We start from the raw sequence: 451,055 nt of genomic DNA, 5'->3' as shown, positions 1-451,055 counted from the left end.
ACGCCGACTGCCCCTACCGGGCCATCGGCAAGCAGAGCCAGTACTGCGCTCAGTGACGGGCGGCGCGCCGGTCCGGTGCGGCCCGCGACGGACCGGGCCGGCGCGTCAGCCGAAGCGCTCTCGGAGGGCGGGCAGGAGGTCCGCCTCCGCCCAGGTGCGGAAATCCTTCTGGTGCTCGGGCCCGGACTGGCAGAACGAGATGTGGGTGAAGCCCGCGTCGGCCCACTCCTGGACGGCCTCCACGTAGTCGTCCACGTCGTCGCCGCACGGGACGGACTCCACGACGTCCTCCGGGCGGACGGTCTTCGTGGCCGCCTCGAAGTTCGCCGGGCCCGGCAGCTCGGCCATCACCTTCCACGCCGGGGCGGAGAACTTCCACGTGCTGTGGGCGCGTTGCCTGCACTCCTCATAGTCGTGACCGAAGGCCACGGGAATCTGCCCGTAGACGGGCTTCCCGGCGCCGCCCTCGTCGCGGAAGAGCTCCACGACCTCGGGGACGGGCTGGTCGGAGATGAGAAGGTCCGCGTGCTCGGCGGCGAGGCGGCCGGCCCGCGGGCCGAAGGCCGCCATGCCGATCCGGACGGGCTCGTCGGGCAGGTCGTACAGCTTCGCGGAGTCGACGGTGAAGTGGCGGCCGCGGTAGTTCACGTAGCCGCCGCCGAACAGGCCTCGGATGATCTCCACGGCCTCGGCGAACATCTCGTGCCGGACGTCCACCGACGGCCATCCGCGCCCGACGACGTGCTCGTTGAGGTTCTCCCCCGCGCCGAGCCCGAGCGTGAACCGGCCGTCGGACAGCACGCCCATCGTGGCGGCCTTCTGCGCCACCACGGCCGGGTGGTAGCGCATGATCGGGCAGGTCACGAACGTCATCAGCGGGATGTGGTGGGTGGCCTGGGCGAGCGCGCCGAGCACCGACCAGGCGTAGGCGGAGTGGCCCTGGCTCTCCAGCCACGGGAAGTAGTGATCGGAGATCACCGAGTAGGCGAACCCCGCCTCCTCGGCCTCCACGAGGTCGGTGACGAGCTGCTTGGGCGGCGTCTGCTCGCAGAGCAGCGTGTATCCGAATTCCATGTCAGATCCCCAGGAGGTCCATGATGTCGTCGGCGTGTTCTTCCTCTTCGGCGAGGATGTGCTCCATCAGCCGCCGGGTCGTCACGTCGCCGTCGCCGAGCCAGCGGATGATCTCCTGGTAGGACTCGATGACGATCCGCTCGGCGACGAGGTTCTCCTCCAGCATGCTCTTGAGGTCGTTCTCGTCGAACGTCCTGTAGGTGGTGTGGGAACGCCCCGCCAGCGTCTTCGGATCGAAGTCCGGCCGCCCGCCGAGCTGGCTGATGCGCTCCGCGGCGCGCATCGCGTGGCCGCGCTCCTCGTCGGCGTGTTCGCTGAACTCCGCCGACACCTGCGCCCGGTCGATCCCCGTCGCGCTGATCGCGTGCTGCGCGTAGCGCATCCAGCACACGATCTCCGTCGCGAGGACGTCGTTCAGGACGCCGATGACCTCCTCGGCGCTCCTGCCGTAGCCCGCCGTCACCGGGCCGTCGGTCATTTTTTCGCGGGCGCGCTCCCGGATCGCCGCGACGTCGATGCTGAAGCTGCTCTCGGCCATGCACCCCTCCTGATCAGCACGGATGTGGTCCCCCTACCCACCAGGGGCCACTCATGCCTGGGCGCCGACGCGAGGAACCTGCCGCCCGGAGGGTTACTTGGCCACCGTACGTGACATCTGCTATACGTAGAGCTACCTCACTCCGACCTGGGGCGAGGGAAAGGGACATCCGGTATCCACCTTGAGATCCGGGCGTGACAAGGAAGAAAAGGAACCACATGAAGTCCTTCAGCTACACCGAGCTCGACAAGCTCGCCGGTGAGGTTCTGCCGGAGCGCGCCGTGCTGTCCACCCTTCTCGTCGGGGGCGGCGAGAACGAGAACGGCAACCTCAACCTCAACCACGGCGGTGGCGACGGCGGCACGACCGCGATCATGAACGCCTGCCAGAGCCAGCAGACCCGTCCCGACAGCGGCCTGCTGCAGCTCGTCGGCCTGCACGCGCAGACCGACGCCAGCTCGCAGTCCTGCGTGCCGGGCGCCGCGATCTCCGGCCACTGAGCCGAACGCGCGTAACCGCGGGCTTCTGCTCGCAACCGGAAGGGCTGGCGGCTTCCGCCAGCCCTTCCCCCTTCCTCCAGCGAAGCGAAAGCGATCCCATGAGCTCTTCCAACCCTCCGCGGCTCACCTACGCGGAACTCGACCGGTTGACCGCGGAGGTCCTGCCCCGGCGGCTCGCGCTGTCCGCCCGGACGGGCGGCGGCCACCACGGCGGCGACACCGAGGTGTTCTACGCGTGCCAGGCCACCCAGTCCGCCGGCACGTCCGGCCTGCTCGGCACCGGCCTGCTCGCCGAGGCCCCGACCTCGACGGTGTCCTGCATCCCCGCCGTCGTGGTGCACGACGACCGATGAGCGCACCCGCCGCCCTCGCCCTGCCCGCACTGGTGGACGGCGCCGAGCTCGTCGGTGAGTTCAAGAACTCCGGGTACCGGGAGCCGCCGCAGCTGGTCCGCCTGCCGAACCGGCAGCTCGTCCGGCTGCCTCCGCTGCTCTTCCTGGTCGCCAGGGCGCTGCACGAGCACCGCCATCTGGCGGGCGAGGGCGACGTGGCCGCCTCGCTCGCCACGGTGGCCGACTCGGTCAGCCGGGAGGCCGGCGCGCGGCTGTCCGCCGAGCAGATCGTCTACCTGGTGGACCGCAAGCTCGCCCCGCTCGGCGTCACCACCTTCAGCGACGGCACCGCGCCGCAGAGCGTGCGGTCCGACCCGTTCCTCGCGCTCAAGTTCAAGGTCGCGGTGTTCCCCGAGTCGGTCACCTGGTTCATCGGCGGCCTGTTCGCCTGGCTGTTCCGGCCCTGGGTGATGGCGCCCGTGCTCGGCGCGTTCATGGCCGGCGAGGTCTGGGTGCTCACGTCCCATTCGATCGCCGACGCCCTGTCGATGGCGATCCTCAAGCCGGTCAGCATCCTGCTGGTGATCGCGCTCGGGATCGCCTCGTGCGCGTTCCACGAGATCGGGCACGCCTCGGCCTGCCGGTACGGCGGCGTCCGCCCCGGCGTCATGGGCTGCGGTATCTACCTGGTGTGGCCCGCGTTCTACACCGACATCACCGAGTCGTACCGGCTCGGCCGCGGGGGACGGCTCCGCACCGACCTCGCCGGCGTCTACTTCAACGGCATCTTCGTCATCGGGCTGACCCTGCTGTACGCGCAGACGGGGTTCGCGCCGCTGCTGGTCGCCATCGTCTACGTCAATCTGGAGATCGTGCAGCAGCTGCTGCCCACGCTCCGGTTCGACGGGTACTACATCATGTCGGACCTCATCGGCATCCCCGACCTGTTCCGGTACATCGGGCCGATCCTGCGCCGGACGCTCCTGCGGCGCCCCGCCGACGCCCGGCTCGAAGACCTCAAGCGCTGGCCGCAGATCTTCGTCACGATCTGGGTGCTGACGGTGATCCCCATGCTGGCGTTCCAGATCGTGCTGATCATCACCCAGGTCCCCGGGCTGGTGGCCCAGGACTGGGGCATGATGCGCAGGCTCGCGTCCGCCGCCGCCGACGGCGCGGACCCCCTCACGCTGCTCACCTCCGGCCTCCAGATCGTCCTGCTGGTCCTGCCGCTGATCGGTGTGGCGTTCATCCTCTACAGCATGGCCCGCGGGGTGGTGCGGTGGGCCGTCCGGTATGTGAACGCGCCCGTCGCCGAGGCGGCCTCCGGTACCTGACAGACCCGTTCCGCCAACGCGCCGGGTGCCACCAGGGGGGCACCCGGCGCGTTCTTTACTGTCCAGAGAAATGCATTTTATAAGCTTTTCCGGGCGCGCTTCGGACCGCGAGGGCACGGGAATCCCCGGGAACGGGAAGAGAAACTCCACACAAAGGATCTCTTCCTCTCCCAAGGCCGGCGCGACTCACCGCCGGTGTTTCCGGAAGGCCCCGCGTTGCTCCGTCGCCCCACCCCCGCCGCATGGCTGGGGGCCTTCGCGCTCCTCCTGCCCCTCGTGCTCGCGGACCGGTCCGCGGCGGACGTCCCGGCCCGCGCCGAGGTGGTCGCCGAGACGGCCGTCGCGCCCCGCACCCTGGACCTGACCATCGCCTCCCCCGCCATGGAGGGCCGGCAGAAGGTACGGCTCCTGCTCCCGCCGGGCTGGTCCCGGGACGCGGAGCGCACCTGGCCCGCGCTGTGGCTGCTGCACGGCGGCGTCGACGACTACACGGCCTGGACCCGCGACACCGACGTCGCGGAACTCACCGCCCGCGCCGGCGTCATCGTCGTCATGCCGAACGGCGGCCGCTGCGGAAATTACTCCGACTGGTGGAATTACGGGAAGGGCGGCCCGCCGCGCTGGGAGACGTTCCACATGACCGAACTGCGCGGCATTCTCGAACGGGGCTACCGCGCGGGCACGCGACGCGTGGTCGCCGGCAATTCCATGGGGGGTCTCGGCGCCATGCTGTACGCGGCCCGGTTCCCCGGCGCGTTCGCGGCCGCCGCGGCGTTCAGCGGCTACCTCGACACCCTGTACGGCCACGAGCCGGGCGACGACTCGGCGGGCTGGGGGCCGTCCCTGGCCTGCCCCGGCACCGACTGGCGGCGGGTGTGGGGCGACCCCGACGGCCAGGCCGCGATCTGGCACGCCCACAACCCGGCCGATCTCGCGGGGCGGCTGCGCGGGGTCCGGCTCTGGGTGGCGAGCGGGAACGGCAGGGCCGGGTCGCTCGGCGGGCTGCCGTTCACCGACCCGGTGGAGGCCGGCGCGAACGACCACGCCCACGCGTTCGCCGACCGGCTACGGGCCCTCGGCGTCCCGGTGACCGCCCGCTACTTCGACGGGCAGCACGACTGGCCGTACTGGCAGCGCGATCTGCACGAGGCGTACCCGATGCTCATGGGCGCCCTGGGCCTCGGCCCGTGCCCCGGGCTCAGTCGTTCTTGAGCCGCTCCGTGGCGTCCTCCACGCCGAGCGGCCCGTGCCATTCGAGCAGCAGGACGGTGGCGTCGTCGTCCAGGCGACCCGCGTGGTGCTCCAGGATGCTGTGGACGAGGCGCCGCAGCGTCTCGGGGACCGACAGCCCGTCGGCCTCGCGCCGGATGATGAAGTCGACGAACCGGTCCAGCCCGAACTCCTGCTTGCTCGGGTCGCGCGCCTCCACGATCCCGTCGCTGTAGAACAGGATCCGATCGCCCGGCTCCAACTGCTCGCCGCACACCTCCGGGTGCACGCCGAGGCCGGTGCCGAGCGGGGCGCCGGGCGGGCACTCCAGCGTGGTGACCCACCGGGACCTGCGGATGACGACGGGCGGAGGGTGTCCGTGCGAGATCCACGACAGCCTTCCCGACGGCAGGTCGAGCTCGGCCAGCACACCCGTGACGAAGCGCCCGCTCGGGTCCTGTTCGAGCAGCGCCGCCTCGACCGCCTGCGCCGTCTCGATGAGACCGGAACCCTGGATCCGGGCGTTCCGGCACGCCGCGACGGCGAGGTTGGAGGTGAGCCCGGCGGCGGTGTCGTGGCCCATGGCGTCGAAGATCGTGAGATGGACGGTGTCGCCCGCGAGCGCGTAGTCGAAGGTGTCGCCGCCGAGCATGTAGGCCGGCTCCAGCGCGGCGCCGATGACCACCTGGTCGTTCGCGAAGGTCATCGGCGGCAGCAGCCGCCACTGCATCTCCGCCGAGACCGTCATGTCCCTGGTCCGCACGAGCCGGGAGAAGGAGTCGCTGTACGGGCCCTTGCTGACGATGATCAACGCGACCAGGCCGGCCAGGACCTCGGCATCCTCCAGGACCCGGGCGTCGTCGCGGCGGACGGTCACGCGCAGCACGCCGAGGCGCTCGGCCCCGTCGAGGATCGGCACCCAGTATTGGCACTTCCCGCCGTCGAGGACCTGCCCGAACGCGGGCTCCATCGTCTGGAAGGCCCGGCCCGCGACCGTCCCGTCGACCCTCAGTTCCGGGGTCTCGGCGCCGGGGTTCCGCCCGGCGTCCGGGCCCTCGCCCGTCAGCAGCCGCAGCACCGTCTGCTGGAGGTCCACGACGTAGATGACCGCGTCATGCAGGCCGTGGGCGGCGGCGCGCCGGGCCACCGCGCCCGGCAGCTGCTCCATCGACATCAGATGGCTGGCCGCCAGCAGCTCTCTCAGCATCGGTTCGCCGCCCTGCTCGCTCTGGATCTCGGGGCTCGTGCACTCCACCGTCCCGCGGGCGGACCACCTCTCACCAGGACCGCACTCCCCTTTCCTGGGGAATGCCTTACCCTACCTCGCCTCGTCCATGTGGCATCCGGTCCGAGGCGGGCCAGACGTAGGGCAGGTCGTCCGGCACGCCGGGGAACAGGGGGCGGTAGAAGCCGGGGTCCTTCCGGACGAGCGCCGAGCGGTGGCTGAGGTGGAAGGCGGGGTCGCCGAGCCAGGGCGGCAGTTCCCCCGCCGCGGCGAGCCGCTCCTGCCCGCGCGGGCGCCGGACGCCCCGCACCTCGGCGAGCTCGGCCGTCAGCGTCGCCGCGCAGGTGTCGCCGTGGCCGAGGGCGCACCAGTGCCCGCAGATCTCCAGGCCGTACCGGACGAGCGCCTCCTCGTACCCCGTCCACATGAGCGCCGCCGGGTGGCGCCGCCAGCCGTAGCCGGGCACGGTGAGCGCCCGCAGGACCTGGACGGCCTCGACGCGCTGCTTGCCGAGCCGCCGCCGGTCGAGGACGCCGGCCGTGGCCGCGAAGTCCGCGTACGGCAGAAAGGTCTGCACACCGCCCCCTCGGATACGCCCGCCCGGCATACCTACCCGGGAAGACGCCGGCAAGCGCGTCGCGCGCCCGGTCAGGACCGGGACGGGGACGGACCGGAGGGCAGCAGCGCGGCGATCCCGGGCTTCAGCAGGCCGCGGACGTTCGCGTAGGAGGTGCCGAAGTTCAGGTTGCCGCAGCCGTCGCTGCCCCCCGCCAGGAAGGAGATCTCGAATCCGGTGGGGGTGAGGAACGGGAACAGGGACGGCACCTGGGCGAGCGTCGCTCCCCGGTCCCTGCGCGGGGAGAAGTCGGCGAGGTCGAAGGGCCCGTCGGGGCTGCAGTCCTGCCACCGGCGCTCGTTCGGGGCCGGCTTCTGCGGGACGAGGGAGTTGAGCCGGCGCACGCCGTCCGCGGTGAGCGTGGCGGGCTGGAAGATCTCGGCGGCGGTGAGCCGGCGGCCGGTGCGCAGGTCGACGTTGACGACCTCGCCGCCCGGGGAGCCGTCCGCCTGCTGGCAGTTGTCCGACAGCATGTAGTAGCGGACGGACACCAGGCGGGGGCCGCGCAGCCCGAGCCTGGTCTCGGTGCCGAGCTTCACGGGCTTGCCCTTGCAGTCGATCTGGGAGGCGAGCCGTCTCGCGGAGGCGACGAGCCGGTCCACCGGCCCGCGGAGCTCGGCGTTGACGCGGCGCTCCAGCGCGGGGTCCTTCAGCCCGGTGACCTTGGGGTACCGCGCGTTCTGGATCTCGATCGCCGGCCCGGTGAGCTTGCGGTTGTCGGCGACGAGGGTGACGACGGGGGCGGGTGCGGCGGCGGCGGGCGTCTGGGGCTCGTGGTCCTGCACCGCGTAGACGACGCCGCCCGCCGTGCCCGCGACCACGGCGGCCCCCGCTGCCGCCATCGCGCCCTTGCCGGCCGCGGTGGCGAGGAAGCCCTTGCTCACTGCCGCCCCGGTGGTCCCCACACCACCGGCACCGCCCGCACCGCCCGCGCCGGCCGTGCCCGCCGCGCCGGCCGTGCCCGCGGTCGCTCCCGCAGCTCCGGCCGCTCCGGGCGCGACGGCGAGGGCGCCGAGCGGGAACAGCGCGACCAGCGCGACCGCGGCGGCGGCCAGGGCGCGCACGCCCCGCTGCTCCCAGTCGCTCCCGTACGCGGCGACGGCGACGGACTCCAGCCGCGTGACGAACTCCGCCGCGCCCGGCGGACGCTGCCCCGGGTCCTTCGCCATGCCCTCCAGGACGATCCGGCGCAGCGGCTGGGGCACCTCGCGCACGTCGACCTGCGCGGTGAGGTGCTGGTTCATCAGGGCGGCCCGCTCGGCGGTCGCGAAGGGGCGCCGCCCGGTGACGCACTCCACGAACACGCACGTCGCGGCGTACACGTCGGTCGCGGGGCTGGCGGGTTCGCCGCGCCACTGCTCGGGGGCCATGTAGACCGGCGTCCCGGACATCGAGCTGCCGCCCGCCAGGACGGCGATGCCGAAGTCCACGAGCTTGCTCAGACCGTCGCCCCGCACCACGACGTTCGCCGGCTTGTAGTCGCGGTGGACGACGCCGACCGCGTGGGCGGCCGCGAGACCGAGCAGGGAGCCCTTCAGCACGAGCAGCGCCGCCTCCGGGGCGAGGGCCCCGTGCTCGCGCAGCACCTCCTTCAGGGACGCGCCGTTCACCGCCTCCATGACGATCGCCGCGCCGTGCTCCCCTTCCACGAACTGGTAGAGGCGCGCGACGTACGGGCTGGTCAGGCGCCCCAGCATCCGCGCCTCGGACCGCAGCGCGTCGACCGCGCCGGGGTCCCCGCCGACCAGGTACTTGATCGCGACAGGGGTCCCGGACCCCGTGTGGCGGGCCAGGACGACCCGTCCCTGCGCGCCCCGTCCGAGCTCACGCTCCTCGGTGAACCCCGTCAGCCGCCAGTCCATCCCGCGCTCCCGCCACTCTTCAGATCATGCTTCACAGGACGGTGACGCCACCGCGTGAGGAAAGGTTCGCGGAAAGTCCGCACGAACGCCACATCCGGGAGCCGGCCGCGGGGCCCCGGGGCCGGCCGGTGAGATGGGACACACCTCCCGCGGCGCGCCCCCGGGCCCGGGAGCGCTCGAAGCCACAGGTCACGGGCCGCGCTTATCATTCCATGACAAAGCGCGGAGGAAAAGTGCGGCCGGGAATTCGCGGAAGGAATGTGCTACAACCCGTTGGGGTTCGCCGACCGCGAAAGGATCTTCATGGGCGCAGCGGAGGCTCTTGCCGGGGTCGTCGACACGGAGCGCTATCCGCTGGCCGCGCCGGGCGGCGCGGGCTGGGACGTTCTCGTTTCCCAGACCAGGGCTGAACTGGCGAAAACGGGCTGCTGCGTGCTGCCCGACTTCATTCGCCCGGCATTGCTGGACGCGCTGCGCGCGGAATGCGAGGCCATCGCGCCGCACGCTCATTACGACGTCGAAACGGTGAACGCCTACAACATCGATGTGAGCACGCCATTGCCGGAAGGCCATCCGGGGCTCATCACCGTCGAGCGGGGCAACGCGTTCGTCGCCCGCGACCGCATCCCCGCGGACTCGGTCGTCGACCGGCTCTACGCGAGCGGGCTCTTCCAGCGCTTCGTGGCGGCCTGCTTCGGGCTGCCCCGGGTGCACGAGCTGGCCGACCCGCTGTCGGGGCTCGTCCTCAACGTCGTCAACCCGGGAATGGAGCATCCCTGGCACTTCGACACCAACGAGTTCACGGTCAGCCTGCTGACGCGGGAACCCGAGGACGGGGGCGTCTTCGAGTACTGCCCGAACATCAGGTCGGCGGAGGCGGAGAACTTCGGCGACGTGCGCCGCGTGCTGACCGGGCGCGGCGGCGACCTCGTCCGCCGGCTCACACTCCGCCCGGGCGACCTGCAGTTGTTCAAGGGACGGTACTCGCTGCACCGGGTCGCCGCGGTCCGGGGGGACACGGCGCGGCACACGGCGATCCTCGCCTACAGCGAGCGCCCGGGGGTCATCGGCAGCGTCGCGCGCACGAGGCAGCTCTTCGGCCGCGTCCTGCCCGAGCACCTGGCGGCGGAGGGGCGCGCCGTCCGCGTCGACCGGCTGCTGGACTAGGAGGCACCGCCCGTGCACACGGACGCCACAGGGAAGATCTCGCTCGACCACATCTACACCAGCCCCGATCCCCGCGCCTACTTCGGTACGCTGCGCGAACTCGACTACGACATTCCGGAACTGGCCAAACCACACTTCCAGCGCCTCATCGCCGAATACCGGGAGGCGCGCGGCGTCCCGGTTCCCACCGTTCTCGATATCGGCTGTTCCTACGGCATCAACGCGGCTCTGCTGAATCACGGCGCGACGATGGCGGAGCTGTACGATCGCTACGGCGGTCCCGACGCCCTCGGATACACCCGCGCCAGGCTGCTGGCCCGAGACCGGGAGTTGGTCCGTTCCCGTGAAACGACGAGCCGGCTGCGTTTCCTCGGCTTGGACGCCTCCGACAGCGCCCTTTCCTACGCGCTCGAAGCCGGTTTCCTCGACGGCGCCGTCCACGCGGATCTGGAGAACGGCGAGCCGACGGCCGGGCAGCGCGCCCAGCTCGCCGCGACGGACCTGGTCATCTCGACGGGCTGCCTCGGATATGTCACCGAGCGCACCATCTCCCGCGTCGTCGAGGCGCACGGGGAACGCCGGCCGTGGATGGCGCACTTCGTGCTGCGCATGTTCCCGTTCGACCCGGTCGCCGAGGTGCTCGCGGCCGCCGGGTACACGACGGTCCGGCACGACGGCCTGTTCCGGCAGCGGCGGTTCGCGACACCGCAGGAGCAGGCGCTCGTCCTGGACCGGCTCGCCGAGGTCGGCGCCGACCCGAGCGGCCTGGAGACCGGCGGCTGGTTCTACGCGCAGCTCTACGTCTCCCGTCCACGCGACTGACCCCTTTCGGGGAACGAACAGAACAAGAGGATCGATGTGAACGCCGGCGAAGAACTGTCGTCCCGCACCTTCGGCAACGAGGAGCGCCTGCCGCGGGTGCCGCTGCCCACGCTCGACGAGACCTGCGAGCGGTTCCTCGAATGGTGCGGGCCGCTGCTGACCGCGGACGAGCGGGCCCGGACGGAGTCGGCGCTGGCGTCGTTCGCGCGCCCCGGCGGGCCGGGCCGCAGGCTGCACGCGGCGCTGGAGCGCTACGAGGCGGGCGAGGGCGTGGACAGCTGGCTGGACACGTTCTGGCCCTACCGGTACCTCGGCCGCCGCGACCGGATCGCGCTGAACGCCAACTTCTTCTTCCTGTTCAAGGAGTCGCCGGAAGGGCAGGTCGAGCGCGCGGCCGGCCTCGTCGCCGGAGCGCTGGACTACAAGCTGCGGCTCGACCGCGAGGAGATCCCGCCCGTCGTGCAGCGCGGCCGGCCGCTGTCGATGGCGCAGAACCGGTACCTGTTCTCCACCACCCGGATTCCCGGCGCCGAGCAGGACACCGTCCGCGCCCCCTACACCGCCGAGTGGCCCGGCCCCTCGGACGCCCGCCACATCGTGGTGCTCTTCCGCGGCAACATGATCCGGATGGACGTGCTGGGGCCCGACGGCCGCCCCCACACGCTGGGGGAGCTGCGGGCGGGCCTGGCCGCCGTCATGAAGGCGGAGGCCGCGCCGGAGCCGTCCGCCGGGCACCTCACCACGAAGGCCCGCGCCGAGTGGGCGGCCAGCCGCGAGGCGCTGCTCGCCCTCGGCAACACCAAGGCGCTCGACGACGTCGAGACCGCGCTGTTCTGCGTGTGCCTGGAGGACTTCGTCCCCCCGAACCCCCTCGACGCCTGCGACCACCTGCTCCACGGCGACAGCGCCAACCGCTGGTTCGACAAGGCCGTCTCCTTCGTCGTGTTCGGGGACGGCACCGCGGGCATCAACGTGGAGCACTGCGGGCTGGACGGCACCACGATCCTCAGCTTCGTCGACGCGCTGCTGAGCGAGTCCCCGGAGGAGCTGTCGCGGCGGTCGGGCGCCCGGTCGCAGGGCCTCCCGGTCGTGGAGGCGATCGAGTTCACCCTGGACGACGCCCTGCGGCGCGACATCGGCGACGCCGCGGCGGCGTTCGCCGCCTACGGGGCGGCCACGGCCACCGCGACCGTGTCGTTCGACGACTTCGGCACCGAGAGCGTCAAGCAGCTGAAGATGTCGCCGGACGCGTTCGTCCAGATGGCCTACCAGCTCGCCCACAAGCGCGCCAAGGGCCGCGTCGGCGCCACCTACGAGTCGATCGCCACCCGCCAGTACCGCAACGGGCGGACCGAGGCGATGCGGGTCGTCACCCCCGAGGCACTCCGCTTCGTCGAGGCCATGGACGACCCCGCGGCCGGGGCCGGGGCGCGCCGGGACGCCTTCCGCGCCGCCGCCGACGCCCACGTCCGCCGGGCCAGGGAGTGCCAGGCGGGGCAGGCGCCCGAGCAGCACCTCTGGGAGCTCCAGCTCATCCAGAAGCGGCGCGGCGCCGAGCTGGGCGTCACCGAGCCGCTCCCGCTGTTCCAGTCCCCCGGGTGGCTCGTCATGCGGGACGACTACCTGAGCACCAGCTCGGCGCCGTCGGTCAACATCCGGTACTTCGGGTTCGGCTCGACGAGCGAGCAGTGCATCGGCGTCGCCTACGTCCTGCTCCCCGACCGGTTCAACGTCTACCTGAGCACCCCGCGGCCGGTGGCGGACGCGATGCTGGAGTTCGCCGACCGGCTCCGCGAGGCCGTCCGGGAGCTGCGGGAGCTCCTGGCGTGATCACCGGCCGGGTCGCGCCGGCCGGTGCCTCCGCCCGATCGGGTAGAGCCAGCGCCGGAACACCCGGCTGAGCCCGGGCATCACGAACACGGTGAGCAGCGGGATCACGATGACGGGGAACGTCAGCGCCCGCACCGGCAGCGGCCACGCCTTCGTCAGCGGCGTGACGAACGCCTGGAGCAGCAGGCTGAGCGGGTACACCGCGCAGAAGGTCACCACGATCATCTTGAGCTTGGAGGGCGGCGGGACGGACTCGCCGGGCAGGTTGAACCACGTCTCCAGCCCGGTGGTGTCCTGCCGGTGCTCGTCGGCGATCCCGCTGACCCGCTCGATCCACTCCGCGCGCTCGCCGGAGTGCAGCCACCGGTCGAGACTCTTCTGGTCGGCGAAGTTCACGACCGTGTAGTACCGGTGCCGCGACCCCTCCGCGCGCAGCCAGGTGGCGCCCTGGTGGCCGGAGTACCGGGTCGCGACGTCGTGGAGCCCCTCCGCCCACTCCTCGAAGTCGCGCTCCCGGCCCGGTTTGACGTCCCAGGTGAACACGATCGTGACGGGCTCGGTCTCCGCGGAAGCCATGGCTGAGATCTCACCCGTCCCGCCCGGTCCATGCATGTATGTACCGATCAGGTGGTGGCGAGCGCCTCGGTGGGGCTGAGGCGGGACGCCCGGACCGCCGGGTACAGGCCGGCGACCGCGCCGATGAGCAGCGTCGCGGCGACGCCGCCGAGCACCGCCCACGCGGGGACGATGACCGGCCATCCCTGGGAGACGGCGTACACGGCGGTGACGAGCGCGCCGACGACCGCGCCGCCGAGGCCGCCGAGCGCCGACAGCAGCAGCGACTCGGCGAGGAACTGCGTGCGGATCTGGCCGCGGGTCGCGCCGAGGGAGCGGCGCAGCCCGATCTCCGACCGCCGCTCCAGCACCGAGATGACCATGGTGTTGGCGACCCCCACGCCGCCGACCAGCAGCGCGACCGCGCCGAGGCCGAGCAGCAGCCCGGTGAACGCCTCGCCCGCCGCCTTCTTGGCCGCCAGGGCGTCCGACGGCCGCGACACCTCCACCTCGTTCGGCGCCTCCGGGTTGGCGGTCGCGCCCAGCACGTCCCGGACGTCCTCGACGCTCGCCTCCGCCGACCGGGTGTAGATCGTCGTCGGATGGCCGTCGAAGCCGAGCCGGGACTGCGCCGCGGGCCAGCCGACCAGCGCGGCGCCGTCGAGCTCGGGGGCCAGTGCCGCCGGCTCCAGGATGCCGATCACGGTGAACCAGCGGCCGCCGACCAGCACCTGGACGTCCGGGGCCGCGTGCCCGATCCCGAGGCGCCGCGCGGCGGTCGAGCCGAGGACCGTCGCGGGGAAGCCGCCGGTCGCGGCGTTCAGCCACACACCGCTGCGCAGTCTCGCCCCCGTCGCGGCGCGCAGGTCGGTGCGGGCCGCGTACGCCGAGATCCCGTTGGTCTCCGTCTCGGGAATCCTGCCCGTCCGGTACACCTTCACCCCGTCCAGCAGGCCGGCCGCCGAGACCTCCCGAACCGGGGCTATCCGGGCCACCATGGCCTCCGACTCCAGGGGCAGCTGCGCCTTGTCGCCGGTCAGGGTGCTGCCGGGCGAGACGGTCAGCAGGTTGGTGCCGAGCGCCGACAGGGCCCGGTCGAGGTCGGCGCGGGAGGAGGAGGACACCCCGACGACCGCGACCATCGCGGCGATCCCGATCGCGATGCCGAGCGCGGACAGGAACGCCCGCATCGGCCGGGTCCGCAGGCCGACCGCGCCGACCCTGAGCACGTCGCCCGGCCACAGCCGGGCCGGCTGGAGCGTCGCGGCCGTCATCGCGCCGCCTCCGCCAGGCGCGAGCCGTCCCCCGTCGAGTCGTCACCCGCCGCCTCCCCCGACGAGTCTTCCACCACCAGGCCGTCGCGCATCCGGACGCGGCGGGGCAGGGCCGCCGCGATCTCCCGGTCGTGCGTGATGATCACAACGGTGGTGCCGGCGGCGTGCAGCTCGTGCAGCAGGGCCATCACGCCGTCGCCGGACACCGAGTCCAGCGCGCCGGTCGGCTCGTCCGCGAGCAGCAGCGCGGGGTCCCCGGCGACCGCCCGCGCGATCGCGACCCGCTGCCGCTCGCCGCCGGACAGCTCGTGCGGCTCGTGCTCCAGCCGGTGGCCGAGCCCGACCCGCTCCAGCGCCGCCGCGGCCCGCCGCCGCCGCGCCGCCGGGCGCAGCCCGGAGTACAGCAGGCCGTCCGCGACGTTGTCGATCGCCCGGGTCCCGGCCGCCAGATGGAAGTGCTGGAAGACGAACCCGATGCGGCCGGCGCGCAGCGCCGACAGCCGCGCGTCCGAGAGCCGCCCCACGTCGTGGCCGTCGATGCGGATCTCCCCAGAGGTGGGCCGGTCCAGGGTGCCGAGCATGTTGAGCATGGTCGTCTTGCCGGAGCCGGAGGGGCCGACGATCGCGACGAGCTCCCCCTCGTCGATGTGCAGCGACACCCCGGCGAGCGCGTGCACGCCGCCCGGGTAGGACTTCCGGACGTCCCGCAGCGTGATCATTTCGGCACCCCCACGAGCACGCCCTCGGCGATCCCCGGGCCGGAGACCTCGACCTTCCCGTCGGCGAACAACCCGGTCTCGACCGGGACGTAGGACGGCGCCCCGCCCTTGACGACCTCCACGCCGAAGCCGCCCTCCCGCAGCGCGACCAGCGCGGACACCGGCACCGTCAGAACGTTCTCGCGCCTGCCCGCGGTGAACCGGACGTCGGCGGAGGCGAGCGCGTACCGGGCCGCGGCCTTCCTGGCCGCGGCGGAGTCGAGCCAGATCGTGACCTCCACCTTCGTCTCCGGGTCCTCGCCCTGCCCGCCCGGCTCGATCACGGTGGTGACCTCGTCGATCTCGGCCGCGACCGGCCGGCCCTCCGGCAGGGTCACCTCGACCCGGGCGCCCTTCTTCGCCAACCGCTGGTCGTCGGTGTCCAGCTCGACCGTGACGGCCTGCGTGGTCCCGGTGTAACCGAGGATCTTCTTGCCCGGCGCGGCGGGCTCGCCCGGGCCGGCCGAGACGGCCTCGATCCGGACGGGCCCGTTCGCGAACGCGACCCGTCCGACCTCGACGGTCCCGGTCTCCGGCACGCCGATGTCGTCCTGCCATTCCAGGACGGCCTCGGCGGTGTCCGAGGTGTACTCGTCGTCCACGGTGAAGCCGCCGTAGCCGAGCGCGCCGAGGTTCTTCTCGAACCGCTTCACGTCGGAGCCCTCGGTGCCGATCCGCAGCGGCCGGTAGGACGGCTTGGAGCCGTACATCAGCACGACGGGGTCGCCGTCGACCTCGAACAGCCGGCGGCCGCGGGTGATCTCGTCCCCGCTCCCGGGCAGCCAGGTGATCGTTCCCCTGCCCTGACTCGTCGCCGTCAGGGTCGGGCCGTAGCCGAGCCGCCCGTCCTCGGTCTGGGTGTCGTTCAGCGTCTGCCTGGTCACCTTCGCTGTGCCGGGCGGCAGGTTCGCGCTCCTCCCCCCGCCCTTGTCCCCGTCGGCGTGCAGCGCCGCCACGGTGGCGGCACCGCCCGCCGCGACGACGGCGGCGGCGGCCAGGGCGATCTTCAGGCGCGGCCGGCGGCGGGGGCGCCGCGTCTCCCGCTCCGCCGGCGCGCGTTCCGCGGTGGTCTCCCCCATCACTTCCTGCCGCCCTGCAAGACCTTGTCGCACGCCTGCTGCGCGGTCTTCAGGTCCGGGTCGTCGCCGACGGTGTCCTTGTCGATCCGGATGCCGGGCTGGTTCGGGTCGGGGTCCGGGAACTTCTCCACGCCGTTCTTTCGCATGCACGCGGCGAACTCACGCGCCCGCTCCTGCATCTTCGGATCGGGCGCACCGGTGCGGTTGGCCATCGGGTTGTACTGCCTGCACGCCTCCATGGCCTTGTCCATGGCGCCCTTGTCGCCGTTGGCCTGGATCCGGATTCCCCCGCCGGGCTTCGGGTCCTCCATGTCCACGCCGTGCTCGCGCATGCACTGGGCGAACTTGACGCCGCGCTCGTCCGGGCCGAGCTGCTCGCCGCCGCCCTGCGTCGAGCCGCCCTGCCCGCCGTTGCCGGCCGAGGCCACACCGTCGCCCTTGTCGTCCGAGCCGCACCCGGTCAGGGTCAGCGCCAGCGCGAGCGGCAGCACGGCCAGGATCCGCAGTCCCATGTCTCCTCCTCGTCTCCGGCCCGGAGCGGTTCCGGCCGGCGAGGAGGATGCAACCCGGCGAAGCGTTTCTCCGGTGTTTCCGCCCTCGCGAATTCCCGGCACCGCGCGCCGGGAGACGATCACTAACGGAAACGAAACACCGCCTCGGGCACCATCGGCGTTCGGAGGAGGCTTCATGAGAGTGCTGGTGGCAGAGGACGAGCGGCTCCTGGCCGACGCGATCGCCGAATGGCTGCGCGACGACGCGCACGCCGTCGACCTGGCCCACGACGGCGCGGCCGCCCTGGAGCGGCTCACCGTCAACGACTACGACGTGGTCGTGCTGGACCGCGACCTGCCCCTCGTCCACGGCGACGAGGTGTGCCGCGAGATCGTCCGGGGCGGGGGCGCGGCCCGGGTCCTGATGCTCACCGCCGCCGCGGAGGTCACCGACCGCGTCGACGGGCTCGGCCTCGGCGCCGACGACTACCTGACCAAGCCGTTCGCGTTCCCCGAGCTCGCCGCCCGCGTCCACGCGCTCGGGCGCCGCTGCCGCCCGGCCGCGCCGCCGACGCTGCACCGCGCCGGCATCACCCTGGACCCGGCGCGCCGCGAGGTGTTCCGGGACGGGCGCTACGTGCCGCTCGCCCGCAAGGAGTTCGCCGTCCTGGCCGAGCTGCTGCGCGCCGAGGGCGCCGTCGTGTCCTCCGAGCAGCTTCTGGAGAAGGCGTGGGACGAGCACGCCGACCCTTTCACCGGCGCCGTCCGCCTGACCGTCCTCAAACTGCGCCGCAAGCTCGCCGACCCGCCCGTCGTCGAGACCGTCAAGGGAGCGGGGTACCGGATCCCATGAGGTTGTCGCTGCGCGCCCGGCTCACCCTCACCTACGGCGGCCTGTTCCTCGTCGCCGGGGTGGTCCTGCTCGGCGCGACCTACGCCCTGTTCGACCAGCAGCTGTCGCGGTCCGGCACGAAGGTGCTGGCGACCCGCCTGGACCCGGCGCCCGGCACCGCCCCGCCCGCCGGGAGCGCGCAGGAGGCGGCGCGGGAGGCGAGGGCGATGGCCGACGCCGACCGCTGGATGCGCGATCGGCGCGAAGAACTGCACGACGCCGCCGTCACCTCCCTGGTCACCCAGGGGTCGATCGCGCTGCTGGTGGTCGGGGGCGCCGCGGCGGGCTTCGGCTGGCTCATCGCGGGCCGGGCGCTGTCCCCGCTGCACCGCGTCACCGAGACCGCCCGCCGCATCGCCGGCTCCCCCGCCGCCGACCGCGGCCTGCACGAGCGCATCGCGCTGCGGGGCCCCCACGACGAGGTCAAGGAGCTCGCCGACACCTTCGACGCGATGGTCGACCGCCTCGACCGCTCCTTCGACGGCCAGCGCCGCTTCGTCGCGAGCGCCTCCCACGAGCTGCGCACCCCGCTCACCCTCGGCCGCGCGCTGGTCGAGGTGGCGATGCACCGCGAGTCGGCGTCCCCGGACGTCCGGCAGCTCGGCGAGACCCTCCTGCAGATCAACGCGCGGCACGAGCGCCTCATCACCGGCCTGCTGCTGCTGGCCCGCTCCGAGAACGAGATCACCACCCGGGCGCCGGTGGACCTCGCGGACGTCGTCGCCCACGTCGCCGCCCAGACGGCGCTGGAGGCGGGCGGCTCCGGCATCGCCGTCGAGACCGACGCCGCCGAGGCCATGACGGCGGGCGACGCCCTCCTGCTGGAACGCGTCGTACAGAACCTGCTGGAGAACGGCCTGCGCCACAACACCGACTCCGGGTGGGTCTCCGTCTCCTGCCGGACCGAGAACGGCCGCGCCGTCCTGGAGGTCGCCAACTCCGGCCCCGCCGTCCCGCCCTACGAGATCCCCGCGCTCTTCGAGCCCTTCCGCCGGCTCGACGGCGACCGCCTCGTCACCGCCAAGGGGGCCGGTCTCGGCCTCTCCATCGTCCAGTCCATCGTCCGCGCCCACAACGGCACCGTGACCGCCGTGCCCCGCCGGGAAGGCGGCCTCACCGTCACCGTCGCCCTCCCGTCCGCGGATCCGGAGCCGGAGCCGGAGAACCGCCCCGGACCGCTCGCCGCCCGCGCCTAGGCGCGCCGCCAGGGATAAAAGCCGAGTTCACCGGGGTCATTCCGGTTTGTTATGACCTGCTGGCATTACCGGGTTAAGGCCGCGAATGAGACTTTTATGACGTTCATTCGGCCTCTCGCGGCCTCCCCGCCCGGACACTCCCCCGGCGCCGGACGGGAATCGCTCGGCTCCCTCGCGAGAGGCGGTGCGGCCTCGCCGGGAGAAAAGGCGGAAGTGCATGAGAACGCGTACCCGACCCGCCCGGGCACGCCGGCGGCTCGCGGCCGGACTCGCGGGGGCGGCGGCCGCCGCCCTCACGGCGTCCACCGGCGTCGCCTCGGCGCAGGACCTGCCGATCACGCAGCAGGTGCAGCAGCAGGACCAGTGGTGCTGGGTCGCCAGCGGCCTGACGATCGCCAAGTTCTTCGGCAAGGGCAACGTCAGCCAGAACGACTTCTGCGCCCTCGGGCGCGGCTACCCCCGCGGCAGCGCCTGCCCGAACCAGGCCGGCTACCTGGAGTACGACCAGCGCGCGTTCCAGGCGCTCGGCGTGTCCCCCGGCCAGGTCAGCGGACCCCTGTCGTACCAGGCGGTCACCACCGAGATCAACGGGCAGCGGCCGATCCTCACCGGCATCTACTGGACGGCCGGCGGCGGCCACGCCCAGGTCATCTACGGCTACTCCGGCCAGACGGTCTCCTACGGAGACCCGTGGCCCTCCAGTCCCCGGTACGGGGAGATGGCGTACAGCAGCTACGTCAGCAACTACCAGTTCCGCTGGGGCCAGGCCCTGTCCAGGATCGGAGGCTGACATGCGCGCGACCGCGAGACTCGCGACCGGAGCCCTCATCGGCGGAACGGTCCTGATGGGCGGCACCGCGGCGCTGGCCGCCGGACCGCCCTCCGACGAGGCGGCCGCCGCGAAGGCCGCCGCGTCCCCCGCCGCGCTGCAGCGGCTCGGCGCGTTCTTCGTCCACCTCGACCAGCACCGGCGCGGGCAGCTGGTGGACCAGGCCGTGCCGAAGGCCGCCGCGCAGGCCAAGGCCCCGCGCCTCGAAGGGTCCGTCCAGCGCGTCCACTCGCTGAACCCCGCGTTCGTGAAGGGCGACGGCGGAGCTCCCGTCGCGACCTTCGCCTACATGGCGGTCGGCGCCGTGTCGGCGAGCGGGCAGCACGCGACGGTGTGGCTGACCAGGACGGGCGCGGGCTGGCAGGTCATGAACGTCATCTCCGGCTCGGAGGAGGCGGTCTACCCGGCGCGGGCGCAGGGCGGCACCGTGTTCACCGAGCCGCAGATCCACGCGTGGTACCGGCTGAAGGACGGCCGCGTCACCGCGCTCAACGGCACCGCCGCGTCGTCGGTCGGCAGGTCCGGCGTCACGGTGGCGGCGTACCGGAGGCTCGTCCGCTCCCGGTACGCCGACAAACTCCCGGGCACCGCCTACCAGCGGTCCGGGAAGCTCGGCGGGTACTCGCCCGCGACCGGCACCGGCGATCCGGCGCCGGACAGGGGCCCGGCGCCCGCTCTGCTGGCACTGGGCGCGGGCGGAGCGGTGACCGCCGCGGGTGTCGCCCTCGTGCGGCGCCGCCGCCAGGGCGGCTGCTAGCCGCCCTCCCGCGGGTTCCGGGAACCGCCCCTCTCCCCGGGACCCGCACCGGCGCCCGTCCCCGCGCCCGCCGCCGGGCCGGCGGGGACGGGCAGCGCCGGGTGCGCCTCGGGATGCCCGTCCCACCAGTCGCCGTAGGCGGGTTGGGCCCGGACGAGGTCCAGGTAGACCTCGTCGAAGACGCCGCGCAGCCGTTCCGCCGCCCGCTCGGCCCCGGGCCGCCACATCAGGACGACCCGCTGGCCGAGCGGGTCGCCGGTGATCCGGCGGAACGCGACCCCGGCGCGGGGGGCCGCGGTCGGCTGGTAGATGCCGACGGCGCGCCCCGACCGGATGAGCGAGGCCGAGATCTGCCAGTCCGTCGCCCAGTACCTGACCCGGGGCCGGAACCCCGCCTCGGCGCACACGCCGCGCAGGTAGGCGGGCCACGGGCCGTCGTCGAGCGGATCGTCGATCCAGTCGTGGTCGGCGAGGTCGGCCAGGTCGACGGTCGGGCCGGCGGCGAGGGGGCTGGAGGAGGACATCCCGACGAGCGCCGGCTCGCACTCGACCAGCACGAGCCGCTCCAGGCCGTCGCGCGGCCGCGGCGGATGGTCGACCGGCTCCTGGAACAGCCCGATGTCGAGGGTGCCGGAGCCGAGCAGCGCGGGGATGCGCCCGCCCCCGGGGTCGACGCGCAGGTGCAGCCGCGACTCCGGGGACAGCGAGCCGAGATGGTCGCCGAGCAGGGTGAGCGCCGGGCACGCCTGCACCCCGATCCGCAGCAGCGGTATGGCGGCGGGCTCGCTGATCCGGTGCGCGAGCGCGGCGTTCAGGTCGTCGATGCCCGCCAGCGCGGCCCGGGCGCGGGTGGCGACCTCGGCGCCGACCGGCGTCGGCGTGACGCCCTCCGGGGAGCGGACGAACAGCTGCACGCCGAGGTGGCCCTCGACCCGGCGCAGCATGGTGCTGACGGCGGGCTGGGTGAGGCCGAGCCGCGCGGCGGCCTTGCTGATGCTGCCGGTCGCGGCGATCGCCTCGATCATCCTGAGGTGGTGGGGGCCGAGGTCCACGGGCGCGCTCCTGACCGTCTCTACGCCCCGTCCGGTGATCTCCGCCGCATCGTAACCCGGGATCGGCCCGGGCGGACCGGAAATCCGTGCCGGTCAGCGAGCGGCGCCGTGCCGGCGCAGCTCGCGCGGGCTGACGCCGAAGCGCTGCCGGAACGCGTGGCTAAGCGCGCTGGCCGAGGAGAACCCGGTGGCGTGCGCGAGGTCGGTGATGGTGACGTTCCGGTCGAGGGGGTTGCGCAGCCGGTCGCGGACGAGCCGGAGCCGCTCCTCGCGGATCAACTCGCGGGGCGTGGTCCCGGCGCGCTGCAACGCGAGCTGCACCTGCCGCAGCGACCAGCCGAGGTCCTGCGCCATCGCGGCGCCGGTGAGCCCGGGGTCGGTGGCGTGCTCGCGGACGTAGCGGCGCACGACCGCCTCCACCTCGGCGAGGTGGCCGGGCGCGGGCGGGCGCTCGTCCCCGGCGAGCAGCAGGCACAGCAGCTCGGTGATCCTGTCGCAGGCGGCGTCGAACTGCGGGCCGGTGAGGCTGCGCCGCTCCTCCCCGACGGCCCGCACCATATCGGCGACGACGCGGCCGAGGCCGGCGGACAGGTCCAGGCCGGTCGCCGCGGGCACCGGGCCGCACAGCCGGCCGTCCATCTCGCGGGCCGGGATCGTCATGACGAGGACGCGGGCCGGGCGGGGCTGGAGGACACGGAACGGCGCCGCGGGCGCGATGAGGCCGCCGGTGCCCGGGCGCAGCCGCGCCTCGCGGCCGTCCTGCACCATGAGCATCTCGCCGTGCAGCGGGAGAAGGAACCGGTAGCCCCGGTCGCCCGTCTGCCCGGGGGCGCGGTCGTACTCCGCCCGGTCGGACGGGTACAGCCCGAGCCGGTACTCGGCGCCGGACGTCCCGGTCGGCCCGCCGAGCACATCGTCCACCCGAGGCCCCTCCGCCCGCCGTCCTAGATCACCTTCGGGCGAGCGTAGTACCGGCGCCACCAGCGAAACAGGCAAATCCATCGGAAAGTAACGTGATTCAGACGATGGGTGATCTTGCGATGCGCCCGGCGGCAAGTTCTCTGCGCGCGAGCACAAGCGCGCCCCCGCGCACCCGTCCTACGGTGCCGAAACTGCGGCGTATCCGCGCCGCCCCCACCAGCCATGAGGCGGTCCGCCGGGTGTCGCCGACACCGGACCGGGCCCACCTCGCCGAAGACCCCTGCACCGAGGATCTGATGGAGCTATTCCTCTTGGCTGCGGCGCTCGTCGTCGTGGCGGGCGCCGGCATCGCGGCCGCCGCCCTGCTGGCACGCCAGCGGCGGGAGACGGCCGACCTGCGCGCGCAGAACGCCGTCCTGGCCCGCGGGCTCGACCTGCGCGAGAAGGAGCTTCGGCACCTCGCGGACGTCCGGCTGCCCGAGCTCATGGAGTCCCTGCACAACCCCGGCGTGCGCGTCGCCGGCCCGCTGCACGACCTGGACCGCGAGGCGCCCGCCTACGGGCAGGCGCTGCGGACCGTCACCGAGCTGTTCGCCGGGTCCGCGGCGCGCGTCCGGGAGCGGGCCGACCTGTCGGCCAAGTCGACGCTTCGGGCGATGATGCGCGCCGTGCAGAGCCTCGCCAACGAGCAGCAGCTCGCCATCTCCGACATGCAGGAGCGCCACGACGACCCGGACGTGCTGGAGGGCCTGCTCCGCGTCGACCACATGAACGCCCAGCTCGGGCGGCGCGCCCAGGCCACCGCGGTGCTGTGCGGGTCGTGGCCGGGCCAGCAGCGCTCGGCGTCGTCGATGAGCGACGTGGTGCGCGGCGCGACCTCCCGCATCCGCGACTACCTGCGGGTCAACATCCAGGGGCCGGTGAACACCGCGGTGACCAGCCGGGCCGTGGAGCCGATCGTGCTGACGCTGGCCGAGCTGCTGGACAACGCGGCGCGGCACTCGCGCCCCGACACCACCGTCGAGGTCAACTTCCAGTCCACCCACAACGGCGTCGCCATCATGATCGACGATGCCGGGGTCGCGATGGACGCCGAGGAGCTCCAGCGCGCCGCCGACCTGCTGTCCGGCGACGCGTCGGTCGACATCCACCGGCTCGGCGACCCGCCCCGCGTCGGGTTCGCGGTGGCGGGCGTCCTCGCCGCGCGGTACGGCTTCCGGGTGTCGGTCGACACCCGCTCCCCCTACGGCGGCGTGCGGGCCGTCGTGTTCGTGCCGTCCGCGCTGCTCACCGACCTCCCGGGCGAGCGGGCGCCCGACCCGGCCGGGCGGGACGCCGCGGCCGGTCAGGGCCCCGCGCCCGCCGCCCGGACCGACGTCCCCGCCACCCCCGGCGGGCTGCCGAAACGCACCCGCGTCGCGGTCGCCGAGCGCCCCGCCGGGGAACAAGAGCCGCCCGCCGCGCCGGAACCGGGGGCGCCGCCCCCGCTCAGGCCGGCCCGGGAGACCGCCGCGGGCCTCGGCGCCTGGCAGCGCGGGACGCGGTCCGGCCGCGCTTCGACGCCGTCCGACGGCGGGGGCCCCGGCATCGAGAGCAAGGACCTGCGGCCATGAACGAGGGATGGAACGGCGCGATGGACGACGGTACGAACCGGCTCGGCTGGATGCTGGACGACGCGCTGCGGATGCCGGAGACCCGCTACGCGATCCTGCTGTCGGCCGACGGGCTGCTCATGGCGCACTCCGAGCGGATCAACCGGGACGAGGCGGAGCGGCAGGCCGCGGGAATGGCGGGCCTGCAGTCGCTCGCCCGCAGCACCGCCGAGTTCTGCGGGGACTCCGGCACGACCTGGCGGCAGACCGTCAACGAGTTCGACGACGGGTACGTCTTCCTCGTCGCCGCAGGTCCGGGCGCATACCTGGCGGTGTCGGCGACCCAGCACGTCGACATGGAGACCGTCTCGTTCCGGCTCCAGGAACTCGTGCAGCGGCTGGGCAAGGAGTTGACCACCCCGCCGCGGCCGGGCGCCGGCCGTCCCGCATGACCCCGCGCCGCAGCAGGCGGGCCCTGGTCCGCCCGCACGTCGTCACCGGCGGGCGGGCCCACCCCACCCGCAACGTGTTCGACCTCGTCACCCTCGTGACCGCGACCGGCGACCTGCCCCGCACCGGCCTGTCCCCGGAAAAGGCCCGCATCGTCGAGCTGTGCCGCGGCGGCGCGCTGTCGGTGGTCGAGATCTCCGGCCATCTGAGCCTGCCCGTCGGGCTCACCAAGGTGCTGCTGTCCGATCTCGTCGACAGCGGGCACCTCACCACCCGGGCCGCCCCTCCCACCGCCCAGCAGTCCAAGGCCCGGCTCCTTCAGGAGGTGCTCGATGGACTCCGCGCTCGCCTCTGAGACCCCCTACCTGCGCGAGAGCGTCCGGACCGCCGTCAAGATCCTCATCGTGGGGCACTTCGCGGTCGGCAAGACCACCTACGTCGGAACGCTCTCGGAGATCCGCCCCCTGCGCACCGAGGAGCGGATGACGCAGGCCGGGGCGGCCGTGGACGACCTCGCCGGCATCAAGGACAAGACGACCACGACCGTCGCGATGGACTTCGGCCGCCTCACCCTCAGCGACGACCTCGTGCTGTACCTGTTCGGCGCGCCGGGGCAGCAGCGCTTCACCCGGCTGTGGGACGACCTCGCGCGCGGCGCCCTCGGCGCGCTGATCCTGGTGGACACCGCCCGCCTCCAGGAGTCGTTCGCCGTCATGGACATCGTGGAGAAGCAGGGCCTGCCGTACGCGGTCGCCGTCAACCACTTCGAGGGCGCGCCGCGGTTCCCCGAGGCCGAGGTGCGCGAGGCCCTCGACCTCACGCCGGCGACGCCGCTCGTCAGCTGCGACGCCCGCGACCGCGTCTCGTCCACCGAGGCGCTCATCTCGCTCGTCGACCACCTCCTCACCCTGGACGGGGAGCAGCCATGACCATCCACCGCACCGCGACCGGGCGCGTCCCGCTGCACGGGCCGGAGTTCGCCAAGGACCCGAAAGGCGCCTACGCCCGGATGCGCGAGCACGGCGACCTCGCGCCCGTCGAGCTGGCACCGGACGTGCCGGCGACGCTCGTCCTCGGCTACGACGCCGCCCTGGAGATCCTGCGCGACCCGGCCACGTTCCCGCGCTGCAGCGAGGTGTGGGAGGAGGCGGTCGGCCCCGAGTGCCCGGTGCTGCCGATGATGATGTCGCGGCCCAACGCGCTGTTCACCAACGGCGCCGTGCACGCCCGCCTGCGGTCGGTGATCGTCGACAGCCTGGACCGGGTCGACCCGGTGTCGCTGCGCGAGAACGTCGAGCGCAGCGCCGACACCCTCATCGACCGTTTCAGCGGCGACGGCAAGGCCGACATCCTCGGCCAGTACGCCCGCACGCTGCCGCTGCTGGTGTTCAACGAGATCCTCGGCTGCACGCCCGAGATCGGCGACAAGCTCCTGCGCGGCATGACCGCCATTTTCGACACCGTCTCCGCCGAGGAGGGCAACGCGCTGCTCGGCGAGGCGGCCGGCGAGCTGGTCGCGTACAAGCGCGCCAACCCGGGCGCGGACGTGACGTCCTGGATGCTGAGCCACCCCGCCGGGCTCGACGACCTGGAGACGATCCACCAGGTCATCCTGCTGATGGGGGCCGGAACCCAGCCGGAGCAGAACATCATCGCCAACGGCATCCTGCTGCTGCTCTCCGACGACCGGTTCGGCGGCGACCTGTCCGGCGGCGCCCTGCCCGTCGAGGACGCGCTCGACGAGATCCTCTGGACCGACCCCCCGATCGCCAACTACGCGTCGATCTTCCCCCGCCAGGACGTCGACTTCCACGGGTACCGGCTGCCCGCCCACCAGCCGATCCTGATCAGCTACGCCGCCGCGAACACCGACCCGTCCCGGAGCATCGCCGACCGCCGCGGCAACCGCGCCCACCTGTCCTACGCGGGCGGCCCGCACAGCTGCCCGGCCAGGGGCCACTCCCGGCTCATCGCGTCCGTCGCGATCGAGAAGCTCCTCGACCGGCTGCCGGACGTGGAGCTGGCCGTCCCCGTGGAGCACCTGGAATGGCGGCCGGGCCCGTTCCACCGGGCCCTCACCGCCCTCCCGGTCACCTTCCCTCCGGACCAGGCCCTTCCGTAGCGGCGCGCAGCGCGCCGATGACGGCGGCGAGCTGCGTGACCAGGCCGGCGACGCCGGTCTGGTCGGCGCCGCCCACGGTGACGGCGCGCAGCTCGTCCGGCTTGGGCAGCCTGGCCATGATCTCCGGCAGCGAGGCGATGAGCCGCGCCTGGACGGCCGCGGGCGTCCGCTCGTTCTCCAGCGCGGCGCGGGCGGCGTCCCGCTCCAGGTCGAGCAGCGCCTGCTCGTGCCGCGACCGCGCCCGCAGGTCGGCGAGGGCCAGCTCGCCCTCGGTGCGCAGCCGGGCGAGCTCGTGGTCGCGCTCGATGCGCAGCCGCCCCGTCTCGGCCTCCTCCTCGTGCCGCTCGCGCTCCATCCGCAGCGCGTGCCGCGTGGTCTCGGTCTGGAGCTCGGCGAACTCGCGCGAGTCGTCGTGCTCGCGCCGGGTGCGGCGCAGCTTCTCGGCCGCCTCGGTGTCGAACAGCTGCGACTCGTTGCGGGCGCGCAGCTCGGCGAGCTCGCGCTCGTGCTCCAGCCGCTGCGTCTCCTTGATCCGCGCGGCGGCCATCTCCCGCTGCGCGACGGCCTCCTCCGCCTCCAGCTCCGCCAGCCGCGCGATCTGCCCCTGCTCGGCCCGGTAGGGCTTCTGCAGGTTCTCCCAGAGCCGCGACGAGCTGACCACGGCCTCCTTGATCTGCACCGTGACGATCCGCAGGCCGAGCCCCTGGTCGCTGTTGTCCTCGCCCTCGGCGACCGCGCGCAGCCGGGCCGTCAGCTCCTCGATGATCGGCTGCTTGTCGCTGAGGACGTCGCGCACCCCCATCGTGGCGACCTTGTCCTTGATCGCCGCCTCGGCCTGCTCGCGGAGCTGGAGGTTCACCAGCCGCATCGGGTCGTCGCCGCCGAAGTCGAGCTTGCGGTAGGCGGTGCCGAAGTCCTGGATGATCCACTGGACGTAGCCCTGGACGAGCACGCCCTGCAGCTCCCGGCAGATGCAGTACGCGTTGATCAGGATGGTCTGCGTCGCGCCCGGCACCACGAGGAAGGAGTCGGTGGACGGGTTGAACCGGAACGACACACCGAGGCCGATGTGCAGCGGCTCGGCCCGCCCGCGCCGGGTGTGCACCACGAACGCGTTCGGCGGGACGAGCACGTTCTTCCACCGCCAGAACCCGCTGATCCGCACGTCCACGGGCCCCGGCCCGGGACGGTCGGCGGGCGCCGCGCCGCCGAGCGCGCGGTCGCGCTTGGCCAGCGGCCCCGGCGCCGGGGCCGCGCCGACCGCGCCGGGAGGCGGCGGCGGAGAGCGCCTCGCCTTCAGGTCGTCCTCCAGCACCGCCTGCTGCGCGACGACTTTGTCCAGATAGCTGTTGCCCTGGTCTGAGGCGCTCATCTCGCTCCCCCGGAATTCGGTGTGGCCGATACATTAATGAACCTTTTGCTTGTATGCGTGCGTATTTGCGGCCGTGGTGACACACGAAGCGGCGGCGACGGGAAATGAGGAACGGCGGGAAGAGGCCAGGACGGACCTGGCGATGCTCGCGATCGGGGCGGCGGCGCTCGCGCTGGTCGTCCTCGCGCTCGTCGTGCGGTTCGGCGGCGCGTTCAGCGAGACCGCGGCGCCGGGGCTCTCCCACGCGGGGGCACTGGCCAAGACCGGACTGGTGACGGCGCGGCTCGGCGGCGACGTCGCCGCCGTCCTGACGGTCGGGTGGCTGCTGGCCGCGGCCGTGTTCGTGCCCGGCACGCCCGCCGCGCGAAGGTGCCTGCGCGCCGCCTCGCTCAGTGCGGCGGCCTGGGCGGCGTGCACGCTGGCGCTGATCGTGTGCACCGTCCTGGACCTGTTCGGGGTGGGCGTCACCAAGGTCACCGGCGACATGATGCGGACGTTCCTCGTCGAGCTGCCGCAGGGGCGGGCCCTGTTCCTCGTCCTCGCCGCCGCGGTCGCCGTGTCGGTCGCGGCGAGCCTCCCGCACGCCGCCCACGGGGCCGGATACCCGCTGGCGGGCGCGCTCGCGGGGATGCTGCCGCCGCTGTTCACCGGGCACGCCGCGAGCGGCGCGAACCACGCCCTCGCCGTCTACGGCCTCGTCGCCCACATCGCGGGCGTCGCGCTGTGGACCGGCGGCCTGGTCGCCCTCGTCACCCTCGCCCCCGCCGTCGGCGACCGGCTCCCCCGCGTCGCCGAGCGCTACAGCCGGCTGGCGCTGGTGTCGTTCGCCGTCGTCGGCGCCAGCGGCGCCGTCAACGCGTGGGTGCGGCTCGGCGGGCTCCACCTCGGGTCGCGGTACGGGGCGCTGGTCGTCGCGAAGGCCGCCGCGCTCGCCGTCCTCGGCGCGATCGGCTGGTGGCACCGCCGCGCCACCCTGCCCGCCCTCGGCGGCGGGAGGGGCGCGCGGCCCTTCCTGCGGCTCGGCGCGGTCGAGATCCTCGTGATGGCGGCCACGACGGCCCTCGCGGCAGGGCTGTCCCGCACGCCGCCGCCGGAGGTCGCACCGGGCACGCTGGACGTCGTCGCGCTGCGGCTCGGGTTCCCGCTGCCCGGTCCCGCCGGGGCCGGGCGGCTCCTGCTCGACTGGTGGATCGACCCGCTGTTCCTCGTGCTCGTGATCGGCGGTGCCGTCCTGTACGGGACGGGCGTCGCGCGGGTCCGCGGCTGGCCGGCCCGGCGGAGCCTGTCCTGGGCCGCCGGGCTTCTCGTCGTGCTGCTCGCCTCCTGCGGCGGGATCTCCCGGTACAGCATGGTCCTGTTCAGCGCCCATGCCGTCCAGCACGTTCTGATCGGCCTGGTGGCGCCGGTGCTGCTGCTGTACGGGGCGCCTCTCCGGCTGGCCCTGGAGGCGGTGCGCGGTGAGGGCGGGGCGCTGCTCGCCGCCGCTGCCGGGAGCCGGGGAGTCCGGGTGCTCACCGACCCGGCCGCCGCGTCGGCGCTGCTCATGCTCAGCCTCTACGCGTTCTACGGGTCGCCGCTGTTCGGGGCCTCCCTCGGCAACCACGCCCTGCACTCGCTGGCGCTGGCCGTCTTCCTGGCCGCCGGGCTCGCCTACTTCCACGGCACGACCGGGACGCCGATGCCGTTCGCCCTCCTGCCGCTCCACGCCATCGCCGGGACCGCCCTCACGCGGGACGGCACCCTCCTCGGCGGCTGGTACGAGCACCTCGGTCGCCGCTGGGGCGCGTCACCGCTGGAGGACCAGCACCTCGGCACCCTGCTGCTCTGGACGGCGGCCGCCGCCGTCACCCTCGCCGTGGCGGCGGCCCACGGGCTCTACTGCCGGGGCCCCCGGTCCACGACCCGGCTGAGCGCCTCCACCACCGTCGGGTCGTACTCGGAGGCCGAGTCGAGCCGCAGCCTCTCCAGCACGGCGGCGCCCCGGTCGCGGTCGGCGGAGTCGCCGACCAGGTCGTCGTAGGCGTTGGCGACCTTGATGATGCGGCCCGCGAGCGGCGGCGGCAGCGGCCGCTCCTCGGAGTCGCCGGACGGCTCGCGTCCCGTCCGGTAGGGGTGGGACGACAGCTGGACGATGTGCGCGACCCGGTCCAGGACCCCGGTCTGCTTGATCACCTCGGCGCCGAGCTCGGCGATGCGGCGCTGCTCGGCCGGGGACGCCAGCACCGTCGCGCCGCCCGGGATCGGGTCGCCGAGCGACAGCTGCCCGATGTCGTGCATGAGGGCGGCGTACTCCAGTTCGAGCAGCTCCTCCTCCGACATCCCGAGCTCGCGCCCCATCGCCACCGCGAGCTTGGACACCCGGTGCGAGTGCCCCGCCTCCACGTAGCCGCCGACCTCGGTGACGCGCGACAGCGCCCGGACGGTCTGCAGGTAGGTGGCGCGGATCCCGGCGTAGCGGCGGAACGCGAACTGCGTCACCAGGATCGGCACCGTGAAGATCAGCAGCGCGGCCTCGCCCATCGCCGTCGTGGAGACCGCGATGAGCATGGCGGTCGCGCTGGTCGCGGCGCACAGCGCCATCTTCGCGTCGATCTCGTCGCGCAGCGCGATGCCGAACCGCGCCCGCACCGCCTCCGCGCGGATCATCGCGGCGATCAGCATGTCGGTGAAGCAGGACAGCACCACCACGAGGCACATGACGGCCAGCAGCAGCTGCCACGGCAGGTGCAGGGACAGCAGCGGCCGGAAGCACAGCGCGACGACCGCGACCGTGAACAGCCGCCGCGCCATCGCGTCGGGCCGCGGCGACCGGCCCACCGCGATGTGCGGCAGCGAGCCGACCAGCATCCCGGCGGCGGTGACCGCGACGACCTGGAGCGCGGAGTGCCCGGCGGCCACGACGCCGAGCGGCGCGTCCGGCGGGGCGCCCTCGGGGCCGACGCCGACCAGCAGCGCGTACCCCATCGCGCCGGCGCTGGCGATCGGCGCGACCTCCCGGTTGCCCGGCATCACCATGCGGAACAGCTCGCCCAGCGCGATCAGCACGCCGAAGATGATCGCCACGTCGGGCTGGCGGAGCCCGACGGAGCCGACCTCGGCGATGGCGACGATCACGAACAGCCCGGCGGTGGCGATCAGCAGGAGCTGGCCGGAGTCGATGGTCTGCCACGCGGCCCGGTCGCGGGCGCGCGCCTCCCCGCTCACCGGCGCCCCGTCACTGCCGCACCCCGTCGCCGCCGGCGACGCGCAGCGGCGTGCTCGGGTCGTCGTGGTCCTGCTGGGTGGTCTCGACGACGTCGTCGTCGGGCAGCACGACCGGCCGCGGCGGCTCCCAGCCCTCCCGTTCGAGCGCCCGCAGGAACGCCTCCACGATCGCGGGGTCGAAGTGGCCGCCCATCCCGCGGCGCAGCTCCTCGACGGCCTCGTCCTTGGTGCGGGCGGCCCGGTAGGAGCGGGTCGAGGTCATCGAGTCGAACGCGTCGGCGACGGAGATGACCCGGGCGAACTCGGGGATCTCGTCGCCCGCGAGGCCCATCGGGTAGCCGCGCCCGTCCATCTTCTCGTGGTGGTGCATGATGCCGGCGAGCGCCTCGTCCAGGAAGCCGATCTCGCGGACGATCTCCAGCCCGCGCATCGGGTGCAGCTGGATCGCGGCGAACTCCTCCTCGGTGAGCGAGCCGGACTTCTGCAGCACCTTGGTCGGGACGCCGAGCTTGCCGACGTCGTGCAGCATCCCCGCGTACCGGATGGCCTCGACCCGGTCCGCGCGCATCCCGATCTCCTGGGCGATCATCACGGAGCCGCGGGAGACGCGCTCGGAGTGGCCGCGGGTGTAGAAGTCCTTGGTCTCGACCGCCTGGCACAGCGCGGCGAGCGTCGCGGCGTGCGCCTGCTGCTGCGCGTACGCCTGGTCCATGGCCCAGCGGGCGATGAACAGCGGGAGCAGGACGAGGATCGCCGCGAACGGCCCGACCCGCGGCCACAGCCCGGCGATCAGCAGGCCGACCATGCCGTAGCCGAGGCAGCCGACCGCGAGCTGGCCGCTCTCGCGCAGGAGCTCGCGCGGCGCGGCCTGCCGGCTGAGCAGCAGCACCCCGGCCATCAGCATCAGGTTCACCAGGACGAAGGCGACCAGCGCGCCGAGGAACGGCCCGATGACGTTCTCGACCCAGCGGGCCTTCTCGGGGTGGAACCGGTCGCCGTCCAGGAGGTTGAACACCGTCCCGGCCATGAAGCCGCTGAGCGCGAACTGCGCGCCGTTGAAGAGCCGCTTGACCGGGGCGAAGATCCGCTGCCCGGTGACCAGCGCGCAGAGGCCGAGCAGCGCGGCGCCGACCGGGCCGAGCAGCACCACCGACGCCAGGCTCGCGGCGAAGCTCAGCGACACCCGGGCCCGCGTGATGTTCAGCCGCGCGGGCGCCGAGTCGCAGACCAGGAACAGCAGCGCCAGGACGGCGAGTTTCGTCCAGTCGATATCCGTGAAGGACGACGTCGCGATGAGGCCCGCCGCCAGCGCGACCACACCGCAGACGTACGCCCAGGCAGCGAGAGGTAGTCCACGCATTGCCGCCCCTCGGGGAGTGACGAGTTGGCAGGCCGCCACCGGGCTCACATGTGCCTGCCGGCACCTAGACCCAGGACACGCCCTTGGTCATCATCAGCGACGACGACGACGGGACGCTCGGGCGCCGCCCGTGTCCATGCGGTCTCACGCGCTTGAGCATGGCTCCTTGCCTCCCCCCAGCCGAGCCGGGCCGGCCGGCCTCGCGGCCGGCCACCGGGACCTCAGCGGTCCAGGTCTCCCGGGCGAGCACGTACCCCGAATTCCTCGGAGTGCACGCGCTCCGTCACTTGTTTCGGCATAAGCCTAACGCGGACTGCCCAGGTCACACAGGCGTGCAGGAAAACGTGAGCAAAGCGTGAACCAATCGTCACCTTAGGTGATCAATTGTCCTGGTTGAAAATCCAATCATCGCCGCGCTATCCGGCCTGCACAAACCCGCTGCACAAACCCGCTGCACGACCTGAATGCACGTGCATCCGCAAATGCACCGAAGTAATTCACTAAAGGTCGGCGAACGAGGGCCCGAAGGTGAAAGAAGAGGGGACCAATCAGCCGCGCACGTGGTTCCGTTCCCGTGCCCAGGCGACCGTCTTCGCAAGCCCTTCGGGCAGTCCCACCGCGGGCTCCCAGCCGAGCGCCTCCCGCGTCCGGCCCGGGTCGACCGACATCGCGGGCAGGTCGCCCAGCCTGGACGGCGCGAACTCCGGGTCGTCCGGCGCCCCCGCCGCCTCGGCGACGAGCGAGTGCAGCTCGCGGTCGGTCGTCTGCAGGCCGGTGCCCACGTTGAGGCGCAGCCCTCCGCCCGCCTCTCCCCCGGCCCGGGCGTACGCGTCGACCACGTCCCCCACGTAGACGTAGTCGCGGGTCTGGGCGCCGTCACCGAAGACCCTGGTCGGACGGCCCGCCAGCAGCGCGTCCGTGAAGATCGAGACGACCCCGGCCTCGCCCTCCGGCGTCTGCCGCGGCCCGTAGACGTTCGCCAGCGTCAGCGTGGTGAAGTCGATGCCGTGCAGCTGCCGGTACATCCCGGCGTACACCTCGCCGGCGACCTTCGAGGCCGCGTACGGCGACGCGGGGCGCAGCTCGGCGTCCGGCGGGACGGGCAGCGCGTCAGGCACCCCGTACACGGCGCAGCTGGAGGTGAACACGACCTTGCGCGCGCCCGCCGCCCGCGCGGCCTCCAGGACGTTGGCGGTCCCGACGACGTTGGTGCGGGCGTCGCCCAGCGGGTCGCCCACGCTGACCCGCACGCTCACCTGCGCGGCGAGATGGAAGACCACCTCGGGGCGCCGGACGGCCGCCCGCTCGGCGAGCGCCGGGTCGGCGACGTCCATCTCCCACAGCTCGACCCCGGGCCGGGCGTTCGCGCCCGATGACATGTCGTCCACGCCCACGACCTCGTGGCCGTCCGCGAGGAGCCTGTCGACGAGATGGGACCCGATGAATCCGGCCGCGCCGGTGACGAGTGTCAGCACACCGGAAAGATACCGGTGGTCAGGCGCTCTCCGGCTTTCCGGCGCCGCCGGACGCCGGGACCTCGGCGGCCCCGGAGGCCTGGATCTCGCCGCAGATCTCCTCGATGCGGCCGAGCACCTTGGCGCGCAGGTCGGTCGGGGCCTGCTCGCACCCGCACGACTTGTTCACGAGCTTCTTGACGGCCTCTTCGAGGCCGTACTCGCGCAGGCACGGCCCGCACTCGTCGAGGTGCTGGCGCACCTCGCCGCAGCCGCCCTGGTCGAGCTCGCCGTCGAGGTAGGTGTACACGCGGGCGAGCACCTCGTCGCAGGGCGTGTCGTGGTGGTTGCCGCAGCTCATGTCGACCCCCTGCTCGCGCGGGTGAGCCCGCGCTCGTCGGCGTAGTCCTCAAGCATGCCGCGCAGCTGGCGCCGGCCCCGGTGCAACCGGGACATCACCGTGCCGATGGGCGTGCCCATGATCTCGGCGATCTCCTTGTAGGCGAACCCCTCGACGTCGGCGAGGTAGACGGCGATGCGGAACTCCTCCGGCAGCTCCTGGAGCGCCCGCTTGACGTCGGAGTCGGGCAGGTGCTCCAGCGCCTCGGCCTCGGCCGACTTCAGACCGCTCGACGTGTGCGACTCGGCACGCGCGATCTGCCAGTCCTCGATGTCGTCGGTCGCCGCCTGCTGCGGCTGGCGCTGCCGCTTGCGGTAGGAGTTGATGAACGTGTTGGTCAGGATGCGGTACAGCCAGGCCTTGAGGTTCGTCCCCTCCTTGAACTGGTGGAAGGACGCGAACGCCTTGGCGAACGTCTCCTGGACGAGGTCCTCGGCGTCGGCCGGGTTGCGCGTCATGCGCAGCGCGGCCGAATACAGCTGGTCCAAGAACGGGAGCACGTCGCGCTGGAAGCGCTCCTGGCGCTGCTCCACGGTCTCCGCGGTGCCCGGTACCTGACCCACCCCCTCGGCTCTGGCGCCCGTGGCCTTGACCGGCCGGGCGGCGCCGTACCCCTCAGACGATATCGACCCCACAGACGATATCGGTCCGCGCGGCCCGCCGACGCGGGCGGGGGCCCGCGCGTCGCCGCGGGGCGCCGCCGTACCCGCTGTCCGCTTCTGATCGGCGACGGCTGTGGTCATCCGGCTCGCACCTCCGCTTTCGCTGCTCTGTGAGAGGGTGCAACACCGGAACGCCCCCGCCGATTCCCGGGTGGGGGCGGGCGCGCCGCAGCCGGGTCGCCGGTTCCCGTCCCTCACTCAGGGTGATGACCGGCCCCGGACGGGGAAAGATGTGACATACACGGCTAGAACAGGAGCAATTGGTGCACTCGGTGCCTTCGGCGCGACCTTCCGAGCCCACCATCGCCAGTCTGCGGGACACCTCCGGTGACGGGTCAGGGGACTCCCTGGCGCGCTACTGGACCTTCTACGAGGCGGTGGCGGACGCCCAGCTCACCCGGTGGCTGCCGCGCAGGCCGTCCCGCGTGCTCGACATCTCGGGAGGCCAGGGACACAGCGCCGCCCGCGCCGCCGCGGCGGGCCACACGGTGCTGGAGGTCCGCGACCCCGAACGCCGGGGCCGTCCGGCGCAGGGGCGCCCCGGCGGCGCGGGGCGGACCGCCCCGACGGTCCCGCTGGTCGCCGACTCCGGCACCCTGTCCTACCTCGCCGACGGCTGCGTGGACGCCGTGGTCGCCGAGAACCGCGTGCTGTCGCGGCACCTCGCCACCGAGGCCACGATCACCGAGATCGCCCGCGTGCTGCGCCCCGGCGGCCGGGTCCTGCTGTGCGTCGACTCCCTCACCCTCGGCATGGCGCTGCTGGCCGAGCGCAACTACTGGGCGCACCTGTCGGACGTCCCGAGCGCCGAGGTCGTCCTCGTCCCGTGGCCGGACGGCACGATCACCCGCTCGTTCTCCTCCCACCAGCTCCGCGAACTGCTCGCCGACGCCGGCCTGGAGGTCGAGTGGATACGGCCGCGCACGGTGCTGTCCCCCTCGACCGTCGAGCACGTCCTCGGCGAGTCCCCGCGGGCGCTGCAGCGCCTCGTCCGCACGGAGATGGGCGCACGCCAGACCGACGAGTCGCTCGGCATCCACCTTCTGGCCAGCGCCCGGCTGCGCTAGCCGGCGCGTCACGCCGTCGTGCCGTCACACGGCCACGCGATGGCGCCGTCACTCAGGCCGCGGCTGAATTGCCGCGGCCGGGGCCGTCTCCGAGGGGAATGGCGCCGAACCGGCCGGATCGGCCCCCGTGTCAGAACAGCCCCTCGGAATGGTCGCCGGAACCATCCCCGGAATTTGCCGGTTCTATAAGCTCCGGGCCGTTGTTCCGCACGCTGTTGACGGCCTTCGACACGGGATAGGCGTCCATTGTCCCGGCCATCGCGGGAACGAGGAGGCCGCGCACCTGCTCGGTGTCGGTGAGCGAAGGGTCGAGCCAGGCGTCCCACCGGTCCGGTTCGACGACCATCGGCATCCTGTCGTGGATGCGGCCGAGGTCGTCCGGCGCGTTCGTGGTGATGACGGTGCAGGTCCACACCCACTCGTCCTCGGGCGACTTCCACAACTCGTACAGGCCCGCCATCGCCATGACCGCGCCGTCCTTCGGACGGATGAAGTACGGCTGTTTCCGCGCCTTCTTCTTCGCCTTCTTCTCACCCTCGGCCGGGTCGGCCCCGTCGCCCTGGTCCTGGAGCGTGTACCACTCGAAGTAGCCGTCGGCGGGCAGCAGGCACCGGCGCCTGGCGAACGCCCGGCGGTAGGACGGCTTCTCGTGCACCGTCTCGACCCGCGCGTTGATCATGCGCGATCCGATGGACAGGTCCTTGGCCCAGGACGGCACGAGCCCCCACCGCACCGTGCGCAACTGGCGCACCGCGGGCGCCTCGTCGGGCTCGTCCCTCGGCCGCCGGTCGAGCACGACCGGGACCTGCTTGGTGGGGGCGACGTTGTAGTCGGCCTGGATGTCCCCGTCTACCGCGTCGAGCTGCACCTGGAACTCGTCCAGCAGCTCCTGCCGCGCGCGGGAGGTGGCGTAGCGTCCGCACATGGGTCCCATCCTGCCGCGCTTGAGGCGCGGCGCGCTGGGCATGTAGCGGGCTATGCGACCCTTCACGACCCTGGCCCGCCCGTTCGTGGCGGCGCCGTACATCATGACCGGCCTGGAGGCACTCCGCGACCCGCGCGAACGCGCCGAGCGGGTGGGCCCGGCCGTCAAGCCGGTCGCCGACCGGATCGACTGGCTGCCGAAGGACCCCGAGACCCTCGTCCGCATGCAGGGCGCGCTCAGCCTCGGCACCGGCGCGCTGCTGCTGACCGGGAGGTTCCGGCGGCTCACGACGCTGGTGCTCGCCGCCCAGCTCGTCCCCGCGCTGGCGACCGAGCACCGCTACTGGACCGAGGAAGACCCCGAACGCCGCGCGAACGAGCGCTCCCACCTGCTGAAGAACGCCGGCATGTTCGGCGCGCTGCTCATGGTGGCGACCGAGCCGCGCCGCGCGCCGCGCACGGCCGAGCTGCGCCGCGCCGTGCGGGAGACGCAGATCAGGAGCGGCGCGGAGGCCAAGGCGATGCGCCGGGAGGCCGCCGCGACGCTGCGGGAGGCGCGCCGGGAGGCGTCCCGCCAGGTGCGCGTCGCGCGCGCCGAGGGCGGACGCAAGGCCGCCAAGGCGTCCGGGCGCGCCAAGCTCGCCAAGTCCGGCGGCATGTTCCGGCTGGGCAAGGCGAGCGGCAAGGCCGGCGGCACGGCCACGGCCGCGGGGGCGGCGGCCGGCGCGCTCAAGGCCGGTAAGGCGGGCGGCCGGGCGGGCGGCAAGGCGGCCCGCAAGGCCGGCGGCGCCCTCAGGAGCGCGGGCGCGGGCGGCGCCCTCGTGGCGGGCAAGGCGGCCGGGAAGGCCGGCAAGGCGGCCGGGAAGGCGGGCAAGGCCCGAGGCAGGAGGCGCGGCGGGGCGGGCGGCGCCCTCAAGGGCGCCTTGGCGGCGGGGAGCGCGTTCAAGCTCGGCCGCGCGTCCAAGCCGGGCAAGGCCGCGCGGGCGGGCCAGGCCGTCAAGGCCGGGACCGCGACGCAGGCGGCGAAGGCCGCCAAGGCCGGCCGGACGGTCAAGGCGGGCACCGCCGCGCAGACGGGCAAGGCCCTGCACGCCCTCAAACGCTGACTTCCCGAAGGGAACCTTAAAAGAGTCTCAAGGGCGTTGAACCATGGGCCGGGGCGGTCCCGTACTGCCAGATGACCGCCCATCCAGCATGACGGAGACGCCCCGGCCATGGCAGTTCCCGGATCGACCGGCCGCCCCGGCGGCGGCCTGCGGAGCCTGCTCCGCCGCCCCGGCGCGGCGCGGGCCGCGCAGGACGCCTCCGCCGAGGAGATGGCCGCCGAGCTGTACCGCGAGTACCATCGGCCCCTCCTCGCGTTCGTCCTGCGGCTGACGGGCGGCGACCGCCCGTGGGCCGAGGACGTGGTGCAGGAGACCATGATCCGGGCATGGCGCAGCGCGGACCGGCTCGACGACCGGACGACCTCGCTGATGCCGTGGCTGGCCACGGTCTCCCGGCGTATCGTGATCGACAACCGGCGGCAGCGCGAGGTCAGGCCGCCGGAGGTCGGCGACGGGCCCCTGGAGAACCTCCCGATGGCGGACGAGATGGACGCGCTGCTGCGCAAGGTCGTGGTGACCGAGGCGCTGGAGTCGCTCTCGCCCGCGCACCGGCAGGCGCTGACGGAGACGGTGCTGCGCGACCGGACGGTCAACCAGGCCGCCGAGTACCTCGGCATCCCGGTGGGGACGGTCAAGTCCCGCGTGTACTACGCGTTGCGCGCCTTGCGGGTCGCCTTGGAGGAGAGGGGGGTGACGCCATGAGTTCCCAGATCGAGCACACCGATGTCGGCGCTTACGCGCTGGGCCTTCTCGAGGAGGGCGACCGGCTGGCGTTCGAGGCGCACCTGCTGGGGTGCGGGTCGTGCCAGGCCGAGCTGAGGGAGCTGTCCGGGGCGGCCGGCGCCCTGGCCGGCCTGTCGCCCGCGGCGGGGCCGGTCACGCACGGGGCCGGGTGGGAGGGCGCCGGCGATCCGTCCGCGCCCCCGGCGCCGGTGATCGACATGATGCGGCGCAGGCGGCGGGCCGACCAGCGGTTCCGGCGCGGCGCCTACCTCGCGGGCACGGCCGCCGCGGCGGCGGCGCTGGCGGCGGGCATCGGCATCGGCGCGGCCGTGAACGACGAGGCCCCGGCTCCGAAGCCCCCCGCGACGCAGGCCCTCACCGGCGACAGGTTCCACGCGGCGAACGCGAGCACGGGCGCGTCCGGCACGGTGGCGCTGGTCGACAAGGGGTGGGGCACGCAGGTCGGGCTGGAGCTGCGCGGCATCCGCGGGCCGCTGAAGTGCCATCTGGAGGCGGTGTCGCGGACCGGTGAGCGCAGCGTCGTCGCCGGGTGGAGCGTCCCGGACAAGGGCTACGGCGTCCCGGGACAGCCCAAGCCCCTCGTCATGCAGGGCGGGACCGGGCTCAGCCGGCAGCAGATCGGCCACTTCGAGGTCCGCCTGGACGGCGGCGGAACGCTCCTGACGATTCCCCTCTGACCCTCTGACCCTCTTCTGCCCCCTCCGATCCCGTCCGACCGCCGAAGGCGTCCCGATCGTCCGGCGGCCGCCGGACGCGGCCCGATAACCTTGGGGCATGTCCTCTCCGCACTGGTCCGCCCCGGTCGCCCACGCCCCGGTGGACGCCACCGTGCCGCTGCCCGGATCGAAGTCGATGACCAACCGGGCGCTGATCCTGGCCGCGCTCGCGGAGGCGCCCACCCGCATCATCCGGCCCCTGCACAGCCGCGACACCGAGCTGATGGCCGGCGCCCTCCGCGCGCTCGGCGCGGGCGTCGGGGAGGACTCCGCCGACTGGCAGGTGCGGCCGGGGCGCCTGGAAGGCCCGGCGCGCGTCGACGTCGGGCTGGCGGGGACGGTCATGCGGTTCCTGCCGCCGGTCGCCGCCCTGGCGTCCGGCGAGGTGTTCGTCGACGGCGACCCGCGCGCCCGCGAGCGGCCGATGGGCCCCATCATCACGGCGCTGCGGGCCCTCGGCGCCGAGATCGACGACGGCGGGCGCGACGCGCTCCCGTTCACCGTCCGGGGCTCGGGCTCGGTGGCCGGAGGCGGGGTGACGATCGACGCGTCGGCGTCGTCCCAGCTGGTGTCGGGGCTGCTGCTGGCCGCGCCGCGGTTCGACAAGGGCGTGGAGGTCAGGCACGAGGGGCCGCCGGTTCCGTCGGCGCCGCACCTGGCGATGACCGTCCAGATGCTGCGCGCGGCGGGCGCCGAGGTCGAGGCGCGGCACAACGTCTGGCGCGTGGCGCCCGGTCCGCTGCGCGGCGGCGAGGTGGTGATCGAGCCGGACCTGTCGAACGCGGCGCAGTTCCTCGGCGCGGCGCTGGTCACCGGGGGCCGCGTCACCGTCCCGGACTGGCCGGCCGAGACCACCCAGCCCGGCGACGCGCTGCGCGGGCTGCTCGCCGCGATGGGCGCCGAGGTGACGCGCGGGCCCGGCGGGCTGACCGTGCGCGGCGGGGACGGGTTCGGCGGCCTGGACGCCGACCTGCACGAGGTCGGCGAGCTGACGCCGGTGCTCGCGGCCCTCGCGGCGCTGGCCGGTTCGCCGTCCCGGCTGACGGGCATCGCGCACCTGCGCGGCCACGAGACCGACCGGCTCGCCGCGCTGGTCGCCGAGATCAACGGGCTGGGCGGCGACGTCCGGGAGCTGCCCGACGGGCTGGAGATCCGCCCGCGCCCGCTGCGCGGCGGCGTCTTCCGCACCTACGACGACCACCGGATGGTGATGGCGGCGGCCCTGCTCGGATTGGCCGTTCCCGGCATCGAAGTGGAGAATCCGGGCACCGTCGGCAAGACTCTTCCGGACTTCACCCGGCAGTGGACGTCGATGCTGGCGTCCGCCTGACAGCAGGGAACGGACCACTGGCACGGAAACACGACTACGACGAGGACGACGTCCGGGTGCGGCCCGGGCGCCGCGGGTCGCGGCCGCGCACCCGCCGCCGTCCCGCGCACGAGGACGCCTCTCCCGGGCTCGTGACGGCCGTGGACCGCGGCCGTTACCGGTGCCTGGCCGACCCCGGCACGGGCGACGAGCGCGCCGTCACCGCCATGCGGGCCCGCGAGCTCGGCCGCAAGGGCGTCGTCGTGGGCGACCGCGTCGCGCTGGTCGGGGACGTCACCGGCGCGCAGGACACCCTGGCCCGGATCGTCCGGGTCGAGCCGCGCACCTCGGCGCTGCGCCGCACCGCCGACGACACCGACCCGTTCGAGCGGATCATCGTCGCGAACGCCGACAGCCTGGTCATCGTGACGGCGCTGGCCGACCCCGAGCCGCGCCCCCGCATGATCGACCGGCAGCTCGTCGCCGCCTACGACGCCGGCATGGACCCCCTGCTCTGCCTCACCAAGGCCGACCTCGCCTCCCCCGACGCCCTGGTCGCCGAGTACGCGCCGCTCGGCGTCCCCTACGTCGTGACCGAGCGCGGCGGCGACCTCGGCGAGCTGCGCGGCCGCCTCACCGGCCGCACCAGCGTGCTCGTCGGCCACTCCGGCGTCGGCAAGTCGACACTGGTGAACGCCCTCGTCCCGGACGCCGAACGCGCGGTGAGCCACGTCAACGCCGTCACCGGCCGGGGCCGCCACACCTCCTCCTCGGCGCTCGCGCTGGAGCTGCCCGGCGGCGACGGCTGGATCATCGACACCCCGGGCGTGCGCAGCTTCGGCCTCGCGCACGTCGAACCAGAGAACGTGCTCGGCGCGTTCGACGACCTCGCCGAGGGCGCCGCCGAGCGCTGCCCGCCCCGCTGCGACCACCTCCAGGACGACTGCGGCCTGGACGGCTGGGTCGAGGAGGGCCACGCCAGCCGGGCGCGCCTGGACTCCCTGCGCCGCCTCCTCGCCGCCCGCGAGGGCGAGCCCGAGTAGCCGCGCCGCCGCGGTTCCCGCCCGGCAAAGGATGATCAAGCGCGACAATGGCGGCATGGAGCGGCGAGCGATGCTCAAGGCGGCGGCCCTCGGCGGACTCGGCGGCCTCGGCGCCGCCGGGTGCTCGGCGGAGCGGACGCCGCCGCGGAGGGGTCGGCCCGCCCCGCCGAAGCCGACCGGGCCCGCCGACTGGAACGCCCTGGAACGCGGCCTGGACGGAAGGCTGGTCCGCCCGTCCGACGCGTCCTACAAGGAGGCGAGGCGCCTCTACATCCCGCGTTACGACCGTGTCCGCCCGGCGGGCGTCGCGTACTGCGAGACCCCGCAGGACGTCGCGGAATGCGTGGCGTTCGCCACGGTGAAGCGGATGCCCGTGGCGGTGCGGTGCGGCGGGCACAGCTACGCGGGCTGGTCGACGGGTCCCGGCCTCGTGATCGACGTCTCCCCCATGGACGCCGTGAAGCGCGACGGCGACCGCGCGGCCGTCGGGGCCGGCACCAGGCTGATCGACCTCTACGACGGGCTCGCCGGCGACGGTGTGAGCGTCCCGTCCGGAACCTGCCCCACGGTCGGCGTTGCGGGGCTGACGCTGGGCGGCGGGCTGGGCGTGGCGTCCCGCGCTTACGGGCTGTCGTGCGACACCCTGGATGCGGTCCAGATAGTCACGGCGGACGGGCGGGTCCTGACCTGCGACGCGCAGCGGAACCCGGATTTGTTCTGGGCGTGCCGGGGCGGAGGCGGCGGCAACTTCGGCGTGGCGGTGTCTTTCACGTTCCGGACGCACGAGGTCGGCGACGTGACGCCGTTCAGCATGCGCTGGCCCTGGCGGAAGGCGGCGAGCGTGGTGCGCGGCTGGCAGCGCTGGGCACCGGCGGCGCCCGGCGAGGTCTGGACGAGCCTGCACCTCGACACCGGCCCCGATCAGGGGTCTCCCGTCATCGAGGTGACGGGCCTGGCGCTCGCCGGCGCCGACGGCCACATGGAGCGCCTGACGGCCGCGGTCGGCGCGGATCCCTCCTCGACCGCCGCCCAGAGCCGGTCCTACATGGACGCGATGAAGTTCATGGGCGGCTGCGCCGGGCAGTCGATCGAGCGGTGCCACGGGCGGGGCTCCCTGCCGGGGCAGCGGCCCGGCGGCGCCTTCCCCCGCACCGAGTACTCGGGGAAGTCGCACATCGCCTACAGGCCGCTGCCCGACGACGCGATCAGCGCTCTGCTCGACCGGTTCGACAAGGGCAACGACGTCCGGAACCGGTCGGTCCTCATGGACGCGATGGGTGCCGCGATCGCGCGCGTCGGGCCGGGCGACACCGCCTTCCCGCACCGCGGCGGGCTGTTCTGCGTCCAGTACCTCGCGCCTGACGACCCCTGGCTGTCGGCGACGCACGCCGCGATGGAGCCCCACCTGGGAGGCGCCGCCTACGTGAACTACACCGACGCCGGCCTGAAGGACTGGGCCCACGCCTACTACGGCCCCAACCTGGACCGGCTCAGGAAGGTGAAGGCCGCGCACGACCCCGGACGGCTGTTCCGCTTCCCGCAGGCCGTCTAGCCCCGCGACTCCTCGAACAGGCTGCGCGCCTTGGCCTCGGCCTCGTTCAGCGCCTGCACGTGCCGGGGCGCGAGATCCTCCACGCACCGGGTCATCTCCTCGGTGACCTGGCTGAACGCGGCCTCCTCCGCGCCCCGCAGCGCCGCCCGGACGGTCGCGGACCGGGCGCCGAGCGCCGACCACTCCAGCTCCAGCCGCGCGACGGCCTCGTCGAACGCCCGGGACGTCTCGGCCCCGGCGTCCTTCAGCTCGGCCGGGACCGGGCCCCGGCCCGACTTGCGGGCGTGGCCGGACAGGGCCGAGATCCGGCTGGCGAGCGTCAGCCCCTCGCGGGCCAGCGGGAGCACGTCGTGGATCAGGTCGGTGACCGCCTTGGCCAGCTCCTCGACCCGGGTGAGCAGGAGCTGCGTCGCCTCCTCCAGGGCCTTGGAGGTGCGCTCGGCCACACGCTCGGCGACGTCCCGCTGCTGCCTGGACAGCGCCGGGACGACGTCGCGGTCGAGCCGGCGCCGCATCTCCCGCCCGCGGGCGCCGTCGCCGGCGGGGCCCGCGCGGTCGGTCCAGTCGGCGAAGACCCGCTCGATGCGCTCCTCCCCGGACGCGGCGATCTCCGCGGTGATCTCCTCCATGGCCTCGCCCACGCGGGCCTTGAGGCGCTCCACCCGCCCGTACAGCGCCTCGCGCTTGAACGGGTCGTTGAGCTCGTTGAGCTGCGCCTGCAATCGACGGGAGACGTCGATGGCGTGCTCGGCCAGGGGGACGAGGCGGTCGGCGAGCTCGTCGAGCGTCTCTGCCCGGCGTGGATCGGTCAGCTCGGCCACCCACTCGGGGAGATCGTGCGCCATGGCCCCCATGCTGCCACCACCCGCGCCCGGAAGCGGGACATCGCGCCCGGCGCGCCGGTACCCGGCCGCCCGAAACGCCGGAAACGCCGGAAACGCCGGAACGGCCCGGGTACGTGTGTCGGGACGGGCGGTGATCAGGGTAGCGTGGCTCGCCGTGGCGGGCTATTCCGATGACCTGCGTCTCGCGCATGTGCTGGCGGACGGGGCCGACGACATCACGACCAAGCGTTTCCGCGCCCTCGACCTCGACGTCGAGACCAAGCCGGACCTGACGCCGGTCAGCGACGCCGACCGCAGCGTGGAGGAGCAGATCCGCGGCACGCTGAAGCGGGCCCGTCCGCGCGACGCGGTGCTCGGCGAGGAGTACGGCAGGACCGGGTACGGCAACCGCTGCTGGATCATCGACCCGATCGACGCGACGAAGAACTTCGTACGCGGCGTCCCGGTGTGGGCCACCCTGATCGCCCTGATGGAGAACGACGAGATCGTCGTCGGGGTGGTGTCGGCGCCCGCGCTGAACCGCCGCTGGTGGGCGGCCCGGGGCGGCGGCGCCTGGACGGGCCGCAGCCTCACCCGCGCGTCCCGCATGAGCGTCTCGTCGGTGGGCGACCTGTCCGACGCGTCCCTTTCCTTCTCCAGCCTGAGCGGCTGGGAGGAGCAGGACCGGCTGCCCCGCTTCCTCGAACTGACCCGCTCGGTGTGGCGGACGCGGGCGTTCGGCGACTTCTGGTCGCACATGATGGTCGCCGAGGGCGCGGTCGACATCTCCACCGAACCCGAGGTGTCCCTGTGGGACCTCGCCGCCCTCCAGGTCATCGTGGAGGAGGCGGGAGGCATGTTCACCGACCTGTCCGGCGTGCCCGGCCCGGACGGCGGCAGCGTCGTGTGCACCAACGGCAAGCTGCACGCGGAGGTCCTCCGCACCCTCGGCGGCGGCCAGCTGTCCCTGCGCATCTGACCGGCACGTGCCTGACCGGGGCGCTTCCGCCATGGCGCTCGGGCCGACTCGCGACATATCGTGGAACAGCGGTCGCCCGACGGCCGTTCTACAAGTGGGCGGTCCGTCAACGGAGGTACGAGATGTCGACCCAGACCAAAGTAGCGATCGGCGGAGTCGTCGTCGGCTTCCTGACCCTGTTCGTCTTCCCGTGGTGGCTGAGCGCACTGATCATCCTCGGCGCCGTCGGCCTGCCGTTCGCCGCGTACATGATGCTCGACCCGTCCCAGCGCAAGCGGGTGCGGGCGCAGGGGCGCAAGCGCATCGGGAGCTGACGCCGCGCGAGCGGTGAGCCCCGCCCCCGCTAGGGTGCGGGTGTGGCGGAGACACGGGTCGGCGTCGTCGGCGCGGGCATCGTCGGGCTGGCGATCGCGCGCGGGCTGACGCTGGAACGTCCGGGGCTGAAGGTGACGGTCCTGGACAAGGAAGACCGTGTCGCGGCCCACCAGACGGGCCACAACAGCGGCGTCGCCCACGCGGGCCTCTACTACGCGCCGGGGTCCCTGAAGGCGACTCTGTGCAGGCGCGGCATCGGCCTGCTCAAGGAGTTCTGCACGGACCGGAACCTGCCGTACGAGGAGTGCGGCAAGCTCGTCGTCGCCCGCGACGCCGCGGAGACGGCCGCCCTGGAGGAGATCGAGCGCCGCGCCACGGCCAACGGCGTCCCCGGGCTGCGGCGGCTGACCCGCGGCGAGCTGACCGAGATCGAGCCGCACGCGGCGGGCGTCGCGGCCCTGCACTCCCCCACCACGGCGATCGTCGACTTCCCGGCGGTGGCCCGCGCGTTCGCGGCGGACGTCGCCGCGGGCGGCGGCGAGGTCAGGCTCGGCTTCGAGGTCGTGCGGATCGGCCGGGCGGGCGACCGCGTCACGGTCGCCTCCCCGCACGAGGAGCTGGCCTTCGACCGGCTGGTGGTCTGCGCCGGCCTCCAGTCCGACCGGGTGGCGCGGCTGGCGGGCGACTCCCCCGCCCCGGCGATCGTCCCGTTCCGCGGCGAGTACTACCGGCTCGTCCCGTCCCGGACGGATCTCGTGCGCGGCCTCATCTATCCCGTGCCCGACCCGCGCTACCCGTTCCTCGGCGTCCACTTCACCCGGCGCGTGGACGGCGGTGTGGACGTCGGCCCGAACGCCGTCCTCGCCCTCGCCAGGGAGGGCTACCGGCGGCGCGACGTCCGTCCCGCGGACCTCTGGGAGGCGGTCCGCTGGCCCGGCTTCCGCCGTCTGGCGCGGCGGCACTGGCGGACGGGCGCGCGCGAGCTGTACGGCTCGGGGCTCACGCGGGCGTTCGTCGCCGAGGCGCGCCGCTTCGTCCCCGAACTCACCACGGCCGACGTCGTCCCGGCGCCCGCCGGCGTCCGCGCCCAGGCGGTCGACCCGGACGGCACGCTCGTGGACGACTTCCGCATCGGCCGCCTGGGCCCGATCACCACCATCCGCAACGCCCCCTCCCCCGCCGCGACATCCTCCCTGGCAATCGCGGAACACGTAGTGGACGAACTCCTCTAGTCCCAGAGCCTGCGGTCGCGGGCGTGGGGGTCGTGGACGAGTGTGTCGGCGGGGCCGTCGAAGACCATCACGGCGCGGCTCGACGGGTCGAAGCGCTCCCAGCCGGGGTCGCCGGTGGCGGCGAAGCGGGTCCAGGCGCGGTGCATGCGGTCGGCGAGGCCCTGCGGCGGGTTCGGCCCGGTGAGGCCCTCCTCCTCGCCGGTGAGGTTGTCGAACACGAAGCCGAGCTCCAGGGCGTGGCAGGCGCCGAGGTCCTGGTTGGGCGACCGCCACGCGAACTCGTACATCCAGGTGCGCCCGCCCGAGCCGGCGTGCCCGGCGGCGGCGCGGTGGGCGGGGATGCGGAACAGGCTGTCGGTGATGATCGCCGCGAGCAGCTCGCCGGACGCCATGTCCGGATGGTGGGCGCGGTAGGCGGCGGGCAGGCCCGGCGGGACGCCCATGCCCGCGGCGACCGCGCCGACCAGCTCGTCGTTGAGGCCGGAGGCGACCCCGGTAGGCATCAGGAAGAGCCGGAACTCCTCGGTGGTGTACCCGATGAGCAGGTCCACGTCCCGCCCGGCGCCGGCGGCGATGGCGTCCTCGGGGCGCCGGGTGATCAGCTCGCCGTCCAGGACGGGCGTGAGCGCCATGCCGCCCGCGGCGGTGGTGGCGCCCCAGCGGGCGGGGTCGGGCAGCGCCGCGACCTCGGTGGCGACGGCGTTCTGCACGGGGATGACCGCGGCCGGGTCGAGCCGGGCGAACGCCTCGGCGGTGGGCTCGACACCGAGCCGGGACGCCATCTCCTTGGTGACGAGCAGGGCGTCGGCCGGGTCCTGGGCGATGCCGCCCGCGCCGCTCTGCGCGACGGCCCGGTGGAAGAGCCCGAGGTCGAGGGAGAGCAGGGTGGTGACGCTCATCGCTCCCGCCGACTCGCCGAACACCGTGACCCGGGCGGGGTCCCCGCCGAACGCGGCGATGTTGTCGCGGACCCACTCCAGGGCGGCGATCTGGTCGAGCAGCCCGCGGTTGGGCGGGGCGCCGGGCAGGAGCGCGAAGCCCTCGACGCCGAGCCGGTAGTTGATCGTCACGCAGACGACGCCGTCGCGGGCGAAGTTGCGCCCGTCGTAGACGGGCACCGCCCCCGATCCGTTCCGGAAGGCACCGCCGTGGATCCACACCATCACCGGGAGGCCCGCCTCGCCGTCCGGGAGCCGGGGGGTCCACACGTTCAGGTTGAGGCAGTCGTCGCCCGGGATGGCGGGATCGGGCAGGAGCGCGGCGAACACCCGGGGGTAGCCGGGCTTGGGCGCGGTCGGCCCGTACTCGACGGCGTCGCGGACACCGTCCCAAGGCTCGGGCGGGCGCGGCGCCTGGAACCGGTCGGCCCCGAACGGCGGCGCGGCGTAGGGAATCCCGAGGAAGGCGGTCACGCCGTCCCGTTCCGCGCCCCGGACCTTCCCGTAGGACGTCTGTACGACCGCCGCCATGGCGCGCCTCCGGTTCTAGAACCAAATTCGACAGCCAGAGCCTACGCCAACGACCTCAGCCAACACCGCGACCACGCAACAACCTGGATGGTCGCGATCGCGTCCGAAGGCAGTTTCGAGCGGAGCAAGAACCTGATCGCGCAGCGAGCCGCAAGGCGAGCCGGAGCGATGCCGGCGATCGCCGCAGTGCCCGACGACGGAGGGCCGCTAAGGCCCGAAGGAGGAGGGCACTGCAATAGACACAGCAGCGATGCCGGCGATCGCCGCAGTGCCCGACGACGGAGGGCCTCAAAGGCCCGAAGGAGGAGAGCACTGCAGTAGACACGTCAGGTAGTTGCGGGCGAAGGTCCGGGTGGCGTTCTCGTCGTCGAGGGTGAGGCCGCCGCCGGGGACGAGGAGCAGGGAGATCGCGACCCGCAGCAGCACCTCGGCCACGGTGTCGTGGTCCTCGGCGCCGCCGGGGCGGGCCCGGCGCAGGCGGTCGGCGAGGATGTCGCGGGCGGCGAGCATGACGGCGCCGCCGTTCATGCTGAGCTGCGGCAGGAACGCCTCGGGCTCGCTCTGCAGGACGCGCGTCATGAGCGGGTGGGTGCGGGCGTTGCGCAGGCCGACCACGAAGCCCTCGACGACGGCGTCCTCCGGGGTGGCGAGGTCTTCGGTGGCCTCGGCGATCGCGGTGAGGAAGCGGCGGCACTCCCGCAGGATCACGGCCTGGACCAGTTGCTCCTTGTTGGTGAACCGCCGGTAGATGGTGGTGCGCGCGACCGCGGCCCGCTTGGCGACGTCCTCGACGCTGACCCGGCGCAGCCCGTAGGTCTCGAACTCCGCGAGCGCGGCGTCCAGGATGCGGGTGTCGAGGTCGTCGGCGCCGGCGTCCGGCGCCGCCAGCCGGTCACGCAGCCCGTGCGTGGTGGTCGCGTCCGTGGTCATGACCGCACCCTAGCCGCCGGGCGTGCGGCATCCCGCCATCGGATGCGACACAGTTACAATTATCGTCGTTCTGTAGTTCTGTTCCGACCCCCGGCGGTGCACATGACGGACGAGGCCGACGCGCGGACCCCGGCCCCCCTCGGGCCCGGCTCGCTGACCTGGCGGTACTTCGGCGACACCCGGATGCTCCTCGTCGGCCCCCGGGCGGGCGTGCTGCAGAACATGCTCCCCGCGCTCGGCCAGGGCGTCCTGGACCACTCGGTGTTCTTCACCGAGACGTTCGCGCGGGTGAAGCGGTCCGCCGGCCCGATCCTGGACACGGTGTACGGCGGGGAGCGGTCCGCCGCCACGGGCCGCAGGGTCCGCGACTACCACGTCGAGATCAAGGGCACCATGCCGGACGGGTCCCGCTACCACGCGCTCGATCCCGAGACCTACTACTGGGCCCACGCGACCTTCCTCGACACCATGCTCTACGGCGTCGAGACCTTCATCCGGCCGCTCGGCGAGGACGAGAAGCGCCGGATCTACGAGGAGTCCAAGACCTGGTTCCGGATGTACGGGGTCAGCGACCGGGCCATGCCGGACGACTGGGAGGCGTTCCAGGCGTACTGGAGGCGGATGCTGGACGAGGAGATCGTCGCGCACAGGACCGCCCGCTACGGCGTCGGCTACGTGACCAAGGGGCTGCCCGCGCCGCCGAGGGTGCCGGCGCGGGTGTGGCGGGCGGTGTCGCCGCCGCTGAACGCGGTCGCCCGGTTCGTCACGGTCGGCGGGATGCACCCGCGCATGCGCGAGCTGCTCGACCTGCCGTGGAGCGCCGCCGACGAGCGCCGGCACCGGCGGTTCGCGGCGGCCGTCCGCGCGGCGGGGCGGGTGTGGCCGCTGCTGCCCGAGGCCGTCCGCTACCTGCCGCAGGCCCGCCGCGCCTTCCGCCGGGCCCGCCAGCCGCGTTGACTTGCGGCGTGTTGCCCTTATCGGCGCTCGCTTAAGGGCAACACGCCGCAAGTCGACGGGGGCGACGACGGGGTTAGGAGCGGATTCTCTCGTTGTAGGTCTTGCGGGCCTCCTCGTCGTAGTCCAGGAAGATCTTGTCCAGGCCCAGGCGGCGGGAGGTCGCCTGGCGGACCCGCTCGGGCAGCAGGGCGCCCAGGCGGACCTGCGTGCCCAGCTTCTTCGGCACGGCGACCTGCGGGCGCGGCCGGCCGACCAGCTCGACGACCGCGGCGGCGATGTCCTCGGGCTCGCAGTTCTTCTGCCCCTTCGGGCTGCGCGTCCCGGCGGTCAGCTCGGTGTTGGTGAAGGTGGGCAGGACGGCGCTGACGTGCACGCCGCGGTCCAGCACCTCCAGCCGGGTCGCCTCGGTGAACCCGACGACGGCGGCCTTGCTGGCGTTGTAGAGCGCGAGGCCGGGGGTGAACATCACGCCGGCGAGCGAGGCGATGTTGATGACGTGGCCCCGGCCGCGCGGCAGCATCCGGTCGAGCGCGAGCTTGGTGCCGAGCATCACGCCGTGCACGTTGATGTCGATGCAGCGGCGGGCGTCGGCGTCGCTCTCGTCGGTGACCGGCCCGATCGGCATGATCCCCGCGTTGTTGACGACGACGTCGAGGGGCCCGGCGGCCTCCTCGGCCTTGTCGAGGAAGGCGGCGAACGACTCGCGGGACGTGACGTCCAGGGCGAGGCCGGTGACGCCGAGCGACTCGGCGGCCTCCTTGACGGCGGTCTCGTCGATGTCGCCGATGACGACGGTGGCGCCCCTGGCCTTGAGGGCGCGGGCGGTGGCGAGGCCGATCCCCCGCGCGGCCCCGGTGATGGCGACGACCTTGCTCATGTTCACTGCTCCAGTCGGTCGAGGCGGACGGGAAGCCCGTCCTTCGGCGAGGGAAGGGACGTGGTGTCGAGGGGCCATTCGTACCGCGCGGGCACGCTCCAGCGGTACCGCAGGAGCATCTGGTGCAGGATCGTCTTGACCTGCATCCCGGCGAAGTGCAGCCCGATGCACTTGTGCGCGCCGCCGCCGAACGGCGCCCAGGCGTACTTGTGGACCTTGTCCTCGCGGCGCTCCGGGGAGAACCGCCCGGGGTCGAACTCGTCGGGATCGGTCCACCAGTCGGCCATGTGGTGGTTGCTGAGCATCGGCACCACGACTGTCGTCCCGGCGGGGACGTGGAAGCCGAGGATGGAGGTGTCCTTGACGACCTTGCGCGGCAGCGCCGGGACGGGCGTGACCATCCGCATCGACTCCTTCATCACCATGTCGATGCCGGTGAAGGCGTCCAGGTCGTCGAAGCCGGGGCGCTCCTTGCCGAGCCCGAGGGACCGCTCGCGGAGCCGCTCCTGCCACTCGGGGTACTTGGCCAGGTAGTAGGCCATCGTCGTGAGCGTGATGGTGGTGGTGTCGTGCGCCGCCATCAGCGCGAAGATCATGTGGTTGACGACGTCCTCGTCGGTGAACCGCTCGCCGTCGTCGGTCTCGGCCTGGCAGAGCGCCGAGAACAGGTCGCTCCCGTCGCCCTCGCGCTTGGCGGGCAGGTGCCGGCGGAAGAACTCCTCCAGCACCTTGCGGGCCTGGAGGCCCTTGTGCCAGCGCAGCCCGGGGACGGGGAAGCGGACGTAGGCCGTCCCCGCCCGGACGGCGTCGATGAACGCGCCGTTGACCCGCGCGCGCTCGGCGTCGTCGAGTTCGACGCCCATGAAGACGTCCACCGCGAGGTCGAGCGTGAGCTTCTTGATGTGGTCGTAGACCTTGAAGCCCTGCCCGGGCTCCCACGACTCCACGCCCCTGACGATGCCGGGGGCCATCGCGTCCATGTAGGAATGCAGCCGGGGGCGGGTGAACGCCTGCTGCATGATGCGGCGGTGGTGCAGGTGCTCCTCGAAGTCCAGGAGCATGATGCCGCGGTTGAAGAACGGGCCGATGAAGTAGCTCCACGCGGGCCCGTTCGCGAACGCCTTGTCCCGGTTGACCAGGACGACCTCGGCGGCCTCGGGGCCGTGGACGGTGACCATCCGCTGGCCGAGCAGCCACCCCCAGGCGACCGGGCCGTACTCGGCGTAGCGCTTGCGGGCCATCCCGATCGGGTCGCGCATCACCGCGAGCGTGCTGCCGATGTAGGGGACGCCGGGCACGCCGGGCACCGGTTTCAGGTCGCTGCCCCGCGGCGGCGGCGCGAGAACGCTCGTCATGACCCCTCCGGACGCATGCAACAAAAGGGCGAAATCTGTTGCTTTGTTCTAACGCAACGGCCGCCCGTAAGTCCAGACTTATTCGCGGTGACTTGGGCGTCAGCGGGCCTCGCGGGCGGGCGGCGCCTTGAGGAGCCGCCGCCGCGCCGCGTCCGTCAGCGGCCGGTACGCGCCCGCCTTGTCCCGGTAGAAGGCGCGCCCGTCGCCGACCGCCGGGACTCCCTCGTCCCGCAGCGGCGCCGTGCGCAGCCGCCGTCCCGCCGTGACGGGCACCTCGTCCACGATCCGCACGATCGCGGGCCGCAGCCCCGGTTCCACCCGCAGCAGCGCCTCCGACAGGTCCACCGGCTTGACGGCGCCCTCCGCGTGCGCCCCCGGGCCGGTCCGCAGGCTCACGGCGGCCGCGGCCAGTTCCGTGTCGCCCACCGGGATCCCGTAGACGGCGACGGCGTCGACGTAGGGCAGGTCGCCCAGCGCGTCCCGGATCGGGCCGGGCGGGACGATGCCGTCGGCCGTGCGGATCAGCTCGGTCTCCCGCCCGACGAGCCAGAAGTCGCCGTCGGCGTCCCGCCGGAACAGGTCACCGGTGATCGTCCAGGCGTCCTCGGGCCGGAACACGCCCCGCACGGGGCGGGCCGCCGACCCGATCGCCGACAGCCGCACCCGGGCGAGCAGCATGCCGATCTCGCCGGGCTCGCACGGGACGGCGAACCCGTCCGGCCCCTCGGCGAGCCGGCCGTTCTCCAGGTCGTAGCGGGCCAGCCGCACCCCGGCGCTGCCCGGCAGCGGCCGCCCGAGCGACCCGGGCTTCTTGCCGCTCAGGTTGACCAGCACCGACTCGCCCTCGGTGGAGGCGTAGAACTCCAGGACCCGCGCGGGCGCGAACCGCTCCTCCACCCGCCGCCACAGGTTGCGCGGCATGCCCGAGCCGATGAACAGCCGGACGGCGTGGTGCCGCTCGGCCGGGTCCGGCGGCGCGTTCACGAGTTCGCGCAGGAGCGTCCAGGTGTAGGAGGCCACGGTCACGCCGTAGCGCCGCGCCTCGTCCCAGAACGTCTCCGGGTCGTACGCGCTGGCGAGCGCCAGCCGCGCGCCGCCCGCGACGGCTCCTCCGAGGCTCATCAGCAGCCCGGACGGGTGCTGGAGCGGCGTGAGGCTGTAGACGGTGTCGGACGGGGACAGGGAGGCCGAGGACGCCGTCCCGAACGCCGACAGGGCCCACCGCCGGTTGGTGATGCGGCTGGCGCGCAGCTGGTCCCCGTCGCCGCGGAAGACCACGAACGCGAGGTCGCCGGCCCGGCCCGGGTTGGGCCGGTACCAGCCGGGCAGCTCGACCCGGTCGGGGTCGATGTCCTCCATGTCCATCAGCGGACCGCGCTCGCCGCGTCCGGCGCCGCCCAGCAGGAAGCCGGGCACGTCCGCCAGCTCCGCGGCGGCCGCGGCGTGCTCGGGGTCGGCGATGACCCGCGTGACCTGGCCGAGCCGGGCCTCTGCGGCCGGGTCGCCGTCGGGCCGCAGCAGCACCGCGACGGCGCCGAGCCGGTTGAGCGCGGCGACGAGCGCGAGCGCGGTCGGCCGGGTGCCCATCAGCACCCCGACCGCGTCGCCGCGCCGCACCCCGATGTGGATCAGGCCGCGGACCACGGCGTCGATGCGGCGCCTGGCCGCGTCATGGGTGTGCCCGCGCCCCCGGTAGAGGAAGAACACCTCGTCCGGCATGCGGCGGGCCTGCTCGTCCAGCAGCAGCCCCATAGACATGCGGGTGTCGGACTGGATGCGCTCCAGCCGCGCCAGGCGCGGCAGGTTCTGCGCGGCCTCCCCGCCGAGCTGGCGGGTCCCGTGCACGGCCCGCGAGGCCGTCCGGTACGCCGACCGGGCGGCGCTCGCCCCGATGCCCACGGCGAGCTGGAGCCCGTACCCGGCGGGGCCGCCCGGAAGCCCGGCGGACGCGGCCTCCTCGTCCCCGGCGACGGGCACGACGATCTCGGGCAGCTCCGCCGCGCCGTCCCGCCAGCGCGCCCACGCCGCGACGGCCGGCCACGTCCGCGCGATGGCGAGGCTTCCGACGACGAGCCCGAAGTGCCCGGCGCGCAGGGACGCCTCGTACACCTGGGCGCGCGGCGCGGCCCGCCGGATCCCGCGCACCATCGGCGGCGCCGCGATCTCGTCCACCTCCCCGACGAACGTCAGGACGGGGCAGGTGATGTCGGCGAGCGTGACGAGCCGGTCGCCGATGAGGAACCCGCCGGTCAGCATGCGGTTGTGCTGGATGAACTGGCGGATGAACTCCGCCAGCGCGGGCCCGGGCCACGACACCCAGCCCTCCCGCTCCAGGAACCGGCGCTGGCGCTCCCGGGGCGCGAGCCGCTCCCGGTCGTGCAGCTGGAGGATGAAGTCGACCCGCGAGCGCACCGACTTCACGGGGCTGAGGAGCTGGAACCCGAGCCGCGTGACCCAGCCCGGCACCGCGAACCCGCCGAGGAGGGCGTCGGGGATGCGCTCGACGCCCTCGGACGCGAGCCAGCTCGGCAGCCCGAACGGCAGCCCGACGCTGGTGTCGGCCGGGCTCCCGAACGTCACCACGGACTCGACGCCCTCGCTGCGCCGGTACGCGGCGGCCTGGTAGACGAACATGCCGCCCTGCGAGTACCCGGCGAGGTGGACGCCGCGCCCGGTGGCCTCCCGGATCCGGTCGACCGCGTCGCTGACGGCCAGCACGTGGTCGCTGACCGTCCGCTCCAGCCCGCCGGGCTCGCGCTCGGGCGCACCGAAGTCCACGACCCACGGGTCGACGCCGAGGTCGCGCAGCACCCGCACCGCGCTGACCCGCGAGGAGATGTCGTACACCTCCGCCGTGATCATCAGCGGCGGGACGAGCAGTACGACCGGCCCGCCGCCCGCGCCCGGGAAGTAGTGCCGCAGCCGGTACACGCGCTGCTCGGTCACCACGTCGAACGGCGAGGCGTCCTCGTCGGTGTCGAACCCCCCGAACCGGGCGACCTCCAGGGCGTTCTGGGCGGTGGAGCCCAGGCGGGAGCCCACCTTCAGGAGCGTCTTGGCAACAGCCGGCATCATGGCCCTCTCACAGCGTCAACGCCATGTTGTCCTGGAATCACCGGCTTTAGCAATCAGCTGATGATCCGCGCGCCCTCCATGTGGCCGCCCTGCAGCCTCTCCCACATGTACCTGCGGCGGGGCTTGCCGCTGGAGGTGCGCTGGATCAGCCCGGCGCCGACGACGATGGTCAGCTCCACATCGTCCCCGAGCCGCCGCCGCAGCATCTCGCGCACCCCGCCGATCCAGGCCTCGTCCTGCGTCTCGGCGAACAGCGCGAGCCCCTTGCGCCCGGCGCCGGGGACGCCGACCACGACGATGCGGCCCTTCCCGAGCCCGCTCACCTCGGCGATCTTGGATTCGAGGTCCTCGACGTAGACCGAGCGCCCGCGCACCTTGATGCTGTCGCCCATCCGCCCGAGGACGAACAGCTGCCCCTCGTGGAAGAACCCGGCGTCGCCGGTGTAGACCTTCCCGTCCATGAACCGGGTCGACTTGGCCTCGGCCCCCGCGAAGTAGCCGGGGCACGCCGACGGCCCGCCCACGACGATCTCGCCGAGGAGCCCGCTGTCCAGCTCGCGCCCCTCGTCGTCGACGATGGCGACGGGCACGTCGTCCTCGGGCGTCCCGCAGCCGACGACCCATCCGGCCTTGGCGCCGAGCGACTCCGGCCCGAGGGTGTGCTGGTCCAGGATCCGGACGGGCTGCCCGAACGCCAGCGCCTCCGGGTCGGGCCGGACCGCCAGGGGGTCGCGCGGGACGTCGTCCATGGTGACGAGCAGCGTCGTCTCGGCCATCCCGTAGGCGGGCTTGAACATCGTCCGGGAGAACCCGAACGGCTCCATGAGCTGCGCGAACACTTCGAGCGTGTGCGGGTCGATGGGCTCGGCGCCGATCAGCGCCATCTTCCACCCGGACACGTCGAGCCCCTCCAGCTGCTCGGGCTTGACCCGCCGCGCGCAGTAGGCGTAGGCGAACGGCGGCGCCGCCGTGTGGGCCGCCTCCCCGAAGCACCGCAGCCACCGTGCCGGGTCGCGGATGAAGTGGTCGGGCCGCATCAGCTTCAGCGTCCCCTGCCGCGCGATGGGCGTGAGGAAGCAGCCGATCAGCCCCATGTCGTGGTAGAGCGGCAGCCAGGAGGCCACCACGTCCCCGTCCTCGTAGCCGGCCTCCCGCGCGATCAGCTCGCTGTTGGCCTCCAGGTTCTCCCAGGTGACCATGACGCCCCGGGGCGACCCGCTGGACCCGGAGGTGAACTGGAGCAGGGCGAGCTCGCCGGCGGGCCGGACCTCGGCCTCCTCGTCGGCCTGCCGGGGCCGCCAGGGCTCCCCGTCCAGCCCGGCGCCGGCCATGGCCCGCCGCGCGTAGTCGGCCAGCCCGTCGGAGGCCACCACGAGCGCCGGCGACGCCTGCCGCAGGATCGCCGCCACGTGCGCGACGTAGTCGTCGCCGTCCTGGAACAGCGGCGGAGTGATCAGGCACACCGTGGCCCCCGCGGCCCAGACCGCGAAGTACGTCTCGACGCAGGTGAAGTCCGTGGGCAGGATCAGGCACACGACGTCGCCCGGCCGGACGCCCTCCTCGACCAGCGCTCCCGCGGTGCGCCGCGCGGCCGACGCCAGCTCACCGTAGTCGCGGAACTCCCAGCCGCCGTCGTCGGCCGCCAGGTGGACGCCGCGTCCGGTGTTCGGCTTGTCCAGCCAGTCGCGCAGCGCAGATGGCATCGTGTCCCCTTCAGGAAAGGCTCGCGCCCGTACATAACCCGCGGGTAACTTCACCAGGGCCGCGCGACCCCGTCAACTGGTTCGATCAGCCGAAGAGACCGCCCGGTCATTTGGGGGCGCTCCACGAGCCCCCTCTCAACCGGAGGCGGGCGCCTTCCGGGCCGCCGCCACCCGGGCCACGAGCCGCCATCCGAGCAGCGCGGCGCCGAGGAACACGGTCGCCACGACCACGAACGCGAGCGCGGTCCCCTGACCGGACACGACCCGCAGCACCATCCCCACGGCCACGGTCGAGACCCAGATCCCGACCCCGGCGGGGAAGACCTCCTCAGGCCGTCGCCAGGCCCGAAGAAGCCCCCATCCGACGCCGAGCCCCACGAGGAACGGCCAGGCGGTGGACAGGAACCCGCCCACGCTGGCCGCCTCCTCATGTGAAGCCCGCCCGATGCCGACGAACACGAGTACACAGAGAACGTCGACGACTCCGCCCAAGACCTTCCGCACCCCTCCAGGCTAGGTGCCCTGGACGTCAGGTCATGCCGACCGTCCGGCTGGAAGGCCGGCTGCCGGTGACGTGGCCGCGGCCTCGGGGACGTCCGCGGGCGGCCCACTGGCGGAGCGGCCGGGGAGGGCGAGGGCCGCGATGACGCCCACCAGGGTCAGGGCGGCCGAGACGGTGACGGCGGCGCGCAGGCCGTCGGCGGTGCCGACGCCGGATGCCGCGACGCCGACGAGCACGGCCAGGCCGACGCCCACCCCGATCTGCATGGCGGTGTTGGCCATGCCGCCGGCGATGCCCTGCTCCCGCGCGTCCACGCCGGTGGCGGCGGCGGCGAACTGGGTGGGGTAGATCGTGCCCATTCCCATGCCGTACACGGCGATCCCGGCGAGGACGGTGAGGTAGGAGCCGTCGGCCACCATCCCGGCGGCCAGGAGGGCGCTGCCCGCCGCCCCGAGCAGGAGCGCGGTGATGAGGGTGCCGCGGATTCCGATGCGCAGCATCAGCCGTCCGGCGGCGAAGTTCCCCAGGGCGATCACCGCGGACAGGCCGAGGAACGCCAGTCCCGCCCGCAGGGCCGTGTAGCCGAGCACGTCCTGGAAGTACAGGGTGAGGAAGTACACGACGTTCTGCATGGTCGCCCCGAACACGAAGATGATCACGAGGGCGGGGGCCAGGTCGCGGTCGCGCAGCAGGCGCAGCGGCATCAGGGGGCTGCGGCTGCGCGCCTCGACGGCGAGGAAGGCGGCCAGCAGGCCCAGCGCGAGCACGGCGCCGATGACGAACTTCGCCGAGGTCCAGCCCGTTTCGGGGACCTCGGCGATCGAGTACACCAGCAGGGTGGCGCCGGCCGTGCCGGTCACCACGCCGGGCAGGTCGTATCCGTGGCCGCGGTCGACCGGCCCGTCCGCCGGCAGCAGCCAGAACGCGGCGGCGGCCGCGGCGACCACCAGCGGCACGTTCACGAGGAACACCGCCTCCCAGCCGAACGCGTGGGTCAGCACGCCGCCGAGGAGCGCTCCGGCGCTGAGCCCTCCGGCGCCGGCCATGGCCCACACCCCGAGCGCCCTGAGCCGTTCGCGTCCCTCCGCGAACATGGTGTTGACCTGCGCCAGGGTGGCGGGGAACACGATCGCGGCGCCGACCCCCTGGATGGCGCGGGCGGCGATGAGGGTGCCCGGGGAGGTGGCGAGGCCGCCGAGCAGCGACGCGACGCCGAACGCGATCATGCCGAGGACGAACATGCGGCGGCGTCCGAGCAGGTCGCCCGAGCGGCCGCCGAGCAGCAGGAAGCCGCCGAAGAACACGGCGTAGGCGCTGATCACCCACTGGGCCGAGCCGTCGGAGAAGCCGACGTCGCGGACGAGGTCGGGCAGCGCCACGTACACGATGGTGAAGTCGAGCGAAGTGATGAGGCTGGAGAACGCCAGCAGGGCCAGGCTCAATCCCGGCCTGGGCGCGGAACGCATGATGGACCTTCTTCGGTAGGAGGCTCGTGTGCTGTCTCCCGACTGTGCGGCCGCGCGCTTACCGTCCGCTTTCCCTCCGCCTACCGCCCTCCGCGCGCCGCCGTAGGCGCCGGTCAGCGCGTTATCGTGGGGATCATGCGTTTCGGGGTGCTCGGACCGCTGGCGGTCTGGACGGCCGACGGCACCCAGGTCGCGGTCCGGGGGCTGAAGGTCCGGGCGCTGCTGGCCGACCTGCTCGTCCAGGACGGGCGTCCGGTGTCGGCGGATCGGCTGATCGACGATCTGTGGGGTCCGGCGCGTCCGGCGGACCCGGCGGGGGCCTTGCAGGTCAAGGTGTCCCAGCTGCGCCGGGCTTTGGAGGACGCCGAGCCGGGCGGCAGGGAACTGGTGGTGTACCAGGCGCCGGGGTATCTGCTGCGGGTCGGTCCCGAGAGGGTGGACGCGGGCCGGTTCGCCGCGCTCGCGGCTCGGGTGAGGGAGGCCGCCGACCCTCGGACCAGGGCGGCGCTGCTCACCGACGCGCTGGCGCTGTGGCGGGGTCCCGCCTACGCCCCCTTCGGTGACGAGCCGTTCGCGCGGGCCGCGGTCACTCGCCTCGAAGAGCAGCGGCTGACGGCCGTGGAGGATCTCGTCGAGGCCCGGCTCGCCCTCGGCGAGCACACCGCGCTGGTGGGTGAGCTGCGCGACCTGGTGGCCCGCCACCCCTTGAGGGAACGGCTGCACGCCGCCCTCATGCGCGCTCTGTACGGTGCCGGACGGCAGAACGAGGCCCTGGACAGCTTCGGTGAGCTGCGCGACCGGCTGCGCGAGGACCTGGGTCTGGATCCGAGCCCCGAGCTGGCGGATCTCCGGCAGGCGATCCTCACCCGGGACCCGGGTCTGGCGCCGGGACGTCCGCGGACCAACCTGCCCGCGCCGCCCGGCGAGCTGATCGGCCGCGAGGAGGCGGTCCGCGAAGTGCGGGCGCTGCTGGAGGCGTACCGTCTCGTCACGCTCACCGGGCCGGGAGGGGTCGGCAAGACCCGGCTGGCCCTGGAGATCGCCGCCCGGGTCCTCGACGGGTTCCCGGACGGCGTGTGGTCGGTCGAGCTCGGCGGTCACGACCGGCCTGACGCGCTGGCGGACGCGGTCGCCGCCACGCTCGGCGTCCGGGACGCCGGCGGCGGAGCCGTTCCGGCCGCCGACCGGGTCGCCCGCGCGCTGCGCGGCAGGCGGCTGCTGCTGGTGCTCGACAACTGCGAGCACCTGATCGGGCCGGCGGCCGAGCTGGCGCACCGGCTGCTGGCGGCGGCGCCGCGGGTGCGGATCCTGACGACCAGCCGGGAACCGCTGGGGGTGGGCGGGGAGGCGATCTGGACGGTGCCGCCGCTGGAGCCGCCGGACGCGGCGGGGGACGCGGGTCCGGCGGCCCTGCGCGAGTCGAGCGCCGTCCGGCTGTTCGAGGCGCGCGCCGCCGCCGCCTCTCCCGGCTTCGCCCTCACCGCCGACAACGCCGGCGCCGTCGCGGCGATCTGCCGCCGGCTCGACGGGATCCCGCTGGCGCTGGAACTGGCGGCCACCCGGGTCCGCGCGCTCGGCGCGGAGGAGCTGGCGGCCCGGTTGCACGACCGGTTCCGGCTGCTGTCGGCCGGGCGGCGGGACGTCCCGAGGCGGCAGCGGACGCTGCGCGCGGCGATCGACTGGAGCTGGGATCTGCTGACCGGGCCCGAGCGCGCCGTCCTGCGGCGGTTGTCGGTGCACGCCGGCGGCTGCTCGCTGGAGGCGGCCGAGGCGGTCTGCGCCGGGGGCGGGTTGGCGGTCGAGGACGTCGCGGAACTGCTGTCCCGCCTGGTCGACCGTTCGATGGTCGTGGTCGCCGGCGACGCGCTCGGTCACCGCTACCGGCTGCTGGAGTCCGTCGCCGCCTACTGCGCCGAGCGCCTGCGGGAGGCGGGCGAGTCCGAGCACGTCCGAGCCCTGCGCGACGGGTACTACACGGAGTTCGCCGAGCGGGCCGCCGAGAGACTCCGCGGCCCCGACCAGCGGCGTTGGCTGCAACGCCTGGATGTGGAGCACGCCAACCTGCGCGCCGCCATCGAGAGCACGGTGCGCCACGAGCGCCCGGATCTGGCGCTGCGCCTGGTCAACGCGATGGCCTGGTACTGGTTCCTGCGCGGACGGCTCAGCGAGGGGCGCCGCCTCCTGGACCTGGCGCTCACGCAAGACGGCACGGCGCCGTCCTCCGCGAGGGCCGCGGCCGGGGCCTGGCGGACGGGCATGGAGATGCTCGGCCGCCACGGCATCGACCGGACGCGGCAGGTTGAGGCGGCCCTGGAGCCCTACGACAGCCTGGACGACCCGGTCGGGCGGGCCCGAGCGGAATGGTTCCTGGCCGAGATCCTGCTGGGCGGCGCGGACTCGACCACCGGCGAGCGGTTGGCGCAGCAGGCCCTTGCCGCCTTCCGCGAGGCCGGGGACCGGTGGGGCATGGCCGCCACGCTGACCACGCTGGCCCACTACGCGCTGATCCGCGGGGACCTGGCCGCCTGCGCCCGCCACACCGAGCAGGGCGCGGCGATCTTCGACGCGCTGGGCGACCGCTGGGGCCGGTTGCGGGCCGCCGACCTGCTGGGCAGGCTCGCCGAGATCCGTGGCGACCAGCAGGGCGCCGCCCGGTTGCTCCGCGAGGGGCTGCGACTGGCCGAGGACCTGGGGATCTGGACGCAGGTCTCGTATCTCCTCTCCGGGCTGGGCAGGATCGCGATGATGGCCGGCGACCTAGCCGGAGCGGAGCGGTTCCACGAGAAGGCCATGCGGCTGGCGACCGAGCAGAGCAACCGCCCCGGAGAGGTGTTCGCCGAACTCGGCCTGGCGATGGGAGCGCGGCGCCAGGGACGGCTGGACGTGGCCGAGAAGCTCCTGCGCGACGCGCTCGACTGGCAGCGGAGCGTCGGATTCGACCCGGGGGTGGCGCTGACCCTGTCCGAACTGGGTTTCGTGGCCGAGCAGCGCGGCGACGCCGAAACCGCCCGCAGGGAGCACCTGGAGGCCCTGGCCACAGCGCGCCGCACCGGCGACCCACGGGCGACGGCACTGGCACTGGAAGGGCTCGCGGCAGCCCACACGTTGGCGGGTGAACACCACCTGGCCGCGCGCCTACTGGGCGCGGCCACCGCAGCGAGGGAAGCGACGGGCGCCCCCAGCACCGACGTGGACCGCACCATGAAGGCACTGCACGCCGCCCTGGGCGAGCAGACCCTGAACGCCGAACTCCAGGAGGGGCGCACCAGCGACCCTCGCGAGCTGGCTGAGCGTAAGAACCCCGAAGCACGCGGAGGAGGCTAGGTCCCCACGAGGGCTGAACCGGGGCGGGGTCGAAGGGCGAAGCCCGAGGGGGGTCTAGGGACGAAGCCCAAGCGAAATCGAAGGGCGAAGCCCGAGGGGGGTCTAGGGGCGAAGCCCCAGGGGCGGGCGGGTGGGGGAGGCGGAGGAACGGGGGGATCCGGGGGGTCGCCCCCCCGGGCGAAATGCGAAGGGTCCCCCTGGCGGAAGCCGCAAAGCGGCGACCAGGAGGACCCTAGGACCAGTAGCGGGGGCAGGATTTGAACCTGCGACCTCTGGGTTATGAGCCCAGCGAGCTACCGAACTGCTCCACCCCGCGGTGATGTCTTAACTGTATGGGGTGGGGGGTGGTTAGGCAAACGGGTTGGGGTGGGGGGCTTGGAGGGCGGCGGTGAGCATGGCGGTGAGGTCGGTGGTGAAGGTGTCATGTTCCGGGGCGGGTGGGGGTGTTTCGGGGTGGTGGGTGCGGGTGGCGCGGTCGGCTAGGGCGGCGGTGAGGAAGGCGATGAAGAGGGAGATGCGTTCGAGGGCGAGGGGTTCGGGGAGGGTGGCGCGGCAGGCGGTTTGGAGGAGGTGGAGTTGTTGTTGGAGGGCGGTGTCGTGGAGGAGGGGTGGGGGGTGGTGTTCGCGGATTCCGGCGCGTCCGGCGAGTTGGGCGGTGATGCGGAGGAAGTCGCGGCCGTGGGGGGTGCGGAGTTCTTCGGCGGTGGGTTGGACGATGGCGTGGACGATGAGGGGGATGTCGCCTGCGTGGAGGGTGGGGAGGGTGGCGGTGCGGGCGGGTTCCATGCGGGTGACGCCGGCGCGGAGGATGGCGTTGAGGAGGCCGTCGCGGGAGCCGAAGTGGTAGGTGACGGCGGAGTCGTTGGCTTGTCCGGCGAGGGCGACGATGTCGCGGGTGCGGGTGGCGTCGATGCCGTGGGCGGCGAAGAGGTGGGCGCCGGCGTGGATGAGGGCGTCGCGGGTGGCTCTTGCGTCCTTCGGCACGCCGGTGATACTAACAGTGGGCGTTAATAACGGCGCCTGTTAGTACCGGAGGCCGGCATGGCGGACGTCTACGATCCCTTCGATCCCGGTTTCCAGGCGGATCCGTATGCGGCCTACCGGCGGCTCCGGGACGAGGAGCCGGTGCACCGCCACGTGGAGCCGCCGTTCTGGGCGCTGTCGCGGTTCGAGGACGTGTGGGCGGCGACGCGGGACGCGGGGGCGTTCTCGTCGGCGCAGGGCCTGACGTTCCACCCGGACGAGATCGGGGCGCTGGGCCTGGCCCCGACGATCGTGATGCTGGATCCGCCGCGGCACACGGTGCTGCGGCGCCTGATCAGCCGCGGTTTCACGCCGCGCCGGACGGCGGCGCTCGAAGGCCTCCTGCGCGGGTTCGTCCGCTCCCGGATCGCGGTGATGGAGCGCAGGGCCGCCGACGGCGAGACGCCCGACCTGCACCGGGACTTCTCCTCGCCGCTGCCGACGTTCGCGCTGGCGCACCTGCTCGGCGTCCCGGAGGCCGACCGGGCGCGGTTCGATCCGTGGGTGTCCGCCCTGACGACCTTGCAGGACGAGGGGTTCGGCCTGCGCTCGGCCGGGGACGGGGCGGTGAACGCGGTGGCGGAGATGTTCGGCTACTTCAGCGATGTGATCGCCGCGCGCCGGGCCGACCCGTCCGACGACCTGGTCAGCGCGCTGGCGGCCGCGGAGGTGGACGGGGAGCGCCTCTCCGACTGGGACGTTCTCGGGTTCTGCTTCGTGATGGTCGCGGGCGGCAACGACACGACCGGGAACCTGATCTCGCACGGCGTGGCGCTGCTGGACGGCGACCACGGGCAGCGCGAGCTCCTGGCGGCCGATCCGTCGCTGATACCGAACGCGCTGATGGAGTTCCTGCGTCTGGAGAGCTCCGTCCAGGCACTGGCCCGGACGACCACGCGCCCGGTGACGCTGCACGGGACGCGGATCCCGGAGGGCGAGAAGGTGATGATGCTGTTCGGGTCGGCGAACCGGGACGAGCGGGAGTTCGGCTCGTCGGCCAACGAGCTTGACGTCACCCGCGAGATTCCGCGCCACCTGGGTTTCTCCAGTGGTGTGCACTTCTGCATCGGGTCGCACCTGGCGAAGCTACAGGCACGCGTCGCACTGGAGGAGCTTCTCCAGGCCCACCCCCACATCGGAGTGGACCTGGAGAACGCCGTGCGCATCCAGTCCCCTTTCACCCGCGGCTGGGTCTCACTTCCGGCGACGGGTGTCAGGGGGCGGCCGGGGAAGCGGCCGTAGAGCCCACGAGGTGGGACTTCTCCGGGCCGTTAGAGAGGGGCGAAGACCCCGTCCTCCTGGTGGGCCGAGACCGTCGCGGTGTCGACGTCGTAGTACCAGAGGTGCATGCGCAGGCGCCTGGCACGCAGGCTTCTCGTCACCGCCGGGTAGCGGCGCAGTTTGTCCGCCTGGGCGAGCAGGTGCTGGTGCCCGGGGTCCGCGTCGGGGGTGTGCAGGCGGCGCCAGTGGTGGGTCTGGAGCAGCCACAGCCACATCGTCGGCGCCGTCCGCGGGGCCTGTGAGCGGGTCCGCGCCTGGACGGCGCCGCACTGGGTGTGGCCGCACAGGATCAGGTCGGTGACGCGCAGCACGTTGACGGCGTACTCCACTGTCGCGGCCTCGGCGGTGAGCCGTCCGATCCGGTGCGGCGGGATGACGTTGCCGGCGGTGCGCAGCTCGAACAGTTCTCCCGGCCGGGCGCCGGTCAGTTCGGTCGGCACGAGCCGAGCGTCGGAGCAGGCGATGAACATCGCCCGCGGCGCGGGGGCCGTCGCGCCGCCGTGACGCTGCGGGGCGAGGCGGGCATGGTCGATCAGGGGTTGCATGGGGAGCTGATCCTTCGCTGTCGATGACGAAGCCGGGTGCGGGCACGCGGAGTGGGCACGCGTTCGGCCGCGCGCTCGTCCACGAGGGCGCCCGGTTCTAGCAGCGCAGGATCTGCGATCGGTTGCGGGGCGGCGCCGCCGGGCCTCCGGCCGCCGGGGGCCTGCCGGTGCCGGCCGCCGGGCGCCGGGCCACGGCGGTCGCGGCGGGCGCGGTGCCGCTGGGCGGGAAGTGCGCGGCGCCTCCGAAGTAGGAGCCGTGGTCGGACTCGCAGTGCGAGGCGGACGGCCGGGTGAGGGCGTCCGCGCCGCGGGCGGGCGAGGTCATGCAGGACGCCGCGGCGGCCGGCGGGTCGGCTTCGGCGATGTACGCCGCGCTGCCGTGGTGGCCGCTGGAGTGGCTCACCCCGTGCAGCAGCAGCACCAGGGGGATCGCGGCCAGCACCCATGCGCGGATCACTCGCGCACGCGGCCGGTCTGCCCTGGTCGCACGCTTTCCCACGACCCAGAGATTACCCATGGTGATGGTCGGACACTAGCTGTGACGAGTAAGGGGATCCTGTCCTCGTCACGCGGGCGGGCCCGCACCACCCGGGTGCGGGCCCGCCGGAGCCGGAGCGGCGGGGCGCCTACCCCATGTGCGGGTAGCGGTAGTCCGTCGGCGGGACGAACGTCTCCTTGATCGAGCGGGGGGACGTCCAGCGCAGCAGGTTGAGCACCGAGCCGGCCTTGTCGTTGGTGCCGGAGGCCCGGGCGCCGCCGAACGGCTGCTGCCCGACGACGGCGCCGGTGGGCTTGTCGTTGATGTAGAAGTTGCCGGCGGCGTACCGGAGCACCTCGGCGGTGTGCGCCGCCGCGGCCCGGTCGGTGGCGATGACGGCGCCGGTCAGGGCGTAGTCGGCGACCGACTCCATCTGGGCGAGCATCTCGTCGTACTCGTCGTCCTCGTACACGTGGACGCCGAGGACCGGCCCGAAGTACTCGGTCCGGAAGATCTCGTTCTCGGGGTCGCCGGACACGAGCACGGTGGGCCGCACGAAGTACCCGACGGAGTCGTCGCAGGTGCCGCCGGCCACGATCTCGACGTCCGGGTCGCTCTGGGCGCGCTCGATGGCGGCCTTGTTCTTGGCGAAGGCCCGCTCGTCGATCACGGCGCCCATGAAGTTGGACAGGTCGGCGACGTCGCCCATGGTGAGCCCGTCGACCTCGGCGGCCAGCTCCTCCTTGAACCCGTTCTCCCAGATGGAGCGCGGGACGTAGGCGCGGGACGCGGCGGAGCACTTCTGGCCCTGGTACTCGAAGGCGCCGCGGACGAGCGCCGTCTTCAGCACGGCGGGGTCGGCGGACGGGTGGGCGACGACGAAGTCCTTGCCGCCGGTCTCCCCCACGACCCGCGGGTAGCCGCGGTACTTCTCGATGTTGGCGCCGACCGTCTTCCACAGGTGCTGGAACGTCGCGGTGGAGCCGGTGAAGTGGATCCCGGCGAGGTCGGGGTGCTGGAGCGCCACGTCCGAGACCGCGAGCCCGTCGCCGGTCACGAGGTTGATCACGCCGGGCGGGAGCCCGGCCTCCTCCAGCAGCCTCATGAGGAGCACGGCGGAGTAGGTCTGCGTGGGCGAGGGCTTCCACACCACGACGTTGCCCATCAGGGCGGGCGCGGTCGGCAGGTTCGCGGCGATCGCGGTGAAGTTGAAGGGGGTGATCGCGTAGACGAACCCCTCCAGCGGCCGGTGGTCGGACCGGTTCCACACGCCGGGGCTGCTGATCGGCTGCTCGGCGAGGACGCGCCGGGCGAAGTGCACGTTGAAGCGCCAGAAGTCGACGAGCTCGCAGGGGCTGTCGATCTCCGCCTGCTGGACGGTCTTGGACTGCCCGAGCATCGTCGCGGCCAGCAGCGTCTCCCGCCACGGCCCGGCGAGCAGGTCGGCGGCCCGCAGGAAGATCGCGGCCCGGTCGTCGAAGGCCATCGACCGCCAGGCGGGCGCGGCCTCGAGCGCCGCGGCCACGGCGTCCCGCGCGTCCTGCTCGGTGGCGGTCCCGAAGGTGCCGAGCACCGACGCGTGCCGGTGCGGCTGGACGACGGCGACCTTGGCGCCCGCCCCGAGCCGCCGCTCGCCCCCGATCGTCATCGGCAGGTCGATCGGGGACTCGGCGGTCAGCTCGGCGAGCTTCGCCTCCAGCCGGGCCCGCTCGGCGCTGCCGGGCGCATAGCCGCGCACCGGCTCGTTCGCCGGTGTCGGAACGTTGGTGACGGCGTCCATGGAAACTCCTTAGCGGGATACGAACGAACGGAGGAAGAAGGCGAGGTTGGCGGGCCGTTCGGCGAGCCGCCGCATGAAGTAGCCGTACCAGTCGGCCCCGTAGGGGACGTAGACGCGCATCCGGTGTCCCTGGGCGAGCCGCTCCTGCTCGGCGGCCCGGATCCCGTAGAGCATCTGGAACTCGTAGGAGGACGGCGACCGCTCGGCGGCCAGGGTCAGCGCGATCTCGATGATGCGGGGGTCGTGGCTGGCGACCATCGGGTACCCGTCGCCCCGCATGAGGCGCCGCAGCGCCCGCACGTACGCCCGGTCCACCTCGTGCCGGCTCTGGTACGCCACCGACGCGGGCTCGGCGTAGGCGCCCTTGACGAGCCGCACGCGCGACCCCTCGCCCACGAGGTCCCGCAGGTCGCCGTCAGTGCGCCGCAGCATCGCCTGGACGGCGACCCCGACCCACGGGAAGTCGACGCGCAGCTTCCCGAGGACCTCCAGCGTGGAGTCCACGGTCGTGTGGTCCTCCATGTCGAGGGTGACGGTCATGCCGGCGCGCCCCGCCGCGGAGCAGATCTCCCGCGCGTGGTCGAGCGCGAGGTCGCCGGGCAGCGCCTGCCCGAGCGCGGACAGCTTCACCGAGGCGTCGGAGCCCCCGGCGAGCCCCTGCTCGCCGAACGCGTCGAACAGCCGCAGGTAGGCGTCCCGGGTGGCCCGCGCCTGGGCGGGTTCGCGGGTGTCCTCCCCCAGGTGGTCGAGGGTGACCTCCAGCCCGCCGCCCCGCAGTTCCCGCACGGCCTCAAGGGCGGCGTCGAGATCGTCCCCGGCGACGAACCGGTCGACGACTCCCCTGGTCAGCGGCACGGAGGTGATGACATCGCGCATCCGTCCGCTGCGCGCGGCGGCGAGAAGAAGCGGGCTGAGCATGGAAGCCTCCAACATCAAGGAACACCTCGCACGTTAGGAGCACCGGCGCGCACCCCCTATAGTCAAACGCCACTTTCAGGGTGGTCCGTCCTCATACAGATGTACGAAGGAAGCGCGATGGCTCTCGACCTCCAGGAGATCGTGGAACAGGCCGCCGACCTCCTGGGCGCGCCCGCGACCCTGGAGGACCGCGACTTCCATCTGGTCGCCTACGCCGCGCACGGCGACACGATCGACCCCGTCCGGATGGACTCGATCCTGCACCGCCGCGCCACCGGGGCCGTCCGCGCCCGGTTCGAGCGCCACGGCATCGCCCGCGCGACGGGTCCCGTCCGCATCCCGGCCGACGCCGCCCTGGGCCAGCTCGCCCGCCTGTGCCTGCCCGTCCGCTGGAACAACGTCACCTACGGCTACCTGTGGCTGCTGGACGACCGGCAGCGCATCACCGACCCTCAGGCGGCCAGGGCCATGCCCCTGTGCGAGCGCGCCGGCCTCCTCATGGCCCGCCAGGCCCGCGAGCGCGACGACCTGAGCTGGAAGGTCGCCGACCTGCTGTCCACGCACCCCGACGTCCGGACCCAGGCGGCCGACGACCTGACCGACGCCGGAGCGGTCGAAACGCCCCTCACGGTGGCCGTGCTGCGGACCCCGAGCCCCGAGCCCCTCAACCCGTGGCTGCTCCCCCACTCCGTCCTGGCGACGGTGTGGCAGCGCGACCACGTCCTGCTCCTCCCGGTGGGCAACGCCCCGGCCGCCCTGACCCGCGCGCGCCGCCTCCTGGAGGAACGCAACGCCCCCGTCCAGACGGGGGTGCACTCGCCCTGCCCCACCTTGGACGACGTCCACGAGGGCTGGCTCCGAGCCCGCGTGGCCGCCCGCACCGCAGCCCCTGGAGAGACCCGCGACTGGACGTCCCTGGGCGTCCTGCGCCTACTCCGCACCGCGGGCGACGAGGCCCTGGCCCAGACGACCCAGACCCCAGGAACCGAACGCCTCCTGCAACACGAGGACCTCGCCACCACAGCCCGCACCTACTTGGACCTGGCGGGGAACGTCCAGCGGACAGCGAAGACCCTGAACATCCACCGCCAGACCCTCTACCACCGCCTGCGCCGCATAGAGGAGTTGACGTCCCTGTCCCTCACCGAGGGACAAGACCGCCTGACCCTTCACCTGGCCCTGACGATCGCCCCACACCTGGCCTGAGATGGATCAGGCCTGCGCGAGCCCCGCGTGCCGCTCCCGCAGATCCCGCTTGAGAATCTTGCCGCTGGGGTTCTTGGGCAGCGCGTCGGCGAGCACCACGTACTTGGGGCGCTTGTAGGAGGCGAGACGCTCGCGAGCATGGGCATGCACGTCGTCCGCGGTCAGTGCGGCGCCGGGCTTCGGCACGACCACAGCGGTGACGGCTTCGATCCAGTGCGGGTGGCTGATGCCGAAGACGGCGACCTCGGCCACCCCGTCGAGCTCGTAGACGGCCTCCTCGACCTCCCGGCTGGCGACGTTCTCGCCCCCCGTCTTGATCATGTCCTTCTTGCGGTCGACCACCGACAGGTAGCCGTCCTCGGTCATGATCCCGAGGTCGCCGGAGTGGAACCATCCGCCCCGGAACGCCTCGGCGGTCTTCTCCTCGTCGCGGTAGTACCCGAGCGCGGCGTGGGGGCTGCGGTGGACGATCTCGCCGACCTCCCCGGCCGGCACCGGCGAGCCTTCGTCGTCGACGAGCATGGTCTCCACGTTGACGGCCGCTCGCCCCGCGCTCCCGGCCCGTTCGAGCTGCTCGTGGGGCTTGAGGATGGTGGCGAGCGGCGCCATCTCCGTCTGCCCGTAGAAGTTCCACAGCCGCACGTCCGGCAGCCGCCGCATCAGTTCCCGGAGCACTTCGACGGGCATGGGCGACGCCCCGTAGTAGCCCTTCCGCAGGCTCGACAGGTCGCGCCGCTCGAAGTCGGGGTGGCGCAGCAGCGAGATCCAGACGGTCGGCGGGCAGAAGAGCTTGGTGACCTTCTCCCGCTCGATCGTCTCCAGCAGCGCCGCGGGGTCCGGCCCCGGCAGGATGATGCTGGTGGCGCCCAGGTAGACGTCGACGGAGAAGAAGCAGTCGAGCTGCGCGCAGTGGTACATCGGCAGCGTGTGCGCCTCGACGTCGTCGGCGCTCATCTCACCGTCGATCACACAGCTCACGTACTGGCTGACGAGGGACCGGCTGGTCAGCACCACTCCCTTGGGCCGCGACTCGGTCCCCGAGGTGTACATGATCCGCAGCGGGTCGTCGTCCCCGACCAGGACGTCCGGCGCCGTGGACGGCCCCTCGCGCCACCAGGCGTCGACGTCCTCCCATCCTTCGCCCGGCGCGGCGCCCGACAGCGGGATCCACCCGCGCACCCCGTCCTGGACACCGGCCGCGGCGAGGGCCTTGTCCGCGGTGGCGGCGAGCGCGTCCTCCGCGATGATCCCGGACGCCCCCGAGTGCCCGAGTATGTAGGCGATCTCCTCGGCGTTCAGCATGAAGTTCACCGGGACGAGCACCACGCCGAGCTTGGCCGTGGCGAACACCGTCACGGCGTACTGCCAGCAGTTGTGGCTGAGCAGCGCCAGCCGGTCCCCCTTGCCGAGCCCCCGCGCCGCCAGCGCGTGCGCGGCCCGGTTCACCGCGACGTCGAACTCGGCGTAGGTGACCCGCAGCGACCCGCTGACGACGGCCACCTTCCCAGGATCCCGCCGCGCCGTCCGATGCAGCAGATCCCCCACCGAATGCTGCCGAGCCCGCTCCACGACCGACACAACCGCCACCTCCCCACAGAGCCCCCACCGTCGACACAAAGCAGCAGGTGAGAGCAAGAGACGCCGATCATAACCACACACCCCAGACCCGCCACCACCCCCGAAAGGGGTCAAGCAAGGGCCGCTCGGCAAAGCTCCGGCAGCGGAGTCGCCGAGCGGTGACCCCCCCCCCGGGGCGGGGAGGCGGAGGGGCCGAACTGAGGGGAGGTCGGGAGCCGCACCGGGCCGAGGTCGAAGGCCGAAGCCCGAGGGGAGGTCGAGGGGCCGCAGGGGGCCGGGCCGAGATCGAAGGGCGAAACCCGAGAAGAATCGAAGGGCGAAGCCCGAGGGGGGTCTAGGGGCGAAGCCCCAGGGGCGGGCGGGTGGGGGAGGCGGAGGAGCGGGGGGATCCGGGGGGTCGCCCCCCGGGCGAAATGCGAAGGGTCCCCCTGGCGGAAGCCGCAAAGCGGCGACCAGGGGGACCCTAGGACCAGTAGCGGGGGCAGGATTTGAACCTGCGACCTCTGGGTTATGAGCCCAGCGAGCTACCGAACTGCTCCACCCCGCGGTGATGTCTTAAGTCTATGGCATGGGTGGGGGTGGTTCGTACGGTGGCGTTATCGGGTGCAGGCGGGGATGGCGCCTTTGCCGGTCGTGAGGGCGTTGATGGCTTGGACGGCGTCGTGGAGGGTGTCGGCGCGGATGAGGCGGAGGCCGTCGGGGCGGGAGCCGGCGGCGTCGGCGCAGTTGTCCTTTGGGGTGAGGAAGACGGTGGCGCCGGCTCTGCGCGCGGCGATCATTTTCTGTTGGATGCCGCCGATGGGGCCGACTTCGCCGTCGGGGGTGATGGTGCCGGTGCCGGCGATGAACTTGCCTTGGGTGAGGGGGCCGGGGGTGAGTTTGTCGACGATGGCGAGGGAGAACATGAGGCCGGCGGAGGGGCCGCCGATGTCGCCGATGCTGATGTCGATCTTGAAGGGGAACTTGTACTGGTCGGACAGGACGATTCCGACGACGGCGCGTTTTCCGGTGGGGTCGGCGACGGTCTTGAGGGTGGCTTTGGCCTGTTTGCCGTCGCGCGTGTAGGTGAGGGTGATGGGGGCACCGATGGGGCGTTTGGCCATGGGGCCGGTGACCTGGGCGACGCTGGTGACGGCGGCGCCGTCGAGGGCGGTGATCTCGTCGCCGGGTTTGAGGACGCCGTCGGCGGGGCGCCCCTTCTGGATGCCGTCGACGACGACGCGGGTGGCGACGGGGACGCCGAGTTCGTGGAGGGCGGCGGCTTCGGCGTTCTGCTGGGAGTCCTGCATGGCGCGGGTGTTCTCCTGGTCGACCTGCTTGGGCGACTCGTCCTTGGGGAAGATCGTCTCTTCGGGGACGATGGCGGTGTCGCCGGCGAACCAGCCGCGCAGGGCGGTGATCAGGTCGATGCGGCCGCCGGGGCCGCCGCGGTAGGTGACCGTGGTGAAGTTGAGGTGGCCCTGGTCGGGGTAGGTCTGGCGGCCTTCGATCCGGATGAGGGGCTGGCCTTTGTCGTTCGTGCCGAGGGTGTTGCTCGTGGGGCCGGGCATCAGGGCGACGTAGGGGACGCGCATGATGGAGCCGACGAGGGCGAGCACGAGGACGAGCACGCTCGCGAGGCTGAGCGTGGCGGCACGACGAGACATGCCGGAAACTCTATGCGGTTCGGGCCCTCAGCAGGCCCCGACCCACTCGTCGTCGCCGTCGGCGAAGGTCTGGTGCTTCCAGATGGGGACCTGGGCCTTGAGGTCGTCGATGAGGCGGCGGCAGGCGGCGAAGGCTTCTTCGCGGTGGGGGCAGGACGCGGCGACGACGACGGCGATGTCGCCGATGCGGAGGTCGCCGACGCGGTGGAGGGCGGCGAGGCCGAGGACGGGGAAGTCGGCGGCCACTTTCTCCATGACGGCGCGGAGTTCGCGTTCGGCGGTGGGGTGGGCGCTGTAGGAGAGGGCGGTGACGGCGCGCGCGTGGTCGGTGTCGCGGACGGTGCCGGCGAAGACGGCGGTGCCGCCGGCGCCGGTGGCGCCGACGGCGGCGTACACCTCGTCGACGGACAGGGGCGTGTCGCGCACGCCGATCAGCCGGATGACGTCTCCGCCGGCAACGCTTTGGCTCACGTTCCGCAGGCTACCTCTCCGGGGCGGCCGTCCTTACCCGGGTGCGCCGGGCTCGTCGGGTTCGAGGGTGGCGGCGAGGGCTTCGGCGAGGGCGGGGATGAGGTCGGGTCCGGTGAGGACCTCGTCGTCGGTGTCGTGGCGGCGGAGCCGGAGGGCGGAGTGCCGGGCGCCGTCGCGCAGCACCCCGACGATCATGCGCACGTCCTCGCGCTTGGGGTGGGAGGCGGCGAACTCGGCGGCCTGGGCCTCGTCCTCGGGGATCTGCTCTTCGACCTCGGGCGGCAGGACGATGCGCTCCAGGACGAGGGCGCAGCCTTCGACGGTGTCGGGCCAGGCGATGGTGGCGAGGGCGTCCTCGACGCCGGCCTGGTCGGGCAGGGCGGGCTGTTCGAGGGCGGCGAGGGTGTCGGCCCCCTCCTGCAGGCCGAGTTGTTCGGCGAGCTCGGGCTCGGCGCGGCGCAGTTCGGAGCTGCGGACGAGGGCGTAGATGCGCGGCGCGCTGTCCCAGCCCTCCTGGGCCGAGTGACGTTCGAGGTCCAGCACGACTTCTTCCAGAAGACTCACGGGCCCATCTTTCCCCCATTCAGCACGGGGAAGTGCGGGAACCCCCGTCCCAGTCGGTAAGTTGCATCTACAGCACCGGCGGGCGGCCGGTGGGAGAGATCTCGATCGGAGGGGCCACTTGACCTTCCGGACTCCCGGTTTCGGGCGCCGGCTCGGTACCGGACGGACGCGGCCGCTGCTGCCGGTGCTGGTGGCGCTGGCGGCGCTGCTGGTGGCGTTCCTCACGTTCACGGCGGTGTACACGGACCTGCTGTGGTACCGGTCGATCGGCTTCTCGTCGGTCTACACGACGCAGCTGCGGGCGAAGCTGGTCCTGTTCTTCGGGGCGGGGCTGCTGATGGCGCTGGTGGTGGGCGCGAACGTGGCGGTGGCGTACCGGCTGCGCCCGGCGTACCGCCCGCTGTCGGTGGAGCAGCAGGGCCTGGAGCGCTACCGGGCGGTGATCGACCCGCGGCGGCGGTTGATCGCGTGGGGGCTGCTCGGGGTGCTGGGGATGCTGACGGGGTCGTCGGTCGCGGGCCAGTGGCCGGTGTGGCTGGCGTTCCTGAACCGGACGCCGTTCGGTGTGAAGGATCCGCAGTTCCACAAGGACGTCTCGTTCTACGTCTTCACGTATCCGTTCCTGCGCCTCGTCATCGGGGTGGTCTTCGCGACGGTGATCTTGTCGATCCTGGCCGCGGTGATGGTGCACTACCTGTACGGGGGGCTGCGGCTGCAGGGGCCGGGCGACAAGGCGAGCCCGCCCGCGCGGGCGCACCTGTCGGTGCTGTTCGGGTTGTTCATCCTGCTGAAGGCGGTCGCGTACTGGTTCGACCGGTACGGGCTGGTGCATTCGGAGCGCGGGGTGGCGACGGGCGCGTCCTACACGGACGTGAACGCGCTCCTGCCGGCGAAGACGATCCTGGCCGTGATCGCCCTGCTGTGCGCCGCGATGTTCTTCAGCAACCTGCTGCGGCGCGGCATGATGCTGCCGGGCGTGGGGTTCACGCTGCTGGTGCTGTCGGCGATCCTGCTGGGCGGGGTGTACCCGCTGCTGATCCAGCAGTTCCAGGTGAAGCCCGACGAGCTGGCCAGGGAGCGCCAGTTCATCCAGCGCAACATCGAGTTCACGCGCCGGGCCTACGGGGTGGACGGGGCGCGGGTCGTCCCGTACGGGACGCAACCGGTGACCGACAAGAAGGTCCTCCAGGACGAGGCCGCCAAGCTCGGGCAGAGCGGGGTGCGCGTCCTCGACCCGAACGTGGTGGGCGAGACCTTCCAGCAGTTGCAGCGGATCCGGCCGTTCTACCGGTTCCCCGACACGCTGGACGTGGACCGCTACCAGGTGGACGGCAAGGTCGTCGACACGGTGGTGGCGCTCCGCGAGCTCTCCGGGGCGCCGGTGGGGCAGCGCAGCTGGGTGAAGGACCACATGGTCTACACGCACGGCTACGGGTTCGTCTCCGCCTACGGCGACCGCTTCGACGCGACGGAGCCGGCCTTCATCACCCCGGACATGCCGGCGTCCCCCAACCAGGCGATCAAGGTGGCGCAGCCGGAGATCTACTTCGGGGAGCGCTCGCCGCGGTACTCGGTGGTCGGCGGACGCGGCCAGCAGGAGCTGAACTACCCGGACAACAGCCCCTCGGGGCAGCAGAGCAGCACCTACGACGGGCAGGGCGGCGTGCCCGTCGACTCGTTCGCGCACCGGCTGCTGTACTCGGCGAAGTTCCAGGACAAGAACCTGCTGCTGTCGGGTGCGATCGACAAGAACGCGAAGATCCTCTACGACCGGTCGCCGCGGCAGATGGTGCAGAAGGCGGCGCCGTGGCTGACGCTGGACGGCGACCCGTACCCGACGGTGGTGAACGGCCGCATCCTGTGGGTGGTGGACGGCTACACGACGTCCAGCAGCTACCCGTACTCGGAGGAGATGAGCCTCGGGGAGGCCACCCGCGACACGATCACCGACACGCGGTCGGCGGTGGCGCGGCAGGCCGACGACCACATCAACTACCTGCGCAACTCGGTGAAGGCGACGGTGGACGCCTACGACGGCACCGTCCACCTGTACCAGTGGGACGAGAACGACCCGGTCACCAAGACGTGGATGAAGGTGTTCGACGGCACGGTGCAGCCGCGGTCGTCGATCCCGCCGGAGCTGGCGTCGCACTTCCGCTACCCGCAGGACCAGTTCAAGGTCCAGCGGAAGATCCTCACGAAGTACCACGTGACGGACCCGTCGGCGTTCTACAACGGGGAGGGCTTCTGGGAGGTCCCCGAGGACCCGTCCGCCAAGGGCAGGCAGCAGCCCCCCTACTACCAGAGCGTGCGGATGCCGGGCCAGGACGCCCAGTCCTTCTCGCTGACGACGGTGTTCAATCCGCGTGACAACCCTCAGCTCGCCGCGTTCATGTCGGTGGGGTCGAATCCGGGGCGCGACTACGGCCAGATCCAGATCCTGCAGATGCCGCGGAACGCGCAGCCGGCGGGGCCGGGCCAGGTGCAGAACTCCTTCGAGACCGATCCGAAGGTGAAGGCCGATCTGTTCGCGTTGCGGCAGGGCGGGACGAAGACCGTCCCGGGCAACCTGCTGACGATCCCGTTCGGGGGCGGCCTGCTGTACGTGGAGCCGATGTACACGAAGGCGGCGGGCGGCTCCGAGCAGCAGCCCTACCCGATCCGCGGCAAGATCCTCGTGCGGTACGGGGAGAGCATCGCCGCGGCCGACACGCTCGACGAGGCGTTGAAGCAGGTGCTCGGCGGCACCGGGGCCTCGCCGCAGCCGGGGTCGCAGGCGCCGCCGGGCCAGGAGCTGAGCGCCCCGGCGCAGAAGGCGATCGAGGATCTGAAGGCCGCCGTGGCGGACTACGAGAACGCCCAGAAGAAGGGCGACTACCCGGGCATGGGCGAGGCCTGGAAGCGGATCAAGGACGCGCAGGCCGCGCTGTCGGCCGCGGGCAAGGAGCCGCCGAAGACCTCCCCGAGCCCGTCGCCCGGCCCGTCGTCGTCGCCGTCCGCCTCGCCCAGCGCCACGCCGTCGGCGAGCTGACGGCGCCGCCGGCCCGTCCGGTCCGGCCGGACGGGCGGGCGGGCGTCTCAGCGGCGGCGCTTGCGGGCGCGGCGGATGGCGGCGGCCGCGCCGATAGCGGCGACGGTGGCGCCCGCGGCGGTCGCCATGGTGGCCTCCTTGCCGCCGACGCGGCGGCCGACGACGGCGTGCCGTCCGGCGGTCTCCTCCATCACGGCGCGCAGGGCCGCGGCGTTGTCGTGGAGGGGCTTCCAGCCGGCGGCGCGCAGCCGCGCGCAGTCCACGACCCACGGGTAGGCGACGTAGTGCAGGTCGGTGGCGGGCGCGGGGGTCATGCCGAGCCGGTGCAGGCGCTGCGCCATCCCGAAGGTGAGGGCGGCGGGCAGCTCGAAGTGGCGCTTGCCGGTGATCTCGGCGACCTCCTCGGGGCCGAGCCAGCCTTCGGAGCCGACCGCGAGGGGGCCGGGCACGTTCTCGGTGACGACGACGTCCAGGGCGGACGCGAGGTCGTCGATGTGGCAGAACTGCCAGCCGGGCGTGCTGCCCTTGACCGACAGCAGCCGGGGCGCCTCGAAGTGGCGGGTGACGACGGTGTCCACGCCGGGCCCGGCGAGCGCGGCCGGGCGGACGACGGTGACCTCCACCCCGGGGTGGGTGAGGTGCGCCGTGGCGGCCAGCTCCTCGATCTCCAGGTAGTCGCCGGCGATGGAGGTGCTGGCCTCGGCGAGCAGCGGGGCGTCCTCGCTCAGCGGCACCTCGTTGCCGGGCCCCGCGCCGTACACCATCGCGGACGTGACGAGGACCACGCGCCGGACGCGGGCCGCCGCCGCGGCGGTGACCACGGTCTGGGCGCCGCGGACGTTGTGGGTGCGGCGCTCGCGCGGGTCCACGTCCGGGGACCGTTCGAGGTCCAGGTTGACGATCACGTCGACGTCGGAGAGCCGGCCGGGCAACAGCGGATCCCTGATGTCGACGACACGCCAGGTGACGCCGGGCACGTCGCCGCGGTGCCCGTCGATGGCGACGACCTTGCGGATCTCTTCCCTTTCGGCGAGCCGGGCGGCCAGCAGCCGTCCCGCGCCGGTGGCCGCGCCGGTGACGGCGACGACCGGGCCCTTGCTACGCCGAGGGCGAACCTTGCCCGTTGCCACGGGGGTGCCCCCTTCCTTGAGTACGCGACCTTGCCGGGACCGGCTAACGTTGCGGATATGAGCCCATCATGCATCCCAGGGGCAAACCGATGAGTGACACTCCGTTCGGCTTCAACCGTCCCGGGGACGGCGACGACGACGACCGGCCCCAGGATCCGTTCACGGGCATGGGCGGCGACATGGCCCAGTTCGCCGACATGCTGCACCGGTTCGCGGACATGATCGGCGCGCAGGGTGCGGGCGGCGAGGGCGGCGGCCCCCTGAACTGGGACCTGGCCAAGAACATCGCCCGGCACACCGTGGTGGAGCAGGGCGACCCGTCGGTGGTGGACACCGAGCGCCGCCAGGTCGAGGAGGCGCTGCGCCTCGCCGAGCTGTGGCTGGACGAGCGGACGACGCTGCCCGCCGGGATCCGCACGCCGCAGGCGTGGAGCCGGTCGGAGTGGATCGAGCAGACGCTCCCGGTGTGGGCGAAGGTGTGCGACCCGATCGCGTCCCGCATGGTCGAGTCGATGGGCGGGGCGCTCGGCGGCGGCGAGATGCCGGCCGAGATGCAGGCGATGGCCGGCCCGCTGATCGGGATGGTCAAGCAGATGGCCGGGGCGATGGTCGGAGGGCAGGCCGGGCAGGCGCTCGGCGGGCTGGCCCGCGAGGTGACCGGCTCCGCCGACGTGGGGCTGCCGCTGGCGCCGGGCGGCGTCGGCGCGCTGCTGCCCGCGGGCGTCGAGGCGTTCGGGGAGGGCCTGGAGGTCTCCTCCGACGAGGTCCGGCTCTACCTGGCGCTGCGCGAGGCCGCGCACCAGCGGCTGTTCACGCACGTGCCGTGGCTGCGCGCGCACATGCTGGGCGCGGTCGAGGAGTACGCGCGCGGCATCACCGTCGACCTGTCGGGCATCGAGCAGGCCGTGCAGGGGCTCGACATGAGCAACCCGGAGGCCATCCAGGAGGCGCTCGGCGGGGAGATCCAGCTCCAGCCCGAGGAGACGCCGCGGCAGAAGGCGGCGCTGGCCCGGCTGGAGACGACGCTGGCACTCGTCGAGGGCTGGGTCGACACGGTCGTGAACGAGGCCGCGCAGGGCCGGCTGCCCGGCTCGGTGAAGCTGGCGGAGGCGGTGCGGCGGCGCCGCGCGACGGGCGGCCCGGCGGAGCGGACGTTCGCGACGCTCGTCGGCCTGGAGCTGCGGCCGCGCCGGCTGCGGGAGGCGGCGGCGCTGTGGCGGTCGCTGACCGAGGCGCGCGGCACCGAGGGCCGGGACGCGGTCTGGGAGCACCCCGACCTGCTGCCGACGTCCGACGACCTGGACGACCCGGAGGGCTTCGTCCACGGCCGCGACGAGATCGGGGGCCTGTCCGACATCGACCTGTCCAAGCTCACCAGGGGGCTGGAGGAGGACGGCGAGCCCGACGTCAAGCCCGACGACAAGGAGTCCGGCGACAAGGAGTCCGGCGACGCGGGGGACGCCGGGCGGGAGCCGGACGGCGGTGAGCCCGGCGGCGAACGGGGGCCCGGCGACGAGGGGCCGCGCGCATGAGCCGGGCGCGCCCGTCGCGGGTGAACGGCTGCCGCTACGAGCCCGGCTCGTCCACCAACGCGATCCGCAGGCGGGTCGCGCGGGCGAGCCTGTGCTGGCAGCGCCCGCTCGACCAGGAGCGCCGCCGCCGCCATCCGGCCAACTCGCGCTACCCGCGCGTCGGCCGCGCATGAGCCGGCCGCGGGGCACGCGGTCGTGACGGCCGGGGTCCTCCACGGGGACGCCGTGCGCGTGCTGTCGTCCTGGCGGGCGCCCGATCGCGGGCAGGACGGGCTGCGGCTGGAGTTCCTGCGGCATCTGGAGGAGCATCCGGCGGACGGCCTGTGGCGCGAGTGCGCGGCCGGGCACATCACCGCCAGCACGGCCGTGCTCGACGCGTCCGGTACCCGGGTGCTGCTGACGCTGCATTCGAAGGTGAAGGCGTGGCTCCAGCTCGGCGGGCACTGCGAACCGGGCGATGTCGCGCTCGCGGGCGCGGCGCTCCGGGAGGCGACGGAGGAGTCGGGCATTCCGGGTCTGCGGCTCGTGCCCGGACCCGTGCAGCTCGACCGGCACGAGGTCCCGTGCCATCCGCAGGGGACCTGGCACCTGGACGTGCAGTACGTCGCGGTCGCTCCGGAGGGCGCCCGGCACGCGATCTCGGACGAGTCGGACGATCTCCGCTGGTTCCCGGTGGACGATCTGCCGGATTCGGCGGACGCGGCGGTCCGGCGGCTGGTGGCCAGGGCGGTCGCGGCGAGCGCGTGACGCCCGGTCAGCCCCTGAGCGGGTGGCCTTCCAGGAGGGCGCGGGTGTTCTCCCAGCCTTCCAGGCCGGGGTCCAGGAACCGCAGGTCGTCGGGGGCGCGGAGGCGGTGCCAGCCGGGCCCCTGCGGCACGAGCCCGGGGCGCGGCGCGGCGGCGCGGAGCCGGGCGAGGGCGTCGGGGGTGTCGAGGTCGACCTCGCGCAGGGCGCCGGACAGCCAGCCGGGCAGCGGGAGGCGGGCGGCGAGGGCGACCAGGCCGTTGCCGCGGGCGGCGGCGCCTTCGGCCTGGCAGGCGGCGGCCGGGGCGGTGCCGAGGGCGCGGAAGAGCTTGCCGAGCAGCAGCGGCGGCAGGTCGGGGGCGTCGGGGGCGATCAGCACGGCGGTCTCGGCGCCGAGGGCGTGCAGGGCGGCGAACGCGCCGGCGAGCGTGCCCTCCCGGACGATCGGGGTGCCGGGCCAGGTGACGGCCTCGGCGTCCGGCTGGTCCGGCGGATCCAGGACGAGCGCGGGCGTCACGAGTTCGAGTCCGGCGACGACCTCGTAGGTGTCTTCGAGCAGCGCGAGCCGGAAGTCGTCCGGGTCGAGGCCGGGCGGCACGGCGGAGCGCAGCGGCCACGCGAGCACGGCGGCGCAGCGCGACGGGCGTTCGGGCGTCGGCCCCGTGGCGACCTGGTCGGTCATCCGGCGGCCTCGTGCGGGTACGCCTCGCCGGGGTGCAGGCCGTCGCCGTGGTGGATGTCCGCGACGTCGCCCGGGGCGTCCGCCTCCAGCGGCAGGTGGGCGGCGGCGGCGACGCCCTCCAGGTAGCCGCGGGCGCGGTCGGCCTTCGGGTAGTTGCCGACCAGCTCCCAGAAGTCGGCGCCGTGCCCCGGGACGAGCAGGTGCGCCAGTTCGTGGACGAGGACGTAGTCCACGACCCACCCGGGCATGCCGCGCAGCCGCGTGGACAGCCGGATGGTGCCGTCGTCGGGGGTGCACGACCCCCAGCGGGCGCGCTGGTTGGCGACCCAGCGGACGCTGACCGGGTCGGCGCGGCCGGCCAGGTAGCGGCGGGACAGCTCCCGGGCGCGGGACTGGAGGTCGGCGTCGGTGGGCCGCCGCCGGCGCTCCCTTTCCGCGAGGCGTTCCAGGATGGTCGCGATCCACTGTTCCTCTTCGGCCTTGCTCAGCCTTGACGGAACCATCACCACCACCTTGTCGCCCTCACGGTAGGCGGACACGGTGCGCCTGCGCCTCGGGCTGCGGCGGACCTCAACGTTAGGGGGCACGGTCAGAACCGTACTCGAATTTTTGCCGAATCCACAGGGGGTGTTTGACGTTACCGCAGGTCAACCCCTACGTTTTGAACAGTTCTCCTGTGCTTCCACCAATCTCGGCGGACGGTTCCGGCGGTGCGCCCGCGCACTTTACTCACCGGAGAATTGCGGCCTGCGCTTCTCCCGCTGCGCCGCGAGGCCCTCGCGCATGTCCCGGGACGCCATCGTGACCGGCTGGGCGAGGGACTCCCAGCGCAGCGCCGACTCCATGTCGGCGTGGCCGCCGTTCGCCAGGGCGACCTTGGTGAGCCGGGTCGCGATCGGCGCCTGCGCGGCGATCCGCTCGGCGACGGCGAGCGACTCCGCCAGCACGTCCTCGCGCGGGAAGGCCTGGTTGACCAGGCCGTGGCCGGCGGCCTCGGCGCCGGTGAGGACCCGGCCGGCCAGCAGCATCTCGCGGGCCAGCGGCAGCCCGGCGACCTCGGGGAACAGCCAGGTCGCGGCCATGCCGGGGTGCAGGCCGAGCGCGGTGAACGGGGCGAGCAGCTTGGCGTCGCGCGCCACGTACCGCAGGTCGCAGGCCAGCGCGAGGCAGAGGCCGGCTCCGACGGCGTGCCCGTTGACGGCGGCGATCGTCGGCACCTCCAGGCCGCGGATCGCGAGCCACGTCCGGTAGAACTCCAGCATCCGGTCGCGCAGCGGCGGGACGGCGACGTCGCCGGTCCCGGCCAGCCAGGACAGCTCGCCGCCGGAGCTGAACGCGGTGCCGGCGCCGGTCACGACGACGCAGCGCAGCGCGGCGTCGGCGCGCAGGTCCTCGACGGCCCGCTTCCAGGCGGCGGTGAGGTCGTCGGCCATCGCGTTGCGGCGGCCGGGGTCGTTCAGGGTGAGGACGGCGATCCCGTCGGGACGGCGGTCGATCAATAGCACATCGGCAGGCTCCGCGGACATGTCCGGCACCGTACCGCGTCCGCCGCGGCGCCCGGGGCGCGGCCCCACACCCGCGTGAGAAAGCGCACACTTACCGCGTATAGCCAGGTCAGGCCGTTGGACTGGTTCCGGCTCCGGGGAGAGTTCGGGGTGGTTGTGGCGTGAACGACAGTGGATCATCGACAATGGTCGACGTGAGCGATCTTCCCCGCCGCGCGGTGACGCGGTCAGCAAAGCTGGCGTCCCTCCCCATCGGCTTCGCGGGACGCACCGCCCTCGGCATGGGAAAGCGGACCTTCGGCCGGCCGGCGGAGACGGTCGCGATGGAGATCCAGACCCGGACCGCCGAGCAGCTGTTCAAGGTGCTCGGCGAGCTCAAGGGCGGCGCGATGAAGCTCGGGCAGATGCTGTCGATCTTCGAGGCGGCGCTGCCGCCGGAGATCGCCGGCCCGTACCGGGCCACGCTGACCAAGCTGCAGGAGGCCGCTCCCCCGCTGCCGGCGTCGACCGTCCACAAGGTGCTGGAGGAGTTCCTCGGGGAGGACTGGCGGGACTACTTCGAGTCGTTCGACGACCGGCCCGCCGCCGCCGCGTCGATCGGCCAGGTGCACCGCGCCGTCTGGCACGACGGCCGGGCCGTCGCGGTGAAGGTGCAGTACCCCGGCGCGGGCAAGGCGCTGATCAGCGACTTCAACCAGCTCGCCCGGCTGGGGCGGCTGTTCGGGGTGCTGATGCCGGGCCTGGACGTCAAGTCGATGCTGGCCGAGCTCAAGGAGCGGGTGGTCGAGGAGCTCGACTACACGATCGAGGCCGAGTCGCAGGCCCGGTTCCGCGAGGCCTACCTGGACGACCCCGACTTCGCCATCCCCGAGGTCGTCGCGCAGTCCGGCAACATCCTGATCAGCGAGTGGATGGACGGCACCGCGCTCTCGAAGATCATCAGCGACGGGGACCAGGAGACCCGCGACCACGCGGCCCTGCTGTACTGCCGCTTCCTGCTGTCGGGGCCGAAGCGGTCGGGGATGCTGCACGGCGACCCGCACCCCGGCAACTTCCGGCTGCTGGAGGACGGCCGGCTCGGCGTCCTGGACTTCGGCGCCGTCGACCGGATCCCCGGCGGGTTCCAGCGGCGGCTCGGGCTGCTGCTGCGGATCGGCACGATGGCCGACATCGACGAGGTCGAGGAGGCCCTGCGCCGGGAGGACTTCATCCGCGAGGGCGTGGAGATCGACGCCGAGTCGCTGCAGGCGTTCCTCGCGCCGATCACCGAGCCGTTCGTCACCGAGACGTTCAAGTTCAACCGCGAGTGGCTGCGCGACATGGCCGCCCAGGTCACCGACCTGCGGCCGTCCAACGTCGTCCGGCAGCTGAACCTGCCGCCCGAGTACGTGATCATCCACCGGGTGCTGTCGGCGGGCACGGGCGTGCTGTGCCAGCTGGAGTGCGAGATCCCGGCCCGCGCCGAGTCGCTGAAGTGGGTGCCCGGCTTCGCCGACGACGCGGACGGCGAGCTGGTCGGCGGCTGACCCCCCCGTCCGGGAGACGCCGGAAAGGCTCGGGGGCCCCGCGCACTGATGAGGTGCGCGGGGCCCCGCTGTTCGCGCGTCCGGTGAGTGGGCCACCGGACGCGCTCCACGCGCCCGCCGGGAGGCGTGCCGTCCGCCAAACCATCCAAGAAAGGACGGACGGCGGCCTGCGACCAGCGGGCCTTACGGTCTCAGTCCTGCGTCGTCCGTAGGTCCTGCTTCATCTGTCGAGCCCGCGCGATGGACGACCGGGCCCGGGTCGTGGTCCGGGCCCGGGTCGTGGTCCGGGCCCGGGTCGTCCGTCAGTCGCGGTGCCGCGGGCGGTGCGGGTGCGGGTACGCCTCGCCGGCCGCGGTGGGCGCCAGCAGGACGCGCCGCACCCGCGACGCCCTCGTCCGCGCCTCCCGGCGGGCGCGCCTGAGCGCGACCACGCGGGCGGCGAGCTCGTCGGGCACGGGTGGTCGCTCCCGGGACAGGTCCTGGCTGAGCAACGTCATCTCGCTGAGCGGTGTCATCACGTTCTCCCCGGCCGCCCGCGGACGCGGTCCCCGTGCGGGGGCCGCGCCCGCGGGTTCGGTTCGGCCGATCACCGGCGTGCTGGGCATCGTCGCCTCACACGGCCACTTCGTCGGGCCGCGGGTGCTTGCGCGGGCGGCCGCGCGGCCGCTTGCGCGGCACGATCACACCGCGGACGAACAGTTCGCCGCCCCAGACGCCCCAGGGCTCCTTGCGCTCCAGCGCCCCGGCGAGGCACTCCTTGCGGAGCGGGCACTCCAGGCACAGGGCCTTGGCGAGCTCGACGTCGGCGGGAGCCTCGGCGAAGAACAGCTCCGGGTCGGTCCGGCACGGAAGCGTGAGGTCCTCCTCGCTTACTGCGAGAGCCCCCTGCATCACAGTCACCCTTGTTCCTCTCGTTGGATCTCAACGGGCGTGTCGGTGGGTCTGGACAAAGAAGAAGGCCGCGGATCCGGTGTCGGATCCGCGGCCTGGGGGCTTGCCGGTCTTGTTCTAGACCGGTCGTCGCCTCCAGGGGAACGGACCCGACACGCCACCCTCGAAGGTGACGCCCGTGTGGGCCGTGGCCGGAGCCGGAACGCTCATGTCCTCGAGAAGGTGTTCGAAGACACTGCGCCCCTGGTCGTCCTGGATTCGCTGCTCGAAGCGCGGCTCGCACAGATTCGTGCCGCGCAGCCCGTGCTCGCCGCGGCGCCACATGCCGTGCTCACGCTGTCGCGGAGCGGACGCCTCGAAGACGGACGCCTCGGCATACGCGGCGGACTCGCCGGGCTTCGAGACGCGGATCATCGGGGCGGGCACGGAGGTGCCGGGCATCGAGGCACCGGGGCAGGCCGCGGTCCAGGACGCGAATTTGATCAACGTGTTGCTCACCGGACTGCACACCACCTCTCGGGGCCTCGGGCCGGGTCCGGCGGATCCAAGATCCACACCGGTCGGCCGGTTGATTGCTCGCGTCGAGCGTACGGGGACTCCGCCGAATCAAGCAAGATATTTTTGACCTGCGGTTTCGTGGGTGACCTCACCCCTGTTCCGCAGAACCCGGGACGCCTCGCGAGCGTCGAAACTCCCGGGAGCCCCCTACGGAACGATCATTTCACGGACGGGCCGCCGGGCGCCCTGCGCTCGGTGTCGGAGACCCGGACGAGGCCCTCCTGCATGACCGACACGACCAGCTCCCCCGAGCGGGTGAACACCTGGCCGCGGGCGAGCCCGCGGGCGCCGCCGGCGAACGGCGTGTCCTGGTAGTACAGCAGCCAGTCGTCGGCGCGGAACGGCCGGTGGAACCACATCGCGTGGTCGAGGCTGGCGCCCATCGTCCGCTTGTCGCCCCAGGCCAGCCCGTGGTTGAGCAGGACGGTGTCGAGCAGCGTCATGTCCGAGGCGTAGGTCATGAGGCACACGTGCAGGAGCGGGTCGTGCGGCAGCTCGCCGTCCACCTTCAGCCACACCTTCGACTCGGGTGTGGCGAGGGCGGGGTCCTTGGCGGCCTCCCACGTCAGCGGCGTCGCGTGCCGGATGTCGAACGGGCGGCGCTCGACGAACTCGCGCGCGCCGACCTCGCCGAACAGCGGCGTGAGGCGCGTCAGGCCGTCGGGCAGCGTCTCGGGGGCGGGGGCGTCGGGCATCGGGGCCTGGTGGGACGGGCCGTCCTCGACGATCTGGAACGACGCCGACAGCGTGAAGATCGCCTTGCCGTGCTGGACGGCGGTGACGCGGCGGGTGGTGAAGGACCGCCCGTCCCTGACCCGGTCGACGGTGTAGACGAGCGGGACGAGCGGATCGCCGGGCCGGATGAAGTAGGCGTGCAGCGAGTGGACGGGCCGGTTCGCGGGGACGGTGCGCCCGGCGGCGACGAGCGCCTGCCCCGCCACCTGACCCCCGAACACGCGCTGCCGCCGCTCCTCGGGGCTGCGGCCGCGGAAGATGTCGTTCTCGATCTGCTCCAGGTCGAGCAGGTCCAGCAGTGCCTTCAGCGATTCCTTCACGGCGGCCAGTCTTCCCTATCGGTGCCAGTGAGCCAGGTCTCACCCCGCGAGACGGGGCCCGTCTCCGCGGCGCTAGTGCCCGCAGAGGCCGAGGACGGCGTCGCCGTAGCGGTCGAGCTTGACCTTGCCGACGCCGGGGATGCGGGCCAGGTCCTCCAGGGACTCGGGGGCGTGCTCGGCGATCGCCTGGAGCGTCGCGTCGGTGAACACCACGTACGCGGGGACCTTCTGCTCGGCCGACACCCCGGCGCGCCACTCCCTCAGCGCGAGGAGGAGCTCCTCGTTCAGCTCGGAGGGGCAGTCCTCGCAGCGGCCGAGCTTGCGCTCGACGGCCGCGATCAGCGGGCGCCCGCAGACGCGGCACGGCTGCGGCCCCTTGGCGGGGCGCCGCTTCGAGCGGTCGACGCGCGCGGGGGTGTGCGTGGTGGTCTTGCCGGTGAGGCCGTCGAGGAAGCGGGACGGGCGGCGCGCCTGGGTGCCGCCGGGCGAGCGCGCCAGCGCCCACGACAGGTTCAGGTGCACGCGGGCCCGCGTGACGCCGACGTACAGCAGGCGGCGCTCCTCCTCGATCTGCTCGGGCGTCTTGGCGTAGACGATCGGCAGGGTGCCCTCGGCCAGCCCGACGAGGAACACCGCGTCCCACTCCAGGCCCTTGGCGGCGTGCAGCGAGGCGAGCGTGACGCCCTCCAGCGGAGGGGCGTGCTGCGCGGCGGCGCGCTCCTCCAGCTCGGCGACGAACTCGGGGAGCCCGGCCCTCGGATTGTCGGCGGCCATGTCCTCGGCGAGCTGCGCCAGCGCCGCGAGGGACTCCCAGCGCGCGCGGGCCGCGCCCGCGCCCTCAGGGGGCCGGTCGGAGAACCCCGCCCCGCTCAGGACGTGCCGGACCGTCTGGATCAGCCCCATCCCGTCGGTCTCGGCGTCGGCGCCCGCCCGGGCCGCGCCGCGCAGGCGGACGACGGCCTCGCGCACCTCGGGCCGCTCGAAGAAGCGCTCCGCGCCGCGCAGCACGTACGGGACGCCCACGGCCGCGAGCGCCGACTCGTACGTCTCGGACTGCGCGTTGATGCGGTAGAGGATCGCGATCTCCCGGGCGGGGACGCCCTCCTCGATCAGCTTGCGGGCCCGCCGGGCGGCGTCGTCGGCCTCGGCGACCTCGTCGTCGTACTCGTTGAACACGGGCTCGGGCCCGTTCTCGCGCTGCGCGACGAGCTCCAGCTTGTGCCGCGCGCCCCGCGCCTGCCCGATCACCCCGTTCGCCAGCCGGACGACCTGCGGCGTCGAGCGGTAGTCGCGGACGAGCCTGACGACCCTGGCGTCCGGGTGCTCGCGGGTGAAGTCGAGCAGGTGGGAGGGGGACGCGCCGGTGAAGGAGTAGATCGTCTGGTTGGGGTCGCCGACGACGCACAGGTCGTCGCGGTCGCCGAGCCAGGCGTCGAGCAGCATCTTCTGCAACGGGTTGACGTCCTGGAACTCGTCCACGACGAAGTAGCGGTACTGCTCGCGGACCTGGTTGGCGACCTCGCGGTGCTCGGTGATGACGGCGGCGGTCAGCTCCAGCATGCCCTCGAAGTCGAGCAGGTTGCGCTCGCGCCTGAGCTGCTCGTACATCGCGTAGACGCGGGCCACGTCGACGATCTCGGCGGGCGGGCGGCGGCCCGCCTTCACGACGGCGGCCGGGTAGTCCTCGGGGCGGTTCTGGGTGACCTTCGCCCACTCGATCTCGCTCGCGACGTCGCGCAGCTCCGTGCGGCCGAGGGAGAGCCGGCACGCCCGCGCCGCGTCCGCGACCAGGCCGATCTTGGAGTCGACGATCTTCGGCTGCTCGCCGCCGACGACGCGCGGCCAGAAGTAGCCGAGCTGCCGCAGCGCCGCCGAGTGGAACGTGCGGGCCTGCACGCCGGGCGCGCCGAGCTGCCGCAGCCGGCTGCGCAGCTCCCCCGCCGCCCGCGTGGTGAACGTCACGGCGAGCACCCGCTGCGGCGTCACGACGCCGGTGAGGGTGGCGTAGGCGATCCGGTGGGTGATCGCCCTGGTCTTGCCCGTCCCGGCGCCCGCGAGCACGCACACCGGGCCCTTCACCGCCTCGGCGACCGCCCGCTGCTCGGGGTCGAGCCCCTCCAGCACCGACTCAGCTGACATTCCCCCATACTCGCAGCCCGCCCCACCTGCATCAGCCATCCCGCCGCCTGTGGACGACGCGGAATGCGAAACGGCTGTCTACTGTTCTTGCGGAGGTACACCCCCGAGCGCAAGGAGACGCGGAAGCGATGGCGACGCCGACGACCGACCGGGCCAAGGGCGCGGCCGGCCAGCTCACCATGTACACGACGTCCTGGTGCGGGTTCTGCCGGCGGCTGAAGAGCCAGCTGGCCCGCGACGGCATCCATATGGTGGAGATCGACATCGAGCGCGACCCCGAGGCCGCCGAGTTCGTGATGAGCGTGAACGGCGGGAACCAGACGGTCCCGACGCTGGTGTTCCCCGACGGCACGGCCGCGACCAACCCCAGCGCCAAGGAGGTCAAGCGCCGCCTCGCGCAGATCGCCGAGGCGGGCTGAGCCCCCGCGAGAAGGCCCGCCGACCGTCCGGTCGGCGGGCCTTCTCCGTGTGCGCGGGCCCCTAGAACGGCGGCATCTTGGGAAGCTCGCCGCCGTACCAGCGCATGATGAGCTGGGCGGCGATGGACAGCGGGCCCGGTGCGACGATCTCGCCCGCGTCGATGGCGGCGCGCAGCTCCTCGCGCGTGTACCAGGCGGCGTCCGTGATCTCCTCGGGGTCGGGGCGCAGCGGGAGGTCACCGTCCGTCCGCGCGGTGAACCCCAGCATGAGGCTCCGCGGCAGCGGCCACGGCTGGCTGCCGAGGTAGCGGACGTCCCGGACGGGCAGCCCGACCTCCTCCTGCACCTCCCGCGCGACGGCCTGTTCGAGGGACTCGCCCGGTTCGACGAACCCGGCGAGGATCGAGCGGCGGTCGGCGGGCCACTGCGGGCCGCGGGCCAGCAGCACGCGGTCGGCCTCGTCCGTCACCAGCATGATCACCGCGGGGTCGACCCGGGGGAAGTGCTGCGAGCCGTCCTCGGGGCAGACGCGCACGTGCCCGGCGGACGCCACGCGCGTCTCGGCGCCGCACCGCGGGCAGAACCGGTGGGTTCCGTGCCAGTGCTCCAGGGCGACGGCGTGGGTGAGCAGGCCGGAGTCCCGGTCGCCGAGAAGGGCGCCGACGCGGCGGAGCCCGGCGGGCTCCGCCCCCTCGATGACGGGCAGCGGGCCGCTCACCCCGAAGTGGGCGACGCCGTCGCCGTCGACGCCGAGGAGCCACCGGTCGCCGTCCGGCGCCTGGTCCGGCGGGACGAGGACGAGCGCCGGGGCGGGCTCGAAGGCGACCGGCGTACGCCCGTCCTCGATGACCAGGACGCGCGTCCCCGGGTCAGCCCACGCCTCGTCCAGCCAGGCCTCGTCGCGGCGGTACAGCGCGACTCGGTCGAGCGTCCCGCGCGCGAGCGCGAGCCACTCCAGCGGGGCGTGCGTACCGTCCATCGGGGCGTCGGTCATCGTGCTCCTCTCCGGCCTGTTCAGCGCAGCGCGGACGCGAGTTCTTCCCACAGGTACGCGGCGGTCTCGGCGCCCTTGAGCAGCAGGGGGACCTCGACCTTCTCGTTGGGGGCGTGGATGCGGTCGCCGTCCAGCCCGACCGCGACGAAGATCAGCGGCGCGCCGAGGATGTCGGCGAGGTCGGCCTCGGGGCCGCTGCCGCCCTCGCGGGTGAACAGCACCTCGGTGCCGAACGCCCGCTCCATGGCGCGCCGCGCGGCCTTCACGCCGGGCGAGTCGATCGGCGAGAAGCAGGGCCGCACGCCGCCGCCCGGGACGCGGACCTCGGCCTCGACGCCGGGCGGGGCCTGCTCGGCGACCCACGCCCGGAACTGCTCCTGGACCTTGCGGGGGTCCTGCCCGGCGGCGAGCCGGAACGAGATCTTGGCGTGCGCCTCGCGGGGGACGATCGTCTTGCCGCCGGGGCCGGTGTGCCCGCCCCACATGCCGTTGATCTCGGCGGTCGGGCGGGCCCAGACGCGTTCGAGGGTCGTGTAGCCCTTCTCGCCGTGGGCGGCGCGGCTGTTCCCGGCGGTGCGCAGCCACTCGGCCTCGTCGAACGGCAGCCGGGCGAACAGCTCCCGCTCCTCGTCGCTGAGCGGGACGACGTCGTCGTAGAAGCCGGGGACGGCGACGCGGCCGTCGTCGTCGTGCAGGGCGGCGAGCAGCGAGGCCATCGCGTGGAGGGGGTTCGGGACGGCGCCGCCGAACGAGCCGGAGTGCAGGTCGCCGTCCGGGCCCCGCAGGGTGACCTCGGCCTCGGCGAGGCCGCGCATGCCGGTGCACATGGACGGCACGTCCGCCGCCCACATCGTGGTGTCGCTGATGACGACGGCGTCGCAGGCGAGCCGGTCGCGGTGGGTGCGCAGCAGCTCGGCGAAGTGCACCGAGCCGGACTCCTCCTCGCCCTCGACCAGCAGCTTGACGGTGACGGGCGGGGCCTGCCGCCCGGACGCGGCGAGCGCCGCGCGGATGCCGAGGGTGTGGAAGAAGATCTGGCCCTTGTCGTCGGACGCGCCGCGCCCGACGAGCCGGTCGCCCTTCTCCACGGGCTTGAACGGCTCGGTCTCCCACTCCTCCAGCGGCTCGACCGGCTGGACGTCGTGGTGCCCGTAGACGACGACCGCGGGGGCCTGCGGGTCCTCGGCGGGCCATTCGGCGAACACCGCCGGCAGGCCGGGGGTCTCCCAGACCTCGACGGTGGGGAAGCCCTGCCCGCGCAGGTACTCGGCGAGCCATCCGGCGGAGGTGCGCACATCCTCGGCGTGCGCCGGGTCCCCGGAGATGGACGGGATCGCCAGCCACTCCTTGAGGTCGGCGACGAACCGGTCGCGGTCCGCCTGGATGTAGGCGACTACATCGTTCACCTGCATGCCCCTTCGCATGTCGTAATGTCGGGCCGAGTGACCTCTGTCCGGGGTCTCCGGACGTCCCGGCCCCTCGGGTTCCCCGAGACGGGAACTCACAGTAAGGGATCCCCTTGCCTGGATCGCGGGAGTGGCCTTGATCCTTATAGACCCGCCGCTGTGGCCCGCGCGGGGACGCGTGTGGTCGCACATGGTCAGTGACGTGTCCTACGACGAGCTGCACGTCTTCGCCGCGGAACTGGGCATGCCGCCGCGGGCGTTCGATCGCGACCACTACGACGTCCCGTCGGAGCTCTACGACGCCGCCCTGCTCCAGGGCGCCGAGGCGGTGGGGTGCCAGGAGCTGCTCCTGCGGCTGACCGAAGCGGGCCTGCGCCGCCGCAAGGCGTACCGGCACCGGCCGGTGCCGGACGGCCGGACGGCCGTCTAGGCGTTGAGGAGCAGGAGCTCGGTCCGCATGTTGCCGCGGGCGCGCTCCTCGAAGCGCTCGCGCGCGGCGGGCGTGTGGAAGAGCCGGGGAAGGGCCAGCAGGCCGTTGAGGACCTCGGCCCGTCCGGCGCGGAAGAACTCGTCGGGGACGAACGCGTACTCCTCGCGGACGGCGGCCGCGTAGGCGGCGTACCGCTCGGGCTCCGCGCCGAGGACGGCGAGGTCGGCGTCGCAGAGCACCTGCCCGTCGCGGTCGTCCTCCTCCGGCGCGTGCGTGGCGGTCAGCTCCACGAGCCGGACGACCCGCGCGACCACCGCGTCCGGGAGGTCGGTGTCGGCGAGCATGCGCGCCGCCAGGCGGGCGCTGCGCTCCTCGTTGTCGGCGCGCTCGGGGTCGTAGACGGCGTCGTGGAACCAGGCGGCGATCCTGACGGCGTCGGGGTCCTCGGCGTGCCCGGCCAGCTCGTCCACGAGATCGAGGACGGCGGTGAGGTGCGCGCGGGTGTGGTAGCGGCGGTGCGGCTCCCCGTAGCGCTGGTCGAGCTCGGTGCCGATGTGCCGGATGTGGGGCCCCGCCAGCGCCACCCACCGGTCGACGAGATCCATGGACCCATCCTGGCGGATCGCGGGACGGGCCGGGACACGCGGTGCCATCGTTCTTGCGTGCGGAGGGCGCCCCGGCCACTATGGTTGATCACTCCGAGTTAGGCAAGGCTTACCTCACTCACTGGAAGGGCCGGTCGTGGCCGCCTCTCTCTACCTGGTCGCCGGCAAGGCGACCGACTCGGTGACGCACGGGTTCCTGCCCGCCGCCGCGCGCCTGGGCCTCGACGTCACGCTCCTCACCGACCGTCCCGCCGCCCACGACGCCGGCGTGCCGGTGGTCGAGTGCGACGTCTCCGACTTCCGCGACATCATCGCGCGCGTCGGGGACACCGCCGCGCGCGGCGGGGGCGGGCCCGCCGCCGTCTTCTCCAACAGCGACTTCCTCCAGGCGCCCGCCGCCTTGGCCGCCGCGTACCACGGCCTGCCCGCCAAGGACTGGCGGGCCGCGACCCGCGCGAAGAACAAGGCCCTCATGCGGCGGCACCTGGCGTCCCTCGACCCGGTCTTCTCGGCGGACGCGGGACGGGTCCCGGCGGACGCGCCGTATCCGCTCGTCGTCAAGCCGCGCGAGGGTGTGGCGAGCGAGGACGTGTTCCTCGTCCACGACGCCGTGGAACTGGCGGCCCGGGTGGAGGAGATCCGTGCCCGCCGCGGCGATCCGCTCGTGGCCGAGGAGTACCTGCCGGGCCGCCTCCACACGCTGGAGACGCTGGGGGACGGGCGGGAACTGCGGGTGCTGGGCTCGTTCCGCACGACGCTCTCGCCTCCGCCGTTCTTCGTGGAGGAGCGCCTTGAGTGGGCGCCCCCACCCCCGGAGACGGCGCAGGTCCTTCGGCAGTTGGAGGCGCTGGGCGTCGGTTTCGGGGCGTGCCACACCGAGTTCGTCGTCCATGAGGGGCGCGCCCGCATCATCGAGGTCAACTACCGGCTCATCGGCGACCACTGCGACTTCCTGCTGGCCGATCTGCTGGGCGTGCCGCTCTTCGAGCAGATATTGCAGGTCCACCTTGGCGCGGGCCTGCCTGGGCAGCGGGTCCCCCGTCCGCGCCATGCCGTCGCCGAGCCGGTCATCGCCGATCGCCGCGGCACGCTCACCGCCGCCCCCGGCCCTCTGGAGTTGGAGGACGGCCCGGTGCGGCTGGCGTACCGCCCTCAGCGCGCGGTGGGCGACACGGTGTCCCTCACCCGGACCAACCGCGACTACCTGGGCACCGTGCGCGCCATCGGTCCCGGGCCGGACGAGGTGAACGCCGCCCTGGCGCGGTTCAGAGCAGCGCACGACTGGACGATCGCGTGACGGGCGACGACGTCGAAGGCCCACTCGCGGCCCGCGTTCTGGACGCGTTGCTGAGGGAGGACTACGCCGGCCTGAGGCGCTTCGTCCGGGGCCGCGCGTTGGAGCTTCCGGGTCGTTCCGTGCGCCTTCTGGAAGCCCAGCCCGCCTTTCTCTCGGAGCTCGTCGTGGATCCTGGGCAGGGCCTGAGGCTGAACGACGTCTTCCGTGCCGTCCGCCTGGTGTCCGACCCGCGTGACGACACGGCGTCCTTCGAGCGCGAGTGCCTTGAGGCCCTGGCGACCATCAGGCTGCACGACGACGCGCGTCCGGCCGTCCACCGGCGGCTCGGACGCCTCCCGGCCGAGCTGCGCACGGGTCCCGGCACGTTCTACGAGACGCTGGCGGCCTACAACGACCACCCCGTGCATCCGACCGGCCGGAGCCGCTCCGGGCTGTCCCTGGCCGACCTGAGCCGCTACGCGCCCGAGTTCGCGCCGTCGTTCCCGCTGCGCTGGGCGGCGGTGCCGAACGCGACGCTGGCAGGGACACTCCCCGCATGGTGGCCAGGGCCGTCCGACGTGGGCCTGGGCTCGGAGGACGCGGCCGGGGCGCTGTTCCCCGTCCACCCGCTGGCGGTGCGGCAGGTGCGCTCCCAGCGGGGCGTATCCCTCGCACCCGTCCCGTACTTGCAGGTCGCGCCCACGTTGTCGATGCGGACGGTCGCCGCGGCGCCGCTGGACCACGTGAAGATGCCGCTGCCGACGAGCACCCTCGGCCTCCGCAACCGGCGCACCATCATGCCCGGCACCCTGCCGGACGGCGCGCTCGTCGAACGGATCCTGCGCCAGGTTCTTCGACAGGAGCCGTCGCTTCCCGTCCTTCTCGCCGACGAGCAGACCTACGGCCACGCCGACGACCCGCTTCTCGGCTACCTCGTGCGCCGCTTCCCGTCTGAGACTGCTCGCGCGCACATCGTCCCTGTCGCGGCCCTACTCGCCGAGGCACCGGACCAGGGTCACGTCATCGAGCGCTGGGACGTCGAAGCGCTCTTCGGCGCCTACCTGTCGGCGCTGTTCTCCTGGAACGTCGCGCTGTTCCGGTACGGCATCGCACTGGAGGCGCATCAGCAGAACGTGGCGCTCGTCTTGGACGAGGGTCCGCTCCGCCTCCTCATCAAGGACAACGACGGCGCGCTGATCGACCCGTCCCGCCTCCGCGAGCGCGTCCCGCCCTCCCCCGGCACGGACCCCCGCGACCTCGTCGACCACCGGATGACGACGTCCGATCCCGATGCCCTCGCCCGCGTCTTCGTCACCATCACCCTGCATCTGTGCGCCGCGGCGCCCGCGCTGGGCCTGGCCGGGCGCGGCCTGCTCCCCTGGCGGACCGGCCTCCGGATGATCCGCGAACGGCTCGACGGGGCCCTCGGGCCGCAGGACGCGCTCCTGCGCGCCCGCACGCTCGACGCCGGCATGCTGCCGGGCAAGGCCATGGTCACCGCCGGGACCCTCGTCGACAAGGCGAGGACCGGCGCGGCCGACATCAACAAGCACTACGGCCCGCCGGGACCCAACTACCTACTGGACACGACGTGCTGCTGACAGAACCGGCCGTCACGGCCGACGACGCCACCGCGACCGCCCTGCTCAACTGCCTGATCCGGGAGGTGTGCGGGCCCGAGCAGCAGGTCTGGCCGGACGGCGCCCGCCTCGTGTTCCGGCTGCCCCGCGCGGGGGTCGTGCTGCGCGCGGGACTGGCCCGCCCCCCGGTCGGGGCGACCTGCCGCCTGGCGCCGCCCTACGAGGAACGCCGCGAGGACGAGTGGATACCGGCTGCCTGGGGCCGGCTGGCGAACCTGGTCGCGGGCGAACTAGAGTTGGCGACCGGCTCCCCGAACGCCGAGTTCCTCGTCCAGGTGGACGACAGCCACGCCGCGCTCACCGCCATCCTCGCCGCCAGGGGCGAGCCCGCCGAAGACCGCTCCATCGACTACATCGACTCAGAGCAGTCCCTCGTCGCAGGGCACCGTTTCCACCCGTCCCCCAAGGCCCGTCAGGGGTCGCCGGAAGAGTGGCTGGCGTACGCGCCTGAGACAAGGGCCCGGTTCCGTCCGCTGTGGCTGGCCGTTCCTGCGGAACTCGTCGCTGAGGAGGGGGACGCGGAGGCGTTCGCAGCACTGGAAGCGCATGGCCCCTCGGCGCCGCCGGGGCGTCGGCTCCTTCCCGTCCATCCGTGGCAGTTCTCCCTGCTGGCAGGCAATCCCGTCTTGCAGAAGGCTTTGGCGAACGGTTCTCTGGTCGATCTCGGCCCGTCCGACATGGAGGCGGTGCCTACCTCGTCCGTCCGGACCGCGTACCTGCCGGGCGCGGACGTGTTCTGCAAGTTCAGCCTGGATGTGCGCATCACCAACTGCGTCCGCAAGAACGCCTGGTACGAGCTGACCGGGGCGATGACGCTCGACGAACTGCTGCCGCCCATCCTGGAGAAGCTGAACGCCACGTTCCTCCGAGAACCCGCCTACCGCAGCGTGGCCCTCCCTGACCGCCGCCTGTACGAGGGCCTGGGAGTGATCCTGCGGCAGGGCGTCAGATCCCTTCCCGGCACGCCCCTCCTCGCGGGCGCCCTGGCCGACCCTTACAACGCGCTCCTCGCCGGCCTGCCCGCCCTCTCGTCTCTGGAGAGCGCCCAAGCCTGGTGGGACTCATACGTAGCCCATGTGGCGCCTCCTGTGCTGGGCGCCTATCTGGACCATGGTGTGGTCCTGGAGCCTCATCTGCAGAACGTCCTCGTCTGCGTCGACGCCGACGGGATGCCCGTCCACGCCGTGTTCCGCGACATGGAGGGCACCAAGCTCACCGCCGGCCACTGGGACCTGTCGCATCTTCCCGCCCGCGTGGCAGAGGGCCTCACCTACGCCCCCGACAAGGGCTGGAACCGTGTCGTCTACTGCCTCCTCGTCAACCACCTCACCGAGATAGCCGCCGCCGTAGCCGACCTCCACCCGTCCTTGGACGAGACCCTCTGGCGCACGGCGCGCAAGCACTTCGCCGCCTATGACCGCCACCCTCAGGTAAGGGCTCTTCTGGCCGGTGTGCCGCTGCCCGCCAAGGCCAATCTCCGCACCCGCTGGTCGCGGACGGCCGACCGCGGCGCGGCCTACGTCCCCGTCCCCAACCCGCTCGCCGCGCCCCGTCCGCTGTGAACGAATTCGCGCTGGGCCTCGGCCGGTACCCGGCCTACGTCTATGACCTGCCCGGCCTCGAAGCCCACGTCCGCGGCATACGCGCCGCGCTGCCCGGCACAGAGGTCTTCTACGCCGTCAAGGCCAATCCGGACACCGAGATCCTCCGGACTCTCGCGCCGCATGTCGACGGCATGGAGGTGTCGTCCGGCGGCGAACTCGCCCACGTCCGGGAGATCCTCCCTGGCAAGCCCGTGGCGTTCGGCGGCCCCGGGAAAACGGCCGGCGAACTGGCGTTGTCCCGCACGCTCAAGCCCGACCGGATCCACGTGGAAAGCCCCCGGGAGCTGGCCCGCCTGGCCGAGCTGGGGCCCGCCGACGTCCTGCTCCGCGCGAATCTGCAGGTGAATGTCCCGAACGCCGCCCTCACCATGAGCGGCCCTTTCGGCATGGACGAGGACACCCTCGCCCATTGCGCCCGCCTTCTGGCCCGGTATCCGAGCCTCACCCTCCGAGGCGTCCACGCCCATCTGGCATCCGGCCTGGACGCTCCGGCCATGCTCGACCTGGCCCACCGGATAGCGGAATGGGCGATCCCCTGGCTCCGCTCCCAAGGAGTGGACGATCCCGAATTGAACGTGGGCGGGGGGATGGCGGTGGACTACGCCGCCCCCGAGGCCCGCTTCGACTGGCACACCTACGGGACGGGCCTAAGCGAAATCCCAGCGAGAGTCCGCATAGAACCAGGACGGGCGATGACCGCGTACCACGGCTGGTACGTCACCGACGTCCTGGACGTGAAGACCACGCGCGGCGAGACTTTCGCCATTCTCAGAGGCGGCACCCACCATCTGCGGACTCCCGTGACGAAGGGCCACGACCAGCCTTTCAAGGTTCTGACCGCGAATGGACCGGAGCGTCCGGCGACACTGGTGGGCCAGCTCTGCACCCCGAAAGACGTCTTCGCACGCGACGTCCTCGTCCCGCCACTCGCGCCAGGCGACGTCATCGCCTTCACCATGGCCGGCGCCTACGCCTGGAACATCTCCCATCACGACTTTCTGATGCACCCCAAACCGGCCTTCCACTACCGGCGCTGACCGGACGCCGACGGTCAGCCGCGGGGGCTCCCGTACCAGCGCCAGGACGTGACGCGCGGATGCCCCGGCAGGTCACCGCGACCGGTGGCCCACAACAGCGTCGACCAGGGGTCGGTGTCGTCCGGCGCGTCAGGGAAGAGGCGTCCCAGCACACGCGCGCACAGGTCGGCGGGCGGCTCCCACGGCAACCCCGACCCCTCCGCCAGGTCGTGCATGTGGACGAGGGTCTCGACGATCCCCATGGCGGCGAACCCCTCGGCGTCGGAAGCGCCGAAGCCGTGGTGCGCGCGGACGTCCGGGGGCGTGCAGCGGACCACGGCGGACAGCATCCCGCCGCAGGCGTCCAGAACCTGCAACAGCCCCGCGGGCCCGGCGCTCCTGTCCGCGTGGACGGCGTTGGCCGGCCCGCCGGGGCGGCGGCTCTCCCAGACGAACGGCACCTCGCCGTCCATCGGCGGCGTCCTCGGCGCGATCTGGGCGGCGTAGGCGAACAGGTCGTCGCTGAGGTGCTCGACGGTCTCCCAGCAGTCCCATTCGAGGGACCCGGCCTTCGCGTCCCACGCCTCCGGGGGCGCCTCCCGCAGGGCGGCGACGGCCAGCCGGACGGCGAGGTCGAGATCGTCGGCGGTCACGGCGGTCACGGCGGTCGAATGCTGCATGGCCTGACGCTACTCGACGGTCGCGGCCGCCGGTCAGCCGCCCATCGGCGCGGCGGTCCCGCTCACGCCGATGCCCGCGTCCCCCGCGGGGACGTCCACGAGCAGCCGGCTCGGGCGGCCCATGTCCTCTCCCTGGCGGACGGTGATCCGGGCGGGAGGGTCGACGAGGCCCAGCGAGCGCAGGTAGCCGCCGAAGGCCGCTGCGGCGGCGCCGGTCGCCGGGTCCTCCACGACCCCGCCGGGCGGGAACGGGTCGCGCGCGTGGAACACGGTCCCGCTCTCCCGCCAGACGAGGTGGACGGTCGTCCAGGCACGGCGCGCCATGAGCTCGCCGAGGGCGTCCCAGTCGTAGTCGAGGTCGGCGAGCCGGGCGCGCGTGGACGCCGCCAGGACCAGGTGGTCGTTGCCCGCGTTGGCGATGCGAGGCGGCAGGCCCGGGTCGAGTTCCCCGGCCTCCCAGCGCAGCGCGGCCAGCGCCGCGGCGAGATCGGCCTCCTCGACGGCCCGGACGGCGGGCGGGACGCTCGTGAGGGTGGCGAGGACGCGGCCGTCCGCCTCCCTGGTCTCGACCCCGACCTCGCCGGCCGGGGTGCTCAGCCGCAGGCGCCCCGTCCCCCGCCGCTCGGCCAGCGCGACGGCGGTCGCGATCGTGGCGTGCCCGCAGAAGGCGACCTCGGCCAGCGGGCTGAAGTAGCGGATCGCGAACCGGTCGGGCGCGCCTCCCCCGTCCACGAGGAAGGCCGTCTCGGAGAACCCGATCCCGGCCGCGATCTCCTGCATCCGCGAGGCGTCCAGGCCCCCGGCGTCCAGGACGACCCCGGCCGGGTTGCCGCCCTCGCCGTCCACGTCGAAGGCGGTGTAGCGGAGTGCTCGTGCGTTGTCGCTCATGCGTGCAGTCTGCTCCCACGGCTAGCATCGCGTCCAACGATGGTTCTTGATCGATGGCATCGGGATGTTCGATGGACACGCGCCTCCTCACCACCTTCCTGACCGTGCTGCGCACCGGCGGGATGACCGCCGCCGCGGCGGAGCTCGGCTTCGTGCAGTCCACGGTCACCGCGCACGTCCAGGCGCTGGAGCGCCTCGCCGGGACGCCGCTGCTCGACCGCCGCCCCGGCGGGGTCTCCCCCACCCGCGCCGGTTCGCTGCTCGCCGAGCACGCCCGCGGCGTCCTCGACCTCCAGGAGCGGATGCTCGCCGAGGTCGCCGCCACCGCCACCGAGCCGTCCGGCCCGGTGCGGGTCCGGGCCCCGGAGTCCGTGTGCGCCTACTGGCTCGCGCCCCTCCTGCCCCGGCTGCGGGCACGGTTCCCGGACGTGACCCTGTCGCTGTTCCCCGCCGGCACGCGGACCGCGCTCGAAGCGCTCGCCCACCGCCGCGCCGACCTGGCCCTCGTCCTGGACCCCGCACCCGGCCCGTCCGGCGTGGACCTGGTCGATCTCGGCGCCCAGCCCCTGTCACTCGTCGCGGCGGCGGCCACGCCCCTCCCGGGCGACCGCCCTCCCACACCGGCGGAGCTGGCCGCGGCGGGCGTCCTCCTCCTGGAGGAAGGCTGCTCCTACAGCGACGAGCTCGCCGCCCTGGTCAAGGCCGCCGACCCCGCGGCGAACCCGCCCCGCTTCGGCGGCATCGAGACGGCGAAGCGCTGCGCGGCCGCGGGCCTCGGCGTCGCGCTGCTGCCCGCGGTCACCGTCGCGGACGAACTCGCCGCCGGCACGCTCGCCGAACTGCCCCCGCCCGCCGGCCTGTCCCGGCACCACCTCTGGCTCGCCGAGCCGGCCTCCCGCTGGCGCTCCCCCGCCGTCCGCGCCGTCCGCGCCGCCCTGGTCGACTCGTTCAGGCCGGGCGCGCCCGGTTCGCCACGGCGCTCCTAACGCCCGGTCTTCGCGCGCTCGTAGTGCCGGGCGGCTTTGGCCCGGTTCCCGCAGACCGCCATGGAGCACCAGCGCCGGGTGCCGTTCTTGCTCGTGTCGTGGAAGTGCAGCACGCAGTCGGGGTGCGCGCAGGGCTTGACCCGCTCGGGGCTGTCGGTCATGAGGCGCAGGTAGTCGGCGGCGGCCAGCCATGACGGCAGCCAAGCGGGGTCGCCGGTCCGCGGACGGCTCTCCGGACCGCCGGGCCCGAGCCGGTAGTGCAGCGCGCCGCGTTCCAGGACGAGGTTGAGCGCGTCCACCGCCTCCGGGGGCGACCCCTCGTCCACGAGTGCCAGAAGGATCTCGCGGGTCCGCACGGAGGCGTCGAGTGTCGCCTGATCGGCTGCGGCACGCCCGTCCAGCCCCGCCGACCGCAACCAGACGGCCAGGCCGTCGACGGAGTCGAGCAGGTCGCGACGGACGCCGTCCTCGACCCACCGGGTGTTGAGCAGGTCGAGGCAGAGCGGCTCCCCCACCAGCGGGCGGGGGTCCGCGGGGTCCCGCCGCGCGGGTTCGGTTTCCGGCTGCACACCGCGATTCTACCCGCCTATCCCTGCTTAGCCGGTTGACGCCGATCTCTTAACCGCTTATCTTCAGTTGACCAGTTAGGTCGGGGCAGCGGTGGATCGGCGGCGCCGACACCTTCGCCACCGCCGACCCCGGCGGCAACGCCGACGCCTCCCACCGCTTCAACCCGGCCGTGGCCTTGAATCTCCCCTGAGGGGAGATGCCAGGGTGGGCCCATGGACGGGGAGGCGACCTACTCCATCGGCGAACTCGCCCGCAGCGCCGGGGTCACGGTGAAGGCCGTGCGGTTCTACACCGAGCGCGGGATCGTCCCGGCGCGCCGGACCGCGGCGGGGCACCGGCGGTACGGGCCCGACGCCGTGGCCCGGCTGGGCCTGGTGCGGACGCTGCGCGAGCTGGGGATCGACCTGGCCACCGTCCAGAAGATCGTCGAACGCGAGGTGCCGGCCGCCGACGCGGCCGCCGCCCACGCCGAGGCCGTCGCCGTCCAGATGCGGACGCTGCGGCTGCGGCACGCGGTGCTGACCGTCGCCGCCCGGCGCGGCAGCGACCCCGAGGAGATGGAACTGATGCACCGGCTCGCCCGCCTGTCCGCCGCCGAACGCGACGACCTCGTCGCCGACTTCCTCGGCAGCTCCTTCGGCTCCCCCGACACGGGGCCGATGTCCCGCGTCCTGCACCGGTCCCTGGCCCCCGAACTTCCCGACGACCCCACGTCCGAGCAACTGGCGGCCTGGGTGGAGCTGGCCGAACTCTCGCGCGACCCCGGCTTCCGCTCCCTGATGCGGGGCCTGTTCGACGACCACGCCACCGAAGCCGCCCGCCGCACAGGCCCACCCCGCAAGCACGCCGTGGCCCGGGTCGCCGAGACCGTCCGGCCCCTCCTCGCCGCGGGAGTCGCCCCCGGCTCACCCCAGGGGTCGCGAGCCGTCGCCGAAGTCGTCGCCGCCTACGCCGAGTTCCAGGACCAGCCCGACACCCCCGCCCTGCGCGCCCGCCTGGCGGCCTACCTCGCGGCCGCCAACGACCCCCGCCGCGAGCGCTACCTGCACCTCCTGTCGATCGTCAACGACTGGTCCCCGCCCGGCCACCCCCGCCGCGAACTCGACTGGTTCCTCTCGGCCCTCACCGCCTCCTGACCGGCGCCGCCGCGCGGCACACTCGACCTTGGCCGTTGCGAGAGGGTGCCTTTGCTCGGCCGAGAGCCGGGTATGCCCGGTGGCGGAGTCGGTTCGGCGGAGGAGTGGCGTGCTGTTGCTCGGGCGGGTTCGTTGTGCTGCGGAGGCTGGAGTCAAGGCGGCTCGGGCGGTCAGGGACGCCGGGGTGGTGCGGCCCGTCCGGCCCGACCGGGCGGCGCGGCTGCTGTTCCCCTACGCGCGGTACGGGCCCGTTCCCGCGACGCTCGGCGCGATGGCCGCGCTGCGGTTCCCCGACCGGACGGCCCTGATCGACGAGCGCGGGGCGCTGACCTACGCGGAGCTCGAACGGCGGGCGGCGTCGCTGGCCACGGCGCTCGGCGGCCGCATGGGCGACGGGAAGGTCGGAGTCCTGTGCCGCAACCACCGGGGGTTCGTCGAGACGGTTCTGGCGGCGTCGCGGCTCGGCAACGACGTCGTGCTGCTGAACGCCGACTTCTCCGGCAGGCAGCTCGGGCAGGTCGTCGAGCGCGAGGAGATCGGGCTGCTCGTCCACGACGAGGAGTTCGGGCCGGCCGTCGAGGAGTCGGGGTTCGGCGGGGAACGGGTGGTCGCGTGGGCCGACGGCGGCGGGACGGTCGACGCGCTGATCGCGGAGACCCGCCCCGAGCCCGTCAGGCCCGGACGGGTGAGCCGGGTCGTCCTGATGACGTCCGGGACGACCGGCACGCCCAAGGGGGCGCGGCACGACCTGTCCGCCGCGTCGCTGCTGCCCGCGGCCCTGAGCCACCTGATGCGCGTTCCCGTCCGGTCGGGTGCGCCGATCGTCATCGGGCCGCCGCTCTTCCATCTGCTCGGCTTCGCCTACACGACGGTCGGGCTCGCCATGGGGATGCCGCTCGTCCTGTCCCGCCGCTTCGATCCCCGGCAGGTGCTGGAGACGATCGCGGACTGCCGGGCGGAGGCGCTCGTGGCGGTGCCGGTGATGCTCCAGCGGATCCTGGACGTGGAGGGCGCGCCGCCGACGCCGGCACTGCGGGCGGTCGTGTGCGGCGGGGCGGCCCTGCATCCGCACCTGTCGGAGGCGTTCATGGACGCGTTCGGCGACGTGCTCGTCAACGTGTACGGCGCGACGGAGACCGGGTGGGCCACGATCGCCACGCCCGAGGACCTGCGGGCCGCGCCCGGCACGGTCGGCAGGCCGTCCTTCCGGCTCACGATCAAGGTGCTCGGGGAGGACGGGCGGGAGCTGCCCGCGGGCGAGACCGGGGAGGTCCACACCGGCGGCGGCCTGCGGTTCGCCGGGTACACCGGGGGCGGCGGCAAGCGGGTGCGGAACGGCCTGACCGGCACCGGCGACCTCGGGCACTTCGACGCGGCGGGGCGGCTGTTCATCGACGGCCGCGCCGACGACATGATCGTCTCGGGTGGGGAGAACGTGTTCCCCGGCGAGGTGGAGAACCTGCTCGGCGGCCACCCGGACGTCGCGGAGGCGTCGGTGACGGGGGTGGACGACGAGAGGTTCGGGCAGCGGCTCGCCGCGCACGTCGTCAGGAACGAGGGCGCGGCGGTCACCGAGGACGAGCTCAAGGAGTACGTGCGCGCGCACCTGGCCCGGTACAAGGTCCCGCGGGAGATCCGGTTCGTCCGGGAACTGCCGCGCACCAGCACCGGAAAGGTCAGACGGCCGGCCGCCGACGACCGATGAGGGAAACGCCCGGGCCCAGGGCCGCGAGGTCCCGGGCGTGCCCCGTCCCGAGGGTCAGGCGGCGCCGGCGCTCCGCTTGGCGGCCATGCAGATGCGGGCGAGGTCGTTGAGGGCGTCGGCGCGGCGCTCGTCCAGCGTCCGGCGGTCACCCGGCCCGGCCTCGGCGAGGGTGTCGATGACCAGGGAGAACACCGGCCACTCGGCGGGCCCGATGGCGCCCTGGAAGTCGACGCCGTCCTCAAGGTCGTCCAGGTCGAGGTTGCGGGCGAAGGTGGCGAGGGCGGCCTCGGCCGCGACCACGCCGATGCGCATCGCCAGCGCGGCGGGCTCGCGGTCGAGAGGGCGCACGGTGCTAGAACCCATGTTCGACAACATAGACCACACGCGTCACACGCGTCGAACGTTTGCTCGAAAAACGTTCATCCGGCGATGGCCTGCTGGAACAGGTAGGAATGCGTGAAGTGCAGGACGCCGTCGACCATGCTCGGGCGCATGCCGGTGGCGGGTCCGCCCGCCAGCTCGTCCCGCAGCTCACTCCTGATCCGCTCCGCGGTGTCGGAGGGCGTGTGCGAGAACTCCAGCCACGGGTCCAGCGGACGGGTGTGGTCGAACCGGTCGGCGCGCTTGACCTCCGCGCCCGCCGCCGCGGTGAGCTCGGCGATCCGCGCCTCGGTGAGGGCCTCCCCGTGCGAGGGGTCGCGGAGGCGCTCGATGCGGTCGGGGTCCCCGTCCAGGCCCTCGGGCCGGACCAGGTCGGCGATGATCAGCGCGGCGCCGGGGCGGCTGACCCGGGCCATCTCCCGCACGACCGCCTCGGGGTCGGCGACCTGGTGCAGCGAGAAGCGGGTGACGACGAGGGTGAACGACCGGTCGAGGTAGGGCAGGGCGGTGGCGTCGCCGTGCGCGAAGGTGATGTTGGTGAGGCCGGCGTGGTCGGCGTCGCGCTTGCCCTCGGCGAGCATCGCGGGCGTGAGGTCGAGCGCCGTCACGTGCCGGACGCGGCGGGCGATCGCGCGCGCCACCATCCCGGTGCCCGCGGCGACCTCCAGCACGACGTCCTCCAGGTCGAGCTCGGGGTCCATGAACCGGACGAGCCGGTCCAGATGGCGGGTGAAGGCCGCGTTCAGCCTCGGGTCGGAGAACCCGGCCGCCTGCTTGGAGAACTCCCGTACCACCTTCTCGTCACGGGTCACCGACACGTCGCCTCCTCGGATGGTTGCCCGGATCATCCCCGAAACCACGCACGGTGAACAGGGGGCGGCGGCGAAACCCTCAGGCGGCCGGGACGCCGTCCAGCAGCGCCGCGAGCCCGGCGGCGTCGAGCAGGTCCGCCGGACGGACGGTGACCTCGGCGGAGACGTAGTGGAACGCGGCGCTGACCCGCTCGACCCCCACCCCGGCGAGCTCGGCCCACGCCAGCCGGTACGCGGCGAGCTGGACCGCGGCGAACCGGGCCTCGTCCCCGCGCGGCGGGGAGCCGGTCTTCCAGTCGACGACCTCGTACCCGCCGTCCCGGGACCGGAACACGGCGTCCATCCGGCCCCGGACCAGCCGGTCGCCGATGATCGTCTCGAACGGCACCTCGATGTCGAGCGGCTCGCGCGCCGCCCACTCCGACCGCTCGAAGCGCTCGCGCAGCGTCGCCAGGTGCGCGTCGTCGGCGGCGCCCTCGTCGGCGGCGCCGGGCAGCTCGTCGGGGTCGAGGAGGCGCTGCTGCCCCCAGCGGCCCTCCAGCCAGGCGTGGAACGCGGTGCCGCGCCGCGCGTAGGGGGCCGGCGGGCGCGGCATGGGGCGGCGGATCTGCCGCGCGAGCGCCGCCGGGTCGCGGGCCAGCGACACCAGCGACGACACCGACAGGTGCGCGGGCAGCTCGACGAGCAGGCCGTCGCCGCCCCGCCCCCGGTCGCGCTCGGCGAGCAGCAGCTCGACGTCGCGCGCCCACGCCGTCATGCGCCCCCGGTCGGCGTCGGACAGGCCGGCGTCGCCGGCCCAGTGGCGGGTGCGCCCGGCCATCTCGTCCTCGACCATGCGGGCCGCCTCCACGACCGCCTCGTAGCGCGCCCGCGCCGTCAGGTCGGACCTGCCGCGCTCGCCCGGCGCGGCGGGCCACTGCGCCTCGTCCGGGTCGGCGAGCAGCGGGTTGGGGGCGCCCTCCTCCGGCGGGTCGGCCCACACGGCGACGGACCCGGCCCCGGCGAGGCACACCGCCCGCACCTCCTCCAGGAACGGCGACGGGCCGAGCGGGCGGCCCGAGGACCCCCACCAGTAGCCGGTGGTGATCAGCAGGCCGGACGCGCGGGTGACCGCGACGTAGGCGAGCCGCCGCTCCTCCCGCAGGTCGCGTTCGAGGCACGCCTGGTCGAAGGCGGCGAGGTCGTCCTTCTCCAGCCCGGTGAGCGCGGGCAGGTCGGCCCGGTCGCCGCGCAGCATGAACGGCAGGACGCGGGGGTTCGCCGTCCAGCGGGTGGCGTTCTGCGGCGGCGAAGGGAAGATCGATCCCTTGGCGGGGGATCCGTTCTTCTGCGGCGTGTACGCCAGGCCGGGGACGACGACGACCGGCCATTCCAGGCCCTTGGAGGCGTGCACGGTGAGGAGCTTGACGCTGTCGGTCTCGCCGACCCGCCCGGCCTCCAGCCCGAACTCCTCGCTCTCGGCGGCCTTGAGGTAGGCGAGGAACGCGCCGAGCGTCGGATCCTCGGCGTCGCCCGCGAACGTGGCGGCGGCGTCGATGAACGCGTCGAGGTCGGCGCGGGCGGTGACGGGGTCGAGGCCGGACCGCGCCGCGACCTCGATGTCGAGGCCGAGCGCCCGCTCGACCTCGTTGACCAGGTCGGGCAAAGGCAGCCCGACCTGGCCGCGCAGGACGCGCAGCTCGTCGCGCAGACGGCGCAGGCGCCCGTACCCCTCGGGCGAGAACGCGTCGGGCGGGCCGAGGTCGTCGAGCGCGTCGACGAGGCTGCCGGCCTCCTGGTTCAGCTCGCTGACGAGCTGCCGCAGGGGGTCGTCACCGGTGTCCCCCTCGCCCCCCTCACCAGGCGCGATGACGGAGTCCGGCGGCGCGCCCGAAGAGGCGCCGGCCCCTTCGCCCGGCGCGGCGCCGGGCTCCTCCTCGGGTGCGGCGGCGGAGGCGGGTTCGGGGCGGGTGATGTCGCGGGCCGCCTCCTGGGCCAGGGCGCGGGCGCGGCGGCCGAGGGCCACGAGGTCGCGGGGGCCGAGGCGCCAGCGCGGCCCGGTGAGCAGCCGGGCGAGGGACGCGCCGGCGGTCGGGTCGTGCATGACGCGCAGCGTGGCGACGACGTCCTGCACCTCCGGGACGGTGAGCAGGCCGCCGAGCCCGACCACCTCGACGGGGATCCCGCGCGCCTCCAGGGCCCGCCTGATCAGCGGGAACTGGGACCGCTTCCGGGCGAGGACGGCGACGTCGGAGTAGCGGAGCGGCTCGGTCTGGGGGCCGCCGTCCGGGGCGGTGGCGGGGTCGGCGGCCATGAGCCCGGCGACGCGCGCGGCGATGCGGTCGGCCTCGTCCTCGACGGTGGGGAAGAGCGCGCATTCGACGCGGCCGCGCCCTTCGCGCCCGGCGCCCGGGACGAGGCGGGGCACGGCCTTCGTCTCGGCGCGCAGCTCCTCCTGCACCCTGGCCGCCGCCTCCAGGATCTGCTCGCCGTTGCGGAACGAGCGGCTGAGCTGGACGACCGGGGCCGCCACGGGACGCCCGCCGGGGGCCGCCGCCGGCTGCGAGGGGAAGTCGTAGGCGAACCGCAGCAGGTTCCCGGCGCTCGCGCCGCGCCACCCGTAGATGGACTGGCACGGGTCGCCGACGGCCGTCACGGGGTGCCCGCCCGCGAACAGCGACGTGAGCAGGACGAGCTGCGCCTGGCTGGTGTCCTGGTACTCGTCGAGCAGGACGACGGAGAACCGGGACCGCTCGATCATCCCGACCTCGGGGTGCTTGTAGGCGATGCGGGCCGCCAGGGCCATCTGGTCGCCGTGGTCGATGACCTCGCGGTCGGCCTTGGCGCGCCCGTACGCCTCGATGAGCGGCATGAGCTGCTCGCGGACGGCCTGCTTGGCGAGGATGTCGCGCTGCGCCTTGAGCGGCTTCCTCACCACGGCGAACCGCTCGTCGAGCCACGCGCCGACCTTGCGGACGTCCTCGGCCGTGCGCAGGTGCTCCGACAGGTCGCCGGACAGTTCCATGACGGCCTTGGTGACGGTGTCGGGCTGCCAGTCGATCTGGTCCATGGGGCCGTGGTAGGCGTCGACCACCCGGGAGCAGATCTGCCAGGCGACGGCCGGGGATATCAGCCGCATCGTGGGTTCGAGCGCCTCGCGCAAGGCGTGGTCGCCGAAGAGGCGCGCCGCGTACGAGTGGTACGTGGACACCATCGGCTCGCCGTCGAACAGGGCCTCGCCGCCCAGCCGCTCCAGCTCGTCGCCCGGCAGGACCTCGCGGAGCCTGTCGAGCCGCTTGCGCACGCGCACGCCGAGCTCGGCGGCGGCCTTGCGGGTGAAGGTGAGCCCGAGGACGCGCTCCGGCCGGACGAAGCCGTTCGCGACCAGCCACACCACCCGCGCGGCCATCGTCTCGCTCTTGCCCGACCCGGCGCCGGCGATCACCGCCATCGGCGCCATCGGCGCCTCGATCACCCGGGCCTGCTCCTCCGTCGGCGCCGGGATCTCCAGCAGCCGGGCCAGCTCTCCCGGCGTGATCACCTCGCTCCCCCCGAGCTAGTCAGTCACCCACCTGCCCGCCCTCGTCATGGACGGGGCAGCAGGAGCGTACGGGACAGGTGCGACACTTGTCGTTCGCCCTGGCCTGGAAGACGTCGCCGGCCATCCCCGTGGCGACGATCTCGACGAGCTTCTTCGGCCACTCGGGGTCGGCGTCCTCGGCGGGCGGGGGCTGCTCCTGCTCGCGCGCCTTCGCCGTGAACGCCGCCTTGCCGACCTGGATCAGCTTCGCGCCGCCCGGCTCGATCAGCCCGTGCCGCTCGAACGCGCCGAGCATCACCGCGTACTGGTACACGCCGAGCTGGGGGTGCCGGGCCAGGTCGTCCTTCGGGACGGCGGTGGTGGAGGTCTTGATGTCGATGATGACCGCGCGGCCCTGCTCGTCGCGCTCGGCGCGGTCGATGCGGCCCTTGATGACGACGCGGCCGAGGTCGACCTTGAACGACTCCTCCAGCGCGACGACCTCGTTGGGGTTGTCGCGGTGCCAGGCGAGGAACCTGTCGACCATCTTCGCGGCCTGCTCGCGCTGCTTCTCCGAGTACCACGAGCTGCGGAACTCCAGGTCCTTCCAGATCTCGTCGAGCCGCCGCGCGACGTGCACCTCGTCGACGCCGTCGTCCGCGCCCGCCATCTCGGCGACGGCGTGGACGACCTTGCCCATGGTGCTGTACTCGTTGGGCCCGCCCTCCTGGGCGCCGACCGCCGAGGCGAGCAGCCAGCGCAGCCCGCACGTGGTGAACGCCTCGACCTGGGACGGCGAGATCGTGATGGGCTCGTCCTCGGCGAACGCCGGCCCGCCGTCGGACAGCGCGGTGATCGCGTACCAGTTCTCCGGCCGCGCGCCGCGCACGCCCGCGCGCGCCAGGCGGGCCAGGTGCCCGGCCGCCGCGCGCCGCAGCGGTTCCGGGCGGGACGGGTCGCCGACGGCGGAGCGCAGGTCGGCCACCAGCGCCGACAGCGACAGCCAGCGGGTCTTCTCGTCCAGCTGGGACTGCTCGATCGCGCCGGGGAGCAGCTCGTTCAGGAAGCGGGACGGCCGCTCCTCGGTGTCGTCGCCGCCGACCGCCGTCACCACGAGCCGCCTGCGCGCCCGCGTGACCGCCACGTAGAACAGCCGCCGCTCCTCGTCGAGCATCTTGGCGGCCATCGAGGCGCCGGCGGCGGCGTCCCCGTCGGGCTCGGCCCCGGCCGCGTGCTCGATCAGCTCCTCGACGCCGAGCAGCGACCCGCGCAGCCGGACGTCGGGCCACACGCCCTCCTGGACGCCGGCGACGACGACCACGTCCCACTCCAGGCCCTTGGAGCGGTGCGCGGTGAGGATCCGGACCGCCTCGCCCTCGGGCGCCTGCTCGGCCAGCGTGTCCCCGGCGATCTCCTGGGACGCGATGTTGTCGACGAACAGCTCGGGCCCCGCCTGGGGCAGCCGGTCCACGAACCGCGCGGCATGGTCGAACAGCGCCACCACGGCGTCGAGGTCGCGGTCGGCCGCCGCGCCGCGCGTCCCGCCCTTGACGCTCTGCTCCAGCAGCGCGTCGGCCTGGCCGCTCTCCTGCCAGACGGCCCACAGCACGTCCTCGGCGGTGCCGCCGTCGTGCACGCTGCGCCGCGCCACCTCGATCAGGTTCGCGATCCGCTCCGCCGGCGCGCGGACCCTCTCGTGGACCAGCACCAGCTCGCGGGGGTCGTTCACCGCCGCGACGAGCAGGTCGCCCAGCGGGCGCTGCCCGCCCGACAGCTCCTCCAGGTCGCGCAGAGCGCGCTTGAGTCGGCGCATGGCGAGCGCGTCGGCGCCGCCGAGCGGCCCGGTCAGGAGGTCTTCGGCGACGACCTCGTCCAGGAAGCCCTTCTTCAACGCCGCCCGCAGCAGGACGAGGAACGGGCGGACGGCGGGCTCCCCCACCAGCGGCACCTCGTCACCCGCGACGACCACCGGCACACCGGCCTGGGCGAGCGCCCTCCGCAGCACCGGGACCTGCCGCACGGCGCTGCGCACCAGGACGGCCATCCGCGACCACGGCACGCCGTCGAGCAGGTGGGCGCGGCGCAGCTCGTCGGCCACCAGCGCGGACTCCTGGCTCTCGGAGTCGGCGATGACCGCGCGCACCTCCCCCTCGTCCAGCTCCTCGACCGGCCGCAGCGCGCGGTGCTCGGCCGCGCCCGCCGACCCGGCGGGCAACCGCCGCGCGATGCGGCGCGAGGCGGTGAGGATCTCGGGCCCCATCCGGCGGCACGTCCGCAGCGCCACCACGGGCGCCGGGTCGCCGCCGAGGGTGCGGAAGCGGTCCGGGAACTCCTGGATGCCGCGCACGTCGGCGCCCCGGAACCCGTAGATCGACTGGTCCGGGTCGCCGACCACGACCAGGTCGCGCCCCTCGCCCGCGAGGTGGTGCAGGAGGGCCTCCTGCGCGGGGTCGGTGTCCTGGTACTCGTCCACGAACACGGCGTCGTAGGCGTCGCGCTCCCGGATCCGCACCTCCTCGTCCGCGAGCATGCCCGCGGCCATGTGGATCAGCTCGCCGTAGTCGTAGGTGGGGACGGGGTCGAGCAGGAACCGGTCGACGTACCGCTCCATGAACCCGCCGATGGCGGCCCAGTCGTCGCGGCCCCTCACGCGCCCGAGGGCGGCGAGGTCCTCGGCCGCGTACTGCCGCTCGACCGCGCGCAGGGCGAAGTCGCGCAGCTCCTCGGCGAACCCGCGCGTCGCCAGCGCGGCCCTCAGCCGCTCCGGCCAGTCGCGGGCGCCGTCCGCGAGCTCGCCCTCCAGCAGCCGCCGCACCTCCAGCAGCTGCTCCGGCCCGGACAGCAGCCGGGGGGGCGGTTCCTCGTTCAGCACGGCGTCCCGCCGGATCAGGGCGTACGCGTAGCTGTGGAAGGTGAGCGCCAACGGCGTCCGCGTGGTCCGGTTCAGGCGGCCGGTGATGCGCTCCCGCAGCTCCCCCGCCGCCTTGCGGCTGAACGTCAGGACGAGGACGCGCTCGGGGTCGACGCCGCGGTTCTCGACGCGGTCGACGACCGCCTCGACGATCGTCGTCGTCTTCCCGGTGCCCGGCCCCGCCAGCACCAGCATCGGCCCGCCGGCATGCTCGACCACCCGCCGCTGCTGCTCGTCGAGCAGGGGCGGGCCGCTCCGCGCGGGACCCGCGCGTCGCACGAGACGGTAGGAAGCTGACGGCACAACAGTTCATTGGAACAGATCACAGGGACCGTTCTGACCACAACGCACGCATGTCGCGGGAGAGAAACGCGACAGGCGGTCCTACCCCACCCACCTGGCGCGGGCCATGTCCACGCGGCGGCCGTCCCGGTGCAGAGGGGTCCCCTCGGCGCGGTAGTTCTCGTGGGCCCGGATCTCGTGGCCGCTCGGCGGGCTCCCGTCCGCGCGGATCACCCGCCACCACGGGACGGCGCCGCCGTACAGCGACATCACGCGCCCGACCTGCCGCGGCCCGCCGCGCCCGACCAGCTCGGCGACGTCCCCGTAGGACAGGACGCGGCCCGGCGGGATGCGCTCCACCGCGTCCAGCACCGCCTCGGCGTACTCGTCAGGTTCGGACCACATCCGCTCATTCTCCCGGATCGCGGCCCCCGCGCAGCAGGACGGCGGAGCCCGCCAGGCCGAGCAGGGACAGCGCGCAGATCAGCAGGCAGGCGAGGACGAGCCCGCCGGAGCGGTGCACGACCTGGACCGGCCGGACCGGGCCGGTCGCGAACCGCTTCCCCGCGGGCAGGCCCGCGCCGCCCGTCCGGGCGCCCGCCAGGGTGTCGGACGCGGCGAGCGCGGCGGCGGCGTCCACCCGCCCGAACCCGACGCCCCGGTCGTAGCCGCGGGCCGGGCGGTTCCCGGTGCTCGCCACGATGGCCTGCGTGACCAGCGCGGGGGCGAGGCCGCGGTGGCGCGCCCGGATGAGCGCGGCGACGCCGGAGACGAACGCGGTCGCCGGGCTCGTGCCGTCCCCGATCCAGTACCGGCCGTCCGGGCCGGCGCCGATGATCTGCACGCCGGGCGCGGAGACGACGACGCCGGAGTTGCGGTTGGAGAACCCGGCGTGCCGCCCCCGCGCGTCCACCGCGGCCACGGAGATCACACCGGGGAACGACGCCGGGTAGAAGTACCGGGTGGGCGCGCCGTCCCCGGGCCGGCGGGCGCCGCGCGCGGGGGCGGGCCGGCTCCCCGCGCCGCGCGGATCGTCCTCGGCTCCGCTGTTGCCGGCGGCCGCGACCACGACCACGTTCCGGCTGATCGCGTAGGCGACGGCGTCGCGCTCGCGCGGCGTGGGGTAGGAGCGGCCGAGCGACAGGCTGACCACGTCGGCGCCGTGGTCGACGGCGTACCGGATGCCCCGGGCGATCGTCCCCGTGTAGCGCCCGCCGCCGGTGAACTCCGCGAAGCCCGGCTCGTCGCGTTCCAGGATCACCCGCACGGACAGCAGGCGCGCCTCGGGCGCCACGCCGACGACCCCCTCGGTTCCGCCGGGGCCGTGCCCGTGCCCGGCGATGATCGACGCCATGTTGGTGCCGTGCAGCCGCTTCGGCGCGACGCCGGGCGGGTTCGCACCGCGCGTGTAGTCGGGCCCGGCGGTGACGGAGCCGGCGAGGTCGGCCTGGTCCCCGTCCACGCCCGAGTCGAGGACGGCGACGGTGACGCCGCCGCCCTTGGACATCGTCCAGGCGCGCGGCACGCCCAGCGACTCGAGGACGGGGGTGACCGCGTCCCGCACCGGGTCGGCGGCGAGGTTCGGCGGCGCGGCGGCGAGGTTCGGCGGCGCGGCGGCGCGGGCCGGCGGCGCGGCGGGGGCCGCGGCCAGGGCCAGCGCTGCGGCCGCCGCGGCGGCCCGCCTCAGCACCGCCATTCCCGGGTGCCGCAGCTGACCGCCGCGGGTGCGGTCAGGGGCCGCAGGACGCCCTGGACGAGCTGCGGCGCCAGCTCGGCCGCGTCGGCCAGGGAACCGCGCATCGCGGGACGCCCGTCGGCGTAGCCGGCCGTCGCCGCGACCACGTACGGGCCGCGCTGCGCGGCGGTGGACGCCTGCCGGGCGGCGTCGCCGAACCGGGCGGCCACCGAACCGGCGAGCGGCAGCGCGCGCAGCCCCGGCCCCGGCCTTCCGGAGGGGAAGAAGGCGACGGCCTCGCGCGCGGTCCGCTCGTCCGGGAACACCACGACGCCGACCGTGACCGCGAGCCCCTGCGCCTGGTCGAGGTAGGTGGCGCGCAGCGCGGCGCGGCAGCCGCGGGCCGTCAGGGTCCGGGCGAACGCGTCGTCCACGGCCGTCTCGCAGCGGGTGTCGGGGCCGATCCCCACCCGGCGGGCCGTCTCGGCGGACGCCTGGCCGAGCCGGTAGGGCAGGCCCGCGGGGAAGATCCGCCCCGCGGGCCAGGTCCGGTAGCGGCCGGCCGGCTCCGCCGCCGCGGCCTGCGCGCGCTCGGCCGGGGTGGGGGCGCGGGTCAGCTCGGCGGTCAGCCGGACCCCGGCGACGACGAGGACGGTCGCGCACGCCGGCGCGGCCACCAGCGCGGCCGTCCTGCGGGAGACCCGCCGTCCGGCGCCCGGTTCCGGCTCGCCGTCCGGGGCGGAGATCTCGGCGCGCGACACCAGCGGAGCGTAGCCCAAGGCGGTTCAGGACGGGGTGGCGGGCGGCCGCCCGGGGTGGCGCCGCCGGAACGCGACCGCGAGCGCGAGCCCGCCGGCCGTCCCGCCCAGCCCGAGCAGCACGATCACGATGATCAGCGGGCGGACCCAGAAGGGCCGTTCGATGACTCCCACCGGGCCGGGGTCCGCCTTCCCGAACCGCTGCCCGGCGGGCTTGGCCTGCGCCGGGCCGGGCGACGCCGAGGCCAGCGAGTCCGCGGCCGACAGGGCGCGGGCCGCGTGCACCTCGCCGAACCCGACCTCCGGGTCGTAGCCGCCGGACGGGCCGTGCCGGGTGCTCTGGACGAGCGCCTGCGCGACCAGCGCGGGCGCCATCCGGGGATGCTTCGCGCGGATCAGCGCCGCGATCCCGGCGACGATCGCGCTGGCGTCGCTGGTGCCGTTGCTGCTGAAGTACCGGCCGCCCGGGACCCCGACGGGCAGGTTCGCTCCCGGCGCCGACAGCAGCACCGAGTAGTTGCGGTTGGAGAACGGCGCGCGGGTGTGGCCGGGCGCGGTCGCCGCGACCGCGATCACGCCGGGGTAGGACGCCGGATAGAAGTAGGGGGCGAAGCCGTCGCCGTCCAGCAGCCGTTCCTCGTCGCCGTCGTTGCCGACGGCCGAGACCACCACGACGCCCTTGCCGAGGGCGTAGCCGATGGCCTCGCGCTCGGCGGGATTCTCGTCCGGGCTGCCGAGCGAGAGGTTGATGACGTCGGCGCCGTGGTCGGCGGCGTAGCGGATGCCGCGCGCCACCGAGCCCTGCGCCCTGGACGACGTCCGGAAGCGGCGGTAGCTGGCGTCCTCCTCCTCGCCGATGGCCCGGACGGCGAGGATGCGCGCCCGCGGGGCCATGCCGAGGACGCCCGAGCGGCCGCCCGGGCCGTGCCCCCGCCCGGCGATCAGCGTCGACATCGCGGTGCCGTGCAGCCGCGCGGGCGCCGTCCCGGCGTCGATCCCGGCGAGCATGTTGGGGCCGACCGTGACCTTGCCGCGCAGGTCCGGCTGGGTGGGGTCGACGCCCGTGTCGACGACCCCGACCGTCACGCCGTCGCCCTTGGTCACCTTCCAGGCGGTCTCCATGCCGAGCAGGGCGAGGATGGGGCGCTGCCCGTCCCGCACCGCGTCCGCGCGGGCGTGGACGGGCATCAGCCAGCCTCCGGCCAGCACCGCCGCCGCCACCGCCGCCGGCAGACCGCGACGCCTCGCCCGCGCCCCCCTCAGCATCGCCACTCGGGCTGGTCGCAGTCGGGCAGGGCCTTGGCCGACAGCGCCCGCGCGATGGCGTGGGCGATCTGCGGGGACACCGCGAACGGTTCGCCCGGGCGCTGCTTCTTGATCGTGGAGGCGGGGCGTCCGTCGGCCTGACCGGAGGTGGTCAGCACGACGTACGGGCCCCCGCGGTCGATCGTCCGGTCCTGCCTGGCCTCGTCGGTGAAGCGGGCGGACGCGGTCCCCGGGAACGCGGCGGCGTGCAGGGCGGGGCGGACGGAGCCCGTCCCGTCCGGGCCCTGCGAGCCGGGCAGCTCCTTGTAGGCCCGGTCGGCCTTCCACGGATCGGGGAACGCCACCACTCCGACGGTGACGACGACGCCCTGCAACTGGTCGACGTAGGTGGCGCGCAGGACGGCCCGGCAGCCGTGCCTGGCGATCGTCGTCGCGATCTCCTCGTCCACGCCCTGGACGCAGCCGGCGTCGGGGACGATCCCGGTCCTGGTCGCGTACTCGGTGTGGTTGCCCGTCGGCCGGTAGCCGAGCCGCTCGGGGAAGACGCGCCGCGCGGGCCACGCCTCCCAGCGGCGCGCGACCTCCTTGTTGGCGGCGATCTGGAGTTCGGCGTTGGTGGGCTCGCGCTTGAGCGTCGTCCAGGTGCCGACGAACGAGATCCCCGTGGCGACGAGGTAGCAGCATCCGAGGACGAGCGCGGCGACCATCCACTGGCGGCCGGTCAGCCCCATCACCGTCGGCGGGCCGCCCGCGTCCACCGGTCGCGGCGGCGCGCGGAACGGACGCGCGAGCCCTGGAACGGGGTTCGCGTGCGGGCCGGGCGGGCCGGGCGGGCGGAAGCCGCCGGGCGTGCCGGGCCGGTGCGGGGACCGCGGCGGGGGCGGCTGCTGGGAGGGGGGCAGGAATGCCACAACAGTCAAGATTAACGGCGCTTCACGACATTCCGCTTGTCATCCCGCCAAGGCCCGCCGTCGCCGCACGGGGGAGGAAGGGATGAGGCCCCTCCTCGGAGGGGCCCCGCTCCACAAGGTCCAGCGGCCGGATATCGAGGCCGGAGTCCTACTCCACGGCCCGCTTCGCCTCCCTGGCGGCGTCCTTGGCCTTCTCGCCGACCTGCTTGGCGCCGCCGGTCGCGCGGTCGCTCTTGCCCTCGGCCTCCAGGTACGGGTCACCGGACTGGCGCCCGGCCTCCTCCTTGCCCCGGCCCTTGGCCTGCTGAGTCTTGTTCTTCAGCTTGTCGAGGAAACCCACTGTTCCTCCTCATGTACGGAGTGTCGTACAACCCGGCCTATGCCCCCGATAGCCTGGATTATGCGGACGTCCGGGTAGCGCGGCGCAGGCGCTCGGCCTCCTCGTGGATGAGGGCCTCGGTCTCCAGGAGCTTCGCCTCGGCCTGCTCGGTGCGCATCCGCGCCCGCTGCTCGCGCGGGCTCGGCTTGCGCCGCTTCCCCGCCGTCCGGCGGCCGGCCCGTTCGCCCGTGAGCCTCTTCATGAACCCCATGCCCGTCACCTCTCCTCACCCGCGGCCGGTCCGGTCGCCGGCCTCGCGCCCGTACGGTGCCCCTTTCATGGCGATCCATTCCGCTACCGGGTGAGACACGGGCAACCGTCCGGCGGGCGCCTGCCGGGAATGCCGCAGCACATGGCAAGGTTGTGCCGTGGGAGGACGATGACGTCCCGCCGTCCTTGAACGTCGAGCGCCAGCACAGGAGCATTCACCGTGTCGTTGCCACCTCTGGTCGAGCCCGCCCCGGAGCTCACCCGCGACGAGGTCAACCGCTACTCGCGGCACCTGATCATTCCCGATGTGGGGATGGCCGGGCAGAAGCGCCTCAAGAACGCCAAGGTCCTGGTCGTCGGCGCGGGCGGCCTCGGCTCCCCCGCCCTGCTCTACCTGGCCGCCGCCGGGGTGGGCACCCTCGGCGTCATCGACTTCGACGTCGTGGACGAGTCCAACCTCCAGCGGCAGATCATCCACCGGCAGTCCTCCCTCGGCAAGCCGAAGGTCGAGTCGGCCGCCGAGACCGTCCGTGACATCAACCCGCTGATCGACGTCGTGGTGCACGACACCGCGCTCGACCGCGACAACATCATGGACATCTTCTCCGGCTACGACCTCATCGTGGACGGCACCGACAACTTCGCCACCCGGTACATGGTGAACGACGCCGCCGTCCTTCTCGGCAAGCCGTACGTGTGGGGCTCGATCTACCGGTTCGACGGCCAGGCCTCGGTCTTCTGGGCCGAGCACGGCCCCTGCTACCGCTGCCTCTACCCCGAGCCGCCGCCGCCCGGCATGGTGCCCTCCTGCGCCGAGGGCGGGGTCCTCGGCGTGCTGTGCGCGTCCATCGGCTCCATCCAGGTGAACGAGGCCATCAAGCTGCTGACCGGCATCGGCGAGCCGCTCGTCGGCCGGCTGATGGTCTACGACGCCCTGGAGATGACCTACCGCTCGGTCAAGGTCCGCAAGGACCCCGAGTGCCCCCTGTGCGGCAAGAACCCGACGCAGACCGACCTGCTGGAGGACTACGAGGCGTTCTGCGGCGCGGTGTCCGACGAGGCCGCCGAGGCCGTCAGGGACTCCACGATCTCCGTGCACGACCTCAAGGCCATGCAGGACCGGGACGACGACATCTTCCTCGTGGACGTCCGCGAGCCCAACGAGTACGAGATCGTCGCGATCCCGGGCGCCACGCTCATCCCCAAGGGCGAGTTCCTGAACGGCTCCGCCCTGGAGCGCCTCCCGCAGGACAAGAAGATCGTCCTGCACTGCAAGTCGGGCGTCCGCTCCGCCGAGGCCCTCGCCGTCGTGAAGAACGCCGGCTTCGGCGACGCCGTCCACGTCGGCGGCGGCGTCCTGGCCTGGGTCAACCAGATCGACCCCAGCCTCCCGTCCTACTGACGCCCGCCGGAAGGCCCCCGGACCCGCCACGGGTCCGGGGGCCTTCCGCTGTCCGGGCCCGTACGGGCCTCGGCGCCGCGGGCCGTCATCTGGCACATCACCTGACGCCTCGGCGGCCGCGCGACCGCGGCGCCTCTCCGGCGGAAAGCCCCGCTCAGCCCCTGGGGGGCGCGTAGGTCAGGCCGAGCTCGTCCGTCACCTCGCGGAGCATCAGCTCGAACATGGGGGCGGCGTCGCTCAGGGCGAACTCGAGGTGGCCGAAGACCTCCAGGCTGACGCCGCCCTGGAGCCTGATCCAGCACTTGAGGAACTGCTGGATCACCCCGAGCGGCAGGGCGATGCCGAGCACGTCGTCGCGGTAGCGGCGCAGCTCCTCGCGCAGGCCGGGGTCGATCTCCTCCTCGGGCATCACCGGGAACGGCTGCTTCCTCCACAGCTCCAGGAACAGGGCCATGAACGTCCAGCCGAACTGGCGGGCGCACTCCTCGGCGAAGTCGACCTCCTCCCGGTGCGCGGCGCCGCGCACGGGCGCGCCGAAGAGCAGCGAGTACTCGCGGGGATGCCCCAGCGCCCAGAGGCGGAACTGGCGGGCCACCGTCATGAACTTGCCGCTCATGTCGCCCTTCGGCACGTCCTCCATGGCCGCGTGCAGGTCGCCGGTCAGCTCGGTGAACAGGTCGCCGACCAGGTGCCGCAGCAGCTCGCCGTGGCTGCCGAAGTAGCGGTAGAGCGCGGGGGCGGTCATGCCCATCTCGCGGGCGATGGCGCGCAGCGTCACCGCGTCCGGGCCCTCCTCCACGAGGATCCGCCGGGCGGTGTCGGTGATCTCCCTGACGGTCGCGGCCCGCAGACGATCACGACGCGATTCCACCTCCGCCCCCTCTCTGCCGGGTGCCCGGCCGCCCTCGCATGATTCCTCAAAAACACTCTTGACGACAGCTAACAGCGTATGCGAAGTTAACGCTGTTCTCAGTTTACGGCGTTTACTGAAATTACTCAAGGTAACGGGGCTGGAGGAGGAGCGTCATGTTCGAGCGATGGGGCAGGTGGGTCCACCGGCGCAGGCGGTGGGTCCTCGCCGCCGCGGGAGCGTTCCTGGTGTTCGCCGCGGTGTGGGGCACGGGCGTCTTCGGCGCGCTGACCTCCTCCGGCGGCTTCGACACGCCGGGCAGCCAGAGCGCGGCGGCGGAGCGGATCGCCGAGCGCGACCTCGGGCGGGGCGCCGCCGACGTCGTGGTCCTCTACCAGGGCCGGACGACGGTCGACGACCCGTCCTTCCAGGCGTCCGTGGAGCGCGCCCTGGCCGCGCTGCCCCCGGACAAGGTCGCCAAGGCCAGCACGTACTGGACGACCGACGCGCCGCAGTTCGTCAGCGACGACCGCAAGGCGACCTATGCCGTCCTGCAGCTCGCCGGCTCCGACGAGGCCGCCAGGGAGGACAGCTACAAGGCGGTCCGGGACGACCTCGCCGAGGTCGGCGGCGGGCTCACCGCGAAGGTCGGCGGCGCGGTCGGCACCGGGGTCGCGATCAACGAGCGCGTCTCGTCCGACATCGGCCGGGCCGAGGGCATGGCCATGCCGGTGCTCCTGGTGCTGCTGGTGCTGATCTTCGGCGGGCTGGTCTCGGCGAGCCTGCCGCTGCTGGTCGGCGGCATGGCCATCCTCGGCTCGTTCACCGCGCTGCACGCGCTGGCCTACGTCACCGACGTGTCGATCTTCGCCGTCAACATCACCACGTTCCTCGGGCTCGGCCTCGCGATCGACTACGGGCTGTTCATGGTCAGCCGGTTCCGCGAGGAGATCGGCCGGGACGGCGCCTCCGCGGAGGACGCGCTGGCCGCCACGATGGCCACGGCCGGGCGCACCGTCGCGGTCTCCGGCGTCACGGTGGCCGTCTCGCTGTCCGGGCTGCTGCTGTTCGACCAGAACTTCCTGGTCTCCATGGGCTACGGCGGCATCGCCACCGTGCTGGTGTGCATGGCCGGGGCCCTGACCGTGCTGCCCGCGCTGATGGCCGCCCTCGGCCCGAAGGTGAACGCGCTGCCGATCCGGCGGCGCCGGGCGGCGGCGGCCGGCGACCGGTCCGACGGCTGGTGGGGGCGGGTCGCGCGCAGCGTGATGCGCCGCCCGGTCGTCTACATGGTCGCGACCGTGGCGCTGCTCCTCGCGCTCGGCGCGCCGTTCCTGCGCATCAACTGGGGCGGCGTGGACGCGAAGGTGCTGCCGGACGGCACCGACGCGCGGGTCGTCTCCGAGACGCTGGAGACCCGCTTCCCCCGCAACGCCACCAGCCCGATCGAGGCCGTCGTGACGGGAACGTCCGACCGGGCCGCCGTCCAGGCGTACGGGGCCCGCCTGGACGCGCTGCCCGGCGTCACGGACGCGACGGTCACCGGCGCCGGCGGGACGACGACCCGGATCGCGCTGCGCTACGACGCCGACCCGAACTCCGGCGCCGCCCGCGACCTCGTCCAGCGGGTCCGGGACGTCCCGCCGCCGCCCGGCGCGCGCGCCCACGTCGGCGGTGAGACGGCCGACGTGGTCGACCAGCTCGACAGCATCGGCGCGACCCTGCCCTGGCTGGCCCTGCTGGTCGGCGGCGCCACGTTCCTCCTGCTGTTCCTCGCGTTCGGGTCGGTGCTGCTGCCGCTGAAGGCGATCGTCATGAACATGCTGTCGCTGTCGGCCACCTTCGGCGCGGTCGTGCTGGTCTTCCAGGACGGCCACCTGTCCGGCCCGCTCGGCTTCACCGCGACCGGCTCCATCTCCCCCGCGATGCCGATCCTCATGCTGGCGATGCTGTTCGGCATCTCGATGGACTACGAGGTGTTCCTGCTGTCGCGGGTCCGCGAGCAGTACGACCTGACCGGCTCCAACACCGCGGCCGTCGCCTCCGGCGTGCAGCGCACCGGCGCCATCATCACCAGCGCCGCGCTGCTGTTCATCGTGGTGATCGGAGCGTTCGCCACGTCCGGCATCACGTTCATCAAGATGACCGGCGTCGGGATGGCCGTGGCGATCCTGCTGGACGCGACCGTCGTCCGGGCGCTGCTCGTGCCCGCCACGATGCGGCTGCTCGGCCGCGCGAACTGGTGGGCGCCCGGCCCGCTCGCCCGGTTCTACGGCCGGTACGGGATCCGCGAGGGCGACGCCCCCGCCGCTCCCCCGTCGCGGCTGGAGCCCGTGGGCTGACGCCCGCCCCGGTGGCCGGCACACCGAAGTGCCGGCCACCAATCCCCCCGAACCGCTTGTGGACTCCTCCGCCCGGCGCAAGACTGAACGCCATTCCACCGGCTCCGCCCTCGCGTGAGGCATTCCGCGACGGCCCCCGCCCGGCGGATCCCCGAACCCCTCCCGTGCCGGGACGTTCCTTTGGAGGCACCATGTCCGCGCTGATGATCACCGAGGCCGAGACGGCGCTCGCGCACCTGGAGCGGCTCACCGGCGTCCTGCGCTCCGCCGGCTGGGCCGTCGAGGTCGCCGCGCCCGCCGACCGCCGTCCCACCGCGCACATCGCCGACCCCCGCCTGCCGCGGGTGAACGAGAGCGTCATCGCGGTGCGGGAACGTTCCGGCGACGGCTGGTCCTACTGCTACGGCTGGGGCGAGCGGATCGCGCCGTGCGCCGACCCGGCCGCCGCTGCCGCCGCCGTCGGCCGGGTGCTCGCCGCCCGCCGCGACAACTGAGCCGCTCGGCGCACGCGGCCGTCCTCCAGCCGATTCGAGGGGACGCCGCGACCCGCTCTGGGGGCATGCTCGTGAACCACCGAGCCCGGACGCCGCCACCCCCGCGGCGGAGTCACGCCGACTTGCGGCCGCGGCTCCTGGCCGGCTCCTTCTTCTCGCCGGACTTGGACGACGCCGTCTTGCGCGCGGCGGGCTTCTTCGCCGGCGCCCCCTTGCCCGACGCCGCCTTCCCCGTCTTCTCGCCGCGGCTCTTCTTCGCCGCCTCGACACTCGCGCGCAGCGCGCTGAGCAGGTCCGCGGCGGGTTCCTCCGCGCCCTCCTCGGCGGGCCGCGCCACCTCCCGCCCCTCGACCTTGGCGTCGATCACCGCCTGGAGCGCCTCCCGGTAGGCGTCCTTGTACTCGCCCGGGTCGAAGTCCCCCTCCATCGACTCGATCAGGGACGTCGCCATCGACAGCTCCTGCTTGCGGACCTCGATGTCCTCCTCCAGGAAGGGGAACTCGGGCGCGCGGACCTCGTCCGGCCAGAGCATCGTCTCCAGGACGAACACGCCCTCGCGGACCCGCAGCGTCGCGAGCGACTCGCGCTGCCGCAGCGCCACCTTGACGATCGCGACCTGGCCGGAGCTCTCCAGCGCGTCCCGCAGCAGCACGTACGGCTTGGCGCCCTGCGCGTCGGGCTCCAGGTAGTAGGACTTCGCGAAGTAGATCGGGTCGACCTCCTCGCGCTCCACGAACTGCAGGACGTCGATCCGGCGGCTGGACGACAGCGGCAGGTCGGCGAAGTCCTCGTCGGTGAGGATCACCATCTCGCCGCTCGGCAGCTCGTAGCCCTTGGCGATGTCGGAGTAGGAGACCTCCTCGCCGTCGACCGTGCACACCCGCTTGTACTTGATGCGCCCCCCGTCCTCGCGGTGCACCTGGTGGAAGGCGACGTCCCGCTGCTCGGTCGCCGAGTAGAGCTTCACCGGTATGGTCACCAGACCGAAGGAGATCGCGCCCTTCCAGATACTGCGCATGATCCGTCCTTACCCAGCCCGTTCCTGCCCCTAGCGTCGCAACGTCGTTCGATTTGCGCCAGAACGACGTCGTGATCCTTTCCCCGTGCGGCGGGACGGGGTAAGACGGCGGTATGACCATGCCGTGGCCCGTCGAGCCGATGATGGCCTCCACCGGGGACCTCCCCTCCGACGGCGGGAAGTGGGGCCTGGAGCTGAAATGGGACGGCGTGCGCGTCCTGTCGCACGTCTCCGCCGACGGCGTCCGCGCCGCCGGGCGGCGCGGCGGCGAGGTGGCGGGCCGCTACCCCGAGCTGTCCGCCCTCGCCGACCTGCTGCCCGACCACGACGTCGTGCTGGACGGCGAGGTCGTCGCCTTCCAGGAGGGACGCCCCAGCTTCGAACGCCTCCAGCGCCGGATGCACGTCCAGCGCCCCGACCCCCGCCTGATCCGCGAGGTGCCCGTCCGCTACGTCGTGTTCGACGTCCTCTTCCTGGACGGGCACCTGCTGTACGACCTCCCCTACGCCGACCGCCGCGCGGTGCTGGCGGAGCTGGACCTCGCCGGCACCGGCCCCGTGGAGGTGCCCCCGTACCTGCACGGAAGCGACCGGCTCCAGGTGGAGGAGCTGCTCGCCTTCACCCGCGAGCAGCGGATGGAGGGCCTGCTCGCCAAGCGCCTCGACTCGCCGTACCGCCCGGGGCGCCGCGTCGACTTCTGGCGCAAGGTGAAGAACTTCATGACGCGCGAGGTCGTCGTGTGCGGCTGGAAGCCCGGGAAGGGCCGGCGCGAAGGCGGCGTGGGCTCGCTGCTGCTCGGCGAGTACGACGGGAAGGGCCGGCTGGGTTTCGTCGGGCACGTGGGCACGGGCTTCAGCGACCGCGCCCTGGACGAGCTGTACGAGACGCTGTGGCCGCTGCGCCGTCCGACGAGCCCCTACGACGAGCCCGTTCCGCGGGAGTTCGCCCGCGACGCCCAATGGGTTGAGCCCCGGCTCGTCGGGGAGGTCGCCTACAGTGCCCGGACCAGGGACGGCCGCCTCCGATTCCCGTCCTGGCGGGGCCTGCGTGACGACAAGGACCCCCTGGAGGTCACGAGTGAGCAGTAAGAGGACCGCCGTCGACGTGGACGGCCGTCAGCTCTCCCTCTCCAACCTCGACAAGAACCTGTACCCGGAGTTCACCAAGGGCGAGGTCATCGACTACTACGCCCGCATCGCCCCGGTCATGCTCCCCCACCTGCGGGACCGCGCCGCGACCCGCATCCGCTGGCCGGACGGCGTCGACGGCGGCAAGTTCTTCGAGAAGAACGCCCCCTCCCACACCCCGGACTGGATCCGCACCGCGACGATCCCCACCCCCGGCAGCTCCAAGGGCCGCGACACGCTCGACTTCGTCGTCGTCGACGACCTGCCCACGCTCGTGTGGTGCGCGAACCTCGCCGCGCTGGAACTGCACGTCCCGCAGTGGAAGGTCGGCCCTCGCGGCAAGGTGCACACCCCCGACCTGGTGGTCTTCGACCTGGACCCGGGCCCGCCCGCCACGATCGTGGAGGCGTGCGAGGTCGCGGCCCTGCTGCGCGACGTGCTCGCCGAGGACGGTCTGGAGTCCTGTCCCAAGACGAGCGGCAAGAAGGGCCTGCACCTGTACGTCCCGATCGAGGAGCCGAAGGAGGCCGAGCGGACGTCGGAGTACGCCAAGGCCGCCGCGCAGCGCCTGGCGGACGAGAACCCGAAGCTGGTCGTCGCGAAGATGGAGCGGCGGCTGCGCGAGGGCAAGGTGTTCGTCGACTGGAGCCAGAACAACCCGGCCAAGACGACCGTCGCGCCCTACTCGCTGCGCGCCGGGAACCGCCCCTCGGTGTCGACGCCCATCACCTGGGACGAGCTGGAGTCGTGCGGGGACGCCGCCGACCTCGTCTTCGGCCCCGAGGACGTCCTCGCCCGGGTGGACGAGCACGGCGACCTCCTGGAACCGCTTCTGAAGGACCACCGGCCCCTGCCCTGAACGGCTCCGGTGATCTCGGGAGCCCTATGTGTTCGAATCGGCACTCTCCGGGACCGCGTTCCGTCACCATGGTGGGTGGGGACATCACGGGTGGAAGGAAGAAACCGTTGTCGCACAACCACCACTACGACGCCGTGGTGCTGGGCGGGGGGACCGCGGGAGAGCTGGTCGCGACCGGCCTCGCCCGCGCGGGAAGGGACGTCGCGCTCGTCGAGAGCCGCCTCGTCGGCGGGGAGTCTCCGTACTTCGCCTGCGTCCCGTCCAAGTCGCTGCTGCTGTCGGCGCGCCGCGGCGAGTCCTGGGAGATGGCCCTCGCCCGCCGGGACGCGCTGGCCGGGAACCGGGGCGACGACCCCGCCGTCGCCCGGATGGCCGAGGACGGCGTGACCGTCCTGCGCGGCCGGGGGCAGGTCCTCGACCACGGCCGGATCGAGGTGGACGGCGCCGTGCACGGCTTCGGCGACCTCGTCGTGTGCACCGGCAGCGAGCCGGTCATCCCGCCCGTCGAGGGGCTCGCCGACGTGCCGCTGTGGACGAGCTCCGAGGCGCTGTCGGTCCCCGACCTGCCGCGCCGGCTGGTGATCCTCGGCGGCGGCCCGGTCGGCTGCGAGCTCGCGCAGGTGTACGCGGCGTTCGGCTCGCAGGTCGCCGTCGTCGAGGCGTCCGGGCGGCTGCTGACCGCCGAGGCGCCGTTCGCCGGCGAGGTGCTCGCGGACGCCCTGCGCCGGATGGGCGTCGACCTGAGGCTCGGCACCGCCGTCGCCGACGCCGAGCGCAAGGACGTCGGGCTGCGGCTGTGGCTGACCGACGGCGGGACCCTCGACGCCGACCGCGTCCTCGCCGCCGCCGGGCGCCGCCCCCGCGTGGAGGGCCTCGGGCTGGAGAACCTCGGCATCGACATCACCCCGGGCCAGGGCATCCCCGTGGACGAGACGTGCCGGGTGCCGTGCGGCGCGGGCGGCGTGTGGGCGGCGGGCGACGTCACCGGCGTCGCCCGCACCACGCACGCCGCCCGCTACCAGGCGCAGGTCGCGCTGTCGAACCTGCTCGGCCACCGGCGCGAGGCCGACTACCGCGCCATCCCCCGCGTCGTCTACACGACGCCCACCGTCTACTCGGTGGGGATCTCGCCGAGGCAGGCGGAGGAACTCGGCATAGACCTCCTCACCGCCGGGTACGACCTCGCCGCGACGGCCCGGTCGGCGGTCGAGGCCGACGAGCGCGGCCGGGTGGAGCTGTACGCCGACCCCACCCGCGGCCTGCTGGTGGGCGCCGCCGCCGCCGGACTCCACGCCGAGGAGTGGATGAGCGAGATCGCCCTGGCCATCCGCGCGGAGACGCCGCTGAGCCTGCTCGCCGACGTCGTCCACGCGTTCCCGACCCACGGCGAGTCCGTCGAGGCGCCGCTGCGGGAGCTGGCCGGAAGGCTGTGAACCCGAGACGGCCGTGAGCCCTGAGACGGCCGTGAACCTGGAGGAGAGGACCCCTGATGAGCGAGACCGACGACCTTGAGCAGCCGGCGCCCGACGACGCCAACGAGGCCGACGCCGCCGAGCAGCGCGCCGGCCTCGGCGACGAGGAGCGCGTCGAGCGCGGCCCCGTCCCGGACGAGGCGAACGAGGCCGACGCGGCCGAGCAGCGGCGGGAGGTCCGGCTGGACGAGGACGACTACCGGTGACCCCGGTGGCCCGCGTTGGCGTCCCGCACAGGAAGGAAGGCGCACAGAAAGATCGGGGCGGCCCGCTCCCGGTTCCGGCGGGAATACACTGACCTGCGCGAAGGAACGCCGGCGGGCCGTGCCCGTGACCAACGGAGTTACCCGCGCGTAGGATAATGAGATTGTTCCCGGTGACGGACGACCCCCATCCGTCCCCACGATTCGGTGATCGGAGAGTGTGGTGACCGCGACCCCGGACGCCCGCCCCCGTGGCACGAGGCTGCCACGACTGGCGCGCCGCAAGCAGTTGCTCGGCGCGGCCCAGGAGGTGTTCGTCGCCCAGGGGTACCACGCCGCGGCGATGGACGAGATCGCCGAGCGCGCGGGTGTCAGCAAGCCCGTGCTCTACCAGCACTTCCCGGGCAAGCTGGAGCTGTACCTGGCGCTGCTGGACGAGCACGCCGAGGCCCTGGTGAAGATCGTCCGCGAGGCGCTGGAGTCCACCACGGACAACAAGCTGCGCGTGCAGGCGAGCATGCAGGCCTTCTACGACTTCGTGGCGGGCGACGGCGAGGCCTACCGGCTGGTGTTCGAGTCCGACCTGCGCAACGTCGCGCCCGTCCGCGCCCGCGTCGACCGCGCCAACCAGCAGTGCGCCGAGATGATCGCGCAGGTCATCGCCGAGGACACCAACGCCCCCGCCGAGGAGGCGCACCTGCTCGGCATGGGCCTGGTCGGCATGGCCGAGGTCAGCGCCCGCTTCTGGCTCTCCCAGCACCGGTCGATCCCCAAGGACACCGCGGAGAAGATCATCGCCCGGCTCGCCTGGCGCGGCATCTCCGGCTTCCCCCGCACCACCGACCAAGCCTGACGCCGGACGCCGGCCCCGGCCCGCGCCGGGGGCGTTCACCCTCGGCACAACGGCGCGGCGGCGCGTCCGGCGATCTCCGTGCGACCATCGGAGGCGGGTCCGCCGGCGGTCGGCGGGACGCGCCCGACGACGGGAGGCATCGCGTGCAGGTTCGCATCGGGGTCCAGAACGTGGCCAAGGAACTGGTGGTCGACACCGACCAGACGGCCGACGAGGTGCAGGACGCGCTCGGCGCGGCGCTCGCCGACGCGCACGGCGTGCTGGTGCTGAAGGACCGCCGCGCCGGCCGGGTCGTCATCCCCGCCGCCCGCGTCGGCTACCTGGAGATCGCCGAGGACGAGCAGCGCAGCGTGGGCTTCGGCACGAAGTACACCTGACCTGCGGCTTTACCTTTCCCCAACGCTGCTTGAGCAGATTTTTGTTTCGATCCGGCAGGTGGGGCATACCGATCACCGACCTCGGGCGACCGGCCCAGGGAAAGGAATGGTTGATCGAAATGCTCACCACGATCCTTTGGTTCATCGTCGTCGGTGCCGTCATCGGTGCACTCGCGCGGCTGGTCGTGCCGGGCCGCAATCCGATCGGCATCCTGCTCACGGTCCTCGTCGGCATCGCCGGCGCGATACTCGGCGGCGTCGTCGCGGACGCGCTGGGGGCGGGCATGCTCGTCGCCTTCGTCTTCGCGGTGGTGATCGCCGCGCTGGGCGTGGCGGCGCTCACCACGATGCACACGCGCGGTCGCGGCCGCGGCCACGGCTGGCGGACCCGCCGCCGGAGCTACTGACCCCCGGCACCACCCCGACGCGGGCCCCCGTCTCCCCGAGGCGGGGGCCCGCGTCGTCGCGATGTGTCCGGATGTGGCCGTCTCCGCACCGCCTTCGACCGGCCCCGGAGGCCCCGCCTCGCCGAGTGCGTAACGCCTGGCGGGCTGGGGACGGAATAGATGAAACCCTGGAAACGTTGGGTCGAGTGACCGGCTATTGGTGTAGGCAATCAACGGTCGGTACACTGCGTCGCGGAGTGTGACCGCACGCAGCCACAGCGAGTGACTGCTTTCAACCCCTGACTGCGGTCGCCGGAAGTTTTGATCAACGGCTGGTCCCTCCCGCGCGAGCGCGCGGCCACAGGAGCGGCGGACACGCCGGTTCGGCGGTGTCCCGCCGGCGAGCCGCGCCGCACCCGGGAGCGGAGACCCCGCATATTGGAGGCTGAAAGCCCTGACTACCTTTCGTGAACTCGGGGTCGTACCCGAGATAGCAGACGCCCTCGAAGCCGAAGGCATCGTGGAGGCGTTCCCCATCCAGGAGCTCGCCCTGCCGATCGCGCTCGGCGGGCACGACATCATCGGCCAGGCCCGCACGGGCACCGGCAAGACCCTCGCCTTCGGCGCCGCGCTGCTGCAGCGCATCGAGCACGGCGGCCGCGAGCCGCGTGCGCTCGTCGTCGCGCCGACCCGCGAGCTGGCCCTCCAGGTCACCGACGACCTTCTCGTCGCCGGAGGCAAGCTGGGCAGCCGCGTGCTGTCGGTCTACGGCGGGCGGGCCTACGAGCCGCAGATCGAGGCGCTGCGCGAGGGAGTCGACGTCGTCGTCGGCACCCCGGGGCGGCTCCTCGACCTCGTCAAGCAGAAGTACCTCGACCTCTCCAAGGTCGAGGTCCTGGTGCTGGACGAGGCGGACCGCATGCTCGACCTCGGCTTCCTGCCGGACATCGAGCGCATCATCGACCGGATTCCGGCGAAGCGCCAGACCATGCTGTTCTCGGCGACGATGCCCGGCGAGATCGCCGCGCTGTCGCGCCGGTACCTGACCCGTCCCACCAACGTCCGCGCCGAGTCGCACACCGAGTCGGACGCGACGCCGCAGGTCGTCCAGCACGTCTTCCAGGCCCACCAGATGGACAAGCCGGAGATGCTGGCCCGCCTGCTGCAGGCGGAGGGCCGCGGGCTGACCATGGTCTTCTGCCAGACGAAGCGGGCGTGCGACCGGGTGGCCGCCGACCTCGCACAGCGGGGCTTCGACGCCGCCGCCGTGCACGGCGACCTCGGGCAGAGCCAGCGCGAGCGGGCGCTGCGCGCGTTCCGCAACGGCAAGATCGGCGTGCTGGTGGCCACCGACGTGGCGGCCCGCGGGCTCGACGTCGACGACGTCACCCACGTCGTGAACTACGAGTGCCCCGACAGCGCCGACACCTACGTGCACCGCATCGGCCGGACCGGCCGCGCGGGCAAGGAGGGCGTCGCCGTCACCCTCGTCGACTGGTCCGACCTCACCCGGTGGAAGCTGATCAACAGCACGCTCGACCTGCCGTTCGCGGCCCCGGAGGAGACCTACTCGACGTCCCCGCACTTCTTCGAGACGCTCGGCATTCCCGCCGGCACGAAGGGGACGCTGCCCGCCGACAAGCGCAACGGCCGCGCCGGGCTGGACGCCGAGAAGCTGGAGGACATCGGCGAGACGGGCAAGGTCCGCAGCCACGACCGCGGCCACGATCGCGGCCGCGACCATGACCGCGACCGCGAGCAGGAGCGTCCCCGGCCGCGCCGCCGCAAGCGCGACCGGACGCGCACGCGGGCCGGCCGTCCGGTCGAGGCCGGCGCGGCCGACACCGAGAAGGCCGCGGACGACAACGTCGTCGACGCGGTCGCCACCGAGCGCAAGCGCAGCCGGCCCCGCCGCCGCACCCGCGCCGGCAAGCCGGCCGCGGCCGGGGGCGGCACCGCCGAGGCGTCGCAGACCGCCTGACCGGCGGCGGAGCAGCCGACCGCGAGACCTCTCAGTCCCGCGGTCGCGTTCCGTCCGGGCCTCTTCCCCCGCGCAGCCGGAGGGCGAGGCCCGGGTGGTCGGTGACGAGGACGGCGACGCGCGGGTCGCTCAGGAAGCGCCGCATGACGGGCTCGGCGTTGACCGTCCAGATCATGGCCGGGATCCCGGCGCGCCCGCACTGGCGCAGCACGCCGACGCGGGCGAGCCGGTGGTTGAGGGCGACCATGTCGGCGCCCGCCCGCCGGATCAGCCGCAGCGGCGCGAAGTCGTGCGCGGCGCCCCGCTCCCACAGGTTGCGGCCGACCGACAGGGCCGTCCGCACCCCCGGGAAGCTCTTCTTGATCTCCACCAGGGACGTGATCTCGCGGGTGGTCACCACGAAGTTCCCGGCGCCGAACGCCTCCACCGCCAGCGCCACGCTCTCGTGCTCGCAGCCGCGCTCCTTGAGGTCCAGATGGCCCTGCGCCCGGCCCGAGATGACCTTCATCGCGTCGGCGGCCAGCGGCACGGGCCGCACCGCGAGCTCCTGGATCCGCTCGTAGGAGAGCCGGTTGAGGCGGAGCCCGGCGACCTCGGGATCGTGGTGGACGACGAGCCGGCCGTCCCCGGTCCGCCTGATGTCGATCTCCACGTACTCGGCGCCGGACGCGACTGCGTCGCCGAGGCCCGTGAGGCCCGCTTCGTCACGGCGGTGGGCGGAGATGGCAGGCATGTCGACCACGCTGGCGACGCTACCACCGAAAATTTCTTACCGAAGGCCGCAGGCCGCCATTGACTAAGGTTTCCACCGTGAGTACGCCCCGGTTCGTGAGTCTGCCCCCCGGTGTTCGCCGGACGACCGTCGAGACCTCCCGCGGCCCGTTCGCCGCGCTGGAGGCCCTTCCGGGGTCGGGCGTGCCCGACCGCTGCCCCGCCCTTCTCGTCCCCGGGCTCACCGGCAGCAAGGAGGACTTCCTCGCCGTCCTGGAGACCCTGGCCGCGTCGGGGCGCCGCGTCGTCGCGATCGACATGCGCGGCCAGTACGAGACCCTCGGCCCGGACGACGAGAGCGCCTACACCCGCGCGGCCCTCGGCGCCGACATCGCGGCCCTCCTTTCGGCCCTCGGCCCCGGCCCCGTCCACCTGGTCGGCCACTCGTTCGGCGGGCTGGTGTGCCGGGAGGCCGTCCTCGCCGGGGCCCGCCCCGCGTCCTTCACGGTGATGAGCTCGGGTCCGGGCGCCGTCACCGGCGCGGCCGCCGCCAAGGCCCGCGCCCTGCGCGACGCCATCCCCGAACTCGGCCTGGCGCAGATCTGGGAGCTCGGCCTCGAACCCGACTACCTGGGGCGGGGCGTCCAGCGGGAGATCGTCGCGTTCCTCAGGGCCCGCACGCTCGGCAATTCCGAGAAGGGGCTGGCGTGCATGGCGAACGAGATCCTCACCGCCCCCGACCGCGTCGACGAGCTGGCCAAGCACTGCGCCGACACCGCCCTGCGCGTCCTGGTCATCTACGGCGAGGACGACGACGCCTGGGACCCCCGCGCCCAGGCCGCGATGGCCGAGCGCCTCAACGCGCCCAAGGTCGTCATCCCGGGCGCCGCCCATTCCCCCGCCTGGGACGCCCCCGAGACCACCGCCGCCGCCCTCCTCGCCCTCTGGTCCGACACCGAACGCACCCTCAAGTAGCCCCGCCCGGGAGTCGAGCCCGCGACCGATCTCTCAGTCCAGGCAGAACTCGTTGCCTTCGGGGTCGGCCATCACGATGTGGCCGGCGCCGAGCGGGGGCTTCGGGTCCTGGCGCTGGAGGCGGGTGGCGCCGTGGGAGGCGAGGCGGTCGGCCTCGGCCTCCAGGGCCGCCATCCGCTCGTCGCCGTCGAGGCCCGGCGCGGCCCGCACGTCGAGGTGCACGCGGTTCTTGGCCTTCTTGCCCTCCGGGACGCGCTGGAAGAACAGGCGGGGGCCGGCGCCGCCGGGGTCGACCACCGCCGAGGCGTCGTTGCGGCTCTCCGGCGGGACGCCCATCGCGTCCAGGGCCTCGTCCCAGGACGCGAAACCGCCGGGCGGGTCCTGGAGCCGGTAGCCGAGGGCCTCGGCCCAGAAGGCCGCCAGCGCGGCGGGGTCGGCGCAGTCGAAAGTGATCTGGACGTCGCGGGCCATGTCAGCTCGCCTCCCTGTGAGCGTGCGGGTAGAGGTCGCGGAGCAGGCACACCTCGGACAGGTGGTGGATCAGCTCCCGGTTGATGTGCAGCACCAACGCTGCCATGGGACGCTCGGCGTACGGCCCCTCGGCCTCCCCGCACGGGCGGGTGAGGCCGGTGTCCCCGAGGGATTCGATCCCGGCCAGCCACGTCGCGTACTCCGCGTCGAGCTGGGCCAGCGCCTCGTCCGCCGTCGCGGCGAACTCGAACGCCTGGTAGTCGGTGGGCGGGCGCCCGAAGTGCGCGGCGCTGCGCATCGCCAGCACGCCGACGATCACGTGCGCGAGCCGCCAGGCGATCGTCGTGACGGGCGCCGGGTCCGGCGGCGGCATCGCGAAGTCGATGGTCATCGCGGGGCCGGCCCCTTCGGGCAGGGCGCCGGCACCGCGCGGGCGCACGCTCCAGCAGCCCGGCGCCGGCTCCCAGAAGTACTCGTCGTCGGTAAGGCCGCTGATGCGAGGGCGCAGCTGGTTGTCCCAGTGCCAGGCGATCTGGTCCCGGAGCAGCGGATTCCACGTGTCGGTCATGGGGCCAGTGTCGGCGGAATAGCGGACAGGTTCGTTCCGCGTTTCGTGGGACGATGGGCATGTGAGCGTCGAGGGGACGACCGAGCGGGTGCTGCGGTTGCTGGGCCTGCTGCAACGGCGGCCGTCCTGGACCGCCGCCGCCCTCGCCGCCGAGCTGGGCGTCACGGACCGCTCGGTGCGGCGCGACGTGGAGCGGCTGCGCGCGCTCGGATACCCGGTCCACGCGGTGGCGGGCGTGGGCGGCGGCTACCGCCTGGGCGCGGGCACCCGGCTGCCGCCGCTGCTCCTGGACGACGAGGAGGCGATCGCGACGGCGGTGTCCCTGCGGATGGCGTCCGGCGGCACGGTCGCCGGGGCGGGCGAGGCGGCGCTGCGCGCGCTGGCGAAGCTCGACCAGGTGATGCCGCCCCGCCTGCGCGCCGAGGTGCGGGCGGTGCACGGCGCCACCGAGACCCTCGTCGGCCCGGGCGTCCAGATCGACGCGGAGCTGCTGGTGACGCTCGCGCGGGCCTGCCGCGACGCGGTCCGGGTGCGGTTCCGGTACCCCGGACGGGACGGCGGGGAGCGCGAGCGCACGGTCGAGCCGGTGCGGATGGTCGCCACGGGACGCCGCTGGTACCTGATGGCGTGGGACACCGACCGCGACGCCTGGCGCACCTTCCGGCTGGACCGGATGCGCGAGACGGCGGCGACGACCTGGCGGTTCCGGCCGAGGGAGCATCCGGACCCGGTCGCCTACGTGCAGCGGGCCGTGACCGAGGCGCCGTACCGGCACCTCGCGCGGATACGCCTGCACGCCGCGCCCGACGCGGTGCGCGAACGGATCCCGCCCCAGGTGGGACGGGTCGAGGACGATCGCGACGGCTGGTGCGTGCTCGTCGTCGGCGGGGCGGACCTGGACACGCTCGCCCTGCACGTGGCCCGGCTGGGCTTCGAGGCGGAGGTGCTGGAGCCCGCCGAGCTGCGGGAGGCCGCCGCCCGTCTCGCCCACCGCCTGGCGACCCTGGCGGGCTAGGCAGTGTTTCAAAGTCCCGGCCCACTTCGAGACAGGCCCCCTAGGACACCGGCTGGAGCTGTACGAGGATCATCCAGTTGCGGTCGTCCCGCTCGCAGGCGGCGCGGACGCGGTAGCGGCCCGGGGACAGGTCGATGTTCAGGTGGTTGCCGGGTTCGGGGGTCGCGCCGGGCCAGGCGGAGTCGAAGAGCACGACGGCGCCGTCGACGTCCCAGTCGAGCTCCTCCTGCCACTCGACGCCGTGGACGGCGTGCCTGGCCGCGTCGACGAGATCGGACTCGGAGTCGGCCGCCGCCCACCGCACGAAGAGGCGCTCGTCCGGCAGGTAGGTCGTGGTGGCGGGTTCGTCGCCGAGGACGAGGCCCTGCCCTCCCCCGATGCCGACCAGCCCGATGTAGCCGTCGATCGCGCAGGCGCGCCCGTAGTCGCCCCACGTCTCCTCGGGCCCCTCGTCGTCGGTGGCGCCCTCCCAGCGGGCCAGCTGCGACGCGGGCGCGGCCAGCAGCGGCCCCCCGCCGGACTCGACCCAGTCCATCGGCACACCCTCTCCTCGGTGAGGCGTCACCGTACAACGCGCGTCCGACACCTTCCCCCTGACATGGGGATATGCGACGATTGAAGTGAATCGTGGTGATGTAGCGGGAAGAACGGCCGGACGTGGCGCCGCCGCCGGACACGACCTCCCCTCGCGCGGGCGCCCCGGGCTGGCGAGGGGGAGACATGCGCAAGGTAGCCGACTGCAGGGACATGCCGAGCGAGTCGAACTGCACGCTCGCCATCAGCGGCGAGGAGGACGAGGTCGTCCGCGCCGCCGCCGAGCACGCCGCCTCGGTCCACGGGCACGACGACACTCCGGAGCTGCGGGAAGAGATCCGCACCCACCTCAAGAACGAGCGCACACCGGTCGGGAGCTGAGACGGATGGGCTTCGTACAGATCATCGACTACCGCACCGACCGCCAGGACGAGTTGGAGGGCCTGTTCGACGAGTGGGCGGAGGCCAGCCAGGGCAAGCGCACGGCGACCCACGAGCTGCACACCAAGGACCGCCAGGACTCGTCCCACTACGTCGACATCGTCGAGTTCCCGTCCTACGAGGAGGCGATGCGCAACAGCGACCTGCCCGAGACCAGGCGCATCGCGGGCGAGATGGAGTCGCTGTGCACCGACGGCCCGCGCTTCCTGAACCTGGAGGTCGTCCGGGACGACCAGCTGTGATCGGCTAGCTGATCACAACCCGAACGCGGCGGGCGACCGATCGGGCAGCCAGGTCGAACGCATCTCCCGCCGACGTCGAGGGCGACGTCCGGGCCGCCGCGCCGCCGGGAACCGTGGGCTGCCCTGACGCGGCACCGGTCGTCAGTCGAGGCCTTCGATGATGCGGAAGTCGCGCTCGACGCCGTCGCCAAGTGCGGCCAGCGCCTCCTGGTAGGCCGCACTCGCGTGTGCGGCGACCGCCTGATCGAAGCTGTCGAACTCGACCAGGACGGTGCGCTCGGCGATTCCGGCGTCGTGTGCGACGACCCGGCTGGCGCGGGCGAGCGTCCGCCCGCCCGCGGCCCTGACGGCTGGACCGGCCAGTTCGTTGTAGGCGGCAAGCCTCTCAGGGTCTGCGATGGTGCGGTAGGCGCTGACCCAGTAGCCCTTGGCCACGGTTACCTCCTGTGTTCGGGATTGATGCTCAGATCAACCGGCTGGGGGTGCGATCGTATTGGTCTCGGGTGAGCGTCGGCGGGCGAGGACGAGGCAGGTCATCGTCGTGATCGCCATCGCGGCGACGCCGACCAGCGCCGCGGTGGTGTAGGCGCGGTCGTTCGGGAAGAGGCGGCCGGTGTCGGTGCCGGCGGCCAGCACCAGACCGCCGATGGCGCTGCCCAGGGAGTACCCGACGCTGCGGACGACGTAGTTGAAGCTCATGGCGCTCGACGTCTCGCTCTTGGGCGTGACGGCCAGGATGACGCCGGGCATGGCGGCCGAGAAGCTGCCGACGCCGAAGCCCAGCACGCCCATGGCCACGAGCAGTTCGGTCAGGTTGGACCGGGCCGCCGCGAACAGGACGAACCCGCCGCCGACGATGGCGGCGCTGCCGGCCAGGAGCAGGGGGCCGTCGATCCGTTCGCGGACCCGGGGCGTGATCTTGCCGGCGACGAATCCCAGCACGGAGAACGGGATGAGGACCAGCCCCGCCACGAAGGTGGTCAGCCCGAAGCCGTAGCCGGCGCTGTGCGGCGTCTGCGCGTAGCGGGTGATGAGCGTGAGCAGGAGGTACATGCCGCTCCCGCCGACGAGCATGGCGATGTTCGCCCCGGCGACCGCCGGGTGCCGTACCGCCCGGACGTCGACCAGAGGCGTCGTGCTGCGCAGCTCGGAGGCGGTCCAGACGCACAGCAGGAACACGGCGGCGACGGCGAGGGCCACCGCCACGGCGAGGTGTCGGCTCCACAGGCTCCTCTCGCCGGCCAGGAGCAGGACGAGGAGCAGTCCACCCGCCAGGACGAGCGCACCGGCCACGTTCACGTGAGCGGAGCGGCCTTCGGGAGCCGCGGGCATGGAGCGCCAAGCGGTCAGGAATGCGATGGCGGTGATGAGCAGGCCGAGGCCGTAGGCGGCCCGCAGTCCGCCGAACTCGGCGAGCAGCGCGGCCAGCGGGTAGCCGACGCCGGCTCCGATGATGGAGACCACCGAGATCAGGGCGATCGCGGCCGCGCCGCGCTCCTCGGGAAGATGGTCGCGGGCCACGCCCATCATCAGCGCCGTGAGGCCGAGTCCGACGCCTTGGGCCGCTCTGCCCGCGAGCAGCCAGGCGAACGGCAGCGGCAGCACGGTGAGCGCGCTGCCGACGACGACGATCGCCAGCGTGGCGAGAATCGTGGCCCGGCGGTGCGGACCGGCGCCGAGCCGGCCGAGGACGGGTGTGGCGACGGCGCCGCTGAGCAGGGCGATGGTCAGCGTCCACTGCGCGCTGTCGAGGGAGACGTGGAACGTGGTCGCCACGCTGGTGATGAGCGGCGTCCCGAGGCTGGCGACGGCCGCCACGACCAGGGCGATGAACACCAGGGCGGGGACCAGCAGACGCGCCTCGGAACCCGTCAGGGCAGTGCTCATGGGCTGGTCATCAGCCTGGGGCGCGGTCACCGGTCCGGCTCCTCTCGGGTTCGGCTTTCGAGCTCTGCCAGACGCAGCAGTGCCGGAAGGGCCGCCGCCAGGGCCTCGACCTCGTCACCGGTGAGTTCGTCGATCAACCGCGCGTACGCGTCGACGCCCGCCTGGCGCCGTGTCCGGACGTAGGACGCGCCGGCCTCGGTCAGGCGCACCAGCGTGACCCGCCTGTCGGACGGATCGCCCGTCCGCTCGACCAGCCCGGATTCCTCCATCACCCGGACCAGGACGGTCATCGCGGGCTGGGTGACGCCCTCGGCCGCCGCCAGATCGGTGATCCGTCGCGGGCCGGTCTTGTCCAGGGTGGCCAAGGTGGCGGCGGACGTCAGGCTCATGTCGCGGGGAAGACGTCTCACGGCCCTGGTGGCAAGGCCGTAGAGGGCTGACCCGATGGCATCGGAAGCGCCGTGCGCGGCGCCTTGCTGGCTCACGCCGGAAGCATAGCAGCTTTATATAGATTGTTTATGCATATCCCGGCCAGGGTTCGGACCGCAGCCAGCATGCGCGGCAAGGCCGGGGCTCCGGCACCTCGAAGGGGACGCAACAGGAGGGGCGGTGTCGCGAGTGAACTGAGGTAATGACACACTTACTTCAGTTTGTCTCAAGGAGGTGCACATGCCGGCGACCGTCCAGCCACCCGAGAGCGTCACGTGGCGCGTCCACATCGATCGGTCCATGTGGATCGGCGGGGTGCGCGGCCTCATGCTCCAGGCGCTGCACCCCATGGCGATGTGGGGCGTCTGGCAGAACTCCAACTTCCAGGAGGACCCGTTCGGGCGGCTCCAGCGCACCGCCGACTTCGTCGGGGTGGCCACGTACGGGTCGCACGAGGAGATCGACGAGCTGGCGTACCGCGTCCGGGAGATCCACCGGAGCCTGCGCATCCTCAACCACGACACCGGGAAGCGGGAGCGGCTCGACCAGCCCGAACTGCTCCGCTGGGTGCACTGCGCCGAGGTGTACTCCTACCTGGAGGTCGCGCGGAGGGCCGGGCTGCCGCTGACCGCCGCCATGGCGGACAAGTACCTGGACGAGCAGCGGCACACCGCGACCTACGTCGGGCTGCACGCCGGCGACGTTCCCGGCAGCGTCGCCGAGATGGAGGCCTACCTCGCCGAGATGCGGCCCCAGCTGCGCGTCACCGAGGAGGCCGCCGCCACGGTGCGGTTCCTCATGTGGCCGACGATGCCGGAGAACCTCCGGTTCCTCGCGCCAGGGAAGCCGGGCTACTTCCCCTTCGGGGCGCTCTGCTACTACTCGCTGCCGGACTGGGCCCGGCAGATGTACGGGGCACTGCCCGAGGTGCCGCAGCCCGCGGTGACGGCGGCGCTCCGCTCGTTCCGCCTCGCGATGAACGCGGTCCCGGAGCGGCTGCACGACTACGCGTTCGCCAAGAACACCCGCGACATGCTGGAACGCACCCGGCAGCGGCTCGCGGCCGACGGCTACGACCTGAGCAAGGGTCTCTACGGTCTCCGCGACCCGCGCCGCTGGCCCGCGCAGCGGGCGCTCGCCACCGAGAAGACGCCCTAGACGGCGTCGACGGGGAGCGCCGCCCAGGGTTCCTTGCGCGGGGCGGCCTCCCGGCCCTCCGGGCAGTGGCGCGCGAAGTCGCACCACGAGCACAGGTTGCCCGGACGCGGAGGGAAAAGCTCGTCGTGCGGGGCGTGGTCGACCTCGCCCTCACGGGGCTTCGGCACGCCGGCGCGCTTCCCGGCGGCGGCGCGGTAGGCGTCGTCGGCGGCCGCGGCCTCGGCGGCGATCTGCTCCGCGCGGCGGATGTGCCGGGCCAGCGACTCGTCGGTGTGCTCCCACACCGCGACCTCTCCGGACGGCAGATGGTGCAGCTCGACCCGGCGGCACGGGCGGCGCAGGACGCGCGACGCCGCCACCGCGTAGATCGCCAGTGCCAGCGAGCCGCGGGCGTCGTCGGCGGTCAGGACGTGCCGCCCCGTCTTGTAGTCGACGACGACAAGCTCGGGGCCGCGCGCGTCGAGCCGGTCGATGCGCCCGGACACCGCGATCCGGTCGGTGCGGGTCGCCACGGTGCGCTCGACGCCGAGCGGCTCGTCGGACGGGTCCAGCCCGGCGGCGTACCGCTCCGTCATCTCCCGGGCCCGCTCGCGCCACTGCGCGGACTGCGCCTCGTCGCGGAACCCGTCGGTCAGCCAGCCACGGAGCAGCAGCCTCCCCGCCGCCTCGGGGCTGCGCTCGTGGACGGGGAGCCGCCACCAGCCGGCCAGCGCGTTGTGCACGCTCGCCCCGACGCTGTTGTGCGCCCACGGCGGACCCTTGGGCGGCATCGGACGGTCGAGGTACGTCATCCGGTACCGGCGCGGGCAGTCCAGCCACGTGTTCAGCCGCGAAGGCGTGCACGTGTAAAGGCGCTGAGGCATCCCCTCAAAGCCCAGCTGCTCAGCCACGGCTAGTCGTCAGACTCCCGGGCCATGGAGCCCCAGCTCTCCCAGCGGGCGTCCTCTTCGCCGACCGTGGTCTCCTCGCCCTGCGCGGGCAGGACCCGCAGGTCCTTCGGCAGCGGGGTCAGCAGCGCGCCGATCGAGTTGAGCTGCTTGCGCAGGTCCTCGTAGACGCCGCCGACCGAGCCGGGGCGGCCGCGGTGCAGGGTGTCGCCGGAGAACAGCAGGCCGAGCTGCTCGCTGATCACGCAGACGCTGCCGGGCGTGTGGCCCGGGGTGTGCACGATCTCCAGCTGCGCCTCGCCGATCTCGAAGACGCCGCCGTCCTCCAGCCAGATGTCGGGTTCGAGGGAGCGCAGCGCCTTGGCGTCGTCCTCGTCGTCCTCCTCCTTGGCGAGGCGGCCGAAGTAGTCGCGCCACAGCAGCCGGTCGGCGCGGTGCAGAGCGATCGGCGCCCAGTCGTCCTCGTCCTCCTCGCCTGCCGCGGCGACTTCGAGGACCACGCTGAGGCGGTGCTCGTTGCCGTCGGTCAGCAGGACGGCCATGACCTCGCGGTCACCGACCTCCTTGAGGATGGCCTCGGCGTCGTTGGCCGGGTCGATCACGATGACCTCGTCGTCGTCGCCGACGATGTAGGTGTTGTTCTCGACGTCGTACTCGGTGTCGTCCAGGGTGAGCTTCCCCGACGTCACCACCTGTTCGATGCGCGCGTCCACGCTTCGCACCCTACCGCGATTCGCCGCCCCGGACGGGCAGACGGAGATCGCCGCCGGTGGCGGCCGCGCGGAGCGTCTCGAAGGCGTCCGGCGCGGTGGTCTCGACGCCGATCCGGTCGCCGGTGAACGCGCCGTGGTCGTCGCTGGAGCCGGTCACGGCGAGGCCGAGCGAGGCGGCCAGGCCGCGCAGGCGGGCGCGGTCCTCGGGGGCGTGGTCGGGGTGGTCGGCCTCGACCCCGGCGAGCCCGGCGGCGGCGAGCCTCTCGACCACCTCGTCGCCGAACACGTACCCGCGGCGGCGCGCCCGGGGGTGGGCCAGGACGCTCACTCCCCCGGCCGCGCGGACGAGCCCGATCGCCCGCTCCGCGTCGAGCGCGTACCGCTCGACGTAGGCGCGGCCGCCCTGCGCGATCCACCGGTGCGTGAACGCCTCGTCCGCGGACTCGATCACGCCCGCCTCCACCATGGCGCGCGCGATGTGCGGGCGCCCGACCGCCTCGCCCCTGGCGAGTGCGCGGACCATGTCCCACGTGACCTCGGCGCCGAGCCCGTTCAGCCGCTCCACCATGCCGCGCGCCCTGGTCACGCGGTCGTCGCGGATCCGGGCCAGCTCGGCGGCCAGCACCGGCTCGGCCGGGTCGAACAGGTAGCCGAGCAGGTGCAGGCTCCGGCCGCCCTCCTTGCACGACAGCTCGATGCCGGGGACGAGCGCCAGGCCCTCTGGGAGGGACGCGGCGGCCTCGTCCCAGCCGGCGACGGTGTCGTGGTCGGTGAGCGCGACGACGTCGACGCCGTTCTCCCGCGCCCGCCGGACGACCTCCGCGGGCGGCCGCGTCCCGTCGGACGCGTCGCTGTGGCAGTGCAGATCGATCCGCATCGCCCCTTGATACCAGCCGCTCAGTCGTCGAGGCGGGGGCTGTGGGCACCGTAGGGGAGGTCGAGGTCCATGCCCGGCTCGCGGAGGTCGAGCAGGGTGAGGCGCTCCACCATGAGAACACCGGCGTCGGCGGGCCACAGCACCGCCCACAGCCAGTTCCCCATCGCCTCGCCGACGTAGGCGGCGCGGTCGGGGCGGTCGCCGACCGCCCACATCGGGACCGTCTGCCCGCAGGTCGCGGCGGGGCCGCCGACGTCCAGCTTCACGTGCGGCGGGCCGCCGTTGAAGGCGGTGCCGGGGTCGGGGCCCGCGAGCCCCGCGTAGTGGGCGCCGAGGCCGATGCCCGGCTCCTCGGCGATCATGACCATGTCGGCGGGGCCGTGCAGCAGGCCCGGCCCGGACACCGCGACGGCGGTCGCGCGGGCACCCGAGCGCTCGTCCCCGACCGTGGCGAAGCCCGTGACGAGCCAGGCGGCCGGAAGCGGCCACGGCGTCCAGACCGGAACCCTCGCGTCCCGCAGGACGACGGACAGCCCCTCGGAGCCGGGGCGGTTGGACGGCTGCCTCGGCAGTACGGCGCCGTGCACGCCGCAGCTCCAGTCGCTGGACCAGAGGCTCGGCGCGGTCAGCGGGCCCGCGCAGCGCGGGCAGGTGGGCTCCGCCCTCATGACTATCCACCCTGCGCGGCGACGTCCCGCCTCGTCAAGGGGCTGGGGGGCCGCCACCCGGAAAGGGGCGACAAAATGGGGTCATGCGAGTGCGCTGCGTGGGCGGGATCGTGCGGGACGGCGAGGGACGGTTCCTGCTGGTCAGGCGCGGTCACCCGCCGGGCGAGGGCCTGTGGTCGATCCCGGGCGGGCGGGTCGGGCCCGGCGAGGGCGACCCGGCCGCGGTCGCCCGCGAGCTGAGGGAGGAGACCGGTCTGGACGTCCTCGTCGGCGCCCTCGCCGGGACGGTGGAGCGTCCCGGGCCGGGCGGCGTCGTCTACGAGATCCACGACTACACGGCCACCGTGGCCGGCGGGACGCTCCGCGCGGGCGACGACGCGTCCGACGTCCGCTGGGTGCCCCCGGGCGAGCTGGACGCCCTCCCGATGACGCCCGGCCTCCTCGACGCCCTCGCCGAGTGGGGCGTCCTATGAGGCGTGCGCCGGTTCCGCGGCCGCCGTCAGCGGCGCCTCGCCGTCGCCGGGCGCGGCGGTGACCCGCCGGATCCGCATCCACCGCGCCAGCCCCACGACGGCGGCCGCGTACAGCAGCATCGGGATGATGTCCGCCACGACGACCTGCCAGGGGACGCCGCCCTGCTCGATGTCGAGCTGGCCGATCGCCGCGGGCCCGAGGAACGCCATCAGGTTGTTGAACACGTGCAGGGCGATGCTGGACTCCAGCCCGCCCGTCCGCACCGCGAGCCAGGCCGCTATCGCGCCGAACGCGAAGATGTCGAGGATTCCCCAGCCCGTGTAGCCGTGCCCGGCCGTGAACAGGGCCGAGCCGACGACGATCCCGGGCCACGGCGTGCGGAACACCACGCTGAAGGCGCGCCCGACGCGGCTCCTGGCGTTCTCCAGGGTGCACGCGCCCACGGCCTGGAGCATCCAGCCGCGGAACGCGTACTCCTCCGCGGCCGACTGGAACGGCACCAGCAGGATGATGACGATGGCCGGGGCGATGAACCGCCCCCACCCGACCCAGTGCTCGTCGCCGCCCGGCTGGTCGTCGATCGCGCCGGCGGCGGCGATCGACGTCCCGTAGGACACGACGCAGAACAGGATCGCCAGGCCCGAGCAGGCGAGGAGCCAGCGCCAGCGCAGCCGCCCCGCGACCGAGGACAGCGTGCCCGGCCGCCGCCGCTGGACGACCCACGCCCCGGCCAGCGTGACCGGCAGGAAGAGCGCCAGCGCCCCGAGGTTGTAGGCCAGGTCGGCCGTCTGGTCGCCGAAGATCGAGTCCACGTCCGCGCCGGAGGTGTCGGGCGCCTCGCCCGTCACCACGACCCGGACGATGATGCCCACGATCATCAGCCCGATGGCCAGGGCCATCCCGAGGACCGCGATCCCGAGGGTCCCCACCAGTGGACGCCACCACCGGTGCACCTCGTTGCGGGCCAGCCGGTGGAACGGGGCCGCCTTGGGCGTCTCGACCGTCCAGGGCCGCTTGGCCGCGTGGACTCCGTACCCGGGAGCGTAGGGACCTGGGTAGGGCGCGCCCGGCGGTTGCGCGGGTGCCCCGTCCCAGTACGGCATTCCGGGCGCGTACCCCTGACCCCGCGGCCGGCCGGGGCCATAGGGCCGCCCGGGGCCATAAGGCTGTTGGGCGCCGGATGCGTGGGGCTGCCCGGTACCGGGGGCCTGGACCGGGTTCGGCGGCGGAGGCTCGGCCTCCGGCATCGGCTGAGGACCGGACGGCCGCGGGTTCCGCTGAGGCTCGCGTCCCAGATCGGGGTCTAGGGGCGCCCAGCCATCGCCGTCCCCTGGTCCTGCCACGTGTGACGCCTCCCGGTAGATCTCGTGTACGTGGGACGAATCGTACGGGTGCTTCAGTTCCCGGGCGGATCGAAGCGCTTCGTCCGCGCCATCCCCGCCGCGCGGCCCTTGGCGGCGACGACGAGCGCCATCTTCCGGGACGCCTCGTCGATCATCTCGTCGCCGAGGCGGGCGGCGCCGCGGCCCTCGCCGAGCGAGTGCTCGTAGGCGTCCAGGATCAGCTCGGCGCGGTCGTAGTCGTCCTGGGACGGGGAGAACACGGCGTTGCCCGCCTCGATCTGGGACGGGTGCAGCACCCACTTGCCGTCGAAGCCGAGGGCGGCGGAGCGCTCGGCGACGCGGGTGAAGGCCTCCACGTCGCGGACGTTGAAGTAGGGGCCGTCGATCGCCTGGAGGTCGTGGGCGCGGGCGGCCATCAGGATGCGCATGAGGATGTAGTGGTAGGCGTCGCCCTCGGTGTAGCCGGGCGGCTGCTCGCCGACGACGAGCGTCTTCATGTTGATCGACGCCATGAGGTCGCCGGGTCCGAGGACGAGGGCCTCCAGCCGGGGCGAGGACGCGGCGATCGCGTCGACGTTGACCATGCCGCGGGCGTCCTCGATCTGCGCCTCGATGCCGATGCGCCCGGCGGGCAGGCCCGTCGCCCGCTCGATCTGGGTGAGCAGGCGGTCGAGCCACTGGACGTGGGAGGCGTCCGACACCTTCGGCAGCATGACCGCGTCGAGGTTGGCGCCCGCGCCCTCGACGACCTCGATCACGTCCCGGTAGGCCCAGTGGGTGTCCAGGTCGTTGACGCGCACCACCCGCGTCCGGCCCGTCCAGTCGCCCTCGTTGAGCGCGGCGACCACGGTCGCGCGGGCGCCCTCCTTGGCCGACGGCGCGACGGCGTCCTCCAGGTCGAGGAAGATCTCGTCGGCGGGCAGGCCCTGCGCCTTCTCGATGAAGCGGGGGTTGCTGCCCGGGACCGCGAGGGTGGTACGTCGTGAGCGCATGGCCCCGGATGCTATCCAGCGGTGTGAGACCCTCGGGGCATGGGTCTGAACAGGGCACTGCTGGAGGAGGCGGCCAAGAAGTCGGGGCTGCTGTGGCTGGACCTGCCCGGCCTGCCCCAGCCGCGCGCCGCCTGGCACGTGTGGCACGGAGGGTCGGCGTACGTGCTGACCGGCGGGGAGGGCGAGCAGCCGCTCCCGGGCCTGCCGGAGGCGGCCCAGGTGACGGTGATCCTGCGCAGCAAGGACAAGGGCGGGCGGCTCCTGACGTTCGTCGCCGACGCCGAGCAGGTCGAGCCGGGCTCGCCGCTGTGGGACGAGGTGGCGCCGGTCCTCGCCAAGGAGCGCCTGAACGCCCGGACCCACGAGGGCCAGGTGGAGACGTGGGCCGCGGAGTCGTGGATCGTCCGGCTCACCCCGGCCGAGGAGGTCCTCGAGGAGGGCGGGGAGTACGCGGCCGTCCGGCCGGTGCCGACGCCCGCCACGACCGCCGGCCCGCCGCCGCGCCTGTACGGCCGCAAACGCCGGCGCGCCGACCGGTAGCCGCCGCGCCGGCGGCCCCTCACATCTCCAGCCGACGCCCCTCCGCGAGGGCCCGCAGCTTGTCCGGGTTGGCCACCAGGTGGACGGCCTGGACCCGGCCGTCCGCGTCGACGTCGGCGCTGACGGCGCTGATCGGCCCGTCCGGGCCCTCCACGATGACCGCCGGGCCGCCGTTGAGCTCGACGGGCCGGATGCGCATGTCCGCCGGGTCGACGCCCTGGTAGGGCTGCCCGCCGATGGCGACGAAGAAGCGGGCCACCTTCTCCGCGCCGTAGATCGCCCGGAGGGGCGCCCGGACCTTGCCGCCGCCGTCGGACCACAGCGCGACGTCGGGCGCGAGGACCTCCATGAGCCGGTTGACGTCGCCGCCGAGGACCGCCTCGAAGAACCGATCGGTGGCGGCGCGCCGCTCGGCGCCGCCGGCCTCGAAGCGGGGCCGCCGCGCCTCCACGTGCCTGCGGGCGCGGGTGCCGAGCTGGCGGACCGACGCCTCGGAGCGGTCCAGCGCCTTGGCGATCTCGGCGAAGGGGTAGCCGAAGGCCTCCTTCAGCACGAAGACGGCGCGCTCGAGGGGGCTCAGCGTCTCCAGGACGACGAGCATGGCCATCGACACCGACTCCGACATCTCGGCGTCCTCGGCGACGTCCGGGGAGGTCAGCATCGGTTCGGGCAGCCACGGCCCGACGTAGGTCTCGCGCCGGACCCGCGCCGAGCGCAGCCGGTCCAGCGCGACGTTGGTGGTGATCCGCACGAGGTAGGCCTTGGGGTCGGCCACGCCGGACCGGTCGCCCGCCGACCAGCGCAGCCAGGCGTCCTGGACGGCGTCCTCGGCGTCGGCCGCCGAGCCGAGCATCCGGTAGGCCACCGCGAACAGCAGGTTGCGGTGCTGCTCGAAGGGCTCTGCGAAGGCGTCGCTCACGGTCCCCCACCCTTTCACGTCCCTTTCGCCCCTCGGACGCCGGGTGAGGGCCGGATGTGACGTACCCGTCCGGATCAGTCGGGAGATCACGGGTAGTGTCCAGGCCATGAGCGGACCTCCGTCGCGGGTGTTCATCGCCCGGCTCGCGGGCGTCGCGGTGTTCGACCCGGCCGGGGACCAGGTCGGCCGGGTCCGCGACGTCGTGGTCGCGCTGCGCCTCGCGCCGCGTCCGCCGCGCGCGCTCGGGCTGGTGGTGGAGGTCGCCTCGCGCCGCGCGGTGTTCCTGCCGATCACGCGGGTCACCGTGATCGAGGCGGACGCGGTCGTCTTCGACGGGCGGCTGAACATGCGCCGCTTCCAGAAGCGGGAGTCGGAGACGCTGGTGATCGCCGAGATGCTGGACCGGACCGTCCGGTTCCGCGACTCCGGCGAGGCCGCCTTCGTCGTGGACGTGGCGATGGAGCCGACCCGGACCCGCGACTGGCTCGTCACCAAGGTCGCCGTCCGCCGCCGGACGGGCCGGGGCCTGCGCAAGCGCGGCGAGAGCATGGTCGTGAGCTCGGACGCCGTGGAGGGGTTCTCGGCCGTCGAGCACGGGCAGGGCGCGGCCGGGCTGATCGCCGCGTTCGAGCGGATGAAGCCCGCCGACCTCGCCACGATCGTGCACGAGCTGCCGGAGAAGCGGCGCACCGAGGTCGCCGTCGCGCTGGACGACGAGCGGCTCGCCGACGTCCTGGAGGAGCTGCCCGAGGACGACCAGATCGAGATCCTCGGCAAGCTCGGCGTGGACCGCGCCGCCGACGTCCTGGAGGCGATGGGCCCCGACGACGCCGCCGACCTGCTCGGCGACCTGCCGACCGAGCAGCGCGAGCAGCTGCTGACGCTGATGGAGCCGCGCGACGCGGCCCCCGTCCGGCGGCTGCTCACCTACCCCGACCAGTCGGCGGGCGGCCTGATGACGACCGATCCGGTCATCGTCCCGCCGGACGCGACGGTCGCCGAGGCGCTCGCCGTGATCCGCCGTCCCGACCTGAACCCGGCGCTGGCGGCGCAGGTGTACGTGTGCCGGGCGCCGACCGCGACGCCGACCGGCCGCTACCTCGGCACGGTGCACTTCCAGAAGCTGCTGCGCGAGCCGCCGCCGACGCTGGTCAGCGGGATCGTCGACACCGAGCTGGACCCGCTGCGCCCCACCATGTCGCTGGAGGCCGTCGCGATGTTCCTGGCCACCTACAACCTGGTCGCGGGCGCGGTCGTGGACGAGAACGGGCACCTGCTGGGCTCGGTGACGATCGACGACGTCCTCGACCACCTGCTGCCGGAGGACTGGCGGGAGGCCGCGATGGAGGCGGCAGCCGAGGAGACCGCCGATCCCGAGGAAGAGGCTCTGCGGGGGACGACATGACGACGACACGCCAGATGGCCTCGCGCCTGGACCAGCCGAGGGAGCTCCGCCGGACGCTGCTGCCGCGCCCCCACTACGATCCCGAGTCGTTCGGGCGGCTGTCGGAGCGGATCGCGCGGTTCCTGGGAACGGCCCGGTTCCTCGTGTACATGACCGTGTTCGTCACCGTGTGGATCGGGTGGAACCTGCTGGTGCCGTCGTGGCTGAGGTGGGACCCGTACCCGTTCATCTTCCTGACGCTGATCCTGTCGCTGCAGGCCTCCTACGCGGCGCCGCTGATCCTGCTCGCCCAGAACAGGCAGGACGACCGGGACCGCGTCCAGTACGAGCAGGACCGGTCGCGCAACGACCGCAGCATCGCCGACACCGAGTACCTCACCCGCGAGATCGCGGGGCTGAGGGTCGCGATGAGCGAGGTCGCCACCCGCGACTTCCTGCGCTCGGAGCTCCAGCAGATGATCAGGGAGATGGACGCCAAGAAGCCCGTCCCCTAGGCCCCCTCGTCGGCGAGCTTGTCCAGGATGTGGCCGAGGGTGCGCAGGTCGGGCTCCTCCAGCCGGCTCAGGACGTGGTCGCGGACGCCCTGCCGGTAGGTGGGGGCGGCCTCGGCGAGCCGCGCCCGGCCCGCGTCGGTCAGGACGGCGAACAGGCCCCGCGCGTCGCTCGCGCAGGACTGCCTGCCCACCAGCCCGTCCCGCTCCAGCCGGTCGACCAGCCGCGTCAGGCCGCTGCGCGACAGCAGCACCCGGTCGGCGAGGTCGTTCATCCGCAGCCGCCCGTCCGGCGCCTCGCCGAGGTGCATCAGCACCTCGTAGGACCCGAGCGCGAGGTCGTGGCGGGCCGTCAGGTCGGCCTGCAGCCGGCGGGAGATCTGCGCCTGGGCGCGCAGCATGGTCCGCCACACGATCAGCTCGGCGGCGGCCGAGGCGAGGTCGGTGGTCACGGACCGATGGTAGGACGGGCGGGCCGCCCGCGCGATGGACGCGCGCGCCGCGCGTACCGGTCGTGTGAGGACGGACACCCTGATTAGCAGGTTGGCGCGTCGGGTTCATACCATGGACGCATGGCCTCCCTTCTGACGACCGAGCGGGTGAACGCGGCTCTCGCCACGGTGCTCGATCCCGAGATCCGCAAGCCCATCACCGAGCTCGACATGGTCAAGAGCATCGACATCGACGCGGACGGCGCCGTCCGCGTCGGCGTCTACCTGACCGTGGCCGGGTGTCCGATGAAGGACACCATCACCAGGAACGTCACGGAGGCCGTGTCCAAAATCGACGGAGTGTCCTCGGTGCGCGTCGACCTCGACGTGATGAGCGAGGAGCAGCGCAAGGACCTGCAGACCAAGCTGCGCGGCGGGCAGCCCGCCAAGGAGATCCCGTTCGCCCGGCCGAACTCGCTGACCAAGGTGTACGCGGTGGCGAGCGGCAAGGGCGGCGTCGGCAAGTCGTCGGTGACGGTGAACCTCGCCGCCGCGCTCGCCGCCCAGGGCCGCAAGGTCGGCGTCGTGGACGCCGACATCTACGGCCACTCGGTGCCGCGGATGCTGGGCGTGGACACCTCGCCCACCAAGGTCGAAGACATGATCATGCCGCCGACCGCGCACGACGTGAAGGTGATCTCGGTCGGCATGTTCACCGCCGGGAACCAGCCGGTCGTGTGGCGGGGGCCGATGCTGCACCGCGCGCTGCAGCAGTTCCTCGCGGACGTGTACTGGGGCGACCTCGACATCCTGCTGATGGACCTGCCGCCCGGCACCGGCGACATCGCGATCTCCGTCGCGCAGCTGCTGCCGTCCGCGGAGATCCTCGTCGTCACCACCCCGCAGCAGGCCGCCGCCGAGGTGGCCGAGCGGGCCGGGGCGATCGCCGCGCAGACCCACCAGCAGGTCGTCGGTGTGATCGAGAACATGTCCTACCTGGCGTGCGCCCACTGCGGTGAGCAGCAGCACATCTTCGGCGAGGGCGGCGGCCAGACGGTCGCGGACGCGCTGACGAAGACGCTCGGGACCCGCGTCCCCATGCTCGGCCAGGTGCAGATCGACCCGCGCCTGCGCGAGGGCGGCGACAACGGCGTCCCGCTGGTGCTCTCCGACCCCGACGCCGGGGCGGCCAAGGAGCTGCGCACGATCGCCGACAAGCTCGCGGGCCGCAGCCGCGGCCTCGCCGGCATGGCCCTCGGCATCAGCCCCAAGGGCCGCTGACCACCGCCCGCCCGGGGCCTCCCCGGGCGGGCGCCCGCCGCCGGGCGGAGCCGGCGGCGGCGCCGCGGCCCCGGCGGGCGGCGCGGCGGAGGTTCAGGTCGCCTCGTTGTCGAAGGGCGGCTTCTCGCTCGGGTCGAGGCCCGCGGCCGACGTCGCGTACGAGGGCGCGTCGTCGAAGATGCCCGGGTCGTTCTTCAGGTAGGTGTCGCCGTCCTCGAACAGGTGCTTGCGGACGAACGTCTTCGGGTTGAGGTCGTTGAGGTCGAAGTCCTTGAACTCCGGGCCGAGGCCCTCCTGAAGGTCGGCCTTGGCGCTGTTGGCCATCTCGCGGAACTGCCGCAGCATCCGGCCGGCCTGCCCGGCGACCTGCGGCAGCTTGTCGCCGAAGATGACCAGGGCGAGGACGACGAGCACCGCCATCTCACCGAGTCCGACGTCGAACAACCCGTCCTCCACACACACGGCAGGCCGCGGCGCGACCGCCTGCACACGACCCGAAGGGGACCGGCCCAGAGACGGGCCGGTCCCCCCAGCGTATCCCCAGCCCGGATGAACCGGACTTGAACATCTCTGCCCTAGTCGGAGGTCAGGGTCACCTGGGCGGTGGCCTCCTTGCCGCCCCGCTGGTAGGTGAGGGTGACGCGGTCGCCCGGCGCGCGGCTGCGGATCTGGGCGATCAGGTCGGTGGCGTCCTCGATCGGCTTGTCGTCGACCTTGGTGATGACGTCGCCGGGCTTGAGGCCCGCCTTGTCCGCCGGGCCGCCCCTCGTCACCGGGTCCTGCCCGTTGACCGGCTGCGGCATGATCCGGGCGCCGCCCTCCTGGTAGCGGGGGTCGGGCAGCACGCCGAGCTTGGCCTGCTTGACCGTGCCGGTCCGGATGATCTCCTCGGCGATCCGCTTGCCCTGGTTGATCGGGATCGCGAAGCCGAGGCCGATGCTGCCACTCTGCTGCTCCCCGCCGAGCGACTGGCCGCCGAGCGTCGCGATCGCGGTGTTGATGCCGATCACGCGGCCCTTGGCGTCCACCAGCGGTCCGCCCGAGTTGCCCGGGTTGATCGCGGCGTCGGTCTGGATGGCGTTGAGGTAGGACGCGTCGCCGCCGCCGCCCTCGCCCCGCGTGGGCACGGCCCGGTTCAGCGAGCTGACGATGCCGGTGGTGACCGAGCCCTGCAGGCCGAGCGGCGAACCGATCGCGATCACCGGGTCGCCGACGGCGATGGCGCTGGAGTCGCCGACCGGCAGCGGCGGCAGCGAGTGCTGGCCCTCGGGCTTGAGCACCGCGACGTCCGAGCTCGGGTCGGCGCCCTTGATCGTGGCGGGCAGCGTCTTCTTGTCGTTGAAGACGATCTGGATCTGGCCGCCACCGCCGCCCCCGCCGGAGGCGACGTGGTTGTTGGTGATGACGTAGCCGCCGTTGACGATGAAGCCGGTGCCGCCGATCTCCCCCTGCGCGGACTGCACGCGGATCATCACGACGCTCGGCAGCGCCCGCTGCGCGACGCCCGCGACCGAGTCCGGCGGACGGTTCTGCACCTTGGTGTCGTTGCTGTCGCTGCCGCCGAGGTTCACCGAGCCGGAGTCGTCGGACCCGCCGGTGGCGATCACGCCGATCCCGGCGCCGACGGCCCCGGCCACCAGCGCGACGATCAGCGCGACCACGGCGAGGAGGCCGAGGCCCGGCCCGCCGCGCGACGACGACGGGGGCGCGGGGACGGGAGCCCAGTTGGGCCCGGTGCCGCCGGGCGGCATCCCGTACCCGGCCAGCGGGCGCGGTCCCGGGCCGCCGGGCGGCGGCGGGCCGGGCGGCGCGGGCGGCGGTCCCATCGGCGGGCGGCCGTGGGCGGGCGGCGGCGGGCCCTGGTGGGACTGCTGCGGCCAGCCCCCGTACGGGGCGCCCTGCGCGGCCCTCGGGTCCTGGTTGGGCGGCACGAACCCGGGCCGCATCCGGTCGTCGGGCGCCTCCACGGGCGGCTTGTCGAGCGGGACGGGCGGCGGCGGCTGCGGCATGTCGCGCGGCGGGGCGTCCTGCAGCGGCACCTCCCGCGGCACGTCCGCGGCGGCCCCGGAGAGCACGTCCTCGCTGGTGTCGGGCGGCCCGCCGAGCGAGTCGGGGGGCGCGAAGCCCCCGGCCACCAGGCGGTCGCCCTTCTCGCCCGAGTCGCGCCCGTCGCCGCTCGCGGGGGCGGTCCCGGCGCCGTCCTCGTCGCGGGCGGATCCGGGCTCGGGGTCGTCGGCCTCGGGCTCGTCCGCCGGCTGCTCCACGGGGATCCCCTGGTCGGTCACCGTCTCGGGAGGAGCCGCCGCCTCCTGCCGCTCAGGCTCCTGCCCGGGGACGACGTCGTCGTCCTCCGACGGCGCCCTCACCGGGCCGCGGTTGTCTTCCGTCATCCCCATCTCTCCTACCGAGCATGGTCCTCGTTATCGGTGCTCATGCTGCCGCGCGGGGCATGTGGCGAGCATAAGACTCGCCGCCAATACCCATATCTCGGGTCAATCGAACGGATTCGCCGCAGAGGCCAGGCGCCGGGCACCGCGGGAGAGGCGCGTCAGGAACGGCGCGGGGTCGCGCGGCATGTTCAGCGCCACCGCCGTGGCCGTGCTCTGCGGAGCGTCCGTCACGACGGTGTAGACGTAGCCGTTCCCGCCGGACACCGCCCAGCGCCTCAGGGACTCGCGGCGGTACACCGTCCGGCCCCGCCGGACGGTCCGCTGCCAGCCCGCCATGCCGCGCTCGTCGAGGGTGCCGCGCTGCACGAACACCGAGACGGCGGCGAGGCCGTCGGAGTAGCTGAGGTGCAGGGTCCCGCCGCCGTGCTCGCGACGGGCCTCGTAGAGGGTGAGCCGCCCCGGCAGGCCCTCCGGTACGGGCCAGCCGCGCCCGCGCAGGCCGGCGAGGCCGGAGCGGTCCAGCCGCTCGCCCCACGCGCCCGCGGCGCGGGCGCCGGCGGACTCCACCGGGCCGTCCGCGCTCGCCCCCGGGAAGCGGGAGATCCCGCCGAGGGGGCGGCCGAGCGGGGACGGCTCGGCGGGCGACGGGGTGAAGCTGATCTCGGTGAAGCCGGTGGTGATCACCGGGCGGCCGGTGGCGTCGATCAGCTCGCGGTGCAGCATCAGGCCGGTGTCCCGGTCGATCCAGAAGCGCCCGGCGGGGCTGCCGTCGGCGCGGCGCGCCTCGACGACGCGGGCGGGACGGCCGCAGACGGAGGCGTCCGGGGCGCGGACCACCGCGTAGTTGCCGGTCAGCAGCGCCAGGGTCGCGGGCGTGAAGCCGGTGGTGTCCCCGGCGGAGGACTCGGGCCGGTACCCCTCGCCGCTCGGCCCCGACCGGTACCGGATGCCCGCGCCCGGCGTGTGCGACACCACGACGCGGGAGGTGGCGGCCCGGCCGCCGCCGCGGGTGGTGAGGAACCGCCGGCCCTCGTAGGGGACGCGGCGGGCCGCGTCCGCGGCTGCGCGCAGCAGCCCGACGGCGCCCGGGTCGGTACGGGCGCGGCGGACGGGGGCGGGGTCGCCGGCGAGCGCCCCGGCCAGCGCGAGGGCGCCCGCGAGCCCGCCTGCCAGGACGGCGCCGCGGCGGCACCGCCCGGGCGGGGCCGCCCGCCTCACGGCCCCGGGGAGACCTGGACCTGGTTGACCGGGTCGGTGAGCGGATCGGTCATCGGCGCGTCGCCGGACGTGAGCGCGTGCTCGACCGCGAACCGGTCGAAGGCGGGCGTCACGGCGGGGCTGTCCTGACGGCCGCCCGCCACGTAGGAGGCGGTGCCGAGGCCGAGGAACAGGGTGGCGGCGCCGACCACGAGGTAGCGGCGCCGGGGCGGGACGCGGATCGCGGCCGTGTGCCCGACCGGGCGGTCGTCGCGCGGGCGGACGGCGTGCGGGGCCCTGACGGGGCGGGCCGATGATCGGATCGGCCGGGAGGGGTGCCGGGGGCGCGAACCCGCGTGCGGCACGGCGGATTTGGGCGATGCGCCGGATACGGGCGCGTCAGGGGCCACGGGGACGTCGGGCAGACCCGACAGCTCGGGCAGGGTGCGCAGCCGGCTCAGGAAGTCGGGAGACGGCAGGTCGTCGGTGCCGTCGGTCGCCGGCAGCTCCGACAGGCCCCGCAGCCGCCCCTTCAGCTTGCGCAGCTGGTCGGCCTCCTCGCGGCAGCGGGCGCATCCCGCGAGATGGGCGTGGGCGCGCTCGCGCTCCTCGTCCCCCAGCTCACCGTCGACCAGCGCGGTCAGACGCTCCCCCAGACAACTCACGCCGCCTCCGTCGATTCCGTTCGGTCAGGCGCGCGGTCCCGCCCCGCGCGCGGTGCACAGCTTTACACGCCCTCCGGCAGCGGCCGGGCACCGCCCGCCGCGTGCACTCCCCCGGGCTCGCCCTCGAAGGCCGCGTCGGCGGGCTGGTAGTCGTTCCTGGTCCCGGGCCGGCGCCGGGTGGGCGCGCGGTGCTCCAGCGCCGACCGCAGCTGCGCCCGCCCCCGGTGGATGCGGCTGCGCACGGTGCCGAGCTTGACGCCGAGGGTCGCGGAGATCTCCTCGTAGGACAGCCCCTCGATGTCGCACAGCACGACGGCGGCGCGGTAGTCGGGGGCCAGCGCGTCGAGCGCGGCCTGGACGTCGGCGTCGAAGTTGTTGTCGTCGAACGCCTGCGCCGGGGTCGGCTCGCGGCCCTGGAGGCGTTCCGCGGCGTCGTCGGCGAGGCCCTCGAAGCGGATGCGCTGGCGGCGCCGGGCCATGTCGAGGAACAGGTTCGTGGTGATCCGGTGCAGCCAGCCCTCGAACGTGCCCGGCGTGTAGTTCGACAGCGAGCGGAACACGCGGACGAAGACCTCCTGCGTGAGGTCCTCGGCGTCGTGCTGGTTGCCGGTGAGGCGGTAGGCCAGACGGTAGACGCGGGCCGAGTGCTCGCGGACGACCTCGTCCCAGGACGGCGGCGCCCATTCCGCTTCGGGTGCGTTCTCTCGGGTGCGAGCGGCGTTTCCCAGACCCTGCCTGGCGCCGACCCCCACAGCGCTTCTGAAACTGAGTGCTGCGACTCCCATGGTGCCGGGCTGTTCCTCTCTCGTGAGCCAAGGTCTCGCCTTGGAACGGCACGGTCTCGCCTGGGCTGGGGCGGTTCTGATACCGACTCGGTGCTTGCCTGTGTTGGTAACAACGCACTGAAACGCCAGTTGGTTCCCCTGCAGCGATATGGTCTTTCCAGCATGAGCCATGCGGGGGTCCCACGAGGAGGCAGCCATCGACGCCATTGAGGCCACCCGGGCCTATGTGGAGGATTACCTCCCCGAGGACGAGCCGCTCCTGAACGCCAGGCGGCGCGGCCAGGAGGTCGGCGCCATGCCGATCGGCCCGGCCGGGGGCGCGGCGCTGCGCTTCATCGCCACGCTGATCGGCGCGCGGACGGTCGTGGAGGTCGGTTCGGGCTGCGGCGTGTCCGGCGTCTACCTGATGCGGGGCATGCCGAAAGAGGCGGTGCTGACCAGCGTCGACATCGAGCCGGAGCACCAGCGGCTGGCCAAGCAGGCCTACCGTGAGGCGGGCCTGTCCGGCTTCCGCACCCGGATGATCATCGGCCCGGCGCTGGAGGTGCTGCCGCGCCTCACCGACGGCGCCTACGACATGGTGTTCTGCGACGCGGCGAAGCGGGAGTACCCCGAGTACCTGGTGGACGCGCTCCGGCTGCTGCGGCCGGGCGGCGTCGTGGCGTTCGACAACGCGCTCTGGCACGACCGGGTCGCCGACCCCGACCGGCGCGACCCCGACACCGAGGCCATCCGCGAGGTGCATCGCATGATCCGCGAGGACGACCGGCTCGTCCCGCTGCTGATGCCGGTGGGCGACGGCCTGCTCTGCGCCGTCAGGCGTGACTGAGGACGTCGAGCGCGACCGGGCCGCCGCGGAGGCGTTCGCGGTCCGGGTGCGCGTCACCTGGCGCGGGATGTGGCGCGCCGCCGCGTTCCTGATCCTGTTCCTGGCGTCGGCGGCCTTCGTCGCGGGCGGCGCGACGCGCGGCGCGGACGCCGCCGGCGTCGCGGTCACGGTGCTGGGGGTGGCGGGGCTCGGCCTGTTCGGGGCGGGTCTGCTGGTGTCGGCCGGGGCGATGCTGTCGCGGCGGCCCGTCCTGGAACTCGACGCGGGCGGGGTCCGGCGTCCCGCGCGCTGGCCGCTGCCGCGCCGCTCCGGGCGGACGCTGCCCTGGGACGACGTCGCGGCGATCACGGCGCTGCGGCGCGGCGTCGGCGGCACCCGCCGCGGCGAGCAGGACTACCTGGTGTTCCTGCCCACCCCGGAGCTCGCGGAGATGGCGCGCACGTCCGAGCGGGCGCCGCTGGTGGCGCTGACGATGCGGGACGTGCCCGCCACGGAGGCGGCCGTCCCGTGGTGCTTCGCGGTCGAGGCGGGCTGGGACGCGACGCTCCCTGAGATCGTCAGGCAGGCCCGGCGGCGGCGCCGCGTCCCGGTGATCGACCGCCGGAACAGGTAACAGGTGACCGGCGGGCCCGGTCAGGCCGTCAGCCAGTCCAGCAGGAGGCGCGCGCCGTAGCCGGTGGCGCCGCGGGTGATCTCGGCGTCCTCGGAGGTGGAGCGGCCGGGCCCGGCGATGTCGAGGTGCGCCCAGGGCCGCCCGCCCGCGAACTCGCGCAGGAACAGCGCCGCCGTGATCGAGCCGCCGCCGTAGCCGCCGCGCCCGATGTTGTTGACGTCGGCGACGTCGGAGTCGATCGCGGCGCGGTACTCCTCCACGAGCGGGAGCCGCCACACGGGCTCGCCGGCGGCCGCCCCGGCCCGGGTGAGCTCCTCGGCGAGCGCGTCGTCGCTCGCGAACAGGGCCGCGTGCTTCAGGCCGAGCGCGACCTTGGCGGCCCCGGTCAGCGTGGCGACGTCCACCACCGCGTCGGGGTCGAGCCGGGCGTCGGCGTAGGCGAGCGCGTCGGCGAGGACGAGCCGCCCCTCGGCGTCGGTGTTCAGCACCTCCGACGTCGTCCCGCCGTAGTGGGTGATCACGTCGCCGGGGCGCATCGCCGAACCGGACGGCATGTTCTCGGCCGCGGCGACCAGACCGGTGACGCGGGCGCGGACGCCGAGGGCCCGCAGCGCGCTCATCACGGCGATGACGGCGGCGCCGCCCGCCATGTCGGTCTTCATCGTCTTCATGCCCTCGTTCGGCTTCAGCGACAGGCCGCCGCTGTCGAACGTGATGCCCTTGCCGACCAGGACGACATGGCGCGGGGAGGACCCCCCGGCGTCTCCCGGGTCGTAGGCGAGCTCGATCAGCCGGGGCGGGCGGGCCGAGCCGCCGCCGACGGCGAGCAGGCCGCCGAACCCCTCGTCCGCCAGCTCCTTCTCACCCCGCACGCGGACGGTGAGGCCGGACTCGCCGGCGACGCGCTCGGCCTCGGCGGCCAGCCACGACGGGTCCTTCTCGCCGGAGGGGGTGTTGGCCAGGTCGCGGGCGAGGGCGGTGGCCCGTGCCCGCGCGGTGCCGAGCTCGATCGCCGGGGCGTCGGCCCCGGGGCCGGCCTCGGTCAGCACCGCGAGGGTGCCGAGCGCCTTCTTCGGCGGCGCGGCGCCGATCCTGAACTCGTAGGAGGCGAGCAGCGCGCCCTCGACGAAGGCGGCGAGGTCGCCGTCCGGGACGCCCGCGACGAGCGCCGTGCGCCCCCTGCCGCGGCGGGCCAGCGCGGCGCCCGCCCTGCGCAGGTCGGCCGGGGCCGCCTCGCCCACGCCGTACAGGAGCAGCTCCCGCACCCGGTCGCCGACGCGGACCTGCGTGGCGACGATCTCACCGGGCTCGCCCTTGGCCTGGTGCAGCGCGAGCAGCTCGTCCAGCGTGAAGGGGAGGGAGGCCGCCACCTCCGCCGCCGGGGCGGCGGGGCCGGACCGGACGGGCACCGCCACCACCTCGGCCCCGAGGTCGACCGCGGTCTGCGACACGGTGCCGCCGGCGCCGTGGATGCGGGTCTCGATGGGCATGGCGGTGGTCCCCCCTGGTCGTGCTGAAACGGTCACAGAAATGGCAAGGGCCCCGGCGTCGACGCCGGGACCGTCACCAGAAGGCCGGGATGGCCGGGGCCGTCAGCCCACGACGTCCTTGAGGGCCTCGCCGAGCTCCTTGGCCTCGTCGGCGTTGAGCTCGACCACGAGGCGGCCGCCGCCTTCGAGGGGGACCCGCATGACGATTCCGCGTCCCTCCTTGGTCACTTCGAGCGGACCGTCTCCCGTCCGCGGCTTCATCGCCGCCATGCGTGCATCCCCTTCCTAAGTAGGGCCGCGGCCTCGCACACCTCTGGCCGCGTGGCCGCGTGTCGCATCCGCGTCATCAGTAGTGGTCCATTATCTCGTCTTCCGGGCGCGAAGTGGTAACGATCAGCCTCCAGATCGGCAGCCGGGGCGCCCGGACGCAGGTCGCGGGCCTCCTCGGGCGTCCGGATCGGCGGGAGCCGGACGGCCGCTCCTCCCGCTCGGCGGGGCGCCCCGCCGGGCGGGACCGCCCTTGCCCAGGGCGCCGGTGTTCGTCGAAGGTGGCCTGGGGAAGATCTACCGAGGACCGAGAGGACGACGATGTCTGAGACCGTGCTCTACGACGTGACGGACGCAGTGGGGACAATCACACTCAACCGTCCCGACGGGATGAACTCGCTGACCGTCGAGATGAAGGAGGCCCTGCGCGCGGCGGTGGTGCGGGCCGCCGCCGACCCGGCCGTCCGCGCGGTCGTCCTGACGGGCGCGGGACGGGCGTTCTGCGCGGGCCAGGACCTGCGCGAGCACGGCGACAACCTCGCCGCGGGCCGCGGCCTGGACGACACCGTCCGCAAGCACTACAACCCGATCGTTCTGGCGATCGCGGGCATGCGCAAGCCGGTCGTGGCGGCGGTGAACGGCGTCGCGGCGGGCGCGGGCGCGTCGCTGGCGTTCGCGTGCGACCTGATCGTGGCGTCCGACAAGGCCCGGTTCGCGACCGCGTTCACCGGGATCGGCCTCGCTCCCGACAGCGGCATGTCGTGGACCCTCCAGCGCCTCGTCGGCCGCGCCAAGGCCGCCGAGCTGCTGCTGCTGGGCGAGCCGGTGAAGGCTCCGGAGGCCCTGGAGCTGGGGCTGGTGACGCGGGTCGTCCCGGCCGACGAGCTGGCCCCGGCGTCGATGGAGCTGGCGCGCCGCCTCGCGTCCGGCCCGACGGCCTCCTACGGCGCGGTGAAGGCGGCGCTCGACCACGCCGCGACCCACGACCTCGCGTCCGCGCTCGAACGCGAGGCGGAGCTCCAGGACGAGTGCGAGAAGACGAGCGACCACCACAACGCGACCGAGGCGTTCCTGAAGAAGCGGCAGCCCGTCTTCGAAGGCCGCTAGGTCCTCGGGCTGCCCCTGGGGTGAGGGTGGGGGCTTCCCCCGCATCGAGTGGGGAGGCCGCGCCAATGTGAGCGAGGGGTGCCCGGCGGTTTGCTGGACGGCATGACGCAGACAGCCGCCGCATCCCTCGCCGAGCAGGTCCACGACCATGTCGCCGTCGCGCGCGACGTCGTCAGGTCCTACGGGGCGGGCGAGAACGAGGTGACCGCCCTGCGCGGCGTCTCGGCGGCCTTCCCCCGGGGCCGGTTCACCGCGATCATGGGGCCGTCCGGCTCGGGCAAGTCGACGTTCCTGCACTGCATGGCCGGGCTCGACACCGTGACCTCCGGCTCGATCATGATCGGGGACGTGGACATCACCCGGCTGTCGCGGACCCGGCTGACCAGGCTGCGCCGCGACCGGCTCGGATTCGTGTTCCAGTCGTTCAACCTGCTGCCGATGCTGACGGCGGAGGAGAACATCCGGCTGACCGGGCGCCTGGGGAACCGGCGCGCCGACCGGGAGTGGTTCGACACGATCGTGGACTCGCTCGGGCTGCGGGACCGGCTGGCGCACCGGCCGAGCGAGCTGTCGGGCGGGCAGCAGCAGCGGGTCGCGGTGGCGCGGGCGCTGCTGACCCGGCCGGAGGTGCTGTTCGCCGACGAGCCCACCGGCAACCTCGACTCCCGGTCGGGCGCCGAGGTGCTGGGCTTCCTGCGCCGCGCGGTGGACGCCTACCGGCAGACGGTGATCATGGTGACGCACGATCCGGCGGCCGCCGCGCACGCCGACCGCGTGCTGTTCCTCGCCGACGGGCTGATCGTGCACGAGCTGCCCGCGCCGACGATCGACGGCGTCCACGCCGTGATGCGCCGGATGGAGGGCTGACGGTCATGTGGCTCATCGCTCGCCGCTCCTTCGCCGAGAGCTGGACGCGGCTGGCCGCCACGCTGCTGGCGGCGGTGTTCTCCATCGGGCTGATCGCGGGCGCCCTGCAGTTCACGCTGCGGGCGCAGGAGGCGGTGTCGGGCAGCGACGCCAGCGAGTACTCCCGCGCGGACGTGCTCGTCCAGGGCGGCTCGGCCGACCCCGACGACCCGTACTCGGCGCCGGACGGCCGGGTCGCGCTCGGCGCCGTGGCGGGACGTCCCGGCGTCGCGGCGGTCGCGGGCGACGCGTCGGTCCCGGTGACCGCGAGCGGCGCCGACGGCGAGCCGATCCTGCCGCCCGCCGGGGCGGGGACGGCGCTCCGCCCGTGGACTCCCGACGGCCGCCTCAACCCCTACCGCCTGGAGTCGGGCCGCGGGCCCGCCGCCGACGGCGAGGTCGCCGTCACGAGGCACGTCGCCCGCGCGGGCGGGCTCGGCGTCGGCGACACCCTGAAGGTGCTGCTCCCGCGGCAGAGCCGGGACATGAAGATCGTCGGCATCGTCACCGTGCGGGGGCACGGCTCCGTCGCGAGCGGCGACCTGGTCCTGGCGCCCCCCGGGACCGTCGCGCGGGAGGCGGGCCTTCCGGCGGGGACGTGGCAGAGCGTCTGGGTCAAGGCGTCCGGCGGGTCGGTGCCCGGACTCCGCGCCGCCCTCGCCCGCGACCTCGGGAAGGGCGTCACCGTCCGGACGGCGGCGGAGGTCCGCGATGCCCAGTCGGCCGACCTGCGGGGCGCCGGGGCGTCGATCGGCGGCGCCATCGGCATGCTCTCGTCCGTCGCGGTGTTCGTGGGGCTGTTCGTGGTCGCCAACACGTTCGGCACGCTCGTCCGGCAGCGGACCCGGCGGCTCGCGCTGCTCAGCGCGATCGGCGCGACGCCCCGGCAGATCAGGCGGCTGATCCGGTTCGAGGCCCTCGCCCTCGGCGCCGTCGCCTCCGCCGGCGGCGTGGCCCTCGGCTTCCCGGTGTCGGCCCTGCTCACGCACCTGTTCGCCGAGGACGGCTTCGACATCTCCGCCGCCGACGCGCAGTACGGCTGGATCGCGCTGGCGGTCCCCGCCGCGGCGGGAATCCTCGTCACCCAGCTCGCGGCCCGGCGCGCCGCGCGCCGCGCCTCGAAGATCTCCCCGATGCAGGCGCTGCGCGCCGCGAGCACCGAGACGGCGGGCCGCCGCTGGCCGCGCGTCCTCGGCGCCCTGGCGGTGTTCGCCTGCGCCTGGATCTTCTTCGGGGGCGTCTTCGGGATCCGCTCCGAGGAGCCGCCCGGCCCCGAACGCACCGCCGGCACCAGCGCGATGGTCCTCATGGGCTGCATGACGACCGTGGCGGCGCTCGCCGTCCTCGCCCCGTTCTTCGTCGGCCCCCTCGGCGGCCTGGTCGGCCGCGTCGGGACGGCCGTGAGCGGCGAGGCCGGCCGGCTCGCCCGCGCCACCATCACCCGCAGCCCGCGCCGCGTCTCGTCCGCCGCGTCCTCCCTGATGCTCGGCGTCGCGCTGGTCGCCTCGACGGCGATGATCGTCCTGTCGGTGGACGCGCGGTTCGCCGAGACCGGCCGGGAGGTGATGCGGGCCGACCACGCGATCACCGCGACCGGGATGACCTCGGACGGGCAGGCGCCCCTCCCGCGCGACGCCGCCCGCAAGGCCGCCGCCGTGCCCGGCGTGTCCGCCGCGGCGGCGCTCACGATGGCGCAGGTCAAGCTCGTCTCTCCCCCGCCCAGGAGGCCGTCGCCGGAGGAGGCCCCGGAGCCGGTCTACCTCACCGTCACGGGCGCCGACCAGAACGCGGTGCCGTCGGTGCTGAGGCTCGGCGGGCGCCTCCCCCGCCTCGGCGACGGCCAGATCGCCCTCACCTCCACGGTCATGAAGGGCCAGAAGATCAAGAAGGGGCAGCGGATCACGGTGCGCGGCACCCGCGGCAGGGTCGCGCTCACCGTCGCCGCCGCCTACCACGACCCGTCCCACCTGTTCGCCGACCAGGCCCTCGTCTCGGACGCGACGATGGAGCGGCTCGACCCCACCGCGCCCGCGCAGGTGGTGCTCGTCAGCGGAGGCGCCGAGCAGGCCCTGTCCCGCGCGTTCAAGGACGCGCCGGGCCTCAAGGTGGTCGACAGGGCCGGCTACGTGAAGACGGCGTCCGACGCGATGACCAAGGGGATGAGCGTCATCTACGGGTTCATCGGCATGGCGCTCGTCCTCGCCCTCTTCGGCATGGCGACCACGGTGTCGATGAGCGTCGGCGAGCGGACCCGCGAGTTCGGCCTGCTCGGCGCCGTCGGCGCGACGGCGGCGCAGATCCGCTCGATCGTCCGCTGGGAGGCCGCGACGGTCGTCCTGCTCGGCAGCCTCCTCGGCCTGGGCACCGCACTCGGCACGGCGACCCTGCTGCACGTCGCCACGGGCAGCTCGTTCCTCGCCCCGAACGCCCCCTGGTGGCTGTACGCGGCGGTCGTCACCGGCGCCGCCGCCGTCACCTTCGCGGTCTCAGCCCTCCCCGCAAGGAGAGCCGTGGCCATCGCGTCGACGCGTTAAGCCCCGCCGTGGCGGTGGCAGCCGGTGAGGTGGTCGTCTACTAGGCCGCAGGCCTGCATGAGGGCGTAGGCGGTGGTGGGGCCGACGAAGCGGAAGCCGTGCTTCTTCAGTTCCTTGGCGAGGGCCTTGGAGGCGTCGGTGTAGGCGGGGACGTCGGCCATGTCGGTGTAGGACGGGGAGTCGGGGTCGGCGTAGCGCCAGGCGGTGGCGGCGAGGCCGCCGGGCAGGTCGAGGGCCGCGCGGGCGTTGGCGATCGTGGCGTCGATCTTGGCGCGGTTGCGGACGATGGCGGCGTCGGCCATCAGGCGCTCGACGTCGCCCGGCCCGAAGGCCGCGACCTTCTCGGGGTCGAAGCCGCAGAACGCGGCGCGGAAGCCCTCGCGCTTGCGCAGGATCGTCAGCCACGACAGGCCGGACTGGAACGCCTCCAGGCACAGCCGCTCGTAGAGGCCCTGGTCGTCGCGGACCGGACGGCCCCATTCGTCGTCGTGGTAGGCGACGTAGTCGGGCGCCGACAGCCCCCAGGGGCAGCGCGCCAGCCCGTCCTCGCCCATAATCGCGGTGCTCACGCGCCCGTTCTACCTCATGGCTGCGACAAAGCGGCGAGGCGGCGCAGCCCGAGCGCCATGAACGCCTTCACCACCGGCCCCGCGACCAGCCAGGCGGCGCGGCCGAGGGGGCCGAGCGGCAGGTCGACGCGCTCGGCCCAGATGACGCGGCTGCCCGAGCCCTCGGGGACGATCTTGAAGAACGCCTCGCCGCGCACCACGCGGCCGGTGTGCCGGACCGCGACGCGGCGGCCGGCCCGCCAGTCGGTGATGACCATGGTGTCGAGGAAGCCGACCGGGCCGACGCCGGTCCGGGCCCGCAGCTCGTCGCCGACCTTGTCGCCGCCCTCCGCGCTGGTGAACGGCATCCACTCGGCGTGCCGCGGCCAGTCGGTGAGGACGTCGAAGAGCCGCTCGGGCGGGGCCGCCGAGACCGCCTCGGCGTGGACCGCGACCGCGCTCACCGGCTCTCCTCCGCGTCCGCCTCGAAGGCCTCCTCGCGGAGCGGTACCCGGGCACCGGGCTCCTCGATGCCGTACAGGGCCCCGACCGGGCCGGCCGGTTCGGCTTCACGGGCGCGCTCGCGGACGTCGTGGAGCTGCCGCTCCAGGTCCGCCACGCGTGCGTCGCGCTCGTGCAGGGCCTCGGTGAGGTGGTGGAACGCGTCGTCGGTCACGTGCGGCTGATACCCCCACAGCGTCCGGGGGAAGCGCAGGTGGGAGCCTTCCCAGCCGATGACGGGCCGCCCCTCGGCGTCCACGCTGACCGGCGGATAGTCGGGATGGGCCTCGGCCAGCCCGCCGCCCCGGCCCATGGCGAGGACGACGACGGCGCCCAGCACGGCCACGCCGGCCAGGACGAGAACCACGACCACGATCACGCTCCGATCTGACGGCACCCCATCGGGAAGACGATCCCCCGCCCCCGATCGTGCCACGCCCGGCGGCATGGGGATGCAAGAGCGCGCGGTCCTTCCACCGGGCGCGCCGCTTCCCGGCCGGGCCGCGGACGCGGGCACGGCGCCCCCGGCGAGCCGGGTGGGCGGCTCGTCGTCCGGGGACGCCGTGCGGGTGGTCCTCAGCCGCGCAGGCGGTGCCAGGGGCCGGTGATCGCGAAGGTGGCGCCCGGGTCGGACTGGCGGTTGGCGAACAGGATCCGCCCGTCCGGGGAGAAGGTCACGCCGGTGAACTCGCTGTCGTTGAGGGCGTTGCGGGCCATCGCGAACGGCGTGTTCCGCCGGGTGGTGCCGATGAGGTACTGCTCGCCGTCGCCGTCCTCGGCGAGGATCACGCCGCCGCCGTACGGGGAGACGGTGATGTTGTCGGGGCCGTCGAAGCGCCCACCCGGCTTGAAGACGAGCTGCAGCTCGATCTCGCCGCGGTGCGGGTCGTAGGTCCAGACCTGCCCGGCGTGGTCGGCGGCGCCGCCGTCGGACTTCCGGGAGAAGCTGCACACGAAGTAGGCCTTGCCGTGGCCCCACCAGGCGCCTTCGAGCTTCTGGCTCCGCGTGATCGTGTCGAACTGCTTGCGGACCGACGTCTGCCTCGCCGACGGGTCGGGCACCTCCACCCAGCCGGCGCGCAGGCGCGTCCCCGGCTCCTGGACGGCCGACAGGTCCGGGACGCCGGCCACGTTCAGCGCCTCCAGCTTCCCGCCCGACATGTAGGCGTGGTAGCCGCCGTGGTGGGCGCGGGGACGGAACCGGTAGAAGAGGCCGAACGGCTTGGCGGCGTCCTCGGTCAGGTACGCGGTGAGCGTGTGCGGGTCGACGGCGACGGCCTCGTGCGCGAAGCGGCCGAGGCCGGTGAGGGGGACGGGCTCGGTCTTGCGCCCGGTCGGGTCGACCTCGAACACCCACCCGTGGCTCTTGGTCTGGCCAGTGAACCCCTCGGTCTCCTCACAGGTCAGCCACGTCCCCCACGGGGTCCGCCCGCCCGCGCAGTTGGTGGACGTCCCGGCCAGGCTGACGTACTGCGACAGCAGGTTGCCCTGGCTGTCGACCTCGAGCGTGGTGGTGCCGCCGTTGGCTGCGGGGTCGTAGGTCCACTCGGGACGGCCCACGGCGCGGGTGCCGTTGTTGCTCTGCTCGTGGTTGCGCACCAGCCGGGTGCGGCCGTGGCGGCTGCCGGAGAACGTGGCCATCCCGTCGTGGTGACCGGGGACGACGACGCCCTCGGAGATGGGTTCGCCTTCGACCGACAGCGTCTTGTAGGAGAAGCCCTTGGGCAGGTCCAGGACGCCCTTGGGGTCGGGGATCAGCGGGCCGTAGCCGTACGCCTCCCCGGTCTCGGCTCCGGCGGACGTCTGGAAGATTCCCTCCAGGCTTCCGGCGAGGGCGATGGACAGCGCGCCGGCCGCGCCGCCCTTGACGACTCCGCGACGGGTCACGGACATGGGCACTCCTTCACGTAAGGGGATCACGCGGGAGCCTGGTCGCCGTCCCTGAACCGCGTATGAACGATCACTGGCCGGGAGGAGAAACCCCAGGACAACGTTGGTCCGCGCTGACCGGGAGTGCCGGCGGGAGTTCGGAGCGCGGTCTCAGAGGAGTTCCACCGCGGCGTCGACGGCCGCGGCGACGTCGCCGTCCGGCGGATACAGCAGGGACCGGCCCACCACCAGGCCCCGGACGGTCGGCAGCCGCAGCGCCCGCCGCCACCCCTCCCGCGCGGCGACGGGATCGGCCGCCACCTCCCCGCCCAGCAGCAGCGCCGGCAGCGTCGAAGCCGCCATCACCCGCTCCATGTCCGCCACCACCGGCACCTTCAGCCACGTGTACGCCGACGTCGACCCCAGCCCCGAAGCGATCGAGACCGCGCGCGTCATCGCCTCCGGCGACAGGTCGTTGCGCACGCGGCCCGCCACCCGGCGCGACACGAACGGCTCCACCATCGCCATCAACCCGCGCCCCGCCAACTCCGACACCGCACCCGCGCAGCCCTCCAACGTGCGCACCGTCGCCGGATCGGCGTCATCCACCCGCAGCAGCATCTTCCCGCCGTCCAGCCCCGACGCCGCGATCGCGCCCGCTCCGTACGCCGTGAAACGATCATCGATCTCGAACGACGACCCCGCCAGCCCGCCCCGGTTCATCGAACCGATCACGACCTTGCCGTCCAGCACCCCCAGCAGCAGCAGGTCCTCCACCACATCCGGCGTCCCCAGCACCCCGTCCACGCCCGGACGCTCCAACGCCGTGCACAGCCGGTCCAGCAACTCGCCCCGATCGGCCATCGCCAGCGGATCACCCCCCGCCGCCAGCGCGCCCCGAGCCGGATGATCAGCCGCCACCAGCATCAACCGCCCCGACCCGCCCAGCAGCGACGCACGCCGCACCCGGACCCGGGCCGCCTCCGCGATCGCCCCCGGACGCACCGCCCGGACCTCGGCCAGCCCCGCGATCCGCTCGGCCCGCGCACCGGCGGGGGTCACCAGGGCCCCCGCCCCACCAGTGCATCGATCATCGTTCACCGTCCCTGTCCGCGAAACGCGCGGCGCCGGGTCGCGCCACCGGCACCGCCGAGTCTGGTCAAGATCACGAACGGCTGTCAATCCGCCACGGGGCGCGTCCGCCGGCGCGCCCCGCGGGCGGGCGCTCAGGCCCCGGCGCCCTTGTAGTCCGCGACCTCGGCGATGACGGACCCGGCGAGGTCGAAGCCGTCCACGCACGCCAGGTAGCCGGGGGCCTCCCAGTCGTCGCCGCCGGGCTCGCCCCGGAGCGGCACGTACGTCCCGCCCGCCTGCCTGACCAGCAGCAGTCCGGCGGCGATGTCCCACGCGTTGATGGACGAGTCGTAGGCCACGTCCGTCCATCCCGCGGCGACGTGCGCGAGGGTGAGGGCGGCGCTGCCCGGGCGGCGCACGGTGGCGAACGCGTCGACCATCCGGCCGTAGCGCCGCAGCGCCTCCTCGCGCCCGAGGCTCAGGTCGTAGGCGCTCGGGTAGGACGTGGCGACGACGGCGGTCTCGTCGCGGACCGCCCCGCGGCTGCGCATCGGCTCGCCGTTGCAGGTGGCGCCGTCGAGCGAGGCGGTGAACATGTCGTCGCGCACCGGGTCGTAGACCACGCCCGCGACCAGTTCACCGTCCAGGGCCGCGCCGATGGACACGCAGAAGAACGGGAGGCCGACGGCGAAGTTGGCGGTCCCGTCGATGGGGTCGACGAACCAGCGCAGGTCGCCGTCGCCGCCGCCCACGCCGCCCTCCTCACCGACGACCACGCTGCCGGGGGTGTGCTCGGCGAGCACCTCGCGGATCGTCTCCTCCGCCGCCCGGTCGTGCTCGGTGACCGGGTCGTGGATGTCGCGCTTGAGGTCGACCTCGGGACGCGACCGGAACGCCGTCCGCAGACGGTCCCCGGTGGCGCGGGCGGCGAGTTCGGCGATCCCGGCGAGCTCCCGCGAGGCGGGGACGGCAGCGTTCATCGGTCTCCTTCGGTTACGGCAAGGTCACGAGTGCGCACATCACGACCGTATCCGAGTCCCGCAAGGCATCCGGGCGGGCCCTTTGTTACAGAGCCCTCGGCTCGGGCAGTGGGTTCCTGTGCCGGATCCAGCATCGCCGTCATGGGGAATGGACATGAACTACAAGATCGACAAGGGCACGGTCGTCGTGGTCACGGGAGCCTCCGGCGGCATCGGGCGCGCCGCCGCCGCGGCGTTCGCCCGCCGCGGCGCCTGGGTCGCCCTCCTGGCCCGCGGGGACGAGGGACTGGAGGGGGCCGCCGCCGACGTCGAGGCCGCGGGCGGGCGCGCCCTGCCGATCAGCGTGGACGTGGCCGACCCCGGCGCGGTGGACGAGGCGGCGGAGCGGGCCGAGAAGGAGCTCGGGCCGATCGCCGTGTGGGTCAACGTGGCGTTCTCCTCGGTGTTCGCGCCGTTCTGGGAGATCGATCCGGAGGAGTTCAGGCGCACCACCGAGGTCACCTACCTCGGCTACGCCAACGGGACCAGGGCGGCGCTGCGGCGGATGATGCCGCGCGACCGCGGCGTGATCGTCCAGTGCGGGTCGGCGCTGGCCTACCGGGGCATCCCCCTGCAGAGCGCGTACTGCGGCTCCAAGCACGCCGTCCAGGGGCTGCACGACTCGCTCCGGGCCGAGCTGATGCACGAGCGCAGCGGCGTGAAGCTCACGATGGTGCAGATGCCCGCGGTCAACACGCCCCAGTTCGACTGGGTGCTGAACCGGATGCCGCGCCGCCCGCAGCCCGTCCCGCCCATCTACCAGCCGGAGATCGCGGCGGACGCGCTCGTCTACGCCGCCGAGCATCCCCGGCGCCGGGAGTACTGGGTCGGCGGCAGCACCGTCGGCACGATCCTCGCCGACAAGTTCGCCACGGGGCTGCTGGACCGCTACCTGGCCCGGACGGGCTTCAAGTCCCAGCAGACCGAGATGCGCACGCGTCCGGACCAGCCGGCGAACCTGTGGGAGCCGGCGGACGAGGCCCCGGGCGGCGACCGGGGCAGCCACGGGCGGTTCGACGAGCAGGCGCACGCGCGGAGCCCGCAGATGTGGGCGGGCCGCCACAAGTACCTGGTGGGGGCCGCGACGGCCGGAGCCGCCGCGGGGGCCGCGGCGGGCGCGGCGCGGCTGCTGCGGCGATGACGCACGACCGACGACGAAGGAGAGAGCGATGGCGCAGCAAGTGGCCGACTACGTCCTCCAGCGGCTGACCGAGTGGGGCGTGAAGCGCGTCTTCGGGTATCCGGGCGACGGCATCAACGGGATGCTCGGCGCGTTCGACCGCGCCGAGGGGAAGCCGGAGTTCATCCAGACGCGGCACGAGGAGATGGCCGCGTTCATGGCCTGCGGCCACGCGAAGTTCACCGGCGAGGTCGGCGTCTGCGCGGCGACGTCCGGGCCGGGCGCGATCCACCTGCTGAACGGCCTGTACGACGCGAAGCTGGACCACCAGCCGGTCGTGGCGATCGTCGGGCAGCAGAAGCGCCTGGCGCAGGGCACGCACTACCAGCAGGAGGTCAACCTGGAGAACCTGTTCTCCGACGTCTCGGAGTTCTGCCAGATCGTCATGCACCCCGGCCAGATGCGGCACGTCATCGACCGGGCGTTCAAGACGGCCCTGACCACGCGCGGCGTCTCGACGATCATCATTCCGGAGGACGTCCAGGAGGCCGACGCGGTGCCGTCGCCGCCGAAGGAGCACGGCTCGGTGTACTCCAGCGTGGGCTGGAGCAGGCCCCGCGTCCTGCCCGACCCCGAGGAGCTGCGCAAGGCCGCCGACGTCCTCAACGAGGGGACGAAGGTCGCGATGCTGATCGGCCAGGGCGCCGCCGGCGCCGAGGCCGAGGTGATCGAGACGGCCGAGCTGCTCGGCGCGGGCATCGCCAAGGCGCTGCTCGGCCGCGAGGTGGTCCCGGACGACCTGCCGTTCGTCACCGGCCCCATCGGCCTGCTCGGCTCCAAGGCCAGCGACGAGATGATGATGAACTGCGACGTGCTGTTCATGATCGGCACGAGCTTCCCGTACGCCGAGTGGCTGCCGGACGAGGGCAGCTGCAAGGGCGTGGAGATCGACATCGACGGGAGCATGATCGGCATCCGCTACCCGATGGACGCGCACGTCGTCGGGGACGCCGGGGAGACCCTCCGGGAGCTGATCCCGCTGCTGCGCCGCAAGGAGGACCGCTCCTGGCGCGAGGAGATCGAGGAGAACGTCCGCACCTGGAACACGGTCATGGAGAAGAGGGCGGGCCAGAGTTTCGAGGGGAAGGTCAACCCGCAGGCCGTCGCGCACGAGCTGTCGCCGCTGCTCCCCGACGGCGTCATCCTCACCGCCGACTCCGGCTCGGCCACCAACTGGTGGGCCCGGCACATCAAGCTCCGCGACGGCATGCGGGCGTCGCTGTCGGGCACCCTCGCCACGATGGGCCCCGGCGTCCCGTACGCGATCGCGGCCCGGTTCGCCCACCCCGACCGGCCGGTGATCTGCTTCGTCGGCGACGGCGCGTTCCAGATGAACGGCATGAACGAGATGCTGACCGTGAAGCGGTACGCCGAGCGGATGGCCGGCGCGCCGCTGATCTTCGCGGTGTTCAACAACCAGGACCTCAACCAGGTCACCTGGGAGCAGCGCGCGATGGGCGGCGACCCGAAGTACGAGGGCTCGCAGAGCATCCCGGACTTCCCGTACTCCAAGTACGCCGAGCTCTGCGGGCTCAAGGGCGTCTACTGCGACGATCCCGGGAAGGTCACCGACGCCTGGCGGGAGGCCCTGGCGAGCGACCGCCCCGTGGTCCTGGAGTTCGTGGTCGACAACGAGATCGCGCCGATCCCGCCGCACATCATGAAGGACCAGGCCAAGAAGGCCGTCAAGGCGGGCATCAAGGACCCGCAGAAGCTCGGCATCGCGGCCCGCGGCTTCCGGCAGAAGCTCACCGACATGTACGAGAACATGCCGGGCCGGAAACACGACTAGCGGACGGGAGCGGCCGCCGGTCAGAGTTCGGCTTCGGCGTAGTCCTCGGGGGAGAACTCGATGCGGGGCTGGGACCGCTCCAGCAGGTCGAACGCCTCGGGGACCGAACCGGTCCAGCCGACGGCGTCCCAGATCTTGGGGCGGGCGAAGCCCTGCTCGGTGAGGCCCTTCATCAGCTCGCGCAGCGGCTCGTAGACGCCGGTGGGGTCGAGGATGACGATGGGCTTGTCGTGCATGGTCAGCACGCGGGCCGTCCACACCTCGAACAGCTCCTCCAGCGTGCCGATGCCGCCGGGCAGGACGAGGAACGCGTCGCTGCGCCGGTCCATCTCGCCCTTGCGGGCCCGCATGTCGGGGGTGACGACCAGCTCGTCGTTCTCCTCGTCGGAGATCTCGACGCTGACGAGGCCCTCGGGGATCACGCCGACCGTGCGGGCGCCGCCGGCCCGCGCGGCGCGGGCGACGGCGCCCATGCACGAGACCTGGGCGCCGCCGCTGACGAGGCTGTGGCCGCGCCGGGCCAGCTCGGCGCCGGCCTCGGCGGCGAGGTCGACGTAACGGCGGTCGATCGTGCCGCTGGACGAGCAGAACACGCAGACGGCGAGGGGTTTCGGGGAAGTCACCCGGCCAATCTAACGGCTGGGGTCCGGGGAGGCCCGCCGATTTCCCGGCGGCGGGGCCTCACGCCGTGGAGAGGTCCCGGCGGCGGAGACCGGCGAGGCCGAGGGCGGCCAGGACGGCCGCGACCGCCAGGAGCCAGAGCAGCGGCGTGACCGCGAGGTCGTGCCCCGGCAGCTTCGGGACGTGGGTGAACGGTGAGACGTCCAGGGCCCACTGGTCCAGGCCGAGCCCGGCTCCGAAGAGCGTCACGACCGCGAAGACGCCGACCGCGGCCCAGGCGCCGCCGGTGAGCCTCGGCGCGAGGCCGACCAGCGCGAGCGCGATCGCCCCGACCAGCCACACGGCGGGAAGCTGCGCGAGCGCGGCGCCGAGGACGCGCGGCACCTCGCGCCCGGGGTCGCCGGTGTCCAGGCCGTGCGCGAGCCCGGCGGCCAGGCCCGCGACGCCGAGGCCGGCGACCGGGCCGAGCAGCGTGAAGGCCAGGTGGCCGGACGCCCACCGCAGCCGCCCGACGGGGGTGGCGAGCACCGGCTCGGCGCGCTGCCCGGTCTCCTCGGTGCGCAGCCGCAGGGTCGCCGAGACCGCGTAGGCGGCGGCGAACAGGCCGAGCATGCTCATGATCGAGGCGAAGTAGGCGTCGATGATCCCGCCCTGCCCGCCGAGCCGGGTGAAGATCTTCTCCAGTTCGGGGTTGTCCTTGACCATGTCGCCGACGCCGCCCGCCACGGCGCCGTACACGACGCCGAGGGCGGCGAACCCGGCGAGCCAGCCGTACAGGGCGCGGCTCTGCAGCCGCCAGCCGAGGCCGAGGGCGCCCGAGAGCAGGCGCGGGGCGTCCGCGGGGCCGAGCCGGGGCGGCAGCACGCCCGCGCCCACGTCCCGGCGCGCCGAGAGCAGGCCCGCGGCGGCGACCAGGAGGGCCGCGAGCGCGGCGACCGGAAGGAGGGTCCACCAGCGTTCTTCGCCGTAGGCGCGCAGCCGGTTCTCCCAGCCGAGCGGCGACAGCCAGCCCAGCCACGACAGCCCGTTGCCCGCGCCGCCGGCGTCGGCGGCCATCCGGACCACGAACGCGGCGCCGAGCGCGGCGATCGCCGTGCCCCTGGCGGCGCCCGCGCCCTCGCTGAGCTGGGCGGTGACGCCCGCGACGGCGGCGAAGACGCATCCGGCGGCGGCCAGTTGCAGGCCGAACGCCAGCGAGCCCGCGAGGGGAAGGCCCTGCGCCACCATGCCCGCGGCCAGCAGGCCGGCGAGGACGAGGTTCGCCGCCATCGTCACGGCCAGCGCGGCGGCCAGACCCGCGCCGCGCCCGGTGACGGTGGCGCCGAGCAGCTCGCGGCGGCCCGCCTCCTCCTCGGTGCGGGTGTGCCGGACGACGGTGAGCACGCTGATCAGCGCCACGACCACCGGGATGAACCCGGAGCGCTGGGCGATGATCGAGCCGAGGTCCGTGTCGTACAGCGGCCCGTACAGGGCGAGGAACGTCGGGTTGTTCCCCGTCGTCTGCGCGTACTTGAGGCGCTCGGCGGCCGTGGGGTAGAGGCTGTCGGTGGCCGCCACGAAGTTGATCGGGATCAGCGCGAGCACGATCACCCAGGACGGCAGCAGGAACCGGTCGCGGCGCAGGATCAGCCTGACCAGCCCGCCGGTCCCGGTGAGCGACCGCAGCGGCTTCGAGCGGGGCGGCGCGGCCGCGCGCGAGCCGTGGACCGCCGCGCTCATCGCGCGGCCTCCGACGCGAGCTCGTCCTTGTAGTGGCGCAGGAACAGCTCCTCCAGCGTCGGCGGGCGGCTGCTCAGGCTCCGCACGCCGACCTCGGTGAGCTGCCGCAGCGCCGCGTCCAGTTCGGGGGTGTCCACCTCGAAGCGGATCTTGTTGCCGTCGATGCGGACGTCGTGCGCGCCCGGCAGCGGCAGGCCGTCGGGCGGCGACGCCAGCTCCGCGTCGATGGACGTGCGGGTCAGGTGCCGCAGCTCGTCCAGCGTCCCCGACTCCACCGCGACGCCCTTGCGGATGATCGTCACCCGGTCGCAGAGCGCCTCGACCTCGGACAGGATGTGGCTGGACAGCAGCACGGTGCGGCCGTCGCGGCGCTCCTCCCGCACGCACTCCTGGAACACCTCCTCCATGAGGGGGTCCAGCCCGGAGGTGGGCTCGTCGAGCAGCAGCAGCTCGGCGTCGGACGCCAGCGCGGCGATGAGCCCGACCTTCTGCCGGTTGCCCTTGGAGTAGGCGCGGCCCTTCTTGCGCGGATCGAGCTCGAACCGGTCGAGCAGCTCGGCCTTGCGACGGGCGTTCACGCCGCCGCGCATCCGGCCGAGCAGGTCGATCACCTCGCCGCCGGACAGGTTCGGCCACAGCGTCACGTCGCCGGGGACGTAGGCGAGCCGGCGGTGCAGCTCGGTCGCGTCCCGCCACGGGTCGCCGCCGAGCAGCCGGGCGGTGCCGCCGTCGGCGCGCAGCAGGCCGAGCAGGACGCGGATGGTGGTGGACTTCCCGGCGCCGTTCGGGCCGAGGAAGCCGTGCACCTCGCCGGGCTGGACGGTCAGGTCCAGGCCGTCCAGCGCGCGGGTCCGGCCGAACTTCTTGACCAGGCCGGAGAGGGCAATGGGGGGCGTGTTCGTGGTCACCGGTCCTCCTCGTCGAGGGGTCGCCCGCCGGGGGCGGGCAGGCTCTTCAGGGCGGCGCGCGCCTGCGCCACCAGCTCGGGCGACAGGAGCCGGTCGTCGAGGACGTCCAGCATCGCCAGCGCCATGCGGGGGTAGCCGTCGCCCAGGAGGACGTCGGCGCCGAGCGCCCGGGACATGTGCTCGTGCAGGACGATCACGCCGAAGCTCATGCCGGTCATGACGGTCGCGTAGCCGTGCAGGTCATCGGTGTTCGGCGCGGCCATGCCGGGCGCGCCGCGCTCCAGCATCTCCTCGCTGAACGCGATCGCCTCGTCGAAGAGCACGGACGCGGCGCCCGACCCGTCGGTCAGGGCGCGGGCCAGGTAGCGCTGGACCGGCAGGGCCGTGCTCATCGCGATCGCGAGGAAGCTCGGGCTCGCCATCCCGCCGTTCAGGGCCTCCCGCTTGGTCTCGCGGATCACCTCGATCACGTGCTCGTCGCACGCGGCGCGCAGCGCCTCCTTGGTGCCGTAGTGGTGCTGGACGAGGGCGGGCGACACGCCGGCGGCCTTCGCGATGCCCCGGATCGTGGCGCCCTTCACCCCGTGCTCGGCGAACTCCAGCAGGGCCGCGTCCCTGATCCGGGCGCGCCCGGTCAGGTCCTCGGCCCGCTCCCGCGCCGCCATCCCCACCCCCTGTACGCACGTTCAGTTGCCTGTACGCTTGTACACTGTACTCGCGTACAGGCCCCCGTCAACCCGTGCGGGCGGGGCGATGCGGGCGCGGGGTCAGCCGCCTCCGGGCAGCTCGCCGAGCTTCACCTGCACCTGCTTCTTCGAGCCGTCCGGCTTCTGGATCTCGACCTTCACCGTCTGGCCGGGCCGGAGGTTCGCGAGGACGGTGGTCAGCGCCGTCTGGTCGGGCGTCGCGGTGCCGTTCACCGAGAGGATCAGGTCGCCCGCCTGGATCCCGGCCCGGGCGGCCCCGCCGCCCTTCTGCACCTCCACCACCGCGACGGCCGACCGCCGGCCGGTCTGCGGGTCGACGATCGTGCGCACCACCACGCCGAGCGCGGCCCGGCCGGAGTTCGACACCTTCCCCGACTCGATGAGCTGCGGGACGATCCGCTTGACCGTGTCGCTCGGCGTCGCGAACCCGATGCCGGGCGCCGCCGCGCCGATCTGCGGGTCGGAGGCCGCCGCGGTGGGGATGCCGATCACCTGCCCGTCCAGCGTGACCAGGGCACCGCCGCTGTTGCCCGGGTTGATGTCCGCGCTCGTCTGGATGGCGTCGGCGATGGTCGAGCCCTGGAAGGCCCCCTCGCCCTTGGTCGACACCGTGCGGTGCAGCGCGGAGACGATCCCGTTCGTCACGCTTCCGGCGAGGCCGAGCGGGTTGCCCATCGCCAGCACGATCTGCCCGACCTGCGCCGCGCTCGACTCGCCCCACGACGCCGGTTTCAGCGACCCGCCGCCGACCTTGATGACGGCCAGGTCGTCGGCGGCGAACTCGCCGACCAGGGAGGCGGTCATCGGGGAACCGCCGCCGGACGAGGTGACCTGGATCTTCTTCGCCCCCGCGACCACGTGCGCGTTGGTGACGATGTCGCCCTGGGCGTCGAACACGACGCCCGACCCCTCCCCCTGATCGGTCTGGATCTTCACCACCGACGGCAGGACGGCGTCCACGACCTTCACATACTGCTGCTGCAGGTCCGAACCGGACTCCGACACCGGCGCCGACGTCCGCACCGACGCGGGTCCCGCGTTCCCGGCCCTCCCGGCGTTCTCGGAGTTCCCGCTGCACCCGGCGAGCACCGCCGCACCCGCCAGCGCCGCCGCGCACGCCCTCGCCCTCGCGCTCCTGTCCACGCTTCACCTCCAGAGGGCACCGTTCCCGCCCTCCGCCCCGCAGGCGCCGCGCCGCGCGCGATTTTGCGACGTCATGCCGCAGGTCAGGGCCGTAGCTGATCTTTGAGGGCGCCGGCGCGCCCGGTCACCGCCGCGGCGGCCCGGCCGGTTTCCCGCGGCCGGCGCCGGGTAGCCGTCCGACCATGTCGCGCGCGAGCGGGCACCGGGGCGTCCCCCACCCCGCCGACCTGCGGATCGAGGCGTGGGGGCCGACGCGGGAGCGCTGCGTCGCCGAGGCGGTGGCCGGGCTCGTGGAGTCGTTCGCCGACGTCTCCGGCGTCCGCCCGTCCGGCGGCGTCCGGGTGGACGTGCCGCCGGGCCCGGCCGCGGACCTGCTCGTCGCCGTCCTGGACGAGGTGATCTACCGGCTGGACGTCGACGGCGTCCTGGTCGTGGACGCGGAGATCGCGGGGGCGCCGGACGGCGGGCTCACCGCCCGGCTGGCGACCGGGGACGCGGCGGAGGCGGTGGGGACGGGCGCCGTGCCCAAGGCGGTGTCGCTGCACGACCTGCGGTTCGGCCGCGACGCGCGCGGCTGGTCCTGCGCCGTGACGATCGACGTGTGAGGGGCCCGCCCCGCGACCGGCGCGCGCGACCGGCCGGTCAGCCCTTCACGACGCCCAGCGGGACGAGGCGGGCCACCTTGCGGCAGAGCCCGGCGCCCTCGCCCGCCTCGACCACGGCGGACACGTCCTTGTAGGCGTCCGGCGCCTCCTCGGCCAGCCCGCGCCACGACGACGGCCGCACGGCGATGCCGCGTTCCTCCAGCACCGCCCGCAGCCGCTCGCCGCTGACGCCGCGTGCCGCCTGGTGGCGGCTCCGGACCCGTCCGGCGCCGTGGCACGTGGACGAGAACGCGGGCCCACCTGGCACGCCCGTCAGGACGTAGGACGAGGTCCCCATCGTCCCGGGGATCAGCACCGGCTGGCCGGCCCCGCGCAGGTCGGGAGGCAGGTCGGGGTGGCCGGGCGGCAGCGCCCGGGTGGCCCCCTTGCGGTGCACGCACAGCCGCCGCCGCACGCCGTCCACCACGTGCTCCTCGATCTTGGCCAGGTTGTGCGAGACGTCGTAGACGAGGTCGAGCCGGGCGCCCGCGACCCGCCGGAACACCCGGCGCGCCGCCTCGGCGAGCAGCTGCCGGTTGGCGCGGCCGTAGTTGGCCGCCGCCGCCATCGCGCCCAGGTAGGCGCGGCCCTCGGCGGAGTCGACCGGGGCGCAGGCGAGCTGGCGGTCGGGGACCTCGATCCCGTACCGCGGCATCGCCGCCTCCATCGCCCGGACGTGGTCGGTGCAGATCTGGTGGCCGAGCCCGCGCGACCCGCAGTGGATCATGACGCAGACCTGTCCCGGCCGCAGCCCGAACGCCCCGGCCACGCCGGCGTCGTAGACCTCGGCGACCCGCTGCACCTCCAGGAAGTGGTTGCCCGAGCCGAGGCTGCCGACCTGGCGGGCGCCGCGCTCCACCGCGCGCTCGCCCACCTGGCCGGGGTCGGCGTCCGCGACCGCCCCCGCGTCCTCGCACCGGCGCAGGTCGCGCTCGTCCCCGTGGCCCCGCTCGACCGCGTACCGCGCTCCCCCGGTGAGGATGCCGGTCAGCTCCCGCCGGCCCGGCAGGCTCCACACCGCGCCCTTGCCCATGCCGCGCGGGATGACGGGGTCGAGGCCGTCCATCAGGTCCCGCAGGACGGGGGCGAGGCCGGAGGCGTCGATGTCCGCCGCCAGCAGCCGGACGCCGCACGAGATGTCGAACCCGACGCCGCCGGGCGAGACCACGCCGCCCTCCGCCGGGTCGGTCGCCGCCACGCCGCCGATCGGGAAGCCGTATCCGAGGTGGATGTCCGGCATCGCGTAGGACGCCTCCACCACTCCCGGGAGCGCGGCGACGTGGGCGACCTGCCCGATCGCGTTCTCGGCGGGCGCCAGCAGTTCCCGCGACGCGAACACCACGCCGGGCACGCGCATGGCGCCGGTCGGCTCGATCCGGAACCGGTAGGGGCCGTCCTCGACCAGGTCGGCGTTCACAAGGCGGGGCTACCCCCGTCCCCGCCCCTCATGCGCCCCGCCCGCGCCTCCGGCGCGTCGGCGGCCGAGGATTCATGCCCGTCATGCGGGTAGCGTGCGAATCATGCTCGCCGAACCCGCGCCCGCACTGAGCGACCTCGCGCTCGGGCTGGTCGTGGTGGCGCTCGCCGTCCGGCTGGGACGCGTCCCGGCGCCGCACCGGCACTGGCGCACGGCCTTCTGGTGGGCCGGGATCGCGGCGCTCGCCGGGTCCGTCCACCACGGGCTGATCAAGTACTCGGAGCGGTGGTCGGGGCCGAGCTGGGCCGTGATCAGCGCCATGGTCGTCGTGGCGGTGTCCTACCTGCTGGCGGCCACCGTCGCGGAGGTGCTCGGCCCCCGCCACGGCAGGACGTTCTGGCTGCTGCGCTCGATCGGGATCGGCGCCTACGCCGTCCTCGCGGCGACCGGGCACGCCGGGGTCGGCGCGCTGCTCGCCTGCGAGAGCCTGACGATGGTGTGCATCCTCGCGCTCTGGGGCCTGGCGGCCCGGCGCCGCCACCCGATGGCCGGCCCGGTGATCCTCGCGCTGGCCGCCAGCGCCGGGGCCGCCGCGGCCAAGGCGATCGACCCGAGCGTCACCCGCGGCGTCGCGCTGGACCCCACGTCGGTCTACCACCTCGCCCAGATCGTCGGCATGGTCCTGCTCTACCTGGCGGTCAGCAACCCCCGCCGGCCGGAACCCGAGCCCCGCGCACTCCTCGGGTAGCGGGGGCTCCCGAAAGCGCGCGGACCCGTCGCCACCACGGAGATCGCCGGTCGTGCGGCACCGGGCGGACAGGAGTGTCCGCGGTGGAACATTCCCCTAACGGAGGTGTCTTCCTTCTGTGCTGAAGAGTGCCCTTTCGGACACGGACCGTCACCGTTAGCTTTCAAGCCGTGATCCCGAGCCACCGTGCCCCTGGAGGAAAGCGTTCATGACGGCCATCGCCAGCGTCTACCAGCACGACGTCGCCACCTACTGGAACACCGAGCGCAACCCGGTCAACCTGCGCCTCGGCGACGTCTCGGGGACCTACCACCACCACTACGGCATCGGCGAGGTGGACTGGTCGGTCCTGGAGACCCCGGAGGACGCCCGCGACGAGGCGGTCATCGCCGAGCTGCACCGGCTGGAGAACGCCCAGGCCCGGTTCCTGCTCGAACACCTCGGCGACATCCGGCCCGACCACCGGCTGATGGACGCGGGCTCGGGCCGCGGCGGCTCCAGCATCATGGCCAACGCCGCCTTCGGCTGCCGGGTCGACGGGGTGTCGATCTCCCAGGCCCAGGTGGACTTCGCCAACGAGCAGGCCGCCAAGCGCGGCGTGTCCGACAAGGTCCGGTTCCACTTCAAGAACATGCTCGACACGGGGTTCGAGGCGGGCGCGTTCCAGGCGATCTGGAACAACGAGTCGACGATGTACACCGTCCTGGACGACCTGTTCGCGGCGCACTCCCGGCTGCTGGCCCGCGGCGGCCGGTACGTCACCATCACCGGCTGCTACAACGACGTGTACGGGCTGCCGTCCCGGGCCGTCTCGACCATCAACGCCCACTACGTGTGCGACATCCACCCGCGCAGCGCCTACTTCCGCGCGATGGCGGCCAACCGGCTCGTGCCCGTCACCGTGGTCGACCTGACCGCCGACACCATCCCGTACTGGGAGCTGCGCGAGAAGTCGTCGGTCGCGACCGGCATCGAGAGCGCCTTCCTGGAGGCGTACCGCGACGGCAGCTTCCAGTACCTGCTCATCGCCGCCGACCGCATCTGAACCCGTTGACCCGGACCGGTCGCCTTCGGGCGGAGGCAGGTGAGCAGACCATGGAAACGACGCACCACGGGTGCAGCGGCCGGCGCGCGCCGTACGGCTCGGCCGCGGAGCCCCGGCCGGCGCGGCCGTCCGGGCTCGGGACCGAGGCGGCGGCCCTGCCGTCGCTGATCGCCGCGGCGCGTCCCAGCCGGGAGGTCCCCTACGGCGACCTCCTGGCCGGGCGCCATCCGCGCCCCGTCGGCGGCGGCGGGCCCGGCTACGTCGAGCGCGACTGGGGCGACGGGGCGCACTCGCCGCTCTACTGCCCGCTGCCCGAGCGCGACGACGACGCCCTCGCCGCCGAGGTCGACGCCCGGCTGGCCTCCTGGGCGCGCGACCGCGGGTTCGACGACCACGAGCTCGACGGGCTGGGCCGGGCGGCCTTCGGGCGCCTGGTCACCCTCGCCCACCCCGACACCGACGATCCGGACGCCCTGCTCGTCGCCGCGCAGCTGAACGCCGGGTGGTGGGCGGCCGACGACTACTACGCCGACGACACCGCCCTCGGCGCCGTGCCCGCGCGGCTGCCGCAGCGGCTCACGCTGGTGATGTCGGCGATGGACCCGGTCCCGCCCGCGGGCGGGTTCACCCCGCCGCTGAGCGAGGCCCTGGAGGGCGACGTCGTCCTGCGGATGCTCGGCTCGGCGGTCGGCCACCTCAAGCGCCACGCGTCCCCCGTGCAGGTCCAGCGGATCTGCTACTCCACCTTCGCCATGTTCGTGAGCTGGACGGCCTACGCGGCCTGGCGCGAGACCGGCGAGCACCCGCCCGCCTGGGAGTACCTGGCCGCGCGCCAGCACGACAGCTTCTACACCTCGATGACGCTCATCGACGTCGTCGGCGGCTACGAGGTCCCGGCCCACCTGTACTACGACCCGCGCGTCCGCCGCGCCGCCTTCCGCGCCGGGACGGCGAGCGTGATCGTCAACGACCTGCACTCGGTGGCCAAGGACGCCGCCGACGAGAACCCGGTCTGCAACCTGGTGCTGCTGATCGCCGCGGACCGGGGCTGCTCGGTGGAGGAGGCGACCGAGACCGCCGTGCGCCTGCACAACGACCTCGTCCGCGACTTCGAGGCGGGGCACCGGGAGCTCGCGGGCGTCCCGTCGCCGGAGCTGCAGCGGTTCCTGCGCGGGCTGCGGGCCTGGATGGGCGGCGGCTTCGAATGGCATGCCACCAACCCGCGCTACCGCGAGGGAGCCTGAATCCGCTGTTTCCGGCGGTCCCTGGCACCGGGCTTTACCGAAGGCTGGTGATGACCAAATCCTCGTCGGCGAGCGCGGCCAGGTGCGCGAGGAGCTGGCCGAGGTGCGGCTCTCCGAGGGCCGCGCAATGGCCGGAGGCGGAGCGCCTCCGGCCGGGGCGGGCGAGCGGGCACCGGGCGGTCAGCCGGCGGGCTTGTCGCGGAGGTGCCCGACCGGGTGGGGGCCGTCGGTCTCCAGGCGGTACTCGTCCCCGAACTTGGCGCGGTGCTCGTCGATGACGCGCTCCTGCGGCGACCGCTCGGCGTTGATCTTGTCCTGGTACTCCTCGAAGCGGCGGTGCGCCTCCTGGACGTAGCCCGTGCCGAGGGTCGTGTAGTCGATCTGCGTGGCGAGCAGTTCGCGCACGTACTGCTTGTTCGGCTCGAAGGTGACCGGCTCGGGAAGCGCGGGAGCGAGGATGCTCTCGGGGTCGCGGCCGTCGTGGCGGCGCATCAGGTCGCAGGCGATCCGCAGGTGCTCCAGCTCCATGTTCAGGTGCAGCTCCCAGATGCCCTTGACGCGCGGGTCGGACTCGGTCTGCATGAACGAGTAGTACAGGTAGCACTCGTTGTACTCGTGGTTGACGAGCCGCTCCCACCACGTCTCCCCCGGGTCGACCAGCGACTCGTAGTGGGTGACGTGCTCCTCCTCGATGAGGCCGATGTCCTGGTAGAGCTGCCGCGCGATGGGCTCCATGTACATGGGGCCGACGTTCATGTAGAAGTTCATCGTCTGCTGCTCGGCCGCCATGATCGTCAGCGCGTGCAGCTTGGAGATCGGCGCGGCCGCCTCGCGGTCGTAGGGCTCGCGGACGTTGTCGAACGGGTGGCGGTGCTGGAGGTGGCCGGGCCGTCCCGGCATCACCTCGGTGAGCTGGTCGACGATCTTCTCCGCCCGCCGGTGCTCGATCATCTCGTACAGGTTGGCGTACCGGTACAGGTGGTCGAAGTCCTCCAGCAGCCCGAACTGGTAGGCCTGCTTGAGGTAGGGGTCGGGCTCCTGGCGGGCCACCCAGCCGGTCAGGTCCACCGCGACCTGCTCGTAGCTGATGGTGGTCTCCAGCACCGACGCCTGGCCGGGCAGCAGCCAGTTGACCACCTTCTGCTGCTGCTGCTCGATGTTGCGGACCTGGGCCAGCTGCTGCTTGACCTCCAGGTCGGGGCAGATCCGGTTGAAGTGGTGGCTGAACATGATCGCCTCCACCTCGATGCCGTTCATCGCGATGATGCGGCACTTGGTGTAGGGATCGGACTTGTCGGGATCGACGGGTGCCACGTCCAGCTGCGCCCAGTTGCGCAGCTGGTCGTCCAGCGGGATGCCGCGGTGTTCGAGCGGGTTGAAGGCCACCAGGCTCGTCCCTTCCTGTGCGGGGCCGTTCGGGCTGACGCCCGGGGCGCGTACCCGGGGCGATCCGTCCTGCACCTTTTCGCGGCGCCCGATTCCAAGATTGGTCCCGTGTTGGCGGAACCTCGGCACGAAGAAGCGAAGGCCACCGGCATGGTGCCCCCGGCCCTGGGTACGGGCCGCCCCATCGCCCGCCCAACGCACGCGAACGGCGCCCGGTGCCAGGCCGCGGCCGACCGAGAAAGCGAGACAGACGATGCGGACCACACCCGCCAACGCCGAGACCACCGAGGACGTCATCGACCTGCTGCGCGCGCAGCACGGCCGGATCAGGGACCTGTTCGACGAGGTCATGAACTGCGAGGGCGCCGCGCGCGAGGACGCCTTCCGGCAGCTGGTCAAGCTGCTGGCGATCCACGAGACCGCCGAGGAGGAGATCGTCCACCCCATGGCCCGGCGGCTGCCCGGCGGAGACGGCATCGTGGACGACCGGCTGGCCGAGGAGCGCGAGGCCAAGGAGCTGCTCGCCGAGCTGGACGGCATGGACACCGGCGACCCGCGCTTCCTCAAGTCGCTCGACAAGCTCCGCGTGGACGTGCTGACCCACGCCCGCGCGGAGGAGCGCTACGAGTTCGACCGCCTCAAGGACGAGTTCAGCCCCGCCCAGCTCAAGGGCTTCGCCGCCGCCGTCCGCGCGGCGGAGGCCACCGCGCCCACGCACCCGCATCCCGGGGTGGAGTCAGCGGCCAAGAACATGCTCGCCGGGCCGCTCGCCGCGGTGAGCGACCGCGTCCGCGACATGATCCGCGCCGCCCGCGACAAGAGCTGACCCGCGCCGGGCCCGACCGTTCCGGCGAGTACACGCCGCTCGGACGCCTCGAAGAGACCAGGGAGCGGCTGCGCGAGCCGCGGGCCAGGAGCCGGGAGCTGCGCGCGGATGCCGGGCGCCGCCGGACATGAGCCCACCGGGCGCGGGCATGGGGAGGCAATGGACGCCGCGAGGGACCCCGCGAAGACCACCGCATCCGGGCGCGACATCGTCGTCGTCGCGGCCTCGGCCGGAGGGATCGAGGCGCTCCAGGCGGTCCTGGCCCCCCTCCCGCCGGACCTTCCGGCCTCGTTGCTCGTGGTGCTGCACATCCCGCCCACGGGCGGCCGGGCGCTCCCGAAGATCCTGGACCGCGCCGGGTGGCTTCGCTCCGCCGCCGCCGTCGACGGGGAGCCGCTGCGGCACGGCCGCGTCTACGTCGCTCCTCCGGACCGCCACCTGCTCGTCCGGGACGGCGGCGTCCACGTGGACCACGGCCCGAAGCAGCACGGCCACCGTCCCGCCGCCGACCCGCTGTTCCAGAGCGCCGCGTCCGCGTACGGGCCCCGGGTGATCGGCGTCGTCCTCAGCGGCATGCTGGACGACGGGGCCGCCGGATGCGCGGCGGTCGAGCGCGCCGGGGGCGTCGTGGCCGTCCAGGACCCGGCCGAGAGCGCCTACGACGGGATGCCGCGCGCCGCCCTAGCGGCGACCGAGCACGCCGTGCCCCTGCGCGCCGCGGACCTGGCGGCGTTCATCACCGAGCAGAGCCGGACGCCGGTCGGGGCGGCGCCGGCCCCGGGCGGCGCCGGGACCCGTCTGGAGCAGCGGGCCGCGGTCATGGACCCGCCCGGAACGTGGAGCGGCATGACCTGCCCGGAGTGCGGCGGCCCGCTGAACGTGCGTTCCGGCGGCCTCCCGCCCCGGTACGCATGCCGGGTCGGCCACATCTGGTCGGCGGCCAGCCTGCTCGACGGGCAGGCCGACGCGGTGGAGCGGGCGCTGTGGGTCGCGGTGCTGCGCCTGGAGGAGCGGGTGCGCATGTCGGAGCGGATGGCCGCCGCCGCCGAGGAGCGCGGCCACCGCAGGTCGGCGGAGGTCTTCCGCGCCTCGGCCCGCGAGAGCGACGAGGCGGTGAAGACGCTCCGCCACCTGGTCGAGGGCGTCGCCCCGGTCAGCGGCGAGGCGGAGCAGCCGGAGGGCTGAGTACCGCACCGGGCGAACATGAGTAGCCGCACGGATCGATCAAGCGGCCGGAAGGCTGTTCACTGAGGTCGTGACCATAGAGAACACCGCTGGAGTCTCCCGGAAGCGCTCGGGCTGGCGCGTTGCCGCGGCGATCGCGCTCGCCCTGCTCCTCCCCGCCACCGTGCTCTCCTGGATCTGCGTGCTCGCGACCCCCGAGTACGGCCGGTGCCTCACCTACGGAGAGCAGTGCGATCCGGCCTCGGACGTCCTCATGACCATCGCCTGGTGGTCCTTCTGGGGCAGCGCCGCCGCCGGCGTCACCGCGCTGCTTCTCCGCCCCTCCTGGACGGCGACCGCCCGGATCCGCCCGATCCTGGTCGTCGGCCAGACGGCACTCGCACTCGCGACCCAGGCGACCGTCCTCGCCAATGGATGACGGCGGCTCCGGCCACCGACTTCCTCGTCTCGGCCGACGGCGCGCGGGTCGCGGTGCCCGGCGGCGCCGCGCTCGTGGCCGGGTGGACGGACCGGGCCCCGAGGTAGCCCGGTCCGCGCACGGAGAGGTCGCCCGGACCTGCATGATCGGGCCGGTCACGCAGGTCCGCGGCGCGGCTACTCCCCGGCGGTCTCGGCGGCCTCGGCGGCGGCGCGGGACTCGATGATCTCCTGCTCGGCCCGGGTGTGGCCCTCGATGATGATCCGGACGACCTCTTCCGGGTCGTCGGTGAGGTGGATCAGGTCGATGTCCTGCGGCGAGATCTTGCCGGAGGTCAGCATCGACTCCTTGACCCAGTCGAGCAGGCCGCCCCAGAACTTCGTGCCGACCAGCACGATCGGGAACCGGGTGATCTTCTTGGTCTGGACGAGGGTGATCGCCTCGAACAGCTCGTCCAGCGTCCCGAAGCCGCCCGGCAGGACGACGAAGGCCTGCGAGTACTTCACGAACATCGTCTTGCGGACGAAGAAGTACCGGAACTCCAGGCCGATGTCGAGGTGGTCGTTCAGCTTCTGCTCGAACGGCAGCTCGATGCCGAGGCCGACCGACAGGCCCCCGTTCTCGTCGCAGCCCTTGTTGGCGGCCTCCATGATCCCCGGACCGCCGCCGGTGATGACGGCGTAGCCGGCCTCGTGCAGGCGGGCGCCGATGTCGACGGCGAGCTCGTACTCCGGGGAGTCGGGCTTGGTGCGGGCGCTGCCGAAGACGCTGACGGCCTTCGGCAGCTCGGCGAGGAGGCCGAAGCCCTCGACGAACTCCGCCTGGATGCGCAGCACCCGCCACGGGTCGGCGTGCACCCAGTCGACCGGGCCGCGGCCGTCCAGGAGGCGCTGGTCGGTCGTCGTCGGGGGGACGGCCCGCCCCCGCAGCATGGCCGGCCCCTGCCGGCGCGAGCGGGAATTCACTTCCGATGTCATGAAGCCACGGTAATGGGACCCTCCAGCCACGTGCGCATTCGTTGCTCGCACTCGGCGATGAGGGGGATCTCGACGTACTCGTCCCGCGTGTGCGCGAGGGTCGGCTCGCCGGGGCCGTAGTTGACGGCCGGGACGCCGAGCTCGGCGAAGCGCGCGACGTCGGTCCAGCCGAGCTTGGCGCGGACCTCGGCGCCGCTCGCGGCGGCGAACGCGGCGGCGGCCGGGTGGTTCAGCCCGGGGCGGGCGGCGGACGCGCCGTCGGTGACCGTCACCTCGAAGCCGGCGAAGGTCTCCCGGAGGTACGCCTCCGCGTCGGCAAGGGACTTGTCGGGCGCGAACCGATAATTCACGGTGACGACGCATTCGTCCGGGATGACGTTCCCGGCGACGCCTCCCGAGATGAACACCGCGTTCAGGCCCTCGTGGTACTCCAGCCCGTCCACGACCGGGCGGGACGGCTCGTAGGCGCGCAGGACGTCCAGGATCGCCCCCGCCGAGTGGATCGCGTTCGACCCCATCCAGGCGCGCGCGCTGTGCGCCCGCTCCCCCGTCGCGGTGACCTGGACGCGCATCGTGCCCTGGCAGCCGCCCTCGATCAGCCCGCCGGTCGGCTCCATCAGCACCGCGAAGTCGCCCGCGAGCAGTTCGGGCCGTACCTGCCCGAGGTGCCGCAGCCCGTTGCGCGCGGCCTCGACCTCCTCGCAGTCGTAGAAGACGTAGGTGACGTCGCGGCTGGGCGCCTCGACGGTCGCGGCGAGCCGCAGCGCGACCGCGACGCCGCTCTTCATGTCGGTGGTGCCGCAGCCGTAGAGCCGGTCGCCCTCCACGCGGGACGGGAGGTTGCCGTTCAGCGGGACGGTGTCGAGGTGCCCGGCCAGCACGACCCGTTCGGCCCGTCCGAGATCGGTGCGCGCGACGACGTTGTTGCCGACGCGCTCCACCGCCAGGTGCGGCAGCGCGCGCAGCGCCTCCTCGACGGCCCCGGCCAGGGATTCCTCCCCGCCGCTCACCGACTCGATGTCGACGACCGCCGCCGTCAGGTCCGCGACGTCCGAGTGCAGATCAAGCCCCATGGTGGAAGGTTATCTATCATCGCGTGCGTGGAGATGCCCGTACTGGAGTGCGCCGTCCATTGGGCGCGTCCCGCCGACGACCCCCGGATGCGCGACCTTCTCGACGACGGGGAGCGCGCCCGCTATGCGCGGTTCATGCGAGCCGAGGACAAGGCCCGGTTCGTCACCGGGCGGTTCCTGGCCCGCACGGTCCTCGCCGAGGCGACCGGCCGGGCCCCGCGCGACCTGCGCTTCACCACCGGCTGCCCGCTGTGCGGCGACTCGCACGGCAAGCCGCGGCTGCCCGGCAGCGGCCTGGACTTCTCGCTCTCCCACTCCGGGGACCGGGTCCTGCTCGTCCTCGTCGAGGGCGCCGAGGTCGGGGCGGACGTCGAACAGGAGGGCGACCGCGACATCGACCGCCTCTCCCGGATGGTGCTCACCCCCGCCGAATCGGAGGCGCTGAAGGCCATGACCGACCGGAAACGCGGCTTCCACGCCTACTGGAGCCGCAAGGAGGCCCTTCTGAAGGCCACCGGCCACGGCCTGGCCGCCCCGATGACCGCCATCCACGTCACCGCCCCCGACGAGCCCCCCGAGGTCATCGCCTGGGAGGGCGAGGCGGCCGTCTCCCCCGTCCGCCTCGCCGACCTGGACGCCGGCCCCGGCTACGCCGCCTCGGCCGCCGTCCTCACCGACCGCCCGCTCAGGCTCGCCGAGGTCCCGTTCAGGTGTTGATGCCGTGGTCGCGGAGGATGTCGTTGAGGGACGCCTTGTCGTGGCGCTGCCCCTCCTCCAGCCGCTTGAGGATCAGCACCGCCGGAAGCCCGAACGTGCCGCCCTTGAACTCCTTGTAGCGGGTGCCGCCCACCGCGACGCACCAGTCGGGGATGCGCCCGCGGCTGATCTCCTCGCCCGTCTCCACGTCGATGACCGGCATGGACGCCGACAGGTTCGTCCCCGACCCGACGACGGCGCCGCGCCCCACCCGCGCCCCCTCGACGATCATGGAGCGGCTGCCGATCATCGCCTCGTCCTCGATCACCACGGGCTTGGCGTTCGGGGGCTCCAGCACGCCGCCGATGCCGACGCCGCCCGACAGGTGGACGTTCTTGCCGACCTGCGCGCACGACCCCACGGTCGCCCACGTGTCGACCATCGTCCCGGAGTCGACGTAGGCGCCGATGTTGGTGAACGACGGCATCAGCACCACGCCCGGCGCCAGGTGGGCGCCCCACCGCGCGATGGCGCCCGGCACGACGCGCACGCCGTCCAGGCGCGTCTTCAGCGGGATGCGGTCGTGGTACCGGAAGTCGCCCACCTGCGAGCGCGCCATGCCGAGGACCTTGAAGCTCAGCAGGATCGCCCGCTTGGCCCGCTCGTCGACGACCACCTCGTCGGTGGCGGGATCGATCCGGGCGACGCGGGCCTCCCCGGCGTCGAGCTGGTCGACGGCGGCCATGATGGCCGCGCGCGCCTCGGCGTCGTCCGGCGTCAGCTCGGCGCGCCGCTCCCACAACTCGTCGATGCCGCCGGAGATCGGGCTGGTGAACGTTTCGGTCATGCCTCCTGAGCTTACTGGTGGCCATCTCCCAGTACTGTCTTCGCGTGGCTGTTTGGGCGAGGTTGAAGGCGCGCCCCGATGAGGGGGCGAGCGGCGGGCGCCGCCGGCGCGGCGTCCGCTGGGCCGCGGTCCTGTGCGTCGTCGTGCTGCTGATGGGCGTGGGCGTCTACGTGGGGTTCCAACGGATGCGCCCGTACCTGCACGGGTCCGGATGCGAGGTGCGCACGAGCCTGGGCAAGATGCCGCTCGACCTGGAGCAGGGCGCGAACGCCGCCACCATCGCCGCCGTCGCGTTCCGCAAGCAGCTCCCCGAACGCGCCGTGGTGATCGCCTACGCGACCGCGATCCAGGAGTCGCACATCCACAACCTGCCGAACGGCGACCGCGACTCGGTGGGCATGTTCCAGCAGCGCCCGTCCCAGGGCTGGGGCACGCCCGACAAGCTCCGCGATCCCGTCCAGGCCACCAGCAAGTTCTTCGACGCCCTCATCAAGGTCAAGGACTACCTCGACCGCGACCTGCACGACGCGGCGCAGAAGGTCCAGCGCAGCGCCGACGGCCGCGCCTACGCCCAGCACGAGCCCGACGGCAAGCTCCTCGCGACCGCCTTCACCGGCCGCGAGCCCGCCACGGCCCGCTGCTGGTACCCGCCCGACAAGAAGACGACGTCCCGCCGGCCCGAGGCGCTCCTGGAGATGCGCCGCGCGTTCGGCAGCCGCCTGAAGGTCGGCGGCCCGGGCCCCCTCAAGGCGGGCTCCCCGTCCGACCCGAAGTCGTGGAACTCGATCCAGGTCACGAACCCCCGATCAGGCTGGGCCGTCGCGAGCTGGGCCGTGACCCATGCCCAGGCCTACGGCCTGACCGAAGTCCGCTACGCGGGCAAGCACTGGCAGTCCGACGCCGGCCACGACGGCTGGACAGACGACAAGCAGGCCACCCAGACCACCGTCATCGTCCAGTAGCCGAGGCTCCGGGCAACTCACGCCTGAGCCACCGCCGTAGCCGCTATCGATGCGAACAAGGCCGTGGAGGCCGTCTTCTGTCCGTCGAAGCCGTCATGATGACGGCGTGGCCCCCTTTCCAGTTCGGAACGCCGAGCCTGAGCAGGCCGTGCCCGCCGGTCGGATGGGCTACGACCTCGACGCGGAACGGCTGCTGCTTCACACCGTCCAACCGGTCGAGGCGTTGGAGACCCTGCTCACGACGGGCACACTGAGGCCGGACCCGGGTCTGGCGGAGGCCGAGTTCGCGGACGCCTACGACTGGATCCACCGGATGATGGCGGCCCGCCTACCGACCGGCGGAGAGGGCGCACTGTGGCTCTGGGCACGCACCCGTCGCAAGCATCTGGTCGATACCTGCCACCGCTCGCGCGGCCAGGTGCTGCTCACCTGCCGGGTCCCACGGGAACGGGTGCTCCTCTCACACTTCGACGAGTGGCATCTGGTCCTGAACAAGGCCCTGGGGATGCCGAGGCTGCCTGGCGAGTCCGAGGACGACGCGTTCACCCGCTGGGAGGAGGCGCACGACGAGTTCGACGCCCGTCTGCGCGCGGCGGGGATACGTGACGCACCGATCCGGGAGTGGCCCACCGATCTGCGGGACGAGATCGAGAGAACCTGGGAGTGCATCCTCGACCGAGGCAACTACGGCCCGTCCGAGTGCTGGCAGGGCACCGTGCACGCCTTGAACGCCGACGAAGTGCTGGAAGCCGTCCGAATCACCTGAGCGCCCGAACACGCGGAAGAGACAGGTCAGACTTGGTCGACGGCGCCCAGACACCGCGCGGCCTGGGCGCGGAGGGCGGCCGCCAGTTCGGGCGGGCCGCTGGTCAAGGTGAAGTCGGCGTCCACGGACGTGATCATCCACACGAGGGCGGACGGGGTGTCGGCGCCGACATGCAGCAGGCAGCTGCGGGAGTCGACGGCCTCGACGACGCCCATGCCCGGCCACACGCGGCCGGCGACCGCGTCGGCGGGCTCGTGCAGGGTGACCGTCGCCTGGCAGGCCCACGTCCTCACCGACAGCCGGCGCGCGAGGTAGGCCGCCACGTCGCCGTCCGGAGGGGCGCGCGGCGGGAAGCGCGGACCCGCCGGGAGCCGCGGCCGCATGCGGTCCACCCGGAACGTGCGCCAGTCGCCGCGGTCGCGGTCCCAGGCCACGAGGTACCAGTGGCGTCCGAAGTTGACGACGCTGTGCGGCTCGACCTGGCGGACGGTGTCCCCGCGCGGGCCCGCGTAGCCGAACCGCAGCCGCTCGTGCCGGCGGCAGGCGTCGGCGATGGCCAGCAGCGTGCCGGCGTCCACCTCGGGGGCGCGGGCGCCGACGCGGACGGTGGCCCGGGCCAGCGTCGCCAACCGGTACCGCAGCCGGGGCGGAAGCACCTGTTCGAGCTTGGCGAGCGCCCGCAGCGACGCCTCCTCGATCCCGGCGACGGACCCTCCGGCCGCCGTCCGCAGCCCGAGCGCCACCGCGACCGCCTCGTCGTCGTCCAGCAGCAGGGGCGGCAGCGACGCACCCGCCCCCAGCCGGTACCCGGCGGTGCCCTGGGTGGCGTGGACGGGATACCCCAGTTCCCGCAACCGGTCCACGTCCCTGCGGACGGTACGGGTGGTCACGCCCAGCCTGTCGGCGAGTTCGGCGCCGGACCAGTCCCCATGGGTCTGGAGAAGCGACAGCAGCCTGAGCAACCGCGCGGATGTGTCCCGCATGGATTCCAGAATGTCAGCTCTTAGGAACGAAACCGTCCTAACTTCTTCCTAGCGTGGTCCTCATGAGCGCCGAACAGGACATTCACCCCTTCACCATCGACGTCCCGCAGGACCGGATCCACGACCTGAACGCGCGGCTCGCGTCCGCCCGCTGGCCGGACGAGCTTCCCGGGGTGGGCTGGGCCCACGGCGTCCCCGTCTCCTACCTCAAGGACCTCGCCGAGTACTGGCGCACCGGCTACGACTGGCGCGTGCACGAGGCCGCGCTGAACGAGCACCCGCACCACATCACCGAGGTCCAGGGGCAGCGGATGCACTTCCTGCACATCCGGTCGCCCGAGCCGGACGCGCTTCCGCTCGTGCTCGTCCACGGCTGGCCCGCGACGTTCTCCGAGTTCCTGGACGTGATCCGGCCGCTCACCGACCCGCGGGCGACCGGGGGCGACCCGGCCGACGCGTTCCACCTGGTCGTTCCGTCGCTGCCGGGATTCGCGTTCTCGGGGCCGACGCGCAGGCCCGGGGACGGCGACACCGCACGATACGCCGAGGCGGTGGCCGGGCTGATGGACCGGCTCGGATACGGGCGGTACGGCGCGCACGGCGGCGACGTCGGCTCCTTCGTCTCGCCGCAGCTCGGCCGGATGGCCCCCGAGCGCGTCGTCGGAGTCCACATGAACGGACCCATGACGTTCCAGTCCTGGGACGGGAACGACGACGGCTACGACGAAGCCGACAAAGAGCGGCTCGCCGTCCTGACCGACCCGTCCGGTGAGCGGTTCGGGTACGCGGCGATCCAGTCGACGCGGCCGCAGACGCTGGCGTTCGGTCTTCACGACTCACCCGTGGGGCTGCTCGCCTGGATCGTCGACCAGTTCCAGCAGTGGAGCAACCCCGCCAAGCGGCTTCCGGAGGACGCGGTCGGCAGGGACGCCCTGCTCACCAACGTCACGCTCTACTGGCTGACCGACACGCTGGCGTCGTCGATCCGGTTGTACAAGGAGGCGTCGCAGTGGGGCGCCCCCGCGGAGCGCTCGCCCGTGCCCACCGGATGCGCGATCTTCCCGGGTGACCTCACGATCCGGGCGCTCGCGGAGCAGCAGCACAGGATCGTGCACTGGGCCGAGTACGACCGCGGCGGCCATTTCGCGGCCATGGAGGCCCCCGATCTGCTGACCGGCGACATCCGCGCGTTCTTCCGGAAGGTGCGCTGACATGGGCGCCCGCAAGGCACTGTCCGCGCGGGCGCTCAACCGCGCGCTCCTCGGACGCCAGCTGCTGCTGCGCCGCGCGGACCTCCCGGTGGTCACCGCCGTCGAACGGCTGCTCGGCCTCAACGCGCAGGACCCGAACCTGCCGTACCTGGCGTTGTGGAACCGTCTGGAAGGTTTCACGATCAACGAGCTGACCGCGGCGATCGAGAACCGCGAGCTGGTCCGCTCGACGCTGATGCGTGCGACGCAGCACCTCCTGTCGGTGCCGGACTTCCGGCTGGTCCGTCCGCAGCTGGCACCGCTGCTGCGCCGGGTGCAGCGCACCGCGTTCGGCCGCCGCGTCGCCGGCGCCGACCCCGGCGCGCTCGTCACCGAGGCCCGCGCCCTGCTCGCCGACGGCCGGACCCTGACCCGTCCCGAGCTCGGCCGGCTCCTCGCGCCCCGGTGGCCGGACGCCGACCCCGCTGCCCTCGGATGGTCGGTGCAGTACCTCGAACCCGTGGTGCACCCGGCGCCGAGCGGCACGTGGAACGTCCGCGGCGCGACGCCGTTCGCCCGCGCCGACTGGACGGGCGTCCACCGGGACCCGACACTCCAGGACGCGTGCCTGCTGGTCAGGCGCTACCTGGCGGCGTTCGGCCCCGCGTCGGTGGCCGACGCCCGCACCTGGTCGGGTCTCGGCGGCCTCCGCGAGGTGTTCGACCGCCTGCGTCCCGAACTGCGGGTGTTCGCCGACGCGTCGGGCAGGGAACTCTTCGACCTGCCGGACGCGCCACGTCCCGACGACGACGTTCCGGTGCCCGTGCGCCTCCTGCCGGAGTTCGACGCGACCCTGCTCGCCCACGCCGACCGCACCAGGATGATGACCGCCGACATCCGCCGCCGCGTCTGCAACGGCGCCGCCGTGGCCGCCACGGTCCTCGTCGACGGCACGGTCACCGCCACCTGGACGGCGAGGAGCACCCCCGACACCGTCACCCTGACCGTACGACCGTTCCGCCCGCTTTCGTCGACGGACCGGTCAGCGATACAGGAGGAAGCCGCCCACCTGCTCACCTTCACTAACCCAGGCACCCACCACGACGTCCAACTGATGCCCCCTCAGTGACAACGGAGCCCGGAGGCCCACTTGCCCGCCACACAGAGTGCCTTGGTTGAGTCATGGCCGCTCAGGTCGGCCGGGCGTGGTCGGGGCAGAGCGTCTTGATCCACGCCTGGCCGGTCTCGCTACCGGGCTCGCCGCAGACCTCGCAGGTGCGACGGGACTCGTCCCGTGCGGCGTTCAGGATCGCACTGACCCGAGAGCCGAGCTCCCGGCTGATGCCGAACTCCCCGGTGACGGGATCGACGTACGCGCCCAGGTTGACGTCCAGCATTCCGTACTTCTCCTTGACCTGAACTACCTGGTAGTTCGGCAGCACGGCGAGGAGTTCGGTATGAGTCCGCATCAGGATGCCGCGCCACCCGGGCCCGACGAAATCGAGGTACTCGGGTATCTGCCGGTCGGCCACGTTCGTCATAGACCCGATTCTGCCTGGAGTGCACTGCCAAAGCACTGGCGTTTTCAGCTCGACGTAAGCACGTCTGGTCACCGACCGGGAACACATCCCCCGGGGTTCAGTGTGAACTTGTGCTCATTATCGTCCTTGACGGCGACGACCACCTCGGGCGAGGCACCTTCCCGCCCTTCTCGAATATTGAAAACTGCCATTTTCAGTCCGGCACCGAGATGCGCTTGAGCGCCGTGCCTCAGACCAATTTCCTCGTTAGTCATCATCAGTCCAGGGTTGCATATCGGGGCGGGCTGCGAATTTCAGATCTTGAATCGTCATTCGACTCGGTCGAGTTTCCAGGTTTGGTTGCCGAGCGGGAAAGTATCCTCGCTCGACCCGTCGCCCTGCATGCCTCGATCTCCGTCCCCCCGCGCGCACCTCATCACCCACCCGCACCGTGGCACTCTGGGGAGGCCGGTACCCGGTCGGGGCCTACCGAGGCCCGTCTCCGTCTGCGGAGGACTCAGCCTGGTCGCTCTTCGCTCGCTTGTCACTCGTTTACCGCGCCATGAGCTTCACCTTCATTACACCGCCCTTTCTCTTTACCTTTAGTCGGTTCGTGGCGACTTGTACTGGCGTCTTGGAAGGGACATATCGGCTCGTAGCCTGGTGGTTTGGTTGGGGGGCGTCTGGACGGGAAATCGTGGACGCATGGAGATACCGCGGACGTTGGTGCTGACCGGGCACTTTCCACCGGAGCCCGGCGGTGTGCAGACGTTCACGTGGGAGTTGGCGCGACGGTTGCCCGAGGACCGCCTGATCGTCGTGGCCCCGGCGTGGCCGGGGGCCGCGGAGTTCGACGCCGGGCTCGGGTTCCCCGTCGTCCGGCGGCGCGCCTATCTGCTGTTCCGGGGGCTGCGGCGGCTCGTGGTGCGGCACCAGGTCGAGGCGGGGTGGATCACGGCGGCGGCGCCGTTCGGGATGTACGCGCCGCTGGTGCGGGCGGCGGGGGTGCGGTGGCTGGTCGGGTCCGCGCACGGGCAGGAGCTGGGGTGGTTCCGGGCGCCGCCGACGCGGGCGGCGCTGAGGGCGGCGGCGCGGTCGTTCGACGTCCTCACCCATCTCAGCGCGACCACGCTGCCGGAACTGCGGGACGCCGTCGGCGACCGGACGCGGCTGGCGCGGCTCGCCGGGGCCGTCGACACCGTGCGGTTCCGGCCGGGGCTGGACGGGACGGCGGTCCGCCGGCGGCACGGCCTCGGCGGAGGGCCGGTGGTGCTCAGTGTCGCGCGGCTCGTCCGGCGCAAGGGCCACGACATGCTGATCCGCGCGTGGGGGGACGTGGTGCGCCGGTGCCCGGACGCCCGGCTGGTGATCGTCGGGGACGGTCCGATGCGGCGCCGGCTCACGGAGATGGCGGACCGGGAGGCGCCCGGGACGGTCACGGTGACCGGGCCCGTTCCCGCCGCGGAGCTGCCGCGCTACTACGCCGCCGCCAACGTTTTCTCGCTGCCGTGCCGCGACGACCGGGCGGGGCTCCAGACCGAGGGACTGGGCCTGTCGGTGCTGGAGGCGTCCGCGTCGGGGCTGCCGGTGGTGGTGGGCCGGTCGGGCGGCAGCCCCGAGTCCCTGGTGGACGGCCTGACGGGGGTCCTGGTCGACGCGACCGGTCCGGACGAGATCGCCCTGGCCCTGCACGGCCTGCTCGGCTCCCCCGCGCGCGCCGCCGCGATGGGGGCCGCCGGACGGCGGTGGACGTGCGAACGCTGGAGCTGGGACGCCGCCGCGGCCCGGCTCGCCGCCCTGCTGAAGGGTTCCGTCCTCGACGCGCCGCCGAAGCACGACACACCGGGGATGGAGCCCGCATGGGACTCAGGGAGCAGCTGAACAAGCGCGACTTCCGGCGGCTCATCGTCGGCCAGACGGTGTCCTCGTTCGGCGACTGGATGGGCACGCTGGCGCTGATGTACTTCGTGCTGGAGCTCAGCGACTCCACCACGGCGGTCGGCGGTGTGCTGGTGCTGCGGCTGCTCCCGTCCGCGCTGGGCGCGCCGGTGGCGGCGCGGGTGGTGACGCGGTGGCGGCGGCGCAGCGTCATGATGTGGGCGACCCTGGTCCAGACGGGCATGGCGCTGGCGCTGCCGATCGTGCCGTGGCTGGTGTGGGTGTACTTCTGGGCCTTCATGATCGAGGTGGCGGGGCTGATCTTCCTGCCGGCCCGGGACGCGTCGATCCCGTTCCTCATCGAGGACGAGGAGAACCGGCACGACACGGGCACGTTGGAGATCGCCAACGGCATCACGATGGCCACCTCGTACGGGATGATCCCGGTGGGCGCCGGGGCGTTCGGGCTGATCCTGCTGTTCTCGGAGAACATCGGCCTGCACGGCAACTGGCGCTACGCGGTGGTGTTCTGGCTGGACGCCCTGACCTATCTGGCCTGCTATTTCGCCATCCGCTCGATTCCCGACCTCGGTCCGGGGCCGGCCGAGCGGCGGGAGATGGAGCGCACGGAGCAGGAGGCGTCGCCCCGCGGGCTCCTGTCGGCGGTGCGCCTCCCGGTGGTGCGCGGCGTCCTGCCCGGGGTGGCGGTGGTGGCGCTCGGGCTGGGCGCGCTGTTCTCGCTGGGCGTGGTGTTCGTCCGGAACGTCCTGACCGCGGGGCCGGTGGGGTTCGGGACGCTGGTGGTGCTGTTCGGGGTGGGCGCGCTCGTCGGGCTGCTGATCATTCACCGCAAGGTCCGGAAGCTGTCGGTGCAGATCCGCGTCGGGACGGCCGTGCAGGGTGTGGTGATCTTCTTGATGGCCCTGCTGGGGACGGTGGCCTGGGCGTTCATCGGAGCGGTGCTGTTCGGCGCGGCGGCGACCAGTGCCCTGGTCGGCGGGATCACCTACCTCCAGGAGGCGCTGAGCGGCGTGAACCGGAACCTGGCCCTCACGGCCTTCCACGCCGTCCTGCGGTTCGGCATGGCGCTGGCCGCGCTGCTGGCCGGGGCCGCGGCCGACCTCCTGAGGAAGGCGGGCACGGCCCCGCTCGGCCTGTCGCCGTCGCAGTTCGTGCTGGCGATGTCGGGGCTGGTGGTCCTGTTCGGGGCGTCCCTGATCCACGTCCCCGGCAACGGCGGCACCCCGTCTAAGTGACCGGAACGGCGCCGGGCCGCTTCTCCGGCTCCGGTGCGGACGCCTCCCCCCGGCTGTTGGCGGCGCGGAGGGCGACGACCGCCGCGGCGGCCAGGAAGAGGGAGCCGGCCAGCAGCGCCCGGGAGAACCCGCCGGTGAGGGCCTCGGGCGCGGGCCTGCGGTCGGCGAGCAGGTCGTCCGTGCGGGCGGTGGCGGCCGCGGAGAAGATCGCCAGGCCGAGGGCGCCGCCGATCTGCTGGGAGGCGTTGAGCAGGGCCGCCGCGAGCCCGGCCTTGTCCGGCGGGACGTTGGCGTTGGCCGCGGTGGTGACGGCCACGAACGTGAACCCGAGCCCGAACGAGGTGACCATCAGGCCGGGCAGCAGGTCGGTGAGGTAGTGGCCGTCCACCGGGATGCGCGACAGCAGGTAGGTGCCCGCGGCGGCGAGCAGGAGGCCGGCGATCATCACCGGGCGCGTCCCGGCGCGCGCGATCAGCGGGGCGGACGCGCCCGCGGCGACGGCCACGCCGGCGCAGAGCGGCAGGTAGGCCGAGCCGGTCTCCAGCGGCGAGTAGCCGAGGACGTTCACCATGTAGAGGCTGAGGAAGAAGAACATCGACAGGAACCCGGCGACCGCGACGAGCTGGGTGACGTCCGCGGCGGCCAGCCCCCGGATCCGGAAGATCGACAGTGGCAGCAGGGGGTTGCGGCTGCGCTGCTCGTTGACGAGGAACGCCAGCAGGAGGGCGGCCGCCCCGGCGAGGCCGCCGATCGTGCGGCCCGCGCCCCAGCCGGCGTCCGGGGCCTTGACGAGGGTGAACACCAGCAGCAGCATCCCGCCGGTGACGAGGACGGTGCCGAGCGCGTCGAAGCCCGCGAGCCGGGCGGGGCGCCGGTCGCCCTCGACGAGCAGGAGCAGCCCGGCGATGACGATCACGCAGACCGGGACGTTCACGAGCATCACCCAGCGCCAGCCGGGCCCGTCGGTGAGCAGCCCGCCGAACAGGACCCCGGCCGCCGAGGCGCCGCCGCCGACGCCGCCCCACACCCCGAGGGCCTTGCCTCGGTCGCCGCCCTCCTTGAAGGTGGTCGTCAGGATCGACAGGGTGCCCGGCAGCATCAGCGCCGCGCCGGCGCCCTGCGCGAGCCGCGCCGCGACGAGCGCTCCGGACGTGGTGGCGAGCCCGCCCGCGATCGAGGACAGCGAGAACAGCACGGTGCCCGCGACCACGACCCGGCGGCGTCCGAGCAGGTCGGCGAGCCGCCCGCCGAGCAGCATGAGCCCGCCGTAGGTCAGCAGGTAGCCGGACGGCACCCACTGCAGGTCCTGGACGGAGAAGTCCAGGTCGGCGCGGATCGCGGGCAGCGCCACATTGACGATCGAGGCGTCGATGAAGTCCAGGAACGCGATGGCGCACAGCAGCGTCAGGGTGAGCTTGCCGCGTCCCGTCGCGAGGAAGGACGGAGGGGAGTCGCTCATGGAGACCTCCGGTCGGTGGGCCGCGCCGGCGACCGCCGGGCGCGGGGCGCGCCGGGTTCTCCCGGCTGCTTCGTTCCGCGACCCATGAGCGGATCGGGGGGCGGGAGTGTGACGCGGCGGGACGCGAATGAGGTCCAGGTCACATTCCGGCCGCGGATGTCACGATCCGGGGGCCGGTCTCGCTCTGAGGGGGGAGCGCACAGGAGGTCGAGCCATGTCCGAAGGCATCGCGGACGACACCGCGACGCGGGTGTTCGCCGATCACCGGGAGCTTCTGTTCTCGGTGGTCTACAACATGCTCGGGAGCGTCGCCGACACCGAGGACGTCCTTCAGGACGCGTGGCTGGCGTGGGCCTCCCGAAGCGCCGCCGGAGCGCCCGGGGAGATCGAGAACCCGCGCGCCTACCTGGTGCGGATCGCGGTCAACACGGCGCTGTCGCGGCAGGCCGCGATCAGCCGGCGGCGCGAGACGTACGTGGGGCCGTGGCTGCCCGAGCCGCTGGTGGCCCGGACCGACGTGGACGACGCCGCCGAGCGCACCGAGGCCGTCTCGATGGCGCTCCTGGTCGTCCTGGAGACGCTCACGCCGCTGGAGCGGGCGGTGTTCGTCCTGCACGAGGTCTTCGGCTACGCCCACACCGAGATAGCGCCGATCCTCGACCGCAGCCCGGCGGCGATCAGGCAACTCGCGCACCGAGCCCGGGAGCACGTGCACGCCCGCCGCCCGCGCTACCAGGCCGACCCGAAGGTGCAGCGGCAGGCGACGGAGCGGTTCCTGCAGGCCGCCCTCGGCGCCGACCTGGAGGCGCTGATGGAGATCCTCGCGCCGGACGTGACGCTGTGGACGGACGGCGGCGGCAAGTCCAAGGCCACGGCGGCGCTGCGTCCCATCCAGGGGGCCGACAAGGTGGCGCGCGCCATCGCCGGGACGACCGCCCGAAGGCCCATGGAGCTGGACATCGTCTACCGCACCGTCAACGGCGACCCGTCCGCGGTGCTGTTCGACAAGGAGGCGCCGTTCGCCGTCATGGTCCTCGACCTGGACCCGGACGGCCACCACGTCCGAGGCGTCTACGCCGTCACCAACCCCGACAAGCTGACCCACATCGACGAGGTGGCGGAGGAGGTGGGCGGCGACTGACCCCGCGCCGCATCGCCGGCGCACGGCTATCTACACTAAAGCAGTCGGAATAGTTGACTTAATGCGAGGAGCCGTGATTCGCTGATGCACGGGTCCGAAGGGGTTCGCGGTTCGCCCGGAGCGCGGTTCACCGGATACCGGGCCCGGCGCGGGGTGGCGCCGGGCCCGCCTCCGCGTCGGGCGGCAGGGCTTCAGGGGCGGGGCAGGACGCACATCGCGTCGAGGCCGAGGACGCGGTTGAGGCGTCCGAAGGCCAGCCAGGAGCCGATGCACATGCTCAGCTCCACGATCTCCGCCTGGGCGTAGCGGGCGCGCATCCGGCTCCAGAACTCCTCGTCCAGGCCGTGGTGGTCGAGGACGTAGCGCTCGGCGTACTCGGCGGCGAGGCGGGTGCGGTCGTCGAAGGCGCCGGTGGTGCGCCACTGGGTCACCGCGTCGGCGAAGCCCTCCTCGACCTTCTCGCCGTCGCGTTCCGTCCGCCAGTCGAGGCAGAACAGGCAGCCGTTGAGCTGGGCGACGCGCAGCCGGGCCGCCTCGAACTCGCGGAGCCCGAGGGTGGTGTGCGCGTAGACGGCGAGGGAGAGGTTCGAGGCGGCGGGGCCGATGCCCGGCACCATCTCGCCCCACACGTGCTGGATCGGGTCCTTGCCCTCGGGGATGTCGATGTTCACGGGCCTGCCCTTCTGGTGGCGCCTCTCATGGCGCCGTCCTGCCGAGTTTTCCCACGGCGGGACGGACGGGAACGTCGAGCGCGTCGTAGAGCCCCGGTTCGGCGTCCACGAGCCAGTCGATGGCGTTCACCAGGCGCCCGGCGGCGGTGGCGTTCCCTCCGGCGGCGCGGTTGCCGTGCTCGTCGGTGGCCTCGACGGTGACCTCGATGCGCGGGACGCCCTCGATGACCACGCGGTGCGCGCCGTCGCCGTCCGGCGGCATCGGCCAGTCCGGCGCGCAGGACGGGTGGATGCGCGTGACGTGCTCGACGACGATGCGGGGCTCGCCCGCCACGATGCCCTGGACCTCGAACCGCACCGCGCCCTGCGTGCCCTTCTCGAACTCGCCCATGGACTCGGTGGTGATCGTCGCGTCGAGCGGGCGGCGGTCCACGGTCTCGCGGATCTCGTCCAGCTCGGCGCCGAGGGCGCGGGCCATCAGCCTGACCTGGCCGCCCCACACCATGGTCGGGACGGTCGCGGCGAGCATCGGCGGCTCGTAGTCCATCGGCTGGCCCATGCCGACCAGGTACCGGACGGAGTCGGGCTGGTCGTAGGTGGAGTAGTCGAAGATCTCCTGGCAGCGGACGACGTCGATCGTGCCGCCGAGGCCGCTGACCAGCAGCGGCAGGACGTCGTTGCCCCACCCGGGGTCGACGCCGGAGGCGAACAGGGAGCCGCCGCCCTCGGCGACCGCGTCCAGCACCTCCGCGCGCATCTCGGGCGGCGCCCCGCGCTGGTCGTAGAGGGCGTACAGGGCGGGGGTGACGACGACCGCCCCCGCGCGGACCGCCCTGAGGACGTCGGCGAGCGCGTCGTCGGGCCGGACGTCGCCCGACGCGGCGTACACGACGGCCTGCGGACGGGAGGCGAGCACGGCCTCGGCGTCGGCGGTCGCCGCGACGCCGAGGTCGCGGCCGAGGCCGGCGAGGTCGCCCGCGTCCCGTCCCACCTTGGCGGGATCGTGGACGATCACGCCGGTCAGCCGGAGCGCCGGATGCGCCTCGACGGAGCGGACGGCCAGCCGTCCCATGTTGCCGGTACCCCAGACGACCACGGAGATCATGCGCGGAATGTACCAGGTCCCAAGCAAGCACTTGGTAGTCCACATGTGGACACGGGAAAGTTTCGGTCAGCTCGTGACGTGACTCATATTTCGATATAGAACACGTTCTAATCTCACGAGTGAGGGAGGTCACATGCGTGACTCCACCCCGTCCCTTAGCGTGTCTCGCCGTGGTTTCATCGTTGGAACCGGTTCTATCGTCGGGCTGGGCCTTCTCGGCCGGACCGGCGCCTCGGCGGCCCCGGTCCCGGCACCGATCCCCAACGGGGCCCGCGTCCCCGTCCTGGTCATCGGCACCGGGTACGGCGGCTCGGTCGCCGCGCTGCGCCTCGCCCAGGCGGGCGTCGACGTGCACATGGTCGAGATGGGCATGACCTGGGACACCCCGGGCTCCGACGGCAAGATCTTCTCGGGCATGAGGTCGCCGGACTACCGCGCCTACTGGCTCCGGACGCGGACCAAGCAGCCGCTCAGCAACTTCCTCGGCTTCCCGATCGACAAGGACGTCCCCAAGTACACCGGGATCCTGGACGCCGAGGACTTCGGCGGCATCCTCGTCTACCAGGGCCGGGGCGTCGGCGGCGGCTCGCTCGTCAACGGCGGGATGGCGGTCACGCCGAAGCGGTCGCGGTTCAGCGCGATCCTGCCCTCCGTGAACGCCGACGAGATGTACAACGTCTACTACCCGCGCGCCAACTCCGGGCTGGGCGTCAACGAGATCGACCGGGCCTGGTTCGACACCACCGACTGCTACCAGTACGCGCGTGTCGGACGGAAGCACGCCCAGCGCTCGGGGTTCGAGTTCGTCTACGTCCCGAACGTCTACGACTTCAACTACATGAAGCAGGAGGCGGCCGGCGCCGTGCCGAAGTCGGCGCTCAACGCCGAGATCCTCTACGGCAACAACTACGGCAAGAAGTCGCTCCAGAAGACCTATCTGGCGCAGGCCAAGGCCACGGGCCGGGTCGCCATCTCGGCGCAGCACCGGGTGACGTCGGTGTCGCCCGCGTCCGGCGGCGGTTACACGGTCGCCATCGAGCAGATCGACACGGGCGGGAACGTCGTGGCGACCAAGACGGTGACCGCCGCGCGGGTGTTCTTCGCCGCCGGCAGCGTCGGCACCAGCAAGCTGCTGGTCAAGCTGAAGGCGACCGGGGCCCTGCCCAACCTGAACGGCGAGATCGGCAAGGGCTGGGGCGACAACGGCAACGTCATGGTCGGCCGCGCCAACCACCTGTGGGACCCGACCGGCAGCCTCCAGTCGGGCATGCCGACGGGCGGCATCGACAACTGGGACGCCGGCGGCGCGTTCGCCGAGGTCGCGCCCCTGCCGACCGGGATCGAGACGTACGCCTCGTTCTACCTGTCGATCACCAACACCCCGCACCGGGCCGAGTTCTCGTGGAACGCCTCCGCCGGACGGGCCGACCTCAACTGGCAGACCGCCTGGAAGCAGACCAGCATCGACATGGCCAAGTCGATCTTCGACAAGATCAACAGCAAGGAGGGGACGATCTACCGGACCGACCTCTTCGGCTCCTACAAGATCTGGGGCGACCACCTCACCTACCACCCGCTCGGCGGCGCCGTCCTGAACAAGGCCACCGACAACTACGGCCGGCTGCACGGCCACCCCGGCCTCTACGCCATCGACGGCTCGCTCATCCCGGGCAACACCAGCGTGAACCCGTTCGTCACCATCACCGCCCTCGCCGAGCGGAACATCGAGAAGATCATCGCCACCGACCTGTGATGATCCACCGGGATCCGGCCACGGGCGCGTGTGGCCGGAACCCGTCTACGGGCAGGCGGGGAACAGCCGCCGCGTCCCCGTCCCGGCCGCGTAGGCGGCGGGATCGCTGAACCGGCATCCGTAGTCCGGACGCGCCACCACCGACGGCCTCGTGGTCACGTCCCCCAGGGGCCGCGCGCCCTTGCCGACCCAGCGGACGAGATCGTCCCAGGCCGTGCCCGCTTCCGCGTCCGAGAACTCGCAGTGCTGGGCCGTGCGGACGGCACGCTGGACGAGCAGCCCCGACCGGTGGTTCCGCGCGACGTCCCTCGCGTAGATCTGCTCCATGGAGAACGGGACGAACAGGTCACCCAGCCCGTGCAGGCTCAGGACCGGGACGTCCGGGCGCCCGCTGATGCGCGGCACCTGGGAGAGCCGGTTCGACAGCCGCGCCGGAAGGTTCTCGGCCCGCACCCGCTGGACCGTCCTGTTCACGTCCACCGGCTCGTTCGGCTCGTACCGGGTGAACACGTTGGTTCCGACCTGGCCCGGACTCTCGGCGAGGGTGGCGCCCGGGACGGACGGCTCGGCCAGCGTGAACGGGAAGTCCTTCCACAGCGCGAACGACTGCCCGGCGCCGGGACGCGTCCCGCCCGTCCGTTCGACGACGATCGAGCGGAACTGCTTCCCGCGCTCGTTCGTGGTGTCCGGCCCGCCCGGCCGCAGCGCGGTCAGCCCGAGCGCCGCCTCGATCTTCGGGACGGTCACCGTCGCGTACTGCCCGGTGACCGGGTATTCGCGGACATCCGACAGGTCCTGCGCGACGAGGTTGTAGTCGAGGAAGTAATCGAACAACTCCTGGTCGCCGAGAACTCCGCACATGGGAAGCGCGCCGTCGTAATACCCGGGGAATTGCTCCAGCGACCGTCCGATGATGTGCCCGCCCATGGAAACACCCGTGATGATGCGCTGCTTGGGACGTCCCACTTCGCGGGCGAACAATTCGGCGACGTCACGAGTGCCCAGCACGCCTGCGCGGACGTCGTAGCCGTTGTCGTAGTAGGAGGACGCCGCCCACGCGTACCCCTGGTCGAGAAGGCGTTGCCGCAGGCCGTACTGCGGCGGCTCCACCTTCAGCACGCGGCCCTGCCCCGCATAGCCGTGGGCCCAGAGCGCCAGCTTGCCGTTCCACTGCGGCGGCACCTCGATGTCGTAGGCCGCATGGCGGTGGACACCCTGCATCACCCGTGACGGCTGCCCGTGCACCTGGACGGGCGCGAGCGGCGGATTGTCAATGGTGTATCCGGGGAGCGGCTGGTCGTCGGGAACGCGGTCGGCGCGGGCCGCGCCCACCGGGACGAGCGCGGAGAGAACGAGAGCGGAGAGGACGGCGAGGGGGCGGAGGCGCATGGTGCGCATTACATACCGCCCGGTCGGTCAGCGGAACGGCGCGACCGCATCCGGCCTCGCCCGCCGCGCGGACGGCGGGCAGCGCACGGACAGGGCGGAAGGCCGGGTCATCGCCGCGCCGCGCCGTACAGCGACCCCGCGAGCAGCGTGACGCCCGACAGGGCGCCGCTGACGAACGGGATCCACTCCACGGACGACCCCGCAGCCATGATCATTCCGGCCGCTCCGAGGCCGGACAGCACGATCCCCGGCACCGCGATGGCGCCCCGCTTCCACACCCGTGCCAGCACGACGAAATGCAGGCCGACGATCAACGCGATCCAGGCGACGTTGATCTCCTGTGGAGCGTCCAGCGCCCTCAGCACGGCGATCCCACCGAAGATCAGCGCGAACTCCGCGACCACGACGAGCCCGAACCGCGGCCCGAACCACCCCGGCCGCGCGTCGCCGCGGCCCGTCCCCCCGCGCCGGTCCCCACGGAAGCCGACCACCACCACCGCGGCCAGGCAGACCACCGCCAGGATTCGCATCGCGACCCCGGCGCCCTCCGGTAGGGGCTCTCCCGCGTTGGCGAGCACGAAAGCCGTACCGAACCCGGAACCGATCAGCAAACCAAGCAACTGCGGCGACATCCGGTGATCTTACGCTGACGCGCCCACTAGGGGCCCCACCAGGAGGAACTCCGCACTTCGCCTGGCCGGAGTCACCAGCCGCAGGAGCGGAGCGGACACCCGGCGGCAGTATCGCGGCCGACACCCGGCGTACGCCTCGCGCAGAGCCGAGCGCCGCCGACGGAACACCCGCTCCGACCAGCGTCCCGCATGCAGTACGGCGAACGTAGGCGCCATCCGGAACGCGTTGCGCTTCGCGGCGTGCTGCGAACGGTCCCTTGCGTAGCGCGCCCTCGGGCGCCACCGCAACAAAAAGCGGACCTCCCCAAAAAGGTACATCAACGTACTCACAGGCCTTTTCAGGGGCATTTACGGCTGCCCCATCAGCTACGTCCTCGATGGCTCCGCGGTTGTGTTCCACGGCGTTTTCGGCGCTTGTTCCGGAAAAGCCGGGTTCGGCGGAACGCCGAGAAATTGAGGCAGGCGCCATCCCGCCGCCGCGCCCTCGCCCGGCATGCGGCACATCGCAGATCCCGACCGAACCCCTCACCCGGGAGTCCTTCATCGACGAGTCCAACCACCCCAGCACCTGGCACGACGAGGTCTACCGCCCTGACTCCGCCGAGTGGCCCCGGCTCTGGTCCCGGCTCCAGCTCGGGCAACCCCTCACCGGAACCGTCGCCTGGGTCCCACGACCTGGCGCCATCGGGGTCGGCGTCGACCTCGGCCTCCCCGTCGGCGGCTTCGTCGACGTCCTCCACCTGCCTCTGGACCGGGCGCGGTGGCCCGCCAAAGGCACCACCACCGACTTCACGATCTGGTGGATGGACGAGCGGCCCCAGATCAGGCTGATGCCCGCCGACCCCCGCTACCGCCGCGAAGACTTCGACGACTGGGTCCGGCACCAGAACACCGTGGCGGCCAAGGTCTTCCTCACAGGCGGCACCGGCACCCCCGGTTGATCAGACCGCACCGCCCGACCGCTCCTCACGAGACATGATCTGGAGGATCAGCGCGGCGATGTTCCAGGCGTCGTCGGCCCCGCTGTGGTGACGGCCCTCAAGCGGCAGACCGGCATGGGCCAGCGCCGCGCTCATCCCGAGTTTCCGGCGGAGGCCGAAGCAGTCGGTGAAAGCCTGCTTGGCGTTGGTGTGCCGCGAACTGAACGGATAGGCGACCCGACCGGCCGAACACTGGCGCTCGAACTGCTTGCGGTCGTAGTCACCCCAGCTCGCCCAGGCACGGGACCTCGACCGGTGTTCCTGTTCCAGAAGAGCGCACGCCCCCCGGAACTCGACGCCGCCGTCGACCTCGTCCTGGGTCAGCCCCGTCAGCTCGGTGCAGAACACACTGACCTCAGACCGGACGGGACGGACCAGGATGCGGTGCTTGGCGACCCGGCTCCGCGACTCCACGTCCACGACGCACAGCCCGATCTCGATGATCTCGCTGACCTGCCCCGGCGGCGGCCGCCCGTCCCAGCAGGTCGCCTCCACATCGACAACATTGAGAAACCGCCCAAACCGTTCCATGGTCCGGCGACGCTATCCGCACCCCCCGCACCTGGCGACCGATTAAAAGCGGCCGCCGCACGAGACTCCTGGTCAGCGGTGGAGGTCGAGGCCGTTGCGCTTCGCGCGGGTCAGCAACTCGGCGAACGCCTCACGCCCGAACGCCAGGCGGCCCCCATCCGGATCCTTGGAGTCCCGCACCCACACCCGGCCGCCCAGCTCCGCCAACTCCACGCAGGCCTCGTCGTTGCCGCCGCCGGTATAGGAGCTCTTTCGCCAAGTGATCACTCGTACGTCCTCATCGTTCGCTCGATCAGGTCATGTGAAACCGTTCGCGATAGGGCCATTGCCCCGATCTGATCGAACCGTATCGCCAAGACGTCCGCCTGTTCACCGGCCTCGATCAAACGCCCGTCGATCTGCGCCCCGGCATAGGCGATCTCGCGCCCTCGCACCCGCAGCACCTGAAAGGGGCCATCGTGTCCCGGATGCCATCCCGCCTCGCGAGGGACGATCCGCACACAGACTCGCGGCAGCTCCGCCACTTCCAGAAGACGCGCCATCTGCTCTTTCATGACCTCACGGCCCGCGACAGGACATTCAAGGACCTCCTGATCGATGAGGATCCAGAGGTAGGGCGGGTCGGTTTTCAGGAGGATCTCCTGCCGCTTCATTCGAGCCCTGGTAGTCGCCTCCGCTTCGTGTACGTGCCCTGCCGCACGCAGCACGCCCTGCGCGTAATCCTCCGTCTGCACCAGCAGAGGTACGTGCTTGCCATGGAAGACCTTGATGATCTCCGCAGCCATCTCGTATTGGACGTATTGACGGGTCGGGTAGCGGGGACGCATTACTGCGTCCCCGCCCCCTCAGAACCGTGCGTGCCATTCGTCACGGCACACGGCTCAAGCAGATCCAAGCGACGGTTCAGGGTCACGCTGCGTTCTGCTTCGACGTTGGCTATAGAGCCAGCTTCGATGACAGTGTGTATGCACTAAGCGGGTCCTGGCGCCACCATGGCGGCCGGATTCCGGGGCATCCACGATCAGGAGATAGCTCGCCGCTATTGCTCGCCGGGTAACTTGCTGCCACCAGCTTTCCCACTGTTGTGGGGATTGCGGCGGCTGCTCTGCGGTCAGCAGATAGTCCCCGCACCTCGGGCATATGGCGTTCTGTTCGTCCAGTAGCCTGATGGTGTACCGATCGAGCGGCGGCTTACTCCGTCTGCGGCGGTGAGCCCAGTACTCGGCCAGGAAAGGATCGTCCGGAGACGCCCATCCTTTAACCATGACGTGCCGTTTAATTTCCGTCCACCGAAACATAACCAAGTAGGCGCCGGACTCGAGATCCCCGAACACCCACCTGTCGTTCCGGAACTTGTTGAACTGGCCATAGTACCTGGGGATAATCCATGACTTTGGCTTATTCTGATGGCTGTGCGTGGCCCACTTGTAGGTGAGTCTCCACACGTGCGTGTCGAGATCTTCGAAAACCTTCGACGACACCACCGGTCGATAATACGCCGCCCACCCCCGGATCACGGGGTTCAGGGCGGCAATCACTGCTTTCGCGTTTGCGCCGCGCAGCCGACGCATTTCAAACGCGAGTCTCGACCTGATCCGCTGTACGGCCGCCTTACTAGGCTTGATCAGGAGTTTGGAGCCATACCGGCGGACGTTGAAGCCGAGAAAGTCAAACCCCTCGGCCACATGGACAATGCGGGTCTTATCCTCGTTGAAGGACAGGCCCCGACCGCCCAGCCATCGCGCCAGTCGCTCCTTGATCAGCACGGCCTGATGGCGGGTGTGACAGAGCACCACCAGGTCGTCCGCGTACCTGACCACTACCGGAGAATCCGGATAACTTCGTCCTGCCTTGGGCCCGGTAGTTCTGTACCTGGCCCCAGCGACCGTTTCCAGACCGTGTAACGCGACGTTCAGCAGTAGCGGGCTGATGACCCCGCCCTGCGGAGTTCCTTCCTCGGTGGGAGCGAACCCGCGTCCCGCCTCGAACACTCCCGCCTGGAGCCACTCACGCACCATCTCCCGAGCGGGAAACAGGCCGATAGCCTCCATCAGCGTTTCGTGGTCGATCCGGTCGAATGCCGCAGCCAAATCCGCATCGAGCACCCATAGCCGTGCTGCGGTCTTGCTTTTGCACGTCTCATAGATGGCCTCGATCGCGTCATGGCACCCTCGGCCCGGCCGAAACCCGTATGACTTGGCCTCGAACCGAGCCTCCCACTCGGGCTCCAGTGCATTCCGGACTCGCGCTTGATGACAGCGGTCCATCAGCACCGGTATGCCGAGCGGACGCATGCGCGCGGGGTTACCGGCCTTGGGAATGTGCACTCGCCGGACCGGACGGGGGCGCCAATCCTGCCTGCTGCGATGGACTCGCTTCGCCATGCGCATTCTGGCCTGGTGGGTCAGAGCGACCTCGCCATCGACCCCCGCCGTTCGCCGTCCAGCGTTCCGCTGCGTCACCTGTCGCACGCTCACCAAAGTGTTCGCTTGCGACCGCAGCATGAGTTTCTGTAGATTCCTGGCTTTCGCCAGGTCCCCTTCCTGCACCGCCTTGAAGATCCGCTGTCGTAGGCGGCGTACCTGCTTCTCCTGTTCGGACCAGTCAATACGCCCCCACTCTGAACTCTCATCCAGATCGAGACGACCCTGTTCCGGGATCGGCAGGCCCTCAGGTCCGTTCGCCGTTTCGGCGTCCAACTTGCCCCTCGGTTCGGATGCCATAGACAGTTTCCTTCAAAGATCCACCTGCTCACGTCAGCACGCTTTCGCGTCCGGGCATCGGCCCGTATCCGGCCAGTTATACGGACAGTCCATCGGAGGGCTGGCTTCGCAGTCCGCTTTCCTGTCACCTTTCGGCCACCGGCATTGGCTTCTTGAGCATCCTGTCCAGGCCAGGGATTATGCCCCTCTTACGATCGGCCTACCAACCTCGTTGGACCTGACCCGGGTTTCCATGTTCCGCACGTTCGAGAAGCGGTCGAGCTTGGGTGCCTTCTTTACTCCGGGGACAGCGGTGCCCATGCGGTGCAAGTGGTTTCCTTGCCCACCGCCGGCCGCATCTCAACGACCCGTCCCTGTCACGCTGCCTTCCCACCCGTCTCAGCGAGTCCCTATAACGGAGCATCACCAAAGATTCACTTGCGTTCACCCCGCACTCGACCTTCCCCACCTGTAGGACCGAGACGGAATCGGCCCCCTTGGGATTTCCGTGAGCTTCACACCCACTGACTCAGGAAGCCAGCACGCATGTCACGACGGGGACAGGCTCAGGCACTAGCCTGGAATGCATTCCGACTTTCCATCGGCCTCCAATCATGCATTCACTCGAAACGTGCGACTTCACGTCGCACAACCAGTCCGGATCGTGTCCACCGCATGCGAACATGTGCAGCCGCTCGAAATGGCCACCCGTGTTCCATGCCTGGTCAAGGCGCTTCAGGTATGTATCGCGCGGCCGGAGGCGTCCGGCCTCCCAGTTGGATACGGTCGCCCGGGTCACGTGGACGATCATGGCGGTCTGAGCCAGGGAGAGACCCCGCTGCGTGCGATAAAACCACAGGTCGAACGCCAGCCAGGCCCACAGCGAAGACGCCGGGTCGATCGACTCTCGAACACTCATCGCTCCCCCACAGGTGTATCGCGACCCTCGCTTATCACTTCAAGTTAGAACTTCGACACGAAGAGTGAGAGCACAATCCTCCAACTGGGGACGGCTCTCATGAACGATCTTGAATTCGTCACGTCGGCGCACGGGGTTCCGGAGGTGCGCCTGACCCTGCTCGCCGTGCCGTCGAGCGTGGTGCTCGCCCGGGAGCTCGTCCGCTACACGCTGACGAACTGGGGTTTCGACCGTGAAGTGATCGACGACGCGAGCCTCGTCATGAGCGAGATCGTGTCCAACGCCGTCGCGGCGACCCCCGGGCACCGGATCCGTCTCGGCTGCGCCCTCCGGGCGGGGGCGCCGCTGCTGGAGTGCTGGGATCCGTCCCCCGGTCTGCCGGTCCGGTGCCCACCGTCGCTCACGTCCGAGAACGGTCGCGGGCTCGCCATCGTCACCGCCCTCGCCAAGGAGACCGGCACCCGCCCTTCCGCCACCGGCGAAGGAAAGGTCGTCTGGGCCCGCATGCACAGCTGAAGCCGGTCGCCCAGCGGCAGGCAGGCCCGGCGACCTCCGGCCCGTGGGTTCGCCCGGCCGATGCCGAAGTGGATTCTGGAGTGGTCAGGGGCGGGCCGGGGCGAGTCGCTGGGTGAGGAACCGCTCGAAGGTCAGCAGGTGGGGGTGCTGCCGGCGCAGGGCCGGAATGTCGGCCTGGTATCCGGCTTCGGCGAACCACTGGAACATGCGTTCTTCGATCGGGAGCGGCTCGAACCGGGTCGGGGTGCCGGTGACGCGCTGGTAGATCCGGGCGACCTCGGGGAAGGTGAGCTCGTCGCCGGCGAGTTCGATCTGGCGGCCGATGGACCGCTCGGGGTCGTCGAAGGCGTCGGCGGCGAAGACGCCGATGTCGTCCGCGGCGATGAACTGCATGGGTTTGTCGGGCCTGACCGGCAGTGCCAGTACGCGCTCGTCCTGAGCGTCGGCGTAGTGCAGCAGGTTGTTCATGAAGAACACCGGGCGCAGGATGGTGGTGGGCAGTCCGAGCGCCAGGATGTACCGCTCGATCTCGGCCTTGCTTTCGAAGTGGTCGATGCCGGTGTCTCGTTCGGCGCCGCCCACGGAGCTGTAGACCAGGTGCGCCACGCCGGACTCCTCGGCGATGTCGGCCACCGTCTTGCCTTGACGCACCTCGGCGGCCAGCGTGCGCGGTTCATATGCCAGTGCCTGGACGCTGAAGACCGCGCGCACGCCGTCCATCGCCTTGCGCAGCGAGTCGGCGTCGTCGAGGTCGCCCTGGACGAGCACCGCACCCTTGTCCTGCAACTGACGGGCGGCGGGTTTGCCCGGGTCACGCACCAGCGCGTGGACCCGCCGGCCGCGAGCCAGCAGTTGACGGGCGGTGGCGCCGCCCTGATTGCCGGTCGCGCCGATGACCAGGACGGCGTCGGAGGAAGACATGAGTGAATCCTTCTCATTCGGAGTGTTCCGCTCCGAGTAAACCTAACTCGGAGCGGAACGCTCCGCAATGGGTATCCTGGGCTCATGGCCGAAGCCACCGCACCGCGCAGGCGGGGACCCCAGGCCCGCGCGGCCCGCAACGACCGAGCGTTGATCGAGGCGGCCCGCGAGGTCTTCCTCAGCCAGGGGTTCGACGCGCCGGTGTCCGCCATCGCCGAGCGGGCCGGGGTGGGGATGGGCAGCCTGTACCGCCGCTACCGCACCAAGGAGGAACTGCTCCAATGCCTGTGCGCCGACTCCATGGAGCACCTCGCGGAGGCGGCGAAGGCCGGGTTGGCGATAGACGACCCGTGGCAGGGTCTGGCCTACTACGTCCAGCAGTGCGCACGATTCGGGTTCGGCGCTCTGTCCCCTTTGGCCGGAACCGTCGAGGTCACATCCGAGATGCGGGAGGCCGGCGAACAGGCCCAGCGCCTGGCCGACGAACTGATCGCCCGGGCCCGCGACGCCGGTGTGCTCCGCACCGGCGTGACGTCCATGGACGTCTTCCTGCTCATCAGGCAGTTCAGCCGCCCAGCCGCGGGCTCGCCGCCCCAGGGGGAGGAAGAGGTGCGGTCCCGCTTGCTGGCGATCGCGCTGGACGGCCTCAGATCCCACAACACCGATCCGCTACCAGGGGAACCGCCCCGCCCCCAGCACTACCAGGCGCTCTGGAACACCTGATGGTGGTCGGCGAACGTCGGCGGGAGGCGTGGCCATCGGGGGTTTATTCGTTGGAAGCCGTGAGGCGGGACGGGTAGCGTGAGCGGCATGGCACGAGGCATCTGGTCGCAGAAGGTCCGCAGCGCCCGCTGACGGCGGCGCCCTTCCTTCTCTGAATCCGCGTTCGCCGTCCCGGGTCCTGCCGGGCGGTCGCCTGACTCTGCCCGGCTCCATGGCGAGCTGCGGAGCACCCTTTGAGCCTCACCCCTTTTCCCGAGAGCATGTCCCTGCCCGTCCCGGCGGGCGGCAGCGCGCACGTCCGCGCACAGGACGTCGCGGTCACCCGCGGGTCGCGGCGGATCCTGCACGCCGTGTCGGTCACCGTCTCGGCCCGGTCCCGGATCGCCGTCGTCGGCGAGAACGGGCGCGGGAAGACCACGCTGCTGCACGTCCTCGCCGGGCTGATCCCGCCCGACGAGGGCACCGTGCACCGCGCCGGCACGATCGGCCTGGCCCGCCAGGAGCTGGCGGCGCGCGACGGCGAGACCGTCGGCACCCTGACGTCCGCGGCGCTGGCCGCCGCGCTCGCGGCCCTCGCCGCGCTGGACGAGGCGACCGCGGCCGTGGCCGCCGGTGATCCGGCCGCCGACGACCGCTACGCCACGGCTCTGGAGGCCGCCACCCGGCTCGACGCGTGGGACGCCGAACGCCGCCTCGACGTCGCCCTCGACGCGCTCGGCGCGTGCACCGACCGCGACCGGCGGCTGTCGACGCTGTCGGTCGGGCAGCGCTACCGGGTGCGGCTGGCGTGCCTGCTCGCCGCCCGGCACGACGTCCTGCTGCTGGACGAGCCGACCAACCACCTCGACGCGGGAGGTCTGGACTTCCTGACCCGGCGGCTACGCGAACATGACGGCGGCTTCGCCGTCGTCAGCCATGACCGGGCGCTGCTGCGCGACGTCGCCGACCGGTTCCTCGACCTCGACCCCAGCCGCGACGCCAAGCCGCGGCTGTACGCGGGCGGCTACGACGCCTGGCAGGACGCACGGCGCAGCGAGCGCGAGCGCTGGGAGCAGGACTTCGAGGAGCAGCAGGCCGAGCACCGGCGGCTGCAGGACGCGGTGTCGAAGGCGCGCGACCGGCTGTCCACCGGCTGGCGGCCCGACAAGGGCACCGGCAAGCACCAGCGCCAGTCCCGCGCGCCGGGCGTCGTGCGGGCCCTGAACCGACGGCAGGAGGACCTCCAGGCGCACCGCATCGATGTGCCGGAGCCGCCGCCGGTTCTGCGATGGCCTGACCTCGGTACCCGGGCGCGGGTACCGCAGCTCCGGGCCCACGAGGTCGCCGTCGACGGGCGCCTGGCCGGCCCGATCGACCTCGCTCTGGACGGCGGCGACCGGCTGCTCGTCACCGGGCCCAACGGTGCCGGGAAGTCCACGCTGCTCGCGGCGCTGGCCGGTTCTCTGCGCCCCACGAGCGGACGCCTCTGGAGGGCGAACGGCACCCGGGTCGCCCTGATCACGCAGGAGACCACCGAGCACGACCCCGGCCTCACCGCCCGCGAGGTGTACGCCCAGCACGCGGGGCGGCTGATGGCCCGCACTGCCCTGCGCGACGCCGACGTCGTCCCGCTCGGGGCGCTCGGGCTGCTGGACTCGACTGCGATGCGCACGCCGACCGCGCGGATGTCGCAGGGCCAGCGGCGGCGCCTCGACCTGGCCCTCGCGCTGGCCGCGCGGCCCGGCCTGATCCTGCTCGACGAGCCGACCAACCACCTGTCGTCGGCGCTGGTCGACGAGCTGACCGGCGCGATCCGCGCCACCGGAGCCACCGTCGTCGTCGCCACCCACGACCGGCAGCTGCTGAGGGACCTCGCCGACTGGCCGCGCCTGGAGATCGGCCGCCGGGGAGACTGAGGATGCCGCCGCCTCCCGGTCGCGGCGACAGCGGTGGGTGCCGCGCATCGCTGGTGCTGTGGGAATGCTCCGCGTTCGAGCAGATTTCGCCGTTCTCGCAGCGGCGGGTGGGCGCGGCTGCGTCAGCTCCAGGTGGCCGAGTCCGGGTCGATGCCTCTGTCGCGGGCGTTGGCGTCGATGATGTCGCGGAGCCAGGCGGTCATGCCTGGTTCGATCGCGTCGTAGTAGGCCGTGAAGCCGGGGTCGGCGGCGTATCTCCTTCCCAGGCAGACCTGCATCGAATGGGTGCAGTCGAAGTACTCGCCGATGGAGGCCCTGTGCCGTTCGGCCAGAGCGTTGGCTTCGGCGCTGCCCGGCCTGACGTCGGCGCGCTTGGCCGCCGCCAGGTCGCTTTCGAGCGTCGCGATGTTGTCGGCGATCTGCTGCCAGTCCTCGGAGGTCCTGCCCGCGGCGCGCTCGGCGGACTGCGCCCATTGAGCCGTGTCGCCCCACCGGTCGCGTGCGTCCGCGAGCCACGACGGCTTCCAGCTCTGCCCGAAGATCGCGACTTGTTCCTCCGCGGAGAGCAGGATGCCGGCGCCCGCGGCTTCGATCAGGCGGTCGACGGCATCGACCATCGTCTGCAGGCGGGAGATGCGGTCGAGGAGTTGGGCGCGCTGCTGTCTCAGCGGCACGGTCATGTCAGTGGTCGGAGCGTCGAGGAGACCACCGATGTCGTCGAGGGACAGACCCAGTTCGCGGTAGATGAGAACCCGGTGGATGCGTGCGACGTCGGCCGCCGAGTAGAGCCGGTAACCGCCGGCGGTCCGTCCCGACGGGCGGACGAGCCCGATCGCGTCCCAATGATGGAGGGTGCGGACGGTGACACCCGCGTGCGATGCCGCGGCCCCGACGGCCATCCCGCCGGGGCCCGCGGCATCGTCCATCGCGTTGTCGGTCACGCCGTCGAGTCTGACATGCGCGGTCTCACCCTTTGGGGAGGGGGATTCCGACCGCTTCGAGGTTGCGCGCCTCGGGGCTGTCAGCGTCGAGGGCACGGGCCGCGGTGATGATCACACGGGCGTTCTCGGGCGTGATGACCTCCAGATCCACGGTGTTCCAGGGGGTCTTTCGCGGTCCCGCCGTGCATCCGGGCACCAGCGCGGTGCACGCCTGCGCGATCTCGTCGATCTGGCTCAGCACGCAGGAGAAGCTGATGCTCACCGCTGGAGGGGCCGGCGGGGCGCCGGTCGGGACGAGCAGAACGTCCTGGAACCTCCACCGTCGAAGGTGCGTGACCTGGCCGGGGATCGTGAACAGGTCGATGAAGCCGAACCCGCGCACCCAGAAATCCACGGACGCGGCCAGGTCCGAGGTCGGCACGTTGACGAACATCGGCATGCCGTAGATGCCCCGGTATATCTCAGGAGGCGTCGCGTCCGGCCCGGGCGGAGGGACCGGGCTGACCTCGAACGCTTCGAAGTAGTCGCTCATGCGTTCATCGTGGAGCCTGACGCAACGTCAGGGTCAAGTCCGGGACAGCGCGGAACCAGAGGCGAATCGATTCGCGCTGCCAGGCCTGGCGGTGCGGCGTCCATCCCTGCCAACAGGCACGTCCGCCGGAGGCGGCGACACCGGCCTCACCCGGCCGCGCGGGCTTGCAGGCGGGCTTCGAGGCGGCGGAGGACGCGGCCGCCCAAGGGCAGCGTGCGGAGGATCGGATCGGCCAGGCGCATGCCGGGGATGCGGAGCGCTCCGAGGAAGGCGACGCGGGTGCCTTCGCCCTCGGGCGCGGCGGCCATCCCTCCGTGCAGGAACCTGCTCTGCATCCAGCACCACCCCGGACGGATGACGACATCGAACCGGGCGCGTTGCCCCAGCCGGCCGACGGCGATCACTTCCAGGCGTTCGCCGTCGGCATGGGCGATGCGCATCGTGCGGACGTCGCCGAGCAGCATGGGGAACCCGGTCTCCAGGTCGCCGGCGACCGCCCAGACCTCTTCCAGCGAACGGGCCAGCACCTTCTCCGCGTAGGTGGCACCGGGGAGGGAGGCGGCCATGACACGCAGGTGCCTCACCGTGTCGAGATCTGCCACGGGCCAACGGGGCTCGTTCATCCTTGCCATGCCTTCCGGAAGCTCTTGCGTGCTCGGTGGAGACGCGACTTCACCGTTCCCGTGGAGATCTGGAGCAGCTCGCTCACGGTCCGTTCGTCCAGGCCCTCCACGTCGCGCAGGACCAGGACGGCGCGGTGCTCGGGTGAGAGCCGGTCGAGGAGGTCGCTGACGTCGGCGGCCATTTGCGGATCACCCGTGTGAGGCACGGCGTCAAGATCCAGTGGCTCCGCGGGCGCCCCGGACCGGCGCGCGGTCCGGACGGCTTCACGGATCGCGATGGCCCGTACCCAGCCGAACAGGGCGGCGGGCTCGCGCAGGCGAGAGATCCCGCGGAACACGGCGATCAATGTCTCCTGCGCGGCGTCCGGGCCGTCTTGCAGGGCGATGGGCCCGCAGAGCCTGCCGACGTAGGGGGCCAGCAGATCGAGCAGTTCCTGCATGGCCATGCTGTCGCCGCGCTGGGCGCCCCGGACCAGCGCGGCGACGTGCTCGGGATCGGCCGTCACCCTTCGTGCTCCCGCCTGGTCATGTGCGTGCCCGCGCTGGAGTCGGCGCGCGGTCGGGCCCGGCCTCTGCGAATGGCCTGCTCTGAACGACGGTCTCTGGCGCGGGAAAGAGCTCTCGTATGGTCGCGGCGACCAGTTCGGGTCGTTCGTCAGCAAGATAGTGCCCGCCAGGGACGACTCTGGAGTCCAGATCGTCGGCATGGCCGGCCCCGCCCGCCAGCATTTCCGGGACGAATGCGAAGTCACCGGCGCCGAGCAGGACCGTCGCGGGAACGGCGAGGCGCTCGCGGCGAAACCGGCCGGTGGCGAGGGCGGGGATGTCACGCAGCACGTACTGCCAGTGCAGGGCGCGTCCCGCATGGGCGTGAGCCCTCGACCGCACCGATTCCACGAACTCCTCCAGCTCGCTCGCGCGCCAGCAGGCGGGGTCGTCGACGCCCCGGCGCAGGTGATATCGGGTGAACCCCGGCCAGTACCGGAGGATCGCGCCGCCGAGCAGGGGGTACTCCCACAGCGCGGTGTGCCACATGCGCCAGGCGTTACGGCGGGTGGCGCGCTGGTCGGGCCAGGGGTGAACGATGTTGAGGGCCAGGAACCGGGTGAACCGGTCAGGCGCGTCCAGGCACGCCCTGAAGCCCGCCCAGGCACCCCACTCATGCCCGACCAGGCCGACCCGGTCGAGCCCGAGGGCGTCCATGAGCGCGAGCATGTCGGCGGAACGATCCCGGGTGCCGTACCCCCGGTAGGGCGCGTCCGACCAGCCTGCCCCGCGCATGTCGGGCATCACCAGGCGGTACCGGTCGGCGAGCAGAGGAACCAGATGTCGCCACGCGTACCAGTGCTGCGGGAAGCCGTGCAGGAACAGCAGCGGCGGCCCTTCACCCGCCCCGGCGACATGGAAGCGGATCCCGCGCGCCTCCACGAAGCGGTGCTCGACGCCGTCCACCCAGGGCATTTGCCGAGATGATCGCATGTGTGCCTCCCCTGAGGAATCTGCCTGTCACAAGTAGGGAGGCGGCTGGGACGCCGAACGTTCCACACGAGTTCCGTGGATCTTGCTTGGAGTCGAACCGGCGCCTCGGGGCGGCCGCCCGCGCGCACTCCGCCGTTGCCGGCCGGCCACCGCGCCCGCCTGCGACGTACAGGACGCTTCGGAATGGGGTATCGCGCTGGGAGCGTTGTAGATGAGATGACCACGGTGGAGGAGCGGACGACCGCGGACCGCGTCGGCACGCCGAAGCCCACGGCGCCGCTGACCGGCGCCTGGGCGGGCCTGGCCGCGCGGCCCGCCACCCGCACCCGCCTCGCCTGCGCCGGCCGATCATGATCCGGGTGCGCTCCTTCACGGAGGCCGACCGCGCGGAGCTGCGCAGGCTGTTCCGGCGCGCGGGTGAAGCGTCCCCGAGCGCCGGCCTGTGGGGCGACCAGGATTCCGAAGCGGCCATCTACCTGGACCCGTACATGGACCTGGCACCGGACTCGCTCTTCGTCGCCGTGCTCGACGGAGCCATGGTCGGTTACCTGACGGGGTGCCTCGACAGTGCGAAGTTCCCCAGTGAGAGCGAGCGCGTCGGCCGGGCCATCCGGAAGCACCGACTGGTCTTCCGGGCCAGGACCGCCCCCTTCTTCGCGCGTGCGGCCTTCGACACGGCGTCGGTCGCGCTGCGGCGGGAGCCCACCGCGCGGGGGTTCCGCGACACCCGCAGGCCCGCGCACCTGCACATCAACCTCGCACCGGAGGCGCGGGGCACGGGCGCCGCCGACGCGCTGCTGAACCGCTGGTTCGACCGGCTCCGAGAGACGGGCTCGCCCGGCTGCCACTTGCAGACCCTGGTCGAGAACACCCGCGCCGTGCGGTTCTTCCGGCGCATGGGCTTCGTCGAGCACGGCCCGACCCCGCTCGTCCCCGGCTTCCGGTACAACGGCAGGCGGATGCACCAGCAGACGATGGTCTGGCCCCCTTCACCGGACAGGCCCTGAGGCGATCGCCCACCCCGCTCAGTCCCGCCGTCCTGGTCGCCACTTCGCCTGTCCCGGCCAGACGGGCCTCCGTGCGGCAACCCGCGATGAGTTTCCCGCCCCTCCCCGGTCGGTATCAGTGACCCCAAGAGAGCGGAGGCATGGGATGAGCGAGACCACCCGGATCACCCGGCTTGCCACGGTCGGGATCCGCGTCACCGACCAGCGGAAGGCGACCGAGTTCTACGTCGATGAGCTCGGTTTCGAAATACGCCGGGACGTCCCCTTCGGGCCCGGTCGCTGGATCGAGGTGGCACCGCCAGGGGCGACGACGACCATCGCGCTCGTCCCCGCGGAGATCCCGGCTGGTATCCGCCTGACGACCACGGACGCCGACGCCGACCACACGGCCCTGCGCGCGCGAGGCGTCGACGTGGATGCGGAAGTCATGCGCATGGGGGCGGGAGTGCCACCGATGTTCTCCGTGCGCGACCCGGACGGCAACAACCTCATTCTCATCCAGGACTCCTGAACGGGCGGTTTCGGTGATGGACGAGCAGTTCACTGCGCGTATGCAGAAGAGCCCCAGCAAAGGCGGCTGGACCTATCTCGTGTGGCCCAGGTCGGCCGAGTTCTTCGGCACCCGTGGACGGGTGAAGGTACGGGGCACGATCGACGGCCATCCGTTCCAGAGCTCGTTCATGGCACTGGGGGACGGCACCCACAAACTGCCGGTGAAGGCGGAGCTGCGCAAGGCGATCGGCAAGCAGGAAGGAGACACCGTGACCGTCCGTCTGCGGGAGTGGTCGAAGCCCTAGCCCATGGGCGGTACGGCTGGTGGGGCGGCACGCGGACCTGGACGCGGCCCCGTCTCTGGGCGCGATATAACGACAGCATGGACTTCAAATTGGAGCTGGTCGCGGTGCCCGTTTCGGACGTGGACCGCGCGCTGGCCTTCTATACCGACAAGGCCGGGTTCGTCCTGGACCATGACCACCGGGTGAGCGACGAGATCCGGTTCGTTCAGGTGACGCCGCCGGGGTCGGCGTGCTCGATCGCCTTCGGCAAGGGGATCGTCGAGACGGCGCCCGGCTCTGTCCAGGGCCTGCAACTGGTCGTCTCGGACGCCGACGCCGCCCGGGCGGAGCTCGCCGGACGGGGTGTCGAGGTCAGCGAGGTGCAGGAGTTCCCCTGGGGCCGGTTCGTCTTCTTCCAGGACCCGGACGGCAACGGCTGGAGCGTCCAGCAGATCGTGGCGCCAGGCTAGATATTGCTTTGCGCGTGAATCGCGCGCCTCCCTAGGCTCCGGCAGGTGGGACGCACCGTGATCGTGGGCGACATCCATGGCTGCTTCGACGAGCTGATGGAGCTGCTGGAGAAGGTAGATCTGCGCCCTGACGACCTCCTCGTCAGCGTGGGCGACCTGGTCGACCGGGGCCCGGCTCCCGGGGAGGTCGTCGGGTTCTTCCGCGCGCGTCCGAACTCGGTCGTGGTCATGGGCAACCACGAGCGCAAGCACGTGCGCGGGATCTTCTCCTACGCGCAGGAGATCACGCGCCTGCAGCTGGGCGGCGGGTACGCCGAGACGGTCGAGTGGATGCGGACGCTTCCGTACTTCTTCGAGAACGAGGACGTCCGGGTCGTGCATGCGGCACTGGTCCCCGGTGGCCCGCCCGCCGGCCAGCGGGAGGAGATCCTCTGCGGCACGACCAGCGGCGAACGGGAACTCGCCGCGCTGTTCCCGGACGGCCACTGGCACGACCGCTACACCGACGACAAACCGGTCGTGTTCGGCCACCACGTCACCGGCCGGGAGCCGCTCATCCGCGACGGAAGGGTCTTCGGGATCGACACCGGCGCATGCCACGGCTGGAACCTCACCGCGTTGTGCGTTCCGGGCTTCGCGGTCCACTCGGTGGCGGCCCGCGCCGATCACTGGTCGGCCGTCAAGCGGGAATGGCAGTTGCCGGTCCTGAAGACCAAGCCGTGGCGTGACTTCGCGTGGTCGGAGTTGAGCGAGAAAGCGGCCCGGTTCTCCGGAACGTCCGACGCGGCATCGCAGGAATGGCTCCGGGCGGTCGAGGAGTGGGCCACGGGGCTGCGTGCCTTGGCTCCCGTTCTGGTGGATGTGGCGCACCGGGTCTCCGCGCGGCTCACCCCCGACGAGATTCGACGGCATCCGGCTGCGCCGGTCCTGTTCCAGGCCCGTAGCGGACGGCTCGACCAGACCGCACTGGCCAAGCGGTGCGCGACGCCGCGCAGAACACTTGAGGTGGCGGCCGCCTTGGGAGTCGCGGCCCCCGGCCCGCCTGGCTGAGCATCGCTTTGTGGTAGCGTTCACCACGACGTGTCGGCTACGGGACGAGAATGGGAGGTGAGTTGATGAGCGCCGCGAAGGTCGCTGCCGTGTGCAGTGCCCGCAGGACCATCCTCACGTCCCGGGCCCTGGTCTGACCTGACGTTCACCACCCGCTTGAAGCCTTAGCGGCTTCTGGGCGGCTGCGCTCTGTGCCGATCGGGGCCCTTGTTCAAGGGTCTTCACGTTGTCTCATTCTTCTTCCTCAACCCAGCCGCGCCCTCTGGCGCGCTACGGCTGGGACGATACGTACGAGCACGCTTTCACACCTCACCTCGCCGCCGGGCTGATCCCGGCCCGGATCGTGCGGGCCGAACGCGGCCTGTGCGAGACCGTCACCGATGCGGGGACCGTCCGTGCGGAGATCCCCGCCGCCCAGCAGGGCGATCCGCTCGCGGCGCCGTGCACCGGCGACTGGGCGGCGCTGCGTCCCGGGACCGCCGACCATGCGGCGATCCTGCAGACGGTTCTGGAACGGCGCACCGCCCTGGTGCGATCCACCGCATCGCGCACCTCGCACGGACAGGTCCTGGCCGCGAACGTCGACACCGTCGTGGTGACCGTGTCTTTGGCCGCCCCGCTCAAACACGACCGCACCGAGCGGATGCTCGCCCTGGCCTGGGAGAGCGGTGCGCAGCCGGTCGTGGTGCTCACCAAGGCCGACGAGTGCGCCGACGCGGCCTCCGCCCAGGCCGAGGTGTCAGCGGTGGCACCCAGCGTGGACGTGCTGGTCACCAGCGCCGTGACCGGGGAGGGCCTGGACGTTCTGACCGCCGTCCTCACTGGCACGGTCGTGCTGCTCGGCCCTTCGGGGGCGGGCAAGTCCACCCTGGGTAACGCTCTTCTGGGCAAGCCCCTCCTCGCGACCGGAGCCGTGCGCGCCACGGACGGCAAGGGGCGGCACACCACCGCGTGGAGGGAACTGCTGCCGTTGCCCGGCGGCGGTGTCCTGCTCGACACCCCAGGCCTGCGTTCGATCGGTCTGCACGACGCCCAGAGCGGGCTGGAGCAGACCTTCGCCGACATTCAGCAGTTGGCCGAGGACTGCCGGTTCACCGACTGCGCGCACGTGAGCGAGCCGGGCTGCGCGGTCCTGGCGGCCGTCGAGGCCGGCACGCTGCCGGAGCGGCGGCTGGAGAGCTATCAGCGGCTGCTGCGCGAGAACGCCTACGCCGCCTCGCGTACCGACGCGCGGCTGCAGGCCGACCGCGAAGCCGCCAAGAAGGACATCACGCGGCACCTGCGCGCCACCTACCGCTTCAGGGAGCGCCAGCAATGAGCCGCAACGACAGCACCGGCACCCCCAACGCCACCACCAAGAACAGGACCACCATGCCCACCTGGACCACTCGCTCCGAGACCGCCGAAGACGTCGCCGCCATCCGCGACATCGTCCGGGCCGCCTTCCCCACCGCTGAGGAGGCCGGCATCGTCGACGCCCTGCGCGCCGACCGGAAGGCGTGGATCGACGGCCTGTCCATGGTCAGCATGGCCCCCGACGGCACCCCGGCCGGGTACGCGCTGCTCACCCGCTGCCACGTCGATGGCGAGCCCGCGCTCACGCTGGCTCCGTGCGCCGTGCTGCCGTCGTTCCAGCGGACGGGCGCCGGCTCGGCCGCCATCCGCGCCGGCCTGGACGCCGCGCGGGCCATGGGCGAGAACCTCGTCCTGGTCCTCGGCCACGCCGACTACTACCCGCGGTTCGGCTTCGTCCCGGCCTCCCGCTTCGGCATCCGCGCGCCCTTCGAGGTCCCGGACGAGGCCATGATGGCCATGGCCCTGGACGGCACCCGCCCGGTCCCGACCGGCACCATCCAGTACCCCGCCGCCTTCGGGGTCTGACCGCACCGGTGGTGCCCCGGGACCCTCCGGGGCACCACCGCCGCAGCTCGGGGCGATGGCGAGGTCTACGGAAGCTGACCGCCTCGGCGGTCCCGCCAGTCGCCGGTCCTCACGCCCCCCGGGCGTGGGGACCGGCGCCTCTCGGACGTCCGGTCGGGTCAGACGCCGAGGCCGCGGCCGATGATCTCTTTCATGATCTCGGTGGTGCCGCCGAAGATGGTCTGGATGCGGACGTCCTGGTAGGCCTTGGCGATCGGGTACTCGGTCATGTAGCCGTAGCCGCCGTGCAGCTGGACGCAGCGGTCCACGACGCGCTTCAGCAGCTCGGTGTTCCACCACTTGAGCATCGCGGCCTCGTCGGGGGTCAGCTCGCCCCGGCTCTCCTTGACGATGCACTCGTCGGTGAAGGACCGCGCGACGGTCAGCTCGGTCTTCATCTCGGCGAGCGTGAACCGGTTGTGCTGGAACTTGCCGATGGGGCGGCCGAACGCCTCGCGGGACTTGCAGTACTCCAGGGTCTGCTCGAAGGCGGTCTCGGCGGCGGCCTGCGCGGTGGCGCCGATGGACAGCCGCTCGCGGGCGAGGTTCTGCATGAGGTAGATGAAGCCCATGCCCTCCTCGCCGAGGAGGTTCTCCTTCGGGACGCGGACGTTGTCGAAGAACAGCTCGGCGGTGTCCTGGGCGTGCATGCCGACCTTGTCGAGGTTGCGTCCGCGCTCGAAGCCCTCCATGCCGCGCTCGACGGCGAGGAGGCTGACGCCCTTGGCCCCGGCGGACGGGTCGGTCTTGGCGACGACGATGACCAGGTCGGCGAGGATGCCGTTGGAGATGAACGTCTTGGACCCGTTCAGGACGTAGTGGTCGCCGTCCTTCAGCGCCGTGGTCCTGATGCCCTGGAGGTCGGACCCGGCGGCGGGCTCGGTCATCGCGATCGCGGTGACGATCTCGCCGGAGCAGTAGCCGGGGAACCAGCGCCGCTGCTGCTCGGGGCTGCACAGCTGCCGCAGGTACCCGCCGTTGATGTCGTTGTGGACGGCGAAGCCGGGCCCGTGCACGCCGGCCTTCGCCAGCTCCTCGTTGAAGATCACGTAGTAGCGGTAGTCGGGGTCGCCGCCGCCGCCGAACTCCTCCGGCATGTCGATGCCGAGCAGGCCCGCGCGCCCCGCCGCCAGCCAGACCTCGCGCGAGACGATCCCGTCCTTCTCCCACTGCTCGTGGTGGGGGGCGATCTCCTTGGCGATGAAGGAGCGCACCATGTCGCGGAAGGCCTCGTGCTCCTCGGTGTAGATGTCGCGTCCCATCCGCCGGTCTCCCTACTGCAAGTAAGTGGGTGCTGATACACGATTAATGTAACACTGGCGCTGTCACATACAGGGAGGCGGCATGGAGCTGACCGTCGACGAGCTGGCCTCGCGCGCCGGAGTCACCGTCCGGACCGTGCGGTTCTACGCCGGGCGCGGGCTGCTGCCCCCGCCGAGGCTGCGCGGCCGGACGGGCCTCTACGGCGCCGACCACCTCGCGCGGCTCGAACTCGTCCGGGAACTTCAGTCGCTCGGGCTCACGCTCGCCTCGATCGAGAAGCACCTCAAGCGGATCCCGCTGGACGCGCCGGCCGAGGACCTCGCCCTCCAGCGCGCCCTGCTGTCCCCGTGGGCGCCCGAGCGCCCGGAGGATCTCGACCGGCACGAGCTGGACCGCCGCGCCGGACGGCACCTCGACGACGAGACGATCGGGCGGCTGGAGGCCCTCGGCGTCGTCGAGCGGATCTCCGACGACCCGGCGGGCGAGGTGCGGGTCGCCAGCCCCGCGCTGCTCGGCGTCAGCGCCGAGCTGGCCGCGCTCCCGCTGCCGCTGGACACGCTGGTCGCCTCGTACGAGGCCGTGGACCGGCACACGACCGCGCTGGCCGACGAGCTCCAGCAGGTCTTCCGGGACACCGTCGTCCGCCCCTACCGGGAGGGCGGCCGGGCCCCGCAGGAGCGCGAGCGGCTGATGGAGATGGCCGGGAAGCTGAAGCCGCTGATGATCCAGTCGCTGGTCACGTCGTTCCAGCGGGCGGTCGACAGGACGCTCCGCCGGTCGGTCCCCGACTAGCCCGGCCGGCGGCTAGGAGTTCTTCCACTCCTGGCCCTCGTACTCGACGAGGCGCGGGTGGACGAGGGTGTTGACCTCCACGTCGCGGGTCCGGCGGTCCTTGGGGAAGACCGCCGCGGCCTGGAGCACCGCCCCGTCGAGGAAGCGCAGGTCCGGGACGTCGCGCGGCAGCGCCAGCGCGGGCGGCCGCTTCCCGGGGGCCGCCAGGACGAACCCCCAGTCGCCGAAGCTCGGCACGTCCACGTGGTAGGGGGTGGTCGCGAGACCGGCGGCGGCGACGGACTTCTGGATGCTCCAGAACGACTTGGGCGCGAAGTAGGGCGACCCGGACTGCACGACCATCCGCCCGCCCGGCGCCAGGGCCCGCTTCACCATTCCGTAGAACTCGACCGAGTACAGCTTGGCGGTGGACACGTCGTCGGGATCGGGCATGTCCACGATGACCGCGTCGAACCGCTGGTCCAGGCCGCGCAGCCAGGAGAACGCGTCCGCGTTGACGACCCGGGCGCGCGGGTCCTCGAACGAGCGGCGGTTGAGCGACTCCAGCGGCTTGTACGTCCGGGCCAGGTGGATCATCTCGGGGTCCAGCTCGACCAGCGTCGCGCTCTGGACGTCCCGGTAGCGCAGCACCTCGCGCAGCGCCAGGCCGTCCCCGCCGCCGAGGATCAGCACCCGCCCGCGCGGGCCCGACATCAGCGGGTGGACGAGCGACTCGTGGTACCGGTACTCGTCCACCGAGGAGAACTGGAGGTCGCCGTTGAGGAAGAGGCGCAGGTCCGAGGGGCCGAGCCCGGCCTGCCGCGTGATGACGATCTCCTGGTACCGGGTGCGCTCCGCCACCGCGATCGGGGCGTCGTACAGCGCCTGCCGCGCCGACACCTCGAACCCGTCGGCGAGCGTGTACGTCCCGCCGAGGACGGCGAGGACGGCGACCATGCCGAGGGCGAGCGCGATCCGGGCGGCGCGCCCGACCTCGCGGCGGAACAGCCACATCACGACGGCCATCCCGGCGACGGCGTTCACCACGCCGACGAGCAGCGCCCCCTTGATGTGCCCGAACGTGGGCAGCAGCAGGAACGGGAACGCCAGGCCGCCGATCAGCGCCCCCACGTAGTCGGCCGCGAACAGGTCGGCCACCGCCGACCCGGCGTCCTGCTTGCGGATCCGCTGGAGGAGCGTCATCAGCAGCGGGATCTCCGCGCCGATCAGCGCCCCGACCGCGAACGCCACCACCACCAGCGCCGGGACGTACAGGTCGAGCCAGGCGAACGCGGCGTACAGCACGAGGACCGACACGCCGCCGATCAGCGCGAGCAGGCCCTCCACGACCGCGAACGCCACCACGGCGCGGCCCTGCAGCGGCTTGGCGGCCAGTGAGCCGACGCCCATCGCGAACACCATCACCGACAGGACGATCGACGCCTGCGTGACGGAGTTCCCGACGAGGTAGCTGCCGAGCGCGACCAGGGCCAGCTCGTACACCAGGCCGCACGCCGCGCACGCGAACACGGCCGCGAGGACCAGCGCCCGCGCCGCCCGCGCCGGGACGCGCGGACGCCCCGGGCCGTCTCCCTCGGGAAGGGACGGCTCCGGGGAGGGACCGCCGGACGGCCGGACGGCCTGGTCCAGGTCGCGGGACGTCAGGAGACCGCCCCGGCCACGATCGCGGCGACGCCGAGGTCGGCGGCGGCGACGACCCAGCCCGCCGGGTGGATCGCGCCGCCCGTCCCGCCCGTGTCCACGAGCGTCGCGCCGAGCTTGCCGGGCGTCAGCACGTCCAGCAGGAAGAACGCCACGATCATCAGCACGATGCCGATGCCGCCGAACACGGCGGTGTCCACCAGCCCGTCGGTGAGGTCGCTGTCGCTGGTGACGATCGCGGTGGTGACGATCGCGGCGATGCCGAGGAGCTTGGCGGCCAGCAGGAGCGCGGCGCCGCGGTTGCCCTCGGTCCAGATCTGCTTGCCGAGCTTGCCGGGCGTCGTCACCTCCACGACCAGGTAGCCGAGCGCCATCAGGGCGATGCCGACCGCGCCGTAGGCGAAGGTCGCCCCGATCTCGTGAAGGATGTCGTCGTTCATGTGTGGCTCCTCATCTGCCCGACCCCGTCATTTGCCCGACCCGGGCCCGCCGCCGCGGAACGACGCGGCGCCCCTGCTCGTCCATCCGTTGCTGCCCGGGCTGCTCCAGAACCCGCTCACGTGCGAGTAGTGGCGGCTGTAGCCGCCGCGCGGGTCGTCGACCGTGATCCGGCTGCCGACCCCGTTCGGCAGGACGCCGACGACGAGCTTCGGGTAGCGCATGAAGATGCCGCCGTTGGCGCCCATGGTGGCGATGTCGTCCACCCGGTCGATCGGCTTGAACTTGCGGTTGATCTCCGAGGCGACCGTCTGGGGGGCCTTCGGCGACCGGTAGGTGTTGTATCCGGTCTTGGTGTACTTGTCGGCGATCCAGGACGACTGCGACTTGCCGCAGCCGCCGAGCGCCGTGGCGGTCAGGACGGCGGCGGCCACCGCGCCCGCCACCCGGTATCTGCTGTTCATGAGGGTCTCACCAGCCGGCTCCGCGTCATCACGATCTCCCGGGTCTGCGGGTAGGCGTGCCAGGTGCGCCATCCGAGCGCGGCCTCCTGCCCCGCCGTGTCCTCCAAGGCAAGGACGGTGACGGCGTGCGGGGATCCGGGGAACGCCCCGGTCAGCGCGTCACCGCGGTCCGCGAGCCGGGCGCACACGGCCTCGACGGCGCGGGCGAACGCCGTCTCGTCGCTGTGCGCCGCGGTCGTCGCGGCGAAGTCGTACGCCCAGCCGGGCACGCTCATCGCCGCGTGCCCCGGCAGCGGCTCGGCGCGTCCGGGCAGGCACGCCACCGTCTCGCTCAGCGGCCCGGCGATGACCTGGTGGGACGCGCCGAGCAGGCGCAGCTCCACGGTCAGGCCCGCGCGCTCCACCGGCAGGACGGCGAGCGCGTCCATCGGCGGCAGGCCGAGCGCGAACGAGAGCCCGTCGGCGCGGGCGTCCGCGTAGGGGGTGTCGAGGGTGGCCTGCAAGGTCAGCTACCGCCCGGGTAGATCGTCATCGATCCCGTCGGGACGCGCTCGCCGAGGCCCGCCTCCCACTGGCCGCCGCCGTACTGCTCGAACGACAGGTACCTGCCGCGCGGGCCCTCGTAGTCGACGTACTCGACGCGGCCCTGCACACCGACGCCCGTCGTGCCCTCGCTGGTGTAGTCGGCGGTGCCGTGCTCGTCGCGCCGGTACTCGACGCCGTCCACGACGAGGCTCTTCTCCCCCGGCCGCAGGTCGCCGATCTCGTGCTCAGTCCACCAGACGACCTCGAGGTCGGGGTCCTCCTCGACGGAGATCCACACCTTGGTGCCCTCGATCGTGTCCGCGTCCAGGAGGTGCTCGCTCCAGGTGAAGCCGCCTTCCTTCAGCCGCAGCGAGCCGCGGACGAAGTAGCGGGTGCCGAGGTACTCCACCATGTCGCCGGCCTTGAGCGTGCGCGGGTCGCCGGCCACCTGGTCCTCGGCGGCGAACGGGTCGCGCGGGACGGCCGGGGCGGGCGCGGGCGCCGGCGCGCCCGAGCGTCGCCGCGACAGGACGACGATGAGCACGACCAAGGCGATCAGGATCAGTGCCAGCAGGACCACTATCGCCGCTTTGCCCACGGCACCTCCATCATTTCGTCCGTTCAAGGGGGGCAGACCTGCGGATCCTACCGACTGTGGCCTGTCCAGCCCATACCGCGATCAGACGTATCAAACGAAGGCGCGGTTTCGCCCGCTAACCCGAAATCTCCCGCCCCCACCCCGCGGGGACCACGTCGACTTGCGGCGTGTTGCCCTTGTGAGGGGTTGGTTAAGGGCAACACGCCGCAAGTCGACGGACGGGTCAGAGGCGGGTTGTGGCGGCGGCTACGCGTGCGTCCGTGGCTGTGAAGGCTATTCGGACGTGCCTGGCGCCGCCTTGGCCGTAGAACTCGCCGGGGCCGACCAGGATGCCGAGGGACGCCAGGTGGGCGACGGTGTCCCAGCAGGGCTCGTCCCGCGTGGCCCACAGGTACAGGGACGCCTCGGAGTGCTCGATGCGGAAGCCGTGCCTCTCGAACGCCTCGCGCAGCGCGGCGCGGCGCCGCGCGTACCGGGCCCGCTGCTCGTCGACGTGGGCGTCGTCGCCGTAGGCCACGGTCATCGCGGCCTGCACCGGCGCGGGGACGATCATCCCGGCGTGCTTGCGGACCTCCAGCAGCCGCCTCACCAGCGCGAGGTCGCCGGTGATGAACCCGGCGCGGTAGCCCGCCATGTTGGAGCGCTTGGACAGCGAGTTCAGCGCGAGCAGCCCCGCGTGGGAGCCCTCGCAGACGTCCGGGTGCAGGATCGAGATCGGCGGGTTGTCCCCGTCCCAGCCGAACTCCAGGTAGCACTCGTCGCTGACGACGACCGCGCCGCGGCCGCGCGCCCACGCCACGACCTTGCGCAGGTGCTCGGCGGGCAGCACCTTGCCGGTCGGGTTGGACGGCGAGTTCACCCACACGATCTTCGGGGAGACCGGGCCGAGCGCGAGCGTGCCGTCGGTCGCGACGGGGTCGGCGCCGGCGAGCCGGACCCCCACGTCGTAGGTCGGGTAGGCCAGTGCGGGGAAGACGACCTTGTCGCCGGGGCCGGCGCCGAGCAGCGTCGGCAGCCAGGCGACGAGCTCCTTGGTGCCGATGACGGGGAGCACCGCGTCCGGGTCGGCGCCCGTCACACCCGCGCGGCGCCGCAGCCATCCCGCGACCGCCTCGCGCAGCTCCGGCGTCCCGTACGTCTGCGGGTAGCCGGGCGCGTCGGACGCGGCGGCGAGGGCCTTCCTGACGGGCTCGGGCGTCGGGTCCACGGGCGTTCCGACCGAAAGGTCGACGATGCCGTCCGGGTGCGCCAGCGCGCGCTCCTTGTACGGCGCGAGCCGATCCCACGGAAAGTCCGGCAGCGTGAACAACGCCCATACCTCCTTGGAGAAACCACCGGGCCGCGGTCGTCCCCGACCACGGCCCGGTTCACGGCAACGGCGGGCCCCGGAGCGCGCCCGTGCGGAGCGCTCCGGACCCGCCCGAGATCAGTCGTCCTGGCTCTGCGGGGGCAGCGCGGCGACGATCGGGTGGTCCTTGTCGATCTTCCCGACCTTGGACGCGCCGCCGGGCGAGCCGAGGTCGTCGAAGAACTCCACGTTGACCTTGTAGAAGTCCTTCCACTGCTCGGGGACGTCGTCCTCGTAGTAGATGGCTTCGACAGGGCAGACCGGCTCGCACGCACCGCAGTCGACGCACTCGTCCGGGTGGATGTAGAGCTGACGCTTCCCCTCGTAGATGCAGTCGACCGGGCACTCCTCGATGCATGCCTTGTCGAGCAGGTCCACGCAGGGCTGCGCAATGACGTAGGTCACGTCAGTGACTCCTCTCGGATTTCCGGCCCCGCCGCACGTCACGGCTCACCGCAAGCTCGCTGTGAATAGTATGGCCACCCCGCCGCCGTCGATTCGACATGGGGGTCCCTACATGTCCGGCCGCTTCGCCGCACGCCTGGTGGTGGCCATCAGTGGCGCGGACGTGGGCCAGCGGATCTCGCTGCGCCGCCGTCTGCCTACGGGAGAGTACAGCGACGTCGTGGGCGTACTCGAATCATGGTCCGGCGGGACGCTCGCGGTGCGCCGCCGCACCGGCGAACTCGTCGAGGTGCCGGAGGCGGCCATGGTCGCCGCGAAGGTCGTCCCGCCGCAGCCCCCGCCCCGGCGGCGTCCCCGCCGGGAGGAGCCCGAGGACGGTTAGCGAGGGCTCACCGGGAGGGGCGGAGCGGGCGCCAGGCCGCTGGGCGCGGGCCCGCTCGGGGTCGGACCGCTGGGCGCCGGGCTCCCGGGCACCGGGGCCCTGGACGCCGAGGCGTCGGGCGCCGGAGCGCCGGGCGCCGAGCCCGTGGGGGCCGGGGCGGTGGGGGGCTTGCTCGCGGCCGGCGGGCCCGTGGACGAGCCGCCGGCCGGCGGGCTCGCGGTGACCTGCACCGGCGGCGCCGTCCTTTCGTTGTAGGACGCGCCCGGCGCGAGCCGCCGTCCGGTGAACAGCTCCGAGACGGTCACGAACGTGAACCCGCGTTTGCGCAGTCCGTCCACGACCTTGGGGATGGAGTCGACGCTCGGCTTGTGGATGTCGTGGAACAGGACGATGCCGCCGCTCTTCGGCTCGTTGACCCCGACGCGCGTGTCGCGGGCGACGTCGCGGTACCGCCAGTCGAGCGTGTCGACGCTCCAGAGGACCAGCGGCATCCCGATCGCGTGCTCGACGCGCTTGTTCGTGGACCCGTAGGGCGGCCGGACCAGAGTGGGCGTGATGCCGGAGGCGTCCTTGACGGCCTTCTGGGTGCGCTGGATCTGGGACCGCACCTCGCTGGACGACAGGGTCGTCAGGTCCGGATGCGACCAGGAGTGGTTGGCGACCTCCTGGCCTTCCAGGGCCATTCTGCGCACGAGATCGCGGTGGGCGCCGACGTTCTCGCCGAGCATGAAGAATGTGGCGCGCGCGCCGTTCTTCTTCAGCGTGTCGAGCAGCCGCGCCGTGTAGGGGCCGGGGCCGTCGTCGAACGTCAGCGCGACGCACTTCACCCGGTCGCAGTCGATCTTCCTGGGCGGCGGCGGGGTCGGGCTCGGTGACCGCGTCGCCGTGGCCCTGCCCTTGACGACGCCGTGCTCGCCGGCGGTCCGCGCCTGCCGCTCCGCGTGGCTGCATCCGGCGGCGAGCAGGATTCCGGCACCGATGACGGCACAATTCCTAATCCGCACCAGGCACCCCCGTAACATGTCGCCTCGGGCGGCTTAATACCCTCCGTAACCGATGAGACACGCTTCCCGATGGTCCGGAAAATCAAGATCGTCCTTGGGACGCACCGGGGGATTCCTCCATCATGCGACAGCCCGCTTTGCCCGCATGTCACCGGGGCGGGGCCGGGTGCGGACGCCCCCTCGCCGCCGCGCGGCAGGCACCTCGGTGGCCGAAGGCGGCCATCGGCCGGGGGGCGTCCTGACGGCCTCCTCGCGCTCCTCCGCGAGGGCCGCCCTCAGCGGACGGGCCAGTCGGGGACTTCGGGCGGCAGGTCCTTGCTGACGCGCAGCGGGAAGGCGGCGTCGCGCTTCTCCAGGAAGGACGAGACGCCCTCGACCGCGTCGGCGGCGCCGCCGAGCGAGGCCATGAGGCGGGAGTCGGCGATGTGCGCGTCCCACGGGGACGGCGCGGACAGGCCCGACCACATGAGGCGGCGGATCGCCGCGACGGAGACGGCGGAGGTGTTGCCCGCGATCTCGCGCGCGAGCGCGTACGCGGCCGGGAGGAGGTCGTCGGGCGCGTACACGCGGGAGACGAGGCGGCCCGCGAGGGCCTCCTCCGCGTCGAAGATCCGGCCGGTGGCGGCCCACTCCATGGCCTGCGCGATGCCGACCAGGCGCGGCAGGAACCAGCTGGAGGCGGCCTCGGTCACGATCCCGCGCCGCGCGAACACGAACCCGAACCTGGCCTTCTCGCTGGCGAGCCTGACGTCCATTGGGAGGGTCATGGTGACGCCCACGCCGACCGCCGCGCCGTTGAACGCGCCGATGACGGGCTTGAGGCAGCGGGCGATGCGGAGCGCGACCGTCCCGCCGCCGTCGCGCGGGGTGCCGTCCTCCAGGACGTCGTCCTCCCCCGCGTACATGTCCCTGGACTTGTCCTTGTCGAAGGTGTCGCCGCCGCCGCTCAGGTCGGCGCCCGCGCAGAACGCGCGTCCCGCGCCGGTCACCACGACCGCGCGCACGTCGTCGTCGGCGTCGATCCGGTCGAAGACGTCGAGCATCTCGCCCCGCATGACGAACGTATAGGCGTTCATCTTCCGCGGACGGTTGAGCGTGACGGTGGCGATCCCGTCCCGAACCTCGTACTCGATCTCTGCGTACGGCACCCTGCGCACCCTTCTCCAGCCCGGCTGTCAGAATCCGATTCTAGGAAGGGGCCCGTCAGGCGCGGGCTTCGGGGAACATCCGGAGCAGGACGTCCCGGCGCCACTCGGCGAGGTCGCGTCCCGGCGGCGGGACGGGGGCCAGCGTGCCGCCGTCCGCGGGTGTGAGACGGATCTCCACGCCGGGGGCGAGCTCGTCGGGGATCTCCCCCGTGGCGGCGAGGCGCCGCGCGAGCGCGGCGAGGACGCGCGCCCAGCCCTGCCCCAGATAGGGCGGGAGCCCGTCGGCGCGCAGTTCCGGGAGGCCCCTGGCGGACAGCCCGGAGGTGCGCAGGGTCAGGCCGCCGGGCCCCTCGGCCCCGACGACGCGGATCTCGGACGTGACGTCCGCCACGGCATCCCCACCTCACCATCGGGCGATGTCCGATAAATTATGACAGTGAACTGGGCCGTGACGACGTACGACTCCGCCTTCGGGTATGTGTCCGCGCACGGTGCGCCCCTCGTCGATCTGCTCGATCCGCAGCCCGGCGAGAGGGTCATCGATCTCGGGTGCGGCACGGGCTCGTTCAGCGCGGAGATCGCCGAGCGGGGCGCCGAGGTGCTGGGCATCGACGGCAGCCCCGAGATGGTCGCGCAGGCGACCGCGATGCACCCGGGGCTGTCGTTCGTCGTCGGCGACGCCCATGACTTCACCGTAGGCGAGTCCTTCGACGCGGTCGCCTCGAACGCCGCCCTGCACTGGATGACCCGCGACCCCGACGCGGTGATCGGGCGCGTGCACGCGGCGCTGCGCCCCGGCGGCCGGTTCGTCGGCGAGCTCGGCGGCGCGGGCAACTGCGCGGAGCTGATCGTCGCGATGCAGACGGCGTGGCGGGTGTTCGGCCTCGGCGAGCCCGAGCTGCCCTGGTACTTCCCGTCGCCGGCCGCGTACGCGACCAAGCTGGAGGAGGCCGGGTTCACGCTGCGGCTGCTGGAGCACGCCGACCGCCCGACCCGGATGACCGAGGGCCCGGGCGGCGCCGCCGACTGGGTCCGCGCGTACGCCTCCCGCGCGCTGGCCGACGTCCCGCCGGAGCTGGTCGACCCGCTGCTCGACCGGGTGAACGACCTCGCCGCGCCCGCGCTGCGCCGCGAGTCGGGATGGGTCGCCGACTACGTCCGGCTGCGGTTCGCGGCCGTCCGCCGGTCGGACGGCGCCGCGCCGACGCCGTTCGGGCCGATGGCCGCCGACCTCCCGCTGTAGGCGCCGCCTAGGGTGGGAGGCATGCTGCGGCTCCACGACCATCGGACGGGACGGACGGAGGCGCTGCCCGCCGGGCGCGGGCTGCGCGTCCAGGTGGTGGACGGCGCGTACCGCCGCGCGGTCGTCGCCGACCTGCTGCGGCGGGTCGCCGAACGGGCCGGGCACCGCGTCCTGGTCGCGAGCACGCCGGGCGCCGCGACGGGTCTGGACGACTACAACGTCCAGCCGTTCGAGGTGGTGGACGACGTCCTCCCGGACGCCGACGTCTACGTTGCTGAGACGGCCGACAGGGACGCGCTGTGCCTGGCGGTCCCGCAGGAGACCGGAACGTCGCCCGACCCGCTGACCGCCCGCCTGGCGATGCTGGAGGTCCCTTACCGGGAGCCACTGGAGCTGTCGGCGCGGAGGCTGTCGGCGGCGGCGGAGCGGCTCGACGCGTGGCGCGGCGAGGTCGCCGAGTGGGCGACGTCCCCGGGCCGCCCGATGAACCGCGGGTACGCGGCCGAGGCCGAGGCCGCCCTGGCCGACGACCTCGGCAGCCCCGCCGCGCTCGCCGTCCTGGACCGGCTCGCCGCCGACCCGGACGTCCCGCCGGGCGCGAAGCTGGAGACGTTCATCCACCTCGACCTGGTGCTGGCGCTCGGGCTGGTCTCCGCCATCGGCCAGGCCTGAACCGCCGCCGGGTCAGCCGCCCGTCACCTCGACGAGGCTGCCGTCGGCGACCAGGTCGGCCACCGGCCGCCGGAACACGTGCGCCGTCCCGCCGCCCGGCTGCCCGAACCACGGCACGGCCGTCCCGGTCAGGGTCTCCATGGGCCGCTGCAACCGGTAGACGCGGTACGGGCGGCCGCGCCACTCGGGCGGCAGCGACCGCTGCGGATACGGCGTGCGCGCCGCGTACGTCACGTTGCCGTCCGGGGCGCCGTAGCGGTCCACCTCCGTTCCCGCCGCCAGCTCCATGACGTGGCGGTCGCGCAGGAGCGAGAGCGGCGGCTCTCCCTTCAGCGGCGCGAACGGCCCGTCCCCGGCAGTGTGGCGCGGGTCGAGCAGCAGCCGTCCGAGAAGGTGCGCCGACGCCTGCTCCGGGTCGTCGAAGACGGCCTCCTTGCGGCGCTCGCCGTCGCGCATCTGGAAGACCGACCAGCGGCCCGGCAGGGACGTCAGGCACCAGACGCCCTCGGCCACGTCGTTGACGCGGTAGGCGGCGCGGTCGACGCGGAGCTGGTCGAGCCGGTGCTGGAGCGTCCCCGCCCAGTCGGGCTCCTCCGGGACGCGTTCGGGCGCGGCGCCCCCGGTGACGGCGGCGTTCGCCGCGTTCATGGTGTCGTCGTCGACGTCGGGGACGCGGAACCCGTTGGCCCTGATGTGCGCGACGAGCTCGGGCTCCGGCGGGACGCCGTGCTCGCTCAGGTAGTAGGCCACCGCGCTCGACCACACCCACGTCCCGTCGGTGTGGAAGGTCAGCGGCACCGCCGCGCCGCGCGACGGGTCGAGCCGGTCGGGGGCGTTCGAGCGCGCGGCCATGACGGTCGGGGCCCGCCGCAGGTACCCGGCCACGCGGCCGGCCTCCTCCGTCGGGACGGGCGGGCGCGACACGGCGGGACGGCTCCCGTCCGGGCCCGCGTGGTCGAAGATCCTGGCCCGGCGCAGCCCCGGCCGGGACGGCGGCGGCGTTTCGACCACCGCCGCGGGCCGGGGCGGCGGCTCGCCGTCGTGGGTGAAGCCCGCGCGGCAGCGGACGGCCCCGTCCTCGTACACGACCTCGAAGTCGATCCGGGACCAGGTGGAGCCGTGGAACGCCCGCGTCCCGGCGCGGAGCCGGTCGAGCAGTGCGGCGGCCTCGGCGGGCGCCGTCAAGGACGGCTGTGCGCCGGTGGCCTGGCGGCACGTCAGGGCTGACATCCCGGCACGCCCCCCGGCCGCCTGGTAGTGCCCGGAGATCCGCTCCCACAGCCCGGGCGCGTGGGAGGCGATCAGGGCGGGGAACCGGTCGGACAGCAGCTCCTCCTGCTCGGCCGGGTCCATCGGCCCCGGGTCGGGCGCGGGCGGTGCGGCGGGCTCGCGGCCGTCCATCCGGTCGCGCAGCCAGCCCGGCATGGCGCCGCCGTCCCTCGGCATGACGATCTGGTCGCGCCGCCAGGACTCCGCCGGGAGCGGCGGGTCCCACAGCGGGTCGAACTCGCGGTTGTAGAGCGGGCACACCGAACCCGGCTCGATGATCATGACCATCGAGAACCAGGTGCCCCGCTCGGGCCGGTACTGGACGCGGCGCAGGTCCATCAGCAGGCCCGCCAGCTCGTCCGGGACGTCCCCGGACATGTCCATCCGGCCCTCGCCCGTCAGCACCGCCAGCGCGACGACGTGGTCGGCGACCGTCGCGGCGCAGTGCAGGTCGAGGCGCCGCCAGCCGGGTGGGGCCAGCCGCCGGGCGTGGTCGGCGACCCGGCCCTCGAGCTCCGCGACGCGGTCGTCCTGGCCCGTCACCGCGCGTCCCTCCGTCCCGATGGCTCCCCCTATGGCACCTGATCGGCAGGTTAACCGCACCGGTCGATGTATTGCGCGCCGCCCCGGGCACTGGCGACGCTCGCGGGAGGCTACTTTCGTATGTCGTGTCCACTGCCGCACCAGCGTCGTCCGTCCCGGCGTCCCCCGGCCCGCCCCGCCCCCGGCGCCGCCGCCGCGCCCGCCCACTGATGTCGGCGGTCGTCACCATCACCGCGCTGCTGTGCGCGCTGGTCGGCGGGGTCGGCTGGTACTTCGCCGGCGTCGCCATCGAGGTCGACCACTCCGCCGAGTACCCGCTGACCATCGAGGACGCGGGCGACGGCACCGTCACGCTGCCCCGCGAGCCGGGGACGGAGCGCCCCGGCGCCTGGGCCCTCGTCTGGAAGGGCGGGCGCGCCCTGCTCGGGCCCGTCGTCGGCGGGAACGACAGGCACGTCGTCCGGAAGGTGTCGCCCGTGGAGGGCGCCCTGGTCAAGGACGCCCCCGCGATGATCGACCACTGGATGTACGACGGCGACCCGAAGACGGCGCTCGGGCTGCCGTTCCAGGACGTCACGTATCCGTCCGAGGTCGGGCCCATGCCGGCGTGGCTCGTCCCTGGGACGTCCGACAAGCGCACCTGGGTCATCGGCGTCCACGGGCGCAACGCCGACAAGGCCGAGACGTTCCGCGTCATGCGCACCGTCCACGCGCTGGGCATGCCGATGCTGTCCATCGCCTACCGCAACGACGTGGGCGCGCCCCCGTCGCAGGACCGCCGCAACCATCTGGGCGACAAAGAGTGGCACGACGTCGTCTCCGCCATCGGCTACGCACGCGCGCACGGCGCGACGGGCGTCGTCCTGTACGGGTGGTCGATGGGCGGCGCGATGGCGATGACGACGTTGCAGCGGGATCCGTCGTTCGTGCGGGGGGTCGTGCTCGACTCCCCCGTCCTCGACTGGAACGCCACCTTGGACAAGCAGGGCGACGCCCGCCACCTGCCCGGCTTCATGACGGGCATCGCCAAGCGCGTCCTTCAGTGGCGCATCGGCATCGACCTGACCGACTTCGACATGCGCCGGTTCGCACCCCACCTGCGTACGCCCGTCCTCATGTTCACCACCGAGGACGACTCCACCGTCGCCAACGGCCCCGCCTTCGCCTTCGCCAGGAAGGCGCCGCCCGGCACGGTCACCCACGTCCCCACGCCGGGCGACCACACCGAGTCGTGGAACGTCGACCCGGCCGCCTACGAGCGCTCGCTGCTCGCGTTCCTCAAGACGGTCGGCTGACCTCCAGGAGGGTCTTGCCGACCGTCGCGCGCGACTCGATCGCGGCGTGCGCGCCGGCCGCGCGGTCGAGCGGGAAGCGCTGCCCGACCACCGGCTTGAGCCGTCCGGCCGCCGCCTCGCGCAACGCGTGCTCCGTGAACTCCCGCAGCTCCTCGGGCGTGGCCGCGGGCCGGACGAGCGCGGCGCCCCGCTCCTTCGCGTCCTCCTCGGGGATGCTCGCCCACTCCCCGCTCGCGAGCCCGAAGCTGACCATCCGCCCGCCCTTCCTCAGCAGGCCGAACGCCTCCCGGGCCACGTCCCCGCCGACCCCGTCGAACACCACGTCCACCTGCCCGGCCTTCTCCGCCCAGCCCGGCTCGCCGTAGTCGACGGCCTCGTCCGCCCCCAGCCGCACGGCCAGCTCCGTCTTCCGCGCGCCCCTCGCGGCCGCGACGACCGCCGCCCCCCGCGCCTTGGCGAGCTGGACGAGCAGCGTCCCGACCCCGCCGGCCGCCGCCTCCACCAGGACGCGTTCGCCTTCGCGGATCCGGGCCGCGCGCGTCATCATCGCCGCCGTGCGCCCGTCGGCGAGCAGGGCCACCGCGTCGTCGAGCGCCAGACCGTCCGGCACCTCGAACAGGCCCCTGGCGTCCACGGCGGCCTTCTCCGCGTAACCGCCGGTGCCTCCGGTGCTGCTGACGACCCGCCGGCCGACGAGTGCCCCGTCCACCCCGTCCCCGACCGCCGCGACCACGCCGCCGACGCCGTTGCCCGGAATCACCGGCGGCTCCCACCGCGCCGGCGACGGCCCGGTGCCCGACCGCATCTGCGTCTCGACGAACGTGATGTTGGCGAACTCGACCTCGACCAGCGCCCGGCCCTCGCCCGGCACCGGATCGGGCGCGTCGCCCGCGACCAGGACCTCCGGCCCGCCGAACTTCCTCAACCACACAGCACGCATGTCCGGCTCCTCCCATCAGCGCGTTCACCAGGAGCCTGGTACCTCAAGCGAGGTCGAGGTCAAGCGGGACGCAACGAATCCCTTTTCTCGCCCCACGCATCTCTGTAAGCTTTCGCGCGTATTCGGCCCGTTGTCTGCTGCCGCTCAGGGATGGCGATGCGCACCCGGTTGGTACGTTCCTCCCCTCTGGGGACTCGCCGCGCCGCCTGCCTGACGGCCGCTCTCGCCGTGTGCGCGGCCGCCGGATGCGGCTCGTCCGGCTCGTCCACCGGCGGCGAGCTGTCCCCCGACGGCCGGGCCGACATCGGCGGCACCCCGGCCCCCGCCGCGCCCACCGCGATCCCGACGGACCAGCTCTTCAAGACGGTCCTCGCCCGCTACCGCGCCTACCAGGACGCCTACCAGAAGGCCTACGAGAAGAACGACCCGACCGGCCTCGCCGACGTCGCGATGGACCCCCTCCTCACCGAGGTCACCAACGACGTCGAGGCCACCAAGGCCAAGGGCCAGATCTGGCGCTTCGCGAAGACCCTGAACCCCCGGGTCTACGCGAGTTCCAAGGACCGCTCGAAGGTCTACCTGATGGACTGCGTCAACACCGTCGCGGGCTACCGCTTCTCCGCCAAGACGGGCAAGCGGACGGGCGGAGGCAAGGGCGGCGCCTACCTCTACCGGTACACCGTCCAGTACGACGGCGACTCCTGGAAGGTCGCCGCTTCCGTCCGGGACCGCACATGCTGACATTCCCCGGAGGACACGCGATGTCTCACACCCCCACCCGGCGCCTCGTGGCGTCAGGCCTGACAGCGGCGGCAGCCCTCCTCTCCACCTTCGCGGCCCCGGCCGAAGCCTTCGCGGACGGATGCGGCGTCGCGAACAAGGGTCTCGACTGCAACCTGTCCGGCGTCACCGGCGGACGCGGCGGAGGCAACGGCGGAAACGGCGGAAACGGATCGGGCGGCGCCGGCGGCCCCGTGGCCCCGCCCGCCCCCCTGGGCCTGGTCGACAACCAGGACGTGGAATTCGTCGACGGCCCCGGAGGCGCTGCGCCGCCCGCGGCCCAGCCACCCGACGTCTGGACGATGATGCAGCGGGTCAAGGCCTCGGCCCCGTTCCCCGTGCCGACCGCCTACACGGCCCCCAAGGACAAGACCTTCGTCCGGCTGCGGACGAACCTCTGGGTGGACGGCTTCACCGTCGTGAAGACCGACCCGATCTCGGAGGGCGGCGTGACCGTCCAGGCGACGGCGACCCCCACGTCCGTCACCTGGAACCTCGGCGAGACCCAGATCAACTGCGGTGACGCGGGCAGCGAGACCGGAAAGACCTGCGGCTACACCTACAAGCGCTCCTCCACGGGCCAGCCGGGCGGCGCCTGGCAGATCACCGCGACGATCACCTGGAAGATCGCCTGGACCTGCACGGGCGCCACCTGCGGCGGCGGCCTCGACGACCACACCATGACCTCCGAGCCCACCCCCCTGGCCGTCAGCGAGATCCAGACCAACACCCACAACTGACCCCACCCGACCTCTCGGAGCGCAACCGGTGATCTTGAGGGTGGGCGGGTGCGCGACGGTGCGGGGGTGGAGTGGTCGACAGCGTTCACGGAGATGTCCGGGGTTCGGTATCCGATCGCGCTCGCGCCGATGGGAGGGTCGGCGGGCGGCGCGCTCGCGGCGGCCGTCTCCCGGGCGGGCGGGCTCGGACTGCTGGGCAGCGCGAACGGGGACGCGGAGTGGCCGGCGCGCGAGGCGCCGACCGTGGCGGCCACCGGGAAGCCGTGGGGCATCGGCTTCCTGACCTGGAGCATCGATGTCGACGCGGTGGATCCGGCGCTGAGCTACGCGCCCACGGCGGTGATGCTGTCGTTCGGCGATCCGAGCCCGTACGCGGAGCGCGTCCGCCGGGCAGGCGCGGGCGGTCCACCCTGCCGTTCGTCCCCGCTGTGGCGGACCTCGTCGCACCGGTGCCGGTGCTGGCGGCCCGGGGGAATAGCCGATGGCCGCGGCGTCGCGGCGGCCCTGGCGCTGGGCGCCGCCGGGGGCACTCATCGGCACGCGCTTCCAGGCGACCGCTGAGGCCCGCGTCGAGCCCGCGACCTGCAAGGCGATCCTTGAGGGACGTGGGCAGGACACCGAGCGCAGCAACGTACTCGACATCGCCCGCAATTCCCCATGGCCGTCGAGGCCGGAGACTTCGAGAAGACAAGCGCGAACGCCACAGCGCCGCACCACCACCCCCACCCGCCACAACCCCAGGCCCACCAGGCACGTCGACTTGCGGCGTGTTGCCCTTATGCCAGCGCCGATAAGGGCAACACGCCGCAAGTCAACGCAGCCGCCCACCGACCACGCCACCCGGATCCGGCCGCTTCCGGGCGGCAGCACGCACCACCCACAGAGCCACCGCGCTCGCCGCAGGCTTCGTGATGGCGAGCGTGGACGCCACGGCGCCGCGCCACCATCGTTTCCGACCTTGTTCAGGCACTCCGCGGGACGCCTCCGGTCGCGGCGTTGAGGACCCATTCGCCGCTAACCGAACTCGGTCCTTCGCAAGGCGGGACGCATCCGGTCGTGGGGTCGAGGATCCGTTCGCCGCTACCCGGACTCGTTCCTTTGCAAGGCGGGACGGAAATGGAGGCTCACCGTCCATCGCCGCTTGCAGGAGACTCAGGGAAGACGAACGGATGAGAATGCGGCCCTTGGCCTGCCACATGCCATGGTTCAGGGAAATTTCCCAGGACGAGTAACGCTCGCGTAGGGACACCAGTGCGTCGGCTTCGTTCACGACGTGCTTTCAGGGAGCAGCGCCCACACGGCCTTCCCGCCGCCTCCGAGTGGCTGCGTACCCCATTCCTTGACGAGAACATCCAGCATCGCCAGCCCACGCCCGTCCTCGCTCAACAGGGCCGCCTGCCCCGCCATCGGTAGGACGTTGGAGGAGTCGAAGACCTCCACGACGGTTCCCTTGTCCGCCTGGACGATCCGCACGGTCGTGGTCGCGCTCCTGGTGTGCCGCAAGACGTTCGTCACCAATTCCGACACCACGACCTTCGCCACGTAGGCGTCCTGCCCCCACGTTTCCAGGACGCCCTCGACCCAATCCCGAGCCACTTTCACCGACTCGGCCCGAACCGGCACCACGATCTCCGCGGGGCACTCCATGAACGATCACCTCCGACTTCCGGTAACTCCCCGCACAGATTCCACTCCAAGGCGTAATGTGGCGATGCAAACTCCTGGACGCACACCGAGGACTCACAATCACTTAATTCCAGTTCAGAGTCACTGGAGGTCCCGTCATGGCCAAGCGCAAGCCGTCCCCCGCTCTGAAGGCTTTCGGCGCGGAAGTCAGGCGCCTGCGCGAAGACGTCGGCATCACCCGGACAGAGCTCGCCAACCGCATATCGGTGACGCCCTCGTACGTCTCGCAGGTCGAGAGCGGCAACACCCGCTGCCGCAACGACTTCGCCCAGCGTCTGGACCAGGCGTTAGGCACAGGCGACCAGCTCACGACGGCCTGGACCAAGCACCTCCGCGCGGCGAGCTACCCGAAGTTCTTCGCCGACTACTCGGAGGCCGAAGCGACAGCCGACCTCCTCCGCGCCTACGAGGCAACCTTCGTGCCTGGGCTGCTGCAGACGGAGGAGTACGCCCGCGTACTCCTTCCCTCAGAGGCCGCCCTCGATGGACGTCTCAATCGACAGCAGATCCTGTGCCGCGAGACGCCACCTCGGCTCATCGTGGTCATGGACGAGAGCGTGCTCATCCGGGAGGTGGGTGGCCCAGGCGTGATGCGGGACCAGTGCGAGCACTTGCTGAAGGCATCAGAGCGAGAGAACATCCTCGTTCAGATCGCTCCGATCGCTTACTACCGCGGCGTCTCCGGATCATTCAACATCGCCACACAATCAACAGGAGAAGAACTGGTCTCTCTGGAGACCTCCACCGGAGGAGTCACATCTGACGACTCGGGGGATATCTTGACCGTTGTCGGCGAATTTGCGGAGTTGCAGGCACGCGCACTGAGCGTCACCGACTCCCGTGACTTCTTACGAAAGGCGATAGACCGGTGGACGATGTGACCTGGCGCAAGGCGCGACGAAGCAACGACCATGGAGGGGCCTGCGTAGAACTGGCGCAGCTCGTAGAAGGCGTGGCCGTCCGCGACTCCAAGGACCCGGCCGGGCCGAAGCTCCTGCTCGCCCCGGCCGCGTTCCGCGCACTGCTCGCGGACCTCAAGCAGCAGTAAGGCCAGACGGAGGATCTAGGCCCTGTCCGGCGAATCTGGTGGCCGTCCCCCTGCCCCCGCTCGGGGCCTCATCAGCCCGACGAGCTCACCGTCGCGGCGCGCACAAACCCAGCCCAGGCTGTGCCGCTGCACCTGAGTGATGATTTGGCGGACGCCTACCTCGACTTCCACGTCGGCAACCTCACGTCTCGAAGAGCGTGGTGGTCGCGCCGCCGGCTCTCGCGTCCAGAATGGGACGGAGTTGGGGATTTGGTTGCGGGGTGGGGGCGGGAACCGTTTGACTGACCTGCCGTGGGCTGGATCAGACGTTCTCCACGCAGCGCCCGGACCGACACGGCTGGGAGGCGTGCTCCTTGGTAGCGTCACTGATCGCCTTCGCCCTGCTGGTCGCGGTCATCGTCTCGCTCGTCTGGCTCGGCGGGAGGGCACTGCGCGGCCACTCGGCGCGGCAGGCCGAGCGCCTGGCCCTTCGGCAGCAGGCCGTGCAGGAGCTTCGCCTTCGGGATGGGCGAGACGGCCACCTCGCCTTTGTCGAGCGCGTCTACCAGCGTGCCAGGACGGGCGCCAAAGCAATCATCGTCTGGGACGCCACCGGCAACCGCCAGGACGCGTGGTTTCACGACTGGCCCAGCATCCCCGCCGGAACCTACCTTCTCCTCGTCGGAACCACCGGCTACGGCCCCCATAACCACAACCCCCGGGTTTACTACGTCCGCCGCCACCAGGTACTCAGCATGATCTGAGCGGCGCGAACCCCTGATGTGACGCGGTGAGGCAGAGGCGGTGCCGCGAGCTCCGCGAACGCCCCTCCGCGCGACGTCGAGCCGAGGTCGACTGCGCCGCTGACTGGCGGGCAGGTCCGGGGACGGTCCCGCCCCAAGCTCATGAGGGCCTTCGCCCACCCGCGATCTTTGAAGGCCGCGTCAGGCGGGCAGGTCCGGGGGCGGAAAAACGGTTGTCCGGTAATAGCGCGCGTAGGGGATCCTTTCCTTATGCGCGTGGGAGTGGTGGGACTCAAGATGGGGCTTCACCTGGCGACATGGTGTCGCCGAGTGGGCATGGACGTGGTGGCGATCTGCGACCGTGACCCCGAGCGACTCGCCCTAGCAAAGAAGGAGATCCCGGAGGCGGTTCTCACCGAGCGGTGGCCCGACCTACTGAAACAGGGACTCGACGGCGTGGTGCTGGCGAACGACTTCGACGCGCACGCGCCTCTGGCGCTCGCGTTCCTCGCAGAGGGCGTGCACGTTCTGTCCGAAGCGGCGGCATGCAGCAGTTACCAGGAGGGGCGTCAGCTCATCGAGGCGGTGGAGAGTTCCTCCGCGACCTATTCGTTCGCCGAGAACTACGTCCTCCACCCGCATGTGCGCCTCATCCGCGAGGCCGTCGACGCGGCCGAGTTCGGACGGATAAGTCTCATCGAGGCCGACTATTTGCACGGCATGTCACCGAAGGCAGTCGCCGCGCTGATCGGTGACCCGGCCCACTGGCGAGGACGTATCGCCGCCACCGCCTACTGCACCCACACCGTCTCGCCCATCCTGGCGGTCGCGGATGCGTGGCCGGTGGAGGTCGCAGCGTTCCCAGTTGACGAGGCCGATCCACGGGCTGCGGTCGTCATGAACATACGGCTGTCCACCGGTGCACTCGCCGTTACCCGACATGGCTTCCTCCAGGGTGAACCGGACAGCCACTGGAGCTGGGTCTCCGTGCGCGGCACCCGCGCGCTGGCCGAATCCGTCCGGGGACCGGGCGAGCAGGCCTGGTCGGTCCGCTTCAGGGCAGAGGAATGGACCACCCCTGAAGGGACGGTACGTGAGGAGATTCGTGTTCCACCCGCGCTCACGTTGAATGGTGAACCTGTGCAGCGCAACGCGGAGGGCACCGTGCTGCTGCTTCAGGCGTTCCAGGCTGCCGTGGAAGAAGAAGCGCCGCCCCTGATCCCAGTCCGTCCTGCCGTTGCCGCATCACTTGTCGGCGTGGCCGGAGCCGAATCGCTGCGGAACGGGTCTCGCCCGGTGCCCGTCCCCGATCTGGGCTGGTGCGGGCCACCCCGAGCTTCCTGAACCCGGGCGCGCCCACCCGGCTCCACGACATGCGGGGAGCTGGGGCCCCGGCCGCTCTCCTGGAACTCCAGCGCGTTCGGTCATACGGCCACCTGGTGACCGGCGCGGCGGAGTACGGTGACGGCTTCCTCAAGGCGGCCGGATGGGACGAGCACCAGGTCGCCGTCGTAGCTCGCAGCGGTCCAGACGGGGAGCTCGACGGCGGCCAGCGGTGCGACGATGGCGCTGAGCATCCCCGTCGCTTCCGGGTCGTGCGCGTCATCGCCGTTCCACAACGCCGCCCAACCGTCCTCGGCCGTGTCGTCGCGCCGCATCGCCGCGCCTCCGTCCGGACCGAGCACGAGGGCGAGCAGGTCGGATCCGAGGGCGACCGTGCGGACGTCGGATACCCGCTCTAGAACGAAGCGGCCCTCCAGCACGCGCAGGTTCTGAGTTCGAGCGGCCGGGATCGAGCTGCCATTCACCGAGTCCTCCAATTGCGTCACAGCGATCCCGAGCGGTGGCCGCCGGGGTGGCACCGAGGGGAACCGCCACGATGAAACCATGTTGCACATCCGCAATTCCAAGCATCGGTCGCCGTGAGTAGGTCTCTCGCGCCCGGTGCTCACAGAGACCACGGGAGTCGTTCGCCGCCAGGTGGCGGAGGATCGGGATGTGCGGGTGTCCACCGGCGCGATCCCGCGACTGCGCGGAACGTCCGCGAGGGGACGCGGCTGGGAGAGCCGAAGACCCTGACCGGCCCCTGCCGCCCTAGGGCTCGGTGGCCGATGTCGGTCATCGTGCGTACGCTGGCCCGTCAAGATCAAGATGGGGGGCCGCGGGGCTCATGGGGTGGCGGATCGAGGCCGGCGGGTACGCGGCGGAACTGACGGACGGTCTGGAGATCGTCTACCGCAATCCCCGGGGGCGGAGGCTCAAGCAGGCTCCCGAGCAGCTGGGGGGCGCGCCCGGCCTGGCCGCGATGTTCACGGTGCGGCGGTACCTGAAGCGCCACGAGGAGCAGTGCGGCGAATCGGCGCGCTCGTGGGCGGCTGAGGGGGTCGCCGTTCCCCGCGCCCTGGCAGACGTCGACCCGTTCTGGGCGGAGGCGCTCGACGAAGCGGGTGTCACTCTCACCACGGAGCCGGTCGAAGGCGGACTGTGCGCGCGGACCTACGCCGGCCCCGACGACCGCAGGCTCACCCAGGTGCTTCGCGAGTCGGCCGTCCGCTACCGCGACATGCTGATGGCGGTGGACGGGTGGGAGCCGGAGGGCCTGTTCGAGACCGGCCTGCCCGCCCCCTACGCCAGCGTGGTCCCCTTCCCCGAGCGCGTCATCGAGGCGCACCCCGAAGCGGAGCGGCTCGCGGCGGAGAAGGTCCACACCTTGGAGCTCCGGACCGGTGGCTGGCGCTACTTCTACAAGCCGGCCGTGGAGGAGATCCTGGCGGGCCTGGAGGAGTCCGCGCCCGCGCTCCTGATCACCCTCCTGGACGCGGTCGCCGATGCCGCCCTCACCCACGATGAGCCGAACCTGGCCTCCGCGTGGTTCGGGCGCGCACGCAAGCTGGAGCGGACGCTGGCGCACCGTCCCGATCCGGAGTGGCTGGCCGACCGCTACGAGGAGCACGCGCACGCGCTGTCCGCGACGGTCCTGCGGGGGTGGGCGCGCGACCTGAGCGCCAAGGGCGCGGCGACGGCGGAGGGACTTGCCCGCTTCCGTGAGGTGATGGTGTGGCGGATCGAATCCGGCGGCGACGTCTACCCGCAGCTCGCCGCCGACCTCCGGAAGATCGCCAAGGCCGCCGGGATGGATCCCGAGGAGGAGCTCGCCGCGTTCCTGCGGTCGGTCTTCGCGGCGGGCGAGGTGTCGCTGAGCGACGACGCGTTCTGGACCGACGCGCTGAAGGGCCGCGCCATGGACGTGGTGTCCGGGACGGAGGCGGCGCGGCCGGTGCTGGAGCTGCGTCCGAGAACGCCGTCCCAAGGGCCGCTGTGGCTGAAGCTGCTCGACCGCAGCGGTGCCCTGGCGGTACTGACCGGGGACGCCCCCGGCCTCCAGCGCGGGGACGCCGCCGCCTGGCTGGTCGCCCGCGTGCAGGGAGCCGGTCAGTGGAGGGACCCGCTCGGTGAGGTCTACGAGGTGGCCGAGCGGATCGCCCCGCGGCTCGCGGCCGACGGGGTGCCGGTGGCGTTCCGCTTCTGGCGGCTCGACGAGACCGGCCGCCGCAGGACGCCCCTGGACATGATCGACATGCTGCTGGAGCACGGCGTCCCCGTCGCCGACCCGCCGGAGCGCCTCGGCCCCGCGTACCTGCCCGACCTGGTGATCCACCGCCGCCCCGAGCTGCGGCACGTCCTGGCGGACGAGCGGTTCGCGCGGGAGCTGCGCGCTCGTGCGCGGGGCGACCTCGACATGACCGTCGGGGACAGCGCGTCCAACACCTGGTACGAGCCGCACGAGACCAAGGGGTGGGGCAAGCTCCCGGGGCTGTTCGACAATCCGATCGGCCACGAGGAGCTGCGCGCGTGGTGCGCCCGCGAGCGCGCCCTGCTGCGTGAGGGCGTCGACCTGTACGGGCTGCGGATGCTGCTCGCCCGGTTCGTGCACGTCGGCGCGGCGGTGGACCTGCTGCTCAGGGACGCCGAGGCGGCGCGCGAGTTCGCGGCGGTGGACGTCATGGCGCTGCTCATGGCCGACCTGCCGGACGGGTTCAGCCGCGAGCGGGTCGAGGAGCTGCTGAAGCTCCTGGAGCCCCACTACATCAACCGCTCGGTGTCGGGGCCGAACTTCGTCGCGCTCTCCAAGGCGCTGCCGGAGCTGAAGGAGCAGGACAGGGAGACCTTCGACAGCGTCGCGTTCTCGCTGGTCACGGCGGTCAACTGCAAGGTGGGGCTGGAGCGCCTCGTCCGCCGCCTCACTCCGGGAGACGAACCGAAGGCGGCGCCCCCGGCGCCGGACGCCGCCGACCCGGTCGTGCGGCAGTGCGGCCGGCTCATGGACCTCGCGGGCTCCGGCGAGCCCGTCTGGGACGGTGACCTGAGCAAGCCGAGCGCCAAGTTCGACGGCAACGTGATCGGCGTGGAGTTCCGGCCGAACCACGCCAACACCGCCGCGTACACCGGCGTCCCCTCAAGGTCGAGGGCGCGTTCGTACCAGAGGCCGGCCGCCTACGGGACCTACCCCTTCGTGTCGGGGGAGCCGGGCCGCTGGCGGGTGGTGCGTTGCGAACTGCCCGAGGACACGAAGGGCGGCAAGGCCACCCCTGGGATGGCGTTCCGCACGGCCACGTCCGTCGCCCTGGTGGTGGGCGCCCAGTATGGGGTGCCCCCGGAACGGGTGCTCCTGGAGTACGCGCCCGAAGGGAAGTTCGCCGAGGAGGGCCCGCTGGCGGCGGCCGGTGCGCGCCTGCTCGACGCCTGCGTACTGGAGCCGGTGCGATCCCCCGACTGGTTCGCGCGCTTCAGCGAGCTCTGGCGCGAACGGGACCGCCCCGCGGTGAGTCCTGAACTGGCGGCCGTGTTCGCGGAGAAGACGGGCCTGTCGAAGGCCGAGGCGGCCGTCGTGCTCCAGGGGGCGTTCCTGTCCGCGCCGTACCAGCTGGGCGGGGACGACCCCGTCCGGCTGGTCCACTTCGGTTCGGGGTGGAACTCGGAGGTGGACCAGGTGAAGGAGGGTCTCCGGGCCCTGCGACCGCCCGAGTTCTACACCAGGCTCTACGAACGGCTGCTGCCGGACGACCCGGAGGAGCTGTGGACGTCGGGCCCGGCGGTGGAGCGCGCGGCCGCGTGGTGCCTGGAGGAGTCGGGGGCCCCGTTCCCCGCGCCGACCGGGCTCCTGCCCCGCGCGCTCAAGGAGATCACCCAGCCCAAGGGCGAGGCCCCGCTGCCACGCGCGCGCCAGCCGCACCCGTGGCCGTGGCGGAGTGGCCGGCCGCCCCTGCGGCTGTGGGCGCTCATCGGCCGCGTCGCCGCCGGCGCGGACTGCCTCGCGGACACTTCGGCCTTCTCCGGCGGACCGGACCCGCTCTCCCTGCCGCGCGTCGCCGCCTGGCTCGCCTACCGGACCCCGGCCGGCGATCCGCTGCGCCCCGCGATCGGCGCCGCGATCTCCCGGCTGCGCGAGGCCGACGACGGCCCGCGCACCCTGTTCTCGCTGCAGAGCAACCACCTGATGGGCGATCCGCCGCCGACCGACGCACTCACCGGCCATCCGGCGGTGACGGTCGTCGAGGACGACGTCTTCAAGCTCAGCCACCTGCGGGTGGATCCGGCCGCGGTGAAGGGCCCGGACGACCCGCTGCTGGACGCGCTCGACGACTACTACGACGCGACCCTGCCGTCCCAGGTGCTGCCCAGCGGCTCCGGGCTTCCCGCACTGGCGGACCTTCGTCTTCTGCTCAGCGACGACTTCACCGCGCTCGGCGCGCACCTGGCCGCCGACGCGGACCTGGCGCCGGGCTGGGAGCAGCATCCGGCGCGCTCAGTGCCGCACCTGGTGGAGGAATGCGCGGAGACCCACCGGCTGGGCGAGGACGCGGCGGCCCTCTACCTGATGCTGCTCGCCCTCCCCGACCCGTCCGACCGCAACGTGAAGGAGTGGACCGGCTGGAAACCGGCCCGGTTCAAGGCCGCGGTGGCCGAACTCGGTGACTCGAGGCTCGTGCTGAACGCCACCCGGGCGCGTGCGGGACGCTCGCTGTTCGTGCACGGCGCATGGCGGGAGTACAAGGCGCCGCGCCTCCCCATCGAGGTGCCGAAGATCCGCCTGCTGCCGCTGGCGGACGAGCGCCGCTCCTTGGCGAACATGGCCGCCGCCCCGTCCGGCCCCGTCCCGGTCCTCTTCGAGCGCGCCTGGAGGAACGCACGGTCCCGCCGACCACGCCGGCCAGCGCGCTGACGGTGGTGCACCGCAGCGGTCACCAGCTGATTTCCGCCGCCACCGGCAGGTGGTCGCTGCCGGTGGCGGGCAGCACCCGCGAGCTTCCCGGCTCCACGCCGCGGACCAGGATCTGGTCGATCCGCGCCATGGGGAACGCCGCCGGCCAGCTGAAGCCGAAGCCGTCCCCGGCCTCGTCCTGGACCGAGCGCAGGTGCGAGTCGAGGGCGGCGAACGCGCGGTCGTCCTCGGTGCCGTTCAGGTCGCCGAGCAGCACCACCCGCTCGATCTTCTCGGCGGCGACGGCCTCGCCGAGCGCCTGCGCGCCCCTGTCCCGGTGAACCGTCCAGAAGCCCGCCCTGGGGTTCACGCGTACGGAACCCAGGTGGGCCACGTACACCGCCAGCGGTCCGTGTTCCGTGGCCACCGTGGCGCGCAGCGCCCGGTTGTCCTTCATCTTGACGTCGGCCGGCTTGGTGTCCCCCAGCGGCCCGACGTCCGTCTTGATGTCGACCGGCCGGATGTCCGACAGCGGCAGCCTGCTCCACAGCCCGACCGTGCCCTGCACCGCGTGGTACGGGTACGTCCTGGCCAGCTCCCTCTCGTACGTGCCCTTGACCTGCTGGGCCAGCTCCTCCAGCGCGAGCACGTCCGCACCGGAGGCGGCGAGGGCGCGGGCGGTGCCGGCCGGGTCAGGGTTCTCGGCACCGACGTTGTGAGTGACGACGGTGAAGAAACCGCCCGGGTGGGACTTGTCGCCGAGCAGCCCGCCGAACAGGTTCAGCCACACCATGACCGGCAGCAGCAGCGCAACCGGCGCGGAGGCGGAGCGGCGCCACAGCGCCCCCGCCAGCAGCACCGGGACGAACAGGCCGAACCACGGCAGGAAGGTCTCCACCAGGCTGCCGAGGTTCCCGATCCGGTTCGGAATCTTCGCGTGCAGCAGCATGAGCAGGCCGAGCAGCAGCGCCAGGGCCGCGAGCACCAGGCCGCGTCTCCAGGGGCCCGGCCAGGTGCCGGTGCGGATCGCGCGGCGGACGGCCGCGCGCCAGGCCCCGTCACCGGTGTGCCGCCGGACGGCGCCGCCTTCGCCGGTCTCAGCCGCGCCCGCCGGCGCCATCGTCGGGCCATCGGACGGAGCCGGCGACTCCGGCGGGTGGCCGGCCCGGGCTGATGATGGGGTTCGAGTCACACGGCCAAGTCAAGGCCGCGGCGTGTTGCAGGCGCGTATGCGGTTTTCGATACGCCGACGATATGGACCGGCTCGTACCATCGCGAGCATGGGTGTGTCGAGCGTGGAGAACGGACACCGCCGTCATGGATAGGCGCCCAGGGCTCAGCGCCCGGCTGAAGCTCACCCTCAGCTACGCCGGATTCCTCCTGCTGGGAGGCGGTCTCCTGCTGGTCGTGGTCTGGGTGTTCGTGCTGCGCTGGATGCGCGACGTCGACGCCGGAGCCATCCAGAGGAGGTTCGGCGTCGTGATCGTGCTCGGTCCCGACCGCTCCGAACTCCTGGGCGGCTTCTACCCCGCGGCCGCCGCGGCGATGGGTTTCCTCCTGCTGTTCGGCCTCCTGGGGGGATGGTTCCTCTCGGGCCGGATGCTGGCACCCCTCACACGGATCGGGGACGCGGCGCGGATGGCCTCCACGGGATCGCTGTCCCACCGCATCCGGCTGCTGGGCCGCAAGGACGAGTTCCGCGAGCTCGCCGACGTGTTCGACGCCATGCTCGAACAACTGGAGTCGCACGTCGCCGAACAGCGGAGGTTCGCCGCGAACGCCTCCCACGAGCTGCGCACCCCGCTGGCCATCTCCCAGACCCTGCTGGACGCCGCCCGCAACGATCCCGCGCGGGACCAGGGCGAACTCCTCGAACGCCTCCACGCCGTCAACACGCGGGCGATCGACCTCACCGAGGCCCTCCTGCTGCTCAGCCGCACCGACCGCCGGAGCCTCACCCGCGACGTGGTCGACCTGTCCCTCATCGCCGAGGAGGCCGCCGAGACGCTGCTCCCCCTCGCCGAACAGAACCGGATCACGCTCGACGTCACCGGCGAGAAAGCCCACGCCCTCGGCTCCGAGGAGCTCATCCTCCGGCTGGTGACCAACCTCGTCCAGAACGCCATCGTCCACAACGTCCCGGATGGCGGCACCGTGACGGTTCACACCGAATCGCGGCACGACGCGAGCGTGCTGCAAGTCGAGAACACCGGACGGCCGGTGCCACGGGAACTGGTACCGACGCTCACCGAACCCTTCCAACGCGGCACCCAGCGCACACGCACCGGTGAGCACGCCGGCGTGGGCCTCGGGTTGGCGATCGTGCACAGCATCGTCCGGGCACACGACGGCACTCTCGACCTCGTCCCCCGCCCCGCCGGCGGCCTCATCGTCACGATCCGGCTGCCCCGCGAGCGGGCGGAGGTGTCTCAGCAGGCCCGCCCCTGAGCGGGGTCGGCGAAGGCACCGGCGGCTGCGGCAAGGGCGGCGGTCCTGGCCGCGTGGGCGGGGAGGCCCGGGTCGGGCGGGGTGCGCAGGAGCACCAGGTGGTGGTACATCGGCGCGGTCGCGGCGATGAGCAGGCGCCGGGCGTCGGTGGACGGCGGCAGTTCGCCGCGGTGGACGGCCCGGGCGACGACGGTCTCGCAGCGGGTGTAGCGGTCCTCCCAGAGCCGCTGCTGGGCTTCGGCGGCCTTCTCCGAGCGGAACGAGGCGGCGATCAGTGCCGCCATGATCGGCGGCTCCGCGGCCATGGCCGTCTGGATCTCCCGGTTCAGCGCCGCGAGGTCGCCTTCCAGCGAGCCGGTGTCCGGGGGGCGCCAGTCGTCGTCTCCGGCCGCGTCGAGGACGTCGGCGAGCAGGCCGCCGACGTCGCTCCAGCGCCGGTAGACCGTGGCGCGGTGCACGCCGGCGCGGGCGGCGACGGCCTCCATGGTGAGCCCGTCGAAGCCGTGCTCGCCGAGCTCCGCGAGGACCGCGTCGAGCACCCGCTCACGGGTGCGGGCCGTCCGGCCGCCGGGCCGGGGCCGGGGCCGGGGCGGCCGCACGGGTCCGGCGCCTTCCGGTCGCGCGTCTCGGGACGTCATCGCAGGTGGTCCGGTTGCCCGGCGGGACGATGCCATGGCAGGATCTTAATGTAACAGTTGTCGCATTAGTAGCTGCCCAGCAAGGAAGCGGAGCTTCATGCCACTGGTCCCCGCCGACCCGAACGCCCTGCACCCGATGCCCGAGCAGCCGCGCGTGGTGCTTCTGAAGCCGCTGGTCACCTCGCCGCTGATCGAGGTCGGGGAGTTCTCCTACTACGACGACCCGGACGATCCGACGGCGTTCGAGACGCGCAACGTGCTGTACCACTACGGGCCGGAGAGGCTGGTGATCGGAAGGTTCTGCGCGCTGGGCGAGGGCGTGCGGTTCATCATGAACGGCGCCAACCACCGCATGGACGGGCCCTCGACCTTCCCGTTCCCGATCATGGGCGGCTCCTGGGCCGAGCACGTCGACCTCATCACCGGCCTGCCCGGACGGGGCGACACCGTGGTCGGCCACGACGTCTGGTTCGGCTACCGGGCCACGGTGATGCCCGGCGTCCGCATCGGCCACGGAGCGATCATCGCGTCCGGCTCCGTCGTCGTCGACGACGTCCCCGACTACGGCATCGTCGGCGGCAACCCGGCCAGGCTCATCCGCCGCCGCCACAGCGACACCGACGTCGACCGCCTCCTGGCCCTGGCCTGGTGGGACTGGCCGCTCCAGCACATCACCGAGCACGTCCGCACGATCATGTCCGGCAGCGTCGACGACCTTGAGGAAGCGGCGGCCCGCATGAGGTGAGGCCGGTCGCCGTCCATCCGCCCTCCGATCGCGACGACGTCTTCAGGCGGCCGGACGCCGTGCGCGCGCAGGCAGGCGAAGAATCTGGACGACGATTCGGGGTGCTCCGCGGGGTTGCCGGGACGCCTCTCCGGGGCAGAGGGGGCTCCATGGACATCAACTGCGTGATCGTCGACTCGGCCGACCCGGACCGGTTGGCGGCCTTCTGGAGCGAGCTGCTCGACCGGCCGGTCGTCGCGCGTTCCGGACCGTACGTCTGGCTGGAGCGCAAGGACGGGTTGGGCGTGGGCTTCCAGCGCGCCGACGGCCCCAAAGCCGCGAAGAACCGGCTGCACCTGGACTTGGAGTCGGAGGATCCGGCGGCCGAGCAGGCCAGAGTGGAGGAGCTGGGCGGACGGCGACTGACCGAGTACGGCCCGGGAGGCTTCCTCGTCATGGCCGACCCGGACGGGAACGAGTTCTGCATCATCCCGAAGGGCCCGTTCGACCTGGACGACGAGGGCCGAGCCGACTACCTGCCGACGGATGCCAGGGCCACCTGATCGCAGGGCCAGAACCGGCGGTACGGCCGGCGGGCGGCGAAATGCCGCCGCCACCTGGTCGTCCGTGGTGGACGGCACGGATGGGCGGGGGCGGCGCTGGTAGGATCTCGGCCGATGCGCGGGCGGTAGTGAGTGACGTAGTGGCCCGCCCCGGCGCGACGCCGCCGGTCCCGGACCGGCGCAGGTTCTGTCCGCCGCACGTCCCACAGTTAGGTTCCCGGTGTCGATCTCCCCTTCGGCCGTCCGCCGCAACTGGCTGTTCTGCGCGGTGCTGCTCGTGGGCGTCGCGCTGCGGGTGCTCGCCATGGCGGGGTTCCGGGGCGTGCTGTGGTTCAACGACAGCTACGACTTCGTCCGGATCGCGGACGACCCGTTCCCGCACCCGATGAGGCCGTCCGGGTACGGGCTCTTCCTGTGGGCGCTGAAGCCGTTCCACAGCCTGGCGCTGGTGACGGCGCTGCAGCACGCGGCCATCCTCGGGCTGGCCGGGCTCGGGTACCGGATGCTCGTCCGCGACTTCGAGGTCCGGCGGACGTGGGCCGCGCTGGCCGTCGCGCCGGTGCTCCTCGACGCCTTCCAGGTCGAGCTGGAGCATCTGCTGCTGTCGGACACCCTGTTCACCGTCCTGGTGTTCGGCGCGATGCTGCTGCTGGCCAAGCCCGGGGAGGCCGGTTGGCGGCGGGCCGCGCCGGTGGGCGCGCTGCTCGGCGTGGCGGCCGTCACGCGGACGGTGGGGGTGCCGCTCTTCCTGATCGCCGTCCTCTACCTGCTGCTCAGGCGGTCGCGGTGGCCGGTGTACGTGGCGCTGGCCGCGACGTTCGCGCTGCCCGTCGGGGCGTACGCGACGTGGTTCCAGCAGGAGCACGGCCGGTTCCAGATGACGGGCGTGGACGGCATCTTCCTGTGGGGGCGGACGGCGGCGTTCGCCGACTGCGACGCGTTCACGCCCCCTCCGGATCTGGCGGGGCTGTGCCCGTACGGCGCCAAGGGCGACCGGCCCGCCTCGTCCCACCAGATCTGGGAGGACAACTCGCCGACCGGCTGGTCCAACGGGCAGGCGTTCGACGAGGAGACCAACGCGCGGGCGCAGCGGTTCGCGTTGTGGGCGATCAGGAACCAGCCGCTCGACTACCTGCGCGTGGTGTCCTACGACTTCTTCGTCCGGACGTTCTCGTGGCACCGGTCGCGCTACCCGACCGTGGGCACCGAGGCCAGGTACCACTTCCCCACGCGGCCCACGGCGCGCAAGCCGGGGCTGCCCGTCTACGGGGGCGGCGACCGGGGGGCGGTCGTGTACGAGTACTCGCATGGAACGGGCCGCACGCACGTCGTCGAGCCGTACGCCGGGGTGCTGCGCGGCTACCAGAAGCATGTGAGCGTGCCGGGGACGGTGCTCGGCGCGGTGCTGCTCGCCGGCGCGGCCGGGATCGTGTGGCGGCGGGCGCGGGCGCGGACGGCCCTGTTCTGGACGTCCGGTGTCGCCCTGCTCGCCATCCCGCCGATCACGGTCGACTTCGACTACCGCTACATGCTGCCCGCCCTGCCGTTCGCGTGTTTCGCCGCCGCGCTGGCGTGGGGCCGCCGCCGACCGGTCCCGGCGGCGCCGGAGGACGTGCCGGTCGAGGCGGCGCCCGAGGTCCAGCCCGCGGACGCCTGACGTGGAAATGAGTACGAGAGCGGATGCCGCCGCGCGGCGGCCGCCGGGATCCTTGGACGCATGCGCCGCTTCGTGATCCCCCTGGTCGTCCTGCTCGCCGCCGGCTGCGGGCAGCTGGGCCGGAGTCCTGAGGACGTGGCCGCCGCGGACGCGCGGAAGGCCGCCGAGCGGGCCGGGGACCGGGTCTACGACGCCCGGGTGCGGCCCGCGCGGGACATGGCGCACCGGGCGGCGGACCTCGACGGCGTGGAGGTCATGCGGGTGACCGGTGTCTCGACGGCCGGGAAAGGGGTGCGGCTCGTCCTGCGGACGTCGGGGACGGCGCCGGACGGCGGCTGGTTCCCGACCTCGACCGTCAGCGTCCGGCGGTGCTTCGAACTGCGGTTCTCCACCACCACCGAATGGCAGCACTACGGGACCCGGCAGGTGTCGTGCCCGGCCGGGTCCCCGCTCGCCTTCGGACCGTGGCCGAAGACGCCGGAGATTCCGTTCGAGCGGCTGCGCAAGGCGCTGCCCCGCGTCCCGAAGGACGGCAAGGCGGACGAGGCGAGGGTCCGCGCGGCGGTCGCGTCGCTGCGGCTCGCCCCGGCGATCCGGCGCGAGTTCACCACCAGGGGCGGCGTCGTCGGCGTGGCTCTCACCGTGAAGCCCTACGGGTCGGACGTCTTCGACTGCGTCCTCGGCCGGGTCGCGCCGGGCCGTACCAGCGTGTGGGTTCCGCCCCGCATGCAGCGGATGGCGGGCGAGGGCGGATGCAGCGCCGGCAACGCCGTCGATCCGCTGCCGCCGCCGCACTGAGAACGCGCCGGTCAGCGCATGCAGGGGCGCTCGCCTCGCCCCCGCGCCCGCTGGAGGGGCGTCATCCGTCCTGAGGGCCGAGGCGGGCGGCGGCGACCTTCTTCGGGACGACCATCCGCCACGCGTCGGTGACGAGTTCCTCCATCTCGGCCTCGTCCAGCGCCGACGTCCATGCGTGGACCCAGTTGAAACGCATGTCGGACTCGCCGGGGAGGTGGAACTTGTCCGGTTCGGACTCGACGAGGGCGAGCCGCTCCTCCTTGGGGAACGCGAAGCCCATGACGGTCTCGTCCCGCGAGAAGGCGACGTAGACGATGGAGCCGACGCGGAACTTCACCCGGTCCCTGATCAGGTGCTCGGACGTGCGGGGCAGCGTCGTCGCGAGGGCCCGCACCTGCTCGACGGTGATCATCGTGTCCTCCTGTGGCCGCGCCGCCTCCGGGGCGGCCTTCCCAGCAAAGCACCCCGCACCGCATGATCTTGTTAGATTTGCCGGGTGAACGAACTGGTGCGCTGGCAGACCGAGAACGGGACCATCGTCGTGGAGACCGACGACATGGAGCCGGGGTTCCAGTCGGTGTCCCGCACCGGCGATCTGATCCACGACGCGGCGGGCAAGCTGGAGGACGCGTTCCAGAGCGTCCGGGACGCGGCGCAGACGGCGCTGTCGTCGCTGCGCGGAGGCGACCTGAACCCCGACGGGATCGAGCTGGAGTTCGGCGTCAAGCTCAACGCGGCGGCCGGGGCCGTCATCGCCAAGACGACCGTCGAGGGCCACCTCAAGGTCAAGATGACGTGGGGGCAGCCGCGCGCCGCGGAGGAGGCGTAGCCGCATCGTGGACGAGTGGCAGTGGCGCGCCTGGGTCGGCCCGCCGTCCGGCGGCAAGCTCGGCGCGGCGTTCCTGGTCACCGAGACGCGGCTGCTGACGTGCGCCCACACCGTCCACGGGCGGGAGGAGATGCGCGTCGGGTTCCCCGGGCTGCTGGAGGACCTGCCCGCCAGGGTCGTGCGGCGCGGCGACTGGCGGCGGGCGGGCGACCCCGGCGACGTCGCCGTCCTCGAACTGCGCGAACCGGTCGCGCTGACCCCCGCCGCGCTCGCCGCGCCCGACGGCCTGCACGCGGGGGGCCTCGGCGGACGGACGCTCGGGGTGTGGGGGTTCCCGCGCCGTCCCGACCAGAACGAGCGGCACGCGGCGGTGACGGCGTTCCCGCACCGCGGGATGCGGCGCGAGTGGTGGGAGCTGAAGACCGGCCGGGGCGACTGGCTGGAGGAGGGCTACAGCGGCTCCGCCGTGTACGACACGGCGACGGGCGAGGTCATCGGCATGGTGACGAACGCCGAGCTGCGCCACGGCGACCGGGCCGACCTCGGCTGGATGCTGCCCATCGCGCACATCCGGACGTACTGGGAAGAGCTGGACGATCTGCTGCCGCTGCGGTGGCTCACCCCCGCCGCCCGCCGCGAGCTGCGGGAGCTGCTGGACGGCGTCCGCTACACCGACCCGCTCGCCGCCGACCTCGAACGGATCACCGGCCGGCGGTCGTTCGGCGGCTTCCGGTCGGCGTGGGGCTCGGTGCGCCACGTGGCCGAGGGCTGGCCGGAGGACCGGCTCGTCCGCTACGTGGCGGCGCTCGGGCCGCACCTGCCCGAGTCCGCCCGGCGGCGGCTCACCGCGTGGTCCGCGCGGCACCTGCCCCGCGCCGCGCCCGCCGCCCCCCGCCAGGGGCCCGCGTCGGTCATCGTCCGGCTGGAGCGGGTCACGTTCGACAACGCCTTCGACGTGACCGTGCACACCTGGATCGACGGCGCCGAGGGACCGGGGCGGCCGACCGAGCGCGTCCCGGACCGGCGGGTGCGGCCGGTGGTCGAGGCGGGCGTGGCCGCGCTCGCGCCCGCGCTGTTCGGCCGCGACTGGATGATCGAGTTCGCGGTGCCGGAGGGCTGGCTCGGCAAGCCGTTCGAGCAGTGGTACGTCGACGCGCGCAACAGGATCCCCATGCGCAAGTACCCGGTGGTGGTGCGGGACGTGGAGCGGCTGCGGCCCGACTCGATCCGCCGCGACCAGGCCCACCACCGCTGGCGGCTGCTGATCGAGCGCGGCCGCAGCGAGCCCCGCCCCATCGCGTGCGACGCGCCGCGCAAGGGCAGCGACTTCCAGGACTGGCTGGAGGCCAACATCGACCTCTGCGTCCTGGTGTACGGGTCGCGCCCGGTGAAGAGCTGGCTGACGGCCGCGCTCAACAACGGCGTCCCCGTCATGATGTGGACGCGCACCCCGTGCGACGCGTCCTCGCACGGGGACTGCCGGGGGCACCGCGTCCTCGACGAACTGACCGCGGCGGTCGGCGACCGGCATCCGGGCGACCTCCCGCGGCTGGCGCTCGCGCTGCGGAAGGCCGCGCTCGTCGCCCCCAAGGACACCCCGCACTGCGGACGCGACCTGACGCTGCTGTGGGACGATCCGTCCCGGCTCCCCGACCCCCCGCTCGCGATGGAGGTATAGGTGCCCGACTGGCTGCTCTACACAGGGAGCCGACGCACGCACGACGGCATCGACCGGCTGCCTCCGCCGCCGCCATGGCGCGCGTTCGACGGCGAGCCCGCCCTGGAGCCCCCTTCCGGCGGATCCGGCAACGAGCACCAGGCGACCACGTACCGTCCGTCCGACGATGCCGTGCAGCAGGTCAACGCCGCCCTGTACCTGCGCCGCCCACTGCTGGTGACGGGACCGCCCGGTACCGGGAAGTCGACGCTGGCCTACGCCGTCGCCCACGAACTGGGGCTAGGACCTGTCCTGCACTGGCCCATCACCAGCCGGACCATCCTCCGCGACGGCCTCTACCAGTACGACCCGCTCACCCGCCTGTACGCGGCCGGGCGGCACGACGCGGCGGGACGGGACGACGCGGCGCACGAGGAGGACATCGGCCGGTACATCCGCCTCGGCCCGCTCGGCACCGCGCTGCTGCCCTACCGGCGGCCGCGCGTCCTGCTCGTCGACGAGATCGACAAGAGCGACATCGACCTGCCCAACGACCTGCTCACCATCTTCGAGAAGGGCGAGTACGAGCTGCCCGAGCTGACCCGGCGGGCCGACCCGGTCGCCGAGGTCATGACCGCCGACGGGCCGGGCGCCCGGGTCACCGTCACCGCCGGGACGGTCCGCTGCCGCGCGTTCCCGCTGGTCGTGATGACCAGCAACGGCGAGCGGGAGTTCCCGCCCGCCTTCCTGCGGCGCTGCGTGACCGTGGAGCTGCGGCAGCCGTCGGGCGAGGCCGAGCTGTCGGCGATCGTCCGCGAGCACCTCGGGCCGCTCGCCGACCAGAGCGACGACCTCGTCCGCCGCTTCTTCGAGCGCTCCGCGTCCGGCACCCTCGCCACCGACCAGCTCCTCAACGCCGTCTACCTGTGCCGCCACGCCGACGCCGCGGACCGCCGGGACCTGGCCGACCGCATCATGCCCTACCTGACCGGGCCCGTCGATGACGATTGACCGGCTCCGGGACGTCCTGTCGGCGGTCGGACCGCCGCCGGACGCCCGCGAAATGAGCGAGCTGCTGTGGCTCGCCTGCCACATCTCCCCGCCGGAGGAGCGGGCTCCTTCCGTCCCGCCGGTTCCGCTGCCGGTGCCCGACGAGCCCGAGGACGACGCCGGCGCTCCCGAGCCGCCCGAGCCCGCGCCCGCACGCCCCTCCGAACCGCCGGCCGAGCTCCACCCCCGCCCGGGCGCCGAGGCGGAGCCGGTGGGCCGCGCGTCCGAGGTGCTCGTCCCGACCGCGCCGATGCTGGCCGACCCGCTCGGCGTCCAGCGGGCGCTGCGCCCGCTGAAGCGGCGCGTCCCGTCCCGGCACCGCGTCGAACTGGACGAGGACGCCACCGCCGCGCGCGTCGCCGACACCCGCCTGTGGACGCCCGTCCTCGTCCCGTCGCCCGAGCGCTGGCTCGGCCTCAGCCTGGTCGTCGACACCGGCCCCACCATGCGGCTGTGGCGGCCCCTCGCCCGCGAGCTGGCCGAGACGCTCCTCCGCCAGGGCGCCTTCCAGGACGTCCACCTCGGCTACCTCGACGGGAACGGCCGCATCGCCTCCACCCCCGAGGCGCCGCCCCAGGACCCGGGAACGCTCCTGGACGCCTCCGGGCGGCGGGCCGTCCTCGTGCTCAGCGACTGCTCGGGCCCCCACTGGTGGAACGGGCGCGCCGGGCAGGCCGTGCGCCGCTGGGCGCAGGCCGGGCCGACCGCGATCGTCCAGCCGCTCGCCGAACGCCTCTGGCGCCGCACCGCCGCGCCGGCCTCCCCCGGCCTCGCCGTCCTCCCCCGCCCCGGCGCCCCGAACACCGACCTGCGCTTCACCCCCCACGACGGCGCCGCCGGGCCCGGCGTGCCCGTCCCCGTCCTGGAGATCGCGCCGCGCTGGTTCGGCGCGTGGGCCCGGCTGGTCTCCGGCTCGGGCCCGCAGCCCGCCGCCGTCGCCGTGCTGCCCGCCCGCCCGACCGGGGCGGCGCCGGTGCGGCGCGAGCGGGAACTGCCGATCGCCGAGCGCGTCCGCCGCTTCCTCGCCACCGCGTCCCCGGCCGCCGCCGAACTCGCCGCCCACGTCGCCGTCTCCGTCCCGTCGCTGCCGGTCATGCGCCTGATCCAGCACCGGATCCTCGGCGGCTCGGGCCCCGGCCAGCTCGCCGAGGTGCTGCTGAGCGGCCTGCTCCGCCCGGCCGGCGGCGTGCGCTACGAGTTCGTCCCCGGCGCCCGCGAGGCCCTGCTCGACACCCTCCCGCGCCCGGAGGCCCTGCACACCCGGCACGTCCTGGAGGCCGTCTCCGCCGAGATCGAGCGCCGCGCCGGAACGTCCGCCGAGACGTTCCGCGCCCTCCTCCCCGCCGACGGCGGCCCGGTCGTCCTCACCGCCGAAACCGACCACTTCGCCCTCCTCACCCCCGAGACCCGCTCCCACCTCGCCACCGCTCCCCCGGTCCCGGACGTGGCCCTGGGCCCGGACCTGCTGGAGCTCCTCGACACCCCGGTCGAGGAACTGATCGGCGGCGAAGGCTGGGACCGCGGCCCGCGGCCCGCGGTGATCGGCGTGGACGGCGACGACCTCGTGTCGGTGGACGTCCTGCACGGCAACCCCGACCTGCCGCACGGCCTGATCATCGGCCCGGAGGCGTTCCAGAGCTCGCTGTTGCGGACCCTCGTCCTGAGCCTGGCGCTCAACCACTCCCCGAACATCGTCAACTTCGCGTTCGTCGACCACAGCCGGGCCACGTCGTTCCCCCCGGTGCATATCCTTCCTCACGTCGCGATGGCCCTCCACACCCGGTGGACGCCGCCTGCGCTGGGCCGACTCCCCGAGGCCCTGGAGACCGAGCGGAAGCGCCGCGAGACCGTCCTCCAGGCCGCCGGCGTCACCACCTGGGACGAGTACCAGGCGGCCCTCGCGGGGGGCCGGCCGCTCGATCCGCTGCCCGCCCTCGTCGTGATCATCGACAGCATCGGGCCCATGCTGGACGCGCGGCCCGAACTCCTCGATCCCCTCACCGCGCTCTGCGAGAAGGGACCCGCCCAAGGGATCAGGTTCGTCTTCTGCTCGCCGAACGACTCGCCCGCGCCGCCGGGCATCGCCGGGTTCGCGGGCTGGAACGTGGGCTCTCCGAGCCGCATGGGCGATCACCTCGCGTCCGTGCACATCTTCGCGCAGGAGGCCCGCCCGGCCTTCGAGCCCGCACGCATCTCACTCGACGCAGTCGATCAGATCCTGACGCTGATGCAGCGGCGCGGGCCGGAGGCGCGCCTCCTCCCCTGGCCCGGGGAACCCGCGACAGCTGAGCCCGTGGTGCAGGTGGATCCCCCCCAGCTCACAGTCGAGCCCGACCTCGACGTTCTGCGCTTGAACGAGGGCGGGGCGAGCGGGATGCTGCACGAGACATGGGCGCTGCCCGCCGAGATGCCGCGCAGCCCGGCCATCGGTTACCGGCCGGGCGGCCATCTCCTCAACCTCTATCCGCTCGATCTCTCCTCGGGCATTCCGCACGGCCTGATCGTCGGAAGCCCCGAGGCCCGCCAGAGGGTCGTTCGCGCCATCACCCTGGCCCTCGCCGCAGGACACTCTCCAAATGACCTGCAATTCGTGTTCGCGGGCCTGGGTCAGCATCCGCTCGGAGAGCCCATCGACCTTCCGCACGTCCACTACTCCAAGGAAGAGCTGCTGGGCTCGCCGGAAAGGCTCCGGCGGTTCTTCGACTTCCTTTCCGGCGAGCTGGAGGCACGGTCCGCGGCACCGCCGCACAACGTGTCGCGGACTTCGGATTTCGGCAGCCAATCGACGGTCGACGAGTTGTACGAGCGTTACCGCCAGGACCCCCATTCGGTCGACCGGGTCTGGTGGAACTTCTTCGACGACTACCAGCCGGGCGAAGAGCCTTCCGCCCCGCTTCCCGAGTCCCTGTCCACACCGCCGCCCGAGGCGCGGCCGCGCCTGCTGGTCGTGGCCGACCTGTCGCTCACCTTCCCGCTCAGCAAGCGCGAGGTGGGCGAGACGCTCATCTCACTGGCGCAGCGAGGCAGGGCGCTCGACGTCCAGCTGCTGCTCACCTCGTCCACCGTCGAGAACACCACCATCTGGGATCGCTTCCTGCCGCTCCTCGGCTGGCGCATCGCGGCGGACCGCCTGCCGCCCGACCAACTGCGGCGCGTTCTCGGGCAGGCGAACCTCCAGTTCCCGGACGGCGAGCCAACGGCCTACCTCCTCGCCGGAGGCGGCTCCCCCCAACGCTTCACCGTGGCGCCGGAGCCTCCTCGTGCGGCCGTCGACGACTTCGTCCGGCAAACGCGCGAACTCTCCTCAGCCGTACCGGCGGGCACCGCCTCGGAGGGCGCCGACCTGGAGGCCGTCAACACCCTGATCGCCGGCCTGGACGGCCTGGCCGGATTCGACCGTTGGACGCAACAGGGCGGCCCCGCCGACAAAGGGACGGTGCGAACGGCCCTCCGGGACATCCTCCAGGCAGATGCCGAGGCCGTGCGCTCGGGCGCCCCCCTCACTCGCCACATGGTCTTTCCGGGCGCCTACAGTCAGGAGATGAGGGTGGCGGCGGGGCTGTACGCGGAGATGCTCAAAGAACTCGGCGTCTTGTCTCCGAGCGGCCTTCCGTCCTCCCCGAACGACATGACGGTCGTGTGGCCCCTCGCTTCTCCGACACTGTGGCCGGACCTCTTTCACGCCGCTCAGAGCCGTGTCCTCTTCCTCGATTTGGACGACCCGAGACCGGTTCCGCCGGGCGGCGCGTCATTTCGGGCGTTCTTCGACCCGCTTCTCTCCGCGCTGCCCGAGGCGCCTGAAGGCCCACTGGTCGTCCTCTGCGGAGCTCCTGAGAGGGTCGAGGAGGCGCTCAGGACCGTTCCGGAACTCGCCGACCGTTTCAGGTGGACCCGCGCCTTCCACGCCGCGCCACCGGAGGATGCCGCCCGGTCTCCGCGGAACCGGAGCGTGCGGCTCGGGAGCGATCCGGAGACCGGAGAGGCCGTGCTTCTGAACTTCGACGTCGATCGGGATCTGCTCATCAGCGGCCCGTCCGGTTCCGGGAAGGCGACGCTGGTGCGCGATATCGTCGACGAGCTCGTCTCACACGGCACCGAGCGAGATCGGCGCATCTACTTCCTGGACATGCACATGAGCCCCCAAGACCTCGCGCGCGCGGAGGCGTGGGGGCGGGCGGGCGTGCGGCACACCTCGTCGCCGGAGGAGTTTGGCCGGTTGCTCACCGAGGCTGTGTGGAGCACCCGGGCCTCCCTGCTCGGCGGTGGCGGCCCCGAGATCTACCTGGTCGTGGCCCACCGGCAACGGCTCCTGCGGGACGACCCGCTCGCCGCGGCCATCGCCGACCTGCGCCTGATGCGCGAACACGGCGTCCACCTGATCCTCTCGCGGCACCAGATCACTTTCGGCGAGCCGCTCGACCCCCTGGTCGCCCTGCTTCGCGAACTCGGCGCCCCCGTTCTGTTGACCAAGCACGTCGGCGGCCAGGAGGCGAGGCTCTGGGACGTTCCCTCCTCGATGCAGGGCCCCTTGGAGGCGGGCGACGCGCTGCTGGCGCATCCCGGGCGGCAGCGGCTCGTCCGGCTCGGCGACCGGGCCGGATGATATTGGATCGAGCTGTCCATAACGTGTTACGGTGACTGCATGGCAAGGCCGAGGAAGTTCGACGAGGGGCTGGCCGTGGAGGCGGCCATGCGGGCCTTCTGGGCGGACGGCTACGAGGCGACGTCGACACAGGAGCTGTGCGCGGCGACCGGGCTCGGGCGCAGCAGCATCTACAACACGTTCGCCAGCAAGCGCGACCTGTTCGTCAAGGCGCTGACGCACTACATGGAGGTGCGGACCACCCGGCTCGTCGAGCACTTGCAGGGCGACGAGGGCACCGTGCGCGAGCGCCTCCGGGTGGTCATGGACTGGGCCGCCGAACCGGACGAGGACGACCCGTCGGGATGCCTGGTCGTGAACGCGACGGTGGAACTCGGCCCGCACGACCCCGACATCGCCGAGCGGCTCGAACGGGACCGGCGGCGGCGGTTCGCCACGCTCAAGGCGGCGATCGAGGACGGGATGCGCGACGGCGAGATCGACTCCGCCAAGGACGCGGACGCGCTCGCGCACTTCGTCATCTCCACGATCAGCGGCATCCAGGTGGCCGCGCGCGGCGGCGCCGACCCGGGCACCCTGAGGGCCATCGCGGACACGGCGATGCTCTCACTCTGACCGGGGCGGCCGGTGAGCCGCCCTCTTTCACGCCCGAATTTTGTACTGATCTATCCAATACACAGGAGGACACCGATGCCACTGGCCGTCTACGCGCTGGGACTGGCGATCTTCGCGCAGGGCACGTCGGAGCTGATGCTGGCGGGGCTGCTGCCCGGCATGGCGCACGACCTCGGCGTGTCCGTGCCGGCCGCCGGGTGGCTGATCTCGGCGTTCGCGATCGGGATGCTGGCCGGGGCGCCGCCGCTCGCCGTCCTGACGCTGCGCTGGCCGCACCGGCGGGCGATGCTGGCGTTCCTCGCGGTGTTCGCGCTGACGCACGTGGTCAGCGCGCTCACGCCCGGGTACTGGACGCTGTTCGCGATGCGGATCGTCGGCGCGTTCGTCTACGCGGGGTTCTGGGCGGTGGCGGCGGCGACCGCCGTGAGTCTCGTGCCGCGCGACGCGCGCGGGAAGGCGATGGGCGTCGTCGCGGGCGGCCTCACGGTCGCGGCGATCGTGGGGCTGCCCGCCGGGACGGTGGTCGGGCAGCATCTCGGCTGGCGGGCGGCGTTCTGGGCGGTCGCGGCCATGTCGGCCGCCGCGATGGCGCTGGTGGCCGCGACGATCCCCGCCGCGCGCGCGGACGCCGCGCCGCCCCGGGTGCGGGACGAGGTGCGCGCGATGGCCGTCCCCGGCCTGTGGCTGCTGTACGGGACGACGGCCCTGGCCACGAGCGGCCTCCTCGCCGTCTTCGGCTACCTGGGCGCCTTCCTGACGGAGACGACGGGCATCGCGGAGGCGTGGGTCCCCGGCGTGCTCGCGCTCTACGGCGCCGGGGCGCTCATCGGGATCACGCTCGGCGGGCGGACGGCCGACCGGTGGGGCGTCCCGACGCTGTACGCGGGCTTCGCGGGGCTCACCGTCGTCTCCGTGCTGCTCGCCCTGGCGGCGAGGTCGCCCCTGCCCGTGGTGGTCCTCGTGTTCCTCCTCGGGTTCGTCGGATTCGGGACGAACCCGACCCTCAACTCCCGGGCGTTCGGCATGGTGGACGGCGCGTCGACGCTGGTCGCGGCCGGGAACGTCGTCGCGTTCAACATCGGCATCACGGTGGGCCCGTGGCTCGGCGGCCTCGCGATCGACGCGGGGAAGGGCTACCCGTCCACGGCCTGGATCGGGGCGGCGCTGGGCGTCGCGGCGATCGTCACCGTGGCGGTCGGCGCCCTGGTGACCGGCACGGGGCGGCGCGGCGGCCCCGGGCGGCGCTCCGCCGGAGAGGCGGAGCCCACCAGGTCCGCGATCAGCGCGTGAGGAAGCCCGGGGTCACGAGCAGGAGGAGGCGCGGAACGCCCACAGGGCTCGCCTCCCCGGGTGCTCCGCGAGCGTGAAGATGCGGTGGAGGCCCCGGTGGCAGGACAGGTCCTCCGGCCCGTAGGAGATCGTGCGGCGCCGCACCGGGGCCCAGCCGGTGCCGGTGTAGCGGGTCGAGAAGAGGCGGCCGCGCTCGCCGCTGCGGCTCTGGGTGAACCACCACCGCCCGTGCGTCCTGACCGCGCCCTGGACCCTGTCCACCGGGAGCCGCGCTCCCCCGTCGGCGCTCGCGGTCCCGCCTCCGGCCAGGGACGCCAGCGGCCAGGAGACCACTCGCCCCCGCGGCCAGTCCGGGCGGCAGTACTCGCCCGCGATGAGGACGTGCGGCCACGTGGTGCGGTCGACCGCCGTCCACGACATCCGCAGCGGGCCGCCGCCCCTGCACTTGCCGCCGACCCGGCCGCGGGCGAAGTGCCTGCTGCCCGTCTGCGCCATCACGTACCGGAACCCGTGGGCGTAGTAGGTGCCGCCGTGCAGCCCGATCCGGTCGGGGCGGCGCGTCGAGCCAGCCCGGCTCGCGGACAGGTCGAAGATCTGCCGCATGTCGAACTCGCGCAGCCCGTGCCGGGTGTCGGCGACGTACAGTTTGTCGCCGTACCAGGCGATGCCGCCCGCGTGGACGCCGACGTCGGTGTAGGTGGGCCGCCCGCCCCGCATCACCGGGGCGACGAGCAGGACGTGCCGGTAGACGCGCCGGTCGGGGTCGACGAACGTGAGCCTGACGCGGCCGCCGTTGTGCCAGGAGACGAGGATCGGCCGGACGCCGCCCGCCCATCCTTCGCCCGCCGCCGCGTCCGAGACGGACGTGACGCCCTGCGGGACCCAGTCCCTGGTGGTGCTGTCCGCGGTGTCGAAGCAGTAGACGAGCGAGCCGGCGGGGACCCCGGCCGCCCGGCCGCAGCCGCCGCCGAGCCCGGTGTGGCCGGGCGAGCGGAGCAGGGCGGCGACGCCGGTCCTGCGGAGCACGCCGCCGAGCGCCCTGACCGTGCCGCTCCGGTCCGTGCCGCGCCGCAGATCGAAGTCGCGGGCGTCCAGAGGCGCCGCCGCGGCCCCCGCCGCCCGTGCCGCGGTCATCGCCCGCGGATCCGCCGCCGCGGGCGCCGCGAGGGCGGCGCCCGGGACGGCGGCCGCCAGGACACCCGCCGCGACGGCCGCGGTTCCCGGCCGTCGAACCGTCGTCACTGCGCGTTGCCTGATCATCACAGTGCGCCACATACCCAGCCGGTCGCCCTGGACGACTCCGGCATGGCCTAGGGAAGGACAACTTCTGTTGCGGGGCCCATTACTTCGGCGGCGTCGGCCCGCACCCGGCCCCGGCGTCGCGGACGGGACGGCCCCCGAGGAGACCGTCCCGTCCAGGACGGGTCAGCGCAGGGCGCAGGTCCCCGAGTCGGACTTCGACGGGGCGCTCTCCGAGGTCCCCGTCAGGCTGAGCCGCGCGTGGCGGGAGGCGCCCGGACCGGCCTTCGCCCACACCTCGACCTTGGCGCGGCCGCCCGCCGGGGCGGTGGCCAGCTCGTTCGGCAGCCACGTGGTCCAGCCGTCACCGGACACCGCCGCCTTGAGGCGGAACACGTCGGAGCCATGGCGGCCGTCCCCGCCCCGGCCCGTGTTGGTGAGCGTCATCGTGCACCTGGTCCAGCCCGCGCCGGTCGGCCGGGCGGGGCCCGGGTCGACCCGCACGCCGCGCCGCTGCGGCCCGGCGCCGTCCAGCGAGCTGACCGCGACCGTGTAGGACAGCACGCCCCTGCGGTCCCGCCTGACGTTCAGGACGTAGAAGTGCAGCCGGTTCGCCTGGTCGACGAACTCGTACTCGCTGCCGGAGTCCGTCCCCGCGTGGTAGAGCGCGTCGGACAGCTGCCGGTAGTCGCCGATCGTCATCTTCTTCGGGGTGCCGTCGGGCAGGACGAAGTCGACCTTGTCGATGTCCTGCGGGTTGGCGTCCTCGACCCAGATGAACGGGGCGCGGTCCTGGTCCTTGGTCTTGGCCAGCAGGACGCCGGAGTCGGGCGTGAATGAGTCCGTGCCCATCCGGTCGACGACTTCGAGGGTGTAGTTGTCGTAGCCGCCGCCGTCGCACAGCGGGTCGGCGCCGGTGTCGCACTTCGGGCTCTTGTCGCCGCCCGCGCCGAGCTTGACGTTGATGCCGGTGAGGCCGCCCTTGCCCGGGTCGACCGACCGGGCGGTCACGTTGGCCACGACCATGCCGGACGCGGCGAGCGCCTCCGGGCTGAGCTGGAGCACGTTGTCGCCGTTCACCATGCCGAGCTTGAGCTTGTTGCGGAGCATGTGCTGCGCGCCCATGGACCCGCCGCCCGTCGCCGGGATCGTCCACCGGCTGTGCGGACCGCCGGGCCCGTTGAACGTGCCGCGGCTGAGCATGTCCCATGGGCCGCTGTAGGAGCGGCGCGGCGGGTCGCCGTAGGGGTTGTTGTAGTTGTCGCCGATGCCGAGGATGTGGCTGAACTCGTGGGCGTACACCGACATGCCGGAGCTCTCGGCCTGCGTCGAGGAGACGCCCGGGATGGCGTTCGGCCAGATCGTCGAGCCGGCCTGCCAGGACGTCCAGGGGACGTACCGGGTCTTCACCCAGTTCGTCAGGGCCGGGTCGCCGGGCCCCCACTCGTTCGGCACCTGCTCCTTCGTGCCGAACTTCATCTCGCCGAACTCCTGCCAGGTGGAGCTCTCGTCCTGCCCGGCGCTGAGGAAGAAGACGAAGTCGAACCTGTTCGCCGCCTCCTCGCCGATGTCGGCGACCCACGCGTCCCGCGCGTCCTTGCGCAGGTCGCGGCCGCAGGTGTCGCCGGCCGGGCAGCCGGTCCCGCCCTGCATGCCGTCCACGCCGTACTCGTGGTCCTTGGAGGGCATCTGGTAGGCGCCGAACCCCGTCAGGTTCACCCCGAACCGGCCGCCGGAGTCCTCCATCCAGTACTCGTGGAGGGTGTGGCCGTGGTTCAGGTCCTGCGGCTTGTTGAGGAAGTCCTGGTAGAACTTCGCCACCTGCGCGCGCGGCACGTCGCCGACCTTGACCGGGTTGCCGAAGACGGACGAGTTCACCGGCTGCGTGACCTCGAACGGCTGGTTCGGGTAGTCGGCGAGGACGACCGCGACGTTGAAGTTCTTCACCGACCCCTTGCGGGCCGGGTCCGCCCACGAGGCGCCCGGGATCGCGGTGTAGTCGTCCCAGGTCATCGTGTCGGGAAGCTCGTAGTTCTGGGGGTCGATCGGGCGCGGGGCGCCCGCCGCGAACGCGCGGGCGGACGGCTGCGCCCGCTGCCACGGCTGCGTCTTCGGCCAGTGCCGCGCCTGCCAGGGGTTCGCGGTCGGTTTCGGTACCCGGGGCCCCGGCTGCGCGGCGGCCGGGACGGCCGCGAGTCCCACGACCAGCCCCATCGCCGCCGCGGGCACCAGCAGAATCTTCTTGGCGCGCATGTCTCCCCTACCTCAACTGGGTTGCGGAGAGACGGTAAGGACGGGCGGATCCGCCCGGCTACGGCCGACATATACGATCTTGCGCCGACCACCCTGGCATTTCGCGCCATAGGCCAGGTCAGATCGGGAGTTCGCGCTCCGCGACGACGATGCCGTCCTCGTCGCTGTAGAGCCAGTCGCCCGGCCGGAACTCCGCGCCGCCGAACGCCACCGGGACGTCGGCCTCGCCCGCGCCGTCCTTGGCGCTCTTGCGCGGGTTGGACCCGAGGGCCTTCACGCCGAGGTCCAGCCCGCGCAGCGCCGCCACGTCCCGGACCGCGCCGTTGATCACGACCCCGGCCCAGCCGCCCGCCACCGCCGAGGCCGCGAGCATGTCGCCCATCAGCGCGGACGCCAGCGACCCGGCGCCGTCCACGACCAGCACCCGGCCCTCCCCCGGAGTGGCCAGCCGCCGCTTCACCAGCCCGTTGTCGCGGTGGCAGCGCACGGTGGCGACCGGGCCGGCGAACGCCGTCCGCCCGCCGTACTGCCGGAACTGCGTCTCGCAGCTGCGCAGCTCGTCCCCGAAGTCGTCGATGAGGTCAGCGGTCACGAAGTCCATGGCCGCAGCCTACTGGCCGGTAATCCTCAGCCGTAGGGCGCGTCGGTCGGACGGCCGATGAGCCGCGACAGCACGATCGCCGTCTTGGTCGCGGTGATGTTGTCCTCGCGGCGCAGCCGTTCGAGGGCCTGCTCCAGATGCTGGATGTCGCGGGCCCGCACGTGCACGAGCGCGCTGGCGTCCCCGCTGATCGTGTACGCGGCGACGACCTCGGGGTGGCCGCGGACGCTGGAGTAGATCTCCTCCGGGGACGTCGCCCCGGTGCAGAAGATCTCGATGAACGCCTCGGTCGTCCAGCCGAGCGCGGCCGGGTCGACCACGGCCGCGAAGCCGTTGATCACACCGTCCGCGCGGAGCCGGTCCACGCGCCGCTTCACGGCGGGGGCCGACAGCCCCACCCTGTCGCCGATCTGCGCGTACGAGGCGCGCCCGTCCTCCAGCAGCCGCGCAACGATCCGCCGGTCGAGCTCGTCAAGACGCAACAAATAACACCCCCCGAGTCGGCTTTCGTCATTGGTCGGCAGTCAATTCCGAACATACGCTGGGTAGGGACCGGCGGCCACCTGATCCGCCGGGCCCCCTCCCCCTCGGCACCGGGCACGCGCCCGGTGTCCCAGCCATGCCCCGGCAGGACCGGCCGGGCCGAGCCGCGAAGGAGCGTCGTGACGCCGACCGACCAGCTGCGAGCGATGTCCGAGGACCACAGCGCGCACAACTACCACCCCCTGCCCATCGTGGTCTCCGAGGCGGACGGCGTCTGGCTGACCGACGCGGAGGGCCGCCGCTACCTGGACATGCTGGCCGCCTACTCCGCCGTCAACTTCGGGCACCGCAACCCGCGGCTGACCGAGGCCGCGCGGCGGCAGCTCGACCGCGTCACGCTGGTGAGCCGCGCCTTCGACCACGACCAGTTCGGCCCGTTCGCCGCCGAGCTGGCCGAGCTGTGCGGCAAGGACATGGTCCTGCCGATGAACAGCGGCGCCGAGGCCGTCGAGACCGCGCTGAAGACGGCCCGCAAGTGGGGCTACGAGGTCAAGGGCGTCCCCGCCGGCGAGGCGAACATCATCGCCTTCGAGGGCAACTTCCACGGCCGCACCACCACCATCATCAGCTTCTCGACCGACCCCGACGCCCACGACTCCTACGGCCCCTACACGCCGGGCTTCCGGACCGTCCCGTACGGGGACGTCGAGGCGCTCCGGGCCGCGATGGACGCCAACACGGTCGGCGTGCTGATCGAGCCGATCCAGGGCGAGGCGGGCGTGAACGTCCCGCCGAGCGGGTTCCTGCGCGCCGTGCGCGAGCTGTGCACGCAGGGCGGCGCGCTGATGATCGCCGACGAGATCCAGTCGGGCCTCGGCCGCACGGGCACCACGTTCGCGGTCGAGCACGAGGACGTCGTGCCCGACGTCTACATCCTCGGCAAGGCCCTCGGCGGCGGCATCATGCCGGTGTCGGCGGTCGTCGCCGACCGGGACGTCCTCGGCGTGTTCAAGCCGGGCCAGCACGGCTCGACGTTCGGCGGCAACCCGCTCGCCTGCGCCATCGCCCGCGAGGTCATCGCGATCCTGAAGACCGGCGAGTACCAGGAGCGCTCCCGGACGCTCGGCGCGCACATGCACGACCGGCTCGGACGGCTGCCCGGCGACCTCATCCGCGAGGTGCGCGGCCGCGGCCTGTGGGCGGGCGTGGAGCTGCACGGCAGGGCCCGTCCGGTCAGCGAGCGGCTGATGGAGCTCGGCGTCCTCGCCAAGGAGACCCACGAGACCACGCTGCGTCTCGCCCCGCCGCTGGTGATCGAGCGCGACGAGCTCGACTGGGCGCTCGACCAGCTGGAGATCGCCCTCAAGGGCTGACGCCCGGCCCCGGAGGGACCTGGAACGCCGCCGGTCAACGGCGCCCGGCGGCGTTCCCTGCCATCCGCCGGCCCGCGATTTCCGTCATGGCAAACCCCGGTCTCCGCCAAGGGTCGGCCAGCGCCCGCCCGGCGCGCCCGCCTCCGCCGCGTCCCGCCATGAGGGTGAGGGGATGCTGCGGAACAGGAGTCGGCGCCGGGTGATCATCGGGTGCGCGGGGCTGGCGACGGGCCTCGTGCTGCTGCTCGCGGGCGGGCTGTACTTCCTGCAGCGCTTCTACGACGGCGAGATCAGGCGGGTCTCGGGCGCGCTGCCGACCGCCGGCGGGCGTCCGGCCTCCAGCGGGCGCGGCGAGAACTGGCTGCTGATCGGGTCCGACCGGCGCGCCGACATGCCCTCGATGGGCGCCCGCGCCGACACGATCATGCTGGTGCACCTGTCCGGGCACGGCGACCGGGTCTCGGTGATCGCCATCCCCCGGGACGGGTGGGTGCCCGTCCCCGGGCACGGCCCGACCAAGATCAACGCGGCGTTCGCCTACGGCGGGCCGTCGCTGCTGGTCCGGACGGTGGAACAGCTCACCCGCGTCCGGGTCGACCACTACGCCGCACTCGACTTCGGCGGGTTCGTGAAGATGACCGACGCCCTCGGCGGCGTGGACGTCACCGTCACCAAGACGACCCACGACCCCATGCACGACCGGACCTGGCAGGCCGGCCGCCACCATCTGGACGGCGCCCGGGCGCTCGACTTCGTCCGGCAGCGCTGGAACCTGCCGGGCGGCGACCTCGACCGGATCAAGCGGCAGCAGGCGTTCCTGCACGCCCTCGCCGCCAAGGCCCTGGACACCCGCAACCCCCTCAGGATCGACCGGTTCGTGCGAGCCGCGACGCGCTCGGCGACGGTGGACGACTCGGTCACCTCCGGCACGCTGCGCGGGCTGGCGCACCGGCTGCTGAAGACCTCGCTGATGGAGTACCTGACGGCCCCGGTCGACCGGACGGCGGAGCGCGACGGGCAGAGTGTCGTACTGCTGGACGATGATGGGGTCGGAGAGCTGTTCACCGCCGTGCGGGAGGACCGCGTCGGCGACTACGTGGCCCGCAACGGCGCCGCCAACACCGTGGACTCCGTGCGCTGACCTGCCCGGATATGCCCGTTTTCTCAAGAAGATGACGGGAGCGGTCTGAGTGGATTAGTCTACGTGGACTAATCGAGTTCGACCATAAGGGCCGCAGCCATGTCCAGACCCCTCACGCCGCTGGCGCTGACCGTGCTGCGCATGCTGTGCGACGGGCCCATGCACCCGTACGAGATGCAGCAGCGCATCCGCGACCACGCCTACGACCAGGCCGTCAAGATCACGCACGGGTCGCTCTACCACTCGGTGGAGCGGCTCGCCGAGGGCGGGCTGATCGAGCCGCTGGAGACCAGCCGGGAGGGCCGCCGGCCCGAACGCACCGTCTACGCGGTGACCAGCGCCGGGCGCGACGCGGCGCAGTTCCGGCTCGCCGAACTGCTCGTCCGCCCCGCGGAGGAGTTCCCGCTGTTCGGCACCGCGCTCGCGTTCATCAACCTCCTGCCGGAGGGCGAGGTCGCCCGGCTCCTGCGCAACCGGGGCATCGCCCTGGAGGCGGCGCTCGCGGCGCACCAGACCGCGCACGACTCGCTCCGCAAGCAGGGCATCGAACGCTACAAGCTGATCGACCAGGAATGGCTGATCGCGCGCGTGCGGTCCGAGCTGGACTACGTACGGGGGCTCGTCGCGGACCTGGAGTCCGGCCGGCTCACCTTCGACGACACCGAGCCGCGGGCGATCTGCCACCCGCGGCCCCGACCACGACGGACCGACGACGAGATGGGGGCCTGATGAAGAGATGGAGCGGCAATCCCTGGGCGATCCTGCTGACGCTCTCCCTCGGATTCTTCATGACGCTGCTCGACCTGACGATCGTGAACATCGCGATCCCGAGCATGATCGACAAGCTTGACGCCTCGCTGGACGAGGTGCTGTGGGTCGGCAACGCCTACATCCTGGTGCTCGCGGTGCTGCTCATCACCGCCGGCCGCCTCGGCGACCTGTGGGGCAAGAAGAACCTGTTCATCGCCGGTGTCGCGCTGTTCACGCTGTCCAGCCTGGCGTGCGGGATCTCCCAGGACCCGGCGCAGCTGATCGCGGCCCGCGCCGTGCAGGGGCTCGGCGCCGCGCTGCTGATGCCGCAGACCATGTCCATCATCATCAGCGTGTTCCCGCCGGAGCGGCGCGGCACCGCGCTCGGCGTCTGGGGCGCGGTGGCGGGCGTGTCCACCATCGCCGGGCCGACGGTCGGCGGGCTGCTGGTCACCAGCCTCGACTGGCGGTGGATCTTCTTCGTGAACCTGCCGATCGGCGTCCTCGTGCTGGCCATGGCCGTGCCGATCCTGCCCGGCCACACCCGCACCGTCCGGCACCGGTTCGACGTCGTGGGCGTGCTGCTGGCGTCCGCCGCCCTGTTCTGCCTCACGTTCGCGCTGACCGAGGGCCAGAAGTTCGAGTGGAACGAGGGCATCTGGGGCCTGATCGCCGCCGGGCTCGCGCTCTTCGCGATCTTCGTGCTCTACCAGCGTGGGCGCCAGGACCGCGAGCCGCTGGTGCCGTTCTCGCTGTTCAAGGACCGCAACTTCACGATCCTCAACCTCGTCGGCGCGGCCGTCTCGATCGGCATGATCGGCATGTTCCTGCCGATGACGATCTACCTGCAGTCGGTGCTCGGCTTCAGCGCCCTCAAGGCCGGCCTCGTCATGGCGCCGTCGTCGCTGGTGTCGATGTTCCTCGCCCCCGTCGCGGGCCGGATGTCGGACCGCATCGGCGGCAAGTTCATCCTGATGACCGGCCTCTCCCTCTACGCCGTCGGCATGGCGTGGCTCGTGGTCATCGCGGACGTCGGCACGGACTGGACCGCGTTCATCGCGCCGCTGGTGGTGTCCGGGCTCGGCATCGGCGGCGTGTTCGCGCCGATGGCGACCGAGGCGACCCGCAACGTTCCGCCGCACCTCGCGGGCGCCGCGTCCGGCGTCAACAACACCATCCGGCAGGTCGGCTCGGTGCTCGGCAGCGCGGCGGTCGGCGCCGTCCTGCAGAACCGGCTCGCGGTGTCGCTGCGGGACGAGGCGGCCACCCGGTCGGCGGCCCTGCCGCCCGACGTGCGCGGCGGCTTCGTGAAGGGGTTCGCGGACGCCGCCAAGGGCGGCCTGGAGGTCGGCGCCGGGCAGAGCGGGGCCCGGCAGCAGCTGCCGCCCGGCGTCTCGCCGACCGTCGCGCACCGCGTCCAGGAGGTGGCCGGGCAGGTGTTCTCCCACGGCTTCGTGCACGCGATGAAGCCGACGATGTGGCTGCCGGTCGGCGTGATCCTGGTCAGCGCCGCCGCGTGCCTCACCCTCAAGGGCCACAACGCGGGCACGCCCGTCACCACGGACGCCGAGCCCGCCACCGTGGTGAGCTGACGCGTGGTGAGCTGACGCGTGGTGAGCTGACGCGTGGTGAGCTGACGCGCGGTGAGCTGACGCGCGGTGAGCTGACGCGCGGTGAGCTGAGGCACCGCTATCCGCGGGAACGGCCCGCCTTGCCGAGCATCCATTCGCCCGGCGGGCGGGCCGGCGGAACGAGCATGATCCCGACCACGGCGGCGACCATGCCGCCGATGACGAACAGGTACCCGGGCAGCGTCGCCGCGACGACCAGGTCGCCCTCGGGGCGGCGCATCTGCAGGACGAACACCACGACGCCCCAGGCCAGCGCGGGGATGAACGCGCCGAGCCGGCCGCCCATCGCCCTTCCCGACGCCCACGCCATCACGAAGACCAGCGCGACCAGCACGAGCGCCACGAGCGGGACGGGGCCGACGGTCCAGTCCTGCGCGAAGGAGCCGACGACGCCGAACACGCCGCCGAGGACGGCGAGCGCGGCGTAGGCGGCGCCGGACACGAACGCGTCGCCGGGGCCCTCCCCGTCCGCCGGTTCCGCCGCGGACGCGCCGCCGCCCTCGCCGGCCGGGGCGGGGCCCGCGGCCCCGGCGTCGGCCTGGGCCTCGGCGTCCTGCGCGCCGGCGTCCGCCGGGAGGCCGTCCTTGGCGAGCCGCACCCGGGCCCGGTCGTCCTTGTCCACGGACGCCAGCGTACCGGGGCCCGTCAGTCCCCCGCGCTCGCCAGACCGGCGAACAGGTCCCGCTCGCGGCGGCCGGGCCCGACCGGGCCGAGCTCCCCCGCCTGGAGGATGAAGTACTCGGTGCCGAACGCCTGCTGCCCCAGGTTGTTCGACAGCGCGAAGAACGGCCCGACCTGCTCGGGCGCGACCGTGACCTGGGTGTGGTGGGCGCGCAGCGCGGCCAGCTTGGCGGGCAGGTGGGCGCGGGCGTCCACGACCGTGGTGACCTGCCCGTCCGGGACGCCGGAGCCGAGCTCCTCCAGCCCGGCGACGCGGGCGAACGGCAGCCGGGCCTCGCGCATCACCGCGATCGCGCGGGCGAGGACCGTGCGCGGGGCGGCGTAGGCGTAGACCTTGGCCGCGCGCCAGGGCTCGGCGCCGTCCTCGTAGGAGGGGTCGGCGGCCAGCTCGAACGCCCGCCACGTGACGCGGTGCGCCTGGATGTGGTCGGGGTGGCCGTAGTTGCCGCGCTCGTCATAGGTGACGATCACCTGGGGGCGGACCTCCCGGATGACGGCCACGAGGTCCCGCGCGGCGGTCGTGACGTCCGCCTGCCAGAAGCAGCGCGGGTCGTCGTTCGTGGGGGCGCCCATCATGCCGGAGTCGCGCCAGCGGCCGGGACCGCCGAGGAGGCGGTGGTCGCGGACGCCGAGCGCCTCGCAGGCCGCGGCGAGCTCGCCGATCCGGTACTCGCCGAGGGCGTCCTCCTTGTCGGAGGCCAGGTGGCGCAGATCCTCGGGGATGACCTCGCCCTCCTCGCCCAGCGTGCAGGTGACGAGGCAGACGTGGGCGCCCTCGGCGGCGTATTTGGCCATGCTGGCCCCGGTCCCGATGGACTCGTCGTCCGGATGGGCGTGGACGAACAGGATCCGCGGCTCCTTCATAGTCCACGAGCCTACTCAGGGCACGGCATCACGGCGATGACCGCCCTGCCCCGCGTATCCCGGAGGGCCCGCCGGGACCCGGTCAGCGGCCGCCGGTGCCGGTGCCGCCCGCGCCCGTTCCGGTGCCGCCGTCGCCGCCGTCACCGCCGCCGGTGCCGGGGCCTCCGGTGCCGCCCGTGCCGCCCCCGGGACTGGTGGGCGTGGTCGGCGGCGTCTCGGTGGTCGGCGCCTCGGTCGGGGGCTCGCTGGTCGGCGGCTCCCGCGTCGGCTCGGACGTCCGCGGCGGCGGCGTGTTCTGGCGCGTCCGGGTGCGGGTCGGCGTGGGCTCCTCCGGCTGGTCGGTCGTCGGCTCCTCCGAGACCGGCCCGGAGTCGGTGACCGTCGGGGTGGGCGGGGTCTCCTTGGAGTCGCTGCCGCTCCGGGCCGCCATGAACAGGCCCACGACCAGCACCAGCACGGCGATCGCGGCGATGGCACCGAAGATCGGCGCCTTGGACTTGCGCTCGGGCTCCCAGTCGTCGTACCGGGGGCGGCCGCCCCCGTCGGGGGCCCCGCGGGCGGGAGGGTCCCGGTGTAGTCGCGGGGCGCGACGGGGGCGGCGCCGCGGCCCGGGTGGGTGGCACCCGCCATCATCCCGGCGCCGGCGAGGCCGCCCGCGGCGAGCGTCGACCCCTCCGCCAGCATCGTGGTGGCCTGGGCGGGGTCGTCCATGCGGGTCTGCCCGGCGCCGCCGGGGCCGCTGCCGATCAGCGCCATCATGATCTGCTGCGCGGTCGGCCGCCGCTCCGGCTCCTTGACCAGGCAGGCCGCGATCAGCCGGTGCAGGTCGGCGGGCACGCCGTCCAGCGACGGCGGCTCGTGCATCACCCGGTTGATCACCGCGACGACGGTGTCGTCGCCGAACGGCGGGTGCCCCGTGGCGGCGAACACCATCGTGGTGGCCCAGGCCCACACGTCCACGGCCTCGGTGAGGGTGGCGCCCGCCACCTGCTCGGGGGCCATGTAGGACGGGGTGCCGATCGCCTTGGTCGCGTTGGTCTGCCCGGTGTCCAGGGCCCGCGCGATACCGAAGTCGATCACCCGGGGGCCGTCCGGCGCCATGATCACGTTGTGCGGCTTGAAGTCGCGGTGCACGATCCCGGCCTGGTGGATCGCGACGAGCGCGGTCGCGGTGCCGATGGCGAGCCGGTCCAGCGGCGCGCCGCTGATCGGGCCGGTCTCGGTGACCTGCTTGTACAGCGACGGCCCGGGCACGTACTCGCTGGCGATGTAGGGCTGGTCGCCCGCGACGTCGGCCTCCAGGACCTGCGCGGTGCAGAACCGCGCGACCTGCTTGGCCGCCTGCGCCTCCCGGACGAACCGGTTGCGCGCCATCGTGTCCCCGGCCAGGTCGGCGCGCAGGAGCTTGATCGCGGCACGGTTCCCTGAGGCGTCGACGCCGCCGTAGACGACGCCCTGGCCGCCCTCGCCGAGCCGATCGACGATCTCGTAGGAACCGAGCCGCCGGGGGTCTCCCGGCTGCAGCTCAGGCATTGACATACTCCTCAGCCCGCGACGACGAAAGTGCTTGGGGAAGCTTTGAGCTTACGCGAGCGCGGACACGGGCACGGGACATTCCCGTCCACCACGCGACGACCCGTGATCATAGAGGGCAGGAGGCCGCCGTGCGCCGCAGTTCCGGACCGTCCTGGCAGACTCGGCTGCCATGAGCATCAGCTATCCGCGGCAGAGCGCCCGCACGCGACGGTTCAGCCTCGGCGTCCCGCGCGCATTCCAGATCGCGCCGGACGGCTCGCGCGTCGCCTTCCTGCGCACCCGCGCGGGCGACGACCCCGTGACCTGCCTGTGGACGCTGGACACCGCCACCGGCGAGGAGGAGTGCGTCGCCGACCCGGCCGCGCTGGACGTCCCGGGCGAGGAGGCCCTGCCGGCCGAGGAGCGGGCCCGGCGCGAGCGGGCCCGCGAGCAGGCGGGCGGCATCGTCGGGTACGCGACCGACCGCGCCATGGGGCAGGCCGTCTTCACCCTGGGCGGGCGCCTGTACGCCGTCGACCTCGGCACCGCGCTCGTGCGGGAGCTGCCCGCGCGGCCGCCCGTCTTCGACCCGCGCCCCGACCCCGCGGGCCGCCGCGTCGCCTACGTGTCCGGCCGCACGCTGCGGGTCGTCGAGCTGGACGGCGCGGACGACCGCGCGCTGGTCGAGCCCGAGTCCGACCAGGTCTCCTACGGCCTCGCCGAGTTCGTCGCCGCGGAGGAGATGGGCCGGATGCGCGGCCATTGGTGGTCACCCGACGGCGGGACCCTGCTGGTCGCGCGGGTGGACGAGACGCCCGTGCAGCGCTGGCACATCGCCGACCCCGCCAACCCGGAGCGGCCGCCGTCCGAGATCGCCTACCCGGCGGCCGGCACGCCGAACGCCCTGGTGTCCCTGGTGCTGCTGAAGGTGGACGGCGGGCGCATCGCGGTGGACTGGGACCGCGGCATGTTCCCCTACCTCGTCACCGCCGTCTGGGACCGGCACGGCCTGCTGATCGTCGTGCAGCCCCGCGACCAGCGCTCCCAGCGGGTGCTGCGGGTCGATCCGACCAACGGCGAGACGGTGCTGCTGCACACCGAGCACGACCCGGTCTGGACCGAGGTCATCCCCGGCCTGCCCGTCCGCACGCACGGCGGCGACCTCGTCTGGGCCACCGAGGACTCCGCGACCGACACCCGCCGCCTCACGGTCGCGGACGAGCCCGTCACGCCCGGCGGCCTGCAGCTGCGCTCCGTGCTCGGCGTGGACGGCGAGTCGATCCTGTTCACCGCCTGGGAGGAGCCCACCGAGGTCCACCTCTACTCCTACGAGGGCGGCGAGGTCACCCGGCTCAGCGAGGGGCAGGGCGTCTTCGGCGGCACCCGGTCCGGGGGCGTCACCGTGGTCTCGGGCGCGCGGCTGGACCGCCTCGGCTCGCAGGCCGAGGTGCGGACGCCGACCGCGGTCCACCCCGTCGCCTCGTTCGCCGAGACCCCGGTGATCACGCCGCGGGTGGAGCTGCTGCGCTCCGGCGACCGCGAGCTGCGCACCGCGGTCGTGCTGCCCACCGGCTGGGAGCGCGGGCACGGCCGCCTGCCCGTCCTGATGGACCCCTACGGCGGGCCGCACGCGCAGCGCGTCCTCGCCGTCCAGCGCTCGTACTGCGAGGCGCAGTGGCTCGCCGACCAGGGCTTCGCCGTCGTGATCGCGGACGGGCGCGGAACGCCCGGACGCGGCCCCGCCTGGGAGCGCGCCGTGCGCGGCGACTTCGTCGGGCCCGTCCTGGACGACCAGATCAGCGCGCTGATCGAGGCGGCCCGCAAGCACCCCGCGGCCCTCGACCTCGACCGCGTCGGCATCCGCGGCTGGTCCTTCGGCGGCTGGCTGGCTGCGCTGGCCGTCATGCACCGCCCGGACGTCTTCCACGCGGGCGTCGCCGGCGCCCCGGTCACCGACTGGCGCCTGTACGACACCCACTACACCGAGCGGTACCTGGGCCACCCCGACGAGGAGCCGGAGAACTACAGCGACAACTCCCTCCTCGGCAGGGCGGCCGACCTGAAGCGGCCACTGATGATCATCCATGGCCTGGCGGACGACAACGTGGTGGCCGCCCACACCCTGCGCCTGTCGTCGGCCCTCCTGGCCGCCGGCCGCCCGCACACCGTCCTCCCCCTGTCGGGCGTCACCCACATGACCCCGCAGGAAGTGGTCGCCGAAAACCTCCTCCACATCCAGGTCCACTTCCTGAAAGAAGCGCTCACGAGCCAGTAGCCGCCGAAGTGGGCGGTTCAGCTCCTCCAGGAGCTCCAGAGGGCCGCGTAGGAGCCTTGGGCGGCCAAAAGTTCTTCGTGGGTGCCCAGTTCGGTGATGCGGCCGTCCTCCACCACGGCGACGCGGTCGGCGTCGTGGGCGGTGTGGAGGCGGTGGGCGATGGCGACGACGGTCCGGCCGTCCAGGACGGCGGCGAGCGAGCGTTCCAGACGGCGGGCCGCGCGCGGGTCGAGCAGGGACGTGGCCTCGTCCAGGACGAGCGTGTGCGGGTCGGCGAGGATGAGCCGGGCCAGGGCGAGCTGCTGGGCCTGGGCGGGCGACAGCGGCTCGCCGCCGGAGCCGACCACGGCGTCGAGGCCGGGGCCGTCCCAGTCGACGGCGGCCAGGACCCGGCGGATGTCGTCGTCGGAGGCGCCCTCGCGGGCCATCACGAGGTTCTCGCGGAGGGTGCCGCGGAACACGTGGTGCTCCTGGGTGACCAGCGCGACGTGGCCGCGCAGGTCGTCCAGGGGCAGCTCGACCAGGGGGACGCCGCCGCCCGCGCCCACGGTGACCGCGCCCGCGCGCGGGCCGTCGACGCCGGCGAGCAGGCGGCCGAGCGTCGACTTGCCCGCGCCGCTGGGCCCGACCATCGCCAGGCGCTCGCCCGGCCGCAGGTCGAGGTCGACGCCGTGCAGGACGTCGTGGCCTCGGCGGTAGGAGTAGTGGACGCCGCGCGCCGCGATCAGCTCGCCGGCGGGGCGGCCCCCGTTCGGCGCGCGGTCGGGCGGGACCTCGCCGACGCCGAGCAGCCGGGCCAGGGACGCGCCGCCGAGCTGGAGCTCGTCCAGCCACTGCATGAGCCTGTCGACCGGTTCGATGAGCTGCTGGGCGTACAGGGTCGCGGCGGTCACCTGCGCGAGCGTGGCCATGCCGTTGATGTAGAGCAGGCCGCCGACGAGCAGCGTCGACACCACGGGCAGGACGAAGCTCATCTCCATGACCGGGAACAGCACCGTGCGCAGCCGCAGCGTGTACCGCTCGATCTTGTAGGACGCCGCGATGTCGGCGTCGCCGCGCTCGTGCCGCCGCTCGGCGAGGCCGAGGGCCTCGACGGTCCGGGCGCCCTGGACGGTCTCGGTCAGCCCGTCGGCGATGCGCGCCCACGACGCGTTCTCGCGCAGGTAGCCGTCGTGGGCGCGGGGCAGGTACCAGCGCATCACCGCCACCAGCATCGGGACCGCGACCAGGGCGGGCAGCGCGACGAGCGGACCGTTGACCATCAGCGCGGCGACGGTGAACCCGCCCACGACGACGGCGACGAGGGTCTCCGGCATCGCGTACCGCACGGAGGTGCTCAGCGTGTCCACGTCGCGGGAGGCGCGGGTGACCAGGTCCCCGGTGCCCGCGCGCTCGACCGTCGACAGCGGCAGGGACATGACGCGGTCGACGAACTCCTCGCGGAGTTCGGCCAGCACCCGCTCGCCCAGCTTCGCCGACGCCAGGTAGGCGTACCGGATCAGCACGCCTTGGACGACCACGAACCCGGCGATGGCCAGGCCGGTGGTGTCGATGTCGGCGCGGCCGTCGCGGACGCCCTCCACCAGCGAGCCGAGCAGCCGCGGCGTGACGAGCCCGGTGACGGCCGCCAGCGCGTGCAGGGACAGCACCACGGCGAGGTCGCGCGGGTGCCGGAGGACGAGCCGCCGCGCATAGGCCCGCACCTGCGCGGGCGTCGCGACGGGCAGGATGCGGGCGCTCACGTTCCGGCCCTTTCCGTGGTCTCGCCCCTGGTGACGGTCGCCGCGTAGCGCGGCTCGGTGTCCAGCAGCTCCTGGTGTGTCCCCTCCGCGACGACCACGCCGTCGCGGATGAAGGCGACGTGGTCGGCGCGGTCCAGCATCAGCGGGCTCGTCGTGCACACCACGGTGGTACGGCCCGCGCGCGCTTCGCCGAGCCTGCCGGCGATGCGCGCCTCGGTGTGCGCGTCAACCGCGCTGGTCGGCTCCACGAGGACGAGGACGTCGGGATCGGCGGCGAGCGCCCTGGCCAGGCGGAGGCGCTGCTGCTGGCCGCCGGAGAACTCCCGCCCGGCCTCGGCCACGTGCGCGTCGAGCCCGGCCGAGTCGACGACGTCCTCGGCGCAGGCGGCGCGGACCGCCGCCCGGAGCGCGCCCTCGTCGGCGCCGGGCGCGAGGGACTCGGCCAGCGGGCCGGAGAACAGCCGGTCCTCGTTGACCGCGACCAGGATCCGCCTCCGGACGTCCGCGACCGCGCGCAGCGGGACGCCGCCGAAGTCGACCTCGCCGTCGGCGTACCGGCCGAGGCGGTCGGCGACGGCCTGCGCGTCGCGCGGGTCGGCCGCGGCGATCGCGGTGATCCGGGCCGGGCGCACGACCAGCCCCGAGGCGATGTCGACCAGCTCGGCGTCCGCCGCGGGGCGGGCCGTCCCGGTGCCGGGCAGCTCGGGGTCGAGCCGCAGCAGCGCGGTGACCCGGCCCGCCGCCACCAGCCCCTTGGTGATCTTGCCTGCGGCCTCGCCGAGGGTCTTCAGCGGGACGATCAGGAACACCGCGTACCCGTAGAACGCGACCAGCTCGCCGACGCCGATCTCCCCCCGCACGGCGAACCGGGCGCCCGCCCAGGTGACCAGCGCGATCAGCAGGCCGGGCAGCAGCACCTCGGCGCCGCTCATCCGCGTCTCGGCCCGCGCGACCGCCACGCCCGCCTCGCGCACCCGCTGGGACTCGGCGCGGTAGCGGCCGGAGAACAGCGGCTCGCCGCCGATGCCGCGCAGCACCCGCAGCCCCGCGACCAGGTCGGTGGCGTGCGTGGTCAGCTCGCCGACCAGCTCGCGGTGCGCCTGCTCCCGTTCGCGGTAGGGGCGCAGCAGCGGGGCGGCGGCCTCCATGATCAGGGGGACGCCGACCAGCACGATCAGGCCGAGCGGCGGCGACGTCGACAGCAGGATGCCGGCCACGACGACGATCGCGACCACGGCGCCCGACCCGCGCGCCACGATGTCGATGGTGTCGCCGATGTGCGACACGTCGGAGAGGCCGACGCTCACCACCTCGCCGGCGCTGAGCCGCTTCGGCAGGGTCGAGCCGAGGCGGGTGGCCTGCCGGGTGACGAGCTGGACGGTCCGGTACGCGGCGGAGAGCCAGTTGAACACGGCGAACCGGTGCCGGAGCACGCCCGTCACGGCCTGGGCCGCGCCGAGGCCGAGCAGGACGGCGGCCCACGTCACCAGGGCGCCCTCGTCCCGCGCCGCGACGCCGTCGCCGACGGCGCGGCCGAGCGCGGCGGGCATCAGGGCCTGGCTCAGCATCCAGGCCACGCCGAGGAGGGCGCCCCCGGTCACGCTGCGCCACTGGGCGCGCAGCAGCGAGAGCAGGTAGCGCGCGGATGATCCGCGGTCGGCGCGGGAGGCGCTCCAGGGATCGAGGGACGTCGTCCGTCCTCGCGCGACGTGGTCGGGGCCGCCAGGATCTTTCACCGGCAACGGCTTCACGCGACGAAGGTTATGCAGCGGAACCCTCGGCGCACGACTGGTTTTTCAGCAGCGGAAACGGGTTTCGGTCAGTCCGAAAGCACCGGCGAAGACGGGCTCAGGGGGTGCGCCACGGCGCGGGGACACGCTAAAGTCGTCACCGTACGGAGCGGCGCTTCCTCCGCTCCATGAGCCGGGACACTTGGCGGCTAGGCCCATGCCGCTGCCCCGGCGCGGCCCGTGTCCGCTCCCTGCGGCCGCAGGGACGAGCGGGACGACGAGGTCGTTGCCAGTGCCGTCGCCAGCCCGACATTCCGGAAGCCCTGTGAGCACCATCAGTCACCAGACGCATCCCCTCACGCCAGGTACCGAGGACAGGATCGAGCTGCTCCTCATCGACGACGACCCCACCGACGTGCTCATGGTGGAGAAGATGCTCGCCGACAGCGGACTGGACGCGGGGATCACCGTCGCCTGCGACCTGGACGCCGCGAGGCGCATGCTGACGCGGCGCACCCAGTGCATCATCGTCGACCTGTCCACGCCCGGCATCGACCGGCTGGAGGGGCTGCGGCAGGTGCTCGCGCTGTCCGGCCCGGCCGCCGTCGTCGTGCTGACCGGCCTGGACGACGGCCGCCTCGGCGTCCAGGCGGTCGCCGCGGGCGCCGAGGACTACCTGGTCAAGCAGGAGGTCGACGGGCCGCTGCTGGCCCGCGCGATCCGCTACGCCATCGAGCGCAAGCGCTCGGAGGAGACCGAGCGGCGGCTCGTGGAGGCCCGCATCCTCGGCCGCGAGAACGCCCGGCTGGAGCGCGGCCTGCTGCCGGTCCCGCTGATCGAGGACCCGACGCTGCGGCACCACACCCGCTACCGGCCCGGCCGGCGGCGCGCGCTGCTCGGCGGCGACTTCTACGACACCGTGCAGACCGAGGGCGGCGCCGTCCACATGATGATCGGGGACGTCTGCGGGCACGGCCCGGACGAGGCGGCCCTCGGCGTCCAGCTCCGCATGGCGTGGCGGACGCTCGTGCTCGCCGGGCACACCGGCGAGCAGCTGCTCGGCACCCTCGACACCGTCCTCGGCCACGAGCGGCGCAGCGAGGAGATCTTCACCACCCTCTGCATGGTCACGATCGCGCCGTCCCGGCGGACCGCGCGGATGCACCTCGCCGGCCACCCCGCCCCGCTGCTGTTCCGCGGGGCGCCGGGCGCGGGCGGCGAGGTCGCGGCGCTCCCCGACTACGCCCACGGCCCGGCGCTCGGCCTCGTGCCCGGCGCCGAGTGGCCGACCACCGAGATCGACCTCGGCGAGTCGTGGGGCCTGATGCTCTACACCGACGGCCTGATCGAGGGGCGGGTCGGCGAGGGCTCGGACCGGCTCGGCACCGAGGGCCTGGTCGGCCTGGCCCGCACCGCGCGCACCCGGGGCGCGGCCGGACGGTCGCTGATCGACGCGCTGGTGACCGAGGTGGAGCGCCTCAACGGCGACGCCCTGACCGACGACCTCGCCGTCCTGCTGCTGTCGCGGCAGGCCGAATCGGACCGGCCAGGACGCTGACCACAAGTCCCTGACCTCCGTCAATGTTCTCTGGATCACTCCCCGGCAGAGTTCCCGCACCCGCTGTGAAGTCCCTCACCCGCACGCGTGTCACGGAACGGACACAAGCCGCGTGCGGCGTGTGTTCATAGCCTGCGGCTATCGCCACCAGTGCGCTCATGACTTGGAAAGAATCACCGGGCCGGACATAACGTGCAGGTCGTGGCTATAGCGATACCTGCGATCTACCGATCGACCGTCGGCAAGAAGGCCGTCATGGCCGTCACCGGCGGCATCCTCGTGCTGTACCTGGTCGCGCACATGATCGGGAACCTGAAGATCTTCCTCGGCGCGGAGGATTTCAACCACTACGCGGAGTGGCTCCGCACGATGGGCGAGCCCGCGGTGCCGCGGCGGACGGTGCTGACGGTGATCGAGCTGGTGCTCGGCGTCTCGGTCGTGCTCCACATGTGGTCGGCGGTGTCGCTCGGCAAGCGCGCGGCGCACGCGCGGCCCGTGAAGTACCAGTCGAAGAAGAAGTCGCACGCGCAGGGCTACGCCGTCCGGACGATGCGGTACGGCGGCATCATCATCGCGGTCTACGTCGTCTGGCACCTGCTGGACCTCACGTTCTTCGCCCTGAACCCGAAGGGCGCCGACGCCACCCCCTACGAGCGGATGGTCGCCGACTTCGACCCCTCCCGCTGGTACATCACGGTCTGGTACGTGGTCGCGATCCTGCTCGTGGGCCTCCACCTCAACCACGGCATCTGGAGCGCCTTCCAGACGCTGGGGTTGCGCACCCCGCGCAGCCACAACGCCCTGCGGGGCCTCGCCGCGACCACCGCCGCGCTCGTCACGCTCGGCTTCGTCGCCGTCCCCGTCTCCATCACTTTCGGATGGGTGAGCTGATCCATGGCAGCTGACGACACGACCAACGGCTTCTACCGGACCGGCGAGCCGATCGCCGACGCCAAGGCCCCGGCCGGCGCCATCGAGGAGCGCTGGACGACCCGCAAGTTCGAGGCCAAGCAGGTCAACCCGGCCAACAAGCGCAAGAAGAAGATCATCATCATCGGCACGGGCCTGGCCGGCGGCTCGGCCGGCGCCACGCTCGGCGAGGCCGGCTACCACGTCCAGCAGTTCTGCTTCCAGGACTCGCCGCGCCGCGCCCACTCGATCGCCGCGCAGGGCGGCATCAACGCCGCCAAGAACTACCGCAACGACGGCGACAGCGTGTACCGGCTGTTCTACGAGACGGTCAAGGGCGGCGACTTCCGGTCCCGCGAGTCCAACGTCTACCGGCTCGCCGACATCTCGCGGCAGATCATCGACCAGTGCGTCGCGCAGGGCGTCCCGTTCGCCCGCGAGTACGGCGGGCTGCTCGACAACCGCTCCTTCGGCGGCACGCAGGTCTCCCGGACGTTCTACGCGCGCGGGCAGACGGGCCAGCAGCTGCTCCTCGGCGCCTACCAGGCGCTGATGCGGCAGGTGGACGCCGGGAACGTGGAGCTGTTCCCGCGGCACGAGATGCTCGACCTGATCATGGAGGACGGGCGGGCGCGCGGCGTCGTCGTCCGGAACCTGATCGACGGCGAGGTCAAGCACTACACGGCGGACGCGGTGGTGCTGGCGTCCGGCGGCTACGGCAACGTGTACTTCCTGTCCACGAACGCGATGGGCTCGAACGTCACCGCGTCCTGGCGCGCCCACCGGCACGGCGCCCTGTTCGCCAACCCCTGCTACACCCAGATCCACCCGACGTGCATCCCGGTCAGCGGCGACCACCAGTCGAAGCTGACGCTGATGTCGGAGTCGCTGCGCAACGACGGCCGCGTGTGGGTGCCGAAGAAGGCCGGCGACACCCGCAGGCCGTACGACATCCCCGAGGACGAGCGCGACTACTACCTGGAGCGCATCTACCCGTCCTTCGGCAACCTCGTCCCGCGCGACATCGCCTCCCGCGCGGCCAAGAACGTCTGCGACGAGGGCCGCGGCGTCGGCCCCGGCGGGCTCGGCGTCTACCTCGACTTCGCCGACGCGATCGCGCGCCTCGGCCGGGACAAGGTCGAGGCGAAGTACGGCAACCTCTTCGAGATGTACGAGCGCATCACCGGCGAGAACCCCTACGACACGCCGATGCGCATCTACCCGGCCGTCCACTACACGATGGGCGGCCTGTGGGTGGACTACGACCTGGAGTCCACGATCCCGGGCCTGTTCGTCATCGGCGAGGCGAACTTCTCCGACCACGGCGCGAACCGGCTGGGCGCCTCCGCGCTGATGCAGGGCCTCGCGGACGGCTACTTCGTCCTGCCGAACACCATCAACGACTACATCGCCCGCAACAGCCTCCCCCCGGTCGCCGAGACGGCGGTCAGCGAGGCGGAGGAGCGGGTGCGGACGAGGATCGAGCGGCTGCTGTCGATCGACGGCGACCGCTCCGTCGACTCCTTCCACCGCGAGCTCGGCCACATCATGTGGGAGTACTGCGGCATGGAGCGCACCGAGGAGGGGCTGCGCAAGGCGCTGGACCTCATCCCCGCGCTGCGCGAGGAGTTCTGGACGCGCGTCAAGGTCACCGGCAAGGGCGAGGAGCTGAACCAGCAGCTGGAGAAGGCGGGACGCGTCGCCGACTTCTTCGAGCTGGCCGAGCTGATGGTCATCGACGCGCTGCACCGCGCCGAGTCCTGCGGCGGCCACTTCCGGGCCGAGAGCCAGGACGAGGACGGCGAGGCCAAGCGCGACGACGACAACTTCGGCTACGTCGCCGCCTGGGAATGGGCCGGGGAGGGCGCGCAGCCCGTCCTCCACAAGGAGGCCCTCAACTTCGAGTACGTCAAGCCCACGCAGAGGTCGTACAAGTAATCATGAAGCTCACACTGCGCGTCTGGCGCCAGAGCGGCCCGCAGGACAAGGGCGGGATGGTCGAGTACAAGCTCGACGACGTCTCCCCCGACGCCTCGTTCCTGGAGATGCTGGACGTCCTCAACGAGAAGCTCATCGCCTCCGGCGAGGAGCCGGTCGCGTTCGACCACGACTGCCGCGAGGGCATCTGCGGCATGTGCTCGCTGGTCATCAACGGCACCCCGCACGGCCCGGAGCGCGCCACCACCACGTGCCAGCTCCACATGCGCAAGTTCAAGGACGGCGAGGTCATCGACGTCGAGCCGTGGCGGGCCAAGGCGTTCCCGGTGGTCAAGGACCTGGTCGTCGACCGGTCGGCGTTCGACCGGATGATCCAGGCCGGCGGCTACATCACCGCGCCGACCGGCACCGCCCCCGAGGCGCACTCGACGCCCGTCCCGAAGCCCGACGCCGACCGCGCGTTCGAGGCCGCCGAGTGCATCGGCTGCGGGGCCTGCGTCGCGGCCTGCCCGAACGGCTCGGCCGCCCTGTTCCTCGGCGCCAAGGTCACCCACCTCGGCCTGATGCCGCAGGGCCAGCCCGAGCGCTGGGACCGCGTCGTGTCCATGCTGGACACCCACGACGAGGAGGGCTTCGGCGGCTGCACCAACACCGGCGAGTGCACCGTCGCCTGCCCGAAGGGCATCCCGCTGGACGTCATCGGCCGGCTGAACCACGACTACCTGAAGGCGACCGCCGGAGGGAAGAAGCGGTAGCGGACGCGGCGGGGGCGGCGGCCCCCGCCGCCCTTGTTCTCGGTCCCGCCCGGAGTACCGGGCGGGACCGTTCTAATGTGTCCTCATGACTGTCACCCTCCTGCCCTATCACCAGGACGAACGGCTCCCCGACGCGTCCTTCCCCCTTTCCGGTCTCGACGTCGTCGCCGTGACGCCGGACCTGCCCGACGGCGACGTGTGGCAGCGCGTCGCGGCGCTGTTCGAGCCGGTCGTCGCCGAGGTCGCCGGCCAGATCGACGGCGGTTCGATGCCGCGCGTGGTGTCGGGCGACTGCCTGACCGCCGAGGCCGTCCTCGCGGGCGTCCAGAAGGCGGGGGTGGACGCCTCCGTCGTCTGGTTCGACGCGCACGGCGACGTCCACACGGTGGACAGCTCGACGTCCGGCTACATCGGCGGGATGCCGCTCCGGCAGATCCTCGGCGCCGACACCGCGCTCCTCCCCGACCGGCTGGGGCTGCGCACGCTGCCGGAGGACCGCGCCGTCCTGGTGGACGCCCGCGACCTCGACCCGGCCGAGGCGGAGTTCCTCGCGTCCTCGCGGGTGCGGCGCTGCGCGGTCGACGACGTCGACCTGCCCCCCGGCCCGCTGCTGCTGCACATCGACGTGGACGTCGTCGACGCCGCCGAGCTCCCCGGGCTGAAGTTCCCGGTCGCCGGCGGGCCCTCCCGCGAGGCGGTCGTCGCGTCCGTCCGGCGGATCATGGCCACCGGCCGCGTGGCCGCCCTGGACATCGCCTGCCCCTGGCATCCGCCGGAGGACGGCGACGACGACGTCCGCGCCCGGCTGCTGAAGGATCTGCTGACCGCGTGATCCGGCCCCTGGTCTCGCCGCCCGGCTCCGCCCTCGATCCGCGATCATGAGGGGATGACCCTCCAACAGCACATGCGCCGGGCCGCCGAGGACTCCCTGCGCTCGTTCCCCGAGGCCCTCCGCCCCGAGATCTACGTGATCTCGCTGCGGATCTCGCACGGCGAGTTCTCGACGGTCCACGAACTCTGGGACTACCCCTACGACCCGTACATGGCGATCGGCTACAACACCGAGGGCAACGTCCGGCGGAACCTCGAAGGCTCTTCCGCCGATCCGCTGGAGGTGCGCTGGAGCTACGCCTACATGCTGCTGGAGGAAGCCGGGTCGGCGGGCCACCATCCCGACGACCCCGAGGGCACCTCCCTCTACCTGGAGGAGGTGAAGCGCCTCGGCCTCTGGTACGAGCCCGGCGACGACGACGCGGAAGAGGAGCAGGACGAGAAACTCTGCGCCCACTTCGACGACCTCTGCGTCGACGCCGCGCGGCACCTGCACTCCTCGGGGCTCGTCAAGGAGGTGCTGGGCCGCGAGGTGCCGATCGTCCTCTTCGACATGTTCCGCATCATCGAACCCGGCGCCACCCAGGCGGCCAACCCGCCCCACCTCGTCCCGCCCGGGTACCTGGCCCTCCAGCAGGGCTGACGGCGAGGTCAGGCCGCGGCGGGTCTGGTGGCGGGCTGGAACTTGAAGGAAACGGCCTCCATGAGGCTCTTGTGGAGGGTGTTCTGGAACGCGGCCAGGCGCCATACGCCGTCGGCTCCCCGGACGACGGTGTTGGTCTGGAGCTTCTTGAGCTTGCCGGGAGCCTTCTTGTAGGTGTCGCCGCGGGTGATGACGACGGCGGTGCCGGGGCCCGTGAGGCGGACGTCGATGATCTCGCAGGCCAGCCTGGTGCCCTTGAGGAAGCCGTCGAAGAGAGCCTGGTGCGCGGCGCCGATCTCCTCGGCGCCCCGGTAGAGGGTGCCGACATAGGTGATGTAGGTCGCGTCTGCGGTGAAGCACGCGCCGTAGGCGGCGCCGTCACCGGCGTCCCAGGCGGCCGTGAGGCGGTCGAAGAGCGCGTGGACGGCGGCGGTGTCGGTCATGGCTGCCCTCTCTGGTAACTTCATGTAAGAAGTTTCTTCATTGAAGATTTCTCTTCGTTGAGGAAGAGATTAGGAGGCGGGGGGCGGGATGTCAACATCCGAAGACGCGTCCGGGACCTACCGGCGCTATCTCAGCGCCGTCATGCTCCACGGCCACGCCGGCGCACGGGCCTGCGACCTGGGCGGCACCGACCTGTACGCGCTGAACATCCTCGATCTGGCGGGCGCGATGACCCCCGGCGAGCTGTCCGCGCGGACGGGCCTGACGACGGGGCCGACCACCCGGCTGATCGACCGGCTGGAGCAGGGCGGCTACGTGCGGCGCGTCCCGTCCCCGGAGGACCGGCGCAAGGTCATCGTCGAACCGGTCGGAGCGCCGGCCGACCTGGACCGCGTCCTGGCGCCCGCGCGCAGGCGGATCGGCGAGATCCTCGGCGGGTACACCGACGAGCAGCGCGAGGTGCTGTACGACTACTTCACGCGGGCGGCGACGGCGTTCCGCGAAGCCGCGGAGGAACTGCGCGGCTAGGCGTCGACCAGGGTCTCCACGCCGGCCGGGAGACTGCCGGCCAGGGCGGCCTCCACGAGGAACGTCTGGAGGGTCTCCTGGAAGGCCCGGGCCGCGTGGGTGAGCTCGACGTCCTTGCGGTGGGCGAGCGCGATGGTGCGAAGCAGGCCGGGGCCTTGGCGGCCTCGGCGCGCCTCGTCGTCGGCCAGGACGAGCGGGGTTCCGCGCAGGCCGGGGCGTCCGGCCAGCACCATGCTGGGGACGACCGCGATACCGAGGCCGACCTCCACGAACCGCAGGACGGCGTCCATCTCGCCGCCCTCGACCGCGAACCTCGGCTCGAACCCGGCCGCCCTGCACGCGCTGATGGTCGCCTCGCGCAGGTCGTAGCCGGGACGGAACATCACCAGCGGGCGGTTCTGCAGGTCCTCGATGCGCAGGTACGAGCGGCGCGGGAGCTGGGGGGTCCTCGGCGAGCGCTCCGGGGCGCCCGCCCCGGGTCCCGCCGGGGAGGCCACCACCAGGTACTCGCGCAGGATCGGCGTGGTGTCCAGGGGCGGGTCGCCGTGCAGGGGAAGGATCACCAGGGCCATGTCCAGCGAGCCGCGCGTCAGCTCCCGGACGAGGTCGCGCGAGCCGCCCTCCTCCACGATGAGCTGGATCCCCGGATACGCGTCGTGGAAGCGGCGCAGGACGTCCGCCAGCAGGCCCGCGCACAGGGACGGCGTCGCGCCGAGCCGCACCCGCCCGCGTTTCAGGCCGACGAGCTCCTGTACCTCCAGGCGAGCCGTGTCGACATCGGCCAGGATGCGCTTCGCCAGGGGAAGCAGTGCCTCACCCGCGGGAGTCAGGGTGATGTTGCCCCGCGCGCGGCTGAACAGCGACACGTTCAGCTCGTTCTCCAGCGCGCGGATCTGCTTGGACAGCGAAGGCTGCGCGACGCGCAGCAGCTCGGCGGCCTGCGTGAAGTGGCGTACCTCGGCGACCGCGACGAAGTAGGCGAGCTGCTGCAGCTGCATCCTGCACAGCGTACGGGGCGCGGCGGCGCCCGCCCCGCACCGGGTCAGTGCCCCTCTGGGATCCCGGGCGAGAGCCCGCTAGCGCGCATGGCGGCGTAAGGCCTGGAGGTCGTGGACGATGAGGCGGCGCCGGCCCGTCTCGATCCAGCCGTGCCGGCGCAGCGTGCGCAGCGCCTTGCTGACCGCCTCGCGGGACGCGCCCACCCAGCCCGCCAGCTCCTCCTGCGAGAGGTTCAGCGTGATCTGGACGCTGTCGCCGCCCCCCGCGCCCGCCCCGCCCGTCCGGCGGTCGTAGGGCACGCCGAACCGCTCCGCCAGCTCGACGAGGCGCTGCGCGACCCGGCCCGTCGCGTCGAACGTGCCGAACTCGACGCGCTTGCGGTCGGCGTCGCGCCAGCGCTGGCACAGCATCCGCATGATGAGGACGGAGACGCGGCCGTGCACCTGTAAGAACCCCATGAACTCGTCGGCGGTCACCGCGAGCGCCCGGACCGGTTCGAGCGCCGTGACCGTCGCCGAGCGGGGCAGCCCGTCGATCGCGGCGACCTCGCCGAGCAGCGCCCCCGGGCCGCGCACGGCGAGAAGCGTCTCGCCGCCGAACTCGCGGTAGGAGCACGCCTTGGCCCGGCCCCGCAGCAGGACCGCCACCCAGTCGGGATCCTCGCCCTCCAGGAAGAGGGTCTCTCCCCGGTCGAATTCGCGGACGCGGCCGCGGGCCGCCAGCTCCTCGCGTTCCTCCGGGGTGAGATCGCCGAGGAAAGAACCTTCGGGGGCGCTCATGCACACAACGCTAAAGGGCCCGAAGCGTTCCCGCCTCCAGGGAAAGAATCACGGTTCAATCACGCGTTGTGTGCACTTATCCCTACTCGAACATTCGAGGGTGCGCCAGTGTGTTGGACGCGGCGTGCACGGCCGGAGGCCGCCCGGCGTCCACGGCGTTCACGGGGAACGGCGGAACGGCGGGCGGCGGGCCGGGGGCACGCCGCCCGCCGGGCCACGGAGCGCCGCACGCCAGAACGGCGTCCCGTGACGGGATCGGCGGAAACGCGAACGTCCCCCGTCGCGCGGGGCGGCGGGGGACGTTCGCGAGAGGCCGTGCGGGGGTCAGGCGGACGGGGTGTCCTCGCCCTTGCGCACGATTCCGAGCTTGCTGCCGAGCCACACCAGCGGGTCGTACTTGCGGCCGACGACCCGCTCCTTCATCGGGATCAGCGCATTGTCCGTGATCTTGATGTGCTCCGGGCAGACCTCGGTGCAGCACTTGGTGATGTTGCAGAAGCCGAGACCGTGGTCGTCCTGCGCGATGTTGCGCCGGTCGGCCTGGTCGGCCGGGTGCATCTCCAGTTCCGCGATCCGCATGAGGAATCGCGGGCCCGCGAACTCGGGCTTGTTCTCCTCATGGTCGCGGATGACGTGGCAGACGTTCTGGCACAGGAAGCACTCGATGCACTTGCGGAACTCCTGCGAGCGCTCGACGTCCACCTGCTGCATGCGCAGCTCGCCCGGCTTGGCGTCGCCCGGGTCGAACGAGGGGACCTCCCGGGCCTTCTGGTAGTTGAACGACACGTCCGTGACCAGGTCGCGGATCACCGGGAAGGTGCGCACCGGGGTGACGGTGATCGTCTCCTCCGGGTCGAAGGTCGACATCCGGGTCATGCACAGCAGCCGCGGCATGCCGTTGATCTCCGCGGAGCACGACCCGCACTTGCCGGCCTTGCAGTTCCACCGAACGGCGAGGTCGGGCGCCTGCGTGGCCTGCAGCCGGTGGATGATGTCGAGGACGACCTCGCCCTCGTTCACCTCGACGGTGTAGTCGGTGAGCTCGCCCGCGCCGTCGTCGCCGCGCCAGACCTTGAACTTCGCCTCGTAGCTCATCGGCCCTCCTCCTCGTTCTCCGCGGCGTCGGCGGCGCCGGCGTCCGGCTCCGGCGCGTCCTGCGCGCCGCCGGCCGGGGCCTGCCCGGCGAGGGGCGTCGGCAGCTCCTCGACGGTCAGGTACTTCTTCAGCTCGTCGTTGTCGAACAGTTCGAGCAGGTCCGGCCGCATCGGCGTCAGCGGCTGGCGCCTCAGCTCGACGTGCGGCGAGGACGGTTCGCCGGCCAGCGAGCAGACGAGGTTGACCTTCCGCCACTCCGGCGACATCGCCGGGTAGTCGTCGCGGGTGTGGCCGCCGCGGCTCTCCTGGCGCTCCAGCGCCGCCTTCGCGACCGCCTCGGACACCAGCAGCATGTTGCGCAGGTCCAGCGCGAGGTGCCAGCCCGGGTGGTAGCCGCGCCCGTCGCCGACCGCGACGGGGTCGACGCCGACGTTCGCGACCCGCTCGCGGAGCTTGCCGAGCGACTCGATCGCCTGCTTCAGCTCCTCTTCCTTGCGGATGATGCCGACCAGCTCGTTCATCGTCTGCTGAAGCTCGGCGTGGACGGCGTAGGGGTTCTCGCCGCCCTCCCGCTCGAACGGGGCCATCGCCTCGGCCGTCGCCGCCTCGATCTCGGCGTCGGGGACGGCGGGACGCGCGGGAAGGGCGTCCACGTACTCCGACGCTCCGAGGCCCGCGCGGCGGCCGAACACCAGGAGGTCCGACAGCGAGTTGCCGCCGAGCCGGTTCGAGCCGTGCATGCCGCCGGAGACCTCGCCCGCCGCGAACAGGCCCGGCACCTTGGCCGCACCGGTGTCGGGGTCGACCTCCACCCCGCCCATCACGTAGTGGCAGGTCGGGCCGACCTCCATCGGCTCCTTGGTGATGTCGACGTCCGCCAGCTCCTTGAACTGGTGGTACATCGAGGGCAGCCGCCTGACGATCTCAGCGGCGCCGCCCGGCATCCGGTCGACGACGGTGAGGAACACCCCGCCGTGCGGCGATCCCCGTCCCGCCTTGACCTCCGAGTTGATCGCGCGCGCCACCTCGTCGCGCGGCAGCAGCTCGGGCGGCCGCTTGTTGTTGTCGGGGTCGTCGTACCAGCGGTCGCCCTCCTCCTCGGTGGTGGCGTACTGGTTCTTGAAGACCTCGGGGATGTAGTCGAACATGAACCGCTTGCCCTCGGAGTTGCGCAGGACGCCGCGGTCGCCGCGCACCGACTCCGTCACGAGGATGCCCTTGACGGACGGCGGCCAGACCATCCCCGTGGGGTGGAACTGGACGAACTCCATGTTCAGCAGCGATCCGCCCGCGAGCAGGGCCAGCGCGTGCCCGTCCCCGGTGTACTCCCAGGAGTTGGACGTGACCTTGAACGCCTTGCCGATGCCGCCGGTCGCCAGCACCACCGCGGGCGCCTCGAACACGACGAACTTGCCCGTCTCCCGGACGTAGCCGAACGCGCCGCTGATCCTGCCGTCGGCGTCCTTCAGCAGCCGCGTGACCGTCGTCTCGGACCAGACCTTCAACCTGGCCTCGTAGTCGCCGTGCTCGGCGTGGTCCTCCTGCTGGAGGGCGACGATCTTCTGCTGGGCGGTGCGGATCAGCTCCAGGCCCGTCCGGTCGCCGACGTGCGCCAGCCGCGGGTACTCGTGCCCGCCGAAGTTGCGCTGGCTGATCTTGCCGTCCTTGGTGCGGTCGAACAGCGCGCCCCACAGCTCCAGCTCCCAGATGCGCTCCGGGGCCTCCTTGGCGTGCAGCTCCGCCATCCGCCAGCTGTTCATGAACTTGCCGCCGCGCATGGTGTCGCGGAAGTGGACCATCCAGTTGTCGTTGGCGTTGACGTTGCCCATCGCCGCGGCGGCCCCGCCCTCGGCCATCACCGTGTGGGCCTTGCCGAACAGCGACTTGGAGATGATCGCGGTCTTCTTGCCCTGGAGGCGCGCCTCGATCGCCGCGCGCAGCCCGGCGCCGCCGGCGCCGATCACCACGACGTCGTAGAGGTGCCTCTCGATCTCAGTCATGATTCCTTGGCCTCAGTTGAAGATGCGCAGGTCGGAGATGGTGTTGCTGGCGACCAGCGCGACGTACAGGTCGGCCACCACCAGCGAGCCCAGGGTGATCAGGGCGTACATCCCGTGGCGCTGGTTGATCTTGGACACCCAGCCCCACATCCGGTAGCGGAAGGGGTGCTTGGAGAAGTTCTTCAGCCGGCCGCCCACGACGTGCCGGCACGAGTGGCACGACAGCGTGTACAGCCAGAGCAGGACCACGTTCGCGACCAGGATCACCGTGCCGAGCCCGATGCCGAACCCGCCGTCCTTGCCGTGGAAGGCGCGGACCGCGTCCCAGGTGTTGATCAACGAGATCGCGAAGGCGGCGAGCCAGAAGTACCGGTGCAGGTTCTGGCCGATCAGGGGGAAGCGGCGCTCACCGGTGTACTTGCCGTGCGGCTCGCGGACGGCGCACGCGGACGGCGCCGCCCAGAACGAGCGGTAGTAGGCCTTGCGGTAGTAGTAGCACGTCAGCCGGAACAGCAGCAGGAACGGCAGCGAGATCGCCGCGAAGGGGATCCAGCCGCGGGTGGCCGCCGGCAGGAAGGTGCCGAACTCCGCCGCGTCGCCCGTGTGGCCGTCCACCGTGACGTTGTTGCAGATCTCGTTCAGGCACGGGGAGTAGAACGGCGTCAGGTAGTGGTACTGCGGCACGTAGAAGGCCGAGCCCCAGAAGGCCCGGACGGTCGCGTACACCACCCATGCCGTGAAGATCACGAAGGTCGTGACCGGATACAGGCGCCAGTTGTCCTTGCGGAGGGTGCGTTCCTTGATCTGGGCGCGCGACTTGGCCGGCGCCTCCACAGTGGTCATCGATCGCTCTCCTGAGCTCGGGTCGTCGTGTCCCCGTACCACGGTCCGCGCGCACCATGCGGCCGTTCGCGCCTCGGCCGGCGGCGGGGCGCCCCCGGCCGGGCCGCGCGCGGCGGCCGAAGACCGTGCCGCATGCGGGCCGTGACGCCTCGTGTGCGCTTCCAGCGAAGCGACCCTACGCCACCCGCCAGGAGCTGTGACATACATAACAGCCTCGGCCGCATGTGACCCTGACCACAGACTTTAGCCCGTTCAGAACGCTTTCGCGGCCCCCCGGGACCCATAACCAGTCGTTATGATCAAAACGAATCGAGACGAGACCGCACCGGCATGGCCGCGCGGTCGTCCGGTGTCTGCTTCAGCACCGTCCGGGCGAAGTGCGCCTCGGCTTCGCTCGTCCGGCCCGCGCCGTACACCCGCAGCACCTCCGCGAGGTCGGGGAAGCGGCCGGCGATGAGCCCGGCGGCCGCCTCGATCTCGGCGGCGGACGCCACCTCGCGCAGCAGGGCCTGGACGAGCCGCGCCGGCTCGGCCGCCCCGCGTCCGGCCGCTCGATCCTCCGCGCCCTCGGCGCTCCCCGGCGCGGGCCCCGCGGGGACGCGCCCGGGGGGCGCGACGCGCATCCCCGAGGTCGTGGCCGCCTGCTCGGCCTTGATCTCCTCCAGGCGCGCCTGGACTTCGGCGGCGGTCAGCGCGTCGAAGCCGGGGGCCGCGACGAGGTCCTCGACCGCCATCAGGCGGTGCAGGACGGCCGGGTTGCTGATCTTGGCGCGCTGGCCCGACATGAGCTGGGAGAGCATCGGCGCCGACAGCCCGAGCACGCCGGCGAGCCCCGACTGCGACATCCCGAGGCGGCCGAGCAGCGGCCGGACGCGGTCGCCGAGCGGCTCTCCGTACCACTCGGTCTGCAGCGCGCGGTTCCGGGCGATCGTGTCCTCGGCGACGCTCACCTCACCGACCCCCTTGACGATTCGCAGATGCAAACGCTAGATTCGCGACCGCACATGGCTCTGCGGTACCGGGGCCATGGTGCCACGGAAGAAAAGCATTTGCATATGTGACAGATCGGAAGGATCGACGATGGGTCTGGCACATCGCCTGGGCGCCGCGACCGCGACGGCCCTGCTCCTCACCGGCGGCCTGGCCGGCTGCTCCCTGCCGGGGACGGGCGGGCCCTCGGCCTCGTCCTCGTCCTCCTCCCCGTCCGGCGGCGGGAAGGCCGAGGGCTCCCTGGGCAAGGCGGGCTTCGACAACGACGCCAAGCCGGTGGTGAAGGGCACCTTCGACAGCCCGATCGCCCAGGGCGCCAAGATCGACATCGCCGTCATGGGCCTCAAGACGAAGGGCAGGCTGGCCACCCTCAACGTGCAGATCACCCCGCACGTGCCCCTGGGCGGGCCGACCCGCATCAACGCGTACCGCCTCAACGGCGAGCACGGCCTCGGCACCGCCCTGATCGACCCGGTCAACCTCAAGCGGTACGTCGTGGTGAAGGACTCCGGCGGCAATGAGCTCCAGACCCACGAGATCTTCACGAACCTGACCAACGAGCAGGCCACCCCGTTCAACTTCACCTTCGCCGCCCCGCCCGAGAACGTGAAGTCCATCGACCTGCAGATCGGCACCTGGCCCACCTTCCGCGACGTCCCGGTCGAGCGGTGAGCCGCCTGCGCCGTCCGGCCGTCCTCGCGGGCGCCCTGGCCCTCGTGCTCGCCGCCCCGGCCGCCGCCGGGGCCGACCCCGGAGTCCCGGACCAGAACCTGGCCCAGAGCGTCCATTCGATCGACGCCGACGCCTCCGTGCACGGCATCGACCTCCAGCAGGCGGTCGTCTCCCTGGAGGAGGAAGAGACCGGCGGAAGGCAGGTCACCGTCCGCATCTCGGCGGACGTCCTGTTCGACTTCGGCAAGGCGACGCTCACCGGCACCGCCCGCCGCCGCATAGCCGAGCTGGCGCCCCGCCTCCGCGGCGCCCGGGGGGCCGTCGAGGTGTCGGGGCATTCCGACTCCATCGGCGACCCCGCCTACAACATGACGCTGTCCGAGCAGCGCGCCGAAGCGGTCAAGGCCGAACTGGCGGGCGCTCTGCAGGGGAGCCCGCGGATCGAGGCCAAGGGCTACGGCGAGACCAAGCCCGTCGTCCCCAACGAGCAGGGCGGCAAGGACGACCCCGCGGGCCGCGCCAAGAACCGCCGCGTCGAGATCGTCTACGAGAAGGGCTGACCATGGTCGCGAGGGGCGGCATCGCGCGGCGAGCGCCGCGGGCACTCGCCGTCGGCATGGCGGCGTGCCTGTCCCTGGCCGCGTGCGGCGGCGACGGGCGGCCGAAGCGGCCCGAGGGCGGGCACGCCCGGACGGGCGGCGCCCCGGCGTCGCCCTCCCCGTCCCCCTCCCCGGAGCCGGCGAGCTGCCCCGGCGGCCGGCTGATCGAGGCGGTCGAGATCCCGGCCGTGCACAGCGACCCCGTGCTGATCCCCGAGGCCGTGATCGGCGGCCAGAGGATCCCGGCGGTGACGATCCCGGGCGTGGACATCCCCGCCCAGCGGGTCCCGGCCCAGTGCGTCGAGCACAAGCCCGCCCCGGGCGGCTGCCTCGGGGCGGTCGCCGTCCCCGGGACCTCCATCCCCTCCGTGACGATCCCTGCCGTGCGGATCCCCGGGGTCAAGGCGCCCGGGATCGACGTCCCGCCGGTCGAGCAGGCGGCCGTGTGGAGCGAAGCGGTCAGCACGCCTGCCGTCGGCAGTCCTGAGGTCTGCCAGAGCAAGCCGTCGAAGGAGGGCGAGTACGTCAGCTCCGTCTACCGGTCCGGGGTCTACCGCAGCGGGCTGTACCGCAGCTCGGCCTACCGCAGCTCGCTCTACCGCCCGCGCGCCTGCAACGACAAGGGCGAATGCCTGCCCTCGGTGACCGTCCCGGGCGTCACGGCCCCGGGCGTCAGCGTGCCCGGCGTCAGCGTGCCGGGAGTGTCCCTCAAGTCCTACGTGGCCGGTCCCGGGCAGGTCATCAAGGGCGACGACAGCATCGCCTACAACATCGAGGCGGACGTCCTCTTCGACTTCGGCAAGGCCGAGATCAAGCCCGCCGCGGCCGCCGAGCTGGGCGAGATCGCCAAGTCGCTGGGCCGGGAGGTCCCGGACGGCGCGACCGTCCAGGTCGACGGCCACACCGACGGCAAGGGCGACACCGCGTCCAACCAGGCCCTCTCCCTGCGCCGCGCGCAGGCCATCGTCGACTGGCTGGCGACGGAGGGCGGCATCGCCCGGTCCCGCCTCAGGGCCACCGGCTACGGCGAGACCAAACCGGCCTACCCCAACACCAAGCCGGACGGTTCCGACGACCCCGGAGGCCGCGCCAAGAACCGCCGCGTGGTCATCTCGGCCGCCCGCTGACGTCCGCGCGCGTTCCCGTCACGCCGGCGCGGGCGGCGGGCCCAGGTGGTCGAAGATCTGCAGGGGCTCGCCGTCCAGCGTGCGGACGGGGAAGCGCAGCTCCAGGCGGCACCCGGCCAGCGCCCGGCGCGCCGCCTCGGCGTGGGCGGGGCGCCGCGCCGGGTCGGCCGCGCACAGATGGGCGACCACCGCCCACAGCAGGGGCGGCACACCGGGAGGCGGCACGCCGATCCGCTGGCGCGGCTCGGGGTCCCCGGCGCCGGTCAGCATCCGCCAGGCGACCATCCCGGCGGCGTACAGGTCCTGCCGGGGTCCGGGGCGGGCCCAGTCGAGCACCTCGGGCGCGAGGTATCCCGGCGTCCCCACGACGAAGCCGGTGGTGGTGAAGCGCTGGTCGTCCTCCCCCAGCGCGATCCCGAAGTCGGCCAGCCGCACGTGCGGCGCCCCGACCGGGCTCGGCTCCAGCAGCAGGTTGGCGGGCTTGACGTCCCGGTGGACGACCCCGGCGCCGTGGATGTGGCTCAGCGCGGCCAGCAGCTGGTCCAGGACCTCGGCCGCGTACTCGGGCGGAAGCCTGCCGTAGTCCCCGAGGAGCGTCTCCAGCGACCCTCCGCGCACGAGGTCCATGGCGAGGAGCACGTCGTCGTACGCCATGCACGAGGCGTACGGGGTCAGCACATGGGGGTGGGCCATGCGCAGCGCCCGTTCCCGGACGACCCGCAGCATCGACGTGGGGCCCGGCTGCCGGACGAGCTTGGCCGCGCAGTACCGCCCCGCCGCGTGGTCGTACGCGCGCCACACGCGGCTGGTCCCTCCCACCCCGATCCGGTCGAGCATGGTGAACCGCCCGCCGATCACCCACCCCGAGTCCACGGCACCGATCGTACGGAAGACCGTCCGCCGCGGAGCCGCAGATTTCCGTGCCCCTGTCAACAGAACGGGTGTTCTGCGCATCTAACACAAGGAGCTACAGGCTCCCCCGCACCGCCGCCTCCCTAGACTGACCGATCACGCAGACCACGTGCCCTCACCAGGGCCCGCCCCGAAACGGGAGCGATGAGCGACAAAGACCCGAGCCGCGACGACCTCGCGGAGGACGGGGCCGACCGCCGGCCGGCGGCGGACCCGGAGACGGCCGGCGGCACGGCGGCCGAGGACGGCACGGCCGGAAAGGACACGGCTGAGACCGGCGACCCCGCGTCCGACGATCCCGCGTCCGGCGACGGTGAGGGCGCCGGGGACGACGCCGCCACCGGGACCCGGCGGGGCGGCGGGCGGCGGAGGGGACTGCGGTGGGCCGCGGTCGGCGCGGTCGCGGTGCTGCTGGCCGCGGGGGGCGGCGCGGCATGGCTCTACCACGACCTCGTCGGCGGGATCGAGCAGAAGCACGTCAGCGACGAGCTCGGCGCGAACCGGCCGAGGAAGCTGAACAAGTCGCTCAACATCCTGCTGATCGGGTCCGACACGCGGGAGGGCGAGAACTCGGAGTACGCGGTGCCGGGCATGGCCGGGGCGCGGTCCGACACCACGATCCTGCTGCATCTCTCGCCGAACCGGGACCAGGCGATCGGGATCAGCTTCCCGCGCGACTCGATGGTGAAGATGCCGGCCTGCAAGAAGGAGAAGGGCGGCACCGTCCCGGCCCAGTTCGGGATGCTGAACGCGGCCTTCGCGTATGCGGGGCCCACGTGCACATGGAAGACGCTGGAGTCGCTCACCGGCATCCACATCGACCATTTCGTTCAGGTGGACTTCGCCGGGTTCAAGCGGATGGTGGACGCCCTGGGCGGCGTCGAGATCTGCGTCGACAAGCCCGTCAGGGACCCGAGGGCCGAGCTCTTTCTGAAGGCCGGGAAGCAGACCGTCAAGGGCGACGACGCGCTCGGCTACGTGCGCGCGCGCTACTCGCTCGGTGACGGTTCCGACCTGGAGCGCATCGAACGGCAGCAGAAGTTCATGGCGGCTGTCGTCGACAAGGCCACCAGCGGGTCCGTCCTCACGGATCCGGCGAAGACGTACAAGTTCCTCAAGGCCGCGACCAAGTCGATGACGACCGACGACGACCTGGACCTGGCGGGGATGCGGAAACTGGCGGACGGGCTCCAGGGGATGAGCGCGGGCCAGGTGCGGTTCGTCACCGTCCCCGTGGAGGGGTACGCGCCGGACCCGAACCGCGTCCAGTGGAACGAGGAGCTCGCCAAGCCGCTGTTCGAGGCGGTCCAGCATGACGACGAGCTGCCCGCGGAGCCGGCGAAGCCCGCCCGGCCGCGGCCCGCGCCGCCTTCGCCCGGCAAGGTGCACGTCACCGTGGTCGACGCGGGCGCCCGGGACGCGCGGGTGAAGCAGGTCGTGAACCAGCTCCGGCGGCGCGGGTTCACGGTCGCGAAGAAGGTCGAGAAGGCCGGCGCGGCACCGGAGACCCGCCTCGTCTACGCGCCGGCCGCGGAGGCGCAGGCGTCGGCGCTCGCGCGGGACGTCCCGGACGCGATGCTCACCTCCGACCCCGCCGGTCCGCGGGACGGCGTCCGGCTCGTCATCGGGTCGAACGGGGTGCGCCTCGCGCCGCCCGCCATCAACAAGATCGGCGGAGGCGTGAAGGCCGGCCGCGACCTGTGCGGCTGACCCTCAGCCGACGGCGGACAGGATCGCCGCGAGCGTCCCGGCGAGCATGGAGGGGCCGAAGGGGAACTCGCCCTTGCGGGAGCGGCGGGCGATCATGATGGCGAGGGCGGCGAGGCCGCCGAGCAGGTAGGTGGCCAGCAGGCCGGTGATCCAGGTGTCCTGTCCGAACCAGCCGAGGTAGAGGCCGAGGACGCCGGACAGTTTGACGTCTCCCAGCCCGATGCCGGACGGGACCAGCAGTACCTGCGCGAAGTACAGCGCGAGCAGTGCGGCCATGCCGATGAGCGCGTGCCCGAACCGCCGCGGCCCGTCCTGGGTGAACGGCGCGGCGGCGGCGAGCAGTGCCGCCGCGGCGCCGTAGGAGGGGAGGGTGAACCGGTCGGGCAGCCGCCTGACGCCGACGTCGATGAAGCCCAGGAGCGCGCCCACGGCCGCCAGGTACAGCAGCGCGGGCAGGACGGCGTCCGTCCCGGCCCGCCATCCGAGCACGCCGAAGAGGGCGGCCGTGACCAGCCCCATCAGGACACGGCGGCGGCGCGGGACCTTTCCCACGTAGGGCGCCGCCAGCGGCGCCGCGAGCACGCCGACCGCGAACCCGACGGGCACCAACACGAACGCGACCATCGCCCCTCGCCCCGATCCGGCGTCTGCACAGCCCCCGGCACTCTAACCGCCCGGACGAGGCGCCCGTCCGCGCCGTGGTCAGCGGCGGTGATAGCGGCGGTCGTAACGCGGGTGGTAGCGGTCGTCGTAGTCGTCGTCGCCGTTGATCAGCAGCCAGACGAAATAGAGCAGCAGCAGCCCGGCGAGCACGCTGCCGATGTCGATCGCGCCGCCGCCGGTGAAGGACTCGCGGGTCGCGGGAGCCGTGCACACGCGGTTCTTGCACTTGGCGCCCTTGTGCTTCTCGCGCCATTCGTCCGGCGGCGACTTCACGCGGACGTACGGCTTCTCGTCGATCAGCACGGCCTCCTGCCGCACGCCGTCCTCCACCGCGGTCGCACCGGGCTCGAAGTACTTGCCCGCGTGGATCTTGGGCCGGTCCTCGTAGATCGCGTTGACGGCCTTCGCCTGCAGCCAGGAACGGTTGGCCACGCAGATGATCAACACGATGCCCATCATCACGAGGAGCACGATGCGGGCTATCAGCCCGATGCAGCCCAGCCCGGTACTCCGTCGGTAGAACACACTGAGGACCCGTCCGGAGACCACCGGAAGGCGCAACCGGTTCCCCTCACCTCGGGAGACCGGCAGGACGGAAAGAAGACGGCCCCGCGAGGGGGCCGTCTCCGGTCAGGGCCTCACACGGAGGCAGGTGGATCGAGCCGCCCCGCGAAGTTCGTCACCACGGGGGGCAGCGCGTCGTCCGGTCAACCGGTGATCGCGTGCCACGCGATCTCCGCGGCCTGCTTCTCGGCCTCTTTGATCCTGCTGCCTTCGCTCGGGCCGTACTCGACCTTCCCGACCCGGACCCAGACCCTGAAGTGCGCGTTGTGATCGGCTCCGCTCCGCTCGGAGCGGTACCGGGGCTCCCCCAGCCCCTCACGAGCCGCGAGGGCCTGGAGCTCGCTCTTCCAGTCCAGTCCGGGGTCCAGCAGCGCCATCCGTCCGACGAGGTCGCCGAACAACCGGTGCGCCAGCACGGAGACCCCGTCCATGCGGTTCCGCTGGTGAACCACACCGATCAGCGCCGTCAGCGTTTCGGCCAGGATGGAGTCCTTGTCCCTTCCACCGCCTGCCTGCTCGCCGCGCCCCAGCCGGAGGTGGGCCCCGACGCCGAGCGAGCGAGCCGCTCCGGCCAGCGCCGGACCGGCGAGCAGGGCGCCCCGCAACTTGCTCAGCGGACCCTCCGCGGCCTCCGGGTAGCGGCGGAACAGCAGGTCGGTGATGACCACCTGCAGAGCCGCCTTCCCCAGGAAGGCCAGCCTTCCGCAGGACAGGCAGTCGTTCTCATACGCGTAGGAGCGGTGCGTGAGCGCCTGCTCCAGCAGCGGGTCATCATGCGGGACCCCGAGCGCCCGGGCCAGTTCCGCCCGATCCGGCGCCGAGCCGTCCCGCTGCTCCGGTACTCCGACCGTCATGCTCGTCTCCCTCTTGTTTTTCCAACAGGCCGTGGGCGCCCCTAGGGCACCCACGAACTACCGTTCGGCCGTCACGAACGGCCGCAACGCCCCACCACCGTGGCGGCGACCACCTTGCTCACCGCCAGCGCACGCGGACGGTCCTTACCGCGGGGCCTCAGAACCCGCGGTCATGCAAACAACACTTCAGAAAGGCATCTCATGTACGAGATCCACAACGACGAGAGATTCCCTCACTACCGGAAGCTCTTGCTCGCGCTGGAACAGACCCGGCCCGACCGCGCGGCCGTCCTGACGCGCCACGTGCTGGCGGAGCTGAACCTCCCGTACGAGGTCGCGCAGAGGGCGGAGCAGTTCGCGTACGAGCTCCTGCTCAACGCCTACCAGCACACGACGGGCGTGGACCTCGCCAGCGTGGGCGACGGTCCGCTGCCGCGCCACGTGCGCCTGGAGGTCGGCACCGTCGACCTGCCCGACAGGACCTACGTGCGCGTCGCCGTCTACGACCAGGGCGACCCGCGCGACTTCCAGTGGTCGTCCGCCCGCCGGGGGCTGACGTTCATCCGGGGCTACGCCCCCCACTACGGCTGCGAGGCCGCCTCACCGTACGGCAAGGTCGTGTGGGCCCAGATCTGATCGCGGGCCCGCCGGCCGGCATCCGAGCCGACAGCCACCGCCGCTCCTGATCGGGAGCCGCGCCGGAGCCATGGACCGGCCTTCACCCCCACGGGGGTGGAGGCCGGTTCTTCCCTTTCTCCACAAACCGGACACATTCGCCCGGTTTCGATGAGGCGGGTTGCCGACTCGGCCGGGCTCCGTACAATCCACTATGCGGGTCCTCACGACCCGTCATTTTGTTCACAGTTGATTGCAAATCAGAACGGGGTTACTGATATGGCCAAGGAAGAAGTCGTCGAAGGCAAGATCGGCGAGAACGAGGACAGCGACATCGTCAAGCGGGACGGTGTCGTCCAGGCCGAAGAGAAGAAGAACTGATCCACGCGGCTTCCAGGCCGCGATGATTGATTAACAGGCCGCTCTCGTCCCGGGTTTCCGGGGCGAGGGCGGTTCTTTCTTTCCGCGCTGGGGCGGCCCGGGTCAGTCGCGGAGGCGGACGCGGCAGGCCAGGTGCAGGGCGAACGCGGTGTCGGGGTCGGACAGGTCGGCGCCGAGCCTCTCGACGATCTTCCTGATCCGGTAGTTGACGGCGTTGGGGTGCAGCGCCAGCCGGGACGCGGCGGCCTTCAGCGAGCCGCGCGCGTCGAGGTAGGCGCCCAGCGTCGCGATGGCCTCGGCCGACCGCCCGGGGCCGAGCGCGTCGAGCGGGCGCAGCAGGTCGTCGACCACCCGGCGGCTGAGCGGCGAGGCGGCGATCTGGGCGAGCACCCGGTTGATGCCCGCGGCGTCGAAGGCGTGGACGAGTTCGCCGGAGCGGACGGCGATGGCCGCCGCGGCGCGGGCCTCCGTGGCCGACTGGCGCAGGCCCTCCACCCCCCGCTGCGGCGTCCCGATCCCGAAGCGCAGCACCGTGCCGGGATGCTCCTCGACCACGGCCGCGCGCACGGCCTCGATCAGCCGCAGGGCGCGCGGCGGGCGGATCTCGGCCCGGGCGGTGCCGACCAGCACGATGTCGGCGGCGAGGCGGGCGAGATTCCACGACTCGCCGGACGGCAACTGGGCCTGGTGGGTGCGCAGGGTGAGGGTGTCGAACAGCCGCCGCCGTTCCGCGAGCTCGGCCGGGTCGGGGCCGGGCGGCCGGTCCGGGGTCATCCAGATGACGGTGTGCAGGTCGTCCACGGCGAGGCCGAGCAGGCGGGCCCGGTCGGCCAGCGCCCCCGCCTGGGCGCGCTCGCTGACGATCAGCTCGGTGAGGATGTCGGACCGGGTCTGGCCGGGCGCGGTCGCCCGCTCCAGCGCGTGCTGCCGCAGCCGGCCGATCGCGGCGGCCACGGCGGGCAGCACCAGCCGCACGGCGTCGTCGGGCGGTCCCGTCACGCCGCCCTGACGGCGGCCCGCCACCCAGATCGGCTCGGCGCCGGCCGGGCCCACCGTCCCGTCGGTGGTCACCAGGGTCCGGCCGAGCACCGCCCCGACGCGTTCGAGCAGCACGGCGACGCGGTCGCCCTCGGCGGACCCGGTGGGCTCGCCGGCCTCGCGGACGATGCGCAGCGCCGCCTGCGCGCGGGCGAGCGAGTCGGCGGCGTCGCCGCGGATGACCTGGCCGAGGTAGAGCACGACCTCGGCGACGTCGCAGTCCTCCTCGGCCGACAGCACGGCCAGCCTGGCCCGGTCGGCCAGCCGGGCCGCGGTGATCGGCAGCGATCCGCAGCCGATGAGGACCAGCGCGGGCACGCCGCGCTCGGCGGCGGTCCGGACGGCGATGTCGAGCTCGTATCCGGCGGCCCGCGCGGCCGACCGCCCCGTCACGACGACCAGCGCCCCCTCCGGGGCCCGCTGGAGCCGCGCCAGGGCCTCGACCGCGGTCACGGAGGTGAGCGGCACGGCGTCGGCCGGGCCGGCGAGCAGGGTGAGGGGGATGCGGGAACCGGTCCCGACCAGGTCCGAGACAAAGGACACGCTCGTATTGTGCCATTGGCACAAATCCTCGCGGAACCTTGTGCCCCCCACCCTTCCGCCAGGTCAGAAGGTGGGACCATTCTTCCAGCATGCAGATGACACCTTCGAGGACCGGTCGCGTGACGCTCGACGACGTTCCGGCGCTCGCCCGCGGCTGCGCGATCCTGGGCACCGGGGGCGGCGGGGACGTCGAGACGGGCACGCTGACCGCGGTCCGGGCGATCGACGAGTACGGCGAGGTGCCGCTGATCCCGCTGTCGGAGGTGCCCGACGACAGCCTCGTCCTTCCGCTGTCGGGGATCGGAGCGCCCACCGTCGCCCACGAGATGCTGATGAGCGGCGAGGAGCCGCTGCTGATCCGGGACGAGGTCGAGCGGACCCTCGGCCGCCCGGTGGCCGCGGTGATGGCCTGCGAGATCGGCGGCTCCAACGGCGTCGGGCCGGTCGGCTGGGCGGCGCGGCTCGGCCTGCCGCTCGTCGACGCCGACGGGATGGGACGGGCGTTCCCCGAGGTCCAGATGGTCTCGATGTACGTGGCGGGACGGCCGGTGAACCTCGTCGTCCTGGCCGACGTGCAGGGCAACGTCACCACGGTGCGCCCGATCGACGGGCTGTGGTCCGAGCGCATCTCCCGCGCGGTCTGCGTCGCCAGCGGGGCGTCGGCGCTGATGGCCGACTACGTGCTGACCGGCGCGCAGGCGCGGGGCGCGGTCATCGAGGGGACGGTGACCAAGGCCCTGGCGATCGGCCACGCGATGAAGGACGGCGCCGACCCGCTCGGCGCCCTGTGCGCGACGCTGGACGCCAGCGTGCTGATCACCGGAAAGGTGATCGACGTCGAGCGGCGGACCGGCGGCGGGTTCGTGCGCGGCAGCCTGGTCATCGACGGCACCGGCGAGGACCGCGGCCGGCTGCTCCGCGTGGAGATCCAGAACGAGAACCTGATCGCGCTGGAGGACGGCCGGCCGCGCGCCTGCGTCCCCGACCTGATCACCGTGGTGGACGCGCAGACCGCCGGCGCCATCTCCACCGAGTCGCTGCGCTACGGACAGCGGGTGGCGGTGCTGTCCTGGCCCTGCGACCCGATCTGGCGGACCGAGCGCGGTCTCGCCACGGCCGGTCCGCGGGCGTTCGGCTACGACATCGACTACACGCCCGTGGAGGAGCTCAACCATGGCTGACCGTACGTCCGGCGGCACCGTCGCCCGCGACCTGCGCATCGGTGTCGACGTCGGCGGCACCAACACCGACGCGGTCGTCCTCAGCGCCAAGGGCGAGGTCCTGGCCAGGACGAAGCAGGCGACCAGCGCCGACGTCACCTCGGGCCTGCACGCGGCGCTGACCGCGGTGCTGGACCAGCTCGGCGACGACGTCCGGCGGGTGGGCCGGGTCATGCTCGGCACCACGCACGCCACCAACGCGATCCTGGAGCGGCGCGGGCTCGGCAAGGTGGCCGCGATCCGGCTCGGCGGGCCGGCGACCACCTCGGTCCCCCCGGCGCAGTCCTGGCCGGCCGACCTGTCGGCGGCGATCACCGCGCGCACCGCCGTGCTCCCCGGCGGCCACTACGTCGACGGCCGGCCGATCTCCAAGCTCGACCCCGGCGCGCTGCGCGCCGTGCTCGCCGACGTCGCCGAGGAGGCCGACGCGATCGCGCTGACGAGCGTGTTCAGCCCCGCCTTCGCCGACCAGGAGCTGGAGGCGGCGGAGATCGCCCGGGACGAGCTCGGCGACGCGGTGCCCATCTCGATGAGCCATGAGATCGGCACGCTCGGGCTGCTGGAGCGCGAGAACGCCACGATCCTCAACGCCGCCCTCTACCGGGTCATCAGCGCCGTCTGGGACGGGCTCCAGCACACGCTGGCCGAGCGCGGCCTGGACGTCACCACCTACTTCGCGCAGAACGACGGCACGCTGATGGCCATCGACTACGCCGTCCGGTACCCGGTGCTGACGATCGGATCGGGCCCGGCCAACTCCATCCGGGGCGCCGCGTTCCTGTCCGGCCTCACCGACGCGATCATCGCGGACGTGGGCGGCACGTCGACCGACTTCGGCGTGCTGTACGCCGGCTTCCCCCGGGAGTCGTCCGCGGGCGTCGAGATCGGCGGGGTGCGGACCAACTTCCGGATGCCCGACATCCTCGCGCTCGCGCTCGGCGGCGGCACCGTCATCGGGCCGGACGGGTCGGTCGGGCCGCAGTCGGTCGGCTACCGGATCACCGAGAAGGCGCTGACCTTCGGCGGCGACACCCCCACCATGACCGACGCGGGCGCGCTGGTCGGCCGGGGCGCGCCGGCCGGCTCGCCGATCCCCGAGCGGCTGCGCGGCGCGCTCGGCTCGGCGGTGGAGACCGCCGACCAGATGCTGGCCGACGCCGTCGACCGGATGACCCTCGGCAAGACCGACCAGCCGCTGGTCGCGGTGGGCGGCGGGTCGTTCCTGATCCCCGACGCCCTGGCCGGCGTCGCCGAGGTGATCCGCCCCGCGCACGGGGACATCGCCAACGCCGTCGGCGCGGCGATCGCCATGGTCAGCGGGACCATCGAGACCATCATCCCGGCAGGCGAGGGCCGCAGGGAGGCCATCGCCGAGGCGTCCGGCGTCGCCGGCCGCCGGGCCGTGCAGGCCGGAGCCGATCCGGCCGGAGTGGAGGTCGTGGAGATCACCGAAGTACCGATGAGTTACCTGCCCGAACCCGCGCTGCGGCTGCGGGTGAAGGCCGCCGGCCCGCTCGGCAACCTCTAGCCCGGCCCCCACTCCCCCCTGTCCGGTCCCCCTGCAAGGAGATCCCGTCATGACCTGGCGCATAAGATCACTGGCGCTCGCGGCGGCTGTCGCCGTGACCGTCACCGGCTGCTCGGGCGGAGCCGTCCGCAAGACGGCCTCCACGTCCAGCGCGTTCGTCTACTCGTTCAACCTCAACGTCGTCACCGACTGGGATCCCGCGACCTCGTACTCCAACGAGATCATCGCGATGCAGAACGTCTACGAGTCGCTGACGCGGTACAACACCGAGTCCAAGAAGGTCGAGCCGCGGCTGGCGACCAAGTGGGCCTCGTCCGACGGCGGCAAGAAGTGGACGTTCACCCTGCGGGAGGGCGTGAAGTTCCACACCGGCACCGCGCTGACCTCCAGCGTCGCCAAGGCCGCGATCGAGCGGACGATGAAGATGAAGGGCGGCGCGGCCTACATCTGGGAACCGGTGAAGACGATCGAGACGCCGGACCCGCAGACGCTGGTGTTCGAGCTGAAGTACGCGGCGCCGCTCGACCTGGTCTCCTCCTCCGGCTACGCCTCCTACATCTACGACACGAAGGCTCCCGGCGGCGGCGACCTGAAGGACTACGTCGCGAAGGGCCACGACACGGGCAGCGGCCCGTACACCGTCGCCTCCTGGAACAAGGGGCAGGAGGCCGAGGTCCGGCTGGGCCAGTTCAAGGACTACTGGGGCGGCTGGAAGGGCTCGCACTACACCAGCGTCGAGTTCCGCAACACCCCGCAGGTCACCACCGCGTGGCAGCAGTTGCAGGCCGGTGACGTCAGCTACGTGCACCGGCTGAACCCGCAGCTGTTCGCCCAGGCGAAGGGGATGAAGAGCCTCAAGACCGCCTCGGTGCCCTCGTTCCAGAACCTCATGGCGTTCTTCAACACCGAGGCCGGCCCGCTGAAGGACGTCAAGCTCCGCAAGGCGGTCCAGGCGGCGATCGACTACAACGGCCTCGTGTCGACGCTCAAGGGCTCGGGGACCGCCGCCAGCGGCGTCGTCCCGACCGGGCTCACCGGCGCCACGCCTGGTCTGGCCGGACGCCAGGACACCGCGGCGGCGACGCGGCTGCTGAACGAGGCCGGGTACGGTCCGGGCAAGAAGTCGCTGACGCTCGACCTCACCTACGCGCAGGGCGACGACGACCAGCAGAAGTTCGTGACGCTGCTCAGCTCCGCGCTCAAGGGCCTGAACGTCAAGCTCCAGGCGAAGCCGATGCAGTGGGACGCCCAGTGGGACCGTGCCAAGAGCAAGGACGCGGCGAAGCGCCAGGATGTCTTCGTCATGTACTGGTACCCGGACTACCCGGACGCCTACAGCTGGTTCCTGAACCTGTTCCGCTCGGCCGACCCGGTCAACTTCAACCTCACCTACCTCGACGACTCCGCCGTCGACGGTGAGATCGACAAGCTGCCGGAGCTGACCGCCACGAACCGGTCCGCGGCGGAGGCGTCGTACGCGTCGCTCCAGCGCAAGCTCCTGGTCGACCAGGCCGTCGCCGCGCCGCTGTTCGTCCAGCAGTACCAGCGGGCGTACTCGGCGGACGTCGACGGCTACACCGACGACCCGGCGTATCCGAACGTCGTGTTCGCCCACGAGCTCAGCCCGGCCGCGTGACATGACCCGCTACCTGCTTCGACGCCTGGCACAGGCCGCGTTCGTCGTCGCCGGTGTCGTGGTGCTCACCTTCGTGGTGATGCGGCTGGTCCCCGGGGACCCGGCGGTGACCTACGCCGGGCCCCGGGCCTCCGCCGCCGAGCTCGCCCGGACCCGCGCGGAACTCGGCCTGGACGACACGCTGCCCGTCCAGCTCTGGGACTACCTCACCTCGCTGGTCCGGGGCGACTGGGGAATCAGCCTGCACACCCGCCAGGACGTGCTCGGTGACATCTCCACCGCCTTCCCCGCCTCGCTGGAACTGGTCGGCACCGGGGTGATCATCGCGGTGCTGGTGGGCATCCCGCTCGGGGTGCTCGCCGCCCGGTTCCGGGGCAAGCCGGCCGACGGGTCCATCCGGATCACCTCGATGGCGGGCGTGTCGGTGCCGGTCTTCCTGCTGGCGCTCTTCGCGCAGAACGTCTTCGCCACCAAGCTGGGCTGGCTCCCCGTCGCCGGCGAGTACGACCCCAGGCTGGACGGCACCAGCCCGCTGCACCTGTACACCAACATCACGGCGGTGGACGCGCTGATCACCGGGAACTGGCCGATCCTCGGCAGCACGCTGGCGCACCTGGTGCTGCCCGCGGCCGCGATCGCGGCCTACCCGACCGGCGTGGTCGCCCAGATGACGCGCGCCGCGCTCATCGAGGAGTCCACGCAGAACCACGCGCGGCTGGAACGGGCCCTCGGCTTCACCCGGTGGCAGGTGCTGACGCGGTTCTCGCTGCGTCCGGCGCTCAGCCCGGTGCTGGCGCTGCTGGCGCTCGTGTTCGCCTTCTCGCTGGTGAACGCCTTCCTGGTCGAGGCCATCTTCAACTGGCCGGGGCTCGGCCGGTACGCCGCCGACTCGATCCGCTCGTCCGACGCCCCCGCCATCGCGGGCGTCACCATCGCGATCGCGTTCACCTACGTCATCGTCAACCTGCTGGTGGACCTCGCGCAGGCCGCCATCGACCCGCGGGTGAGGATCAGATGACCGCTCTCGACACCGCCCCCGCCGCGCCCCTGCGGGACCGGCCCGTGCACCGGGTGCTGCGGGCGGCCCGCACCGACCGGCTGGCCGCCGTCGGCGCCGTGGTCCTCGCGCTGATCGTCCTCGCGGCGCTCGCGGCCCCGCTGCTGGCGCCCTACCCGGGCGACGGCACCGACGCGACCCACCCGGCCGAGGCGCTGCGGGCGCCCGGCGCCGAACACTGGTTCGGGACGGACGGGGTCGGCCGCGACATGCTCACCCGGGTGCTCTACGGGGCGCGCACCTCGCTGACGATCGCCGTCTCCGTGCTCGCGCTGTCCGCCGTGATCGGCGTGCTGCTCGGCGTCGTCGCCGGCTACGCGGGCGGGATCGTCCGGGACGTGATCATGCGGATCACCGACGTGTTCCTGGCCTTCCCGGCGCTGCTGCTGTCGGTGGCGCTGGCGCTCGTGCTGCACCCGGGGACGCAGGGGGCGATCATCGCCATCACCGCCTCCTGGTGGCCCTGGTACGCCCGGATGAGCGCGGTCGCCGCGACCTCCATCAGGTCGCGCGGCTTCATCGACGCGGCCCGCTGCCTCGGCGGGTCCCGGACGCGGATCGTGCTGCGGCACGTCCTGCCCAACTCGCTGACCCCCGTCCTGGTCCAGTTGTCCCTGGACGCGGGCGGGGTCATCCTCACCGCCGCGGCGCTGTCCTTCCTCGGCCTCGGGCCGCAGGAGCCCACCGCGGAATGGGGGCTGATGGTCCAGCAGGGGCAGAGCCTGTTCACCACGAACTGGTGGGTGGTCGCCTTCCCCGGTCTGGCCATCGTGATCACGGCGTTCTGCTTCAACGTGCTCGGCGAGGGCATGCGAGCCGCCCTCGACCCCCGGCGGGAGGTCACCCGATGAAACCGGTGCTCACTGCGGAGAACCTGCGGGTGCGGGCCGGCGACCTGCTGCTGGCCTCGCTCGACGAGCTGAGCGTCGGCCCCGGCGAGTGCGCCGCGATCGTCGGCGAGAGCGGATCGGGCAAGACGACCGCGCTGAACGCGATGCTCGGGCTGACGGACGGGCTGCGGGTCAGCGGGAGGATCGTCGTCAACGGCACCGACGTCGTGACGGCGGACGAGCGCACGCTGTCGAAGATGCGCGGCTCGGTGATCGCCCTGGTCAGCCAGAGCCCGCAGGCGTCCCTCAACCCCACGATGCGGCTCGGGGCACTGCTCAAGAGGGTGCTCGCCCGGCACGGCCTGCGCGGCGCCGAGGCCCGCGAGCGGACCGAGGAGGCGCTGCGCAGCGTCCTGCTCGACCCGGGGCTGCTGCGCCGCTACCCGCACCAGGTCTCCGGCGGCCAGGCGCAGCGCTTCGCCATCGCGATGGCCGTGGCCCTGCGCGCCGACGTCATCCTCGCCGACGAGCCCACCAGCGCACTGGACGTCACCGTGCAGGCCGCCGTCCTGGACCTGCTGGCCCGGTTGCGCGACGAGCACGGCATCGCCCTGGTCTTCGTCTCGCACGACCTGGCCGTCGTGTCCGGCATCGCCGACCACGTCGTCGTCATGCGGCAGGGCCACGTGGTCGAGGCGGGACCGGCCTCCGACGTCCTGCACAGCCCCTCCGCCGCCTACACCCGGGAACTGCTCGACGCAGTCCCCGCGATCGGGGAGTGACCATGCTCAGCGCGGACGACCTCACCGTCAGCTACGACCGGACCCCGGTGGTCCGCGGCGTCTCCCTCACGGTGCCGGAGGGCTCCGGCGGGGTCGCCGTCATCGGGGAGAGCGGATCCGGCAAGACCACCATCGCGCGGGCGCTGCTCGGCCTGGTCAAGCCCGAGCAGGGCCGGGTGCTGTTCCGCGACCGCGACATCACCCGGCTGGACCGGGCGGGGCGGGCGCTCTACCGGTCCGAGGTCCAGCCGGTGTTCCAGGACGGCAGCGAGGCCCTCGACCCCCGGATGCGCATCGGCGCCTCGATCTCCGAGGCGCTGCGGATCCGGCGGCGCCGCGCCGGCGGCGAGCCCGCGGGGAAGGACGGGGACCTCCCGTCGGTGACGGAGCTGCTCACCGACGTCGGCCTCGATCCTTCCCTCGCCGGGCGCCGGCCCCACCAGCTGTCCGGCGGGCAGCGGCAGCGCGTGGTCATCGCGCGGGCGCTGGCGGTCGACCCGCGGCTGCTCGTCCTGGACGAGCCGACCAGCGCCCTCGACGTCACCGTGCAGGCCCACGTGCTGGACCTGCTGGCGGGGCTGCGGGACGAGCACGGGCTGAGCTACCTGCTGATCACCCACAACCTGGCCATCGTCGACCGGCTCTGCGACACCGTGCACGTCCTGTTCGCCGGGCGGATCGTGGAGTCCGGCCCCATCGGCACGGTGCTCGGGACCCCGGCCCACCCCTACACCGCCGCGCTGCGCGACGCGGTCCCCCGGCTGGGCGCGACGCACCGGGCCGCCGGCGCCTCGGACGCGCTGGCCGCCGCCGAGGGCTGCCCGTTCCGGCACCGCTGCCCGATCGCGGTCGACCGGTGCGCCACCGAGGACCCGCGGCTGCTGCCGCTCACCGACGGGCACAGCGTCGCCTGCCACGAGGCCGTCCCGGTCAAGACCGACGACACCCGGACCGGCGCCGACGTGTGAAAGAAAAGGGACGGCGGGAGGACTGGTCCTCCCGCCGTCGGGTCGGAAGCGCGGCGCTGGCCGGCGTCGCGCTGGATGGACTTCACGGTTCGGGGGCGCGGGTTGGCCGGCCCGGCCCCGGACGTGTTCAGAATGCGGAGACAGTGGTCTCCGCACCCCTGTTCCGCTTGTGGGGCGGTATGCGTCCCCCGGTCGGGCAGGGGACGCGTCTGCCGCCGGCTAGGACGACGGCGTGGTGGGGGCCTTCTCCTGAGCGAGACGGACCTCCTCCTCGGCCGTCCTGATCGCGGCCTCGGCGGCGTCCCGCTGAGCTGCGGCGGACTCCGCCTGGGCCGCGGCCCTTTCCGCCTCGGTCCGGGTCTTCGCCGCCGCGGTCCGCGCCTTCTTCGCGTCGGCGCGAGCCTTGGCGAGCCGGGCTTCGGCGACCGTGCGTTCGGCCTGGAGGACGGCCTACTCGCAGGCCCCGTACTCCTGGGTCAGCCTTTCGAGCGTCTCCAGGATCTTGGCGCGCTCCTCCAGAGCGTGCTGCAGGATGGCCTCGGGGGTGGCCGACGACAGCTCGATGAGCGGTGCGTGGTTCCGGTCCCTGAGGCTGAAGCTCATCTGGGCGACCGCTGCCGCGGCCACCGTGATGACGACGACCCCGGCCCACTGGATCGGGATCAGCCGCGTGTCGAGGAAGGCCAGGCCGACGAGCGTGGCGATCAGCGGACTCGCGGTGAGGAACACCGAGTACACGGCGTCGCCCGCGAGCTCCCTCGCCGGCATCTGGATGATGCGGGGCAGGGTGTTGTTCAGCAGACCCACCACCATCGCCCAGAGGACGAGCTGCCAGTTCAGGAAGGCGAGGCCCCCGGTGAGCATGACGATGCCGCCGGCGAGCACGCCGACGGACAGCGTCGACCAGGCGATCACCTTCTCCGTGTAGTACCGGCCCGCGCCCTTGATGAGGCGGTCGGTGACGGGAAGGTACAGGGTCCGCAGGCCGCCCGCGCCGAGGGCGCAGATCACGCCGAGCGGGTAGCTGCTCCCCGTGGCCGGCCCGTCCTGCTGGACGAGCAGGCCCACGCCGACCGCTGCGGCCCCCGCGAAGAGCGTGAGGAGAGCGGCGCGCCCCCTTCTCCCGCTCCTGAACCCCGCGATGACGGGGATGATGAGCGGGACGGTGTAGTAGATCCCTCCGGTGACGCTGAAGGGGATGAACAGCAGCGCCGCGAACAGCAGCGCCTTGTCGCCGCCGATCACTCCGAGCGTCATGAGGGACAGGACCCGCCGCGACCGCGCCGGCATCTCGGTGGCCGGCCTATCGTCTCCGCCCTTCCCCGAGATCTTCCAGAAGAAGAGGCGGAGCAGGAGCAGGAGCCCGCCGAAGGTCGCCTCCAGCGCCGTCGCCTGGTGCATCTGCAGACCGTTCGCGCCGATCAGCCTCTCGTCCAGGAGGGCCTTGCCGGACGCGGAGCTGAGCCGGTCCGCGCCTCCGAGCGCCACCCCGAGCCAGGGGTAACGCCTGTTTTCAGATTTCTTGTTTGTCATTTCCGAGAACTCCTCGTGTGAGGTGCACACAAAGAGAACCGGTCGTGACCCGGCTCCCTTTGTCGCACCGAAGAACGGATACGACTCCGTGGAGCCGGGTCGTGCTCAACGATCTTCGGGCATGCCGACTCAGCTGCGGAGGCCTGGAGGTTGACGCGGGGTGAACAGGCTCTTACGAAACGCTCGTGACGCCATTTCCGGAACTAAGCTGCAATGGCGCGCGCTCTCCCTCGAAAGCGGCGGCGTCGTGAACCGCCGGCGAGGGCGCGCAGAAACGGCGGGAGACTTCCGGAAGAACTCCCCGGAGGCTCCCGCCGTTTTGGTCACGACCCGGCGAACCGGCTCCGGAAAAGGAGAACGGCCGGTCTGGGGAGACCGGCCGTAGAGGTGATGGCCGTCCGGGGTTGCCCCCGGACGACCATCGAGAAGCGGAGGGGAGTGGCGCTCCCTCCCGCTCGATGCTGAGGTCGGAGGCGGCCAGCCGCCGACCCTCGCATGAGATTCCGTGCCGTACTCGGCTCGGACACGTACGGTTCGTCGGATTCGACGGAGGGTTGGCCGACCCTCCTCTCATCCGACTGCACCGAGGTGCCCGCCAGGCGGACGCCACAGTTTCGCCGGATGCGAGGGAGGGTGGCCGACCCTCACCTCGCACCCGACTCGCCGTGACGCCTGCCGAGGCCGACGCTGCGGTTCACCGAAGTGCGGAGGAGGGTTGGCCGGCCCTCGCTCCACACTCGGCTGACCGCGGCGTCTGCCGAGGCCGACACCACGTTTCGCCGAACGCGAGAGCGAGGGTTGGCCGGCCCTCACCTCGCATCCGCCTACACGCGGTGCCGGTTAAGGCCGGAAATCTGGAACAGCTGTCCTACTCGGCGGCGGTGACGCAACCGAGTCGGACGGTACCCCTCTGGTCCAACTCGACGGTGCCGGCCGTGAGGTCGATGTCGACCCCCACGGGACCCGAGAACCGCACCGGGACCCCGCCGATGACGACGGAGATGTCGGAGACGCCGTGCCCCTGGGCGCCGGTGAAGCTCCCGGGGGTGAACGTTCCGCCGTCGACGGACCCCATCTCGACCGAGAGGTCGCCCTTCCGGTAGGCGAGACGGCATCCGTCGGGGAACCGAGCGACTCCCACTCCGTTCTCCGTGGTGATCTTCACCGTGCCCGCGTGGGTCACGAGGAGCTCACCGTCGGCGGGGACCCGCTGGGCGGTGACCCAGTCCGGCTCCGTGACGTGCCCGCCCGCGGGGCGCACCCACGGGTTCTTCGGCTCGACGAGCGGAGCCTGCGGCTGCTCGTGGCCGTCGTCCACGCGGACAGTGCCGTCGCCGGCGACCGCCTTGGCGCCCTCCCGGACCCGGATCACCCAGTAGGCGAAGCCGGAGACCATGAGGATGCCGACCGCGTTCACGAGCGAGATGGCCTGGTTCCCGGAGATCAGCCCGAAGTGGGCACCGATGAACCCGACGATCCCGCTCACGATCGGGCTGAACGCGAACATGACGCCCTGCGTGCTCGGCTTCATGTGCTTGGCGGCGCGGTTGATCAGGAGGATGGGAACCACCATCACGAACAGCGCCGCGAAGAAGCCCTTGCCGATGGTCGCCGCGACGGACCCGACGGTCACGTCACCGGCCACCCAGCTCCAGCCCGCGAAGGCGGACACCACGATCGCCACGAGGGCGATGACCGGCATGGCGAGCAGGTTGGACAGGAGCATGCCCCGGTCCTTCTTGGCGTCGTCGTCGCCGAAGGCGCTCAGGCACTTCGGGATGTTCCAGAAGTGCCAGGCCGCGCACGCGGCGCCCAGCACGCCCCAGATGGAGAACTGTGCGCCGTTCCACGGCTCCGTCACGAAGACGATGCCCAGCAGGACACCGCCTCGCAGCCAGATCGGCTTCCAGAAGCGCGCCCTGATGTCGTCGAGGAGCCCCACGCTCACCGGGCCGACCGCCATGATGGCGCTGGCCGCCCCGATACCGATCAGCTGACCGGCGAACGGCCACCCGAGGTTCACACCCAGGTTGCCGCCGGTGATCCGCCAGATCGCGCGCTTCTGGACCTTGTTCCACCCGGACCTCAGCCCGCGCGGCCGCACGATCAGCAGCAGCATCAACGTGCCGGGGACGACGATCCAGAAGCTGCCCTGGAGCGCCGCCATCGCGGTGATGGCGCCGATACCGATCGCCTGGCAGAGGAAGGCCAGGTTCATCTGAACCGGGCCTCGCGCCCTCCCGCCGGCCTCAGCCGACTGGGGGCTGGTTGCGGTCGATGACATGCGTCACCAACCTCCTTTCATTGCGTTCCGCCCGGCGCGATACCGGGCGGTCGTTGTGTCTCGCCTGCCCTGAGGGCCGGCGAGCCCGACTGATGAGTCGGCACAGTTGACCGTCCTGGAACACGCCTCGACGGCAACCCGGCGTCTCCTCGCGGACCGGAACCGGAGCCGCCCGCCGGGCGTCCGAGCGCGGCCCCGTGCCTGACCGCCCGGTCAGTCGTGCGAAGAGTTGCGCCCCTTCCCAGGTCAGGGACGGTCTTGAGCGAGACCCCCGGCTCAGCCGGGAACAGGTCTCACGGGTGGCGCGCAAAACGAGGGCGCCACAAACCAAAGCAAAAGGAGCTACACCCCCCATGCACGAAGAAAGCCACGTGCTCACGTTCCGCACGAGGGATGGCGAGAAGGCCTGGGAGGCCTTCTCGCGGAACCCCGGGCGGGCCGTCATCATGCTGGACGGGGACGGGACGATGTGGGAGATCGTCAAGTACCCGACCATGCCGAACGTCGACCCCCGGTACCGCCCGGTGCTCGACAGGCTCATCGCGCAGACCGGCGTCACGGGCATGCTCACCGGACGATCGGTCGAGCAGGTCCGGAGCTTCGGTCTCCTCGGCGAGGGGCTCCAGGTGCTCGGTCAGTTCGGCTGCGAGTGGTGGCACCACGGCCGGCTCACCCTGCCGGTCGAGCGCCCGGCCACGCTGGACGTGGTCGACGCGATGCTGCCCGAGGTGTTCGCGAAGGCCGGTCTGGCCGACGCGAGCATCGAGGACGTGAAGTCCCACTTCCGTGCCATCCACTACGCGGCCGGCACGGACGACACCACGGTGGCCGCCCTGGTCGCCGGCCTCACCCACCTGGCCGCCAAGACCGGCCTGGTGTGCCTGCCCGGTCACAACGTGATCGAGCTGGGCCCGGAGACCAACAAGAGGGACGCCCTCGCCTGGTTCGTCGCCGCCCTCCCATGGGAGCCCTCCGTGGTTCTCTACGCGGGCGACAGCGAGCCGGACCTGGCGGCCTTCGACGTCCTGGACGGACTCCGGTCGCAGGGCGTCCCCACTCTCAAGGTGGGAACGTCCGACAACACCGCCGTGAAGGCGCGCTCCGACCTGCTCGTGCGCGGCCCACTGGGCACGCTCTCGATGCTGCTGCGGCTGTGCGCCCTGACGTCGCGGTGACCACCGTGCGGTAGTCGCTGACTGCGGCACGACCACCCCACCCGTGGCCCCTGGAGCGATCCAGGGGCCACACTGCGTGCGGGCCGTCGAAGGCCCTCCCGCTTCCCTTGCCGCCGCGGGGCGCTCTCGTACGGTCCATGACGAGAGCGGGTGCTCGGTCGGCGCCACGGACGGGGGTAGGCGATGCGCGATCTGGTGGCCGGGGGGAATCTGGCGCTGCCCGGCGGTGCGATCTCGATCGAGGTGCCGGGGCCGTTCGACCTGTCCGCGCTGATCACCGGGGACGACCGGAAGGTGAGCGGCGACCACGACTTCGTCTTCTACAACCAGCCCTCCGCTCCGGGCGCCCGCCTGGGAGCCGGGGCCGTCGTGGTGGATCCGGCGCGGCTGCGGGCCGGGGCCAGCCGGGTCACGGTGGTCATCAGCGCGGCCGATCCCGGGACTCCGCTGAGCCGCCTGCCCGCCCCCGCGCTGCGGGCCGTCGGGAGCGGCGGCGCGGTGGTGGCCCGGTTCAGCCCGCCGCGCCCGGCGACGGAGACCGTCCTGCTCCTCGTGGAGATCTACCGGCGCGGAGACCAGTGGAAGCTGCGCGCCATCGGCCAGGGGTACGCCGACGGCCTGGCCGGGCTCGCCCGCGACTTCGGCGTCGACGTCACCGACGACGGCGCCCAGGCCCCTCCCCCGCCTCCGGCCATGCCGCCACCACCTCCGGCCATGCCGCCCCCGCCGCCGGCCGTCTCCCGTCCCGCCCTGCCGCCGGTCTCGGTCGGGCATCTGAGGTCGTTCGCGCACGAGGTCGACTCCCGGCGGGCCCGGAACGGGCTGCTGCCCGTCACGCTGGACGGGCGGCTCACCGCGGCCGCGCAGGCGCACGCCGCCGTGATGGCCGCGCAGCGCCGGCTCGACGCCGACGGACCGGACGGCAGGTCGGTCTTCGACCAGGTCACCCAGCACGGCTACGTCTATCTGACCATCGACGAGCAGTTCGTGTCCGGTCCGCGCTCGCTGGAGGAGTTCACCCGGTACCACCTGGACGGCGGGCAGCACGTAAACGCCCTCCGCAACGGGGAGCTGCGCGACGTCGGCATCGGCCACGCGGCCGGAAGGGGCCGTGACCGCGACCTGTACTGGACGATCCTGTGGGCGACGCCGTTCTCCCCGGCCGGCCGGTCGCGCTTCGCCGCCGAGGTCGTCTCGCTCACCAACGCCCACCGCGCCGCCCACGGCCTCCGGCCGCTCGCCGACGATCCGCGGCTGACCGCGGCCGCCCAGGCGTACAGCGAGGACATGGCCGTCCGCCGCTTCTACTCCCACACCTCCCCGGAGGGGACGCAGCCCTGGGACCGCGCCCGCGCCGCGGGCTCCACGCACCTCGGCATCGGCGAGAACATCGCGTGCGGCCAGCGCTCCCCCGCCGAGGTCGTCCAGGGCTGGATGGACAGCCCCGGGCACCGCGCCAACATCCTCAAGCCCGACTTCACCCATATAGGGGTCGGCTTCCAGGGGGGCGGAACCGCGGGCACCTACTGGACGCAGCTGTTCGGTTCCGTGTAGGCGGATCCCGCATCGCCTTCCCACTCCCAGTGACGGCTTCGACGGCGTTGCCGGACGCGTCGAGCACGACACGGTCATCATTGCCCGGTCCTCGGACCGGGCCGTCCGCACGAAGCGTGCGGGCGAGTGACGACAAAGAAGAAAGTGGGACGGCACATGTCGAAACCGATCATGGGCTACGTCGCGGATCCCTGGTGCCAGGAGGTACCGGAGGTTCCCCAGGGCCTCAGGCCGTTCGCGATGGAGGCGGGCGACGAGCTCGCCGGCATGCGGCGCGAGGTCGGCGGGCCCAGCCTGCCGCTTCGGGGCGCCGCGCTGGAGGCGTGCAGCCGGCTGGAGATCCTTGCGGACGGTCTCGGTCTGGAAGGGTTCTTCTCCCGGCCCGAGGCCATCGTCTGCCCCACCGCGAGCGGTTCGGAACGCGTCGCCTACGCGGGACACCTCAACGGCGGGGGCGTGGACCACTGGTGTGTCGGGGGCGACCTCGACCACGCATTCGAAACGGCACCCGAGGTCATCACGCTCCTGGTGGGCGCCGGCAGCCTGCGCGGCCGGCGCCGGCCGGTGGCGCGGACCGTGAACTCCACGATCCCGCTGGAGTCACTGGCCTCTGGGCGGTTCCTGGCGACGATGAGCGACCCCGTCGAGTCCATCCGCTTCGAGCCTGGAGGCGCTCAGCTGGGAACACAGGACGCGGGCTGGCTCCTCGCGCGCAGTGTCGCGAAGCTGGTTCGCTGCCTGCCCGGCGACGGACCCGCGGTGCGCATCGTGTTCCGCGTTCCCGCCGAGGAGTACTGGCTTCCACTGCTCCCCGCGCTGTACCAGAACCTCGCCTCACCCGAACTGTGCACCCCGTGGTTCGAAGAGACGAGGCGCGACCGCCGTCGCTTGAGGAAATCGTTCACCGACACCCTCAAGGAGATGCTGGGCGAGCACCTGCACCGGGTGCAGGTGGTCCCCTTCGACGCGCTTCACGACGTCGGGAACCTGCTCGAAGCGGACGTCGCCCAGGGTAAGAAGCCGTCGGCGCTCGGGCTTTCCGGCGCGTTGTCCCAAACGGACCCGCTCTGGGAGTTCGTCCTACGCCATCTGGACGGTCCCGCCAGGCTCGTCCGCGCGGCCGACGTCGTCAACCTGCTGGCCTACGGCAGGGACGGCCTGGCCATCGTGGTCGACGAAGCGAACGCCGCGTGCCGCATGATCGGCCTGGCCGAGCGCTTCGCGCGGCTCCAGCCGGGCGCCGCCGCTCGGATGGTGGCGATCGGCCCCCTGGGCAAGATCCTCGGCGGGACGCCGGGGCCGAGCGGCCCCTTCGTCCGGTTCCGGGGGAACACCAGTCGGATGGTCGTCCTCGATCCCGAGGATTCGTCCAAGGGCGACTGCCTGCCGACCGACCGTCTGTTCCGCGAGCTCTACTTCGTGCGGTGACCGCACTGGAGTGAGCCCGACCTCGGTGCCCCGGTGGGGGCGGCTTCGCGCCGTCCCCACCGGGGCACTTTCGTGTGCCCGGACGGAGAGGAGCCGTCCTCCCCGCCGTTTTCGTTTCTCCGGCCCGCCTGCCGGAGTTGCCGCCGATGACGGGCTCGACACGGTCGTCACTGCGTGGCTCGGCCACGCCGTTCCGAGAAGGCTCGGGACGTGTCACCGGTTCTCACGACCGGGTGCGCGTCCGGGCCTTCCAGGTCAGGACGTGCATCGGGTTCACGGAACCACGAAACGCGCCCCGGCTCGGTCGGAACGCGCACAAAGGAGAGATGGCCTATGGCCAGTTTCATCGGCCGCCTCGGCAGGATGCCGGGAGCGGGACTCGTGATCACCTTGATCGTGTTCTACGCCCTCATCGGCGGGGACGCGGTCAACGGCCTCGTCATCAACGACGCCTCGCCCCTGGTGGCGGCCGTCATGGCGGCGATCTTCGGCACCATCCCCCTGATCCTCATGGCGAGGCGCGCCGCGCTCCTTCGCCGGGGCAGGCGGCGGCTGCTGCGGGAACTCGACGCGGAAAAGCTGATCAACCGCATGGCGTTCAGCAACACCTTCGTGATCCCGCTCACGCTGCTGTCCCTGCAACGGCTGGAGGCGCTCGGAACCGTCATCGCGCTCATGTGGACCGGGCCGCTGGCGGTGGCGGTCTGGAAGATGGCGACCGGCACCCCCCGCAGGCTGTCGGGTCTGCTGTGGCTCCCCCTGGCGACGCCCGGAATGCTGCTCTTGACCCGCCCCTGGGAGGGTCACGCCGATCTCTGGGGCATCCTGCTGGCGCTCGGAGCGGCGGCGTGCTACGGCAACTTCCTCCTCACCTACGACCGGCTGGGGGAGATGCTCGGCGACCGCGTCGACGTCGCCATCGCCGAGTCCATGCTGCGGTCGACGGCGGCGCTGACCGCGCTGTCGACGATCGTGATCACCGCGTTCGCCGCGCTCGGCCGGACGGTTCCGGGCATCACGCCCGGCCCCGACTGGCTCACCTGGCGGGTGGTCGGCTTCACCCTCCTGTCCGGGCTCCTGACGGGGTTCGTCGCCCAGGTCGGGCAGAACCTGATCTTCGGGCAGCGCCTCATGAAGGCCGCCACGTTCTCGGTTCTGACCGCCCTCGAGCCGACGGTGGCCCTGACGCTGGACTGGGTGGTGCTCGGGCACTCCCCGACCCGCCTGGACGTGATCGGCGCCATCCTCGTCACCACGGCGGGGGCGGGCTGCTTCTACCAGCTCGAGGTCGGCGGCAACCTGCCGGCCCGGCTGGTCACCTGGCTGCGGTGCCGCGCGGCCGCCGTGACGGCGGCGGCACGGCGGCGCGGCCGCGGCGGGAAGGGCGACCTCTCCGCCTGAAGCGGGCCGGCGGCCGTCTGACGGCCGCCGGCGACCCCCTGAGGCGGGAACGGAGCACTGCTCCGTTCCCGCCTCTTCCCGTCTCTCCAGGTCACCGATCTTTTGTTAGCTCGGTTACACGGTCGTCATCTCGGTTTCCACTTGCCGATCCGTGTCCGATCAACACAGTCAACTGTGCGTGGCTCACCACGTGAGTGGCTTCCGAGCCGCGTCGTCCGGACCAGGTCCGGGCGCAGCACAACCCAAAGGAGTGTTGCTCATGGCAACCGCAACCCCGGATTCCGGCGGTCCCGTCCGCTGGACCACCGAGTCGGACCCGGAAGGGCCTGACTCGTCCCGCATCACCCCTGTCCTGCTCACGGGACGGGAGCCCGTCCGGCTCACGCCGAACTGGCTGTGGTCGCCCAGGCCGTTGAAGGGTGCCTTCGGGGACCTGGACTTCGGCAAGGGCAGGACCACGGGCCGGGCACGCCGTAAGGCCGAGGACCTGGTGAGGGGCCTTCGGCTGTCGGCGGAACCGGACACCGTCGTGGACGAGAGCGTCATCTACGAGCTCCGGCGCTCATCTGATGGCTCTCGGTACGTGCAGGGCGCCTACGTCGGGTTCAACCTCGGCCGGGCTTCCGAGCACGTGCTCATCAGCGGCGAACCGGGCAAGGTCCTGGCCGACAGGCCGGAGACCGTGTCCATCGTCGTGGGTGTCTGCAACGGCTCCAACCGGGCCACGATCTCGACCAACCCGGAGGGCCGGCGGTCCACCTTCCAGTTCGGCTCGCACGGCGCGGCCGAGCGCACGGCCGAGTTCATCACCTCGGCTGGGTTCGCCCCGTCGCTCTCTCTCTACGAGGAGAACCTCGCGCTCCTGTCGGCGGCGTTCGCCGGGAACGCGGTGGTCCACTCCCCGGAGAACGTCGGGTACACGATCCCGCTGGATGTGCCGTGGAGGGGCTACTGGCTGTACATGTGGCCGGCACTGAAGGAGGAGCTGACCTCCGACCGCGCCTACGACCGGTGGCGTGAGGAGGTCACCCGGCGATCCCGTCTCCTGAGGCACCGCACCGAGGAGCTCCTTCGAGAGGTCCTCGGCGAGCGGGCCGATCAGACGGAGATCACCTACCGGGACGAGCTCGCGCCGCTCGACGGGATCCTCGCGGAGGCGAGGCCGGGGCGTGTCCCCGGCGTCCAGATCCTCGTGGACACGCTGCGGAACTCCGGGGACGAGCTCTGGGAACTGATCCTGGATCCGGGAATCCGGAGCCTCGTCAAGGCCAGGGGCAGCTACCTCGATCCGGAGATCCACACGGTTCAGGAGCTGTGCCAGGCCTCCTACGTGGTGGCGGTTCTCCGACGGATGCTCGCCGGACCCGTCATGTCGGTCAACGACTACGTGGAGCTGCCCATCGAGCAGTCCGTGCAGGCGTGGACCGAGGTCCTCGTCAAGCACGGCAAGCTCGCGTTCCGCGGCACGTCGTTCGCCGTCTACCCCTTCTCGCACTTCGTTCCCTTTGAGGAGGGGGAGGCCCTGTATCACAGGGACCCGGGACGTGTCGTGAGCGTGAACGACCGGAACGGCGTCTCGGGCTTCGACCACGGAGAGTGGGTCGACCCGGTCGAACTGCTGCCGGAGAGCTACCGGTGGTAGCCGCCTAGCGGCCACCACAGGGAACCACCGTCTCCGGCGGAACGGCCACGGCCGTTCCGCCGGAGACACCCACGCATCCCCACAACCGGGGAAGTGAGCACACCGGTGCCCCGGTGGGAGCGGCTGACGCCGCTCCCACCGGGGTTTCCTTTTTGTCCGGGGCCGGTGGGAGAACAGGCCTCCACCGGCACGAGGGCCTGGTTTTTCGGTTGCCGGGAGGGGCGAAACCCGTACGGTCACTTCTGCGTGGCTCAGCCGCGCGAGCGGTTCCCGAAGCCGCGTCGTCCCGGGTCAACCGGGACGAGGACAAACCAGAGGAGTGATCACGTGTTGCCAGAAGACCGAAAACTGGGGTGGCGGACGCTGAAGCGTCCGGGTGCCCTTCCCCTGGTCTCCCCCGTGGAGGTGCCGGTGGGCGCGCGGCAGCCGGTCGAGTTCGCCCCCGGGCGGTTCTACGTGGAGGGTCTGGACGACCTCCCGCGGAAGCCGTACGGGAAGCCGGCGCGCTCGATGAAGGGCAAGGCCGAGCGCTGGCTGTCCTGGATGGGGGCGCAGGCCCTCGCCGGGGACAGCGCCATCTGCCACCACCTGGAGAACGAGGTCAGGGTCTTCACCGAGATCTCCCAGCACGGTCGTGTCGGGTACTGGGGCCTCGCCGGCGACCTCCCCAGGCGGGTGGTCGAAGCCGGCAAGCGCGCGGAGCCCGAGACCATCCCGCTGGCCGAGTTCGACAAGGTCGTGCTCAAGGCGGGGCCCTGCCTGCTCAACGGGTGGGGGCTCACCCTGCACACCGCTGACGGGCCGTTCGAGCAGGTCCTCAGCATGGCCACGACCGACGACCTGGCCTCCGCGGTCCAGGGCTTCGACTGGGCCATGGGTCCGGCGCTGTACGAGATCGAGAGCGGCACACGCCAGGCCAGTGCGATCGGCCTGTTCGTGCTCGCGCTCCTGGCCGCCAACCCGCGGCTGGAGATCGAGATCCTGCTCAACATCCCCAACACCGGGTACGACCTGTACTTCCTGCCCGGAGCGCAGAAGGGGCACCTCCCGAGCGGGCTGTACCTCGACCTGATCTCCTTGTGGGACGGCCGGACCGGCATCTCCGAGGGCATGCTCCGCGAGGCTCTCGTCAACGAGCTCCGCGGCAAGATCACCACGGAGCAGCGGGCCCGGATCAAGGTCCTGCCCTACGAGGAGGACCTGGACATCGTCCGGGACCTGCTCCGCGAGGAGCTGGAGACCCGGGGTCGCGCGCCCCGTCTGGAGACGCTGTTCGAACAGCAGATCCGGCACGGGGACGAGACCTGGAGGGCGATGGGGACCACCGGTCGCCCGAGGAACGTGCACGAAGCCGCGAGCTGGGGCTACGTGCACGCCGTCCTCAAGCACTCGATGTCGAAGGACCCGTCCGGCAAGCGTGTCCTGCTGATCGGCGTCGAGAACGCGAGCGAGGGGCGGATCAAGGCCGAGGCCGACAGGATGGCCAAGGTCATCGTCGGCGGCTCCTCGGAGCTGAGCGTCGCTCACCCGGGGCTGGCCTTCGACAACGTGGCGGTCTACCCCTACGAGTCGATCCACGCGATGACGCAGGACGACCCCGGCTCGGGCGCGCGGCTCACCGCGCTGTACTACAACGACCCCGGATTCCAGGGGGAGTTGCCCGACGGTTCGCGGATCAGCGACATCTCGTCGCTGCTGCGGGCCTCGTGAACTCGGTGACCGCACGCAGGTGACGGTCGGCGAGTAAGCACACCGGTGCCCCGGTGGGGACGGCTGACGCCGTTCCCGCCGGGGCACTTCTCTTTCCGGCCGCGAAGCCGGCTCCCCCGCCGCGGCGGTTGCCGTTCCCCGCCCGCTTCGCACGGTCGTCATTGCCTGCCGAGTCCTCAGGACCGGCAGATCCCGCCTCAACCGAAAGTGAGGACAACCATGTCCACAACAAAATCAACCAGGGCTCGCAGGGCCCGGGTCCTGCTGGCCGCACTGGCGTGGACCTTCGTCGCGGCGACCGTGCTCCACGTCCCCTCGGGGTACACCCCGCAGGGTGTGAACAGCGCCATCGGCGTGATCACGGCGGCGACCAGCCTCACCGCCCTGCTCTTCCTGGGGGTGCTGCGCCTCCCGTGGCTCCGCGAGCACGCGGACGTCCCGCGGGGCGTGGAGACCGAACTCCTCGCGAGCTGGACGTACTACCGCAAGGAGATCTTCCGTCTCGCGCTCTACCCCACCTTGGCCGGCTACCTGCTGCTGTGGGCGTCCGACGCGGTGGTCGTCCCGTTCGTCGTCTGCGTGATCCTGCTCTACGTCGGGACCGCGCAGGCGGTCCAGTCGCTGCGCCGGACGTGGTGCCGCGGGTTTCACCACCCCGTGCTCGGCGTGGTGATCGGGGGCCTCTTCACCGCCTCCGCCAGCCTGCTGGGCTTGAGCACCATGGTCCTGACCACGTTCCCGACCTGGCAGGTCGTCGTCCCCTGCGCCATCGCGGGGGTGGCCACGTTCGCCGCCACGCTGATCACCCTCTGGGCGGTCCCCGCGGCGAGGAACTGACCGAACGCGCTGCGAGGCGCACCCAGCGAGCCGGGCGGGGAGGAGCCATCCTCCCCGCCCGTCTTCGCTTCACCGCCGGCTCCCGGCCAGCCGCGGTGCGTGAACAGCGGACGGTCGGGAGGGACGACCGATGACGAGTGGGATGCGATGAGAAGCGATCAGCCGGACTACTACGAGCTCCTCGGCGTGGAGCGGACCGCGACACCGGAGGAGATAACGCGGGCGTACCGCCGGGCGATGCGCGCGGTGCATCCCGACGCCAGCGGCACCTCCGGCCTGTTCCGGCTGGTCAAGACGGCGTACGACACGCTGAAGGACCCGCAGTCCCGGGCGGCGTACGACGCCGGCGGCCGGACGGCCCCGCCCGAGCCGCCTCGCTCCCGGCCGCGGCCCGACCCGGCCCCCGGTACCGGACCGCGGCCGGGGCCCGGGGCGGGCCCGGGGCCTGGGCCTGGGCCGCGGCCGGGGTCTGGACCTGGGTCTGGGGCGCGCCCAGGGCCGGAGAGCGGAGGGCGGCAGGAGGGCGCGAGGGCAGGGGGGCCCTCCGGCACGCCGCCCCCCGGCCCCTCCTTCACGAAACCGCAGGCGCCCGCGCCCGGATCCGCCTTGCGCGTCCGCCCCCGGTTCGGCTCCCACTGGTACGGGGTGGCGGCCGTCGCCGTCTGGACGGTCGTGTTCCTGGGCGCGGTGTACGTGTCGTGGCCCGCGGGGCTTCCGGTCGGGTTCCTCCTCCTGCTGGCCTTCCCCGTGGTCGCGATGCCGCTCATCGCCCTGGAGCACGCGCTGCGGTCCCAGTCCTGGCTCTGGGTCGTGTGCGTGCTGACGTTCGCCGGCGGCGCCGCGCTCGCCGCGGTCGAGGCCGACGGCGGCGCCCTCTGGACGTTCTGCGCCGCGCTGCTGGGCCTCGCGGCGGGAGGCGCGGGACTGGCCGCGGCGCCGCACCTCGTCCGCAGGGGCCGCGAACTGGACCGGCTGATCCCCCCCGACTCGCTCGACTACCAGATCTTCAATGTGCCGGGCGCGGGGCTCGACCACGACCTCGCACGACAGGTGGTGGCGCGGGAGAGCGCCGCGGGGCTGGAGGGGCTCGCGCGGCTCGACGGCGTCCGGATCGTGCACGCGCTCACGCCGCCGCAACCGTCGGGGCAGGCTCCGCACTATGTCGAGCACGTCGTGCTGCGGGGCGACCGGCTCGCCGTCGTCATGGCCCGCCGCTGGCCCGCCGGGGCCTACGCCTGGACGGGCAGGGGCGCGCTCACGACCATCGGGCGCCCGTTCCCCGGCGGCGACACCGGCATCGGCGACGCGGTGAAGGAGATCCGCAAGGCGGTGCCGCGCCGCGTGCGGGTCCGCGGGTTCGTCGCCGTGCTTCCGGACGATCCCGCGCGGTCGTCCCAGGCGCGGTTCCCCGAGCCCGAGTACGGCGACCTGCTCGCGGGTTCCCTGGAGCAGGTCGGCGAGCGGATCGCGGCCTGGCTCGGGGAGACCGACCCGGTCGTCGACCGGCGCGTGCTCGCCGCGCTGCTGCCCCACCTCCGCCGCCCCTGAGCGCCCCGCCTCCGCCGTCCCGGCGGGCCGGGCGTCAGCAGATCGGAGCGCGGCCTCCGTCGGCGCAGAGCCGCTCGACGGCCTCCGACACCGTGCGGACCGGCACGACCCGCAGGCGGGTGCCCTCGGCCGCCGCGACCGCGGCGGACCGCTGCCAGATCGGCACGAGGAACACGTCCATGCGCGCCTCGACCGCCGCGCGCACCTTCTCGGGGATGTCGCCGACGCCGGTCACCTTCCCGCCGAGTCCGATCGCGCCGGTCCCGGCGACGCGGCGCCCGCCGGTCAGGTCGCCCGGGGTGAGCGCGTCGAGGCGGGCCAGCGCCAGGATGAGCCCCGCCGACGGCCCCTCCACCGGACCGAGGGGGTAGGCGGTGACCGAGACGGTGGGGCCGGCCACCGTCCCGGCGAGCCGGCCGACGGGGATCCGCCGGACCTCGGCGCTCCCCCACGCGTCGCCGGACATGTGCGGGACGACGAGCACGTGCACGGTCGCGCGCCCGGCGACCGCCGTCTCCAGGTCGGCCGGTGCGCGCAGCGGGGTCAGGCCGTCGGCGGTGCCCGCCGCCAGGAGGACGTCGCCGGGGCGCAGGCCGCTTCCGGCGGCCGCCCCGCCGACCGCGCTCACCTGCAGGCCGGCGGCGCTCACCGGAGCCCGCCCGGCGGCGAGCTGGGCGGCGACCAGCGCGGCGTGCGTCTGCGCGGTGCCCATCGCGTCGGCGCCCGGCGCCGGAGCGGCGCCGCGGCCCGGCCCCGCGTCCCGGACCAGGCGTTCCCCGGTGAGTTCGGCCTTCCCCCACTGGAACCAGTTGCTGCGCTGCACGCGGGCCGTCAGGACCGACCAGGACCCGCCCTCCGGGCGGCCGACCTGGATCGCCGGCCCGGGACCGACCCGGTTGTACGGCGAACCGCTCATCCCGAAGATGCTCAGGACGACGACGGCCGCGACCACGCCGTACAGCACACGGCGCCCTGCCGGCGCCTCGACCTGTTTCCTGCCACTCCGGATGGCTGTCGCACCCCCGTTATCATGGCGCCATGGCGCGGATCCTGGTGGTAGATGATGATGCGCGTCTCGTCAAGCTCGTGTCGGGACTGCTGCGCAAGCGCCACTACCAGGTGGAGTCGGTGGCCAACGGCGAGCTGGCACGGCTGGCGCTGCGCCGCGGCGACATCGACCTCGCACTGCTGGACATCAACCTCCCCGACATCGACGGGCTGTCCCTGATCGACCAGCTGCGCGACCAGGGGAACACCACGCCGATCATCCTGCTGACCGCCCGCTCCGAGCCGCACGAGCAGGCGCTCGGGCTGCGGCTGGGCGCGGACGACTACGTCGTCAAGCCCTTCCACCCGGAGGTGCTGATCGCCCGGATCCAGGCGCTGCTGCGGCGCAGCGCGGGGAACATCGCCCGGCACGCCGGGGAGACCCGCGGTGATCTGCTCGACATCCCGCCGGTACGGGTCGACTTCACCGCCCGGCAGGTGTTCAGGGAGGGGGCGGAGGTCCGGCTGGCCCCCATGGAGTACGCCGTCCTGGAGTTCCTCGCCGTGAACCGCGGCCGGGCGGTCTCCAAGGAGGAGATCATGCTGCACGTGTGGGGCACCGACCGGGGGGTCTCCCGGACGCTGGCCGAGCACGTGTCCCGGCTGCGCCGCAAGCTCGGCGACGGCGTGATCGTGACCCGGACGGGCTTCGGGTACCTCATTCCCGCGGCTCCGGAGGATTCCGCAGCCACAGCTCGGTGACCAGGACGTTCTGCGCCTCGAGCCGGCACCACATCTGGTCGCCGTCGGACTGCATCGTGGCCCGCCACCGGGCCAGGCCCAGCTGGTCGCCGACCCCGCTGGTCACGCGGGCCGGCCACGGCAGCCCGATCCGGGCCCGCATCGGCTCCAGGTCCGACCGGGTCAGGTGCCGGGCGACCGAACGCACCGTGTGGACGGTGAACTCGCCCTGGTCCCGCGCCGAGACCTGCTGGTGGGCGAGCACGCCCAGCAGGGCGGAGTGGGTCCGGACGGTGTCGGCCACGATCCGGTCCGCCTTCTCGCCGGGTGAGCACGCCTCCTCCAGGTCGGTGAGCAGCCGGGCGAGCCCGTCGATCGCCGACCCGAGCAGTTTCGCGTCCTCGTCCCGGTTCCCCGAGACCGTCTCGCCGAGCAGGCCCGCGGTGACCGAGGCGATGGTGAGCTCGCCCGCCATCCGGTGGGCGAAGCCCCGGGTGAACCTGTCATGCCAGAGCTCCGGCGGCGTCTCCGCGTCGTGCCCGATGATCACCGCGGACGCCGCGGTCAGCGGGATCGCGGTGAGCGAACCGCTGGTGAAGACCGACCGCCAGGTCAGCGCCTGACCGGCCGCGACGAGCGTCTCCCGGTCCAGGGTCCCCCCGGCCGGGCCGCTCAGATCCTCGACGCCGCAGGGCGGGACCCCCGCCCGGGCGTGCACGACCACCGGGACCACGGCGGTCGCCTCAGGCCTTCTCCGCGGCGGCCTTGTCGGCCACGAGCTGGTCGAGCGCCTCGCGAAGGTCGGTGCCGGTCTTGACGACGCGGACGTAGTGGCCGGTCAGCCGCCCGGCGAGCTGGGCGTTCAGGCCGCCCTCGCCGATGCCGCCGGAGAGCTGGTGCTCCTCGACGGCCACGATCGCGTTCCCCCGCTCCGCCAGCGCGTCGGTGACCTGCACCGGGTTCATGGCGTTGACCAGGAAGGCGGCCGGGTCCTTGGCGTACTCGATGATCTCCAGGCGCTCCCTGCCGTAACCGCGGTTCAGCAGGTTCTGGGCGCCCTTCAGCCGGCTCGCGCCGCGCCCGATGCAGGCTCCCCGCGCGTCGACGCCCGTGACGGTCGGCGCCACGGCGATCTTCGTCTTGGTCCCGGCGACGCGGGCGATGGCCTTGATGACGACCTTGCCGTTGAGCAGTTCGTCGACGAAGCCCGCCAGCAGGCGTTCGACGAGTTCGGGCGCCGTGACCGAGAGCATGAGCCGCTCGGAGCCCGGGTCCGCGCCGGCGGCGACGCCGACGACCAGCGCGATGACCTTGCTGCCCGGCGCCAGTTCGGGCGGGGCGGCCCCCTCCGGGAGGTCGAAGGCGTCGGCGCGCGGCAGCAGGGCGTCGCGGGCCTCTCCGGTCGCGACGTCATAGACGGCGCAGCGGAACCCGTCCGGTCCGCTCGACCTGATGTGTGCGGTCACCGTCGTCCCGACGAGCGGGGACTCCAGACCGAGATCGCTGAGGATCGTTTGCACCGTCACTCTTCCTTTCGTTGGCAGACGACGCCCGTGGCATCGCCTGTTCCTACCGCAGCCTAAGCGCCTACCCCCTGCCCTCTAGAGTCCGTCCGTTCCGGGATCCGCAACCCGACGCGGCGAACTGGTTCCGCGTTCCCCCCGTCCCCACACTGCATGTACACCAAACGACCATCAGCAGGGCAACGCCGGATCTATAGAAGGTCAATTTTCTGTCAACGAACTTGTCGCGGCGATTCCTCTCCGGACAGTTGCGCCCCTCCCCGCGAAGCGCTCAACTGCGATCTTGCGCCGGCACACGTCCGAGCGCGCGTTTTCAGCGGCCGACCAGGAGCCTCGCGACCGTCCGAACGGCCTGCGAACGTATCAACGATCTGTTTCAGTTCCGACCGTTCCCGGTCCGTTCGGCATCGAACGTGCATAGCTACAACTCCAGCCTCGCATTCCCGACTAGCCGAGGGAGACGGATGGACAGCGAGCAGCCGGGGCGCGGCGAGCGCCCCACCGCCGACGAGTTCCGTACCCGCAACGACGAGCTCTTCGCCCGGCGCCAGGAGCTCCAGGAGCGGCTCGCCGCGCTGCGCGCGCGGGCCGACACGGGCGAGATCGACATGCTCTCGGAACTGGTGCTGCGGCGGGTCGAGCGCGAGTTCGACGACCTCACGCTCGAGATCATGATCGCGAACTTCGGCCTCGTGCGCAGGTACGTGACCATGTTCACCTCGAAGTCCAGCGAGCACATCGAGGACTTCGAGAGCGCCGGCAAGGTCGGACTGCTCTGGGCGATCGCCTCCTACGACCCGAACCGCGGCCCCTTCGCCAGCTGGGCGTTCAAGCCGATCCAGCGGGAGGTGCTGCGCGCGGTGCGGGACGCCGACCACCCCAACCTCAATCCGGGGGACTTCGAGAAGCGCCCGGCCATCCTGGCCGCCGAGCGGGCGTTCCTGGAGGCGGCCGGGCCGGACGCCCCGATCGACCACGCCGACATCGCCCGCCGCGCCGGCGTGACCGAGGCGCAGGTGCGCCGCGTGCTCGACGCCCCCCGGCTGGACAGCCTGCACACGGTCGCGGGCGGTCCGGGCGAGGACGACGTCGCCTGGGAGGACCGGCTGCCCGACGCGGCCCCGAGCATCGAGGACGAGGTGCTGCTCCGCTTCGACCTGCGCGCCCTCAGCAGCCGCGGCTTGCCGTTGCTCGACCCCCGCGAACGGTACGTACTGACGCGCCGGTTCGGCCTGGACGGCGAGCCGGAGCAGGCGCTGCGCGTCATCGGCGAACGGCTCGGGCTGTCCCGCGAAGGGGTGCGGCAGATCCAGCAGAAGGCGCTGGCCAAGCTGCTCCAGCCCGTGGTCGAGACACCCGAGCGCGCCCGGAGGATCGAAGGACGGGCAGGATGAACGACGGACGGGAGCACGCGGGCGGCCCCGGGGAGACGTCCGCGTGGATCATCATCGATGACACCGCGGACACCGCCCAGGAGCCGGCCGCCGCACCGCCCGCGTCGGCGGGCAAGCCCGTCCCCGGGTCCGAGCCGCCGCGGAGCGACCCGGCACCCGCCCAGAGTGACCCGGCACCCGCGCAGAGCAACCCGGCCCCCGCCCAGAGCGACCCCTGGGCCTCGCTCGGGACCTGGGACTCCTGGAGCGCCGCCGCCCCGGGGGCGCCTTCCGAGGGCGCCGGCGCAGCCTGGAGCGGTCCCAACACCGCGCCCGGCGGCGGCGCGCCCGGCTCCGCACCCGGCGGCACCGGCGGGCAGGCCGCCGGTCCCAAGACCCCCTCCGGGCAGCGGAACACCCGCCCCGCCCCGTCGGCAAACCCGTCGGCAAACCCGCCGGCTCCCCCGCGCAGCACGCCGCCGCGCTCCCAGCAGAACGTCTCCCCAAGCCCCCAGAACAACGCCCCGCCACGTTCCCAGCAGAACGTCCCGCCACGCTCCCGGAACAACGTCCCGCCAAGCCCGCCGCAGAGCCTCCCCCCGCATCCTCAGCAGAGCCTCCCGCCGAACACGCAGCAGAGCCCCCCGCAGCACAGCGCCGCTCCCAACCCCGGCGCCGCCCCGCAGCACAGCGTCGCTCCAAACCCCGGCGCCGCTCCAAACCCCGGCGCCGCTCCGAACCCCGGCGTCGCCCCGAGCCACGGCATGCCGCCGGGTACGCCGCCGGGTACGCCGCCGGGTACGCCGCCGGGATCGCCGTTCGGCGCCCCGGCGAGCGCCCCGCATGCCGCCGCCCCCGGTGCCGGCTACGGGCCCGCCAACGCGCCCGGCGGGCCGCTCGCGGCGGCGCCCCAGGGCTTCCCCGAGGCCCCTGGCGCGCTCCAACCCCAGCCCGCCGCGGGCTGGGCTCAGACTCCCGGCCAGAACGGCGCCCCCGGCACCGCGGAGAACGGCTGGTTCTTCGAGGAGGACGGCGACGACGACCTCCCCCCGGAGGCACCCCGGTCCGCCGGAGGCCCGGCCCGGCGCTTGCTCGCCGGCCGGCTGCCGAGGCGCGGAGATTCCGATCTCATGCCCACGCTGATCACCTTCTTGATCACCTGCATGGGCGTCCTGCTGGTCATCGCATCGCTCATGTGGCGCCCGGAAATGCCGTAGACCCTCCCCCGCACCCACGGGGAGGCTCGGACGGCGTCCCGCACCGGCCGGTCAGGCCGGGGCCGCCTGCCAGAGGCTCCGCATCGTCTCCCGCGCTTCCTCCGCCGCGCCGAAGACGCGCGGGGCACGATCCAGAACCGTTTGCAGGTCCCGTGCGGAGCAGACCCACACGCCGGCGGCCGTGGTGAACGGCCGGTTACGCATCCCCGGCACGCACACGACCGCCAGGACCGTCCTGCCGCCCAGCTTGCGGGAGAGCCTCCGCGCCTGGTTCGCGGCCTGCCGGGCGGGGTCGCCGTGCAGCACGCGGTTGCCGACCCGCATGGTCCCGTTCTCGGCGGAGACCCGGCCGTGCCCCGTCTTCACCTCGATGGCCGCGGCCCCGCAGCCGCGGGTGAAGACCACCGTGTCGCAGTCGCCGCCGCGGGAGCCGAGAACGAGCCCGTAGGCCGCCGCGACCGATTCCGTGCGCCGGACGGCCGTGCGCACCTCGCGCTCGGACCGCGCGCCCACGGACGACCGCCGGGCCTGCCCCAGTGACCGCGTCGCGCGGATCCACGCGTACCCGCAGCCCGCCGCCGCGGCCACCCCCGCGACGGCCGCCGACACCCTCAGCGCACCGCCGTCCAGGAGCAGCGCCCCCAGTAGGGCACCCACGGCCGTGAGCGCCGCCGTGGCGGCTCCGGCCGCGTAGAGAGACCCTCGGGCCCGGTGGCGCCACATCTGCCGGGAGACGAAGTCTCCGGCCCTTCCGACCTCGTACATGGATCTCCCTTGGACGCTCGCTCCGGGGCCGCGGCTCAGGCCCGCGCGCGGAGCCGTTTGCGGCGCGCCCGTTCGGCGTCCGCGCGGCGCGGCGTCGGACGGCCCTTGGAGTCCTGCGCGCCGCGCGCCTCCCCGCCCGCCTCGCGCGCGCCCGCCCGGCGCCCCCGGATGTTCTTCAGCGCCCTGAACCAGATGACGCCCTGTTCCGCCCCGTCGCGGACCACGGCCCGGACCTCCCGGGCGAGCCGGCGGACGAGCCGCCACACCGTGAGCGCCATCCCGGCGATCATGAAGTTCAGCACCGCGGCCAGTCCCGCCACCTGTCCCCAGGCGGCGGCCTCGCGCACCCCGCACCGGCCCGTGCTGAAGAGCCCCCCGGGGCACTCGCCCGGCACCAGCACCGCGAGGGCGCCCGCGCCCGCGGCGAGGGCGCACAGCGCGGCGGCGGCGGTGAACCGGCCGATCGTCCTCTTCCAGCGCCGGTGGAGCCGCACGGTCAGCCGGACCACCGCGGCGGCGACGACGCCCGCCGCGGCGGCGGTGACCACGTCACCCGCGTCGAACGTGACCACGTCCCCCGCCTGGACGATGAGCAGCCCGATCGAGACGCCCGCGAGGACGAAGCCGAGCAGCAGGATGATCGAGGCCTCCAGCGCGACCGCGAGGGGGTCGATCCGCCGTGTCCGCGCCTCATCGTCCGGCCGCGCCTTCCCCTTCGGCCGGGCCTCGTCCCCCGGGCGGCGCCGCGGCGGACTCACATCCGCCCCCTCGTCCCCTGCGGGGCGCCCTGCGGCAGCGTGACCGGCTCGCCGTGCGGAGCGGGCGGCCGGTACCGGTCCAGCTCCTGCTTCCGCATCGGAATGATCACGTACTCGACGCGGCTGGCCGGCTTGTTGACCCGCAGGTACCCCTCGCCGGTGCCGAGGGCGCGCAGCTCCTTCGGGAAGACGATGTACTGCTCCTCCCCCATGGCCTGCAGGTTCTGGGTGTGGCCGTCCTGGCCGACGCGCTCGCTGAACTTGTTGTTGTCGCGCATGCCGAGGAAGTCCGCGCACTTCTCCGCGGCCTCCGGGGACGACTGGGCCATGGCGATCAACCAGTTGATGTTCTGGGTGAGGCGCGACCAGTCGTCGCCGTCCTTGTCGATCCAGTCCGTCGGACCCTGGGTGCAGAGGATCATGTTGAACAGCGCGGACCGGACCCTGGACAGCATGTTCATGGCGATCTCGCGGTCGATGAAGTTCGCCTCGTCCACCACGATGAGCCGCGGCCGGTCCTTGGGGGCGCGGCCCTGGATCCGCTGCGCGGCGTACACCGAGAGCCGCTGCAGCGCCGAGGAGGAGAGGATCTTCGCCATGTCGGGCTGGCCGAGGGAGTTGAGGCCGATGTAGGTCAGCCCCTCGCGCCGGACGTCGATCATCTGCCGCTCCCCGCCGGGGACCAGGATGCGGCGGCCCGCGCCGGAGTCGTACAGGCCGGTCAGCTTGGTGCCGAAGCTGGCCGCGGAGACCCCCTCGTCGCGGGACGGCCGCAGTACGTTGGTGTAGCGCTCGGTGCAGTGGCCGAAGCCGCGGACCCCGTCGATCGCGAGGACGTGCTCCTTGACGGCGCCCTTCATGTTCTCGCCGTGCTCCATGATCTTGCCGATCTCGAGCATGTTGGGCGGATTGAACCGGTCCGGCGCGATCTCGGCGGCCTCGTGGAGCATCTGGACGACCTGCTGGAGGACCTTGCGGTTCAGCGCCTGCCAGTACGCGTCGTCGAACTCGACCATCGTCATGATGGTGTCGAACGCCTCGTCGGCGGACATGCCCGCGAGGGCGTTGAACCAGAAGGCCGGCTGCTCGTCGCCGAGCGCGATCTCCTGCATCGGCATCCGGTGCGCCTGCGCGTAGGCGCGCAGGAAGTCGCGCAGGCCTCCCGGCTCGGTGTCCTCCTTCATGTCGAGGACGGTGACGTCGAAGCCCATGTCGAGCGCCGCCCCGATGATCCACATCAGCGTGACGGTCTTGCCGCTGCCGGTGGAGCCGACCACGGCGCCGTGCATGCCCATCTCCTGGGTGCTCAGCCACACCGGACGGTCGTTGCCCCCGAGTCCGAGGGGGATCATCTTGGCCTTGATCGGCGTCTTCCTGGCCTTCTCCGTGGCGTACGGGCCGTGCACCGCCGGGATGTCGGCCACGGTCACCCGCATGGACACCCGCTTCTTCAGCATCTGCCGTCGCCCGTCCCGAGGGGTGATCGGGTCGTCGACCAGCTCCTTCTGCCGGAACCAGGTGCCGTCGAACAGGTCGACGAACTTCTTCTTCTTGCGCAGGAAGGACGAGAGCGTCATGATCGCCGATCCCCGGGCCCTCCCGACGATCAGTCCGAAGAGGCCCGCCAGCACCGCGGTCAGCGACAGCAGGACGGTGACGGGCACCTTCCCGGGCTGTCCGGGGCCGAAGTCGGCGAAGCTCGCCAGCCAGTAGCCGTAGGCGTAGGCGTTGTCCTTGGCCCGCAGAGCGAACCCCACCACGCCGGCCAGCGAGACGATGATCCAGTCGCGCCGGGCGAGGAACCGGCGCAGCGCGACGAGCAGCAGCCAGGCGCAGAGGGCCGGGATGAGCACGGCCAGGATGACCGCGAACACCAGCAGGACCACGGCGGGGAAGACATAGCCGCCACCGGCCAGGTCCGTGGGTCTGCTCTCCGGCCCTCTCGGGTCCGCCACGTTCACTCCTTACGCTGAGGTACCCGCATCAACCGCCGCTGTTGCCGACCTGGTCGACGCTGGTGAAGATCTTTCCGACGAGGCTGCTCATCATTTTGACCCCCTGGACCGTGAGGCCGAGGTTGAACAGCATCCCGCCGATGAGCAGAGCGAAGATGAGCGACTTGAAAGCCTCGCCCGGACGTCCGCGGCCGATGCCGTTGATCATCCGGAAGACTCCGAACACGACGATGACGACCGCGATCGCACCGCAGATCGCGACCAGCGCCTTGCCCGCGGGCGAGCTGAAGAAGCTGTCGGCCCCGGTCTGGCCGAGCTCCGGTCCCGCGAGTATGTGAAAACCAGGAACTGACATCCTATTTCCCTCCATGGTTTGAGGTCCCGGTCAGTTGTTCAGTGCGTTGCTGTAGGGGTTCAGTTCCGCTGCGGAACCCGCAGGCCCCCACGCGAGCACCGGCGGCTGCGCCCCGCTGGCTCCCACCAGCAGGTCGAAATCGGCGAAATTAGTGAATGGCTGGACGTTTCCCTTCTTTGGAGGGACCGTCCCGGGTTGTTCGGCTCTGGCAAGCATGATCCGCACCCGGACGACGAGCTGGTCGTCGAGCGTCTTGATCGCCGAAAGGATCTGCACGGCCTGGGAGGAGTCCGCCAGGCGGAACCCCGAAAGGCCTTCGTAGCGGTGCTTGGGGTCCTGGTCACCGGTGACGGCCAGCAGTGCCGGCGAATCACCCGTGGCGTAGGCCGCCGCCCATCGCAGAATCTGGTTTTTGGACTCGGTGCTGACTTCCGTGGTCAGCTGCCGGTAATTGGTGTAGTCGCCGGTGCCCTTGGGCTTGCCCGTGCCGTTCTTCCAAACCGAGAAGGCGGGCGAGGCCGCCAGGCGGGGGCCCGAAGGGTCGAGCAGCACCGGCACGTCCAGTTGGAGCACATGCGCACTCATCGGCGGCGTTTCACTGACACCGGGCGAGGGGCTGCCCTGCGGGCCGGCCGTCGTGCCCGGAGACGGCGTGCCGGTCGCACCCGCCTGCGGAGCAGCGCCGGACGGAGGCGCGGCCGCCCCACCGGACGGAGGCGCCGCCGCCCCACCGGACGGAGGCGCCGCCGCCCCACCGGACGGAGACGCGGCCGCCCCACCGGACGGAGACGCCGCCGCCCCACCGGACGGGGTCGCGCTCGGCCTGCCGCCGGCAGCCGGGGACGGACTCTGCGTCGCCGCCTGGTCGTTCAACACGACGAGGTAGTGGTGGATCTCGAAGTCGGTGAAGCCGAGCTCCTCCGTCCCGAAATGCCGAGGAGTGAATCCGACCCAGTTCAGCGCCCGGTAGTCGAGCGCGGTCGAGGTCCCGTCGGGGCCCTCCACGGACGCCGCCTGCGGGTCGAAGGAATCGGCGCGGGGCACGTCCTGCATCCGGCCGGCCAGGAAGTTCACCGCGGCGGTGTACGAAAGGTCGCGACCCTTCGGTGTGACCGCGGACAGGTCCGGCTTGCCGCTCCCGCTCGTCAGGGCGACGAACACCGCGACGATGCTCAGGGCCGCGGCCAGGAACAGCGCGATCAGGATCCTCCTGGCCCGCCTGCGAGCGGTCGGCTCACTGGAACGCCGGGCGGGCACCATGGTGAACCGAGTGGGTGACTGTTCCGGCATCGTCCCTCCTCTATTTGTCGTGTTGCAGCCAGGACCGTGCGGCCCTCACGCCGATGCGCAAGTGCAGTCCGCGCTCACCCGCGGCGGCGATCCTTCCGGCCCCGCCCGCGGCCGCTGGACAGCTGGGTGGACGCCGTCAGCGCGCGTCCCTTGCGGCGGGGAGCCCGCAGCCGGTCCGCCCCGGGGATCTCCTGCTGCGGGTAACCGCGCGAGTCCCAGCGAACGGCGTCCACCGGGACGCCGCCGGGCAGCATGCGCACCTTGCCCGCGGCGGTGCGGCGCAGCGGCGAGATGCCGATGTAGAGGCGGACCGGCCGACCGTCCACGTAGAGCCTGCGGTTGCGGGTCCCGTTGATCTGCAGGCCCATCCACGTCGCCAGCGACTCCCCGTTCAGCGGGGACAGGCTGACGGACGCCCAGCCGGCCGCTCCGCCGAGCACCGGGCCGTACATCAGCGCGTTCAGCCCCGGACCGAAGACGAGGAAGGAGATCAGGAACCCGAGCGACGCCCCGACGACCACGGCGATGAGCGTGGTCAGCTTGAGCGTGCGGGGCAGCGTGATGTCCTTGTTCAGGCTGCCGATCACCGCGGGCGGCGGCTTCAGCATGTTGGTGGCGGCCAGCATCGCCGGCCCCCTGACGCGGTCGTCCTCCTCGCTCATGCCTCAAACCGTGCGGGGTTGCCGCCCGGACGCCATAACGATTCGCGACACGTCACCGCACTCCGGTTGCCCGGCCCCCCTCGCCCGCGACGGTCAGAGTCATGCCGAAGTTGACCGACTACGCCCGCGAGGGCTTCCGGCGGCGGCGCCTCTTCCAGGAGACCGAGCTGCCCGAGTGGTGGAACATCGCGGTATGGGCCGGTGTCGGTGGCATCATCCTGATGCTTCTGGTCAGTGCGGTGTTCGACCGCGATGACTCTCCCGGCGCCGCCCCCGCCGCGAGCCAGGCGCCGCGCTACCAGGTCCAGACACTCGACCCCCGGAGCCTCACCGCCTCACCGAGCCCGGGGGAAGCGACGCCCACCCCGTCCGGGAGCCCGTCGCAGGTGCTTCCGACGGGAGCCGCGGCCACCAACTTCACCGCCACCGCCGCGACCAGGGTCCCGATGACGGACGGCGGCGCGACGGTCGTCCCGGCCGGCGCCCTCAACGTGGCCGCCGCTTCCGCGAGGGCCATCGTGACCGGGGACTGGAAGGGCATCCCCGTCATCGGCACGGCGCGGCCGTCTCCGGCCAAACCCATGCCGCAGGGATCGGTGGTGCGGGGGATCACCGTCGTGGATCCCACGAAGACCGGCAACAGCCAGTACCGGTTCAGCGCGACGATCACGCACGCGGGCGGGGGGCGGCCGGACGTGGTCGACCTCCTGGTGGAGCCGGACGGGCGCGGATACGCGGTCAGGGCGGGCTAGCACATCCGGCGACCGCGATCCACCGTCCCCTTGCCCTGAACGCGAATCATCGGACGGTCAAGTTCGATCGTCTCCCGCGACCGGGGGGTGAGCGCAGAGCCGAGCAAGGTACCGGAACCGAGGTAGCGGCTAATGCCCTGGATGGACGAGGACAGCAGCCCGTGGAAGGGCTCCGAGGTCTCACCGCGGCCTCTCGACGGCGACGAACTGCAGGACGGCCCGTCCCCGGCTCCGCAGCCGACCGCGCTGCAGCCGGTGGTCGACGGCGAGCCGCCGGAGGACCTGGCCGAGCTCGCGCCGGAAGAGATCGCCGCGCTGGGTTCGGACCCCCGGATCGCCGCGGCCGCCCAGCAGCCTCAGAACGTCTCCGACATCCTCAAGGAGCAGTCGGCGATCGACCGCGGCGCGGACGGGACGGGGACGAACCCGTACGGCGACGCGGCGCTGCGGGGCGGGCCCGTCCAGCTCAACAAGGACAACCCGCTCGGCATGCAGCGGGCGCTGGACGTCGCCGCGAAGGCCGCGCAGCTGGCCAAGGACCTCAAGGCCCCGCCCACGGGCACGGGCACGCCGTCGGAGCAGACGCCCCAGAGCGACCCCAGGGAGGGGCTCAAGAGGGCGGCCGGCGACTTCGCCGAGGGCAAGCTGCGCGAGGCCGCCGCGAAGAAGGGCCTCCCGGCGAACTACGTCCCGTCGATCCCGGAGGGCGACAACCTCGGGGAGAAGGGCCTCAACCTCCTCGGACAGGCCGCCGACATCGGCGCCCGCGCCCTGGCCGACCGGTACGCGCCCAAGGCGTACGACACCGTCAAGGACTCCGGCGCCGGCGGTCGGGCGCTGGACAAGTTCGAGCAGTCCAAGCTCGGCCAGAAGATACCGAAGTCCTTCATGGACGGCTTCCGGCGCCGGAGGGGCGGAGCCCCGAACACGGCGGGAGCCGGCCAGAAAGGCAAGAACGAGAGGGCCGACGGCAAGAAGTCGGAGAAGGACAAGCAGAACGGCAAGCTCAAGCTGCTGCTGGCCGCCAGCCTTCCGATCCTCATCCCGTTGCTCTGCATCATCCTCATCGCCGGGATGATCCTGGGCGTCAACGTCGACGACGACGTCCCGGAGTCCCAGCCCGAGCAGACCTCGGACAACAAGATCGCCGAGTACTTCCCCGGCAACTGGCAGCGGATCCTCAAGCAGGCGTCGGAGCAGACCTCGGGCAGCGCGCAGGACTACTCCGAGGTCCCCTGGACGATCCTGGCGGGTCTCGCCAAGGCGCAGACCGACTTCGCCCGCTACAGCCCCTACGACAACATCGACCGCGACCCCGGGCGCAAGGCGAAGGAGGTCCCCGGCGGGGACGGCTCCGGCGGCGACGGCAGCACGGGCGGCGTGGACGTCAACGCCAGCAACACCGTCGGTGCGGGGCCGGGGCCGGTTCAGGGAGTGTCCGGCCCGGGTTCGGCCGCGACCGTGCCCGGCACCGACAACGGTCACGTGGCGCCGCCGGAGGGCGATTTCAGCCATCAGTTCGGCTGGTTCCTCTGGGCCTTGCGGATGCAGGAGTCGAACGGCGTCTACGACCGCAACGCCGGGACGAACAAGAGCACCGCCTGCGGCGCCTACCAGTACATCACCAGTACCTGGAACAACTACGGGGGCTACGCGAGGGCGTGCCTGGCTCCGCCGAGCGTGCAGGACCGCCGGGTCAAAGAGGACATCCTCAGGAAGTGGAACAAGTACCACAAGTGGCAGCCGATCGCGGTCGACCACTTCACGGGGAGCTGGGGCCCCAACCCGGAGAAGTGGGACCAGTGCCCGGGGGCCTGCGACTTCAACCCGACGGCCTGGAAGTACGTCGACGGGGTCATGACGAAGATGCGGGCCGCGGCGCAGGCGCATCCGGCCGGTTCCGGCGCCGCGCAGCCCGCCTCGTACCACGTCCAGCCCGGCGGGCCCCGGACGCAGACCGCCGCGCTCCGCGCCGGCGCGGGTGCGGGTGCGGCGGGGCAGAGCGCCGGCCTGCGCGCCTGGGGATGCGACGTCGAGGACCCGGATCCCGACATCGGCGGCAAGGACAACCAGGGCTCCGGGCCGTACCTGCTCACCCCCGCGGCGTCCGGCCAGATGCGGATGCACGGCCTCGATCCGCAGAACCCGTGCCAGTCCTCCTACTTCGTGGCCTTCGAGCTCGTCAAGGCGGCGGAGAAGGTGCACCGGGACCCGAAGAGCCCCAGGTGGAAGCCCGACGGCAACGAGAAGGACCAGGAGAACGCCCGCAAGTACTGGAGCAAGGTCATCGCGGCCTCCGGCATCTTCATGGAGCGCACCGCCAACCCCGACGGGCCCTGCGCCGTCCCCCCGCCGGACGACCCCGAGAAGCCGTGGTCGGTCAGCTTCAAGATCATTTCGATCTGGCGCTGCGAGACCAACCGGCTCCAGAACCTCTACCTGGTCACCGGCGGCAAGTACCAGGAGGGCGGGTTCAAGTACTCCGTGCAGGACAACCGCCCCGCCGCCGTCGAGACCCTCGTCAACGAGGCGATGTCGGTCAGCTACGGAGCCGGCAAGTGGAAGACCGACGACTGCGACAACGGCAAGGACTCGCGCCAGGGCATCTTCCCGATGACCAAGAAGGAGGCGGAGGAGGCCGGCGTCGAGGACCGGTGCGACGTCGACAAGAACATCGCCGGTGCCGCCAAACTCGTGCTGTCCGTCGAGAAGGTCCCGCCGGAGGAGCGCCCCCACGACCTCGGGGTCTTCCAGCCGATGGTCGGCGGCTGGCAGAAGCTCAGCATCGCCATGGGCACCGACCTCGAACTGTTCTCGCTGATCGGCCCCGGACAGAACACCTTCCAGGGGTCGGACGAGTGCACCGCGGTGATGAGGAAGTTCCTGACCGACATCGCCCCGTACGCGAACGAGTTCGCGTCGCTGAAGAAGCCCCCGGGCACCGACAAGGTGTACAGCGAGTGGCAACCGAAGCTCCAGAAACTGGAGGAGGCCCACGGCATCACCGACCCGGCCAGCGACCCCAAATGCATGATCGGGTCCTGGGCCCCCGGATACAACGCCACCCTTGCCCAGATCGCCACGGGCCTGACGGGCGGGGCGAACTCGACCAACCTCGACGGCTTGGGCAACTACTATCAGGGCCGGGAGGACGCCAACACGGAGACATCCCCGGTCGTCGGTGAGGACACCCTGGTCATCCCCCGGTTGGCGTTGCGTCCGCTGAAGCCGGTCGGCGCGCCGGTGGGCGAGGACGCCGCCGAGGCCTGGTCCCGGCTGGGGAACACTGAGGGGGTATTGCTCCCCCTGGAGCAGGTCGCCGTCGAGTACGCCTGGTTCTTCGGTGGTGTCATCACCCCGTTCAACAGCGCCGGGAAGCTGATCGGATCGCTCGCCACGGGCGGGGGGGCGATCGAGAACGCCGGCACCACCCAGACGACGGTCGGCCCCGACGGCTGCCCGGTAAAGGTCGGCACAAGGGCTCTGCACGATGGAGTAGTGAACAAGGCGACGAACCCCGACCAGATCACCATCCATAAGCTGTGCGTGGACTCGGTGGCCAAGGCCCGAACCCCCCAGGCCGCAATGGCCATCAAGTGGGCACTCAACCATCTCAACTGGCCCTACGCCCCGCTCACTTCGGGAAAGCGGAACGACCCGGGCTGGGCCGACTGCTCCAGCTTCGTATCCAGGGCCTATCGTGACAGCGGCGCCATTCCGAACCTGTACCCGAAGGGCAGCAATGCTCCTGTCACCGGAACCTTTCGGGTGGTCAGATGGATGCACCGGATTAATTACAGCCAGGCCAAGCCCGGCGACCTGGTCGAACCGAGCACTGGCCATGTAGCGATGCAACTCGCCGACGGCTACAAAGTACACACCAACAGGACCGGCGACGTCTCCAAGGTGGAGCGCGCCTACACCACCGGCGAGATCGGCTCGGACGGCTGGGTCGGCTGGGTCGACGCCAGCAAGGTGTGAAAAGCGCTCCCGGCCGCCGCCGATTCTGCGTGATCGTGATCACGCAGAATCGGCGTCCCGGTCGTTCGCTTTGAGCATGCGCTGGTCACAGAAGGCCCGCAGGAGACGAACACAGCGCACCTCCACTTGCGGGCAGGTGCGCTATGCGCGACAATTGATGGGCACATTGCAAACAGAGCCGACCCGGCCCCGTTCGCATCTCATCAGACGCGTACAGAAGCCGGGTCCATCACCCGGCTTCTCGCGCCTTCACCGAAAGGAACAACCGTGAAAAGCGAGCAGCCGAACAACCGACGCATCCTGCCTCTCGCCCTCCTCGCCGTCGTGGTGGCACTGCTCGCCGGCGGCCTGACGTTCGGTCTGGTCAAGATGACCGGCTCGGACAGCGCCAGCGACCAGACCGACCCCAAGCCCAGCGCGACGGCCCCGGCGACCGAGAACAAGCCCCGCGAGGTCATCGCGATGGTCGAGCACGGCGAGCAGCACGCCCTGCTGAACTTCGAGGTCTACCCCCAGGGCGGCCAGGTGACCGGCACCTACACGCTGGTGCACTTCGACGGCAACGGCCGCAAGGTCGAGTACCCGAAGGACAAGCCGTTCAAGGGCACGGGCTCGGACACCTTGTTCAAGCTCTCCAACCTGGGGGACCAGGGCCCGGTCGAGGCCACGCTCTCCGCGGACGGAACCCGCCTCACGTTCGACCAGACCTTCGGTGTGGAAGAGACCGAGTGGCAGGTCATCGACTCCGAGAGCGTGTTCGACGGCAAGGTCGACGAGTACGCCAAGCGGTTCGAGTCGTGCTCCAAGAAGCACGACTACAACCCCTGCGAGGGCGTCAGCTGAACGCCTACGCAGGCGCAGGTTCCCCGAACCTGCGGGAACACGACCCGAACCCCGACGACGACCGGCCTCCACCCCCAGCGGGTGGAGGCCGGTTCTTCTTTCGGCTCCCGGCGCCTTGGGGCCAGGTCCTGTCCGCGGAGACCTCGGCCACGCGCGCGAACGCGTGAACTGGCCGGTGGAGCGAAGCCGGAGGCGAGCGGAACCGGGCAGGTCGCGAAGCGATGCCGCGTTCGCCCCAGGCAAGGTCACGCAGCGAGCCGCCAGGCGAGCGAAGTGGGCCGGGCTGTAATAAACACCGCCCTAGGTCCTGGACATCTCGTCTCGGTACATGTCCCGCAGCACCCTCCGGATGTCGACCGGGGTGTTCGCGTTGGCCGCCAGCCGTGGGTCGACCTGGGTCATCCGCCTGCTGTCCTGGAGCGACCGCTCCAGGTCGCTCAGCCGGTCGATCACCGCCTGGTTCTCCGAGCGTTCACCGCGGCCCTCCCGGTCGAACACGTCCCGCAACTCGTCGAGGCTGCGGAGGATCCCCGCCGCGGCCCCCGAGTCGGTCGGCCGCTGGGAGATGGCGCCGACCAGCCTGTCGATCTCCTGGTGCACCTGCTGCTGCGCCTGCTGGTTGCTCTTGGTGATCTGGTCGGCGAGCCGCGTCAGCTCATCGGCGTCGATCATGCTGTTCGGATCGGCCATCTGCACCCGCAGTTCGCAGACGCCGCGCGCCGAACGGGACGCGTCGACCGCGTCCCGGAACATGGCGCTCAGCCTGTCGACCTGCTGGGCGGCCTCCTGCTGCATCTGGGTGAGCCGGGCGTACTCCGCTCCGAAGAACTCCCCGGTGATCGTTCCCGCGTTCATCGTGTCGTGCAGGTTCTTGGTCTCCATGGCGACGCTCACCATGGAGCGGATCTCCCCTTCGAGCTGGCGCTGGAGGTTGCCGGCCGACGCGAAGGTGCCGTCCGGCATCTCGATGCGGATCCTGTTGAAGTCTCCGATCTCGCTCCGCGCGGCGGTCATCACGCCGCTCACCGCGTCCAGGTCGCGCCGCTGGCGGATGTCGGGGGCCGGCATGTCGACGTCGCTGGCCCACTCCCGGGCGGCCTCCACGGCGGCGACCTCTCCCCGGCGGGGAGCGATGCTGATGCGGGAGAGCTCCTCGTCCTTGCCCCCGTCGAGCCAGCGCTCCACCCGCACCTTCACCTCGGGAAGGCGCGTGTCGAACCCGTGGGCCTCCAGGACGTTGACGATCTCGCCTTCGTCGGTGACGTAGCCGCGTTCCCTGAGCTGCGCCGTCATCCGGGCGATCTGCTGGTCCTGGTTCTCCAGAACCCCGTCGGCGGTCATCTGGGGCCGCCGGTCGCGAGCGGGCAGGAACAGGTGCGGCATCATGCCCAGCTGCTCGGCGGTGATGCCCTGGGGCCGGCCGTTCGCGAACTCGACGTTGGGGGCGAGCAGCCCCTGGTTGCTGACCTGGAGCTGGCTGGCGTTCAGGCCCATCGCGCTCGCCGCGTCGGCGAGCGCCCGCATCTTCTCCTCGTCGTTGACGAATCCGGTGAACTCCGGGTGGAGCCCGCCGGGCTGCCCCTGGCCCCACTGCCGGGCCCGCAGCATGTTCAGGCCCTCCTCGGCGTGTTCGCCCATCAGCCGCCGCTGCTCCTCGGAGTCGCTGACGCGGATGATGTTGCGATGCCAGTCGTCGGCCTGCCGCAGGCCCGTCCGGGCGCTGTTCGCCGTGGGCATGCCCGCCGCGGAGATCGCGTCCATGCCCGTCCCTTCGCCGCCGGCTCCGGAGCGCACGCCCCTGATCCCGTTGACGCCGGCCTGGATGCCGCGCCCGGCCGCCGCGGAGCCGGTGAAGGCCATCAGCGGCAGCGTCGCCAGCACCGCCGGCGGCGCCACCATCGTCAGGCCGGCCAGACCCGCGGTCAGCCCGGCGTACGCGGCCGCGCGCTGCGCGGGCGACCCGGACGCGGCCTTGCGCTGCAGGGCGTTCACACCGTTCTGGAGCTTCGCGCGGCCGCCGTCGTACTTGTCCTTCGCCCAGTCGGTGATCGGGCGGGTGGCTCGCTGCGCCCCCTTCTTCGCCGCGCCGGCGACCGCCCTCGTCGCGCGGTTGTTGAGCATGCGCCGCTGCAGCGACCGCTCGTCCAGCGCGGCCAGCCGCATCTTGCCCACGCCGAGGCGGCCGAGGCGCTGGGACACCTGCTGGCCCGCGTTGCGCGACAGCCTCCGGTCACCGCTGCCCCGCAGCACGATGGCCGAGGCGAACCCCGTGGCCCCCGAGGTGGAGGAGATGTCCCCCAGGCTCAGGATCTTGCTGATCTTCTTGAACAGGAACAGCGCCACCAGGGGGGCCGCGCCCTGCGCGACCTGCTGGAAGAAGTTCGGCGTGCCGTCCTTGGTGGTCGCCTCGATGGCCTGGTACGTCGTATCGGTGAGCATGGTCAGGAACGTCAGGGCAAGGGTGAAGAGGGCGTCACCCGCCGCCGCCGCTCCGGTGAGTTTGAGCAGTCTCATCCCTTGCGGCAGGCCCGCTCCTATGAGCAGCAATGTCAATGGCAATATCATGACAAGTCCTGCCAAACCCACACTGGACACTGTCATACCGATCGCCATTGGTCCCATGACGAACAGGAAGACGAAGGCGACGATCATCGACAGCAGGCCCTGGGTGAGCCGCTGGGCCTGGTTCTTGCCCAGCCAGGCGCTGACGAAGTTCCAGTCGGCCTGGCAGGCGGGCTCGCTCGCGTAGCAGTTCCCCAGCTTGTCCTTGAGCTCGTCGTCACCGTTGAAGTAGAACGTGCCCATCGTGCCGTTGTCGCAGAGGAAGCAGAGCACGTCGATACCGGCGACGCTGAACTGCGTCCCGCTCTTGTCGTCCTCGTAGGTGACGTTGCTGTAGAGCTTCTCGCAGGCCTTCGCCTTGTCCTTGGTGTCGGTGGCCTTGTCCCACTGCGGGATCGTGTGGGCGCTGCCGAGCCCGTCGTCGTTGGCCTTGCAGGCACCCCAGGCGATCATGATCATCTGCTCGTCCGCGGCGGGGTCGATGAAGTACCCGCGGGCCGAGTTCGACGTGGTGGTGCCCTTGCCGTGGCCGGTCGCCAGGTCGTAGGCCTCCAGCTTGTTCTCGGTGCTCACGTCGGCGTTGGCCTCGAGCCAGCGGCAGGACGCGTGGGCAGGCGAGGGGAACTGCTTCGTGCCCTCACCGAACTGCGCGGCCTGCCAGGAACGGACGAGCGAGATCTCCCACATCTTGCTCACCTGCACCATCGCCTGTTTTCCACTGGCGAGTGAGGTGTCCTTGTTCCGGGCCATGTACTCGTCGTTGAGCTTGTCGTCGAACTTCGCGCAGGTGACCGCGCCCGCTCCGCCGTCCGGATGGCCGTCATAGAACACCGGATTGTTGTCCGTGCCGTCGTTGATCCTGCCTATCTTCTGCAGGTTGTAGAGCGAGTCCGCCGCGGTGGTGAACCAGCCCTGGACGGTCGCGGCCATCCACGGCGTCGTGTACGCCGCCGTCGGGTTGTCCTGGTGCTTGTCGGCCTGGTCGCCGATGAAGAAGATCAACCCGTTCGCCGCCAGGAACACCATGACCAGGCGCATCGCGGCCGCGGGCCCCCGGCGGTGGCCGCTGCTGGACCAGCGCCGGAACACCGCCGCCATGACGAAGATCCACGAGGGGATCAGGAACCAGGCCGCGTACAGCGAGAAGGTGCGCACGACCGAGTTGATCGGATCCGCCGCCCGGCAGATCATGTCGAACGAGTAGCCGAATCCCATCAGCGAGCCGATGATCCGCCAGCAGAGCCCTCCCGCCATGAACATCAGGCTGGCGATCATCGAGACGAACCGCTGGGTCTTGAAGATCCGGGCGTTGTCCACCACGAAGAGCTCGAAGGACGTCCACCGGTGCAGCGGCAGGAAGTCCCTCGCCTCGCTGTAGGCCTCGCAGGCGTCCCGGTTGATGTCGTAGGTGGGCTGGTCGTCCGGGGCCGCCGCGAGCAGGCGCCCGCCGACGCCCGCTCCGGTCTGCGCCACCGGCGCGGAGGACACGCCGGGCACGGTGTTATAGACGGGCACTGTGGAATTGGCGGGCAGGGTGGAAGCGGGCGCTGAGGAGGCGGCGGGCGCGGGCGCCGCGACGCGCGCGGCGGGCGCGGCGGGCGCGGCGGGCGCGGCGGCGTTCGGCGGCCGGCCGCCGGATCCGAAGCCCTCGGTCTGTCCGGAGAGCAGCGCGAGACCGCCGAAGACGGTGAGCGCCAGTGCCCACACCAGCAGCTGGAGTCCGCGGCGTGGGCGCGGGGGTGCCGCCTTCGCGCCGCCCGGCTCCGCCTGGCCGGAACGGCTCCGCTTCCGCGGGTCGCCGCTGCGGGCCGTGCCGGGCCTCAGCCGACGAGCCATGGGTTCTCCTCCCCCGTCTGCGGCGGGCCGGCGCTGATGTCGTGCCCCGGGGCCGGGGCCGCGCCGTTCTGCCCCGGCGGCGCGGTCGCGCCGGGATCCTTCATCCGCGCGGCTGCGGCGACGGCCGCCTCGTACTCGGCCCGTTCGGCCTCCTCGCGCTCCCTGCGGGCCTCCTCGCGCTTGCGGCGGTCCTCCGGGTTCGTGCTGTACGCCTGCGCGGCCTCGGGCGGCGTGGGGCCGAGGACGACCTGGGCGTGCCGTCCGAACAGGTCGCGGAAGATGCCGCGCGCCCAGCGCGCGGGCTTGCCGTCCTCGGCCGGCAGCGGGCCGAACTCGCGGATCTGCGAGAGCCGCTCGGAGGTCGGGTCGAGGCCGCACAGCCGCAGCGCCGTCTCCGCCTCGCGCTTCTCGTTCAGCTTCAGCACCAGCACCCGGCTCAGGTAGGACTCCAGGTCCTTGGTGACCACGTCCGCGATCCGCTGGGTGAGGAACACCGGCATGATGTTCAGCGACCGGCCCTCACGCGAGATGCGCTGCAGCGAGGCCAGGCCCTCGGCCTGCGAGAGGAAGGTCCACGCCTCGTCCACGATCAGCACGCCCGAGCGGTTGGCGATGAGGATCTCCAGCGAGGCGCGGATGACCAGGCGCACCGCCGCCAGCGCGATGCGCTCCGACACCGAGTACTCGCTCGGCGTCTTGCCCTCCGGCAGGCCGAGCTCGCGGTCGAAGTCGACCAGCGTGAGCCGCTGCGACATGTCCAGGCGGGGCAGCGGCTGGAGGGCGATGCCGAGGGAGAACATCGACGACGCCTCCATCTGCTGCTCCACCAGGCTGCGCACCCGCTCCGCGTCGTCGCCGGGAACGTACTTCAGGGCGTCCCAGACGCAGCGCGCGCCGTTGAGCGCCCCGCGCTTCAGCCCGGAGCCGAGCGCGAGCCGCTCCGACAGCGAGAGCCCGTCGCGGGAGTCGTCCAGCGCGGACAGGATGTGCACGTTCGCGATCTCGGCCGCGATCGTCGGCGGCGCGTACCGGAACGGGTCGAAGGCCCCGGGCGACTCCTCCAGCGCCGACATCGACACCCGGCCGGCGGGGATCCCCATCCGCTGGACGTAGTCCACCATCCCGTAGAGGGAGTCGCCGCCCTTCGGGTTCACGAAGATCACCGGCAGGCCGTTCAGCGCGGACTGGGTGGCGACGGACTGGGCGAAGAAGGTCTTGCCGCTGCCCGGGTCCCCGAAGATCCCGAAGACCGGCGGCAGGTTCTTGCGGGGAGCGCCGAGGGGGTCGACGAAGAACGGCGTGCCGTCCGGGTCGATGAGCCCGCCGTAGACGCCGAGGTCGTCACCGAGGTCGGAGAACGCCTGGAGCCCGGCGTGCGAGACCATCGGCACGTTGACGTCCTGCAAGAACGGGTTCACCCGGACGGAGGAGCAGGGCAGGGTCTCCTCCAGCGCCTGGATCTGGCGGTGCTCCAGCGCCTTCATCTGGATCCCGTAGTACTGGGCCAGGAACTCCATGTAGGTCTCGGTGGCGTCGGTCATCTCCCGCGCCATGATGAAGCTGCACCGGGCCAGCATGGGCTGGTTGGAGGTCGCGAGGTAGTCCTCGACCTCCTTGGCCTGCTGGAAGGTCTGGGAGAGCTCGACCTTCTCCAGGTCCTGGGTCTTGCGCTCCTCCTCCATGTTGGACATGATCCGGCGCTGCGCCCGGCGGGCCCTCGCCCGCGTCAGGTTCGCGGGTTCGAGCTCGGCCCTGATCGAGATGACGTGCGGGGCGTCGCCGGGGTGGCTGATCACGTCCAGCGCCCACTGGGCGTCGGGGGACGGCATGATCGGCTGGTCGAACCGCATGACGGCGGCCATCTCCAGCTCGCCGATGCCGGTGACGTCGAGCCGGGTCGGCATCTCCTCGATCACCGCGTCCGGGCCCCGCCCGAGGTTGTACCAGGACTCCAGCTGGTCGAGCTCCTGCCGGGTCGGCTCCTGCGCGTCCGCCCGCTTGAAGATGGAGACGATGTGCTCCATGTCCTTCTGATAGTCGGACAGGTCGGGGACGTCGTCGGCCATGGAGTCCTTGACCAGGTCGGTCAAGGCCTTGATCGTCCCCATGCCGCCCTGCGAGCCCTTGCCGGCGCGGGACGTCTTGTCCATGAGCGACGACCGGAGCTGCACGCCGACGAACAGGACGCGCTTCGGGGCCAGGAAGCCGAAGGCCTCGGCCTGGTAGGCGCGGAGCTCGTCGGTGTTCTCCTTCGGCGGGGTGACGAGGTCGTCCCAAGTGATCGAGACCAGGTGGATGTTGCGGTTGTTGGACAGGGTCGCCAGACCGCCCACCGGCTGCCGCGACGTCCGGCCGAGGTCGCCCAGGAGCCGGGACAGCGGCGCCGCCATGGACAGCTGCTCCGCCGGGTCCTCCCACTTCATCGGCGACAGGCGCACGGTGCGGTAGATCCACACCTCGCCGTTGTAGCCGACGTAGACGCCGTCGGCGGTCCGCCAGGCGTAAGGAGTGGTCCACATGGTGGCGGTGTCGGCCTCGGAACGGCCTGCGCGGCTGGTCCCGGTGAGACGTCCGAGCGCCGCCCTCAGGTTGACCATGTGCTGTCATCTCCCTGGTCGTGTTGGCTCTCAGGGAGACAGTCCGGCATCCGGGGCTGGCGGCATCCATCATTGTCCGCACAGTCGCTAATAGAGATTCCGGCCGCTTCGCCGACCGGGTGACAACCAGAGCGCTGAGGACACTGAGTGATGGCAACTGCGCCGAACCTCGTCGTCGCGGGGGATCCGGGCGTCGCCCGGAGTTTGCGGGAGACCGGCCGGTTCTCCGCGGTGTACGACGCCGCCTCCGCGGCAGAACTTCGCGACCTGTCCAAGAGCGGTCGGGTCGGTTCCCCCGCCGCCTTCATGTTCGCCCCGGGATTCGTGGAGGACCTCCCGGGCGCCGGCGTGGCCGTCCTGGCGAACGGGCTCGCCGGCCGCGGGTTCACCGTGCTCGTGCACGGCTACTTCGCGGAACGCGGCGACGCCTTCGCACCGGGCGTCCACGTCATCGGCGGGCAGCTCAAGATGTCGGACCTGCTGGCGCTGTTCGGCATCGCCGGCAAGCCCCCGGCCCCGCCGGCCGCCCCGCCACCGGCCGCCCCGCCACCTGCCGCCCCACCACCCGCCGGGCGGCCACCGGCTCCGGCGCCCGCCGCGCAACCCGCCGCCACCGGCCAGACCTCCGCCGGCGGCTGGAACCAGAGCCCGGCGCAGCCGCCCTCGTTCGCGCAGCCGCCCGGTGCCGTGCCGCCGCAGGCCGCCCGACCGCCCGCGCCCTCAGCCCCGGCTCCCGGCTCCCAGCCGTGGCCGGCGCCCGCACAGGGACAGCAGGGGGTCGCGGCGCAGCAGCCCGTCCCGGGAAACCGGGACGAGCCGGCCCTGGAGTCCGCGACGGGGCACGACCACGACGCGATGCCGGCCCAGCCGGTCTCGAACGGATGGCCGGGGCCGCAGCAGGCTCCGTCGACCGCACTGGTCAGGGCCGAGGAGCCCGCCCCGGCGCTGGGACGGGTCATCGCCATCGCCTCCGCCAAGGGCGGTGTGGGCAAGACCACCACGGCCGTGAACCTGTCGGTCTACGCGGCCCGGCATCTGCACGCGGCCGGCCGGCCCGGGAGGGTCGCTCTGGTCGACACCAACTTCCAGCAGGCCGACGTCGCGCGGTACCTGAACGTGGAGTCGCCGACGATCCTCGACATGCTCCGGAGCAACGGATCGCTCAGGGCGGAGAACGTGCGCAGCCATCTCGCGCACATCGGGGACGCCGACCTGTTCACGCTGCTCGGACCGCAGGACATCACCATGGCCGATCCGGCCCTGATCAACGCGATGCTGTACCGGCGGATCATCGCGGTGCTGCGGCAGGCGTTCGACTTCGTGTTCGTCGACACGCCCGTCGCCGAGCTCTACCACATGACGTTCACCGACCTGGTCCTGCCCGAGGCGGACGCGATCCTGGTCCCGGTCGAGCCCAACCGGGTGACGCTGGAGGCCGCACGCGCCTGGCTCAGCGCGATCACCATGCCGCGCCACTCCCGGAGCGGCGGTGTGGACCCCGAGAAGCTGTCGCTCATCCTCAACCGGGCCCGCGCCGACGTGGACTGCAGCCCGGAGGACGTCATGGACCTGATGCCCGGCTGGCGGTTCGTCGGCATGATCCCCGAGGATCTGGAGTGGACGCAGGCCGCCAACAACCGCCGGCTGAACGCGCTGCAGATCGGCCCGGACCTGGACGTGACCTTCCGTGAGATCCTCCAGTTCGTCACCGGGGACCCGGTGTTCGGCCAGTCCATGGCCACGCAGGCGGCGGGCGGCCGGGGAGGCCTCCTGAAGAGGCTCCTCGGCATGGACCCCAAGTGATCATCCTCGATCCGGCCCTATCACGAGAAAGGAAGCGGCCATATGGCAGCGCAAAATGAGCCCGCCACCGGAATGGACTTCTGGGCGGCCATCGGCGTCGGCCAGGAGGAGGACGACGGGCCGGAAGAGCAACCCTCGCAGGACAAGCTCCTGGTGACCGGCCCCCCCGCCCAGGCCGCACCGGCGGACGCGGGCGCCGCCGCGGGCTCCGAGACCGGGGCCGACCAGCAGAGCCCGCAGGACGACTGGGCGTCCCTGTTCTCCGCCTGGGACGACTCCGCCAACGACCCCGCCAACGGCGCCGCCCCCGCGACGGCGAAGCCGTCCGCGACGGCGAAGCCGTCCGCCGCGGCACCGGCCGACCAGGCGGCGGCCGGTGCGGGCGGGGCGCGTGCTCAGGCGCCCCCGGCCGCCGCGCAGCCGAAGGCGCGCGACAATCTCCAGAAGCAGGAGCGCGCGGAGCCCGCGGAGCCCCCGGAGCCCGCGGAGCCCCCGGAGCCCGCGGACGCGCCGGCGGAGCAGCCTCCCCAGGAGCCCGAGGCGGCGCAGGGCGCCGAGGCCCCCTCCGCCCTTGAGGCGGACGGTACGGCGTGGTCCCCCGCACCCCCGCAGGACCACCGGCTCACGCGCAGCACGCCCTTCGGGACGGCCGGGCAGCCGTTCCAGACCGCGCCCCCCGCCCAGGCTCAGCAGCCGGCGCAGACCCCGGAGGCCGTCCAGCCTCCGCAAGCCCCGCAGAACGGGCAGGCTCCGAACAACGGGCAGCTCCAACAGAACGCGCAGCCGACGCAGAACGGGCAGCAGACGCAGAACGGGCAGGGCCCGCAGACCGCGCAGGGCTCCCAGGAGCTCGCCGACGGCACCACGCCCCCGTCCCCGCCCCCGCCCGCGGCGGACCCGGCGTGGGCCACCGCGGAGCGGATCGCCACCACGCTCCGCCCGCGGGTGGCCGAGCTCTGGCTGGAGGTCCTCACCCGGCACACGGGCGGGGACCCGGCCATGGCCAGCAGGGTCTACCACGTCCTGAACGGCACCCACCTGCTCGGCGAGCTGATGCGCGACGAGACGATCGACGAGGTGCACGTCCACGGGACCCAGGTGACCGTCTGCGGGGCGCGCGGCATCCACCAGATCCCGGGGTTCCCCAGCCTCGCCGCGTCCCGCCGGGCCGTGAAGACGATCACGGCCTCCCGGGAGAAGCGGGGCCTCGTCGTCTCGAAGGTGAACGACTCCGTCGTGATCAGCAGGCGGAACGGCGTGGTCCCGAAGACCAACGCCCTCGTCGCCGGCGGCGTCGTCAGCGGGGACCAGCTCGCCCGGATCCGGCAGGCGCTGGCGCAGATGCAGGCCGTGACCGTGACCGGCCCGGCCGCGCGGATCGTCCTGCGCGCGCTGGCCTCGCTGATCCCGGAGGGCAGCCGCGTCTTCCTCGGGGCGTACGCGACGCTGCCCGCGGGGTGCGTCACCGCGGTGAGCCCCATGGAGGCCGACTACGTGCTCGGCGTGCGGCCGGGCGCGGTCGCCGAGGAGATGGCGGGCGCGGGACAGGTCGGCGCCCTCATCGCCAATCCGGAGACGCAGTTCCCGGCGGCGCTGCGGTTCGCCGTCACGGGGCCGTCCGCCGCGCCGGAGCGACTCGTCGAGCGCTGACCGGACGGTTCCAACGCGAACGCCGAGGGGCGCCGCCCGCCGTTCCCGGCGAGCGGCGCCCCTCGCGTGTCAGCCCTGGCGCACGGCGCGCTCGTGCTTGCCGTCGCCGATCTCCAGCACCCGCGCACGCGCCGCGGCCTCGACCAGCGGCGCGATGAGATGGGCCAGCGGGGTGCGCCGCGGAGTCCCCGGCATCTCGGCCAGTTCCGTGATCCGGCGCACCCCGGCCTCCCCGTGCAGTTCGAAGCCGCGGACGGGGTGGGCCCAGACCTTGCCCTGCGCGGTGTCCATCACCGGAACCGCCCGGTCACCGGGGGCGACCGCGATATCGCCTAAAACCCAGCCGGTCTGCCGGGCCGCCTCGGCGTAGGCGATGACCTGCTCCAGGTCGCGCCGCAGCCGGGGCATGCGGGAGCCGTCGAACGTGACCGGCGGGCAGGCCAGCGCGACGGCGTCGCGGCAGCCCAGCCTGCCGGCGATCTCGGCGACCCGATCGAGGACACTGCGGTGAACGTGGCCCACCTGCTCTCCATCCACGGTCAGCAGCACCACGTCCGCGCGGTCCTGCGAATCGGCCATCGGTTCCCCCTGCCCGGCGGCCCCGGCCGCCAGGGACGGCTCAGGCTGGACGCATGTCCACGACGCGGTCGGAGTCCAGGATGAAGCTGGCGGCCTCGTCCGGAGTGACCCCCAGGACGTCGATGACCAGCCGGATCGGGCCGACCTTCTCGGCGTCGCAGCGGTGGCACCTGGTGCGGTTGTCCCCGTAGACCTTCATCGAGGGGTTCCGGTCGCCGTTGCTGTGCCTGCTCGGACGCGGGCAGTGCCACAGGTTCCCGTCGTCGGAGGAGGAGCCGAGCCGCGTCAGCACCGTCCGGACGTCCACCGACTTGGCCTCGGCGATCCGCTTGTTGTGCGGCGAGACGGGGACGGGCGGCACCATGTCGGCCCCGCGGCGCCCGGCCCGCAGCTCCTGGCGGTACTTGGCCGCCTCGCGCCGCAGCTTCTCCAGGTCGATGCCCTGGGCCGGGTCGTCCTTGGTGACGGGAGCGGGCTCGTCGCCCGTGGACAGGTAGGGGAACCGGTCGTCGGCCCGCCGCCGCAGCGCCGCGACGAGCACGAACGTGGCCAGCGCGTCCCGGGCCGAGTCCGGCGGGACCATGCGCAGCCGCGCCGCGTACCGGATCACGGTCACGGCCTCCGGGGTCACGAGCCGCTGGGTGCCGGAGCCGACCTGCACGGTCGGCAGGACCCCCTCCTCGCCGCCGACCTGGCCCCATTCCAGGTACCCGTTCGGCCGGCCCGCGTCGGGGAAGCCCTCCCCCTGCGGGTCCAGGCGCGAGAACTCCAGCACGGTGCCGCCGGCGTAGGCGTCGACGCGGCGGCCGGCGAAGCCGCACAGCGCCGCGTACGGCACGAGGCAGCTCGGGTCCTCGGGCGCGAGATAGATCACGCGCGATCGGAAGTCGGCCGCGGTCAGGCCGCTGGCCCGCAGGCCGGCGATGGTCGCGGCGATGACGTCCTCGTCGTCGCCCGGAACAAGGTCGACCGACTTGACCCCTTCGATCGCCGGAGGTGAACCGGTGGTGCGAACGGCCAGCACGTAATCGGTCAACTGGTGCATCTGGTCTCCTTTGTAGTGTGCCGCCCCCGTGTGTCACGCATGACTGTCCACGCGACGGGGCGAGCCGCATGCTTTATTTGTCAACCGGTTCGCCGGCGGTCGCCGTCCGGCCCTCTGGTACTTGCCGATCCGACCTGCCCCGAAACGGTCATCACTGAAGAGTGGACACCGGCAGGTGCGACCGGTGCCGCACCTGGCCGGTATCGGCCGGGTGCCGAGGTTACCGCCGGCCGTCCGCGGCCGGTGGCAGGACACGGAGAAGGGTGCACAGTGCCAGCGCAAACCAAGGAAGAATTCTACGTCCGGCGCCTCTTCGACGACGACGTCCCCGTGTTCGTGGACGCGACCAAGTACGTCCGCCAGGACACCCCGTATCCGCTCAGCGCCAAGAAGGCGCTGAAGGCCACCTGCGGGGTGCGCACGGACAACGAGGTCCTGGCGTTCAGCCTGCGCAACTACACCGGCAAGCAGGCCGAGCGGGAGGTCGAGCACGTCGAGAACACCGTCGGCGGGCGGGTGACGGCGCAGAACCAGCTGCGGCTGCGGATGCCCCGCAGGACCCTGGCCGGCCTGAACGAGACGGCCCGGGCCCTGGCCGTCGTCCTCGGCGACGAAGTGATCACCGAGCTGGACGGCGACCTCTACGTCCTGAGCCTCACCCGCGCCGGGAACGAGGGGACGCTGGCGCTCGCCGGCAAGCTGACCCCGTCGGAGGGCGGCTTCGTCCGGTCCGAGGCCGGCGACGGCGACACCGAGTTCGAGCTCCCCGTCGCGGGGGTCCGGCTGCGCATCTTCCTCCGCTCCCCCGTCCGGGACCGCATCATCGCCTACGGGTTCAGCGGCTACCTCACCCGCAAGCCCGGCGAGATGGAGACGGTGACCCGGGCGACGGCGCTGGCCATCAACAGCATCCTCGGCCTGGCGACGTTCCGGATGCTGTCGCAGCTCGACCACGTCGACGTCCCGCCGGTGCCGCGCGGCAACGCCGTCCGGCCGCGCAAGCCCGCCGAGCAGGTCACCTTCTCGGTTCCGGCGCTGCTGTTCACCGACGACGGAACGCCGGCGGCCCGCGGCCGCGTCGCCGCCGAGATCGACCTGGACCAGGTGGACCCGGTGACCGGCGGACTGCAGCTGCACGTCACGGCGGGCGACCAGCTGGAGTGGAACCCGGCGGTGGCCGAGGCGGTGAACTTCGAGGCCTACGAGCGGGTGCTCACCGAGACCATCGGCGCGATGCTCCACTCGGCCGTCGGCATGGACACGGTGCGCGACCTGGCCTACGACATCATGCTGGGCGACCTCGGGGCGGAGGGCATCGCCCGGCTGCGCGCCGCGACCACCGACCTCCCGGGCCTGGCGGCCAAACCCAACCAGGCCGAGGTGCGCTCCGCGCAGCCGGCCACGGGCGTTCCGGCCGCCTGACCACCGGCGCGGTCCCGCGCCGTGCCTCGCGCCGTCGCGGGCCGGTGGTGCCAGCATCCTGGAGCCACCGGCCCGCACGTCCGCACCGGACCCCCGCGCGATACGGGATCGTCGCGCGGCGGGTTCCGGCGATGGACGGGGCCAGGCTTTAGAGTCTCCGTGTAGCGGTCCCCACACTGGAGACGACGGTGATGACGAACCCACCGGACCCTGGTCACCCTCCGCGTCCGCAGGCGCCCGGCGGGCCTGGCGGGCCCTACGGTCCACCGCCCGGCGGACCTGCCGGTCCCTTCCCCCCCGGCCCCGGCCCCGGCCCGGGTTCCGTCCCCGGCCCGCGCCCGCCCGGCCCTGCCTCGGGCTTCCAGGACCCGCCGCAGGGGTGGGCGCCTCCGCCCGGCCCGCCGGGCGAGAGGAACCTGCTCGGGGCGCTGTTCGACCTCAACTTCGACACCATGATCACCACGCGGGTGGTGAAGATCCTCTACGTGCTCGCGCTGATCCCGATCACCCTGTTCTCGCTGCTGATGGCGGTGTACGGGATGGCGTGGCTCGACGACAGCGCGGCGCTCGGCCTCATGCTGCTCCTCGGGTCCCCGTTCGCGTGGCTCTTCGGAGTGTTCGCGACCCGGATCGCCATGGAGTTCGTCGTCAACCAGTTCAAGATCAGCGAGTATCTTCGGGCCATCAAGGACAAGGGCTAGACGGGACGGCTGTGGGCGAGTTCGATGGCGCCCCGCCGCGGGACACCCGGCGGGACGCCGGGGCGACGCGGCGGGACGCGGGAGTGCCCGGGCCGCGCCCGGCGTCGGCGACCCGGCGGGAGGGGCACGGTCCCGGGGACCCGCTGATGCGGCTGCCGGCCGTCCTCGGCGAGCGGTACGACGTGGTCGCCGAGCTTCCCGTGCAGGGCGCCGAGTCCGACCTGCTCCTGGTGCGCGACGACGACGGCGCCGAGTTCGTGGTGAAGATCTTCCGCCGCGGGTACCGCGCCGACCGGGAGGTGTGGGCGAAGCTGCCCGCGCTGCAGGCGCCGAACGTCCTGCGCATCCTGGAGACCGGGCACGCCGACGGCCGCGACTACGAGGTCGCCGCGTACGCGCCGGACGGCAACCTGCGGACGCTGATGGACGAGGGGCCGCTCCCGCAGGAGGCGGTGGCCGAGATCGCCGCGCAGCTCGCCGGCGGTCTGCGGGCGCTGCACCGGGCCGGCATCGTCCACCGGGACCTCAAGCCCGAGAACGTCCTGGTGCTGGCCCGGGATCCGCTGCGCCTCGCGATCGCCGACTTCGGGCTGAGCCGGGTGCTCGAACAGAGCGTGGTGTTCGCCTCGTCGTCGCGGACGCTGGCCTACGCGGCGCCGGAGTCGCTGTCCGGCCAGGTGTCGCCGGCCCGCGACTGGTGGTCGCTCGGCATGATCGTCCGGGAGCTGGCGACGGGCCGGCCGCCGTTCCAGGGGCTGAGCGAGACGGTCGTGGTCGACCATCTCGCGACGCGGCCGGTCAGCGCGGACGACGTCCCCGAGCCGCGGCTCCGGCTGCTCTGCCAGGGGCTGCTGACCCGCGACCCGCGCGCGAGATGGACGGGCGAGCAGGTACGGGAGTGGCTGGACGGCGGCTCACCGCGGGTCGCGGAGGAGAGCGTCCCGGCGGGCACCGGGCTGCCGTTCAGGGGCCGGCGCTACACCGGCAGGACCGAGCTGGCGCGCGCGCTCGTCGAGAACTGGGACCACGCCGCCCAGTACTTCTTCGGACGGGGCGAGACCGGCGAGGCGTGGCGGAGCCTGCGGGACTGGCTCGCGGAGATACCCGACGACAGCCGCATCGCGCTCGTCGACGGCCACCTCATGACGACGCTGCCGTCCGACGTCAAGCTCCTGCACCTCGTGCGGTGGCTGGATCCGGCGATGCCCCCGCACTACCTCGGCCGCCGGATCACCGCCGCCGACCTGCCCGGGCTGGCGGGCCTGGCCGCCGACCGGCGCCATCCCGACCACCGCACCGCCTGCCTCATCGGGCGGGCGCTGTGGGAGCACCGCCTGCTGCCCGTGCTCGCCGGCTTCGCGGGCGGCGAGGAGCTGGCCCGGGTCGACGACCAGTGGCGCGCGCACGTGTCGGCGTGGAACGACCTGGCGCGCTGGCTGCGCGAGCAGGCCGCCTCGCCGCCGGGCCTCGCCGGCCGGCTGCCCGAGGCCGGCGCGGAGGAGCCGCCCGCCGTGCTGCTCGCCCTGCTCGCGCTGGCAGCGCGGCCGGAGGAGACCGCGCGGCTGATCGCCAAGGGCGCGGCCCGGGCCCGCGAGCCGGTGTCCGAACCGGTGCCGTGGTTCACCTGGATGGTGGACGGGGCCGGCGACGATCCGCTGCGGCTGCTCGCCGTGGCGCGCGCCGCACCCGAGGCCGTGGCCGAGAGCGAGTCGCTGACGCGCGAGCGGCACGCCGCCGAACAGCGCGACGAGGCGCTGCGCACCCACCGGGCCGACCGCGAGCGGCAGCGGCTCGCCGGCCGCGGCCCGGCGATGGCGAAGGCCGTCGCGCTGACGTCGCCGCTGCTGCTGTTCTGGCTCCTGGGCAGCTGGGTCATCGGGTCGCTGTTCGGCGGCGGCGAGGACGACGGCACGGCATCGGTCGGCCTGCACAGCTCCTCTTCGGGCGTCTCCTTCGGCGTTCTGGCCGTCCTGTCCGTGCTCGCCTGGGCGGTGCAGTGCGGCAGCGAGGTCGTCGCGGCGCGCGCGCAGGGCGCGGACTACCTCCCCCACGGGCCGTGGGCGATGCTGTCGGGCATCCTCGGCGCGGGCGGCCGCGGACTGTCGACGGCGTCCCAGACGATGTCGGGCGCCGCGCGGCGAACCGGACGGCGCGGCTGCGGGTGCGTGCTCGCCGCCGCGACGCTGCCGCTGCTCCTGTTCCTTCTCCTGCTCGCGGCCGTGACGTCCGTCGCGAGCCTGCTGTGGGTCCTCGTCCTCATCGCCGTCCCCGCCGCGCACGCCGTCGCGGCCGGGGTGCGGCTGCACCACTGGCGGCAGGCACGGACGATCGGAGGGACCCCATGAGCAGCGGGATCGACGCGGACATCGCGCTGGACGCGGCGGTGGTGCTCAGCCTCGGCATGACCCGCCTGCTCGGGCACGGCGCGGGCCTGGCCGGGCGCGGCGCGGAGGCGCTGGCCGCGCTCGCCGCCGGGCGCGCCGAGGCGCGGGCGGCGGCGCTCGCCGAGGTCCGCACGCACGAGCGGGCGCTGCGCGAGACGGTGGAGCGCAACGCGCGCATCGCCGCGCTCGCCGAGACCCGCGCGAAGATCGGCGCGGACGTGCCGCTGCCCGGCCGGCTCGACCCCGCCGAGCGGTCGGCCGCGGAGCTGACCGCCTGGTGCGCCGCGACCGACCCCGTCCTGGACGAGGCCGAACGGCGCCTCTCCGAGCACCTCGCCGCCCAGGTCGGCGCGCAGATCTTCGCCGTCCCCGCCGAGGGGCTGACGGCCGAGGCCGGCGGCGGCGCGCCACCGCCGCCGCACACCGGCGACGTCCGCGAGCACCTGGAGAAGATCCTGGCGCGGCTGCTGCCCGACGCCGGGGAGGCGGAGCGGCGGGAGGTCGCGGAGGCGGCGCGGCTGCTGGCCGGGGCCGCGACGCCGGCCGACGCGGAGGGCGTCCTGCAGGAGGTGCGGCTGCGGATCCAGGACGCCAACCGCCGCACCCGCGAGCGGCGGGACGAGGAGCGGCGGCGGGCGGCCGAGCGCGACGCCGCCGAGCAGGCCGAGGCCGAGCGCCGCTACGTCCTCGACTCCATCACGGGCGCGTTCGAGGACATGGGGTACGAGGTCCAGGCCGGGTTCGAGACGCTGACGGCCGAGGACGGCACCGTGACGCTGACGAAGGGCGCCTGGCCCGACCACAGCGTGCGGATGCGCGTGGACGACGCCGCGCACGTGCGCGCCTCGATGGTGCGCGAGCGGCCCGCCGAGAGCGAGGACGACCGCCGGGTGGACGTCGAGCGGGAACGGGAGTGGTGCGAGGCGTTCGAGGCGGCGCGCGAGCGCCTGGCCGGCGAGGGGATCCGCTCGGACGTGGCGTGGCGGCTGGAGCCCGGAGTGCGTGAGCTGCCCGTCTCGGCGGAGGCACGGCAGACTAGGGGCCGTGCCGCCCAACGCGAACGCTCCCGCGAGCGTCACACGTGAGGTGTGCGGGGGGCGCTCGGACGGAGTGGAGTGACTAGATGAGCATTGATTCGCCGACCCTCGGGGGGCGGTTGCAGGGGTGGCCGCCGTTCATCCGGGAGCTCGACGCGACCCTCTCGGTGCACTCCCAGTACGTCCTGTCGGGCAACCTGCACGACAGCTTCCTCGCGCCGTCGCCGGACGGGGGCCCGGCGGTGCTGCTGCCGCTGCGGGCCCTGCTGTGGGAGACGCTGCGCTCCAGCGGCGCGTCGTTCATGGCCGTCTACGACCCGGTCGACGGGTTGCAGATCGTCCCCGGCCCGAACGAGCCGTCCGGGGGCGAGGCGGCGTCGGCGGCGGAGTCGCTGCTCGGCAAGGTCAAGGCGGACGAGAAGCCGTCGCTGGAGGGGCTGACGCGGCATCTGGCCGCGGTCGCCCGTCCGCAGGAGAACGTCCGCGCCGCGTTCGTGATCGACTCGGCGTCGCGCATCGCCCGGACCCCGACGGACCTGGAGCCGGCCGAGCGCGACTTCTTCCGGTTCTGCGCGAAGCTGTCGCGCAGCGCGCGTCCCGTCCGGGTCACGGGGGCGCGGCCGAAGCCGCTGTACAACCCGGTCGTCTGGCTGGTGGAGCGGCCGGGCGACCTGCCGCCGTGGCTGACGGCCGACAACGAGAACATCCGCGAGATCACGATCCCGCGCCCGCATCTCGGCGACCGGCAGGAGACCGCGCGGCTGCTGGCCCGCGCGTTCGGGGTGAGCGACGTCGGGTCGGACGAGGTGGCGGCCGCGGCGTGCGACGCGTTCGCCGAGCAGGCCGACGGGCTGACCCTCCAGTCGATGATCGAGGTGACCCGGCTGGCGAAGGAGCGCAACGTCGACCTCGCCGACCTGCCCGACGCGGTCCGCACCTACAAGCTGGGCGTGCTCGACAACCCGTGGAGCCGCGGGCACCTGCGGCGCCGGGTGCTGGACGGCGAGAAGCGCGTCCCCGAGCGGGTGATCGGGCAGCCGCAGGCGGTCACCAAGACGCTGGACATCCTCAAGCGGGCGGTGCTCGGGCTGTCGGGCGCGCAGGCGACCAGGTCCGGCAGCCGCCCGCGCGGGGTGCTGTTCTTCGCGGGCCCGACCGGCACCGGCAAGACGGAGCTGGCCAAGGCGATCACCGAGCTGGTCTTCGGCGACGAGTCGGCCTACCTGCGCTTCGACATGAGCGAGTTCTCCGGGGAGGGCTCCGGCGACCGGCTGATCGGGTCGCCGCCCGGGTACGTGGGGCACGAGGCCGGCGGCGAGCTCACCAACGCCGTCCGGGAGGACCCGTTCCGGGTGATCCTCTTCGACGAGATCGAGAAGGCGCACCCGCGGATCCTGGACAAGTTCCTGCAGATCCTTGAGGACGGGCGGCTCACCGACGGGCGCGGCAACACCGTGCACTTCTCCGAGTCGATCCTGATCTTCACCTCCAACCTCGGGATGTTCGTGCCGGGGCGCGACCTGACGGCCGGCGCCGGGGCCGGGTACGGGGCCCCCGACCGTGTGCAGAACATCACACCGGACATGTCCTACGAGCAGGTCGAGCAGCGCATCAAGGGCGCCGTCGCCGACCACTTCACGACGGTGCTGAACCGGCCGGAGCTGCTCAACCGGTTCGGCGACAACATCGTGGTGTTCGACTTCATCTCCGGCGAGGCCGCGCACAAGATCTTCGACCTGCAGTTCGCGAACATCTGCCGGCGGGTCACCGAGGAGCACCGGCTCGTCCTCGCCGTGAAGGGGGACGCGCTGCAGACGCTCCGCGAGTGGTGCACGGAGGAGCTCGCCAAGGGCGGGCGCGGCATCGGCATGGCGCTGGAGTCGCACTTCGTCAACCCGCTGGCGCGCGCGCTGTTCGACCGGGAGCTCGTCCCGGACGAGAAGGTCACGGTGACGGGTATCCGGCGCGAGGGCAGCATCGTGCACCTGGACCTCCAGTGAGCGCGGGCCGCTCCCCCGGGGCCGGAGACGGCTCCGGCGAGACGCTCCTGCTCGCCAAGGCGCACTACCCGGTGACCACACTCGGCCCCGGGACGCGGGCGGGGATCTGGACGCAGGGCTGCACGCTGCACTGCAACGGCTGCCTGTCCCGCGACACGTGGGACGCCGACCCGGGCCGGGCGATCCCCGTCGAGGCGGTCCTAGGATGGCTCGCGTCCCTTCCCGAACCGGTCGACGGGGTGACCATCTCGGGCGGCGAACCGTTCCAGCAGCCGGCCGCGCTGGCGGCCCTGGTGCGGGGGATCCGCGCGTGGCGGGAGACCCGCGACCGTGAGACGATTGCGTTGGACATATTGGTTTACAGCGGATATGTCTACTCTCGGCTCTCGCGCGCCGCTGTGACGCGCGAGATCGTGGACATGTGTGACGCCGTGGTCACGGGGCCGTACGTCGACCGGCTCAACCCTGGGGGGCGACACCCCGGGGACGGCTCCCTACTCTGGAGGGGGTCGGCCAACCAGCGTGTCGTGCCGGTGTCCCCCCTGGGACGCGAGCGGTACGGGGCAGTGGCCGGCGTCGGCGACACTGAAGGAAGAGGGCCCCGAGTACAGGTGTCCGTGGACGAAGGGCCGGAGGGAAAGCGGGTGTACTACATCGGGATCCCGCGAAGAGGTGACATGGAGCACCTCACGTCGAGGCTCGACCGCGCCGGGGTGCGCTCGGGGGATGTGTCATGGCGACCTTGAACTGTCCGGTCTGCGACGAACCGTTCCAGCCGGGCGATCTGCTCTGCATGAGCTGCGGGGCGAACCTGGCGCGCGCCGGAGGCGGCGCTCACCAGCAGGGTCCGGGCGGGTACGAACCGCAGCGGATACCTCCGCCCCCGGGGCCGCAGCAGGGGGGCCAGCAGTACGGCGCCCCGCAGCCCGGCCCGGCCGACCACCAGTACGGCCAGCCGCAGCACGGGCAGGGCCAGCACGGGCAGCCGCAGTATGGCCAGCCCCAGCACGGCCAGCCGCAGCAGGGGCAACCGCAGTACGGGCAGCCGCAGCAGCAGCAGCCTCCAGCGGACCCGTGGGGCGCACCGCAGCAGCCCCAGGACCAGTGGGGCGCGCCGCAGCCGCAGCAGCCGGACGCCTGGGGCCCGCCCATGCCCCAGCAGTCCCATGACCAGCAAGGGCAGGGCCAGCACGGCCAGCCCCAGTACGGCCAGCCGCAGCAGGGCCAGCCCCAGCACGGCCAGCCGCAGTACGGGCAGCCGCAGCAGCAGCAGCCCCCCGCGGACCCGTGGGGCGCACCGCAGCAGCCCCAGGACCAGTGGGGCGCGCCGCAGCCGCAGCAGCCGGCGCCCGACCCCTACCAGCAGCAGCCGCAGGACCAGTACCAGCCGCAGCAGCAGTACGGAGCCCCGCAGGAGCAGGGGGGCCAGCAGTACGGCGCCCCGCAGCCCGGCCCGGCCGACCACCAGTACGGTCAGCCGCAGCACGGGCAGCCGCAGCACGGCCAGCCCCAGTACGGTCAGCCGCAACACGGGGGCCAGCCGCAACACGGGGGCCAGCCGCAGCACGGAGGCCAGGCGCCGCAACTGCCGCACGGCCGCGAGGCGACGCTGCTGCCGCACGAGCACAACCAGGGCCAGCAGCGGTCGCCCGCACCCGACAGCACGGCGTTCATGTGCCCGTACTGCGAGGCGGTGCTGGCCAACCCGGGCGCCGCGCAGTGCGACTCGTGCCTGCGCCCGCTGCCGCAGAAGGGCACGCCCGTCCTGCGCGTCCAGTTCCCCACGGGCGAGCTCAAGGTGTCGGTCGGCCAGCACCTGGTGCTCGGCCGCGACGCGGGCCAGTCGCCGGTGGCGGCCACGTTCACGCAGTACGACAACGTGTCGCGGCGCCACTCGACGGTGTGGCTCGACCCGTCCGGGACGGCCTGGGTGCGCGACGAGGGCTCCACCAACGGGACGTTCGTCAACGGCGAGCGGCTCCCCCGCGGCGTGGACGCCCCGCTCCGCGACGGCGACCAGCTCCGCCTGGCCGCCGACGTCACGGGCACCGTCCAGCTGAACTGAACGGCACGTACATGAGAAAGGGGGCGGCCCCGCGGTTCCGAGAACCGCGGGGCCGCCCCTTTCGGGTTCCGGTGCTCAGCCGGCGCGCTTGGTGCGGGCGCGCGTGCGCTCGCGCTCCTTGGCGTCCAGGACGACCTTGCGGATGCGGACGGCGGCCGGGGTTACCTCGACGCACTCGTCCTCGCGGCAGAACTCCAGGGCCTCCTCCAGCGACAGGAGGCGGGGCGGGGTGAGCCGCTCCAGCTCGTCGCCGGTGGACGACCGCATGTTCGTGAGCTTCTTCTCCTTGGTGATGTTGACGTCCATGTCGTCGGAGCGGGAGTTCTCCCCGACGATCATGCCCTCGTACACCTCGGTGGTCGGGCCGACGAAGAACGTCCCGCGCTCCTGGAGGTTCGTGATCGCGTAGGCGGTGGCGGCGCCGGACCGGTCGGCCACGAGCGAGCCGGACGGACGGGTGCGCAGCTCGCCGAACCAGGGCTCGTAGTCCTCGAAGACGTGGTGCGCCATGCCGGTGCCGCGCGTCTCGGTCATGAACTCGGTGCGGAACCCGATCAGGCCGCGGGCCGGGACGAGGAACTCCATCCGGATCCAGCCCGTGCCGTGGTTGGTCATGTGCTCCATGCGGCCCTTGCGGACCGCCATCAGCTGCGTGACGGCGCCGAGGTGCTCCTCGGGGATGTCGACGGTGAGCCGCTCGACCGGCTCGTGCTTCTTGCCGTCGATCTCCCGCGTGACGACCTGCGGCTTGCCGACGGTCAGCTCGTAGCCCTCGCGGCGCATGTTCTCGACCAGGATCGCCAGGGCCAGCTCGCCGCGGCCCTGCACCTCCCAGGCGTCGGGGCGCTCGGTCGGCAGCACCCGGATCGAGACGTTGCCGACGAGCTCGCGGTCGAGCCGGTCCTTGACCATCCGGGCGGTGACCTTGGTGCCCTTCTCGCGGCCCGCCATCGGCCCGGTGTTGGTGCCGATCGTCATGGAGATCGCCGGCTCGTCCACCGTGATCAGCGGCAGCGGGCGCGGGTCGTCGGGGTCGGCGAGGGTCTCACCGATCATGATGTCGGGGATGCCGGCGATCGCGATGATGTCGCCGGGCCCGGCCTCGTCCGCGGGCTTGCGGGTGAGCGCCTCCGTCATCATCAGCTCGGTGATCCTCACCCGCTCGACGCTACCGTCGCGCCGGCACCAGGCGACCTGCTGGCCCTTCTTGATCGTGCCGGCGTGCACCCGGCACAGCGCGATCCGGCCGAGGTAGCTGGAGGCGTCCAGGTTCGTCACGTGCGCCTGGAGCGGGCCGTCCGGGTCGTAGGCCGGCGCGGGGATCGTCTCGGTGATGACCTTGAACAGCGGCTCCAGGTCGTCGCTGCCGGGCATGGCGCCGTCGGCGGGCTTGTCGAGCGAGGCCCGCCCGGCGCGGCCGGACGCGTACACGATCGGGAAGTCGATCTGGCCCTCGTCGGCGTCGAGGTCCATGAACAGCTCGTAGGTCTCGTCCACGACCTCGTCGATGCGCGCGTCGGGGCGGTCGGTCTTGTTCACGACCAGGATCACCGGCAGCCGCGCGGCGAGTGCCTTGCGCAGCACGAACCGGGTCTGCGGGAGCGGGCCCTCGCTGGCGTCCACCAGCAGGACGACGCCGTCCACCATGGACAGGCCGCGCTCGACCTCGCCGCCGAAGTCGGCGTGCCCCGGGGTGTCGATGATGTTGATCGTCAGGCCGTTGTGCAGGACCGCGGTGTTCTTCGCGAGGATCGTGATCCCCTTCTCGCGCTCCAGGTCGTTGGAGTCGAGCACGCGGTCGTCGACGTCCTGGTTCTCGCGGAAGGCCCCGGACTGCCAGAGCATGGCGTCGACCAGCGTCGTCTTGCCATGGTCGACGTGGGCGACGATCGCGACGTTACGGAGGTCGTCGCGCGTGGAGATGGGCATGCGGGTTCGCCTTGCGTGAGAGTTCGGGAGTCGCCGCAGACGTGCGGCCGGTCCCATTCTACTTGGCCGGGCGTACCACCCACTCCGAGTCGTTCGTACCACTCGTCACACGGACCTCGATTGGCCAACTTTGCGCATCCTTTGTAATCTGCCCGAGATCCGGTCGTCTGGAGTTCCGCCCCCAGGGACTGCGGCCGGGACGCCGAATCTCCCGCGGGAGAACCGGGGACCCACCACCCTCGGGGTGAATCGACGCTCGTCGTAGGGCGACTCCTGGCCCAAACCCGTCAGCTAACCCGGTAGGCGTACGAGGAGAGGAGAGCACCGGCTTGGCTCCGGATTCCCACCGGCGGCGTCGCGTTCTGCCCACCGCCACCGCCACCCTGCTCCTGATCGGCCTCGGCGCCACCGCGCCGGACCTCGCCCACGCCGCCCAGCCGTTCCGGCCGGCCTCCGCGCCCTCGGCGCCGAGCCCCACGCCGACGACGGAGAAGGGCCTGCGCAAAAGCCTCGACGCGCTGAACGAAGAGGCCGAGATCCTCACGGAGAAGTTCAACAAGGCCCGCGTGGAGTTCACCAAGGCCCGCAAGGCCGAGCGGGACGCCACCAAGGAGGCCGAGCGGCTGCGCGCCCTCGCCGAGCCCGCCCGCCAGAAGCTCGGCAGCCTGGCCGCCGCGAACTACATGGCCGGCGGCCCCGACGTCCTCTTCGGCTCCGGCGCCTCCGCCGAGGGCCTGTCCGACCGCGCCTACCTGGCGCAGAGCCAGGCCACCGCCGTCCTCGCCCTGAAGAAGCAGATCGACCAGGCCGACGCCGCGGAGCGCACCGCGAAGGCGAAGACCGCGCAGGTCAAGAAGGCCTGGGACGACGCCAAGCAGGCGCGCGAGGCGGCCAAGACCAAGGTCTCCGAGGTGATGAAGCGCCTCGACAAGCTGACCACCACCCACGCGAGCGACCCGCGCACCGGCCTCACCGCCACCGTCAAGGGCTCCGGCCTGCCCGCCAAGATGGCCCGCAAGGCCCTCACCAAGCTCGGCTCCCCCTACGTCTGGGCCGCCGCCGGACCGAGCAGCTTCGACTGCTCCGGCCTCGTCGTCTGGGCCTACGCCCAGGTCGGCAAGCCCGGCCTCCCCCACTACACCGGCGACCTGTTCGCCATGGGAACGAAGATCCCCCGCGGCGCCCTCCGCTCCGGCGACCTGGTGTACTTCGGCAGCAACCTGCACCACATGGGCATCTACCTGGGAGACGGCAAGTACCTCCACGCCCCCCAGACCGGCGACGTGGTCAAAATCTCCAAACTCTCCGACCGCTCCGACTACGCCGGCGCGAACAGGATTTAGCTTTCTCTCCTCCTTCGGGCCTGGGCGGCCCTCCATCGTCGAAAAGCTGGGCGATCGCTGGCATCGCTCCGTCTCGCCCGGCGGCTCGCTGCGCGATCAGGTTCTCGCTTCGCTCGAACCTGCCTTCGGACGCGATCGCAACCATGAGGTCGTTGCGGGGTCGCGGAGGTGGCTGAGGTCAGCGCGTCTGTGGCCAGGCTCAGCTAGGTGAGGCCTTGGGCGGCTAGGAGGTCTATTACCGGGCGGTCGCCGGGGAGCCAGGGGACGGTGTGGAGCTCGGAGGGGGCCAGCCAGCGGAGTTCCAGGTGCTCCAGGGGCCGGGGCTCGCCCTCTAGTAGTTCGGCCGTCCAGACGCGGAGGAGGGCGCGCTCGCTGAGGCGCCAGTCGCCGCCTACGCGGCGGACGAGGCGGACCTTCACGGCCAGTTCCTCGTGGCACTCGCGTACCAGGGCGTCCTCGTCCGACTCTCCGGGGTCGACCTTGCCGCCGGGGAGCTCCCAGCCGCCCGCCATGTGCGGCGGCTCGGCGCGCTGGGCGGCCAGCAGCCGCCCGTTCGCGAGGATCGCCGCCCCCACCACCACGAGTTCGATCGCGACCAGCTCCTCTCCGTTCTCCTGATCAGACCGCGGCGCCGGCCCGGCCGGTTCCGTTCTGCCGGAGGGAGTCGACCAGACGCGTCGCGTCGCGGACGATCTCCTCCAGATGGTCGCCGTGCGCCCCGCGCCAGTACACCTGCCCGCATCCCGCGCAGCGGCCGTAGACGTCGTAGCTGCGGCGTGTGCCCGACCGGAGCTCGCGCTCGATCTCCTGCTTGTCGACCGGGACGAGCTCGCCGTTGCAGGCGGTGCAGCGCGTCCACGGGCGCAGGACGGGCGCGAAGCGGTCGAGCAGGTCGCGGAGCTGGTCGTCGGGGCGCGAGCCGCGGACGTAGGCGCCGAACCACAGCGCGCGGCGGCGCAGGAGGCCGCGGTCCTGCGTGAGCAGGACGCGGCCCTCCTCGTTGGCCTGGACGACCAGCGCCGGGTCGTCCATGTCGTTGTGGTAGGCGGTGTCGAGGCCGAGCAGGCGCATGCGCCGGGCCAGCGTGCCGAGGTGGACGTCCAGGAGGAAGCGGGGAGCGACCTGGCCCGGGTCCAGCGGGACGGGCTGGGGGCGCGGGACCGCGGCCACATGGACCTCCGCCCCGGCGCGGGGACGGGTGGCGGGCCCGGCGGGCTCGCCGTCGGCGGTCATCGGACCCGCCTCGGGCAGGGGAACGCCCAGCGACTCCACGAGGTGCCCCAGCGTCGAGGTTCCGTCGTAGGGGACCCGTGCCGGGGACTCCCGCCGGGTGGCGGGCAGGAACATCAGCAGCTCGTCGGCGACGCGGATCGTTATCTCGGAGTCCACGCCGATCAGCATGCCACGCGCGGCCGACGATTCTCGCCGGTTCAGGCCCGCCGTCCGGGGCGGCGCACGAGGAGGTCCTGGCCCGGGTGCCGCCGGAGGACGCGCGGGCCGCCGCCGACGCGCTGCGCGAGATCCTGCTCGTCGTGGGCGGGCGCCGGTTCCGCTGATCCGGGCGGCTACCACCGGGCGGCTACTACCGGGCGGCTACTGCCGGGCGGCCAGTTCGGACACCTTCTTCTTGAAGTCCGGCCGCGCGAGCGGGCGGGTCACCCCGATCCAGTTCGGCTTCTTGTAGGTCTTCACGCCGATCGCGGGCACGCACGCCGAGCAGCTCGCCACGATCATCTTGCCGCCGCCGATGACCATCCCGACATGGCCGGGGTTGTCGGCCGAGGTCCCGGGGCCGGAGTTGAAGAACACCAGGTCGCCGGGCTGCTCCTTGCCCTTGGCGATCTTCACGCCGAACGGCCACTGCTCGAACGTCGTGCGCGGGAGGTTCAGCCCGACCTGCCGGTAGGCGGCCTGGATCAGGCTGGAGCAGTCGTAGGCGTCCGGGCCGTTCGCCCCGAACACGTACGGCTTGCCGCGCTGCGCCATCGCGAACGCGATGATCGTCTTGACGAGGGCGCCGACGTTGGCGGGCAGCTCGTTGTCCTCGCAGTTGATCCCGTTCGCCTGGACGGGCTTGAAGTCGCCGCCGACGTAGCGCTTCGCCCAGTCCAGGACGAGGTCCACGTAGTCCCACGAGTGGTTGTACTGGAAGATCGCGGTGCGCATGCGCTCCGGGGCGCCGTTGTGCTTGAGGTAGGCGGCGGCCGTCGGGATGGCGTCCGCCGGGTCGTAGCGGTCCTTCTTGCCGTCCTTGTCGCCGTCCACCGCGAACGCCCTGAACGTCGCGTCCAGGAACTGCATGGGGCCGCCCGCGCCCGCGTAGTTCTCCCCGCTGGAGACGCCCGGCATCGTCGACCGGCCGTGGTCGGTCTCGACCTTGCCGACGCCCGCCAGGACGTTCCAGGGGATGCCGTACTTCCTGCCCGCCTCCTGGTACAGCTTCAGGTAGTCGACGGGGACGGACTTCGCGTCGGCGGCCGCCGCGGGCTGCGCGCCGGCGCCGGCGACGTTCACGCAGCCGCCGCCACCGCCGATCCCGCCGCCGAACAGGAACTGGCTCGCGCCGAACAGGATCGGCACGAAGACCAGCGCCACGAACATCACCGCGGCGACGCCGAGAGCGCCGACGAGCAGCAACCTTCGCGGACTCATCCCGTGTCACCCGCCTGTCCGGCGTCCGCCGGCTCGAACGAGTAGACCCGCAGCGAACCGCCGTCCCTCGCCACGGTCACCGCGTACTGCTTGCTGTCGCTGCTGGTCCGCCCGCCCTTGGTGACCTGCTGCCGGCCGGTCACCAGGAAGATGATCGAGTTGTTCTCGATGTCGCGGACCCGGTCGAGGGACGCCGTGCCCTGCGCGACGAGCTGCTCGCGGCGGCGCTCCTCCACCATCCCGGGCGTCGCCACGCCCTGGCCGAGCCGCTGCCCGAGGTCGGAGGTGGTCAGGCCGGCGAAGCGCGCCACGTAGGTCTGGGGGGCCTCGTCGTAGCGGTACGTCCCGTAGGCGGCCACGAACCGCTGCGCCAGGTCGGCCGCCGTGGCGAACTCCTGCCGGGAGAACGGCAGCAGCCGGTAGACGTCGAAGTCGTTCGGGTCGACGGTGCTCTGGATCCCCGGCGGGGGCGACGCGGGGGCCTGCGGCCCCTGCGACGCCGCCGCGCTCGGGCGGGCCCGCGGCTCGTCATCGGACCCGCCCGAAGGCGAGGCCACCGTCAGGTAGACGCCGACCGCCGCGAGGAGCACGACGAGACCCGCGAACAGCAGCTTGCGCCGCCGGTCGTTCAGGTTCATCACTCGTCCCGGTCCGACTCACCCGACCGGCGGTCCACCGGACGCAGCCAGAACGGGATCGGCGGGCTGGCGTTGGAGCCGCCCCTGCCCCACAGCGGCGGGGGCGCCTGCCGCCCGCCGGGCTCGGGACGCGAGGGCCTCGCGCCCCCGCCTCCACCGCTGCGGCCGCGCTGCCGGGGGACGTTCCCGGAACCGCCGCCGGAACCGCCGCCCGAGCCGCCGCTGCCGCCGCCGAACCAGCCGCCGCCGCCGGAACCACCGGAACCGGCCGAACCGCCGCCCGAGCGCCCGCGGCCGCGGGCCGCGGAACCGGACGAGCGTCCGCCGCCTCCGCCGAACCAGCCTCCGCCGCCACCGCCGGAGCCGCCCGAACCGCCGGAACCACCCGAACCGCCGCCCGAACCGCCGCCCGAACCGCCGCTGCCGCCCGAACCGCCTCCGCCGCCCGAACCGCCTCCGCCGGAGACACCGCCGCCGGTGCCGCCGCGGCCCGTCCAGGACGTCGGGCGGAGGGTGCCCTTACCGCTTCCGCTTCCGCTTCCGCCACCGCCTCCGGCGTCCTCACCGTCGCCCTTCGCGACGGTGACGCCGCCGGGCTTGGCGGCCGCCGCCCTGGCGCCGTCCGTGCGGCGGTCGCCGAGCGCGCCCGCCCTGGTCGGCAGGTTCAGCGGAGGAGCACCGCGCCTGGACCGCCCCTGCGCCGCCGCGGCGCCCGCGCCGCGCGGCTTGGCCGCGAGCACCGGCGCGTCCTCGGGCGACTGCTCCGCGCCCGCGCCGGGCGCCGACCGGTCGGCCGCGGCCACCGTGCCCGCCACCACGCCGCCCGTCACGCCGCCGGCGAGGGCGGCGGCCATCGCCGGGTCGTTCTTGGCCTTGCGGAACATCTGGTAGGCGGCGACCGGCGGCATCGCCTCGGTGCTCTTGCGGGCCGCCGCGATCGACTTGTCGAGTTCCGCCTCGCCCTTGCCGCGCGCCCCGACCGCCGAGTAGCCGACGGAGGCGAACAGGTGCTGGAACGGCTTGCGGTACACGAACGCCGCGAACGTCACCAGCGCGATCAGCACCACCTGCAGACCCCAGGGCAGCGTCTCCCCGAGGATCAGGCTGTAGGCCCACAGCAGCAGCGAGAGCACCCCGATGAGCGCCGCCTGTTTCAGCAGCATGGACAGCAGCAGTTCGAGCCAGCGGATGGCGACGACGCGTCCGACGCCCGGATGGATGCCGATCCCGAGGAAGATCGGCCCCGCGACGAGGAGCAGCAGGAACGCGATCTTGACGACGATCAGCGCGAGCGCGATGACCAGGATGAGCAGGCCCGCGACCAGCGCCGCGAACAGCGCGATGAGCGACACTCCCAGGCGGTTCTGCCAGTCCTTGCCCTGGAAGAGCGCGTAGTTCTGGGGATGGTTGTCGTGGATGTCCTTCGTGACGTCCTTGTAGGCGTCGGACTTCTTCCCCAGGTCGACCTTGTTCGTGCCGTAGGTCTCCGGGAGGTCGACCGCCTGCGACCAGAGCAGCTTGTCGGCGTTCTGCTTGATGATCTTCGCGTTGGGGTCGCTGGTGCCGAACTCGCCCTGCAGCCACGGCTTGCAGACCAGCGCCACCCACAGCGCGTTGGCGTTGCGGGACGTCGCGTCGATGTCCTTCGACGTCGCCGGGTCGGGCTTGCCCTCGGGGACGGGGATGCACGTCCCGCCCTTGGTATCGCTCGGTGGCAGCGCGGCGCTGAACGCGGCGCTGGTCGCCTCGGACACCTTCGTCCCGAGCGTGGTGAAGTCCGCGGGCCGGGTGATCAGCCAGGTCAGCGCCACCATCGCGGCGACCATCCAGATCACGCCCTCGGTGACCTTGCTCGCCCGCCTGCGGACGAGCCCCCACCAGGCCAGCCACATCGCGCCGAGGATGACCACCCACGACCAGTAGCGGGCGTTGAACGTCTTGCCGATGTTGGTGATGACCCCGTCGACGGTGTCCTTCAGCCAGGTCAGCAGCGACTCCGACGCGGCCGCCTGGTAGACGCTGATCGTCGTCCGGTCGATCGTCCGGACGAGGGTGAACACGGTGTTCGCGATCGCGTTGCCCATCATCGACATCGCGTCCGAGCAGCCCATGTCGACCGCGTACCAGGTCTGCCCGGCGGTGCCGTACCGGTCGTAGTAGGTGAGCTTCTCGACGGGCGTCTTCTGCAGCTTCTCGTTCGGGTACTCGGGCGGCTTGATCATGCCGTCCGTCCCGGATCCGTACTGCTCGGGCGCGGGGTGGTCGGCCGGGCTGCACGCGTCGTTCAGCGGGTTCGGCAGCTGCGGGACCGACGCGGACGCCGGCGACAGCGGCCCCAGCATGAACAGCGCCATGACGACCAGCAGCAGCACCGAGCGGCGGCTGCGCGGCGCATGGCGGCGCCGCGGGCGCCGGGGGCGCCGCAGGGCCTTGCGGTCGAGCCCTTCGCCGGGCGAGCGCTGGAGGCGCGCCCCCTCGCGGGAACCCATCATCGGGAGACCTCCTCGACCTCGGCCCCCGCGGCGGCGAGTTCGGACGTGCCCGGACGGGACCGGGTCGGGTTGGTGTCCAGCCAACGCTGCAGTTCCTCGGAGATCAGGTCGACGCCGATGCGCCCCGCTCGGCCGTCGAGGTCACGGAAGATGCATTCGCCGTTGCCGAGGTTGCGCAGCACGGCCTTGTGCTCGTCGGACGCCTCGACCCCGAGAAGGGACATGACGTTGCCGACCTCGACCCGCTCGGTGGAGCGGAACGAGAACACCGAGGACAGGCAGTTCGTCACCTGCTCGTTCAGCAGGTCCCCCGCGTTCTGGGAGACCAGGATCAGCGCGGTGTTGCGGGAGCGCCCCATCCGCGACACCTCGGGCACCAGCTTGGCGCCCTCGGGCGTCGAGGTGATCGCCCACGCCTCGTCCAGGAAGATGGCCTTCGGGAGCCGCCGGTCGAGGCCGTGCATCAGCCGCCGCGCGAACTGCGACACCAGGTACATCAGCGCGACCGACAGGCGCTGCTCGTAGGAGTAGTCCTCCCGCGGGATCGTGACGTCCGGCAGGGTGAGCCCGCCGAGCGTGAACACGGTCGTCCAGCCGGCGCTGTCGATGCGCTCGCCGCCGGACGGGTCGAAGCACAGCCGCGCGAGCCGCATCTCCGACATCGAGCGCAGCACCGCGCCGAGGTTCTTGGACGCCGGGTCGTCGGCGCCCTCCAGGTAGTCGACGACGCGTCCGAGCGAGGGCCGCTCGGCGTTGGCGACCGCGCCGACCGCCTGGATCATCGCGGACTCGCGCTCCTCCGACATCCGCGGCAGCAGCAGCCGCAGCGTCTCGGTCGCCATCATCTTCTTGGTGGCGAGGTCGTCGCCGAAGGAGAACGGGTCGAGCAGGCCGGGCGCCGCCGAGCCGAGCGGCAGGATGCGCGCCCTCCTGCCCCGCGCCTTGAGCAGCTCCACGAGCGACTCGGCGTCGCCCTTGGGGTCGATCGCGGCGATGGTGACGCCGCGCAGCGCCATCTGGTAGATCAGCAGCAGCGCGAGCGTGGTCTTGCCGCCGCCGGGCTCCCCGGTGATCGCCACGGCCGTCGGGCGGTTGCGCGCCGCGGCGACGAGCGGGTCGAAGTGCACGATGGCGCGGGCCCGGCCGAGCGTCTCGCCGATGTAGGGGCCGACCCAGCCCTCGCCCTCGTCGTCGGAGCGGTCGCCGAGGTCGACGGTCGCGACCGGCATGCCGCCCGCGATGGTGCGCAGCGGCTGGCGCTGCGCGTAGGCGTTCAGCCGGATCTGGTCGCCGGGCAGCGACTCCAGGAACAGCGAGAACTGGTCGCCGGTCGAGTTGACGACGTCGATGCCGATGTCGCGGTAGTGCTCGACGACGGCGTCCACGCGCTGCGCGAGCAGTTCCTCGGTCGGCGCCGACACGATCAGCCGGTGCCACCCGTAGACGAACGGCAGCCGCTCCTTGGTGATGCCGTGCTCCAGCATCCGGGCGGCGTCGATCTGCTCCGCGAGCGCGATCGGCGCCTCCGCGCCCGCCTCCCGGATGTGCTGGTCCATGTCGCGGGCGTGCGCGAGCTTGCGCGAGACGTCCTTGGACGCCTTCGCCGGCGGGATCAGCTTCATCCGCGCGCTGATCTCCACGGGGAACGGCAGCGCGTCGGCGTAGTGGAGCCAGGGCTCGCCGTCCGGGAACGGCATCATGTCGGGGAACCGCGCGAACGACAGGTAGGCGACGTACGACGCGGCCGTGGCGCCTCCGCCCGCCCCGGTGAAGTTGGGCTGCTCGATCCGCAGGTAGGAGCGCCCGTTGTGGATGGCGCCCTCCACCAGCGACTCGATCTCGCCCTTGCCCCACGTCCGGCGCGCGACGGCGGACGGCGGCGGGTCGGCCAGCGCCCCCGTCACCGCGTGCTGGAACAGCCACGCGACCTCGGTGGAGGTGGCGTGCCTGGCGTACAGGGCGGACCCCCCGAGCGCGCGGCCGACCCGGTCGGCCTGGTCGGTCCAGCGCGCGATCTCCTTCTTGTCGACCGCGTCGTCGTGCACGCCGAGGGCGCTCTCGCTGCGCTTGTAGACCCTGAGGAGCTGCGCCAGGACGCCGCCCGACAGCTGCGCGCCCATGCCGCGCGGGCCGAGCCGCACCCCGAGGTAGACCTCCTTGGTCCAGAAGTCCTTGGCCCAGACGTGGGCGTAGGTCTCCTCCAGGTACTCCCGCCACCCGGGGCCGCCGTCGGACGTCCCGTCCAGTGCCAGCGCCCACTCCGCCGCGGGATACGTCCGGTGCCCGATCCGCAGGTGGACCTCGGCGTCCTGCATGCGGATGCCGGCCAGCGCGATGGTGATGTTGGTGGCGAGCGCCTCGCGCTCCTCACCGGTCGTGAACTCGTAGGACACCGTGGGGAGCCGGAAGTACGCCCACGCGGCGCTGTCGGTCAGCAGGACGCGGTCGTCGAAGTACCGCACGGCCAGTCGGCTCGACTTGCTCATGCCGCCCTCCCGACGCCGGTTCCGATCAACGATTCTCTCCACCGCCGGGCGCCCGAACAGGGCTGCCCGGGAGAGTGTTCGCCATCCGGACGGTCATGAACGTCAGGCGCGTCCGCCAGCAATGCCCGGTCCACTTCGGTCTCCGCTCGATGCCCGCGGGGGGCGCTCATCGGGTGGCCTCCTGCTCCTGCTGAAGCTCCTGGTAACGCTCGGGCATGACGGTGAAGCCGCCGGCCACGACGCCGGCGAGGGCAAGATAGGCACGCCGCGTGGGCGTGCGCAACGACTTCAGCTCGTTGCGCGGCGCGCGGTCCATGCTCAGGTGATCATCCCACGGGATGCGCACCAGCGCCCGGCACCGGCCCCGCGCCACGGCCTCGGCCTGCTCGACGTCGTCCATGCTGCGGCGGCTCACCCCGTTGATGACCGTCACCGCGCGGGACCGCAGCTCCTCGTAGCCGTGGCCGTCGAGCCACTCGAACGTCATCGCGACGGCGCGGGGCGCGTCGGCGCTCGCCGGCGCGACGAGGACGATCTGGTCGGCGTACGGCAGGACGCGCGCCACCACGGCGGCGGCCGCGTCCAGCAGCGTCACCGAGTAGAACTTGTCGATCGTGCGGATCGCGAGCGCGTAGTCGCGGTCGTCGAGCGCCTGCAGCGGGTTCTTGCCCGCCGCGATGACGTCGAGGCCCGACTTGGCCTGCGAGGTGTACCGGCGCATCGCGGTGAGGCTGGAGACCTGGTCGGCGCGCGTGATGAGGCCGGTCAGCGTCTCGTTGGTGTCGCTGCGGGTGCGCCGCGCGAGCGCGCCCGGCCCGGGGTTGACGTCGATCGCCACGACCGGCTCGCCGTTGTGCTGCGCGAACGTGTGCCCCAGCATCAACGCCGTGACGGTCTGCCCGGCGCCGCCGGTGCAGCCGAGCACGACGACGTGCCGCGTCCCGTGGAACGGCTGCTGGATCCGCTGCTGGTAGTCGGCGTCGACCTCGCCGTGCCCGCCGCCGACCGCGTGGATGAGCCGCCGAAGCCCACCGGACGTCACCTCGTGCTCGGGATCCGGCGGGGTGATCGCCGGGCCGGACGGCGGGGGCGACGGGGGCGGCGGAAGCGGCCGCGGCCGGACGGGCGAGGCGGGCTGCGACCGCACCTCCCGCGGCGGCGCCTCCCCCTCCACCGGACGCGGCTCCGCCGGACGCGGAGGCTCCACCTGGCGCGGGGGCTCGGCGGGCGGCAGGTCATGGACGGGCGGCGCCACCGGCTCGGGAACGTCCGGACGCTGCGGCTTGGACAGTCCCTTCGACCAGGGCCTTGGCGGCTCCCGCAGGACCCCGGGCTGCTCGGGCTGCTCGGGCGGCTCGGGCGGCGCGGACGGCGCGGCGGGACGCACCGGCGGCACCTGCTGGGGCGGCGCGGGGCGCGGCGCGGGCGGCGCGGGCGCCTGCTCCGCGGACGCGGCGGGCGTTTCGGGCCGTGCCGCCTCCCGCTCCGGCTGCGCGGGGGGCCGCTGCACCGTCCACCCGGGACGCAGCTCGGGCGGCATCGGGGGCCGCTCCGGCTGCGCGGCGGGACGCGCCGGAGGCATCGCGGGCCGCTCCGGCCGCGAGGAAGGCCGCTCCTGACGGGGGGCGTCCTGCTCGGCCTCGGCCGGATGCCTCGGAGGCGCGGGGGGCCGCGCCGGCTCCGCGGCGGGTCGCTCAGGAGGCGCGGTGTCCGGCTGGGCCGGTGCGGGGGGAAGCGCTGCGTGCTGTCGCGGGGGCTGGGCGGAGGGGAGGCTCTCGGCGCCGAAGGCGCCGGGGACCATGGGGATGTCGGGGCGGGTGGCCGCGGGGGTCTGGGGGGCGGGGGCCGCCTGCTGCGGGGTGCGCGTGCCGGCGACCTTCCTGTCGCCGGGCTCTCCGTTGAACGCCGGCCGCACGCGCACGCGCTCGCCGTCGGCGGCATGGACCTGCTCGGGTTCGGCGGGCGGCTGCCGCGTGACGCCGTCGCCCGGTTCGGCGGGGCGCGTCCACCGGACGCCCGGCGGCGCGGGGGCCTGCTCGTCCTCGCGCCGGGACGGCTCGGGGGCGCCCGCGATCTCCTCGGCGGCCCTTCGGACGTCGGGGCGGGGCTGCTGGGGGGTGTCGGGGCGGGTGTCGCCGGCCGGGACGGCCTGCCAGAACTCGGCCTGCTCGCCAGGGCGCCGGACGCCGGAGGCCAGGGCGCGCTTGCCGGATCCGGGGGGCGCGGCCGGCGGGGGGACCTCCAGCCGCGGCGTCGCCGGGGGCTGCTCGGCGCCGGCGGGCAGGGCCAGGACGTCGTCCTCGTGCGAGATGTCGCGGGTGCTGCGGCGCCATGCCCTGGGCGGGACGAGGGGTTCGGGCGCGGCGGGCGGGGGGACCGCGGGCGAGGGGACGGCGGGCTCGGGGGCGGCGGGGAGCGGGGCGGCGGCGGGGGCGGGCTCGCGCTGGGCCGCGTACTCGACCAGTGAGGGGGGTGCGGCGGCGGCCGAGGGGCGCGGGACCAGGACCGGGGTCGCGGCGGGGGCCGCGGCGGGTTCCGGCTCGGCGGCGCGCCCACGGGCGCGGCGGCGGGTCTTGATCGCGGCACGTTCCATCGCGGCGGCCGGAGCGGGGCTGCCCGCGCGCCGCCAGACGCGGGCCACGATGACGACCTCGCCGGGCTCCTGGATGGGGGTGAGGCGGCACCAGGTGCGGGGTTCGGCGAGGTAGCGGCCCTGCGAGAGCAGCAGTTCGGTGAGCCGCTTGCCCTCGATGACGGGGCGGGTCGCCAGCCAGGTGAGCACGCCCGGCGGGACGATGTAGAGCACGTGCCAGGGGGACGCGAAGGGGATCCCGACGACCCGGAGCAGCACGATCCACGGCACGAACACACCGAGGAAGACGCCGATCTGGACCAGCGGCAGCGGCATCGGGAGCCGCAGGTCGTACAGCTTGTAGAGCCGCTTCTCGATGCGCCAGATGTTCGTGTACGTGGGTAGATCCACGCCCCTACTCCCCTAACTGCGCGAGCACCGTGCCGCCTGCCGACCTCCGCCCGAGGTCCGGCGTCCACGCCTAGGGCCTTGGCGGTCGCCTAGGCCGTGGTCTCGATGATGTCCGGTACGTGGAGGACCCCTCCGATCGTGGTGATCACTTCGCGGCCTCTCATGATGCGTCCGGTTGCGTGGTACCACGGATGTCCTGGACGAGCCAGGTCGTCCCCTTCTTCACCATCGCGAGCTGGTAGCTCTGTTCGAGCTCACCGCCGCCGCCCCCGGCGGGCTGCCACACCACGGTCGCGGTGACGGTGCGCGAGCCCTCGGGGCCCTTCGGCGCGACGACCTCCTTGACCTGGACGAAGACCACGGTCTTGGCCAGGCCCGCGATGGTCGTCCCGTTGGAGAAGCGGGACAGTGCCGCCTGGTTGCCGTTCGCGTACTCCTGGAAGAAGGTGCCGAGGAAGGGCTGGAGCTCGGTTTCGAGGGAGGTGTCGCGGTCCTGGATTCCGTCCTGGGGCAGCTGCGCCTTGGCCGGAGGGGGAAGCAGGGCGGGACGGGCCGAGACGACCAGCGAGCCGCTCCGGTCGGCGTACACCGGGACGGTCAGGCGGAGCCAGCGGTCGGTGGTGCGGGCCAGGAGCGTCACGGTGGCGTTGCTGGCGTCGCGGGCGTCGACGCCCGCGACCTGGACGGACTGCACCTGCATCTTGCCGACGCCGTTCCAGCCGTACTGGGCGTCGGCGCCGTCGGGCAGGAAGGACCGAAGCTGCGCTTCGCGGGCGGGCGCGGTCTTCTGGTCGAAGTTGAGGTAGACGTTGGCGAACTGGAGGGCGAACGCGCCCGCGGCGCTGGTGGGGAAGCCCGCGTTCTTCGGGGTCTTGGACGCGGTGGCGCCGCCGCTCGGCGTGTCGTCGGAGGTGAAGCGCTCGAACGGGGCGCGGACGCCGTTGACGAGGATCACGATGATCAGGGCCCACAGCACGGCGCGGCCGACCCAGACCCACCAGCGCCCGCCGGATCCGCCCCAGCGGCCGCCGCCGCGCGAGCCGCCGCCCGGTCGTCCGCGGCCGCGCTCGGGCAGGTCCCACGGGTCGGCGGACGACGCGAGCGCCCGGCCGGGCGCCGCGGTCTCCTCGACTACGGCGGTGTCACGGCCGCGTCCCACGGCCGACCTGCGAGCCATCCTGCCTCCGCTCGCGCCTCGCCCCCGGTCGGCGCGGTCCTGTTGCCTGGTCATGTCCGGTGGCTTTTCCGAACCCACCTCGGGCCCAGGGTAACCACGGGCGTCAATTGTTCCAGCGCATCCCAGCGAAACACAGCCCCGGCACGCGGTTGCGGATAATGCAATCCACCTCAGCAGGAACGGGGAAGATTGCCAAACGGTGATGTTCCCCTATCCAGGGCTCCGAACGGCGCGCAAGCCCCGTCGAGGGACAAGCGTGACGCCTTCGAAGTCACTTGGTCACGGGATGGCGACGGCGCCCGGCGATCCGGTCCGAAATAACAGCCGACATAATGGCGAAAATACGACACCATGCACTAAAACACCCGGTCCATCGGGCGCGCCGGCCGCGCGGCCCTCCGCTGTCGCCAAAATCACACAGGTCACGGCGGCCGGGCGCCCGCTACACGTTGAAGCGGAACTCCACGACGTCGCCGTCCTGCATGACGTAGTCCTTGCCCTCCATGCGCACCTTGCCGGCGGTGCGGGCGGCGGCCATCGAGCCCGCCGCGGTCAGGTCGCCGAAGGAGACGATCTCGGCCTTGATGAAGCCGCGCTGGAAGTCGGTGTGGATGACGCCGGCGGCCTCGGGCGCGGTGGCGCCCTTGGGGATCGTCCAGGCGCGCGACTCCTTGGGCCCCGCCGTCAGGTAGGTCTGGAGGCCGAGGGTGGCGAACCCGATGCGGACGAGCTGCGACAGGCCGGACTCCTCCTGCCCCATGCTCTGCAGCAGTTCGAGCGCCTCGTCGTCGGGCAGCTCGATCAGCTCCGCCTCGATCTTGGCGTCCAGGAAGATCGCTTCGGCGGGTGCGACCAGGGTGCGCAGGCGCTCGCGCAGGGCCTCGTCGGTCAGCTCGCCCTCGTCGAGGTTGAAGACGTAGAGGAACGGCTTGGCGGTGAGCAGGTGCAGCTCGCGCAGGAGCTCCAGGTCGATCCCGGCCTGCTCGGCGCCCGCGAACAGCGTCACGCCGTCGTTCAGGAGCTTCTGCGCGGCGTTGACGGCGTCGACGACGGCGAGCTTCTCCTTGTCCTTCTTGGTCCGGGCCTCCTTGTCGAGGCGCGGCAGCGCCTTCTCGATCGTCTGGAGGTCGGCCAGGATCAGCTCGGTGTTGATCGTCTCGATGTCGCGGGACGGGGCGACGTCGCCGTCCACGTGCGTGACGTCCGGGTCCTCGAACGCCCGGATGACCTGGCAGATCGCGTTGGTCTCCCGGATGTTGGCGAGGAACTTGTTGCCGAGCCCCTGCCCCTCCGAGGCGCCCTTGACGATGCCCGCGATGTCGACGAACTCCATCGTCGCCGGGATGACCTTCTGCGAGCCGAACACCTCGGCGAGCACGGTCAGCCGCGGGTCGGGCACGCCGACCACGCCGACGTTGGGGTCGATGGTCGCGAACGGGTAGTTGGCGGCCAGCGCGTCGTTCTTGGTCAGCGCGTTGAAGAGCGTCGACTTGCCGACGTTGGGCAGCCCGACGATTCCGATGGAGAGGCTCACGGCCGTCAAGCTTATGGCGCCCGCGGACCCCTCGGGCTGCCCGGAACCTCCGTGCGGCCTCCCTCCGGTGAACACTGGGCCAAATGTCCGGTGACGCGGGGCCTCCCGGCGCGTCGCGGTCGCCGATCGCGGACGCGCTGTCACGATGAGCGGATGGACCTCGCGCTGTTCGCCGGACTCCTCGTCGGCGCCGTCTTCGGCGCCGTCGCCGGGTACGCGCTCGCGACGGGCAGGCAGGGGGCGCTGATCGCGCGGGCACGCGCGGCCGAGGAGAAGCTCGCCTACGCCGAGGGCCGGATGGCCGAGCACTTCGAGAACCTGTCGGCCAAGGCCCTCGACGCCAGCAACCAGCGCTTCCTGGAGCTGGCCGACGCCCGCCTGAAGGCGGCCGGGGCCGAGGCGGCGGGAGACCTGCAGCGGCGGCAGCAGGCCGTCGAGCACCTGGTCGCGCCGCTCAAGGAGACGCTCGCCAAGGTGGAGGAGCAGCTCCGCGAGGTGGAGACGGGCCGCCGCGAATCACACGCCATGCTGGCCAAGCAGGTCGACTTCGTCCGGCAGAGCTCCGACCAGCTCCGGCGTGAGACGCAGTCGCTCGTGCGGGCGCTGCAGCGCCCCGAGGCCAGGGGGCGCTGGGGCGAGCTCCAGCTCCGCCGCGTCGTGGAGCTGGCGGGCATGGCGCACCATTGCGACTTCGACGAGCAGGCGAGCTCGGTCACGGCCGACGGCACGGTCCGTCCCGATATGGTGGTGCGGCTGGCCGGGGGCAAGAGCATCGTGGTCGACTCCAAGGTCTCGCTGGCGGCCTACCTCCAGGCGGCGGAGAGCGGCGACCCGGTGCGGCTGGACGCCCACGCGCGGCACCTGCGCGACCATGTCGACCGCCTGTCGGCCAAGTCGTACTGGCAGGCGTTCAGCCCGGCGCCGGAGTTCGTCGTGCTGTTCATCCCGGGCGAGGCGTTCCTGGCGCCCGCCCTCGACCGCGACCCCGGCCTGCTGGAGTACGCGATGAGGCGGCGCGTGCACATCGCCACGCCGACCACCCTCATCACGATGCTGCGGACGGCGTCCTACGCGTGGCAGCAGGCCGCCCTCTCGCGCAACGCCCGCGCGGTCTTCGAACTGGGCAAGGAGCTGTACGAGCGGCTGGGCACGATGGGGCAGCACGTCGACGAACTCGGCCGCGCGCTGACCGGCGCCGTCAAGACCTACAACCGGACGGTCGGGTCCCTGGAGACACGCGTTCTGGTCAGTGCACGCAAGCTGAACGAACTCGGAGTAGTGGACGACGGCCTGGAAAGCCCCCATCCTGTCGAGGAGAGCCCCCGCGCTCTGTCCGCGGCCGAACTGACCGCATACGACGAACTTCTCGACGACGAGGACCATCTGCCTGATCGGGACCGCTCCCGGTCCGGTCCCGCCGCGGGAGCGGCGGGTCTCGGCGGGCGCGTCCCCGAGCAGGGCGATCCGCGCGACGTCCGGGAGCGGAGCGGGCCGGGGCGTGTGGGAGGTCCGCCTCCCACGGGGAAGAGGTGGCGATGAGTTCATCGACGGTACGCGACGCGCCGGGCGGTTCCTCGGCGTCCCCGGAGGGCCCGGCGCGGCGCCGGCGCGGCGGTCCGCCCCGCTCGGAGTCGGCCGGCCCGATCACGCTCACCGGGCGCGGCGGCATCGTGGTCATGTTCGCCGCCGGGGTGCTGTGCGGGCTGCTGTCGCGCTGGTTCGGCGTGCCGCTGCTCGCCGGCGCCGGGTTCGCGATCGGCTGCGCGCTCGCCGCGTTCGCGACCCGTCCCGCCGACCTGCTCACGCTCGTCGTCAGCCCGCCGCTGGTGTTCCTCGCCGCCACGCTCACGGTCGTGTTCGTCACCACGCTCGGCGACGGCTCGCTGCTGCGCGGCGTCACGGTGGGCGTCTTCACCGCGCTCGCGGCCACCGCGCCGTGGCTGTTCTTCGGCACGCTGCTCGTGGTCGTGATCTGCCTGGCGCGCGGCGTCCTGACGAACGCCCGGGAACTGCGCGACAAGCTGGTCGGGGTCCGCCTCTTCGAGAAGGACGAGAACGAGAACCCCGTCCGGTGGGACGAGTCCCCCGGCACGCCCAAGGAGGGCCGCCACGCCCGCAGCGACCGGCCGCCCTCCGGGGCGGCGGACTAGACGGGCGTGATGCGCAGGTCCTTGCGGAGCTCCTTCGGCAGGGAGAAGCGCATCCTCTCCTCGACGGACTCGATCTCCTCGGCCTCGCCGTAGCCGCGCTCGGCGAGCCAGGCGAGGACCTCCTGGACCAGCTCGTCCGGGACGGACGCGCCGCTCGTGACGCCCACCGTGGCGACGCCCTCCAGCCAGGCCGGGTCGATCTGCTCGGCGTAGTCGACGAGGTAGGAGGCGTCGGCGCCGTGCTCCTTGGCGACCTCGACCAGGCGGACGGAGTTGGAGGAGTTGGTCGACCCCACGACGATGACGAGCTGCGCCTCCGCCGCCATCTCCTTCACCGCGACCTGCCGGTTCTGGGTGGCGTAGCAGATGTCGTCGGACGGGGGGTCCATCAGGTTGGGGAACCGCTCGCGGAGCTTCTCGACGGTGGCGACGGTCTCGTCGACCGACAGCGTGGTCTGCGACAGCCACGCCACCTTCTCGGGGTCGCGGACGGTCACGTTGGCGACGTCGTCGGGGCCGTCCACGAGGTGGATGTGGTCGGGGGCCTCGCCGGTGGTGCCGATGACCTCCTCGTGGCCCTCGTGGCCGATCAGCAGGATGTCGTAGTCGTCGGCGGCGAACCGGACGGCCTCCTTGTGGACCTTGGTCACCAGCGGGCACGTCGCGTCGATGGTGCGCAGGGACAGGCCCCTCGCCTCCTCGTGGACGACGGGCGCCACGCCGTGGGCGGAGAACACCACGATGGAGCCCTCGGGGACCTCCTCGGTCTCGTCCACGAAGATCGCGCCACGCTCCTCCAGCGTCTTCACGACGTGCACGTTGTGGACGATCTGCTTGCGGACGTAGATCGGGGCCCCGTACTTCTCCAGGGCGATCTCGACCGCTTGGACGGCCCGGTCGACGCCCGCGCAGTAACCACGCGGCTTGGCGAGCAGGACACGGCGCTGGGTGGAGGTCATGGGTCCATCGTACGAGGAGCCCGGCTGTGACGGACTCCACGGCACGCTTTGCCAGAATTCCATTCACCCCGCGTGACCAGGGTCGCACCGATGGGGCAGAGTGAGGGGGACGGAGACGAGGCAGGAAGAGGAACGTCCGATGAGGAAATCGCCGCGCCGCCTCACTGAGCAGGTCCGCGAAACGGTGGGCGAGCAGGTCCGGGATCTCCCGCTGCACGCCGTCCGGCTGGCCATGTTCGGCGTCGGCCGTGCACTGCTGCTCAGCGACCGGATGACCAGGGACTACAAGGAGATCACCGAAGGCGGCGGTGTGAAGCCGGTGGCCCTGCGGCTGCGCGACGACGTCCAGCACACGGCCGGGAAGGTCGTCGGGCTGGTCGCCGAGCGCGTCCGCGGTGAGGAGCCCGAGGCCGAGCCCGCGCCCGAGCCCGAGCCCGCGCGCCGCACCAGGACGGCCGCCGCGCGGTCGTCGGCCACCGGGGAGATCTCGGTCGGCAAGCCCGGCGCCGGGCCGGACCACAAGCCGAAGCACGCCCGTCCGGGACCGCCGCCGAAGCCCGCCAGGCCGGGCGCGCTGGGCAGGCACCACGCCAAGGCGGAGAACGGGGCCGCTCCGGTCGCCGAGCCCGCGCCGAAGCCGGTGCCGTCCGAGCCGAAGCCGGAGCCCGCGCCGCAGGCCGCGCCCGCCCCGAGCCCGAAGGCCGCCGAACCCGCGCCCGCCAAGCCCAAGCCCAAGCCGGCCGAGGCCAAGCCCAAGGCGGCCGAGCCCAAGGCGGCACCGGCTGCGGAGAGCAAGGCCCCGGCGGAGAAGGCCCCGGAGACGAAGGCCGGGAAGAAGGCCGACGAGGCCGCCTTCGAGCCGAAGCCGGAGGCCAAACCCGCCGCGCAGGCGGAGGCCGCGCACATCGCCGCGGATCTGCCGGTGCCCGACTACGACAGCGCCACGCTGCCGCAGTTGCGGGCGCGGCTCCGCGGCCTGTCCGCCGACCAGGTGAAGCTCCTGCGCGAGTACGAGCGCAAGCACGCCGGTCGAGAGGACGTCATCCGCATGTACGAGCGCCGCATCGCCAAGCTCAACGGCCTCGACTGAGCGGCCGTCGACCGAGCGGTACGGCAGGACGGAAGAAGCCCCCGGGAGCGCCCGGGGGCTTCTTCCGTGCCGGGGGTCAGGCCACCGCGGGGGCGTCCTGGAAGGCGGGGTCGATGTCGACCCGCTCCAGCGGCGCCAGGTGGCGGCGACGCACCACGAGGATGCCGATCGCGACGGCGCAGCAGGCCGCGCCGACCAGGTAGGGCAGGCTCGCGTCGACCTCCTCCGCGAGCTTCGTCGCGATGTACGGGGCGAGGGCGCCGCCCATCCACCGGACGAAGTTGTACCCGGCGGACGCGACGGGCCGCGGGCTGTCGGAGACCTCCATGGCGGCCTCGGTGAACGCGGTGTTGTTCAGCCCGATCGGGATGCCGGACAGGACGGTGCAGGCGACGATCCCGCCGTGCCCGAGGAACGCGAGCCCGAGCTGGAACACGATCAGCAGCGCCAGCGCCAGGTACATGACCCGCACGGTCCCGACGCGCCGCTGCAGCACGGGGGCGCCGAACACCGACGCCAGCGCGACCATCACGCCCCACCCGAAGAACACCAGGCCGATGCCGTGCGCGCTCATCCCGAGGACGAACGGGGTGAAGGCCAGGACGGTGAAGAACGCGTAGTTGTAGAACAGCGCGGTGAACGCGGTGGTGGACAGGCCGCCGTGCGCCAGGGCCCGGATGGGCGCGCTCAGGCGGGTCTTCTCGGCGGGCTTCGGCGTGGGCCTGAGCAGCGTGGTGATCAGGAGGAAGCCGACCGCCATGAGCGCGGCGGTGCCGAAGAAGGGGAACCGCCAGTTCATGTCGCCGAGCAGGGCCCCGGCGAGCGGGCCGAGCGAGATGCCGATGCCGAGCGCCGCCTCGTACAGGATGATCGCCGACTCGGCTCCGTGCTTGCCCTTCGAGGGGGGACGACCCCCCACACCCCCCGGATCGCCTCCGGCTCCGCCCTTGCCCTTCGAGGGGGGACGACCCCCCACACCCCCCGGATCGCCTCCGGCTCCGCCCTTGCCCTTCGAGGGGGGACGACCCCCCACACCCCCCGGATCGCCTCCGGCTCCGCCGGAGGCCGAGCCAACGATCACCGCGAGCGCCGTCGCGACGAACAGGGCGTTGCCGAGGCCCCAGCCGGCGCGGAAGCCGATGAGCTGCCCGACGGTCCCGGACGTCCCGGCGAGGGCGGCGAACGCCACGACGAGCGCGAGGCCGATCAGCAGCGTCCTCTTTCCGCCGATCCGGCTGGACACCCACCCGGTGACGAGCATCGCCACCGCGGTGATCAGGAAGTAGCTGGTGAACAGCAGGGACACCTGGCTCGGCGAGGCGTCCAGGTTCTTCGCGATCGCGGGCAGGATCGGATCGACGAGGCCGATGCCCATGAAGGCGACGACCGCGGCGAAGGCGGTCGCCCACACCGACGTCGGCTGCCTGAGGATGCCGCCGCCCTTCGGGGTCGCCGCGGGCTTCGCGTGCATGGGTACCTCCGTGTGCTGGTTCAGGGTGCGCCGAAGAGCTTGTCGAGGGCGGGCAGCGCCGCGGCGACCGCCGCGCGCTCCCCGTCCGTCAGCTCCGCGAACCGCTCGGCGAGGAAGCCGATCCGGCGCTCGCGCCCGGCGGCCAGCCGCTCGCGTCCCGGCCCGGTGAGCCCGGCGGTGACGACGCGGGCGTCGGCGCCGCTCCGGCCGCGCGCGACGAGCCCGTCGCGTTCGAGCCGGTTGATCTGCGCCGTCATGGTCGGCAGCCGGACGCCGTGCTCGGCGGCCAGCTCGGTCATCCGCCGCGGCCCGTGCTCCAGGGAGCCGAGCACGGACAGCTGCTGGCTGGTGATCGGCTGGTCGGCGCTGACCTGCCGCAGCATCAGCACCACGTGGCGCAGGCGCCGGTTGAGCTGCTCGGCGAGCTCGCGTTCGGATGCGGTCACGGTGTCTCCTCGGAATTACTTAGCCAGTCTAAGTAAGCTGAACTAAGGTTTGTGGCCCGGCGCCATGTCTCTTCGGTCACACGGATTCTGCCGGGGCCGGCGGCGTGCGGGTCGGCGGGTCGGTCCCGCGCCGTAGGCTGCCTGCATGGCGATGGAGACCACGGCCGAATCCCCGGTTCCGGTGCGCACCGTCCTGCAGGCGGTGAGCGGGTGGATCGGCAGGCTCGGCCGCATCTGGGTGGAGGGGCAGATCACCGACCTCAACGCCCGCGGCGGCACGGTCTACATGACGCTCCGCGATCCGGTGGCGAACATGTCGGTGCGGGTCGTCGGCCCGCGCGCCGTGTTCGAGGCCGCCGGGCCCGCGGTCACCGACGGGGCCCGCGTCGTCGTGCACGCCAAGCCCGACTTCTGGATCAACCGCGGGACGTTCTCGCTCAGCGTGCTGGAGATCCGGCCGGTCGGCGTCGGCGAGCTGCTGGCCCGGCTGGAGCGGCTCAAGCGGGTGCTGGCCTCCGAGGGGCTGTTCCGGCCCGAGCGCAAGCGCCCGCTGCCCTTCCTGCCCGGCCGGATCGGGCTGATCTGCGGGCGCGACTCCGACGCCGAGCACGACGTCCTGGAGAACGCGCGGCGGCGGTGGCCCGCGGTGGCGTTCCGGGTGGAGAACACCGCGGTGCAGGGCTCCTACGCGGTCGGCGAGGTGATGGAGGCGCTGCGCGCGCTGGACGCCGACCCCGAGATCGATGTGATCATCATCGCGCGGGGCGGCGGCGCGATGGAGGACCTGCTGCCGTTCTCCGACGAGGCCCTCGTCCGCGCGGTCCACGCCGCCCGCACGCCGGTCGTCAGCGCGATCGGGCACGAGCAGGACAGCCCGCTGCTCGACCTGGTCGCCGACGTCCGCGCCTCCACCCCGACCGACGCCGCGAAGAAGGCCGTGCCGGACGTGCGGGAGCAGCTCCAGCTCGTCCGGCAGCTGCGCGACCGCGGGCGGCGGTGCCTGTCCGGCGCGGTGGAGCGGGAGCTGGCGTGGCTGCGGTCGGTGCGCTCGCGGCCCGCGCTGGCCGACCCGGTACGGGAGATCGAGCGGCAGTCCGAGCAGGTCGCGGCGATGCGCGACCGGGCGCGGCGGTGCCTGTCCGCGGCGCTGGACCGGGCCGGGGACGAGCTCGGGCACACCCGCGCCCGGCTGCTCGCCCTCTCCCCCGCCGCGACGCTGGAGCGCGGGTACGCGATCGTCCAGCGGGAGGACGCGTCGGTGGTGCGGGAGGCGTCGTCGGTCAAGGACGGCGAGCGCCTGCACGTGCGGCTCGCCGACGGGCGCCTCGGCGTGAGCGTGACCGACCGGGAATGACGTGCCGACCTGGGGGACGGCGGTCCCCCCGGGGATGAGAGGGTGGGCCGGTGGCTGAGGAGAACGGGACGGCCGAGAAGCCGTCGTACGAGCAGGCGCGGGACGAGCTGGCCGAGGTCGTGAAGCGGCTGGAGGCGGGCGGCCTGACGCTGGAGGAGTCGCTCGGCCTGTGGGAGCGGGGCGAGAGGCTCGCCGCCGTCTGCGAGGAGTGGCTGGAGGGCGCCCGCGCCCGGCTGGCCGCGGCGCTCGACCGGCCGGACGGCGGCGACGCGGCCGCCCCGTTCTGAAGGGCCGTGCCGAGGCTCAGGAGGCCGGCGTGGCCGTCGCCGTGGGGGTCGGTCCCCCGTTCTTCGCCTGCTCCTTGAGCGACCCGGCCAGGACGGCCAGCTCCGCGTAGGACGCTGTGCCGGTGACCACGAGGCTGACCCCGTCCGGAAGGGTCCGGGCGAGGGAGTTGGCCTTCTTGTCCTTGCGGTGGTACTTGGTCCAGGTGGCGCCGTTCACCTGCTGCGTCCCGACGGGCTGGCTGCTGTTGGCCATGCGCGGAACGTACTGCGAGGCCTTCTCGTTGCTCTGCTCCAGCGCCGCGTACTCGCCGGCGGGGGTCACGAACCCCAGGTGCCAGGCGACGGGGTCCTTGCCGTCGGCGTCGAGGCCGTGCACCCGCGAGCTGTTGGGCCGCCAAGTGGCGGGCAGCCCCTCGGGCGCGTGGACGGTGTAGGGCGCGTCGTTGCGCATCGCCCACAGCTGCGAGCTGTAGTCGACGGTCGGCAGGACCTCCTTGTCGCTGCCCGGCGTGACGACGTAGATCGCCAGCACGAGCAGCAGGCAGGCGCCCATCGCCATGGTGAAGCCGCCGAGTCCCGTGGTCAGCCGCTTGTAGACGCCGGGGCTCACCTGGACCACGGGCCGTCCCGCGGTCGCGTCCGCCTCGGGCCGGCCGCTCGCGGCGGACGCCTCGGGCCGGTCGGCGGGCGCGTCCGGCGCGGGCCCCGCCTGCGGGGCGTCCGGGACGGAGGATGGGGTCTTGTCGGTCACCCCTCCAGGATCCCCCACCCTCAGCGCTGCTCCGTACCGGGGTTCCGGATCGTGCCGACGATGGCCATGGTCCTGTCGGCGAGCCTGCGGGCGGCGTCCTCGTCGTCCAGCAGCGAGATCTCCGACACAGCGCCCGCCATCGCGCCCGTCAGCACCGTGACCAGGGCCTCGTCGACGCCGCCGTCGGCGGTGTGGAACAGGGCGGCGTTGCGGCGGGCCCACTTGTTCAGGCGCTGGCGCATGACCCGGTCGAACCCGGGGGGCCCGTCGCCGGAGATGAACAGCCGGGCGACGTCCCGCTCGTCCAGGCAGCCGTTGAGATAGGCGCCCGCGCCGGCGATGAACTGCCGCATCGGGTCCTTCTCGCCGGCCTCCCGGACGGCGCTGATCGCCTCACGGGTGCGCTCCTGCTGGCGTCCCTGGAAGTCCTCGAACAGCGTCAGGTACAGGTCGGCCTTGCCGTTGAAGTGGTGGTAGAGGCTGCCCACGCTGGCGCCGGCCTTGGCGACGATGTCGGTCACCGCGGCCTGGGCGAAGCCGGACTCGCAGAAGACGTCCCTGGCCGCGGCCAGCAGGGCGCCGCGGGTGGCGGCCCCGCGGTCGGAGGTCCGCGCGGGGCCGTCCGCGGGCCGCGCGCCCCCGTTGTGACTCACCCCGCCGGACGGGACGTCGATGTCGCTGCTCATGACGCCTGAGATTACGCCCTCTCCCAGGGGGAAACGATCCCTTGTCCGAGCCGCGGTGGTTTCCCGTGCCCGTTCCACCCGCGTCAGGACACCTGTTCGACCCCGTGCCCGGAAGGCCGCGGCCCGGCTGGTCTGGTCCAATTTGTGGCCTGACATCCGGTCCACGGAGAATCCGAGGCACCACCGACCGAAGGGGCTGCCCCGCCATGTCCGAAGAGACCACCGTTTCCTCCCCCCTCACCACCGAGCCGTCGGCTCCGGACCGCAACCTCGCGATGGAGCTGGTCCGGGTGACCGAGGCCGCCGCCATGGCCGCGGCGCGCTGGGTCGGCCGGGGGGACAAGAACGGCGCCGACGGGGCCGCCGTGAACGCGATGCGCCAGCTGATCAACACGGTGTCCATGCGGGGCGTCGTCGTGATCGGCGAGGGCGAGAAGGACAACGCGCCGATGCTGTACAACGGCGAGGAGGTCGGGGACGGCTCCGGCGCCGAGTGCGACGTCGCCGTGGACCCGGTGGACGGCACCCGGCTGACCGCGCTCGGCATGAACAACGCGATCGCGGTGCTGTCGGTGGCGCCGCGCGGGTCGATGTTCGACCCGTCGGCGGTGTTCTACATGGAGAAGCTGGTGACCGGCCCGGAGGCGGCGGACGTCGTCGACATCGAGCGCCCGATCGCCGACAACATCCGCGCGATCGCCCGCGCCAAGGGCTCCTCGACGCACGACGTGACGGTCTGCATCCTGGACCGGCCGCGGCACGAGGGCATCGTCAAGGAGGTCCGGGAGGCCGGGGCGCGGATCAAGTTCATCCTGGACGGCGACGTGGCCGGCGCGATCATGGCGTCCCGGCCGGGGACCGGCGTGGACCTGCTGCTCGGCATCGGCGGCACCCCGGAGGGCATCATCGCCGCGTGCGCGATCAAGGCGCTCGGCGGGGTGATCCAGGGCCGGTTGTGGCCGCAGGACGACGAGGAGCGGCAGAGGGCGGCCGACGCGGGCCACGAGCCGGGCCGGGTGCTCACCACCGACGACCTGGTGACCTCCGACGACGTGTTCTTCGCGGCGACCGGCATCACCGACGGCGAGCTGGTCGACGGCGTCCGCTACAGCAAGGGGACGGCGGTCACGCACTCGCTCGTCATGCGGTCGCGCAGCGGCACCATCCGGACGATCTCCAGCGAGCACCAGCTGAGCAAGCTGCGCGCCTACAGCGCGATCAACTTCGACACGGCGGTGTAGCGGCGCTACCGGCCGCGGCCGAGGCGGTTGCGGACGCGGCTGCGCAGCGAGGGCTTCGGGGCCCGCGCCCGCACCGAACCGAAGATCAGCGTGCCTCCCACCTCGATGGTGGGGCCCTCGGCCGCGGGGCGGGCCCGCAGGTCGCGGGTGCTGAGGATGGTGCGCCCCGTGACGTCCACGCGGACGCCCTCGGGGACCAGCAGCCGGATGCGGCCGCCGAGCACCAGCGAGTCGAGCACGATGTGGCGGCGCTGCAGGACGGCCTCGCGCAGGTCGAGCTCGACCGTCCCGAACAGGGCGAGGAGCGGGAGCTTCACCGGGACGACCCAGCGCCCGTCCCGCCGGGTGCGGCCGAAGAACACCGAGACGGGGCGGTCGTCCACGAGGATGGGCTGCGCCTCCTCGGGGCTGAGGTCGCCGGTGAGCCCGGTCAGCTCGCCCAGGGTACGGGCGGCGTAGACGCGGGAGGTGCGCTCGGAGTGCTCCTCGATGGTGAGCCGCCCGTCCGCGAGGGCCTCGCCCAGGACGGCGGCGACGCGTTCACGGTCGGCGTCGGACGCGCGCAGGTCGCGCACGTTGGTGACCTTCTCGGCCGCCGGGCGATGGGGGACGTCCACAGGGAAGAGGGTATCCCCCGGTGGGGACGGCCCCGCGGGAAAACGGGTGGGGATTCGTCCCTCGCTTACCTAGTGTGAGAGGTATGACCTTGCAGCGTGCCCAGATCGCGCCCGCCCGCGAGGGCACCGGCACGGCGGCGATCAGCCTCCGCGGCGTCGTGAAGCGGTTCGGCGGCTTCACCGCCGTGGACGGGCTCGACCTGGACGTCCCCTCCGGCGTCTGCCTGGGGCTGCTGGGCCCGAATGGCGCCGGCAAGTCGACCACGATGAAGATGCTGACCGCGCAGGTGATCGCCGACGAGGGAACGATCCGGGTGCTCGGCTTCGACGTGCCCCGGGAGTCCAAGCGCGCGCGGGCGGCGATGGGCGTCGTCCCCCAGCAGGACAACCTCGACGAGGAGCTGACCGCGCGCGAGAACCTGGAGGTGTTCGCGCACCTGTACCGGGTGCCTCGCAAGGCGCGGCGCGAGGCGGTGGACGACGCGCTGGCGATCGCGCACCTCACCGGGCGGCAGCTGACCAAGGTGGACGACCTGTCCGGCGGCATGCGGCGGCGGCTGCTGATCGCCCGCGGCCTGGTGCACCGGCCCGCGCTCGTCCTGCTGGACGAGCCGACCGTGGGCCTCGACCCGCAGGTGCGGGCCGAGCTGTGGGGCCTGATCGACGGGCTGCGCGCCGGCGGCACGACCGTGCTGATGTCGACGCACTACATCGAGGAGGCCGAGCGCCTCGCCGACGAGTGCGCGCTGATGTCGCACGGCAGGGTCATCGCGCGGGGCACGCCGTCGGCGCTGGTCGCCGAGTACGCGGGCGAGCGGGTCGTCGAGCACTACGGGCCGCCGGACCGGCTGGCGGAGGTGGAGCGGGTGGCGCGGGCGGCCGGGCTGCCGACGCGCCGCACCGGGCCCTCGGTGTCGGTGCTGAAGGCCGAGACCATCGCGCCCTCCGTGGAGGACGAGCTCGGCCCGGACGGCGTCCGCCGGGCCGCCAACCTCGAGGACGTGTTCGTGGTGCTGACCGGGGAGCGTGTGGAATGACCGCCCAGGCGGAAGCGGCGCGGGCGGAGCGGGCGCCGCGCCTGCGCCGGTTCGAGACGGCCCCGGTCCGCGGCATCTGGCGCCACGAGCTGGCCCTCTACAAGCGGTACTGGAAGTCGCAGTCGTTCGCGTCGATGGTGGAGCCGACGTTCTTCCTGCTCGCCTTCGGCTACGGGTTCGGCTCGATGGTCGCGGTGATCGGCGACTACCGGTACCTGGACTTCGTCGCGACCGGCGTCGTCGGGACCGCGGCGCTGTTCACCTCGGTGTTCCCGGGGATGTTCAACGGCTACATCAGGCGCGTGTTCCAGCACACCTACGACGCGATGCTCGCCGCCCCCGTGGACGTGCACGAGCTGGTGACGGGCGAGGCGCTGTGGATCGCGGCCAAGTCGGCGGTGTACTCGTGCACCCCGCTCGTCGTGGCGCTGTTCTTCGGCCTCGACCCGTCCCCCGGGATGCTGCTGGTGCCGTTCGTGACGTTCTTCACCGCGCTCGGCTTCGGCCTGTTCGGCATGTGGACGTCGTCGGTGGTGCCGTCGATCAACTCGTTCGACTACGTGATCACCGGCGTGGTGACGCCGCTGTTCCTGATCGCCGGGACGTTCTTCCCCATCGACGCGCTGCCCGGCTGGGCGCAGAAGGTGTCCCACCTCAACCCGCTGTACCACTGCGTGCAGCTGGTCAGGGACGCGGTGTTCGGCCTGCACCCGCTCGCCGACCTCGGCCACCTCGGCGCGCTGGTGCTGTTCGCCGCGCTGATGTGGATCATCGCCGTCCGGGGCATGCGCAGGCGCCTCATCGGCTGACGCTCCCCGCCCATTGACCTGGGGCGTCCCCTGTCCCTACGCTGACGCGAATCTTCTTCACATTGCGTCTTCTACGGGTGCGCAGCCAGAGAGGTCGGGGCGCATGAGCGAGGGCACCACCGCCCGGGACCGCCGGGCCAGGTTCGCCGCGTACACGGCGTTCGCCGTCCAGGGGCTCTGCTTCGCCTCGCTGGTCACGCAGGTACCGAAGATGCAGGAGTCGCACCACCTCAGCGACGCCACCCTGTCGCTGGTGCTGCTCATGGTGCCGCTGGTCGCGGGCGTGGGGAGCGTCGCGTCCGGCGCGCTGTTCCAGCGGTTCGGCAGCGCCCCGGTGCTGCGCGTCTCCCAGCCCGCCGTCGCCGTCACGATCGCCCTCATCGGCCTCACCGCCGACAACGACCTCGCCCTCTACGTGACCGTCGCCGCCTTCGGCCTGTTCGTCGGCGCGGTGGACGCCTCGATGAACGCCCAGGCGATCGCCGTCGAGCGCCGGTACGGAATCAGCCTGATCACCGGGTTCTACGCGGTGTGGAGCGTCGCGGGGATCCTCGGCGGACTGTGGGCGTCCCTCGCCAACAGGCTCGACCTGTCGCTGTTCACCGGCTTCGCCCTCGCCGCCGCCGTCGGCGTCGCCGCCTCGCTCGCCACCGGCGGCCGCCTCTACCGGCGCGCCGAGGAGGGGGACGGCCCCACCGCCGCGGAGCTGAAGGCGGCCGGGCGCAGCGTCCCGTGGCGCCCGATCCTTGTCGTGGGCGCCGCGATGGCCGTCGCCTACCTGGCCGACTCGGCGATCTCCAGCTACGGCGCCAAGTACCTCGACGACGAACTGTCGGCGAGCGACTGGGTCGCCCCGCTCGGCTACGTCGCCTACCAGGTCACCATGGTCGTCAGCCGCGCCGTCGCCGACCTCGCCGTCCGCCGCTCGGGCGCCGTCAGGGTGGTGCGGATCGGCGGCCTGGTCGGCGTCCTCGGCATGGCGGGCGTGGTCGCCGCGCCCAACGCGGCCGTCGCGATCGCCGCGTTCGCGCTCGCCGGACTCGGCCTGAGCGTGATCGCCCCGGTGTCCTTCTCCGCCGCCGGACGCGTCGACCCGACCGGCCTCGGCGTCGCCGTCGCCCGGGTCAACATCTTCAACTATGTCGGCTTCGTCCTCGGCGCCGCCGTGGTCGGCGCCATCGCCCCGCTCAGCGCCGACCACGGCCTGCGCATCGCCTTCATCGTCCCGACGGCCCTGATCCTGGTCGTCTTCGCCACCGCGAAGGGCTTCGCCCCGAACCCGGTCGAGGGCGCCCGTCCCGACGCCCCCGCCATGGAACGCCCGATGGCCTGAAGGGGTGTGTCTTCCCAGGGGGCAGCCCCTGGGAAGACACTGCTCACGCGTCTTCGGCCAGAGCCGTGACCGCGCGCTCGCCTTCCGTCTGGGCCTCTTCGGGAGACATGTCCTTCAGGGCTTGGCTGAGCGCCACTTCGGCGGCGTCGGCCGCGGCCCGGAGCGTCAAGGCGTGCTCCTGCGCCCGTTCGAGGTCGCCCAGACCGACACAGTCGAAGGCCACCTGCGCGTCGTGGCCGGCCATCTTCAACTGCCGCGCGGCCTCTTCCAGACTCATGCATACCTCCTACACCGGGGATGCTGTTCTTACCCTCCACCACCGTGAGCAACCGCTTGACCCAGCAGTTGCGCGGCTTTGACCAGGCGCGGCTCGGGGAGAGCCGCGTAGCCCAGGACGAGCGCGGGGGGCGCGTCCTCGGCGCGGCGCGGCGACCACATGGCGCGGGCGCCCGCGACCGACACCCCGGCCCGCGCGGCGCGCTCCACGACCTCGTCCTCGTCGCACCCGCCCGGCAGTTCCACATAGAGGTGGATGCCCGCTGAGACGCCGTGAACCCTGGCGCCGGGCAGGTTCTCGGCGAGCGCGCCGGCGAGGGCGTCCCGCCGGGCCCGGTACCGCCTCCGCATGGTGCGCAGGTGCCGGTCGTAGCCCCCGCCGCGCAGGAACTCCGTCAGCGCGTACTGCTCCAGGACGGGCGCGCCGAGGTCGGTGTGGGTGCGGTGCTCCCGCAGGCCCTCGGCGAGGAACGGCGGCGCGAGGGCCCAGCCGAGGCGAAGGGCGGGGGCTAGCGACTTGCTGACCGACCCGAGGAGGACGACCCGGTCGGGGTCGACGCCCTGGAGGCAGCCGACCGGGTCGCGGTCGTAGCGGAACTCGGCGTCGTAGTCGTCCTCCAGGATCACGCCGTCCGCGTCCCGCGCCCAGGCGATCAGCGCGGCGCGCCGCGCCGGGGACAGCACGACGCCGGTCGGGTACTGGTGCGCGGGAGTGACGAGCACGGCGCGGGCCTGGGTGCGGGCGAGCGCCGCGACGTCCAGGCCCTCCTCGTCCACGGGGACGCGGACGGTGCGGACCCCGGCGGCGGCCAGCATCGGCAGCTGCCGGACGCTGGTGGGGTCCTCGACGGCGAGCGCGGTGTGGCCGTCGGCGCGCAGCTGGCCGAGCAGGCCCGACAGGCCCTGCGCCACCCCGTTCATGATCGCGATCCGGCCGGGGTCGGCGTGCGCGGCGCGGACCCGCCCGAGGTAGGAGGCGAGCTCGGCCCGCAGGTCCGGGACGCCGGCCGGGTCGGGGTAGGCGAGCGCGTCGTGCGGCAGGGTGCGCAGCGCGGCGCGGGCGGCGGCGATCCAGCGCTCGCGGGGGAACGCCGAAAGGTCGGGCTGCCCCGGCGACAGGTCGTACAGGACCGCCGGTTCCGCCCGGGGCTCGGCCGGCCGCGCCGGCGGCCGGGGAGGCGGGCCGGCCCCCTCGTCGGGGCGGGCCAGCGGCGCGATGCGGGTGCCGTCGCCGCGCCGGGCGATCAGGAAGCCCTCGGCGGTGAGCTGCTCGTAGGCGGTGACGACGACACCGCGGGAGACGTCCAGGTCACGGGCCAGATCACGGCTCGACGGCAGCCGGGTCCCGGCGGTCAGCCGGCCGGAGCGCACCGCCGCGCGGAAGCCCGCGGCGATCTGCGCGGCCAGCCGCCCGGCGGACCGGTCGAGAGAAAGATGAAGGTCGGTCACATGACTCTCAGCGTCAAGGGGCGGTGTGGACGTCACGGACAGCGTATTGGTCCGCGTTCAAGGGGTTTGATTGGCTCTGTCCGCTGGACCAACCGCGCCCTAGCGTTCAGTCCATGAACACCTCCCAAAGGCGCGGCATGGCGGGGGCCGCGGCCGCGATGTCCCTCGTCGGCACGCTGACCGCCGTCTCGGCGACCATCTCCGGCTATCCCGTCTTCGGCGGCCAGGCGGTCCGGTACGCCGCGGCCGCGCTGGTCCTGCTGGCCGTGGCGCGCCTCGCCGGAGGGCCCGCGCGCCGCCCCTCGGCGCGGGACTGGCTGCTGCTGACGGCGCTCGCGGGGACGGGGCTGGTCGCGTTCAACGTCTGCATCGTGCTGGCCACCCGGGACACGAGCCCGGCCACCATCGGCACGGTGATCGCGACGGTCCCGATCGTGCTCGCGGTCGTCGGGCCGCTGCTGGACGGCCGGCGCCCCGCCCCGGCGATCATCGCGGCGGCCTGCGTGGTGGCGGCGGGGGCGGCGCTCGCGAACGGCCTCGGCAGCGGCAGCGCCCGCGGGCTGCTGCTCTCGCTCGGCGCCCTCGCCGGGGAGGTGGGCTTCTCGCTGCTGGCCGTGCCGCTGCTGCCGCGCCTCGGGCCCCTGCGGGTCTCGGCCTACTCCGCCGCGCTGGCCGTCCCGATGCTGCTGGCGGCCGGCCTCGTCGCGGACGGGACGGCGCTGCTGCGCGTCCCGACGGCCGGCGAGCTGGCCGGCTTCACCTACCTGTCGATCATCGTCACCACGATCGCGTTCCTGCTCTGGTACGACGCCATCGGGCGGCTCGGGGCCGACCGCGCCGGGCTGTGCGCGGGCCTGATCCCGATCAGCGCGGTGGTGACGACCGTCGCGCTCGGCATCGACCGGCCCGAACCGGCCGATCTGGCGGGCGCGGCCCTGGTCGCCGCGGGCGTCGTGGTGGGCCTGCGCGCCCGGGTCGCCCCCCGTGAGCCCGCGCCCGCCGAGCCCGTAACCTGTGAGGCGGCCCCCATCGGAATCGCGCGAGGATCTGCCTGAGATGCCTGAGTTCTCCTACACCGACCTGCTTCCGCTCGGCCCGGACGAGACCGACTACCGGCTCCTGACCTCCGACGGGGTCTCGACGTTCGAAGCGAACGGGCGAACGTTCCTGCAGGTCGAGCCGGAGGCCCTGCGGCTGCTCACCGAGACCGCCATGCGCGACATCGCCCACCTGCTGCGTCCGGCGCACCTCGCGCAGCTCCGCCGGATCCTGGACGACCCCGAGGCGTCCCCGAACGACCGGTTCGTCGCGCTGGACCTGCTGAAGAACGCGGGCATCGCGTCCGGCGGCGTCCTGCCGATGTGCCAGGACACGGGCACCGCGATCGTCATGGGCAAGCGCGGCCAGCACGTCCTGACCGACGGCGACGACGAGAGGCACATCTCGCGCGGGGTGTACGACGCCTACACGAAGCTGAACCTGCGCTACTCGCAGATGGCGCCGGTGACGATGTGGGACGAGAAGAACACCGGCTCGAACCTGCCCGCGCAGATCGAGCTGTACGCGGCGCCCGGCGACGCCTACAAGTTCCTGTTCATGGCCAAGGGCGGCGGCAGCGCCAACAAGTCGTACCTCTACCAGGAGACCAAGGCCGTCCTGAACCCCAAGCGGATGATGTCCTTCCTCGAGGAGAAGATCCGCTCGCTGGGCACGGCCGCGTGCCCGCCGTACCACCTGGCGATCGTCGTGGGCGGCACGTCCGCCGAGTACGCGCTGAAGACCGCCAAGTACGCCTCGGCCCACTACCTGGACGCGATGCCCACCGAGGGCTCGCCCCTCGGGCACGGGTTCCGCGACCTGGAGCTGGAGCTCCAGGTGTTCGAGCTGACGCAGAAGCTCGGGATCGGGGCGCAGTTCGGCGGCAAGTACTTCTGCCACGACGTGCGGGTGATCCGGCTGCCGCGGCACGGCGCGTCCTGCCCGGTCGCGATCGCCGTCTCGTGCAGCGCCGACCGGCAGGCCCTCGCCAAGATCACCGCGGAGGGCGTGTTCCTGGAGCGGCTGGAGACCGACCCCGCCCAGTACCTGCCCGACACCACCGACGAGCACCTGGACGACGACGTCGTCGCGATCGACCTGAACCGCCCGATGGACGAGATCCGCGCCGAGCTGACCCGGTACCCGGTCAGGACGCGGCTGTCGCTGACGGGCCCGCTCGTCGTGGCGCGCGACATCGCGCACGCCAAGATCAAGGAGCGGCTGGACGCGGGCGAGCCGATGCCGCGGTACCTGCGCGACCACGCCGTCTACTACGCGGGCCCGGCGAAGACGCCCGAGGGCTACGCGTCGGGCTCGTTCGGCCCGACCACGGCCGGCCGGATGGACTCCTACGTCGAGCAGTTCCAGGCCGCGGGCGGCTCCCTGGTCATGCTGGCCAAGGGCAACCGGTCCAAGCAGGTCACCGACGCCTGCGAGGAGCACGGCGGCTTCTACCTCGGCTCGATCGGCGGCCCGGCGGCGCGCCTCGCGCAGGACTGCATCAAGAAGGTCGAGGTCCTGGAGTACCCGGAGCTCGGCATGGAGGCCGTCTGGAAGATCGAGGTCGAGGACTTCCCGGCCTTCATCGTCGTGGACGACAAGGGCGAGGACTTCTTCGCCGACACCACCGGGCCCGTCCTGAGCATCGGCAGGCGCTGACCTCCCGCGGCCGCCGGCGGCCCCCGCCCGGGGCCGCCGGGAGGCGGTCCCCGGCGGTTTCCCCGCGGGAGGTCACAGTATTGGGCCAAAATTCGCGTTAGTGATGAAGTCTCCCCGATGACCGGCTGGCTACTCCGGTATCTTTTCCGCCATGTCACAGTCAGAGCGCCTCGTGCTAGCGACGCGCTACCGGCTGGTCTCGGAGATAGGTCAGGGCGCCAACGGCACCGTGTGGAGGGGGCACGACGAGCTCCTCGACCGCGCTGTCGCCATCAAGGAACTGCGGCTCCCCGACAACCTCGCCGAGGACGACCGGGTGCTCTTCTACCGCCGTACCCTCCGGGAGGCGCGCGCGCCCGCGCAGCTGCGCACGCACTCCATCGTCGAGGTCTACGACGTGGTCATCGAGCAGGGCCGCCCCTGGATCGTGATGGAGATGATCGAGGCGCCCAGCCTCGAGCAGCTCATCGAGCGCTCGGGCCCGCTGCCGCCCGAGCGCGTCGCGCACATCGGCCGCGCCCTCCTGGACGCCCTCAACACCGCGCACAAGGCCGGGATCGTGCACCGCGACCTGAAGCCGAGCAACGTGCTGCTGGACGGCGACCGCGTCGTCCTCACCGACTTCGGGCTCGCGTTCTCCTCGGGTTCGGCGAGCCTCACCAAGACCGGCCACTTCATGGGGTCGCCCGCGTACGTGGCTCCCGAGGTCGCCGCCGGGGAGAAGGCCACCCCGCGGTCCGACCTGTGGTCGCTCGGCGCGACGCTGTACGCGGCGCTGGAGGGCCGCCCGCCGTTCGAGCGCGAGAACGTCATGGCGACGCTGTCGGCGCTGGCCAACGAGTCGACCCCCGCCCCGCAGAACGCCGGCGCGCTCGCGCCCGTCATCACCGGGCTGCTGGAGAAGAACCCGACCCGGCGGCTCAGCCACGCCCGCGCGGTCGACCGGCTCGAACGGGCCATGGCGGGCCCGCGCTCGGGACGCCGCGCCCCGACCCCCCGCTACCGGGTGATGGTCGTGATCGGGCTCATCGGCGCGACCGTCGCCTCCTGCGGGATCGGCGCGACCGCCCTCATCGTCGGGATGATGCGGGAGAGTCCCGGCCCCTCCCCCACCGCCGGCGCGTCCACTCCGGCGCGCACCACCCGGGCCGCCGCGCCGCCCGGCGCCGCCACCAGCACGCTGGTCGTCCGGGCCCGCACCGACTCCTGCAAGATCTTCGTCTCGGTCCCGGGGGCCGCGATGACCGTGCTCAGCGACGAGACGCTGACCATGGGCGAGGCGCGCCGGTACGACCAGCCGCGCATCAACGCGGTCGTCTACGACGCGTCCGCGTGCGACGTCTGGGTGAACGGGCTCCAGAAGCCGCCGGGCAAGCCGGGCGAGCGGCAGAACTACACGCTGAACAAGGAGTGATCCGCGCCTCACGCGGGAATGCGTGATCCACCGACCGGGCTGCCATGGACGACGGCGGCCGCCGAAGTCGAGTGGGAGGCGTTCCATGAGCAGCGAGCAGGAGTTCCGGGTCGAGCACGACTCGATGGGCGAGGTCCGGGTGCCGGCCGCGGCCAAGTGGCGGGCCCAGACGCAGCGCGCGGTGGAGAACTTCCCGATCTCGGGACGGACGCTGGAGGCCGCGCACATCGCCGCGCTCGGCCAGATCAAGGCCGCCGCGGCGGTCGTCAACGCCGAGCTGGGGGTCCTCGACGAGGACATCGCCGGCGCCGTCGCCGAGGCCGCCCGCGAGGTCGCCGGCGGGCGGTGGGACGACCAGTTCCCGATCGACGTGTTCCAGACCGGGTCGGGGACGTCGTCCAACATGAACGCCAATGAGGTCGTGGCGACGCTGGCGCAGGAGCGGCTCGGCCGCCCCGTCCACCCCAACGACCACGTGAACGCCTCCCAGTCGTCCAACGACGTGTTCCCGTCGTCCATCCACATCGCGGCCACGGGGGCCGTCGTGAACGAGCTGATCCCCGCGCTGCGGCATCTGGAGGCGGCGCTCGCCCGCAAGGCCGGGGAGTTCGCGACCGTCGTCAAGTCCGGCCGCACCCACCTGATGGACGCGACGCCGGTGACGCTCGGGCAGGAGTTCGGCGGGTACGCCGCTCAGGTGGGGCACGGCGTGGAGCGGCTGGAGGCCGTCCTGCCGCGGCTGGCGGAGCTCCCCCTCGGGGGGACGGCCGTCGGCACCGGCATCAACACCCCCGAGGGCTTCGCCGCCCGCGTCATCGCCGAGATCGCGCGGGTCACCGGGCTGCCGCTCACCGAGGCCCGCGACCACTTCGAGGCGCAGGGCGCGCGGGACGGCCTCGTGGAGGCCAGCGGCGCGCTGCGCACGGTCGCGGTGAGCCTCACCAAGATCGCCAACGATCTGCGCTGGATGGGGTCGGGGCCGCGCGCCGGGCTCGCCGAGATCCGGCTGCCCGACCTGCAGCCGGGTTCGTCGATCATGCCCGGGAAGGTGAACCCGGTGATCCCCGAGGCGGTGGCGCAGGTCGCCGCGCAGGTCATCGGCAACGACGCGGCGGTCGCGTTCGGCGGCGCCTCCGGCAGCTTCGAGCTGAACGTGATGCTGCCGATGCTGGCCCGCAACGTGCTGGAGTCGATCACCCTGCTGGCGAACGCGTCCCGGCTGCTGGCCGACCGCTGCGTGGACGGCGTCGAGGCCGACGAGGAGCGGATGCGCGAGTACGCCGAGTCCTCACCGTCGATCGTGACGCCGCTGAACCGCTACCTCGGGTACGAGGAGGCCGCGAAGGTCGCCAAGCAGGCGCTGCGGGAGCGCCGGACGATCCGCGAGGTCGTGCTGGAGCGCGGCCACGTCGAGGCGGGGAGGCTGACCGTCGAGCAGCTGGACGAGGCGCTGGACGTGCTGCGGATGACCGGGGCGGCCCGCCGCTGAGGCGGGCGGCGCCCGTCGCGCGTCCCAGGCGCCGCGCACGGCGTCCGGGACGCGCCGGGCCGGATCAGTACCAGCCGACGGACTGCGAGTGCGACCACGCGCCGCACGGCGTGCCGTAGCGGTTCTTGATGTAGCCGAGCCCCCACTTGATCTGGGTGGTGGCGTTGTTCTGCCAGTCGGACCCGGCGCTGCCCATCTTGGAGCCGGGGAGGGCCTGCGGAATGCCGTACGCGCCCGAGGAGGGGTTGGACGCGTGGACGTTCCAGTGGCTCTCCTTGTTCCACAGGTTGACCAGGCAGCCGAACTGGCCGCTGCCGCTGAAGCCGTAGCTCGGCATCAGCCGCTTGGCGATCGCCTGCGCCTCGCCCGCGGGGACCGGGTCGCCCGTCGGGACGCCGCCGCCGCCGGTCTTCTTCTTCTCCGGCGTCTTGGTCGGGATCGGCTTGCCCTTGGGGAGCAGGGAGGGGCCCTTCTTGCCCCCGTCCTGGCGCGTCGCGCGGGAGGCCCGGTCGAGCGCCAGCTTCTTGCGCTGCTGCTCCAGGACCTTCGGGTCGATCTTCGGCACGGCGGCGTCGGCGAGCTGCCGGGTGGGCCTGACGGTCTGGGGGGCCTCGTCGCCGGAGCCGCCGGTCAGCGCGAAGGCGGCGACCGCGCCGCCGCCGAGCAGGACGGCGGCGCCCGCGGCGACCACCGCGATCCGCACGCCGTTGCGCCCGCCGGAGCCCTCCTTGCGCGGGCCGGGCCCGCTCGCGCGGCCGCCGGAGCCGCTCTTGCGGCCGGCGCGTCGGGGTCCGCCCCTGCCGGAGGAGATCTCGTCGCCGGGGCCGCCGGCGGACACGCCGGTGCGGAGCGGCTCCTGGACGGGCTGGAGGCCGAGCGTGTCACCCGCGGGGACGCCCGCGCGGGGGCCGGTGCCGGCGACGCGCACGTCGTCCTCGTGCGGCGCCTCGGGCCCCTCCGCGGAGGGGTCGGGCGTCTGCGCCGGGGCGGGGGCCGCGCCGGTCAGCGGCTGCCGGGGGTCGGAGCTCTGTCGATCGTCTCGCCTAGGGGACCCGGGACGGTCTCCGAACAAGGCGGTCCTTCCGACGGTCGCACGCGCATGGACACGCGCACGAACTGTTTCCACCCCGGTCCGGGACTGCCGCCGGTGCTCCGGCGGCCTCGGACCCGGGACGGCGTCCCGCCCGTCGCGCGCGCAGGGGGCGCGCCGCGGGCCGGCAACCGCTCTGGGGGTGCTTACGGGGAGACACAATGCCCCAGGCCGAGGGCTGCTTCGCAACCAAAACGAGACGAATGCGGCTGATAGGACGGTTGTCAACCCAGCCCGGCAGGCACCCAAAACGCGGACGGACCTGCGGTTCTCCCCCCACGCCAGCACTAATGTGACCTTCGCCACATTCCTACCCTACGGGGTTTAACGATCACCCTGCGTAGGAACATCGACGGCGTTCTGAGACAGGAGGACCCCGGCGGCCGTCACGGTCCGCCGGGGTCCTCTCTCGGCCGGGTCAGACCCCGACGTCGCCGAGCATGTCGGTCACGAGCGCCGCGATCGGCGAGCGCTCCGACCTGGTCAGCGTCACGTGCGCGAAGAGCGGGTGGCCCTTCAGCCGCTCCACCACGGCCGCGACGCCGTCGTGCCTGCCGACGCGAAGGTTGTCGCGCTGCGCCACGTCGTGGGTCAGCACGACCCTCGACCCGGCGCCGATCCGCGACAGGACGGTGAGCAGCACGCCGCGCTCCAGCGACTGCGCCTCGTCCACGATCACGAACGCGTCGTGCAGCGACCGGCCCCGGATGTGGGTGAGCGGCAGGACCTCCAACATGTCACGGTCCACCACCTCGTCCACGACCTCCGGCGTCGTCACCGCCGAGAGGGTGTCGTAGACCGCCTGCGCCCACGGCGACATCTTCTCGCCCTCCGAGCCCGGCAGGTACCCGAGCTCCTGGCCGCCGACCGCGTACAGGGGGCGGAACACCACGACCTTGCGGTGCCGCCGCCGCTCCAGCACGGCCTCCAGCCCCGCGCAGAGGGCGAGCGCCGACTTGCCGGTGCCGGCCCGCCCGCCGAGCGAGACGATGCCGACCTCCTCGTCCATCAGCAGGTCCAGCGCGATCCGCTGCTCCGCGGACCGGCCGCGCAGCCCGAACACCTCGCGGTCGCCGCGCACCAGCCGCACCGACTTGTCCGGCTGGACGCGGCCGAGGGCCGAGCCGCGCTCGGACAGCAGCCGCAGCCCCGTGTGGCAGGGCAGGTCCCGCGCCTCCTCCAGGTCGGCGCTCCCCGACTCGTACAGCTCCTCGACGGCCCCGGCGGTGACCTCCAGCTCGCGCATCCCGGTCCAGCCGGACTCCACGACGGCCAGCTCCGCGCGGTACTCCTCGGCGGCGAGCCCCACCGCGGACGCCTTCACCCGCATCGGCAGGTCCTTGGAGACCAGCACGACGTCGCGTCCCTCGCGGGCCAGCCACGCGGCCACCGACAGGATCCGGGTGTCGTTGTCGCCGAGCCGGAACCCGTCCGGCAGGACGCTCGGGTCGGCGTGGTTCAGCTCGACGCGGAGCGTTCCGCCCTGGTCGCCGAGCGGCCCCTCGACCGAGACGGCCTCGTCCAGCCGTCCGTGCCGCAGGCGCAGGTCGTCCAGCGTGCGCAGGGCCTGCCGGGCGAAGTAGCCGAGCTCGGGGTGGTGCCGCTTGGCCTCCAGTTCGGAGATGACGACGATGGGGAGTACGACCTCGTGCTCCGCGAACCGGGTCATCGCCCCCGGATCGGCGAGCAGGACGCTGGTGTCCAGGACGTACGTGCGCCGGTCCGGTTCCCTGCCGGGAGCGGCGCCCCCGAGGTCTCCAGAGGTCTCCGGAACAGGAGTCCCGGAAGGGTTCCCGGACGTGCCGGGACGGCGCGCGGAGGTTGTGGCCACTCGATCTCCCTGGATATGGGGGAACTGCCGGTGGCGCGCAGGTCCGCCCGCGCAGGGGCGGTGGTCCGCAGGGGACGGTCAGGTACCGTAGCGCCGATGCCGCGCGGCGTAGGAGCGGATGGCCCGCAGGAAGTCGACCTTGCGGAAGTCCGGCCAATGGACTTCGCAGAAGTAGAACTCCGAGTGGGCGCTCTGCCACAGCATGAAGCCGGAGAGCCGCTGCTCTCCCGAGGTGCGGATGACCAGGTCCGGATCCGGCTGGCCGCGCGTGTAGAGATGCTCCGCGATGTGCTCCACGTCGAGGATCTCGGCGAGTTCCTCGATGCTGGTGCCACGACTCGCCTGCTCGATGAGCAGTGAGCGCACCGCATCAGCGATCTCACGCCTACCTCCATACCCAACCGCGACGTTCACAATCAGGCCGGGTGCGCTCGATGTGGCCTCTCCGGCATCTTTCAGGACGCGGGCCGTCTTATCGGGCAGCAGGTCGAGGGCGCCGACGGGCTTGACGTGCCAGCCGTCGGCGGCGAGCTTGCGGACGGTGTTCTCGATGATCGCCAGCAGCGGCTCCAGCTGGTCGGCGGGGCGGTTGAGGTTGTCGGTCGACAGCAGCCAGAGCGTGACGTGCTCGACGCCGGCCTCGGCGCTCCACTGCAGCAGCTCGGAGATCTTCTGGGCGCCGCGCTGGTGCCCGGAGTTGACGTCGGCCAGCCCCATCGACCTGGCCCAACGCCGGTTTCCGTCCAGGATCACGCCGACGTGCCGGGGGGTGACGTCGGTGGGCAGCTCGGCCTCGACGCGCCGCTCGTACATCCGGTAGACGGCGTCGCGGACGGCCGCGTACGGGCCGGTGCGGCGGAGGGCGGAGATCAGCCGCCCGCCCTCGGAGGGGCTCCGGCGCACGCCGTCCCTCCGCGCGCCGCGAGGCATCCTGGTGCGCGGCTCTCCCGTACGCCGAACCCGCATATGGGCTTCCCTTCGAGCAACCGACCCTGGCGGAAAGTCGCTCAATTATGGCCCGACGGCGACACTTCTCCCACCGTTCCCGTGACGCCAGGCTAACGCGCGGGAGGCGCCGGGCGGGGCGGATGGCCTGCTCTGGCCCGGTCCGCCTCGGCGAGCAGGTCGGCGAGAAAACGCGCCAGCTCGGCCGACGTGAGGACCGCGCGCACGCCGCGCCCGCTCGACCCCCAGGCCTCGATCACGGCGCGCCGCGCGACCCGCCACCGTCCCGCCGCGGACCGCTGGCGGCCGACCCACATCGAGGACGTGCGCAGGGAGCAGCGCAGCTCGCCGGTGCTGAGCACGTCGCCGCGGTCGCGGTACCGGAACGCGAACAGCTCGGGCTCGCGGGCGGTGTCGCCGGGGACGGGGTCGGGGAAGCGGTCGTCGGGGTCGGGCCAGCGCGCCGCCTGCGGGGACCCCTCGGCCCGTGCGGCGGCGACGCGGGCGGCGAGCCCGGCCAGGAAGTAGCCGCACCGCTCCCCCACCGCCCCGAACGAGTCGCCGTCCCGCCACAGTTCGAGCGTGACCTCGAACGGCGTGCCGCCGCGGTCGAGCGAGGCGATCGGGACCACCGCGAGGGCGGACCCGTCCAGGCAGCGCAGTCCCAGCATCCCGTCCACCTCCCACCCCGCGCCGGCCGGCTATCCAGGCACAGTAGGGGAGGTCGCCACCATGATCACACCCAGTGATCATCGTGATCGGGTAATGGTTGGCCCCGGCCTCCGCGCGGCCGGCCCCGTCAGGCCCGCGGGCCGGCGGCTCGGGCGCGCTCGACGTGCTGCAGGGCGCTGCGCAGCTCCGCCAGCCACTCGTCGGTGTTCTTGCCGACGAGCCGGACGCACCAGGCGAGCGCGTCGCTGCGGCTGCGGGCGACCCCGGCGTCCACGAGCGTGTCCAGGACGCGGCGCTCGGGCTGCCGCAGCCGCGTCATCACCGGCACCGACAGGGTGGTGAACATCTCCCGCTCGCCGTCGCACTCCACACCCCAGGAGACCTTGCGGCCGAAGCGCTGCTCGGCCTCCCGGGCGATGGCGATGCGCCGGTCGCGGGTCTCCTCGCGGAAGCGCTGGACGTGCCCGGCGACGACGCCCGCGCGCTCGGCGCCGGACGCCTCGGCCGCCGCGGCCGGGACGGGCAGCGCGCCGACGACCGCGACCTCCTCGCGGTCGACGACGACCTCGGGCGCCCCCTCGAACCACTCCTCGGGGAGCCGTCCGGTGAACCAGCCGCGCAGCTGCTCCGCCGCTTCGCTCGTATTCATGTAATCAAAATTACATCCCTTGCCGGGCGGTACGCCAGCCCTCAGGCCGATTGACAATGACCTCCATTTGATAGTTACTTTCATTTTATAGAGACACTCATGTGGAGGTGGCAGTCATGACAGTGGGGCACACGCGGCGCTGGCTGGGGCTGGGCGCCCTGGCGCTGAGCATGCTGGCGCTCGGGTTCGACATGACGATCCTCAACGTGGCGCTGACCACGCTGTCGGAGGAGCTGCACGCGGGCACCAGCGCACTGCAGTGGATCGTGGACTCCTACCTGCTGGTGTTCGGGGCCCTGCTGCTCCCCGCCGGGCTGCTCGGCGACCGGTTCGGCCGCAAGTGGCTGCTGGTGGCCGGCCTCGCCGTCTTCGGCGCCGCCTCCCTCGGCGGGGCGTTCGCGGACGGCTCCGGCGGCGTCATCGCGGCCCGGGCGTTCATGGGGCTCGGCGCGGCGATCGTGCTGCCGCTGTCCATGTCGATGCTGCCCGCGATCTTCCCGCCGGAGGAGCGCACCCGCGCCGTCGCGGTCTGGTCGTCGGCGACGGCGCTCGGGCTGCCGCTCGGCCCGCTGCTCGGCGGCTGGCTGCTGGAGAACTTCCGGTGGGGGTCGGTCTTCCTCGTCAACGTGCCGCTCGTGCTGGTCGGCGGCGTCGCGGTGGCGCTGCTGCTGCCCGAGACGCGCGACCCGTCCGCACCGAAGGTCGACTGGGCCGGTTCACTGCTGTCGGCGGCCGGCGTCGTCGCGCTCGTGTACGGGGTCATCGAGGCCCCCGTGCGGGGGTGGGGCGACGCGGTGGTGCTGGGGTCGTTCGCGCTCGCGGCCGCCCTGCTGGCCGGGTTCGTCCTGTGGGAGCGGCGCGCCGCCGAACCCATGATCGACATGGCGCTGTTCCGCGACCCCCGCTTCACCTGGGCGATGGTCGCCGCGGTCACCGCGAACCTGATGATGGCGGGGGCGCTGTTCGTCCTCCCGCAGTACCTGGAGGCCGTCCAGGGCAACGACGTGTTCGGCACCGGGCTGCGCCTCACGCCGATGCTGCTCGGCCTGCTCGCCGGCGGGATCGTCACCGACCGGGTCGCGCACCGCGCCGGGCACAAGCCGATCCTCGTCACCGGGCTGCTCGTGCTCGCGGCCGGCTTCGGCTGGGGCGCGCTCACCGGGCCGGGCGACGGCTACTCCGCCACCGTTCCGTGGCTGCTCGTCCTCGGGCTCGGCTGCGGCCTGACGCTCGTCCCGGCGATGGACGCGGTCCTCGCCGCCCTGCCCGCCGCCCGGGCCGGACGCGGCTCGGGCCTCGTCCAGACGCTGCGCCAGACGGCCGGGACGCTCGGTGTCGCGGGGCTCGGCAGCCTGCTGTCGGCGCTCTACCGGGACCGCGTGCCCACCGGCGGGCTGCCGCCCGAGGCGGCGGGCGCGGCGCGCGACTCCATCGGCGGCGCCGTCGCCGTCGCCGGGCGGCTGGGCGACGCCGGGCTGCTCGCCTCGGCCCGCGGCGCCTACGTCGACGGCATGGACGCGGTGTTCGCCGCGTGCGCCGCCGCCGCGGTCGCGGCGGCGCTGCTCCTGTGGCGCTTCCAGCCCGGCCGGGTCCGGCGGGATGCGGTGCCCGCCGCCGATGCACGAGAATCGGGCCATGAGCACGTCGTCCCGTGAGCGCGCCGCCGACCGGCTGGAGGACCGGCTCGCCCGGCTGCCGCTGCGGGAGCGCAAGAAGCTGCGGACCCGCCGGGCGATCCAGGACCACGCCCTCCGCCTGTTCGGCGAGCGGGGCTACGACGAGACGACCGTGGAGCAGATCGCGGCGGCGGCCGAGATCTCGCCGAGCACGTTCTTCCGCTACTTCCCCACCAAGGAGGACGTGGTCGTCACCGACGAGTACGACCCGATCATGGCGGAGGTCATGCGGGACCAGCCGGCCGGGCTGTCCCCCCTCGAGGCGCTGCGCGCCACGCTCCGCGAGATGCTCCCGCTGATGTACGAGACCGACCTGGACGTGGTCAACACCCGGCTCCGGCTCACCTCCCAGGTCCCGGCGCTGCGCGCCCGCACGTTCGAGTCGCTGCGCGAGGGCACGTTCGCCATGCTGACCGAGGTCGTCGGCCACCGGACCGGACGGCGGCCCGACGACCCGGACGTGGAGACGTTCACCTGGGCCGTCCTCGGCGTGCTCCAGGCGGCCATGTACCAGTGGATGGACGGGCGCGCGACGACCGAGGAGCTTCCCGGGATCGTCGACCGCAACCTGGAGTTCCTGGGCCGCGGCTGCCCGCTGTGACCCGGCGCCCGCTCGGGGCGGGTCAGCGCCGGCGGGTCACCGCGCCACCGCGGCGGCCATCTTCGGGCTGACGCGGACGGCGCCCCGCATGTTGCGGGTGTAGACGTTCTGGACCTGCACCACCGTGCCCGTCCGCGGGGCCGCCAGCATCTTGCCCTGGCCAAGGTAGAGGGCGATGTGCGAGATGTAGCCGGGCGCGGTCGGGTCGTTGGCCCAGATGAGCATGTCGCCCGGCTCGGCCTTGCTGTAGGGGACGACCCAGCCGGCGCGGGCCTGGTCGGCGGCGACGCGCGGGAGCCGGATGCCCGCCCTGGCGAAGGCGTACTGCATCAGGCCCGAGCAGTCGTAGCCGCCCTCGGCCTCGGACTCGCCGCCCCAGACGTACGGCCAGCCGAGCCGGGTGTAGGCGGCCTTGATCACCGTCCGGACCTGGCCGGCCGTCATGACCTGGCCGTTGGCGGCCGGCACGTCGCCGGCCGGCACGTCGCCGGACTTCGGGAAGTCGATCTCCGGGTTGACCGCGACGGCCCTGGCGCCCTTCGGCAGCGCCTTGCGCAGCTTCCCGATGAACGTCTTCGGCGCGGTCTTCGGGACGCTGACCAGCATCGCGTTGCCGGTCGGCAGCCCGAGCGCCTGCGCGGTGGCGTGCGAGACGACCGCGTCGACGTCGCTGATGCCCATCGTCGCGTACGCGCCCACCCGCAGCTGCGACTGGTGCTGCCTGCCTCCGACGGGCACCTGGCTGCCGAGCTTCACACCGCCGTCGCTGCCCATCGTGAACGAGATGGCGACGTCTCCGGAGGCCAGGTTGCGCCAGAGCGCGTCCGACTTGGCGGTCGGCTTCGGCGTGTAGTTGCGGAAGGTGGACGGGTCGACGCCCAGCAGGCCGACGCGCTTGCCCGCGACCATGCCCTGCACGGCGTCGACGACCTCGACGCCCTTCACGCCCTTGGCGCCGCGGACCTTCTGGACGAAGTCGGCCGGAAGGGTGGACGGCGCCGCCACGAGGACGTGCGGGGTGAGCCGCCTGCCGAGCGGCGCCACCGCCGCGGGCGACAGGCCGGTGCTGCCGGACGCGGCCACGAACCGGGCGCGCTGCTCGGGGCGCCGGGTGTCCGCGGGGCCCTCGTCGCGCGCCACGAGGACGGCGGTGTTGGCGGCGAGCGTCGTCAGCACGGAGACGCCGATGATCGTCGGTAGCACCCGGCGGTTCGGCTTTCCCACTGCCACGCTCCCTCGATGGTCGCCCTGCGCCGGCTCCCCACCGTGCACCGGACACGACTATGACCCAGATGGTCGGCCATCGTCCAGATACCCGGGGGGCCTCATGACACCCTCGGACGCTCCACACCGTTAGGTCAGGAGCGTCCCAGTTACTCAGTAGTAACAGCCCGGCCATCTGAGATCAAGGTCACGTTGCCACAAAGTGGATCGTCAGTCCAATTGCCCACGTAGTTCGCGGTTCAGCTCTGCCTGGGTCGTCACGGGCAGCCGGCAGACGAACCCCCGGCAGACGTACGCGGCCGGCTCCCCGTCCACCAGGCCCCGCCCCTCCAGCAGGGGCACGCCCTCGGCGTCCGGCGGGCCGGCGCTGACCACCGCGCCCGGGGCGACCGCCATGAGGGCGGTCCGGTGCAGCGCGCGGGTGCGCGCGTCGTCCGGGTCGCCGATCACCGCGATCTCGACCGGGCCCGTCGCGAGGGCCTCGGCCACGGCGAGGCCCCAGCCCGCGAACCGCGCGTGCTTGTCCGCGAGCGTCCCGGCGGGCGCCAGCGCGTCCTGCGCGGCCTGCCGGTGCCAGTCCGACCCGGTCAGCGCGGCGAACGACAGCAGCGCCCCCGCCGCCGCGAACTGCCCCGACGGCGTCGCGTTGTCGGTGGGGTCCTGCGGGCGCCGGAACAGCCGCTCGGCGTCGTCGGCCGTGTCGTAGAAGCCGCCGGACCCGTCGGCGAACCGTTCGAGGACGGTGTTCAGCAGCTCACCGGCCAACCGCACACGGCGCGGGTCGCCGGTGACCGCGTGCAGGGCGAGCAGGCCCTCGGCCACGTCGGCGTAGTCCTCCAGGACGCCGGCGTTCGCGCCCGCCGTCCCGTCCTTGGACGTGCGCGCCAGCCGGCCGTCGCGCAGATGGACCTCCACGAGCAGGCGCGCGGCCTCCTCGGCCGCCCGGACCAGATCCGGCCGGTCGAACAGCGCGCCGCACTCGGCGAGCGCCGCGATGGCGAGCCCGTTCCACGCCGCCACCACCTTGTCGTCCCGTGCCGGGGGGATCCGCTGCGCGCGCGCCGCGAGCAGCGCCGTGCGCACGCGCTCGTACCGCTCGACGTCGTCGGGATCGTTCAGGAGCTGGAGGACGGAGGCACCGTGCTCGAACGTCCCCGTCACCTCGAACAGGGCCTCCGCGAACGCGCCGCCCTCGTCTCCGAGCACCTCCCGCAGCTGCTCGGGCGTCCACACGTAGTACCTGCCCTCGACGCCCTCGCTGTCGGCGTCCAGCGCCGAGGCGAGGCCGCCCTGGTCGGTGCGAAGGTCGCGCAGCATCCAGTCGCACGTCTCCAGCGCGACCCGCCGCGCGAACGGCGTCCCCGTCAGCCGCCACCAGTGCGCGTAGACGCGGGCCAGCAGCGCGTTGTCGTAGAGCATCTTCTCGAAGTGCGGGACGATCCACCGCTCGTCCACCGAGTACCGCGCGAACCCGCCGCCGAGCTGGTCGTACATCCCGCCGCGGGCCATCGCCTCCAGCGTGCGGGACGCCATCGCCAGCGACTCGTCGTCGCCCGTGCGCGCGTGGTGGCGCAGAAGGAACTCCAGCGCCATCGACGGCGGGAACTTGGGGGCGCCGCCGAACCCGCCGCGCACCGCGTCGTAGGAGCCCGCGAGCACCTTCACCGCGTGCGCGAGCACGCCGTCGCCGGGCGCCTCCGTCCCGGCGAGGCCGGACCCGCGCGAGGTCAGGGCCTCGACGACCTGCTGCCCCTGCTGGGCGACGTCGTCGCGCTGCTCCGTCCACGCCTTGTGGACGGCCTGGAGCAGCGCCCGGAACTGCGCCCTCGGGAAGTACGTCCCGCAGTAGAACGGATGCCCTTCCGGGGTCATGAACACCGTCATCGGCCAGCCGCCCTGGCCCGTCATGGCCTGGGTGGCCTCCATGTAGACGGCGTCGATGTCCGGGCGCTCCTCCCGGTCGACCTTGATGTTCACGCACAGCTCGTTCATCGCCCGGGCCGTCTCGGCGTCCTCGAAGGACTCGTGCGCCATCACGTGGCACCAGTGGCAGGCGGCGTATCCGACGGAGAGCAGGACGGGGACGTCGCGCCGCCGGGCCTCGGCGAACGCCTCCGGCGTCCACTCCCACCACTCCACCGGGTTGCCGGCGTGCTGGAGCAGGTACGGGCTGGTCGCGTCCTTGAGCCGGTTCATGCCCACGATCCTGCCCGATCCGGCCGCCGCCTCACTCCCCCCACGCAAGCGCGGCGAGATCGGCCAGGGCGGACTCGACGGCGCGGTGGAAGGTGGGATACGCGTAGATCATCTCGCGGAGCGCGGAGGTGGGGGTCTCGGTGTGCACGGCGACGGCCAGGAAGCCGAGGACCTCGCCGCCGGCCGGGCCCGCGGCGGTGGCGCCGACCAGCGTGCCCCACTCGACGTCCTCGACGAGCTTGACGAAGCCGTCGTTGCCGGCCTTGTGGATCCAGCCCCGGGTCGACTCGGCGATCGGCGTCACGGCCGTGCGGACGGGGAGGTTCTGGTCGCGGGCCTGGGCCTCGGTGAGGCCGACGGACGCGATCTCGGGGTCGGTGAAGGTGACGCGCGGCACGGCGCGGTAGGCGGCGGGCGGCCCCTCCTCCCCGAGGACGTCCCGGACCGCGACGGCCGCCTGGTACATCGAGACGTGCGTGAACGCGCCCATGCCGGTGATGTCGCCGATCGCCCACACGCCGTCGGCCGCGCGCATGTGGCCGTCCACGGCGATCCGGCGGGCGTCCTCGTCCAGGCCGACTGCGCCGAGGCCGAGCCCCCGGAGGTTGGGACGGCGCCCGGTCGCGACGAGGAGGCGGTCGGCGGCGAGACTCTCCTCGCCGAGGTGCATCGTGAACTCGGAACCGTCGTGGGTGACGCGGGTGACGTTCACGCCGGTGCGCACGCCGATGCCCTCGCGTTCGAAGACCTCGCGCAGCAGGGCGCCCGACTCCGGCTCGTCGTTGAGGAGCAGGCGGTCGGCCGCCTCGACGACGGTGACGCGGGTTCCGAAGCGGGAGAAGACCTGCGCCATCTCGACGCCGACCACGCCGCCGCCGAGGACGAGGAGCGACTCGGGGACCTCCGCGGCCTGGACGGCCTCGCGGTTCGTCCAGTACGGCGTGCCCGCGAGGCCGTCGACGGGCGGCGCCGTGGGCGAGGTGCCGGTGTTGAGCACGATGCCGCGCCGGGCCTCGAAGACCTGGTCGCCCACCGTCACCTCGCGCGGGCCGGTGATGCGGCCCTGGCCGCGCGCGAGCCGCACGCCCCTGCCCGTGAGGCGGTCGGCGGCGACCCGGTCGTCCCACCCGTCGGTCGCCTCGTCCCGGATCCGGGCGGCCACCGGCCCCCAGGCGGGCCGGACGGACGCCTCGCCCGCCATGCCGGCGACGCGCCCGGCCTCGGCGACCAGCCCGGCGGCGCGCACCATCATCTTGGTGGGGACGCACGCGTAGTAGGGGCACTCCCCGCCGACCAGCCGCGACTCCACCCCGACGACCGACAGGCCCGCCTCGGCGAGCCTGCCCGCGGCGTCCTCGCCCCCGGGCCCGAGACCGATCACCACGACATCGACTTCGTCAGCCATGCCCTGGGTCCTGCCCACCCTCCCTCAGGTCAGACGGCGCGGCGGCAGCGGGATCCGGTCCAGGTCGCGGACGAGGGTGATGTCGCCGCCGAACGCGGCGGCCGCCTCGTCCGCGAAGCGGTGCTCGTCGGCGGCGGGGTAGCGCTCGGAGAAGTGGGTCAGGACGAGCCGCCCCACGCCCGCCTCCGCCGCCACCGCGCCCGCCTGGGCGGCGGTGAGGTGCCCGTACTCGGCGGCCAGGGCGGCGTCCTCGCCCAGGAAGGTGGACTCGATGACGAGCATGTCCACCCCGGCGGCCAGTTCGCGGACGCCGTCGCAGAGCCGGGTGTCCATGACGAACGCGACCTTCTGCCCGGGGCGGGTCACGCTGCACTCGGCGAGCGTGACCGTGCCGCCGGCGGGCGTGGTGACCCGTCCCTCCTCCTGGAGGCTGCGGATCAGCGGCCCCCTGACGCCGCGCGCGGCGAGCTCGTCCGGCAGCATCGTCACGCCGTCCGGTTCCTCCAGCCGGTACCCGTACGCCTCGACGGGGTGCGACAGCCGCCGCGCGACCAGGGTGAACGGGGCGTCGCCGGTGTCGAGCTCCATCCGCTCGCCGGACACCGGCCGCTCGCGGATGACGTCGGTGTCGCGGAACGCGGTCGCGTGCCGCAGCCGCTCCCAGTAGGGGCGGCCGCTCGCCGGGAACGCCGCGTCCACCGGGTGCGCGACGCCGTCGCGGGCGATGCGCTGGACGATCCCCGGCACGCCGAGGCAGTGGTCGCCGTGGAAGTGCGTCACGCAGATCCAGGTCACGTCGTTGGCGGAGAGCCCCGCGTGCGTCATCTGCCGCTGCGTGCCCTCCCCCGGGTCGAACAGGACGCCGTGCCCGTCCCAGCGCAGCAGATAGCCGTTGTGGTTGCGGGACCTGGTGGGCACCGCGCTGGCGGAGCCGAGGACGGTGAGATCGCGAACGGACATGCCCCCATGGTGCCGGTCGAAGGGCCGGGCAAGCGCTTGGTTATTCTGTGCACGATGCAGACGACTCTGGGAGGCCCCGTTGGCCGCTAGCAAGCGCGACAAGATCAAGATGTCGCCGGAGGAGGTGGCGGAGTACCTCGCCGCCAACTTCAAGGTGCAGGTCGCGACCGTCGGCAAGGACGGCGAGCCCCACCTGGTGACGATGTTCTACACGCTGTACGAAGGCAAGATCGCCTTCACCACGTACAAGTCCTCGCAGAAGGTGGTCAACCTGCGCCGGAATCCGGTCATGACGTGCCTGGTCGAGGACGGCGTGGAGTACGGCGAGCTGCGCGGCGTCGCCCTGTACGGGCGGGGCCTGGTCGTCGAGGACCCCGGGCCGCGGTCCAAGGTCGGCATGGTCGTCGGCTCCCGGATGGCGGGCCTGCCCGTCCCGAAGCTGGGCGAGCCGGTCGACCCGGTCATCGCCGAGGGCATCGAGCAGGCGCTGGCCAAGCGCGTCCTCATCCTCATGGATCCCGAGCGGGTCGTCAGCTGGGACCACCGCAAGGTGTAGCCGCCGGGCCGGTCGGACCGGGCGGGTCGGACCGGGCGGGTCGGACCGGGCGGGTCAGGACTGGCGGACGAGCTCCGCGGCGCGGTCCAGGGCGGCGCGCTCGGCCGCGTCGTCGCCGCGGAGGCGGGCGGCGTCGGCGATGTGGACGAACATCGCCGCCTGCCCGTCGACCGCGCCCAGCCCGCGCAGGATCTCCAGGGCCTGGCCGAAGAAGTTGAGGGCCGCGACGGGACGGTGCGCGCGCAGGTAGGCCTCGCCGAGGCTCTCCAGCGCGCGGGCCCGCGCGTGCTCGTCCGGCTCCGGCAGTGCGGCGAACTCGTCCGGCAGCGGGCCGAGCAGCCCGATCGCGCGGTCGAGGTCCCCCACGCCGATCAGCGCACGGGCGAGATCGTGGCGCGCCGCCAGGACCCTGCGGGGGTCGCCGCCCCGCTCGGCGAGGCCCAGGGCCTCCTCCAGAATCTCGGCGGCCTCGGCCCAGCGTTCCCGCTCCAGCAGGGCCCGCCCCTCGGCCCCGACCGCCCCCTCGCCGCCGGTCGTCCCGGCGAGATGGCGGTCGAGGGCGCGGCGCAGCGCCGCGGGCGGGAGGTCCCGGTCGGCGTCATCGGAGTTCGCGCGCACGTGGAGGGTCCTCCCCGGAGGGGCGGACTCCAACCGGCGCAGGGGCCGGGCGGGATCAGGCGTCGTCGTCGGAGCCCTTGGCCGCCGTACCGGCCTTGGCCGCCTCCGCGCGCTCCCACTCCTGCTGCCTCAGGTCCGCCTCGCGGGGCGCCTGGATCTTCTTCATCTGCTTGCCCATCGAACGGATCAGGAAGACCGTCGCGGCCAGCAGGAGGAGGAACACCACGAAGCCGAGCATGCCGGGGCTGACCGTGTCGTCGTTCAGCGGCATGGCGTAGACGGCAGGCATCACAGACACACCTTCTCCCGGATGCCGGCGAACAGGTCGTCCTCCGGCAGTTCCGTGTCGACCAGGGACCTGGCCAAATGGTAGTCCTCGGTGGGCCATGCCTCGCGCTGGACGTCCAGCGGGACGACGAACCAGAACCCGTTCGGGTCGATCTGGGTGGCGTGGGCGAGCAGGGCCTGGTCCCGGGTCTCGAAGTGGTCGGCGCAGGGCACCCGCGTCGTGACCTCCCACCGGGCGCGCTCGTCGCCCTCCTCCTCGAACCGCTTCAGCCAGTCGCCGTAGGGCGACTCGAGGCCGGCCTTCTCCATGGCGGCGTGCAGGGCGAGGATGCGGCCCTTGCTGAAGGTCATGTGGTAGTAGAGCTTCAGCGGCTGCCACGGGTCGCCCGTGCCCGGGTAGCGCTCCGGGTCGCCCGCGGCCTCGAACGCCTCCACTGACACCTCGTGGCACTTCACGTGGTCGGGGTGGGGGTAGCCGCCCTTCTCGTCGTAGGTGAGCATCACGTGCGGGCGGAACTCGCGGACCGCGCGCACCAGCGGCTCGGCGGCGGTCTCCAGCGGCTCCAGCGCGAAGCAGCCCTCCGGCAGCGGCGGCAGCGGGTCGCCCTCGGGGAAGCCGGAGTCGACGAACCCGAGCCAGCGCTGCCCGACGCCGAGGATCTCGCGGGCCCGCGCCATCTCCGCCTCGCGGACCTTGCCGATGTCGGCCTTGACCTCGGGGCGGTCCATCGCGGGGTTCAGGATGTCGCCGCGCTCGCCGCCGGTGCAGGTGACGACGAGGACCTCGACGCCGTCGGCCACGTAGCGCGCCATCGTGGCCGCGCCCTTGCTGGACTCGTCGTCGGGGTGCGCGTGCACCGCCATGAGACGAAGGGGCTCGTCGCCGCCGCACGGCCGTTCGAGCGCCGCGTCGTCGAAGACGTCGGACGTACCGTCGATGACCTCGGACACTTGGGGGTCTCCCTCTCCGGACTGTTGAGCGGCCCCCGGTTCGAGGCACGCGCCATGACAGACGAGAATGAATTGTCCCTGACAACACCGAAACCCCGCACGAGGATTCCCGCCATGACGACGAGCGTGTCGAAAGCAGCGGCTCCGGCCGAGTCCCGGCGGAGCCGCCTCGGCCTGGCGGCCGTCGGCCTCCTCGCGGCGGTGATGGCGGCGGGCTTCGGCGTCCTCGCAGCGCACACGGGGCAGACGCCGGGGATCGTCCCGCAGACCGTCACCTACGACATCACCGACACGTCGGTCGAGATCAACTACACGGTGGCCAAGGGGAAGGGCGACGACGTGCGCTGCACGGTGGACGCCTACGACACCGACTTCGCCGTGCTCGCGCAGAAGGAGGTCTCCGCCCCGCCGGGGACGTCCAGCGTGAAGGGGACGGAGACGCTGTCGACACCGCGGCGGGCCACCGGCGCCCGGATCCGCGACTGCCGGAAGGTCTGACACCCTGCCGCCACCGGCCGACCGATACGCCCGGTGAGTGACGAGACACGGTTTGGCGGATTGCGGACGCCGTGTTCAGGGAACCTTTACCCGCACACACCGGATAGGCTTGAGGTTTCACCCAGCCGCACTTCATGTCGATGTGACGCCCGCCCGCGGACGCGGGTGAGTTCGCACCCATGTGGATGAGGAGTACCCGTGACCGAGACCCGCGCTGACAACGTCACCTGGCTCACCCAGGAGGCGTACGACCGGCTCAAGGCTGAGCTGGACCACCTGTCGGGCCCGGGCCGCATCGAGATCGCTCAGAAGATCGAGGCGGCGCGGGAGGAGGGCGACCTGCGCGAGAACGGCGGCTACCACGCGGCCAAGGAGGAGCAGGGCAAGATCGAGGGCCGGATCCTCCAGCTCCAGGGCATCCTGGAGAACGCCCGCGTCGGCGAGGCCCCCCGCACCGAGGGCGTCGTCGGGCCCGGCATGACCGTCACGGTCTCGTTCGAGGGCGACGACGAGGAGGTGACGTTCCTGCTCGCCTCCCGCGAGGAGGTCGGCGCCCCCATCGACGTCTACTCCCCGAAGTCGCCGCTCGGTGCCGCCATCGACGGCAAGAAGGTCGGCGAGAAGGCGACCTACAACCTCCCCAACGGCCGCTCGATGACCGTGGAGGTCCTCGACGCCACCCCCTACGGCGGCGCGTAGCCGCCGTCCTCAGGCACTGCGGAGGTGAAGACCGCCGGGCGGGTTCCGCCCGGCGGTCGTTGCTTGTGCGCCCCTACCCGGGCGCCCCTCCGCGGGGCGCCCGCGCCCGGGCGGGGTCGGAGACCGCGCGGACGAGGGGCAGGGTGCGGTACGGGATCTGGGTGGCGAGGGAGATCACCGAGGAGGCGCGCTCCACGCCGGCGACGTCCACGATGACGTCGATGACGCGCTGGAGGTCGGTGTTGCTGCGCGCGACGACGCGGCACAGCATGTCGCCGGGGCCGGTGATGGTGTGGGCCTCGATCACCTCGGGCACCTGGGCGAGCCGGGCCGCCACCGGGTCGTGGCCGCCCGCCTGCCGCAGCTGCAGCGTGACGAAGGCCGTCACCCCGTAGCCGAGCGCGGCAGGGTCGATCTCCGGGCCGTGGCCCGCGACGACGCCGTCCCGCGCGAGCCGGTCCAGCCGCGCCTGCACGGTGCCGCGCGCCACCCCGAGCCGCCGGGACGCCTCCAGGACGCCGACCCTGGGCTCGGCGGCGAACAGCTCGATCAGCCGGCCGTCCAGTTCGTCGATCGGCACGGCACCCTCCTGTGGTCGTGGTCACCATGTACAGAGCGACCGGTCGTGTCGCGTTTGTACTGTACAGATTGACCAGTGGTTCAGCCCGCTCTTGCGCACCTTGCAGCCATATGCCGAGATTAGGTGGCATGGATGAGTTTCCGGTCAAGGGTATGGACGCCGTCGTCTTCGCCGTCGGCAACGCCAAACAGGCCGCCCACTACTACTCGACCGCGTTCGGGATGCGCAGGGTCGCCTACCGGGGCCCGGAGAACGGCAGCCCGGACGAGGCGGTGCACGTGCTGGAATCGGGCGGCGCCCGGTTCGTGTTCCGCGGCCCGGTGAAGGCGGGCACCGAGATCGGCCGGCACATCGCCGAGCACGGCGACGGCGTGGTGGACCTCGCGATCGAGGTGCCCGACGTCGAGCACGCCTACCGGCACGCGCTCGCGAAGGGCGCCACCGGGCTGGAGGAGCCGCACGTCCTGGAGGACAGGTACGGCAAGGTGACGGTCGCGGCGATCGCCACCTACGGCGACACCCGGCACACGCTGGTCGACCGCTCCAACTACACCGGCCCCTACCTGCCGGGGTTCGAGCCCGCCGAGCCCATCGTGGAGCCGGTGGACAAGCGGTTCTTCCAGGCGATCGACCACTGCGTCGGCAACGTCGAGCGCATGGACGAGTGGGCCGACTTCTACCACCGCGTCATGGGCTTCACCGACATGGCGGAGTTCGTCGGGGACGACATCGCGACCGAGTACTCGGCGCTGATGTCCAAGGTCGTCGCGGACGGCACCCGCAAGGTGAAGTTCCCGCTGAACGAGCCCGCGGAGAGCAGGCGCAAGTCGCAGATCGACGAGTACCTGGAGTTCTACGGCGGGCCGGGCGTCCAGCACATCGCCCTCGCCACCAACGACATCCTGGCGTCGGTCGACAGGATGCGCGCCGCGGGCGTGGAGTTCCTGGAGAGCCCCGACTCCTACTACGAGGACCCCGAGCTGCGCGAGCGCATCGGCCAGGTCCGGGTCCCGATCGAGGAGCTGCAGAAGCGCCGGATCCTGGTCGACCGGGACGAGGACGGCTACCTGCTGCAGATCTTCACCAAGCCCGTCCAGGACCGCCCGACCGTGTTCTTCGAGCTGATCGAGCGGCACGGGTCGCTCGGCTTCGGCAAGGGCAACTTCAAGGCGCTGTTCGAGGCGATCGAGCGGGAGCAGGAGCGCCGCGGCAACCTGTGACGCCCGCGGCGCCGCGGCGAGCCTCGACGCCGCGGCGCCCGGACCCGGGGACCGGCCCCGGACGCGCCCGCGTCCGGGGCCGGTCGCCGCCCGGGCGGCCGCGCGCCGCCCGCACCCGGCACACTGTGGGGCCATGAGCGAACCACCCCAGGACACCCCGAAGCCGGACAACGGCTGGCAGCCCCCGGACCAGCCCGCCGGCGAGGCCCCCGCCTCGCCCGAACGCCCGCCGCCCTACCAGGGCTCGTACGGCGGGCCTCCGCCCCAGGCCGTCCCGGGGGCGGGGCACGGACACCCCGGCGCCCCGCCGCCGCAGGCGCCGCCCGTCCCGGGCTACGGCCCTCCCGGCTACCATCACCCCGGCCCGCAGGGCCCCCAGGACATGACCGCCGGACGGCTCGTGCGGCTCGGCGCGGGAATCCTCGACAGCTTCGTCATCGGCATCGCGGCGACGCCGGCCGTCCTGTTCTCGATCCGCTGGGACCGGGTGCGGGACATGGCCGAGTCCGGCGAGCCGATGACGAACCCTTTCGACCTCTACGACATCCCGCGCCTGGTCACCGGGTACGCGATCGCGTTCCTGCTGGGCTTCGCGTACTTCACCGTCCTGCACGCCCGGTGGGGGCAGACGCTCGGCAAGAAGGCGTTCGGCATCCGGCTGGTACGGGCCTCCGACCTGTCGGCGGTGAGCTGGGGGCAGGCCCTCGGCCGGCAGGCCTTCGTCTACGCCATCAGCATCGCGACGGGGGCGCTGAACCTCGTCACGCCCGCCGCCGGGATCCTCGGGCTCGTCGGCCTGCTCGACAACGCCTGGATCCTGTGGGACGAGCGGCGCCAGGCGCTGCACGACAAGGTGGCCGGGACGGTGGTGGTGAAGGCGACGCCGTGGACGCCGAACCCGTACGCCCGCGAGCGGACCCCGTCCTGAAGGCGGCCCGGCAAGGGCCGGCCACGCGGGGGTAAACATTCCGGCTCCACCCGGGCGCGGCAGGGTTGGGCCGCGGTGACGCGGCGACCCTCACGGCATGACGCAACCGCCGCACGACCCCGCGTCCGGGCGAGAGCCGGAGGACGACCGGCCGCACGGAGAGCAGGAGCAGCCCGGCCGGCCGGGCCCCTACCGCGGTGGACAGCCGTACGGGGAACCTGCCCAGGGACGGCAGCCTCCGTACGGTGAGCAGCCCCCTTACGGCGAGCGGCCACCGTACGGCGAGCAGCCACCGCCCGGGGGGCAACAGCCGCCCGGGGGCCAGCAGTACGGCCAGCAGCCCTACGGAGAGCAGCAGTGGGGCGGGCAGCAGTGGGGACAGCAGCCCTACGGCGGACAGCAGCCCTACGGAGAGCAGCAGCAGTACGGGCAGCAGCAGTACGGGCAACAGCCGTACGGCGAGCAGGGCCAGTGGCAGCAGCAACCGTACGGCGCCCAGCCGGGGTACGGGCAGCCGCATCCCGGCTACGGGGCGGGCGGGTACGCGCATCCTTCCGGGGAGCTGGCGAGCCGCTGGGCACGGCTCGGCGGGGGCATCGTCGACCTCGTCATCATCGGCATCGTGACGGGCTTGATCTCGATCCCGTTCGTCAACTGGAACAACGTCGTCAACCCGGAGCCGGGCACCTCCATGTACGACGGCGCCCGGGTGGGGACGAACGCGATCAGCGTCGTGCTGGCGTTCTTCTACTTCTGGCTGATGCACGCGAAGTGGGGGCAGACGCTCGGCAAGATGCTGGTGCGGACGCGGGTCGTCCGGGCCGACGACGGGCAGGCGATCACCACCGGCCAGGCCGCGGGGCGCTCGGCGTTCTACAGCGTGCTCGGCGGCGTCTGCGGGTGCATCGGTCTGATCGACGTCGCGTGGATCCTGTGGGACCAGCGCAAGCAGGCGCTGCACTGCAAGGTGGCGCGAACGGTGGTCGTGAAGGCCGACCCGTACCGCCCAAATCCCTACGCCCATCGCTGACACCGCCCCGGCGGCGGGGGTTCCGGCGCCGTCCGAGTTGCCGGGCGGGGTCTCGTCCGGGCAGGCTGGACGGCGTGCATATGGCCGGAAACTCACCCAGTCCCCGTCGTAACGGCCCAAGGGCCGTCCGCGGCGCCGCGGCGCGCGGCGTTCCGGGGCTGGCCGCCCTCGCGGTCGCGGGGGCGCTGACCGCAGCCTGCCAGGCCCCGTTCGACGACCCGGGCGCGTCCGGCCCGCCCAAGGGTCCCGCGGTGAACGGCCCGGCGGGCCCCACCACCGCGGGCGACGACTACGTGCCGGGCAACGGCAACGGCGGCTACGACGTCCAGCACTACGGGCTGAAGCTCACGATCACGCCCGACGGCCCGAAGCAGCTCGACGGCGTCGCGACGATCACCGCCAGGGCGACCGCGAGGCTCGCCCGGTTCAACCTCGACCTGACCGGCCTGGACGTGTCCTCCATCAAGGTGGACGGCGCGCCGGCGCGGCAGCAGCGCGGCGGCGGCGAGCTGGAGGTGACGCCCGCCAAGGCCCTGGAGAAGGGCAGCACCTTCACCACGGTGGTCGCCTACTCGGGGACGCCGCAGCCGGTGTCGGACCCGGTGCTCGGCCGGTACGGCTGGATCCGCACGTCCGACGGCGTCTTCGTCGCGTGCCAGCCGAGCGGCGCGCACACCTGGTTCCCGAGCAACGACCACCCGAGCGACAAGGCCACCTTCGACTTCGAGATCACGGTCCCGCAGGGGCTGACGGCCATCGCCAACGGGGAGCCCGACTCGCCGCCGCAGGACTCCGGCGGCGGGGCGCCGGGCACGGGCACGCCGCCGGGCCTGCCCGGCGGTCCGCCCACCGAGCCCCCGCCCACCGAGCCCCCGGCCACCGAGCCGACGGACGGGCCGGGGGTCGTGCCGGTCGCCCACCGCGCCGGTGCCGGCGCCACGACGACCTCGAAGTGGCGCGTCAAGGACCCGATGGCCACCTACCTGGCGACGGTCGACGTCGGCCGGTTCTCGGTGCGGACGGGCAGGACGGCCGGAGGCATCCCCAACATCACCGCCGTGGACGCGACCACCTCCGGTGTGAACATCGACCAGTTCCACCAGCTGAACGCCCGGGTCGTCGACGAGTGGTCGAAGCTGTTCGGCCCGTACCCGTTCTCCTCGACCGGCGGCCTGATCGACAACGCCGACGTCGGCTTCGCGCTGGAGACGCAGACGCGGCCGGTGTACGGGGCGTTCGGCCTCCAGCCGACCATCGTCGCGCACGAGCTGGCGCACCAGTGGTTCGGCGACAGCGTCAGCCTGTCGCGGTGGCAGGACATCTGGCTGAACGAGGGCTTCGCGACCTACGCCGAGTGGCTGTGGGACGAGAAGACCGGCGGCCAGACGGTGCAGCAGCACTTCGACGAGGCCTACAACGGCATCGGCGGCCAGGAGCTGTGGGACGTCCCGCCCGGCGACCCCGGGCGCAAGCAGATGTTCGGCCGGTCGGTGTACGACCGGGGCGGCATGGCGCTGGTCGCGCTGCGCGACCGGGTCGGCGAGGACGTGTTCTACAAGATCCTCCAGACCTGGACGAAGGAGCACCGGCACGCCACCGGGACGACGAAGCAGTTCGTCGAGACGGCGAACCGGGTGTCCGGCAAGAAGCTGGACTCGTTCTTCGACGCCTGGCTGTACAAGAAGGGGCGCCCGTCCAAGTGACGGCGTGACCCGGGTCCGCCGCGGGCGAAGGCCGGGCAAGGAGTGCGCAAAGCCCGGCCGGTCGCCGGCCGGCGGGGCGGGCGCGCCGCCATCATCGGCCTGATGAACGGGCCTTCTCGGCGGATGACCGCGGCCTTGGCCGTCGCGTTCCTGGCCGGGTCGCCCGGCGCCGCGTCCGCGTCCGCGGAACCGGACGCCGCGGCGGAGCGGCGGGCGGCCGCACCTTGTCCACAGCCCTTGCCGCCCGCCGTACCGCCGTCGCCGCATCGCCGCACGCCCTCGCCGGGAGCGGCGGGGGTGGGCGACCGCTACTTCGAGGGCGCGGGCAACGGGGGCTACGACGTCGCCCACTACGACGTCGCGCTGGCCTACGCGGGCACCAGGACGGGATCGGTCGACGCGACGGTGACGGCCACCGCGACCGCCGTCCAGGACCTGTCCGCGTTCGACCTCGACTTCCGCGGGCCGCCGATCGTCTCCGTCGCGGTGGACGGCCGGGAGGCCCGCCACCGCCGCGCGGGCCGGGAGCTGGTGATCACGCCCGCCGAGCCGATCCGCGCCGGGCGGGCGTTCCGGGTCGCCGTCCGGTACGCGGGCACGCCGGCACCGGTCGGGGACAAGACGTACGGCGCCTACGGGTGGGTCCCGAGCAAGGACGGCGCGGTCGTCGCCTCCGAGCCGGACGGCGCTTCCACCTGGCTGCCGGTGAACGACCATCCCAGCGACAAGGCCACGTACGCGTTCCGCATCACCGTTCCGAAGGGCCTGCGCGCCGTCGCGAACGGGCGGCCCGGCCCCGTCCGCACCGGCGGCGCGACCGCCACCTACGAGTGGGCCGAGGACGCGCCGATGGCGAGCTACCTGGCCACGGTCGCCATCGGACGGTTCCGGATGCGGCGGACCGCGGTGGGCGGCGTCCCTGTGATCACTGCCGTCGACCCGGCGTTCCGGTCGGCGGCCGAGCGCCTGGAGAGCACCACCGTCAGGGTGATGAGGTGGGCGGCGCCGCTCTTCGGCCCGTACCCGTTCGCGACGGCGGGCGGCATCGTCGACGACCCGAAGCTGGGCTACGCCCTGGAGACCCAGGAACGCCCCGTCTATGGCGGTTTCGCGCCGGACGACGGCTTCATCGTCCACGAGATGGCCCACCAGTGGTTCGGCGACAGCGTCGGGCTGCGCGACTGGAGCGACATCTGGCTGAACGAGGGCTTCGCGACCTACGCCGAGTGGCTCTGGCGCGAGCGCACCGGGAAGGAATCGGCGAAGGACGTCTTCAAGCGGTACTACGCGCTGCCCGCGAGTTCGCCGATCTTCAGCCCCCCGCCGGGCGCGCCGGGCGCCGCGAAGATGTTCGGCTTCTCCGTGTACGTCCGCGGCGCGATGACGCTCCAGGCGCTCCGCGACCGGGTCGGCGACAAGGCGTTCTTCACGATCCTGCGGACCTGGACGGCCGAGCACCGCCACTCCACCGCCACGACGCCGCAGTTCACCGCGCTGGCCGAACGGGTCTCGGGCCAAAGGCTCACGACGCTGTTCCAGACGTGGCTCCGTTCGGAGACCAAACCGCTGAGTTGGTGACCGGATGGCGGGCCCAGCCACAAATACCTCACCTGACCGGCAGATTCGATATCAAATCGCGCTTGTGCGGACCCGCTTCACGAGAAAGTCTTAGGCGCGGTCATGACGGTCCACCGAGGCTACCGAGGACGAGGTCGATGAGCAGAACCCCCAGAGCGCTGGCGGCCGTGACGCTGGGCGTCGCGGCGAGCCTCGCGGTGACCGCGGCGCCCGCCGGCGCCGCCGAGCGGTTCACCCCCGGGGCGCCCGGCGCGGGCGACCCCTACTTCCCCGACATGGGCAACGGCGGCTACGACGTCGCCCACTACGACATCGGCCTGAAATACGATCCCGCCACCAAGGGGATCCAGGCGGTGACCCGCGTGACGGCGCGGGCGACGCAGAACCTGTCCCGGTTCGACCTGGACTTCCTCGGCCCGCTGAAGATCTCCTCGCTGAAGGTCGACGGCCGCGACGCGACCTACGCGCGGACGGGCGCCCAGGAACTGGTGATCACCCCGCGCAAGGGGATCCGGAACCGCCGCACCTTCACCGTGACCGTGGCGTATTCCGGCGTGCCGCAGACGGTCAACGACGACGCGCTGGGGGTGTCCGGCTGGGTGCCGACCCCCGACGGCGCGGTGATGCTCAACCAGCCGTTCGGCGCGGCCACCGTCTACCCGGTGAACGACCACCCCACCGACAAGGCGACCTACACCTACACGCTGACGGCCCCGAGCGGCCTCACCACGCTCGCCAACGGCGACCCGCGCGGCAAGCGGACCACGGGCGGCTGGACGACCACGCGCTGGGACGTCCGCAACCCGATGGCCAGCGAGCTCGCCATGATCGCCATCGGCCGCTACGACGTGGTCACCGGACGGACGAAGGCGGGCGTCCCCAACCTGACCGCCACCGACCGGGCGATGGCCATCAAGCCCGAGGACGCGAAGAAGTTCCACGACCAGACCGCCGAGGTCACCGACTTCCAGAACGGCCTCTTCGGCCGCTACCCGTTCACCTCGACGGGCGGGATCGTCGTGAAGGCGGGCGTCGGGTACGCGCTGGAGACGCAGGGCCGGCCCGTGTACGACCTCGGCCGGCGTCCGGGCAGCGTCCCGAGCACCAGCCTGCTCGCGCACGAGCTGGGCCACCAGTGGTTCGGCGACTCGGTGTCCCCGGCGAAGTGGGCCGACATCTGGCTGAACGAGGGCTTCGCGACGTACGCCGAGTGGCTGTACGCGGCGGCGCACGGCGGCCCGTCCGTCCAGAAGCAGTTCGACGACACCTACGCCACGCCCGCGAGCGACGGCCTGTGGACGGGCAGGGTCGCCGACCCGGGCCGCGACCACATCTTCGACGGGCTCGTCTACGACCGCGGCGCGATGGCGGTCCACGTGCTGCACACGAAGATCGGCGAGCGGGCGTTCTCGGACCTGCTGAAGGCGTGGCCGGCGGCCCACCGGTACGGCAACGCCTCCACGAAGGACTTCGTCCGCTTCGCCGAGCGCCTCTCGGGCGAGAACCTGGAGACGTGGGCCAAGGCGTGGCTCTACTCCGAGGGCAAGCCGTCCCTCTAGCTCCCCGTCGACTTGCGGCGTGTTGCCCTTATCAGGGCTCGCATAAGGGCGACACGCCGCAAGTCGACGCCGCTAGCTCAGGGTGAGGGTGTAGCCCTTTTCTCTTAGGCGGCCGATCACGTCCTCGGAGTGGTCGGCGCCGCGGGTCTCCAGGTGCATGAGCACCTCGGCCTCCTCGACGTGGAGGCGGGCCGCCATGCGCTCGTGCATCACGTCCAGGACGTTGACGCCCAGCTCGGCCAGCTCGCTCAGCAGGGTCACCAGGGCGCCCGGACGGTCCTTCAGGCGGCAGCGGACCACCAGGTACCGCCCCGCGCCCGCGAGCCCGTGCCGCAGCACCTTCGACAGCAGCAGCGGGTCGATGTTGCCGCCCGACAGCAGCACCACGACCGGCGGCTCGACGGCGTAGGCGTGCTCCAGCAGGGCCGCGACGCCCGCCGCCCCCGCGGGCTCGACGACCTGCTTGGCGCGTTCGAGGCAGAGCAGCAGGGCCTGGGAGATCGACTCCTCGGTCACGGTGACGACGGCGTCCACCAGCTCGGTGAACATGGCGTAGGTCAGGCGGCCGGGACGGCCGACCGCGATGCCGTCCGCCATCGTGCGCTCGATCCCGATCCGGGTGGGCCTGCCCGCCGCGAGCGAGGGCGGGAACGCCGCGGCCCGCTTGGCCTGCGCTCCCACGAGCTTGACGTCCCCGCCGCCGGTCTCCTTCACCAGGCCCTTCACGGCCGCCGCGACCCCGGCCAGCAGCCCGCCGCCGCCCACCGGCGACACGATCGTCCGCGCCTCCGGGCACTGCTCCATGACCTCCAGGCCGATCGTGGCCTGCCCCGCGACGACGTCGGGGTGGTCGAACGGGTGGATGAACACCGCGCCGCACTCGTCGGCGTACTCCTGCGCGGCGACGAGGCACTCGTCCACGGTCGGCCCCGGGAAGACGACCTCGGCGCCGTAGCCGCGGGTCGCGGCGATCTTCGGCAGCGGGGCGCCGACCGGCATGAACACCGTGGCCTTGCAGCCGAGCATCGAGGCGGCGAGCGCCACGCCCTGCGCGTGGTTGCCCGCGCTCGCCGCGACCACGCCGCCCGCCCGCTCGCGCTCGCTCAGCCGCGCGATCCGCACGTACGCGCCCCGGATCTTGAAGGAGCCGGTGCGCTGCAGGTTCTCGCACTTCAGCAGGACGGGCCCGCCGATCTGCTCCGACAGCGCCCGGGAGGGGATCAGCGGCGTCGGCACGGCCACCCCGCCCAGCAGCTCCCGGGCGGCGCGGACCTCGTCGACGCCGACGGAGGCCGGACCGGCGCCGCTCGTACTCGCTCGCGGGGGGCCGGCCCCCCACACCCCCCGGGCCGCTTCGCTCATGCGTTCATCCTTGCATGCCCGACTTATCCGGCACTCCAATAACGATCTTGGGCGTAGACCAGGGCGGCGGCGCCGACCAGGCCCGCGGTCTGACCGAGCTCGGCCGGGACGATCCGCAGCCGCCGCGCGAACTCCATCCGCGCGTGCTCGCCGAACGCCTCCTCCAGCGGGTCGAACAGCAGCCGCCCTGCCTGCGACAGCCCGCCGCCGATCGCCGCGACCTCCAGATCGCACAGGTGCGTCGCCGACGCGATCGCGATGCCGAGGGCGCGGCCCGCCCGGCGCATCGCCGCGCCCGCGACCGGATCCCCGCGGCGGGCGTCCTCGGTCAGCTCCACGCCGGTCGCCTCCGCGCTCCCCGGCCGCCAGCCCTGCTCCCGCGCCCACGCGACCAGCCCCGGGCCGCGCGCGACCGCCTCCAGGCAGCCGCGGCCCCCGCATCCGCACGGCGGCCCGCCGGGCTCGACGATGACGTGCCCGATGTGCCCGGCGTTGCCGCTGGCGCCGTTCACCAGGCGCCCGCCGAGCATGAGCCCGCCGCCGACGCCCGTGGACACCACCATGCCGAGGACGTTGTCGTGGCCGCGCCCCGCGCCGAGCCAGTGCTCGCCGATCGCGACGCAGACCGCGTCGTTGTGGATGCGGACGGGCAGGCCCGGATACCGGGCGCGGAGCCGCTCGCGCAGCGGGAAGGCCCGCCACGCGGGGATGTTCAGCGGCGACACCTCGGCGGCCGGCCAGGTCATCGGCCCTCCGCAGCCCACCCCGACGCCCGCCGTCGGCGGATCCCCGGCGCCCGCGACGAGCTTGGCGAGCAGCGCCTCCAGCGCCCCCCACAGCTCCTCGCCGTCCACGCCCGGCGCGTTCGGGGTCGGCGCCCGGTCGTGCGCGGTGACGCGCCCGTCCGGCTCGACCAGCGCGGCCGCGAGCTTCGTCCCGCCGATGTCCACCGCGAGCACGGCGCTCAAACGCCCTCCTCGGCCCGGCCGAACGCGAGGATCGAGGCGGTGAAGCCGTGCACGTGGTTGCGGCCCGCGACCGGGCCGATCTCCCCCGCCGCGAAGAAGCCGCCCACCCCGGCGGGGCCGAAGGCGCGGTCCAGCACCTTGGCGTCGTGGTCGGAGTCGGGGAACATCGCCTGCCCGCGGCCGTTGCAGGAGATCAGCAGCGCGCCCTCGACCGGCGCGAGGTCGAACCGCTCCAGCAGCGCGGCCAGGTCCTCCTCGGCGGCGCCCGCGTCCCGGACCTGGAACCGGACGGTGCGCCCCACGTCCACCACGTCGCCGATCGCGATGGCGCCGGTGTCGGTGTCGGCGCCCACCACGCCGCGCACGAGGAAGTCGCCGTGCTCGTGCTCGTCGGCGTACTCGTCCATCGCGACGCCTATCAGCAGCCCGCGCCCGGCGAGCTCCTGCTCCTCCTCCGGCAGCCCGATGACGATCTGCTCCAGCTTCTCCAGCGCCGGCGACCCCGCCAGCTCGTACAGCACGTTCTCCTCGGCCCTGGTCACCACCATGTCCGGGCCGATCGGGCGGGCGCCCTGGCTGACCACCGTGGCGGCGGCGACGGCCCCGCCGATCACCACGCCGACCGCGCCGTCCCGGTACACCTCGCCGCCGACGAACAGCCGCGCCTCGCCGTGCCCGGTCTCGCCGAGCCCGCTGCCCTCGGCCAGCCCGCCGACCAGCGGCAGTCCGGGCAGCGCCTCGTCCGAGCGCTCCACGAACGCGTCCACCGGGAAGCTGTAGGGGTCGGCGAGCAGCACGCCGACCACGTCGTCGTCCTGGGCCTCCGGCATGCCGACCACGATGAGCCGGTCGTCGCCCTTCAGCGTCTCCAGCCGGAACGCGTCGAGCCGCGCGCCGGGCAGCACCGCCGCCCACGCGCTCACCGCGCCCCGCTCCTCCACGCCGCGCCCGGCCCCGATCACGCCGGACGCGCTGCACCCCAGCAGCAGCGCGGGTCCCGCCGCGCGCTGCGCCGCCTGCGCGGCCTCCTCGATCTGGTCCGGGTCGTCGCCGGTGACGAACACGCACACCAGGTCGGGCGCCGCGCTGAGCGGCGCGAGCGCCTGCTCGACCGCCGTCGCGGCGGCGCTGGACAGATCGGGTCCGAGGGCCAGGCCATCACCGAATCGCGCCATCGGCGCCGCCTCCCTCACTCCGTTCGCCGGGTCGCTTCACACCACCAGTCTCCCCCTCCGCGACCGTTCCACCCAAACGCCGGCGGGACGGGATGGGACGGGCGAATCCCCGGCGGGGGTGCGATCGCGCGGACCGGCGACGTAGTGTCGGTCGCGTGCGTCCATCCACACCACGCGAGTCCTCCTCCGGCGAATCCGCACCCCGTGAAGCGACGCTGGGCGCCCTGCGCGCCGGCGGCCACGTGCGGCTTCCCGTCAAGGCCGAGATCCGGCGCAACCTGCTCGACCGGCTGAGATCCGGCGAGCCGCGCTTCCCCGGCATCCTCGGGTTCGACGAGACCGTCCTGCCCCATCTGGAGCGCGCCCTGCTGGCCGGGCACGACCTGGTGCTGCTGGGCGAGCGCGGGCAGGGCAAGACACGGCTGATCCGCACCCTCGTCGGGCTGCTGGACGAGTGGACGCCGGTGGTGGCCGGCTGCGAGATCAACGACCACCCGTACGCGCCGGTCTGCGTGCGGTGCAGCCGCCTCGCCGGCGAGCTGGGCGACGAGCTGCCGGTCGAGTGGAGGCACCGCGACGACCGCTACGGCGAGAAGCTCGCCACGCCCGACACCAGCGTCGGCGACCTCATCGGCGACGTCGACCCCATCAAGGTGGCGGAGGGCCGCACGCTCGGCGACCCCGAGACCGTGCACTTCGGGCTCGTCCCGCGCACCAACCGCGGCATCTTCTCCATCAACGAGCTGCCCGACCTCGCCGAGCGGATCCAGGTCGCGCTGCTGAACGTGCTGGAGGAACGCGACGTCCAGGTCCGCGGCTACGCGCTGCGGCTGCCGCTGGACGTGCTGCTCGTCGCGTCCGCCAACCCCGAGGACTACACCAACCGGGGCCGGATCATCACCCCGCTGAAGGACCGCTTCGGCGCCGAGATCCGCACCCACTACCCGCTCGAACTGGACGCCGAGCTCGCGCTGATCCGCCAGGAGGCCGACTTCGCCGACCTCGCGGGGCTGCCGGCCGAGGTGCCCGACCACATGATCGAGATCATCGGGCGGTTCACCCGGCTCGTCCGCGAGTCGACGGCGGTGGACGCGCGGTCGGGGGTGTCGGCGCGGTTCGCGCTCGCGGGCGCCGAGACCGTCGCGGCGGGCGCCGTGCGCCGCGCGGCGCTCACCGGGGAGGAGCACGCCGTCGCACGGGTCTGCGACCTGCCCGCCGTCGTGCCGTCGCTGATGGGCAAGGTGGAGTTCGAGGTCAGCGAGGAGGGCCGCGAGCAGGAGGTGCTGGAGCACCTGCTGCGCCGCGCGGTCGCCGAGACCTACCGCCGGACGCTCGGCGCCGCCGACCTCACCGGCCTGCTCGACAAGTTCGACTCCGGGCAGAGCGTGGAGTCGGGCGAGCTCGTCCCGGCGCGCGAGCTGCTGCGCCGCACCGGCCAGGTGCCCGGCCTCGCCAAGATCATGGAGAGGCTCGGCATGAGCGGGGAGTCCCCCGGCCAGGCCGCGGCGGCGATCGAGTTCGCCCTGGAGGGGCTCTTCCTCACCCGGCGGCTCTCCAAGGACCTCGCCGGAGGACGCTCCGACGGGACGGCGACGTACCGGACGTGACGCCGCGTCCCGAGGTCTCCACGCGCAGGGGGATTGGATGAGCCGATACCGCTACGGCGCCTACGAGGACGGGCCCGACCCGCTCGCGCCGCCCTACGACGTCCGCGACGCGCTGGACGCCGTGGGCGACTCGGTGCTGGACGGCGCCCGTCCCGACGACGCGCTCCGCGAGCTGCTGCGGCGCGGCCTGCCCGGCGCCGAGGGCCGCCGGGGGCTCGACGACATGCTCCGCCAGGTCCGGGAGCGGCGCCGCGCGCTGCGCGACCGGGGCCGCCTCGACGGGACCCTGGAGCAGGCCCGCGCGCTGCTGGACACCGCGATCGGGCAGGAGCGGGCCGAGCTGTTCCCCGATCCGGGCGACGACGCGAGGCTGCGCGAGGCGGAGCTCGACACGCTGCCGTCCGACACCTCGCAGGCGATCCGGCGGCTGTCGGACTACGACTGGCGCTCCGCCGCCGCCCGCCGCACCTTCGAGCAGCTGAAGGACCTGCTGCGCCGCGAGGTCCTCGACGCGCGGTTCCAGGGCATGAAGCAGGCCCTGGAGAACCAGGACCCGGCCGCCATGCAGCGGGTCAAGGACATGATGGCCGACCTCAACGCGATGCTGGAGAGGGACGCGCGCGGCGAGCACACCCAGGAGGACTTCGACCGCTTCATGGGCGAGTACGGGGACATGTTCCCCGACGACCCGGAGAACCTCGAAGAGCTCGTCGACTCGCTGGCCCGCCGCGCCGCCGCGATGGACCGGCTGCTCGCCTCACTCAGCCCCGAGCAGCGCGCCGAACTCGCCGGGCTCATGGAGCAGGCCATGCAGGACGCGGGCCTCGCCATGGAGATGACCCGGCTCGGCGACGCGCTGCGGGCCCGCCGACCCGACCTCGGCTGGGGCCAGCCCGAGCAGATGACCGGCGAGAACCCGCTCGGCGTGGGCGACGCCACCACCGCGCTGGCGGAACTGGCCGACCTCAGCGAGCTGGAGGCGGCGCTCGGGCAGGACTACCCGGGCGCGCGGCTCGACGACATCGACGAGGACGCCGTCCGGCGGGCCCTCGGACGGCAGGCCGTCGACGACCTCGCCGCGCTGCGCCGCATCGAGGCCGAACTGGAGCGGCAGGGCTACCTGCAGCGCAAACGCGGGAAGCTGGAGCTGACGCCGAAGGCGGTGCGGCGCCTCGGCGAGACCGCGCTGCGCCGGGTGTTCTCCCAGCTGGCGTCCGGCCGGCGGGGCGACCACGACCAGCGGGACGCGGGCCAGGCGGGCGAGCTGACCGGTTCCAGCCGCGAGTGGCGGTTCGGCGACGAGCAGCCCCTCGACGTGGTCCGGACGGTGAGCAACGCGATCCGGCGCAGCGCCATGGAGCGCGGGACCTCCCCGGCCGCGGCCGGGGAGCCCGGCGCCCGCCTCGTCCCCCCGCCCGCCGGGGCGAGGGCCACCGAACCGGTGGGCGCGTCCGGCGCGGTGACGGCCGGCGGGAACGGAGCGAGGCGCCCGGACGGCGTGCGGCTGAGCGTCGACGACTTCGAGGTGCACGAGACCGAGCGCCGCACCGGCGCCGCCGTCTGCCTGCTCGTCGACCTGTCCTACTCGATGGTGCTGCGCGGGACGTGGGCGGCCGCCAAGCAGACCACGCTGGCCCTGCACGCGCTCGTGACCAGCAAGTTCCCGCAGGACGCCATCCAGATCATCGGCTTCTCCAACTACGCGCGGGTGCTGCACCCGACGGAGATGGCGGGCCTCGACTGGGACATGGTGCAGGGCACCAACCTGCACCACGCCCTGATGATCGCCGGACGGCACCTGGACCGGCACCCCGACTTCGAGCCGATCGTCCTCGTCGTCACCGACGGCGAACCCACCGCGCACCTGCGGCCGGACGGCCGCTCGCTGTTCGACTACCCTCCGTCCACCGACACGCTCGTGCTCACCCTCGCCGAGGTCGACAAGATGACCCGCCGCGGCGCCTGCATGAACTTCTTCATGCTCGCCGAGGACCGGCGGCTCGTGTCGTTCGTGGAGGAGGTCGCGAGGCGCAACGGCGGCCGCGTCTTCGCCCCCGACGCCGACCGCCTAGGCGAATACGTCGTCAGCGACTACCTCCGAACGAGGCGGGCTTAACCACGTTCGGCCGCCTCAGCCGTTCCAGACCATCAGGGCGAGGATCACCAGCCAGATCAGCGCGACGACGCCGGACATGGCCGCCAGCCGCCCCCGCTCCACCTGCGCGACCTCGCCGGTGGCGGCGGCCGGTTCCGCGGCGGGAGCCGCGGCCTCCGTCGCGCCGCCCTCGGCCTCGCCTTTCTCGCCCTCCATGGCCTCATCGGTCGGGGCGGAGCGGGCGGGAACCGCCGCGGGCGCCGCCTCGGCCGCCGCGACCTCCAGCAGATGGACCGCCTTGCGCTGGTCGCGCTCGACGATCAGCAGCAGCACCAGCGCGACGACGAACAGCGTCATCGACACCGTCAGCCACGCCTCGGCGAGATCGCCCTTGGCCAGGCCGAGCCCGATCAGGAAGATCCCCAGCGTCCCGAGCCCGTAGATCTGGGTGGTGCGGTGGAGGTAGCGCACCACCGTCACATTGCGCCGGCGGATGTAGCGGGGGGTGGACATCGTGGCGGCGGTCAGCGGCCCCAATGTGAAGATCGCGAACCCGATATGCAGGATGAGCAGGATGCGGTCCGAAGTCGACATGAGCCGACCTTAGTCCGCGCCGCCCTGAGCCTCACCGCAACCACGCGACGACCTCAATGGTCGCGATCGCGTCCGAAGGCAGATTCGAGCGAAGCGAGAGTCTGATCGCGCAGCGAGCCGCAAGGCGAGCCGGAGCGATGCCAGCGATCGCCCGCGGTGCTCGACGATGGAGGGCCGTCAAGGCCCGAAGGAGGAGAGCACCGCCAACTACTCGCCGGGGTTGAGCCGCTTCTTCAGCCAGGCCAGGATCGTCGGGTAGACGCCCTCGTCGCCCAGCATGTCCGAGGCGTGCATGTCGCCCTCGATCGTCTTGACGGTCGCCGGGACGCCCGCGGCGCGCAGCGCGCTCGCCAGCCCGGTGCTCTGGGTGACCGGGACGAAGTCGCCGGTGGCGTGCATCAGCAGCATCGGGGCGTCGCCCGCGGAGACGTGCGTGACGGTGCTGGCGTCGTCCAGCTTCGTCCAGCAGTCCGGGGCGGCGGCCGCACCGGGCTCGCAGCGGACGAGCTCGACCACGGCCCGGCGCAGCTTGCGCTTGGTGAACGTGGCGTCCGGCTTCGCGCCGTCCTGGAAGGCCAGGAAGGGGTTGTTCGGCGGTGACAGCGCCACCACGCCGCGGACCTGGCTGGTGCCCGTCCCGAACGTGCCGAGCTGCGTCGCGAGGTGCCCGCCGGCCGACGAGCCCATGACCGCGACGCGGTTCGGGTCGACGTTCCACACCTGGGCGTGCTTCTTGATGAAGTCGAGGGCCGCCATGGCGTCGTCGCGCTGGGCGGGCCACTGCGCCTTGGGCGCGAGCCGGTAGTTCGCCGACAGCACGACGAAGCCCTGCTCGGTCAGCCGGCGCGCGAAGTACTTCCAGCCGCCGCCCTTGTCGCCCTCCAGCCAGTAGCCGCCGTGCAGGAGCAGCACGGCCGGGCGCGGCGTGGCGCGCGGCCCCGGCTTGCGCCAGTAGGCGTCGATCTTCTGGGCGGGCAGCTTGCCGTAGGCGTAGGTGCGGAACAGCGGGAGCTGCGGCGTCACCATGACCGCCTGCGCGGTGACGGTGCCGTCCGGCTCCCCGTCCGCGCCGGCGGGGCCGCCCTCCGTCGGCGTCGCGGACGGCGCCGACGGCGACCCGGTACCGGGGGCCCCGGTCTCCGGCGCGCCGGACGGGGTCCCCGCCGGCGACTCGGTCGGCACGGACGGGACGGACACGCTGGGCGTCGGCGCCGGCTCGTTCGCGTGGGCTCCCACGGGAACGGTCACGGCGGAGACACACGTCGCGGCGAACGCCGCCCCACAGACCAGTACTTTGCGCACCCCGGGCCCTTTCTTCACGAACCTGGCGCGCCGAGTATAGATGTTTTGATCAAGTTCGGGGGGGAATGGTCAGCCAACTGTCAGGTAAGCGCCTGCTCCAGATCCCGGAGCAGGTCGGCGGCGTCCTCGATGCCGACCGACAGGCGCACCAGGTCGGCGGGCACCTCCAGCGGCGATCCGGCGGCCGAGGCGTGCGTCATCCGGCCCGGGTGCTCGATCAGCGACTCGACGCCGCCGAGCGACTCGCCGAGCGTGAACAGCTTCGTCCGCTCGCACACCCGGACGGCGGCCTCCTCCGACTCCATCCGGAACGAGACCATGCCGCCGAACGCCTTCATCTGCTTGGCGGCGATCTCGTGGCCCGGGTGGTCCGGGAGGCCCGGATAGAGGACCTGCCGGACGGACGGGTGCCGCGTCAGCAGGTCCACGACCCGCTCCGCGTTGGCGCAGTGCCGGTCCATCCGCACGCCGAGCGTCTTGATCCCGCGCAGGGTGAGCCAGGCGTCGAACGGGCCCGCGACGGCGCCCATCGCGTTCTGGTGGAACGCCAGCCGCTCCCCGAGGTCCGCGTCCGCGGCGATCAGCGCGCCCCCGACGACGTCGGAGTGCCCGCCGATGTACTTGGTGGTGGAGTGGACGACGACGTCCGCGCCGAGCTCCAGCGGCCGCTGCAGGTAGGGCGAGGCGAAGGTGTTGTCGACGGCCAGCAGCGCCCCGGCGTCGCGGGCGACGGCGGCCAGGGCCGCGATGTCGGCGACGCCGAGCAGCGGGTTGGTGGGCGTCTCCACCCAGATGATCTTCGTTTCGGGGCGCACCGCCGCCCGCACGGCGGCGATGTCGCCGAGCGGAACCGGGTCGAACTCGACGCCCCACGGCTGGGCGACCTTCGCGAACAGCCGGTACGTCCCGCCGTAGGCGTCGTTGGGGACGATCACATGGGAACCAGGCCGGCAGACGGTGCGCAGCAGCGCGTCCTCGGCGGCGAGCCCCGAGGCGAACGCCAGCCCGCGCGCGCCGCCCTCCGTCTCGGCCAGGCATACCTCCAGCGCGGTACGCGTAGGATTGGCCGACCGGGAGTACTCGTAGCCGCCGCGCAGCCCCCCGATGCCGTCCTGCTTGTACGTCGAGACCTGGTAGATCGGCGGGACGACCGCGCCGGTGGCCGGGTCGGGCTCCTGCCCGGCGTGGATGGCCAGGGTCTCGAACCCCCGTTGAACCTCGTTGTCCATGGGTACGAGGCTATCCACTCCCCGCCCCTCCTAGAGGAGGAGAGGCTCCCCCGGAGGTATCACCCCGTATTTCGGCGCTGCGGGTGACCCCCGCACGGTGTCCGGTCTCTACTGTTTTACAGGTATCCCTACGACCGTGAATTTAAGGAAGCCCCCATGTTCGCTCGGCTCGCGCGCTTCGTCGTGAGACACCCGTGGTGGACGATCGTGGCCTGGCTCGTGGCCGCGGTTCTCATCATCGCCCTCTCCCCCAAGCTCACCACCGAGTCCGACCAGGGCGACTTCCTGCCCTCGAAGTACGAGTCGGTGCAGGCGCTCAAGATCGCTGAAAAGGCGTTCCCGCAGCAGGAGGACACCTCCTCGCTGATCGTGGTGAAGCGCTCGGACGGCCAGCCGCTGACGGCGCAGGACAGCGCCAAGGTGAACGAGGCCGCCAAGTCGCTGAACGCCAAGAAGCCGCCGACCGTCCTCGGCTTCGCGACCGGCCCGCAGGCCGTCGCGCCCAACAAGGCCGTCCAGGTGGTCATGGTGCCGATGAAGGGCACCTCGATGGACGACAGCAAGAAGCAGGGCGAGGCGGTCAAGCAGATCCGCAAGGACCTGCCCACCCTGCTGAAGGGCAGCGGGATGGAGGCCAAGGTCGGCGGTGACGTCGCCGGCTTCGTCGACAACGAGGACTCCTTCAACAAGTCCTTCGAGATCGTCGGCATCGCCACCTTCGTGCTGATCATCGGCCTGATCCTGCTGATCTTCCGGGCGCCGCTGGCGGCCATCCTGCCGATCATCGTCATCACCGTGACCATGCAGGTCGCGATGGGTTTGATCGGCACGGCCTCGAAGATCTTCGGGTTCTCCGGCGACGACAGCCTCAGCACCATCATCCTGATCGTGCTCTTCGGCATCGGCGCCGACTACTACCTGTTCCTGATGTTCCGGTTCCGCGAGCGGCTGCGGGCGGGCGACGACAAGAAGACCGCGATGATCACCGCGGTGGAGCGGGTCGGCGAGGTCATCTCCTCGGCCGCCGCCGCCATCGCCGTGACGTTCCTGGTCCTGCTGCTCGCGACGTTCGGCGTCTTCAGCGCCTGGGGCCCGTCCCTCGCCATCGCCGTCGTCGTGATGGGCATCACGTCGCTGACGCTGTTCCCCGCGCTCGTCTCGCTGCTCGGCACCGCCGTCTTCTGGCCGTCCAAGGCGTGGAAGAAGCAGCCGAAGGACAGGTTCTCCACGGCCATCGGCCGCGGCGTCGGCAAGCGCCCCGCGGTCGCCGCGGCGGCGTCCGGGCTCGTCCTGGTCGTGCTGGCGCTCGGCACCCTCGGGTTCAAGGCCGACTACGACTTCGCGGCCGGCTTCCCGCAGGACACCGAGTCCGCCCAGGCGACCAAGGACATGGAGAAGGGCTTCCCGCCCGGCCTGACCACCCCGGTCCAGGTGTTCATCAAGAGCCAGAACGGGCAGCCGGTCAGCCAGCAGCAGCTCCAGACGTTCAGCAAGGCCGTCGAGAACGCGCCCGGCGTCGGCAGGGTGCAGCCTCCCGTCCCCGGCCAGGACAAGACGGTGGCCCGGGTCGACCTCGTGCTGAAGCTCAACCCCGCGTCCAACAAGGCGATCAGCCTGGTCAAGGACGACCTGGCGCCCGCCGTGCACAAGGCGGCGCCTGAGGGCACCCGCGCCTACGTCGGCGGACCGACGGCGATCTTCTCCGACATCAACGCGGTCAACAACCGCGACCTGTCGGTGATCCTGCCGGTGGCGGCGGTGCTGATCGCGCTGATCCTGGCGCTGCTGCTGAGGTCGGTGGTCGCGCCGCTGTACCTGGTCGTGGCCGTCCTGCTGGGCTTCGCGGCGACGCTCGGCTCCGCGGTGTACGTCTTCCAGGGCGCGATGGGCGAGGCCGGCGTCACCTTCCAGCTGCCGATCGTCCTCTACCTGTTCGTGCTGGCCATCGGGACCGACTACAACATCCTGATGACGGCGCGGCTGCGCGAGGAGGCCAAGGAGGGCCACGAGCCGCGGAAGGCGGCGGCCCTGGCCGTCCAGCACGGCGGCCCGACGGTCGCCGCGGCGGGCCTCATTCTGGCCGGCACCTTCTCGGTGATGATGCTCGCGCCGGTCTCGATGCTCCAGCAGATGGGCTTCTCGGTGGCGATCGGCATCGCGCTGTCGGCCTTCGTGATGTCCACCTTCCTGGTGCCGGGCCTGACCGCGATGCTGGGCCACAGGGCCTGGTGGCCGGGCCACGGCGACGAGCCGAAGAAGCAGCCGCGGCCGAACGACACGCGGGAGGACTTCGCCCCGACCGGGCACCGCGGCTAGCCGCGGAGCCCCCCGAGACGTCGGGTTGCGGGGGCCGGCCCATAACGCCGCCCACCGGCCGGGCCCCGCAACCCGACACTGGAACGGCCGAGCGCCTGGAGATCATTGATCTCCAGGCGCTCGGCCGTTCCGCGCTCCCCCGGGTCAGCCGGTGGAGTCGGCCAGGAAGGCCAGCAGGTCCTGCCGGGTGATGAGGCCCTTGGGCTTGCCGTCCACGAGGACGACGGCCGCGCCGGACTTCTCCAGGACGCCGACGGCCTTGCTGACCGGTTCGCCGGAGCCGAGCGTCGGCAGCGGCGCCGACATGTGCGACTCGACCGGCTCGGTCATCTTGGCCTGGCCCTTCACCATGATGTCGAGCAGGTCGGTCTCCCCGACCGAGCCGACCACCTCGGCCGCCATGACCGGCGGCTCCTCCTTCATCACCGGCAGCTGCGACACCTCGTACTCGCGCATGATGGCGATCGCGGTCTGCACGGTCTCGTGCGGGTGGACGTGCACGAACTCCGGCAGCGTCCCGCCCTTGCGGGTGAGCACCTCGCCGACCCGCGCCTCCTCGGTGGAGGGGGTGAGGAAGCCGTAGTCCGCCATCCAGCTGTCGTTGAAGATCTTGCCGAGGTAGCCGCGTCCGCCGTCGGGCAGCAGCACCACGATCACCGCGTCCGGATCGGCGCGCTCGGCCACGCGCAGCGCGGCGACGACCGCCATCCCGCAGGACCCGCCGACGAGCAGCGCCTCCTCGCGGGCGAGGCGGCGGGTCATGGTGAAGGAGTCCTTGTCGGACACCGCGATGACCTCGTCGCAGATGTCGCGGTCGTAGGTCTCGGGCCAGATGTCCTCGCCGACGCCCTCGGTGAGGTAGGGGCGGCCGCTGCCGCCGGAGTAGACCGAGCCCTCCGGGTCCGCGCCGACGATCCGCACCCGCCCGCCGGAGACCTCCTTGAGGTACCGGCCGACGCCGCTGATCGTGCCGCCGGTGCCGATGCCCGCGACGAAGTGCGTGATGCGGCCCTCGGTCTGCTCCCACAGCTCCGGCCCGGTCGTCTCGTAGTGCGACCGGGGGTTCTGCGGGTTGGTGTACTGGTTCGGCTTCCACGCGTCGGGGATCTCGGTGACGAGGCGGTCCGAGACCGAGTAGTAGGAGTCGGGGTGCTCGGGGTTCACCGCCGTCGGGCAGACGACGACCTCGGCGCCGTACGCGCGCAGCACGTCGATCTTGTCCTTGCCGACCTTGTCGGGGCAGACGAAGACGCAGCGGTAGCCGCGCTCCTGCGCGACGATGGCGAGCCCGACCCCGGTGTTGCCGGACGTCGGCTCGACGATCGTGCCCCCGGGACGCAGCTCCCCGGACTTCTCGGCGGCGTCGATCATGCGGACCGCGATGCGGTCCTTCACCGACCCGCCGGGGTTGAAGTACTCCACCTTGGCGAGCACCTGCGGCGCCCGGCCGCCGCCCACACCGGCGGTCACCTTGCGCAACCGGAGGAGCGGGGTGTTGCCCATCAGTTCGACGAGCGAGTCGTGTACGTGCACCGCGACATCCTTGTCGTTCAGTGTGTTGGTCTTCATGTTGCGTGCCTGTTCGGCCGCCGGTCGCGCGCGGAAACCGGCGCGGGGCCGGAAGGCTTCCCGCTCTCGACGGTAGCCGAGAACGGCCACCGCAGGTATCGCGGCCCTTTCGCGTGGGTAGGTACTAATTCACGGAGGGTCAGCGCAGTATGTGGAGAGCATTTACCGCGCGCCGCATCGCGGCCGCCGCCGCCTACGGCGGCGGAGGCATCACCGCGCTCGGCGGCATCACGTTCGGCCTGCTGCTGATGCAGGCCAGGCTCGCCCGCAGGACCATCCTCGCACGGCCGAACGGCGACCCGCCGATCGCCGACGGGCTGTACGGCGGGACGCGCGGCGGCGAGCCGCTCTCGCTGGTCATGCTCGGCGACTCGACCGCCGCCGGGCTCGGCGTGCACACCCCGGAGGAGACCCCCGCCGCGCTGCTGGCGGCCGGGCTGTCCGCGATCGCGGGGCGTCCCGTCCGGCTGACGAACGTGGCCCGCTCCGGTTCCCGCTCGCAGGCGCTCGACGGCCAGGCCGACCAGGCCCTGCAGACCCGTCCCGACGTCGCCGTCATCATGATCGGCGCGAACGACGTGACGGGGCGGGTCCCGGCCGCCGAGTCCGTGCGGCACCTGGCCCGCGCGGTGGAGCGGCTGCGCGGCGCCGGGAGCGAGGTCGTCGTCGGCACCTGCCCCGACCTCGGCTCCGTGAAGTCGCTGATGCCGCCGCTGCGCTGGTTCGCCCGGCGCGCGAGCCGGCAGCTCGCCGCCGCCCAGACGATCGCCGTCGTCGAGCGCGGCGGCCGCTCGGTGTCGCTCGGCGACCTGCTCGGCCGCGAGTTCGCCGCCGACCCGCTCGCGATGTTCAGCGAGGACCGCTACCACCCGTCCGCCCGCGGCTACGCCGCCGCGTCGGCCGCCGTGCTGCCGTCGATGGCGTCCGCGCTGGGCCTGGGGCACGACCTGTCCGGCCACCTGACCGCGGACGTCCTGCCCGTCTACCTCGCCGCCGCCGAGGCCGCCGAGCGGGCCGGCACGGAGGTCAGCGGCGCGTCGGTCGCCGGGCTCGAGCGCGGCCCCCGGGGACGCTGGGCCACCCTGCGGTACCCGCTGCGCCGCCCCGCGCTGCGCCGCCCCGCGCTGCGCCGGCCCCGGCGCCACGCGGCCGAACGCCTTCCCCGCGAGGACGGCGCGGCCCTCACGGAGCCGGAGCCCGCCCGGTCACCGGTGGCGGGCCCCGGCCGCCCGTGGCACCTGCCGGGGCTTCGCCCGCGCTGGCGGTGGCCCGACCGGTGGCGCCGGTCCCA

At 72.8% G+C, this 451,055-nt stretch carries 416 protein-coding genes, 2 tRNA genes, 2 pseudogenes and 1 riboswitch (2 of these 421 only partly in view); of the genes and pseudogenes, 203 read left to right on the top strand and 217 right to left on the bottom strand.

Translation table 11 applies throughout. The features are described from left to right. A protein-coding gene (locus tag BKA00_RS37060; protein WP_185033079.1) for a M14 family zinc carboxypeptidase crosses the window boundary here: on the top strand, positions 1 to 56 show its 3' end. The gene continues 565 nt to the left of window position 1, outside the view; 56 of the gene's 621 nt are visible here — the last part of the coding sequence; the start codon falls outside the window, past its left edge; the stop codon is at positions 54 to 56. Positions 57 to 105: 49 nt separating this feature from the next. Here BKA00_RS37060 and BKA00_RS37055 read toward each other — a convergent pair whose 3' ends face one another. Together BKA00_RS37055 and BKA00_RS37050 are read right to left on the bottom strand one after the other, a co-directional pair. After that, on the bottom strand, positions 106 to 1,074 hold the full coding sequence (locus BKA00_RS37055; RefSeq protein ID WP_185033077.1) for a TIGR03557 family F420-dependent LLM class oxidoreductase: 969 nt from the start codon (positions 1,072 to 1,074) through the stop codon (positions 106 to 108). A gap of 1 nt (position 1,075) precedes the next feature. Further along, positions 1,076 to 1,612, bottom strand: coding sequence for a ferritin-like domain-containing protein (locus tag BKA00_RS37050; protein ID WP_185033075.1), 537 nt, complete (start codon positions 1,610 to 1,612; stop codon positions 1,076 to 1,078). Positions 1,613 to 1,830: 218 nt separating this feature from the next. On the opposite strand from BKA00_RS37050, the gene BKA00_RS37045 reads away from it, so the two are divergent. The 4 genes from BKA00_RS37045 (at position 1,831) to BKA00_RS37030 (ending at position 4,990) form a co-directional block, all read left to right on the top strand. Then, positions 1,831 to 2,112: a hypothetical protein gene (locus BKA00_RS37045; protein WP_185033073.1), complete on the top strand. Its 282-nt coding sequence runs from the start codon at positions 1,831 to 1,833 to the stop codon at positions 2,110 to 2,112. A gap of 98 nt (positions 2,113 to 2,210) precedes the next feature. Continuing rightward, positions 2,211 to 2,465 carry a hypothetical protein gene (locus BKA00_RS37040; RefSeq protein ID WP_185033071.1) on the top strand — a complete coding sequence of 85 codons (255 nt, stop codon included), beginning with the start codon at positions 2,211 to 2,213 and terminating at the stop codon, positions 2,463 to 2,465. Continuing rightward, positions 2,462 to 3,778: a hypothetical protein gene (locus BKA00_RS37035; RefSeq protein WP_185033069.1), complete on the top strand. Its 1,317-nt coding sequence runs from the start codon at positions 2,462 to 2,464 to the stop codon at positions 3,776 to 3,778. Before BKA00_RS37040 ends, BKA00_RS37035 begins: the two co-directional genes overlap by 4 nt. Before the next feature lie 216 nt (positions 3,779 to 3,994). Then, positions 3,995 to 4,990, top strand: a complete 996-nt coding sequence (locus BKA00_RS37030; protein ID WP_185033067.1) for an alpha/beta hydrolase — start codon at positions 3,995 to 3,997, stop codon at positions 4,988 to 4,990. Here the strand turns inward: BKA00_RS37030 and BKA00_RS37025 are convergent. The 3 genes from BKA00_RS37025 to BKA00_RS37015 form a co-directional block, all read right to left on the bottom strand. After that, positions 4,977 to 6,242: a PP2C family protein-serine/threonine phosphatase gene (locus BKA00_RS37025; RefSeq protein WP_338072189.1), complete on the bottom strand. Its 1,266-nt coding sequence runs from the start codon at positions 6,240 to 6,242 to the stop codon at positions 4,977 to 4,979. The genes BKA00_RS37030 and BKA00_RS37025 overlap by 14 nt on opposite strands. Positions 6,243 to 6,300: 58 nt before the next feature. Beyond that, entirely contained in the window at positions 6,301 to 6,789 is a 489-nt protein-coding gene (locus BKA00_RS37020) for an MSMEG_6728 family protein (RefSeq protein WP_185033065.1), read from the bottom strand. 71 nt (positions 6,790 to 6,860) lie between these two features. After that, the gene (locus BKA00_RS37015; protein ID WP_185033063.1) at positions 6,861 to 8,690 is read right to left on the bottom strand and encodes a serine/threonine-protein kinase; all 1,830 of its coding nucleotides are present in this window, start codon (positions 8,688 to 8,690) and stop codon (positions 6,861 to 6,863) included. 303 nt (positions 8,691 to 8,993) lie between these two features. On the opposite strand from BKA00_RS37015, the gene BKA00_RS37010 reads away from it, so the two are divergent. The 3 genes from BKA00_RS37010 to BKA00_RS37000 are packed head-to-tail and all read left to right on the top strand — an operon-like array spanning position 8,994 to position 12,509. Next, positions 8,994 to 9,857, top strand: coding sequence for a HalD/BesD family halogenase (locus BKA00_RS37010; RefSeq protein WP_185033061.1), 864 nt, complete (start codon positions 8,994 to 8,996; stop codon positions 9,855 to 9,857). A gap of 12 nt (positions 9,858 to 9,869) precedes the next feature. Beyond that, complete coding sequence (locus tag BKA00_RS37005; protein ID WP_185033059.1) at positions 9,870 to 10,679, top strand: class I SAM-dependent methyltransferase; 810 nt, start codon at positions 9,870 to 9,872, stop codon at positions 10,677 to 10,679. 36 nt (positions 10,680 to 10,715) lie between these two features. Then, on the top strand, positions 10,716 to 12,509 hold the full coding sequence (locus BKA00_RS37000) for a choline/carnitine O-acyltransferase (RefSeq protein ID WP_185033057.1): 1,794 nt from the start codon (positions 10,716 to 10,718) through the stop codon (positions 12,507 to 12,509). Here BKA00_RS37000 and BKA00_RS36995 read toward each other — a convergent pair whose 3' ends face one another. From BKA00_RS36995 to BKA00_RS36975, 5 genes are read right to left on the bottom strand one after another with little or no spacing between them, the layout of a single operon-like run. After that, positions 12,510 to 13,085 carry an antibiotic biosynthesis monooxygenase gene (locus tag BKA00_RS36995; protein WP_185033054.1) on the bottom strand — a complete coding sequence of 192 codons (576 nt, stop codon included), beginning with the start codon at positions 13,083 to 13,085 and terminating at the stop codon, positions 12,510 to 12,512. It lies immediately after the preceding gene. A gap of 47 nt (positions 13,086 to 13,132) precedes the next feature. Further along, complete coding sequence (locus tag BKA00_RS36990; protein WP_185033052.1) at positions 13,133 to 14,338, bottom strand: ABC transporter permease; 1,206 nt, start codon at positions 14,336 to 14,338, stop codon at positions 13,133 to 13,135. Further along, a complete protein-coding gene (locus tag BKA00_RS36985) occupies positions 14,335 to 15,057 on the bottom strand; it encodes an ABC transporter ATP-binding protein (RefSeq protein ID WP_185033050.1) in 723 nt (240 codons plus the stop codon). Before BKA00_RS36985 ends, BKA00_RS36990 begins: the two co-directional genes overlap by 4 nt. Then, positions 15,054 to 16,175 (bottom strand): peptidoglycan-binding protein, encoded by a 1,122-nt coding sequence (locus tag BKA00_RS36980; RefSeq protein WP_185033048.1) that lies wholly within the window; start codon positions 16,173 to 16,175, stop codon positions 15,054 to 15,056. Before BKA00_RS36980 ends, BKA00_RS36985 begins: the two co-directional genes overlap by 4 nt. After that, positions 16,175 to 16,687, bottom strand: coding sequence for a hypothetical protein (locus BKA00_RS36975; protein ID WP_185033038.1), 513 nt, complete (start codon positions 16,685 to 16,687; stop codon positions 16,175 to 16,177). Before BKA00_RS36975 ends, BKA00_RS36980 begins: the two co-directional genes overlap by 1 nt. Positions 16,688 to 16,862: 175 nt before the next feature. Between BKA00_RS36975 and BKA00_RS36970 the strand changes: the two genes are divergently transcribed. The 4 genes from BKA00_RS36970 to BKA00_RS36955 all read left to right on the top strand — a co-directional run bounded on the left by BKA00_RS36970 (position 16,863) and on the right by BKA00_RS36955 (position 20,340). Beyond that, a complete protein-coding gene (locus tag BKA00_RS36970; RefSeq protein WP_185033036.1) occupies positions 16,863 to 17,519 on the top strand; it encodes a response regulator transcription factor in 657 nt (218 codons plus the stop codon). Beyond that, positions 17,516 to 18,754, top strand: a complete 1,239-nt coding sequence (locus tag BKA00_RS36965; RefSeq protein WP_185033034.1) for a HAMP domain-containing sensor histidine kinase — start codon at positions 17,516 to 17,518, stop codon at positions 18,752 to 18,754. Before BKA00_RS36970 ends, BKA00_RS36965 begins: the two co-directional genes overlap by 4 nt. 217 nt (positions 18,755 to 18,971) lie before the next feature. Then, positions 18,972 to 19,544, top strand: coding sequence for a papain-like cysteine protease family protein (locus BKA00_RS36960; protein WP_185033032.1), 573 nt, complete (start codon positions 18,972 to 18,974; stop codon positions 19,542 to 19,544). A gap of 1 nt (position 19,545) precedes the next feature. After that, the gene (locus BKA00_RS36955; RefSeq protein WP_185033030.1) at positions 19,546 to 20,340 is read left to right on the top strand and encodes a hypothetical protein; all 795 of its coding nucleotides are present in this window, start codon (positions 19,546 to 19,548) and stop codon (positions 20,338 to 20,340) included. Here the strand turns inward: BKA00_RS36955 and BKA00_RS36950 are convergent. Continuing rightward, positions 20,337 to 21,392, bottom strand: a complete 1,056-nt coding sequence (locus BKA00_RS36950) for a LysR family transcriptional regulator (protein ID WP_185033027.1) — start codon at positions 21,390 to 21,392, stop codon at positions 20,337 to 20,339. The genes BKA00_RS36955 and BKA00_RS36950 overlap by 4 nt on opposite strands. A 93-nt stretch (positions 21,393 to 21,485) precedes the next feature. Beyond that, positions 21,486 to 22,313 (bottom strand): AraC family transcriptional regulator, encoded by an 828-nt coding sequence (locus tag BKA00_RS36945; RefSeq protein WP_230298746.1) that lies wholly within the window; start codon positions 22,311 to 22,313, stop codon positions 21,486 to 21,488. 296 nt (positions 22,314 to 22,609) lie between these two features. On the opposite strand from BKA00_RS36945, the gene BKA00_RS36940 reads away from it, so the two are divergent. From BKA00_RS36940 to BKA00_RS36920, 5 genes are read left to right on the top strand one after another with little or no spacing between them, the layout of a single operon-like run. Further along, on the top strand, positions 22,610 to 23,926 hold the full coding sequence (locus tag BKA00_RS36940; RefSeq protein WP_185033023.1) for an ATP-binding protein: 1,317 nt from the start codon (positions 22,610 to 22,612) through the stop codon (positions 23,924 to 23,926). Further along, positions 23,923 to 24,357 carry a roadblock/LC7 domain-containing protein gene (locus BKA00_RS36935; protein ID WP_230298745.1) on the top strand — a complete coding sequence of 145 codons (435 nt, stop codon included), beginning with the start codon at positions 23,923 to 23,925 and terminating at the stop codon, positions 24,355 to 24,357. Before BKA00_RS36940 ends, BKA00_RS36935 begins: the two co-directional genes overlap by 4 nt. Beyond that, a complete protein-coding gene (locus BKA00_RS36930; RefSeq protein ID WP_185033021.1) occupies positions 24,354 to 24,710 on the top strand; it encodes a DUF742 domain-containing protein in 357 nt (118 codons plus the stop codon). Before BKA00_RS36935 ends, BKA00_RS36930 begins: the two co-directional genes overlap by 4 nt. Then, on the top strand, positions 24,688 to 25,284 hold the full coding sequence (locus BKA00_RS36925; protein WP_185033019.1) for a GTP-binding protein: 597 nt from the start codon (positions 24,688 to 24,690) through the stop codon (positions 25,282 to 25,284). The genes BKA00_RS36930 and BKA00_RS36925 overlap by 23 nt, the downstream gene beginning before the upstream one ends. Further along, complete coding sequence (locus tag BKA00_RS36920) at positions 25,281 to 26,477, top strand: cytochrome P450 (protein WP_185033018.1); 1,197 nt, start codon at positions 25,281 to 25,283, stop codon at positions 26,475 to 26,477. The genes BKA00_RS36925 and BKA00_RS36920 overlap by 4 nt, the downstream gene beginning before the upstream one ends. Here the strand turns inward: BKA00_RS36920 and BKA00_RS36915 are convergent. Beyond that, positions 26,446 to 27,849 (bottom strand): SPFH domain-containing protein, encoded by a 1,404-nt coding sequence (locus BKA00_RS36915; RefSeq protein ID WP_185033016.1) that lies wholly within the window; start codon positions 27,847 to 27,849, stop codon positions 26,446 to 26,448. The two genes, BKA00_RS36920 and BKA00_RS36915, sit on opposite strands and share 32 nt — an antisense overlap. A 142-nt stretch (positions 27,850 to 27,991) precedes the next feature. Here BKA00_RS36915 and BKA00_RS39590 point away from each other — a divergent pair. After that, positions 27,992 to 29,707: pseudogene (locus BKA00_RS39590) on the top strand (bifunctional copper resistance protein CopD/cytochrome c oxidase assembly protein); the annotation flags it as partial. Between the two features lie 17 nt (positions 29,708 to 29,724). Here BKA00_RS39590 and BKA00_RS39585 read toward each other — a convergent pair. The 5 genes from BKA00_RS39585 to BKA00_RS36890 all read right to left on the bottom strand — a co-directional run bounded on the left by BKA00_RS39585 (position 29,725) and on the right by BKA00_RS36890 (position 34,830). Next, positions 29,725 to 31,053, bottom strand: a complete 1,329-nt coding sequence (locus BKA00_RS39585) for an HD domain-containing protein (RefSeq protein WP_230298744.1) — start codon at positions 31,051 to 31,053, stop codon at positions 29,725 to 29,727. A 10-nt stretch (positions 31,054 to 31,063) separates the two neighbouring features. Beyond that, a complete protein-coding gene (locus tag BKA00_RS36905; RefSeq protein WP_185033012.1) occupies positions 31,064 to 32,413 on the bottom strand; it encodes an HD-GYP domain-containing protein in 1,350 nt (449 codons plus the stop codon). A gap of 548 nt (positions 32,414 to 32,961) precedes the next feature. Continuing rightward, positions 32,962 to 33,888 carry an NAD-dependent epimerase/dehydratase family protein gene (locus tag BKA00_RS36900; protein ID WP_185033010.1) on the bottom strand — a complete coding sequence of 309 codons (927 nt, stop codon included), beginning with the start codon at positions 33,886 to 33,888 and terminating at the stop codon, positions 32,962 to 32,964. A 19-nt stretch (positions 33,889 to 33,907) separates the two neighbouring features. Continuing rightward, positions 33,908 to 34,228, bottom strand: a complete 321-nt coding sequence (gene rsrA / locus BKA00_RS36895; RefSeq protein ID WP_185033008.1) for a mycothiol system anti-sigma-R factor — start codon at positions 34,226 to 34,228, stop codon at positions 33,908 to 33,910. Next, positions 34,225 to 34,830 carry a sigma-70 family RNA polymerase sigma factor gene (locus BKA00_RS36890; RefSeq protein WP_173395830.1) on the bottom strand — a complete coding sequence of 202 codons (606 nt, stop codon included), beginning with the start codon at positions 34,828 to 34,830 and terminating at the stop codon, positions 34,225 to 34,227. The genes rsrA and BKA00_RS36890 overlap by 4 nt, the downstream gene beginning before the upstream one ends. Before the next feature lie 362 nt (positions 34,831 to 35,192). On the opposite strand from BKA00_RS36890, the gene BKA00_RS36885 reads away from it, so the two are divergent. Then, positions 35,193 to 35,996: a class I SAM-dependent methyltransferase gene (locus BKA00_RS36885; protein WP_338072188.1), complete on the top strand. Its 804-nt coding sequence runs from the start codon at positions 35,193 to 35,195 to the stop codon at positions 35,994 to 35,996. Positions 35,997 to 36,126: 130 nt separating this feature from the next. On the opposite strand, the gene BKA00_RS36880 is transcribed toward BKA00_RS36885, so the two are convergent. Next, positions 36,127 to 36,921: an SOS response-associated peptidase gene (locus tag BKA00_RS36880; RefSeq protein ID WP_185033006.1), complete on the bottom strand. Its 795-nt coding sequence runs from the start codon at positions 36,919 to 36,921 to the stop codon at positions 36,127 to 36,129. A gap of 52 nt (positions 36,922 to 36,973) precedes the next feature. On the opposite strand from BKA00_RS36880, the gene BKA00_RS38470 reads away from it, so the two are divergent. From BKA00_RS38470 to BKA00_RS36850, 6 genes are all read left to right on the top strand, one after another. Continuing rightward, complete coding sequence (locus BKA00_RS38470) at positions 36,974 to 38,026, top strand: DoxX family protein (RefSeq protein WP_221493444.1); 1,053 nt, start codon at positions 36,974 to 36,976, stop codon at positions 38,024 to 38,026. Between the two features lie 108 nt (positions 38,027 to 38,134). Next, the gene (locus BKA00_RS36870) at positions 38,135 to 38,728 is read left to right on the top strand and encodes a sigma-70 family RNA polymerase sigma factor (RefSeq protein WP_476692264.1); all 594 of its coding nucleotides are present in this window, start codon (positions 38,135 to 38,137) and stop codon (positions 38,726 to 38,728) included. After that, positions 38,725 to 39,447, top strand: a complete 723-nt coding sequence (locus tag BKA00_RS36865; RefSeq protein ID WP_185033004.1) for an anti-sigma factor family protein — start codon at positions 38,725 to 38,727, stop codon at positions 39,445 to 39,447. Before BKA00_RS36870 ends, BKA00_RS36865 begins: the two co-directional genes overlap by 4 nt. A gap of 97 nt (positions 39,448 to 39,544) precedes the next feature. After that, positions 39,545 to 40,816: a 3-phosphoshikimate 1-carboxyvinyltransferase gene (gene aroA / locus BKA00_RS36860; RefSeq protein WP_185033002.1), complete on the top strand. Its 1,272-nt coding sequence runs from the start codon at positions 39,545 to 39,547 to the stop codon at positions 40,814 to 40,816. 17 nt (positions 40,817 to 40,833) lie between these two features. After that, the gene (rsgA, locus tag BKA00_RS36855) at positions 40,834 to 41,838 is read left to right on the top strand and encodes a ribosome small subunit-dependent GTPase A (RefSeq protein WP_185035325.1); all 1,005 of its coding nucleotides are present in this window, start codon (positions 40,834 to 40,836) and stop codon (positions 41,836 to 41,838) included. A gap of 55 nt (positions 41,839 to 41,893) precedes the next feature. After that, positions 41,894 to 43,390: an FAD-binding oxidoreductase gene (locus tag BKA00_RS36850; protein ID WP_185033000.1), complete on the top strand. Its 1,497-nt coding sequence runs from the start codon at positions 41,894 to 41,896 to the stop codon at positions 43,388 to 43,390. Here BKA00_RS36850 and BKA00_RS36845 read toward each other — a convergent pair. After that, positions 43,387 to 44,235 (bottom strand): hypothetical protein, encoded by an 849-nt coding sequence (locus BKA00_RS36845; protein WP_185032998.1) that lies wholly within the window; start codon positions 44,233 to 44,235, stop codon positions 43,387 to 43,389. The two genes, BKA00_RS36850 and BKA00_RS36845, sit on opposite strands and share 4 nt — an antisense overlap. Positions 44,236 to 44,389: 154 nt before the next feature. Here BKA00_RS36845 and hisN point away from each other — a divergent pair, with 154 nt between their 5' ends. The 3 genes from hisN (at position 44,390) to lhgO (ending at position 46,740) form a co-directional block, all read left to right on the top strand. Further along, entirely contained in the window at positions 44,390 to 45,193 is an 804-nt protein-coding gene (hisN, locus tag BKA00_RS36840) for a histidinol-phosphatase (RefSeq protein ID WP_185032996.1), read from the top strand. Between the two features lie 122 nt (positions 45,194 to 45,315). Next, positions 45,316 to 45,507: a hypothetical protein gene (locus BKA00_RS36835; RefSeq protein WP_185032994.1), complete on the top strand. Its 192-nt coding sequence runs from the start codon at positions 45,316 to 45,318 to the stop codon at positions 45,505 to 45,507. Between the two features lie 42 nt (positions 45,508 to 45,549). Next, positions 45,550 to 46,740 carry an L-2-hydroxyglutarate oxidase gene (lhgO, locus tag BKA00_RS36830; protein ID WP_185032992.1) on the top strand — a complete coding sequence of 397 codons (1,191 nt, stop codon included), beginning with the start codon at positions 45,550 to 45,552 and terminating at the stop codon, positions 46,738 to 46,740. Here lhgO and BKA00_RS36825 read toward each other — a convergent pair. Both BKA00_RS36825 and BKA00_RS36820 read right to left on the bottom strand, forming a co-directional pair. Beyond that, entirely contained in the window at positions 46,737 to 48,209 is a 1,473-nt protein-coding gene (locus BKA00_RS36825) for a carboxylesterase/lipase family protein (RefSeq protein ID WP_185032990.1), read from the bottom strand. The two genes, lhgO and BKA00_RS36825, sit on opposite strands and share 4 nt — an antisense overlap. A gap of 288 nt (positions 48,210 to 48,497) precedes the next feature. Then, positions 48,498 to 49,139, bottom strand: a complete 642-nt coding sequence (locus BKA00_RS36820; protein ID WP_185032988.1) for a TetR/AcrR family transcriptional regulator — start codon at positions 49,137 to 49,139, stop codon at positions 48,498 to 48,500. Positions 49,140 to 49,241: 102 nt separating this feature from the next. On the opposite strand from BKA00_RS36820, the gene BKA00_RS36815 reads away from it, so the two are divergent. After that, complete coding sequence (locus BKA00_RS36815; protein ID WP_185032986.1) at positions 49,242 to 50,096, top strand: oxygenase MpaB family protein; 855 nt, start codon at positions 49,242 to 49,244, stop codon at positions 50,094 to 50,096. Positions 50,097 to 50,169: 73 nt separating this feature from the next. Here BKA00_RS36815 and BKA00_RS36810 read toward each other — a convergent pair whose 3' ends face one another. The 6 genes from BKA00_RS36810 to BKA00_RS36785 form a co-directional block, all read right to left on the bottom strand. Continuing rightward, positions 50,170 to 50,973 (bottom strand): SDR family oxidoreductase, encoded by an 804-nt coding sequence (locus BKA00_RS36810; RefSeq protein WP_185032984.1) that lies wholly within the window; start codon positions 50,971 to 50,973, stop codon positions 50,170 to 50,172. 2 nt (positions 50,974 to 50,975) lie between these two features. Next, entirely contained in the window at positions 50,976 to 52,328 is a 1,353-nt protein-coding gene (locus tag BKA00_RS36805; RefSeq protein ID WP_185032982.1) for a cytochrome P450, read from the bottom strand. Positions 52,329 to 52,427: 99 nt separating this feature from the next. Further along, a complete protein-coding gene (locus BKA00_RS36800; RefSeq protein ID WP_185032971.1) occupies positions 52,428 to 55,403 on the bottom strand; it encodes an AMP-binding protein in 2,976 nt (991 codons plus the stop codon). A gap of 53 nt (positions 55,404 to 55,456) precedes the next feature. Further along, the gene (locus BKA00_RS36795) at positions 55,457 to 57,106 is read right to left on the bottom strand and encodes an AMP-binding protein (protein ID WP_185032969.1); all 1,650 of its coding nucleotides are present in this window, start codon (positions 57,104 to 57,106) and stop codon (positions 55,457 to 55,459) included. A 135-nt stretch (positions 57,107 to 57,241) separates the two neighbouring features. Beyond that, a complete protein-coding gene (locus BKA00_RS36790; RefSeq protein WP_230298743.1) occupies positions 57,242 to 57,610 on the bottom strand; it encodes a DUF3054 family protein in 369 nt (122 codons plus the stop codon). Between the two features lie 30 nt (positions 57,611 to 57,640). Continuing rightward, positions 57,641 to 59,074 (bottom strand): MFS transporter, encoded by a 1,434-nt coding sequence (locus tag BKA00_RS36785; RefSeq protein ID WP_185032967.1) that lies wholly within the window; start codon positions 59,072 to 59,074, stop codon positions 57,641 to 57,643. A 135-nt stretch (positions 59,075 to 59,209) separates the two neighbouring features. Here BKA00_RS36785 and BKA00_RS36780 point away from each other — a divergent pair, with 135 nt between their 5' ends. Further along, positions 59,210 to 62,398 carry an AfsR/SARP family transcriptional regulator gene (locus BKA00_RS36780; protein WP_185032965.1) on the top strand — a complete coding sequence of 1,063 codons (3,189 nt, stop codon included), beginning with the start codon at positions 59,210 to 59,212 and terminating at the stop codon, positions 62,396 to 62,398. A 242-nt stretch (positions 62,399 to 62,640) separates the two neighbouring features. Here the strand turns inward: BKA00_RS36780 and BKA00_RS36775 are convergent. Together BKA00_RS36775 and BKA00_RS36770 are read right to left on the bottom strand one after the other, a co-directional pair. Next, a tRNA-Met gene (locus tag BKA00_RS36775) sits at positions 62,641 to 62,714 on the bottom strand. Positions 62,715 to 62,746: 32 nt separating this feature from the next. Then, complete coding sequence (locus BKA00_RS36770; protein WP_185032963.1) at positions 62,747 to 63,382, bottom strand: helix-turn-helix domain-containing protein; 636 nt, start codon at positions 63,380 to 63,382, stop codon at positions 62,747 to 62,749. A gap of 57 nt (positions 63,383 to 63,439) precedes the next feature. Here BKA00_RS36770 and BKA00_RS36765 point away from each other — a divergent pair, with 57 nt between their 5' ends. Continuing rightward, a complete protein-coding gene (locus BKA00_RS36765; RefSeq protein WP_185032961.1) occupies positions 63,440 to 64,663 on the top strand; it encodes a cytochrome P450 in 1,224 nt (407 codons plus the stop codon). Between the two features lie 29 nt (positions 64,664 to 64,692). On the opposite strand, the gene BKA00_RS36760 is transcribed toward BKA00_RS36765, so the two are convergent. From BKA00_RS36760 to BKA00_RS36745, 4 genes are all read right to left on the bottom strand, one after another. After that, entirely contained in the window at positions 64,693 to 65,247 is a 555-nt protein-coding gene (locus tag BKA00_RS36760; protein ID WP_185032958.1) for a carbonic anhydrase, read from the bottom strand. A gap of 97 nt (positions 65,248 to 65,344) precedes the next feature. Continuing rightward, positions 65,345 to 65,746: a hypothetical protein gene (locus BKA00_RS36755; RefSeq protein ID WP_185032956.1), complete on the bottom strand. Its 402-nt coding sequence runs from the start codon at positions 65,744 to 65,746 to the stop codon at positions 65,345 to 65,347. A 127-nt stretch (positions 65,747 to 65,873) separates the two neighbouring features. Then, positions 65,874 to 67,505 (bottom strand): L-glutamate gamma-semialdehyde dehydrogenase, encoded by a 1,632-nt coding sequence (gene pruA / locus BKA00_RS36750; protein ID WP_185032954.1) that lies wholly within the window; start codon positions 67,503 to 67,505, stop codon positions 65,874 to 65,876. A 9-nt stretch (positions 67,506 to 67,514) separates the two neighbouring features. Next, complete coding sequence (locus BKA00_RS36745) at positions 67,515 to 68,423, bottom strand: proline dehydrogenase family protein (RefSeq protein WP_185035321.1); 909 nt, start codon at positions 68,421 to 68,423, stop codon at positions 67,515 to 67,517. A 117-nt stretch (positions 68,424 to 68,540) separates the two neighbouring features. Here BKA00_RS36745 and BKA00_RS36740 point away from each other — a divergent pair, with 117 nt between their 5' ends. Further along, positions 68,541 to 69,629: a PucR family transcriptional regulator gene (locus BKA00_RS36740; protein WP_185032952.1), complete on the top strand. Its 1,089-nt coding sequence runs from the start codon at positions 68,541 to 68,543 to the stop codon at positions 69,627 to 69,629. Positions 69,630 to 69,635: 6 nt separating this feature from the next. Here the strand turns inward: BKA00_RS36740 and BKA00_RS36735 are convergent, their stop codons facing one another. From BKA00_RS36735 to BKA00_RS36715, 5 genes are all read right to left on the bottom strand, one after another. Continuing rightward, the gene (locus tag BKA00_RS36735) at positions 69,636 to 71,198 is read right to left on the bottom strand and encodes an acyl-CoA synthetase (protein WP_268248213.1); all 1,563 of its coding nucleotides are present in this window, start codon (positions 71,196 to 71,198) and stop codon (positions 69,636 to 69,638) included. A 482-nt stretch (positions 71,199 to 71,680) separates the two neighbouring features. Then, positions 71,681 to 71,754: transfer RNA gene (locus tag BKA00_RS36730), tRNA-Met, on the bottom strand. Positions 71,755 to 71,803: 49 nt separating this feature from the next. Beyond that, entirely contained in the window at positions 71,804 to 72,853 is a 1,050-nt protein-coding gene (locus BKA00_RS36725; RefSeq protein ID WP_185032948.1) for a YlbL family protein, read from the bottom strand. A 27-nt stretch (positions 72,854 to 72,880) separates the two neighbouring features. Continuing rightward, complete coding sequence (locus BKA00_RS36720) at positions 72,881 to 73,324, bottom strand: molybdenum cofactor biosynthesis protein MoaE (RefSeq protein ID WP_185032946.1); 444 nt, start codon at positions 73,322 to 73,324, stop codon at positions 72,881 to 72,883. A 33-nt stretch (positions 73,325 to 73,357) separates the two neighbouring features. After that, on the bottom strand, positions 73,358 to 73,888 hold the full coding sequence (locus BKA00_RS36715; protein WP_185032944.1) for a PPA1309 family protein: 531 nt from the start codon (positions 73,886 to 73,888) through the stop codon (positions 73,358 to 73,360). Between the two features lie 118 nt (positions 73,889 to 74,006). Between BKA00_RS36715 and BKA00_RS36710 the strand changes: the two genes are divergently transcribed. Further along, on the top strand, positions 74,007 to 76,919 hold the full coding sequence (locus tag BKA00_RS36710) for a UPF0182 family membrane protein (RefSeq protein ID WP_185032942.1): 2,913 nt from the start codon (positions 74,007 to 74,009) through the stop codon (positions 76,917 to 76,919). A gap of 47 nt (positions 76,920 to 76,966) precedes the next feature. Here BKA00_RS36710 and BKA00_RS36705 read toward each other — a convergent pair whose 3' ends face one another. After that, a complete protein-coding gene (locus tag BKA00_RS36705) occupies positions 76,967 to 78,049 on the bottom strand; it encodes an NAD-dependent epimerase/dehydratase family protein (RefSeq protein WP_185032940.1) in 1,083 nt (360 codons plus the stop codon). 89 nt (positions 78,050 to 78,138) lie between these two features. Here BKA00_RS36705 and BKA00_RS36700 point away from each other — a divergent pair, with 89 nt between their 5' ends. The 3 genes from BKA00_RS36700 to BKA00_RS36690 are packed head-to-tail and all read left to right on the top strand — an operon-like array spanning position 78,139 to position 80,328. Next, the gene (locus BKA00_RS36700; RefSeq protein WP_185032938.1) at positions 78,139 to 79,581 is read left to right on the top strand and encodes a zinc-dependent metalloprotease; all 1,443 of its coding nucleotides are present in this window, start codon (positions 78,139 to 78,141) and stop codon (positions 79,579 to 79,581) included. Continuing rightward, positions 79,578 to 79,754, top strand: a complete 177-nt coding sequence (locus tag BKA00_RS36695; protein WP_185032936.1) for a hypothetical protein — start codon at positions 79,578 to 79,580, stop codon at positions 79,752 to 79,754. Before BKA00_RS36700 ends, BKA00_RS36695 begins: the two co-directional genes overlap by 4 nt. Before the next feature lie 22 nt (positions 79,755 to 79,776). Continuing rightward, complete coding sequence (locus BKA00_RS36690) at positions 79,777 to 80,328, top strand: NUDIX hydrolase (protein ID WP_230299233.1); 552 nt, start codon at positions 79,777 to 79,779, stop codon at positions 80,326 to 80,328. 7 nt (positions 80,329 to 80,335) lie between these two features. On the opposite strand, the gene BKA00_RS36685 is transcribed toward BKA00_RS36690, so the two are convergent. From BKA00_RS36685 to BKA00_RS36675, 3 genes are all read right to left on the bottom strand, one after another. Next, positions 80,336 to 81,007: a glycosyltransferase family protein gene (locus tag BKA00_RS36685; protein ID WP_221493442.1), complete on the bottom strand. Its 672-nt coding sequence runs from the start codon at positions 81,005 to 81,007 to the stop codon at positions 80,336 to 80,338. After that, a complete protein-coding gene (locus BKA00_RS36680) occupies positions 81,004 to 81,546 on the bottom strand; it encodes a M48 metallopeptidase family protein (protein WP_185035315.1) in 543 nt (180 codons plus the stop codon). Before BKA00_RS36680 ends, BKA00_RS36685 begins: the two co-directional genes overlap by 4 nt. A gap of 186 nt (positions 81,547 to 81,732) precedes the next feature. After that, positions 81,733 to 82,533: an enoyl-CoA hydratase/isomerase family protein gene (locus BKA00_RS36675; protein WP_185032934.1), complete on the bottom strand. Its 801-nt coding sequence runs from the start codon at positions 82,531 to 82,533 to the stop codon at positions 81,733 to 81,735. Between the two features lie 173 nt (positions 82,534 to 82,706). Between BKA00_RS36675 and BKA00_RS36670 the strand changes: the two genes are divergently transcribed. Further along, positions 82,707 to 84,038, top strand: a complete 1,332-nt coding sequence (locus BKA00_RS36670) for an AarF/UbiB family protein (protein ID WP_230299234.1) — start codon at positions 82,707 to 82,709, stop codon at positions 84,036 to 84,038. Positions 84,039 to 84,340: 302 nt separating this feature from the next. Here BKA00_RS36670 and BKA00_RS36665 read toward each other — a convergent pair whose 3' ends face one another. The 5 genes from BKA00_RS36665 to BKA00_RS36645 all read right to left on the bottom strand — a co-directional run bounded on the left by BKA00_RS36665 (position 84,341) and on the right by BKA00_RS36645 (position 88,681). After that, positions 84,341 to 84,553, bottom strand: a complete 213-nt coding sequence (locus tag BKA00_RS36665) for a hypothetical protein (protein WP_185032930.1) — start codon at positions 84,551 to 84,553, stop codon at positions 84,341 to 84,343. A 97-nt stretch (positions 84,554 to 84,650) separates the two neighbouring features. Continuing rightward, entirely contained in the window at positions 84,651 to 84,929 is a 279-nt protein-coding gene (locus tag BKA00_RS36660; protein ID WP_052357680.1) for a WhiB family transcriptional regulator, read from the bottom strand. Positions 84,930 to 85,046: 117 nt separating this feature from the next. Beyond that, positions 85,047 to 85,427 (bottom strand): hypothetical protein, encoded by a 381-nt coding sequence (locus BKA00_RS36655; RefSeq protein WP_185032928.1) that lies wholly within the window; start codon positions 85,425 to 85,427, stop codon positions 85,047 to 85,049. A gap of 218 nt (positions 85,428 to 85,645) precedes the next feature. Beyond that, positions 85,646 to 86,542 carry an acyl-CoA thioesterase II gene (gene tesB / locus BKA00_RS36650; protein WP_185032927.1) on the bottom strand — a complete coding sequence of 299 codons (897 nt, stop codon included), beginning with the start codon at positions 86,540 to 86,542 and terminating at the stop codon, positions 85,646 to 85,648. A 72-nt stretch (positions 86,543 to 86,614) separates the two neighbouring features. Then, positions 86,615 to 88,681: an ATP-dependent DNA helicase UvrD2 gene (locus tag BKA00_RS36645; RefSeq protein WP_185032925.1), complete on the bottom strand. Its 2,067-nt coding sequence runs from the start codon at positions 88,679 to 88,681 to the stop codon at positions 86,615 to 86,617. 128 nt (positions 88,682 to 88,809) lie between these two features. Here BKA00_RS36645 and BKA00_RS36640 point away from each other — a divergent pair, with 128 nt between their 5' ends. Beyond that, a complete protein-coding gene (locus BKA00_RS36640; protein ID WP_185032923.1) occupies positions 88,810 to 89,100 on the top strand; it encodes a mycoredoxin in 291 nt (96 codons plus the stop codon). A 61-nt stretch (positions 89,101 to 89,161) separates the two neighbouring features. On the opposite strand, the gene nudC is transcribed toward BKA00_RS36640, so the two are convergent. Both nudC and BKA00_RS36630 read right to left on the bottom strand, forming a co-directional pair. Further along, on the bottom strand, positions 89,162 to 90,094 hold the full coding sequence (nudC, locus tag BKA00_RS36635) for an NAD(+) diphosphatase (protein ID WP_230299235.1): 933 nt from the start codon (positions 90,092 to 90,094) through the stop codon (positions 89,162 to 89,164). 20 nt (positions 90,095 to 90,114) lie between these two features. After that, positions 90,115 to 91,506 (bottom strand): dipeptidase, encoded by a 1,392-nt coding sequence (locus tag BKA00_RS36630; RefSeq protein WP_185035311.1) that lies wholly within the window; start codon positions 91,504 to 91,506, stop codon positions 90,115 to 90,117. A gap of 130 nt (positions 91,507 to 91,636) precedes the next feature. Between BKA00_RS36630 and BKA00_RS36625 the strand changes: the two genes are divergently transcribed. After that, the gene (locus tag BKA00_RS36625; RefSeq protein ID WP_185032921.1) at positions 91,637 to 91,930 is read left to right on the top strand and encodes a DUF4031 domain-containing protein; all 294 of its coding nucleotides are present in this window, start codon (positions 91,637 to 91,639) and stop codon (positions 91,928 to 91,930) included. On the opposite strand, the gene BKA00_RS36620 is transcribed toward BKA00_RS36625, so the two are convergent. Beyond that, on the bottom strand, positions 91,927 to 92,535 hold the full coding sequence (locus BKA00_RS36620; RefSeq protein ID WP_185032919.1) for an HD domain-containing protein: 609 nt from the start codon (positions 92,533 to 92,535) through the stop codon (positions 91,927 to 91,929). The two genes, BKA00_RS36625 and BKA00_RS36620, sit on opposite strands and share 4 nt — an antisense overlap. Positions 92,536 to 92,671: 136 nt before the next feature. On the opposite strand from BKA00_RS36620, the gene BKA00_RS36615 reads away from it, so the two are divergent. From BKA00_RS36615 to BKA00_RS36600, 4 genes are all read left to right on the top strand, one after another. Continuing rightward, complete coding sequence (locus tag BKA00_RS36615) at positions 92,672 to 93,832, top strand: ATP-grasp domain-containing protein (RefSeq protein WP_185032917.1); 1,161 nt, start codon at positions 92,672 to 92,674, stop codon at positions 93,830 to 93,832. Between the two features lie 164 nt (positions 93,833 to 93,996). Next, entirely contained in the window at positions 93,997 to 95,412 is a 1,416-nt protein-coding gene (locus BKA00_RS36610; protein ID WP_230299237.1) for an IucA/IucC family protein, read from the top strand. Then, the gene (locus BKA00_RS36605; protein ID WP_185032913.1) at positions 95,403 to 97,013 is read left to right on the top strand and encodes an IucA/IucC family protein; all 1,611 of its coding nucleotides are present in this window, start codon (positions 95,403 to 95,405) and stop codon (positions 97,011 to 97,013) included. The genes BKA00_RS36610 and BKA00_RS36605 overlap by 10 nt, the downstream gene beginning before the upstream one ends. Beyond that, positions 97,010 to 98,092 (top strand): type III PLP-dependent enzyme, encoded by a 1,083-nt coding sequence (locus BKA00_RS36600; RefSeq protein WP_185032911.1) that lies wholly within the window; start codon positions 97,010 to 97,012, stop codon positions 98,090 to 98,092. Before BKA00_RS36605 ends, BKA00_RS36600 begins: the two co-directional genes overlap by 4 nt. 14 nt (positions 98,093 to 98,106) lie before the next feature. Here the strand turns inward: BKA00_RS36600 and BKA00_RS36595 are convergent, their stop codons facing one another. Beyond that, the gene (locus BKA00_RS36595; protein ID WP_185032909.1) at positions 98,107 to 98,751 is read right to left on the bottom strand and encodes a maleylpyruvate isomerase N-terminal domain-containing protein; all 645 of its coding nucleotides are present in this window, start codon (positions 98,749 to 98,751) and stop codon (positions 98,107 to 98,109) included. A gap of 33 nt (positions 98,752 to 98,784) precedes the next feature. Then, positions 98,785 to 99,639 carry a PhzF family phenazine biosynthesis protein gene (locus BKA00_RS36590; RefSeq protein WP_185032907.1) on the bottom strand — a complete coding sequence of 285 codons (855 nt, stop codon included), beginning with the start codon at positions 99,637 to 99,639 and terminating at the stop codon, positions 98,785 to 98,787. 71 nt (positions 99,640 to 99,710) lie between these two features. Between BKA00_RS36590 and BKA00_RS36585 the strand changes: the two genes are divergently transcribed. Beyond that, the gene (locus tag BKA00_RS36585) at positions 99,711 to 100,625 is read left to right on the top strand and encodes a LysR family transcriptional regulator (RefSeq protein ID WP_185032905.1); all 915 of its coding nucleotides are present in this window, start codon (positions 99,711 to 99,713) and stop codon (positions 100,623 to 100,625) included. Here BKA00_RS36585 and BKA00_RS36580 read toward each other — a convergent pair. Then, positions 100,622 to 101,194, bottom strand: a complete 573-nt coding sequence (locus tag BKA00_RS36580) for a CGNR zinc finger domain-containing protein (protein ID WP_185032903.1) — start codon at positions 101,192 to 101,194, stop codon at positions 100,622 to 100,624. The genes BKA00_RS36585 and BKA00_RS36580 overlap by 4 nt on opposite strands. A gap of 213 nt (positions 101,195 to 101,407) precedes the next feature. Between BKA00_RS36580 and BKA00_RS36575 the strand changes: the two genes are divergently transcribed. Together BKA00_RS36575 and BKA00_RS36570 are read left to right on the top strand one after the other, a co-directional pair. After that, positions 101,408 to 102,331, top strand: coding sequence for a MerR family transcriptional regulator (locus BKA00_RS36575; RefSeq protein WP_185032901.1), 924 nt, complete (start codon positions 101,408 to 101,410; stop codon positions 102,329 to 102,331). 184 nt (positions 102,332 to 102,515) lie between these two features. Continuing rightward, positions 102,516 to 104,036, top strand: coding sequence for an AMP-binding protein (locus tag BKA00_RS36570; protein WP_230299238.1), 1,521 nt, complete (start codon positions 102,516 to 102,518; stop codon positions 104,034 to 104,036). A 54-nt stretch (positions 104,037 to 104,090) separates the two neighbouring features. Here the strand turns inward: BKA00_RS36570 and BKA00_RS36565 are convergent, their stop codons facing one another. From BKA00_RS36565 to BKA00_RS36515, 11 genes are all read right to left on the bottom strand, one after another. Then, positions 104,091 to 104,399: a hypothetical protein gene (locus BKA00_RS36565; RefSeq protein ID WP_185032899.1), complete on the bottom strand. Its 309-nt coding sequence runs from the start codon at positions 104,397 to 104,399 to the stop codon at positions 104,091 to 104,093. Between the two features lie 56 nt (positions 104,400 to 104,455). Beyond that, positions 104,456 to 105,235, bottom strand: a complete 780-nt coding sequence (locus BKA00_RS36560) for a class I SAM-dependent methyltransferase (RefSeq protein WP_185032897.1) — start codon at positions 105,233 to 105,235, stop codon at positions 104,456 to 104,458. Positions 105,236 to 105,308: 73 nt separating this feature from the next. After that, a complete protein-coding gene (locus BKA00_RS36555) occupies positions 105,309 to 108,749 on the bottom strand; it encodes an ATP-dependent helicase (protein WP_185032895.1) in 3,441 nt (1,146 codons plus the stop codon). Between the two features lie 19 nt (positions 108,750 to 108,768). Then, positions 108,769 to 111,918, bottom strand: a complete 3,150-nt coding sequence (locus BKA00_RS36550) for a UvrD-helicase domain-containing protein (RefSeq protein WP_230299239.1) — start codon at positions 111,916 to 111,918, stop codon at positions 108,769 to 108,771. A 105-nt stretch (positions 111,919 to 112,023) separates the two neighbouring features. After that, positions 112,024 to 112,326 carry an MGMT family protein gene (locus BKA00_RS36545; protein ID WP_185032891.1) on the bottom strand — a complete coding sequence of 101 codons (303 nt, stop codon included), beginning with the start codon at positions 112,324 to 112,326 and terminating at the stop codon, positions 112,024 to 112,026. 4 nt (positions 112,327 to 112,330) lie between these two features. Continuing rightward, positions 112,331 to 113,611, bottom strand: a complete 1,281-nt coding sequence (locus tag BKA00_RS36540; RefSeq protein ID WP_230299240.1) for a S8 family serine peptidase — start codon at positions 113,609 to 113,611, stop codon at positions 112,331 to 112,333. Continuing rightward, the gene (locus BKA00_RS36535) at positions 113,605 to 114,357 is read right to left on the bottom strand and encodes a hypothetical protein (protein ID WP_185032887.1); all 753 of its coding nucleotides are present in this window, start codon (positions 114,355 to 114,357) and stop codon (positions 113,605 to 113,607) included. Before BKA00_RS36535 ends, BKA00_RS36540 begins: the two co-directional genes overlap by 7 nt. A gap of 24 nt (positions 114,358 to 114,381) precedes the next feature. Next, the gene (locus tag BKA00_RS36530; protein ID WP_185035307.1) at positions 114,382 to 115,620 is read right to left on the bottom strand and encodes a S8 family peptidase; all 1,239 of its coding nucleotides are present in this window, start codon (positions 115,618 to 115,620) and stop codon (positions 114,382 to 114,384) included. Further along, positions 115,614 to 116,531 (bottom strand): hypothetical protein, encoded by a 918-nt coding sequence (locus BKA00_RS36525; protein WP_185032885.1) that lies wholly within the window; start codon positions 116,529 to 116,531, stop codon positions 115,614 to 115,616. Before BKA00_RS36525 ends, BKA00_RS36530 begins: the two co-directional genes overlap by 7 nt. 148 nt (positions 116,532 to 116,679) lie before the next feature. Then, positions 116,680 to 116,871 carry a CsbD family protein gene (locus BKA00_RS36520; protein ID WP_185032883.1) on the bottom strand — a complete coding sequence of 64 codons (192 nt, stop codon included), beginning with the start codon at positions 116,869 to 116,871 and terminating at the stop codon, positions 116,680 to 116,682. 58 nt (positions 116,872 to 116,929) lie between these two features. Next, complete coding sequence (locus tag BKA00_RS36515; protein WP_185032881.1) at positions 116,930 to 117,121, bottom strand: hypothetical protein; 192 nt, start codon at positions 117,119 to 117,121, stop codon at positions 116,930 to 116,932. Between the two features lie 219 nt (positions 117,122 to 117,340). On the opposite strand from BKA00_RS36515, the gene moeZ reads away from it, so the two are divergent. Then, on the top strand, positions 117,341 to 118,522 hold the full coding sequence (moeZ, locus tag BKA00_RS36510; protein WP_185032879.1) for an adenylyltransferase/sulfurtransferase MoeZ: 1,182 nt from the start codon (positions 117,341 to 117,343) through the stop codon (positions 118,520 to 118,522). A 154-nt stretch (positions 118,523 to 118,676) separates the two neighbouring features. On the opposite strand, the gene BKA00_RS36505 is transcribed toward moeZ, so the two are convergent. Beyond that, on the bottom strand, positions 118,677 to 119,393 hold the full coding sequence (locus BKA00_RS36505; RefSeq protein ID WP_185032877.1) for a TetR/AcrR family transcriptional regulator: 717 nt from the start codon (positions 119,391 to 119,393) through the stop codon (positions 118,677 to 118,679). A gap of 155 nt (positions 119,394 to 119,548) precedes the next feature. Here BKA00_RS36505 and BKA00_RS36500 point away from each other — a divergent pair, with 155 nt between their 5' ends. Both BKA00_RS36500 and BKA00_RS36495 read left to right on the top strand, forming a co-directional pair. Next, a complete protein-coding gene (locus BKA00_RS36500) occupies positions 119,549 to 121,714 on the top strand; it encodes an MMPL family transporter (RefSeq protein WP_185032876.1) in 2,166 nt (721 codons plus the stop codon). 191 nt (positions 121,715 to 121,905) lie between these two features. Further along, complete coding sequence (locus tag BKA00_RS36495) at positions 121,906 to 122,208, top strand: hypothetical protein (RefSeq protein WP_185032874.1); 303 nt, start codon at positions 121,906 to 121,908, stop codon at positions 122,206 to 122,208. 112 nt (positions 122,209 to 122,320) lie between these two features. Here the strand turns inward: BKA00_RS36495 and ku are convergent, their stop codons facing one another. Next, positions 122,321 to 123,226, bottom strand: coding sequence for a non-homologous end joining protein Ku (gene ku, locus BKA00_RS36490; protein ID WP_185032872.1), 906 nt, complete (start codon positions 123,224 to 123,226; stop codon positions 122,321 to 122,323). A 113-nt stretch (positions 123,227 to 123,339) separates the two neighbouring features. Here ku and ligD (BKA00_RS36485) point away from each other — a divergent pair, with 113 nt between their 5' ends. The 8 genes from ligD (BKA00_RS36485) (at position 123,340) to BKA00_RS36450 (ending at position 130,484) form a co-directional block, all read left to right on the top strand. Beyond that, positions 123,340 to 124,314 (top strand): non-homologous end-joining DNA ligase, encoded by a 975-nt coding sequence (gene ligD / locus BKA00_RS36485; protein WP_185032862.1) that lies wholly within the window; start codon positions 123,340 to 123,342, stop codon positions 124,312 to 124,314. Next, positions 124,304 to 125,212 carry a non-homologous end-joining DNA ligase gene (ligD, locus tag BKA00_RS36480; protein WP_185032860.1) on the top strand — a complete coding sequence of 303 codons (909 nt, stop codon included), beginning with the start codon at positions 124,304 to 124,306 and terminating at the stop codon, positions 125,210 to 125,212. The genes ligD (BKA00_RS36485) and ligD (BKA00_RS36480) overlap by 11 nt, the downstream gene beginning before the upstream one ends. A 107-nt stretch (positions 125,213 to 125,319) precedes the next feature. Beyond that, positions 125,320 to 126,645 carry a dihydrolipoyl dehydrogenase family protein gene (locus tag BKA00_RS36475; RefSeq protein WP_230299241.1) on the top strand — a complete coding sequence of 442 codons (1,326 nt, stop codon included), beginning with the start codon at positions 125,320 to 125,322 and terminating at the stop codon, positions 126,643 to 126,645. Positions 126,646 to 126,701: 56 nt separating this feature from the next. Further along, entirely contained in the window at positions 126,702 to 126,890 is a 189-nt protein-coding gene (locus BKA00_RS36470; protein WP_185032858.1) for a hypothetical protein, read from the top strand. 220 nt (positions 126,891 to 127,110) lie between these two features. Continuing rightward, on the top strand, positions 127,111 to 127,740 hold the full coding sequence (locus tag BKA00_RS36465; RefSeq protein WP_185032856.1) for a TetR family transcriptional regulator: 630 nt from the start codon (positions 127,111 to 127,113) through the stop codon (positions 127,738 to 127,740). Between the two features lie 143 nt (positions 127,741 to 127,883). After that, a complete protein-coding gene (locus BKA00_RS40750; protein WP_185032854.1) occupies positions 127,884 to 128,117 on the top strand; it encodes a DUF3107 domain-containing protein in 234 nt (77 codons plus the stop codon). A 119-nt stretch (positions 128,118 to 128,236) separates the two neighbouring features. Continuing rightward, entirely contained in the window at positions 128,237 to 128,524 is a 288-nt protein-coding gene (locus BKA00_RS36455; protein WP_185035303.1) for a GlsB/YeaQ/YmgE family stress response membrane protein, read from the top strand. 499 nt (positions 128,525 to 129,023) lie between these two features. Then, on the top strand, positions 129,024 to 130,484 hold the full coding sequence (locus BKA00_RS36450) for a DEAD/DEAH box helicase (RefSeq protein ID WP_230299242.1): 1,461 nt from the start codon (positions 129,024 to 129,026) through the stop codon (positions 130,482 to 130,484). Between the two features lie 31 nt (positions 130,485 to 130,515). On the opposite strand, the gene BKA00_RS36445 is transcribed toward BKA00_RS36450, so the two are convergent. Continuing rightward, positions 130,516 to 131,217, bottom strand: coding sequence for a glycerophosphodiester phosphodiesterase (locus BKA00_RS36445; protein WP_221494403.1), 702 nt, complete (start codon positions 131,215 to 131,217; stop codon positions 130,516 to 130,518). Between the two features lie 77 nt (positions 131,218 to 131,294). Between BKA00_RS36445 and BKA00_RS36440 the strand changes: the two genes are divergently transcribed. Then, complete coding sequence (locus BKA00_RS36440) at positions 131,295 to 132,170, top strand: alpha/beta fold hydrolase (protein WP_185032851.1); 876 nt, start codon at positions 131,295 to 131,297, stop codon at positions 132,168 to 132,170. A gap of 33 nt (positions 132,171 to 132,203) precedes the next feature. Here BKA00_RS36440 and BKA00_RS36435 read toward each other — a convergent pair whose 3' ends face one another. Both BKA00_RS36435 and BKA00_RS36430 read right to left on the bottom strand, forming a co-directional pair. Then, positions 132,204 to 132,641 carry a VOC family protein gene (locus tag BKA00_RS36435; protein WP_185032849.1) on the bottom strand — a complete coding sequence of 146 codons (438 nt, stop codon included), beginning with the start codon at positions 132,639 to 132,641 and terminating at the stop codon, positions 132,204 to 132,206. A 1-nt stretch (position 132,642) separates the two neighbouring features. After that, positions 132,643 to 133,209: a DinB family protein gene (locus BKA00_RS36430; protein ID WP_185032847.1), complete on the bottom strand. Its 567-nt coding sequence runs from the start codon at positions 133,207 to 133,209 to the stop codon at positions 132,643 to 132,645. A gap of 61 nt (positions 133,210 to 133,270) precedes the next feature. Between BKA00_RS36430 and BKA00_RS36425 the strand changes: the two genes are divergently transcribed. Then, entirely contained in the window at positions 133,271 to 134,224 is a 954-nt protein-coding gene (locus BKA00_RS36425; protein WP_185032846.1) for a helix-turn-helix transcriptional regulator, read from the top strand. A 40-nt stretch (positions 134,225 to 134,264) separates the two neighbouring features. Here BKA00_RS36425 and BKA00_RS36420 read toward each other — a convergent pair whose 3' ends face one another. After that, positions 134,265 to 134,759, bottom strand: a complete 495-nt coding sequence (locus BKA00_RS36420; RefSeq protein WP_185035298.1) for an Imm21 family immunity protein — start codon at positions 134,757 to 134,759, stop codon at positions 134,265 to 134,267. A 185-nt stretch (positions 134,760 to 134,944) separates the two neighbouring features. Between BKA00_RS36420 and BKA00_RS36415 the strand changes: the two genes are divergently transcribed. After that, positions 134,945 to 135,139, top strand: coding sequence for a DUF1059 domain-containing protein (locus tag BKA00_RS36415; RefSeq protein WP_185032844.1), 195 nt, complete (start codon positions 134,945 to 134,947; stop codon positions 135,137 to 135,139). A gap of 5 nt (positions 135,140 to 135,144) precedes the next feature. After that, on the top strand, positions 135,145 to 135,441 hold the full coding sequence (locus BKA00_RS36410; RefSeq protein WP_185032842.1) for a hypothetical protein: 297 nt from the start codon (positions 135,145 to 135,147) through the stop codon (positions 135,439 to 135,441). Between the two features lie 141 nt (positions 135,442 to 135,582). Here the strand turns inward: BKA00_RS36410 and BKA00_RS36405 are convergent, their stop codons facing one another. The 3 genes from BKA00_RS36405 to BKA00_RS36395 are packed head-to-tail and all read right to left on the bottom strand — an operon-like array spanning position 135,583 to position 137,813. Further along, positions 135,583 to 135,876 (bottom strand): DUF1330 domain-containing protein, encoded by a 294-nt coding sequence (locus tag BKA00_RS36405; protein ID WP_185032840.1) that lies wholly within the window; start codon positions 135,874 to 135,876, stop codon positions 135,583 to 135,585. A gap of 33 nt (positions 135,877 to 135,909) precedes the next feature. After that, a complete protein-coding gene (locus BKA00_RS36400; protein ID WP_185032839.1) occupies positions 135,910 to 137,328 on the bottom strand; it encodes an MFS transporter in 1,419 nt (472 codons plus the stop codon). A 26-nt stretch (positions 137,329 to 137,354) separates the two neighbouring features. Then, entirely contained in the window at positions 137,355 to 137,813 is a 459-nt protein-coding gene (locus BKA00_RS36395) for a MarR family winged helix-turn-helix transcriptional regulator (RefSeq protein ID WP_230299243.1), read from the bottom strand. Between the two features lie 184 nt (positions 137,814 to 137,997). On the opposite strand from BKA00_RS36395, the gene BKA00_RS36390 reads away from it, so the two are divergent. Beyond that, positions 137,998 to 138,915 carry an oxygenase MpaB family protein gene (locus BKA00_RS36390; RefSeq protein ID WP_185032837.1) on the top strand — a complete coding sequence of 306 codons (918 nt, stop codon included), beginning with the start codon at positions 137,998 to 138,000 and terminating at the stop codon, positions 138,913 to 138,915. Here BKA00_RS36390 and BKA00_RS36385 read toward each other — a convergent pair. The 4 genes from BKA00_RS36385 to BKA00_RS36370 are packed head-to-tail and all read right to left on the bottom strand — an operon-like array spanning position 138,912 to position 142,060. Further along, the gene (locus tag BKA00_RS36385; RefSeq protein ID WP_185032835.1) at positions 138,912 to 139,778 is read right to left on the bottom strand and encodes a RecB family exonuclease; all 867 of its coding nucleotides are present in this window, start codon (positions 139,776 to 139,778) and stop codon (positions 138,912 to 138,914) included. The two genes, BKA00_RS36390 and BKA00_RS36385, sit on opposite strands and share 4 nt — an antisense overlap. A gap of 29 nt (positions 139,779 to 139,807) precedes the next feature. Then, positions 139,808 to 140,515 carry an MBL fold metallo-hydrolase gene (locus tag BKA00_RS36380; protein ID WP_185032833.1) on the bottom strand — a complete coding sequence of 236 codons (708 nt, stop codon included), beginning with the start codon at positions 140,513 to 140,515 and terminating at the stop codon, positions 139,808 to 139,810. Between the two features lie 10 nt (positions 140,516 to 140,525). Continuing rightward, on the bottom strand, positions 140,526 to 141,392 hold the full coding sequence (locus BKA00_RS36375; protein WP_185032831.1) for a PHP domain-containing protein: 867 nt from the start codon (positions 141,390 to 141,392) through the stop codon (positions 140,526 to 140,528). A 20-nt stretch (positions 141,393 to 141,412) separates the two neighbouring features. Continuing rightward, on the bottom strand, positions 141,413 to 142,060 hold the full coding sequence (locus tag BKA00_RS36370) for a DUF6758 family protein (RefSeq protein ID WP_185032829.1): 648 nt from the start codon (positions 142,058 to 142,060) through the stop codon (positions 141,413 to 141,415). Between the two features lie 83 nt (positions 142,061 to 142,143). Here BKA00_RS36370 and BKA00_RS36365 point away from each other — a divergent pair, with 83 nt between their 5' ends. After that, positions 142,144 to 142,533 carry an NUDIX hydrolase gene (locus BKA00_RS36365; protein WP_185032827.1) on the top strand — a complete coding sequence of 130 codons (390 nt, stop codon included), beginning with the start codon at positions 142,144 to 142,146 and terminating at the stop codon, positions 142,531 to 142,533. Here BKA00_RS36365 and BKA00_RS36360 read toward each other — a convergent pair. Next, positions 142,528 to 143,637 (bottom strand): CPBP family intramembrane glutamic endopeptidase, encoded by a 1,110-nt coding sequence (locus BKA00_RS36360; RefSeq protein WP_185032825.1) that lies wholly within the window; start codon positions 143,635 to 143,637, stop codon positions 142,528 to 142,530. The two genes, BKA00_RS36365 and BKA00_RS36360, sit on opposite strands and share 6 nt — an antisense overlap. A 293-nt stretch (positions 143,638 to 143,930) precedes the next feature. Beyond that, a complete protein-coding gene (locus BKA00_RS36355) occupies positions 143,931 to 144,869 on the bottom strand; it encodes an HpcH/HpaI aldolase/citrate lyase family protein (RefSeq protein ID WP_185032823.1) in 939 nt (312 codons plus the stop codon). Positions 144,870 to 144,908: 39 nt separating this feature from the next. Here BKA00_RS36355 and BKA00_RS36350 point away from each other — a divergent pair, with 39 nt between their 5' ends. Continuing rightward, entirely contained in the window at positions 144,909 to 145,409 is a 501-nt protein-coding gene (locus BKA00_RS36350) for a hypothetical protein (protein WP_185032821.1), read from the top strand. 19 nt (positions 145,410 to 145,428) lie between these two features. Here BKA00_RS36350 and BKA00_RS36345 read toward each other — a convergent pair whose 3' ends face one another. Continuing rightward, on the bottom strand, positions 145,429 to 146,328 hold the full coding sequence (locus BKA00_RS36345; RefSeq protein WP_230299244.1) for an RNA polymerase sigma-70 factor: 900 nt from the start codon (positions 146,326 to 146,328) through the stop codon (positions 145,429 to 145,431). 106 nt (positions 146,329 to 146,434) lie between these two features. Between BKA00_RS36345 and BKA00_RS36340 the strand changes: the two genes are divergently transcribed. Continuing rightward, complete coding sequence (locus tag BKA00_RS36340) at positions 146,435 to 147,733, top strand: magnesium transporter MgtE N-terminal domain-containing protein (protein WP_185032817.1); 1,299 nt, start codon at positions 146,435 to 146,437, stop codon at positions 147,731 to 147,733. Then, entirely contained in the window at positions 147,730 to 148,227 is a 498-nt protein-coding gene (locus BKA00_RS36335; RefSeq protein ID WP_185032815.1) for a DUF1003 domain-containing protein, read from the top strand. The genes BKA00_RS36340 and BKA00_RS36335 overlap by 4 nt, the downstream gene beginning before the upstream one ends. On the opposite strand, the gene BKA00_RS36330 is transcribed toward BKA00_RS36335, so the two are convergent. Continuing rightward, the gene (locus BKA00_RS36330) at positions 148,224 to 148,676 is read right to left on the bottom strand and encodes a MarR family transcriptional regulator (protein ID WP_230299245.1); all 453 of its coding nucleotides are present in this window, start codon (positions 148,674 to 148,676) and stop codon (positions 148,224 to 148,226) included. The two genes, BKA00_RS36335 and BKA00_RS36330, sit on opposite strands and share 4 nt — an antisense overlap. A gap of 120 nt (positions 148,677 to 148,796) precedes the next feature. On the opposite strand from BKA00_RS36330, the gene BKA00_RS36325 reads away from it, so the two are divergent. After that, positions 148,797 to 149,936, top strand: a complete 1,140-nt coding sequence (locus BKA00_RS36325; protein WP_185032813.1) for an Mrp/NBP35 family ATP-binding protein — start codon at positions 148,797 to 148,799, stop codon at positions 149,934 to 149,936. 93 nt (positions 149,937 to 150,029) lie between these two features. Here BKA00_RS36325 and BKA00_RS36320 read toward each other — a convergent pair whose 3' ends face one another. The 5 genes from BKA00_RS36320 to sigE form a co-directional block, all read right to left on the bottom strand. Then, entirely contained in the window at positions 150,030 to 150,380 is a 351-nt protein-coding gene (locus BKA00_RS36320; protein WP_185032811.1) for a sec-independent translocase, read from the bottom strand. Positions 150,381 to 150,511: 131 nt separating this feature from the next. Continuing rightward, positions 150,512 to 152,326, bottom strand: a complete 1,815-nt coding sequence (locus tag BKA00_RS36315) for a S1C family serine protease (protein ID WP_185032809.1) — start codon at positions 152,324 to 152,326, stop codon at positions 150,512 to 150,514. A gap of 102 nt (positions 152,327 to 152,428) precedes the next feature. Then, entirely contained in the window at positions 152,429 to 153,544 is a 1,116-nt protein-coding gene (locus BKA00_RS36310; RefSeq protein ID WP_185032807.1) for a MucB/RseB C-terminal domain-containing protein, read from the bottom strand. Then, positions 153,541 to 154,188 (bottom strand): anti-sigma factor family protein, encoded by a 648-nt coding sequence (locus BKA00_RS36305; RefSeq protein WP_221493437.1) that lies wholly within the window; start codon positions 154,186 to 154,188, stop codon positions 153,541 to 153,543. Before BKA00_RS36305 ends, BKA00_RS36310 begins: the two co-directional genes overlap by 4 nt. 62 nt (positions 154,189 to 154,250) lie before the next feature. Beyond that, positions 154,251 to 154,973, bottom strand: a complete 723-nt coding sequence (gene sigE / locus BKA00_RS36300; protein ID WP_230299246.1) for an RNA polymerase sigma factor SigE — start codon at positions 154,971 to 154,973, stop codon at positions 154,251 to 154,253. A 169-nt stretch (positions 154,974 to 155,142) separates the two neighbouring features. Here sigE and BKA00_RS36295 point away from each other — a divergent pair, with 169 nt between their 5' ends. Together BKA00_RS36295 and BKA00_RS36290 are read left to right on the top strand one after the other, a co-directional pair. Then, a complete protein-coding gene (locus tag BKA00_RS36295; protein ID WP_185032805.1) occupies positions 155,143 to 155,802 on the top strand; it encodes an O-methyltransferase in 660 nt (219 codons plus the stop codon). Further along, complete coding sequence (locus tag BKA00_RS36290; RefSeq protein ID WP_230299247.1) at positions 155,795 to 156,415, top strand: hypothetical protein; 621 nt, start codon at positions 155,795 to 155,797, stop codon at positions 156,413 to 156,415. The genes BKA00_RS36295 and BKA00_RS36290 overlap by 8 nt, the downstream gene beginning before the upstream one ends. A gap of 20 nt (positions 156,416 to 156,435) precedes the next feature. Here BKA00_RS36290 and BKA00_RS36285 read toward each other — a convergent pair whose 3' ends face one another. Next, entirely contained in the window at positions 156,436 to 157,905 is a 1,470-nt protein-coding gene (locus tag BKA00_RS36285; protein WP_185032803.1) for a leucyl aminopeptidase, read from the bottom strand. 102 nt (positions 157,906 to 158,007) lie between these two features. Beyond that, the gene (locus BKA00_RS36280) at positions 158,008 to 158,175 is read right to left on the bottom strand and encodes a DUF3117 domain-containing protein (RefSeq protein ID WP_185032801.1); all 168 of its coding nucleotides are present in this window, start codon (positions 158,173 to 158,175) and stop codon (positions 158,008 to 158,010) included. Positions 158,176 to 158,493: 318 nt separating this feature from the next. On the opposite strand from BKA00_RS36280, the gene BKA00_RS36275 reads away from it, so the two are divergent. The 3 genes from BKA00_RS36275 to BKA00_RS36265 all read left to right on the top strand — a co-directional run bounded on the left by BKA00_RS36275 (position 158,494) and on the right by BKA00_RS36265 (position 162,719). Continuing rightward, positions 158,494 to 159,279, top strand: a complete 786-nt coding sequence (locus tag BKA00_RS36275) for an enoyl-CoA hydratase-related protein (RefSeq protein WP_185032799.1) — start codon at positions 158,494 to 158,496, stop codon at positions 159,277 to 159,279. Between the two features lie 102 nt (positions 159,280 to 159,381). After that, positions 159,382 to 160,146 (top strand): ABC transporter ATP-binding protein, encoded by a 765-nt coding sequence (locus tag BKA00_RS36270; protein WP_185032797.1) that lies wholly within the window; start codon positions 159,382 to 159,384, stop codon positions 160,144 to 160,146. A gap of 5 nt (positions 160,147 to 160,151) precedes the next feature. After that, on the top strand, positions 160,152 to 162,719 hold the full coding sequence (locus BKA00_RS36265; protein ID WP_185032795.1) for an ABC transporter permease: 2,568 nt from the start codon (positions 160,152 to 160,154) through the stop codon (positions 162,717 to 162,719). Here BKA00_RS36265 and BKA00_RS36260 read toward each other — a convergent pair. The 6 genes from BKA00_RS36260 to BKA00_RS36235 form a co-directional block, all read right to left on the bottom strand. Then, on the bottom strand, positions 162,716 to 163,288 hold the full coding sequence (locus BKA00_RS36260) for a DNA-3-methyladenine glycosylase I (RefSeq protein WP_276530159.1): 573 nt from the start codon (positions 163,286 to 163,288) through the stop codon (positions 162,716 to 162,718). The genes BKA00_RS36265 and BKA00_RS36260 overlap by 4 nt on opposite strands. 14 nt (positions 163,289 to 163,302) lie before the next feature. Beyond that, on the bottom strand, positions 163,303 to 163,731 hold the full coding sequence (locus BKA00_RS36255; RefSeq protein ID WP_185032793.1) for an SRPBCC family protein: 429 nt from the start codon (positions 163,729 to 163,731) through the stop codon (positions 163,303 to 163,305). Further along, a complete protein-coding gene (locus tag BKA00_RS36250) occupies positions 163,728 to 164,147 on the bottom strand; it encodes a hypothetical protein (RefSeq protein WP_185032791.1) in 420 nt (139 codons plus the stop codon). Before BKA00_RS36250 ends, BKA00_RS36255 begins: the two co-directional genes overlap by 4 nt. A 197-nt stretch (positions 164,148 to 164,344) precedes the next feature. Next, positions 164,345 to 165,661: an alkaline phosphatase PhoX gene (locus BKA00_RS36245; protein ID WP_185032789.1), complete on the bottom strand. Its 1,317-nt coding sequence runs from the start codon at positions 165,659 to 165,661 to the stop codon at positions 164,345 to 164,347. Between the two features lie 147 nt (positions 165,662 to 165,808). Then, on the bottom strand, positions 165,809 to 166,699 hold the full coding sequence (locus tag BKA00_RS36240; RefSeq protein WP_420829726.1) for a Cgl0159 family (beta/alpha)8-fold protein: 891 nt from the start codon (positions 166,697 to 166,699) through the stop codon (positions 165,809 to 165,811). A 164-nt stretch (positions 166,700 to 166,863) separates the two neighbouring features. Continuing rightward, on the bottom strand, positions 166,864 to 167,691 hold the full coding sequence (locus tag BKA00_RS36235) for an inositol monophosphatase family protein (protein ID WP_185032787.1): 828 nt from the start codon (positions 167,689 to 167,691) through the stop codon (positions 166,864 to 166,866). Between the two features lie 154 nt (positions 167,692 to 167,845). On the opposite strand from BKA00_RS36235, the gene BKA00_RS36230 reads away from it, so the two are divergent. Next, positions 167,846 to 168,871, top strand: a complete 1,026-nt coding sequence (locus BKA00_RS36230; RefSeq protein WP_185032785.1) for an SDR family oxidoreductase — start codon at positions 167,846 to 167,848, stop codon at positions 168,869 to 168,871. Positions 168,872 to 168,899: 28 nt separating this feature from the next. Beyond that, the gene (locus BKA00_RS36225) at positions 168,900 to 170,702 is read left to right on the top strand and encodes a thiamine pyrophosphate-requiring protein (RefSeq protein ID WP_185032783.1); all 1,803 of its coding nucleotides are present in this window, start codon (positions 168,900 to 168,902) and stop codon (positions 170,700 to 170,702) included. Between the two features lie 20 nt (positions 170,703 to 170,722). Here BKA00_RS36225 and BKA00_RS36220 read toward each other — a convergent pair whose 3' ends face one another. The 5 genes from BKA00_RS36220 to BKA00_RS36200 form a co-directional block, all read right to left on the bottom strand. After that, a complete protein-coding gene (locus BKA00_RS36220) occupies positions 170,723 to 171,325 on the bottom strand; it encodes an LOG family protein (RefSeq protein WP_230299248.1) in 603 nt (200 codons plus the stop codon). 58 nt (positions 171,326 to 171,383) lie between these two features. Beyond that, complete coding sequence (locus BKA00_RS36215; protein ID WP_230299249.1) at positions 171,384 to 173,042, bottom strand: ABC transporter permease; 1,659 nt, start codon at positions 173,040 to 173,042, stop codon at positions 171,384 to 171,386. Beyond that, a complete protein-coding gene (locus BKA00_RS36210; protein ID WP_185032781.1) occupies positions 173,039 to 173,950 on the bottom strand; it encodes an ABC transporter ATP-binding protein in 912 nt (303 codons plus the stop codon). The genes BKA00_RS36215 and BKA00_RS36210 overlap by 4 nt, the downstream gene beginning before the upstream one ends. Next, the gene (locus BKA00_RS36205) at positions 173,947 to 174,615 is read right to left on the bottom strand and encodes a TetR/AcrR family transcriptional regulator (RefSeq protein ID WP_185032779.1); all 669 of its coding nucleotides are present in this window, start codon (positions 174,613 to 174,615) and stop codon (positions 173,947 to 173,949) included. The genes BKA00_RS36210 and BKA00_RS36205 overlap by 4 nt, the downstream gene beginning before the upstream one ends. Positions 174,616 to 174,717: 102 nt before the next feature. After that, a complete protein-coding gene (locus tag BKA00_RS36200) occupies positions 174,718 to 175,800 on the bottom strand; it encodes a trypsin-like peptidase domain-containing protein (RefSeq protein WP_185032777.1) in 1,083 nt (360 codons plus the stop codon). Between the two features lie 182 nt (positions 175,801 to 175,982). Here BKA00_RS36200 and BKA00_RS36195 point away from each other — a divergent pair, with 182 nt between their 5' ends. Further along, positions 175,983 to 176,405, top strand: a complete 423-nt coding sequence (locus tag BKA00_RS36195; protein ID WP_185032775.1) for an archease — start codon at positions 175,983 to 175,985, stop codon at positions 176,403 to 176,405. A 37-nt stretch (positions 176,406 to 176,442) separates the two neighbouring features. On the opposite strand, the gene BKA00_RS36190 is transcribed toward BKA00_RS36195, so the two are convergent. After that, positions 176,443 to 177,861, bottom strand: a complete 1,419-nt coding sequence (locus tag BKA00_RS36190) for an RtcB family protein (protein ID WP_276530160.1) — start codon at positions 177,859 to 177,861, stop codon at positions 176,443 to 176,445. Between the two features lie 103 nt (positions 177,862 to 177,964). Between BKA00_RS36190 and BKA00_RS36185 the strand changes: the two genes are divergently transcribed. From BKA00_RS36185 to BKA00_RS36175, 3 genes are all read left to right on the top strand, one after another. Beyond that, complete coding sequence (locus BKA00_RS36185; protein ID WP_185032770.1) at positions 177,965 to 178,609, top strand: DUF6962 family protein; 645 nt, start codon at positions 177,965 to 177,967, stop codon at positions 178,607 to 178,609. A gap of 208 nt (positions 178,610 to 178,817) precedes the next feature. Then, positions 178,818 to 179,654 carry a geranyl diphosphate 2-C-methyltransferase gene (locus BKA00_RS36180; RefSeq protein WP_185032769.1) on the top strand — a complete coding sequence of 279 codons (837 nt, stop codon included), beginning with the start codon at positions 178,818 to 178,820 and terminating at the stop codon, positions 179,652 to 179,654. Positions 179,655 to 179,704: 50 nt separating this feature from the next. Continuing rightward, a complete protein-coding gene (locus tag BKA00_RS36175) occupies positions 179,705 to 180,898 on the top strand; it encodes a family 2 encapsulin nanocompartment cargo protein terpene cyclase (protein ID WP_221493436.1) in 1,194 nt (397 codons plus the stop codon). A gap of 180 nt (positions 180,899 to 181,078) precedes the next feature. Here BKA00_RS36175 and BKA00_RS36170 read toward each other — a convergent pair whose 3' ends face one another. After that, positions 181,079 to 182,284, bottom strand: a complete 1,206-nt coding sequence (locus BKA00_RS36170) for a hypothetical protein (protein WP_185032768.1) — start codon at positions 182,282 to 182,284, stop codon at positions 181,079 to 181,081. Positions 182,285 to 182,537: 253 nt separating this feature from the next. Between BKA00_RS36170 and BKA00_RS36165 the strand changes: the two genes are divergently transcribed. The 3 genes from BKA00_RS36165 (at position 182,538) to BKA00_RS36155 (ending at position 184,713) form a co-directional block, all read left to right on the top strand. Then, positions 182,538 to 183,110, top strand: a complete 573-nt coding sequence (locus BKA00_RS36165; protein ID WP_185032767.1) for a hemerythrin domain-containing protein — start codon at positions 182,538 to 182,540, stop codon at positions 183,108 to 183,110. Positions 183,111 to 183,269: 159 nt separating this feature from the next. Further along, entirely contained in the window at positions 183,270 to 184,295 is a 1,026-nt protein-coding gene (locus BKA00_RS36160; protein ID WP_185032766.1) for a chemotaxis protein CheB, read from the top strand. Positions 184,296 to 184,365: 70 nt separating this feature from the next. Then, on the top strand, positions 184,366 to 184,713 hold the full coding sequence (locus BKA00_RS36155; RefSeq protein ID WP_185032765.1) for a hypothetical protein: 348 nt from the start codon (positions 184,366 to 184,368) through the stop codon (positions 184,711 to 184,713). Between the two features lie 176 nt (positions 184,714 to 184,889). On the opposite strand, the gene BKA00_RS36150 is transcribed toward BKA00_RS36155, so the two are convergent. Continuing rightward, on the bottom strand, positions 184,890 to 185,690 hold the full coding sequence (locus BKA00_RS36150) for an LOG family protein (RefSeq protein ID WP_185032764.1): 801 nt from the start codon (positions 185,688 to 185,690) through the stop codon (positions 184,890 to 184,892). Next, on the bottom strand, positions 185,687 to 186,763 hold the full coding sequence (dapE, locus tag BKA00_RS36145; RefSeq protein ID WP_185032763.1) for a succinyl-diaminopimelate desuccinylase: 1,077 nt from the start codon (positions 186,761 to 186,763) through the stop codon (positions 185,687 to 185,689). Before dapE ends, BKA00_RS36150 begins: the two co-directional genes overlap by 4 nt. A gap of 33 nt (positions 186,764 to 186,796) precedes the next feature. On the opposite strand from dapE, the gene BKA00_RS36140 reads away from it, so the two are divergent. After that, a complete protein-coding gene (locus tag BKA00_RS36140; protein ID WP_230299251.1) occupies positions 186,797 to 187,480 on the top strand; it encodes a 4'-phosphopantetheinyl transferase family protein in 684 nt (227 codons plus the stop codon). Here the strand turns inward: BKA00_RS36140 and BKA00_RS36135 are convergent. Continuing rightward, positions 187,470 to 188,306, bottom strand: coding sequence for a 2,3,4,5-tetrahydropyridine-2,6-dicarboxylate N-succinyltransferase (locus BKA00_RS36135; protein WP_185032761.1), 837 nt, complete (start codon positions 188,304 to 188,306; stop codon positions 187,470 to 187,472). The two genes, BKA00_RS36140 and BKA00_RS36135, sit on opposite strands and share 11 nt — an antisense overlap. 44 nt (positions 188,307 to 188,350) lie before the next feature. Between BKA00_RS36135 and BKA00_RS36130 the strand changes: the two genes are divergently transcribed. Then, complete coding sequence (locus tag BKA00_RS36130) at positions 188,351 to 189,268, top strand: hypothetical protein (RefSeq protein WP_230299250.1); 918 nt, start codon at positions 188,351 to 188,353, stop codon at positions 189,266 to 189,268. Positions 189,269 to 189,431: 163 nt separating this feature from the next. Next, positions 189,432 to 190,034, top strand: a complete 603-nt coding sequence (locus tag BKA00_RS36125; protein ID WP_185032759.1) for a DUF3841 domain-containing protein — start codon at positions 189,432 to 189,434, stop codon at positions 190,032 to 190,034. A gap of 26 nt (positions 190,035 to 190,060) precedes the next feature. On the opposite strand, the gene BKA00_RS36120 is transcribed toward BKA00_RS36125, so the two are convergent. Further along, positions 190,061 to 191,017 carry a helix-turn-helix transcriptional regulator gene (locus BKA00_RS36120; protein ID WP_185032757.1) on the bottom strand — a complete coding sequence of 319 codons (957 nt, stop codon included), beginning with the start codon at positions 191,015 to 191,017 and terminating at the stop codon, positions 190,061 to 190,063. A 62-nt stretch (positions 191,018 to 191,079) separates the two neighbouring features. On the opposite strand from BKA00_RS36120, the gene BKA00_RS36115 reads away from it, so the two are divergent. Both BKA00_RS36115 and BKA00_RS36110 read left to right on the top strand, forming a co-directional pair. After that, positions 191,080 to 192,228 carry an epoxide hydrolase family protein gene (locus tag BKA00_RS36115; RefSeq protein ID WP_185032755.1) on the top strand — a complete coding sequence of 383 codons (1,149 nt, stop codon included), beginning with the start codon at positions 191,080 to 191,082 and terminating at the stop codon, positions 192,226 to 192,228. Between the two features lies 1 nt (position 192,229). Then, positions 192,230 to 193,336, top strand: coding sequence for a winged helix DNA-binding domain-containing protein (locus tag BKA00_RS36110; protein ID WP_185032754.1), 1,107 nt, complete (start codon positions 192,230 to 192,232; stop codon positions 193,334 to 193,336). A gap of 61 nt (positions 193,337 to 193,397) precedes the next feature. Here BKA00_RS36110 and BKA00_RS36105 read toward each other — a convergent pair whose 3' ends face one another. Together BKA00_RS36105 and BKA00_RS36100 are read right to left on the bottom strand one after the other, a co-directional pair. Beyond that, a complete protein-coding gene (locus BKA00_RS36105) occupies positions 193,398 to 193,748 on the bottom strand; it encodes a TraR/DksA family transcriptional regulator (RefSeq protein ID WP_185032752.1) in 351 nt (116 codons plus the stop codon). 68 nt (positions 193,749 to 193,816) lie between these two features. Continuing rightward, entirely contained in the window at positions 193,817 to 194,005 is a 189-nt protein-coding gene (locus BKA00_RS36100) for a hypothetical protein (protein ID WP_185032750.1), read from the bottom strand. Between the two features lie 427 nt (positions 194,006 to 194,432). Here BKA00_RS36100 and BKA00_RS36095 point away from each other — a divergent pair, with 427 nt between their 5' ends. Together BKA00_RS36095 and BKA00_RS36090 are read left to right on the top strand one after the other, a co-directional pair. After that, positions 194,433 to 195,608: a glycosyltransferase family 4 protein gene (locus tag BKA00_RS36095; RefSeq protein ID WP_221493435.1), complete on the top strand. Its 1,176-nt coding sequence runs from the start codon at positions 194,433 to 194,435 to the stop codon at positions 195,606 to 195,608. Beyond that, a complete protein-coding gene (locus BKA00_RS36090) occupies positions 195,587 to 196,861 on the top strand; it encodes an MFS transporter (RefSeq protein ID WP_185032748.1) in 1,275 nt (424 codons plus the stop codon). Before BKA00_RS36095 ends, BKA00_RS36090 begins: the two co-directional genes overlap by 22 nt. On the opposite strand, the gene BKA00_RS36085 is transcribed toward BKA00_RS36090, so the two are convergent. Beyond that, positions 196,854 to 198,320, bottom strand: a complete 1,467-nt coding sequence (locus BKA00_RS36085; protein ID WP_185032746.1) for an MFS transporter — start codon at positions 198,318 to 198,320, stop codon at positions 196,854 to 196,856. The two genes, BKA00_RS36090 and BKA00_RS36085, sit on opposite strands and share 8 nt — an antisense overlap. A gap of 214 nt (positions 198,321 to 198,534) precedes the next feature. On the opposite strand from BKA00_RS36085, the gene sigJ reads away from it, so the two are divergent. Next, positions 198,535 to 199,461 (top strand): RNA polymerase sigma factor SigJ, encoded by a 927-nt coding sequence (gene sigJ, locus BKA00_RS36080; protein WP_185032744.1) that lies wholly within the window; start codon positions 198,535 to 198,537, stop codon positions 199,459 to 199,461. A gap of 191 nt (positions 199,462 to 199,652) precedes the next feature. Here the strand turns inward: sigJ and BKA00_RS36075 are convergent, their stop codons facing one another. Further along, positions 199,653 to 200,132, bottom strand: a complete 480-nt coding sequence (locus BKA00_RS36075; RefSeq protein WP_185032742.1) for a carboxymuconolactone decarboxylase family protein — start codon at positions 200,130 to 200,132, stop codon at positions 199,653 to 199,655. A 25-nt stretch (positions 200,133 to 200,157) separates the two neighbouring features. Beyond that, positions 200,158 to 201,237: an NAD(P)H-dependent amine dehydrogenase family protein gene (locus BKA00_RS36070; protein ID WP_185032740.1), complete on the bottom strand. Its 1,080-nt coding sequence runs from the start codon at positions 201,235 to 201,237 to the stop codon at positions 200,158 to 200,160. Between the two features lie 133 nt (positions 201,238 to 201,370). Between BKA00_RS36070 and BKA00_RS36065 the strand changes: the two genes are divergently transcribed. Continuing rightward, the gene (locus tag BKA00_RS36065) at positions 201,371 to 202,990 is read left to right on the top strand and encodes a GMC oxidoreductase (protein WP_185032738.1); all 1,620 of its coding nucleotides are present in this window, start codon (positions 201,371 to 201,373) and stop codon (positions 202,988 to 202,990) included. A 45-nt stretch (positions 202,991 to 203,035) separates the two neighbouring features. On the opposite strand, the gene BKA00_RS36060 is transcribed toward BKA00_RS36065, so the two are convergent. Both BKA00_RS36060 and BKA00_RS36055 read right to left on the bottom strand, forming a co-directional pair. Beyond that, complete coding sequence (locus tag BKA00_RS36060) at positions 203,036 to 204,379, bottom strand: hypothetical protein (RefSeq protein WP_221493434.1); 1,344 nt, start codon at positions 204,377 to 204,379, stop codon at positions 203,036 to 203,038. A gap of 107 nt (positions 204,380 to 204,486) precedes the next feature. Further along, complete coding sequence (locus BKA00_RS36055; protein WP_185032734.1) at positions 204,487 to 205,011, bottom strand: hypothetical protein; 525 nt, start codon at positions 205,009 to 205,011, stop codon at positions 204,487 to 204,489. Positions 205,012 to 205,400: 389 nt separating this feature from the next. Between BKA00_RS36055 and BKA00_RS36050 the strand changes: the two genes are divergently transcribed. Further along, positions 205,401 to 205,952, top strand: a complete 552-nt coding sequence (locus BKA00_RS36050) for a hypothetical protein (protein ID WP_185032732.1) — start codon at positions 205,401 to 205,403, stop codon at positions 205,950 to 205,952. On the opposite strand, the gene BKA00_RS36045 is transcribed toward BKA00_RS36050, so the two are convergent. The 5 genes from BKA00_RS36045 to BKA00_RS40960 form a co-directional block, all read right to left on the bottom strand. Then, entirely contained in the window at positions 205,953 to 206,486 is a 534-nt protein-coding gene (locus BKA00_RS36045; protein WP_338072187.1) for a 3'-5' exonuclease, read from the bottom strand. A 108-nt stretch (positions 206,487 to 206,594) separates the two neighbouring features. Next, positions 206,595 to 206,789 (bottom strand): DUF397 domain-containing protein, encoded by a 195-nt coding sequence (locus BKA00_RS36040; RefSeq protein ID WP_185032728.1) that lies wholly within the window; start codon positions 206,787 to 206,789, stop codon positions 206,595 to 206,597. Further along, positions 206,786 to 207,349 (bottom strand): DUF5753 domain-containing protein, encoded by a 564-nt coding sequence (locus BKA00_RS36035; RefSeq protein ID WP_185032726.1) that lies wholly within the window; start codon positions 207,347 to 207,349, stop codon positions 206,786 to 206,788. The genes BKA00_RS36040 and BKA00_RS36035 overlap by 4 nt, the downstream gene beginning before the upstream one ends. 54 nt (positions 207,350 to 207,403) lie before the next feature. Then, positions 207,404 to 209,245 carry a group II intron reverse transcriptase/maturase gene (ltrA, locus tag BKA00_RS36030; RefSeq protein WP_185025919.1) on the bottom strand — a complete coding sequence of 614 codons (1,842 nt, stop codon included), beginning with the start codon at positions 209,243 to 209,245 and terminating at the stop codon, positions 207,404 to 207,406. 508 nt (positions 209,246 to 209,753) lie between these two features. Next, on the bottom strand, positions 209,754 to 210,143 hold the full coding sequence (locus tag BKA00_RS40960) for a helix-turn-helix domain-containing protein (RefSeq protein WP_185032724.1): 390 nt from the start codon (positions 210,141 to 210,143) through the stop codon (positions 209,754 to 209,756). A 99-nt stretch (positions 210,144 to 210,242) separates the two neighbouring features. Between BKA00_RS40960 and BKA00_RS36020 the strand changes: the two genes are divergently transcribed. Then, positions 210,243 to 210,659 carry an ATP-binding protein gene (locus BKA00_RS36020; protein WP_185032723.1) on the top strand — a complete coding sequence of 139 codons (417 nt, stop codon included), beginning with the start codon at positions 210,243 to 210,245 and terminating at the stop codon, positions 210,657 to 210,659. Positions 210,660 to 210,743: 84 nt separating this feature from the next. Here BKA00_RS36020 and BKA00_RS36015 read toward each other — a convergent pair whose 3' ends face one another. Next, on the bottom strand, positions 210,744 to 211,580 hold the full coding sequence (locus BKA00_RS36015; protein ID WP_185032721.1) for an NmrA/HSCARG family protein: 837 nt from the start codon (positions 211,578 to 211,580) through the stop codon (positions 210,744 to 210,746). Positions 211,581 to 211,664: 84 nt separating this feature from the next. Here BKA00_RS36015 and BKA00_RS36010 point away from each other — a divergent pair, with 84 nt between their 5' ends. Both BKA00_RS36010 and BKA00_RS36005 read left to right on the top strand, forming a co-directional pair. Continuing rightward, the gene (locus BKA00_RS36010) at positions 211,665 to 212,303 is read left to right on the top strand and encodes a TetR/AcrR family transcriptional regulator (protein WP_185032719.1); all 639 of its coding nucleotides are present in this window, start codon (positions 211,665 to 211,667) and stop codon (positions 212,301 to 212,303) included. 260 nt (positions 212,304 to 212,563) lie between these two features. After that, entirely contained in the window at positions 212,564 to 214,198 is a 1,635-nt protein-coding gene (locus tag BKA00_RS36005) for an ATP-binding cassette domain-containing protein (protein WP_221494393.1), read from the top strand. 122 nt (positions 214,199 to 214,320) lie between these two features. Here the strand turns inward: BKA00_RS36005 and BKA00_RS36000 are convergent, their stop codons facing one another. From BKA00_RS36000 to BKA00_RS35980, 5 genes are all read right to left on the bottom strand, one after another. Then, the gene (locus tag BKA00_RS36000; RefSeq protein ID WP_230299299.1) at positions 214,321 to 215,139 is read right to left on the bottom strand and encodes a MerR family transcriptional regulator; all 819 of its coding nucleotides are present in this window, start codon (positions 215,137 to 215,139) and stop codon (positions 214,321 to 214,323) included. A 25-nt stretch (positions 215,140 to 215,164) separates the two neighbouring features. Next, positions 215,165 to 215,671, bottom strand: a complete 507-nt coding sequence (locus tag BKA00_RS35995; protein WP_185032715.1) for a VOC family protein — start codon at positions 215,669 to 215,671, stop codon at positions 215,165 to 215,167. A 146-nt stretch (positions 215,672 to 215,817) separates the two neighbouring features. After that, positions 215,818 to 216,273, bottom strand: a complete 456-nt coding sequence (locus BKA00_RS35990; protein WP_185032714.1) for a hypothetical protein — start codon at positions 216,271 to 216,273, stop codon at positions 215,818 to 215,820. Positions 216,274 to 216,290: 17 nt separating this feature from the next. Further along, positions 216,291 to 216,800 (bottom strand): RNA polymerase sigma factor, encoded by a 510-nt coding sequence (locus BKA00_RS35985; RefSeq protein ID WP_221493433.1) that lies wholly within the window; start codon positions 216,798 to 216,800, stop codon positions 216,291 to 216,293. A gap of 19 nt (positions 216,801 to 216,819) precedes the next feature. Next, positions 216,820 to 217,755 carry an alpha/beta fold hydrolase gene (locus tag BKA00_RS35980; protein WP_185032713.1) on the bottom strand — a complete coding sequence of 312 codons (936 nt, stop codon included), beginning with the start codon at positions 217,753 to 217,755 and terminating at the stop codon, positions 216,820 to 216,822. 234 nt (positions 217,756 to 217,989) lie between these two features. On the opposite strand from BKA00_RS35980, the gene BKA00_RS35975 reads away from it, so the two are divergent. The 8 genes from BKA00_RS35975 to BKA00_RS35940 all read left to right on the top strand — a co-directional run bounded on the left by BKA00_RS35975 (position 217,990) and on the right by BKA00_RS35940 (position 222,957). Further along, positions 217,990 to 218,127 (top strand): hypothetical protein, encoded by a 138-nt coding sequence (locus BKA00_RS35975; RefSeq protein WP_185032712.1) that lies wholly within the window; start codon positions 217,990 to 217,992, stop codon positions 218,125 to 218,127. Next, complete coding sequence (locus tag BKA00_RS35970; RefSeq protein WP_185032711.1) at positions 218,124 to 218,780, top strand: GNAT family N-acetyltransferase; 657 nt, start codon at positions 218,124 to 218,126, stop codon at positions 218,778 to 218,780. Before BKA00_RS35975 ends, BKA00_RS35970 begins: the two co-directional genes overlap by 4 nt. A gap of 145 nt (positions 218,781 to 218,925) precedes the next feature. Next, the gene (locus BKA00_RS35965; RefSeq protein ID WP_185032710.1) at positions 218,926 to 219,291 is read left to right on the top strand and encodes a VOC family protein; all 366 of its coding nucleotides are present in this window, start codon (positions 218,926 to 218,928) and stop codon (positions 219,289 to 219,291) included. A gap of 16 nt (positions 219,292 to 219,307) precedes the next feature. After that, positions 219,308 to 219,577 carry a DUF1905 domain-containing protein gene (locus BKA00_RS35960; RefSeq protein WP_185032708.1) on the top strand — a complete coding sequence of 90 codons (270 nt, stop codon included), beginning with the start codon at positions 219,308 to 219,310 and terminating at the stop codon, positions 219,575 to 219,577. A gap of 77 nt (positions 219,578 to 219,654) precedes the next feature. Beyond that, entirely contained in the window at positions 219,655 to 220,026 is a 372-nt protein-coding gene (locus BKA00_RS35955; protein ID WP_185032706.1) for a glyoxalase superfamily protein, read from the top strand. A gap of 45 nt (positions 220,027 to 220,071) precedes the next feature. After that, on the top strand, positions 220,072 to 221,076 hold the full coding sequence (locus tag BKA00_RS35950; protein WP_185032704.1) for a metallophosphoesterase family protein: 1,005 nt from the start codon (positions 220,072 to 220,074) through the stop codon (positions 221,074 to 221,076). Between the two features lie 226 nt (positions 221,077 to 221,302). Continuing rightward, positions 221,303 to 222,394: a ribosome small subunit-dependent GTPase A gene (gene rsgA, locus BKA00_RS35945; protein WP_221493432.1), complete on the top strand. Its 1,092-nt coding sequence runs from the start codon at positions 221,303 to 221,305 to the stop codon at positions 222,392 to 222,394. A 53-nt stretch (positions 222,395 to 222,447) separates the two neighbouring features. After that, positions 222,448 to 222,957 carry a GNAT family N-acetyltransferase gene (locus BKA00_RS35940; RefSeq protein ID WP_185035264.1) on the top strand — a complete coding sequence of 170 codons (510 nt, stop codon included), beginning with the start codon at positions 222,448 to 222,450 and terminating at the stop codon, positions 222,955 to 222,957. Positions 222,958 to 223,115: 158 nt separating this feature from the next. Here BKA00_RS35940 and BKA00_RS35935 read toward each other — a convergent pair whose 3' ends face one another. After that, positions 223,116 to 224,258, bottom strand: coding sequence for an acyl-CoA dehydrogenase family protein (locus tag BKA00_RS35935; RefSeq protein WP_185032702.1), 1,143 nt, complete (start codon positions 224,256 to 224,258; stop codon positions 223,116 to 223,118). Between the two features lie 82 nt (positions 224,259 to 224,340). Between BKA00_RS35935 and BKA00_RS35930 the strand changes: the two genes are divergently transcribed. Next, positions 224,341 to 225,051, top strand: coding sequence for a MerR family transcriptional regulator (locus BKA00_RS35930; protein WP_185032701.1), 711 nt, complete (start codon positions 224,341 to 224,343; stop codon positions 225,049 to 225,051). 12 nt (positions 225,052 to 225,063) lie between these two features. On the opposite strand, the gene BKA00_RS35925 is transcribed toward BKA00_RS35930, so the two are convergent. The 7 genes from BKA00_RS35925 to fdxA all read right to left on the bottom strand — a co-directional run bounded on the left by BKA00_RS35925 (position 225,064) and on the right by fdxA (position 230,470). Continuing rightward, complete coding sequence (locus BKA00_RS35925; RefSeq protein ID WP_420829706.1) at positions 225,064 to 226,560, bottom strand: polyamine aminopropyltransferase; 1,497 nt, start codon at positions 226,558 to 226,560, stop codon at positions 225,064 to 225,066. A gap of 131 nt (positions 226,561 to 226,691) precedes the next feature. Then, positions 226,692 to 227,132, bottom strand: coding sequence for a DUF350 domain-containing protein (locus BKA00_RS35920; RefSeq protein ID WP_185032700.1), 441 nt, complete (start codon positions 227,130 to 227,132; stop codon positions 226,692 to 226,694). A 27-nt stretch (positions 227,133 to 227,159) separates the two neighbouring features. Then, on the bottom strand, positions 227,160 to 227,594 hold the full coding sequence (locus BKA00_RS35915; protein WP_185032699.1) for a DUF4247 domain-containing protein: 435 nt from the start codon (positions 227,592 to 227,594) through the stop codon (positions 227,160 to 227,162). After that, positions 227,591 to 228,097 (bottom strand): DUF2617 family protein, encoded by a 507-nt coding sequence (locus BKA00_RS35910; RefSeq protein ID WP_185032698.1) that lies wholly within the window; start codon positions 228,095 to 228,097, stop codon positions 227,591 to 227,593. Before BKA00_RS35910 ends, BKA00_RS35915 begins: the two co-directional genes overlap by 4 nt. Before the next feature lie 2 nt (positions 228,098 to 228,099). Further along, entirely contained in the window at positions 228,100 to 228,717 is a 618-nt protein-coding gene (locus BKA00_RS35905) for a DUF4178 domain-containing protein (protein ID WP_230299298.1), read from the bottom strand. 223 nt (positions 228,718 to 228,940) lie between these two features. Next, a complete protein-coding gene (dapC, locus tag BKA00_RS35900; protein ID WP_185032697.1) occupies positions 228,941 to 230,026 on the bottom strand; it encodes a succinyldiaminopimelate transaminase in 1,086 nt (361 codons plus the stop codon). A gap of 117 nt (positions 230,027 to 230,143) precedes the next feature. Further along, positions 230,144 to 230,470, bottom strand: a complete 327-nt coding sequence (gene fdxA, locus BKA00_RS35895) for a ferredoxin (protein WP_131759039.1) — start codon at positions 230,468 to 230,470, stop codon at positions 230,144 to 230,146. Positions 230,471 to 230,582: 112 nt separating this feature from the next. On the opposite strand from fdxA, the gene BKA00_RS35890 reads away from it, so the two are divergent. Further along, a complete protein-coding gene (locus tag BKA00_RS35890) occupies positions 230,583 to 230,852 on the top strand; it encodes a putative acetyltransferase (protein ID WP_185032696.1) in 270 nt (89 codons plus the stop codon). Here the strand turns inward: BKA00_RS35890 and BKA00_RS35885 are convergent. The 3 genes from BKA00_RS35885 to BKA00_RS35875 form a co-directional block, all read right to left on the bottom strand. Continuing rightward, positions 230,849 to 231,856, bottom strand: a complete 1,008-nt coding sequence (locus tag BKA00_RS35885) for a polysaccharide deacetylase family protein (RefSeq protein WP_230299297.1) — start codon at positions 231,854 to 231,856, stop codon at positions 230,849 to 230,851. The genes BKA00_RS35890 and BKA00_RS35885 overlap by 4 nt on opposite strands. A gap of 275 nt (positions 231,857 to 232,131) precedes the next feature. Next, entirely contained in the window at positions 232,132 to 233,004 is an 873-nt protein-coding gene (locus BKA00_RS35880; RefSeq protein WP_185032695.1) for a crotonase/enoyl-CoA hydratase family protein, read from the bottom strand. A gap of 55 nt (positions 233,005 to 233,059) precedes the next feature. Further along, positions 233,060 to 233,395 carry a hypothetical protein gene (locus BKA00_RS35875; RefSeq protein ID WP_185032693.1) on the bottom strand — a complete coding sequence of 112 codons (336 nt, stop codon included), beginning with the start codon at positions 233,393 to 233,395 and terminating at the stop codon, positions 233,060 to 233,062. 45 nt (positions 233,396 to 233,440) lie between these two features. Here BKA00_RS35875 and BKA00_RS35870 point away from each other — a divergent pair, with 45 nt between their 5' ends. Together BKA00_RS35870 and BKA00_RS35865 are read left to right on the top strand one after the other, a co-directional pair. Then, a complete protein-coding gene (locus BKA00_RS35870; RefSeq protein ID WP_230299296.1) occupies positions 233,441 to 234,247 on the top strand; it encodes a methyltransferase domain-containing protein in 807 nt (268 codons plus the stop codon). A 21-nt stretch (positions 234,248 to 234,268) separates the two neighbouring features. After that, the gene (locus tag BKA00_RS35865; RefSeq protein ID WP_185032689.1) at positions 234,269 to 234,919 is read left to right on the top strand and encodes a cysteine--tRNA ligase; all 651 of its coding nucleotides are present in this window, start codon (positions 234,269 to 234,271) and stop codon (positions 234,917 to 234,919) included. Positions 234,920 to 234,931: 12 nt separating this feature from the next. On the opposite strand, the gene BKA00_RS35860 is transcribed toward BKA00_RS35865, so the two are convergent. After that, positions 234,932 to 236,731: a TNT domain-containing protein gene (locus tag BKA00_RS35860; RefSeq protein WP_230299295.1), complete on the bottom strand. Its 1,800-nt coding sequence runs from the start codon at positions 236,729 to 236,731 to the stop codon at positions 234,932 to 234,934. Between the two features lie 125 nt (positions 236,732 to 236,856). On the opposite strand from BKA00_RS35860, the gene BKA00_RS40745 reads away from it, so the two are divergent. Continuing rightward, positions 236,857 to 238,026 carry an alpha/beta fold hydrolase gene (locus BKA00_RS40745; RefSeq protein ID WP_185032687.1) on the top strand — a complete coding sequence of 390 codons (1,170 nt, stop codon included), beginning with the start codon at positions 236,857 to 236,859 and terminating at the stop codon, positions 238,024 to 238,026. Here the strand turns inward: BKA00_RS40745 and BKA00_RS35850 are convergent. Further along, positions 238,010 to 238,966 carry a zinc-binding dehydrogenase gene (locus tag BKA00_RS35850; protein ID WP_185032685.1) on the bottom strand — a complete coding sequence of 319 codons (957 nt, stop codon included), beginning with the start codon at positions 238,964 to 238,966 and terminating at the stop codon, positions 238,010 to 238,012. The two genes, BKA00_RS40745 and BKA00_RS35850, sit on opposite strands and share 17 nt — an antisense overlap. 156 nt (positions 238,967 to 239,122) lie before the next feature. On the opposite strand from BKA00_RS35850, the gene BKA00_RS35845 reads away from it, so the two are divergent. The 3 genes from BKA00_RS35845 to BKA00_RS38460 all read left to right on the top strand — a co-directional run bounded on the left by BKA00_RS35845 (position 239,123) and on the right by BKA00_RS38460 (position 241,047). Next, a complete protein-coding gene (locus tag BKA00_RS35845; RefSeq protein WP_185032683.1) occupies positions 239,123 to 239,707 on the top strand; it encodes a hypothetical protein in 585 nt (194 codons plus the stop codon). Positions 239,708 to 239,727: 20 nt separating this feature from the next. Next, positions 239,728 to 240,486: a hypothetical protein gene (locus BKA00_RS35840; RefSeq protein ID WP_185032681.1), complete on the top strand. Its 759-nt coding sequence runs from the start codon at positions 239,728 to 239,730 to the stop codon at positions 240,484 to 240,486. A gap of 66 nt (positions 240,487 to 240,552) precedes the next feature. After that, complete coding sequence (locus BKA00_RS38460) at positions 240,553 to 241,047, top strand: nitronate monooxygenase (protein WP_221493429.1); 495 nt, start codon at positions 240,553 to 240,555, stop codon at positions 241,045 to 241,047. Positions 241,048 to 241,752: 705 nt separating this feature from the next. On the opposite strand, the gene BKA00_RS35830 is transcribed toward BKA00_RS38460, so the two are convergent. Next, positions 241,753 to 242,133 (bottom strand): ATP-binding protein, encoded by a 381-nt coding sequence (locus tag BKA00_RS35830; protein ID WP_185032679.1) that lies wholly within the window; start codon positions 242,131 to 242,133, stop codon positions 241,753 to 241,755. Between the two features lie 137 nt (positions 242,134 to 242,270). Between BKA00_RS35830 and BKA00_RS35825 the strand changes: the two genes are divergently transcribed. The 4 genes from BKA00_RS35825 (at position 242,271) to BKA00_RS35810 (ending at position 245,286) form a co-directional block, all read left to right on the top strand. Then, positions 242,271 to 243,053, top strand: a complete 783-nt coding sequence (locus BKA00_RS35825; RefSeq protein ID WP_185032677.1) for a helix-turn-helix domain-containing protein — start codon at positions 242,271 to 242,273, stop codon at positions 243,051 to 243,053. Next, positions 243,041 to 243,220 (top strand): DUF397 domain-containing protein, encoded by a 180-nt coding sequence (locus tag BKA00_RS35820; RefSeq protein ID WP_185032675.1) that lies wholly within the window; start codon positions 243,041 to 243,043, stop codon positions 243,218 to 243,220. The genes BKA00_RS35825 and BKA00_RS35820 overlap by 13 nt, the downstream gene beginning before the upstream one ends. A gap of 353 nt (positions 243,221 to 243,573) precedes the next feature. After that, positions 243,574 to 243,963 carry a hypothetical protein gene (locus BKA00_RS35815; protein WP_185032673.1) on the top strand — a complete coding sequence of 130 codons (390 nt, stop codon included), beginning with the start codon at positions 243,574 to 243,576 and terminating at the stop codon, positions 243,961 to 243,963. A gap of 249 nt (positions 243,964 to 244,212) precedes the next feature. Next, a complete protein-coding gene (locus BKA00_RS35810) occupies positions 244,213 to 245,286 on the top strand; it encodes a Gfo/Idh/MocA family protein (protein ID WP_185032671.1) in 1,074 nt (357 codons plus the stop codon). Between the two features lie 80 nt (positions 245,287 to 245,366). On the opposite strand, the gene BKA00_RS40740 is transcribed toward BKA00_RS35810, so the two are convergent. Further along, positions 245,367 to 245,750, bottom strand: coding sequence for an ACT domain-containing protein (locus BKA00_RS40740; RefSeq protein WP_185032669.1), 384 nt, complete (start codon positions 245,748 to 245,750; stop codon positions 245,367 to 245,369). A gap of 362 nt (positions 245,751 to 246,112) precedes the next feature. Here BKA00_RS40740 and BKA00_RS35800 point away from each other — a divergent pair, with 362 nt between their 5' ends. Then, complete coding sequence (locus BKA00_RS35800; protein WP_185032667.1) at positions 246,113 to 250,165, top strand: HU family DNA-binding protein; 4,053 nt, start codon at positions 246,113 to 246,115, stop codon at positions 250,163 to 250,165. 19 nt (positions 250,166 to 250,184) lie between these two features. Here BKA00_RS35800 and BKA00_RS35795 read toward each other — a convergent pair whose 3' ends face one another. Beyond that, the gene (locus tag BKA00_RS35795) at positions 250,185 to 251,093 is read right to left on the bottom strand and encodes an endonuclease/exonuclease/phosphatase family protein (protein ID WP_420829725.1); all 909 of its coding nucleotides are present in this window, start codon (positions 251,091 to 251,093) and stop codon (positions 250,185 to 250,187) included. Between the two features lie 368 nt (positions 251,094 to 251,461). On the opposite strand from BKA00_RS35795, the gene BKA00_RS35790 reads away from it, so the two are divergent. Next, positions 251,462 to 252,592 carry a sensor histidine kinase gene (locus BKA00_RS35790; RefSeq protein WP_185032663.1) on the top strand — a complete coding sequence of 377 codons (1,131 nt, stop codon included), beginning with the start codon at positions 251,462 to 251,464 and terminating at the stop codon, positions 252,590 to 252,592. Here BKA00_RS35790 and BKA00_RS40190 read toward each other — a convergent pair. Beyond that, positions 252,574 to 253,191, bottom strand: coding sequence for a TetR/AcrR family transcriptional regulator (locus tag BKA00_RS40190; RefSeq protein ID WP_268248259.1), 618 nt, complete (start codon positions 253,189 to 253,191; stop codon positions 252,574 to 252,576). The genes BKA00_RS35790 and BKA00_RS40190 overlap by 19 nt on opposite strands. A 136-nt stretch (positions 253,192 to 253,327) precedes the next feature. On the opposite strand from BKA00_RS40190, the gene BKA00_RS35780 reads away from it, so the two are divergent. The 4 genes from BKA00_RS35780 (at position 253,328) to BKA00_RS35765 (ending at position 256,972) form a co-directional block, all read left to right on the top strand. Beyond that, a complete protein-coding gene (locus tag BKA00_RS35780; protein ID WP_185032655.1) occupies positions 253,328 to 253,975 on the top strand; it encodes a CatB-related O-acetyltransferase in 648 nt (215 codons plus the stop codon). A 149-nt stretch (positions 253,976 to 254,124) separates the two neighbouring features. Continuing rightward, positions 254,125 to 254,517 (top strand): VOC family protein, encoded by a 393-nt coding sequence (locus tag BKA00_RS35775; RefSeq protein ID WP_185032653.1) that lies wholly within the window; start codon positions 254,125 to 254,127, stop codon positions 254,515 to 254,517. A gap of 220 nt (positions 254,518 to 254,737) precedes the next feature. Then, positions 254,738 to 256,174, top strand: coding sequence for a hypothetical protein (locus BKA00_RS35770; RefSeq protein ID WP_185032651.1), 1,437 nt, complete (start codon positions 254,738 to 254,740; stop codon positions 256,172 to 256,174). Between the two features lie 60 nt (positions 256,175 to 256,234). After that, positions 256,235 to 256,972: a translation initiation factor IF-2 gene (locus BKA00_RS35765; protein ID WP_185032649.1), complete on the top strand. Its 738-nt coding sequence runs from the start codon at positions 256,235 to 256,237 to the stop codon at positions 256,970 to 256,972. 61 nt (positions 256,973 to 257,033) lie between these two features. Here the strand turns inward: BKA00_RS35765 and BKA00_RS35760 are convergent, their stop codons facing one another. After that, a complete protein-coding gene (locus tag BKA00_RS35760; RefSeq protein WP_185032647.1) occupies positions 257,034 to 257,384 on the bottom strand; it encodes an MmcQ/YjbR family DNA-binding protein in 351 nt (116 codons plus the stop codon). 84 nt (positions 257,385 to 257,468) lie between these two features. Between BKA00_RS35760 and BKA00_RS35755 the strand changes: the two genes are divergently transcribed. The 6 genes from BKA00_RS35755 to BKA00_RS35730 all read left to right on the top strand — a co-directional run bounded on the left by BKA00_RS35755 (position 257,469) and on the right by BKA00_RS35730 (position 267,016). Then, complete coding sequence (locus BKA00_RS35755) at positions 257,469 to 257,801, top strand: CU044_2847 family protein (protein WP_230299292.1); 333 nt, start codon at positions 257,469 to 257,471, stop codon at positions 257,799 to 257,801. A 7-nt stretch (positions 257,802 to 257,808) separates the two neighbouring features. Beyond that, entirely contained in the window at positions 257,809 to 259,479 is a 1,671-nt protein-coding gene (locus BKA00_RS35750) for a VMAP-C domain-containing protein (protein ID WP_185032645.1), read from the top strand. After that, positions 259,480 to 260,469 carry an AAA family ATPase gene (locus BKA00_RS35745; protein ID WP_185032643.1) on the top strand — a complete coding sequence of 330 codons (990 nt, stop codon included), beginning with the start codon at positions 259,480 to 259,482 and terminating at the stop codon, positions 260,467 to 260,469. It abuts the gene before it with no gap. Then, positions 260,459 to 265,111 carry an SAV_2336 N-terminal domain-related protein gene (locus BKA00_RS35740; RefSeq protein WP_185032641.1) on the top strand — a complete coding sequence of 1,551 codons (4,653 nt, stop codon included), beginning with the start codon at positions 260,459 to 260,461 and terminating at the stop codon, positions 265,109 to 265,111. The genes BKA00_RS35745 and BKA00_RS35740 overlap by 11 nt, the downstream gene beginning before the upstream one ends. A gap of 39 nt (positions 265,112 to 265,150) precedes the next feature. Then, complete coding sequence (locus BKA00_RS35735) at positions 265,151 to 265,726, top strand: TetR/AcrR family transcriptional regulator (protein ID WP_185032639.1); 576 nt, start codon at positions 265,151 to 265,153, stop codon at positions 265,724 to 265,726. Between the two features lie 75 nt (positions 265,727 to 265,801). Next, complete coding sequence (locus BKA00_RS35730; protein ID WP_185032637.1) at positions 265,802 to 267,016, top strand: Cmx/CmrA family chloramphenicol efflux MFS transporter; 1,215 nt, start codon at positions 265,802 to 265,804, stop codon at positions 267,014 to 267,016. A 12-nt stretch (positions 267,017 to 267,028) separates the two neighbouring features. On the opposite strand, the gene BKA00_RS35725 is transcribed toward BKA00_RS35730, so the two are convergent. The 4 genes from BKA00_RS35725 to BKA00_RS35710 form a co-directional block, all read right to left on the bottom strand. Then, positions 267,029 to 268,258 (bottom strand): hypothetical protein, encoded by a 1,230-nt coding sequence (locus BKA00_RS35725; RefSeq protein ID WP_185032635.1) that lies wholly within the window; start codon positions 268,256 to 268,258, stop codon positions 267,029 to 267,031. Positions 268,259 to 268,441: 183 nt separating this feature from the next. Next, on the bottom strand, positions 268,442 to 270,508 hold the full coding sequence (locus BKA00_RS35720) for a M6 family metalloprotease domain-containing protein (RefSeq protein WP_230299291.1): 2,067 nt from the start codon (positions 270,506 to 270,508) through the stop codon (positions 268,442 to 268,444). Positions 270,509 to 270,626: 118 nt separating this feature from the next. Then, positions 270,627 to 271,109, bottom strand: a complete 483-nt coding sequence (gene rraA / locus BKA00_RS35715) for a ribonuclease E activity regulator RraA (RefSeq protein ID WP_185032633.1) — start codon at positions 271,107 to 271,109, stop codon at positions 270,627 to 270,629. Positions 271,110 to 271,135: 26 nt separating this feature from the next. After that, entirely contained in the window at positions 271,136 to 271,591 is a 456-nt protein-coding gene (locus BKA00_RS35710; protein WP_185032632.1) for an Lrp/AsnC family transcriptional regulator, read from the bottom strand. A gap of 207 nt (positions 271,592 to 271,798) precedes the next feature. On the opposite strand from BKA00_RS35710, the gene rocD reads away from it, so the two are divergent. The 4 genes from rocD to BKA00_RS35690 all read left to right on the top strand — a co-directional run bounded on the left by rocD (position 271,799) and on the right by BKA00_RS35690 (position 276,448). Continuing rightward, entirely contained in the window at positions 271,799 to 272,965 is a 1,167-nt protein-coding gene (gene rocD, locus BKA00_RS35705; protein ID WP_185035248.1) for an ornithine--oxo-acid transaminase, read from the top strand. Positions 272,966 to 273,137: 172 nt separating this feature from the next. After that, complete coding sequence (locus tag BKA00_RS35700) at positions 273,138 to 274,106, top strand: LCP family protein (RefSeq protein WP_185032630.1); 969 nt, start codon at positions 273,138 to 273,140, stop codon at positions 274,104 to 274,106. Positions 274,107 to 274,205: 99 nt separating this feature from the next. Further along, positions 274,206 to 274,835, top strand: coding sequence for a PadR family transcriptional regulator (locus tag BKA00_RS35695; RefSeq protein WP_185032628.1), 630 nt, complete (start codon positions 274,206 to 274,208; stop codon positions 274,833 to 274,835). Next, complete coding sequence (locus tag BKA00_RS35690) at positions 274,835 to 276,448, top strand: DHA2 family efflux MFS transporter permease subunit (protein ID WP_185032626.1); 1,614 nt, start codon at positions 274,835 to 274,837, stop codon at positions 276,446 to 276,448. Before BKA00_RS35695 ends, BKA00_RS35690 begins: the two co-directional genes overlap by 1 nt. A 97-nt stretch (positions 276,449 to 276,545) precedes the next feature. On the opposite strand, the gene BKA00_RS35685 is transcribed toward BKA00_RS35690, so the two are convergent. The 3 genes from BKA00_RS35685 to BKA00_RS35675 are packed head-to-tail and all read right to left on the bottom strand — an operon-like array spanning position 276,546 to position 279,565. Beyond that, the gene (locus BKA00_RS35685) at positions 276,546 to 277,109 is read right to left on the bottom strand and encodes a DUF6113 family protein (RefSeq protein WP_185032624.1); all 564 of its coding nucleotides are present in this window, start codon (positions 277,107 to 277,109) and stop codon (positions 276,546 to 276,548) included. 23 nt (positions 277,110 to 277,132) lie between these two features. Continuing rightward, positions 277,133 to 278,032 carry an N-acetyl-1-D-myo-inositol-2-amino-2-deoxy-alpha-D-glucopyranoside deacetylase gene (gene mshB / locus BKA00_RS35680; RefSeq protein WP_185032622.1) on the bottom strand — a complete coding sequence of 300 codons (900 nt, stop codon included), beginning with the start codon at positions 278,030 to 278,032 and terminating at the stop codon, positions 277,133 to 277,135. 15 nt (positions 278,033 to 278,047) lie between these two features. Further along, on the bottom strand, positions 278,048 to 279,565 hold the full coding sequence (locus BKA00_RS35675) for a serine/threonine-protein kinase (protein ID WP_230299290.1): 1,518 nt from the start codon (positions 279,563 to 279,565) through the stop codon (positions 278,048 to 278,050). 172 nt (positions 279,566 to 279,737) lie between these two features. Between BKA00_RS35675 and BKA00_RS35670 the strand changes: the two genes are divergently transcribed. Further along, positions 279,738 to 281,822, top strand: a complete 2,085-nt coding sequence (locus tag BKA00_RS35670; RefSeq protein WP_185032620.1) for a S9 family peptidase — start codon at positions 279,738 to 279,740, stop codon at positions 281,820 to 281,822. Between the two features lie 17 nt (positions 281,823 to 281,839). Here BKA00_RS35670 and BKA00_RS35665 read toward each other — a convergent pair whose 3' ends face one another. Beyond that, on the bottom strand, positions 281,840 to 283,564 hold the full coding sequence (locus tag BKA00_RS35665; protein WP_185032618.1) for an ABC transporter ATP-binding protein: 1,725 nt from the start codon (positions 283,562 to 283,564) through the stop codon (positions 281,840 to 281,842). Further along, positions 283,561 to 285,315 carry an ABC transporter transmembrane domain-containing protein gene (locus BKA00_RS35660; RefSeq protein WP_230299289.1) on the bottom strand — a complete coding sequence of 585 codons (1,755 nt, stop codon included), beginning with the start codon at positions 285,313 to 285,315 and terminating at the stop codon, positions 283,561 to 283,563. The genes BKA00_RS35665 and BKA00_RS35660 overlap by 4 nt, the downstream gene beginning before the upstream one ends. Positions 285,316 to 285,619: 304 nt before the next feature. Between BKA00_RS35660 and BKA00_RS35655 the strand changes: the two genes are divergently transcribed. From BKA00_RS35655 to BKA00_RS35630, 6 genes are all read left to right on the top strand, one after another. Further along, positions 285,620 to 286,852, top strand: a complete 1,233-nt coding sequence (locus BKA00_RS35655; RefSeq protein WP_230299288.1) for a PP2C family protein-serine/threonine phosphatase — start codon at positions 285,620 to 285,622, stop codon at positions 286,850 to 286,852. Positions 286,853 to 287,053: 201 nt separating this feature from the next. Beyond that, a complete protein-coding gene (locus tag BKA00_RS35650) occupies positions 287,054 to 287,743 on the top strand; it encodes a succinate dehydrogenase/fumarate reductase transmembrane subunit (protein ID WP_185032614.1) in 690 nt (229 codons plus the stop codon). 3 nt (positions 287,744 to 287,746) lie between these two features. Then, positions 287,747 to 289,699, top strand: a complete 1,953-nt coding sequence (locus BKA00_RS35645; protein ID WP_185032612.1) for a fumarate reductase/succinate dehydrogenase flavoprotein subunit — start codon at positions 287,747 to 287,749, stop codon at positions 289,697 to 289,699. Positions 289,700 to 289,701: 2 nt separating this feature from the next. After that, complete coding sequence (locus BKA00_RS35640; RefSeq protein WP_185032610.1) at positions 289,702 to 290,454, top strand: succinate dehydrogenase/fumarate reductase iron-sulfur subunit; 753 nt, start codon at positions 289,702 to 289,704, stop codon at positions 290,452 to 290,454. An 85-nt stretch (positions 290,455 to 290,539) separates the two neighbouring features. After that, the gene (locus tag BKA00_RS35635) at positions 290,540 to 291,286 is read left to right on the top strand and encodes an arginase family protein (protein ID WP_185032608.1); all 747 of its coding nucleotides are present in this window, start codon (positions 290,540 to 290,542) and stop codon (positions 291,284 to 291,286) included. A gap of 54 nt (positions 291,287 to 291,340) precedes the next feature. Next, complete coding sequence (locus tag BKA00_RS35630) at positions 291,341 to 291,928, top strand: hypothetical protein (RefSeq protein ID WP_185035411.1); 588 nt, start codon at positions 291,341 to 291,343, stop codon at positions 291,926 to 291,928. An 8-nt stretch (positions 291,929 to 291,936) separates the two neighbouring features. Here BKA00_RS35630 and BKA00_RS35625 read toward each other — a convergent pair whose 3' ends face one another. Beyond that, positions 291,937 to 292,371, bottom strand: a complete 435-nt coding sequence (locus tag BKA00_RS35625; RefSeq protein WP_185032606.1) for an SgcJ/EcaC family oxidoreductase — start codon at positions 292,369 to 292,371, stop codon at positions 291,937 to 291,939. Positions 292,372 to 292,459: 88 nt separating this feature from the next. Here BKA00_RS35625 and BKA00_RS35620 point away from each other — a divergent pair, with 88 nt between their 5' ends. Then, positions 292,460 to 292,900 carry a MarR family winged helix-turn-helix transcriptional regulator gene (locus tag BKA00_RS35620; RefSeq protein ID WP_185032598.1) on the top strand — a complete coding sequence of 147 codons (441 nt, stop codon included), beginning with the start codon at positions 292,460 to 292,462 and terminating at the stop codon, positions 292,898 to 292,900. Here the strand turns inward: BKA00_RS35620 and BKA00_RS35615 are convergent. The 6 genes from BKA00_RS35615 to BKA00_RS35590 all read right to left on the bottom strand — a co-directional run bounded on the left by BKA00_RS35615 (position 292,897) and on the right by BKA00_RS35590 (position 299,566). Beyond that, positions 292,897 to 293,898 (bottom strand): LysR family transcriptional regulator, encoded by a 1,002-nt coding sequence (locus BKA00_RS35615; RefSeq protein WP_185032596.1) that lies wholly within the window; start codon positions 293,896 to 293,898, stop codon positions 292,897 to 292,899. The two genes, BKA00_RS35620 and BKA00_RS35615, sit on opposite strands and share 4 nt — an antisense overlap. 78 nt (positions 293,899 to 293,976) lie before the next feature. Continuing rightward, a complete protein-coding gene (locus tag BKA00_RS35610) occupies positions 293,977 to 294,678 on the bottom strand; it encodes a Crp/Fnr family transcriptional regulator (protein WP_185032594.1) in 702 nt (233 codons plus the stop codon). A gap of 324 nt (positions 294,679 to 295,002) precedes the next feature. Further along, the gene (locus BKA00_RS35605) at positions 295,003 to 295,773 is read right to left on the bottom strand and encodes a succinate dehydrogenase/fumarate reductase iron-sulfur subunit (RefSeq protein WP_185032591.1); all 771 of its coding nucleotides are present in this window, start codon (positions 295,771 to 295,773) and stop codon (positions 295,003 to 295,005) included. Continuing rightward, the gene (locus BKA00_RS35600; protein WP_185032589.1) at positions 295,770 to 297,773 is read right to left on the bottom strand and encodes a fumarate reductase/succinate dehydrogenase flavoprotein subunit; all 2,004 of its coding nucleotides are present in this window, start codon (positions 297,771 to 297,773) and stop codon (positions 295,770 to 295,772) included. Before BKA00_RS35600 ends, BKA00_RS35605 begins: the two co-directional genes overlap by 4 nt. A gap of 12 nt (positions 297,774 to 297,785) precedes the next feature. Next, entirely contained in the window at positions 297,786 to 298,616 is an 831-nt protein-coding gene (locus BKA00_RS35595; RefSeq protein WP_185032587.1) for a hypothetical protein, read from the bottom strand. Positions 298,617 to 298,915: 299 nt separating this feature from the next. Further along, positions 298,916 to 299,566: a helix-turn-helix domain-containing protein gene (locus tag BKA00_RS35590; protein ID WP_185032584.1), complete on the bottom strand. Its 651-nt coding sequence runs from the start codon at positions 299,564 to 299,566 to the stop codon at positions 298,916 to 298,918. A 130-nt stretch (positions 299,567 to 299,696) separates the two neighbouring features. Between BKA00_RS35590 and BKA00_RS35585 the strand changes: the two genes are divergently transcribed. The 3 genes from BKA00_RS35585 to BKA00_RS35575 are packed head-to-tail and all read left to right on the top strand — an operon-like array spanning position 299,697 to position 302,004. Beyond that, a complete protein-coding gene (locus BKA00_RS35585; protein ID WP_185032582.1) occupies positions 299,697 to 300,278 on the top strand; it encodes a hypothetical protein in 582 nt (193 codons plus the stop codon). Beyond that, positions 300,275 to 300,838 (top strand): OmpA family protein, encoded by a 564-nt coding sequence (locus BKA00_RS35580; protein ID WP_185032580.1) that lies wholly within the window; start codon positions 300,275 to 300,277, stop codon positions 300,836 to 300,838. The genes BKA00_RS35585 and BKA00_RS35580 overlap by 4 nt, the downstream gene beginning before the upstream one ends. A 2-nt stretch (positions 300,839 to 300,840) precedes the next feature. Continuing rightward, on the top strand, positions 300,841 to 302,004 hold the full coding sequence (locus tag BKA00_RS35575) for an OmpA family protein (RefSeq protein ID WP_185032578.1): 1,164 nt from the start codon (positions 300,841 to 300,843) through the stop codon (positions 302,002 to 302,004). Positions 302,005 to 302,022: 18 nt separating this feature from the next. Here the strand turns inward: BKA00_RS35575 and BKA00_RS35570 are convergent, their stop codons facing one another. Beyond that, complete coding sequence (locus BKA00_RS35570; RefSeq protein ID WP_185032576.1) at positions 302,023 to 302,877, bottom strand: serine/threonine-protein kinase; 855 nt, start codon at positions 302,875 to 302,877, stop codon at positions 302,023 to 302,025. 183 nt (positions 302,878 to 303,060) lie between these two features. On the opposite strand from BKA00_RS35570, the gene BKA00_RS35565 reads away from it, so the two are divergent. Beyond that, positions 303,061 to 304,626: an LCP family protein gene (locus BKA00_RS35565; RefSeq protein ID WP_185032574.1), complete on the top strand. Its 1,566-nt coding sequence runs from the start codon at positions 303,061 to 303,063 to the stop codon at positions 304,624 to 304,626. 3 nt (positions 304,627 to 304,629) lie between these two features. Here the strand turns inward: BKA00_RS35565 and BKA00_RS35560 are convergent, their stop codons facing one another. From BKA00_RS35560 to BKA00_RS35550, 3 genes are all read right to left on the bottom strand, one after another. After that, positions 304,630 to 305,238 (bottom strand): prepilin peptidase, encoded by a 609-nt coding sequence (locus BKA00_RS35560; protein ID WP_185032572.1) that lies wholly within the window; start codon positions 305,236 to 305,238, stop codon positions 304,630 to 304,632. Between the two features lie 90 nt (positions 305,239 to 305,328). Further along, positions 305,329 to 305,814, bottom strand: a complete 486-nt coding sequence (locus tag BKA00_RS35555) for a hypothetical protein (RefSeq protein WP_185032570.1) — start codon at positions 305,812 to 305,814, stop codon at positions 305,329 to 305,331. 182 nt (positions 305,815 to 305,996) lie between these two features. Beyond that, on the bottom strand, positions 305,997 to 306,707 hold the full coding sequence (locus tag BKA00_RS35550; protein WP_185032568.1) for a ribonuclease III family protein: 711 nt from the start codon (positions 306,705 to 306,707) through the stop codon (positions 305,997 to 305,999). Between the two features lie 201 nt (positions 306,708 to 306,908). On the opposite strand from BKA00_RS35550, the gene BKA00_RS35545 reads away from it, so the two are divergent. Beyond that, complete coding sequence (locus BKA00_RS35545) at positions 306,909 to 307,343, top strand: ATP-binding protein (protein ID WP_185032566.1); 435 nt, start codon at positions 306,909 to 306,911, stop codon at positions 307,341 to 307,343. 462 nt (positions 307,344 to 307,805) lie between these two features. On the opposite strand, the gene BKA00_RS35540 is transcribed toward BKA00_RS35545, so the two are convergent. Continuing rightward, positions 307,806 to 309,284: a PucR family transcriptional regulator gene (locus BKA00_RS35540; protein ID WP_185032564.1), complete on the bottom strand. Its 1,479-nt coding sequence runs from the start codon at positions 309,282 to 309,284 to the stop codon at positions 307,806 to 307,808. Positions 309,285 to 309,403: 119 nt separating this feature from the next. On the opposite strand from BKA00_RS35540, the gene BKA00_RS35535 reads away from it, so the two are divergent. The 7 genes from BKA00_RS35535 to BKA00_RS35505 are packed head-to-tail and all read left to right on the top strand — an operon-like array spanning position 309,404 to position 317,305. Further along, entirely contained in the window at positions 309,404 to 310,465 is a 1,062-nt protein-coding gene (locus BKA00_RS35535) for a DUF917 domain-containing protein (protein ID WP_230298966.1), read from the top strand. Then, positions 310,458 to 312,032, top strand: coding sequence for a hydantoinase/oxoprolinase N-terminal domain-containing protein (locus BKA00_RS35530; protein ID WP_185032562.1), 1,575 nt, complete (start codon positions 310,458 to 310,460; stop codon positions 312,030 to 312,032). Before BKA00_RS35535 ends, BKA00_RS35530 begins: the two co-directional genes overlap by 8 nt. A 49-nt stretch (positions 312,033 to 312,081) precedes the next feature. Beyond that, positions 312,082 to 313,668 (top strand): ABC transporter substrate-binding protein, encoded by a 1,587-nt coding sequence (locus tag BKA00_RS35525; protein ID WP_185032560.1) that lies wholly within the window; start codon positions 312,082 to 312,084, stop codon positions 313,666 to 313,668. Position 313,669: 1 nt separating this feature from the next. Then, entirely contained in the window at positions 313,670 to 314,686 is a 1,017-nt protein-coding gene (locus tag BKA00_RS35520) for an ABC transporter permease (RefSeq protein WP_185032558.1), read from the top strand. Beyond that, entirely contained in the window at positions 314,683 to 315,576 is an 894-nt protein-coding gene (locus BKA00_RS35515) for an ABC transporter permease (protein ID WP_185032556.1), read from the top strand. The genes BKA00_RS35520 and BKA00_RS35515 overlap by 4 nt, the downstream gene beginning before the upstream one ends. Further along, positions 315,573 to 316,337 carry an ABC transporter ATP-binding protein gene (locus BKA00_RS35510; protein WP_185032554.1) on the top strand — a complete coding sequence of 255 codons (765 nt, stop codon included), beginning with the start codon at positions 315,573 to 315,575 and terminating at the stop codon, positions 316,335 to 316,337. The genes BKA00_RS35515 and BKA00_RS35510 overlap by 4 nt, the downstream gene beginning before the upstream one ends. A gap of 2 nt (positions 316,338 to 316,339) precedes the next feature. After that, positions 316,340 to 317,305 (top strand): ABC transporter ATP-binding protein, encoded by a 966-nt coding sequence (locus BKA00_RS35505; protein ID WP_221493427.1) that lies wholly within the window; start codon positions 316,340 to 316,342, stop codon positions 317,303 to 317,305. A 450-nt stretch (positions 317,306 to 317,755) separates the two neighbouring features. Here BKA00_RS35505 and BKA00_RS35500 read toward each other — a convergent pair whose 3' ends face one another. Both BKA00_RS35500 and BKA00_RS35495 read right to left on the bottom strand, forming a co-directional pair. Further along, positions 317,756 to 318,793: a DMT family transporter gene (locus BKA00_RS35500; RefSeq protein WP_185032550.1), complete on the bottom strand. Its 1,038-nt coding sequence runs from the start codon at positions 318,791 to 318,793 to the stop codon at positions 317,756 to 317,758. A gap of 913 nt (positions 318,794 to 319,706) precedes the next feature. Continuing rightward, on the bottom strand, positions 319,707 to 321,056 hold the full coding sequence (locus BKA00_RS35495; RefSeq protein ID WP_185032548.1) for a DMT family transporter: 1,350 nt from the start codon (positions 321,054 to 321,056) through the stop codon (positions 319,707 to 319,709). 419 nt (positions 321,057 to 321,475) lie between these two features. Between BKA00_RS35495 and BKA00_RS35490 the strand changes: the two genes are divergently transcribed. The 9 genes and pseudogenes from BKA00_RS35490 to BKA00_RS35450 all read left to right on the top strand — a co-directional run bounded on the left by BKA00_RS35490 (position 321,476) and on the right by BKA00_RS35450 (position 332,417). After that, complete coding sequence (locus tag BKA00_RS35490; protein ID WP_185032546.1) at positions 321,476 to 322,297, top strand: trehalose-phosphatase; 822 nt, start codon at positions 321,476 to 321,478, stop codon at positions 322,295 to 322,297. A gap of 183 nt (positions 322,298 to 322,480) precedes the next feature. Next, positions 322,481 to 323,851, top strand: a complete 1,371-nt coding sequence (locus BKA00_RS35485; protein WP_185032544.1) for a CAP domain-containing protein — start codon at positions 322,481 to 322,483, stop codon at positions 323,849 to 323,851. 156 nt (positions 323,852 to 324,007) lie between these two features. Then, positions 324,008 to 325,279 carry a hypothetical protein gene (locus tag BKA00_RS35480; protein WP_185032542.1) on the top strand — a complete coding sequence of 424 codons (1,272 nt, stop codon included), beginning with the start codon at positions 324,008 to 324,010 and terminating at the stop codon, positions 325,277 to 325,279. A 333-nt stretch (positions 325,280 to 325,612) separates the two neighbouring features. Further along, the gene (locus tag BKA00_RS35475) at positions 325,613 to 326,680 is read left to right on the top strand and encodes an EamA family transporter (RefSeq protein WP_185032540.1); all 1,068 of its coding nucleotides are present in this window, start codon (positions 325,613 to 325,615) and stop codon (positions 326,678 to 326,680) included. A 259-nt stretch (positions 326,681 to 326,939) separates the two neighbouring features. Next, positions 326,940 to 328,322, top strand: a complete 1,383-nt coding sequence (locus tag BKA00_RS35470) for a hypothetical protein (RefSeq protein ID WP_185032538.1) — start codon at positions 326,940 to 326,942, stop codon at positions 328,320 to 328,322. Between the two features lie 327 nt (positions 328,323 to 328,649). Continuing rightward, on the top strand, positions 328,650 to 330,032 hold the full coding sequence (locus BKA00_RS35465; protein WP_185032536.1) for a hypothetical protein: 1,383 nt from the start codon (positions 328,650 to 328,652) through the stop codon (positions 330,030 to 330,032). 219 nt (positions 330,033 to 330,251) lie between these two features. Then, a complete protein-coding gene (locus BKA00_RS35460) occupies positions 330,252 to 330,869 on the top strand; it encodes a hypothetical protein (protein ID WP_185032535.1) in 618 nt (205 codons plus the stop codon). Positions 330,870 to 331,016: 147 nt separating this feature from the next. Then, positions 331,017 to 331,199, top strand: a pseudogene (locus tag BKA00_RS40735) (J domain-containing protein); the annotation flags it as partial. A 276-nt stretch (positions 331,200 to 331,475) separates the two neighbouring features. Continuing rightward, a complete protein-coding gene (locus BKA00_RS35450) occupies positions 331,476 to 332,417 on the top strand; it encodes a hypothetical protein (RefSeq protein WP_185035409.1) in 942 nt (313 codons plus the stop codon). Between the two features lie 34 nt (positions 332,418 to 332,451). Here BKA00_RS35450 and BKA00_RS35445 read toward each other — a convergent pair whose 3' ends face one another. After that, positions 332,452 to 333,381, bottom strand: coding sequence for a S16 family serine protease (locus BKA00_RS35445; protein ID WP_185032533.1), 930 nt, complete (start codon positions 333,379 to 333,381; stop codon positions 332,452 to 332,454). Positions 333,382 to 333,455: 74 nt separating this feature from the next. On the opposite strand from BKA00_RS35445, the gene BKA00_RS35440 reads away from it, so the two are divergent. Beyond that, positions 333,456 to 334,166: a response regulator transcription factor gene (locus tag BKA00_RS35440; protein ID WP_185032531.1), complete on the top strand. Its 711-nt coding sequence runs from the start codon at positions 333,456 to 333,458 to the stop codon at positions 334,164 to 334,166. Here the strand turns inward: BKA00_RS35440 and BKA00_RS35435 are convergent. Continuing rightward, on the bottom strand, positions 334,123 to 334,878 hold the full coding sequence (locus BKA00_RS35435; RefSeq protein WP_185032529.1) for a hypothetical protein: 756 nt from the start codon (positions 334,876 to 334,878) through the stop codon (positions 334,123 to 334,125). The genes BKA00_RS35440 and BKA00_RS35435 overlap by 44 nt on opposite strands. 10 nt (positions 334,879 to 334,888) lie before the next feature. Next, on the bottom strand, positions 334,889 to 335,671 hold the full coding sequence (locus BKA00_RS35430; RefSeq protein ID WP_185032527.1) for a hypothetical protein: 783 nt from the start codon (positions 335,669 to 335,671) through the stop codon (positions 334,889 to 334,891). A 461-nt stretch (positions 335,672 to 336,132) separates the two neighbouring features. Between BKA00_RS35430 and BKA00_RS35425 the strand changes: the two genes are divergently transcribed. Next, positions 336,133 to 337,062, top strand: a complete 930-nt coding sequence (locus BKA00_RS35425) for a sigma-70 family RNA polymerase sigma factor (protein WP_185032525.1) — start codon at positions 336,133 to 336,135, stop codon at positions 337,060 to 337,062. After that, the gene (locus tag BKA00_RS35420) at positions 337,059 to 338,258 is read left to right on the top strand and encodes a hypothetical protein (RefSeq protein WP_185032522.1); all 1,200 of its coding nucleotides are present in this window, start codon (positions 337,059 to 337,061) and stop codon (positions 338,256 to 338,258) included. The genes BKA00_RS35425 and BKA00_RS35420 overlap by 4 nt, the downstream gene beginning before the upstream one ends. A gap of 51 nt (positions 338,259 to 338,309) precedes the next feature. On the opposite strand, the gene BKA00_RS35415 is transcribed toward BKA00_RS35420, so the two are convergent. The 6 genes from BKA00_RS35415 to BKA00_RS35390 form a co-directional block, all read right to left on the bottom strand. Then, positions 338,310 to 339,023 (bottom strand): NERD domain-containing protein, encoded by a 714-nt coding sequence (locus BKA00_RS35415; RefSeq protein WP_185032520.1) that lies wholly within the window; start codon positions 339,021 to 339,023, stop codon positions 338,310 to 338,312. 35 nt (positions 339,024 to 339,058) lie between these two features. Beyond that, positions 339,059 to 339,781 carry a hypothetical protein gene (locus tag BKA00_RS35410; RefSeq protein WP_185032518.1) on the bottom strand — a complete coding sequence of 241 codons (723 nt, stop codon included), beginning with the start codon at positions 339,779 to 339,781 and terminating at the stop codon, positions 339,059 to 339,061. Further along, positions 339,778 to 341,736, bottom strand: coding sequence for a type IV secretory system conjugative DNA transfer family protein (locus tag BKA00_RS35405; RefSeq protein WP_185032516.1), 1,959 nt, complete (start codon positions 341,734 to 341,736; stop codon positions 339,778 to 339,780). Before BKA00_RS35405 ends, BKA00_RS35410 begins: the two co-directional genes overlap by 4 nt. A 28-nt stretch (positions 341,737 to 341,764) precedes the next feature. Beyond that, the gene (locus BKA00_RS35400) at positions 341,765 to 342,091 is read right to left on the bottom strand and encodes a hypothetical protein (RefSeq protein WP_179843907.1); all 327 of its coding nucleotides are present in this window, start codon (positions 342,089 to 342,091) and stop codon (positions 341,765 to 341,767) included. 30 nt (positions 342,092 to 342,121) lie between these two features. Continuing rightward, positions 342,122 to 343,351 (bottom strand): hypothetical protein, encoded by a 1,230-nt coding sequence (locus BKA00_RS35395; protein ID WP_185032514.1) that lies wholly within the window; start codon positions 343,349 to 343,351, stop codon positions 342,122 to 342,124. A gap of 104 nt (positions 343,352 to 343,455) precedes the next feature. After that, positions 343,456 to 344,043 carry a hypothetical protein gene (locus BKA00_RS35390; protein WP_185032511.1) on the bottom strand — a complete coding sequence of 196 codons (588 nt, stop codon included), beginning with the start codon at positions 344,041 to 344,043 and terminating at the stop codon, positions 343,456 to 343,458. Positions 344,044 to 344,144: 101 nt separating this feature from the next. Between BKA00_RS35390 and BKA00_RS35385 the strand changes: the two genes are divergently transcribed. The 3 genes from BKA00_RS35385 to BKA00_RS35375 all read left to right on the top strand — a co-directional run bounded on the left by BKA00_RS35385 (position 344,145) and on the right by BKA00_RS35375 (position 349,619). Continuing rightward, on the top strand, positions 344,145 to 344,795 hold the full coding sequence (locus BKA00_RS35385) for a hypothetical protein (protein WP_185032509.1): 651 nt from the start codon (positions 344,145 to 344,147) through the stop codon (positions 344,793 to 344,795). A 141-nt stretch (positions 344,796 to 344,936) separates the two neighbouring features. After that, entirely contained in the window at positions 344,937 to 348,776 is a 3,840-nt protein-coding gene (locus BKA00_RS35380) for a hypothetical protein (protein ID WP_185032507.1), read from the top strand. Positions 348,777 to 349,043: 267 nt separating this feature from the next. Further along, positions 349,044 to 349,619 (top strand): hypothetical protein, encoded by a 576-nt coding sequence (locus BKA00_RS35375; protein ID WP_185032505.1) that lies wholly within the window; start codon positions 349,044 to 349,046, stop codon positions 349,617 to 349,619. 300 nt (positions 349,620 to 349,919) lie between these two features. Here the strand turns inward: BKA00_RS35375 and BKA00_RS35370 are convergent, their stop codons facing one another. After that, entirely contained in the window at positions 349,920 to 354,017 is a 4,098-nt protein-coding gene (locus BKA00_RS35370) for a hypothetical protein (RefSeq protein WP_185032503.1), read from the bottom strand. Continuing rightward, entirely contained in the window at positions 354,002 to 356,614 is a 2,613-nt protein-coding gene (locus BKA00_RS35365) for an ATP-binding protein (protein WP_185032501.1), read from the bottom strand. The genes BKA00_RS35370 and BKA00_RS35365 overlap by 16 nt, the downstream gene beginning before the upstream one ends. Positions 356,615 to 356,764: 150 nt before the next feature. Between BKA00_RS35365 and BKA00_RS35360 the strand changes: the two genes are divergently transcribed. Next, the gene (locus tag BKA00_RS35360) at positions 356,765 to 358,417 is read left to right on the top strand and encodes a CpaE/TadZ family protein (RefSeq protein ID WP_185032499.1); all 1,653 of its coding nucleotides are present in this window, start codon (positions 356,765 to 356,767) and stop codon (positions 358,415 to 358,417) included. Positions 358,418 to 358,459: 42 nt separating this feature from the next. Continuing rightward, positions 358,460 to 360,067, top strand: coding sequence for a hypothetical protein (locus tag BKA00_RS35355; RefSeq protein WP_185032497.1), 1,608 nt, complete (start codon positions 358,460 to 358,462; stop codon positions 360,065 to 360,067). A 69-nt stretch (positions 360,068 to 360,136) separates the two neighbouring features. Here the strand turns inward: BKA00_RS35355 and BKA00_RS35350 are convergent, their stop codons facing one another. Both BKA00_RS35350 and BKA00_RS35345 read right to left on the bottom strand, forming a co-directional pair. After that, a complete protein-coding gene (locus BKA00_RS35350) occupies positions 360,137 to 360,646 on the bottom strand; it encodes a hypothetical protein (protein ID WP_185032495.1) in 510 nt (169 codons plus the stop codon). A 40-nt stretch (positions 360,647 to 360,686) separates the two neighbouring features. Continuing rightward, complete coding sequence (locus tag BKA00_RS35345) at positions 360,687 to 361,691, bottom strand: hypothetical protein (RefSeq protein WP_185032493.1); 1,005 nt, start codon at positions 361,689 to 361,691, stop codon at positions 360,687 to 360,689. A 270-nt stretch (positions 361,692 to 361,961) separates the two neighbouring features. Here BKA00_RS35345 and BKA00_RS35340 point away from each other — a divergent pair, with 270 nt between their 5' ends. The 6 genes from BKA00_RS35340 to BKA00_RS35315 all read left to right on the top strand — a co-directional run bounded on the left by BKA00_RS35340 (position 361,962) and on the right by BKA00_RS35315 (position 369,981). After that, on the top strand, positions 361,962 to 363,113 hold the full coding sequence (locus tag BKA00_RS35340) for a hypothetical protein (protein WP_185032491.1): 1,152 nt from the start codon (positions 361,962 to 361,964) through the stop codon (positions 363,111 to 363,113). A gap of 191 nt (positions 363,114 to 363,304) precedes the next feature. Next, complete coding sequence (locus tag BKA00_RS40185; RefSeq protein WP_189377169.1) at positions 363,305 to 363,814, top strand: DUF4282 domain-containing protein; 510 nt, start codon at positions 363,305 to 363,307, stop codon at positions 363,812 to 363,814. 11 nt (positions 363,815 to 363,825) lie between these two features. Continuing rightward, positions 363,826 to 366,159, top strand: a complete 2,334-nt coding sequence (locus BKA00_RS35330) for a protein kinase domain-containing protein (protein ID WP_185032487.1) — start codon at positions 363,826 to 363,828, stop codon at positions 366,157 to 366,159. Further along, positions 366,156 to 367,283: a response regulator receiver protein gene (locus BKA00_RS35325; protein WP_185032485.1), complete on the top strand. Its 1,128-nt coding sequence runs from the start codon at positions 366,156 to 366,158 to the stop codon at positions 367,281 to 367,283. The genes BKA00_RS35330 and BKA00_RS35325 overlap by 4 nt, the downstream gene beginning before the upstream one ends. A 38-nt stretch (positions 367,284 to 367,321) precedes the next feature. Then, a complete protein-coding gene (locus tag BKA00_RS35320) occupies positions 367,322 to 369,235 on the top strand; it encodes an AAA family ATPase (protein ID WP_185032483.1) in 1,914 nt (637 codons plus the stop codon). After that, a complete protein-coding gene (locus BKA00_RS35315; protein ID WP_185032481.1) occupies positions 369,232 to 369,981 on the top strand; it encodes a 4Fe-4S single cluster domain-containing protein in 750 nt (249 codons plus the stop codon). The genes BKA00_RS35320 and BKA00_RS35315 overlap by 4 nt, the downstream gene beginning before the upstream one ends. Here BKA00_RS35315 and BKA00_RS35310 read toward each other — a convergent pair. Then, entirely contained in the window at positions 369,885 to 370,856 is a 972-nt protein-coding gene (locus BKA00_RS35310) for a hypothetical protein (protein WP_185032479.1), read from the bottom strand. The genes BKA00_RS35315 and BKA00_RS35310 overlap by 97 nt on opposite strands. A 51-nt stretch (positions 370,857 to 370,907) precedes the next feature. Here BKA00_RS35310 and BKA00_RS35305 point away from each other — a divergent pair, with 51 nt between their 5' ends. Next, positions 370,908 to 371,300, top strand: coding sequence for an FHA domain-containing protein (locus tag BKA00_RS35305; RefSeq protein WP_185032477.1), 393 nt, complete (start codon positions 370,908 to 370,910; stop codon positions 371,298 to 371,300). 75 nt (positions 371,301 to 371,375) lie between these two features. Here BKA00_RS35305 and typA read toward each other — a convergent pair whose 3' ends face one another. Continuing rightward, entirely contained in the window at positions 371,376 to 373,229 is a 1,854-nt protein-coding gene (gene typA / locus BKA00_RS35300) for a translational GTPase TypA (protein WP_185032475.1), read from the bottom strand. A gap of 190 nt (positions 373,230 to 373,419) precedes the next feature. Then, positions 373,420 to 373,551: riboswitch (cyclic di-AMP (ydaO/yuaA leader) on the top strand. Positions 373,552 to 373,558: 7 nt separating this feature from the next. On the opposite strand from typA, the gene BKA00_RS35295 reads away from it, so the two are divergent. Continuing rightward, entirely contained in the window at positions 373,559 to 374,572 is a 1,014-nt protein-coding gene (locus BKA00_RS35295) for a C40 family peptidase (RefSeq protein WP_185032473.1), read from the top strand. A 203-nt stretch (positions 374,573 to 374,775) separates the two neighbouring features. Here BKA00_RS35295 and BKA00_RS35290 read toward each other — a convergent pair whose 3' ends face one another. The 9 genes from BKA00_RS35290 to ychF form a co-directional block, all read right to left on the bottom strand. After that, positions 374,776 to 375,162 carry an NUDIX domain-containing protein gene (locus BKA00_RS35290; RefSeq protein WP_185035242.1) on the bottom strand — a complete coding sequence of 129 codons (387 nt, stop codon included), beginning with the start codon at positions 375,160 to 375,162 and terminating at the stop codon, positions 374,776 to 374,778. A 28-nt stretch (positions 375,163 to 375,190) separates the two neighbouring features. Next, positions 375,191 to 375,973 (bottom strand): Mut7-C RNAse domain-containing protein, encoded by a 783-nt coding sequence (locus BKA00_RS35285; RefSeq protein ID WP_185032471.1) that lies wholly within the window; start codon positions 375,971 to 375,973, stop codon positions 375,191 to 375,193. A 192-nt stretch (positions 375,974 to 376,165) separates the two neighbouring features. Next, positions 376,166 to 377,224 (bottom strand): C40 family peptidase, encoded by a 1,059-nt coding sequence (locus tag BKA00_RS35280; RefSeq protein WP_185032469.1) that lies wholly within the window; start codon positions 377,222 to 377,224, stop codon positions 376,166 to 376,168. After that, positions 377,221 to 377,862 carry a hypothetical protein gene (locus BKA00_RS35275; RefSeq protein ID WP_185032467.1) on the bottom strand — a complete coding sequence of 214 codons (642 nt, stop codon included), beginning with the start codon at positions 377,860 to 377,862 and terminating at the stop codon, positions 377,221 to 377,223. The genes BKA00_RS35280 and BKA00_RS35275 overlap by 4 nt, the downstream gene beginning before the upstream one ends. Further along, complete coding sequence (locus BKA00_RS35270) at positions 377,862 to 380,354, bottom strand: type IV secretion system protein (RefSeq protein WP_185032465.1); 2,493 nt, start codon at positions 380,352 to 380,354, stop codon at positions 377,862 to 377,864. The genes BKA00_RS35275 and BKA00_RS35270 overlap by 1 nt, the downstream gene beginning before the upstream one ends. Then, complete coding sequence (locus tag BKA00_RS35265; RefSeq protein WP_185032463.1) at positions 380,351 to 382,840, bottom strand: ATP-binding protein; 2,490 nt, start codon at positions 382,838 to 382,840, stop codon at positions 380,351 to 380,353. Before BKA00_RS35265 ends, BKA00_RS35270 begins: the two co-directional genes overlap by 4 nt. 166 nt (positions 382,841 to 383,006) lie before the next feature. Beyond that, positions 383,007 to 385,823: a TcpE family conjugal transfer membrane protein gene (locus tag BKA00_RS35260; RefSeq protein WP_185032461.1), complete on the bottom strand. Its 2,817-nt coding sequence runs from the start codon at positions 385,821 to 385,823 to the stop codon at positions 383,007 to 383,009. 160 nt (positions 385,824 to 385,983) lie between these two features. After that, on the bottom strand, positions 385,984 to 387,000 hold the full coding sequence (locus tag BKA00_RS35255; RefSeq protein WP_221493425.1) for a conjugal transfer protein: 1,017 nt from the start codon (positions 386,998 to 387,000) through the stop codon (positions 385,984 to 385,986). A 442-nt stretch (positions 387,001 to 387,442) separates the two neighbouring features. Further along, on the bottom strand, positions 387,443 to 388,534 hold the full coding sequence (gene ychF, locus BKA00_RS35250) for a redox-regulated ATPase YchF (protein ID WP_185032459.1): 1,092 nt from the start codon (positions 388,532 to 388,534) through the stop codon (positions 387,443 to 387,445). A gap of 153 nt (positions 388,535 to 388,687) precedes the next feature. Between ychF and BKA00_RS35245 the strand changes: the two genes are divergently transcribed. Continuing rightward, complete coding sequence (locus BKA00_RS35245) at positions 388,688 to 390,073, top strand: DNA recombination protein RmuC (RefSeq protein WP_185032457.1); 1,386 nt, start codon at positions 388,688 to 388,690, stop codon at positions 390,071 to 390,073. Then, the gene (locus BKA00_RS35240; RefSeq protein WP_185032455.1) at positions 390,070 to 390,684 is read left to right on the top strand and encodes a DUF6542 domain-containing protein; all 615 of its coding nucleotides are present in this window, start codon (positions 390,070 to 390,072) and stop codon (positions 390,682 to 390,684) included. Before BKA00_RS35245 ends, BKA00_RS35240 begins: the two co-directional genes overlap by 4 nt. On the opposite strand, the gene BKA00_RS35235 is transcribed toward BKA00_RS35240, so the two are convergent. Then, the gene (locus tag BKA00_RS35235; RefSeq protein ID WP_185032454.1) at positions 390,681 to 391,643 is read right to left on the bottom strand and encodes a 4-hydroxy-3-methylbut-2-enyl diphosphate reductase; all 963 of its coding nucleotides are present in this window, start codon (positions 391,641 to 391,643) and stop codon (positions 390,681 to 390,683) included. The genes BKA00_RS35240 and BKA00_RS35235 overlap by 4 nt on opposite strands. A gap of 139 nt (positions 391,644 to 391,782) precedes the next feature. Between BKA00_RS35235 and BKA00_RS35230 the strand changes: the two genes are divergently transcribed. Then, complete coding sequence (locus tag BKA00_RS35230; protein WP_185032452.1) at positions 391,783 to 392,733, top strand: DUF8129 domain-containing protein; 951 nt, start codon at positions 391,783 to 391,785, stop codon at positions 392,731 to 392,733. A gap of 76 nt (positions 392,734 to 392,809) precedes the next feature. Here the strand turns inward: BKA00_RS35230 and BKA00_RS39560 are convergent, their stop codons facing one another. Further along, positions 392,810 to 394,204 carry an MFS transporter gene (locus BKA00_RS39560; RefSeq protein ID WP_185032450.1) on the bottom strand — a complete coding sequence of 465 codons (1,395 nt, stop codon included), beginning with the start codon at positions 394,202 to 394,204 and terminating at the stop codon, positions 392,810 to 392,812. Between the two features lie 20 nt (positions 394,205 to 394,224). After that, positions 394,225 to 394,650, bottom strand: a complete 426-nt coding sequence (locus BKA00_RS35220; RefSeq protein WP_338072186.1) for a MarR family winged helix-turn-helix transcriptional regulator — start codon at positions 394,648 to 394,650, stop codon at positions 394,225 to 394,227. Positions 394,651 to 394,795: 145 nt separating this feature from the next. Here BKA00_RS35220 and xseA point away from each other — a divergent pair, with 145 nt between their 5' ends. Both xseA and BKA00_RS35210 read left to right on the top strand, forming a co-directional pair. After that, positions 394,796 to 396,004, top strand: a complete 1,209-nt coding sequence (gene xseA, locus BKA00_RS35215; protein WP_185032448.1) for an exodeoxyribonuclease VII large subunit — start codon at positions 394,796 to 394,798, stop codon at positions 396,002 to 396,004. A 50-nt stretch (positions 396,005 to 396,054) separates the two neighbouring features. Continuing rightward, entirely contained in the window at positions 396,055 to 396,291 is a 237-nt protein-coding gene (locus BKA00_RS35210) for an exodeoxyribonuclease VII small subunit (RefSeq protein ID WP_185032446.1), read from the top strand. A 16-nt stretch (positions 396,292 to 396,307) separates the two neighbouring features. Here the strand turns inward: BKA00_RS35210 and BKA00_RS35205 are convergent, their stop codons facing one another. Then, positions 396,308 to 397,042, bottom strand: a complete 735-nt coding sequence (locus BKA00_RS35205; protein ID WP_185032444.1) for a DUF4245 domain-containing protein — start codon at positions 397,040 to 397,042, stop codon at positions 396,308 to 396,310. A gap of 20 nt (positions 397,043 to 397,062) precedes the next feature. Then, positions 397,063 to 397,728 (bottom strand): TetR/AcrR family transcriptional regulator, encoded by a 666-nt coding sequence (locus BKA00_RS35200; protein ID WP_185032442.1) that lies wholly within the window; start codon positions 397,726 to 397,728, stop codon positions 397,063 to 397,065. Positions 397,729 to 397,934: 206 nt separating this feature from the next. On the opposite strand from BKA00_RS35200, the gene glpX reads away from it, so the two are divergent. After that, complete coding sequence (gene glpX, locus BKA00_RS35195; protein ID WP_185032440.1) at positions 397,935 to 398,969, top strand: class II fructose-bisphosphatase; 1,035 nt, start codon at positions 397,935 to 397,937, stop codon at positions 398,967 to 398,969. A 5-nt stretch (positions 398,970 to 398,974) separates the two neighbouring features. On the opposite strand, the gene BKA00_RS35190 is transcribed toward glpX, so the two are convergent. Beyond that, positions 398,975 to 399,586 (bottom strand): DUF1707 domain-containing protein, encoded by a 612-nt coding sequence (locus BKA00_RS35190; RefSeq protein WP_185032438.1) that lies wholly within the window; start codon positions 399,584 to 399,586, stop codon positions 398,975 to 398,977. 83 nt (positions 399,587 to 399,669) lie between these two features. On the opposite strand from BKA00_RS35190, the gene BKA00_RS35185 reads away from it, so the two are divergent. The 3 genes from BKA00_RS35185 to BKA00_RS35175 all read left to right on the top strand — a co-directional run bounded on the left by BKA00_RS35185 (position 399,670) and on the right by BKA00_RS35175 (position 402,765). Next, positions 399,670 to 400,623, top strand: a complete 954-nt coding sequence (locus BKA00_RS35185) for an ABC transporter ATP-binding protein (protein ID WP_185032436.1) — start codon at positions 399,670 to 399,672, stop codon at positions 400,621 to 400,623. Further along, positions 400,620 to 401,432, top strand: coding sequence for an ABC transporter permease (locus BKA00_RS35180; RefSeq protein WP_185032434.1), 813 nt, complete (start codon positions 400,620 to 400,622; stop codon positions 401,430 to 401,432). The genes BKA00_RS35185 and BKA00_RS35180 overlap by 4 nt, the downstream gene beginning before the upstream one ends. A gap of 103 nt (positions 401,433 to 401,535) precedes the next feature. Beyond that, entirely contained in the window at positions 401,536 to 402,765 is a 1,230-nt protein-coding gene (locus tag BKA00_RS35175) for an MFS transporter (RefSeq protein ID WP_185032432.1), read from the top strand. A gap of 43 nt (positions 402,766 to 402,808) precedes the next feature. Here the strand turns inward: BKA00_RS35175 and BKA00_RS35170 are convergent, their stop codons facing one another. Next, positions 402,809 to 403,042 carry a hypothetical protein gene (locus tag BKA00_RS35170; protein ID WP_185032430.1) on the bottom strand — a complete coding sequence of 78 codons (234 nt, stop codon included), beginning with the start codon at positions 403,040 to 403,042 and terminating at the stop codon, positions 402,809 to 402,811. A gap of 29 nt (positions 403,043 to 403,071) precedes the next feature. Continuing rightward, positions 403,072 to 404,490: a MocR-like pyridoxine biosynthesis transcription factor PdxR gene (gene pdxR, locus BKA00_RS35165; protein ID WP_185032428.1), complete on the bottom strand. Its 1,419-nt coding sequence runs from the start codon at positions 404,488 to 404,490 to the stop codon at positions 403,072 to 403,074. 113 nt (positions 404,491 to 404,603) lie between these two features. Between pdxR and BKA00_RS35160 the strand changes: the two genes are divergently transcribed. The 4 genes from BKA00_RS35160 to BKA00_RS35145 all read left to right on the top strand — a co-directional run bounded on the left by BKA00_RS35160 (position 404,604) and on the right by BKA00_RS35145 (position 410,090). After that, complete coding sequence (locus tag BKA00_RS35160; RefSeq protein ID WP_185032426.1) at positions 404,604 to 405,545, top strand: EamA family transporter; 942 nt, start codon at positions 404,604 to 404,606, stop codon at positions 405,543 to 405,545. 1 nt (position 405,546) lies between these two features. Next, positions 405,547 to 407,187: a fumarate hydratase gene (locus tag BKA00_RS35155; protein WP_185032424.1), complete on the top strand. Its 1,641-nt coding sequence runs from the start codon at positions 405,547 to 405,549 to the stop codon at positions 407,185 to 407,187. Positions 407,188 to 407,338: 151 nt separating this feature from the next. Then, on the top strand, positions 407,339 to 408,601 hold the full coding sequence (locus tag BKA00_RS35150; RefSeq protein WP_185032422.1) for a serine/threonine-protein kinase: 1,263 nt from the start codon (positions 407,339 to 407,341) through the stop codon (positions 408,599 to 408,601). A gap of 85 nt (positions 408,602 to 408,686) precedes the next feature. Then, on the top strand, positions 408,687 to 410,090 hold the full coding sequence (locus tag BKA00_RS35145) for a class II fumarate hydratase (protein ID WP_185032420.1): 1,404 nt from the start codon (positions 408,687 to 408,689) through the stop codon (positions 410,088 to 410,090). A gap of 64 nt (positions 410,091 to 410,154) precedes the next feature. Here BKA00_RS35145 and BKA00_RS39555 read toward each other — a convergent pair whose 3' ends face one another. From BKA00_RS39555 to BKA00_RS35120, 5 genes are all read right to left on the bottom strand, one after another. Further along, entirely contained in the window at positions 410,155 to 411,162 is a 1,008-nt protein-coding gene (locus BKA00_RS39555; RefSeq protein ID WP_230298963.1) for an aggregation-promoting factor C-terminal-like domain-containing protein, read from the bottom strand. Positions 411,163 to 411,598: 436 nt separating this feature from the next. Beyond that, positions 411,599 to 412,885 carry a PhoH family protein gene (locus BKA00_RS35135; RefSeq protein WP_221494377.1) on the bottom strand — a complete coding sequence of 429 codons (1,287 nt, stop codon included), beginning with the start codon at positions 412,883 to 412,885 and terminating at the stop codon, positions 411,599 to 411,601. 204 nt (positions 412,886 to 413,089) lie between these two features. Next, complete coding sequence (locus tag BKA00_RS35130; protein ID WP_268248233.1) at positions 413,090 to 413,914, bottom strand: isoprenyl transferase; 825 nt, start codon at positions 413,912 to 413,914, stop codon at positions 413,090 to 413,092. A gap of 155 nt (positions 413,915 to 414,069) precedes the next feature. Beyond that, a complete protein-coding gene (locus BKA00_RS35125; RefSeq protein ID WP_185032417.1) occupies positions 414,070 to 414,627 on the bottom strand; it encodes a hypothetical protein in 558 nt (185 codons plus the stop codon). Between the two features lie 128 nt (positions 414,628 to 414,755). Continuing rightward, positions 414,756 to 415,277, bottom strand: a complete 522-nt coding sequence (locus BKA00_RS35120) for a hypothetical protein (RefSeq protein WP_185032415.1) — start codon at positions 415,275 to 415,277, stop codon at positions 414,756 to 414,758. 116 nt (positions 415,278 to 415,393) lie between these two features. Between BKA00_RS35120 and BKA00_RS35115 the strand changes: the two genes are divergently transcribed. Together BKA00_RS35115 and BKA00_RS35110 are read left to right on the top strand one after the other, a co-directional pair. Beyond that, the gene (locus tag BKA00_RS35115) at positions 415,394 to 416,932 is read left to right on the top strand and encodes an MFS transporter (protein WP_185032412.1); all 1,539 of its coding nucleotides are present in this window, start codon (positions 415,394 to 415,396) and stop codon (positions 416,930 to 416,932) included. Beyond that, positions 416,913 to 417,554: an acyl-CoA-like ligand-binding transcription factor gene (locus tag BKA00_RS35110; protein WP_185032410.1), complete on the top strand. Its 642-nt coding sequence runs from the start codon at positions 416,913 to 416,915 to the stop codon at positions 417,552 to 417,554. The genes BKA00_RS35115 and BKA00_RS35110 overlap by 20 nt, the downstream gene beginning before the upstream one ends. A gap of 36 nt (positions 417,555 to 417,590) precedes the next feature. On the opposite strand, the gene BKA00_RS35105 is transcribed toward BKA00_RS35110, so the two are convergent. The 4 genes from BKA00_RS35105 to BKA00_RS35090 all read right to left on the bottom strand — a co-directional run bounded on the left by BKA00_RS35105 (position 417,591) and on the right by BKA00_RS35090 (position 423,339). Then, positions 417,591 to 418,778: a C40 family peptidase gene (locus tag BKA00_RS35105; RefSeq protein ID WP_185032408.1), complete on the bottom strand. Its 1,188-nt coding sequence runs from the start codon at positions 418,776 to 418,778 to the stop codon at positions 417,591 to 417,593. Between the two features lie 210 nt (positions 418,779 to 418,988). Next, complete coding sequence (locus BKA00_RS35100) at positions 418,989 to 420,974, bottom strand: thioredoxin domain-containing protein (RefSeq protein ID WP_185032406.1); 1,986 nt, start codon at positions 420,972 to 420,974, stop codon at positions 418,989 to 418,991. A 31-nt stretch (positions 420,975 to 421,005) separates the two neighbouring features. Further along, positions 421,006 to 422,379 carry a dihydrolipoyl dehydrogenase family protein gene (locus BKA00_RS35095; protein ID WP_185032405.1) on the bottom strand — a complete coding sequence of 458 codons (1,374 nt, stop codon included), beginning with the start codon at positions 422,377 to 422,379 and terminating at the stop codon, positions 421,006 to 421,008. A 24-nt stretch (positions 422,380 to 422,403) separates the two neighbouring features. Further along, complete coding sequence (locus BKA00_RS35090) at positions 422,404 to 423,339, bottom strand: ribonuclease Z (protein WP_185032403.1); 936 nt, start codon at positions 423,337 to 423,339, stop codon at positions 422,404 to 422,406. Between the two features lie 79 nt (positions 423,340 to 423,418). Here BKA00_RS35090 and BKA00_RS35085 point away from each other — a divergent pair, with 79 nt between their 5' ends. After that, positions 423,419 to 423,895 (top strand): pyridoxamine 5'-phosphate oxidase family protein, encoded by a 477-nt coding sequence (locus tag BKA00_RS35085; RefSeq protein ID WP_185032401.1) that lies wholly within the window; start codon positions 423,419 to 423,421, stop codon positions 423,893 to 423,895. A 54-nt stretch (positions 423,896 to 423,949) separates the two neighbouring features. Here BKA00_RS35085 and BKA00_RS35080 read toward each other — a convergent pair whose 3' ends face one another. The 3 genes from BKA00_RS35080 to mca are packed head-to-tail and all read right to left on the bottom strand — an operon-like array spanning position 423,950 to position 425,665. After that, positions 423,950 to 424,513, bottom strand: a complete 564-nt coding sequence (locus tag BKA00_RS35080; protein ID WP_185032399.1) for a tetratricopeptide repeat protein — start codon at positions 424,511 to 424,513, stop codon at positions 423,950 to 423,952. 55 nt (positions 424,514 to 424,568) lie between these two features. Beyond that, complete coding sequence (locus BKA00_RS35075; protein WP_185032397.1) at positions 424,569 to 424,802, bottom strand: hypothetical protein; 234 nt, start codon at positions 424,800 to 424,802, stop codon at positions 424,569 to 424,571. Beyond that, entirely contained in the window at positions 424,802 to 425,665 is an 864-nt protein-coding gene (gene mca, locus BKA00_RS35070) for a mycothiol conjugate amidase Mca (protein ID WP_185035231.1), read from the bottom strand. The genes BKA00_RS35075 and mca overlap by 1 nt, the downstream gene beginning before the upstream one ends. A gap of 201 nt (positions 425,666 to 425,866) precedes the next feature. Between mca and BKA00_RS35065 the strand changes: the two genes are divergently transcribed. Further along, a complete protein-coding gene (locus tag BKA00_RS35065) occupies positions 425,867 to 426,250 on the top strand; it encodes a DUF4307 domain-containing protein (RefSeq protein ID WP_185032395.1) in 384 nt (127 codons plus the stop codon). A gap of 198 nt (positions 426,251 to 426,448) precedes the next feature. Continuing rightward, positions 426,449 to 426,949, top strand: a complete 501-nt coding sequence (gene greA / locus BKA00_RS35060; RefSeq protein WP_179843970.1) for a transcription elongation factor GreA — start codon at positions 426,449 to 426,451, stop codon at positions 426,947 to 426,949. Between the two features lie 73 nt (positions 426,950 to 427,022). Here the strand turns inward: greA and BKA00_RS35055 are convergent, their stop codons facing one another. Further along, positions 427,023 to 427,529, bottom strand: coding sequence for an Lrp/AsnC family transcriptional regulator (locus BKA00_RS35055; protein ID WP_185032393.1), 507 nt, complete (start codon positions 427,527 to 427,529; stop codon positions 427,023 to 427,025). Between the two features lie 128 nt (positions 427,530 to 427,657). On the opposite strand from BKA00_RS35055, the gene hppD reads away from it, so the two are divergent. The 6 genes from hppD to BKA00_RS35025 all read left to right on the top strand — a co-directional run bounded on the left by hppD (position 427,658) and on the right by BKA00_RS35025 (position 435,547). Next, the gene (gene hppD / locus BKA00_RS35050) at positions 427,658 to 428,749 is read left to right on the top strand and encodes a 4-hydroxyphenylpyruvate dioxygenase (protein ID WP_185032391.1); all 1,092 of its coding nucleotides are present in this window, start codon (positions 427,658 to 427,660) and stop codon (positions 428,747 to 428,749) included. Positions 428,750 to 428,882: 133 nt separating this feature from the next. Beyond that, the gene (locus BKA00_RS35045; RefSeq protein ID WP_185032389.1) at positions 428,883 to 429,677 is read left to right on the top strand and encodes an RDD family protein; all 795 of its coding nucleotides are present in this window, start codon (positions 428,883 to 428,885) and stop codon (positions 429,675 to 429,677) included. 97 nt (positions 429,678 to 429,774) lie between these two features. Next, on the top strand, positions 429,775 to 430,707 hold the full coding sequence (locus BKA00_RS35040) for an RDD family protein (RefSeq protein ID WP_185032387.1): 933 nt from the start codon (positions 429,775 to 429,777) through the stop codon (positions 430,705 to 430,707). 80 nt (positions 430,708 to 430,787) lie between these two features. Then, a complete protein-coding gene (locus BKA00_RS35035; protein ID WP_185032385.1) occupies positions 430,788 to 432,410 on the top strand; it encodes a M1 family metallopeptidase in 1,623 nt (540 codons plus the stop codon). Positions 432,411 to 432,512: 102 nt separating this feature from the next. Continuing rightward, positions 432,513 to 433,988: a M1 family metallopeptidase gene (locus tag BKA00_RS35030; RefSeq protein ID WP_230298962.1), complete on the top strand. Its 1,476-nt coding sequence runs from the start codon at positions 432,513 to 432,515 to the stop codon at positions 433,986 to 433,988. Positions 433,989 to 434,125: 137 nt separating this feature from the next. Beyond that, positions 434,126 to 435,547, top strand: a complete 1,422-nt coding sequence (locus tag BKA00_RS35025) for a M1 family metallopeptidase (protein WP_185032384.1) — start codon at positions 434,126 to 434,128, stop codon at positions 435,545 to 435,547. 72 nt (positions 435,548 to 435,619) lie between these two features. On the opposite strand, the gene ilvA is transcribed toward BKA00_RS35025, so the two are convergent. The 3 genes from ilvA to BKA00_RS35010 are packed head-to-tail and all read right to left on the bottom strand — an operon-like array spanning position 435,620 to position 439,052. Further along, positions 435,620 to 436,909, bottom strand: coding sequence for a threonine ammonia-lyase (ilvA, locus tag BKA00_RS35020; RefSeq protein ID WP_185032381.1), 1,290 nt, complete (start codon positions 436,907 to 436,909; stop codon positions 435,620 to 435,622). 23 nt (positions 436,910 to 436,932) lie between these two features. After that, positions 436,933 to 437,868: an ROK family protein gene (locus BKA00_RS35015; protein WP_338072202.1), complete on the bottom strand. Its 936-nt coding sequence runs from the start codon at positions 437,866 to 437,868 to the stop codon at positions 436,933 to 436,935. Between the two features lie 5 nt (positions 437,869 to 437,873). Next, positions 437,874 to 439,052: an FIST signal transduction protein gene (locus BKA00_RS35010; protein WP_185032377.1), complete on the bottom strand. Its 1,179-nt coding sequence runs from the start codon at positions 439,050 to 439,052 to the stop codon at positions 437,874 to 437,876. Positions 439,053 to 439,207: 155 nt separating this feature from the next. On the opposite strand from BKA00_RS35010, the gene BKA00_RS35005 reads away from it, so the two are divergent. Beyond that, positions 439,208 to 440,659 (top strand): sigma 54-interacting transcriptional regulator, encoded by a 1,452-nt coding sequence (locus BKA00_RS35005; RefSeq protein WP_420829705.1) that lies wholly within the window; start codon positions 439,208 to 439,210, stop codon positions 440,657 to 440,659. Between the two features lie 37 nt (positions 440,660 to 440,696). Next, complete coding sequence (locus BKA00_RS35000; protein WP_185032373.1) at positions 440,697 to 442,775, top strand: vWA domain-containing protein; 2,079 nt, start codon at positions 440,697 to 440,699, stop codon at positions 442,773 to 442,775. 15 nt (positions 442,776 to 442,790) lie between these two features. Here BKA00_RS35000 and BKA00_RS34995 read toward each other — a convergent pair whose 3' ends face one another. From BKA00_RS34995 to BKA00_RS34985, 3 genes are all read right to left on the bottom strand, one after another. Then, complete coding sequence (locus BKA00_RS34995; protein WP_185032371.1) at positions 442,791 to 443,348, bottom strand: hypothetical protein; 558 nt, start codon at positions 443,346 to 443,348, stop codon at positions 442,791 to 442,793. Positions 443,349 to 443,555: 207 nt separating this feature from the next. Then, positions 443,556 to 444,596, bottom strand: coding sequence for an alpha/beta hydrolase fold domain-containing protein (locus BKA00_RS34990; RefSeq protein ID WP_230298961.1), 1,041 nt, complete (start codon positions 444,594 to 444,596; stop codon positions 443,556 to 443,558). A gap of 134 nt (positions 444,597 to 444,730) precedes the next feature. Continuing rightward, positions 444,731 to 445,879, bottom strand: a complete 1,149-nt coding sequence (locus tag BKA00_RS34985; RefSeq protein ID WP_185032369.1) for a cystathionine gamma-synthase — start codon at positions 445,877 to 445,879, stop codon at positions 444,731 to 444,733. 156 nt (positions 445,880 to 446,035) lie between these two features. On the opposite strand from BKA00_RS34985, the gene BKA00_RS34980 reads away from it, so the two are divergent. After that, positions 446,036 to 448,195 (top strand): MMPL family transporter, encoded by a 2,160-nt coding sequence (locus BKA00_RS34980; RefSeq protein ID WP_185032367.1) that lies wholly within the window; start codon positions 446,036 to 446,038, stop codon positions 448,193 to 448,195. Positions 448,196 to 448,339: 144 nt separating this feature from the next. Here BKA00_RS34980 and BKA00_RS34975 read toward each other — a convergent pair whose 3' ends face one another. After that, on the bottom strand, positions 448,340 to 449,728 hold the full coding sequence (locus BKA00_RS34975) for a cystathionine beta-synthase (RefSeq protein ID WP_185035225.1): 1,389 nt from the start codon (positions 449,726 to 449,728) through the stop codon (positions 448,340 to 448,342). A gap of 185 nt (positions 449,729 to 449,913) precedes the next feature. Between BKA00_RS34975 and BKA00_RS34970 the strand changes: the two genes are divergently transcribed. Continuing rightward, positions 449,914 to 451,055, top strand: partial view of an SGNH/GDSL hydrolase family protein gene (locus BKA00_RS34970; protein ID WP_185032365.1) — the 5' portion only. It continues 70 nt past the right edge of the window; only the first 1,142 of its 1,212 coding nucleotides appear in the window; it begins with the start codon at positions 449,914 to 449,916; its stop codon lies off the right edge, out of view.

Origin of the sequence: Actinomadura coerulea (assembly GCF_014208105.1) — a bacterium.
GTDB lineage: Bacteria > Actinomycetota > Actinomycetes > Streptosporangiales > Streptosporangiaceae > Spirillospora > Spirillospora coerulea.
The sequence above is the reverse complement of the archived record's forward strand: the minus strand, read 5'-3'. Positions and strand labels throughout refer to the sequence as shown.

Bases quoted from the DNA above. Each gene is read 5' to 3' on its own strand.
- BKA00_RS37055 (WP_185033077.1), bottom strand. From the start codon at position 1,074: ATGGAATTCGGATACACGCTGCTCTGCGAGCAGACGCCGCCCAAGCAG.
- BKA00_RS37050 (WP_185033075.1), bottom strand. From the start codon at position 1,612: ATGGCCGAGAGCAGCTTCAGCATCGACGTCGCGGCGATCCGGGAGCGC.
- BKA00_RS37045 (WP_185033073.1), top strand. From the start codon at position 1,831: ATGAAGTCCTTCAGCTACACCGAGCTCGACAAGCTCGCCGGTGAGGTT.
- BKA00_RS37040 (WP_185033071.1), top strand. From the start codon at position 2,211: ATGAGCTCTTCCAACCCTCCGCGGCTCACCTACGCGGAACTCGACCGG.
- BKA00_RS37035 (WP_185033069.1), top strand. From the start codon at position 2,462: ATGAGCGCACCCGCCGCCCTCGCCCTGCCCGCACTGGTGGACGGCGCC.
- BKA00_RS37015 (WP_185033063.1), bottom strand. From the start codon at position 8,690: ATGGACTGGCGGCTGACGGGGTTCACCGAGGAGCGTGAGCTCGGACGG.
- BKA00_RS37010 (WP_185033061.1), top strand. From the start codon at position 8,994: ATGGGCGCAGCGGAGGCTCTTGCCGGGGTCGTCGACACGGAGCGCTAT.
- BKA00_RS36995 (WP_185033054.1), bottom strand. From the start codon at position 13,085: ATGGCTTCCGCGGAGACCGAGCCCGTCACGATCGTGTTCACCTGGGAC.
- BKA00_RS36990 (WP_185033052.1), bottom strand. From the start codon at position 14,338: ATGACGGCCGCGACGCTCCAGCCGGCCCGGCTGTGGCCGGGCGACGTG.
- BKA00_RS36985 (WP_185033050.1), bottom strand. From the start codon at position 15,057: ATGATCACGCTGCGGGACGTCCGGAAGTCCTACCCGGGCGGCGTGCAC.
- BKA00_RS36980 (WP_185033048.1), bottom strand. From the start codon at position 16,175: ATGGGGGAGACCACCGCGGAACGCGCGCCGGCGGAGCGGGAGACGCGG.
- BKA00_RS36975 (WP_185033038.1), bottom strand. From the start codon at position 16,687: ATGGGACTGCGGATCCTGGCCGTGCTGCCGCTCGCGCTGGCGCTGACC.
- BKA00_RS36970 (WP_185033036.1), top strand. From the start codon at position 16,863: ATGAGAGTGCTGGTGGCAGAGGACGAGCGGCTCCTGGCCGACGCGATC.
- BKA00_RS36965 (WP_185033034.1), top strand. From the start codon at position 17,516: ATGAGGTTGTCGCTGCGCGCCCGGCTCACCCTCACCTACGGCGGCCTG.
- BKA00_RS36960 (WP_185033032.1), top strand. From the start codon at position 18,972: ATGAGAACGCGTACCCGACCCGCCCGGGCACGCCGGCGGCTCGCGGCC.
- BKA00_RS36955 (WP_185033030.1), top strand. From the start codon at position 19,546: ATGCGCGCGACCGCGAGACTCGCGACCGGAGCCCTCATCGGCGGAACG.
- BKA00_RS36940 (WP_185033023.1), top strand. From the start codon at position 22,610: ATGGAGCTATTCCTCTTGGCTGCGGCGCTCGTCGTCGTGGCGGGCGCC.
- BKA00_RS36935 (WP_230298745.1), top strand. From the start codon at position 23,923: ATGAACGAGGGATGGAACGGCGCGATGGACGACGGTACGAACCGGCTC.
- BKA00_RS36930 (WP_185033021.1), top strand. From the start codon at position 24,354: ATGACCCCGCGCCGCAGCAGGCGGGCCCTGGTCCGCCCGCACGTCGTC.
- BKA00_RS36925 (WP_185033019.1), top strand. From the start codon at position 24,688: ATGGACTCCGCGCTCGCCTCTGAGACCCCCTACCTGCGCGAGAGCGTC.
- BKA00_RS36920 (WP_185033018.1), top strand. From the start codon at position 25,281: ATGACCATCCACCGCACCGCGACCGGGCGCGTCCCGCTGCACGGGCCG.
- BKA00_RS36915 (WP_185033016.1), bottom strand. From the start codon at position 27,849: ATGAGCGCCTCAGACCAGGGCAACAGCTATCTGGACAAAGTCGTCGCG.
- BKA00_RS36905 (WP_185033012.1), bottom strand. From the start codon at position 32,413: ATGCGTGGACTACCTCTCGCTGCCTGGGCGTACGTCTGCGGTGTGGTC.
- rsrA (WP_185033008.1), bottom strand. From the start codon at position 34,228: ATGAGCTGCGGCAACCACCACGACACGCCCTGCGACGAGGTGCTCGCC.
- BKA00_RS36880 (WP_185033006.1), bottom strand. From the start codon at position 36,921: ATGTGCGGACGCTACGCCACCTCCCGCGCGCGGCAGGAGCTGCTGGAC.
- BKA00_RS38470 (WP_221493444.1), top strand. From the start codon at position 36,974: ATGCGACCCTTCACGACCCTGGCCCGCCCGTTCGTGGCGGCGCCGTAC.
- BKA00_RS36870 (WP_476692264.1), top strand. From the start codon at position 38,135: ATGGCAGTTCCCGGATCGACCGGCCGCCCCGGCGGCGGCCTGCGGAGC.
- BKA00_RS36865 (WP_185033004.1), top strand. From the start codon at position 38,725: ATGAGTTCCCAGATCGAGCACACCGATGTCGGCGCTTACGCGCTGGGC.
- aroA (WP_185033002.1), top strand. From the start codon at position 39,545: ATGTCCTCTCCGCACTGGTCCGCCCCGGTCGCCCACGCCCCGGTGGAC.
- BKA00_RS36850 (WP_185033000.1), top strand. From the start codon at position 41,894: ATGGAGCGGCGAGCGATGCTCAAGGCGGCGGCCCTCGGCGGACTCGGC.
- BKA00_RS36845 (WP_185032998.1), bottom strand. From the start codon at position 44,235: ATGGCGCACGATCTCCCCGAGTGGGTGGCCGAGCTGACCGATCCACGC.
- BKA00_RS36835 (WP_185032994.1), top strand. From the start codon at position 45,316: ATGTCGACCCAGACCAAAGTAGCGATCGGCGGAGTCGTCGTCGGCTTC.
- BKA00_RS36825 (WP_185032990.1), bottom strand. From the start codon at position 48,209: ATGGCGGCGGTCGTACAGACGTCCTACGGGAAGGTCCGGGGCGCGGAA.
- BKA00_RS36820 (WP_185032988.1), bottom strand. From the start codon at position 49,139: ATGACCACGGACGCGACCACCACGCACGGGCTGCGTGACCGGCTGGCG.
- BKA00_RS36815 (WP_185032986.1), top strand. From the start codon at position 49,242: ATGACGGACGAGGCCGACGCGCGGACCCCGGCCCCCCTCGGGCCCGGC.
- BKA00_RS36810 (WP_185032984.1), bottom strand. From the start codon at position 50,973: ATGAGCAAGGTCGTCGCCATCACCGGGGCCGCGCGGGGGATCGGCCTC.
- BKA00_RS36805 (WP_185032982.1), bottom strand. From the start codon at position 52,328: ATGACGAGCGTTCTCGCGCCGCCGCCGCGGGGCAGCGACCTGAAACCG.
- BKA00_RS36800 (WP_185032971.1), bottom strand. From the start codon at position 55,403: ATGATGCCGGCTGTTGCCAAGACGCTCCTGAAGGTGGGCTCCCGCCTG.
- BKA00_RS36795 (WP_185032969.1), bottom strand. From the start codon at position 57,106: ATGCCATCTGCGCTGCGCGACTGGCTGGACAAGCCGAACACCGGACGC.
- BKA00_RS36785 (WP_185032967.1), bottom strand. From the start codon at position 59,074: ATGCGTTCCGCGCCCAGGCCGGGATTGAGCCTGGCCCTGCTGGCGTTC.
- BKA00_RS36780 (WP_185032965.1), top strand. From the start codon at position 59,210: ATGCGTTTCGGGGTGCTCGGACCGCTGGCGGTCTGGACGGCCGACGGC.
- BKA00_RS36765 (WP_185032961.1), top strand. From the start codon at position 63,440: ATGGCGGACGTCTACGATCCCTTCGATCCCGGTTTCCAGGCGGATCCG.
- BKA00_RS36760 (WP_185032958.1), bottom strand. From the start codon at position 65,247: ATGCAACCCCTGATCGACCATGCCCGCCTCGCCCCGCAGCGTCACGGC.
- pruA (WP_185032954.1), bottom strand. From the start codon at position 67,505: ATGGACGCCGTCACCAACGTTCCGACACCGGCGAACGAGCCGGTGCGC.
- BKA00_RS36745 (WP_185035321.1), bottom strand. From the start codon at position 68,423: ATGCTCAGCCCGCTTCTTCTCGCCGCCGCGCGCAGCGGACGGATGCGC.
- BKA00_RS36740 (WP_185032952.1), top strand. From the start codon at position 68,541: ATGGCTCTCGACCTCCAGGAGATCGTGGAACAGGCCGCCGACCTCCTG.
- BKA00_RS36725 (WP_185032948.1), bottom strand. From the start codon at position 72,853: ATGTCTCGTCGTGCCGCCACGCTCAGCCTCGCGAGCGTGCTCGTCCTC.
- BKA00_RS36700 (WP_185032938.1), top strand. From the start codon at position 78,139: ATGAGTGACACTCCGTTCGGCTTCAACCGTCCCGGGGACGGCGACGAC.
- BKA00_RS36695 (WP_185032936.1), top strand. From the start codon at position 79,578: ATGAGCCGGGCGCGCCCGTCGCGGGTGAACGGCTGCCGCTACGAGCCC.
- BKA00_RS36685 (WP_221493442.1), bottom strand. From the start codon at position 81,007: ATGACCGACCAGGTCGCCACGGGGCCGACGCCCGAACGCCCGTCGCGC.
- BKA00_RS36675 (WP_185032934.1), bottom strand. From the start codon at position 82,533: ATGTCCGCGGAGCCTGCCGATGTGCTATTGATCGACCGCCGTCCCGAC.
- BKA00_RS36665 (WP_185032930.1), bottom strand. From the start codon at position 84,553: ATGACACCGCTCAGCGAGATGACGTTGCTCAGCCAGGACCTGTCCCGG.
- BKA00_RS36660 (WP_052357680.1), bottom strand. From the start codon at position 84,929: ATGCAGGGGGCTCTCGCAGTAAGCGAGGAGGACCTCACGCTTCCGTGC.
- BKA00_RS36645 (WP_185032925.1), bottom strand. From the start codon at position 88,681: ATGTCAGCTGAGTCGGTGCTGGAGGGGCTCGACCCCGAGCAGCGGGCG.
- BKA00_RS36640 (WP_185032923.1), top strand. From the start codon at position 88,810: ATGGCGACGCCGACGACCGACCGGGCCAAGGGCGCGGCCGGCCAGCTC.
- nudC (WP_230299235.1), bottom strand. From the start codon at position 90,094: ATGACCGACGCCCCGATGGACGGTACGCACGCCCCGCTGGAGTGGCTC.
- BKA00_RS36630 (WP_185035311.1), bottom strand. From the start codon at position 91,506: ATGCAGGTGAACGATGTAGTCGCCTACATCCAGGCGGACCGCGACCGG.
- BKA00_RS36620 (WP_185032919.1), bottom strand. From the start codon at position 92,535: ATGGATCTCGTCGACCGGTGGGTGGCGCTGGCGGGGCCCCACATCCGG.
- BKA00_RS36595 (WP_185032909.1), bottom strand. From the start codon at position 98,751: ATGCAGCATTCGACCGCCGTGACCGCCGTGACCGCCGACGATCTCGAC.
- BKA00_RS36590 (WP_185032907.1), bottom strand. From the start codon at position 99,639: ATGAGCGACAACGCACGAGCACTCCGCTACACCGCCTTCGACGTGGAC.
- BKA00_RS36585 (WP_185032905.1), top strand. From the start codon at position 99,711: ATGGACACGCGCCTCCTCACCACCTTCCTGACCGTGCTGCGCACCGGC.
- BKA00_RS36575 (WP_185032901.1), top strand. From the start codon at position 101,408: ATGGACGGGGAGGCGACCTACTCCATCGGCGAACTCGCCCGCAGCGCC.
- BKA00_RS36565 (WP_185032899.1), bottom strand. From the start codon at position 104,399: ATGGGTTCTAGCACCGTGCGCCCTCTCGACCGCGAGCCCGCCGCGCTG.
- BKA00_RS36545 (WP_185032891.1), bottom strand. From the start codon at position 112,326: ATGTGGTCCGAACCTGACGAGTACGCCGAGGCGGTGCTGGACGCGGTG.
- BKA00_RS36530 (WP_185035307.1), bottom strand. From the start codon at position 115,620: ATGCTGAGGGGGGCGCGGGCGAGGCGTCGCGGTCTGCCGGCGGCGGTG.
- BKA00_RS36515 (WP_185032881.1), bottom strand. From the start codon at position 117,121: ATGGGGTTCATGAAGAGGCTCACGGGCGAACGGGCCGGCCGCCGGACG.
- BKA00_RS36500 (WP_185032876.1), top strand. From the start codon at position 119,549: ATGTTCGAGCGATGGGGCAGGTGGGTCCACCGGCGCAGGCGGTGGGTC.
- BKA00_RS36495 (WP_185032874.1), top strand. From the start codon at position 121,906: ATGTCCGCGCTGATGATCACCGAGGCCGAGACGGCGCTCGCGCACCTG.
- ku (WP_185032872.1), bottom strand. From the start codon at position 123,226: ATGCGCAGTATCTGGAAGGGCGCGATCTCCTTCGGTCTGGTGACCATA.
- ligD (WP_185032862.1), top strand. From the start codon at position 123,340: ATGACCATGCCGTGGCCCGTCGAGCCGATGATGGCCTCCACCGGGGAC.
- BKA00_RS36470 (WP_185032858.1), top strand. From the start codon at position 126,702: ATGAGCGAGACCGACGACCTTGAGCAGCCGGCGCCCGACGACGCCAAC.
- BKA00_RS36455 (WP_185035303.1), top strand. From the start codon at position 128,237: ATGCTCACCACGATCCTTTGGTTCATCGTCGTCGGTGCCGTCATCGGT.
- BKA00_RS36445 (WP_221494403.1), bottom strand. From the start codon at position 131,217: ATGCCTGCCATCTCCGCCCACCGCCGTGACGAAGCGGGCCTCACGGGC.
- BKA00_RS36435 (WP_185032849.1), bottom strand. From the start codon at position 132,641: ATGGCCCGCGACGTCCAGATCACTTTCGACTGCGCCGACCCCGCCGCG.
- BKA00_RS36430 (WP_185032847.1), bottom strand. From the start codon at position 133,209: ATGACCGACACGTGGAATCCGCTGCTCCGGGACCAGATCGCCTGGCAC.
- BKA00_RS36420 (WP_185035298.1), bottom strand. From the start codon at position 134,759: ATGGACTGGGTCGAGTCCGGCGGGGGGCCGCTGCTGGCCGCGCCCGCG.
- BKA00_RS36415 (WP_185032844.1), top strand. From the start codon at position 134,945: ATGCGCAAGGTAGCCGACTGCAGGGACATGCCGAGCGAGTCGAACTGC.
- BKA00_RS36410 (WP_185032842.1), top strand. From the start codon at position 135,145: ATGGGCTTCGTACAGATCATCGACTACCGCACCGACCGCCAGGACGAG.
- BKA00_RS36400 (WP_185032839.1), bottom strand. From the start codon at position 137,328: ATGAGCACTGCCCTGACGGGTTCCGAGGCGCGTCTGCTGGTCCCCGCC.
- BKA00_RS36390 (WP_185032837.1), top strand. From the start codon at position 137,998: ATGCCGGCGACCGTCCAGCCACCCGAGAGCGTCACGTGGCGCGTCCAC.
- BKA00_RS36385 (WP_185032835.1), bottom strand. From the start codon at position 139,778: ATGCCTCAGCGCCTTTACACGTGCACGCCTTCGCGGCTGAACACGTGG.
- BKA00_RS36375 (WP_185032831.1), bottom strand. From the start codon at position 141,392: ATGCGGATCGATCTGCACTGCCACAGCGACGCGTCCGACGGGACGCGG.
- BKA00_RS36370 (WP_185032829.1), bottom strand. From the start codon at position 142,060: ATGAGGGCGGAGCCCACCTGCCCGCGCTGCGCGGGCCCGCTGACCGCG.
- BKA00_RS36365 (WP_185032827.1), top strand. From the start codon at position 142,144: ATGCGAGTGCGCTGCGTGGGCGGGATCGTGCGGGACGGCGAGGGACGG.
- BKA00_RS36360 (WP_185032825.1), bottom strand. From the start codon at position 143,637: ATGCCGTACTGGGACGGGGCACCCGCGCAACCGCCGGGCGCGCCCTAC.
- BKA00_RS36355 (WP_185032823.1), bottom strand. From the start codon at position 144,869: ATGCGCTCACGACGTACCACCCTCGCGGTCCCGGGCAGCAACCCCCGC.
- BKA00_RS36350 (WP_185032821.1), top strand. From the start codon at position 144,909: ATGGGTCTGAACAGGGCACTGCTGGAGGAGGCGGCCAAGAAGTCGGGG.
- BKA00_RS36340 (WP_185032817.1), top strand. From the start codon at position 146,435: ATGAGCGGACCTCCGTCGCGGGTGTTCATCGCCCGGCTCGCGGGCGTC.
- BKA00_RS36335 (WP_185032815.1), top strand. From the start codon at position 147,730: ATGACGACGACACGCCAGATGGCCTCGCGCCTGGACCAGCCGAGGGAG.
- BKA00_RS36325 (WP_185032813.1), top strand. From the start codon at position 148,797: ATGGCCTCCCTTCTGACGACCGAGCGGGTGAACGCGGCTCTCGCCACG.
- BKA00_RS36315 (WP_185032809.1), bottom strand. From the start codon at position 152,326: ATGACGGAAGACAACCGCGGCCCGGTGAGGGCGCCGTCGGAGGACGAC.
- sigE (WP_230299246.1), bottom strand. From the start codon at position 154,973: ATGGGAGTCGCAGCACTCAGTTTCAGAAGCGCTGTGGGGGTCGGCGCC.
- BKA00_RS36295 (WP_185032805.1), top strand. From the start codon at position 155,143: ATGCGGGGGTCCCACGAGGAGGCAGCCATCGACGCCATTGAGGCCACC.
- BKA00_RS36285 (WP_185032803.1), bottom strand. From the start codon at position 157,905: ATGCCCATCGAGACCCGCATCCACGGCGCCGGCGGCACCGTGTCGCAG.
- BKA00_RS36280 (WP_185032801.1), bottom strand. From the start codon at position 158,175: ATGGCGGCGATGAAGCCGCGGACGGGAGACGGTCCGCTCGAAGTGACC.
- BKA00_RS36275 (WP_185032799.1), top strand. From the start codon at position 158,494: ATGTCTGAGACCGTGCTCTACGACGTGACGGACGCAGTGGGGACAATC.
- BKA00_RS36270 (WP_185032797.1), top strand. From the start codon at position 159,382: ATGACGCAGACAGCCGCCGCATCCCTCGCCGAGCAGGTCCACGACCAT.
- BKA00_RS36265 (WP_185032795.1), top strand. From the start codon at position 160,152: ATGTGGCTCATCGCTCGCCGCTCCTTCGCCGAGAGCTGGACGCGGCTG.
- BKA00_RS36245 (WP_185032789.1), bottom strand. From the start codon at position 165,661: ATGTCCGTGACCCGTCGCGGAGTCGTCAAGGGCGGCGCGGCCGGCGCG.
- BKA00_RS36235 (WP_185032787.1), bottom strand. From the start codon at position 167,691: ATGAACGCTGCCGTCCCCGCCTCGCGGGAGCTCGCCGGGATCGCCGAA.
- BKA00_RS36230 (WP_185032785.1), top strand. From the start codon at position 167,846: ATGAACTACAAGATCGACAAGGGCACGGTCGTCGTGGTCACGGGAGCC.
- BKA00_RS36225 (WP_185032783.1), top strand. From the start codon at position 168,900: ATGGCGCAGCAAGTGGCCGACTACGTCCTCCAGCGGCTGACCGAGTGG.
- BKA00_RS36215 (WP_230299249.1), bottom strand. From the start codon at position 173,042: ATGAGCGCGGCGGTCCACGGCTCGCGCGCGGCCGCGCCGCCCCGCTCG.
- BKA00_RS36205 (WP_185032779.1), bottom strand. From the start codon at position 174,615: ATGGCGGCGCGGGAGCGGGCCGAGGACCTGACCGGGCGCGCCCGGATC.
- BKA00_RS36195 (WP_185032775.1), top strand. From the start codon at position 175,983: ATGTCGCGCGCGAGCGGGCACCGGGGCGTCCCCCACCCCGCCGACCTG.
- BKA00_RS36185 (WP_185032770.1), top strand. From the start codon at position 177,965: ATGCTCGCCGAACCCGCGCCCGCACTGAGCGACCTCGCGCTCGGGCTG.
- BKA00_RS36180 (WP_185032769.1), top strand. From the start codon at position 178,818: ATGACGGCCATCGCCAGCGTCTACCAGCACGACGTCGCCACCTACTGG.
- BKA00_RS36175 (WP_221493436.1), top strand. From the start codon at position 179,705: ATGGAAACGACGCACCACGGGTGCAGCGGCCGGCGCGCGCCGTACGGC.
- BKA00_RS36165 (WP_185032767.1), top strand. From the start codon at position 182,538: ATGCGGACCACACCCGCCAACGCCGAGACCACCGAGGACGTCATCGAC.
- BKA00_RS36160 (WP_185032766.1), top strand. From the start codon at position 183,270: ATGGACGCCGCGAGGGACCCCGCGAAGACCACCGCATCCGGGCGCGAC.
- BKA00_RS36150 (WP_185032764.1), bottom strand. From the start codon at position 185,690: ATGACATCGGAAGTGAATTCCCGCTCGCGCCGGCAGGGGCCGGCCATG.
- dapE (WP_185032763.1), bottom strand. From the start codon at position 186,763: ATGGGGCTTGATCTGCACTCGGACGTCGCGGACCTGACGGCGGCGGTC.
- BKA00_RS36140 (WP_230299251.1), top strand. From the start codon at position 186,797: ATGCCCGTACTGGAGTGCGCCGTCCATTGGGCGCGTCCCGCCGACGAC.
- BKA00_RS36135 (WP_185032761.1), bottom strand. From the start codon at position 188,306: ATGACCGAAACGTTCACCAGCCCGATCTCCGGCGGCATCGACGAGTTG.
- BKA00_RS36125 (WP_185032759.1), top strand. From the start codon at position 189,432: ATGGGCTACGACCTCGACGCGGAACGGCTGCTGCTTCACACCGTCCAA.
- BKA00_RS36120 (WP_185032757.1), bottom strand. From the start codon at position 191,017: ATGCGGGACACATCCGCGCGGTTGCTCAGGCTGCTGTCGCTTCTCCAG.
- BKA00_RS36115 (WP_185032755.1), top strand. From the start codon at position 191,080: ATGAGCGCCGAACAGGACATTCACCCCTTCACCATCGACGTCCCGCAG.
- BKA00_RS36110 (WP_185032754.1), top strand. From the start codon at position 192,230: ATGGGCGCCCGCAAGGCACTGTCCGCGCGGGCGCTCAACCGCGCGCTC.
- BKA00_RS36105 (WP_185032752.1), bottom strand. From the start codon at position 193,748: ATGACGAACGTGGCCGACCGGCAGATACCCGAGTACCTCGATTTCGTC.
- BKA00_RS36100 (WP_185032750.1), bottom strand. From the start codon at position 194,005: ATGATGACTAACGAGGAAATTGGTCTGAGGCACGGCGCTCAAGCGCAT.
- BKA00_RS36095 (WP_221493435.1), top strand. From the start codon at position 194,433: ATGGAGATACCGCGGACGTTGGTGCTGACCGGGCACTTTCCACCGGAG.
- BKA00_RS36090 (WP_185032748.1), top strand. From the start codon at position 195,587: ATGGGACTCAGGGAGCAGCTGAACAAGCGCGACTTCCGGCGGCTCATC.
- BKA00_RS36085 (WP_185032746.1), bottom strand. From the start codon at position 198,320: ATGAGCGACTCCCCTCCGTCCTTCCTCGCGACGGGACGCGGCAAGCTC.
- sigJ (WP_185032744.1), top strand. From the start codon at position 198,535: ATGTCCGAAGGCATCGCGGACGACACCGCGACGCGGGTGTTCGCCGAT.
- BKA00_RS36070 (WP_185032740.1), bottom strand. From the start codon at position 201,237: ATGATCTCCGTGGTCGTCTGGGGTACCGGCAACATGGGACGGCTGGCC.
- BKA00_RS36065 (WP_185032738.1), top strand. From the start codon at position 201,371: ATGCGTGACTCCACCCCGTCCCTTAGCGTGTCTCGCCGTGGTTTCATC.
- BKA00_RS36060 (WP_221493434.1), bottom strand. From the start codon at position 204,379: ATGCGCCTCCGCCCCCTCGCCGTCCTCTCCGCTCTCGTTCTCTCCGCG.
- BKA00_RS36055 (WP_185032734.1), bottom strand. From the start codon at position 205,011: ATGTCGCCGCAGTTGCTTGGTTTGCTGATCGGTTCCGGGTTCGGTACG.
- BKA00_RS36035 (WP_185032726.1), bottom strand. From the start codon at position 207,349: ATGCGTCCCCGCTACCCGACCCGTCAATACGTCCAATACGAGATGGCT.
- ltrA (WP_185025919.1), bottom strand. From the start codon at position 209,245: ATGGCATCCGAACCGAGGGGCAAGTTGGACGCCGAAACGGCGAACGGA.
- BKA00_RS40960 (WP_185032724.1), bottom strand. From the start codon at position 210,143: ATGAGTGTTCGAGAGTCGATCGACCCGGCGTCTTCGCTGTGGGCCTGG.
- BKA00_RS36020 (WP_185032723.1), top strand. From the start codon at position 210,243: ATGAACGATCTTGAATTCGTCACGTCGGCGCACGGGGTTCCGGAGGTG.
- BKA00_RS36015 (WP_185032721.1), bottom strand. From the start codon at position 211,580: ATGTCTTCCTCCGACGCCGTCCTGGTCATCGGCGCGACCGGCAATCAG.
- BKA00_RS36010 (WP_185032719.1), top strand. From the start codon at position 211,665: ATGGCCGAAGCCACCGCACCGCGCAGGCGGGGACCCCAGGCCCGCGCG.
- BKA00_RS36005 (WP_221494393.1), top strand. From the start codon at position 212,564: ATGTCCCTGCCCGTCCCGGCGGGCGGCAGCGCGCACGTCCGCGCACAG.
- BKA00_RS35995 (WP_185032715.1), bottom strand. From the start codon at position 215,671: ATGAGCGACTACTTCGAAGCGTTCGAGGTCAGCCCGGTCCCTCCGCCC.
- BKA00_RS35980 (WP_185032713.1), bottom strand. From the start codon at position 217,755: ATGCCCTGGGTGGACGGCGTCGAGCACCGCTTCGTGGAGGCGCGCGGG.
- BKA00_RS35975 (WP_185032712.1), top strand. From the start codon at position 217,990: ATGACCACGGTGGAGGAGCGGACGACCGCGGACCGCGTCGGCACGCCG.
- BKA00_RS35970 (WP_185032711.1), top strand. From the start codon at position 218,124: ATGATCCGGGTGCGCTCCTTCACGGAGGCCGACCGCGCGGAGCTGCGC.
- BKA00_RS35965 (WP_185032710.1), top strand. From the start codon at position 218,926: ATGAGCGAGACCACCCGGATCACCCGGCTTGCCACGGTCGGGATCCGC.
- BKA00_RS35960 (WP_185032708.1), top strand. From the start codon at position 219,308: ATGGACGAGCAGTTCACTGCGCGTATGCAGAAGAGCCCCAGCAAAGGC.
- BKA00_RS35955 (WP_185032706.1), top strand. From the start codon at position 219,655: ATGGACTTCAAATTGGAGCTGGTCGCGGTGCCCGTTTCGGACGTGGAC.
- BKA00_RS35940 (WP_185035264.1), top strand. From the start codon at position 222,448: ATGCCCACCTGGACCACTCGCTCCGAGACCGCCGAAGACGTCGCCGCC.
- BKA00_RS35935 (WP_185032702.1), bottom strand. From the start codon at position 224,258: ATGGGACGCGACATCTACACCGAGGAGCACGAGGCCTTCCGCGACATG.
- BKA00_RS35930 (WP_185032701.1), top strand. From the start codon at position 224,341: ATGGAGCTGACCGTCGACGAGCTGGCCTCGCGCGCCGGAGTCACCGTC.
- BKA00_RS35920 (WP_185032700.1), bottom strand. From the start codon at position 227,132: ATGAACGACGACATCCTTCACGAGATCGGGGCGACCTTCGCCTACGGC.
- BKA00_RS35915 (WP_185032699.1), bottom strand. From the start codon at position 227,594: ATGAACAGCAGATACCGGGTGGCGGGCGCGGTGGCCGCCGCCGTCCTG.
- BKA00_RS35890 (WP_185032696.1), top strand. From the start codon at position 230,583: ATGTCCGGCCGCTTCGCCGCACGCCTGGTGGTGGCCATCAGTGGCGCG.
- BKA00_RS35865 (WP_185032689.1), top strand. From the start codon at position 234,269: ATGCTGCGGCTCCACGACCATCGGACGGGACGGACGGAGGCGCTGCCC.
- BKA00_RS35850 (WP_185032685.1), bottom strand. From the start codon at position 238,966: ATGCGTGCTGTGTGGTTGAGGAAGTTCGGCGGGCCGGAGGTCCTGGTC.
- BKA00_RS35845 (WP_185032683.1), top strand. From the start codon at position 239,123: ATGCGCACCCGGTTGGTACGTTCCTCCCCTCTGGGGACTCGCCGCGCC.
- BKA00_RS35840 (WP_185032681.1), top strand. From the start codon at position 239,728: ATGTCTCACACCCCCACCCGGCGCCTCGTGGCGTCAGGCCTGACAGCG.
- BKA00_RS35830 (WP_185032679.1), bottom strand. From the start codon at position 242,133: ATGGAGTGCCCCGCGGAGATCGTGGTGCCGGTTCGGGCCGAGTCGGTG.
- BKA00_RS35825 (WP_185032677.1), top strand. From the start codon at position 242,271: ATGGCCAAGCGCAAGCCGTCCCCCGCTCTGAAGGCTTTCGGCGCGGAA.
- BKA00_RS35810 (WP_185032671.1), top strand. From the start codon at position 244,213: ATGCGCGTGGGAGTGGTGGGACTCAAGATGGGGCTTCACCTGGCGACA.
- BKA00_RS35800 (WP_185032667.1), top strand. From the start codon at position 246,113: ATGGGGTGGCGGATCGAGGCCGGCGGGTACGCGGCGGAACTGACGGAC.
- BKA00_RS35795 (WP_420829725.1), bottom strand. From the start codon at position 251,093: ATGCTGCTGCACGCGAAGATTCCGAACCGGATCGGGAACCTCGGCAGC.
- BKA00_RS35790 (WP_185032663.1), top strand. From the start codon at position 251,462: ATGGATAGGCGCCCAGGGCTCAGCGCCCGGCTGAAGCTCACCCTCAGC.
- BKA00_RS35780 (WP_185032655.1), top strand. From the start codon at position 253,328: ATGCCACTGGTCCCCGCCGACCCGAACGCCCTGCACCCGATGCCCGAG.
- BKA00_RS35775 (WP_185032653.1), top strand. From the start codon at position 254,125: ATGGACATCAACTGCGTGATCGTCGACTCGGCCGACCCGGACCGGTTG.
- BKA00_RS35765 (WP_185032649.1), top strand. From the start codon at position 256,235: ATGCGCCGCTTCGTGATCCCCCTGGTCGTCCTGCTCGCCGCCGGCTGC.
- BKA00_RS35760 (WP_185032647.1), bottom strand. From the start codon at position 257,384: ATGATCACCGTCGAGCAGGTGCGGGCCCTCGCGACGACGCTGCCCCGC.
- BKA00_RS35740 (WP_185032641.1), top strand. From the start codon at position 260,459: ATGACGATTGACCGGCTCCGGGACGTCCTGTCGGCGGTCGGACCGCCG.
- BKA00_RS35735 (WP_185032639.1), top strand. From the start codon at position 265,151: ATGGCAAGGCCGAGGAAGTTCGACGAGGGGCTGGCCGTGGAGGCGGCC.
- BKA00_RS35730 (WP_185032637.1), top strand. From the start codon at position 265,802: ATGCCACTGGCCGTCTACGCGCTGGGACTGGCGATCTTCGCGCAGGGC.
- BKA00_RS35720 (WP_230299291.1), bottom strand. From the start codon at position 270,508: ATGCGCGCCAAGAAGATTCTGCTGGTGCCCGCGGCGGCGATGGGGCTG.
- rraA (WP_185032633.1), bottom strand. From the start codon at position 271,109: ATGGACTTCGTGACCGCTGACCTCATCGACGACTTCGGGGACGAGCTG.
- rocD (WP_185035248.1), top strand. From the start codon at position 271,799: ATGTCCGAGGACCACAGCGCGCACAACTACCACCCCCTGCCCATCGTG.
- BKA00_RS35700 (WP_185032630.1), top strand. From the start codon at position 273,138: ATGCTGCGGAACAGGAGTCGGCGCCGGGTGATCATCGGGTGCGCGGGG.
- BKA00_RS35695 (WP_185032628.1), top strand. From the start codon at position 274,206: ATGTCCAGACCCCTCACGCCGCTGGCGCTGACCGTGCTGCGCATGCTG.
- BKA00_RS35690 (WP_185032626.1), top strand. From the start codon at position 274,835: ATGAAGAGATGGAGCGGCAATCCCTGGGCGATCCTGCTGACGCTCTCC.
- mshB (WP_185032622.1), bottom strand. From the start codon at position 278,032: ATGAAGGAGCCGCGGATCCTGTTCGTCCACGCCCATCCGGACGACGAG.
- BKA00_RS35675 (WP_230299290.1), bottom strand. From the start codon at position 279,565: ATGCCTGAGCTGCAGCCGGGAGACCCCCGGCGGCTCGGTTCCTACGAG.
- BKA00_RS35670 (WP_185032620.1), top strand. From the start codon at position 279,738: ATGAGCATCAGCTATCCGCGGCAGAGCGCCCGCACGCGACGGTTCAGC.
- BKA00_RS35645 (WP_185032612.1), top strand. From the start codon at position 287,747: ATGGCAGCTGACGACACGACCAACGGCTTCTACCGGACCGGCGAGCCG.
- BKA00_RS35640 (WP_185032610.1), top strand. From the start codon at position 289,702: ATGAAGCTCACACTGCGCGTCTGGCGCCAGAGCGGCCCGCAGGACAAG.
- BKA00_RS35635 (WP_185032608.1), top strand. From the start codon at position 290,540: ATGACTGTCACCCTCCTGCCCTATCACCAGGACGAACGGCTCCCCGAC.
- BKA00_RS35630 (WP_185035411.1), top strand. From the start codon at position 291,341: ATGACCCTCCAACAGCACATGCGCCGGGCCGCCGAGGACTCCCTGCGC.
- BKA00_RS35625 (WP_185032606.1), bottom strand. From the start codon at position 292,371: ATGACCGACACCGCCGCCGTCCACGCGCTCTTCGACCGCCTCACGGCC.
- BKA00_RS35620 (WP_185032598.1), top strand. From the start codon at position 292,460: ATGTCAACATCCGAAGACGCGTCCGGGACCTACCGGCGCTATCTCAGC.
- BKA00_RS35615 (WP_185032596.1), bottom strand. From the start codon at position 293,898: ATGCAGCTGCAGCAGCTCGCCTACTTCGTCGCGGTCGCCGAGGTACGC.
- BKA00_RS35610 (WP_185032594.1), bottom strand. From the start codon at position 294,678: ATGAGCGCCCCCGAAGGTTCTTTCCTCGGCGATCTCACCCCGGAGGAA.
- BKA00_RS35605 (WP_185032591.1), bottom strand. From the start codon at position 295,773: ATGAGCTACGAGGCGAAGTTCAAGGTCTGGCGCGGCGACGACGGCGCG.
- BKA00_RS35600 (WP_185032589.1), bottom strand. From the start codon at position 297,773: ATGACTGAGATCGAGAGGCACCTCTACGACGTCGTGGTGATCGGCGCC.
- BKA00_RS35595 (WP_185032587.1), bottom strand. From the start codon at position 298,616: ATGACCACTGTGGAGGCGCCGGCCAAGTCGCGCGCCCAGATCAAGGAA.
- BKA00_RS35585 (WP_185032582.1), top strand. From the start codon at position 299,697: ATGGGTCTGGCACATCGCCTGGGCGCCGCGACCGCGACGGCCCTGCTC.
- BKA00_RS35575 (WP_185032578.1), top strand. From the start codon at position 300,841: ATGGTCGCGAGGGGCGGCATCGCGCGGCGAGCGCCGCGGGCACTCGCC.
- BKA00_RS35565 (WP_185032574.1), top strand. From the start codon at position 303,061: ATGAGCGACAAAGACCCGAGCCGCGACGACCTCGCGGAGGACGGGGCC.
- BKA00_RS35550 (WP_185032568.1), bottom strand. From the start codon at position 306,707: ATGACGGTCGGAGTACCGGAGCAGCGGGACGGCTCGGCGCCGGATCGG.
- BKA00_RS35545 (WP_185032566.1), top strand. From the start codon at position 306,909: ATGTACGAGATCCACAACGACGAGAGATTCCCTCACTACCGGAAGCTC.
- BKA00_RS35530 (WP_185032562.1), top strand. From the start codon at position 310,458: ATGGCTGACCGTACGTCCGGCGGCACCGTCGCCCGCGACCTGCGCATC.
- BKA00_RS35525 (WP_185032560.1), top strand. From the start codon at position 312,082: ATGACCTGGCGCATAAGATCACTGGCGCTCGCGGCGGCTGTCGCCGTG.
- BKA00_RS35520 (WP_185032558.1), top strand. From the start codon at position 313,670: ATGACCCGCTACCTGCTTCGACGCCTGGCACAGGCCGCGTTCGTCGTC.
- BKA00_RS35515 (WP_185032556.1), top strand. From the start codon at position 314,683: ATGACCGCTCTCGACACCGCCCCCGCCGCGCCCCTGCGGGACCGGCCC.
- BKA00_RS35510 (WP_185032554.1), top strand. From the start codon at position 315,573: ATGAAACCGGTGCTCACTGCGGAGAACCTGCGGGTGCGGGCCGGCGAC.
- BKA00_RS35505 (WP_221493427.1), top strand. From the start codon at position 316,340: ATGCTCAGCGCGGACGACCTCACCGTCAGCTACGACCGGACCCCGGTG.
- BKA00_RS35495 (WP_185032548.1), bottom strand. From the start codon at position 321,056: ATGAACCTGGCCTTCCTCTGCCAGGCGATCGGTATCGGCGCCATCACC.
- BKA00_RS35490 (WP_185032546.1), top strand. From the start codon at position 321,476: ATGCACGAAGAAAGCCACGTGCTCACGTTCCGCACGAGGGATGGCGAG.
- BKA00_RS35485 (WP_185032544.1), top strand. From the start codon at position 322,481: ATGCGCGATCTGGTGGCCGGGGGGAATCTGGCGCTGCCCGGCGGTGCG.
- BKA00_RS35480 (WP_185032542.1), top strand. From the start codon at position 324,008: ATGTCGAAACCGATCATGGGCTACGTCGCGGATCCCTGGTGCCAGGAG.
- BKA00_RS35475 (WP_185032540.1), top strand. From the start codon at position 325,613: ATGGCCAGTTTCATCGGCCGCCTCGGCAGGATGCCGGGAGCGGGACTC.
- BKA00_RS35470 (WP_185032538.1), top strand. From the start codon at position 326,940: ATGGCAACCGCAACCCCGGATTCCGGCGGTCCCGTCCGCTGGACCACC.
- BKA00_RS35460 (WP_185032535.1), top strand. From the start codon at position 330,252: ATGTCCACAACAAAATCAACCAGGGCTCGCAGGGCCCGGGTCCTGCTG.
- BKA00_RS35440 (WP_185032531.1), top strand. From the start codon at position 333,456: ATGGCGCGGATCCTGGTGGTAGATGATGATGCGCGTCTCGTCAAGCTC.
- BKA00_RS35425 (WP_185032525.1), top strand. From the start codon at position 336,133: ATGGACAGCGAGCAGCCGGGGCGCGGCGAGCGCCCCACCGCCGACGAG.
- BKA00_RS35420 (WP_185032522.1), top strand. From the start codon at position 337,059: ATGAACGACGGACGGGAGCACGCGGGCGGCCCCGGGGAGACGTCCGCG.
- BKA00_RS35415 (WP_185032520.1), bottom strand. From the start codon at position 339,023: ATGTACGAGGTCGGAAGGGCCGGAGACTTCGTCTCCCGGCAGATGTGG.
- BKA00_RS35400 (WP_179843907.1), bottom strand. From the start codon at position 342,091: ATGTCAGTTCCTGGTTTTCACATACTCGCGGGACCGGAGCTCGGCCAG.
- BKA00_RS35395 (WP_185032514.1), bottom strand. From the start codon at position 343,351: ATGGTGCCCGCCCGGCGTTCCAGTGAGCCGACCGCTCGCAGGCGGGCC.
- BKA00_RS35390 (WP_185032511.1), bottom strand. From the start codon at position 344,043: ATGAGCGAGGAGGACGACCGCGTCAGGGGGCCGGCGATGCTGGCCGCC.
- BKA00_RS35385 (WP_185032509.1), top strand. From the start codon at position 344,145: ATGCCGAAGTTGACCGACTACGCCCGCGAGGGCTTCCGGCGGCGGCGC.
- BKA00_RS35380 (WP_185032507.1), top strand. From the start codon at position 344,937: ATGGACGAGGACAGCAGCCCGTGGAAGGGCTCCGAGGTCTCACCGCGG.
- BKA00_RS35370 (WP_185032503.1), bottom strand. From the start codon at position 354,017: ATGGCTCGTCGGCTGAGGCCCGGCACGGCCCGCAGCGGCGACCCGCGG.
- BKA00_RS35365 (WP_185032501.1), bottom strand. From the start codon at position 356,614: ATGGTCAACCTGAGGGCGGCGCTCGGACGTCTCACCGGGACCAGCCGC.
- BKA00_RS35360 (WP_185032499.1), top strand. From the start codon at position 356,765: ATGGCAACTGCGCCGAACCTCGTCGTCGCGGGGGATCCGGGCGTCGCC.
- BKA00_RS35355 (WP_185032497.1), top strand. From the start codon at position 358,460: ATGGCAGCGCAAAATGAGCCCGCCACCGGAATGGACTTCTGGGCGGCC.
- BKA00_RS35350 (WP_185032495.1), bottom strand. From the start codon at position 360,646: ATGGCCGATTCGCAGGACCGCGCGGACGTGGTGCTGCTGACCGTGGAT.
- BKA00_RS35345 (WP_185032493.1), bottom strand. From the start codon at position 361,691: ATGCACCAGTTGACCGATTACGTGCTGGCCGTTCGCACCACCGGTTCA.
- BKA00_RS40185 (WP_189377169.1), top strand. From the start codon at position 363,305: ATGACGAACCCACCGGACCCTGGTCACCCTCCGCGTCCGCAGGCGCCC.
- BKA00_RS35325 (WP_185032485.1), top strand. From the start codon at position 366,156: ATGAGCAGCGGGATCGACGCGGACATCGCGCTGGACGCGGCGGTGGTG.
- BKA00_RS35320 (WP_185032483.1), top strand. From the start codon at position 367,322: ATGAGCATTGATTCGCCGACCCTCGGGGGGCGGTTGCAGGGGTGGCCG.
- BKA00_RS35305 (WP_185032477.1), top strand. From the start codon at position 370,908: ATGTGCCCGTACTGCGAGGCGGTGCTGGCCAACCCGGGCGCCGCGCAG.
- typA (WP_185032475.1), bottom strand. From the start codon at position 373,229: ATGCCCATCTCCACGCGCGACGACCTCCGTAACGTCGCGATCGTCGCC.
- BKA00_RS35285 (WP_185032471.1), bottom strand. From the start codon at position 375,973: ATGCTGATCGGCGTGGACTCCGAGATAACGATCCGCGTCGCCGACGAG.
- BKA00_RS35280 (WP_185032469.1), bottom strand. From the start codon at position 377,224: ATGAGTCCGCGAAGGTTGCTGCTCGTCGGCGCTCTCGGCGTCGCCGCG.
- BKA00_RS35275 (WP_185032467.1), bottom strand. From the start codon at position 377,862: ATGAACCTGAACGACCGGCGGCGCAAGCTGCTGTTCGCGGGTCTCGTC.
- BKA00_RS35270 (WP_185032465.1), bottom strand. From the start codon at position 380,354: ATGATGGGTTCCCGCGAGGGGGCGCGCCTCCAGCGCTCGCCCGGCGAA.
- BKA00_RS35265 (WP_185032463.1), bottom strand. From the start codon at position 382,840: ATGAGCAAGTCGAGCCGACTGGCCGTGCGGTACTTCGACGACCGCGTC.
- BKA00_RS35255 (WP_221493425.1), bottom strand. From the start codon at position 387,000: ATGGCTCGCAGGTCGGCCGTGGGACGCGGCCGTGACACCGCCGTAGTC.
- BKA00_RS35245 (WP_185032457.1), top strand. From the start codon at position 388,688: ATGGACCTCGCGCTGTTCGCCGGACTCCTCGTCGGCGCCGTCTTCGGC.
- BKA00_RS35240 (WP_185032455.1), top strand. From the start codon at position 390,070: ATGAGTTCATCGACGGTACGCGACGCGCCGGGCGGTTCCTCGGCGTCC.
- BKA00_RS35235 (WP_185032454.1), bottom strand. From the start codon at position 391,643: ATGACCTCCACCCAGCGCCGTGTCCTGCTCGCCAAGCCGCGTGGTTAC.
- BKA00_RS35230 (WP_185032452.1), top strand. From the start codon at position 391,783: ATGAGGAAATCGCCGCGCCGCCTCACTGAGCAGGTCCGCGAAACGGTG.
- BKA00_RS39560 (WP_185032450.1), bottom strand. From the start codon at position 394,204: ATGCACGCGAAGCCCGCGGCGACCCCGAAGGGCGGCGGCATCCTCAGG.
- xseA (WP_185032448.1), top strand. From the start codon at position 394,796: ATGGCGATGGAGACCACGGCCGAATCCCCGGTTCCGGTGCGCACCGTC.
- BKA00_RS35200 (WP_185032442.1), bottom strand. From the start codon at position 397,728: ATGAGCAGCGACATCGACGTCCCGTCCGGCGGGGTGAGTCACAACGGG.
- glpX (WP_185032440.1), top strand. From the start codon at position 397,935: ATGTCCGAAGAGACCACCGTTTCCTCCCCCCTCACCACCGAGCCGTCG.
- BKA00_RS35185 (WP_185032436.1), top strand. From the start codon at position 399,670: ATGACCTTGCAGCGTGCCCAGATCGCGCCCGCCCGCGAGGGCACCGGC.
- BKA00_RS35180 (WP_185032434.1), top strand. From the start codon at position 400,620: ATGACCGCCCAGGCGGAAGCGGCGCGGGCGGAGCGGGCGCCGCGCCTG.
- BKA00_RS35175 (WP_185032432.1), top strand. From the start codon at position 401,536: ATGAGCGAGGGCACCACCGCCCGGGACCGCCGGGCCAGGTTCGCCGCG.
- BKA00_RS35170 (WP_185032430.1), bottom strand. From the start codon at position 403,042: ATGAGTCTGGAAGAGGCCGCGCGGCAGTTGAAGATGGCCGGCCACGAC.
- BKA00_RS35160 (WP_185032426.1), top strand. From the start codon at position 404,604: ATGAACACCTCCCAAAGGCGCGGCATGGCGGGGGCCGCGGCCGCGATG.
- BKA00_RS35155 (WP_185032424.1), top strand. From the start codon at position 405,547: ATGCCTGAGTTCTCCTACACCGACCTGCTTCCGCTCGGCCCGGACGAG.
- BKA00_RS35150 (WP_185032422.1), top strand. From the start codon at position 407,339: ATGTCACAGTCAGAGCGCCTCGTGCTAGCGACGCGCTACCGGCTGGTC.
- BKA00_RS35145 (WP_185032420.1), top strand. From the start codon at position 408,687: ATGAGCAGCGAGCAGGAGTTCCGGGTCGAGCACGACTCGATGGGCGAG.
- BKA00_RS35125 (WP_185032417.1), bottom strand. From the start codon at position 414,627: ATGCTGGGACTGCGCTGCCTGGACGGGTCCGCCCTCGCGGTGGTCCCG.
- BKA00_RS35120 (WP_185032415.1), bottom strand. From the start codon at position 415,277: ATGAATACGAGCGAAGCGGCGGAGCAGCTGCGCGGCTGGTTCACCGGA.
- BKA00_RS35115 (WP_185032412.1), top strand. From the start codon at position 415,394: ATGACAGTGGGGCACACGCGGCGCTGGCTGGGGCTGGGCGCCCTGGCG.
- BKA00_RS35110 (WP_185032410.1), top strand. From the start codon at position 416,913: ATGAGCACGTCGTCCCGTGAGCGCGCCGCCGACCGGCTGGAGGACCGG.
- BKA00_RS35100 (WP_185032406.1), bottom strand. From the start codon at position 420,974: ATGAACCGGCTCAAGGACGCGACCAGCCCGTACCTGCTCCAGCACGCC.
- BKA00_RS35095 (WP_185032405.1), bottom strand. From the start codon at position 422,379: ATGGCTGACGAAGTCGATGTCGTGGTGATCGGTCTCGGGCCCGGGGGC.
- BKA00_RS35090 (WP_185032403.1), bottom strand. From the start codon at position 423,339: ATGTCCGTTCGCGATCTCACCGTCCTCGGCTCCGCCAGCGCGGTGCCC.
- BKA00_RS35075 (WP_185032397.1), bottom strand. From the start codon at position 424,802: ATGCCTGCCGTCTACGCCATGCCGCTGAACGACGACACGGTCAGCCCC.
- mca (WP_185035231.1), bottom strand. From the start codon at position 425,665: ATGGCGGTGCACGCGCACCCCGACGACGAGTCCAGCAAGGGCGCGGCC.
- BKA00_RS35065 (WP_185032395.1), top strand. From the start codon at position 425,867: ATGACGACGAGCGTGTCGAAAGCAGCGGCTCCGGCCGAGTCCCGGCGG.
- hppD (WP_185032391.1), top strand. From the start codon at position 427,658: ATGGATGAGTTTCCGGTCAAGGGTATGGACGCCGTCGTCTTCGCCGTC.
- BKA00_RS35045 (WP_185032389.1), top strand. From the start codon at position 428,883: ATGAGCGAACCACCCCAGGACACCCCGAAGCCGGACAACGGCTGGCAG.
- BKA00_RS35040 (WP_185032387.1), top strand. From the start codon at position 429,775: ATGACGCAACCGCCGCACGACCCCGCGTCCGGGCGAGAGCCGGAGGAC.
- BKA00_RS35035 (WP_185032385.1), top strand. From the start codon at position 430,788: ATGGCCGGAAACTCACCCAGTCCCCGTCGTAACGGCCCAAGGGCCGTC.
- BKA00_RS35030 (WP_230298962.1), top strand. From the start codon at position 432,513: ATGAACGGGCCTTCTCGGCGGATGACCGCGGCCTTGGCCGTCGCGTTC.
- BKA00_RS35025 (WP_185032384.1), top strand. From the start codon at position 434,126: ATGAGCAGAACCCCCAGAGCGCTGGCGGCCGTGACGCTGGGCGTCGCG.
- ilvA (WP_185032381.1), bottom strand. From the start codon at position 436,909: ATGAGCGAAGCGGCCCGGGGGGTGTGGGGGGCCGGCCCCCCGCGAGCG.
- BKA00_RS35010 (WP_185032377.1), bottom strand. From the start codon at position 439,052: ATGGCGCGATTCGGTGATGGCCTGGCCCTCGGACCCGATCTGTCCAGC.
- BKA00_RS35000 (WP_185032373.1), top strand. From the start codon at position 440,697: ATGAGCCGATACCGCTACGGCGCCTACGAGGACGGGCCCGACCCGCTC.
- BKA00_RS34995 (WP_185032371.1), bottom strand. From the start codon at position 443,348: ATGTCGACTTCGGACCGCATCCTGCTCATCCTGCATATCGGGTTCGCG.
- BKA00_RS34985 (WP_185032369.1), bottom strand. From the start codon at position 445,879: ATGGACAACGAGGTTCAACGGGGGTTCGAGACCCTGGCCATCCACGCC.
- BKA00_RS34980 (WP_185032367.1), top strand. From the start codon at position 446,036: ATGTTCGCTCGGCTCGCGCGCTTCGTCGTGAGACACCCGTGGTGGACG.